At 39.6% G+C, this 461,373-nt stretch carries 428 protein-coding genes, 14 tRNA genes, 1 other RNA gene and 6 pseudogenes (1 of these 449 only partly in view); 189 read left to right on the forward strand and 260 right to left on the reverse strand.

Going from position 1 to position 461,373, the window contains the following annotated elements; translation table 11 throughout:
* Window positions 1-69: 69 nt before the first annotated feature.
* The 11 genes from dnaE to G0029_RS09285 all read left to right on the forward strand — a co-directional run bounded on the left by dnaE (window position 70) and on the right by G0029_RS09285 (window position 15,017).
* Complete coding sequence (gene dnaE, locus G0029_RS09240) at window positions 70-3,642, forward strand: DNA polymerase III subunit alpha (RefSeq protein ID WP_180106541.1); 3,573 nt, start codon at window positions 70-72, stop codon at window positions 3,640-3,642.
* A gap of 51 nt (window positions 3,643-3,693) precedes the next feature.
* The gene (locus G0029_RS09245) at window positions 3,694-4,536 is read left to right on the forward strand and encodes an RNA methyltransferase (protein WP_180106543.1); all 843 of its coding nucleotides are present in this window, start codon (window positions 3,694-3,696) and stop codon (window positions 4,534-4,536) included.
* Window positions 4,529-5,338 carry a serine O-acetyltransferase gene (gene cysE, locus G0029_RS09250; RefSeq protein WP_180023822.1) on the forward strand — a complete coding sequence of 270 codons (810 nt, stop codon included), beginning with the start codon at window positions 4,529-4,531 and terminating at the stop codon, window positions 5,336-5,338. The genes G0029_RS09245 and cysE overlap by 8 nt, the downstream gene beginning before the upstream one ends.
* Window positions 5,339-5,444: 106 nt before the next feature.
* Window positions 5,445-6,359 (forward strand): ABUW_2363 family tetratricopeptide repeat lipoprotein, encoded by a 915-nt coding sequence (locus G0029_RS09255; protein WP_180106545.1) that lies wholly within the window; start codon window positions 5,445-5,447, stop codon window positions 6,357-6,359.
* A gap of 128 nt (window positions 6,360-6,487) precedes the next feature.
* Entirely contained in the window at window positions 6,488-8,494 is a 2,007-nt protein-coding gene (locus tag G0029_RS09260; protein WP_180109746.1) for an esterase/lipase family protein, read from the forward strand.
* Window positions 8,495-9,055: 561 nt separating this feature from the next.
* Window positions 9,056-9,226, forward strand: coding sequence for a hypothetical protein (locus G0029_RS18265; protein WP_227591803.1), 171 nt, complete (start codon window positions 9,056-9,058; stop codon window positions 9,224-9,226).
* Between the two features lie 175 nt (window positions 9,227-9,401).
* The gene (locus tag G0029_RS18270; RefSeq protein ID WP_257223706.1) at window positions 9,402-9,500 is read left to right on the forward strand and encodes a hypothetical protein; all 99 of its coding nucleotides are present in this window, start codon (window positions 9,402-9,404) and stop codon (window positions 9,498-9,500) included.
* A 518-nt stretch (window positions 9,501-10,018) separates the two neighbouring features.
* Window positions 10,019-12,649 carry a DNA mismatch repair protein MutS gene (gene mutS / locus G0029_RS09270; RefSeq protein WP_180106547.1) on the forward strand — a complete coding sequence of 877 codons (2,631 nt, stop codon included), beginning with the start codon at window positions 10,019-10,021 and terminating at the stop codon, window positions 12,647-12,649.
* A gap of 386 nt (window positions 12,650-13,035) precedes the next feature.
* Window positions 13,036-13,359: a ferredoxin FdxA gene (gene fdxA, locus G0029_RS09275; protein ID WP_004651686.1), complete on the forward strand. Its 324-nt coding sequence runs from the start codon at window positions 13,036-13,038 to the stop codon at window positions 13,357-13,359.
* Window positions 13,360-13,497: 138 nt separating this feature from the next.
* On the forward strand, window positions 13,498-14,220 hold the full coding sequence (locus G0029_RS09280; protein WP_078188751.1) for a D-Ala-D-Ala carboxypeptidase family metallohydrolase: 723 nt from the start codon (window positions 13,498-13,500) through the stop codon (window positions 14,218-14,220).
* 131 nt (window positions 14,221-14,351) lie between these two features.
* Window positions 14,352-15,017, forward strand: a complete 666-nt coding sequence (locus tag G0029_RS09285; protein ID WP_078193558.1) for an O-methyltransferase — start codon at window positions 14,352-14,354, stop codon at window positions 15,015-15,017.
* 209 nt (window positions 15,018-15,226) lie between these two features.
* On the opposite strand, the gene G0029_RS09290 is transcribed toward G0029_RS09285, so the two are convergent.
* The 11 genes from G0029_RS09290 to G0029_RS09340 all read right to left on the reverse strand — a co-directional run bounded on the left by G0029_RS09290 (window position 15,227) and on the right by G0029_RS09340 (window position 25,917).
* Window positions 15,227-16,069 carry a universal stress protein gene (locus tag G0029_RS09290; RefSeq protein WP_078193559.1) on the reverse strand — a complete coding sequence of 281 codons (843 nt, stop codon included), beginning with the start codon at window positions 16,067-16,069 and terminating at the stop codon, window positions 15,227-15,229.
* 130 nt (window positions 16,070-16,199) lie between these two features.
* A complete protein-coding gene (locus G0029_RS09295) occupies window positions 16,200-16,817 on the reverse strand; it encodes an acyltransferase (protein ID WP_180034770.1) in 618 nt (205 codons plus the stop codon).
* Window positions 16,810-17,409 carry an IMPACT family protein gene (locus tag G0029_RS09300; protein ID WP_180106549.1) on the reverse strand — a complete coding sequence of 200 codons (600 nt, stop codon included), beginning with the start codon at window positions 17,407-17,409 and terminating at the stop codon, window positions 16,810-16,812. Before G0029_RS09300 ends, G0029_RS09295 begins: the two co-directional genes overlap by 8 nt.
* A gap of 102 nt (window positions 17,410-17,511) precedes the next feature.
* The gene (locus G0029_RS09305; RefSeq protein WP_078193562.1) at window positions 17,512-18,702 is read right to left on the reverse strand and encodes an HlyD family type I secretion periplasmic adaptor subunit; all 1,191 of its coding nucleotides are present in this window, start codon (window positions 18,700-18,702) and stop codon (window positions 17,512-17,514) included.
* 3 nt (window positions 18,703-18,705) lie between these two features.
* On the reverse strand, window positions 18,706-20,832 hold the full coding sequence (locus tag G0029_RS09310; RefSeq protein WP_078193563.1) for a type I secretion system permease/ATPase: 2,127 nt from the start codon (window positions 20,830-20,832) through the stop codon (window positions 18,706-18,708).
* Entirely contained in the window at window positions 20,829-22,352 is a 1,524-nt protein-coding gene (locus G0029_RS09315; RefSeq protein WP_180106718.1) for a TolC family protein, read from the reverse strand. The genes G0029_RS09310 and G0029_RS09315 overlap by 4 nt, the downstream gene beginning before the upstream one ends.
* Window positions 22,353-22,518: 166 nt before the next feature.
* Entirely contained in the window at window positions 22,519-23,262 is a 744-nt protein-coding gene (gene lptB / locus G0029_RS09320; protein ID WP_078188759.1) for an LPS export ABC transporter ATP-binding protein, read from the reverse strand.
* Window positions 23,262-23,828 carry a lipopolysaccharide transport periplasmic protein LptA gene (gene lptA, locus G0029_RS09325; protein ID WP_111883783.1) on the reverse strand — a complete coding sequence of 189 codons (567 nt, stop codon included), beginning with the start codon at window positions 23,826-23,828 and terminating at the stop codon, window positions 23,262-23,264. Before lptA ends, lptB begins: the two co-directional genes overlap by 1 nt.
* Window positions 23,818-24,360 carry an LPS export ABC transporter periplasmic protein LptC gene (gene lptC / locus G0029_RS09330; protein ID WP_180027055.1) on the reverse strand — a complete coding sequence of 181 codons (543 nt, stop codon included), beginning with the start codon at window positions 24,358-24,360 and terminating at the stop codon, window positions 23,818-23,820. The genes lptA and lptC overlap by 11 nt, the downstream gene beginning before the upstream one ends.
* A gap of 35 nt (window positions 24,361-24,395) precedes the next feature.
* Complete coding sequence (locus G0029_RS09335) at window positions 24,396-24,935, reverse strand: KdsC family phosphatase (protein WP_078188762.1); 540 nt, start codon at window positions 24,933-24,935, stop codon at window positions 24,396-24,398.
* Window positions 24,936-24,939: 4 nt separating this feature from the next.
* The gene (locus tag G0029_RS09340; protein WP_180106720.1) at window positions 24,940-25,917 is read right to left on the reverse strand and encodes a KpsF/GutQ family sugar-phosphate isomerase; all 978 of its coding nucleotides are present in this window, start codon (window positions 25,915-25,917) and stop codon (window positions 24,940-24,942) included.
* Between the two features lie 356 nt (window positions 25,918-26,273).
* On the opposite strand from G0029_RS09340, the gene cysS reads away from it, so the two are divergent.
* From cysS to G0029_RS09355, 3 genes are all read left to right on the forward strand, one after another.
* Entirely contained in the window at window positions 26,274-27,695 is a 1,422-nt protein-coding gene (gene cysS / locus G0029_RS09345) for a cysteine--tRNA ligase (RefSeq protein ID WP_180106551.1), read from the forward strand.
* A gap of 62 nt (window positions 27,696-27,757) precedes the next feature.
* Window positions 27,758-27,833: transfer RNA gene (locus tag G0029_RS09350), tRNA-Gly, on the forward strand.
* A gap of 319 nt (window positions 27,834-28,152) precedes the next feature.
* Window positions 28,153-30,129: a TonB-dependent receptor plug domain-containing protein gene (locus G0029_RS09355; protein ID WP_227591804.1), complete on the forward strand. Its 1,977-nt coding sequence runs from the start codon at window positions 28,153-28,155 to the stop codon at window positions 30,127-30,129.
* An 87-nt stretch (window positions 30,130-30,216) separates the two neighbouring features.
* Here the strand turns inward: G0029_RS09355 and G0029_RS09360 are convergent, their stop codons facing one another.
* Window positions 30,217-30,492, reverse strand: coding sequence for a hypothetical protein (locus tag G0029_RS09360; RefSeq protein WP_078193570.1), 276 nt, complete (start codon window positions 30,490-30,492; stop codon window positions 30,217-30,219).
* Window positions 30,493-30,909: 417 nt separating this feature from the next.
* Here G0029_RS09360 and G0029_RS09365 point away from each other — a divergent pair, with 417 nt between their 5' ends.
* Together G0029_RS09365 and G0029_RS09370 are read left to right on the forward strand one after the other, a co-directional pair.
* Window positions 30,910-31,617 carry a glutamine amidotransferase gene (locus tag G0029_RS09365; protein ID WP_078193571.1) on the forward strand — a complete coding sequence of 236 codons (708 nt, stop codon included), beginning with the start codon at window positions 30,910-30,912 and terminating at the stop codon, window positions 31,615-31,617.
* A 66-nt stretch (window positions 31,618-31,683) separates the two neighbouring features.
* Window positions 31,684-32,313, forward strand: coding sequence for a LysE family transporter (locus G0029_RS09370; protein WP_078193572.1), 630 nt, complete (start codon window positions 31,684-31,686; stop codon window positions 32,311-32,313).
* Between the two features lie 81 nt (window positions 32,314-32,394).
* On the opposite strand, the gene G0029_RS09375 is transcribed toward G0029_RS09370, so the two are convergent.
* Window positions 32,395-32,991: a YceI family protein gene (locus G0029_RS09375; protein WP_078188771.1), complete on the reverse strand. Its 597-nt coding sequence runs from the start codon at window positions 32,989-32,991 to the stop codon at window positions 32,395-32,397.
* Between the two features lie 286 nt (window positions 32,992-33,277).
* Here G0029_RS09375 and G0029_RS18275 point away from each other — a divergent pair, with 286 nt between their 5' ends.
* Window positions 33,278-33,793 carry a nuclear transport factor 2 family protein gene (locus G0029_RS18275; RefSeq protein ID WP_227591805.1) on the forward strand — a complete coding sequence of 172 codons (516 nt, stop codon included), beginning with the start codon at window positions 33,278-33,280 and terminating at the stop codon, window positions 33,791-33,793.
* Between the two features lie 65 nt (window positions 33,794-33,858).
* Here G0029_RS18275 and G0029_RS09385 read toward each other — a convergent pair whose 3' ends face one another.
* From G0029_RS09385 to G0029_RS18570, 5 genes and pseudogenes are all read right to left on the reverse strand, one after another.
* Window positions 33,859-34,302: a GNAT family N-acetyltransferase gene (locus G0029_RS09385; RefSeq protein ID WP_227591806.1), complete on the reverse strand. Its 444-nt coding sequence runs from the start codon at window positions 34,300-34,302 to the stop codon at window positions 33,859-33,861.
* Window positions 34,303-34,489: 187 nt separating this feature from the next.
* Entirely contained in the window at window positions 34,490-34,705 is a 216-nt protein-coding gene (locus G0029_RS09390; protein WP_078188774.1) for a hypothetical protein, read from the reverse strand.
* A 183-nt stretch (window positions 34,706-34,888) separates the two neighbouring features.
* The gene (tkt, locus tag G0029_RS09395; protein ID WP_180106553.1) at window positions 34,889-36,877 is read right to left on the reverse strand and encodes a transketolase; all 1,989 of its coding nucleotides are present in this window, start codon (window positions 36,875-36,877) and stop codon (window positions 34,889-34,891) included.
* A gap of 463 nt (window positions 36,878-37,340) precedes the next feature.
* Complete coding sequence (locus G0029_RS09400) at window positions 37,341-37,637, reverse strand: pilin (protein ID WP_413782960.1); 297 nt, start codon at window positions 37,635-37,637, stop codon at window positions 37,341-37,343.
* Between the two features lie 47 nt (window positions 37,638-37,684).
* Window positions 37,685-37,766, reverse strand: a pseudogene (locus G0029_RS18570) (prepilin-type N-terminal cleavage/methylation domain-containing protein); the annotation flags it as partial.
* Between the two features lie 445 nt (window positions 37,767-38,211).
* Here G0029_RS18570 and metK point away from each other — a divergent pair.
* The 5 genes from metK (at window position 38,212) to G0029_RS09425 (ending at window position 42,681) form a co-directional block, all read left to right on the forward strand.
* Window positions 38,212-39,378, forward strand: coding sequence for a methionine adenosyltransferase (gene metK / locus G0029_RS09405; protein ID WP_078188779.1), 1,167 nt, complete (start codon window positions 38,212-38,214; stop codon window positions 39,376-39,378).
* 170 nt (window positions 39,379-39,548) lie between these two features.
* Window positions 39,549-39,989 carry an SMI1/KNR4 family protein gene (locus G0029_RS09410; RefSeq protein ID WP_180106555.1) on the forward strand — a complete coding sequence of 147 codons (441 nt, stop codon included), beginning with the start codon at window positions 39,549-39,551 and terminating at the stop codon, window positions 39,987-39,989.
* Between the two features lie 151 nt (window positions 39,990-40,140).
* Window positions 40,141-40,485 carry a hypothetical protein gene (locus G0029_RS09415; protein ID WP_078188782.1) on the forward strand — a complete coding sequence of 115 codons (345 nt, stop codon included), beginning with the start codon at window positions 40,141-40,143 and terminating at the stop codon, window positions 40,483-40,485.
* A 147-nt stretch (window positions 40,486-40,632) separates the two neighbouring features.
* Entirely contained in the window at window positions 40,633-41,334 is a 702-nt protein-coding gene (locus G0029_RS09420; RefSeq protein WP_180106557.1) for a VIT family protein, read from the forward strand.
* A 135-nt stretch (window positions 41,335-41,469) separates the two neighbouring features.
* Complete coding sequence (locus G0029_RS09425) at window positions 41,470-42,681, forward strand: YeeE/YedE family protein (RefSeq protein ID WP_180106559.1); 1,212 nt, start codon at window positions 41,470-41,472, stop codon at window positions 42,679-42,681.
* Window positions 42,682-42,721: 40 nt separating this feature from the next.
* On the opposite strand, the gene G0029_RS09430 is transcribed toward G0029_RS09425, so the two are convergent.
* The 3 genes from G0029_RS09430 to G0029_RS09440 all read right to left on the reverse strand — a co-directional run bounded on the left by G0029_RS09430 (window position 42,722) and on the right by G0029_RS09440 (window position 45,356).
* Window positions 42,722-43,243, reverse strand: a complete 522-nt coding sequence (locus G0029_RS09430; RefSeq protein WP_180106561.1) for a hypothetical protein — start codon at window positions 43,241-43,243, stop codon at window positions 42,722-42,724.
* A gap of 64 nt (window positions 43,244-43,307) precedes the next feature.
* Window positions 43,308-44,087 carry a TIGR03915 family putative DNA repair protein gene (locus G0029_RS09435; RefSeq protein WP_180109724.1) on the reverse strand — a complete coding sequence of 260 codons (780 nt, stop codon included), beginning with the start codon at window positions 44,085-44,087 and terminating at the stop codon, window positions 43,308-43,310.
* Window positions 44,088-44,096: 9 nt separating this feature from the next.
* Window positions 44,097-45,356 (reverse strand): putative DNA modification/repair radical SAM protein, encoded by a 1,260-nt coding sequence (locus G0029_RS09440; RefSeq protein ID WP_180106565.1) that lies wholly within the window; start codon window positions 45,354-45,356, stop codon window positions 44,097-44,099.
* A 214-nt stretch (window positions 45,357-45,570) separates the two neighbouring features.
* On the opposite strand from G0029_RS09440, the gene G0029_RS09445 reads away from it, so the two are divergent.
* A complete protein-coding gene (locus G0029_RS09445) occupies window positions 45,571-46,614 on the forward strand; it encodes an NAD(P)H-dependent flavin oxidoreductase (protein WP_180106567.1) in 1,044 nt (347 codons plus the stop codon).
* A 155-nt stretch (window positions 46,615-46,769) separates the two neighbouring features.
* Here the strand turns inward: G0029_RS09445 and dusB are convergent, their stop codons facing one another.
* Window positions 46,770-47,747 (reverse strand): tRNA dihydrouridine synthase DusB, encoded by a 978-nt coding sequence (gene dusB / locus G0029_RS09450; RefSeq protein WP_265088160.1) that lies wholly within the window; start codon window positions 47,745-47,747, stop codon window positions 46,770-46,772.
* 172 nt (window positions 47,748-47,919) lie between these two features.
* Between dusB and G0029_RS18280 the strand changes: the two are divergent.
* Window positions 47,920-48,275, forward strand: a pseudogene (locus G0029_RS18280) (site-specific integrase); the annotation flags it as partial.
* A 16-nt stretch (window positions 48,276-48,291) separates the two neighbouring features.
* Here G0029_RS18280 and G0029_RS09455 read toward each other — a convergent pair.
* On the reverse strand, window positions 48,292-48,639 hold the full coding sequence (locus tag G0029_RS09455; RefSeq protein ID WP_180040079.1) for a hypothetical protein: 348 nt from the start codon (window positions 48,637-48,639) through the stop codon (window positions 48,292-48,294).
* Between the two features lie 565 nt (window positions 48,640-49,204).
* Between G0029_RS09455 and G0029_RS09460 the strand changes: the two genes are divergently transcribed.
* Window positions 49,205-49,579 carry a hypothetical protein gene (locus tag G0029_RS09460; protein ID WP_180106571.1) on the forward strand — a complete coding sequence of 125 codons (375 nt, stop codon included), beginning with the start codon at window positions 49,205-49,207 and terminating at the stop codon, window positions 49,577-49,579.
* A 312-nt stretch (window positions 49,580-49,891) separates the two neighbouring features.
* Window positions 49,892-50,062 (forward strand): hypothetical protein, encoded by a 171-nt coding sequence (locus G0029_RS09465; protein WP_180023844.1) that lies wholly within the window; start codon window positions 49,892-49,894, stop codon window positions 50,060-50,062.
* A 92-nt stretch (window positions 50,063-50,154) separates the two neighbouring features.
* Here the strand turns inward: G0029_RS09465 and G0029_RS09470 are convergent, their stop codons facing one another.
* Window positions 50,155-50,364 carry an acyl-CoA thioesterase gene (locus tag G0029_RS09470; protein WP_180106726.1) on the reverse strand — a complete coding sequence of 70 codons (210 nt, stop codon included), beginning with the start codon at window positions 50,362-50,364 and terminating at the stop codon, window positions 50,155-50,157.
* Window positions 50,365-50,485: 121 nt separating this feature from the next.
* Window positions 50,486-50,668, reverse strand: coding sequence for a hypothetical protein (locus tag G0029_RS09475; RefSeq protein WP_180106573.1), 183 nt, complete (start codon window positions 50,666-50,668; stop codon window positions 50,486-50,488).
* A 276-nt stretch (window positions 50,669-50,944) separates the two neighbouring features.
* Here G0029_RS09475 and G0029_RS09480 point away from each other — a divergent pair, with 276 nt between their 5' ends.
* The 3 genes from G0029_RS09480 (at window position 50,945) to G0029_RS09490 (ending at window position 53,126) form a co-directional block, all read left to right on the forward strand.
* Window positions 50,945-52,150 carry a DUF1615 domain-containing protein gene (locus G0029_RS09480; RefSeq protein ID WP_180003816.1) on the forward strand — a complete coding sequence of 402 codons (1,206 nt, stop codon included), beginning with the start codon at window positions 50,945-50,947 and terminating at the stop codon, window positions 52,148-52,150.
* Entirely contained in the window at window positions 52,117-52,746 is a 630-nt protein-coding gene (locus G0029_RS09485) for an HAD-IB family hydrolase (RefSeq protein ID WP_180106575.1), read from the forward strand. The genes G0029_RS09480 and G0029_RS09485 overlap by 34 nt, the downstream gene beginning before the upstream one ends.
* 176 nt (window positions 52,747-52,922) lie before the next feature.
* On the forward strand, window positions 52,923-53,126 hold the full coding sequence (locus G0029_RS09490) for a hypothetical protein (protein ID WP_180003812.1): 204 nt from the start codon (window positions 52,923-52,925) through the stop codon (window positions 53,124-53,126).
* 82 nt (window positions 53,127-53,208) lie between these two features.
* On the opposite strand, the gene G0029_RS09495 is transcribed toward G0029_RS09490, so the two are convergent.
* Window positions 53,209-54,303: a fatty acid desaturase family protein gene (locus G0029_RS09495; protein ID WP_078193588.1), complete on the reverse strand. Its 1,095-nt coding sequence runs from the start codon at window positions 54,301-54,303 to the stop codon at window positions 53,209-53,211.
* A gap of 12 nt (window positions 54,304-54,315) precedes the next feature.
* Window positions 54,316-55,383 (reverse strand): ferredoxin reductase, encoded by a 1,068-nt coding sequence (locus G0029_RS09500; RefSeq protein ID WP_180106577.1) that lies wholly within the window; start codon window positions 55,381-55,383, stop codon window positions 54,316-54,318.
* Between the two features lie 167 nt (window positions 55,384-55,550).
* Between G0029_RS09500 and fabR the strand changes: the two genes are divergently transcribed.
* A complete protein-coding gene (gene fabR, locus G0029_RS09505) occupies window positions 55,551-56,225 on the forward strand; it encodes an HTH-type transcriptional repressor FabR (RefSeq protein ID WP_372491111.1) in 675 nt (224 codons plus the stop codon).
* A 62-nt stretch (window positions 56,226-56,287) separates the two neighbouring features.
* On the opposite strand, the gene G0029_RS09510 is transcribed toward fabR, so the two are convergent.
* Together G0029_RS09510 and G0029_RS09515 are read right to left on the reverse strand one after the other, a co-directional pair.
* Window positions 56,288-57,085: an alpha/beta fold hydrolase gene (locus G0029_RS09510; protein ID WP_180109725.1), complete on the reverse strand. Its 798-nt coding sequence runs from the start codon at window positions 57,083-57,085 to the stop codon at window positions 56,288-56,290.
* Window positions 57,086-57,191: 106 nt separating this feature from the next.
* Window positions 57,192-57,455 carry a PAAR domain-containing protein gene (locus G0029_RS09515; RefSeq protein WP_078193592.1) on the reverse strand — a complete coding sequence of 88 codons (264 nt, stop codon included), beginning with the start codon at window positions 57,453-57,455 and terminating at the stop codon, window positions 57,192-57,194.
* Window positions 57,456-57,969: 514 nt separating this feature from the next.
* Between G0029_RS09515 and G0029_RS09520 the strand changes: the two genes are divergently transcribed.
* Window positions 57,970-58,407, forward strand: coding sequence for a hypothetical protein (locus G0029_RS09520; RefSeq protein WP_180106581.1), 438 nt, complete (start codon window positions 57,970-57,972; stop codon window positions 58,405-58,407).
* A 110-nt stretch (window positions 58,408-58,517) separates the two neighbouring features.
* Here G0029_RS09520 and rapA read toward each other — a convergent pair whose 3' ends face one another.
* From rapA to G0029_RS09545, 5 genes are all read right to left on the reverse strand, one after another.
* Complete coding sequence (gene rapA / locus G0029_RS09525; protein WP_180106582.1) at window positions 58,518-61,355, reverse strand: RNA polymerase-associated protein RapA; 2,838 nt, start codon at window positions 61,353-61,355, stop codon at window positions 58,518-58,520.
* Window positions 61,356-61,496: 141 nt separating this feature from the next.
* Window positions 61,497-62,141, reverse strand: a complete 645-nt coding sequence (locus tag G0029_RS09530) for an RluA family pseudouridine synthase (RefSeq protein ID WP_180106583.1) — start codon at window positions 62,139-62,141, stop codon at window positions 61,497-61,499.
* 133 nt (window positions 62,142-62,274) lie between these two features.
* The gene (locus G0029_RS09535) at window positions 62,275-62,979 is read right to left on the reverse strand and encodes a phosphopantetheine-binding protein (RefSeq protein WP_180106585.1); all 705 of its coding nucleotides are present in this window, start codon (window positions 62,977-62,979) and stop codon (window positions 62,275-62,277) included.
* A 161-nt stretch (window positions 62,980-63,140) separates the two neighbouring features.
* Complete coding sequence (locus tag G0029_RS09540; protein ID WP_180106587.1) at window positions 63,141-63,473, reverse strand: hypothetical protein; 333 nt, start codon at window positions 63,471-63,473, stop codon at window positions 63,141-63,143.
* 383 nt (window positions 63,474-63,856) lie between these two features.
* Window positions 63,857-64,639, reverse strand: a complete 783-nt coding sequence (locus tag G0029_RS09545; RefSeq protein WP_180106589.1) for a hypothetical protein — start codon at window positions 64,637-64,639, stop codon at window positions 63,857-63,859.
* Window positions 64,640-64,795: 156 nt separating this feature from the next.
* Here G0029_RS09545 and G0029_RS09550 point away from each other — a divergent pair, with 156 nt between their 5' ends.
* Entirely contained in the window at window positions 64,796-65,710 is a 915-nt protein-coding gene (locus G0029_RS09550) for a LysR family transcriptional regulator (RefSeq protein ID WP_180084262.1), read from the forward strand.
* A gap of 109 nt (window positions 65,711-65,819) precedes the next feature.
* On the opposite strand, the gene G0029_RS09555 is transcribed toward G0029_RS09550, so the two are convergent.
* From G0029_RS09555 to G0029_RS09570, 4 genes are all read right to left on the reverse strand, one after another.
* The gene (locus tag G0029_RS09555) at window positions 65,820-66,236 is read right to left on the reverse strand and encodes a GlcG/HbpS family heme-binding protein (protein WP_180023855.1); all 417 of its coding nucleotides are present in this window, start codon (window positions 66,234-66,236) and stop codon (window positions 65,820-65,822) included.
* A gap of 102 nt (window positions 66,237-66,338) precedes the next feature.
* Window positions 66,339-67,637, reverse strand: coding sequence for a glutamate-1-semialdehyde 2,1-aminomutase (gene hemL, locus G0029_RS09560; RefSeq protein WP_180106591.1), 1,299 nt, complete (start codon window positions 67,635-67,637; stop codon window positions 66,339-66,341).
* Window positions 67,638-67,672: 35 nt separating this feature from the next.
* Entirely contained in the window at window positions 67,673-68,293 is a 621-nt protein-coding gene (gene thiE / locus G0029_RS09565) for a thiamine phosphate synthase (RefSeq protein ID WP_180077723.1), read from the reverse strand.
* Between the two features lie 592 nt (window positions 68,294-68,885).
* On the reverse strand, window positions 68,886-69,269 hold the full coding sequence (locus tag G0029_RS09570; RefSeq protein WP_180084259.1) for a DUF962 domain-containing protein: 384 nt from the start codon (window positions 69,267-69,269) through the stop codon (window positions 68,886-68,888).
* A 322-nt stretch (window positions 69,270-69,591) separates the two neighbouring features.
* Between G0029_RS09570 and G0029_RS09575 the strand changes: the two genes are divergently transcribed.
* Together G0029_RS09575 and G0029_RS09580 are read left to right on the forward strand one after the other, a co-directional pair.
* Window positions 69,592-71,052, forward strand: a complete 1,461-nt coding sequence (locus G0029_RS09575; protein WP_180106728.1) for an inorganic triphosphatase — start codon at window positions 69,592-69,594, stop codon at window positions 71,050-71,052.
* Window positions 71,053-71,277: 225 nt separating this feature from the next.
* The gene (locus G0029_RS09580) at window positions 71,278-71,709 is read left to right on the forward strand and encodes a hypothetical protein (protein WP_180106593.1); all 432 of its coding nucleotides are present in this window, start codon (window positions 71,278-71,280) and stop codon (window positions 71,707-71,709) included.
* Window positions 71,710-71,775: 66 nt separating this feature from the next.
* On the opposite strand, the gene G0029_RS09585 is transcribed toward G0029_RS09580, so the two are convergent.
* Window positions 71,776-72,465, reverse strand: a complete 690-nt coding sequence (locus G0029_RS09585) for a TetR/AcrR family transcriptional regulator (RefSeq protein ID WP_227591807.1) — start codon at window positions 72,463-72,465, stop codon at window positions 71,776-71,778.
* Window positions 72,466-72,582: 117 nt separating this feature from the next.
* Here G0029_RS09585 and G0029_RS09590 point away from each other — a divergent pair, with 117 nt between their 5' ends.
* A complete protein-coding gene (locus tag G0029_RS09590) occupies window positions 72,583-73,827 on the forward strand; it encodes an MFS transporter (protein ID WP_180106595.1) in 1,245 nt (414 codons plus the stop codon).
* A gap of 35 nt (window positions 73,828-73,862) precedes the next feature.
* Here the strand turns inward: G0029_RS09590 and G0029_RS09595 are convergent, their stop codons facing one another.
* The gene (locus tag G0029_RS09595; RefSeq protein ID WP_180106596.1) at window positions 73,863-74,495 is read right to left on the reverse strand and encodes a hypothetical protein; all 633 of its coding nucleotides are present in this window, start codon (window positions 74,493-74,495) and stop codon (window positions 73,863-73,865) included.
* 108 nt (window positions 74,496-74,603) lie between these two features.
* Here G0029_RS09595 and G0029_RS09600 point away from each other — a divergent pair, with 108 nt between their 5' ends.
* Together G0029_RS09600 and G0029_RS09605 are read left to right on the forward strand one after the other, a co-directional pair.
* Window positions 74,604-75,005, forward strand: a complete 402-nt coding sequence (locus tag G0029_RS09600) for a DUF3144 domain-containing protein (RefSeq protein ID WP_078188837.1) — start codon at window positions 74,604-74,606, stop codon at window positions 75,003-75,005.
* Window positions 75,006-75,177: 172 nt separating this feature from the next.
* Window positions 75,178-76,242, forward strand: coding sequence for an amidohydrolase family protein (locus tag G0029_RS09605; RefSeq protein WP_180109726.1), 1,065 nt, complete (start codon window positions 75,178-75,180; stop codon window positions 76,240-76,242).
* A gap of 81 nt (window positions 76,243-76,323) precedes the next feature.
* On the opposite strand, the gene G0029_RS09610 is transcribed toward G0029_RS09605, so the two are convergent.
* Both G0029_RS09610 and G0029_RS09615 read right to left on the reverse strand, forming a co-directional pair.
* On the reverse strand, window positions 76,324-79,092 hold the full coding sequence (locus G0029_RS09610) for a M16 family metallopeptidase (RefSeq protein ID WP_180109727.1): 2,769 nt from the start codon (window positions 79,090-79,092) through the stop codon (window positions 76,324-76,326).
* Between the two features lie 149 nt (window positions 79,093-79,241).
* Entirely contained in the window at window positions 79,242-80,063 is an 822-nt protein-coding gene (locus G0029_RS09615; RefSeq protein WP_180106599.1) for a PhzF family phenazine biosynthesis protein, read from the reverse strand.
* 104 nt (window positions 80,064-80,167) lie between these two features.
* Here G0029_RS09615 and G0029_RS09620 point away from each other — a divergent pair, with 104 nt between their 5' ends.
* Window positions 80,168-80,776 carry a flavin reductase family protein gene (locus G0029_RS09620; protein ID WP_180106600.1) on the forward strand — a complete coding sequence of 203 codons (609 nt, stop codon included), beginning with the start codon at window positions 80,168-80,170 and terminating at the stop codon, window positions 80,774-80,776.
* Between the two features lie 109 nt (window positions 80,777-80,885).
* Complete coding sequence (gloB, locus tag G0029_RS09625; RefSeq protein WP_180106602.1) at window positions 80,886-81,617, forward strand: hydroxyacylglutathione hydrolase; 732 nt, start codon at window positions 80,886-80,888, stop codon at window positions 81,615-81,617.
* A gap of 91 nt (window positions 81,618-81,708) precedes the next feature.
* Here gloB and G0029_RS09630 read toward each other — a convergent pair whose 3' ends face one another.
* Window positions 81,709-81,975 carry a hypothetical protein gene (locus G0029_RS09630; protein WP_111883866.1) on the reverse strand — a complete coding sequence of 89 codons (267 nt, stop codon included), beginning with the start codon at window positions 81,973-81,975 and terminating at the stop codon, window positions 81,709-81,711.
* A gap of 440 nt (window positions 81,976-82,415) precedes the next feature.
* Here G0029_RS09630 and G0029_RS09635 point away from each other — a divergent pair, with 440 nt between their 5' ends.
* Window positions 82,416-82,619 (forward strand): hypothetical protein, encoded by a 204-nt coding sequence (locus G0029_RS09635; RefSeq protein ID WP_078188846.1) that lies wholly within the window; start codon window positions 82,416-82,418, stop codon window positions 82,617-82,619.
* 308 nt (window positions 82,620-82,927) lie between these two features.
* On the opposite strand, the gene G0029_RS09640 is transcribed toward G0029_RS09635, so the two are convergent.
* The 6 genes from G0029_RS09640 to G0029_RS09665 all read right to left on the reverse strand — a co-directional run bounded on the left by G0029_RS09640 (window position 82,928) and on the right by G0029_RS09665 (window position 85,823).
* Window positions 82,928-83,012 (reverse strand) — tRNA-Leu (locus tag G0029_RS09640).
* Between the two features lie 73 nt (window positions 83,013-83,085).
* A tRNA-Leu gene (locus G0029_RS09645) sits at window positions 83,086-83,170 on the reverse strand.
* 36 nt (window positions 83,171-83,206) lie between these two features.
* Window positions 83,207-83,280 (reverse strand) — tRNA-Trp (locus G0029_RS09650).
* Window positions 83,281-83,317: 37 nt separating this feature from the next.
* Window positions 83,318-83,402, reverse strand: a tRNA-Leu gene (locus G0029_RS09655).
* Between the two features lie 107 nt (window positions 83,403-83,509).
* A complete protein-coding gene (locus G0029_RS09660; protein WP_180106604.1) occupies window positions 83,510-84,334 on the reverse strand; it encodes a protein kinase domain-containing protein in 825 nt (274 codons plus the stop codon).
* A complete protein-coding gene (locus G0029_RS09665; protein ID WP_180106606.1) occupies window positions 84,312-85,823 on the reverse strand; it encodes a DUF3336 domain-containing protein in 1,512 nt (503 codons plus the stop codon). Before G0029_RS09665 ends, G0029_RS09660 begins: the two co-directional genes overlap by 23 nt.
* Before the next feature lie 189 nt (window positions 85,824-86,012).
* Between G0029_RS09665 and G0029_RS09670 the strand changes: the two genes are divergently transcribed.
* Entirely contained in the window at window positions 86,013-86,885 is an 873-nt protein-coding gene (locus G0029_RS09670; RefSeq protein WP_180106608.1) for an ATP-binding protein, read from the forward strand.
* A gap of 68 nt (window positions 86,886-86,953) precedes the next feature.
* On the opposite strand, the gene G0029_RS09675 is transcribed toward G0029_RS09670, so the two are convergent.
* Window positions 86,954-88,297 (reverse strand): amidase, encoded by a 1,344-nt coding sequence (locus G0029_RS09675; RefSeq protein ID WP_180106609.1) that lies wholly within the window; start codon window positions 88,295-88,297, stop codon window positions 86,954-86,956.
* Entirely contained in the window at window positions 88,294-89,589 is a 1,296-nt protein-coding gene (locus G0029_RS09680; RefSeq protein WP_180023871.1) for an MFS transporter, read from the reverse strand. The genes G0029_RS09675 and G0029_RS09680 overlap by 4 nt, the downstream gene beginning before the upstream one ends.
* A 97-nt stretch (window positions 89,590-89,686) precedes the next feature.
* Between G0029_RS09680 and G0029_RS09685 the strand changes: the two genes are divergently transcribed.
* Window positions 89,687-90,655, forward strand: coding sequence for an Lrp/AsnC family transcriptional regulator (locus G0029_RS09685; protein ID WP_180023872.1), 969 nt, complete (start codon window positions 89,687-89,689; stop codon window positions 90,653-90,655).
* 41 nt (window positions 90,656-90,696) lie between these two features.
* On the opposite strand, the gene tsaD is transcribed toward G0029_RS09685, so the two are convergent.
* A complete protein-coding gene (gene tsaD, locus G0029_RS09690; protein WP_078193616.1) occupies window positions 90,697-91,713 on the reverse strand; it encodes a tRNA (adenosine(37)-N6)-threonylcarbamoyltransferase complex transferase subunit TsaD in 1,017 nt (338 codons plus the stop codon).
* Window positions 91,714-91,859: 146 nt separating this feature from the next.
* On the opposite strand from tsaD, the gene rpsU reads away from it, so the two are divergent.
* Both rpsU and G0029_RS09700 read left to right on the forward strand, forming a co-directional pair.
* Entirely contained in the window at window positions 91,860-92,075 is a 216-nt protein-coding gene (rpsU, locus tag G0029_RS09695) for a 30S ribosomal protein S21 (RefSeq protein WP_001136722.1), read from the forward strand.
* A 39-nt stretch (window positions 92,076-92,114) separates the two neighbouring features.
* On the forward strand, window positions 92,115-92,561 hold the full coding sequence (locus G0029_RS09700; RefSeq protein ID WP_078193617.1) for a GatB/YqeY domain-containing protein: 447 nt from the start codon (window positions 92,115-92,117) through the stop codon (window positions 92,559-92,561).
* Window positions 92,562-92,729: 168 nt separating this feature from the next.
* Here G0029_RS09700 and G0029_RS09705 read toward each other — a convergent pair whose 3' ends face one another.
* From G0029_RS09705 to G0029_RS09770, 14 genes are all read right to left on the reverse strand, one after another.
* Entirely contained in the window at window positions 92,730-93,233 is a 504-nt protein-coding gene (locus tag G0029_RS09705) for a GNAT family N-acetyltransferase (protein ID WP_180106613.1), read from the reverse strand.
* Between the two features lie 47 nt (window positions 93,234-93,280).
* The gene (locus G0029_RS09710) at window positions 93,281-93,640 is read right to left on the reverse strand and encodes a hypothetical protein (protein WP_111885700.1); all 360 of its coding nucleotides are present in this window, start codon (window positions 93,638-93,640) and stop codon (window positions 93,281-93,283) included.
* A gap of 121 nt (window positions 93,641-93,761) precedes the next feature.
* Complete coding sequence (locus tag G0029_RS09715) at window positions 93,762-95,201, reverse strand: M48 family metalloprotease (RefSeq protein ID WP_180106615.1); 1,440 nt, start codon at window positions 95,199-95,201, stop codon at window positions 93,762-93,764.
* Window positions 95,202-95,286: 85 nt separating this feature from the next.
* A complete protein-coding gene (locus tag G0029_RS09720) occupies window positions 95,287-96,258 on the reverse strand; it encodes a 2-hydroxyacid dehydrogenase (RefSeq protein ID WP_180034723.1) in 972 nt (323 codons plus the stop codon).
* Between the two features lie 20 nt (window positions 96,259-96,278).
* The gene (locus G0029_RS09725) at window positions 96,279-96,926 is read right to left on the reverse strand and encodes a hypothetical protein (protein WP_180106617.1); all 648 of its coding nucleotides are present in this window, start codon (window positions 96,924-96,926) and stop codon (window positions 96,279-96,281) included.
* 174 nt (window positions 96,927-97,100) lie between these two features.
* Window positions 97,101-98,990, reverse strand: coding sequence for a M48 family metalloprotease (locus G0029_RS09730; RefSeq protein ID WP_180106619.1), 1,890 nt, complete (start codon window positions 98,988-98,990; stop codon window positions 97,101-97,103).
* Between the two features lie 91 nt (window positions 98,991-99,081).
* Window positions 99,082-100,620 carry an amidophosphoribosyltransferase gene (purF, locus tag G0029_RS09735; RefSeq protein WP_078193623.1) on the reverse strand — a complete coding sequence of 513 codons (1,539 nt, stop codon included), beginning with the start codon at window positions 100,618-100,620 and terminating at the stop codon, window positions 99,082-99,084.
* A gap of 24 nt (window positions 100,621-100,644) precedes the next feature.
* Window positions 100,645-101,232 carry a CvpA family protein gene (locus tag G0029_RS09740; RefSeq protein ID WP_078188866.1) on the reverse strand — a complete coding sequence of 196 codons (588 nt, stop codon included), beginning with the start codon at window positions 101,230-101,232 and terminating at the stop codon, window positions 100,645-100,647.
* A 5-nt stretch (window positions 101,233-101,237) separates the two neighbouring features.
* On the reverse strand, window positions 101,238-102,239 hold the full coding sequence (locus G0029_RS09745; RefSeq protein ID WP_180106621.1) for a quinone-dependent dihydroorotate dehydrogenase: 1,002 nt from the start codon (window positions 102,237-102,239) through the stop codon (window positions 101,238-101,240).
* 90 nt (window positions 102,240-102,329) lie between these two features.
* Complete coding sequence (gspM, locus tag G0029_RS09750; protein WP_078188869.1) at window positions 102,330-102,809, reverse strand: type II secretion system protein GspM; 480 nt, start codon at window positions 102,807-102,809, stop codon at window positions 102,330-102,332.
* A complete protein-coding gene (gene gspL, locus G0029_RS09755; RefSeq protein WP_180106622.1) occupies window positions 102,809-103,948 on the reverse strand; it encodes a type II secretion system protein GspL in 1,140 nt (379 codons plus the stop codon). Before gspL ends, gspM begins: the two co-directional genes overlap by 1 nt.
* A 27-nt stretch (window positions 103,949-103,975) precedes the next feature.
* Window positions 103,976-104,431 carry a SixA phosphatase family protein gene (locus tag G0029_RS09760; protein ID WP_078193626.1) on the reverse strand — a complete coding sequence of 152 codons (456 nt, stop codon included), beginning with the start codon at window positions 104,429-104,431 and terminating at the stop codon, window positions 103,976-103,978.
* Between the two features lie 79 nt (window positions 104,432-104,510).
* The gene (locus tag G0029_RS09765; protein ID WP_180003016.1) at window positions 104,511-105,584 is read right to left on the reverse strand and encodes an NAD(P)H-dependent glycerol-3-phosphate dehydrogenase; all 1,074 of its coding nucleotides are present in this window, start codon (window positions 105,582-105,584) and stop codon (window positions 104,511-104,513) included.
* A 60-nt stretch (window positions 105,585-105,644) separates the two neighbouring features.
* A complete protein-coding gene (locus G0029_RS09770) occupies window positions 105,645-106,235 on the reverse strand; it encodes a nitroreductase family protein (protein WP_171525909.1) in 591 nt (196 codons plus the stop codon).
* 212 nt (window positions 106,236-106,447) lie between these two features.
* Between G0029_RS09770 and G0029_RS09775 the strand changes: the two genes are divergently transcribed.
* Window positions 106,448-106,837, forward strand: a complete 390-nt coding sequence (locus tag G0029_RS09775) for a hypothetical protein (RefSeq protein ID WP_180106623.1) — start codon at window positions 106,448-106,450, stop codon at window positions 106,835-106,837.
* Window positions 106,838-106,964: 127 nt separating this feature from the next.
* Here G0029_RS09775 and rhlB read toward each other — a convergent pair whose 3' ends face one another.
* Window positions 106,965-108,116, reverse strand: a complete 1,152-nt coding sequence (gene rhlB, locus G0029_RS09780) for an ATP-dependent RNA helicase RhlB (protein ID WP_180003018.1) — start codon at window positions 108,114-108,116, stop codon at window positions 106,965-106,967.
* Between the two features lie 99 nt (window positions 108,117-108,215).
* Complete coding sequence (locus G0029_RS09785) at window positions 108,216-108,428, reverse strand: cold-shock protein (RefSeq protein WP_005014923.1); 213 nt, start codon at window positions 108,426-108,428, stop codon at window positions 108,216-108,218.
* Window positions 108,429-108,843: 415 nt separating this feature from the next.
* On the opposite strand from G0029_RS09785, the gene G0029_RS09790 reads away from it, so the two are divergent.
* From G0029_RS09790 to G0029_RS09815, 6 genes are all read left to right on the forward strand, one after another.
* Window positions 108,844-109,038 carry a sulfurtransferase TusA family protein gene (locus G0029_RS09790; RefSeq protein WP_078189214.1) on the forward strand — a complete coding sequence of 65 codons (195 nt, stop codon included), beginning with the start codon at window positions 108,844-108,846 and terminating at the stop codon, window positions 109,036-109,038.
* Window positions 109,039-109,180: 142 nt separating this feature from the next.
* The gene (gene rpoH / locus G0029_RS09795; protein WP_078188879.1) at window positions 109,181-110,050 is read left to right on the forward strand and encodes an RNA polymerase sigma factor RpoH; all 870 of its coding nucleotides are present in this window, start codon (window positions 109,181-109,183) and stop codon (window positions 110,048-110,050) included.
* Window positions 110,051-110,218: 168 nt separating this feature from the next.
* Window positions 110,219-110,584, forward strand: coding sequence for a DUF423 domain-containing protein (locus G0029_RS09800; protein WP_078188880.1), 366 nt, complete (start codon window positions 110,219-110,221; stop codon window positions 110,582-110,584).
* Window positions 110,585-110,641: 57 nt separating this feature from the next.
* Entirely contained in the window at window positions 110,642-110,839 is a 198-nt protein-coding gene (thiS, locus tag G0029_RS09805; RefSeq protein WP_180007313.1) for a sulfur carrier protein ThiS, read from the forward strand.
* Between the two features lie 12 nt (window positions 110,840-110,851).
* The gene (locus G0029_RS09810) at window positions 110,852-111,637 is read left to right on the forward strand and encodes a thiazole synthase (RefSeq protein ID WP_078193631.1); all 786 of its coding nucleotides are present in this window, start codon (window positions 110,852-110,854) and stop codon (window positions 111,635-111,637) included.
* Window positions 111,638-111,818: 181 nt separating this feature from the next.
* On the forward strand, window positions 111,819-112,391 hold the full coding sequence (locus G0029_RS09815; RefSeq protein ID WP_180106624.1) for a hypothetical protein: 573 nt from the start codon (window positions 111,819-111,821) through the stop codon (window positions 112,389-112,391).
* Window positions 112,392-112,473: 82 nt separating this feature from the next.
* On the opposite strand, the gene G0029_RS09820 is transcribed toward G0029_RS09815, so the two are convergent.
* Complete coding sequence (locus G0029_RS09820) at window positions 112,474-113,085, reverse strand: glutathione binding-like protein (protein ID WP_078188886.1); 612 nt, start codon at window positions 113,083-113,085, stop codon at window positions 112,474-112,476.
* Window positions 113,086-113,300: 215 nt separating this feature from the next.
* On the opposite strand from G0029_RS09820, the gene G0029_RS09825 reads away from it, so the two are divergent.
* The 3 genes from G0029_RS09825 (at window position 113,301) to trmB (ending at window position 117,865) form a co-directional block, all read left to right on the forward strand.
* Window positions 113,301-114,743 carry a SulP family inorganic anion transporter gene (locus G0029_RS09825; RefSeq protein ID WP_180109728.1) on the forward strand — a complete coding sequence of 481 codons (1,443 nt, stop codon included), beginning with the start codon at window positions 113,301-113,303 and terminating at the stop codon, window positions 114,741-114,743.
* A gap of 289 nt (window positions 114,744-115,032) precedes the next feature.
* The gene (locus tag G0029_RS09830; protein WP_180106631.1) at window positions 115,033-116,973 is read left to right on the forward strand and encodes a sensor histidine kinase; all 1,941 of its coding nucleotides are present in this window, start codon (window positions 115,033-115,035) and stop codon (window positions 116,971-116,973) included.
* A 175-nt stretch (window positions 116,974-117,148) separates the two neighbouring features.
* Window positions 117,149-117,865 carry a tRNA (guanosine(46)-N7)-methyltransferase TrmB gene (trmB, locus tag G0029_RS09835; protein ID WP_078188891.1) on the forward strand — a complete coding sequence of 239 codons (717 nt, stop codon included), beginning with the start codon at window positions 117,149-117,151 and terminating at the stop codon, window positions 117,863-117,865.
* A 103-nt stretch (window positions 117,866-117,968) separates the two neighbouring features.
* Here the strand turns inward: trmB and G0029_RS09840 are convergent.
* The 6 genes and pseudogenes from G0029_RS09840 to G0029_RS09865 all read right to left on the reverse strand — a co-directional run bounded on the left by G0029_RS09840 (window position 117,969) and on the right by G0029_RS09865 (window position 125,330).
* A pseudogene (locus tag G0029_RS09840) lies at window positions 117,969-119,583 on the reverse strand (GMC family oxidoreductase).
* Between the two features lie 214 nt (window positions 119,584-119,797).
* Window positions 119,798-120,481 carry a class I SAM-dependent methyltransferase gene (locus G0029_RS09845; protein WP_180106633.1) on the reverse strand — a complete coding sequence of 228 codons (684 nt, stop codon included), beginning with the start codon at window positions 120,479-120,481 and terminating at the stop codon, window positions 119,798-119,800.
* 62 nt (window positions 120,482-120,543) lie between these two features.
* The gene (locus tag G0029_RS09850; protein ID WP_180106635.1) at window positions 120,544-121,320 is read right to left on the reverse strand and encodes a Rossmann-like and DUF2520 domain-containing protein; all 777 of its coding nucleotides are present in this window, start codon (window positions 121,318-121,320) and stop codon (window positions 120,544-120,546) included.
* Between the two features lie 227 nt (window positions 121,321-121,547).
* Complete coding sequence (locus tag G0029_RS09855; RefSeq protein ID WP_078193638.1) at window positions 121,548-121,760, reverse strand: hypothetical protein; 213 nt, start codon at window positions 121,758-121,760, stop codon at window positions 121,548-121,550.
* Between the two features lie 331 nt (window positions 121,761-122,091).
* Window positions 122,092-124,701, reverse strand: coding sequence for an aminopeptidase N (pepN, locus tag G0029_RS09860; RefSeq protein ID WP_180106637.1), 2,610 nt, complete (start codon window positions 124,699-124,701; stop codon window positions 122,092-122,094).
* Window positions 124,702-125,054: 353 nt separating this feature from the next.
* A complete protein-coding gene (locus G0029_RS09865) occupies window positions 125,055-125,330 on the reverse strand; it encodes a hypothetical protein (RefSeq protein ID WP_180026862.1) in 276 nt (91 codons plus the stop codon).
* 495 nt (window positions 125,331-125,825) lie between these two features.
* On the opposite strand from G0029_RS09865, the gene G0029_RS09870 reads away from it, so the two are divergent.
* The 3 genes from G0029_RS09870 to thiM all read left to right on the forward strand — a co-directional run bounded on the left by G0029_RS09870 (window position 125,826) and on the right by thiM (window position 128,276).
* Window positions 125,826-126,089 carry a hypothetical protein gene (locus G0029_RS09870; protein WP_111885040.1) on the forward strand — a complete coding sequence of 88 codons (264 nt, stop codon included), beginning with the start codon at window positions 125,826-125,828 and terminating at the stop codon, window positions 126,087-126,089.
* A gap of 148 nt (window positions 126,090-126,237) precedes the next feature.
* Window positions 126,238-127,395, forward strand: a complete 1,158-nt coding sequence (locus G0029_RS09875; protein WP_180106639.1) for a hypothetical protein — start codon at window positions 126,238-126,240, stop codon at window positions 127,393-127,395.
* Window positions 127,396-127,406: 11 nt separating this feature from the next.
* Complete coding sequence (thiM, locus tag G0029_RS09880) at window positions 127,407-128,276, forward strand: hydroxyethylthiazole kinase (RefSeq protein WP_180106640.1); 870 nt, start codon at window positions 127,407-127,409, stop codon at window positions 128,274-128,276.
* Window positions 128,277-128,371: 95 nt separating this feature from the next.
* Here thiM and G0029_RS09885 read toward each other — a convergent pair whose 3' ends face one another.
* The 3 genes from G0029_RS09885 to G0029_RS09895 all read right to left on the reverse strand — a co-directional run bounded on the left by G0029_RS09885 (window position 128,372) and on the right by G0029_RS09895 (window position 131,696).
* The gene (locus tag G0029_RS09885; RefSeq protein WP_180023898.1) at window positions 128,372-128,923 is read right to left on the reverse strand and encodes a hypothetical protein; all 552 of its coding nucleotides are present in this window, start codon (window positions 128,921-128,923) and stop codon (window positions 128,372-128,374) included.
* Between the two features lie 19 nt (window positions 128,924-128,942).
* Complete coding sequence (locus G0029_RS09890; protein ID WP_180106642.1) at window positions 128,943-129,671, reverse strand: hypothetical protein; 729 nt, start codon at window positions 129,669-129,671, stop codon at window positions 128,943-128,945.
* Window positions 129,672-130,175: 504 nt separating this feature from the next.
* Window positions 130,176-131,696, reverse strand: coding sequence for a TerC family protein (locus G0029_RS09895; RefSeq protein ID WP_180106644.1), 1,521 nt, complete (start codon window positions 131,694-131,696; stop codon window positions 130,176-130,178).
* A 617-nt stretch (window positions 131,697-132,313) separates the two neighbouring features.
* Between G0029_RS09895 and G0029_RS09900 the strand changes: the two genes are divergently transcribed.
* Window positions 132,314-132,778: a MarR family winged helix-turn-helix transcriptional regulator gene (locus tag G0029_RS09900; RefSeq protein ID WP_078193646.1), complete on the forward strand. Its 465-nt coding sequence runs from the start codon at window positions 132,314-132,316 to the stop codon at window positions 132,776-132,778.
* Between the two features lie 20 nt (window positions 132,779-132,798).
* Here G0029_RS09900 and G0029_RS09905 read toward each other — a convergent pair whose 3' ends face one another.
* The gene (locus tag G0029_RS09905; protein WP_180109729.1) at window positions 132,799-133,458 is read right to left on the reverse strand and encodes an SOS response-associated peptidase family protein; all 660 of its coding nucleotides are present in this window, start codon (window positions 133,456-133,458) and stop codon (window positions 132,799-132,801) included.
* Window positions 133,459-133,496: 38 nt separating this feature from the next.
* Here G0029_RS09905 and G0029_RS09910 point away from each other — a divergent pair, with 38 nt between their 5' ends.
* Window positions 133,497-134,483, forward strand: a complete 987-nt coding sequence (locus G0029_RS09910) for a hypothetical protein (RefSeq protein ID WP_180109730.1) — start codon at window positions 133,497-133,499, stop codon at window positions 134,481-134,483.
* A 76-nt stretch (window positions 134,484-134,559) separates the two neighbouring features.
* On the opposite strand, the gene G0029_RS09915 is transcribed toward G0029_RS09910, so the two are convergent.
* The 5 genes from G0029_RS09915 to G0029_RS09935 form a co-directional block, all read right to left on the reverse strand.
* A complete protein-coding gene (locus G0029_RS09915; RefSeq protein ID WP_180109731.1) occupies window positions 134,560-136,002 on the reverse strand; it encodes an aldehyde dehydrogenase family protein in 1,443 nt (480 codons plus the stop codon).
* Window positions 136,003-136,113: 111 nt separating this feature from the next.
* A complete protein-coding gene (locus G0029_RS09920; protein ID WP_078193648.1) occupies window positions 136,114-136,590 on the reverse strand; it encodes a hypothetical protein in 477 nt (158 codons plus the stop codon).
* Window positions 136,591-136,678: 88 nt separating this feature from the next.
* On the reverse strand, window positions 136,679-138,841 hold the full coding sequence (locus tag G0029_RS09925; protein ID WP_168378907.1) for a malate synthase G: 2,163 nt from the start codon (window positions 138,839-138,841) through the stop codon (window positions 136,679-136,681).
* A 525-nt stretch (window positions 138,842-139,366) separates the two neighbouring features.
* Complete coding sequence (gene zapE / locus G0029_RS09930) at window positions 139,367-140,518, reverse strand: cell division protein ZapE (protein WP_111885050.1); 1,152 nt, start codon at window positions 140,516-140,518, stop codon at window positions 139,367-139,369.
* A gap of 84 nt (window positions 140,519-140,602) precedes the next feature.
* A complete protein-coding gene (locus tag G0029_RS09935; RefSeq protein WP_180109732.1) occupies window positions 140,603-141,610 on the reverse strand; it encodes an AraC family transcriptional regulator in 1,008 nt (335 codons plus the stop codon).
* 181 nt (window positions 141,611-141,791) lie between these two features.
* Here G0029_RS09935 and G0029_RS09940 point away from each other — a divergent pair, with 181 nt between their 5' ends.
* Both G0029_RS09940 and G0029_RS09945 read left to right on the forward strand, forming a co-directional pair.
* On the forward strand, window positions 141,792-143,297 hold the full coding sequence (locus G0029_RS09940) for a flavin-containing monooxygenase (RefSeq protein ID WP_227591808.1): 1,506 nt from the start codon (window positions 141,792-141,794) through the stop codon (window positions 143,295-143,297).
* A 49-nt stretch (window positions 143,298-143,346) separates the two neighbouring features.
* The gene (locus tag G0029_RS09945; protein WP_180106656.1) at window positions 143,347-144,255 is read left to right on the forward strand and encodes a lysine exporter LysO family protein; all 909 of its coding nucleotides are present in this window, start codon (window positions 143,347-143,349) and stop codon (window positions 144,253-144,255) included.
* A gap of 77 nt (window positions 144,256-144,332) precedes the next feature.
* Here G0029_RS09945 and pyrF read toward each other — a convergent pair whose 3' ends face one another.
* The 28 genes from pyrF to G0029_RS10085 form a co-directional block, all read right to left on the reverse strand.
* Window positions 144,333-145,013 (reverse strand): orotidine-5'-phosphate decarboxylase, encoded by a 681-nt coding sequence (gene pyrF / locus G0029_RS09950; protein ID WP_078193653.1) that lies wholly within the window; start codon window positions 145,011-145,013, stop codon window positions 144,333-144,335.
* A 241-nt stretch (window positions 145,014-145,254) separates the two neighbouring features.
* Window positions 145,255-145,620, reverse strand: coding sequence for a lipopolysaccharide assembly protein LapA domain-containing protein (locus G0029_RS09955; protein ID WP_180023907.1), 366 nt, complete (start codon window positions 145,618-145,620; stop codon window positions 145,255-145,257).
* A 24-nt stretch (window positions 145,621-145,644) separates the two neighbouring features.
* The gene (locus G0029_RS09960; protein WP_067767464.1) at window positions 145,645-145,947 is read right to left on the reverse strand and encodes an integration host factor subunit beta; all 303 of its coding nucleotides are present in this window, start codon (window positions 145,945-145,947) and stop codon (window positions 145,645-145,647) included.
* 162 nt (window positions 145,948-146,109) lie between these two features.
* Window positions 146,110-147,789 (reverse strand): 30S ribosomal protein S1, encoded by a 1,680-nt coding sequence (gene rpsA / locus G0029_RS09965; protein ID WP_078193655.1) that lies wholly within the window; start codon window positions 147,787-147,789, stop codon window positions 146,110-146,112.
* 107 nt (window positions 147,790-147,896) lie between these two features.
* Window positions 147,897-148,580, reverse strand: coding sequence for a (d)CMP kinase (gene cmk / locus G0029_RS09970; RefSeq protein ID WP_078193656.1), 684 nt, complete (start codon window positions 148,578-148,580; stop codon window positions 147,897-147,899).
* 17 nt (window positions 148,581-148,597) lie between these two features.
* On the reverse strand, window positions 148,598-149,029 hold the full coding sequence (locus G0029_RS09975; protein WP_180106658.1) for an SRPBCC family protein: 432 nt from the start codon (window positions 149,027-149,029) through the stop codon (window positions 148,598-148,600).
* 26 nt (window positions 149,030-149,055) lie between these two features.
* Window positions 149,056-149,607 (reverse strand): tRNA adenosine(34) deaminase TadA, encoded by a 552-nt coding sequence (gene tadA, locus G0029_RS09980; RefSeq protein WP_078188939.1) that lies wholly within the window; start codon window positions 149,605-149,607, stop codon window positions 149,056-149,058.
* A gap of 7 nt (window positions 149,608-149,614) precedes the next feature.
* Window positions 149,615-150,736 carry an enoyl-CoA hydratase/isomerase family protein gene (locus tag G0029_RS09985; RefSeq protein WP_078188941.1) on the reverse strand — a complete coding sequence of 374 codons (1,122 nt, stop codon included), beginning with the start codon at window positions 150,734-150,736 and terminating at the stop codon, window positions 149,615-149,617.
* Window positions 150,733-151,446 carry a uracil-DNA glycosylase gene (gene ung, locus G0029_RS09990; protein ID WP_111885056.1) on the reverse strand — a complete coding sequence of 238 codons (714 nt, stop codon included), beginning with the start codon at window positions 151,444-151,446 and terminating at the stop codon, window positions 150,733-150,735. Before ung ends, G0029_RS09985 begins: the two co-directional genes overlap by 4 nt.
* A gap of 36 nt (window positions 151,447-151,482) precedes the next feature.
* Window positions 151,483-152,079, reverse strand: coding sequence for a 6-pyruvoyl trahydropterin synthase family protein (locus G0029_RS09995; protein WP_078193661.1), 597 nt, complete (start codon window positions 152,077-152,079; stop codon window positions 151,483-151,485).
* 130 nt (window positions 152,080-152,209) lie between these two features.
* The gene (gene gspK / locus G0029_RS10000; protein WP_180106660.1) at window positions 152,210-153,157 is read right to left on the reverse strand and encodes a type II secretion system minor pseudopilin GspK; all 948 of its coding nucleotides are present in this window, start codon (window positions 153,155-153,157) and stop codon (window positions 152,210-152,212) included.
* A gap of 39 nt (window positions 153,158-153,196) precedes the next feature.
* Window positions 153,197-153,826 (reverse strand): type II secretion system minor pseudopilin GspJ, encoded by a 630-nt coding sequence (gspJ, locus tag G0029_RS10005; protein WP_180109748.1) that lies wholly within the window; start codon window positions 153,824-153,826, stop codon window positions 153,197-153,199.
* A gap of 46 nt (window positions 153,827-153,872) precedes the next feature.
* Window positions 153,873-154,265 (reverse strand): type II secretion system minor pseudopilin GspI, encoded by a 393-nt coding sequence (gene gspI / locus G0029_RS10010; RefSeq protein ID WP_078188947.1) that lies wholly within the window; start codon window positions 154,263-154,265, stop codon window positions 153,873-153,875.
* Window positions 154,255-154,812 (reverse strand): type II secretion system protein, encoded by a 558-nt coding sequence (locus tag G0029_RS10015; RefSeq protein ID WP_078193664.1) that lies wholly within the window; start codon window positions 154,810-154,812, stop codon window positions 154,255-154,257. Before G0029_RS10015 ends, gspI begins: the two co-directional genes overlap by 11 nt.
* A 9-nt stretch (window positions 154,813-154,821) precedes the next feature.
* Window positions 154,822-155,436: a TetR/AcrR family transcriptional regulator gene (locus G0029_RS10020; protein WP_078193665.1), complete on the reverse strand. Its 615-nt coding sequence runs from the start codon at window positions 155,434-155,436 to the stop codon at window positions 154,822-154,824.
* A gap of 42 nt (window positions 155,437-155,478) precedes the next feature.
* Window positions 155,479-156,252, reverse strand: a complete 774-nt coding sequence (locus G0029_RS10025; RefSeq protein WP_180022528.1) for a TatD family hydrolase — start codon at window positions 156,250-156,252, stop codon at window positions 155,479-155,481.
* Between the two features lie 31 nt (window positions 156,253-156,283).
* Entirely contained in the window at window positions 156,284-156,625 is a 342-nt protein-coding gene (locus G0029_RS10030; protein ID WP_111885061.1) for a PilZ domain-containing protein, read from the reverse strand.
* A 15-nt stretch (window positions 156,626-156,640) separates the two neighbouring features.
* Complete coding sequence (locus G0029_RS10035) at window positions 156,641-157,624, reverse strand: DNA polymerase III subunit delta' (protein ID WP_180059027.1); 984 nt, start codon at window positions 157,622-157,624, stop codon at window positions 156,641-156,643.
* Window positions 157,625-157,637: 13 nt separating this feature from the next.
* Window positions 157,638-158,399 (reverse strand): 3-deoxy-manno-octulosonate cytidylyltransferase, encoded by a 762-nt coding sequence (gene kdsB / locus G0029_RS10040; RefSeq protein WP_180106666.1) that lies wholly within the window; start codon window positions 158,397-158,399, stop codon window positions 157,638-157,640.
* A 3-nt stretch (window positions 158,400-158,402) separates the two neighbouring features.
* Window positions 158,403-159,416, reverse strand: coding sequence for a tetraacyldisaccharide 4'-kinase (gene lpxK / locus G0029_RS10045; protein WP_180077630.1), 1,014 nt, complete (start codon window positions 159,414-159,416; stop codon window positions 158,403-158,405).
* A 3-nt stretch (window positions 159,417-159,419) separates the two neighbouring features.
* Complete coding sequence (gene msbA / locus G0029_RS10050) at window positions 159,420-161,147, reverse strand: lipid A export permease/ATP-binding protein MsbA (protein ID WP_180007340.1); 1,728 nt, start codon at window positions 161,145-161,147, stop codon at window positions 159,420-159,422.
* Window positions 161,147-161,569: an ExbD/TolR family protein gene (locus G0029_RS10055; RefSeq protein ID WP_078193671.1), complete on the reverse strand. Its 423-nt coding sequence runs from the start codon at window positions 161,567-161,569 to the stop codon at window positions 161,147-161,149. The genes msbA and G0029_RS10055 overlap by 1 nt, the downstream gene beginning before the upstream one ends.
* Window positions 161,570-161,582: 13 nt before the next feature.
* Window positions 161,583-162,224 (reverse strand): MotA/TolQ/ExbB proton channel family protein, encoded by a 642-nt coding sequence (locus G0029_RS10060; RefSeq protein WP_180106668.1) that lies wholly within the window; start codon window positions 162,222-162,224, stop codon window positions 161,583-161,585.
* A gap of 31 nt (window positions 162,225-162,255) precedes the next feature.
* Window positions 162,256-163,143, reverse strand: a complete 888-nt coding sequence (locus G0029_RS10065) for a ParB/RepB/Spo0J family partition protein (RefSeq protein WP_111885065.1) — start codon at window positions 163,141-163,143, stop codon at window positions 162,256-162,258.
* Window positions 163,140-163,922, reverse strand: coding sequence for a ParA family protein (locus tag G0029_RS10070; RefSeq protein ID WP_078188958.1), 783 nt, complete (start codon window positions 163,920-163,922; stop codon window positions 163,140-163,142). Before G0029_RS10070 ends, G0029_RS10065 begins: the two co-directional genes overlap by 4 nt.
* Window positions 163,923-163,946: 24 nt before the next feature.
* Window positions 163,947-164,579, reverse strand: a complete 633-nt coding sequence (gene rsmG / locus G0029_RS10075) for a 16S rRNA (guanine(527)-N(7))-methyltransferase RsmG (RefSeq protein ID WP_180003083.1) — start codon at window positions 164,577-164,579, stop codon at window positions 163,947-163,949.
* 84 nt (window positions 164,580-164,663) lie between these two features.
* Complete coding sequence (gene murU, locus G0029_RS10080) at window positions 164,664-165,353, reverse strand: N-acetylmuramate alpha-1-phosphate uridylyltransferase MurU (protein WP_111885067.1); 690 nt, start codon at window positions 165,351-165,353, stop codon at window positions 164,664-164,666.
* Window positions 165,353-166,366 carry an aminoglycoside phosphotransferase family protein gene (locus tag G0029_RS10085; protein ID WP_180106670.1) on the reverse strand — a complete coding sequence of 338 codons (1,014 nt, stop codon included), beginning with the start codon at window positions 166,364-166,366 and terminating at the stop codon, window positions 165,353-165,355. Before G0029_RS10085 ends, murU begins: the two co-directional genes overlap by 1 nt.
* 120 nt (window positions 166,367-166,486) lie before the next feature.
* Here G0029_RS10085 and G0029_RS10090 point away from each other — a divergent pair, with 120 nt between their 5' ends.
* The gene (locus tag G0029_RS10090) at window positions 166,487-168,967 is read left to right on the forward strand and encodes an LPS-assembly protein LptD (protein WP_180106672.1); all 2,481 of its coding nucleotides are present in this window, start codon (window positions 166,487-166,489) and stop codon (window positions 168,965-168,967) included.
* On the forward strand, window positions 168,967-170,274 hold the full coding sequence (locus G0029_RS10095; RefSeq protein ID WP_078193677.1) for a peptidylprolyl isomerase: 1,308 nt from the start codon (window positions 168,967-168,969) through the stop codon (window positions 170,272-170,274). The genes G0029_RS10090 and G0029_RS10095 overlap by 1 nt, the downstream gene beginning before the upstream one ends.
* A 152-nt stretch (window positions 170,275-170,426) precedes the next feature.
* Here G0029_RS10095 and hfq read toward each other — a convergent pair whose 3' ends face one another.
* The 4 genes from hfq to tsaE form a co-directional block, all read right to left on the reverse strand.
* Window positions 170,427-170,936: an RNA chaperone Hfq gene (gene hfq, locus G0029_RS10100; protein WP_168378882.1), complete on the reverse strand. Its 510-nt coding sequence runs from the start codon at window positions 170,934-170,936 to the stop codon at window positions 170,427-170,429.
* Window positions 170,937-171,028: 92 nt separating this feature from the next.
* Complete coding sequence (miaA, locus tag G0029_RS10105; RefSeq protein ID WP_180106674.1) at window positions 171,029-171,973, reverse strand: tRNA (adenosine(37)-N6)-dimethylallyltransferase MiaA; 945 nt, start codon at window positions 171,971-171,973, stop codon at window positions 171,029-171,031.
* 6 nt (window positions 171,974-171,979) lie between these two features.
* Window positions 171,980-173,992 (reverse strand): DNA mismatch repair endonuclease MutL, encoded by a 2,013-nt coding sequence (gene mutL / locus G0029_RS10110; RefSeq protein WP_180109733.1) that lies wholly within the window; start codon window positions 173,990-173,992, stop codon window positions 171,980-171,982.
* Window positions 173,982-174,461 carry a tRNA (adenosine(37)-N6)-threonylcarbamoyltransferase complex ATPase subunit type 1 TsaE gene (gene tsaE, locus G0029_RS10115; protein ID WP_180109734.1) on the reverse strand — a complete coding sequence of 160 codons (480 nt, stop codon included), beginning with the start codon at window positions 174,459-174,461 and terminating at the stop codon, window positions 173,982-173,984. The genes mutL and tsaE overlap by 11 nt, the downstream gene beginning before the upstream one ends.
* 135 nt (window positions 174,462-174,596) lie before the next feature.
* Between tsaE and G0029_RS10120 the strand changes: the two genes are divergently transcribed.
* From G0029_RS10120 to G0029_RS10130, 3 genes are all read left to right on the forward strand, one after another.
* Complete coding sequence (locus tag G0029_RS10120; protein WP_180109735.1) at window positions 174,597-175,502, forward strand: pseudouridine synthase; 906 nt, start codon at window positions 174,597-174,599, stop codon at window positions 175,500-175,502.
* A 112-nt stretch (window positions 175,503-175,614) separates the two neighbouring features.
* Entirely contained in the window at window positions 175,615-175,962 is a 348-nt protein-coding gene (locus G0029_RS10125) for a type II toxin-antitoxin system RelB/DinJ family antitoxin (RefSeq protein WP_078189014.1), read from the forward strand.
* Window positions 175,963-176,060: 98 nt separating this feature from the next.
* Window positions 176,061-176,504: a GNAT family N-acetyltransferase gene (locus G0029_RS10130; protein WP_168378877.1), complete on the forward strand. Its 444-nt coding sequence runs from the start codon at window positions 176,061-176,063 to the stop codon at window positions 176,502-176,504.
* 133 nt (window positions 176,505-176,637) lie between these two features.
* Here G0029_RS10130 and G0029_RS10135 read toward each other — a convergent pair whose 3' ends face one another.
* Window positions 176,638-177,357 carry a pseudouridine synthase gene (locus tag G0029_RS10135; protein ID WP_180109736.1) on the reverse strand — a complete coding sequence of 240 codons (720 nt, stop codon included), beginning with the start codon at window positions 177,355-177,357 and terminating at the stop codon, window positions 176,638-176,640.
* Between the two features lie 151 nt (window positions 177,358-177,508).
* On the opposite strand from G0029_RS10135, the gene G0029_RS10140 reads away from it, so the two are divergent.
* Window positions 177,509-177,964 carry a DUF441 domain-containing protein gene (locus G0029_RS10140; protein ID WP_111885075.1) on the forward strand — a complete coding sequence of 152 codons (456 nt, stop codon included), beginning with the start codon at window positions 177,509-177,511 and terminating at the stop codon, window positions 177,962-177,964.
* Between the two features lie 32 nt (window positions 177,965-177,996).
* Here the strand turns inward: G0029_RS10140 and G0029_RS10145 are convergent, their stop codons facing one another.
* The 10 genes from G0029_RS10145 to G0029_RS10190 form a co-directional block, all read right to left on the reverse strand.
* Entirely contained in the window at window positions 177,997-179,163 is a 1,167-nt protein-coding gene (locus G0029_RS10145) for a CynX/NimT family MFS transporter (protein WP_227591809.1), read from the reverse strand.
* Between the two features lie 318 nt (window positions 179,164-179,481).
* Window positions 179,482-180,492 carry a sensor domain-containing diguanylate cyclase gene (locus G0029_RS10150; protein WP_180106686.1) on the reverse strand — a complete coding sequence of 337 codons (1,011 nt, stop codon included), beginning with the start codon at window positions 180,490-180,492 and terminating at the stop codon, window positions 179,482-179,484.
* Window positions 180,493-180,746: 254 nt separating this feature from the next.
* Window positions 180,747-181,013, reverse strand: coding sequence for a gamma-glutamylcyclotransferase family protein (locus G0029_RS10155; RefSeq protein ID WP_227591810.1), 267 nt, complete (start codon window positions 181,011-181,013; stop codon window positions 180,747-180,749).
* 69 nt (window positions 181,014-181,082) lie between these two features.
* The gene (locus G0029_RS10160) at window positions 181,083-182,003 is read right to left on the reverse strand and encodes a LysR family transcriptional regulator (RefSeq protein WP_180106688.1); all 921 of its coding nucleotides are present in this window, start codon (window positions 182,001-182,003) and stop codon (window positions 181,083-181,085) included.
* A gap of 243 nt (window positions 182,004-182,246) precedes the next feature.
* Window positions 182,247-183,962: an AAA family ATPase gene (locus G0029_RS10165; RefSeq protein WP_180003112.1), complete on the reverse strand. Its 1,716-nt coding sequence runs from the start codon at window positions 183,960-183,962 to the stop codon at window positions 182,247-182,249.
* Between the two features lie 96 nt (window positions 183,963-184,058).
* Window positions 184,059-186,074 (reverse strand): hypothetical protein, encoded by a 2,016-nt coding sequence (locus tag G0029_RS10170; protein WP_180109738.1) that lies wholly within the window; start codon window positions 186,072-186,074, stop codon window positions 184,059-184,061.
* 212 nt (window positions 186,075-186,286) lie between these two features.
* Complete coding sequence (locus G0029_RS10175) at window positions 186,287-187,054, reverse strand: 1-acyl-sn-glycerol-3-phosphate acyltransferase (RefSeq protein ID WP_180106692.1); 768 nt, start codon at window positions 187,052-187,054, stop codon at window positions 186,287-186,289.
* An 11-nt stretch (window positions 187,055-187,065) separates the two neighbouring features.
* Window positions 187,066-188,181 carry a beta-ketoacyl-ACP synthase III gene (locus G0029_RS10180; protein ID WP_180026928.1) on the reverse strand — a complete coding sequence of 372 codons (1,116 nt, stop codon included), beginning with the start codon at window positions 188,179-188,181 and terminating at the stop codon, window positions 187,066-187,068.
* Window positions 188,182-188,211: 30 nt separating this feature from the next.
* Window positions 188,212-192,102, reverse strand: a complete 3,891-nt coding sequence (gene hrpA, locus G0029_RS10185; protein WP_218948029.1) for an ATP-dependent RNA helicase HrpA — start codon at window positions 192,100-192,102, stop codon at window positions 188,212-188,214.
* A 535-nt stretch (window positions 192,103-192,637) separates the two neighbouring features.
* A complete protein-coding gene (locus G0029_RS10190; protein ID WP_180106696.1) occupies window positions 192,638-193,081 on the reverse strand; it encodes a hypothetical protein in 444 nt (147 codons plus the stop codon).
* Between the two features lie 356 nt (window positions 193,082-193,437).
* Between G0029_RS10190 and ahpC the strand changes: the two genes are divergently transcribed.
* From ahpC to G0029_RS10205, 3 genes are all read left to right on the forward strand, one after another.
* On the forward strand, window positions 193,438-194,001 hold the full coding sequence (gene ahpC, locus G0029_RS10195; protein WP_078193727.1) for an alkyl hydroperoxide reductase subunit C: 564 nt from the start codon (window positions 193,438-193,440) through the stop codon (window positions 193,999-194,001).
* 291 nt (window positions 194,002-194,292) lie between these two features.
* Window positions 194,293-194,769 carry a hypothetical protein gene (locus G0029_RS10200; RefSeq protein WP_180034674.1) on the forward strand — a complete coding sequence of 159 codons (477 nt, stop codon included), beginning with the start codon at window positions 194,293-194,295 and terminating at the stop codon, window positions 194,767-194,769.
* A 217-nt stretch (window positions 194,770-194,986) separates the two neighbouring features.
* Window positions 194,987-195,193: a KTSC domain-containing protein gene (locus G0029_RS10205; RefSeq protein ID WP_078189026.1), complete on the forward strand. Its 207-nt coding sequence runs from the start codon at window positions 194,987-194,989 to the stop codon at window positions 195,191-195,193.
* A gap of 85 nt (window positions 195,194-195,278) precedes the next feature.
* On the opposite strand, the gene G0029_RS10210 is transcribed toward G0029_RS10205, so the two are convergent.
* Both G0029_RS10210 and G0029_RS10215 read right to left on the reverse strand, forming a co-directional pair.
* Window positions 195,279-195,872 carry an O-methyltransferase gene (locus G0029_RS10210; RefSeq protein WP_180109739.1) on the reverse strand — a complete coding sequence of 198 codons (594 nt, stop codon included), beginning with the start codon at window positions 195,870-195,872 and terminating at the stop codon, window positions 195,279-195,281.
* A gap of 57 nt (window positions 195,873-195,929) precedes the next feature.
* A complete protein-coding gene (locus tag G0029_RS10215) occupies window positions 195,930-196,148 on the reverse strand; it encodes a DUF1653 domain-containing protein (RefSeq protein ID WP_078189028.1) in 219 nt (72 codons plus the stop codon).
* A gap of 283 nt (window positions 196,149-196,431) precedes the next feature.
* Here G0029_RS10215 and ahpF (G0029_RS10220) point away from each other — a divergent pair, with 283 nt between their 5' ends.
* The 3 genes from ahpF (G0029_RS10220) (at window position 196,432) to G0029_RS10230 (ending at window position 198,934) form a co-directional block, all read left to right on the forward strand.
* On the forward strand, window positions 196,432-197,997 hold the full coding sequence (gene ahpF, locus G0029_RS10220) for an alkyl hydroperoxide reductase subunit F (RefSeq protein WP_078189029.1): 1,566 nt from the start codon (window positions 196,432-196,434) through the stop codon (window positions 197,995-197,997).
* A gap of 266 nt (window positions 197,998-198,263) precedes the next feature.
* The gene (locus tag G0029_RS10225; protein ID WP_180094142.1) at window positions 198,264-198,506 is read left to right on the forward strand and encodes a hypothetical protein; all 243 of its coding nucleotides are present in this window, start codon (window positions 198,264-198,266) and stop codon (window positions 198,504-198,506) included.
* Between the two features lie 233 nt (window positions 198,507-198,739).
* Window positions 198,740-198,934: a hypothetical protein gene (locus tag G0029_RS10230; RefSeq protein ID WP_180106699.1), complete on the forward strand. Its 195-nt coding sequence runs from the start codon at window positions 198,740-198,742 to the stop codon at window positions 198,932-198,934.
* Between the two features lie 72 nt (window positions 198,935-199,006).
* Here the strand turns inward: G0029_RS10230 and G0029_RS10235 are convergent, their stop codons facing one another.
* Together G0029_RS10235 and G0029_RS10240 are read right to left on the reverse strand one after the other, a co-directional pair.
* Complete coding sequence (locus tag G0029_RS10235) at window positions 199,007-199,651, reverse strand: LysE family transporter (RefSeq protein ID WP_180106701.1); 645 nt, start codon at window positions 199,649-199,651, stop codon at window positions 199,007-199,009.
* A 145-nt stretch (window positions 199,652-199,796) separates the two neighbouring features.
* The gene (locus tag G0029_RS10240) at window positions 199,797-200,369 is read right to left on the reverse strand and encodes an FxsA family protein (protein WP_078192890.1); all 573 of its coding nucleotides are present in this window, start codon (window positions 200,367-200,369) and stop codon (window positions 199,797-199,799) included.
* 132 nt (window positions 200,370-200,501) lie between these two features.
* Between G0029_RS10240 and ruvC the strand changes: the two genes are divergently transcribed.
* The gene (gene ruvC / locus G0029_RS10245; RefSeq protein WP_078189034.1) at window positions 200,502-201,047 is read left to right on the forward strand and encodes a crossover junction endodeoxyribonuclease RuvC; all 546 of its coding nucleotides are present in this window, start codon (window positions 200,502-200,504) and stop codon (window positions 201,045-201,047) included.
* A gap of 71 nt (window positions 201,048-201,118) precedes the next feature.
* Here the strand turns inward: ruvC and G0029_RS10250 are convergent, their stop codons facing one another.
* On the reverse strand, window positions 201,119-201,394 hold the full coding sequence (locus G0029_RS10250; protein WP_168379658.1) for an acylphosphatase: 276 nt from the start codon (window positions 201,392-201,394) through the stop codon (window positions 201,119-201,121).
* A gap of 1 nt (window position 201,395) precedes the next feature.
* Window positions 201,396-202,883 (reverse strand): NAD(P)H-hydrate dehydratase, encoded by a 1,488-nt coding sequence (locus G0029_RS10255; protein ID WP_180106703.1) that lies wholly within the window; start codon window positions 202,881-202,883, stop codon window positions 201,396-201,398.
* A gap of 20 nt (window positions 202,884-202,903) precedes the next feature.
* Between G0029_RS10255 and queG the strand changes: the two genes are divergently transcribed.
* Complete coding sequence (gene queG / locus G0029_RS10260) at window positions 202,904-203,998, forward strand: tRNA epoxyqueuosine(34) reductase QueG (protein WP_180106705.1); 1,095 nt, start codon at window positions 202,904-202,906, stop codon at window positions 203,996-203,998.
* Between the two features lie 277 nt (window positions 203,999-204,275).
* On the forward strand, window positions 204,276-205,268 hold the full coding sequence (bioB, locus tag G0029_RS10265) for a biotin synthase BioB (protein WP_180106707.1): 993 nt from the start codon (window positions 204,276-204,278) through the stop codon (window positions 205,266-205,268).
* A 125-nt stretch (window positions 205,269-205,393) separates the two neighbouring features.
* On the opposite strand, the gene G0029_RS10270 is transcribed toward bioB, so the two are convergent.
* Both G0029_RS10270 and G0029_RS10275 read right to left on the reverse strand, forming a co-directional pair.
* Window positions 205,394-205,618: a hypothetical protein gene (locus G0029_RS10270; protein ID WP_180007368.1), complete on the reverse strand. Its 225-nt coding sequence runs from the start codon at window positions 205,616-205,618 to the stop codon at window positions 205,394-205,396.
* Window positions 205,619-206,153: 535 nt separating this feature from the next.
* The gene (locus tag G0029_RS10275; protein WP_180106709.1) at window positions 206,154-208,358 is read right to left on the reverse strand and encodes an OsmC domain/YcaO domain-containing protein; all 2,205 of its coding nucleotides are present in this window, start codon (window positions 208,356-208,358) and stop codon (window positions 206,154-206,156) included.
* Window positions 208,359-208,726: 368 nt separating this feature from the next.
* Between G0029_RS10275 and G0029_RS10280 the strand changes: the two genes are divergently transcribed.
* The 3 genes from G0029_RS10280 (at window position 208,727) to G0029_RS10290 (ending at window position 212,897) form a co-directional block, all read left to right on the forward strand.
* Window positions 208,727-208,803, forward strand: a tRNA-Ile gene (locus G0029_RS10280).
* 194 nt (window positions 208,804-208,997) lie between these two features.
* On the forward strand, window positions 208,998-210,218 hold the full coding sequence (locus G0029_RS10285) for a tyrosine-type recombinase/integrase (protein ID WP_180109740.1): 1,221 nt from the start codon (window positions 208,998-209,000) through the stop codon (window positions 210,216-210,218).
* A 1,680-nt stretch (window positions 210,219-211,898) separates the two neighbouring features.
* Window positions 211,899-212,897 (forward strand): hypothetical protein, encoded by a 999-nt coding sequence (locus G0029_RS10290; RefSeq protein WP_180109741.1) that lies wholly within the window; start codon window positions 211,899-211,901, stop codon window positions 212,895-212,897.
* Between the two features lie 31 nt (window positions 212,898-212,928).
* Here G0029_RS10290 and G0029_RS10295 read toward each other — a convergent pair whose 3' ends face one another.
* Window positions 212,929-213,267 carry a helix-turn-helix transcriptional regulator gene (locus G0029_RS10295; protein WP_180108262.1) on the reverse strand — a complete coding sequence of 113 codons (339 nt, stop codon included), beginning with the start codon at window positions 213,265-213,267 and terminating at the stop codon, window positions 212,929-212,931.
* A gap of 127 nt (window positions 213,268-213,394) precedes the next feature.
* Here G0029_RS10295 and G0029_RS10300 point away from each other — a divergent pair, with 127 nt between their 5' ends.
* The 4 genes from G0029_RS10300 (at window position 213,395) to G0029_RS10315 (ending at window position 216,120) form a co-directional block, all read left to right on the forward strand.
* On the forward strand, window positions 213,395-214,117 hold the full coding sequence (locus tag G0029_RS10300; protein ID WP_180106068.1) for a hypothetical protein: 723 nt from the start codon (window positions 213,395-213,397) through the stop codon (window positions 214,115-214,117).
* Window positions 214,118-214,372: 255 nt separating this feature from the next.
* Window positions 214,373-214,999 carry a hypothetical protein gene (locus G0029_RS10305; RefSeq protein WP_227591811.1) on the forward strand — a complete coding sequence of 209 codons (627 nt, stop codon included), beginning with the start codon at window positions 214,373-214,375 and terminating at the stop codon, window positions 214,997-214,999.
* Between the two features lie 11 nt (window positions 215,000-215,010).
* Entirely contained in the window at window positions 215,011-215,508 is a 498-nt protein-coding gene (locus G0029_RS10310; RefSeq protein ID WP_180081522.1) for a hypothetical protein, read from the forward strand.
* Between the two features lie 54 nt (window positions 215,509-215,562).
* Window positions 215,563-216,120, forward strand: coding sequence for a hypothetical protein (locus G0029_RS10315; RefSeq protein ID WP_180109742.1), 558 nt, complete (start codon window positions 215,563-215,565; stop codon window positions 216,118-216,120).
* A gap of 704 nt (window positions 216,121-216,824) precedes the next feature.
* Here G0029_RS10315 and G0029_RS10320 read toward each other — a convergent pair.
* Complete coding sequence (locus G0029_RS10320) at window positions 216,825-217,571, reverse strand: IS5 family transposase (RefSeq protein ID WP_180168141.1); 747 nt, start codon at window positions 217,569-217,571, stop codon at window positions 216,825-216,827.
* A 317-nt stretch (window positions 217,572-217,888) separates the two neighbouring features.
* Between G0029_RS10320 and G0029_RS10325 the strand changes: the two genes are divergently transcribed.
* The 9 genes from G0029_RS10325 to G0029_RS10365 all read left to right on the forward strand — a co-directional run bounded on the left by G0029_RS10325 (window position 217,889) and on the right by G0029_RS10365 (window position 228,421).
* A complete protein-coding gene (locus tag G0029_RS10325) occupies window positions 217,889-219,457 on the forward strand; it encodes a type I restriction-modification system subunit M (RefSeq protein ID WP_180034661.1) in 1,569 nt (522 codons plus the stop codon).
* The gene (locus G0029_RS10330; protein WP_180108263.1) at window positions 219,457-220,689 is read left to right on the forward strand and encodes a restriction endonuclease subunit S; all 1,233 of its coding nucleotides are present in this window, start codon (window positions 219,457-219,459) and stop codon (window positions 220,687-220,689) included. The genes G0029_RS10325 and G0029_RS10330 overlap by 1 nt, the downstream gene beginning before the upstream one ends.
* A 61-nt stretch (window positions 220,690-220,750) precedes the next feature.
* Window positions 220,751-221,602 carry a hypothetical protein gene (locus tag G0029_RS10335; protein WP_180108264.1) on the forward strand — a complete coding sequence of 284 codons (852 nt, stop codon included), beginning with the start codon at window positions 220,751-220,753 and terminating at the stop codon, window positions 221,600-221,602.
* Window positions 221,603-221,632: 30 nt separating this feature from the next.
* Complete coding sequence (locus tag G0029_RS10340) at window positions 221,633-222,001, forward strand: DUF4431 domain-containing protein (protein WP_180034658.1); 369 nt, start codon at window positions 221,633-221,635, stop codon at window positions 221,999-222,001.
* A gap of 16 nt (window positions 222,002-222,017) precedes the next feature.
* A complete protein-coding gene (locus G0029_RS10345; RefSeq protein ID WP_180034657.1) occupies window positions 222,018-223,151 on the forward strand; it encodes a PD-(D/E)XK nuclease family protein in 1,134 nt (377 codons plus the stop codon).
* Window positions 223,152-223,183: 32 nt separating this feature from the next.
* On the forward strand, window positions 223,184-226,060 hold the full coding sequence (locus tag G0029_RS10350) for a type I restriction endonuclease subunit R (RefSeq protein ID WP_180108265.1): 2,877 nt from the start codon (window positions 223,184-223,186) through the stop codon (window positions 226,058-226,060).
* A 35-nt stretch (window positions 226,061-226,095) separates the two neighbouring features.
* Window positions 226,096-227,070, forward strand: coding sequence for a hypothetical protein (locus tag G0029_RS10355; protein ID WP_180109830.1), 975 nt, complete (start codon window positions 226,096-226,098; stop codon window positions 227,068-227,070).
* A gap of 108 nt (window positions 227,071-227,178) precedes the next feature.
* The gene (locus G0029_RS10360; RefSeq protein WP_168407858.1) at window positions 227,179-227,394 is read left to right on the forward strand and encodes a helix-turn-helix transcriptional regulator; all 216 of its coding nucleotides are present in this window, start codon (window positions 227,179-227,181) and stop codon (window positions 227,392-227,394) included.
* Complete coding sequence (locus G0029_RS10365) at window positions 227,381-228,421, forward strand: AAA family ATPase (protein WP_180109829.1); 1,041 nt, start codon at window positions 227,381-227,383, stop codon at window positions 228,419-228,421. The genes G0029_RS10360 and G0029_RS10365 overlap by 14 nt, the downstream gene beginning before the upstream one ends.
* A gap of 643 nt (window positions 228,422-229,064) precedes the next feature.
* Here the strand turns inward: G0029_RS10365 and G0029_RS10370 are convergent.
* A pseudogene (locus tag G0029_RS10370) lies at window positions 229,065-230,004 on the reverse strand (IS5 family transposase).
* A 308-nt stretch (window positions 230,005-230,312) separates the two neighbouring features.
* Between G0029_RS10370 and G0029_RS10375 the strand changes: the two are divergent.
* Complete coding sequence (locus G0029_RS10375) at window positions 230,313-231,338, forward strand: formylglycine-generating enzyme family protein (RefSeq protein ID WP_180108268.1); 1,026 nt, start codon at window positions 230,313-230,315, stop codon at window positions 231,336-231,338.
* A 246-nt stretch (window positions 231,339-231,584) separates the two neighbouring features.
* On the opposite strand, the gene G0029_RS10380 is transcribed toward G0029_RS10375, so the two are convergent.
* The 3 genes from G0029_RS10380 to G0029_RS10390 all read right to left on the reverse strand — a co-directional run bounded on the left by G0029_RS10380 (window position 231,585) and on the right by G0029_RS10390 (window position 233,692).
* On the reverse strand, window positions 231,585-232,580 hold the full coding sequence (locus tag G0029_RS10380; protein ID WP_180109828.1) for a hypothetical protein: 996 nt from the start codon (window positions 232,578-232,580) through the stop codon (window positions 231,585-231,587).
* Window positions 232,581-232,733: 153 nt separating this feature from the next.
* Window positions 232,734-233,471 carry a putative type VI secretion system effector gene (locus tag G0029_RS10385; protein WP_227591812.1) on the reverse strand — a complete coding sequence of 246 codons (738 nt, stop codon included), beginning with the start codon at window positions 233,469-233,471 and terminating at the stop codon, window positions 232,734-232,736.
* Between the two features lie 17 nt (window positions 233,472-233,488).
* A complete protein-coding gene (locus tag G0029_RS10390; protein WP_180108271.1) occupies window positions 233,489-233,692 on the reverse strand; it encodes a hypothetical protein in 204 nt (67 codons plus the stop codon).
* Between the two features lie 127 nt (window positions 233,693-233,819).
* Between G0029_RS10390 and G0029_RS10395 the strand changes: the two are divergent.
* The 3 genes and pseudogenes from G0029_RS10395 to G0029_RS10405 form a co-directional block, all read left to right on the forward strand.
* Window positions 233,820-234,736 (forward strand): annotated as a pseudogene (locus G0029_RS10395) (IS5 family transposase); the annotation flags it as partial.
* Window positions 234,737-235,422: 686 nt separating this feature from the next.
* On the forward strand, window positions 235,423-235,992 hold the full coding sequence (locus G0029_RS10400) for a 1-acyl-sn-glycerol-3-phosphate acyltransferase (RefSeq protein ID WP_168379638.1): 570 nt from the start codon (window positions 235,423-235,425) through the stop codon (window positions 235,990-235,992).
* A 300-nt stretch (window positions 235,993-236,292) separates the two neighbouring features.
* Window positions 236,293-237,045 (forward strand): YebC/PmpR family DNA-binding transcriptional regulator, encoded by a 753-nt coding sequence (locus G0029_RS10405; RefSeq protein ID WP_078194353.1) that lies wholly within the window; start codon window positions 236,293-236,295, stop codon window positions 237,043-237,045.
* 89 nt (window positions 237,046-237,134) lie between these two features.
* On the opposite strand, the gene G0029_RS10410 is transcribed toward G0029_RS10405, so the two are convergent.
* Window positions 237,135-237,605: an Lrp/AsnC family transcriptional regulator gene (locus tag G0029_RS10410; RefSeq protein WP_067763303.1), complete on the reverse strand. Its 471-nt coding sequence runs from the start codon at window positions 237,603-237,605 to the stop codon at window positions 237,135-237,137.
* A gap of 482 nt (window positions 237,606-238,087) precedes the next feature.
* Between G0029_RS10410 and G0029_RS10415 the strand changes: the two genes are divergently transcribed.
* Window positions 238,088-239,416, forward strand: a complete 1,329-nt coding sequence (locus G0029_RS10415; RefSeq protein ID WP_180109827.1) for a hypothetical protein — start codon at window positions 238,088-238,090, stop codon at window positions 239,414-239,416.
* Window positions 239,417-239,499: 83 nt separating this feature from the next.
* On the opposite strand, the gene G0029_RS10420 is transcribed toward G0029_RS10415, so the two are convergent.
* Entirely contained in the window at window positions 239,500-240,264 is a 765-nt protein-coding gene (locus G0029_RS10420; RefSeq protein ID WP_180012150.1) for a glutathione S-transferase family protein, read from the reverse strand.
* A gap of 269 nt (window positions 240,265-240,533) precedes the next feature.
* Between G0029_RS10420 and ychF the strand changes: the two genes are divergently transcribed.
* Complete coding sequence (ychF, locus tag G0029_RS10425) at window positions 240,534-241,625, forward strand: redox-regulated ATPase YchF (protein WP_078189045.1); 1,092 nt, start codon at window positions 240,534-240,536, stop codon at window positions 241,623-241,625.
* A 273-nt stretch (window positions 241,626-241,898) separates the two neighbouring features.
* Window positions 241,899-242,291 (forward strand): hypothetical protein, encoded by a 393-nt coding sequence (locus G0029_RS10430; protein WP_180023570.1) that lies wholly within the window; start codon window positions 241,899-241,901, stop codon window positions 242,289-242,291.
* A gap of 62 nt (window positions 242,292-242,353) precedes the next feature.
* Here the strand turns inward: G0029_RS10430 and G0029_RS10435 are convergent, their stop codons facing one another.
* Window positions 242,354-242,893, reverse strand: a complete 540-nt coding sequence (locus G0029_RS10435) for a DUF962 domain-containing protein (protein WP_180108273.1) — start codon at window positions 242,891-242,893, stop codon at window positions 242,354-242,356.
* Window positions 242,894-242,993: 100 nt separating this feature from the next.
* Here G0029_RS10435 and G0029_RS10440 point away from each other — a divergent pair, with 100 nt between their 5' ends.
* On the forward strand, window positions 242,994-243,701 hold the full coding sequence (locus G0029_RS10440; protein ID WP_180109826.1) for a Crp/Fnr family transcriptional regulator: 708 nt from the start codon (window positions 242,994-242,996) through the stop codon (window positions 243,699-243,701).
* Window positions 243,702-243,797: 96 nt separating this feature from the next.
* Here G0029_RS10440 and G0029_RS10445 read toward each other — a convergent pair whose 3' ends face one another.
* Together G0029_RS10445 and G0029_RS10450 are read right to left on the reverse strand one after the other, a co-directional pair.
* Window positions 243,798-243,956, reverse strand: a complete 159-nt coding sequence (locus G0029_RS10445; protein WP_227591814.1) for a hypothetical protein — start codon at window positions 243,954-243,956, stop codon at window positions 243,798-243,800.
* A 432-nt stretch (window positions 243,957-244,388) separates the two neighbouring features.
* A complete protein-coding gene (locus tag G0029_RS10450) occupies window positions 244,389-244,868 on the reverse strand; it encodes a hypothetical protein (RefSeq protein ID WP_180109825.1) in 480 nt (159 codons plus the stop codon).
* Between the two features lie 103 nt (window positions 244,869-244,971).
* Here G0029_RS10450 and G0029_RS10455 point away from each other — a divergent pair, with 103 nt between their 5' ends.
* The 6 genes from G0029_RS10455 to dapC all read left to right on the forward strand — a co-directional run bounded on the left by G0029_RS10455 (window position 244,972) and on the right by dapC (window position 252,075).
* Window positions 244,972-245,724, forward strand: a complete 753-nt coding sequence (locus G0029_RS10455) for an AzlC family ABC transporter permease (protein WP_078194362.1) — start codon at window positions 244,972-244,974, stop codon at window positions 245,722-245,724.
* Window positions 245,721-246,068 carry an L-valine transporter subunit YgaH gene (gene ygaH / locus G0029_RS10460; RefSeq protein WP_078189050.1) on the forward strand — a complete coding sequence of 116 codons (348 nt, stop codon included), beginning with the start codon at window positions 245,721-245,723 and terminating at the stop codon, window positions 246,066-246,068. Before G0029_RS10455 ends, ygaH begins: the two co-directional genes overlap by 4 nt.
* A gap of 466 nt (window positions 246,069-246,534) precedes the next feature.
* Window positions 246,535-246,810: a hypothetical protein gene (locus tag G0029_RS10465; protein WP_180088523.1), complete on the forward strand. Its 276-nt coding sequence runs from the start codon at window positions 246,535-246,537 to the stop codon at window positions 246,808-246,810.
* A gap of 160 nt (window positions 246,811-246,970) precedes the next feature.
* Window positions 246,971-248,185, forward strand: coding sequence for a formate-dependent phosphoribosylglycinamide formyltransferase (purT, locus tag G0029_RS10470; RefSeq protein WP_180041578.1), 1,215 nt, complete (start codon window positions 246,971-246,973; stop codon window positions 248,183-248,185).
* A gap of 29 nt (window positions 248,186-248,214) precedes the next feature.
* Window positions 248,215-250,881 (forward strand): [protein-PII] uridylyltransferase, encoded by a 2,667-nt coding sequence (glnD, locus tag G0029_RS10475; protein WP_180109823.1) that lies wholly within the window; start codon window positions 248,215-248,217, stop codon window positions 250,879-250,881.
* A gap of 24 nt (window positions 250,882-250,905) precedes the next feature.
* On the forward strand, window positions 250,906-252,075 hold the full coding sequence (gene dapC, locus G0029_RS10480) for a succinyldiaminopimelate transaminase (RefSeq protein ID WP_180109822.1): 1,170 nt from the start codon (window positions 250,906-250,908) through the stop codon (window positions 252,073-252,075).
* 364 nt (window positions 252,076-252,439) lie between these two features.
* Here dapC and G0029_RS10485 read toward each other — a convergent pair whose 3' ends face one another.
* The 3 genes from G0029_RS10485 to msrB all read right to left on the reverse strand — a co-directional run bounded on the left by G0029_RS10485 (window position 252,440) and on the right by msrB (window position 253,967).
* On the reverse strand, window positions 252,440-252,961 hold the full coding sequence (locus tag G0029_RS10485) for an energy transducer TonB (RefSeq protein WP_194087867.1): 522 nt from the start codon (window positions 252,959-252,961) through the stop codon (window positions 252,440-252,442).
* Between the two features lie 101 nt (window positions 252,962-253,062).
* On the reverse strand, window positions 253,063-253,551 hold the full coding sequence (locus G0029_RS10490) for a glutathione peroxidase (protein WP_111885907.1): 489 nt from the start codon (window positions 253,549-253,551) through the stop codon (window positions 253,063-253,065).
* A complete protein-coding gene (gene msrB / locus G0029_RS10495) occupies window positions 253,548-253,967 on the reverse strand; it encodes a peptide-methionine (R)-S-oxide reductase MsrB (protein WP_078194371.1) in 420 nt (139 codons plus the stop codon). Before msrB ends, G0029_RS10490 begins: the two co-directional genes overlap by 4 nt.
* Window positions 253,968-254,195: 228 nt before the next feature.
* Between msrB and G0029_RS10500 the strand changes: the two genes are divergently transcribed.
* Window positions 254,196-255,626 carry a pyridoxal phosphate-dependent aminotransferase gene (locus G0029_RS10500; protein ID WP_180109821.1) on the forward strand — a complete coding sequence of 477 codons (1,431 nt, stop codon included), beginning with the start codon at window positions 254,196-254,198 and terminating at the stop codon, window positions 255,624-255,626.
* 230 nt (window positions 255,627-255,856) lie between these two features.
* Window positions 255,857-257,032, forward strand: coding sequence for a YbfB/YjiJ family MFS transporter (locus G0029_RS10505; RefSeq protein ID WP_180109820.1), 1,176 nt, complete (start codon window positions 255,857-255,859; stop codon window positions 257,030-257,032).
* A gap of 301 nt (window positions 257,033-257,333) precedes the next feature.
* Here the strand turns inward: G0029_RS10505 and G0029_RS10510 are convergent, their stop codons facing one another.
* Window positions 257,334-257,477 (reverse strand): hypothetical protein, encoded by a 144-nt coding sequence (locus G0029_RS10510; RefSeq protein WP_180109819.1) that lies wholly within the window; start codon window positions 257,475-257,477, stop codon window positions 257,334-257,336.
* 418 nt (window positions 257,478-257,895) lie between these two features.
* On the reverse strand, window positions 257,896-259,149 hold the full coding sequence (gene icd / locus G0029_RS10515; protein WP_180109818.1) for an NADP-dependent isocitrate dehydrogenase: 1,254 nt from the start codon (window positions 259,147-259,149) through the stop codon (window positions 257,896-257,898).
* A gap of 189 nt (window positions 259,150-259,338) precedes the next feature.
* Between icd and G0029_RS10520 the strand changes: the two genes are divergently transcribed.
* Together G0029_RS10520 and G0029_RS10525 are read left to right on the forward strand one after the other, a co-directional pair.
* On the forward strand, window positions 259,339-260,127 hold the full coding sequence (locus G0029_RS10520; protein WP_180020878.1) for an rRNA large subunit pseudouridine synthase E: 789 nt from the start codon (window positions 259,339-259,341) through the stop codon (window positions 260,125-260,127).
* A 138-nt stretch (window positions 260,128-260,265) separates the two neighbouring features.
* On the forward strand, window positions 260,266-261,264 hold the full coding sequence (locus tag G0029_RS10525) for an ELM1/GtrOC1 family putative glycosyltransferase (RefSeq protein ID WP_180109817.1): 999 nt from the start codon (window positions 260,266-260,268) through the stop codon (window positions 261,262-261,264).
* 214 nt (window positions 261,265-261,478) lie between these two features.
* Here the strand turns inward: G0029_RS10525 and G0029_RS10530 are convergent, their stop codons facing one another.
* On the reverse strand, window positions 261,479-263,182 hold the full coding sequence (locus G0029_RS10530) for a M61 family metallopeptidase (RefSeq protein WP_180107982.1): 1,704 nt from the start codon (window positions 263,180-263,182) through the stop codon (window positions 261,479-261,481).
* 180 nt (window positions 263,183-263,362) lie between these two features.
* Between G0029_RS10530 and G0029_RS10535 the strand changes: the two genes are divergently transcribed.
* The 3 genes from G0029_RS10535 to G0029_RS10545 all read left to right on the forward strand — a co-directional run bounded on the left by G0029_RS10535 (window position 263,363) and on the right by G0029_RS10545 (window position 266,700).
* On the forward strand, window positions 263,363-264,676 hold the full coding sequence (locus G0029_RS10535; RefSeq protein WP_180107981.1) for a D-alanyl-D-alanine carboxypeptidase PBP6B: 1,314 nt from the start codon (window positions 263,363-263,365) through the stop codon (window positions 264,674-264,676).
* Window positions 264,677-264,779: 103 nt separating this feature from the next.
* Complete coding sequence (locus G0029_RS10540) at window positions 264,780-266,081, forward strand: NAD(P)/FAD-dependent oxidoreductase (RefSeq protein ID WP_180107980.1); 1,302 nt, start codon at window positions 264,780-264,782, stop codon at window positions 266,079-266,081.
* A gap of 136 nt (window positions 266,082-266,217) precedes the next feature.
* Window positions 266,218-266,700 carry an FKBP-type peptidyl-prolyl cis-trans isomerase gene (locus tag G0029_RS10545; protein ID WP_078194383.1) on the forward strand — a complete coding sequence of 161 codons (483 nt, stop codon included), beginning with the start codon at window positions 266,218-266,220 and terminating at the stop codon, window positions 266,698-266,700.
* A gap of 155 nt (window positions 266,701-266,855) precedes the next feature.
* Here G0029_RS10545 and G0029_RS10550 read toward each other — a convergent pair whose 3' ends face one another.
* The 6 genes from G0029_RS10550 to G0029_RS10575 form a co-directional block, all read right to left on the reverse strand.
* Window positions 266,856-267,635 (reverse strand): M48 family metallopeptidase, encoded by a 780-nt coding sequence (locus tag G0029_RS10550; RefSeq protein WP_078194384.1) that lies wholly within the window; start codon window positions 267,633-267,635, stop codon window positions 266,856-266,858.
* 112 nt (window positions 267,636-267,747) lie between these two features.
* A complete protein-coding gene (locus G0029_RS10555) occupies window positions 267,748-268,056 on the reverse strand; it encodes a hypothetical protein (protein ID WP_078194385.1) in 309 nt (102 codons plus the stop codon).
* A gap of 97 nt (window positions 268,057-268,153) precedes the next feature.
* Entirely contained in the window at window positions 268,154-268,957 is an 804-nt protein-coding gene (locus G0029_RS10560; RefSeq protein WP_180107979.1) for a M48 family metallopeptidase, read from the reverse strand.
* A gap of 516 nt (window positions 268,958-269,473) precedes the next feature.
* Window positions 269,474-270,793 (reverse strand): adenylosuccinate synthase, encoded by a 1,320-nt coding sequence (locus G0029_RS10565; protein WP_180107978.1) that lies wholly within the window; start codon window positions 270,791-270,793, stop codon window positions 269,474-269,476.
* Window positions 270,794-270,859: 66 nt separating this feature from the next.
* Window positions 270,860-272,026, reverse strand: a complete 1,167-nt coding sequence (locus G0029_RS10570; protein WP_180109816.1) for an ATP phosphoribosyltransferase regulatory subunit — start codon at window positions 272,024-272,026, stop codon at window positions 270,860-270,862.
* Window positions 272,027-272,348: 322 nt separating this feature from the next.
* Window positions 272,349-272,804 carry an Lrp/AsnC family transcriptional regulator gene (locus tag G0029_RS10575; protein ID WP_180020870.1) on the reverse strand — a complete coding sequence of 152 codons (456 nt, stop codon included), beginning with the start codon at window positions 272,802-272,804 and terminating at the stop codon, window positions 272,349-272,351.
* Between the two features lie 142 nt (window positions 272,805-272,946).
* On the opposite strand from G0029_RS10575, the gene G0029_RS10580 reads away from it, so the two are divergent.
* On the forward strand, window positions 272,947-273,693 hold the full coding sequence (locus G0029_RS10580; RefSeq protein WP_180107976.1) for an AzlC family ABC transporter permease: 747 nt from the start codon (window positions 272,947-272,949) through the stop codon (window positions 273,691-273,693).
* A complete protein-coding gene (locus tag G0029_RS10585) occupies window positions 273,690-273,989 on the forward strand; it encodes an AzlD family protein (protein ID WP_180107975.1) in 300 nt (99 codons plus the stop codon). The genes G0029_RS10580 and G0029_RS10585 overlap by 4 nt, the downstream gene beginning before the upstream one ends.
* Before the next feature lie 162 nt (window positions 273,990-274,151).
* Here the strand turns inward: G0029_RS10585 and G0029_RS10590 are convergent, their stop codons facing one another.
* Window positions 274,152-274,454 (reverse strand): hypothetical protein, encoded by a 303-nt coding sequence (locus G0029_RS10590; RefSeq protein ID WP_180004122.1) that lies wholly within the window; start codon window positions 274,452-274,454, stop codon window positions 274,152-274,154.
* Between the two features lie 198 nt (window positions 274,455-274,652).
* Window positions 274,653-275,681, reverse strand: coding sequence for a type I glyceraldehyde-3-phosphate dehydrogenase (locus G0029_RS10595; RefSeq protein ID WP_180107974.1), 1,029 nt, complete (start codon window positions 275,679-275,681; stop codon window positions 274,653-274,655).
* A 574-nt stretch (window positions 275,682-276,255) separates the two neighbouring features.
* Here G0029_RS10595 and alaS point away from each other — a divergent pair.
* The 3 genes from alaS to csrA all read left to right on the forward strand — a co-directional run bounded on the left by alaS (window position 276,256) and on the right by csrA (window position 281,079).
* Entirely contained in the window at window positions 276,256-278,949 is a 2,694-nt protein-coding gene (gene alaS, locus G0029_RS10600; protein ID WP_180107973.1) for an alanine--tRNA ligase, read from the forward strand.
* Between the two features lie 346 nt (window positions 278,950-279,295).
* Window positions 279,296-280,576 (forward strand): aspartate kinase, encoded by a 1,281-nt coding sequence (locus tag G0029_RS10605; RefSeq protein WP_078194395.1) that lies wholly within the window; start codon window positions 279,296-279,298, stop codon window positions 280,574-280,576.
* Window positions 280,577-280,824: 248 nt separating this feature from the next.
* Window positions 280,825-281,079: a carbon storage regulator CsrA gene (gene csrA / locus G0029_RS10610; protein WP_078189080.1), complete on the forward strand. Its 255-nt coding sequence runs from the start codon at window positions 280,825-280,827 to the stop codon at window positions 281,077-281,079.
* A 92-nt stretch (window positions 281,080-281,171) separates the two neighbouring features.
* Here csrA and rnhB read toward each other — a convergent pair whose 3' ends face one another.
* Together rnhB and G0029_RS10620 are read right to left on the reverse strand one after the other, a co-directional pair.
* Window positions 281,172-281,741, reverse strand: a complete 570-nt coding sequence (gene rnhB, locus G0029_RS10615) for a ribonuclease HII (RefSeq protein WP_168379347.1) — start codon at window positions 281,739-281,741, stop codon at window positions 281,172-281,174.
* A gap of 93 nt (window positions 281,742-281,834) precedes the next feature.
* Entirely contained in the window at window positions 281,835-282,221 is a 387-nt protein-coding gene (locus tag G0029_RS10620; RefSeq protein WP_168379346.1) for a hypothetical protein, read from the reverse strand.
* 212 nt (window positions 282,222-282,433) lie between these two features.
* On the opposite strand from G0029_RS10620, the gene G0029_RS10625 reads away from it, so the two are divergent.
* The gene (locus G0029_RS10625; RefSeq protein ID WP_180109815.1) at window positions 282,434-282,991 is read left to right on the forward strand and encodes a cytochrome b; all 558 of its coding nucleotides are present in this window, start codon (window positions 282,434-282,436) and stop codon (window positions 282,989-282,991) included.
* 52 nt (window positions 282,992-283,043) lie between these two features.
* On the opposite strand, the gene G0029_RS10630 is transcribed toward G0029_RS10625, so the two are convergent.
* The 4 genes from G0029_RS10630 to yaaA form a co-directional block, all read right to left on the reverse strand.
* Window positions 283,044-283,418, reverse strand: coding sequence for a hypothetical protein (locus G0029_RS10630; RefSeq protein ID WP_111885321.1), 375 nt, complete (start codon window positions 283,416-283,418; stop codon window positions 283,044-283,046).
* Between the two features lie 56 nt (window positions 283,419-283,474).
* Window positions 283,475-284,476, reverse strand: coding sequence for an adenosine deaminase (locus tag G0029_RS10635; protein ID WP_180109814.1), 1,002 nt, complete (start codon window positions 284,474-284,476; stop codon window positions 283,475-283,477).
* Between the two features lie 66 nt (window positions 284,477-284,542).
* Window positions 284,543-285,865: an NCS2 family permease gene (locus G0029_RS10640; RefSeq protein ID WP_111885323.1), complete on the reverse strand. Its 1,323-nt coding sequence runs from the start codon at window positions 285,863-285,865 to the stop codon at window positions 284,543-284,545.
* 957 nt (window positions 285,866-286,822) lie between these two features.
* Entirely contained in the window at window positions 286,823-287,605 is a 783-nt protein-coding gene (yaaA, locus tag G0029_RS10645) for a peroxide stress protein YaaA (protein ID WP_180107971.1), read from the reverse strand.
* 125 nt (window positions 287,606-287,730) lie between these two features.
* Between yaaA and G0029_RS10650 the strand changes: the two genes are divergently transcribed.
* Window positions 287,731-288,357, forward strand: a complete 627-nt coding sequence (locus G0029_RS10650; RefSeq protein WP_180107970.1) for an alpha/beta hydrolase — start codon at window positions 287,731-287,733, stop codon at window positions 288,355-288,357.
* A 282-nt stretch (window positions 288,358-288,639) separates the two neighbouring features.
* Window positions 288,640-289,164 carry a hypothetical protein gene (locus G0029_RS10655; RefSeq protein WP_180107969.1) on the forward strand — a complete coding sequence of 175 codons (525 nt, stop codon included), beginning with the start codon at window positions 288,640-288,642 and terminating at the stop codon, window positions 289,162-289,164.
* A gap of 84 nt (window positions 289,165-289,248) precedes the next feature.
* Here the strand turns inward: G0029_RS10655 and G0029_RS10660 are convergent, their stop codons facing one another.
* The 4 genes from G0029_RS10660 to pheA form a co-directional block, all read right to left on the reverse strand.
* Window positions 289,249-289,620, reverse strand: coding sequence for a hypothetical protein (locus G0029_RS10660; RefSeq protein ID WP_180074073.1), 372 nt, complete (start codon window positions 289,618-289,620; stop codon window positions 289,249-289,251).
* 112 nt (window positions 289,621-289,732) lie between these two features.
* On the reverse strand, window positions 289,733-291,982 hold the full coding sequence (locus tag G0029_RS10665; RefSeq protein WP_180107968.1) for a bifunctional prephenate dehydrogenase/3-phosphoshikimate 1-carboxyvinyltransferase: 2,250 nt from the start codon (window positions 291,980-291,982) through the stop codon (window positions 289,733-289,735).
* A 3-nt stretch (window positions 291,983-291,985) separates the two neighbouring features.
* A complete protein-coding gene (hisC, locus tag G0029_RS10670; protein WP_180107967.1) occupies window positions 291,986-293,077 on the reverse strand; it encodes a histidinol-phosphate transaminase in 1,092 nt (363 codons plus the stop codon).
* A gap of 69 nt (window positions 293,078-293,146) precedes the next feature.
* Window positions 293,147-294,256, reverse strand: coding sequence for a prephenate dehydratase (pheA, locus tag G0029_RS10675; protein WP_078194414.1), 1,110 nt, complete (start codon window positions 294,254-294,256; stop codon window positions 293,147-293,149).
* A gap of 570 nt (window positions 294,257-294,826) precedes the next feature.
* On the opposite strand from pheA, the gene G0029_RS10680 reads away from it, so the two are divergent.
* Window positions 294,827-295,357, forward strand: a complete 531-nt coding sequence (locus G0029_RS10680; RefSeq protein ID WP_180107966.1) for a DJ-1/PfpI family protein — start codon at window positions 294,827-294,829, stop codon at window positions 295,355-295,357.
* A gap of 126 nt (window positions 295,358-295,483) precedes the next feature.
* Here G0029_RS10680 and G0029_RS10685 read toward each other — a convergent pair whose 3' ends face one another.
* Complete coding sequence (locus tag G0029_RS10685; protein ID WP_180020843.1) at window positions 295,484-296,626, reverse strand: acyl-CoA dehydrogenase family protein; 1,143 nt, start codon at window positions 296,624-296,626, stop codon at window positions 295,484-295,486.
* A gap of 170 nt (window positions 296,627-296,796) precedes the next feature.
* Window positions 296,797-298,143 (reverse strand): dicarboxylate/amino acid:cation symporter, encoded by a 1,347-nt coding sequence (locus tag G0029_RS10690; RefSeq protein WP_078194416.1) that lies wholly within the window; start codon window positions 298,141-298,143, stop codon window positions 296,797-296,799.
* Between the two features lie 408 nt (window positions 298,144-298,551).
* On the opposite strand from G0029_RS10690, the gene G0029_RS10695 reads away from it, so the two are divergent.
* Window positions 298,552-299,550, forward strand: a complete 999-nt coding sequence (locus G0029_RS10695) for a glycosyl transferase family protein (protein WP_180107965.1) — start codon at window positions 298,552-298,554, stop codon at window positions 299,548-299,550.
* Between the two features lie 91 nt (window positions 299,551-299,641).
* Here the strand turns inward: G0029_RS10695 and G0029_RS10700 are convergent, their stop codons facing one another.
* Window positions 299,642-299,908 (reverse strand): YeaC family protein, encoded by a 267-nt coding sequence (locus G0029_RS10700; RefSeq protein ID WP_078189099.1) that lies wholly within the window; start codon window positions 299,906-299,908, stop codon window positions 299,642-299,644.
* A gap of 2 nt (window positions 299,909-299,910) precedes the next feature.
* Window positions 299,911-300,849, reverse strand: a complete 939-nt coding sequence (locus G0029_RS10705; protein WP_078189100.1) for an NAD(+) kinase — start codon at window positions 300,847-300,849, stop codon at window positions 299,911-299,913.
* Window positions 300,850-301,001: 152 nt separating this feature from the next.
* Between G0029_RS10705 and mrcB the strand changes: the two genes are divergently transcribed.
* Both mrcB and G0029_RS10715 read left to right on the forward strand, forming a co-directional pair.
* Window positions 301,002-303,395 carry a penicillin-binding protein 1B gene (gene mrcB / locus G0029_RS10710; protein ID WP_180023967.1) on the forward strand — a complete coding sequence of 798 codons (2,394 nt, stop codon included), beginning with the start codon at window positions 301,002-301,004 and terminating at the stop codon, window positions 303,393-303,395.
* 76 nt (window positions 303,396-303,471) lie between these two features.
* Window positions 303,472-303,954: a tetratricopeptide repeat protein gene (locus G0029_RS10715; protein WP_180107985.1), complete on the forward strand. Its 483-nt coding sequence runs from the start codon at window positions 303,472-303,474 to the stop codon at window positions 303,952-303,954.
* Between the two features lie 141 nt (window positions 303,955-304,095).
* On the opposite strand, the gene G0029_RS10720 is transcribed toward G0029_RS10715, so the two are convergent.
* Entirely contained in the window at window positions 304,096-304,995 is a 900-nt protein-coding gene (locus G0029_RS10720; protein ID WP_180107964.1) for an NUDIX domain-containing protein, read from the reverse strand.
* Window positions 304,996-305,142: 147 nt separating this feature from the next.
* Here G0029_RS10720 and hemP point away from each other — a divergent pair, with 147 nt between their 5' ends.
* The gene (hemP, locus tag G0029_RS10725; RefSeq protein ID WP_078189103.1) at window positions 305,143-305,313 is read left to right on the forward strand and encodes a hemin uptake protein HemP; all 171 of its coding nucleotides are present in this window, start codon (window positions 305,143-305,145) and stop codon (window positions 305,311-305,313) included.
* Between the two features lie 197 nt (window positions 305,314-305,510).
* On the opposite strand, the gene G0029_RS10730 is transcribed toward hemP, so the two are convergent.
* The 4 genes from G0029_RS10730 to G0029_RS10745 all read right to left on the reverse strand — a co-directional run bounded on the left by G0029_RS10730 (window position 305,511) and on the right by G0029_RS10745 (window position 309,859).
* Window positions 305,511-306,830, reverse strand: coding sequence for a sensor histidine kinase (locus G0029_RS10730; RefSeq protein ID WP_111885335.1), 1,320 nt, complete (start codon window positions 306,828-306,830; stop codon window positions 305,511-305,513).
* A gap of 4 nt (window positions 306,831-306,834) precedes the next feature.
* Window positions 306,835-307,503 carry a response regulator transcription factor gene (locus G0029_RS10735; protein ID WP_180107963.1) on the reverse strand — a complete coding sequence of 223 codons (669 nt, stop codon included), beginning with the start codon at window positions 307,501-307,503 and terminating at the stop codon, window positions 306,835-306,837.
* A 131-nt stretch (window positions 307,504-307,634) separates the two neighbouring features.
* The gene (locus G0029_RS10740) at window positions 307,635-307,997 is read right to left on the reverse strand and encodes a NirD/YgiW/YdeI family stress tolerance protein (RefSeq protein WP_078194424.1); all 363 of its coding nucleotides are present in this window, start codon (window positions 307,995-307,997) and stop codon (window positions 307,635-307,637) included.
* Between the two features lie 104 nt (window positions 307,998-308,101).
* Entirely contained in the window at window positions 308,102-309,859 is a 1,758-nt protein-coding gene (locus G0029_RS10745; RefSeq protein ID WP_180027311.1) for a GspE/PulE family protein, read from the reverse strand.
* Window positions 309,860-310,184: 325 nt separating this feature from the next.
* Here G0029_RS10745 and G0029_RS10750 point away from each other — a divergent pair, with 325 nt between their 5' ends.
* Window positions 310,185-311,171: a hypothetical protein gene (locus tag G0029_RS10750; protein ID WP_180107962.1), complete on the forward strand. Its 987-nt coding sequence runs from the start codon at window positions 310,185-310,187 to the stop codon at window positions 311,169-311,171.
* 47 nt (window positions 311,172-311,218) lie between these two features.
* Here G0029_RS10750 and tsaA read toward each other — a convergent pair whose 3' ends face one another.
* A complete protein-coding gene (gene tsaA, locus G0029_RS10755; protein WP_180107961.1) occupies window positions 311,219-311,926 on the reverse strand; it encodes a tRNA (N6-threonylcarbamoyladenosine(37)-N6)-methyltransferase TrmO in 708 nt (235 codons plus the stop codon).
* A 106-nt stretch (window positions 311,927-312,032) separates the two neighbouring features.
* Between tsaA and G0029_RS10760 the strand changes: the two genes are divergently transcribed.
* Window positions 312,033-312,812 (forward strand): ferredoxin--NADP reductase, encoded by a 780-nt coding sequence (locus G0029_RS10760; protein WP_078189109.1) that lies wholly within the window; start codon window positions 312,033-312,035, stop codon window positions 312,810-312,812.
* 73 nt (window positions 312,813-312,885) lie between these two features.
* On the opposite strand, the gene G0029_RS10765 is transcribed toward G0029_RS10760, so the two are convergent.
* From G0029_RS10765 to G0029_RS10795, 7 genes are all read right to left on the reverse strand, one after another.
* On the reverse strand, window positions 312,886-313,326 hold the full coding sequence (locus tag G0029_RS10765; RefSeq protein ID WP_180107960.1) for a hypothetical protein: 441 nt from the start codon (window positions 313,324-313,326) through the stop codon (window positions 312,886-312,888).
* 181 nt (window positions 313,327-313,507) lie between these two features.
* A complete protein-coding gene (locus tag G0029_RS10770; protein ID WP_180109813.1) occupies window positions 313,508-314,479 on the reverse strand; it encodes a PoNe immunity protein domain-containing protein in 972 nt (323 codons plus the stop codon).
* Window positions 314,480-314,514: 35 nt separating this feature from the next.
* Window positions 314,515-315,498 (reverse strand): PoNe immunity protein domain-containing protein, encoded by a 984-nt coding sequence (locus G0029_RS10775; RefSeq protein ID WP_180107958.1) that lies wholly within the window; start codon window positions 315,496-315,498, stop codon window positions 314,515-314,517.
* A 39-nt stretch (window positions 315,499-315,537) separates the two neighbouring features.
* Window positions 315,538-316,521, reverse strand: coding sequence for a PoNe immunity protein domain-containing protein (locus tag G0029_RS10780; RefSeq protein WP_180107957.1), 984 nt, complete (start codon window positions 316,519-316,521; stop codon window positions 315,538-315,540).
* A gap of 35 nt (window positions 316,522-316,556) precedes the next feature.
* Window positions 316,557-317,819, reverse strand: a complete 1,263-nt coding sequence (locus G0029_RS10785) for a type VI immunity family protein (RefSeq protein WP_180109812.1) — start codon at window positions 317,817-317,819, stop codon at window positions 316,557-316,559.
* A gap of 67 nt (window positions 317,820-317,886) precedes the next feature.
* Window positions 317,887-318,867 (reverse strand): PoNe immunity protein domain-containing protein, encoded by a 981-nt coding sequence (locus tag G0029_RS10790; RefSeq protein ID WP_180109811.1) that lies wholly within the window; start codon window positions 318,865-318,867, stop codon window positions 317,887-317,889.
* Between the two features lie 38 nt (window positions 318,868-318,905).
* Window positions 318,906-319,886 carry a PoNe immunity protein domain-containing protein gene (locus G0029_RS10795; protein ID WP_180107955.1) on the reverse strand — a complete coding sequence of 327 codons (981 nt, stop codon included), beginning with the start codon at window positions 319,884-319,886 and terminating at the stop codon, window positions 318,906-318,908.
* A 155-nt stretch (window positions 319,887-320,041) separates the two neighbouring features.
* On the opposite strand from G0029_RS10795, the pseudogene G0029_RS10800 reads away from it, so the two are divergent.
* A pseudogene (locus G0029_RS10800) lies at window positions 320,042-321,207 on the forward strand (IS3 family transposase).
* Between the two features lie 131 nt (window positions 321,208-321,338).
* Here G0029_RS10800 and G0029_RS10805 read toward each other — a convergent pair.
* From G0029_RS10805 to G0029_RS10835, 7 genes are all read right to left on the reverse strand, one after another.
* A complete protein-coding gene (locus G0029_RS10805; protein ID WP_111885350.1) occupies window positions 321,339-321,845 on the reverse strand; it encodes a hypothetical protein in 507 nt (168 codons plus the stop codon).
* A 3-nt stretch (window positions 321,846-321,848) separates the two neighbouring features.
* On the reverse strand, window positions 321,849-322,571 hold the full coding sequence (locus G0029_RS10810; RefSeq protein WP_180107954.1) for a hypothetical protein: 723 nt from the start codon (window positions 322,569-322,571) through the stop codon (window positions 321,849-321,851).
* Entirely contained in the window at window positions 322,562-322,987 is a 426-nt protein-coding gene (locus G0029_RS10815; RefSeq protein WP_111885352.1) for a hypothetical protein, read from the reverse strand. The genes G0029_RS10810 and G0029_RS10815 overlap by 10 nt, the downstream gene beginning before the upstream one ends.
* Before the next feature lies 1 nt (window position 322,988).
* Window positions 322,989-323,495 carry a DUF4123 domain-containing protein gene (locus G0029_RS10820; RefSeq protein WP_180107953.1) on the reverse strand — a complete coding sequence of 169 codons (507 nt, stop codon included), beginning with the start codon at window positions 323,493-323,495 and terminating at the stop codon, window positions 322,989-322,991.
* Between the two features lies 1 nt (window position 323,496).
* Window positions 323,497-326,118, reverse strand: a complete 2,622-nt coding sequence (locus G0029_RS10825) for a type VI secretion system Vgr family protein (RefSeq protein WP_180109810.1) — start codon at window positions 326,116-326,118, stop codon at window positions 323,497-323,499.
* A 687-nt stretch (window positions 326,119-326,805) separates the two neighbouring features.
* Window positions 326,806-327,369, reverse strand: coding sequence for a TetR/AcrR family transcriptional regulator (locus G0029_RS10830; protein WP_180109809.1), 564 nt, complete (start codon window positions 327,367-327,369; stop codon window positions 326,806-326,808).
* 302 nt (window positions 327,370-327,671) lie between these two features.
* Complete coding sequence (locus G0029_RS10835) at window positions 327,672-328,307, reverse strand: cation transporter (RefSeq protein WP_180077517.1); 636 nt, start codon at window positions 328,305-328,307, stop codon at window positions 327,672-327,674.
* Between the two features lie 76 nt (window positions 328,308-328,383).
* Between G0029_RS10835 and G0029_RS10840 the strand changes: the two genes are divergently transcribed.
* From G0029_RS10840 to G0029_RS10850, 3 genes are all read left to right on the forward strand, one after another.
* The gene (locus G0029_RS10840) at window positions 328,384-328,800 is read left to right on the forward strand and encodes a Cd(II)/Pb(II)-responsive transcriptional regulator (RefSeq protein WP_078194531.1); all 417 of its coding nucleotides are present in this window, start codon (window positions 328,384-328,386) and stop codon (window positions 328,798-328,800) included.
* A gap of 80 nt (window positions 328,801-328,880) precedes the next feature.
* Window positions 328,881-330,275 (forward strand): tRNA 5-hydroxyuridine modification protein YegQ, encoded by a 1,395-nt coding sequence (gene yegQ, locus G0029_RS10845; protein WP_180107949.1) that lies wholly within the window; start codon window positions 328,881-328,883, stop codon window positions 330,273-330,275.
* Between the two features lie 9 nt (window positions 330,276-330,284).
* Entirely contained in the window at window positions 330,285-330,539 is a 255-nt protein-coding gene (locus G0029_RS10850) for a YfhL family 4Fe-4S dicluster ferredoxin (protein ID WP_180009475.1), read from the forward strand.
* A 286-nt stretch (window positions 330,540-330,825) separates the two neighbouring features.
* On the opposite strand, the gene ahpF (G0029_RS10855) is transcribed toward G0029_RS10850, so the two are convergent.
* Window positions 330,826-332,391 (reverse strand): alkyl hydroperoxide reductase subunit F, encoded by a 1,566-nt coding sequence (gene ahpF / locus G0029_RS10855; protein WP_180107948.1) that lies wholly within the window; start codon window positions 332,389-332,391, stop codon window positions 330,826-330,828.
* Window positions 332,392-332,824: 433 nt separating this feature from the next.
* On the opposite strand from ahpF (G0029_RS10855), the gene G0029_RS10860 reads away from it, so the two are divergent.
* Window positions 332,825-333,433, forward strand: coding sequence for a DsbA family protein (locus tag G0029_RS10860; RefSeq protein WP_180094811.1), 609 nt, complete (start codon window positions 332,825-332,827; stop codon window positions 333,431-333,433).
* Between the two features lie 85 nt (window positions 333,434-333,518).
* Here G0029_RS10860 and G0029_RS10865 read toward each other — a convergent pair whose 3' ends face one another.
* From G0029_RS10865 to G0029_RS10875, 3 genes are read right to left on the reverse strand one after another with little or no spacing between them, the layout of a single operon-like run.
* Window positions 333,519-334,439: a hypothetical protein gene (locus G0029_RS10865; protein WP_180107983.1), complete on the reverse strand. Its 921-nt coding sequence runs from the start codon at window positions 334,437-334,439 to the stop codon at window positions 333,519-333,521.
* Window positions 334,440-334,480: 41 nt separating this feature from the next.
* Window positions 334,481-335,611 carry a toxic anion resistance protein gene (locus G0029_RS10870; RefSeq protein ID WP_180107947.1) on the reverse strand — a complete coding sequence of 377 codons (1,131 nt, stop codon included), beginning with the start codon at window positions 335,609-335,611 and terminating at the stop codon, window positions 334,481-334,483.
* A gap of 16 nt (window positions 335,612-335,627) precedes the next feature.
* Window positions 335,628-336,419: a tellurium resistance protein gene (locus tag G0029_RS10875; protein WP_180107946.1), complete on the reverse strand. Its 792-nt coding sequence runs from the start codon at window positions 336,417-336,419 to the stop codon at window positions 335,628-335,630.
* Between the two features lie 327 nt (window positions 336,420-336,746).
* Between G0029_RS10875 and G0029_RS10880 the strand changes: the two genes are divergently transcribed.
* On the forward strand, window positions 336,747-337,235 hold the full coding sequence (locus tag G0029_RS10880; protein ID WP_078189122.1) for a TIGR00645 family protein: 489 nt from the start codon (window positions 336,747-336,749) through the stop codon (window positions 337,233-337,235).
* Between the two features lie 60 nt (window positions 337,236-337,295).
* Here the strand turns inward: G0029_RS10880 and G0029_RS10885 are convergent, their stop codons facing one another.
* From G0029_RS10885 to G0029_RS10905, 5 genes are all read right to left on the reverse strand, one after another.
* A complete protein-coding gene (locus G0029_RS10885) occupies window positions 337,296-338,000 on the reverse strand; it encodes a Crp/Fnr family transcriptional regulator (RefSeq protein WP_180107945.1) in 705 nt (234 codons plus the stop codon).
* A 117-nt stretch (window positions 338,001-338,117) separates the two neighbouring features.
* Window positions 338,118-339,080, reverse strand: a complete 963-nt coding sequence (locus G0029_RS10890) for a TauD/TfdA dioxygenase family protein (RefSeq protein WP_180109808.1) — start codon at window positions 339,078-339,080, stop codon at window positions 338,118-338,120.
* A 247-nt stretch (window positions 339,081-339,327) separates the two neighbouring features.
* Window positions 339,328-339,732, reverse strand: a complete 405-nt coding sequence (gene rnk / locus G0029_RS10895; RefSeq protein ID WP_078192900.1) for a nucleoside diphosphate kinase regulator — start codon at window positions 339,730-339,732, stop codon at window positions 339,328-339,330.
* Window positions 339,733-339,893: 161 nt separating this feature from the next.
* Complete coding sequence (glyA, locus tag G0029_RS10900) at window positions 339,894-341,147, reverse strand: serine hydroxymethyltransferase (protein WP_180035998.1); 1,254 nt, start codon at window positions 341,145-341,147, stop codon at window positions 339,894-339,896.
* Window positions 341,148-341,303: 156 nt separating this feature from the next.
* Window positions 341,304-342,527, reverse strand: a complete 1,224-nt coding sequence (locus G0029_RS10905) for an alpha/beta hydrolase (RefSeq protein WP_180109807.1) — start codon at window positions 342,525-342,527, stop codon at window positions 341,304-341,306.
* 625 nt (window positions 342,528-343,152) lie between these two features.
* Between G0029_RS10905 and G0029_RS10910 the strand changes: the two genes are divergently transcribed.
* The 4 genes from G0029_RS10910 (at window position 343,153) to G0029_RS10925 (ending at window position 345,721) form a co-directional block, all read left to right on the forward strand.
* Window positions 343,153-343,851 carry a 3'-5' exonuclease gene (locus G0029_RS10910; protein WP_180004204.1) on the forward strand — a complete coding sequence of 233 codons (699 nt, stop codon included), beginning with the start codon at window positions 343,153-343,155 and terminating at the stop codon, window positions 343,849-343,851.
* Between the two features lie 88 nt (window positions 343,852-343,939).
* Window positions 343,940-344,692 (forward strand): hypothetical protein, encoded by a 753-nt coding sequence (locus tag G0029_RS10915; RefSeq protein WP_180109806.1) that lies wholly within the window; start codon window positions 343,940-343,942, stop codon window positions 344,690-344,692.
* A gap of 212 nt (window positions 344,693-344,904) precedes the next feature.
* Entirely contained in the window at window positions 344,905-345,261 is a 357-nt protein-coding gene (locus tag G0029_RS10920) for a hypothetical protein (protein WP_180109805.1), read from the forward strand.
* A 166-nt stretch (window positions 345,262-345,427) separates the two neighbouring features.
* Window positions 345,428-345,721, forward strand: a complete 294-nt coding sequence (locus tag G0029_RS10925; protein WP_180109804.1) for a hypothetical protein — start codon at window positions 345,428-345,430, stop codon at window positions 345,719-345,721.
* Window positions 345,722-345,781: 60 nt separating this feature from the next.
* On the opposite strand, the gene G0029_RS10930 is transcribed toward G0029_RS10925, so the two are convergent.
* The 7 genes from G0029_RS10930 to lldP all read right to left on the reverse strand — a co-directional run bounded on the left by G0029_RS10930 (window position 345,782) and on the right by lldP (window position 354,709).
* Window positions 345,782-345,994: a hypothetical protein gene (locus tag G0029_RS10930; RefSeq protein ID WP_111885766.1), complete on the reverse strand. Its 213-nt coding sequence runs from the start codon at window positions 345,992-345,994 to the stop codon at window positions 345,782-345,784.
* Window positions 345,995-346,695: 701 nt separating this feature from the next.
* A tRNA-Ser gene (locus G0029_RS10935) sits at window positions 346,696-346,785 on the reverse strand.
* An 87-nt stretch (window positions 346,786-346,872) separates the two neighbouring features.
* Window positions 346,873-348,909, reverse strand: a complete 2,037-nt coding sequence (locus G0029_RS10940) for an NADPH-dependent 2,4-dienoyl-CoA reductase (protein ID WP_180109803.1) — start codon at window positions 348,907-348,909, stop codon at window positions 346,873-346,875.
* A gap of 181 nt (window positions 348,910-349,090) precedes the next feature.
* Window positions 349,091-350,782 carry a D-lactate dehydrogenase gene (gene dld, locus G0029_RS10945; RefSeq protein ID WP_180109832.1) on the reverse strand — a complete coding sequence of 564 codons (1,692 nt, stop codon included), beginning with the start codon at window positions 350,780-350,782 and terminating at the stop codon, window positions 349,091-349,093.
* A gap of 326 nt (window positions 350,783-351,108) precedes the next feature.
* A complete protein-coding gene (gene lldD, locus G0029_RS10950; RefSeq protein ID WP_180109802.1) occupies window positions 351,109-352,263 on the reverse strand; it encodes an FMN-dependent L-lactate dehydrogenase LldD in 1,155 nt (384 codons plus the stop codon).
* Between the two features lie 2 nt (window positions 352,264-352,265).
* Entirely contained in the window at window positions 352,266-353,009 is a 744-nt protein-coding gene (gene lldR, locus G0029_RS10955) for a transcriptional regulator LldR (protein WP_078189144.1), read from the reverse strand.
* 32 nt (window positions 353,010-353,041) lie between these two features.
* Window positions 353,042-354,709 (reverse strand): L-lactate permease, encoded by a 1,668-nt coding sequence (gene lldP, locus G0029_RS10960; RefSeq protein ID WP_171263757.1) that lies wholly within the window; start codon window positions 354,707-354,709, stop codon window positions 353,042-353,044.
* Between the two features lie 618 nt (window positions 354,710-355,327).
* Here lldP and argG point away from each other — a divergent pair.
* Window positions 355,328-356,671, forward strand: coding sequence for an argininosuccinate synthase (gene argG, locus G0029_RS10965; RefSeq protein ID WP_078192912.1), 1,344 nt, complete (start codon window positions 355,328-355,330; stop codon window positions 356,669-356,671).
* A gap of 84 nt (window positions 356,672-356,755) precedes the next feature.
* Here argG and G0029_RS10970 read toward each other — a convergent pair whose 3' ends face one another.
* A complete protein-coding gene (locus tag G0029_RS10970; RefSeq protein WP_180079021.1) occupies window positions 356,756-358,012 on the reverse strand; it encodes a sensor domain-containing diguanylate cyclase in 1,257 nt (418 codons plus the stop codon).
* Window positions 358,013-358,163: 151 nt separating this feature from the next.
* Here G0029_RS10970 and pyrC point away from each other — a divergent pair, with 151 nt between their 5' ends.
* The 8 genes from pyrC (at window position 358,164) to G0029_RS11010 (ending at window position 366,111) form a co-directional block, all read left to right on the forward strand.
* Window positions 358,164-359,198, forward strand: coding sequence for a dihydroorotase (gene pyrC, locus G0029_RS10975; RefSeq protein ID WP_111885770.1), 1,035 nt, complete (start codon window positions 358,164-358,166; stop codon window positions 359,196-359,198).
* Window positions 359,183-359,842, forward strand: coding sequence for a ribonuclease T (gene rnt / locus G0029_RS10980; RefSeq protein WP_078192915.1), 660 nt, complete (start codon window positions 359,183-359,185; stop codon window positions 359,840-359,842). Before pyrC ends, rnt begins: the two co-directional genes overlap by 16 nt.
* Window positions 359,843-359,862: 20 nt before the next feature.
* Window positions 359,863-359,938 (forward strand) — tRNA-Glu (locus G0029_RS10985).
* A gap of 201 nt (window positions 359,939-360,139) precedes the next feature.
* A complete protein-coding gene (locus G0029_RS10990) occupies window positions 360,140-362,677 on the forward strand; it encodes a TonB-dependent receptor plug domain-containing protein (protein ID WP_180107620.1) in 2,538 nt (845 codons plus the stop codon).
* A gap of 278 nt (window positions 362,678-362,955) precedes the next feature.
* The gene (locus G0029_RS10995) at window positions 362,956-363,573 is read left to right on the forward strand and encodes a hypothetical protein (protein WP_180079024.1); all 618 of its coding nucleotides are present in this window, start codon (window positions 362,956-362,958) and stop codon (window positions 363,571-363,573) included.
* Between the two features lie 29 nt (window positions 363,574-363,602).
* Entirely contained in the window at window positions 363,603-364,337 is a 735-nt protein-coding gene (locus tag G0029_RS11000) for a hypothetical protein (protein WP_180109801.1), read from the forward strand.
* A gap of 65 nt (window positions 364,338-364,402) precedes the next feature.
* On the forward strand, window positions 364,403-364,555 hold the full coding sequence (locus G0029_RS11005; RefSeq protein ID WP_168379378.1) for a hypothetical protein: 153 nt from the start codon (window positions 364,403-364,405) through the stop codon (window positions 364,553-364,555).
* Window positions 364,556-364,683: 128 nt separating this feature from the next.
* Window positions 364,684-366,111: an amino acid permease gene (locus G0029_RS11010; RefSeq protein WP_078192919.1), complete on the forward strand. Its 1,428-nt coding sequence runs from the start codon at window positions 364,684-364,686 to the stop codon at window positions 366,109-366,111.
* A 156-nt stretch (window positions 366,112-366,267) separates the two neighbouring features.
* On the opposite strand, the gene G0029_RS11015 is transcribed toward G0029_RS11010, so the two are convergent.
* Entirely contained in the window at window positions 366,268-366,960 is a 693-nt protein-coding gene (locus tag G0029_RS11015; RefSeq protein ID WP_180089078.1) for a hypothetical protein, read from the reverse strand.
* A gap of 106 nt (window positions 366,961-367,066) precedes the next feature.
* On the opposite strand from G0029_RS11015, the gene G0029_RS11020 reads away from it, so the two are divergent.
* The 6 genes from G0029_RS11020 to G0029_RS11045 all read left to right on the forward strand — a co-directional run bounded on the left by G0029_RS11020 (window position 367,067) and on the right by G0029_RS11045 (window position 370,144).
* Window positions 367,067-367,142, forward strand: a tRNA-Glu gene (locus tag G0029_RS11020).
* 123 nt (window positions 367,143-367,265) lie between these two features.
* Window positions 367,266-368,684: an amino acid permease gene (locus tag G0029_RS11025; protein ID WP_180107618.1), complete on the forward strand. Its 1,419-nt coding sequence runs from the start codon at window positions 367,266-367,268 to the stop codon at window positions 368,682-368,684.
* 112 nt (window positions 368,685-368,796) lie between these two features.
* Window positions 368,797-369,702, forward strand: coding sequence for an alpha/beta fold hydrolase (locus G0029_RS11030; RefSeq protein ID WP_111885776.1), 906 nt, complete (start codon window positions 368,797-368,799; stop codon window positions 369,700-369,702).
* A gap of 132 nt (window positions 369,703-369,834) precedes the next feature.
* Window positions 369,835-369,910, forward strand: a tRNA-Glu gene (locus G0029_RS11035).
* A 24-nt stretch (window positions 369,911-369,934) separates the two neighbouring features.
* Window positions 369,935-370,010 (forward strand) — tRNA-Glu (locus G0029_RS11040).
* A gap of 58 nt (window positions 370,011-370,068) precedes the next feature.
* Window positions 370,069-370,144, forward strand: a tRNA-Glu gene (locus G0029_RS11045).
* Between the two features lie 66 nt (window positions 370,145-370,210).
* Here the strand turns inward: G0029_RS11045 and G0029_RS11050 are convergent.
* The 7 genes from G0029_RS11050 to G0029_RS11080 all read right to left on the reverse strand — a co-directional run bounded on the left by G0029_RS11050 (window position 370,211) and on the right by G0029_RS11080 (window position 381,145).
* On the reverse strand, window positions 370,211-370,852 hold the full coding sequence (locus G0029_RS11050; protein WP_320109242.1) for a YiiX family permuted papain-like enzyme: 642 nt from the start codon (window positions 370,850-370,852) through the stop codon (window positions 370,211-370,213).
* Between the two features lie 48 nt (window positions 370,853-370,900).
* Window positions 370,901-372,145, reverse strand: coding sequence for an NADH:flavin oxidoreductase/NADH oxidase family protein (locus tag G0029_RS11055; RefSeq protein ID WP_180109800.1), 1,245 nt, complete (start codon window positions 372,143-372,145; stop codon window positions 370,901-370,903).
* 112 nt (window positions 372,146-372,257) lie between these two features.
* Window positions 372,258-373,859, reverse strand: a complete 1,602-nt coding sequence (locus G0029_RS11060; protein ID WP_180107631.1) for an ABC transporter ATP-binding protein — start codon at window positions 373,857-373,859, stop codon at window positions 372,258-372,260.
* Window positions 373,834-374,847 (reverse strand): ABC transporter permease, encoded by a 1,014-nt coding sequence (locus G0029_RS11065; protein ID WP_180107616.1) that lies wholly within the window; start codon window positions 374,845-374,847, stop codon window positions 373,834-373,836. The genes G0029_RS11060 and G0029_RS11065 overlap by 26 nt, the downstream gene beginning before the upstream one ends.
* Entirely contained in the window at window positions 374,847-375,914 is a 1,068-nt protein-coding gene (locus G0029_RS11070; protein ID WP_180107615.1) for a microcin C ABC transporter permease YejB, read from the reverse strand. The genes G0029_RS11065 and G0029_RS11070 overlap by 1 nt, the downstream gene beginning before the upstream one ends.
* Window positions 375,915-375,947: 33 nt before the next feature.
* Window positions 375,948-377,753 carry an extracellular solute-binding protein gene (locus G0029_RS11075; protein WP_227591919.1) on the reverse strand — a complete coding sequence of 602 codons (1,806 nt, stop codon included), beginning with the start codon at window positions 377,751-377,753 and terminating at the stop codon, window positions 375,948-375,950.
* A 65-nt stretch (window positions 377,754-377,818) separates the two neighbouring features.
* Window positions 377,819-381,145, reverse strand: a complete 3,327-nt coding sequence (locus G0029_RS11080; RefSeq protein WP_180107613.1) for a LysM peptidoglycan-binding domain-containing protein — start codon at window positions 381,143-381,145, stop codon at window positions 377,819-377,821.
* A 206-nt stretch (window positions 381,146-381,351) separates the two neighbouring features.
* On the opposite strand from G0029_RS11080, the gene dnaQ reads away from it, so the two are divergent.
* The 3 genes from dnaQ (at window position 381,352) to nudC (ending at window position 385,303) form a co-directional block, all read left to right on the forward strand.
* Window positions 381,352-382,755, forward strand: a complete 1,404-nt coding sequence (dnaQ, locus tag G0029_RS11085) for a DNA polymerase III subunit epsilon (RefSeq protein WP_180107612.1) — start codon at window positions 381,352-381,354, stop codon at window positions 382,753-382,755.
* A gap of 128 nt (window positions 382,756-382,883) precedes the next feature.
* On the forward strand, window positions 382,884-384,530 hold the full coding sequence (locus G0029_RS11090; protein WP_180102962.1) for a chemotaxis protein: 1,647 nt from the start codon (window positions 382,884-382,886) through the stop codon (window positions 384,528-384,530).
* The gene (gene nudC / locus G0029_RS11095; protein ID WP_180107611.1) at window positions 384,530-385,303 is read left to right on the forward strand and encodes an NAD(+) diphosphatase; all 774 of its coding nucleotides are present in this window, start codon (window positions 384,530-384,532) and stop codon (window positions 385,301-385,303) included. Before G0029_RS11090 ends, nudC begins: the two co-directional genes overlap by 1 nt.
* Before the next feature lie 83 nt (window positions 385,304-385,386).
* Here the strand turns inward: nudC and G0029_RS11100 are convergent, their stop codons facing one another.
* The 4 genes from G0029_RS11100 to G0029_RS11115 are packed head-to-tail and all read right to left on the reverse strand — an operon-like array spanning window position 385,387 to window position 388,442.
* Window positions 385,387-386,259: an alpha/beta hydrolase gene (locus tag G0029_RS11100; RefSeq protein ID WP_180024161.1), complete on the reverse strand. Its 873-nt coding sequence runs from the start codon at window positions 386,257-386,259 to the stop codon at window positions 385,387-385,389.
* 25 nt (window positions 386,260-386,284) lie between these two features.
* Window positions 386,285-386,983, reverse strand: a complete 699-nt coding sequence (locus G0029_RS11105; protein ID WP_180109799.1) for a BON domain-containing protein — start codon at window positions 386,981-386,983, stop codon at window positions 386,285-386,287.
* A 60-nt stretch (window positions 386,984-387,043) separates the two neighbouring features.
* Window positions 387,044-387,451 (reverse strand): YraN family protein, encoded by a 408-nt coding sequence (locus G0029_RS11110; RefSeq protein ID WP_180107630.1) that lies wholly within the window; start codon window positions 387,449-387,451, stop codon window positions 387,044-387,046.
* Between the two features lie 46 nt (window positions 387,452-387,497).
* A complete protein-coding gene (locus G0029_RS11115) occupies window positions 387,498-388,442 on the reverse strand; it encodes a penicillin-binding protein activator (RefSeq protein WP_180107609.1) in 945 nt (314 codons plus the stop codon).
* 10 nt (window positions 388,443-388,452) lie between these two features.
* Here G0029_RS11115 and rsmI point away from each other — a divergent pair, with 10 nt between their 5' ends.
* Window positions 388,453-389,295 (forward strand): 16S rRNA (cytidine(1402)-2'-O)-methyltransferase, encoded by an 843-nt coding sequence (gene rsmI / locus G0029_RS11120; protein WP_078189168.1) that lies wholly within the window; start codon window positions 388,453-388,455, stop codon window positions 389,293-389,295.
* A 104-nt stretch (window positions 389,296-389,399) separates the two neighbouring features.
* Window positions 389,400-389,822, forward strand: a complete 423-nt coding sequence (locus G0029_RS11125) for a hypothetical protein (protein WP_180107608.1) — start codon at window positions 389,400-389,402, stop codon at window positions 389,820-389,822.
* A 134-nt stretch (window positions 389,823-389,956) separates the two neighbouring features.
* On the opposite strand, the gene G0029_RS11130 is transcribed toward G0029_RS11125, so the two are convergent.
* The 3 genes from G0029_RS11130 to G0029_RS11140 all read right to left on the reverse strand — a co-directional run bounded on the left by G0029_RS11130 (window position 389,957) and on the right by G0029_RS11140 (window position 392,829).
* Complete coding sequence (locus G0029_RS11130) at window positions 389,957-390,205, reverse strand: hypothetical protein (protein ID WP_078189169.1); 249 nt, start codon at window positions 390,203-390,205, stop codon at window positions 389,957-389,959.
* Window positions 390,206-390,379: 174 nt separating this feature from the next.
* Window positions 390,380-391,624, reverse strand: a complete 1,245-nt coding sequence (locus G0029_RS11135) for an FAD-dependent monooxygenase (RefSeq protein WP_180107607.1) — start codon at window positions 391,622-391,624, stop codon at window positions 390,380-390,382.
* Window positions 391,621-392,829, reverse strand: coding sequence for an FAD-dependent monooxygenase (locus G0029_RS11140; protein ID WP_180107606.1), 1,209 nt, complete (start codon window positions 392,827-392,829; stop codon window positions 391,621-391,623). The genes G0029_RS11135 and G0029_RS11140 overlap by 4 nt, the downstream gene beginning before the upstream one ends.
* Before the next feature lie 348 nt (window positions 392,830-393,177).
* Between G0029_RS11140 and G0029_RS11145 the strand changes: the two genes are divergently transcribed.
* Entirely contained in the window at window positions 393,178-393,342 is a 165-nt protein-coding gene (locus G0029_RS11145) for a hypothetical protein (RefSeq protein WP_180004157.1), read from the forward strand.
* Window positions 393,343-393,587: 245 nt separating this feature from the next.
* The gene (locus G0029_RS11150; protein WP_180107605.1) at window positions 393,588-393,731 is read left to right on the forward strand and encodes an alpha/beta fold hydrolase; all 144 of its coding nucleotides are present in this window, start codon (window positions 393,588-393,590) and stop codon (window positions 393,729-393,731) included.
* Window positions 393,732-393,914: 183 nt separating this feature from the next.
* On the opposite strand, the gene G0029_RS11155 is transcribed toward G0029_RS11150, so the two are convergent.
* The 3 genes from G0029_RS11155 to G0029_RS11165 form a co-directional block, all read right to left on the reverse strand.
* Complete coding sequence (locus tag G0029_RS11155; RefSeq protein ID WP_180107604.1) at window positions 393,915-395,090, reverse strand: tetratricopeptide repeat protein; 1,176 nt, start codon at window positions 395,088-395,090, stop codon at window positions 393,915-393,917.
* Window positions 395,091-395,275: 185 nt separating this feature from the next.
* On the reverse strand, window positions 395,276-396,598 hold the full coding sequence (pepP, locus tag G0029_RS11160) for a Xaa-Pro aminopeptidase (RefSeq protein ID WP_180085785.1): 1,323 nt from the start codon (window positions 396,596-396,598) through the stop codon (window positions 395,276-395,278).
* A gap of 131 nt (window positions 396,599-396,729) precedes the next feature.
* Window positions 396,730-397,347 (reverse strand): UPF0149 family protein, encoded by a 618-nt coding sequence (locus tag G0029_RS11165; protein ID WP_111885849.1) that lies wholly within the window; start codon window positions 397,345-397,347, stop codon window positions 396,730-396,732.
* A 64-nt stretch (window positions 397,348-397,411) separates the two neighbouring features.
* Here G0029_RS11165 and G0029_RS11170 point away from each other — a divergent pair, with 64 nt between their 5' ends.
* From G0029_RS11170 to ssrS, 3 genes are all read left to right on the forward strand, one after another.
* The gene (locus G0029_RS11170; RefSeq protein WP_180107603.1) at window positions 397,412-397,963 is read left to right on the forward strand and encodes a hypothetical protein; all 552 of its coding nucleotides are present in this window, start codon (window positions 397,412-397,414) and stop codon (window positions 397,961-397,963) included.
* Window positions 397,964-397,965: 2 nt separating this feature from the next.
* Window positions 397,966-398,253, forward strand: coding sequence for a cell division protein ZapA (locus G0029_RS11175; protein ID WP_168378082.1), 288 nt, complete (start codon window positions 397,966-397,968; stop codon window positions 398,251-398,253).
* Between the two features lie 99 nt (window positions 398,254-398,352).
* Window positions 398,353-398,535: non-coding RNA, 6S RNA (gene ssrS / locus G0029_RS11180), on the forward strand.
* 152 nt (window positions 398,536-398,687) lie between these two features.
* On the opposite strand, the gene G0029_RS11185 is transcribed toward ssrS, so the two are convergent.
* The 3 genes from G0029_RS11185 to G0029_RS11195 form a co-directional block, all read right to left on the reverse strand.
* Entirely contained in the window at window positions 398,688-399,152 is a 465-nt protein-coding gene (locus tag G0029_RS11185; RefSeq protein WP_180107602.1) for a hypothetical protein, read from the reverse strand.
* Between the two features lie 85 nt (window positions 399,153-399,237).
* Window positions 399,238-400,437, reverse strand: coding sequence for a YncE family protein (locus G0029_RS11190; protein WP_227591920.1), 1,200 nt, complete (start codon window positions 400,435-400,437; stop codon window positions 399,238-399,240).
* Between the two features lie 261 nt (window positions 400,438-400,698).
* The gene (locus G0029_RS11195) at window positions 400,699-404,331 is read right to left on the reverse strand and encodes a cadherin-like domain-containing protein (protein ID WP_180109798.1); all 3,633 of its coding nucleotides are present in this window, start codon (window positions 404,329-404,331) and stop codon (window positions 400,699-400,701) included.
* Here G0029_RS11195 and G0029_RS18285 point away from each other — a divergent pair.
* From G0029_RS18285 to lon, 3 genes are all read left to right on the forward strand, one after another.
* The gene (locus tag G0029_RS18285; protein WP_227591816.1) at window positions 404,312-405,196 is read left to right on the forward strand and encodes an OmpA family protein; all 885 of its coding nucleotides are present in this window, start codon (window positions 404,312-404,314) and stop codon (window positions 405,194-405,196) included. The two genes, G0029_RS11195 and G0029_RS18285, sit on opposite strands and share 20 nt — an antisense overlap.
* 135 nt (window positions 405,197-405,331) lie before the next feature.
* Window positions 405,332-405,919, forward strand: coding sequence for a 5-formyltetrahydrofolate cyclo-ligase (locus G0029_RS11205; protein ID WP_180079045.1), 588 nt, complete (start codon window positions 405,332-405,334; stop codon window positions 405,917-405,919).
* 147 nt (window positions 405,920-406,066) lie between these two features.
* Window positions 406,067-408,493: an endopeptidase La gene (gene lon / locus G0029_RS11210; protein ID WP_180107599.1), complete on the forward strand. Its 2,427-nt coding sequence runs from the start codon at window positions 406,067-406,069 to the stop codon at window positions 408,491-408,493.
* Between the two features lie 415 nt (window positions 408,494-408,908).
* On the opposite strand, the gene G0029_RS11215 is transcribed toward lon, so the two are convergent.
* Window positions 408,909-409,871, reverse strand: coding sequence for a M20/M25/M40 family metallo-hydrolase (locus G0029_RS11215; RefSeq protein ID WP_180107598.1), 963 nt, complete (start codon window positions 409,869-409,871; stop codon window positions 408,909-408,911).
* Between the two features lie 152 nt (window positions 409,872-410,023).
* Between G0029_RS11215 and rlmH the strand changes: the two genes are divergently transcribed.
* The 4 genes from rlmH to G0029_RS11235 all read left to right on the forward strand — a co-directional run bounded on the left by rlmH (window position 410,024) and on the right by G0029_RS11235 (window position 413,135).
* Complete coding sequence (gene rlmH / locus G0029_RS11220) at window positions 410,024-410,506, forward strand: 23S rRNA (pseudouridine(1915)-N(3))-methyltransferase RlmH (protein WP_078189858.1); 483 nt, start codon at window positions 410,024-410,026, stop codon at window positions 410,504-410,506.
* Between the two features lie 137 nt (window positions 410,507-410,643).
* The gene (locus G0029_RS11225; RefSeq protein WP_180107597.1) at window positions 410,644-411,420 is read left to right on the forward strand and encodes a dioxygenase; all 777 of its coding nucleotides are present in this window, start codon (window positions 410,644-410,646) and stop codon (window positions 411,418-411,420) included.
* Between the two features lie 167 nt (window positions 411,421-411,587).
* On the forward strand, window positions 411,588-412,364 hold the full coding sequence (locus tag G0029_RS11230; protein ID WP_180107596.1) for an META and DUF4377 domain-containing protein: 777 nt from the start codon (window positions 411,588-411,590) through the stop codon (window positions 412,362-412,364).
* A 78-nt stretch (window positions 412,365-412,442) separates the two neighbouring features.
* On the forward strand, window positions 412,443-413,135 hold the full coding sequence (locus tag G0029_RS11235) for an META domain-containing protein (RefSeq protein ID WP_180107595.1): 693 nt from the start codon (window positions 412,443-412,445) through the stop codon (window positions 413,133-413,135).
* 162 nt (window positions 413,136-413,297) lie between these two features.
* On the opposite strand, the gene gdhA is transcribed toward G0029_RS11235, so the two are convergent.
* Window positions 413,298-414,644 (reverse strand): NADP-specific glutamate dehydrogenase, encoded by a 1,347-nt coding sequence (gdhA, locus tag G0029_RS11240; RefSeq protein ID WP_227591817.1) that lies wholly within the window; start codon window positions 414,642-414,644, stop codon window positions 413,298-413,300.
* A 330-nt stretch (window positions 414,645-414,974) separates the two neighbouring features.
* On the opposite strand from gdhA, the gene G0029_RS11245 reads away from it, so the two are divergent.
* Together G0029_RS11245 and nth are read left to right on the forward strand one after the other, a co-directional pair.
* Window positions 414,975-415,769, forward strand: coding sequence for an RnfABCDGE type electron transport complex subunit B (locus G0029_RS11245; RefSeq protein WP_180107594.1), 795 nt, complete (start codon window positions 414,975-414,977; stop codon window positions 415,767-415,769).
* Window positions 415,770-415,771: 2 nt separating this feature from the next.
* Window positions 415,772-416,461, forward strand: coding sequence for an endonuclease III (gene nth / locus G0029_RS11250; protein ID WP_180024144.1), 690 nt, complete (start codon window positions 415,772-415,774; stop codon window positions 416,459-416,461).
* Window positions 416,462-416,517: 56 nt separating this feature from the next.
* Here the strand turns inward: nth and G0029_RS11255 are convergent, their stop codons facing one another.
* The 4 genes from G0029_RS11255 to G0029_RS11270 all read right to left on the reverse strand — a co-directional run bounded on the left by G0029_RS11255 (window position 416,518) and on the right by G0029_RS11270 (window position 419,446).
* The gene (locus G0029_RS11255) at window positions 416,518-416,715 is read right to left on the reverse strand and encodes a hypothetical protein (protein ID WP_111885664.1); all 198 of its coding nucleotides are present in this window, start codon (window positions 416,713-416,715) and stop codon (window positions 416,518-416,520) included.
* 87 nt (window positions 416,716-416,802) lie between these two features.
* Window positions 416,803-417,462, reverse strand: a complete 660-nt coding sequence (gene adk, locus G0029_RS11260) for an adenylate kinase (RefSeq protein ID WP_078189866.1) — start codon at window positions 417,460-417,462, stop codon at window positions 416,803-416,805.
* A gap of 84 nt (window positions 417,463-417,546) precedes the next feature.
* Window positions 417,547-418,863 (reverse strand): hypothetical protein, encoded by a 1,317-nt coding sequence (locus tag G0029_RS11265; RefSeq protein WP_194087868.1) that lies wholly within the window; start codon window positions 418,861-418,863, stop codon window positions 417,547-417,549.
* 64 nt (window positions 418,864-418,927) lie between these two features.
* Complete coding sequence (locus tag G0029_RS11270) at window positions 418,928-419,446, reverse strand: hypothetical protein (RefSeq protein ID WP_180109797.1); 519 nt, start codon at window positions 419,444-419,446, stop codon at window positions 418,928-418,930.
* Window positions 419,447-419,680: 234 nt separating this feature from the next.
* Here G0029_RS11270 and mrdA point away from each other — a divergent pair, with 234 nt between their 5' ends.
* Window positions 419,681-421,723: a penicillin-binding protein 2 gene (gene mrdA / locus G0029_RS11275; RefSeq protein WP_180109796.1), complete on the forward strand. Its 2,043-nt coding sequence runs from the start codon at window positions 419,681-419,683 to the stop codon at window positions 421,721-421,723.
* Window positions 421,724-421,726: 3 nt separating this feature from the next.
* On the forward strand, window positions 421,727-422,278 hold the full coding sequence (gene rsmD / locus G0029_RS11280; protein ID WP_180109795.1) for a 16S rRNA (guanine(966)-N(2))-methyltransferase RsmD: 552 nt from the start codon (window positions 421,727-421,729) through the stop codon (window positions 422,276-422,278).
* A gap of 56 nt (window positions 422,279-422,334) precedes the next feature.
* On the opposite strand, the gene G0029_RS11285 is transcribed toward rsmD, so the two are convergent.
* On the reverse strand, window positions 422,335-422,817 hold the full coding sequence (locus G0029_RS11285) for a hypothetical protein (protein ID WP_180109794.1): 483 nt from the start codon (window positions 422,815-422,817) through the stop codon (window positions 422,335-422,337).
* Between the two features lie 199 nt (window positions 422,818-423,016).
* On the opposite strand from G0029_RS11285, the gene G0029_RS11290 reads away from it, so the two are divergent.
* Entirely contained in the window at window positions 423,017-423,754 is a 738-nt protein-coding gene (locus G0029_RS11290) for a sulfite exporter TauE/SafE family protein (RefSeq protein ID WP_180109793.1), read from the forward strand.
* Window positions 423,755-423,944: 190 nt separating this feature from the next.
* A complete protein-coding gene (locus G0029_RS11295; protein ID WP_180024138.1) occupies window positions 423,945-424,274 on the forward strand; it encodes a hypothetical protein in 330 nt (109 codons plus the stop codon).
* 81 nt (window positions 424,275-424,355) lie between these two features.
* On the opposite strand, the gene G0029_RS11300 is transcribed toward G0029_RS11295, so the two are convergent.
* Window positions 424,356-424,934 carry a 1-acyl-sn-glycerol-3-phosphate acyltransferase gene (locus G0029_RS11300; RefSeq protein WP_180109792.1) on the reverse strand — a complete coding sequence of 193 codons (579 nt, stop codon included), beginning with the start codon at window positions 424,932-424,934 and terminating at the stop codon, window positions 424,356-424,358.
* Window positions 424,935-425,214: 280 nt separating this feature from the next.
* On the opposite strand from G0029_RS11300, the gene G0029_RS11305 reads away from it, so the two are divergent.
* A complete protein-coding gene (locus tag G0029_RS11305) occupies window positions 425,215-425,697 on the forward strand; it encodes a copper resistance protein NlpE (protein ID WP_180109791.1) in 483 nt (160 codons plus the stop codon).
* Window positions 425,698-425,777: 80 nt separating this feature from the next.
* Here G0029_RS11305 and groL read toward each other — a convergent pair whose 3' ends face one another.
* The 4 genes from groL to G0029_RS11325 all read right to left on the reverse strand — a co-directional run bounded on the left by groL (window position 425,778) and on the right by G0029_RS11325 (window position 429,664).
* A complete protein-coding gene (gene groL / locus G0029_RS11310) occupies window positions 425,778-427,412 on the reverse strand; it encodes a chaperonin GroEL (RefSeq protein WP_078192965.1) in 1,635 nt (544 codons plus the stop codon).
* Between the two features lie 73 nt (window positions 427,413-427,485).
* Window positions 427,486-427,776, reverse strand: a complete 291-nt coding sequence (groES, locus tag G0029_RS11315; RefSeq protein ID WP_180109790.1) for a co-chaperone GroES — start codon at window positions 427,774-427,776, stop codon at window positions 427,486-427,488.
* A 183-nt stretch (window positions 427,777-427,959) separates the two neighbouring features.
* Window positions 427,960-428,745 (reverse strand): metallophosphoesterase family protein, encoded by a 786-nt coding sequence (locus tag G0029_RS11320; RefSeq protein ID WP_180109789.1) that lies wholly within the window; start codon window positions 428,743-428,745, stop codon window positions 427,960-427,962.
* Complete coding sequence (locus G0029_RS11325; RefSeq protein ID WP_180024133.1) at window positions 428,726-429,664, reverse strand: diacylglycerol/lipid kinase family protein; 939 nt, start codon at window positions 429,662-429,664, stop codon at window positions 428,726-428,728. The genes G0029_RS11320 and G0029_RS11325 overlap by 20 nt, the downstream gene beginning before the upstream one ends.
* Window positions 429,665-430,077: 413 nt before the next feature.
* Between G0029_RS11325 and G0029_RS11330 the strand changes: the two genes are divergently transcribed.
* The gene (locus G0029_RS11330) at window positions 430,078-431,910 is read left to right on the forward strand and encodes a phosphoenolpyruvate carboxykinase (GTP) (protein WP_180007483.1); all 1,833 of its coding nucleotides are present in this window, start codon (window positions 430,078-430,080) and stop codon (window positions 431,908-431,910) included.
* Between the two features lie 80 nt (window positions 431,911-431,990).
* Here the strand turns inward: G0029_RS11330 and glpD are convergent, their stop codons facing one another.
* Window positions 431,991-433,508, reverse strand: coding sequence for a glycerol-3-phosphate dehydrogenase (gene glpD / locus G0029_RS11335; RefSeq protein WP_180109788.1), 1,518 nt, complete (start codon window positions 433,506-433,508; stop codon window positions 431,991-431,993).
* A gap of 341 nt (window positions 433,509-433,849) precedes the next feature.
* Here glpD and G0029_RS11340 point away from each other — a divergent pair, with 341 nt between their 5' ends.
* From G0029_RS11340 to G0029_RS11350, 3 genes are all read left to right on the forward strand, one after another.
* The gene (locus tag G0029_RS11340) at window positions 433,850-435,169 is read left to right on the forward strand and encodes an MFS transporter (protein ID WP_180107587.1); all 1,320 of its coding nucleotides are present in this window, start codon (window positions 433,850-433,852) and stop codon (window positions 435,167-435,169) included.
* Window positions 435,170-435,456: 287 nt separating this feature from the next.
* On the forward strand, window positions 435,457-436,776 hold the full coding sequence (locus G0029_RS11345; protein ID WP_078190125.1) for an MFS transporter: 1,320 nt from the start codon (window positions 435,457-435,459) through the stop codon (window positions 436,774-436,776).
* A gap of 198 nt (window positions 436,777-436,974) precedes the next feature.
* Window positions 436,975-437,403: a hypothetical protein gene (locus tag G0029_RS11350; RefSeq protein WP_078193296.1), complete on the forward strand. Its 429-nt coding sequence runs from the start codon at window positions 436,975-436,977 to the stop codon at window positions 437,401-437,403.
* Window positions 437,404-437,471: 68 nt separating this feature from the next.
* On the opposite strand, the gene G0029_RS11355 is transcribed toward G0029_RS11350, so the two are convergent.
* Complete coding sequence (locus G0029_RS11355; RefSeq protein ID WP_078189884.1) at window positions 437,472-438,140, reverse strand: class I SAM-dependent methyltransferase; 669 nt, start codon at window positions 438,138-438,140, stop codon at window positions 437,472-437,474.
* A gap of 265 nt (window positions 438,141-438,405) precedes the next feature.
* Window positions 438,406-439,254, reverse strand: a complete 849-nt coding sequence (gene folD / locus G0029_RS11360) for a bifunctional methylenetetrahydrofolate dehydrogenase/methenyltetrahydrofolate cyclohydrolase FolD (protein ID WP_180107586.1) — start codon at window positions 439,252-439,254, stop codon at window positions 438,406-438,408.
* A 152-nt stretch (window positions 439,255-439,406) separates the two neighbouring features.
* Here folD and G0029_RS11365 point away from each other — a divergent pair.
* Together G0029_RS11365 and G0029_RS11370 are read left to right on the forward strand one after the other, a co-directional pair.
* Window positions 439,407-439,480 (forward strand) — tRNA-Cys (locus G0029_RS11365).
* Window positions 439,481-439,490: 10 nt separating this feature from the next.
* Window positions 439,491-439,576 (forward strand) — tRNA-Leu (locus tag G0029_RS11370).
* A gap of 154 nt (window positions 439,577-439,730) precedes the next feature.
* On the opposite strand, the gene G0029_RS11375 is transcribed toward G0029_RS11370, so the two are convergent.
* The gene (locus G0029_RS11375; RefSeq protein ID WP_180107585.1) at window positions 439,731-440,723 is read right to left on the reverse strand and encodes an NAD(P)H-quinone oxidoreductase; all 993 of its coding nucleotides are present in this window, start codon (window positions 440,721-440,723) and stop codon (window positions 439,731-439,733) included.
* 131 nt (window positions 440,724-440,854) lie between these two features.
* Between G0029_RS11375 and G0029_RS11380 the strand changes: the two genes are divergently transcribed.
* The gene (locus tag G0029_RS11380) at window positions 440,855-441,205 is read left to right on the forward strand and encodes a thioredoxin family protein (RefSeq protein ID WP_180041690.1); all 351 of its coding nucleotides are present in this window, start codon (window positions 440,855-440,857) and stop codon (window positions 441,203-441,205) included.
* Between the two features lie 13 nt (window positions 441,206-441,218).
* Here G0029_RS11380 and G0029_RS11385 read toward each other — a convergent pair whose 3' ends face one another.
* Genes G0029_RS11385 through G0029_RS11395 form a run of 3 tightly spaced genes read right to left on the reverse strand, consistent with a single transcriptional unit; the run spans window position 441,219 to window position 442,328 of the window.
* Complete coding sequence (locus tag G0029_RS11385; protein WP_078192975.1) at window positions 441,219-441,479, reverse strand: DUF2798 domain-containing protein; 261 nt, start codon at window positions 441,477-441,479, stop codon at window positions 441,219-441,221.
* A gap of 13 nt (window positions 441,480-441,492) precedes the next feature.
* The gene (locus G0029_RS11390) at window positions 441,493-441,810 is read right to left on the reverse strand and encodes a DUF3861 domain-containing protein (RefSeq protein WP_180109787.1); all 318 of its coding nucleotides are present in this window, start codon (window positions 441,808-441,810) and stop codon (window positions 441,493-441,495) included.
* Window positions 441,807-442,328, reverse strand: a complete 522-nt coding sequence (locus G0029_RS11395) for a PadR family transcriptional regulator (protein WP_180109786.1) — start codon at window positions 442,326-442,328, stop codon at window positions 441,807-441,809. The genes G0029_RS11390 and G0029_RS11395 overlap by 4 nt, the downstream gene beginning before the upstream one ends.
* A 163-nt stretch (window positions 442,329-442,491) precedes the next feature.
* On the opposite strand from G0029_RS11395, the gene G0029_RS11400 reads away from it, so the two are divergent.
* The gene (locus G0029_RS11400; RefSeq protein ID WP_180109785.1) at window positions 442,492-443,595 is read left to right on the forward strand and encodes a hypothetical protein; all 1,104 of its coding nucleotides are present in this window, start codon (window positions 442,492-442,494) and stop codon (window positions 443,593-443,595) included.
* Window positions 443,596-443,624: 29 nt separating this feature from the next.
* On the opposite strand, the gene cysN is transcribed toward G0029_RS11400, so the two are convergent.
* Both cysN and cysD read right to left on the reverse strand, forming a co-directional pair.
* Window positions 443,625-445,238, reverse strand: coding sequence for a sulfate adenylyltransferase subunit CysN (gene cysN, locus G0029_RS11405; protein WP_180109784.1), 1,614 nt, complete (start codon window positions 445,236-445,238; stop codon window positions 443,625-443,627).
* Between the two features lie 165 nt (window positions 445,239-445,403).
* Window positions 445,404-446,318: a sulfate adenylyltransferase subunit CysD gene (gene cysD, locus G0029_RS11410; RefSeq protein WP_078189893.1), complete on the reverse strand. Its 915-nt coding sequence runs from the start codon at window positions 446,316-446,318 to the stop codon at window positions 445,404-445,406.
* Window positions 446,319-446,639: 321 nt separating this feature from the next.
* Between cysD and G0029_RS11415 the strand changes: the two genes are divergently transcribed.
* The 4 genes from G0029_RS11415 (at window position 446,640) to pgaB (G0029_RS11430) (ending at window position 451,738) form a co-directional block, all read left to right on the forward strand.
* A complete protein-coding gene (locus G0029_RS11415) occupies window positions 446,640-447,182 on the forward strand; it encodes a hypothetical protein (protein ID WP_180109783.1) in 543 nt (180 codons plus the stop codon).
* A gap of 466 nt (window positions 447,183-447,648) precedes the next feature.
* The gene (locus G0029_RS11420; protein WP_180079067.1) at window positions 447,649-448,287 is read left to right on the forward strand and encodes a YqiJ family protein; all 639 of its coding nucleotides are present in this window, start codon (window positions 447,649-447,651) and stop codon (window positions 448,285-448,287) included.
* Window positions 448,288-448,463: 176 nt separating this feature from the next.
* Window positions 448,464-450,176, forward strand: a complete 1,713-nt coding sequence (locus G0029_RS11425) for a flotillin family protein (RefSeq protein WP_111884397.1) — start codon at window positions 448,464-448,466, stop codon at window positions 450,174-450,176.
* Window positions 450,177-450,481: 305 nt separating this feature from the next.
* A complete protein-coding gene (gene pgaB, locus G0029_RS11430; protein WP_180107578.1) occupies window positions 450,482-451,738 on the forward strand; it encodes a poly-beta-1,6-N-acetyl-D-glucosamine N-deacetylase PgaB in 1,257 nt (418 codons plus the stop codon).
* Window positions 451,739-451,793: 55 nt separating this feature from the next.
* On the opposite strand, the gene pgaD is transcribed toward pgaB (G0029_RS11430), so the two are convergent.
* The 7 genes from pgaD to lpdA all read right to left on the reverse strand — a co-directional run.
* The gene (gene pgaD, locus G0029_RS11435) at window positions 451,794-452,306 is read right to left on the reverse strand and encodes a poly-beta-1,6-N-acetyl-D-glucosamine biosynthesis protein PgaD (RefSeq protein WP_111884399.1); all 513 of its coding nucleotides are present in this window, start codon (window positions 452,304-452,306) and stop codon (window positions 451,794-451,796) included.
* On the reverse strand, window positions 452,293-453,564 hold the full coding sequence (gene pgaC, locus G0029_RS11440; RefSeq protein WP_180107577.1) for a poly-beta-1,6-N-acetyl-D-glucosamine synthase: 1,272 nt from the start codon (window positions 453,562-453,564) through the stop codon (window positions 452,293-452,295). Before pgaC ends, pgaD begins: the two co-directional genes overlap by 14 nt.
* Window positions 453,564-455,429: a poly-beta-1,6-N-acetyl-D-glucosamine N-deacetylase PgaB gene (pgaB, locus tag G0029_RS11445; protein ID WP_227591819.1), complete on the reverse strand. Its 1,866-nt coding sequence runs from the start codon at window positions 455,427-455,429 to the stop codon at window positions 453,564-453,566. The genes pgaC and pgaB (G0029_RS11445) overlap by 1 nt, the downstream gene beginning before the upstream one ends.
* Window positions 455,429-457,885: a poly-beta-1,6 N-acetyl-D-glucosamine export porin PgaA gene (gene pgaA, locus G0029_RS11450; RefSeq protein ID WP_180107576.1), complete on the reverse strand. Its 2,457-nt coding sequence runs from the start codon at window positions 457,883-457,885 to the stop codon at window positions 455,429-455,431. Before pgaA ends, pgaB (G0029_RS11445) begins: the two co-directional genes overlap by 1 nt.
* Window positions 457,886-458,118: 233 nt before the next feature.
* Window positions 458,119-459,009, reverse strand: coding sequence for a succinate--CoA ligase subunit alpha (sucD, locus tag G0029_RS11455; RefSeq protein ID WP_078192987.1), 891 nt, complete (start codon window positions 459,007-459,009; stop codon window positions 458,119-458,121).
* Window positions 459,010-459,022: 13 nt separating this feature from the next.
* Window positions 459,023-460,189 carry an ADP-forming succinate--CoA ligase subunit beta gene (gene sucC, locus G0029_RS11460; protein WP_078192988.1) on the reverse strand — a complete coding sequence of 389 codons (1,167 nt, stop codon included), beginning with the start codon at window positions 460,187-460,189 and terminating at the stop codon, window positions 459,023-459,025.
* 180 nt (window positions 460,190-460,369) lie between these two features.
* Window positions 460,370-461,373, reverse strand: partial view of a dihydrolipoyl dehydrogenase gene (lpdA, locus tag G0029_RS11465; protein WP_180107575.1) — the 3' portion only. It continues 427 nt past the right edge of the window; only the last 1,004 of its 1,431 coding nucleotides appear in the window; its start codon lies beyond the right edge, outside the window; its stop codon occupies window positions 460,370-460,372.

Genomic DNA, 461,373 nt, shown 5'->3' on the forward strand with positions numbered 1-461,373 from the left:
CATGCAATAAACGCAAGTTTGATCTCAGAGCATGCTAAAATCAGCAGCTGTTTTCGCAGGGACTCATCTATGCACTTTGTACATCTTGGTATTTTTACAGAATTTTCCATTACTGAATCTATTGTACGTATACCTGATCTTGTAAAAGCTGCAGCTGCAGATGAAATGCCCGCTCTGGCCATTACTGACCTTTCAAATCTACATGCTGCTGTAAAATTCTATAAAAAGTGCTTAGATAAAGGCATTAAACCCATATTTGGTTCAACCATTCGTTTGAATGATGCTGAACACAAAGCTACTCTTCTAGCGATGACCAATAAAGGTTGGCGCAGTCTAACAGAGTTGGTTTCTGAAGGTTATATTTCAGGTCAACAGCTTGATATTCCTTGCGTAAAAAAAGATTGGATTTTAAATCAACATCAAGACTTGATTGTTTTACTGGGTATGCAAAGTGATGTCGGCAAAATGCTTTGCTCTTCCAACCCGCAAAAAGCTGAACCACTGTTAGCTGAATGGGTCGAAAAATTTGGCAATCGTGTTTATTTAGCGATTACACGAACTGAGCGCTCAGGTGAAGAAGACTTTATTCACGAAGCAGTAAAACTTGCGAAGAAATTTAACATTGGTGTGGTTGCTCATAACGATGTGCATTTTATAAGTAAAGAAGATTTCGAGGCACATGAAGCACGCGTTTGTATTGCCGATGGCTATGTCCTCGGTGACAATCGTCGCCCTAAAAATTACAGTCCTGAACAGTATTTTAAAACTGCCGAGGAAATGACGGAGCTGTTTGCAGACATTCCAACAGCTATAGAAAATACCTATCACATTGCGCGACGGTGTAATGTGTCATTACGTTTAGGCTTCCATGACCTTCCCGATTATCCAATTCCTGAAGGTCATACAATTGACACCTATTTTGAACATTTATCGAAAGAAGGTTTAGAAGAACGTTTAGCGCATTTGTACCCTGTCGAACAACGTGGTGACGACTGGCCAGAAATTCGTAAGCCTTATGATGAACGTTTGGCTTATGAAGTTGGGATCATCCTGACCATGCAATTCCCAGGTTATTTCCTAATTGTCATGGACTTTATTCAATGGTCTAAAGGTAATGGCGTCCCTGTTGGTCCAGGCCGTGGTTCGGGTGCAGGTTCCTTGGTTGCCTATAGTTTAAAAATTACTGACCTAGACCCACTACGTTATGACCTACTGTTCGAACGTTTCTTAAACCCTGAACGTGTATCAATGCCCGACTTTGACGTCGATTTCTGTATTGCAGGTCGTGACCGTGTTATTGACTATGTTGCACGCACTTATGGTCGAGATGCGGTCTCTCAGATTGCAACTTTCGGTACCATGGCGGCAAAAGGTGCAATTCGTGACGTAGCCCGTGTCTTGGGTAAATCTTATGGTTTGGCTGATCGTATTTCTAAAATGATTCCGACCAAGCCTTTAGGTTTAAGTTTGGAAGAATCCATTGAGGCCGAACCACAACTCAAAGACATTGTCACCAATCCATCTAACCCAGATAACGACGATGCAGCCGAAATTTGGGAAATGGCACTCAAACTTGAAGGCATTACCCGTAATACAGGTAAACATGCCGGTGGTGTGGTTATTGCACCAACTAAGTTAACTGACTATTCGGCTGTCCTATGTGATGCAGATGGAACTAACCGTGTAGCCCAATTCGATAAAGACGATGTGGAAGCTGCAGGTCTAGTTAAATTCGACTTCTTGGGCTTACGTAACTTAACGGTAATCGAAGATGCCATTAAGCACATTAATGCCCGTCCAGATATCACTACACCTGTCGATATTTCCTTGATTCCTTTGGATGACAAACCTGCCTATGCTGTGTTCGCAGAAGCAAACACCACAGCAGTCTTCCAGTTTGAATCCGTCGGCATGAAAAAAATGCTGAAAGAGGCACGTCCAAGTAAGTTCGAAGAAATTATTGCTTTCGTGTCTTTATACCGTCCAGGCCCGATGGATCTGATTCCTGACTTTATTTACCGTATGCATGGTGGCGAGTTTGAATACTTACATCCATTACTAGAAAGTGTCCTTGAACCGACATACGGCATTATGGTGTATCAGGAACAGGTAATGCAGGCAGCGCAGTTCTGTGCTGGCTATAGCTTGGGTGGCGCGGATTTACTTCGTCGTGCCATGGGTAAAAAGAAAGTCGAAGAAATGATTAAGCACCGTCAGATCTTTACTGAAGGTGCTGCAACCAAAGGTATTGATGCAGATACGGCCAACCATATCTTCGATTATATGGAAAAATTCGCAGGCTATGGTTTTAACAAATCCCATGCCGCAGCCTATGCTCTTGTTGCATATCAAACCGCTTGGTTAAAAGCACATTTCCCAGCTGAATTTATGTCAGCAGTGATGACCTCGGAAATGCAGAACACGGACAACGTGGTGTTCTTGATCGATGACTGTCGTATTAATGGTCTTGAAGTCTTACCACCTTCGGTCAATATGTCTTTATATAATTTCCATGCCAGCGATCCAAAAACCATCGTCTATGGTTTAGGTGCGATCAAGGGTGTCGGTGAAGCTGCCATGCAGTCTGTGATTGACTCACGTATCCAAGATGGCCCATATAAAGATCTGTTTGACTTCTGTCATCGTATTGACCTAAAAAAAATCAATAAGCGCACGCTTGAAGCATTGATTCGTGGTGGCGCATTGGATTGTTTAGGATTAGAACGCGCTGACTTGATGGCGCAATTGCCAGAAGCTGTACAAGCGGCTGACCAAGCCCGTACAAACCGCGAAACAGGGATGATGGATTTATTTGGTGAAGTTGAAGAAGTTCAGCGTAAACCTTCTAAACCTGTTAAACCGTGGTCTGATGAAGTTCGTCTTAAAGGTGAAAAAGATACTCTTGGGCTTTATCTAACAGGTCATCCGATCGATGTGTATCGATCAGAGCTAAAAGCCTTTATTTCACAGCGCATTAATGAGCTTACGCCTACACGACGTGGTGTCACTACAGTATTTGCAGGCCTCGTCGTCGATATTGCCAACTTCCCGAACCGCATGATGGTGACGCTCGATGATGGTACTGCACGTATAGAAGTGTCTGCGAATCACGAACGTTTTAACCGCTTCAAAGATGTGATTCAAAACGAAAAAGTGGTGGTCATTGAAGGTGAAATTTACGAACGTGAAGGTTTTGATCGGCCAATGGGTCGCTTAACTAAAGCCTTCAGTTTGAATGAAATCCGTCAAAAACGTGCCAATGCCATTCAAATTAAATTAACACCTGAACATTTTAGTAAAACGCTATCACGCGACATCCAAAATATTTTACTGCCTTTTTGCAATGTCGATATGTGTACGCATATCCCTGTGCAGTTATATATAGACTATCCATATGCGACGGCCGACATTCATTTGGGGTTAAACTGGAAAGTTGCCCCACTAGATGAATTACTGTCTAAGCTGCGTGACTACTTCGGCAAAGAATCTTTGCATGTCGAATATCATGTCAAATCCAAAGCTGCCAAAGCGGTAAGTTATGAACAAGCCTCTATTCCTGCGCAGGTTCCGCCACCGCCAGATGGGATGAGCATGGATGATGCCATGGATTTATACCAAGCAGAAGCCAATCAATTTTCTTAAAGTTTAAACGCTGTTTGAACTGCTTTTTTAAATAAACATATTGGAAATATCATGAATCAAACTGACAATGCTGCGGTTTCAGCACATCTCTCTCATGTGCGTATTGTCATGGTGAATACAACATTACCCGCAAATATTGGTAGTGCATTACGTGCCATGAAAACCATGGGACTTTCAAAGTTGGTCTTAGTTGCACCGAAGACTTACCCGCATCCTGACATTAATGCTTTGGCTGCCGGTGCTGTCGATTTAATTGATCAAATTGAAATCGTTGAATCATTAGAAGATGCCATTAAAGATTGTCATATTGTCTTTGGTACCAGTGCGCGTAGTCGTACCATCCCATGGCCATTACTTGACGCTCGCCCTGCTGCCGAAATGTCTCTCAAAGCGGTCTGCGAACAACAACAAGAAATTGCCGTAGTATTTGGCCGTGAAGACCGTGGTTTGACCAATGAAGAATTGGCAATGGCCAACTACCATGTCACTATTCCAGTGAATACTGAATATGGCGTCTTAAACGTTGCCCAAGCGATTCAAGTCATTTGCTATGAAATGCGCATGGCCGCCCTTGCACATACTGAGTTAACGGCAAATCCTGATGCCAAGATGCATGTTACTGATGACATCGATATGGAATGGGATGAACCTTTGGTAACCCATGAAATGATGGAACAGTTCTACCCGCATATTGAAAAAATGCTGGCAGAGATTGAATTTATGGATCCAAAAAATCCAAGATTATTACCTTTACGCTTGCGTCGCCTATTTGGACGTATACAATTAGATCGTATGGAATACCACTTATTACGTGGCATCTTTAGCCGAGTACAGGCTTTAAATAACGGAACATGGAAAAAATCTACAGACAATGAGGATCAATCTAATGCTTAAGCAGCTCAAAGAAGATATACAGGCTGTATTCGCGCGCGATCCTGCTGCACGAAATACGCTCGAAGTCTTAACGACTTATCCAGGAATTCATGCCTTAATCATGCATCGTATGGCACATGAACTTTGGAAAAAAGAGTGTAAAGGCTCAGCTCGTCTATTGTCTTCTTTTAGCCGCTTTGCCACAGGCATTGAGATTCATCCGGGTGCGAAAATCGGTCGTCGTTTCTTTATTGACCACGGTATGGGTGTGGTGATTGGTGAAACAGCTGAAATTGGTGATGATGTCACCCTCTACCATGGTGTGACCTTAGGTGGCACGACTTGGAACAAAGGCAAACGTCACCCAACTTTGGAAGATGGTGTAGTGGTTGGCGCTGGTGCAAAGATCTTGGGCCCATTTACGGTGGGTAAAAATGCCAAAGTCGGTTCAAATGCCGTCGTGACTAAAGAAGTTCCTGCAAATACTACTGCTGTGGGCAATCCAGCACGCTTTATCACCAAAGATAAACCAAAAGATGAAGCGGAAACACGTCGTCGCGACTATGCAGAAAGTATTGGTTTCCAGCCTTATGCTGCAACCCAAGACCAAACTGACCCGATATTAGAAGGTATGCGTGTATTGTTAGATCGTATTCAGCACAATGAAAAACGTATGAATAATTTGTGTCAGCGTTTGTCTCTCCTTGACCCAACGTTCAAAAAGCAACAGCTTAATGAACAACCTTTTAGTCAGGAAGAACTTAAAATCATTGAAGATGTGCGCCGCGAATGCGAAGCTCAAAGTAGTCAATCTAAGGCTTAACCAAAAGCAATCAGAATAAGTTGCCTTTAACTTGCATGTTGTTCAGAGTTTTTTTAGACTGACCAACATGTTTTTTTGTATAAAATAAATTTAATGGATGAATAATATGACGCTTAAGCCCTTGGCAGTTGCTTGTATTGCTTTAACCCTTGCCGCTTGTGGAAGCGCCCCAACTAAAAATAATGCTCCTAAAGATGCCATGATTTTTGTAGAGCCTGAACTGACTCCACCTTTCTACGCACTCAACCCATTTAACTACGATGCACCACCTCCTTTTGAATTAAATTTACAAAAAGCTGCAGCACAGCCTGTGACTAAGATGGTGGTAACTAGCCCAACCGACCCATCTAAGCAATTAACCCTTGAAGAAAACCGCCTGATTATCCCCACTGTTGACAGCAAAGAACGTTCGATGAAATTTGCTGCTTTAGCAAGTGACAATGAAATCGACATTACTGAAATTGATGATTTCTTACAGCTTGTTGAAGGTAAAGCACGTCACTATCCACCACGTTTTGTTCAACGCCAAGAACGCAAAGGGTTTGAGCTTAAACTCAAGGAAGTTACGCAAAAATTAGATACGCTTGCGTCTAAAGACAACGCTTCTTTTGATATTTTAGTTCGTGCATTTAAAGCCAGTGTGATGGCACGTAACCTTGATTTGGGTTCTGTGTACACAACTAAATCATTAACTTACGCACAACGTATTTTAAAAATCAACCAAGATGATGCAGAAGCAAACTTCTGGTTCGGTTTTGGTTTATCTGAAGGTGGTGGTCAACGTGAAGCGATTCCATACTTAGACAAAGCAATGAAAGCCGGTGTTCAAGAAGCGTATCTTTCTGCAGCAAATAACTATATTGCCATGGAACAAAAAAAGAACGCCATTCAGGTTTTAAAGAACTATAAAGTTAAATATCCACAAGAAGCAGAAGTTGCTGATCGTTTAATTCAAGAAATTGAAAAGCAAGGTCGCTGGAATGTTTGGCAAGTTTTAAATCCACCTAAAGCTGCGTCTTAAATCAGACGATTTAGAAAATTCTTTTGAAAAAAGACCGTTTTAACGGTCTTTTTTCATTTAAGGTGAATTGAAAATCCTGACAATTATCGTATGATTTGAAGATACCTAACCTTATGCGCGGCCTCTTTATGCAGCAAAATATTAAAAAAATACTGCTCCTTGGAATCATAAGTACAAGCGTACTGAGTGGATGTCAGGTCGTCAGTGTCAAAAATCAAAAACTCAATGTTTCGATTGCCAATGAACGTGAAAGTATTATTTCTCGAAATAAACTTAGCGAAGCCAGTTTAAATGTCTTGTCGATGACAGGTCGGGAAGCCAAAGCCTGCACAGAAGATCCGAAAGCCTGTGTTGATGAGTTACAACAAATTCCTCAGATTCAAGATGAACAATTACTTTCTACAGCAAGTGAATTATATTTAGCTAAAGCTATAGAATATGAATCTTATTCAGCCTGCAAGTTAGGTGTGCTCAGTAGTCACAAATCTGAAGAAAAACAAAAAATTGAACAAGACACTTATAATAAGTGCTTAGATCAACAATTGATACTTCTCGATAAAAGTATTCGCTATAGCTATGCGTACATGTTTAAAACCAAACGTGCGCCTGCTGATCGTATTTTTGATAACCGTCAAGTTCAAATCCGTGATTTCTATAATCAAGGGATTGCCAAATTGGTTAGCAGCTATGCACTACGTTATAAGCCGCAAGAAGTCACCCAACAGATTAAAGTCGGACAAACCACCTATCACATAGACTTCAGCCACTACCCAGAACTCAAAAATCGTAAAATTGAACAATTGATGTCAACCTATAACCTTAACTTCTCAGGTTTACGTTCAATTACCCGTCGAGATGGTTTTGGCTCCGAATTTCTTGTGGTTTTACCCGAAGAACATACGATTGAAACAGGCAAAGCCAAATATATTATCAATCCGATTGATTTTAAATATCCGTCTGGTTCAAATCCTAATATCCATCAAGCGCGCTATTTAGCTGCAACCTTAACGGCTGAACCACTAAGCGCTGCAACTACAGTTGATCAAATTTTGAATCAACATGAGTTTCAAATTAAAGCTTACGACCCGTATAAGTACGAACAGGTCAATATTGCCAATAAAAACTATGCGCTTGCTGCCAATTTTTCTGCTCCATATGGTCTTTGGTTAGCACAAAATAACTTGGGTAAGGCAGCTTATTTATCACTGATTGACCGAGATGAAAAACTGACGATGCCGCATCTCTACATGCTTGAACCATATAATCCTGACAAGAAAGTTATCGTCTTGGTACATGGCCTTGCTAGCAGCCCTGAAGCATGGATTCGTCTGACTAACGATATTATGGGCGATTCAGTGCTACGTGAACATTATCAAGTGTGGCAAGTCTTCTATTCAACTAATATGCCGATTATTGAAAGCCGCTTCCAAATTTATTCCATTTTGACTCAGACCTTTAGCAAAGTAGACGCCAATGCCGCGGCTAAAAAAGATGCTGTTCTAGTCGGTCATAGTATGGGCGGCATTATTGCACGACTACTTGTCAGCCAAGCCGATACCACGCAAGCAGCTTTGAAAATGATGAATTCACGTCAATTAAATCAGTACCGAAATATTCCAGTAGTGAAGCAACGTATGGTGATTGAAGATATTCCAAATTTCAGCCGCGCAATTTTTTTAGCTGCACCTCATCGCGGTACAGAATATGCAGATCGCTGGTTTACCAAAGCCGCTCGAAAAATTATTAAACTCCCAGGAGCTTTTTTATCGGCCATGGGTGATGTGTTAACTCAAGAAGAAGACCTGAAAGATTTATTTCGTGAAATTGACCATGGCTTGATCCAAAATGGACCAAGTGACTTAAGTCATCAATCAAAATTTATCGCGCTCACTGAAGATATTCAGCCGCGTAAGGGTTTGAAGTTTCATTCAATTATGGGAAATAACACCAACAGTCAAGATAAAAATATTATAACGGATGATATCGTACCATACACTAGTGCTCATCTAGAGGGTGCTGTTTCAGAAAAAATCATTAAAGGGGGTCATTCGATTCAAGAAACCCCTGAAGCTGTACTCGAACTACGCCGTATATTACGTTTGCATTTGATTGAACTTGGCCTCTATAAACCATAAGGCAATACAGCATTTAAATCGATCTACATATTTTAAAACCGATCTCAGGATCGGTTTTTTTTATTTCTGCATTTACTTGAATATGCCATTATTCAGGTAGTTACTATATAAGCTTTTTTTTAATCATTTTAAAACTCAAAGGCACTCGTTGAACTTTACATAAACCTTATATTGTAGATAAGTTGTTGTAAAATACAGATAAAATATTGTGCGCTTTTCCTAATTATTTTATGCGCATATCGAATTATGAAATTTTAAGGCTTTAAGTCACTTCTTCTGTGAAATTAAGGGTCTAATCATAACTATATAAAATTAAGTATATTTTACGTCAAGTTTATAATCCATTTATCAACCGCTCTACCGCGATGAAGCGGCGAAAAAATTTTGTTTTCGCGGAATCATTATTTTTCTCCTGTATGCCCTGTCATGTACGGGGATTTATCAAGTGATTCCATAACGCAGTTTTGTAGATTCCTCTGTATATTTGGGTAGTGTTTATCACTCTGATCGCATGGGATTTATCTTTTTTTCCGCATTAAACCCTTATTTTAATGTTTATACTTGTCTAGCTCGATGTGCGCTGTTGCGATCATATTTACTGTGATTTGTAATGATCACAATGATGCGCTATTACATGCAGCCATGAAGTATGCCTTGGTCATTATCTATGCCTTTGTTGGTCTGCGTTTTTATATTGCCATGGTTGTTGGTTGGGAGAACATGACCCACTGACTGGGCTAGCAAACCATCGTCCGTTATAAGGAGCTTTAGAACAGCTATGGCATTATGCCCTACGCCATCAACAGCCTTTAAGCATCATGGTGATCGATATCGATTTTTTGAAAATTAAAATGATCATTTAGGTCATCAGGCGGGTGACATCTGCCTCACACAAATTACTGAGGTTTTGTCTCAAATCACTAATCGAAATGGTGAGTTAGCTGCACACTATGGCAGCGAAGAGTTTTTACTCCTCTTTAGGGTGTTAACTGAAGCTGAAAAATGAACCTTTCGCAGCCGATTTATTACGCAGAATTTAATCACTCGAACTTCCACATCCAGCCAGCCATATGTCTAAATTTGTGAAGATTAGCATCGGTACGGAAACGATCATTCCATCTAAATCTTATAAAATTCAGAAATTTATATAGGCTGCCGATCGTGCACTTTACCTTGCAAAAGGCAGCGGTCGAAACCAATATCGATTAGCTGAGGCTGAAGCGCAGCTTGATGTTTGAGTCAGTCTATCGCTTTGTAAATGTATCCATTGTTGAATTTACACACAGACTTTTTAGCGTTTATAAATAATATTTTGACTGCTTTTTTTACATGCAGACAAACCTTTTCTGGCATTTTCCTGCCACTTTTTTTGCTAGAATCAGCAACACGATTTGTTAACGTACACCTGTGGTTTTGAACGAAGAGACAATATAAATATAAGGACTTTTTCTAAATCCAATTTTCATCAAAACAGTGTTTTTCGTTTAGCGGCGCACAAATTTTTATTTTAAGGTATTTCGTTTCATGCAAGCTGATAATTCCAAAGTTGACCTTTCAACCCTGACTCCGATGATGCAACAGTACATGTCAGTCAAAATGCAAAATCCGCATTCACTGATGTTTTATCGGATGGGTGATTTTTATGAGCTCTTTTTTGAAGATGCGCATAAAGCAGCAAAACTCTTAGGAATTACATTAACGCATCGTGGTAAAGCCAATGGTGAACCAATTCCTATGGCTGGTGTCCCATACCATGCAGCTGAAGGCTATTTAGCCCGCCTTGTAAAAAAAGGGGAAACGGTGGTGATCTGCGAGCAAATTGGTGAGGTAACAGGTAAAGGTCCAGTTGAGCGCGGCATTGTTCGTATCATTACCCCGGGGACATTAACGGATGATGCACTAATTGCCTCTCATCAAAGTTCAAATTTAGTCGCGATCTGCTTACAACAAAATCAGATCGGGATTGCTTTACTAGACCTCAGTGCAGGTATTTTCAAAGTTCAGCAAATGGACTATCAGCTGGAACAATTGGCAATCGAACTTTCTCGTTTAATGCCGAGTGAAATTTTGATTGATGAAGATCTCATTGACCCGAATATTGTCGAGCAAATTAAACGTCAATTAGACTGCCCTGTTACCAAGCGTCCAAACGTCGACTTCAATTTAAATAACGCACAAAAAACGCTGTGTGACCAATTTGCAGTTGCCACACTTTCAGGTTTTGGTATTGACCATTTACCTTTGGCGAAAGCTGCCGCAGCGGCTTTGATTCACTATGCAAAAGTGACTCAAAAAACTGCTTTACCACATATCCGCAGCATTCAACTCGAACAAAGTAGTGATTTTGTGGCGCTCGACCCCGTCACTCGTCGTAACTTAGAACTGATTGATCCCCTATTTGAACATGGCACTTCCCTGTTCCAACTAATCAATGATTGCCAAACTGCGATGGGTGGTCGCCTATTAAGCCGCACCTTGATGCAGCCTTTACGTGATACTGCTCTATTGGATGCACGTTTAGATGCCTCACAAGCGATGCTGCAAGGCTATCATGAGTCTCCGATCCGCTTAGTTCTCAAAGAAATTGGTGATATTGAACGTGTGCTATCTCGTGTAGCTCTCGGCAGTGCTCGACCACGAGACCTTGTTCAGTTACGTCAAACTTGTGCACAAATTCCCTATCTTCGACATGCACTTGAACCGATCATTCAGGCACATCAATCTAAGCTCATTGCTCAGTTAAATGATGAAATGGGTGATTTTCACGGCTTACATGAGCGTCTCATGTCTGCCATCGTAGAAAACCCGCCGGTGCTTTTACGTGATGGTAATGTGATTGCCGAGGGCTTCGACACTGAACTCGATGAACTGCGTAAAATTCGTGACCATGCAGGACAATTCCTCATTGATCTTGAAATTAAAGAGCGTGAACAAACCGGAATTTCAACCTTAAAAATTGGCTATAACCGTGTCAGTGGCTACTATATTGAACTCACTCGCGCACAAGCCGAGCAAGCACCTGATCATTATATTCGCCGCCAAACCCTTAAAAATGCTGAACGCTACATTACCCCTGAGCTGAAATCGTTTGAAGATAAGGTGCTTTCGAGTGAGTCACGTGCATTAGCGCGCGAAAAAATGCTCTTTGAGCTATTACTTGATGAGCTACGTGCAGATATTGGCAACTTACAAATGATGAGCGCCGCTATAGCGCAAATTGATTTATTGGCCAATTTTGCCCATCAAGCTCGATTACGAAATTGGTCACGTCCTGAATATAGCCCTGAAGTTGGGATCAAAATCAAAGCCGGACGTCACCCAGTTGTGGAATCTCTGAGCAAATCAGCATTTACTCCAAATGATACTAGTTTGGACTTTAATCACCGCATGGCGATTATCACAGGGCCAAATATGGGCGGTAAATCGACCTTTATGCGCCAAACTGCCTTAATCAGCTTATTAGCCTACTGTGGTAGCTTTGTCCCTGCCCAATCTGCCGTATTAGGGCCGATCGATCGGATATTTACCCGTATAGGATCTGCCGACGACTTGTCTACAGGCAAATCAACCTTCATGGTGGAAATGACTGAAACCTCACAGATTCTACATCATGCGACCAATCAATCATTGGTACTGATGGATGAAGTCGGACGTGGTACGAGTACCTATGATGGCTTATCTTTGGCGTGGGCATGTGTGCTCGATCTCACGCGTCGCATTAAATGTTTATGCCTATTTGCAACGCATTATTTTGAGCTCACCGAGTTAGGCAAAGACGCCAATATAGATAACTATCATGTGACTGCTCGTGAGCTAAATGGCAACCTGATCTTACTGCATAAAGTTCAACAAGGCCCGGCGAGTCAAAGTCATGGTCTACAGGTGGCAAAGCTTGCGGGTATTCCCGCAGCAGTGATCAAAGAAGCGCAAAATCGACTTCGTATTTTAGAAACTCAGCAAAAACAGCAACTCAATACTGCTGTACAAACCGATCTATTCTCGGCACTCACAGAGCCCGAAGTCATTGAACGCGTGGTGGAAGTTGAAAAAACATCGCCCGTACTTGATGCCTTAGCAGATTTAGATGTAGATAACTTAAGTCCACGCGAAGCATTACAACAGCTTTACGCCTTAAAGGATTTACTTAATATCTAAATTTAGCAGAAGCGATAGATGAGATATGCAAAGAACACCTATGAAGGTGTTCTTTGCATTGACTCCATTTAAATGTGTAAATTAGTAAATATTTGCTATCTACTACTGCGGCTATTCAGCAATAAATTGATAAAAAATTAATGTTGTTAAATGTTTCATGCTTAAAATACACATTAAAAATATTGTTCGATAAACAGATGTAATTTAATCAGTTTTTGAGTATGATTCTCATTCATTGTGAAATTTACATAAATTGTTCAGTTTTTAGTGATTTTAACAGCACTGCATATAATAATTATCAATAAAAGGAATTGTTAGTTACCCTATTTTTTGCCTAAAATACACCATTAGTTTATTAGAACCATATTTTTTAGGTAGCTGTCGCCATGACCTTTGTTGTCACTGAAAACTGTATTAAATGTAAATATCAAGACTGCGTAGAAGTTTGCCCTGTTGACTGTTTCTATGAAGGTCCAAACTTCCTTGTTATTAATCCAGATGAATGTATCGACTGTGCGCTATGTGAACCTGAGTGTCCAGCTAACGCGATTTTCTCTGAAGATGAGTTACCTGAAGGTCAAGAAGTATTTATCGAACTTAATACTGAACTTTCTCAAAAATGGCCGAACATCACTCAAATTGGTGATCAACCTGCCGACCGTGAAGAGTGGAACGGTAAAGCTGATAAATTACAATATCTTGAAAAGTAATTTTACGCTTTCATGAAAAGATCAGCACATGCTGATCTTTTTTTATACTTAAAGCACACATTTCATTGCAAATTATTCAAATTTTCTCAATCAAATTAGATTAAAATAGAACGAGTTTATAAATAATTGATTTCTATAATGAAGCATTTACTCAAGGGATTATTGTCCGTTGCAATATTCCCTCTTGTTTTCATTGGTTGTACAACTACACCACAAAAACAAGGTCACACTATTACAACTCCCGACGGTAAACGTATTTACATACCTCAAGAAAAAGTGACGACCATCAGACAAGCCCCGCCTAAAGTGGTGCCTTATGCATACAACTCATGGGTCGCGTCTGTTGATAATTTACGTCGCGTTCGAGACTATGAAGTCTTTTTAGAGAAAAATGGTGTAGGCAATATCATCCCTTCATTTGAGCTGATGCGTACTGCACGTGATTGGCAAAAATGTGGTCGCTCAGAATATATGGTGCCTAACCGTGAATTATGGCAAAACCAAATTGCAACCTTACGTGTCTTTAAATATTTAGTTGCGGCCAATATCTTAACGGACTTTGAAGTGACTTCGGTTTATCGTGATTTGCCTTTGAACCAATGTGCCGGTGGTGCAAGTTCATCTCGTCACCTATATAACTCGGCGATTGATTTCCGTATTGGACCTGCGTACCCGCAGCCCGAAGACTACAGTTATATTGAAAATACCAAGTTCCGTTTATGCCAATTTTGGTCACAACACGGGCAGAGTCTCAATATGGGATTAGGTTTATATGCCAGCGGACAAATTCATATTGATACTCAAGGCTACCGTACTTGGGGACCTGATCACTCAAGTCGCTCTTCAATGTGTAATTACTAAAACATTACATCGTCATATCAAGACCTCTTCGGAGGTCTTTTTTGTACATAAAATATTCAAATACAGAACAATAAATTGCGATGTTGGTGGAAAGGTTTAAAATGCTTGCATCAATCACGAGGTGCGACAACATGCAACAAATGTGGACAGACATTGATGCTTACATCGATTCACATTTAATTCCTGAAGATCCAATATTGACCCAAACACTTCAACATACGGATGAACGTGGCTTTCCTGATCATCTTGCTGTAGCGGCTAATCAAGGCATGCTGCTTCAAATGTTAATCCAAATGAACAAGTGTAAACGCGTTTTAGAACTTGGAACTTTTGCAGCCTATAGCACCATGTGGTTAGCACGTGCATTACCTGAAGATGGTTACATTCTGACCATTGAAGGTCGTGATACACATGCTGCCCTCGGTCAAGAAAATATTGATAATGCAAAGCTTGCACAAACGATAGAACTGAAATGTGGTCGTGCGGCAGATATTTTACGTGCCCTTCCTGAAGATACCGAACCTTTTGACTTTATTTTTGTCGATGCAGACAAACAGAGCTACCCTGAATATTTAGAATTAAGCTTAAATTTATCTCATTCAGGTACAGTGATTGTTTTAGACAATGTAATTCGTGCAGGTGAGATTCTAAATGCTGAAAACCACAAACCAAGCATTGAAGGTATCCGTGATATGTTCAAAGCCATGCAAAATCATCCAAAAATTTTATCTTGCACGGCACTTCAAACTGTAGGTTGTAAAGGTCATGATGGTTTTGCGATTGCAATCGTCAAATAATCTCAATCGAGGTGTTTTTTAAACACCTCGAATAAAGGTATAAAAAACAATCAATATAATATTTTATTTTAAAAACAATTACCTACAAATACTACACACAGAGTTATCCACAATTTTTGAGGATAACTCTGATTATTTTTAAAACAACAACTTATTATTTATTTACTCGTAATTGTCCGTCTATTAAATCAACTGTTCATTTGCTCAACTTATTTTACAACCAACAATGGAACACTCGAATTTCTGAAAATACTGGTGGTGATACTGCCCAAGAAGAACTGATGGATTTTACTGTGACTAAACGCACCCAGTACGATTAACTGAATGCCATGCTCTTGTTGATAGTCCAGAATATTTTCCGAAACATCGCCATAACGGTATTCTGTCACCACATCGAGACCGGCATTGGTTAAATAATTTTTTGGATCATCCAAGATTTGTGGGTGATCTCCAACATAAACCAAATGACATTGTAAGAGTTTGAGTAGATCACTTTGTGCCACACGCTTCATTAACTCAACGCATTTAGGCGAATATTCATAGGCAAAAATAAAGCGAGTCGGTGGTTTAAACGTTGGTCCTACGGTCATAACTGTACAACTTGCACCACGAATAAAGTTTTCAACATTACTACCCAGCGGCTTATTACGCTCTGCTGAACGTTCACCAACGCGACCAATTAAAACAATATCGTCATCTTGCAAAATATTAAAACTTTGCTCTAAGAAGTCACCCTTTTCCTGAATATGGGTGGTTTGAATACCATGCTTATCTTGGATCATTTCAGAAATGTGTTTGAGCAAGTTATTACTATAATCTAGCGCTAAATCACTTTGTTTTTGTTCTAACTCCGCGAGTTCTTTTAAGAGCATGGCATTACTTTCAAACCCAATCACGCCGCTAATTTCACCTAAGTGATAACTTGCCGGATAGTAATCAAGTATTTGCAGTAAAACCAACTCACGGTGAGTTTGTTTAGCAACCCAAGCAGCAGCATCAGCTAGTGCATTAATGCATGGAGAAGAGTCGATACAGGCGATAACTCGTTTCATGATTAGCCCTCGTTTTATTATTGCTTGGCTATAAAATGTTGTTTGTTATTTTTAACTTATCACAACTCTGTTTCACTGTGCATGCATTTGTGTAAGCATAAAAAATATTTATGACGTATTTGGCGATTATTTATTCACGATATCGAATGAATTTTGCAGGATTTCCAGCAATGATTGCACGCGCTTCGACATTTTTCGTCACCATACTGTTCATACCGACTACAGCCTGCTCAGCAATGTGAATGCCATCCTTGATTCCAACATGCGCACCTAGCCAAACATCACGTTCTATCTCAATCCCTTGTGATCGTACAGCTTGCTGATAGATCGGTTGATTGACATCCATTCCATGATCAAAAGCATATAAATGGCAATACGCCGCCATACGGACTTGATTGTGAATTTTGATGCCCACGCGCCCACCATCTAAAATACAGTGATGATTGATCGCCACTTCATTGCCTATTTCTATTGGGCCATGTAAAGTGCAATCCGCCGCAATAAAGCTGTTATCTCCAATAACAATCTTACGTCCCGGTTCGGCAAAAATATGAGCCAATGGCGATATAAAACAGTTTTCACCAATTTCAACGGTTTCCATCGATTTGAGATAGTCTTGATATTCCTGTTGCCAAGCTTCAGCCCAACCACGATTTTTTGGTTTGAGTGACCAATATAACCAAGGCATATAATTCAAACGATGCTTATGTTGCTCTCGATATTTCAATAATGGATCTTGTTCATTCATCTTCAGCAGCCTCAACGATATGCAATTGTTCACGTCCGCGAGTTACATCTTGAATCTTTAACTGTAGCGGTTGGATTTGATGAATTTGCAATGATGCAAGTACATTTACGCCCTGCGCTGTATATTCTTCCTGAAATTTAATTTGCTGCTGATTGAGTTCGTATTGGAAAATTGCCCATTCATTAAACTGACAACTAAATTGCACTTTTTTCTTCTCAATTAGTTCAATTTTTTCAGCTTGTAAAAGGCATTGACCTGCACAGCCACCATAGGCACGTACCAATCCCCCTGTCCCGAGCTTAATTCCGCCATACCAACGATTAACCAAGACCAACACGTTGGTTAGGTCATTCCCTTCTATGGTTGCTAGAATGGGCCGACCTGCTGTGCCTGAAGGCTCACCATCATCATTAAAACGTACGGTATGTCCAATTTTCCATGCCCAACACTGATGTGTTGTTGAGATATCTTTATGGGCTTCGAGAAATTCTTTAACGGCTTGTTCATTTTCCACAGGAACTGCGATGGCTTGAAAACGACTTTTTTTAATGTCTTCTTCATATTCAAACTGTGCGGCGAGTGTAAATGGCATAACGTCTTTAGATTCTGTATCAAAGGATATTATAGCGTTTTTTGAAAGACTTACATCCACAAAAAAGCCCCCAATGCTGGAGGCTTGATTAGCACTGCGCTATTAACGTTCGCGAAGTGCTTCTTTTGCTTTATTGAATGGCTTGATTAAGTACTCAAGTACAGTTTTCGAGCCGGTACGGATATCAACTGTCGCCACCATACCCGGAGTGATACTAAAACTTTTACCTTCTTTATTGCTTAATTTATCACTATCTGTACGAATATAAACACGATAATAGAACTGATCTTGTTTCACTTCATCACGTAAAGTATCTGGTGAAATGACGGTCACTTTACCTTTTAGACCACCATAGATCGAATAGTCATATGCCGTAATTTTCACTAAGGCTTCTTGACCCGGACGAATAAAAGCAATATCTCGCGGTGAAATACGTGCTTCTACCAAAAGCTGTTCATCCAAAGGTACAATGGTCATCAATTTACCATTTTGCGGAATCACACCGCCCAATGTCATCACATCAATCTCTTTGACCACACCACGAACTGGAGATTTAAAAACGGTACGGCTGAGTGTATCTGATTTGCCTTTCACCACTTGTTGCTGTGATTCAATATCAGTATTGGCTTTCGACAATTCTTCCCGTGATTTTACCAAATATTGGTTACGGACATCATTTAACTGATTTTGTAAGTCATTCGCTGAACGCTTTAAACGAAGTACTTCAACTTCACTTGCTGCCCCTTTAGCAACGAGCGGCTCAGTCATGGCCAATTCTTGTTGAACTAACACCAATGCCTGTTTTAAGCCGGCAACAGATTCTTCCAAGTTTGCACGACGTGAATGATATAAAGCTGTTTCTTCCTTCACTAAAGCTGGAATCTTTTGAACATCTTCAGGAAAGGTTAATGGTGTACCATTCACTTCTGCACGTAAACGTGCTGCTGTCGCACGAGATGCCACAAGTAAAGACTCGGTTTCACCAACATTTGATGCGAAGCGTGTTGGATCGAGTTGCGCAAGGACTTGACCTTGTTCAACAATTTGACCTTCCTTCACATTCAACTTGGTTAAAATACCTCCCTCAAGCGACTGAACAATTTGTTCTTTCGAAGATGGAATCACTTTACCTGTCCCTGTAGAGACTTCTTCTAATTTAAACAACCAAGCCCAAACTAAAAGGATTGCCAGACCAATCGTAATAATCCAAATGATTAAACTCGATTTCGGTAATGGTGGCTCTTTAAAGCTGACTTTGGTCGAGCGTTGTATTTCTTGTTTATTCTCACTCATGATTTAAGCCCCAGCTACTTTTTTCTGAGCATTCTGATTCAGAATTTGATCACGTGGCCCATCCATGACAATTTTACCTTCATTCACCACAATAATGCGGTCAACCAACTCAAGTACCGCACGACGGTGTGTTGCCACGACCATAGTTCGGTTTTGTAAATAACCTTTTAAATGATCGATCAGCTGCTTCTCTGAAACGTCATCAATCGCTGCTGTAGGTTCATCAAGCAATAAAATATTGGGTTGACGAATCAATAAGCGTGCAAGCAACAAAGCTTGGCGTTGACCGCCAGAGAAGCCTACACCACCTTCTAAAATGATATGGTCTAGCCCTTCTTTTTTCTCTTGAACAAAGTGAATTGCACCCGTAATTTTCAGTACTTCAATCAATTGTTCATCCGTAGCCAGCGGAGCACCCAAGGTCAAGTTTTCACGAATCGTACCGTAGAATAACTGTGCATTTTGGTTCAATAGCCCCATATCACGGCGTACATCTGCGGGGTCAATTAAAGACAGCTCAATCCCATCTAATTTAACTTTGCCTTGTACTGGCGTTTGCATACCCGATAACAATTGGAGTAGCGTCGACTTACCAGCACCGTTACGGCCCAAAATTGCGATCTTTTCTCCTGCCTTAATTTCCAGTTTTGGAATTAAAAGACTTGGACGTGGGTCATCTTCACCATACTTAAATGACACACCATTGAGTTCATAATGACCATTAATTGATGGTCGATGAATAAGATGAGAATAATCCGGTTGATCGACAGGTTTCTTCATGAGTTCATCAAGACCTGCTTTCGCCACTTTAGCCTGTTGTAAACGACCTAATACCCCAGCCAGTGCAGAAATTGGTGCCAACATTCGTGAGGACAAAATCGAACAAGCCACCAAAGCACCTGTGGTCATTTCACCTTTCATCACAGCAAAACAGCCGACGAGTACAACGATTGCAAACGTTAGACCCTGAATTTTTTGTGTCCATGCCGACATTAAGCCCACGATTTTACGTTGACGCATGCTGACATCAGCAGACACTTCATTCATGTGGTTCCATTGGTTTTGGAAGCGTGATTCAGCACGAAGTAATTTGATATCTTCCATGCCTTGCACAGATTCAACCAATAATGCATTACGAATCGAAGACTCGCGCATACCCATTTGTGCAAGTTTAGCCAATGGTTTTTGCGCCAAAATCCCTGGAATAATCATCAAAGGAACCACCAACAGCATGACCCAAAATAGATTGCCGCCAATTAACCAGAAGATGAACAAAAACAAGAAGAAAAACGGTAAATCGGCAATTGCGGTAACAGTCGTCGAAGTGACCATTTCGCGTACCCCTTCTAATTCACGAATTTGTGAAATAAAAGTACCTGTTGATTTTGAACGTTCGCTATTTTTAATCCTTAATGCGTGACCAAATACACGATCGGAAATTTTCAAATCGGCACGTTTACCAATAATATCCGATAAATAAATTCGTGAAACACGTAATGCAAACTCAAATATCGCTGCAATTAACACCCCACCCGCAAGTACCCATAAAGTCGGTACTGATTGAGATGGAATGACGCGGTCGTACACGTTCATCGAGAACAAAATGGTGGCTAGGGCCAAAATATTCGCCATTAATGAAGCGAACATAATGTCTATATAACGTTTCCAGTCTTTTAAAACGATCGACCAGAACCAATTTTTTTCAAACGGCTTGATGTATTCATCAACACGTGCATCGGGTACAGATGACTCTGGACGCAGAATATAAATATTGCGAACGCCATGGCTCAATCGTTCAATAGAGAAGACTTGAGATAGGCCTTCATCTCCGCTCAATTGGACACTGGCATTACCGTCTACGTCGATGCGTTCTACCACACCCACTTCACCACTAATAAACTCAACCAATACCGGTAAGCGCCATGGATTGAGCAGATTTATGTCATATTTATTTTTTCGAACACTTAATCCAATTTGGCGTGCCATGACTGCAACCAGTTCATCGGCATTTTTGTGTTGATCCCAATCCAACTGCAACCGTATACGTTCTTCAGAGGGTTCAATTCGATAATGCTTTGCAATATTCAGAACCGCTTGTAGCCACGGTTGATAATTTATTGTATTACTCATGGCTGAACTTCAAACCCCTGAATAGATATATTATTAAGTTCATAGATATTTCGTGAACGCCCTGTCACTTGGATGTACTGTGCAAGTGCTGAGTAGATATCATATTGCGATGTCACAATTTCTTGTGCGGCACTATGTATGGCTTGCTCTGCATTCAGTAGATCGACAACCGTTCGAGTTCCTAATTTATATTGTTCTTGATACAGCTCTTTGGTTCTTACCGTTGTTTCACGGCGCTGCACCAATATCGACATTTGACGCTTTTTATTTTCGATTTGTTCACGAATCATTCGGACTTGATCAATCACATCCAAATACACTGTATTTACTTGTGCTTTTGCTGCTTCTTCTGCATAGCTTGCGGCACGTGTTTGCGCTGCAATTGCACCACCTTGGTAAAAATTACTGGTGGCTTCCAACATGATTGAACTATATAAACCATCATCTTCATCATTATTTGGATTACGGCCATTCACCGCCTGACTCAGACTGCCTTTGACATTGAGGGTTGGATAAGCACTTAATTTTGACTGTTGCTTTTGCAATTTGGCAATTTCAACCCCAGCCTGTGCTTTCATCATGCTCGGAATCATCTTGAAATCCGGATCTTCATATAGAGCTGCAGCCGTTAAGATGCGATCTGGGATCACCCAATTGATCTGACTTACATCAAAACCTAACAAGGTACGAAGTCGCTGTTGGTACTGTCGAAGTTGAGTTTCTTGCACAATTAAATTTGATTCAGCAGCTTCTAAATTTGACTTGGCTTGAATAGGGTCTGCTTGACTACTGATCCCTGCGGTTGCACGTAGATTAGCAATCTCAGCAATCCGACTCACGCCGGCAATTTGCTGCTGCGCAATTTTAGCCACTTCTTGATATCGTTTAATGTTGATAATTGCATTTGCAACATCAAAAGAAACTTCATCTAAATTTACAAGTACATTAGCCTGCTCTTGTAACATTTTTGCTTCTTCGATACCGACAGCACTTTTGGTTTTACCAAAGTCATATAACATCTGCGTCGCATTTAAAGATACCAACTGACGTCCACGCTCGCCTTTTGTCAGATCTGCGGTACTTAATCCACCTGAAATTTGGGGATAATATGCAGCATTCGCAAGGTCAATATTGGCGTTTTGCGATGCGACTGTAGCAATACTTTGTGTGATTTCTGGACGTCTTTGGACGGCGATATGTATCGCATCAATAAAACTTAGATTCTTCGCAACTGTGTTTGGATTATAGCTGCCTTGTTGCGTTCGACCATAAGCAACGGCTGGCATTTCTTGGACACGTGAGGTATCTAAATTATATTTACTGAGTTCTGTGATGTTAATTTTTTCGGCAGAAGGTTTCGGCTTATTAGGTAAAAAAATCTTATCTAATGTCTTTTGAATGGTACTTTGTGTAGTGCCGGTATCTGCTGCATACACTGAACCAATGGAAAAGGGTAATAATAATATACAAAAGAAATTGCACTTATTTTTACGCGGACGCCCAACTTCTGGACCATTCATCTTTCGTAATCGCATGATTTTTGCAGGTCGTATTTTTAGTTTAAAGTATACTGAATTCTTGCTAATTTTTTAGATTAATCGCTCAGTTTTTGTCATTTCAGACAATAACATAAACCCGCTGAATGAAACTAGCGCCATTCAACGGGAAATTTCTTATTTTATTCAATTAAACAGTAAAATCATCACCAAGATAAACTTTACGTACCGTTTCATCTGCAAGGACTTCTTCTGGAGTACCTTCTGCAATCACTGAACCTTCGCTCACGATATAAGCATGCTCACAAATCGCAAGGGTTTCACGCACATTATGGTCGGTAATTAATACACCAATACCACGATCTTTCAATGTTCGGATAATGTCTTTAATATCACCCACTGAAATAGGATCGACCCCTGCAAAAGGTTCATCGAGCAACATAAATTTAGGGTCTGCAGCTAAAGCACGTGCGATTTCCGCACGACGACGCTCACCACCCGACACACTCATACCAAGAGAATCTTTAATATGAGTGATTTTAAAGTCAGCAAGCAATTCCGTTAAACGTTGCTGACGTTGTTGCTTATTTAGATCTTTACGGGTTTCTAAAATCGACATGATATTTTCTGAAATGGTTAATTTTCTAAAAATAGATGCTTCTTGAGGTAGATAACCAATACCTTTACGAGCGCGCTCATGCATTGCCAAGTCAGACAAATCAAGATCATCTAAATGAATCTCACCTTTATCCATACGCACCAGGCCAACAACCATATAGAAACTTGTGGTTTTACCTGCACCATTTGGACCAAGTAAACCCACAATTTGACCACTTTGCATGCTAAAGGATACATCCTTTACCACCCAACGCTTACTGTAGTTTTTGGCTAAATGTTTAATACATAAAGTTTGAACTTGCGAGGTTTGCTCCATTAATCACGTGCTCCTGGGAAGGACTTAGTGCTTGATGGTGGGATCACGATTTGTACACGACCTGAAGAAGATCCAGATTTATTTGGTGTACCTTCAGCAACGATATCGCCTTTATTCATACTGTATTTCAGGCTATTACCCCGAATACTTGCACCATCTTGTTGCAACAAAGCACCACCCGTCATGGTGATAATACCTGTTTCAGCATTGTAGACGATTTTCTGAGCTTGGCCTTTTGCATAGCCTTTGGCAGGGTCAGTTTTTTGTTGGAAATGTGCTGGCCCCCCCGTTGCTGTAATCGTACTGATCTCTTTTTTGCTGTTTAAGTTCGCAACGATTGAGTTTGCCTGAAGCTTCATCGAACCCTGTTCAATGATGACATTACCGGTATACGTCGTAATCCCGGTTTTTTCATTAAACGTTGCACGATCGGCAACCAATGAAATCGGTTGATTACGATCTGAAGGCAAAGCAAAAGCTGCAACTGAACATAACGCCAGTGAACCGAGTAGCGCTGTACGTTTTAGGAAAGTTTTTGCAGTTTTTCGATTAAAATTATGGTTCATACTTTCCTCGAATATTAAAAAATTCGTATTGACCGTCGTTTAAATTTGCTTTTAAACCTTGGCTGACAAATTCAGCTTGTGGTGAAATCACCGTTACAGTCTTGTCCGTTTCTATTTCACGCTTTTTTGGAAAAGCAGTTAGTTCCTCAGTACGAAACTCCATTTGCCCTTCACGCATCAATTTCGTTGCAACCACATTGTCACTCAGTACGACTTTTTGGTTATCATCCATACCATTGGCTTGTTTGGCAAAGAACGTGGCATCGACAGCACCATCTTGATAGGTCGATGCTTTCAGATTGACCAAATGAGAAGTTTGCTTTTGCAAATCCTGCTCAAGTCGATCGACTTGCGCACGAATATGCAATTTTCCCTGCTCATCAGTCTGCGTCAGGTTAATGTTTTCAGCTGAGTAAGTCATACTTTTCGAAGAGTCCGCCTGAAGCTTATTACCCTTTCCACCGAAATAGTAAAAACCACCGCTTACAGCAGCAATGACCACAGCTGTCACGTATAAAACTTTAGTATCCATAAGCGGAGATTCAATCCAATGACTGCATCAATTTATTAATAAGGTGCACTTGCATATTTTTCAAGTAGTTCCTGGTATACACCTTTAGACACTAAAAGCATATCGCAAATTTCACGAACAGCACCACGTCCACCCATCGCCTGAGTGACAAGATCTGCACGGCGACGTACTTCTAAATGTCCATTTGGTACGGTCACTTTCATCCCCGCAATAGCGAAGGCTGAAAGATCGGGCCAGTCATCGCCCATATATAGGCAATCTGAAGGATCAATACCGAACTGTGCGCAGGCTTCAGTCAAAGCAACACCTTTGTCTTCACGACCTTGAAAAACCAAATCGACACCTAAGTCAGACATGCGTTTTTCAACAATATTACTTTTACGGCCAGTAATAATGATGACTTTGATACCCGCTTTTTGCACCAACTTCATGCCTAAGCCATCTCGAATATCAAAGGATTTGATTTCATCGCCGCTATTGGTCAACGTTACAAATCCATCACTTAAAATTCCATCTACATCCAGTACTAGTGCTTCTATGTGACGCGCTTGTTCTAGCAATACATACGATGCCATTTTCTTAATTTACCCCAGCCTGAATTAGGTCATGCATGCTGATAATCCCAATCACTTTATTGACATCATCAACAACTACAAATTGTGTAATTTTCTTTTCGTTCATACGTTCTAAAGCATGTACCGCGCGTTCTTCTTGTGAAATGGTCAAAGGATTTTTAATCATCACTTCTGAGACTTTCATATTCACATCAAAGCCTTGCTGTTTATCAATCAAACGACGTAAGTCACCGTCGGTAAAGATACCCAATAAGGTATCGTTTTCATCGACAATCGTGGTGAGACCCAAACGCTTATTTGAAATTTCGTACAGAACTTTATTCATTGGTGTCTCTGGCGACACTTTTGGTAAGTCTTCACCTGTATGCATAAGATGTTTTACATGCAATAACAAACGTTTACCCAACGCTCCAGCAGGATGAGAACGTGCGAAATCATCTGAAGTAAAGCCACGTGCATCCAATAATGCAACTGCAAGGGCATCACCTAAGGCTAATGTTGCAGTGGTACTGGAGGTCGGCGCTAAACCCAAAGAACATGCTTCTTGAATATTACCCAAGGTCAATGCGACATCGGCATTTTGTGGCATTGGGCCTTTATTGTCACCACTCATGGTAATAAGAGGAATGCCCAAATGTTTGATCAATGGCATGAGCATCATAATTTCATCACTCTTACCTGAGTTTGAAATTGCAATGAGCACATCACCTTTAACCAACATGCCCAAATCACCATGTCCAGCTTCACCCGGATGCATGAAGAAAGATGGCGTACCTGTCGAGGCAAATGTAGCGGCCATTTTACGACCGATATGACCCGATTTGCCCATACCAGTAATCACTAAACGCCCTTTGCACTGTAAAATGATTTCGCAGGCTTGGCTAAAACGATCATCTATTTGCGTCGCTAATACTTGTAAAGCATGCTCTTCAATACGCAAAGTTTCTAATGCGACTTTCTGAAAATCGACTTGATTCGGCATATTTGGTGGATTCAAAGTTGTTATACCTTAAGCCGTGAGAGGTGCGCTCTCACTTTCAAAATAAAAAATTTTCACAATTTTATCATATCTATGCAAATAGCACGTTTCCAAATGTATAAGAATTCATGAATTATGCAGAAAAGATGCATTTCTTCTTTTTTATCTTAGGAACAGATAAATTGAATTAAACTCTCAAATGAAATTCAGCCCGAATCAAATGAGCCTTCAACTTCTTTTTCCAGCAGTACAATTACATCAAGCATTAAAAAATATCTGCTTTTTTGGGTTTTAACTTTATGAAAAAAAATGCTTAGGTTAAGATGAGCCATCTTTTGGTAGAAACAATTTGAAGACCTATGCAACCTTTTGTTCTATATAACTCAGAGCAACGTAAAAAAGTAGAATTCGTACCTCGCAAAGAAGGACATATCGACATGTATGTCTGTGGAATGACTGTGTATGACTACTGTCATATTGGTCATGCTCGAGTTATGGTTGCATTTGACTATATTATCCGTTTCCTGCGCAGTCAGGGCTGGAGCGTTAAATACATTCGAAACATTACCGATATTGACGATAAGATCATTGCCCGTGCCAATGAAAATGGCGAAAGCATTACTGCTTTAACCGACCGTTTTATTAAGGCCATGAACGAAGATGCTGCCAATTTAGGTTGTGCAGCACCTGATGAAGCACCACGTGCAACAGACTATATCGATCAAATGCAGAATATGATTGGTAGCTTGGTTAACAAAGGTACAGCCTACCCATCTGCAAATGGCGATGTTTATTTTGAAGTTGAAAAGTTTGCCAAATATGGTCGTCTTTCGGGTCGTAAACTTGACGATATGCAGGCTGGTGCTTCTGAACGCGTTGATGTAGAAGTAGAAAAGAAACATCCTTTTGACTTCGTGCTTTGGAAACATGCCAAAGAAAATGAACCTTCTTGGGCTTCACCTTGGGGCAATGGCCGTCCGGGCTGGCATATTGAATGTTCAGCGATGTCGACCTGCTGCTTAGGCAACCATTTTGATATTCATGGTGGCGGTTCAGACTTAACTTTCCCGCATCATGAAAATGAAATTGCGCAATCTGAGGCATCTACTGGCGAACAGTATGTTAATTACTGGATGCATGTCGGCTTTATTAATGTCGATGGCGAAAAAATGTCGAAGTCTTTAGGTAATTTCTTCACTATTCGTGATGTCATGGATAAATTCCACCCTGAAGTGATCCGCTTCTTTATTGTGTCATCACATTACCGTAGCCCAGTAAACTTCTCTGACACTGCTTTAAAAGAAGCGAAAAATACCCTTTCCCGTTTCTATCATTCATTTAAAGCTTATCAGCAAGTCTATGGTGAAAAAACCGTAGAAACTTTGGATGATGCTTTAGTTGAGCGCTTTAATGCCGCTATGCGTGATGATTTCAACACCGCAGAAGCAATTGCGGTATTGTTTGAAGTCAACAAAGAATTGAACCGTGCCGTGAAAGATGAAAATGCTGAACAAGCGGCTGTGTATTATTCGACATTGCGTCACTTGACCAATATTTTAGGTTTGGTGCAACACAATGTGGATGATTTCCTGAAATCTGATATCGGTCAGGAAGCATTAGGCTTATCAGAAGAACAGATTGAAGATTTAATTCAACAACGTAAAGATGCGAAAAAAGCCAAAGAATTTGCCAAAGCAGATGACATTCGTCAATCTTTACTGGATCAGGGCGTAGTTCTGGAAGATACACGTCAAGGTACTATTTGGCGTCGCGCTGATTAATTAAGCAAACAGAAGCATAGAGAGTTGACAGTTGCGTGAAATTCTCTATAATTCACCTCATTGCGGGAATAGCTCAGTTGGTAGAGCATAACCTTGCCAAGGTTGGGGTCGGGAGTTCGAGTCTCCTTTCCCGCTCCAGAATACGAAAAGCCCTCATCGAAAGATGAGGGTTTTTTTATGTCTAAATTTTTCTTCAACGGCTTATTTTTAGATGTATTTACTCATGTTATGCACATGAAAGCCATTTCGCATTTTTAAAATAATTTTAAATCTATTCGACAAAGTCTTACATTTAAGAATTAAATAAAGGGATTAGCTTTCGGTTGGAAGTACTCTTACGAAACATTGTCTCTCATTCAAACTGACCAGCTTAAGTTACGCATTACTTACGATCTCAACATCAATTTGGGCCGCAGATACTGTTCAAAATCCCCAAGAATCTGCAGCAGTTCAGCAAATGGAAGCTTTAACATTTGAAGTTCCAACAGCAAGCACTAAGCCCAAAGACCCAGATATCAGTGCTGTCGCAAAAACCATTATAAGCCGTGATGAAATGTTGAAATTTGGCGATCAGTCAATCAATGATGCGCTGCGCCGTGCTGCAGGGTTTCAACTACCCGGTGCTGGCGTTGGTCCACGTGGTGGTGCAGGTGCTGGCGGCATGCGCTTTCGTGGTGGTGGCGCACCCGTGTTTTTAATAAATGGTGAACCTGTACAAGGTGGTCCTCGTGGGGGTATGTCAGTTGTTGATAGCATTACACCGGAAATGATCGAACGCCTTGAAATCACCAAACAACCGAGCGTTGCTCAAGGCTCGGTTGCTTCTTCTGCAGTCATCAATATTATTTTAAAAGAACCATTGAATGGCACGCGCTTGAGTGGATCTGTACGTGCTGGTTATGGCCTAACCAAATCAAATACACGTGAAGAAGAACGCACTAATTTAAACTTTCAAATGGATGGTCGTTCAGACCCTTGGATCTATAGTTTATCTGGGAGCCAAATGTGGAATGACTCAGATACGCTCATCCGTACACAAGATGCAACAGGAACGAAAACCCAGAAACGCATCACCAATCGTACGTCGCAAATGTTAACCCCACGTGTTGAATATCAACTTGATGATCAACAAAAACTGGTCGCTGAAATGTTTTATCGCAACAATGAAAGCGAAGGCACAAGTGGCACTCAAATCCAAAAAGATAAAAATGACAGTATTCGACTCAACACACGATATGAGCGTAAAGACCAAGGCAATTCCGACAAAATTCGCTTATCAATCGAACAGCAAAATGAAACGGAATTGACCGAATTCAGAGATTCTCAATCGTATATTGATGAACAAATTAATGAATATGGCTTAGGCTACGACGGTGTCCGCAAGTTCGACTCAAAACGCCAAATAAAATTTGGTACTGATCTACGTAGCAATGAACTTAAAAGCAATATTGCAGAGACCTTAGATGAACAATTGTATGCTGCTTATGTTGAAGGAAGTTGGAAATATACGCCGCGCCAAACCTTAACTCTAGGTGTACGCCAAGAGTGGATTGATCGTTCAGGTTTAGTGGATTATCAAGATCAGCATTTGAGTCCTGTATTAGCACACCGTTTTGACTTTAATGACCAATGGTCACTCCAAACCAACTTGAGTCAGGCTTTTAAAAATCCACGTAGCAATCAATTGATGCCGACGGTTTCAGTTTCTACAGATAGTGATGCTGGGACACTAAACAACCCTGATCGTGGTGGTAATCCTGACCTAAGACCTGAAACCATCAATGCTTACGAAACAACCTTAGGCTATAACACCCCTGCTGGCGGTGTAAATATCACTGCCTATTATCGAGAAATTAATGACTATATCGAAAAATCGATCCTGTCAGAAAATGCTACAGGCGGTCGTTGTGAAACAGGAAATACCGATTGCCGTTTTGTCGAACGTCCTTATAACCAAGACAGTGCAACCACCTATGGTGTGGAAATTTCTGGACGCTATGCACTGAAGCAAACGGAGAATGGCCATTCATTTATGTTGAATGCTCAACTTTCAACTGTACGTGCAAAAATTGAAGAAACTGACGGCTCTGATCGTTTGGCAAGCGATGTTGCACCTTATACCGCAAGTGCTGGTTTATCTTATAACTATCAACCGTGGCGTATTGCAACAAGTGTGAACCTCAATTATACCCCTGAATATACACGTGCGCTGAGTAACGAACCGTACAATCGCACCAGCAATGAACGCGTCAATATGGATGTGAGTTTTACTAAACGCTTTGATCAAAATTGGTCTGCATCGGTGAATGCACGTAATATTCTCAGCTCAGATTATAAAGAAGTGTTAAAAGAACAAAGTTCTGGCGCGCTATACCAATCTCGTATCAATGAAGCAATTCCAAGCTTTATGTTTACCTTAGAAAAGAAATTCTAAACCGTTTCTAAGAGACTTCTAAGAGATTTAAAATAAAAAACCGATACGGACAACGAATCGGTTTTTTTATGCGTACACGACCGCAAACTAGCGCTCAATTGCCTTCAACATTTTCGCAATTTTTAGGGTATGTTCCTTCTGCCCTTTTTTCTCTAAGACCTTTTGCTCAACCCACCATAAATATTCAAAAATTTCTGATTCACTTGAATCCTCTTGAATTAATTTAAAAATATTGGGCAAATAATCATCATATTCATCACGTAAAGCAGGAATACGGCGAATCCCTAAAGGGTCCCATTCCTTCAATAAAATTTTATGTATCGCATGCAAGAGACTGGCATCTCGATTATGTTTTGACTGCATACAAGTTCCCTGGCTTATATTTTTTACTTTTAAAATCAGTTATCTAATTATGTGATGATATTAAAAGAAAAATGAACTGTTGTTTGTCGAAGATTTCATCATACGCATCTCTAAACGCTTTTCCATTGGTTTTTCATCTTTTTTTTATACTAAACCAAAGCTTTATCAAAATTTCATGCACTTTTTCTCATAAATTTTACCAATAAAGCCTTTCGGGAATCCCCTAATTCACAATACAAAGGTTTTAAATGCTAAGTTCAACGATCGAACCTAATCATTCAAAGAAAAAAAAATATGCTTCAGCCAACTTCTATATTTATCTCTTTTCGCAATTGTGAAAAATTTACAGTTTTCCTTTTTAATCTCCGACAATTCAAGCTACATTCTATTTTGAAATTTTAATCCTGAAAAATCCCTATGAGTACTGCATTAAACGAAACCATTTACGTCATTCAACACCTTGCATTTGAAGATTTGGGTTCATTGGAAGATGTATTTTATCAACTGGGTTATCGGGTGAGATACTTCGAAGCTGGTATCGATGACCTCAGTAAAGCTATGCAACATACAGGGCTTACCATCATTTTGGGCGGCCCGATCGGAGTTTATGAAACTAATGACTACCCTTTCCTACAAAAAGAAATAGACTTACTTAAAGTACGTTTAGAGAGTAATTTACCGACTTTAGGCATTTGCTTAGGTGCTCAGCTAATTGCGCATGCATTGGGAGCGAAAGTTTATGCAGGTCATAGCAAAGAAATCGGTTGGAGCAACTTAGAACTTGATGATATTACTCACAATATATTAGCGCCATTAGATCAAGTGCCTGTACTGCATTGGCATGGTGATACCTTTGATTTACCTGTAAATGCACAGTTACTCGCCAGCTCAGCAATTTATCCAAATCAAGCGTTTAGCTATGGGCCCAATATTCTAGCTCTACAGTTTCATATTGAAGCAGAAACACAGGCCATGGAAAAATGGCTAATTGGGCATACATGTGAACTGCATAAAGCACAAATTAACATCCCAAATTTACGCATGGAAAGCCAACAACATGCACCTCATTTAGAACGTGTTGCTCCCCTTATTTTGCAACAATTCTTACAACAGCTTGAGCTTTAAAACAGCTATTAATTTAAAGCTAAATGGCTTATAACAGTTGCACTTCAAAACGTATAAGCCATTAGAATGACTCCCTTACTCAGCATTGCGCTCATCCACTTTTTTGCTCTCATCAGCCCAGGCCCAGACTTCTTTTTTGTCACTCAAAGTGCTATTCGACAATCCAGATCACATGCATTATTTGCCGCATTAGGTATATCACTCAGTATTTTAGTTTGGTCAATTTGTGCAATAAGTGGCTTACATTTTCTATTTCAAAAAATGGCTTGGTTACAACAATGCCTCATGATTTTGGGTGGTCTATATCTTTTATATTTAGGTTCTCAGTTATTAAAGTCCGCGTGGAGTAAAGACCTCGGCACAATAACAAAACCAACCGAGCAAGCCATACAGAAAAAATCGCCTTTGACGCTGTTATTCCAAGGTTTCTTGACCAATATGGCCAATCCTAAAGCATTGGTTTATTTCACTAGTGTATTTTCCATTGGGATCAGTGCAAAGGTCAGCATTTTTGATCAAAGCTCTTTATTGGCTTTAGTCTTTATTGAAAGTTTGATTTGGTTTGCATTGGTTGCGGTCTTATTCTCAACACCTAAAATGACCCATTACTATCAAAAATTTAGTAAAAAAATTGACGCCATTACCGGTGGAATTTTCATCAGTTTTGGCTGCCTATTGCTGCTCAATCGCGATTGACCACTCATCAAATACTCATCTACGAGACATAAAAAAGCACCCAAATGGGTGCTTTCCTAACTTAGCTGAGGAAGCTAAATCTTATTTCGCTGCTGCCTTTGCTGTAGACACAGCGGCTTCAGTCGTAATATTTACCGTAATTTTGTCGCCTACATTTGGTACATATGCACCGACACCAAATGCTGAACGATCAAAAGAAGTCGTTGCATTGAAACCAATCGTTTCAGCCTTAGTCATTGGATGAACGGCTTGCTTGTTCAATACAGCGTCCAATACCACTGGTTTAGTCACATTTTTAACTGTTAAATCACCCGTAATTTTGTATTTAGTTTTGCTGATCGCTTGAACTTTTGTACTTTTAAACGTGATATTTGGATATTTTTCAGCATCAAAGAAATCAGCTGTTTTTAAATGATCATCTAATGCTTTGACATTGGTATTTAAGCTCGATAATGGAATCGTCACATTCACAGACGAATTTGCAGGTTTTGCATTATCGACATTGATTGTCCCTTGAATGTCACTAAAGTTTGCAGAAGGCGTTGAGAAACCAAAATGATTCCAAGTAAATACTGTTGCTGTATGAGTAGGATCAATTTGATAGGCAACAGGTTTTGCCATAGAAATTGTTGTAACTGATGCTACCGCCAAACCGATTGTTAATGCTTTAAAGTTCATGTTTTTATCTCACTTTCGAATACCATTAAGTCTATAGATTTTTAGCCGTATTACAGCTTTAAAGATAAAACGTTTTGTTGCATGTTTAGAACGATAGTTTTGTAAAATCTGTAGCAGCATCCACAACTACTCTCAATTATTAAATTTCCCATATATTTCAAATAATTAATTTAGGCTATGAGCTATTTATCCTAAATTTAGGAAACATCAACCCATCTGAGTCGTAGGTTTTCAATACAAATCCACTTAAGATTTTTAGACATCATAAAAATCTGAGTACCGAAAAATGACAGAACAATCGCTGGCTATTGAAAAAGCCTTAAACACTAAAACACCCAAAGATGTGGTTTTGGCATTTCTTATGAATACTTCAAAAGAACTCATTGAAAATGCAACTCAGCTACTGGTAGCCGAAGACGCAGCATATGTTTCCCTTAACTTTAGCAACCCAGAACTGAAACAAATTGAGCCATGGGCTGGGTCTGGCACAGGTAGAGACATTTATATATATACCTTTGCCAATGTCGGCACTTACTGGAATATCGATGACTTTCAAATCACGGATATGATCGCTGAAGATGAAACCGTAGCTGTATTTGGTCAATTCACCTACACCTCAGTGTATGCTAAAAATACATTTACCTCGCCTTTTTCAATCAAAGCCAAAGTTCAAAATGGTTTAATCAGCTATTTCCAATTCATGGAAGATACCTATGCTTCAGCATCATCTTTCCGCGTAGGCGGAGAATGGATCATTCAGCAAGATGCAGACTCAGCTAAAAACTTTAAAGTTTCAGCTTAATACTTAGATGCAGCAGCTCTTCACGCAAGAGCTGCTGTTGATTTGGAATGGCCTTTTACATTAAGTTAATGACAGCGATATTGGATAAACCCAGTTTTTCTCGCGATTTGATCATACAGCTTTTGTGCTGTTTCATTGTCCTGATGCGTAAGCCAATACACACGGTCACACTGCCGCTGATCACAATATTCTTTCACTTTCGCGATCAGCGCCTTGCCAATACCCTGCCCGCGATATTCTTCAAGCGTATATAAATCTTGCAAATAGGCATAAGGCTGCAATGTCCAGCAGCTCTCATGTTCAATGACATGCACGATCCCAACCACTTGATGTTCAATTACGGCTGCAAAGCCATACATATGTTCGCACTCAGCAGCATGTAACCTTTGCCATGTTCGCTCGGTCACTGCATCCGCCACCTGACTTTTATAAAATTCTAAATACAGCTCCCAGAGCGGCTGCCATTGGCTTTTTGAAATTTCAGTTAAATTTTTAATTTGTATTTGCACGTTCAATGTCTTTTTTAAATGATCACTGGATTTTTATAACTGAAATAAAGCTTTTTGTGTTGAAAACACTGTATTTTATGCGCTCTTTTTAAACATGATGAGTCTTGAAAGAACGTTTTCTTATCTGTTTTATAAATACAATAGACAAATAAAAAGCCCGAAGATTCGGACTTTTTAACCATTCAGCTTATAGCTTTTCAACCAAGATCCGATCTACCTGCTTTAAACCTGTATGCTTTTCATGGTTCTTACGGCGAATCTTAATCACTTTGTCTTCTTGCAAATCTTGCAACATCAATTCTACTGCAACCATGGCTTCAAGCTCTAAGTCCGTGCCTATCCATTTCTGTTCACCAGCATCCATCAGTACAATTTCATCATTTATCTGATCGTAAAGGCTCATCGTTTCCTCACTTGGGGCAACATTGCACCCGTGGCTGAATACTGCATGAATGAATTAATTTTAAACCAATGCTTTAATTCATTCGTTACAAATCGTTATTTCACAATTAAAAAATATATTTAATCTCTGCAATAAAAAACGCCCCTTCTCTGGGGCGTCTTTTTTACTGTTAATCTTTATAGATTAAGCGGTAATTTCTTTCACTGCAGCAACAACAGCATCAGCTGTGATACCGAAGTGTTTGTACAAGTCTTTTGCTGGAGCAGATTCACCGTAAGTCGTCATACCGATTACACGGCCATCAAGACCTACAAATTTCCACCAGTAGTCCACATGCGCAGCTTCAACAGCAACACGCGCACGGATCGCAGCAGGAAGAACCGCTTCACGGTAAGCAGCGTCTTGTTTTACGAATTCTTCAGCACATGGCATAGAAACAACACGTACGCCGTCAAGCTGTGCGTAAGCATCCATTGCCAATGAAACTTCTGAACCAGTCGCAATAATGATTGCTTTCAATTCGCCTTTTTCTTTTGCAAGTACATAACCGCCTTTCGCAACGTCAGCAATTTGATCTGCTGTACGAGTTTGGAATGGCAAGTTTTGACGAGAGAAGATTAATGCTGTAGGGCCTTCTGAACGAAGCAGCGCAGATTTCCAAGAAATAGACGCTTCTACAGTGTCACATGGACGCCAAGTGTTCAGATTTGGTGTACCACGTAAAGATGCAATTTGCTCTACAGGTTGGTGTGTAGGACCATCTTCACCTAGACCAATTGAGTCATGGGTATACACATGAATCACACGCTGTTTCATCAATGCAGACATACGTACTGCATTACGCGCATATTCCATAAACATCAGGAATGTTGCTACATAAGGAACGAAACCGCCATGAAGTGCAACACCGTTAGCAATCGCAGTCATACCGAATTCACGTACGCCGTAATGAACGTAGTTACCCGCTGGGTTAGATTCAACGCCTTCTGCGCCTTTCCATAAAGTCAGGTTAGAGCCTGCAAGGTCAGCAGAACCACCTAGAATTTCTGGAAGCTGTGGTGCAAATGCTTGAATGGCATTTTGGCTAGCTTTACGAGTAGCGATTGTTTCAGCTTTAGCATTTACTTCAGCAATATAAGCATCCGCTTTTGCTGCGAAGTCAGCAGGAAGGTCACCAGAAAGACGACGTTTTAGTTCAGCTGCTTCTGCTGGATATTTAGCAGCATAAGCAGCAAATGTGTCGTTCCAAGCAGATTCAGAAGCAGTACCTTTGGCTTTTGCATCCCAAGCTGCATAAACATCAGCAGGAATTTCAAATGGACCTTCTGTCCAGCCCAAAGCTTCACGAGTTAAAGCGATTTCATCATTACCAAGCGGCGCACCGTGGCAATCTTCTTTACCTTGTTTGTTTGGTGAACCTAAACCAATAATAGTTTTACAGATAATTAAGGTTGGTTTCGCAGTTTCAGCTTTTGCTTCAACAGTTGCCACACGGATTGCATCTGCATCATGACCATCAACTTTAAGCACTTGCCAACCGTATGCCAAGAAACGCTGTTCTGTGTCGTCAGAGAACCAACCTTCCACTTCACCGTCAATCGAGATGCCGTTGTCATCGTAGTAAACAACTAATTTACCTAGACCCAAAGTACCTGCCAATGAACAAGCTTCGTGAGAAACACCTTCCATTAAACAACCGTCACCCAAGAAGCAGTATGTGTTGTGATCTACAACTGTGATGTCTTCTTTGTTGAATTGAGCCGCTAAAGTTTTTTCAGCAAGTGCAAAACCTACAGCGTTTGCAATACCTTGACCCAATGGACCAGTCGTTGTTTCAATACCCGGTGCATAGCCCAATTCTGGGTGACCTGGCGTTTTAGAATGCAATTGACGGAAAGATTTCAAATCTTCAATAGACAGGTCATAACCTGTTAAGTGCAATAGCGCATATTGCAACATAGAGCCATGGCCGTTTGACAATACGAAACGGTCACGGTTTGCCCATTGTGGGTTTGCAGGGTTGTGGTTGAGGAATTCACGCCATACCACATCAGCAATATCTGCCATCCCCATTGGAGCACCTGGATGTCCTGAATTTGCTTTTTGCACAGCATCCATTGCCAATACACGAATTGCGTTTGCAATACGACGTTCGTTAAGCGGGGTTGTCATAGGTCAGAGTCCAAACAAATGGTTTAAAAGAGTAAGATGAATAAGAATTCAAAGATGCGCATATTGTCTTAAAAAAAGCGGAATGGGTAAAGCCTCAGGGGCAAATTTTCGCTAATTATTCCTGCACCACCTGTATTTTGGGCGCTTATTGCACAATTTCAAGCCTATGCATGTCGTTTATTTTGTATACAGTGACGCTTTTATATGGCGAATCAATGACAGCGCAATGCATATTTAGAGTTTAGTGGCGAAAGCAAACGCTTCGTAATTGATAAAAGTCCAATACATCGAATGGAAATTGTGAATATAAATAGCAGCCAAAGCCGATCCAAATAAATGACCATTAGAAATATGAAATATAATCAATAAAGAAACTTATGAATGTTTATTAAACTCTAAGAGCATACTCATCCCTGTGAAATCAGCACTGATCCAATATACTCACGGTTTCACATTCAATACTTTAGATCCCACGACATGTAGCAGGTAAATTTCGCTGCGAAATATCATCCGATTGACAATTCCAAGCACCATTTAAACCATCTGGAATACTAAAATAGATCTGCTTTGAGCGAAGAGCAAAATTGACATCTGTTGATTTAAACGTAAAAACCACTGAACACGTTCCTGCCACATCAGTAATTTCACTACTCGCAATATATTTGGTACTGATACTTTTATTCAGCGCTGTATTCAAATCTATGCAGCTTTGTTCTGCTGAATAATTTTCAATCAGTTTCAATTTATAGGATGAAATCATTGTTAAAACTTCAGCCACTTGCGCTCGATCGACATAGCCATTGTAAGATACAGTAGCAATTGCAGCCAAAATGCCGATGATTGCCACTACCGTCATGATTTCAATGAGTGTAAAACCAGACTGTTTCATTACGTTTCCCCCATTCAACGTAATGACAAATAGGCAATTTGCGTACCAAGTCTCAAAAGCGCGTACTTATTGTGTTTTATTTTTCAAATTAAACGAATAATTGTCGTTTACAGTCATATTCTGGCAGTTCATGACATTCATTATTGATAAATCTCAGGATATTGATTTGATTTTTTCTTATAATTGATTCACTTAAAATGCCACTTTAGGCATTTTAACGCCTAATCACATTGTTGCTTGTGCCAAAACAAAATATCTCTGTTTTATCTCATCATAAAAAATTAAATTGAGAAATCCATTGCTCATATCAATTTTTTAGATGCCTATATCAATTAAAAAGTCATTGAAATGAATTAATTTCATCCAATTTGGTCATGTTAAGCTAGTCCTAAACGCTTTCTCGATGTAACATATTGCGTCTTTAAATTTAACTGTGATAGGACTTATGCGCGAGTACGCTGTATTTACCTCGGAATCTGTAAGCGAAGGCCATCCGGATAAAATGGCTGACCAAATCAGTGATGCTATTTTGGATGCAATCTTAAAAGAAGACCCATATGCACGGGTTGCTTGTGAAACGCTTGTAAAAACGGGTGCGGTTGTACTTGCCGGTGAAATCACAACAACTGCAAATGTTGACTTTGAAGCGATTGTTCGTAATACCGTAAATGGTATCGGATACCACCATTCAGATCTTGGCTTTGATGGTTCAACTTGTGCCGTGATCAACATGATCGGTAAACAATCACCTGAAATTGCTCAAGGTGTAGACCGTCAAAAACCTGAAGATCAAGGTGCAGGCGACCAAGGTTTAATGTTTGGATATGCAAGCCGTGAAACTGATGTGCTTATGCCAGCACCTATTTCATATGCGCATCGCTTAATGGAAAAACAAGCTGAACTACGTAAACAAGGCAAACTTGCTTGGTTACGTCCTGATGCAAAAAGCCAAGTAACATTTGCTTATGAAAACGGCATGCCAGTTCGCTTAGACGCAGTTGTACTTTCGACTCAGCACGATCCAAAAATTACCCAAGCTCAATTGAAAGAGGCGGTAATTGAAGAAATCGTGAAAAAAGTGATTCCTGCTGAAATGTTCCATGCAGACACTAAATTCCATATCAACCCAACAGGTATGTTCGTCATTGGCGGCCCTGTAGGCGACTGTGGTTTAACAGGCCGTAAAATCATTGTAGATACTTACGGTGGTATGGCTCGTCACGGTGGTGGTGCGTTCTCTGGTAAAGATCCATCAAAAGTGGACCGTTCTGCTGCTTATGCAGGCCGTTATGTTGCTAAAAACATTGTGGCTGCTGGTCTAGCTGACAAATGTGAAATTCAAGTGTCATATGCGATTGGTGTTGCAGAACCAACATCTATCTCGATCAACACATTCAATACTGCAAAAGTATCTGAAGATTTGATTATTGCACTTGTACGTGAACACTTTGACTTACGTCCATACGGTATTACTCGTATGTTGAACTTGATCCAACCGATGTACCAACAAACTGCTGCGTATGGTCACTTTGGTCGTGAAGGTTCTGATACCGCATTCACATGGGAAAAAACTGACAAAGTGGAAGCGCTTAAAGCATCTGCTGGTCTTTAATCTTAGTAGATTAATTTCTCAAAAAAGCCTGCATTGATTGCAGGCTTTTTTATGGCCCGTATGTCCATAACAAAAACATCTAGGATAAAAATAACTAGTGTAAAAAAATATTGACTAAAATTTACGCCTAGCTTATTCATAAATCACCAAAATAATTTAAGAACAACATCATGCACTTTCCATTAGACTTAAAATTTATTACTGCAACTGAAGAACAATTAGGATTTAAGTTTCCACAAAAATATAAAGCCAAAATGCAAATTGAAAATGGTGGCGAATTCGGCATTAGCTTTTCTAGCGCGGATGAATTTAAAGATGGTGATGACATCGAAGCTTGGTGGCTTTTTCCCTTCCAAGACACCAGCGATGTGAAAAGAATAAAACGTACAACGAATCATCTAGCCGCAGAACATCAAACTATAAGTGAAATTGAAGACTTCCCTGAAAACAGCATTGCTATTGCGCATAACGGCGATGGCGATTATTTATTGATGCGCACGGTAGACGATACGCAATTAGGGGAAGAAATATATTTATGGCGCCATGAAGACAGTGAATTTATCTATCTACTTGTGACTTCAATTGAAGGATTATTTAGTCAAAACCCTTAACGCCATAAGCAGATATAAACCCTTTCAAACTACAAAATAAGCTGGATAAAATTACACTAAATCAACAATTTTTGATCGATTTTTGAATATTTTTTCAGCTAATATAAATTCAGCCCATGCTACGGGCATAACAAAAAAAGGAAAGATCAAAATGAATAAATTACTTGTTGCTTTAGGTTTGGCTGCGACTGTTGCACTTGTTGGCTGTAATAAAGACAAAGCGCCGGAAACAGGTGCAACAACTGGTGAACACCTAGAAAACGCTGCTGACCAAGCAGGCCATGACATCGCTGATGCAACTTCAGAAGCAGCAACTGCAACAGCTACTGCTGTAGATAATGCTGCAACTGCAACTGCGACAGCAGCTGACAATGCTGCAGAAAATGCTGAAGCTGCTGCACACAATGCAAAAGAAGCAGCTAAAGACGCGACTGCTGCAACAGCAGGTGCTGTTGAGCAAGGTGCAGCAAACGTGAAAGAAAAAGCGCAACAATAAGCATTCTTTAAAAAAAGCACCTTCGGGTGCTTTTTTTTATATTTGTCTTTTGTTCAAAGTGTTGGTTCAATCCATTTTTAACTTGAAATTTAACTGATGTCAGGTCAATCTTATGAGGTCATATAAATAACAAACTTAGAGAAAATAATGTCTTACTCACATCATGCCGAAAAACATTTTATGGAACGTACAGGTTGGCTACGTGCATCTGTACTCGGTGCAAATGATGGCATTATCTCCGTTACTAGTTTAATTATGGGCATGGCTGCAAGTGGTGCTTCTAGCCATACCTTACTCATTACCTGCATTGCAGGACTCATCTCTGGTGCAACCTCTATGGCGGCGGGAGAATATATCTCTGTGAAATCTCAAGAAGACGTCGAAAAAGCAGATCTTCACATGGAGCATAAAGAACTACAAAAGAACCCTGAGCTAGAACTTAAAGAACTTACCCAAATTTATATTCAACGTGGTTTAGAGCCTACACTGGCCCATGAAGTCGCAGTCCAATTGACGGCCCATGATGCACTAGAGGCCCATGCACGAGATGAAATTGGAATCCATGACAATACCGCAGCAAAACCCGTTCAAGCAGCACTCTCATCGGCTTTAGCATTTTCAATTGGTGCACTATTTCCGATGGTTGCGATCTTGATCAGTGCTGACATGCATATTGAAAAAACCGTTATGGCCGTTGGCGTGATTTCCCTAGCACTCCTCGGTGCCTTAGCTAGTTATGCAGCAGGCACTTCTATGTTGAAAGGCAGTATACGTGTTGCTCTGTGGGGCATTGCAGCCATGCTTTTTTCTAGCTGGATTGGTTCTTTATTTAATGTAAATCCAGTTTAACGCTCGCTTTATCAGTTTTTTATATATATTAAATCAATTATACACAGCAATGATTGTGTGATTTTTCAACAATATTCATTTTTACAATATATAAAAACCGTAAAATAGAGATACATTTTTTAAGCTTTTTTCTCCATGTCTGTTATTGCTGCGCCAGCCAATCGATCAAATGTATCGATTTGGGTGGCTTTTGTTTTATTAATTTTAGGTACCCTTGGTGCTTATCTCGTTGTAGGCGTTAACCAAGCATTGCTATTTTTAATTGGTGGTGCTTTGGGTATGACGCTTTATCATGCGTCTTTTGGTTTTACCTCGAGTTGGCGTGTATTCATTAAAGAACGTCGTGGTCGTGGCTTGCGTGCACAAATGATCATGTTGGCTTTGGCTGTACTGCTCTTCTTCCCAGCTTTAGGTGCGGGTGAACTATTTGGCAACCCAGTCAAAGGTAACGTTAATCCTGTTTCAATGTCCGTGATGATCGGTGCCTTTATTTTTGGTATTGGTATGCAACTTGGCGGCGGCTGTGCATCAGGCACTCTGTACACTGTGGGCGCAGGTAGCGCACGTATGATTGTAACGCTGATCTTCTTCTGTACAGGTTCACTGATTGCAACTTCACATATTCAATGGTGGTTTGACCTTCCCCACTTTGAGCCGATTTCTTTAGTCAAAAGCTTTGGTGTAGTCCCTGCACTGGCATTAAACTTTGTGCTCTTTATATTGATTGCCGCAGCAACAGTTTACTTTGAAAAGAAACGCCATGGTCAGCTTGAGGTTGAGCCGCAAGCAATGCAACACGGCTGGAAACGTTTTCTACGTGGACCATGGCCATTGGTTTGGGGCGGAATTATCCTAACTTTACTGAACTTTGCCACACTCGCACTTGCAGGCCGTCCTTGGGGCGTGACCTCTGCCTTAGCCGTTTGGGCCGCAAAATCAGCAAGTGTTATGGGGATTGATGTTGCATCTTGGGCATATTGGCAGCAACCTGCAAATGCCAAAGCACTGACCGAATCATTATGGTTTGATATCACGTCTATGATGAATTTCGGCATCATGCTCGGTGCCTTACTCGCAGCGAGCCTAGCTGGTAAATTTGCACCAAACTTTAATATTCCAAAACGTTCACTGCTAGCGGCTATTATCGGTGGTTTGATGTTGGGTTATGGCGCACGTTTAGCATACGGCTGTAACATTGGTGCGTATTTCAGCGGTATTGCTTCAGGCAGTTTACACGGTTGGTTATGGTTAGTATTTGCCTTCATTGGGAACGGTATTGGCGTCAAACTACGTCCAATCTTCTTCCCCGGCGAACGTCCACAAACTGAAAAACTAACAGGCTGCTAATTTCTGTGAAATAAAAAGCCCCTCAAATGAGGGGCTTTTTTTAATCTTTCAGTGCGCCTTTTAGATTACAACCATATTGCATGGTTTCTTGTGCCTGTTTGTATGTGGTATAGCGGTTGATAATAAAATCATAAAATTGGTCTGCATTCGCAAATACCTGACTCAAATCTTCGTTTGCGGCATTTGGCAGTTTAACGTCTTTCACCAAGGCCAAGTTCACATGTCCGAGATGATACATTTCAGAAAAATAATGATTCATTACTTCGCAATAGGCAATTTTGGAGCTTTTTAAAGCGGTATTAGCAACAAAATGCTGATTTAAAGTTTTTAAGTTCTGAACATCTAAAGCGGATTGATCTGAAAAAGCCATACTTTCTACTTTTTTTAGTTGGCTAAAATCAGCTGCTAGAGTCTGATTTAATTGTTCAAAGCGTTGTTGTAATCCCGCTGTATCGGCAACTTGATAACTTTGTGGATTGAATGTTTTCTTTTCTTGCTTATTTGCAGAACACGCCGTTAATGCCATTGTCGTCAGAACGGTCGTAACAAGAAATAATTTCATCAAGGTCTCACTTAAACAATCAAAAGCGCAATCATTATGCCCGAAATAGCCAGATGATTCGCACTTAAATTACTTTCTCATTCATATAACGCCAATAACGACGTGGCACATACTGCACATGTAATTTCATATTACGTCGGGCTTCAATATTGACACTTCTAAAATAATCTTTCCAAAGCTGATCATACAAAACCTCATCATCATCCAGTTCGATATTAAAGGATTGACTATGGCCTGATTGTATTTGCCTATCTATGGTTGTGGCATCCATATCCACTTGATGCACCAGTTTTAAATCATAATAAATGCCATAATTGCGTTTTTCATCGTAAATCAGCCAACGTTGATCTTGATAGCGTGATTTAAAATGTCGTTCGATCAAAGGCAATACATTAAAGTCAGGTGAGACTAAACTGATAAACAAGCCATCCTGACATTTTTTAAAGCGCACAAAAGCTTCCATTCGGTGCTTTTCACGCCCCACTTGCTTCGCCCATTGGCTCATCCCTAATACATCAGCATAGCCATAGTTTTTAGACACATCACGCTGTTGCTGGAACACATAAATCACAAAATTAAAACAATGCTGAAAAGCCTGCTGCTGCTCGGATAAAAACGCATAATAAAACTGCTTCAAAGCACTTTCAGATGCTTTAAGCTTTAATCCTTGCCATACCCGCTGTGCTTGTTCATCGTGACTAGCCACATCAATGACTTCGGCGAAAAGACCTGCCTGCACTTGCCCATCTGTACAAATCTGAATGTCAAATTGCTTAAATTGAAAGGCCCGAAAAACACAACTTAACAATCCTGTCATCGTGCCATCAAAGACATAAATACTCACGATTGTATCCTAAAAACCTAAGTTCAATTGTGGAGAAATTTGCTGCGTATATTTCGACTGGCCACTTTGCAAAATCTGCTGTCTTATTTGATGAGGCTGTTGTTCACGAATAAATTTAGGTGAATCTTCACAGCGTATAAAGTGCTGCGCCCTATTGTAGGAAATACCCATACGTTTTAATTGGTCGATATGAATTTTACCAAAACGTCGTGCTTGAACAATTTTTTTAGCAGAACGCACACCGATGCCCGGCACACGTAAGATCATTTGATATTCAGCACGATTGATATCCACGGGAAATTGCTCGGGATGACGCAGTGCCCACGCTAATTTAGGGTCAATGTCCAATTCTAAATTTGGATGTTCTTCATCGACCAACTCTGTCGCTTCAAATCCATAAAAACGCATTAACCAGTCACTTTGATACAGCCGATTTTCTCGTAATAAAGGTGGCGCAGACCCCACAGCTGGCAGCGCACGCTCCTCTTCATTAATTGGAATATAACCCGAATAATACACACGCTTGAGCTTAAACTCTTTGTAATGACGGTCTGCCATCAGTATTACATCACGGTCAGACTCTTGATGTGCGCCCACCACCATTTGCGTCGTTTGTCCTGCGGGTACAAATTTAGGAACTGTGCGTATTATTTTTCGTTCATCTTTAAATTGAATCAAACGATCTCGCACGATACCTAAATCTTTTTGGACTTCAACATGACTTTTTTCAGGTGCAAATTTTTTTAAACCATCTTCTGTCGGCATTTCTAAATTAATGCTCATACGGTCGACATATAAACCTGCTTCGGTAATGATTTCCTGAGATGCCCCCGGAATGGTCTTCAGATGAATATAACCATTAAAATTTTCTTCTAAACGCAGTTTTTTTACCACCTGCAACATACGTTCCATGGTGTAATCCGCAGATTTAAAAATCCCCGAACTTAAAAATAGCCCCTCAATATAGTTCCGACGATAAAAATTCATAGTCAAATCGACCACTTCCTGTACCGTAAATGCTGCGCGCTTTACGTCGTTACTTCGACGGGACACACAATATGCGCAGTCAAAAATACAGACATTAGAAAATAGAATTTTTAATAACGAAACGCAGCGGCCATCTTCTGTATAGCTATGGCAAATACCGTTTCCAGTATTACCCAGACCTTTGTCTTTATTTTGACGCTTGCTACCACTCGAAGAACATGAGACATCATATTTGGCAGCATCGGCTAAAATTTGCAGTTTTTCACGGATACGTTCAGACATGGGAGAATTATAAAATTTAAAGTGAACACAGCATTATTTTAAAAGGTTCCACCTCAAAAGTCGGGTCATACATCATTACTACGACACGAGGTGTCGCTTAATTTCAAGTACAACTTTCGTGTAAGCATAAGACCATTTTGATAAGAAATAACGAATATTATTTGCTTAATTTCACTCGCTTGGGCAAAGTATTTAGAGTGATTGGAGTATGCACATGACTTTATTAGAAAAACTTGGCATCAAACACCCTATATTTCTTGCCCCAATGGCAGGTGTTTCTACACCTGAACTTGCTGCAGAAGTGTCAAATCAAGGTGGACTTGGTTCACTGGGTTTAGGTGCAAGCAGTGTTGAGAATGCACGTCAACAAATATTACAAACTCAAGAACTCACTGAACAACCTTTTCAGGTCAATTTTTTTTGTCATGACACAGTAGAACTCGATGAACAAGTTGCTGCCAAATGGATCATGCAATTTAAATCACGCTTTGCTCAATATAATGCAGAAGCTCCAGAAGCACTGAACTGTATTTATCCAAGCTTTAAAGACAATGACCATTTTCTAAACCTCGTACTGGAAACGCGCCCTCAAGCGGTAAGCTTCCATTTTGGTATTCCACATCCACATCAAATCCAAGCCTTGAAACAAGCGGGTATTTTGACTCTAGTTTCTGCAACCAACTTAGCAGAAGCTAAACTGATCGAAGCTGCAGGCATTGATATCGTGATTGCTCAAGGTATTGAAGCTGGTGGTCACCGTGGCATTTTCAATGAAAACTTTGATAGCAGCGTTAAGACACGTGACTTGGTTCAGCTCTTGAAACGCCATATTCAATGTCCAGTCGTTGCGGCTGGTGGTATTATGAATGGACATCAGGCCTATCAAATTATGGAGTTGGGTGCAGATGCTGTTCAATTGGGCACTGCTTTTGTGCAATGCAAAACATCAAATGCAAATGAAGCTTATCGCAAAGCATTATTTGATGCACCCATCACGCAGATTACATCAAGTATTTCAGGCCGCCCTGCTCGTGGCATTATCAATAACTGGCACACAGATATTGACACACCGACTCGCCCGACCGTCCCGGCTTACCCATATAGCTATGATTTAGGCAAACAATTACATGCAGCAGCAAGTAAACATGGCGTACATGAATATGGTGCATTTTGGGCAGGAACCAATGTCTCTCAAATACGTGAATTGGAAGCACCCGACTTGATCAATCAATTGGTTTTAGAAATGCGCTTTAACTAATACTTAGCTCAACGCGTCATTCAATCATGAATGCCTACACTAAAGCCCTCAACATTGAGGGCTTTTTATTATCTACATATTTCAAATCAATCTAACTAGCTTAAATCGACTTACTTTGCATCGAATTGCACAGATCTATTTCGTTTGGCTTTAAGTTATTTGGTTTCAAGCAAATTGACCTGATCAACCTGAACATCACTCATGATCTGACCATGATCAAGTAAGTGATTGAAATAGTCCTCGACGACTTTATATTGATCTGCTGTAGATTCAACTTTATACATATTTTGGCGGAACTCATTACTAGAGCGTAAACCCTTGGTGTACCAAGCAATATGTTTGCGTGAAATTCGACAACCTGAATATTCACCATAAAAACCATATAATTCAGACAAATGTCCAAGCAATACGTCACGAACCTCCATAATACTTGGCGCCGCCATATGCTCACCTGTCGTCAGGTAATGTCCAATTTCACGGAATATCCATGGGCGACCTTGAGCTGCACGACCAATCATGACTGCATCAGCACCAGTATAATCCAGTACATATTTGGCTTTTTCAGGTGTATCAATATCACCATTGGCAATCACAGGAATATTGATCAACGATTTCACATCTTTAATTAAGCTATAACGCGCCGTATTCAGATACATATCTTCACGTGTACGACCATGAAGTGCCAATGCAGCAATGCCAGCTTCTTCGGCACGTTTCGCAACGCGCATAATGTTTTCATGACCATTGAGATAGCCCAAGCGGGTTTTTAAAGTCACGGGTACATCAACTGCATCAACCACAGCATCTAAAATGCGGGCCACCAAATCTTCATCTTTGAGCAGCGCAGAACCTGCCAACTTATTACAAACTTTCTTCGCCGGACATCCCATATTAATGTCGACAATTTGCGCACCATTTGCCACTTGAAAGCGAGCGGCTTCAGCCAGTTCAGCTGGATCTGACCCTGCAATTTGAGCTGAGATAGGTGCTATCTCACCATCAAAATTGGCACGATAAAGACTCTTTTTACTCATGCGTAAGGTCTTATCTGCCGTCATCATTTCACTGACAGCATGACCTGCGCCAAAGTATTTGCAAAGTGTACGAAATGGGCGATCTGTAACCCCTGCCATAGGTGCCACCCACAGTTTTCTCTCGATGGGACGATCGAATAATTCTTGAATGACATTGTTTTTACTCAAAATCTTTTAACCTCGTTTAACTTCGTTTAGTCGCTTCGTATTGACTTTTAATGCTCTTTAGTTGCAACCTATTTGCACCACGAAATTTCAATGTTGCAAATTTATAGGTACAGTCACTAAGCGACAAACAAAAGACAGTACAACTCGGTATAGAGCTCAAGTCCGCGTACAACTTCAAGGCTACCCAGAATTCAAGCAATCCAAAACATTTAGCTAAAAGTCTTTGGCTGATGAGTGGATTAAACGCGCAGAGGCAGAAATTGAATTGCACCCTGAAAAAATGTTGAACCCTGAGGTGCAACTTAAGCAAAAACACTCAGAGAATTCATATTTCAGTATTTGGATGAGGCGGACAGTTTTGCTAGGACAAAAACAGGAGCACTACAGCATATCGCTAGTTTAGATATTTCTGAAAAGAATATCTATTATTTAACGCGACAAGACTTTTCTGATTACGCCGCTTCTTATAAAAGTATTAATCTTTCTGAACCCCAGCATTCTCTGCATTAAATTCTAATGATATTTTCTCATATAGTTTACTTTCAGCTGCTTCTAAGCGAGCTTTTGCGTCAGCTAATGCTTTCGGGTAATAAAGATAGCTTTTCATATCTTTATCACAGCTATCCAGTTTTTTCTCACAATCACTATCATTCCTTTTGGCTTCTCTAGACTCTCTCATTATTCTGTTGTAATAATTTTTGGCTTCGTACCACTTAAATTCAATTACATTATTAGCATTTGATGGTTCATCTTTAGCATAGCAATTCACTGATGCTAGGAAGCAAATTGTTAGTCCGTTAATAATTTTGGTTAGATAATGCACTATTTATACTCATTAAATTGGATGTTATTGTAAATAGTAACGTAATCTAACCCACCTGCCATAGGTGCCACCCACAGTTTTCTCTCGATGGGACGATCGAATAATTCTTGAATGACAGGATGTTGACTCAATGTTTTAACCTCTAGCTATATTTAGCAAATGATACCCGAACCACATTCGAAATCTTCGAATCCACTTTTAACAATGCTAAATTCAAATGTATGTTCGCAAAATCTGTTGAGCGTAAAAACGTTTCATGGCAATGATTATGCAATTGAATGATGACAATGAATATCAACATTGCTCAACGATTGAATTGAGGAATTTGAAGCTTCGGAATTGGACGGCAAATTTGCAATGCGATAGTTTAGTAATTCCAAACAAAAATTTCTACGCTTTTGCTTAAGAGTCGTTGAAACTTATGCATCAGCCATGTAGTTAACACACTATCGATTCAACATCAGACTTTCAGCAGATCTGCCTGTACAGGTGTTACTATAGAGGGATACTACTAAAATCATTGAAAACTTAAACCCGATAAATTCACATCTGTGAGTTGAACTTTATGAATAAATTGAAAATTCTCTCTTTTATATTTTTCGCTACTATTCTGACTGCCTGCCAACAACCGAATGACGAGGTGGCTGCAGCTGAAAGCCAAAACGCTGATTTAACAACGGAACAAGCGACTCAACAATTTGAGCAGTCAGATGCGCAAATCAGTCAATACCTTGATGTTTTAGATGCCCCAAGCACATCTATTAAGGAAAAAACCCAAGTCTTATGTCATGACTACCCTCATGAATATAAAACTAACTACATGCCTGCCATGCTCAAACTCGCAGCCCAAGACTATACTCAAGATAAAATGTTGAACGACTTGAAGATCGCACAGGACTATTACAAAGAAAAACTCAAAATTGAATGCCCTGCTGAATAATCTCCCTTTCATCATGGCGTCATATTTCAGCGATAAATTGTAATTAAGCGAAAAGTGGGTAAGTTTCGCTGTAATAACAACGTAAAATATACTTCCCGATTTATTCGGGTTTTTCTTTTTAAAGCTTTCAAATAATAAACGGCAATTGAATGGCACATTTTATTTTGTGATAGACTTCAAAATACTGATTTATTTTAATAATTTTTTCGTTGAAATTCACAAGTTGGACACAGAACAATCTATTTTAATTACACGTTTCTCATGATTAATACATTAAGTTGTTTTTTCCAAAAATAGACTGAAGATTGAATCATGAAAACTTTAAATAAAGCACTTTTTGCTGTACTTATCTCTACGGCGGCTGCAACTACATTTGCTGCTGAAGAACAAAAAGTTGAAGCTGCTGCATCTGAAGTTCAAACAACTGAAGTTGCTCAGGACGCGACTGAAGTAGCCTCTGCTTCTGAAGCTGTTGCAAAATAATTGAGTAAACATTTAAAAACCCACAGTTTGTGTGGTTTTTAAATTCACAGGCATTTTAAGTGTTACGCCGTTTTCAATGATTTTGACTTCAATTATTTAAAATATAAACGTTGAATTTGACGTGCCCGCCGGTTTAAACCTAATATTTCTTTTCTTTGCAAAATATCTTCTTCACAAAATCCCAAGCGCTGGATTAACTCAGGAATTGCTAAGTCTACATGTTCGATCAACTCGGCATCTTGTTCAGTTGACCAAATAACTTTTGAAGCTGTTAATTTTTGCTGACGTTTTGACCTTCTCATTTGCATAGTATAAAAGACTTTTGGCTAATTCACAAAAAAGCCCACCCGATGTGAGCTTTTTTGCACAGACTGAGTATTCATCATCTATTGGATTGAAATATAAATTTACTGAACGATGATCTTAAAGATTTTCATCCTTTGTGATCATCACTGAGGTTAAAATTGGAACTGCAAAACAAGGTAGTAAGAGTAAGATCCAATATTCCACCATTGGTTTAGCCACAACAAAGTTTATAACGATTACCCCCAATACCATAACTAACGCAATCAAACCTAAGAAACGACTGAAAAATTTAGCAGGCATAACAATCCCCTTAAAAAATTATGGATTTCAGCTAGTATATACCTTCATTTTTTATAATCTGTTGAAAATGATATTGGAATATTCATCTATTTAGCTCAAAAAGCATTCTTTTTCCAATCATCCCAACCAAACTGCTTGTTTTTAGACGCGTAGATCTCCATAAATAGATTGGCAGTCCCCTATGAGGCATATACATATTTATTCATTACTTATGTATTTTGCATAGTATACTGCTCCTGCTTTGTCGCCCCCATATGGCTGAGTTTATTGGAAAATATGAACAAAACTTTTTCGACCACATTATGCTTTAAATCCCTTTCTGTACTGGCTTTATCCATTGGCTTGGCTGCCTGTGGTAATGGTTCATGGTGGAGCAAAGATGAACCCACTATGGAAGCAGAACAGATTAAAAAAGCCATTCCACCTCGCGTGAATGAACGTCTGTCATGGGCCAATGATATCTACGACATTAGTGATCAGCTCGGTATTCCGACCACGAAAGAAAATGTCTGTACGATTGTTGCTGTGGTCGATCAAGAGTCCAATTTTGTTGCTGATCCGCATGTGCCGGGGCTCGGTGAAAAAGCCGTTAAAGAAGTTCAAGATCGTCTTGAAGAAAAGTTTAAAGATAAATTGGGTGATGGCATCGGTGGTACAGTCGCTGGCTATTTCCAAGATGTGTTAAAAAATCAGCCGAGTCCTGAAGATAACTATTTGAGCCAAATGCGCCGCGTTCAAACTGAACGTGAGCTAGACGAGCTATATCGTGAAATTTTTGACTATATGTCTAAACACTATCACGTGAGTGCGTTAACAGGCGCGGCGAAATTGGTTGGACAAGATATTGGTGAAAAGCTCAACCCCATTACCACTTTGGGTTCGATGCAAGTCCATATAGGCTATGCCAAAGACCACAAACGCCAAGGTGGAAATATTGCCGCACTACGCACAGACATGTATAGCCAATATGGCGGTTTGTATTATGGCATCCACCGTTTAATGATGTATCCGGCTGAGTATGACAAACCGATTTATCGTTTTGCAGATTATAACTCGGGTCGTTATTCGAGTCGTAATGCGGCATTCCAAAGCATGTTGAATGACTTGACCCCTGCTGAGCTCGGCTTAGATGGTGACCTCTTACTTTATAATAAAGATGGTTCTCCACGTTCTGCAAAAAGCCAGTCTGAAACCGCGCTGATTGCCGTTTTTGCAGAAAACAATGTGATCGCGACGCCACGTCAAATTCGTTCAGATCTTAAAAAAGAAAAAGATCAGGACTTTGAAGATACTTTGACGTATAAAGCTGTCAAAAAGTTGTACCAAGAAAAGACTGGTAAAGAACCGTTTTATGCCATGATGCCTGAAGTCGTAATTTCGGGGCCAAAATTAAGCCGTGATTACAATACCAATTGGTTTGCCACACGAGTCGATGGACGTTATCAAACATGCATGCGCCGCATCAAAAACCTAAAACTTTAGCCTTATTTGATTTTGACGGAACCCTGTGTAATAAAGACAGTTTTACAGGGTTCATCTTCTATTCCCTGCCTAAACGGCATATCGTGCGCCAAGGGATTAAAATTCTCCCTTGGATTCAAGGCTATTATCTCAAGCTATATCCTGCACATGCAATGCGTCCTCGCCTATATGCCGCAATGTTTAGCCAAGCCAATCATGAGCACATTTTAAATCAAGCAGCGCAATATGCTGAACATTTGATGGCAGAACTCAATCCTTCACTGTATGAACAATTACAGCAACACCAAAAACGCGGTCATGAAGTCGTATTGGTTTCTGCATCCGTCGATTTATATCTTAAACCTGTGGCTGAAAAGCTCGGGGTCAAACTGATCTGTACTGAAACTGCAACCAATAACCAAAAACTGACTGGTTTATATGAAACCTTAGACTGTAGTGGTGAGCAAAAGAAAAATCGCGTTTTGGAGCAATTTAACCTTCAAGACTATGAGCATGTTTATGCCTATGGAAATAGCGATGAAGACCTCGCTATGTTCGAATTGGCCACCCACCATTTCATGAATGGAAAGGATAAACGCCTACCTGAACTCGACTAAAGTCGAGTGATTTAGTTTGGTTTATTAATCAAAGTTAACAATCACAAACTTAAATTTAAGTCGCTCTAATATATGATTAAATTTTGAAAATTCTGCTTTTATTTTGACTTTATAGTGTGCTATTTTTCTCATTAATTAGAAATAATGCGGTCAAATATTAAAAGCGGGAAAAGAATATGAATCAATTCAATCCACCGAAATATGTCAAAGGCCTCCATATTAAATTTGGCGAAAATCCATTTGTACTCCTTGCTCAATTTGCCTTCTCAGCCACTCGCCAGATGTGGACGAAAGAAGAAATTGAATTGGTCATTCGTATGGCTAAAAAAGGAAATTATATGAATTTGATTAAGATCCTCAAATTACATATCAAAAATTGAAATAAATATTTTCCCCAAAGTTAATATAAAAAAGCCATGCAATTGCATGGCTTTTTTTCCCGTAAATTTAGTGTAGCGTTTATTACTTTTTAAATGGAAACGCATATTTCACAATACGTTTTAGTACACTGCCGTACTGTTTCACTAAACTTGCGTTGTTATAGTTCAAACCATATTTTTCACAGACCGCCTGCACTTTTGGCGCCATTTTACGATAACGACGTGCAGGAACGTCAGGGTATAAATGGTGTTCGATCTGATGGCTTAAATGCCCTGTCAAAATGTGAAATGCTTCTGAACCAGTAAGGTTTGAAGAACCACGGATTTGACGCATGTACCAATGTCCACGGCTTTCATTTTCAAGTACTTTTTTCGGGAAAACTTCAACATCTTTGGTGAAGTGACCACAGAAAATAATACTAAATGTCCAAATATTACGAAGACCATTCGCAACGAGGTTCCCTGTGAGCACAGGTAATGCTGCAGGCCCTGCAATAAGCGGGAAGAACACATAGTCTTTAAATAATTGCTTGCCGATTTTGGCTTGCATTGGCTTCCATTCTTCTTTGGTCTGCTGTTTTGTTTTGCGACCTTTAAAGTATTTACCCAATTCAAGGTTTTGAATGGCAACACCCCATTGGAACAATAAGCAAAATGGAATGCTATAAATCGGTTGTAATAGATAGCCCGGCTTCCAACGCTGTTCTGGGAATAAACGAACGAGACCATAACCAATATCATCATCCATACCTTTAATGTTGGTATAGGTATGATGTTTAAAATTGTGAGTTTGGCGCCAGTTATCTGCAGTACCCACGATATCCCATTCATAAGTCTGACCATTGAATTTAGGATCATTCATCCAGTCATATTGACCATGCATGACATTATGACCTAATTCCATGTTTTCCATGATTTTGGCAAAACCTAAAAGACCTGTGCCTAAAATCCATGCTGGCGGAAACCAACCTGCAAACAATAATGCACGACCTGCCATAGATGAATATCGAATAGTCGAATACACACGACGAATGTATTTCGCATCCTTTTCACCTAAGTCATCTAAAACTTCTTGCTTAATCGCGTCAAGCTCACGCGCAAGTTCATCTAATTGCGATTGGGTTAACTCACGGTTTTTAGGATTTTTAAAATATTCAATTTTTACAGGCATGTTCATATTTTTTCTACCTTATAAATCAATAACGAGATCTGACTGTGCTGAGTTCACACAAATTTTGAGTAAATTACCCGGTTCTGTATTTTGGCTACCATTGACCATATTTTTAGTCGAACCTTCAACTTTGTTGCAGGCACATTTATTACAAATGCCCATACGGCAACCGTGATTTGGTTTGATATTTTGCTGTTCAAGACTGGCTAAAATTGATTGGCCTTTTGGGATACTGACGGTTTTATTGGATTGTGTAAGCGTGACATTCACAAAGCCAATGTCATCCGTTGCAATTGGGCTCATGCTAAATGCTTCACTCATAAAGCATTGTGCATGATCAAATAACGCTTCGGCCTGAGTGACGAAACCCGATGGACCACATGCAAACACAGTACTGTGCTCAATGTCGTCAATTTGAGCAGCGTGAGCGGCATTTAATCGTGGATCTGCAACTTCTTCCTGGGTAAAGAAAATTTGAAATTTAAAGTTTGGATATTGATTTGCCAAAGCTTCGAAGCGTAATTTGAATGCGGCATCATCGTGATACTTAACCCAGTACATTAACTGAATTGGTTGCTCCGCAATTTGCTTAGTTTTGCTCATCGCTTTCAACAAACTTAACATTGGCGTAATACCACTACCCGCAGCCAATAGTAGCAACGGCGCAGAATTTGACACCAAAGTCATATCACCAAAAGGCTGACCAAATTCTAAGATATCACCCACTTGCGCTTGTTCTACGAGCCATGTACTCACAATACCCGTATTCACTTTTTTTACGCTAAGTAATACGTGTTGATCATCCAACTGAGTCAAACTATAAGTACGTTCGTAACGGATACCATTTACGCAAGCAAAAACAGGATGATGCTGACCAGCTTCGCCAATTTTAAATAAACGGTTCACCTGTATAGTTAGGCTGACCATCTCATTTGCTGCATTTTCTTTTTGTACAATTTTGCCGAGAGCCTGATTACCAGACCATAACGGATTAAATTTCTGCAACCAGAAATTCACCGCATTGACGTCTATAACACTGTCTTTGAGTGCGTTTAAAGGCTTTTTTGCTTTTTCGAGTACATGCATAATCAAATACAACTCATGGGAGGTTTTAATTATTATACACATGTATATATATTTGTATATACGCTTGTGCATTTAATCGACATTTTCACAAAAGCTATTAGCAGACGCTATAATATGTTAATGTTTTTAATCTATTAAAAAATATGACTCAGTCTGCACAGACGAATATGGTTAACATGTACCAGGAAGAATTACATTCTGAAGCTGAAACTCCACTTGCAGTTCGCACTGTAGGTCGTAAAGCAACAATTACCAAGGAAGAACTGTTTCAGGCAGCGCTTAATTTAATTGGTCCACAAAAAAGTATTTCATCACTGAGTTTGCGTGAAGTTGCACGTGAAGCTGGCATTGCTCCAAATAGTTTTTATCGTCACTTCAAAGATATTGATGAATTAGCCATTGAGTTGATTGATCGAGCTGGTGGTGTGTTACGTCAAATTTTGCATGAAGCACGCCTTCAGGCATCACGCCAAAGCAGTATTATTCGTAGTTCAGTTGAAGTATTTATTCAGCAGCTAGATGCCGATGAAGGCAACTTAAGCCTTTTACTTCGTGAAGGCTATACTGGTTCGCATTCCTATAAAAATGCAGTTGAGCGTCAACTTAACTATTTCCAACAAGAATTAAGAGAAGATTTAATCGTACTAGAACGTTTAAATCAGAGTAAGTTGGCTCATCCTGACATCGTGGCACGTGGTATTACCCAATTGGTGTTTAACATGGGTGCGAAAGTCATTGATCTACCGACAGAACAACGCAAAGAAGTTGCCGAACAAACCATGATTATGATTCGCATGATCCTGGAAGGTGCTCGCCATTTAGACGAAGCCCAGATTCGATAAAAATTAACGGTCAAAAAAAAGGAGACGTTCAGGTCTCCTTTTTTTGAGCAAAATTTATTTTTCTAATGCTGTAAGTACTGCATGACGTGTAGCACTGTCTGTTTCGGCTGCTCAAGTGGAAACATGTGCCCACCTTCAACTACACTATAATCTATACCATAGGTTTTCTTCATTCCGTCAGGCAAACCTTGTTTATAAAAATGGCTGTTATCTGCGGTGATAAGGTGTACAGGCATTTGAGGGGCTTTACGTGGAGTACGCCACCACCATGCAGGCACTGTACGGAAGATTTGCGCTTCCACGGCTTTTGGAATGCTGAGGGTCACGCCACCGCGTTTTTCATCAGCTTGAATGCCTTGTGCAAAATAATCCTCAAAACATTGCGGATCAAAACTTTTAAATAAACGATTATTCCGTAGTGCCGTATAGGCTTCATCCAAATTTGGCCAATGGTCATTACGCTTCAATGTAATTGCCGCTGGGGTAATTTTATCGACAGCTTTGAGCTTTAATTTTTGCATACCTTCAAAAATGGCAGACTTAGGACCGATTACGAAAGGTGGATCCATAATGATCAGTTGTGAAAACAAATCTGGACGTTTATAAGCCGCCATCAGGGTGACTAAAGAGCCAAAAGAATGCCCAAGCCCAATCACTTGTTGCTTTGGAAATTGGTGCTCAATATCTGCAATGACTTGTTCGACCAAATATCGCCAATCTTTGGTGATCGGATAGCGCTCATCCATACCAATCAGCGGAATCGCCTTCACATCAAATTGCGGTGAAAAGTAAGATAAAAACTTTCGATAACTCGCGGCAGGAATACCATTGGCATGGGTAAAATGGATCGCGCTTTTCATCTAAAACTCATCCTATCAACTGATGATGACCCATCATAAAGAGATCAACTCGATTAGAATAGGACTCAATGAGTTTATTTAGATGAACTAAAAGTCAGTATGCAGATTATTTTTGTGATCCGACCATTGATTGATTCGGTAAGAAGGTTGCGCCACAAGTGGTTTTATCTCCAGCAACCACAACACCACGCCCCTTGACCGTTGTACTTTGATCCGCCGCGATCGCAGCCACAGTCGAATTACATTTCGGGCAATAATGTTTCATGCCATTTAAATGCACAGCAATACCATTAATCACAAATGAAGGTTCACATTCTGAAACCACACCACCGTGTGACGTTTTACTACCTAAGGTAATTAAGGATTTCATATTTTTATTTTCTTCTAACGAACTGCTGAAATTTGAAGCATTTTAACGGAACTACCCTCAACTCGCTAGCATTGACGTATAAATTCAACCAAGCCAAAACTTTACTTAACTAAAGCATCAAAACACGACATTTTGACAGTTCGTGATCAATCATTTGAATATGATGCTATCTCTGTATGTCCGAATACATTTAATCATTTCACCTTCATAATTCAATTGACATCAATCACGACAGCTTATGTCGCGATGCCGATTCTTTTACTAATCAAAGCATGTATATTGGGTCTAGCAATGAGCATGAAGCGTAGCGCCCTATATTAACAATTTCAGTATTTAACTGAGCTTCGAATCAAAAAACGTTGCATTTCTACGACATGATTAACTTTAGAACATTCTTAGACTAAACACATTATTCAAAACTATTTTTATAAATATTTAGACTCAATACGTAGCACAACTTCATATATATAGCGCAGATAAATAAAGCATAACCATTCTATTTTCAGGAGGTTTTATGATTTTAATAAATGACTTTGATTTAACCCAACCGCAAAAAGTCATCGTGTTAGACCATACACTAGATGACTCAACCCTTTTAACTGAAGTACTCGCCTTGTGTAAGACCGCAGACCCAGAGCTCATCGTGGCGGAAAGCAAAGAGGCTGATTTAGTCTTACGTTTATTACCTGAAATACATGCTTATTGTGGTGCCATTGCCTTAAAACAGCCGCTATGCATTGACATCAACTTTGATTTACTTACTGCTCATTATGCAACACGCAGCCAAGCAGACCGATGTACGATCCAAATTCAGTTAGCAAAAAATCATCCGGACTATACAAAGCTCGAAGCCATATTTTATATGTTGGATGAACATGAAGACTTTGATCAAGCTGTAGAATTGCTGAAGAATAGTTACTTTTTTTATGCTGATGTCGACAATTTAGATTAAAAATAAACAATACAAAACTTAGATTTAGCGTAAATCTGTCGTGATTAATTTTACAGTTATAATTTTAGCCATAAAAAAGCACCCTAAGGTGCTTTTTTAAGATTCTTAACTTATGGCTTAACCACTACCATAATTTGAATTGCTTCTGGTGTAACCGCCAGACCATCAAGCAGTGTTAAACCTTCTTTTTGCAGTTTTTGTAAACGTGCAATTTCGTCTTCACGAATACTTGGGTTGAACTGCTTCAAATAAGTCAAACGGTCAATTTCATACTGCCATTTGCTACCATAGATTTCTTTGGCTTGTTGTTTAAAGCCCGGTAATGCGCCACGTGCAATTTCCAGCGCTTGCGTATAACGCTGTTCAATAACATCTCGACGCGCCTTAACTACTTGGCGGCAACTGTTACCATCAAGATGATGTAAATAAGGACGTAAAATTTCAGGTGCAATTTTTTGCGATAAATCCTGACCTTTTTCGCTCAGTAATACACGAACCAACTGTTGTGGCAAACTTGACGGCAAATTCAATGCTTTCGGAGCAACGACATCGACTTTAAACCACACTTCCATTAACACAGAACCTTGCGGTAAAGCGGCCGATTTCAATACAGCAACGTTGGTACTACCAAAGCCTTGCGTATTAATCATTTCCATCACACTTTCAGTGAATGGATGCTCAAGAGTTAAATACTGAGCATCTTCACGAATCTGTGCTTGGTCACGATAGAACGTCGCCGTCATGCCTTCCTCGTCCAAGGTCAAACCTTGAACTTGCATTTGATCTGTTGGCTTGATGATCACGGTACCATTACTTTGCTCATCAAAATCAATGTTTGTAGACGCCATGAAGCGCTTCATAAACATTGGCAAGGTTGTATTGTCGTCGTAGTCTTCAAGTGCAGTCACAATTTCTTGTGCCACGATTGGACGGCAAGAGTTGTACTCAAGTAAACGGTCACGACCTTCTTGAAGTTCAGCTTCAAGCGCTTCACGTTGCACACTTACGGCTTCGAGCAGATCTTCAAACTCTTGGCCTTTATCTGCCAACAAACAATCTTTCAGATTGACGATGAAGTTTTCTTGGAGAGTTTGCGCTGTCGGGGAGATATTACAGAAAATATTTAATGCTTCGTTATACCAACGGAACATACGCTCTTGAGCAGTACCAACCAGATAAGGCACATGAATTTGAATACGATTTTCTTGACCAATACGGTCTAAACGACCAATACGTTGCTCAAGTACGTCTGGGTTAGCAGGTAAGTCAAATAACACAAGGTCGGATGCAAACTGGAAGTTACGACCTTCAGAACCAATTTCTGAACATAGTAAAATTTGTGCACCGTATGACTCTTCTGCAAAGTAAGCCGCTGCTTGGTCACGTTCTAATAAGCTCATGCCTTCATGGAACATTGCTGTGCGAATACCCGCATGCAAACGAAGTACATTTTCTAAGGACTCAACCACTGGACCACTACGTGCAATCAATAACACTTTTTTGTGTTTCAAGTCCGTACGCAGACGTTCCATCAACCACATCACACGTGGGTCGGTTTCCATCCACGAGCCATCAAGCTGCGCTTCTTCAGGCCACATTTGTTCACGTAGCTTGCCATCTTTAGACCAGTTTTCTGGTGCAGGTAATGGCGCAGGCTGACAGTCACGCCCGGGGAAGCCTTGAATCGCTTCACGTGTATTACGGAATAAAATACGGCCTGTACCATGACGGTCTAATAATTCGTGAATGGCACGGAAGCGTTGTTCTGGCTCGTCAGTAATTCGATGACCTAATAGGCTTTCAATCGCTGCCAAATGCCCTTCTTCGAGTGGCAGATCAGACATCAGCACTTCAGCAATTTTAGCTGTTTGGTGATACTGCTCTTCTTCATCCAAGAAACGATCAAGCGAACTAAAACGTTGTGGATCGAGCAGACGCAAACGTGCAAAGTGACTTTCCACACCTAATTGTTCAGGCGTTGCGGTTAGTAACAAGACACCCGGCGTTTTTTCAGCAAGTTCTTCAACAAGGTCATATCGGTCATTGCCGCCTTCTTCTTCTGACCACATTAAATGATGAGCTTCATCGACTACGAGCAAATCAAACCCAGCTTTAAGGGCTTGTTCACGCAAGTCATCATGGTCGATCATCAAATCGACACTCGCAATGATGCATTGTTCTGTTAAGAATGGGTTGAGGTCTGGATCGTGTTCTTTAATTGATGCTGTACGTGTCAGATCAAATAATGAGAACTCAAGATTGAAACGACGACGCATTTCAATCATCCATTGATATTGCAATGAATCAGGTACTAAGACCAAGATACGTTCTGAACGACCCGTTTTGAGTTGCTGATGAATAATCAGACCCGCTTCGATGGTTTTACCTAGACCCACTTCATCAGCAAGTAATACACGTGGAGCAAAACGCTTACCCACTTCATGCGCAATATACAGTTGGTGTGGAATAAGACCCACACGTGAACCCACCAAGCCACGTAAAGGGCTAGACTTCATATTGGCTTGTAGCAATAAGGCTTCGATACGGAGGTCATACCATTCTTTATAGTCCACTTGGCTTGCAAGTAAACGATCTAATGGTTTTGCTAACTGAATACTTGCACCAATACGTGTTTCATTCAGTGCTTTACGCTCTTCTGTGCCATCGGGAAGTTTACGTACCGCGTTATAACGAACCACGCCACCACGGTCTTCAAGAGATTCGACAATCCAAATTTGACCTTCTTGGTCTTGGACTTCGTCATTTACATTGAAAACAATACGAGATAAAGGTGCATTGTGACGGGCATAGACACGAGTTTCATCACTTTTTGGGAATAAAATGCTGACCGATCGCTCATCAACATCAATAAGAACACCTAAACCCAGTTCCGTTTCTGTATCTGATAACCAACGTTGACCAATAGCAAACTGCTGCAATTTTTCCACCTTTTTCTCAAGTTCGGTCTGAAAATATTATGCTCAAACTGTGAACGTTATTTGAGCAAAAATCTAGACCATAAAGCAATATATTTTGACATAAAGCCCACTAAATAGTGAGCAGAATTCTTAGGGATTTAAATGATTTTCCTAAAATGGTACAGGACAGTGAAATTCCACTGTTTGCTCTGTTTCAGGATGGTTAAAACTCAAACGCTCAGCATGTAAACATAAGCGCGGCATCAGCTGTTGTTGTTCAATTGTTGCATATAAAGTATCACCTACAATAGGATGACCTAAATATTGCATATGAACACGAAGCTGATGTGATCGACCGGTAATAGGAGTTAACACTACACGTGTTACGGCTTGACCCTGAATCTCAAAATGTTCAGTGGCTTTCCAATGCGTAAGTGCAGGCTTATTATGTGCAGGATCGGCAATATGCAGTGGCGGATGTTCTGGGTCATACACGACGGGTACATCAACAGTACCTTCACCTTCGAGCGTACCCGCAACCAATGCCTGATATGTTTTTGAAGTTTGACGTTCTTGGAACTGGCGTGAAATTCGATTTTGTCCTTGACGGGTTAATGCAAAAACCAAAATACCTGAGGTATCACGATCCAAACGATGGATGAGCAAAGTATTCGGCTCAATTTGTAATAATCGATTGATAACACAGTCTTGTAAATCTACTGTTTTTCCCGGAACTGTGAGTAAACCTGCTGGTTTATGGATCACCATAAAGTCAGTGTCACGATGTATCAGGTGTTCGGTTAGAAAATTAATCAAAGTTCAATCCAGTTCTGATCTCGAAAAACAAGGCGGCAATAATAAAAAGCTTAGCCAACAATTACAATGCACAAAGGCATATTTCCCGACGTATTTTCCGATTTAGAACAAAAATAATTCCAATTGGCTTTGTTTAGTCTGTACTGAGCAATTTTTCTAGCAATGCTTCTAGACTTGCATCATCTAAAAAGTCTTCATAACGGATGTTTGCACCATTGGCACGCCACAACCCAATTAAGCTGACCATGGCAACGGAATCGAGTCCATAACTACGTAAATCGATTAAGGGATCTATTTCCAATGCATCCATATCTAGCTGCTCTGCAATAGCCAATAAAATACCTTTGGTTGACAAAACGAATTCCGTTGGTGCTGACAGATTCCAAAGCCGCATCAAATTATAACTACTCATGTGATGAATACCTTGGCCTGATATGGAGCCCACCCACTGAATATGCTGTTCCTGATTATTCATCGCAATCGCATCATCAACGATACAGATTTGCTCTGTTACGCTATATAGATGCGACAAAATCTGTTTCAGCATCGGCGTAATTTGCCCCGCAAAAATCAGCTGCGGATGTGTCGTTGCATATTCACCAAGCTGCGGCATGCCTTGAATTAAATCATCCCCATATAAATCGACAATGGGAATCTCTAAAGCTTTGGCTTTATTGGTCAGCTGGATAATATTTTCCATCAGCTGCGTATCTTGTATGCCCTGCTGCATGCGTAAGTTTTGCAGTCCTACTAATACCAATACCGACTGTGTTGATGACAACTGCCATTTCGCTTGAGATGGTGCAAATTGGATTTTTTTGGGCATGGAATACAGCATACGGGCTCGGCACAAAACTGATGTTAGAACAACTGTTATGCTAACGCAGAATCATATCTGAAGGTGACTTTCGGCTACTGATGATTTACTTTTTGGTCAACTTTAAACTTATATATTTTTTTAATTCTATTAAGTTTATTAGATAAACCTAAGTTTTGGTTTTATTCAAATTGGGATAAAAAATAATCTTGTAAATATTCAAGTGACTTACCCTCATACAGCAAAGAAAAATCACCATCGTGCTCTTCTAAACTTGAGCTGCCATCAATAACACCCAATACATTACTAATTGAATCAATCATTACTTGTCGTAAGATTGAAAAAAAAATTCTCTTATGTTCGTCTGGCAAATTATTAAAAAAACTTATTGCATCAATAAAATAAGGATCTTTTATTTCTGATGGCAAGGTATCTGAAAACAATCCTTTATAGATTTCAAGGTTTTCGTTGATTATTCCTATTTTGAGTAAATATACTAATTCCTTTGAGTCCATAGCTGTCCATTTATTTTAATTTGTATAACGTCCATTCTTTTTAAAAGAACATAAAAAATTTTCAAATATCATTTTTTTATTTTACGATAATTTCTTTAATATTCTTTTCATTCACAAACAATATTCGAGATACATCAATACTCATCATTGTAAAATATATGTATAGCTGCTCCTCCCTAGTATACATCGCATTAAGAATTATATTTTTTTAATATATTTCCTAAATCTGTATATTACATAGTATATCAAACTAGAACTGATCATTATAAAACACACTGCTAGCACTCCAATAAGCCCTGATACTTCAAACGACCACATTTTCTAGACTGTTTTACTACAATATGAATGCTGACAAGAGCACGACCCCTGTCAGCTTATCGTATTTATTTTTGTGGTTCGACGGTAGGTGCCGACAATGGTGGTGACATCGGATGTGCCGAAGGTTCACCGCCTGCAACACGAGATAGAGGCAGCCACTGTGCAAGTATTGGATTGGTTCGGTCAAATAGTGGCGTTAACTCTAACTCAGAAGGTAACAATTCACTCAAAGAGCTCATGCTTTCAAGTTTAGCCAAAGCCTTGATGCTATCCTCAGCCGCATTACCTGTATCCACTTTGGCAGCCACGGTCACAATACTGACTTGCTTTTCATCTTGATTAAACATCAGCCAAGCACTGGACAAACCTTGCGCCTTCGCTTGCTCTCGCAAAGTCGGCCAAACCTCTTTTAGCAGCTGATCTAACTGATCATGCTGTGTCGAAAACCGCTCAAAACGAACAACATGATGCGATGTTGCTAAGGATTTAAAATCATGCGCACCAGCAACACGCCAAATATATCGCTGTACATTCAAGAAAAATGGGCGGCTCCAAAACTTTACATTCGGCTCAAACTCCAATTCTTCGCTGGTGAAACGCTCATAATCTTTTACATTTTCCCAAGTATCAAATAAGTAGCGTCCACCAGTCCAAAGCGCACCACTAAAACGGTCAAAACCAAGTGGCATATATTTGTGGCGCATGCCCGGACGCACATCCATGCTGCGACGTTCAATTTCCTGCATATTCACTAAATCATGCATCTTGATTTCACTTGCAACCGGGAAGTCTGAAGTAAACGCTGCTTCTGCCTGAATCTGGCCTGTTTCGTAGTTGAGAATCGCCATGTGTATCTCCTATATTCGTTGTGGAGTTGTATAAATAATTGCTCTCAGCCAGTGCTGAATCAGCTGTTAAACCCACTTTATCGAAAATAAATTCTTGAAAAAGATCTTCAAATTTAATTTACTTATTACATCATGTAATTAATAAGCAGAAATATTATGTTGCGTCACTATGATGATCTGCAAATCGGCAGTCTTGAATTATTCTGTTTAACCGTGGAAAAGAAAAGTTTCTCTGCTGCAGCAATTGCAGCAGGCATTTCTCCTGCCGCAGTCAGTAGAGCGATATCACGCATAGAAGCAAAATTTGGGGTAAAGCTATTTGTCCGCACTACACGCCAACTTAAAATTACCGATGCTGGGCAGCATTATTATTATTTTTGCAAACAAGCCCTGAATAGCCTACTCGAAGGTGAAATGCAAATCAGCGGTGAACAGGAACACCCCATCGGCTTACTGAAAATTAGCGTACCTACAGCTTATGCACATTATCGACTGCTGCCTAAAATGGCTAAATTTGCCGAGCTGTTTCCACACATCAAGCTCGAGATTCATGTCAGCAACCATAATGTAAATTTAGTAACTGATGATTATGATATTGCGATTCGCGGTAATGAGTTAACCGACTCTGGCTTAATTGCACGAAAACTTGAAGATGCTGCATTATGCATTGTTGCTACACCTGAATATTTGAAAAGGCACCCTGCACCTATAAACATCGAAGACTTACAGCATCACGAATGTATTTTGTTTGAATTGCCGAGTTCAGGTAAGTCTGGACCGTGGTCACTCATGGATGCAGGCAAAAAAATTATGGTTGATGTGCAAGGAAAAATTACCTGTAAAGATGATTATCTCTCGACCTTAATCTTAGCTAAATCAGGTGCGGGACTGATGCAAGTCTACCGCTTTTCAGTGGAGCAAGAATTACAAAGCGGCGCGTTGGTGGAAGTTCTCAAATCTTATAGCCAAACAACTCGGCCTTTTTATTTACTCTATCCAAAGTCTAACTATCAGTCTTCTAAACTCAAAGCATTTATCAATTTCATGCTGAATGCTTCGGCTCAATCTTAGAAAATTTCGATTTAATGCTATGGGCGAAGTTCCTAGACATTTAAATCAAAATAAAAAAAAGCCCAACATATCGATTGGGCTGAATTATCTATTTCACTCAAGATCATGCTTAGTTTTGCTGCGCGAAAAACTTCTCAATCGCCACTTGTGCAATTTCTGCATCTTGAAATGACTTTACCCCAGACACGCCCATTGCACCCACCAATTGCCCTTCATACAAAATCGGCTCACCACCTTCCAGCATGCCATTAAACGTCTGCATGGTTAAGAAACCCATCTGCCCACCTTTTATCAAATCTTCAAACAATTTAGATGGGCGCTTACTGATGGCTGAACATTTGGCTTTTTCTAAGCATAGATTTGCTGTCATTGGCGCTGCACCATCCATTCGTTTCATCGCCAATAAATTGCCTGTATCATCCATTACCGCAATGCTGACATTAAAACCTTGTTCAACTGCATAAGCATGTGCTGTGTTTAGTAAAAATTCTGCATCTGCCAAAGTTAAATAATGCTTGGTTTTCATTTAAAAATCCTTTTCTTAAAAAGCCGAATTTAAAACAACAAAAAAGCCCACAGCAGGCTGCGGGCTTTATTCTAAAGCAGAATTTACCGATTTAAATGAAAATTACTTCATTTCGGCAAAAACTTCTTTCGCCATTTCAATGGTAAATGCAATATCTTCATCGCTATGCGCGCTTGAGAAGAAACCGGCTTCAAATGCTGAAGGCGCTAAGTTTACACCGCGCTGTAACATGCCGTGGAAGAAGGTACGGAAAGCATCTACATCACATTTCAAAATTGAATCAAAACCTGTGATTTCAGTTTGATCTGTAAAGTAAATACCAAACATACCACCTACTTGCTGAGTAAAGAACGGAATGCCCGCTTCGTCTGCAGCAGCTTGTAAGCCTGCAAGCAAACCTGATAATTTTTCAGTCAAAGTTTCATAGAAGCCCGGCTGACGCAAATGTTTAAACATCTCAATACCGGCACGCATAGCCAATGGGTTACCAGACAATGTACCTGCTTGATAAACTTTGCCAAGAGGTGCAATGCATTCCATCACTTCACGCTTGCCGCCAAATGCACCCACAGGCAGGCCAGCACCAATGATCTTGCCTAAAGTAGTCAAGTCAGGCGTTACGCCATAATGCGCTTGCGCACCGCCAAGACCGACACGGAAACCTGTCATTACTTCGTCAATGATGAAGACAGAACCATGTTCATCACATACATCGCGAATGGCTTGCAAGAAACCGTCAATTGGTTTCACCAAATTCATGTTGCCTGCAACTGGCTCGACAATTACACCAGCAATTTCTGAACCGAACTTTGCAAAGCATTCTTTCAGCATGGGAATATCGTTATATGGCAGGGTTAAAGTGTGTTTGGCAAAATCAGCAGGTACACCGGCCGAAGTTGCTTCGCCTTCACCTTTAGTTAAAAGACCAGAACCTGCTTTCACTAAAAGTGAGTCTGAGTGACCATGGTAGCAGCCTTCAAATTTTACAATCTTGTCACGGCCGGTGTAGCCACGAGCAAGACGAATGGCGGTCATGGTTGCTTCAGTCCCTGAGTTGGTCATACGAACCAATTCAATAGACGGCATAATTTCGCAAATGATGTCCGCCAAAGTGGTTTCATGTACAGTTGGCGCACCAAAACTCAAACCATCAACAGCCGCGTCTTGAACTGCTTTGATAATGTCGGGCTGCGCATGACCTAAAATCATTGGGCCCCAAGAGCCGACATAGTCGACATAGCGTTTTCCGTCTACGTCATAGAGATATGCACCTTGCGCTTTTTCGATAAATACCGGTGTACCGCCTACACCATTAAATGCGCGTACAGGAGAGTTTACACCGCCAGGAATATGCTTGCTGGCTTGTTTAAATAATTGTTCTTGCTTAGCAGATAAGCTCATAAAAATTCTCTACTTATTCAATCTAAAAAATAAAATTAAGCTTGTTCAGCAAAAAGCTCAGACCATTCATAAACACGACTGCTAACAGCAGACATTGAACGACCTAATACATCACTAATCACAGCACAAAGATCAGCACCTGCTTCAATGACTTCTGCTGAATTTTCTACAGTTAAACCACCAATTGCACAAATAGGTACATTTAGTTTTGCTTTTGCTTGTTTTAGCGTTTCTAAGCCAATATTGCCTGCTTCAGGCTTAGTTTCAGTCGCAAAAATGGCGCCAAAAGCCACATAGTTTGCACCGTCTGCAATCGCCTGCTCAGCCAGTTCTAAAGAGTTATTACAGCTTCGACCGATCAAAACATTTTTAGGTAAGCGTGTTACAGCTTCAGCAATTGAACCGTCATCTTGCCCTAAATGTACACCCACACCATATTGAACTGCAGCTTCTAGATCGTCATTAATGACAAAAGGCACTTTGTACTGATTACACATATTTTTCATGTACTCAATTTCATAAGCCTGATCTTCCTTTGCCACTTTTTTACGACGATATTGCAAAACAGCAACTTCATAAGTTGCCATCGCGCCTTCAAGCTTGGCTAAAAGCAATTCGATAGGATCATCATTGGTAATGAGGTATAAACCACGCATAGTTCAATCACAACTTAAAACTTTTGAATATTATAACGATTAGGTCTGTGAAATGTTGCTTGGGGCATAAAATTTTAATGCTTTGCTGCTGAGAAAGTTATATTCCTTTTCACAGGACTACTTATATAAATGTTTAATTAAATTTTCTGTAGAAAATGGCAAAAAATACCTATTTTCAGGTATAGAACAAAACTGATACAAATTATTTAATAGTGCACCAGAAGAACTCAAAACTCAGCGCATAAAAACACAACACTTTTATAAAAATAAAAATGTGTAACCTATTAGACTTTTTGGTGCTTGGTAAGAAACGTTTTGGGGAGCGTTCAGAGCATCAAAAAGTCTAGCCTATTTTATAAAAGTTTTTATTGTAATATTTTTCAAATAATAGACTTTTCTAAAGCCATAAAAAAAGCCTAGAGAAGGTCACTCTAGGCTCGGAAAACTGGGGTTTATCAACTATTCATGTTTTATATCAGAAGTAAATAAACAATATGATCATTATTAGACTAATCACTCTAATTTTGCAAGTCATTTACTCAAAATAATCACACCCATATCCATAAAAATTAAGCGTTTGATTAATAAACAATTAACTATCAATCTTATCTAAATTGCGGTCTTGTAAGCTTAAGTTCCCCTTCACAATATCAGACAGCATGCGCCAATCGGAAATAAAACTGTACAAAGGTTGCTTAAAACTAGCTGGCTTATTTTTTTCAAAGAAAAAATGTCCGACCCATGCACAGGCATAGCCTGAAACCAGGCCATAAGCAAAATACTTCGGTTGTCTTTTTAAAATTGCTTTTGCAAAGAAATAGAGTCCTATACTGCTGCCTGTGGCATGTAAACGTCGGCTCATGATATTTCGATGTTCAGTCAAATAAAATCGATAAAATTGCGAGTAGTCACGAATAGGTAACTGAAATTCGGGCTTTAAATCTCGATTAAACTCGGGTTGTACTTGTGAATTCATTTTGTGCTCATCCTGAACTTATTTTTAATCAACATAGCTCAAAACTCGCCCACTTTAAAGGCGTAAAATTTTATTTTGTCCCAATGTAACTCAAGCAATAGTGAATTATACAATTGATGGAATATCCATCTTTTAAAACTTTTCTTAGTCCAAAAGCAGAGTTTTCAAATCCGTCAAGTCTTACTTCTCAACTGTTTTTCGCTACAATCGATACGCGTTTAGCTGATAGAAAATTTACGCACATTTTAGTTTTTCATTTTTATAAAAATTTAAAGATCGCTTTATGCCAGATCATGAAGTTGTAACATCAGGACAGAAAACCATGGTTGAAGTTGAATTAAAGTTCCAGATTCCAGAAGCACGTCGAACTGCATTATTAAAGGCACTCGATCCAAAAAAATCGGAACAAATTCAACTTAAAGCTAAATATTTTGATACCCCAGATCGAAAAATGGCACAGCAGCATGCAGCCTTGCGTCAACGTCTAGAGGGAACGCGTTGGATTCAAACTTTGAAAGCTGCAGGTAAAAGCCACATTGAACGGTTTGAACATAATCTTGATTTGGGCGAGCAAGAACAAGCTCCTGCCCTAGATTTAGCTGTTTATAGCAATGAAGCTGAAGTTCAGTCAGTTTTAAAAACCACTTTAGGCGATCAGCAGGATTCGTTACAACTTCAGTTTGAAACAGATATTCTCAGAACTTATCGCGTCATAGAGTTTGAAGATGCCAAGATCGAAGTTTGCTTAGATGTCGGCTGTATCCGTAGCAACAATACAGAAACAGAGGTTCACGAAGTAGAATTTGAGCTTAAAAGTGGCTCTATTCAATCACTCCTTGCCTTTAGTTTTGAATGGGTTAAAAAGTACCATTTGTGGTTAGACGTTCGCAGTAAAGCGGAAATCGGTAACTTGCTGGCATTGAATCAAACTGTGAGTCCAGCAGTTGAGGCTAAAGAATTTCAACTCAGTAAAAAAGACACTGCCGCAAAAAACTTACGACTTTTAATTGCACAGGAAATGCAGCATCTTCTGCCTAATATTGCCGCAATTTCTGCAGGTGTGGCTCAGGCTGAGCACATTACACAAGCTCAGAAAGCACTCCATCATTTACAATTAACCATTTCGCTATTTAAAGATTGGAACAGTGATATCGTTGAAAAATGGGCTGTCCAATTAGGCGCATTTAAGCAGCAATTTGAACAATTACACCATTTTGAACACATGCAAAATACCTTGGGTGGCTTTTTACAAAACCCAACGACTTCAGAAAATTTAACTAAAGATATTTTGTATTGCAAAGAGAAGTTAGGCAATTTGGTTAAATCGACTCAAAATGTACATCATTATCTTGAGCTTTTAATGTTTAGTTTGAAATTCGATGATGCGCCGCAGCAACATGATTTTAAATGGTATGCTCAAACAACCCTGCAAAACCAATATAAAGCCCTCCAAGAGTCTTTAAATGATGCCGACATTAACAATTTTGAAAGCTTAGACGTGCTTTCTCAACGCATACAAGAGCTTAAATTTAGCTTCCCAGTTTTGACGTCGATTTACGATGTAAAAAATTTGCAGAAATACAGTAAAGCACTCAATGATGCACAAGTTGCGGCACAGGAATACCAAGTCCTTTCCTCTTCTGCACAGTATATTCAGCAAACAGAGCTGGAAGCTAGCGATTGGTTTGTTCTCGGTTGGTTGACGGCAAAACTAGAGGTTTATGCTGATAAGCTATTAGAAGCGACAGAACAATTCCTTGTGAGTCGAAAACTCATTAAGTAAAATCAAAAAGGGAGATTCAATGAGTCTCCCTTTTTATTTGCATCCCACATTGTCATATAGATATTCATTTGTTGAACATTCAGATTCAAAGTCGGTTAATTTCAATTCATCATTTCTTTAGTTTGACTCAGTTACATTGAAATATTTTGAGAAGCTATTATTTTTGTTTTCTGGATAAAAACTTTTAAAATAAGCTATCTGAAAAATTAGATTCAGGGTGGTTTTATGTTGAATAGTCACATACCTGTAATTCATCCCCTATTTTCATTTTCACTTATATTTATCCTTTTCCCATTACTAAGTGCTTGTAGTGAACAACATAAGCCTGTGCAAAGCACCGAATTAAGGCGCACGGCATCCTTACAAGTAGAAAAGCCGCTTTCTCCAACTCAAAACTTTGATCAGACACGACGAACCTTTAAAGTCCTGCGCAATAATAATGAGGACTATGGTGATGAGTCTTACCAAATCAAAACCGATGCTGGCACACTGAGTATTTACAGTATGAACTTGAATCCACAGCAAGGTCAGCTACTATCCAGCGTCAAGTTTGGAGAATGTCTAACTCTATCGAGTCAAAGTGACAATTTAATTGCGGTTGATGGTTATATCAGTGTAATGGAATTAGGCGACATCAAAATTCACCCCTGCAAATAAACTTCAGCATATAATTTGCATATCAGTCATTCAAAAAAAACTAAAAAATTGCCTAAGACTATGCTGCTATTGGGGGCTTAATTCATGATCCATACTGATTGGGCCTTGTGCTAAAAACTCCCATGATTTCATCGCATTACTCACCATACGCTGTAATTGCGTCAAGGCCATACCATCACGTGCTTGTATGGTCATCCCTTGCAATAAGGTCATATAAAAATCAGTCAATTGCTCTGCATGAGCCAAACTTTCAATTTCCGAATTTTGCACGCCTATAGCGAGCCGATCCATAATTTTTGTTTTGGTATAGGCACGACGTTGTTTGAGCTGTTCTTGTACGGTTTGGTTTTGCTGTGAACAATTCATTGTTGCCACCACCACCATACAACCTTTAGGTTTTTTGGCTTGTACCAAATGCTGAATACTGTCATATAGGTACAATTCCATCGCAATTTTAGCCGTTTGACCTGCTTGTAGAATTTTTTCTGCAGGCTGAACTTCGTGTTCACTATAGTATTCAATACATTTTTCAAAAAGCGCCGTTTTGTCGCCAAATGTGCCATATAGGCTAGGTGCCGTGATATTCAAAGCTTGAGTTAAATCACTGATCGACGTTCCTTCATAGCCAAATTGCCAAAACAACATCATCGCCTTTTCCAAAGCTTGCTGTTCATTAAAACATTTAGGTCGTCCACGCTTCTTGACCGTATCGGCTGGATTAGCGTGCTGATTTTCTTGCTTTGAATCATTCATCATAAGCTAACATTTATATTTTATAACGTTCACTAATAAAATAATTGACGCTCACAATTTAATCAAATAATTTATTTTTATAACAGTCACTATTAAATTAAATAATTAAGGTGTAACGCTATGAATCCGCATGCTACAGCTTTAAAACCAGATGTACCGTTGGCGCAGCAGCCTGATGAATCTTCTCCTAATCAAGGGAATTGGTTTGCAATCCTCACGGTTGCCATTACAGCTTTCGCACTAGTCACCAGTGAGTTTTTACCTATTGGTGTGTTAAATGCCATTGCTCATGATTTAAAGATTAGTGTAGGTACCGCAGGTTGGGTGATTACCCTCCCTGGCATTATGGGTGCGATCGCAGCGCCCCTGCTTTCTGTTGCTGTGAAGCAACTTGACCGTCGTATCTTACTGATTACCTTAACCGTGATTATGGTCATTTCTAATTTTATAACTGGCTTCGCAGAAAGCTTTGCGCTGTTGTTGTTTAGCCGTTTTCTATTGGGTATTGCTATCGGTGGATTTTGGGCAACAGCCATAGCTTTGAGTGGACGTGTCGCACCCAGTCATCTCGCCATTGCCAAAGCCACTGCGATCGTCATGGCAGGGGTTACTTTAGCGACGGTATTAGGTGTTCCACTAGGTACATGGCTAAGTGACTGGTTAGGTTGGCGTAGTGCATTTCAAATCATTGCAGCAATCGGAATCATCATCTTAGTTTTAGAAATCAAATTTCTCCCAAAACTTCCACCGACATCGGCTATTCGATTTAGTGATTTACCTGCACTGATTCAACATGATAAAGCACGTAAAGGACTGATTATTATTTTATTAATTGGTTTTGCTCATTTTTCGTCTTATAGCTATCTCGCCCCATTTTTTAAGAATCATGCAGGCTTTGATGCGACCACCATCAGTTCATTATTATTGATCTACGGCATCGCAGGTTTCTTTGGTAATTTATTTGCAGGTTATGGCAGCAACATCAATGTCCGCTATACCCTTGCTTTTGTTGCATTCAGTTTTATCGTGGTATTTTTTAGCTTTCCACACTTTGCAGTTCACCTATTCGGTGCATATCTTTTAACCGCATTATGGGGTTTCGCTTTTGGGGCATTTCCTACAACGGCCAATATCTGGATGTTTGTACATGCCCCTGAAGCAGTTGAAAAAGGCATGCCGCTGTTTATTGGTATTTTCCAACTCATGATCGCGTGTGGCTCTCTGTTTGGCGGCTATATTGTCGATCATTTTAATGCCAATACCTTATTGTATTCGGTGATGATCTTTGTCGCCTTCGCCATAGTGGCTATTTTCACATTAGGGCGTGGATTAAATAATCCAAAGCTTCCTTGTGCAGCGAACTAAGTCCACGCTCTAACTAATGTCGTCAAAACATTTGATTAACGATATTTCCCAAAGATTTTCCACGTATTGTTATCTGCTAAAGGGTCACTATAGCTATCACTACGGGCTTTACGTGGTTTGTCACGGGCATCCACCAATTTAAAGTCGTTTTCGACACTGAGTACAATGCCATTCACATAAAAACGGGTACGGGTATAATCACTTTGCCCATGTTGAAATACATAGGTTCTGAGGTCAATAAATTCACGGTGTGCGACCAAAGCTGCCGTGTCATCGCTGTCCAGCCATAGTCGCATCGCTTGAATTTGATCAGCTTCAAACTGCCCACATTTTTCAACTAAGCTGGCAATACCCCGAAAGGTTTTAGATTCTTTCGCCCGTGTTTTGTTGATTCGAATACGATCCACATGAAAATAAAAAAGCGGCAGATTCAAATGACTCGGCAAATGGACTGCATCAAGGACTTCATCTTCCATAAAGGGTTGAAATAAGTCCTGAGCACGTTCGATTAAACCTGTCCACTGCGCATAATATTCAGCCACTTCAGACTGTGTACCATAATAAATGGGCAGCCCCTCTACATTGGCTAAGGTTGAGGGCGGCCAAATATTTTGTCGAAGTAATGCAATATCACTTTTCAGACTTTGCACTGCGATTGCATCTTGCATGGGGTATTCCACTTTACTTAGGCTATTTTTTTAGATTAAGTCAAAGGTTTAGTTTCTGCAAGGCTTTGCCTATAATACTGCATTAGATTTTTATGCTAGGACACATTCATGGTTCAAAAGATTGAAGCTACTGATGTAACCGAAGAAGAAGCGTTGAATGCAGCTTTCTTTGAACGTGCGGATGAATTTATTAAACAAGCCAATGAATTTTGTCGTGTTGAAAAAGGTTCTCAAGTTAAACCTGCAGAAATGCGCGGTCAAGTGAGTGCTGCCATGTTATTTGGTACTGCTCGCTTTAATACTTGGGTTGCCGCAAATGGCTTCAAAGATGGCAAAGAAATGCGTGATGCCAAAGATCAAGTAATGTCTTATATTCTTCAACAATTTCAAATGATGCTTGAAGATAATTATGATGAATATTGCGAACAGTTTGAAAACTATCTTCGCTTCCGTCATAACGAAGAATTCCATGCAAACAAGCATGATCACGACCACGATCATCAGCATTAATCAAAAGCCCTTCGGGGCTTTTTTTATACAACTTCTCTTTCACAAAGCTTTGATTTAATATTTAGTCATAACGTTGTATTTTCATCATTCATGCTATTTTCAGTGCCTCGCGTATTCGAAAATACAATGAAATACGCAAGAAATGGACATGCTTTTAAGGACAAGGATAGCAATGCAGACGCTCGATTTTGCCATCGTGGATTCACATATACATCAATGGGATCCATACAATACCCCACATGCCGCTTCACTTGCCGTGAAATTATTGGGTAAACATCCCTACTTGCTCGACAAAATGATGCGCTTAGTTAAGCCGCAAGAGTTAATTGACACAGTTGGTTTGACCAAACATGTGACGACACCGTATTTGCCTGAAAATTATAAGCAAGATGCAGGACATTATCAGGTCGATCAAATCGTACATGTAGAAGCGAGCTGGCATGACTATAAAGGTAAAGGGGTAGTTGGTGAAACCAAGTTCATTGAATCCTTAGACTTTAACGCTCAAAAAATTAAACTTGGCGCCATAGTCGGCACTGCAGACCCATGTGACAATAGTTTTAAGAAAATTCTTAAAATGCATAAACAAGCCTCCCCACATTTTCGTGGCATACGAAAAATGGCAGCTGTACATGAAGACCCAAAAGTTCATGCATGGACCAATGAACCGCATCTCTATACCAATAAAAAATTTATGAAAGGTTTTGAAGCTCTTGCTCAAATGAACTTAAGTTTTGATGCGTGGGTTTATTCAGACCAAATTCGTGATTTAATCGCTTTAGCACGTGCTTTCCCTGAAACATCTATCGTGCTGGATCATTTTGGGACACCTGTCGGTGCCTTTGGACCTGTCGGCTCACATACAGGCTTAACCCAAACTTCACGTGACAATATCTTGTTTCGTTGGAAAGATGATTTAGCTGAACTGGCAAGTTGCCCAAATGTTTATACCAAAATGTCTGGATTATTCATGCCGGTGCTGGGTCATCAGTTTCATAAAGAACAACGCCTTGCATCCAAACAAGAGATTTTCGATTGCGCCTTTCCGCTTATTTCTCATGCTCTACAATGCTTTGGGAAATACCGTGTGATGTTTGGCTCTAACTTCCCGATGGATAGTGTGAGTGCATCCTTGGTGAATATTATTGACGCATTTTCAGATGCGGTCGCGAGTTATGATCATGATGCACTGACTTTAGTCTTCCAACAAAATGCCCGTCAGTTCTACCGCCTATAAGTTCGTTAAGATAATCTTACAATCAAGTCATACAATGCAGCTCAAAAAAATCCTCCAGATGGAGGATTTTTTTTATTAATTTTATTTTTGAATAGATTTTACAGCTTGACCATATTGGTCAGCCATCACCTCAACCAAACGCTCAGGTTGAATATATTTTTTGATGACAGCATTAACATCCGCTTTGGTCAAACTAGCAATACGTTGATCACGCTTTTCACGATAGTTTAAATCACGACCTTTTTCTAACTGTGGAATCAACATGCTATGAATGCGACGGTCATCTTCAAGTGCAGTTAAACGCTTTTTCAAAATACTGGCTTTGGCTGCTTCTACTTCCTGTTCCGTCACGCCATTTTTCAATAAGTTTTGCAACACTTTATGAACAGACTGAGAAACTTGTGCTGATTTACCCGCAGTGTAGTTTGCATCAATACTCAGTACACCTGAATTCACCCATTCATCAAAATTAATGTCTGCACTAAAACCATACACCAATGCATTCTTTTCACGTAACTCTTGAGCTAAACGTGAAGACAACTGTGAATCACCAAGTATGTGGCGTAATACTTGTAGTGCAGGAGAATCAGTATGCTCCACACCTACAGGTAGAGTCATAATGGCTTGGTAACTACCAAACTCACGCTGTTCAGACAATGCATGCACTTTCTGTGCAGGATATGTCGTAAACTTAGACTCTAAGCGTTGATATGGCTCGCTCGTTTTCCAATCTGCAAATTCTTTTTTCAGAATTTTTTCTATTTGCTTGGTATCAAAATCACCTGTTACCGCAATTTGTGCATGCTGTGTTTTAAAGAATTTCTGATGTAACTGCTGCACTTGATCACGTGTAGCCGACTCAATTTGTTTTTTCGCAAGTTCAGGTTCGAAGTGATAACGAATATCCCCCGGCTGATAGATCTCAACAATACGCGACAGAGTCATTGCTGCAACGGTATCAGGCTCTGTATAAGGTCGATCCAAACTCGACAAACTTTGCGCTTTGATTAAATCAAATTGTGACTGTTCAAATGCTGGTGCTTTAATAACATCAATGACATATTGCAAAAATTCAGCAAATTTTTCTTTACGAGCAACCACTTGAATCATCAGGCCATTATCATTTGCACTGACCGTTGCACCGCCACCAACATCAATAATTTTATCGGCAATTTGCTGTAAACTTTGATCTTTAGATGCACGGAACATAAGGTAAGCTGTCAAATCTAGCAATTCACCTTTATTCATTAAGCTTTGTGCTGTACCAAAATCCAATGCTATCGTGGCATAGGTCTTGTCGTCACGTGTTTTAGTTGGAAACAATGCATACTGAATGCCGTTTTTAAATTTAGCGCGCTGAATCTGTTTTTCTTTCTGATTTAAATATTGCTTAGACTCTGCAACATATTGCTTCACTTCAGCACGATAAACACTCGCATCTTTCAATGGCTCTTCTGCAGGCGCTTGCTGATCTAAAGTTTCAGCAGGTTTTGACGCAGCCTGTTGCTGTGCTTTCTTCTGGTCTTCAGGTGTCGGTAGAATATTTCCTGTGACACGGTATTCGGGCTTTAGAAAGTCCTTATACACCTGATTCACGTCGCTTACACTCAGCTTTTGTACTTTATCTAAGTCTCGGAAATATTGAGACCAGTCCCCGTTATAAGCCACAGTATAAGAACTAAGACGCTCGCCAAGTGCTGTTGCGCTATTTTTGACATTGTCAGCCATATTTCGAGTCAGGCTTTTAACACGGTTTAGCTCGACGTCATTAAAGGCTTTATTCTGCTCTACACCTTGTGCCAGACTGGTTGCCACTTTGTTAGCATCATGACTTGGGCCATATATCGCCCCCATAAACACCAAATTAAAATCTTTATCTAACCATGTGGTGGATTGAACTGCGGTTGCTGTCCCTGTTTCCACCATGCTTTGATACAAATGCCCACTTGGCTGTAAGGTATACAAAGTTGGAGATACCGCCAAAGCAGTTTTAAACGGTTCGACTGCACCATTTAAATAAATATTAAATTTACCAAAGTCACTGCCCTTATGAACTGTAAATTCGCGTTGCTTTAATTTCGTTCCATCTAATTTAGGGACTTTGGCCTGTTCAGGAATTTGGCGTGCGGCAATTGGGCTAAATTGTTGATCAATTTGTTTTAATACAGCCGCTTTATCAAACTTACCAGAAATTACCATCACTGCATTATTTGGCGCATACCAACGGCGATAGAACTGGTTTAATTCGTTCATATTGATCGATTGAAGTTCTTTCAAATCACCTATCGGTAAGCGGCCTAAAGATTGATTGCCATAGGCTTCTTTTAAAACTTGGTCGATTAACACTGAAAATGGCTGATCTAAACGAATTTCACGTTCACGCTTAACGATATCAATTTCTGTTGGTACAAATTTTTCCTGAAGTACTAATTTATCCATCCGTTCTGCTTCCAAATGCAAAACTTGGTCAATCGAACTTTGTTCAGGACGAATCACATTGGTGTATTTCGTTGAATAATAATCCGTACTGGCATTGGTCATCAGCGTGAATTGGTCTAAGCGACGCTGAAATTCATCACCTTTGACATTTTCAGTGCCTTTAAAGGCCAAATGTTCGAGCAAATGTGCCAAACCACCTTTGCCCGCAGGGTCATTTAAAGAACCCGTGAAATACACCGTATTCATAAACACTTTGCTTTCTTTATCATTTTGCGCCAAAACCACACGAAAACCATTATCTAATTTATATTCTTCAATGGTTTGTTCAGTTTTAACCAATACAGGTTGAGCAAAGAGGCTTGTACTTAAACCTGCAAAAAAAAGTGAAAGCGTTAAATGTTTAATACGCATGTAATTCAAGTGTCCTTTATATTTAGCATCGATCAGCGTAGTGCTGTCGATCAGATTGGTTTTGATTTTATGCTGAGCTTTTCTGGATTAATAGTTACTTTTTATTAAATACATGCCGCAGAATGAGACAGCATGTATTTGATTTATGTTCAGATATAAATGTCAGACTGCATATACAAACACGCATAGCCTGAGATTTCTATACGGTCATTTTCAAGCATTTGACAGTGTAACTCACCACCACGGCTTGATGCTTGATACGCTAAGATCTGACGTCTTTGTAGACGTTCTGCCCAAATAGGCACGATTCCAGTATGAATAGAACCCGTAACAGGATCTTCATTGATGCCATTGCCTGGTGCAAAATAGCGTGAAATGCAGTCATATTGCTGGGCTGCCGCAGTGATTGCAACATCAGTAATCGTACCCGGCGCTGTAATTGCGGTGCGGATTTTGCCAAGACGTTTTAAGATTTCAAAATTCGGTTGTTCGTCCAAGACTTGTTGAGCCGTTTCGTATTCCACGATATACGCCTGCGCATTCAGATAAACCTGCTTAAAAGGTTGACTCAACCCTAGACGTAGCTCTTCAGGATATTCGCTCACGACCTGTGCCCGACGCACAGGGAAATTCATCAGAATTTTTCCATCTTCAGCTTTATTTACACTAAAAATACCGAGATTTTTGACATGAAATTGGATGTTTTTTTCAGCCGTATAAAACTCAAAAAGCACATAACTACTGGCCAATGTCGCATGTCCACAAAAGTCCACTTCAGTGGTCGGTGTAAACCAACGAATTTCATAATTGCTGCTGTCGATTTTTTTCACAAATGCAGTTTCAGACAGATTATTTTCCAAAGCAATCTGTTGCATCAAGTGTTCATCTAACCATTCATCCAACACCAAAACCGCCGCTGGGTTGCCTTTAAATAACACTTGGGTAAATGCGTCAACTTGATACATTTTCATTGATAGAACTCCTGATTTAGTGATTTATATTAAAGGCTTTTGAAAATATTTCATGCGTTATATGCTATGTAGCAACACTTTTTAATAAAACATCTAAGTTTTAGATGAACTTAAATATAGGCACAATTTTGAAAACGCATATTCACCCCGTTCCTTTAGAAAAATCATACCGACTTTTAAATCATGGGCCGACTGTGCTCGTCTCTGCTCAGGATCAAACCCATACTGGTGTCATGACTGCAGCATGGGCATGCGCCTTAGAGTTCAATCCTGCAAAAGTGACGGTAGTACTGGATAAATCAACTAAAACACGTGAAATTATTGAAAATTCAGGTTATTTTGCCTTACAAGTACCGACACTGAAACAACTCAAACTCGTCTATGCACTTGGCATGATGAGCCAACGTGATGCGCCAGAAAAATTACGCCAATGTGGCGTGGAATTATTTCAATTTAATGCCTCAGATATTCCTGTGGTTGAAGGTTGTGCTGCTTGGCTACTGTGCAAACTTATTCCTGAGCCGCACAATCAACGAGCGCACGATCTGTTTATTGGCGAAGTCATTGCTGCCTATGCAGACGACCGCGTCTTCCGTAACGGACATTGGTATTATCATGAAGTAGCAGATGAATGGAAAAGCCTACACCATGTTGCTGGCGGGCACTTTTATACCATTGGTAATCCTGTATCTGTAGACGAGACACCAGACTAAAATAGTGCTATGAACTCTGTCGTTTATCTAGGGTTGAAAATCAATAATCATCCGTTTTGAGCATTTTCATGCTAACTTTAACTTAATTTAAAATATTGAATGAATGGATATGGCGTTTAAAATACATACATTGGATGTCAAAAATTCACTGCAAAATTATATTTGGCTGCTTGAACACACCGAAAGCCATGATGTCATTGCGGTAGATCCTACTGAAGCCGCTTTAGTCGAGCGCTATTGTCAGGAACATCAACTCAATCTCACACAAATTTGGTTAACGCATTGGCATAAAGATCACGTCGGTGGCGTACCTGAACTTATTCAGGATAAAAACATTGCCGTTTATGGTCCCCGTGCAGAATTAAGCCGTATTCCATGGGTGAATTATCCTCTCGATCATAATGACCGTTTTGAATTTCATGGTCTTGAAGTCGAAATAACAGCAACGCCCGGGCACACCCTCGGTCATATCGTATATTTTATCGATGACATTCATACACTTTTCTGTGGCGATGTATTATTTGCTATGGGCTGTGGACGTGTATTTGAAGGCACCTTTCAACAAATGTACGATTCATTGAACCGTATAGCCGCATTCCCTGCTGAAACTCAAGTGTTTTGTACTCACGAATACACCCTATCGAATGCGCAGTTTGCGCGGCATGTTGAACCTGACAACCTTGCCATACAACAGCGGTTTGATGAAGTTGAATCACTACGCATGCTTGGACAATGTACTTTACCAAGCAGTATTGAATTAGAACTAGAAACCAATCCATTTTTACGCGCAGAAAGTGTTGAAGCGTTTCAGCGCTTAAGAGAACTCAAAGACAATTTTTAATTGGATTGCAAGGTATAAGCATTTTAGATTTCATCACAAATATACTGTTTTATTTGTGATGAATGTTTCGGGCCGATTTATCATTTTATGTTTATAAAATTTGATTGGTTGCAGCAAACTCATCCAGTTCAGCTTGAGTCACAACTCGTACGGCTTGCATTTCATCGATACGTACCATCAATAAACCACCTAATGCCGGTTGATAACGTCGTGCACTACCAAATGGTGTATATGCCACTTTGGATTGCTCCGAAAAGACCAACCAATCTTCATGTCCAAGCATCACCGCAACAGGCGTCTGTCCCGCTTGTTGCATCTGTTCAATTTTTGCTTTTACAGCGTGCTCAATGTTCTGCATGCGTTCAATCTACTTATACCAATAGAACATAGTATAAAAGCTTTTCGATAAATCTTGATGAGAAATAGCATTGCAAGCTCACCTATCCAGCGAATTAGGCTTTGAACAAGCTGTTATTTGCAATCCACAACTGCATGCCCAAACAGCTGTGCATTCTAAGCCAAGCAATCGTTTATTTTGCGCACAGCTTCTCTATGCACATAGGATATATTTTAATCCAACTGCCAAAAACCTAATTTTTAAATACGTTATATTTACTTACATTAAGTTTAGCTTTTTATAAAACAGCAAGTTAAATGAGTTTATACCGTTTACAAGCCGATAATCTGTTTATTTATCCATCAAAATTTCATATTTTAAATAAAAGTTTTCCATTTCCCCTTTAAAAAATATTTTGACACCCCTATTTAATATTTTAATGATTGATAAGGAGTTCGCTCGTGAAAAAAGTGGTTAAAGCAAAAAATTTAGTTGCCTTCCGTCTTTGGTTAGAAAAGTTAGGATATTCTGTTCGTACACTGGCAGATAATCGTGGATTTACATTCAGTTTTAAAAAAGAATATGGTCTAGTGACTGTAGATTTGTCTGGTAATGCTTTGGCCATGCAGCTCGGTGAAGAGTTTGAAGATCATTTAAAGGCATAATCTTCTCTATAATTTATTCGAACGATTTGAAATAAATGATTTAATTCGATTGATTCGAATCCGCATTTCAAAATTTGCCCGTATATGCGGGCTTTTTTTCACCTTTGTTTTACTGACACATTTTTAAGGAGTGAAATTTCTGACAATAAAAAAGCAAGATTAGACATCTTGCTGTATCTCTTCGTTCATCATTCTTTCATTAGATTTTTTTATTAGAATTAGTCTTCAAAAAAGACCATGTTTAAGACACTGATTTTTTCGAATTTCAAAAACAAAAAAAGCAAGGTATAAAACCTTGCTTAATCTAATGGTGGGGACGGAGAGACTCGAACTCTCACACCTCGCGGCGCTGGAACCTAAATCCAGTGCGTCTACCAATTTCGCCACGTCCCCAACTCGGGTGCTGACAATGTCAGACTTTAATTTGTTTTAAAAACCTGTTTATTTGGCAACTTAATAAATTAAGTGGTGGGGACGGAGAGACTCGAACTCTCACACCTCGCGGCGCTGGAACCTAAATCCAGTGCGTCTACCAATTTCGCCACGTCCCCAACAGGGTTGCTGACAATGTCAGACTTTTTAAAACTTGGCAGAGGATCAAGGATTCGAACCTTGACGAACGGTTTTGGAGACCGTCATGCTACCATTACACCAATCCTCTGTGACCTTCACTACTAAACTCATGTTTAGTAATTCAGTGGTGGGGACGGAGAGACTCGAACTCTCACACCTCGCGGCGCTGGAACCTAAATCCAGTGCGTCTACCAATTTCGCCACGTCCCCGATGGCTGTGTATATTATAGAGATCACCCTTACATGACAAGCCTTTTTTATAAAAAAGCATCTTGTTTGTTTAAATAAAAAACAATAGTGCTTTTTTTGTATTTTTCTTAAGCAAATTCAGCAACTAAGTCGCTTTTTAAGCGATAAAAATCCACCAATCTGTCATTTTTTTGCTTCATCAACATGTGTTGCAATAGCTGACTAAACCCTTGATATTGCATTGGCAGATCAAGCTTTAAGCGTTGGCAATGTAAATAGGCCCAATCTTGATAGTTTTTCGCCTCTAAACGCTGTGATGTCAGCCATTCCAAGAAAATAATCCCCAGCGCATAGATATCACTGTGCAAAGATTTTGCTTGTCCATGGAAAAGTTCTGGAGCCATATAACGTGGTGTCGCAGTTAAGGCATTTTGCTGGTCAACAGCCAACGGGAGCGCTTGCTCAAAGTCGATGAGTCTGCACTGCCCTTGCCAATTCACAAAATGCTCTTGTTTTAAATCTGCATGTATCCAACCGTGCAAGCTTAATCGCTCAACCACATCGATTGCTTGCCATAGCACTTGCCTCACCTGCTCAATGCTCAAATTCGATACAGGCTGTAAGAACCAAGGCTCAGCATTGGGCAGTATTAATAGGCGATCAATAGGCTCTTGCTGAATACTGAGATGCGTCTCTTTTATCACTTGAAAAGGTAGCGTGATACTGTTTTGTGTAGACGCTTGATTGAATAGCTGGTACAGCTCAATTTCTCGACCAAAACTAGCTACATGTTCAGGGCTGCTGTCACTGACTTGCGCCTTGAGCCAATGACGTTGTTGGTTGAATTGAAATTGATATAGACGACGGCCAAAAACCAAACTTTTGGTTTTGGTTTTTGGCTCGCAAATGGTTTGCGCTAAATCTGTGGATTTAAACCGCAATAAATTCTGCATGTCGTTGACTGGGTTCATTTTGATAATTTAATAATTCCAAACAATGCTGAATGGTCTTACCAATGCGGGCTTGCGTTTCGATTAATGAAATCTTCGGCCAAGTGGCTCTTTCACCTTCACGTTGCAATACTTTAAACAGGTAGGGTCGAGGATTTTGCAACATATAACTATAGTGTCTTAAGCCATATTTCCCCACAATATTGACATCACCATAGTAACGCTGATCCACCACGCCATAACCATGATCAAGCAAACGTCTTACAGGTGGGATACTTCCTGCACGCTCACGGGCAAAATCCATCACCCCTTTACTAATCACCTTACCTTGACGACGAACGATCCGCTCAGGCCAACTCAACATGCTTTTACGAAAGCGTGAAGCATCATCCTGCATAAACGGCACAATATGCGGATTGACCTGACTAGCGATACTGTAATTAATATTATACAAACGCGCCATTTTCTCCTGTGGGAAATCACTGCGCACACTGCCATCCACCCAACGCGTTGCCGACATATATGGCGTAAATTGCCCGTCATAACGCTTACTGGTCAGTCGTACCGGTGGAAATAGAATAGGCACTGCACATGATGCCAGCACCGCACTCCACACCAACAAATCGGGTGATGTATACGCATTCATAATTCGTGCATCTTGTGATGCATCATAAGGCGCAACTGCCACATTGATATGCAGACCTGATTGCTTATATGCTTCGGCAAAAGTTAAGTCACCTAAGTTTTCAACCAAAAACTTTTTCAGATATTTTACATCTGCCAAACCGCCATTACCCTGCACTAACTCAGTCAATTTACGAAAGTGAAATGCCTCACTAAAGAAGTTTTGTCCATTTAATAAATTGGTAAATTCTGACGGTTTAGATACACCCAACATCCCAGTCATAATGGCGCCAGCACTGGAACCAGACAGAACTTTTGGCATCAAATCTTGTTCCATCAGTGCTTTACACACACCGGTATGAAACAAGCCTAAAGTTGAACCGCCGGAAAACATCAATACAGGTTGTCCATAGGCTTTTTGGCTTTGTTCAAAGAATTCAATTTTTTGTGCAGCATCAAGACAAACGCATTCTTCAGATGCGATAAATGCCAAACTTTTACTCACCTCATCAACATAGTCTTCAATAATTTTTTTGGTGCCGACGTAGGCTTCTGTAAACAGTAAAGGATGAGCAATATTGCCAATATCATAAGTTAAACCTTCACTTAAAATGTACATCAAATCTCGGGTACGTTTCTGAGCACGATATCGTCTCAGTAACCCTAAACGATGAGTAATAATTTCTGCATCAAAATACGGTGAACTATTATCGAATTTCCATTCTTGCGCACCCGATTCTTCATCTATTTTAAGTGCGATATCTTTCCATTCTTCATAACACTCAGCACGGTCAAGCCGACGCTTTAATTTTTTTATCCGATATGCCTGATGTGGATTAATACTTTTTGAAAACCCTGTAAACAACATGACTATCCCTCAGCACATTTTAAACTGTTCACCCGGCTAGATTTATAACAACTTTTTGGTTGTTCGAATAGCGCTGATCTGCCAGAACAATCATTTAACTTTGACATATTGAGGCGATTATAACTGCATTATTGATGTACACTGCTGTCATATACTAACCAACAACAAGACACGACAAGCTGACTTATCATGGCTACAATTGATTTACCTGACAACATCCTTCAATCACTATCTACTGTACTCTTACAACTACAGCACAGTTTGCCTGAGCTTAAACAAGCACCCGATTTTTCGAGTATCGCGTTTAAATGGCAAGATAAACAGCTTAAAGCCATTCAACAGCCCAAAGTCATGTATTTAGAAGATTTAAAAGGAATTGAGCGTCAAAAAGAAAAAGTGATTCAAAACACTTTACAGTTTTTAAATGGCTTACCTGCCAATGATGTTTTACTCACTGGCTCTCGTGGTACAGGTAAATCATCCATCGTCCGTGCTCTGCTCACCCATTATGCAGACCAAGGTTTACGTTTAATTGAAATTGAGCGTGATGATTTATCTGATTTGCCAGTAATCCAAAAGTTGATTGAACATCGCCCTGAAAAATTTATCGTATATTGTGATGATTTGGCGTTTAATGCTGAAGATGAAAACTATCGCAGTTTAAAAAGTGTTTTGGATGGTTCATTACAATCAGGTTCGAGTAATTTTATTATTTATGCTACCAGTAACCGTCGTCATTTATTGCCTGAATTCATGCATGAAAACACACCTGTAACCAAGGTAGATGTGCCTCAATATACCGAACTTCACCCTCAAGAAGCGATTGAAGAAAAAATATCTCTTTCTGACCGCTTTGGGATGTGGCTGTCTTTTTATCCAATGGATCAAAATTTATATTTAGAAATTGTTGAACATTATTTGGCTAAAGCCGAGATGCCATGGACAGATGAAGCGCGTGCTGAGGCACTACGTTGGTGTCAAGGTCGTGGGCAACGTTCAGGGCGTGCTGCTTATCAATTTTCAAAGCATTGGATTGGGTCAGAACAACTTAAACAAGCCTAGAGCCAAAAAACTAAATAAAAAAGAACCGCTATAGCGGTTCTTTTTTATTGAATATGACAAATGATTCGTTAATTCTGACAAATAGGTGGCAGCATAGAACGAATACCTAAACCATTGGCAATTTTCTGCACTGTGTTTACCACATTAACATCATTAGCTTGATATGAAACCAACTGAATACCCATCGGCAGTCCACTTTCACTTTGAGTCATTGGAAAAGCATAACTTGGTGCATCTAAATAGTTAAATGGACGCGTGTATTCACCCACATGACTAAACTCGGTATCCGTTGAGCTTGACACAACTGCAAGGAATGGGCTCACTGGAAACAGCAAACATTGACCATTTAAAGAAGCTTTAAATGTCTGCTGAAACTCAGTTCGCTCTGCAATCAATGACTCGTATTTTTCCTGTGAAATACTCTTACCGCGTAGCACACGCTGACGAACTAATTCCCACATCTGTGTTCCAGCATTTTCAGCTGTATCGCCATGATATAAATAACTTTCATAAGCAATAATGTGAGACGTCCGGTCCGATAAATTATGAAAATCGAAATGTGCAGGTGGTTGCCAGTTTTTAATTTCGATTCCCAATGATTCAATGCGTTTTAGCCCTTCGCGCCAAAGTGTTAATACATCAGACTCTAGCGGATATGGAAATGCAGATTCATCTAAAGCATAAATTACATTTTGACTTGATGCCGCTCCAACATCTACATCCATCAATACATTGACTAAAGCACTAATATCATCTGCAAATCGTGCAAAAGGCCCTAGAGTATCTAAAGTTTTGGATAAAGGTACTGCACCCGTGTCGGCAATTTTATGGGCTGAAGGTTTAAAACCAAATATGCCATTTAATGCTGCTGGTGTACGAATCGAACCACCTGTATCACCGCCAAAGGCCATAGGACTAAGACCACTAGCCACAGCAACCGCTGAACCTGAAGATGATCCACCCGGTGCAAATTGCTGCTCTGCCCACGGGTTTTTAGGTGTGCCTTGCATTGGATTTTGACCAGACAAACCAAAAGCCAACTCGGTCATTTTAGTTTTACCTAAAATCACAAAACCTAAATCTTGCAATTGATCAACCAGTTTACAGTTCGCTTGCGCTTTTTGATCTAAATAAACCGTACCTGCATAGGTGATATGACCCGCTACATCCAGATTATCCTTTAGTAAAATTGGCACACCATGAAATGGACTCAATCGTGTGCCTTGCTGAAGCAACTCATCTAAATGTTGTGCCTGTTGCAAAGCCTCGATTTCGAATAATTCCGAAATACAATCTAGATGTTTAAATGTTTGGTTTCGATCAATATAAAATTGAACTGTCTCTACTGAAGTTATCTTTTTGCAGGCAATCTGGCGACCAAGCTCAAGTGCAGATAAATTCACAATATTCATTTTATATCTTCCAAACCTTTTCCTGCCGTTTCAGGCATTTTCATAAATGTTATTAATGTTAATAATGCGCCAACCAATACCATAAAATAGAAGTAATCTTGTTTACCAATACTTTGTAGCCAAGTTAGCACATACGGTGTTGTGCCGCCGAGTAAAGCCACCATCAAGTTGTAGGGTGCGCCAATGCCAACTGCACGAACTTCTGTCGGAAATTGTTCAGACATGACCGCGGGGCCAATGGCTGTATATAAAGCATATAAAACCAATCCAAAAAGCTCGACCAATAAAATCGATGCAAAAGTCCCATCCATCCACTTAATGATTGGATAAAAGAAAACTAAATATCCCGCAGCAAATACGATCAACTGCGGTTTACGACCAATTTTGTCTGATAGCCAGCCAAATACAGGCTGACACAGCATAAAGATAATTAAGCCAACAGTATTTGCAGCAAAGGCTGTTTGTGGCTCTGCACCTAAAACTTTAATGGCATAGGTCGGGACATAGACCACAAAAATATAGAATGCAAATGTTGTTAAGATAGAAATACCCACAATACGAAGCGTTTCTTTCGGATGACGTTTAATCAGTACAACCAAAGGATTTTTTACTGATTCTTTTTTATGGGTCATTTCGCTATCAGGTACTGATTTACGAATCCACATACCCACCAAGCCGCCAATCGCACCCAAAATAAACGGAATACGCCATCCGTATTCGCTCATTTGCGTTTCAGTTAAAGCACTTGTTAAAGCCCAAGCAAGACCTGAGGCCATCAAAATACCAATCGCTGAACTGAAAAACATAAAGCTTGAATAGAATCCGCGTTTATTTTTTGGTGCCATCTCTGAAAGATAAGTTGCCGCTGAAGCGAACTCACCACCCAAAGATAAACCCTGAAGTAATCGCGCTAATACCAAAATAATCGGCGCAAAAATACCAATTGATTCATAGGTTGGTGAAAGACCTATCATCAAAGAACCACCTGCCATCATTATGATGGTTGCGGCCAAAGCTGCTTTTCGACCATAGCGGTCAGAAAAGATACCCAATACGATTCCACCTAATGGGCGCATGAAGAAACCTACAGCAAAAATTGCGAAGGTCGCAAGCAAGGATGCAGTTGGATCATCTGAAGGGAAAAATTGTTTCGCGAAAAATACTGCAAAAGTTGCATAAATCGTCCAATCGAACCATTCAATAGCATTTCCTACAGTTCCTGCAAGAATAACTTTCTTTTGTGATACATTTCCTTGTGTGGGAATTGAGTTTTGCATTTTTGACTCATCCATAAGCGTCTCATTTAATATTTAGACATAAATACAGGTTGTATTTTATTTTCTAGACTTAAATTTAGATTATAATTAGTTTTTAGACAAGTCAATCATCATGAGTGAATCTTTTAGTTTCGACGAAATCGATACTGCATGCATCAAAGCTCTTATCTCCAATCCGAGAGGATCATGGCGAGAACTGAGCCAGATTAGTGATGTCCCTGAAAAAAAGCTGTCTCGACGTCTAGGTAGATTGCTAGATGACCAAGTTATACGAACTGCAATTGAATTAAACCCTGTGGTTGCCAATAAGGGTTACACCGTTCATGTCTGGATCAGTGTGAAATTTGGGAAGGAAAAAGAAGTTGCGCAATTTTTTGCAAACCGTCCAGAAGTACGCATTGTTTTTCTAACCACAGGACTTGCCGATATTTTCCTTGAAATTGGATTAGAAAAGGCCGCCGATCTCTCTGTTTGGATGCATGATTTTGTTACGCATATTCCGGATATTAAAACCGTAGAAACCCAAGCCGTTTTAAAACCATTTACTTGGGCAAGCAAACCCAAAGCTTTAGAAGGTACAAGCGATAAAAACGTCAATTTTAGAAGTTTGACTGAAATAGAGTTAAAACTGATTCATGCTCTGTCTATTGATGGGCGTTCATCTATTAAAAGTTTGGCAGAGCAAATCGAACTCAGTGAACATAAAACTCAGAAATTATTGAATGATTTATTGGAAGAAGGCATTTTCAACATTCGTGTCGATGTAGAACCCAGTTTGATGGGCTATAAGTCCGAAGCGATTATTTTGATTAAAGCTCGTCCAGATGCAGCAAATCAAATTGCCAAAACCTTGTCTGAACTTAAAAACACACGCTGCCTATTTGGCATTAGTGGAGATTCACAATTTTTCTGGCATGTCCTATGTAATGATTTAAGTGATTTATGGAAACTCATTACAGAAGATCTTGGTAATTTTGAAGGCATTCAATCTTGCAATACCAACATGGTGACATTGGCATTAAAACGTGCAGGATTTATGCGAAAAATCAGCAGCGCGCAGTTATTTTCAAATTTAGATTAAAAAAAAGAACCGCAAATGCGGTTCTTTTTTTTTAACGATTTTTACGCTTCGTTTGGATTACTTAATTCCGTCATCGGCCAACGCGGTGTAGTTGTAACAGACAAACCATCATGCTGACCCGCTTTAAGACGCTGATAACCTGCAAACGCAATCATTGCACCATTATCTGTACACAGCGCAGGTTCTGCATAAAACACATTTGCACGGATTTTTGCCAAGTCAGCTTCTAAGCGCTCACGTAAACGCTTGTTTGCACTTACACCACCGGCAATAACTAAACGTTTTAAACCAGTTTGTTTTAAGGCCTTCACTGATTTTTTCACCAATGTATCAACCAACGCTTCTTGGAATGATGCAGCGATATCCGCCTCACGACCTTCGCCTTCAACTTTTTTCAATTGAACTGAAACGGCAGTTTTTAAACCACTAAATGAAAAATCTAAACCTTGGTGTAGCATTGGACGTGGAAATTCAAAGGCATTGATGTCACCATTGATCGCCAATTTCGAAATATTTGGACCACCTGGGTATGGTAGACCCATCATTTTAGCGACTTTATCGAATGCCTCACCTGCTGCATCATCAATCGACTCACCCAATAATTCATATTGACCAATTCCATAAGCAGCCATCAATTGAGTATGTCCGCCAGAGACTAAAAGTGCCACAAATGGAAATTCTGGTGGAGTTTTAGACAACAAAGGCGCCAACATATGACCTTCCATATGATGTACACCAATTGCAGGTTTATTCAGTGCAAATGCCAACGTACGACCAAACAATGCGCCTGTCATTAATGCACCCATCAAGCCCGGCCCGCGAGTATATGCAATGGCATCAATTTCTGATTTATCAACTTTACTTTCTTCAAGCAGTTGTTTTAATAACGGAATTAACTTACGCACATGGTCACGTGAAGCTAATTCAGGTACCACACCACCATATTCTGCATGCAGTTTGATTTGGCTATACAATACTTGTCCGCGTAATCCTTGCTCACTATCGTAGAGTGCGAGTCCTGTTTCATCACACGAAGTTTCCAAGCCTAAAACGATCATTAAACTGCCTTTTGCCCATTTCAAAATATTGCGAAACCTATTATAGACTTGTGATATGAGATGTAAATGAGTAAAATACTGACCTTCACTTGTGATCAAGGGTAATTCGACCCGAGATCTTATCCATAACTTAATGAGGATTCTTCATGCCACAAGTTAAATTGAAAGAAGGCGAACCAGTAGACGTAGCTATCCGTCGTTTCAAACGTTCATGCGAAAAAGCGGGTGTTCTTGCAGACGTTCGTAAACGTGAATTCTACGAAAAACCAACTCAAGAACGTAAACGTAAAAAAGCTGCTGCTGTTAAACGCTACCAAAAGAAATTGGCTCGCGAATCAGTACGTACTACTCGCCTTTACTAAGATTAATTTGTGATTGATTGACTAACCTGGACAAGATAAATGACTACTTTAAAAAACCAAATAACTGAAGTTTTAAAAGCCGCTATGCGTGCTAAAGAAATGGACAAGTTAACGGTAATACGTAGTCTACAGGCAGCAATCAAGCAAATCGAAGTCGATGAGCGCATAGAGCTTGACGATAAGCAAGTTCTTGCGGTCATTGAAAAGCAAATCAAACAACGCAAAGAATCGGTTAAAGCCTTTTTAGGTGCAAATCGAGATGATTTAGCTAGTAAGGAACAAGCCGAGATTGAGGTGTTATCTCAATTTCTACCAGAAGCTATGACTGAGGAAGAACTTGATTCCATCATTGCGCAAACAATTACTGCGCAAGAAGCTACTAGCATGAAAGATATGGGTAAGGTGATGAACTCTCTACGTCCGCTCATAGCCGGACGTGCCGATCCTGCACAAGTTTCAGCTAAAATTAAAGCGAAACTCTCTTAATCTTTCATCTATATTGTTTGATTTGGTCTATTTAAGTACGCTGATGACTTAAATAGCCAAATTATCCAAATTCAAAAATAATTCAAATTCATTCATCATTTATAATTATCTTTCTTATTTAACGATTTCATACTTACAAATATCTCGCCAACTTCCATCTACTGGATTTTAAATTGCAGCTTGTTCGATTTCAATCAATTTAAAATTTGCTCGTTCACATAGACGTCGCGCTCGCTTGTTTTCCACATCTACAAAAGCGTTTAATTGCTGAAATCCTAGACCATTTAATAATTGATCCACAAATAACTGCAAAGCTTCTATCATCAAACCCTGCCCTTTAAATTCAACATTTCCCCAAAATCCAACGTTAGCTTGGTTTTCCATCCAATTGATTTGATGAATATCCATGACACCTAAAAAGTTATGCGACTGTTGCTCACGAATCACATAAACAAAATTTTCCTGATTTAACGCAGCCAACACTCTCGAATCACAAAATGCCAATGAAGCATCTAAATTAGGTTCTTGTAAGGACCAAGCCAAACTTGCAGGAAACATTCGTAAGGTTTCTATACTTTGACAAATCGCCTCATAAAGTGCTTTTGCATCGTGACGCTGAATCAACTGAAGCGTGATTCTGCCATGACTCATACCAAAATCATCGAGTTTCATTTTTATTCAGTTTCTCGTGATGATTTAAAATGCTTATAAATTTATTTTTAATTTAGGGCACATTGCACATTATATTTTTTTAATAATTGCATCTCTTTTGATGCGATCACCTGCTGAATCACATCCTGCTTATTCATATTACGGTACTCACGATCTAAAAATGCACGATTTTCGTCTGCAGCACGATATAGATCATTTACATAAGTCTGAACAATACCGCAGTATTTCACTTGCTGGTCTGCTTTAAATCCCTGTTGCTGTGGGTCTAACTGACTAAAAAATTGGCGTACATCAGTTTTATATTTTTCGTTAATATCATTCACAGCAATCACATATTGTTCTGCGCTCGCTGCTGCAATATTCGTTGCTAAGCCCAACAGACAGGCCGCCAAAATCATATTTTTCATTTGTCAGTTCTTAATCATAAAAATTTTACATCCAGCTAGTTTACACTGATTAATCTAAGCCACTAAAACTACAATTTGCACTTTATAATCAACATAGATAAGTACATCACAGTTGAAATCTTTATATTTTTAATTTCCGTTCATTTTGCATTTCATCTACACGTTGCTTGATTTTCGCAGCAAGACTTTTCGAGTCTTTGGCGATGCGCTGCGCCTGTAGCAAAGATTTAATCGCCCGTTCTTCATCCCCGCCCCAATACTCTACTTCAGCTCGATATCGCAGCACATTGACCGAACGGAAGCTTGCATCTTTGTCTGCATCAGCCATTTGCAACATCAGTCGCCAACCACTCAAGTCGCGTGGATTTGCTTGTAAAAATCGCTGTAGAATCAGTTGTGCTTGCGCATATTCTTTGTTTCGAATCAAAGCCTCTGCATATTTATAATTTAATGCACGATTTTCAGGCATGATGATTGCCGAACTTTTTACAGCGTTCACGGCTTCAGCCGCTTTATTTTGGCCCAACAGCACATCTGTCTGTAAAATAGTAAAAAGTGCATGCGATGCATTTTGTTTTGCTGCTTCATTTAATAACTTTTGAGCAGCAGTAAAGTCACCTTGCTTAATATGCAAGCTCACCAAAGCCAACTCAGCTGCATAATTCTTTTGCGCCACCATCGCATTTAATTGCAATTCAGTCGCCTGACCTGACAATACTCGACTATACCAGCGCAGAATTTCAAAATCTTGATCAACCAAACTAGTTTTAACTTGAGGCAACTGATTGGCACGTAAGCGCGCTTCGCTCATACGCTCCGTGGTTAAAGGATGCGTCAACCAAAAATCAGGCAGAAAGCTCACTCGACTCGTAGAGCGATGCATCACTTCAAAGAAGTCAGCCATGCTCTGTGGATTGTATCCAGCACGGTACATATACTGCATCCCGATGCGGTCTGCTTCACGTTCTTGATTGCGGCTATAGGTTAGCTGTTTATCCATCAAAGCGGCTTGTGAACCCATCATTACAGCCGCACCTACATCACCATCTGCCTGTGAGGCCACCAAGGCTCCGACCAAAATACCGGCTAGTGACAATAAACCTTGCCCTTTAAAGGCTTCTTGTGAACGACTGTAATGACGTTGTGATACATGTGCAATTTCATGTGCCATCACCCCTGCCACTTCATCCATATTACGTGCTGAATTAATTAATCCCGCATTTAATGCAAACAAGCCACCTGGTACAGCAAAAGCATTAATTTGTGGATCATTAATTAATAACAATCCGACCGGTTGGTTAAGTTGGGTTTGGCTTAAAATATGCGTAAAGACAGATAAAAGACGATCTTCCATCCACGGATTTTCAATCACAGGAAGTTGACGATGCACCTCACGATACACTTTCTCACCAATGGCACGTTCTTTTTGTTGATCCAACAAGCCGACGCCACTACCAATTTCAGGCACAGAAAATTGTGGGGATGAACTAAAATCTACGGACTGCGTCTGCGCCAATGTCGAACAAAGCCCGAGACCACATGCCAGTAAAATCTTTTTCAAAGTCTATTCTCTAAATTTCATATTCGTACTTCATCGAATATAGCATTGAATTTTGGTGAATTATGGAGAAAACTGTTGTGATTGTTTATTCAAATTTTGGATTGACCACATAGCGTGGCGCGCGTTCATGTACCAAAACATCCACTAAATTTTGATAAGCCAATTCCGCCATACGTTTACGAGTTGCCGCTGTTGCTGAACCCACATGGGGTAATGTCACGACATTGGCTAATGTAAATAATGGCGATTCTTGAAGTGGCTCTTGCTCATACACATCTAAGCCTGCTGCAAAAATTTGACCACGACTTAATGCATCGATTAAAGCGGCTTCATCAATCACTGAACCGCGTGAAATATTGACCAATACCGCATGCGATTGCATCAAGGCCAACTCACGTTCACCAATTAAAGCTTTCGATTCTGCATTTAAATCCACTGCAACGACCACAAAGTCAGCACGTTGCAACAAATCATCCAAATCGCAATATTGCGCTGATAACGATTCAGCCAATTCAATTTTTTCTCGGCGATTATGATAGAGTACATTCATATTAAAGCCGTAGCGAGCACGACGCCCAATGGCTGCGCCAATATGTCCTAAGCCAATAATTCCGATGGTTTTAGCAAAGACATCCATACCAAATTGCTCAGGACCCACTGTACGCTTCCACTGCCCTTGTTTGGTCCATTGATCCAATACAGGCACTTTACGTGCTGCACTCATCAACAAGGTAAATGCTAAATCTGCTGTAGTTTCCGTCAATACATGCGGAGTATGGCTCAACCAAATATTTTTTTGATTTAAAAATGCTAGATCATAGTTGTCATAACCGACACTTACACTTGAGATGACTTTTAATTGTGATGCATGGGCTAAATTTGAGGCATTCAACAAACGTCCCGCACCAATCATGGCATCAGCATCTTTTGAATGCTCAAGAATTTGCTGATTCACATCGCCCAATTTAGGACTAATTTGGAAAACTTTAAATTGTTGTTCTAAACGTTGAATTATTTCTTGATCTATTTGACTAAAAACCACTACTTTTTTTTGCATAAATTTTCCATTTACGTAATTTAAGTATTTTGTCCTGCCTTATTTTGCATAAATTGCCATAGGCGTTTTTTCAATAAAGGCTGTTCAATCATTTGCTGTAAAGATGCCAATGGATACACCTTCGCATGCTCTAAATGCGGAATATCGCCTAGGCAAATGACATTTTTATCCAAGCTCATCGCATCGATAAAACCCTGTACATAAGATGCTGCACCACGACCATCTTGCAAATTCACCCAGCCAAAAGGCCACTGTAAGGCAAAAAAATCGGCACTGACTGCGCGCTGAATATTGCTCCACAAAACTTGCTGCTCTGCCGTTAATTCTGTGGCATCAATGACAATGACACAGTGCATTAAACAGATGGCTTCTAAGTTAAACGAAGGGATTTGAACAATCGGACGAACTTCAACAGGCTCAACAACCTTTGGTTCATCTTTAGGTGCTTCTACAGATTGACTTACAACAATATCAACGTTCTTTTTAAGCTCAGTCTGTGATGAAACAGGCGTTGGCTGAGACTCATTTTTGACTAGAATTTCAGAGACTATTTCAGGAGCCGCCTGATCTCGCCAAATATTTGAGCTAAATTGCTGACACGGAGCCGCCTGAGGAATCCATATATCAATTCCCATTGCCGCCATTATGCTTCGCTGATGCCCAATCATGCTTTCATTTTCACCTATTCAAGGCTTGATATTCTAACGGGATTCATTGGTTTTTGCTGAACTTTTATAAATCAATTAGATCATACTATTTCTTTAAAGATTCTGTAGACTTGCTCAGACTACTTTTGACTTAAAATTAAACAATTTATTCATAAATCAAGCCGCTATAAATAATTATACGATCATTAAACTATTTTTCTTTTGCATTAGTTCAACTATCTCAGCTGATTCAAATCCAATACGCCAATATAGTAGCTGCAAAACATCCAACTCATCTTGCGTGATAATTCGATCATTCCATAAACATATTTCAGCAACCCCAAGAATGCTTAGACGCTCACGCAGCAGCAGCCCAGAAATATCATTTAGGATTTCAGCCAAATCAATTGGCTCATCAGATATATCGCGATAGAACTCTAGTTCTTCTTTCGTTAAGATTCGATTGAGGATTTTTTCACGCACTTCGAGTTGGTTATCACTGTTAATTTGTTGCACATGCAACAAGGCATCAATCAAACGCACAATACTCGGTTTTACATCTTCTAAAGATGTAGGTGTATGTGCAGGCAACAGATTTAACTCATATTTCACTGTTTCAAGTAGTAAGGCATCGAGCAAACCAATTTCACCATCTTCTTGAATAATTTTGGCCAGCTTGGTTAAGAACTGCCGTGAAATCGTCGCAGGCATAGTGCCAATATTTTTACATGCCTCATGAAAAATGGAGATATGCACACGACCATCAAGATTCAATAAGGCATCCACAATCGCACGACTGACTTCAGCTTCAGTCGGAATAAATTCTCGATACTGACGAATCATTAAAATCGCAACCATCACCTCACGCGAACCGGTTGCAGTTTGTAAGGCACGTTGAATCAATTCAGGCCGCTGCCAATTTTCACGAATCTCAGGGTTCAACGGTTTAATTGCATCACGTATCGCAAAACTGATCGGTGACAAGCGCAGTAAAGGTAATGGTTGTGGCGAGTTCCATGGAGTTGCAACATCTGGACTGGCTTCTTCTAGTGAACGGAACAAATAAAATAGCGGTTGGTTTCGCAGTTTTTTTAAATTTTCTAGTTGCAGGTCATGAATGAGCGTCGGATTTAATTCAAAAATACGCTGTTCAATACTTGGGTGAATATTCATCCAGTTTTGCGGACTGAGTGAGTTTGCAAAACACATATGAGAAATCGATTCTGCATATTCACTATGAATTTGCGAACCTGAATGATGCACATAAATCCTTAATAAGGTTTGAATATTGGCATCATTTTGAATCAGACGTTTGGTTTTCTGATCATTACGATAGGTTCGAGAACCCAAAGAGATATATTTAATAAAGCGGGAAATCAAAACACCTAAACTACCGATCAACCAAATAACTGCGCCAATCGCTACAAAGAGCGTTTCAAACTTATTGTCCCGTGCTTGTCCATTTTTATAGAAACCACGTTTTGCAATTTTACTGCCCCACTGACTAAAGGTCGTCAAACCGCTATATAAGATTTTCAAACGGGTATTTTCAGCAGCTTCCCCCGACAAGATCTTATTAAATTCATGGCTCAGCAAACCATACATTTCCATCTCATCTAGGGTTTGTAAGGCACCCCAGGTTAAAATGATCGATGTATCTCGAGGGCTAAAACCAGCGGTGAGCGCATTCACACCCACTTCATCAGGTAAGACATAAAGTGCGGGAGTATCGATTAGAAAGGTATCTGCCAGCTGCTCAGTCATACGCAGTGCAACACTTTCTTCAGGAATACTTTCAATGAGACTCAGACGTCGCGCACCTAACTGTTTTGCAAGTGAATAACCACCTAAGCGAAAGGTGTAAAAATCATAGAGAACTGAAACCAACATAATCAGCAGTACAGTAGCCACTAAAAATGGGCTAAGGACATGCCAATAGATAGACTGAGTGGAATCATAATAATCCACAATTAAACCGACAATTACATTAATAATTGCGACGGTCAAAAACACTGCCGCCATACACATGGTGACAGGCCAAAACATATTTTTGTTTTTTATAAAATCATAACCCACACGTCTCAATGTAATACCCTTAAGCTACATTGTCTTTTGTTTGCTCATCATAAATGAAAAAAGCGGGAAATTCCCGCTTTTTCAGTGTGTTTTCAGCAGATTATTCTTCGCGAACACCTGTTAAATCCACAGAAGCTGCATCAATGTTAACATCGATATAAGCTGGCTTTTCATTTTTTGCAGAGTCATTACGCTTACGCTCTAATGCTGCCAAATATTCAGCATCAATACCACCTGCCACATATTTACCATCAAATACCGAGCAATCAAAGTCTTGTAACTCAGGGACTTTCTTGGTGCGTACTGCAGATTTTAGATCTTCCAAGTCTTGGAAAATTAGGCGATCAGCACCAATAATTTCACGAATTTCTTCAACGCTACGTTCAGACGCAATCAGTTCAGATTTGGCTGGCATATCGATACCGTACACGTTTGGATATTTCACCATCGGTGCAGCAGACGCAAAGAATACTTTTTTCGCACCCGCGTCACGCGCCATTTGAATGATTTCGTTACAAGTCGTACCACGAACAATCGAGTCATCGACCAAGAGTACGTTTTTGCCTTGGAACTCTAGCTCTACAGGGTTGAGCTTTTGACGCACAGATTTCTTACGAAGTTGCTGACCCGGCATAATGAAGGTACGACCGATATAACGGTTCTTCATGAAGCCTTCACGGAATTTCACACCTAAGGTATTTGCAAGTTCTAGCGCCGAAGTACGTGAAGTATCAGGAATTGGGATCACGACATCGATATCGTGCTCATCACCCCATTCACGTAGAATTTTCTGAGCAAGTTTTTCGCCCATTTTCAAACGTGCTTTGTAAACTGAAATACCGTCAATGGTTGCGTCTGGACGCGCAAAATATACGTATTCAAAGATACAAGGACGATATTCAGGGGCTACTGCACACTGCTTGGTCGACATCACGCCATCAGCAGTAATATAAATTGCTTCACCCGGTGCAATATCACGTTCAACCTTAAAGCCGAGCGCGGTAATTGCGACAGATTCAGACGCAATGATATATTCCATACCATTTTCAGTTTCACGCGAACCGTAGATCAATGGACGAATACCATTTGGATCACGGAAACCTACAAGGCCCTGACCGGTGATCATAGCAACAACCGCATAACCACCTTTGCAACGTTCATGCACACGTGATACCACGTGGAATACATCTTCAGCACTTGGTGTAAGTTTTGCGCGTTTTTGCAATTCGTGAGCAAATACGTTTAATAATACTTCTGAGTCTGAATCGGTGTTCATATGACGTAAGTCAGTCTTGAACAAGTCATCATGAATTTCAGCAGCATTAGTTAAGTTACCATTATGTGCAAGCGTGATGCCATAAGGTGAGTTTACATAGAATGGCTGAGCTTCAGCACTGCTTGAAGAACCAGCAGTTGGGTAACGAACATGGCCAATACCATAATTACCCTGTAATGCACGCATATGACGTGTGTGGAACACATCACGCACCATACCCGTATCTTTACGCAGGAATAAACGACCATCCTGACAAGTTACGATCCCGGCTGCATCCTGTCCACGATGTTGTAACATCGTTAACGCATCAAACAACATTTGGTTAACAGGTGATTTACCAGCTATACCAACTACTCCACACATAGCAACCTCGCAGACAAGCTAGGGTTAATAAAAAGGATTATTTGTTGACTCACCCGATCCAGAACGTCCGTGCTTGTTCTGCGACTCAGATGGGAGGTCTGAAGATTTCTGAGCATCTTCAGACTGAATATGATGAAGTGCTTGATTTGCAGCATCTTTGGACAATTCGGTTGCCCAAGGCGCATATGGCAATAATGACTGAACCATTTTAGATTGTTTCCAATGTGGTGAACTTTCTACCCAAGGACCTAGCCCCTGCATAGTGATCAGCACCACCAACAATCCTTTTAAGCTTCCAAAAACACCACCTGCCAGTCGATTTAGAGGACCAAGCTTTAATGTTTTCAAAATACTGTTCAATAACCATGTCGCGACCCAAGTCATGACTACAATCAACAATACAATAAATGCGAACGCGGCAATCTTCTGTACCACTGGATCTGTACTTAAAGATGTCATCGAAGGTGCAAGGACGGTTGCATACTTTGCCGCAATGACAAGTGCAAGAATCCATCCAATGAAGTTCGCAAAGGCTTTTACAAATCCTTGACGCAAACCGTTAAGCCCTCCAATGAGCAAAATAATCAGTATAAAGATATCAATGGTATTCATGATATTTACAATGCGTCTACGCAGTCTTTTACAAGTGTCGGACCTGTATATATGAGGCCACTATACACTTGTACAAGGCTTGCTCCTGCTTTTTGTTTCGCAACAGCATCTGCGCCCGACAAAATACCACCCACACCGATCAATGGAATTTGACCATTTAATACTTTAGCAAAAGCCGCCAAACATGCCGTACTTTTTTCAAAGACTGGCGCACCGGATAGACCACCAGCTTCATCACCAAATGGAAGGCCTTCAACACCTTCACGTGACAAAGTCGTATTGGTGACAATCAGACCGTCAATTTTAAATTTTAACAATTGTTGTGCAATAAAATTAATGTCTTCAGGTTCTAGATCTGGTGCAACTTTAAGTACTAAAGGTACATAATGTTGATTTTCATCCGCCAACTCGAGTTGACGTTTCTTGAGCGTCTCTAACAGTTCAGTCAAAGCATCACCGCTTTGTAAGCTGCGAAGATTTTTTGTGTTAGGAGATGAAATATTAACCGTAATATAAGAAGCGTAGTTATAAACTTTTTCTAGACAAATCAGATAATCGACAACTGCTTTTTCAACAGGTGTGACTGCATTTTTACCAATATTGATCCCAAGTACACCCTTAAATTTTGCAGCTTTGACATTTTCGATCAACTGATCCACGCCATCGTTGTTAAAACCCATGCGGTTAATAATGGCTTTTGCTTTCGGTAAACGAAATAAACGAGGTTCAGGGTTCCCTGATTGTGGAAGTGGTGTAATTGTACCAATTTCAATAAAGCCGAAGCCCTGGCTCGCCAGCGCATCGATATAAGCACCGTTTTTATCAAGACCGGCTGCTAAACCAACTGGATTCGGAAATTCGATTCCCATACATGTCACTGGTTTAGACGCCACGTTTTGACGCATCATTCCCATCTTGTGAGAAGATTTCAACAGCGATAATGTCAGCTCATGTGCACGCTCTGGTGCTAAAGTAAACAACAAAGGGCGGGCTAGAGAATACAACATATCTATAAAAGTCTACTGCTTTTTAAGTCGGCATATTATAGGCACAGCACAAATAAAACACCATGCTTAGCAGATCTTTATTTTTACCGATTATTGTACACTCGCTGTTAATTTGACCTGTCCCGCTTCAGAACTTAACTCCATCTTTTCAATACTTAAGCCCATTTGAACCAATTGAGTCAAAAAATTGGCCAGAATTGCATAATTTTCATGCATCACTGCAATCTGTATTTGCTCACCGACTTGTTGAGATGCCACGGATAAACCCTGTTGTTGCGATACACGCTGAACTTTTTCCAACGCGCTCAGTTGTGTATCACCTGCTGGTTTCATCGTGACGGCATTACTTTGCATCCAAACAACAGTATCCTTGAGTTCATTCACGCGCTTTTGTTGAAAATTTGCAGCTTTGTTCATATAAAACAGTGCCGAACCAATCGCTGCCACTACAACAAAAATCGTGGTAAAAATTACCATGACTCGTTCACGTGTTGACAGTTGGTCTAAATAATCAGTGATACGCTCAATTTGCCCATCTATACGTTGCTGTAGGTTTTCCATTTTTGTCATTATTGTATTTTCACCAATCCAATCGCGCCGTTGGCACTTGGTTGAATATTCCCTAATTCAACTTTAAAACCTTGTTGTTTTAATTGATTGGTTAGGGTTTGTAGTACTTCTGCCGAATTGGCTTTTAGCTCCATATTTAACATCGAGGCTTCATAGCTCACACGATTTGCAGAAATTTGGTTTTGCATCAAAACTGGCCCGACACGGCTCAGCAAGGACAGCGCCTGCGCATTGCCCGTTTGACTCTGACGCAATTGTGATTCGAACTGGCTTTTCAGCGTTTGTTCAGTCACAGGATAGCTTTGCCCAAACCAATATTTAAACTGATCAATCGCTTGTGCCGCAGTGATATTGGCCACTTTTTTGTATTGATACCAGCGAACTGCATCATAACTAAACTGAGTAATTAGAGCCGCAACCAAAACAGCTGCACATGCTTTCCAATAGCCACTCACACCAGTATTGGTTTTGGCTTTCGGCAAAACATTGAGTGGATGTTGTTTCGGTTTTTTTATATTGGGTAATTCATAATGAAAAGATTCAATGTGATCATGCGTTACAGCGGCTTCAAGACTATGCGTCTGATCTGAACTTAGATTTGAAATCTTATAGTTCGGCTGACCAATTTGATAATCTAAATACAATGCCAAATCATCAACAGACTGACCGACAAATTCACTATTTCGGACCAATAAATGACCACTGACATTTGCCAAAACATGTTGCCCAGCTTCTGGGCTTGGCAAGACCAAAAAGTCAGGTAATAACGAAATGACTTTTACAGGAATTAGCGTCAAAGCATGCTGCATCGTTTCAACTGTACTATGCGCAATCCCCATGACCGTTAATTCATCTGGACTTTGAAAATGATGCAATACTTTCATTGCATCCAAAGGCAAAATGACATATTCCTCAAGTAAATATTTTACGCCGTCTGGGCCAAGTTTTTTATATTGGTTTTTTGGAAAATTTTGCTGAATGATTTGTACATCACGACTTGGAAAGAAAACAACCGCTTCCTTTCCCGCATATGGCTGAATTTCCTGAATCAATTGTTCAAGTGTCGATGACTGCTTCCAGAAATCCCCTTCTGACCATTGCCAAACCCCATTGGCTTCGGGCATCCATAAATACAACATTAATTTTTCTGCCGTTTTAATTGGTTTTTATGTTGATGGTATAAACGTTTTAATTTGAGTCGATAACCCTGGAGCAATGACCGCTTGTTCATAAATACGCGCTTCTGCCAAAGCATAGGGATTAAAATATTCTGAGACTAAAACACTGGCCATATGTGCCACAACGTTCATATGGCACACCACCACAATAGACTCATACGGTAAATGTGACAACCATTCCACTGCAACTTTGGCATCATCTTCCGGTTTGATGGCATTACAAATAACCACAGGCACATGTGGAAAATGTTTTTGCAAAGATGAAAGTGTTTGCTGCGCCCGCAGTAGCGGACTCACCACAAAAACGTCTGGTTGAATTATATCTTTCAAATATGCTGCTGTTTCTGCCGCTTGAGTTTGTCCGCGCGCTGTTAAAGGACGCTTTTCATCATTCCCCATTACTGGCGGAGCAGCTTCGCCATGCCTAACCAATGTCAGTTGCATAAAATTTCCTTATTCTATTCCGCACATTATATACAGCCAGTATGACAAAGCTATGTGTATTGCATATTAATCAGCAAACTTAAACTTGCTGATGTGGCAAGACAAATTCAACATCACTGCGATGGCCATTTTTCATCAGTGACAATGCAATATTCAGTGCCGGTGCACCTTCAAAAATCACTTCGTACAAGGCACTGGTAATTGGCATATACACACCCAACTCCTCAGAGCGTGCGCGTACTTGCACAATGGTATTAATCCCTTCCGCAGTTTGTCCCAGTTCTTTGGTGGCTTGTTCTAAGCTTTTACCACTACCGAGTGCAAAGCCGACTTGGTAATTGCGGCTGAGTGGACTACTACAAGTTGCAAATAAGTCACCGACACCAGATAAACCTAGGAATGTTAATGGGTTTGCGCCTAATTTCACTGCAAAGCGGCTCATCTCTGCCAAAGCACGTGTCAAAATCATACTCTTGGTATTTTCACCGACACCATAAGCCGCAGCTAGACCCATCGCGACTGCATAGATATTTTTCAGAGCACCGCCCAATTCCACGCCATGCACATCATCACTGGCAAATACACGGAACAAAGCACTGTGCAGCGCTTGTTGAACAGCATAACGAACCAGCTCAGATTGGCTTGCGATCACTGTTCCTGCTGGTTGTCCTGCAACAATTTCCTTCGCCAAGTTTGGCCCTGAAAGCACACCATAAGGGACTTCAGGAAGTTCTTCACGAATAATATCGCTCATAAAGCTAAAGGTATTGGCTTCAATACCTTTGGTTAAAGACACCACTGCTTGTGAGGTGATAAAAGGTTTGATCTGCTTTAAAACACTACGGAAAGAATGGCTCGGAATAGCCACTAAAATAATGTCACGATTACATACTGCTTTTTCTAAATCTGAAACAGCAAGCAAACCAGCTTCTAATTGAAAATCTGGCAAGTAACGTTTATTGATATGTGTTGCATTGATGTCCGCAGCTACCGCCTCATCACGAATCCATATCATGGTGTCACAGCCATTACGTACTGCGGTATTGGCCATCGCAGTACCAAAACTCCCACCACCCAACACCGTAACACGTAGTGCAGTTTTTTGATCAACTGACACAGGGCTAACAAGACTTGCAAAATCAAGTTCTGACATTGTTCTTTTATCCTAATTTCTTTACTGATCGAACTTCATCAATCGATCTATTTTTCACTTTTATTGGTTTGCTTTATGCCAATGGCTTACAAAGTCAGCAGACTGTATTTCAGCACGAGGTGGAATTGCTTTCACAGCTGTACCGATATAAATAATGCCTGAAATCAAATCGTTTTCCGTTAAGCCTAAGGCTTGTTTAAACAATTTAGATTCAACCACCGCCCCACTACGCCACATGGTTGAAAAGCCCTGTGCTTGTAAAGAGAGCAAAAAGTTTTGTACTGCTGCGCCTGAACTTAAAATTTGTTCGAAATGCGGAACTTTGGGATGATCTTGTAATTGAGTTAAAGCCAAAACCAATAGTGGCGCACGAAATGGATGATGTTTCACACGTTCCAACTGCGCTTCTTCTGTTTGTCCAGTATCGGCTAAAGCATGTGAAAGCAACTCACCAAATGCTTCACGTTCAGTTTCAGGAATAATCACGAAACGCGTAGGCTTAAGACGATGATGATCTGGCGCCGTTAAAGCGGCTTGAAACGCATTTTCCAATTGCTCAGCATTCGGCGCAGGTTCAATTAAATGACCAATCGACTGACGCTGATGAATATTTTGATGAACTGTATCAACTGCTGATTTTAGAATTGACATCTATACACTGTACTTTAAAACGTTTGCTCAAGATTAGCATATTCTCAATAACTTACTCTAGAATGTTTACATCAGACTCGGTGCTTATTTGTTAAGTCAGCTTTATTCACAGATTTACTATAAAAAAACCGCATAACTTGTACAGCAGTTCCCTGTTCTATAAGAAATTTTATGTTCAAATAAATCAAATTGTTTCTAACTCGGGGCACCGCATGAAAAAATTCAACAAAACTGTTGCCATTGTTAGCACGCTAAGCGCAACTGTGTTTTTAGCTGCATGTACATCTACACCAACAAAATCCTTAGCGATTCAAAAACCAAATAATCAATATGAAGTGACTGCCGTAGGTAAAACCAGTTTAGCGGCAAAAAATAATGCAATTGCAGCTGCAAATAGTACCTGTGGTAAAAATGCGACCCCTGTCGTCGTGGATGAAAAGCAAGAATACAACGGTGTGTTAAAAGGCGTGGTCGATGAAAAGACAGGTCAAATGATTCAGGCGGCGGCTGGCGTACTTGGCACCATTACTGGAAATAGCGGTAGCATCAGCAAAGATGATGATTACCAAACCGTACTAACCTTTAGTTGCCGTGCAAACTAAAACGTTAGTCTGTGATTTCGTTTTGCCATTAACTCAAAATGAAATTGTCGTTATGAAATAATTGTTATGAAATAGTCGACATGTAATAAAAAAGCCTGCAAAATGCAGGCTTTTTTAGAAACAAAAATTAGCAATAACCGTCTAAACGGGTTAAAGGTAATTTTTGACCAATGGCTTTTTCAATTTCAGGTAATGAAAAAGCATCATCTTCAGACAAGAAACTAATACTCACACCACGAGTACCCGCACGACCTGTACGACCGATACGGTGTACATAATCATCAGACTGTTCAGGAAGTGTGAAGTTCACTACATGAGAAACACCATCGACATGGATACCACGACCCGCAACGTCTGTTGCAATCATGATGTTATGTTGACCATTTTTGAACTGATCAAGCATTTTCAAACGCTTATCTTGAGCAATTTCACCTGACAACATCACCACTTTATAACCGTCTTTTTTGAGATGATCATAAAGTTTACGCACTTGATCACGACGATTGGCAAAGATCATGACCTTTTCAATTGGTTCATCACGTAAGATGTCTTCCAACAATTTATATTTATCAGACTTCGCCACCATGTAGACACGTTGCTCTACATCTGCATTAGTTTTTTTCTCAGGTTCAATTTCAACAGTTACTGGTTCAAACAACCATTGCTGTGCCAAATTTAAAACGTCATAACTAAATGTTGCAGAGAACATCAAAGTTTGTCGTTGTTCTTTACGTGGTGAAAAGCGCACGATACGTTTCACTGAAGGAATAAAGCCCATATCTAAAAGACGGTCAGCTTCATCAATCACTAAAAATTCTATTTGATCGAGCCAAACTTCTTTTTGTTCAACAAAGTCAATTAAGCGACCCGGTGTCGCCACCATAATGTCGACAAAATTACGATTTAATAGATTTTTTTGCTTATCAAAATCTACCCCACCGAGCAAAGTCATGACATTGAGATCAGTGTATTTCACTAATTCTTTTGCATCACTTTCAATTTGCAAAGCAAGTTCGCGCGTTGGTGCAAGAATCAATGCACGCGGTTCACCACGATAACGCTGTTCCTTAATTGGATTATTCAACAAGTCATTGATCACACTGACCAAGAAAGCCGCAGTCTTACCAGTACCAGTTTGAGCACGACCAATAGCGTCATGTCCAGCCAATGTAAATTTTAAAACCTTTTGCTGAATAGGCGTCATATCCTTAAAACCTAAAGCATCAATGGCTTTTTTAAGGTTCGGATGTAAATTTAAGGTTTCAAAACCTGATGACATATAGATGTGCCCTAATTGAATAATCACAAAATTGCTGAAGCATTATAAACAAAAAACGCCCCAATTTACATTGGAGCGTTTTTGAGTACATTCAGACGATTAGTCTAAAGGTTGTACTTCTTCAGCTTGGAAGCCTTTTTGACCTTTAACAACGCTGAATTCTACGCGTTGGCCGTCACGAAGTGAACGGTGGCCTTCGCCCATAATTGCGCGGAAATGAACGAATACGTCGTCGCCGCCGTTACGTTGAATAAAGCCGAAGCCTTTAGTGTCGTTGAACCATTTAACAACGCCTTGTTCACGAGCTGTCATAAGTTAATCCTTATCGTATTTAAAAAAGAAGGACCACCCGGTGTTGCAAACAGCAGACCAAACAAGGTTAAAAAAAATATTTTTATTTCTAAGCTTGTAATCATTCTGTAAAACTATCAACAAAATCCCGGTTACATCCAAATATATCAAGAGTTAAGAGGCTTCACAGCCAACAAAAATCTTAACAACGCAACGAGCTTAACACGGGTTTACCGCAATTAATAGATTTTTTTGATCTATTTTCCTTTTGAATATTCTTATTTTTTCACATCGTTTGAGTTATAAATCACAAAGGATTTTTACCTATTTTAGGTTGGGATTTGGCACTGTATTTGCTAATATTTCCATTGAAATGTAAACATGTTGGATCTGCTTCGTGAATGACAGCCAAAATTCGCTTTTAACTGTAGATGCAATGGGTAAACCCTGCCCGATGCCACTATTGATGCTCAAAAAAGCTTTAAAGAAAAGTCCAGACCAATCTTTATTGTTAAAGTCATCCGATCCGCACAGCCAACAAGATGTATCACGATACTGTCAAATACATCAGTTAAACTGTGAAATGCGCAAAATTTCCGATTCTGAGTTTCATTACTTGATTGAATCTTAAAAAGATTCAGTTAAACTAAATTGCTTCATAATTGAATAAAAGTTTACATTTCTATACCCAATTTTCCATAATTTACGGAAATATTGGATTAAGATGAATCTTAGTTATTGGGCTTACCCATTTTAATTCTCAAGGAGAAAACATGAGTGACAGCAGCAATCAATTGATGCCCCTGTCATTATCGGCACCTGGGGTGAATCTTGGTGCTTATATTAGTACTGTTAATCAGATTCCAATTTTATCGGCCGAACAAGAAAAAGAGCTGGCCGAACGTTATTATTATGACCAAGATTTAGACGCAGCTAAAATGCTGGTGATGTCACATCTTCGTTTTGTTGTACATATCGCACGTAGCTATGCAGGCTACGGCTTGCCACAAGGTGACCTGATTCAAGAAGGTAACTTGGGCTTAATGAAAGCGGTAAAACGTTTTGACCCAAACATGGGCGTACGTCTCGTATCTTTTGCTGTGCATTGGATTAAAGCAGAAATTCATGAATATGTGATTCGTAACTGGCGTATTGTCAAAATTGCGACCACTAAAGCGCAGCGTAAATTATTCTTTAATTTACGTAGCTTAAAAAAGTCATCTAAAAAATTAACTTTGGCTGAAGCACAGTCGATTGCCAATGACTTAAATGTAACACCTGAACAAGTCTTGGAAATGGAAGGCCGTTTAACCGCTTATGATGCTGCCTTTGAAGCTCAAGGTGATGACGACGATGAAGGTTCGACCCATGTCGCTCCTGCCCTTTATCTCGAAGATAACCGTTACGACCCTGCGCGTTTAGCGGAAGATGAAGATTACGAAGAACAAAGCACTTCAGCTTTACATGAAGCCATGGATCAGTTGGATGACCGTTCACGTAACATCTTACAACGTCGCTGGTTAGATGACGAAAAGTCAACGCTGCATGAATTGGCGGCGGAATATAATGTATCTGCTGAACGTATTCGTCAGTTGGAAAAAAATGCAATGGAAAAAATTAAAGTCGCAATGTCCTCAAACTAAGTTGAAGGCTTTTCCAGTCATTCTTAAAAAGAGCATTTCGATGCTCTTTTTTATGTCTGAATAGTATTGAATGACAAGCTACAACACAAAAACTTTGGGCATTTTTGCTTTAACCCTGCGTGCTAAATATGCTATGGTTATGCGCAAATTTTGTTAAGGTGAATGCACATGTGGATTGCCATTTCCGCACTTAACTTAGCTTTTGCTGTAATGCTTGGTGCCTTTGGTGCACACGGATTAAAAGCGCGCGCGACTGAAGCCCAATTGGCTTGGTGGCAAACTGCAACGGACTATTTCTTTTATCATGCACTGGGCTTACTTGCCCTCGCGATCTTATCCAAAGTCATTCCCCAACTTCCAATAAAAGCCAGTTTCCTACTTATACAAATTGGTATTTTCTTCTTCTGTGGTTCTTTATATGTGATGGCTCTAGGTTTACCACGTGGTCTCGGTGCCATTACTCCAATTGGTGGAGCGTTGATGATTGCTGGATGGCTCATATTGGCCTGGAATGCATTTAAATACGCAAAATAATTAACAACAGATTTTGGCCTTATTCAATAGGTAAGGCAGCAAGAACGGAATCCGCAAATGCAAATCTATTTAAACGGCGAAGCTACACAAACCGAATGTGTCAACCTCTTGCAATTGGTTCAACAATTACAACTGGAAGGCAAACGCTTCGCTGTTGAAAAAAATGAAATGATTATCTCGAAAAGTAAATTGGAACAAACCCCAATTACTGAGCAAGATCATATTGAAATTATTCATGCCGTAGGTGGCGGCTAAAATGGAGCTCCCATGGAAGATACACCCCTAATCATTGGTTCACGTACATTTAATTCACGACTTTTAGTTGGTACAGGTAAGTACAAGGACTTAACGGAAACTGACCAGGCCATTCAAGCCAGTGGTGCTGAAATTGTGACCGTTGCCATTCGCCGTGTGAATATTGGTCAGCATCCAGACCAGCCGAACTTGCTTTCTGTAGTTCCACCTGAGAAATATACGATTTTGCCAAATACAGCCGGTTGTTTCGATGCGAACAGCGCGGTTCGTACTTGTATGTTGGCGCGTGAACTATTAGATGGTCACAATCTGGTTAAACTTGAGGTTTTAGGCGATGAGAAAACCCTATATCCAAATATTACCGAGACTTTAAAAGCTGCACGTACATTGATTGACGATGGCTTTGAAATCATGGTTTATACCTCAGATGACCCGATTGTGGCACAAGAACTGGAAAGCATGGGCTGTGTAGCGATTATGCCTTTAGGTAGTCTCATTGGCTCAGGTTTAGGCATTCTCAACCCACATACTATTTCGATCATTAAAGACAATGCCAAAGTGCCTGTCTTGGTCGATGCTGGTGTCGGTACAGCAAGTGATGCAGCGATAGCGATGGAATTGGGCTGTGATGGCGTATTAATGAATACGGCAATTGCAGCAGCTCAACACCCTGTTCTGATGGCTTCAGCGATGAAAAAAGCAGTTGAAGCCGGTCGTGAAGCGTTCCTAGCAGGACGTATGCCGCGTAAACGCATGGCAAATGCCAGTTCACCTGAAACCGGATACTTCTTTAAATAAGAACTCATTCACGGTATAAAAGAGGACTCTATTGAGTCCTCTTTTTGATTTTGAAAACCTGATAATAATGAAAATATCCCATATATTTTGTACTTTGAGTATTTGTGTCGCATCTAGTTGGCTGTCTGCCCAAGTGCCGAGCACAGCCAAATCACTCGCGCCTCAAGGTTGGAACATTTTGATGGCTACGACTGGAGACCTAAACAAAGATCAAATGCCAGATATTGCGATGATCGTGGAAAAACAAAAAGTTGATGTGGTGACCTATGATGACGATGGCAAAGTCGTTCATAACCATCCACGAAAACTCATTGTGTTTTTTAAAACCGCAAAGGGATATCAACGTATCGTTGAAAACAATAGCATCCCTGTCGCTCAGCAGCCGAATTCATGTTTACTTGACCCACTTGCTGAAGCAGAAGACATCCAAATCAGTAAAGGCAATTTACTCGTTCATTTTAGTTATTTTATGGCTTGTGGTGGCTGGGAATGGCCCCGACATAGTTATACCTTCCGTTGGCAAAATCAACGCTTTGATCTGATTGGTTTTGACTACAATAGCTTTCACCGCGCTTCTGGTGAAGAAACATCGAAAAGCTATAATTTTTCGACCTTAAAACGTAAGGAAATTGTAGGCGGCAATATGTTTGAAAATGCCAAAACTCAAACCAAATGGTCAACCTTCAAAGCACCACAACAACTGACGCTTAAAAATATTAACTTTGATGATTTCTATACACAGTTCGAATACTAAGTTGAACCTGAGCAATGCCAATCTAGCAATAAAAAACCGCCAATTTCGGCGGTCTTTTTATAATTCAATTTGAATACACAACTTAAGGAATTAAACCTTCATCACGCATCGCAATTTGAACTGATTGACGTTCTGCAACTTTGTTACGTAATGCAATGATATTTTTATATGGCGTTAAATCATGTCCGATGCCATTTGACCAATTTGTCAGTACAAAGAGATAAGCATCTGCTGGGCCAAAGTTATCATCGACCAAATAGTCGTTATCCGATTCACCAATCGCTTTATCGATGTATGTCAATAAACGATCAATTTCTGCATAAGCTTTTTCTTTAGCGTCTGCATCTAGTGGTGCACCAAAGAATACGGCATAAGCATCATGTAATTCTGAGTTCAAATAGCCAAGCCATTCTAAAACTTTGGCACGACCTAAACCTGATGGTGGAATTAAGTCTTGTTTTGGATCATGCTGTGCAAGGAACGGTAAAATGGCCACGTTCTCGGTCAGGATCAAACCTGGGTTAATTTCTAAAGCAGGTACATAACCTTTTGGGTTGATCTCGTAATAATCTACCCCTTTTTCTGTTTTATGGTTTTTTAGGTCAACACGGACCAAATCAAAATCGACATTAATTTCATTTAAAATAATATGTGATGCTAATGAACATGCACCTGGAGAATAATAAAGCTTCATATCTGATCCTTGTTATGTACTATTCAATGTTTTAAATCTCTTCTGTCAAACTTTCAAGTGATCAAACCTGTAAATTGCAAAAAAGCGTAAATGCTGAAACATATATACTCATTGACTATTATCCATATTTAAGAAGATTTCAAGTCACTGTGTTATGCATTTTTATACTCAGTTGTTTTAACATAGCCGCGTTTAAGATTTGATGAAAAGTTACCGTGTTACAACTTAAAAAAGAACAATGGTTTTCCAATATTCGTACTGATGTACTCGCTGGCTTGGTGGTTGGACTTGCGTTGATTCCAGAATCCATCGCCTTTTCAGCTATTGCTGGGGTTGACCCTCAGGTTGGTTTGTACGCTTCGTTTTGTATTGCCGTCACCATTGCCTTTTTTGGTGGTCGTACAGCAATGATTTCAGCTGCTACGGGTGCGATGGCCTTACTTATGATCACGTTGGTCAAAGATCATGGTTTGCAATACCTTTTGGCTGCCACGGTTTTGACTGGTGTGATTCAGATCATTGCTGGCTATTTTAAAGTCGCAAAACTTATGCGCTTCGTCTCGCAGTCAGTGGTGTATGGTTTTTTAAATGCACTCGCGATTTTGATTTTTGTCGCACAGCTACCTGAAATGTCAAAAATGGATAGTTTTGGCTATGTCTTTATGCTTTTAGGACTTGCAATTATTTATCTTTTTCCATATCTACCTAAAATTGGCAAAGCCATTCCATCACCGCTGATTTGCATTATTGTCCTCAGTGGCTTGGCATTATTTTTAGGTGCAGACCTGCGTACTGTGAGTGATTTGGGTAAGTTTCCAGAGACTCTACCTATTTTCTTGATTCCTGAAATTCCTTTCAATCTTGAAACCTTCACGATTATTTTCCCTTATTCCATCACCCTTGCAACAGTTGGCCTATTAGAAACCATGATGACCACGACAGTGATCAATGAAGTCACTGAAACTGAAGGTGATCGTCATCAGGAATGTCGTGGTCAAGGGATTGCCAATATTGTCAGTGGCTTTATGGGCGGCATGGCTGGATGTGCCATGATTGGGCAGTCGATTATTAATGTTAGTTCTGGCGCGCGAACTCGCCTTTCCACTTTGGTTGCAGGTGTATTTTTGTTGTGTTTGGTGGTGTTCTTAAAAGAATGGTTGGCTTATGTCCCAATGGCGGCCTTAGTCGCGATTATGGTCATGGTGTCATTCACTACGTTCCAGTGGAATTCCGTCAAGCAATTTTCAAAGCATCCAATGTCTTTTAATGTCGTGATGATTGCTGTGGTGATCGTGGTGCTTGCAACACATAATTTAGCCCTTGGCGTATTGGTTGGTGTGCTCCTCTCTGCGTTGTTTATTATCAATCAACTGGAAAGCTCGGTAAAAGTCACATCTGAACTTAAAGACAATATTCGTAGCTACACAGTCTATGGACAAATTTTCTTTAGTAGCTCTGAGAGTTTTTATCAATTTTTTGATTTTCAGGAGAGGGTTAATCATGTACGAATTGATCTGAGCCATGCCCATATTTGGGATATTACTTCCGTCAATATTTTAAAAAATGTCGTGCAAAAATTTGAGTCAAAACAGATTCAAGTAGAGGTTTTTGGCTTAAATGAAGCAAGTAGCACTTTACTTGACCGTGTCAGTGACTAATGGATTTTTGAAATATTCACTTTGAATCCAATCAATTTTCAATAAAGCGCGACCTATTGGGACCCTAAGCAGGATATATATAGCAAAGGGTTTCAATAATCAAAGTCTCATTTGTAATGACATTACATAAAATACTAAGCCTATAAAAAAGCGAAAAATTCACCATTCATTCGATTTAACTGTATAATTCATCTCATAAAATTATAACTATCAAAAATAAAACAAAGATTTGATGTGACTTTCTATTTATTTTTTTAAATTGTGGATACACAAAATTGGGGGAATTTTGATGGTATGGTTTTGGTCACGACACTGCATTCAAGCAAATCGGCTGCTGGTCTTATCGAGTCTATTTTGCCTGCTATGTTGTATTGCTATACCCACTTTTGCCAATGCCACCCCTCAGATCTCAAGCAGTCATTGTCCTGTTGAAATTACCCATATTGCCACAGCTAAAAGCGCTGTCGAGCAAGAGCGCCCACGTACAGGTTGGCAAAATCTGCAAAAGCTTCCAGACACATGGAATAAACGTTGGCCGGACTATCATGGTATCGCTTGGTACAAAATCCAATTTAAGTTGAACTGTAATTTCCATCAGTTAAATCAACCCATCGCTATCGCCATACAAGGCATTACCCAAAGTGGACGGGTTTACATCAACGATGCCCTTCTTTGGCAAGATTACATTTCAGCAGAACATTTTTCACGAAGCCAACATCAACCTAGACTATTGAACTTGCCTAGCTCGAGTTTAAAGCAAGGTGTTAATACCATTTGGGTGCAAGTATATGGTTCGGTGACCCAAAAATCAGGACTCAGTTCAGTTCAAATTGGGGAATACCCGCAAGTCTATGACACCTTTAAAATTTGGTTACTCGAACAACGACAATTAGTCGAACTGAATACGATGATTAATTTCGTCGTAGCTGTGTTCTTTTTTTTAGCATGGCTCGCCAATCGTAATGAAAGAGCTTACTTATGGTTAACCATCACAGGTATGTGTTGGGTATTTTATAGCCTGTGTATTATTTTTAATGGGCCAATTGCATTTCTAACCACCGTACAGGTCGACCGCCTACAAAATATCATTTTCTGTTTTTATACGGTTTTTGGCTGTATTGGTGCGTGGTATTTTGCAAACCATCCTTTCCCGAAAATTCAAAAGCTGTTATTAAGCCTTGCCACTATCGCAGCACTCTGTATCGGTTTTGCACCAGAGGCTTATTTAAAGACCGTCATCCAAATTTGTTTTAGCTTCTTTGTTTTTGTCTTTGTGGCCAAATGTATTAGCTACCCCTATTTAGCCTATAAAGCAAAAATGGCTGAAACCTATTTGCTTGCAACGCTTTATCTGATTTATTTACCGATTGCGGTACATGATGCTCACTTTATGATGACCATGGAAGGTCATGCGCTCTCGCCCTATACCGGGCCAGTGACCACCCTCGTCTTGGGCGGTGTACTGGCTTTGCGTTTAGCTCGACACACCCGTCAAATTGAGCGTTTTAATAAGACCTTAACTGAAAATGTTCAACGAGCTGAACTGAAACTCGCCACTTCACTTGGTCAACAACATCAACTCGCACTTGAAAATGCACGACTTCAAGAACGAATTCATTTATCTCATGACTTACATGATGGTTTAGGCGGATCAATTGTCCGTTCAATTTTACTGTTAGAACAAAATGACAAAATTGAAAAACCACAAATCATGTCGATGCTTAAACTGTTCCGAAATGATTTAAGACAAGTCATCGATTCAGGTTCGAGTATAGGAACGAAAGTTCCCGACACCCCGATCGAATGGGCGGCACCGATTCGCCATCGCTTTGTACAGCTCTTTGAAGAATTAGACATGAGCTCAAGCTGGAAATTTGCTACCGAATGGATTCACTCACCCTCTGCGACCCAATGTCTCAATTTGACTCGTGTCGCAGAAGAAACCCTGACCAATATTCTAAAGCATAGTCAGGCAAGCAAAGTTCAGGTCAGTTTGTGCGAAACAGAGACTCAACTGATATTACGTATCGAAGATAACGGTATCGGCTTCGACCCTAATGATGTTGAACAAGGGCTGCATGTCGGCCTACATAGTATGCAAACACGAATCCATCGTATCGGTGGTGAATTTAAAATACAGTCACAGCTGGGTTGTACCGTTCTTGAGGCCATTTTACCGTTTAAACCTGATGATACAGATAGTGAAGATCTTGACGATAAAATCGCCTAGCTTAATGTTATTTCATCGCTTTTGAGCTGAGTAATTCACTGTACATTGCAAATCCTCGGCACGGCTTCCGTCGGTGAGATTGAGCAAAAAGAGGATATATTCACGGTAAAAAATTTGACTTGTGCATCTCAGGACTTAAAATACCGCATTCGAATTTTTTACATTTGCCAAAGTTATGTCGAACGATCAATTAGACCAGCACGCAGTAGATCTGGATAACCTGAACGAACACCGTGAAATCGTGACGTTTATGCGCCGCTCTGCGCCACTTAATACTTCGCAACGTACTGCGCTGGAACAATATGGTCATCTAATTTTGGAATATCCTGTTGGGGATTTGCGTCAGCATTTTGAACACCCTGAACGCCCATTAACTGTTGAGATCGGTTTTGGTATGGGGCGTTCTTTGGTACTAATGGCAAAAGCAAACCCTGAACGTAACTTTGTCGGTATTGAAGTACATGTTCCGGGTATCGCTCAATGTGTTTATGAAGCAGGTCTTGCAGGGTTAACTAACCTTCGAGTATTAGATGCTGATGCCATCCAAGTGCTACGTGAAATGCCAGATAACAGTATTAACACTGTGCAATTATACTTCCCAGATCCATGGCAGAAGAAACGTCATTTCAAACGTCGTTTTGTATCTCATGACCGTATGCCATTGGTTGAAGAAAAATTAGAAATCGGCGGTACATTCCACTCAGCGACTGACTGGGAACCGTATGCTGAATGGATGATCGAAGTACTTGAAGAACGTCCACGTCTTGAAAACCTTGCAGGTAAAGGCAATAGCTACCCTCGTCCAGACTGGCGTCCGCAAACTAAGTTTGAACGTCGCGGAATTGAAGCAGGCCATAAAATTAATGACTTCATCTTCAAAAAAGTAAACTAATTTTTGAATGAAGCAAAAAACCACCGTTAGCGGTGGTTTTTTATTGCTGTTTTTGATCTAAGATTTTTCTGTGTTGTATCAAATCATATAAAACGAATAACCACTAAACTACTTGCGCTTGGAGCTGACTTTGTCGAATCATATCCACGGCTTTTTCAGCAATCATCACTGTCGGTGCATTGGTATTGCCATTCACCACAGAAGGCATGATAGATGCATCGACGACACGAAGGTTTTGAATCCCGTAGACTTTCAATTCAGGGTCAACCACAGACATCTCATCCACACCCATCTTACAACTACCGACAGGGTGATAAACCGTATCCACACGCTGACGTAAGATTGCACGTATATCATCATCTGTTTTGACCAGTGAGGTAAATAAATCTTGCTGATAATGACTCGATAAAGACGGCGACATCATTAATTGCTGCGTCAACTTAAAGCCTTGTACCAAATCTTCTAAATCCTGTTCATCCCCTAAAAAGTTTGGATCAATCAATAATGGATCATTGACACTAGAACCACTTAGTTTGATCGTGCCGCGACTTCTTGGATTGAGCAAACACACATGACACGACAAACCATGACTTGCATGAAATTTCCGTGCATGGTCATCTACTAACGCCACGACAAAGTGTAATTGCAAATTTGGAATGGCTAAATCGGGTGAAGACTTTAGAAAACCACCGCATTCTGCAAAATTTGAAGCAATCATGCCCCGCCGTTCCTTACGATAGCGACTGATCTGCTTGAACATATCAATTGAGCTGGGTAAGGACACCCCAAATGTGCCCTGGTATTCTTTGACTTTATAACCAAAAATGAAATCGGGATGGTCGTGGAAGTTCTTTTCTACACCCGGTAAATGGTGTTTCACTTCAATGCCATGCGCTTGGAGTTCGCTCTGGTCGCCTACTCCAGACAACATTAAAATCTGCGGTGACTGCATCGCTCCGGCACTGAGTAAAACCTCCCGTCTGGCTTTTAGGTGTTTCATTTGCCCTGCATGTTGTACTTCTACGCCAGTCGCAACTTGATGTTCTATGGTAATTTTATGCGTTGTTGCTTTGGTCAATACCGTTAAATTTGGCCGATCTAAATGTGGAAATAAGTACGCACGCGCTACACTACAACGCTCTCCATTGATATGCGTTACCTGATAAACCCCTAAGCCTTCTTGTTCTGCGCCATTAAAATCATCAAGGACTTTATGACCTTGTGCACGAGCCGCTTCGGTATAGCGTTGATGGAAAATATTATCGCTTTGTACATCTGTGACGTAAAGAGGGCCGTCATTACCGTGAAATTCATTGTGTATTCGGTTGTTATTTTCCGAGCGAATAAAATAGGGCAAGACCTCGTCGTATGACCAGCCAGTATTGCCCTGTGCCGCCCATTGATCATAGTCATTTTTATGTCCACGAATATAAATCATGGCATTAATACTCGATGAACCACCAAGGCATTTTCCACGTGGTTGATAGCCTTTACGACCATTCAAGCCAGCTTGAGGCACAGTTTCAAAGGCCCAATTATTGATCTTAGTCGGTAAACTCACCACGCATGCAGCTGGAATTGACCGTCCACTGATCACCTTGCCCACCTGCTTCTAATAAGCACACAGATATATGTGGATCTTCACTGAGGCGTGCAGCCAGTACGCACCCCGCACTTCCACCACCAATCACAATGTAATCAAATTCCATTTTTGACATTATTTTCATCCAATTGATTATTTTTATAAATGCACAATAATGGATTTAACGCTGACAGAAAAGTTTCTTTCTTAAAATAATGAGCGCCATACCGAGCAAGAAAAATGAGACTATTGATCAAAATTTTGATGCAAGTTTCACTCATGCAACGTAGTAACTATATCGGTGAAAATGATCGATAAACTTAATACACTCAAACTTGGTCTTTATTCTTTTAATCCATAGCCGTTTTAAAAGCACTGTAAGCCGCATAGCTAAAGATTTGACTGAAACAATAGATTTGATCAAAGCCTATTTCCGTCAGTAAGCTTTGATAATGCTGCTGGCTAATCAGTTCAAAATCATCTTCTAAACGCTGCATCATTTTTGTCGCTTGCGCAGCAGATAAACCTTGCATTTGGCAAAATTCAGGCAGGACAAGCTGCTCAAAATTCGAATGAGTTTGCATCAAGTCAAAACTTAAAAAAATGCCCTGCGGTTTAAGCAGTTCAAATGCTTTTGCTAAAAAATTCGTTTTCTCTGACAACGCAATGAAATGCGTCACCAAGATACTCAGCACCGCATCGAAACAACTCAACTGCTCAAAAGCAGTATGACTGCCCAAAACAAAATTGACGCGATGCAACTGTCCAGCGGCTTCAACGCGTTGCCGTGTTTGATTCAGCATGTTTTCAGACAATTCTGTAACGGTAAATGACCATGTTGGATTCAAGGCCATGAGATAACCCAATTCATAGCCCGTCCCACATCCAATGATCAGTACATGGGCATCTTCAGCGATATGGCAATTCAACACCGCCTGAATTTGTTGATGGACAAGTTCATAGCCGGGAATTAATTTTCGTATATGTGCATCATAACTTTCGACCACTTGCGGACTATTAAAATCTTTTGCCATGTAACATCCTGTTTGACATGTATGTCTAAGCTAATAAATATTCATTGTTCTATATGGATTATTTATTTCTGATGATGCCCAAGAATCTGCTGACTCAGCATTTCATAGACCGCTTTCAGGTCGACTTGATCAGCTTGCTCAAGCATATTGGCATGCATCTGCATGATATTTTGATCTCCACGCATTGCAGGGCCTGTTTGCATGTTACGTGGTTCAGCCCGAGTAGCTTTATTGGCTGTCTCTAAAATCAAAGGATAAAGCAAGCTAAAATCGACGTGTTTTGCATCGACAATCTGCTTTGCCATGTCATAACAATAATTACTAAAATTACAGGCAAACACCGCAGCAAGATGCAGACTCAAGCGCTGTGCCGAATCATATTGATAAACCCTTTGGCTAATGCTGTTTGCTAAATCTGTAAGTGTAGTCAAATCTGCAGAGTCGGCCGCTTCTACAAAGATCGGTGTCGAGGTCCAATCCACATCTCGATCTAAACTAAAGGTTTGTAAAGGATAAAACACCCCTGCTCGTGAATGCTGTTGGGTCAGTACCGTGATATTGGTGCTACCAGACGTATGCACAATCAAAACCTGTGACAGATAGGCTTTGACTTGCTGAATAACGGTTGCAATCGACTGGTCGCTCACTGCAATAATCAAAAGATCAATCTCAGCATTCAACTCAGTTGGGGTATGAATGGCTTCTGCACCTACAGTTGCTGCAAGTTTTTCTGCATTATCAAGATTTCGCGCAAAAACTTGCACAATGTGATGTTGTGGATGAAGCACATTGAGCAAATGATGTGCAACACGACCTGCACCCACAATACTGATTCGCATATAATTTTAACTCATTTTGGATGGCTACAGCATGTCAGGAAAATATCCGACGTGCAAATCGAGTCGTATTGATAGAATGATTTATTTTCAATACTTCCCATCAATTTCGCTCAGATAAGCACAAAAAAAGGGATGCGCTTCATCCCTTTTGCTAGATATCAATCTGAGTGTAATTCATATCATATCGCTTTCAATCTAGACAATATCCACGATATGCATTTGAGCCTTTACGATTTACCAATGATTTGATTCAGAGTCTGTAGGTATTGTTCTGCATCTCGGCGCGCATTGAATTTCTTTTCAAATACACCTGTGTTTTGCACACTGTTGGGTGTGTATTCTACCGAAACAACAAAGGTATCAAGCAAATCTCTATTAATCCGAATTGCAATAATATGATGTGAGTTTAAATAAAAACCTTCATCAACCTTAACTAACATGACCCGCCTCAAAATCTTGCACAATGAAATAGATAAAAAATCTAAACATTCATGAACTTGGATGCCTTACCGCATACAGTCATTCATATGTTAGACCTATTTTATTGTAGCGCCATTATGTGATTTATATTGCAATTATTATGTAATTTAAATAAATTCTCAGAGAAAATTTTTGAGTTTCAGCCATCTAAACATGATTGATTTTCAATTCTAGCTAAAGATTGGATAAAAAGACTGGATATAAAAAAAGCCTGCTGCCATAGCCATGGCAACAGGCTCATTTCAGTACGACTGATTTAACTCAAATCAATCGTACAGAGAGGTTGAATGATTAAACACTTAACATGCTATTTAAGGTTTCTGATACATTCTTCGATTTCACGACAGGTTTAAGCGCTTCAAGTTTGGCTTTAACTTCACTACGCTGCGGCTCTGCCAACGTGTACCAACGGGACAAAATTTGCAGTAACCGTGAACCGACAATTGGATTTTTCTCATCGAGGAATTTTGCTAATTCAACAATATGCTGCACACCAAAGCTCCAAGTGTTGACAGGATTGCTATTTAAGCCACCAGTAACCGCACGAATACGGTTCGGTACTTTCAAGTCATAGTCAGGATGAGCAGTCAGTGCCTTAATGGTTTCCGCAGTTGCTTTCGGATGTGCCGCTTGCAACATAAACCATTGGTCCATCGACAAAGCTTCATTCTTAAAGCGTGTGTAGAAGGCTTCTAAAGCTTGCTGTGCTTGTGGTGCATCATTCCAAACCAATACTTTTAAAGCACCAAGACGTTCAGACATATTGCCTGTAGAGCTGAATTGTTCACAGGCCAATTCAAATACGGATGCATCGCCTTGACGTGCCATCATACTCAACATGATGTTTTTCAATGCACGAACACCCATGGCTTGTGAAAATTCTTGCTGCGCATCTGGGTCTAAAGTTGCATAAGTCTCTTTAAAGAAAGCACCTAACTCACGTGCCACACGACTTAACAGTGCTTCACGCTGTTCTTGCACTTGGGCAGGACTGTAGTCGGTATCAATACGGCTACCTAAATAACCCTCTGTCGGTACATCGAATAAACGTGAAGCAAGTAATGGATCACGCTCAACCAACGCCGGTAATGTATTTTGAATAGCTTGAACATAGATGTCGGCATCATGGCCATTTAACAAAATACGTTCTAACAAGGTTTGGCTGGCTTGCCATTGGTTAAAACCATTCGGCTCGTACTGCATCAGGAAAGCAAGCTCTTCATCTGAATAGTTAAATTCAAGATTAACAGGTGCAGAGAAATTACGCAGTAAAGACACAACAGGCTGGGTTTTTACACCGCTAAATGTAATGGTTGCAGTATCGGTATCAAATAAATACACGCCATCTTTAATGCCATTTTCAACCAATGCATCTGAACTGAGAACTAACTGTTCACCACTCGTCGCATCAAACAATGCCAAAGCCACAGGAATAGGCACTGCTTTTAAATTTGGATATTTTGGATGCGCTTTTAAGCTTTGTTTGAAGCTTAAAGTATAAGTTTGATTTGCAGCATCGTACTCACCTTTTGCTTCAAGTTTTGGTGTGCCCGGTTGGTTATACCAAATCAAGAAACTCGATAAATCTACACCTGAACCTGCTGTCAGTGCTGCTACCCAATCTTCAACAGTCACAGCTTGACCATCGTGGCGTTTGAAATATTCGTCAGTACCTGCACGGAATTTTTCTTTGCCTAGCAAAGTCGCCATCATGCGGTTGATTTCCGCACCTTTTTCATACACTGTTGCGGTATAGAAGTTATTAATTTCAACAAAATGATCTGGACGCGGTGGATGTGAAAGCGGGCCTGAATCTTCTGGGAACTGATGTGATTTTAATACTGCAACATCATCGATTCGTTGTACCGCAGCAGATTGTAAATCTTCTGAGAACGACTGATCACGGAATACCGTCAAACCTTCTTTTAAACAAAGTTGGAACCAATCACGACAGGTAATACGGTTACCTGTCCAGTTATGGAAGTATTCATGTGCAATCACAGACTGAACACGCATGATCGCTGCATCTGTGGTGTATTCTTCATCAGCAAGCACACAAGAGGTGTTGAAAATATTCAAACCTTTGTTTTCCATTGCACCCATATTAAATGCACTGGTTGCCACGATCATATAATTGTCTAAATCATAAGGACGACCATAATGCTCTTCGTCCCAACGCATCGAATGTTTTAAAGCTTCCATCGCAATATGACATTTTGGAATGTCTTTTTCTTCTGCATAGATTTCTAAAGCAACATTACGACCTTCAGACGTCACGTATGAGTCTTTGAGTACTGCCAAATCACCAATCACACAGGCAAAAAGATACGATGGTTTTTTGGTTGGATCTTGCCAAACGGTATAATGACGACCTTCACCGGTTTCACCCGCTTCAATCAAATTACCATTGGCAAGTAATACAGGGAATTTTTTATCCGCTTCGACACGTGTGGTAAATACTGACAACACATCTGGACGGTCAGGATAATAGGTAATTTTACGGAAGCCTTCAGGCTCGTTTTGGGTAACGAATAAATCGCCTGCCGCTTGGTATAAACCTTCGAGTTGAGTATTGCTTTCAGGATGAATCACGACTTCGGTTTCAATGACAGCTTGGTCAGGTGCATTTGAAATTACCAGTTGTTCTGCATCTACAACATAGGCATCTGCTGGCAAAACTTGACCATTTAAGCGAATTGATTTGAGTTCCAAATCACGACCCAATAACACCAAATCTCCAGCCGTTTGACGCTGCATCACTAATTTTGCATTGACATTGGTATGCTTATCAAAGACTTGAATATCAAGATCGATACTATCTACGACAAATGATGGTTTTTGATAATCTTTTAAATAAACAGTTTGGTCTGCTTCGACCACTGGATTTGCCGCAATATTCATATCTCGTCCTATTCCTTAGTTATTGCTTCATCAGCTTTTTGAACACATTGTGAATGACTTGATCATACGACAAGATGCATAAGCTGTCTTCGCATTTACAATGATTTATATATGGGCTCAGCGCATGTTGTTTTCAATCATCTTTATAGAATAATTTAAAGGCTGGCACATATTTTCGCCATGTTTAAGCAAAATAAATGCCTGAGTTGAGTACAGCTATGACAATGTGCAAATTTTTTATCTACCTAAAATAAATAAAGCGCCTATATACTAGACAGAGAAAGTACAGGTGCTTAATCCATCTGTACGTTCAAATTATTGCGCTCAAACTTACCTGCTTAAGACTTATACGATTATTGATTTGCAAAAATTAAATCGAGTGCGCTGTCATAGTCTGCAGCAAAGTAAAATTGAAATGCCGTGACTTTTGAAGTGAGGAATTGCTGAATTTCTTCCGTCGCACCCGCCACATAAATTTTAGATACTTGATGTTGCTGCGCCAGGCCAAGTAACTCGATCGTCTTTTCCAGTGTTTGATCATGCCCAATAATCAGCGCACCAACCGTACCCTGTGACTGCTTATATAATTGCATACGGGTGATATTGCTGTTTTTAAGTGCGTCTGACATATGTATTCCATACAAAGAAAGGATAAAAAAAGATCAAAACCTTTAGAAATCCAGCTGAATCATACTATGTATCAATTTCAGTAGATTCCGCTTGGTTTCAATCCTAGAAGCCCAGATCATTAGAATTATAAGCTCAATATATACAAATATACTTTTCAAATCCAATCGCTTAGCTGATTCCTTCCAAAAAAGCACCTTAACTCTCGAATCATATCAATATTCTGATTTAGATTTGATTGCATACTTCTGTTTAAACGATGCACCAAGATGTTTCTTTTTCAACAGTTTAAGCATTTTGAGAATTCATTAGACATAGCCATACGCATCAATATTATTTTGTTACTTTTAAATTAATAATTTATTTTCAATATCTTAATAAAACAATATGCCGTTTATCTGCTTTAAAATGTCTACTCAAAACATTTGAGCATGCGTTTTGCATCTACTTAATTGCCAAAAGCAAAATCATCAGGCTAAAACAAAAAGAGGTGCATTATGTTTATTAAAGAACACATCATCCGTATTGAAAATATGAAGACCCTGCAAGCGCTTGATGCTGCAAATATCGATCATCAGGTAATTGCAATGTTTATGACCTGCGAAGGGATCCCACTCAAAGCCTTTGAGGTCAGTTCATTACTTAACTCATATAGTGCATTAGGCACTAAAAAAGTCGCGTCTAAAAAAGTGCAAGCCTTAATACAAGCCAAACAAGTTGGAGAGGAGGACGAATCGATCCCATGCCCAGCCGCTTATTAATAACCCATTCTGACTAAAAGCTGCATCATCACTATGCAGTTTTTTTATTTGTCGACATATCGCCTGAGCTGCCGCAACTGAAATTGCAAACCCGTCTTTAAACAGAGATGTGTATAATCAATTTAACCTTTCAAGAAACGCTGGCAACATGTTCAATATTCTACGCAAACAAATGGATGAAAGTACGCAATGCCCGTTGTGTCGTGCATCTATGTATTGGGTAGATGCTGAAAAATTAGATGAGCAAGAATTTAATTTTTATCAGTGTAGCCACTGTCATCATCAAATATTTCCAGAACAACAATACAACTGCCATTGTGAAAACTGTCAGGCCGCACGAAAAAAACTACTGAAAGAAACCCGCTTACAAGAACAGCGTAAACTCAAAAATAAAGATATCGTTGAACGTGAATTAAGTGAACTGAGTTTTTTACAGAAACTCTTTTTGCTGGCTTTATTGGATAATCATGTCCAAGAACATACGGCACATCAAGAATTTATCGACTGGGATACGATTAAATATCACAACATCAGCCCGAATTATCTCTTTCAACAGTCGCTCAAAAAGCATCTCGTGCATGAGCAAATTTTGATTGTGAAAGATGATGCACTACAAGCTGAACAGTATTATATAAATGTCCGTCTGGATGGCTATTCGGAGCCCAGTCTTTTTAGTGTCGCGCAGCAACTCCGTCATTGGTTTTATGAAAATTTAGCCTTGGGTGTTCCCTTTAAAAGTGCTGACGAAGTGAAAGAATGCTTGTATCTCCTACTTTTTCAAGAAATTGTGCAATTCATGCAGTTTTACTGTAAGACATGGGGTATTCAAATTGCAGGGAATAAAAGCTTTCAAGTGTTCTGTTATCGCCTACTCGACCATCTAGCGGTTGGGCAGATTTATTATATGATTCAGTCAGCACTCGAATACCTACATAAACAAAAAGCCCTGCAAGTCCGTAATGAAAATTTCATTAACACCAATCTGTTAAAAAAGACCTTACAGCAATACCGTGAACGTGTCTTACAGGAAAAATGGGAAACTTTTACCCTCCCTCGTCCGCCACAACTCCCCTTTAGTAAAATGAGTGAAATTTTGCTCTTTAACTTTTTAGGACTCGATGAAAGTATCTTTGTGCAACCAATACGCCATGCTTGGAAAAAAATCGAACCTCGCTTAAATTTTTATTCCACAAAGCGTTGCATGTACTGTGGTTCACAAGAACTCTCTGTCGATTATGATGCCGCAGATTATGTGACCCTGTTCTGCCGTAATTGTAAACATCAAGACCATTACTTCACCCGCTAAGGGAGAAAACGATGAATCAATCTAAAATTTTTGAAACGACCATGAACAGTGAATTGACTGACTTAAATAGCCCGCTTTTGCAAAGCGTTATTAATGCGTGGATTGAACTTCAATCCAAACAACCTTTGGTGCATATCCTCACCAATGCAGTCGCGAGCAATTATGTGGCCAATGTCCTTTTAGCTGCGGGTGCTTCTCCTGCAATGATTGACAATCCCTTTGAAGCTGAAAGCTTTGCCTCGATTGCCAGTGCATTGAATATCAATTTAGGCACGCCAACGTCTGAACAAATGCAGGCCATGCAAATTGCTGCACAAACAGCACAAAATTTAAATAAACCTTGGGTGCTTGACCCTGTCGGTTATGGCCCCGTTTTGCCGTGGCGATCTGAAATGGTTGACCAATTACTCCAATACAAGCCAAGTATTATTCGCGGCAACGCATCAGAAATTAGCGGTCTTGCAGGTAACCAAGGAGAATCACGTGGTGTAGATAGCACGCTCAATAGTGCAGAAATTTATTTAAATGCTGTGCCCTTGTTAGAACACTGTGAATGTGTGGCAATTTCAGGCGAATCAGATTTCATCTTATCGAAAGAAATGAATGCGGTGATACAGATTAATGGTGGATCTTACTTACAACCCAAAGTGACGGCTTCTGGCTGCGCTTTAGGTGCGTTAACAGCGGCTTATTGCGCCGTGAGTGAAACGCTAACTGCTGGCACGGTCGCAGCACATTTGCACTTTGCGATTGCGGGTCAAAAAGCCTATGAAATTAGCTCAAGTGTCGGCAGTTTTAATGTTGCATTTTTAGATGAAATTTATAATCTCAATGAAGATAATTTCAATCAACTTGCCAACATACAAATTTATGCACTATGAACTACGATAGCTTGAGAAAAAAACAGCTTGAGTAAAAGACTCAAGCTGTTCAGGGTTTCATGTTGTTTTTGAATAATTAGAACGCGTCAAAAAGCTTACTGTGCCGTACTATCACTTGCAGCATTGGCATCAAACATTTCTGAATCTTCGATCGTTTCTGTTGGATTACTCAAAATCATGTCTAGGTCATAGTCCCCCGCATAGACAATATTTTTTATTTTTGAACAGTCGCCATCACTCATTTCATAATTTAAGACTTTGGCTTCATCACCAATTTTAAACTCAGCACGAACAACGTTTTTATTTTCATCAAAACTCAGTTTAGGCTGAACGCCTTTTTTCGAATCTTGCTGCGGATCTTGGCTATCCGTGAATATATCAAAATCCACATTACACACTTGTTGCGACTGCTTACAGTTAATTTCTGCTTGCATACGTTCCGCTAACGATGGCTCAAAATAGGCAGCAAGTTGATCTTTACTCAAAGCATGTAATTTCAACTCTTGGTCATAAATTTGTTTGACCAGTTTTTCCGGTGCAACACATTTCTGCGATTGCTCTTGTACTTTTTGCTCTGCAGGCTGACAAGCCGTTAAAAAGATTGCCGCACCGAAACCGAATAATCGATATATCGTCATTTGTCGCATAATACATCCATGTCCATCATTAAACTGCCCGCCCAACTGCCAGATTCATACTTGCTTCAAAAATGGTTGATACATTTAATTTACAAATACACATTAACCCCATGCCATCAAAATAATCTGGCACGTGCTGCATAAAAAATTGAACATGTTCATCAGATTTTTTCCGTAGCCGAACCAATTGCTCAGGCGTCACCTTCGGTAAATCACAACGATGAACAAAAATATCCTCAGCCCGATGCTGCACATCATGCTGACGGATTTTATAACTATTTAAAACATCCGCATACTCAGTGGGCATCGGGACACCATGCCTTGGATAAAACTTAACAGAGCGCGAGGCAAATAATGTATATACCTTTGGTTGTGCCAATGTAGCCACAAACCACATCGGAATCGCTGGAAATCGAATCTGATGCTGCATCGCCACTTTAATCGCCGAGTTTAAGGTCAGGTTTTTCCGACGATAATCAACCAATACCCCTGCCCGTGAATTAAAAATAAAAATCGGCCGATTGTTATGCATAATTTTTAATATACGCACAATATTTTGCCCGATCAGTTTATCGTGCTCAAAATACTGAATAATTGGTAATGCAACAATATCTGGGTCATGCATGTATTGATAAAGTTGCTCAATCTTAGAAGTTGGGAAAATACATTGATCAAACTCCCAGAGCCGTTGAAACAACTCATGTTTTTCTTCAGTCGTGAGTTTGCAAAAATCAATGATATTCTCAGTGATCGCCATACCAACACCCATTTTTTTAATGGATTAACTTTGAATTTCTTCAAAGTACCTAGTTATAAAGTTTTCAAAAACGATATTTAAAATGAAATAAAATTATTCATAGATCATCAATGATGATTAAAACCCCGAGTTAAAAATGATTCGCTATTTAACCTAATGCTTTTTTAAAACCAACCCTATCAATATTTTTTACTTTTGAACGGCTTTGTTGCATAAATATGTAAGCATCTGATTTAAATAAATTTAATTTTGGATCAAAAAATAATCAAAACTTTTAAAATCATATAGTTATGAAATCTTTGTGCAACAAAGCCCTTTTGAACCGTTTTAGCCCTCAAAAAGCTCAAAAGTTGCAGCGTTTTTTGACTGTTACATCATGTAAACATAATACGTTTTAATATCGTGAATTGCAGCCCCTGTTATATAGGATTTCTTATACTTTCTAGTCATACAAAAAAGACAGCTTCGAAAAGCTGTCTTTGAGTTATTTTTAAAATTTACGCATTAAGCTTGGTAATAGATATCGACCGTTTTAATGCGGTTTTCATCCATTGCCGTAACTTTAAATTGGATGCCTTTAAAATCAACCACAGTCCCGACTTCAACATTGCCGTGAGTCTGATCTAAAATGAGGCCTGAAACACTGATATAACCATCATCTTCTTCGATCAAATCCAGCATTTCCAATTCAAGTTCTAACTGATACAGATCGAGCATGCCTGAAGCTTTCCAATGTTCTTCATCGATTTTAATCAAATCAAGTTGTTCATCCGCATCAGGGAATTCACCAGCAATTGCTTCAAACACATCGAGTGGTGAAATCAGACCTTGTACCGCACCAAACTCATCCGTAACCAGTACCAAAGAACCTTTTGAGGTACGCAAGGTATTAATCGCATCAATCACCTTCATCTTTTGGAAAATAAAGATCGGACGATGACGTTTAATCAATGCTTTTAGATCATCTTCACTGTCTAGAACATCAATAAGTTCTTTCGCGCGGACAATACTAATCACTTTATCCAAGCTACCACGACACACAGGGAATAAACTGTGCGGTACTGAAAGGACTTGCTCACGAATTTGCTCAGGTGTGTCATTTAAATCCACCCAAGAAATTTGATTACGGGGAGTCATGATCGACGCTACTGAACGCTCTGCAAGCGTCAATACCCCCCCAATCATGTAACGCTCTTCGTCTGCAAAGGTTTCTTGCGCTTGATTACCAACTTGATCGGCTTCTAAGCGTCCACCCATCAGCTTTAAAATACTGTCCGCAGTACGATGACGTAATGGAATTTTCGCTTCGTGTTTTTGAGCATTACGCTGACTAAACTGGTTAAAGGCTTCGATGACAATCGCAACACCAATACCTGAGTAGATATAGCCTTTGGGAATATGGAAACCAAAACCTTCTGCTATCAAACTAATACCGATCAGTAATAAGAAGCTTAAACATAGGATCACGACGGTCGGATGTCGGTTTACAAAAGCCGTTAGCGGTTTAGATGCAAGTAACATCACTGCCATTGCCACAATCATTGCTGCCATCATGACATAAATGTTGTCGACCATACCGATCGCTGTAATGACAGAGTCTAAAGAGAAAACCGCATCTAAGACAACAATTTGCGCAACAACTGCTGTAAAGCTGGCATATGCCACTTTTGTTGTCACTTGAACTTCTGGTTTTCCTTCTAATTTCTCATGTAGCTCTGTGACCGCCTTATAGACTAAGAACAATCCACCGAACAATAATATGAGATCTCGACCAGAGAATGTCCAATCAAAAATGGTAATCAGGGGCTTTGTTAATGTGACCAACCAAGAGATTGCAAATAACAATCCTAATCGCATAAATAATGCGAGTGAAAGACCAAGTACGCGGGCTTTATCACGTTGTTCTGGAGGGAGTTTTTCTGCCAAAATGGCAATAAAGACTAGGTTATCAATCCCTAGTACAATTTCTAAAATAATTAATGTAAGTAAACCAACCCAGATTCCGGGATCTAACAAAAATTCCATTAGCTCTCTTCCTCATTCTGGATTGTAAGAATATCTTCAATCAGACCAACGCACGGCGACGGATCCATAAATTTAACCTGTGTAACTAGAGACCTTTCCATTATGCACAATCTTGCGCATTTGTAATGTATTCAAGCATATTTTTTCGCATCAACTATATGACAAAATGTTAAAAAACGCTGAATACATTACAAATCATATGGCCGATAGAAAATACATATCTAGATGTTAAAACCTACTTTTTGATATATCCGCTTCCACTTTTAAAAAAGCTTGAATTCACCTGACTTTTAATTAAATGTGATTAACGACGTTGTAATAGATTGTATGACAAATCTAATGAATTATTTATTTCAACCTTTTGGTAAAAAATATTAATATTCAATTCAAATTAAAAACTTATTTATTTTCACTACACTATCTCTATACCTAACCTTATTTTTAATTTCTGTTAAGCATTTAGACAGAATATCAATATAATCTATTTAGATAATCTAAAAATGAGATATCTTCTACTTTCTATTTTTTTATTGTGAACTCTTGCTATTACCCTCTATTTTTCAATAGAATGTTAAAACATTAAATAAAATTAAAACAAATATTCAGGGGACTCCTTTATGACAAAAAAGTATTCAAAATTTTTACCATCCACCGATGACTTTAGTTTAGAAAATTTTCCTTTCTACTGGGTTACTCAGGTGCATTCACAATATGTTTTAAACGTCGACCATGCATTGAAAAAGTATGGCGTTGATAATTCACGTCGTCGTATCCTGCTCGCACTCAAGTCTAAACCACATGCGAGTGTTTCAGATTTATCTGAAATGGTCGTATCTAAAATGTCGACCACAACCAAGATCGTTTATCGCTTAAAAGATGAAGGCTTGGTAGATACTTATTCTTGTGAAGATGATGCACGTATTACCCGGGTTGTATTAACTGATAAAGGCACTGCAATGACGCAGAAGATTAACGATCTAACGAATGTCGTTCTAGAGCAATCTTTTGAAGGCTTAACACCCCTACAAATTGAAAAAACCATGGAAAGCTTAAAGCATATCTTTAAAAACTTAGCTCGCTAAGCATTTGCATCACCGAAATATCAATCGAAAATATTCAGTTGGGGACTGATTTTTTCGATTTTTATTTTGGGTGCGTGCGCACATTCAAACTCATCAACAGGAAAACCTTGTACAAAACTTTGGATGTTGGGTGATTTCCAACTTAGCCATTCCTCTAAGCGCGCATGCGGAATCACAATGACCGAGCGCTTTACATTGCCCGGCTCATGAAAGTGTTTCATCATCTCATGCTGAATAGCGTCCATCGTAATCATTGTACTTGAACGTACAATCTCATCACCTTGTCTACAAATGTCATATAAGGCAGCAATATAAAACGCTTCTCCATCTCTGCGTTTGACACTCCAACGCTGCGGCTTATTATCGATATACATTGACTCATAAAATTCAGACACGGGTATCACGCCAAACTTACATTTTGAGATCGCATTAATAAACGTAGGCTTTTGATACAAAGTTTCATTTCGAGCATTATAGGTTTTAAGTGCAATTGATTTGTCTTCGGCCCATTTAGGCACCATGCCAAAATTCACTTTTCGCCACTCTAGCCCTTGTTCAGACTTAAAGAGTAGCGGCAAATCATAATTTGGATAGACTTCCTCAGGATATTCAAAGCTGATTTCAGGCAAGTTTTGAGACTTTAATTGCGATAAGGTAATCGGTTTGAAATTAGCACACATATTTGCCATAATCCGCAAAAAATCAATCTTTATAATAAATGAAAAATCTAGACCGAAGTCGCTTTATCGTTTTAATTCTAATTTCAAGCCTATATTCAACCGCACATGCCGTAAAAGTCTCTGTACATACCGTTTCATTTCTACCTTTTAGTCTCGACGCGCTCTATCTCAATGAATATCCATTTAAACAAAGCCTGATCAATGAAATCGAGATCCCTGCAGGCAAATACCGCATTCAATATAAGCATTTTCGCAATCAGCAAATGATCAGTACACATCATTGGGTTACGGTCAAAAATCTTCCCAATACCCAAGAACAACAATTTTCATTGGTCATCTTGCCTGATGGTGAAGTAATCAATGTCTCTGATTTTAAAATTACATCTCCAGAGATGTTTCCTGAAATCCGTTTTGCAAAACGTGCTCAAAATAGTTATCGCTTGATGCAAAATCAGCAAAGACAAAGAGATCAGTTTGGCGTGATTTTTCCTGACGTAGATGAAGCCCATACGACGGAATTGGAAGATCAATTTGGCTGGTTTACGGTGAACGAAGATGAAGGGCGTGTCAGGACTAATTGTGCAGGCACGTTTAAAATCAATCCTCAAGATGCGCTCCCCTATTTCACTACTGCAAATTCAGCTCTTCAGTTTAATTATCAACAAGGAAACAAAATACATAACGCATATTTAGCGCTTAGTGATAACAATCCGCTTATTCCAATCGAAGATCGAACAATTCATGAGGCAACAGATTACAAAAATGGCTTGAAGTTTGATGTGTATATTCACAATATCCAAAAAATGAAAACCGAGAGTATTTCTTCTAATTATTCAATCTACAATTACAAGGTTCAGGTCAAGCTGTATATGACGGCCTTGCAGCGTAAACCTATGCTGTTGATGAATCACAAAATGTACTATCAGGATAATTGTTCAAGCCAAGATATTGGCTCTTTTCTCTATTACAAGACACGTTGGAGCCGTTTTTGGGACTATATTCTGCCTGACATTTCATGGAAATAAACTAAAAATGTCCTGCGTAACAGAACCTGCAGTGAAGTCTATTGCACAAGATTAAATAGACTTCACTTTGCGTATTTTAAGCAGGGAAAGTTTGCCAATGGGTGCGGGTAAATTCCTCAAATATCCAATCACCATTAAAACGACCAAGGCCTGAATTACGTTCACCGCCAAAGGGTGCATTAGAATGATCCGCCACACTGATGCCATTGATATGCGTCATGCCTATATCGAGTTTGGCAGCAAACTCTCCACCGCGCGCTAAGTTTGAGGTACATACCGCGCTCGACAAACCAAATCGGGTTGAATTCGCCAATTCAAGTGCATGCGCTTCATCTCGAGCTTTTAAAATTGGCAAAATTGGTCCAAAGCTTTCTTCTAATGCAATATCAGCGTGCGCATCCACATGGGTGAAAATATGCGGTGCAACCAATTGACCTTCTATGCCGCCTGCATAGGCTAAAATCGCATCTTGCTGAATAGCATTTTGAATAATGGTTTTTAATTTATCGACTTGCGCCTTATTGATGATAGGCCCTATCAGAGTTTCGGCAGCATTCGGATCACCGACCACAATGCTTTTTACCCTTTTAATTAATTTTTCAACATAAGCATCGTGTAGGGATTCATCCACAATCACTCGATTGGTACTCATGCAGATTTGCCCTTGATGCAAAAACCGCCCCATCACGGTCAGTTCAACGGCTAAATTTAAATCCGCATCATCTAAAATCACTAAAGGCGCATTACCGCCAAGTTCCAGCGCTAAACGCTTAATCCGTGAACTTCCTAGTGCTTTCACCCCGACCTGCTGACCCACTTCAGTTGAACCTGTAAATGAAATCATTTTAGGCACAGGATGCTCCACAAAATAGTCGCCAATTTCACTGCCGCTGCCTGCAACAACATTTAATACGCCATGCGGCAAACCCGCTTCTTCAAATAATTTCCCGAGTAACGTTCCACCTGTCACTGGCGTGTCACTTGCAGGCTTCAGCACCACACTATTTCCGCAAGCAATCGCAGTCACCACAGAACGCATCGACAAATGAAATGGAAAATTCCAAGGGCTAATCACCGCAATGACACCCAAGGGTTTGCGCAAGACAAAACTCTTTCGACTCGGATCTTTACTCTCCAACTGCGTGGTTTGCATTTTTTCAGGAAAACTCAGCGATTCTTGGATAATGCCGAGCGCCGCATCAACTTCAATATTGGCTTTTAAACGTGTACTCCCAGATTCATCTATCAGCCATTGAATAATTTCTTCTCTGCGCTGCTGAATGGTTTGAGCTAATTTGTTGATAACTTGCTGACGTACTTTAACAGACTTGGTCTTTTCTGATTTAAATGCTGCTTCTGCCGCACTATAAGCACTGTCTACATCAACACTGCTGGCTGCCTGCAATTCAAAAATCTCTGCTTGGCTAAAGGGATTTATATTTTTGATGTGACGCGTTGAAGTCCCTGCTCGCCATTGCCCACCAATATATTGCAAATCTAATGCGGTATAAGCTGACATCGTTTCCATCCCATTTTTATCATTCATTCCAATGTAAAGGCTTCAGCATTGAAAAGCTATGAGAAAAACAGGATAAAACTTTATAATTAATTTCTTTTACAACCTTATACTTTAAACAGGCTGATGAATCTGCCGCATCGCTTTATAGATTCGCCAATAAATATAACAGCTAATGATGACTTCAAAACTTAGATCTTTAACTGTGGTGAGTTGCTCAAGCGCAGCCTCCTCCATGTTAACGGTCAACATGGGTAACAGCCCTTCTACAACAACAGCGATCAAGATAAAGAGGACTAAACTCTGAATCGTTACGGGCAAATACAATGCAATAAAGCGCTTTAAAAAATCTCGGCCTTGCTCGCCGCCATTGGCTTTAAATATGGCATTCACCCAGCTAATCAGTAGACCAACTTGTAAAACAAACGAAGCCCAAGCTTCTGTAGGTTTGGATTCTGGGGTTAAGGTCAGTGCTAAGTAGCTAAAGAAAATCAATATTGAGCTGGCAATAAAGTAGTTTTTATAATGGCTTTCTGAGACTTTATTCAGTCGTATATCCTCCACCAACCGATTTACATTCCATAAATACATGGCGTTTCCTTTTCATTTTTTATGTCGACATTCTAACTTTCTCAAGCAATAAAAAAAGCCTCCGAAGAGGCTTTTTTTGATTTACAGATTAGTCACCTGTATAACCTTTTAATTTTAAACGGTAAGCATGAAGAAGCGGCTCTGTATAACCAGAAGGCTGCTCGCCACCTTTGAATACTAGGTCATATGCAGCTTTGTATGCATAGCCATCAAAGCTTGGTGCCATTGGTGTGTAAAGTGGATCGTTGGCATTTTGCTCATCCACAACTTTCGCCATGCGCTTAAATACTTCTTCAACTTGCTCAGCAGTTACGATACCGTGACGTAACCAGTTTGCAACGTGTTGAGAAGAAATACGTAAAGTTGCACGGTCTTCCATCAAACCAACGTTGTTGATATCTAGTACTTTTGAACAACCTACACCCAAATCAACCCAACGAACAACATAACCCAAGATACCTTGAAGGTTGTTTTCGAGTTCTTTGGTTTTCTCTTCTTCAGACCAGTTTGTATCTGTCGCTAAAGGCGGCGTTAACAAGTCATCTAAAGATAGCGGCTGAGTATTCAACAACTCTTTTTGACGTTCAGAAACATTGCACTGATGGTAATGGATCGCGTGAATTACAGCACCAGATGGAGACGGAACCCATGCACAGCTTGCGCCAGCTTCTGGATGCTCAATTTTCGTTTTGTACATATCAAGCAACATATCTGGTTTTGGCCACATGCCTTTACCGATTTGCGCTTTACCACGTAAGCCGGCTTGAAGACCGATCATCACGTTACGGTTTTCATATGCAGGGAACCAGATTTGAGACTTCACTTCGCCTTTACGAACGAATGGACCTGCTTCCATGAAAGTATGGATTTCATCACCCGTACGATCCATGAAACCTGTATTAATAAAGATCGTACGATCTTTCGCTTGCGCGATACAGTTTTTCAAGTTCACAGAAGTACGACGTTCTTCGTCCATGATACCGATTTTCAAAGTCTTCGCAGGTAGACCAAGCGCTTGTTCAGCACGCTCAAATAATTCAACTGCAAATGCAACTTCTTCTGGACCATGCATTTTTGGTTTAACGATGTACATAGAACCTTTACGAGAGTTCTTGTTTTCGTTTTCGCCTTTAATGTCTGCAAAGGTCAATAACGGTGTGATCAATGCATCCATGATGCCTTCGTAGATTTCAGCACCATCTACAAGGATCGCAGGGTTTGTCATCAAATGACCTACGTTACGAAGCAACATCAATGAACGACCGTGAAGCGTAGTTTCACCACCGATTAAGTTTTTGTGCGTACGATCTTTATTTAATGTACGAGTAACAGTTTTACCATTTTTCTCGATAGACTCAGAAAGTGTACCTTTCATTAAGCCTAACCAGTTACGGTAGCCTTCAACTTTCTCTTCAGCATCAACTGCAGCAATTGAGTCTTCCAAGTCTTGAATGGTCGTTACCGCAGCTTCAAGTACTAAATCTTTAACGCCAGCAGCATCTGTTGAACCAATTGGGCTCGTCGCATCAACTTCAATGATTACATGTAAACCATTGTTTAAAAGTACGATTTCAGTTGGTGCAGCTTCGTCACCATTAAAACCAACAAACTGAGCTTCTTTCGCTAAAGTTGCAGTTGAACCGTCTTTTAGGCTTACAACTAACTTTTTGCCTTCTACCGCATATTTAGTTGCATCTGCATGCGAACCATTTGCTAGCGGGAAAGTTTCATTTAAGAAGTTTTTAGCAAATTCGATAACTTTTGCGCCACGAGCTGGGTTATAGCCCTTACCTTTTTCCGCGCCGCCTTCTTCAGAGATCACGTCAAAACCGTAAAGAGCATCGTAGAGTGAACCCCAACGTGCATTCGCAGCGTTTAAGCAGTAACGTGCATTACGCACAGGTACTACCAATTGCGCACCAGCCAATAATGCGATTTCTTCGTCTACATTTTCTGTGCTGATTTGGAAATCTTCTACTTCTGGTAATAAGTAGCCAATTTCAGTAAGGAAAGCTTTGTAAGCTTCGAGTTCAAATTTGTTGTTGCGGTGCCATTCATCAATCTTCGCTTGAATGTCGTCACGCTTAGCCAATAGTGCTTTGTTCTTTGGGCTAAGATCGACAACGACTTGTTCAAAGTTTTTCCAGTAAGTTTCACTGTCTAAACCTGAACCCGGTAGTGCTTCATTTTCGATGAAATCGTAAAGTTCTTTAGCAATCGCTAACTTGCCTTTTTGAATACGTGCAGTCATTGTCTTTCCTGATATTGCTATTTTTTATAACAAGAGATTCTAGTATACCCATTTATACTTTGCTGAATAGTACTATCACATTCCTAAATAATGATCATTTTCTATGTAATGAAATACCCTCATCATTCAACATAATAAAGATCAGAAATACGACGTCATCATCAGCCTGAATACCTTTTTACAGTGTATAAAGTTTTTGAAATGTCGAAATTAGACTTAAGTGCAGAATTTTGTTCTAAAACTGAACAAATAGACCCAAGCGTCAAACAAACTCACTCGATTAAGCCATGAAATGCTGCCAATGTCGATGCTACAACTTCAACCAATCAGTTTAAATTTAACGCTTTTATCGATGAATTATTAAACAGCCATACTTCTTATTTAATGATGCTTTTATAATGAGACTTCGCTTTAACTTCTATTGTTCGTTCCACAGCTTTTCTTAATTTATACATGTTTTCTAAAACTAAAAATCAAAAAAAAGAACGCCATCAAGACGTTCTTTTTTCATTCCAACAGAAACGCTTAATTTTCTGCCGTAGATTCTGGTGCATTGATTTGACGGTGAGATGTATGTAGATAATCATCAGATTGCATTTCCAATAAGCGCGAACGTGTACGCTCAATTTCAAATGCCAATTTTTCACCTTGATATAATTCAATAATCGTATCTTCTGAAGTAAGCAACAACTTCACACCACGGTCATAAAATTCATCGACCAAATAGATAAAACGACGTGTCCCTTCAGACAAATAATCCGTCATGTGCGGCACATTACTTACCAAGACTGTATTATAAATATTGGCAATTTCAATAAAGTCCGCTGGACTACGTGGTTTTAGGCAAAGCTCAGAATATTCACACCACAGCACATCTTCCGTATGACCAATGGTTTCTACAATACGCTGATTAATAATAATTGGCTCTTGTGAAACCGTTTGGGTTTGCGTTAATGCTGTAAAACGCTGTGCCATCCACAACTTATGTTCATGTGTTAAAGGCGACTTAAACAACTGCGCTTGTTTCAATACACGTAAACGATAATCTACGCCTGAGTCTACGTTTAAAATCACACAGTTCTTTTTTACCATTTCGATGGTTGGGATAAAACGGTCACGATGAATCCCGTTTTTATACAAGCCATCTGGTGCGATGTTAGATGTTGCAACAAGGGTGATCCCACGCGTAAATAATTTTTGGAATAGATCACTCAAAATCATCGCATCCGTGACATTGGATACAAAGAATTCATCAAAGCAGATCACGACTGCTTCTTTATAAATTTGGTCGGCAACAAGGTCGAGTGGATTACGCTGACCTGAAAGCTTATTTAATTCACGGTGTACGTACTGCATAAAGTGATGGAAATGCATACGAGTTTTGCGTCGAAATGGCACAGAATCATAAAACTGATCCATCAGCCACGTTTTACCACGTCCTACACCGCCCCACATATACACCCCTTTAGGTGCAGTTTGACGACGGAAACGACGAAACGCTTTTTTAGAAGCCTTAAAACGTTGGATTAATTCTTGCCAAACTCGATCCAACTCATGCACCGCTTGCGCCTGTTCCTGATCTGGTAAAAACTGACCAGATGCTAAGGCTTGAGCATAACGCTCAGCCGGTGAAATCGGAGTAAATGCGGTGTTGTGTGGTGACTGAAAATCTGACATATCATTAAATACTTTTTTGGGCTAAATGAATTATAACGAAGAATAAACTCGAAGATATAACACTTTGGCAGTAAAGCGCATTGGCTATTTATTATATTGTCTCGGACTATGCCCAAACCAACGTTTAAACGCATGATTAAACGCCGCAGGTTCTGAATAGCCCAGCAATTCTGCAATCATTTCAATTGAATATTCATTATATTCAATCATACGGAGTGCTTTATCTTTAATAATATCTTCACGAATTTGCTTATAACTGGTATTTAACTGTTGCAGTTGATGACGCAAAGTTCTTTCAGGCAAGTTCAACGCTTGAGCAGTTGCTGCCATACTTGGCATCGCACCACTTTGTAATTCCAAATAATCTTGCACACGTTGAACCAATGATGGCGCATCTTCATCGGCGCTTAAACGTTCTAACTCCGCAATACATTTCGACTCATATAATCGAAAAGTAATAATATCTGCGGAAGGGATCCGAATATCTAAAACATCTTCATCGAACCAAAATGCCGCAAATGGCGCACCAAAGCGAACTTGAGAGCCATAATAATCAGTAAACATTTTTAATTTTTCAGGATCTTTGGGTTCAGCGAACGGCAAATCAATTTGAACTTGTGGTGTCGATAACCCCATCATTTTGTACAGATCACGGATGAATTTATACGTTCCAGAAATTTCCGACTGTGCCAATAATGCACCCAGTGGCGCATACACATCTTGCGGTTGATAGCACAAAGCCACTTTATGCTGACTGATTTGCAAACTTAAACGCCCAGTTAGATGCGTCAACTGTTGAAAGCGAATCCCCTGATTTAAAGCTTGGCGTAAAGTATCACTAGTGACCAATAACATCAGTAATGGGCCATAACCCGCCAACGTATAATGTTGACCAATAAATAACCCTTGCTCAGGTTCTACATCTTTACCAATGACTTGCAGTACATCCCACTCCAAACTTGGATGGATCACTGAAGTTGGATCGAGCGCGTCTACACGCAGCCCTATGGTTTGCAAACGTTGATCGACATCTACGCCTGCTTTACGCATTCCTTGTACTAAATACATCAGGCTTAGAATGGATCGTTTCATAAATCGTAAAATGACATTAAATTTTTTCTTTTTTACTACAAATTTGCAATTATGAACATTGCCGTTTCGATCAATTTTTCTGTCACCTCAATCATATTGTTCTGATCATGAACTCAAGTATTCTTAGCTTGTAATCTCGCTTGGAATTAAAAAAATGATGCAGGAAGCGTAAACAAAAACAGTGCAAACCCCAAACGCCAATTCTGAAATACATACACAAATCGCCATCATCGGCGGTGGTTTTGGTGGTATTGCTATGGCGATACGACTTTTACAACAAGGTAATCAAGATTTTCTGATTCTCGAAAAAGCCAATGATTTTGGTGGAACCTGGCGTGAAAACCGCTACCCTGGCGCTGCCTGCGATGTGCAATCACATATGTATTCACTTTCTTTTGCACCCAAAACAGATTGGTCAAAGCGTTACGCCGAAGCGCCGGAAATATTTGACTATATCCAACATGTCACCCGTGAATATAATTTAAAACAATTCTGTCGCTTTAACAGTGAAGTGCTTTCAAGCCAATACAATGAATCAACCTGTGATTGGCATTTAGAACTTAAAGATGGCGTTAAAATTATCGCTCAATACGTGATTTTTGCATCTGGCCCGTTACATGTCCCACAAATTCCACATATTCCAGGCATTGAAAAATTTAAGGGTAAAGTGTTCCATTCTTCACAATGGGATCATCAATATCCATTAGCAGGTAAAAAAGTCGCATCGATTGGTACAGGCGGCAGTGCCATCCAATACATTCCTGAAATCGCACCACAAACAAAGCAACTGTATGTTTTTCAGCGTACAGCTGCTTGGGTCATTCCACGAGATGAGCGTAGTTATCATGGTTTAGAAAAATCACTATTTAAAAAATATGATTGGTTTCGAAAAATTCACCGTGCTCGCCTGTATTGGACCAACGAATCACGTGTAGTGCCAATTGTTAAACCGACCACCATGAAGTATGCGCAAAAACTTGCAGAACTGTATATTAAGTATCAAGTGAAAGATGCTGAACTTGCCAAGAAACTAACGCCAAACTACATCATGGGTTGTAAACGCATTTTAATTTCTAATAAATACTTTCCAACGTTTAATCGACCTAATGTGGAATTAGTCAGTGATGCAATACAAGAAATCACTGAAAATGCCATTATTACCAAAGATGGAAAATCCCGTGAAATCGATTGTCTGATCTATGGTACCGGCTTTATTACCGATCCAAGAATTTATTTAAAATCATTTGAATGTATTGGTGAAAATGCTCAAGAACTCAAACAAGTTTGGCAAGCTGGCGCAGAAAGTTTTTATGGCATTTGCACCAAAGGCTTTCCAAATCTATTCCAATTATTAGGCCCCAATACTGTGCTTGCCCATAATTCAGTGGTATTTATGATTGAGGCACAAGTCGATTACATCTTACAAATGATGCAATTGGTTTCAAAATCTAATGTTCAAGCCATTGCTGTCAAAGATCAGGTGCAAGATCAATTTAACACTCATGTACAAGACATGCTTGATGGTACGGTATGGCAATCAGGCTGCGTGAGTTGGTATCAACAAAATGGCGGTAAAAATTTTGCACTGTGGCCAACTTATACATGGAAATATTGGCTGGCTACTCGAAAAATAAATCCAGCCGATTTTCGACTCCTCAGTAAAACAAAATCTAGTCATGCAGCTTAAGCAATAACAGGTCATAATAGGCAGGTATTCATTATCTGCCTATTTTTGTATGCAATCTTTCTGGTTGATTTTCCAGCTCTTAGCCTGTTTAGGGCTTGGTTTTATTCTTGCACGTCGCCTACCCACTTGGCTTGAAAAAATCGCCTTTAAACTCCTGCCGTACTTTACTTATATTTTGTTATTTGCGATTGCGATCGAATTTTCTGAAACATTACACACTATTCCAGCACCTCTGCAAATCCTCTCTTCATCAGTACTTATTGCACTATTGACCTCAATGGGTGCGTTTATTTGCTGCTATATTTTGTTTAAGCTTTTAGGCTACAAACCCAGTCATGGCAAAGTGTCCATGCAGTTAGTGACAAGCTCACTCATCAATATTAGCTATGCTTTTATTGCATTAGGTTTAGGTTATGCTTTTGCTGAAATGGCAGCACATTTTAGTCTTCAGCCACATATGAGTACTTGGGATCTACTTTTAGTCTTCATGTTTCTGATTGGTCTAGATCTCGCCTACTCACCACTCGATCATTCTTGGTTAAATTGGAAAATTCTACTTGTTCCACTCGGCTGTATCGTCGGTTCACTTTTGGGCGCATTTGCTGCAGCCTATTTATTGCCACAAATCAGCCTGAAAGATTTGATTATGCTGTCACAAGGCTATGGTTTCTATTCGATGACAGGCATCGTCGTGACTGAATTAAAAAATGCGCATCTAGGCAGTATCGCGCTGATGAATGATTTATTCAGAGAAATTTTTGCGATTGTATTTATGTATATTATTGGCTGGCGCTACCCACGCTCTGCAATTTCATCTGCGGGTGCAACAGCTATGGATGTCACCCTACCTATGGTCAAACAAGCCTGTGGTAATGATTTTATTCCACATGCCATGGTCAGCGGCTTTATCCTTTCTGTACTTGCACCGATATTGGTGAGTATATTGGCGGCTATCTAACCCCTCACCTAAATCCTCTCCCAAAGGGAGAGGACTTTCTCTCTCCCTTTGGGAGAGAGTTAGAGAGAGGGTAAATATTAAAGTGTCGCCAAAATATCTTTTAAAGTCTGACGCATATTATCCGATTTAGTAATTGGACGGCCAATCACCAAATGTGTAGAACCATCAAGCATGGCTTGTTTAGGTGTCACAATTCGTTTTTGATCATCCGCTGCAGAACCCTCAGGACGGATACCCGGTGTTACTAATGCAAAGTCAGCACCCAAAGTTTCACGTAACATTTTCGCTTCTTGTGCCGAACAAACTACACCATCCAAACCACTTTCTTTCGTTAAAGTCGCAAGACGCTTCACATGTTCAAAAGGTTCCACATCTAAGCCTAATTCCGCAAGATCTTCACGACCCATTGATGTCAAAACCGTAACAGCAATTAGCTGAGTATTGTAATTGCCCGCCTTTAGGCGCTCTACACAGGTTTCCATCATTTTACGGCCACCTGATGCATGGACATTGACCATCCACACACCCATATCCGCAGCTGCACAAACTGCTTGTGCTGTGGTGTTTGGAATATCATGGAATTTAAGATCTAGAAATACTTCAAAACCTTTATCGTGCAATGCTTTAACGATACTTGAACCCTCATGGGTAAATAACTCTTTACCAACCTTAACTCGACATAATGCAGGATCTAACTGCTCTGCAATTGTAAGTGCGTCATATTGGCTTTTAGCATCTAGTGCAACGATGATACTCAAGAGACTTACCCTTCATTTCGACAAAATTAGTGCATTATAGATGGATTCAACTTGATCAGAAAGTCATAAAACTCATGTTAATTGAAATGATTAATTTGAATTTAGCTATCTCATTATTTTATTTAAGATATATGGCTTATTTTTTCAACCCATAAAAAAAACACCCCGATGATCCACCAGAGTGTTTAATATAAAATTTAACTATACTCATAAAAGTAGTTAATTTACTTCATAAACCCAATTATAACGGGTTAGAAGGACGCTCATTTGCATCAATATCTAAAACTGTTTTTTCATGACGTGTATGTGCAGCCGCTTCAGCAGCAGCCAGTTGAGCAGTTTGAATTTGCTCTTTACGTAGGCGCTCAATATCTTTACGTAGACGTTTAATTTCCCAGTTATTTTGAAAGACTCGGAATACTTGCACTGCCAATAAAAGACCTAAAACCAAACCTAATGACAATGTTAATAGCAATAAAAGCCCTAAACGCATTGCAGGCACTTGTGTAAACAACAAATCGACTGAAAGTTCAGTTCCGTTTTGCAGTACCAAAGCCAATGAGTATCCAAATAGGACTAATAGAATTACGACCAATACGTAACGCATAAACACCCCTAACTATGTTTTAAATTAGTTTGCAGATTCGTTTACCGCATCACGTAAAGCTTTACCAGGTTTAAAGTGCGGTACAGCTTTTGCTGCAACTTCAACTGATTTGCCGGTTTTTGGGTTACGACCCACACGTGGTTCACGGTGATGTAATGCAAAACTACCAAAACCACGGATTTCAATTCGGTTGTCTGTAGACAAAGCTTCGATCATTTGATCGATCATTATCTTAACGGCTTCTTCCACTAAGGGTTCAGCTAAGTGTGGGTTTTTAAGAGAAATACGCTCTATTAAGTCAGACTTATTAAGTGCTTCAGTAGTCATCTGCGACCTCTTTAATTATCAAGCTACCTAGGATCAGTTTCACGATAATAACCTGTTTAAATACAAAACGGTAGCGTAATAATCACTTACTACGCTACCGTTACAGTAATTGTGTAAAATATATTAATTAATTTACATTAACAATACAATTCAAACACTTACTTAGTGGTTCATTTGAGCTTTGATCAAATCACCAATAGTCTTAGGACCATTGTCTGAAGTTGCTGTAGCTGTCTTGTTCAAGTTAGCTACTGCTTCTTTTTCTTCAGCTTCGTCTTTCGCTTTGATAGACAAGTTGATAGAACGTGATTTGCGGTCTACGTTGATGATTTTAGCTTCAACTTCTTGACCAACTTCAAGGAACTTCGTTGCATCTTCAACGCGGTCGCGGTTGATTTCAGATGCTTTAAGAGTCGCTTCAACTTCGTCAGCTAACTTAACAGTAGCGCCTTTAGCGTCAACTGCAGTTACAGTACCTTTAACAAGCGCACCGCGTTCGTTAGCAGCTAAGAAATCGTTGAACGGATCGCTGTTCATTTGTTTGATGCCAAGGCTGATACGGTTGCCTTCAGCGTCTACTGAAAGGATAACCGCTTCAACTGTGTCACCTTTCTTGTAACGACGGATAGCTTCTTCGCCTTGTTCGTTCCAAGAAATGTCAGACAAGTGAACTAGACCATCGATACCGCCTGGTAAACCGATGAAGATACCGAAGTCAGTGATTGACTTGATAGTACCTGAAACTTTTTCACCTTTGTCGTGTTCTTTAGCAAACTCTTCCCATGGGTTAGCACGAGTTTGTTTGATACCAAGAGAAATACGACGACGCTCTTCATCAACTTCAAGAACCATAACATCAACTTCGTCACCGATCTGAACAACTTTAGATGGGTGGATGTTTTTGTTAGTGTGGTCCATTTCTGAAACGTGTACTAAGCCTTCAACGCCTTCAGCGATTTCAGCGAAGCAACCGTAGTCAGTTAAGTTAGTTACACGAGCTTTAACGATAGAACCTTTAGGGTAACGGTTCATGATCGCTAACCATGGATCTTCGCCTAATTGTTTAAGGCCTAAAGATACGCGGTTACGTTCGCGGTCGAATTTAAGTACTTTAACAGTAACTTCTTGACCAACTTCAACAACTTCTGAAGGATGCTTGATACGTTTCCAAGCCATGTCAGTAATGTGAAGAAGACCATCAATACCGCCAAGGTCAACGAACGCGCCGTAGTCAGTAAGATTTTTGATAGTACCAGTAACTGTTTGACCTTCTTCAAGCTGAGCAAGAAGAGCTTCACGGTCAGCTGAAGATTCAGCTTCCATAACAGCACGACGAGATACAACAACGTTGTTACGTTTAGCATCTAGTTTGATTACTTTAAATTCTAACTCTTTACCTTCTAAGTGAGTAGTATCACGAATAGGACGAGTATCAACTAAAGAACCTGGAAGGAACGCACGAACTGGACCGATGTCAACAGTGAAACCGCCTTTAACCTTACCAGAGATAACACCAGTAACGATTTCGCCGTCTTCAAAGATTTTTTCAAGTTTAGTCCAAGTTTCAGCACGTTTAGCTTTTTCACGTGATAAAACTGTTTGACCCATACCGTTGTCAAGAGCTTCAACAACTACATCAACAGTGTCGCCAACTTGAACTTCAAGTTCACGTTGTTCATTTAAGAATTCAGCGCGGTCAACAATACCTTCTGATTTAAGGCCAGTGTCAACTGTTACCCAGTCAGAGTCGATGCTTACTACAACGCCTTGGATGACAGCACCCTTTTCAACGTTGAGGTTTAATTCGCTTTCTTCAAAGAGGGCTGCAAAAGATTCGGTCATGATATACCTAGTAAAGTCAGCGGTCTTGGATCAGACAAGGCCGGTTTAATTAAGCGTCTACATAGTCCGTATAAGACTGATCAAGCTATGCTTCTGCTGAAAATTCTTTAGTTTGCTAATTGCTGATCGATGTAATTCGTCATCAGCGTGAATACTTCATCAATACTTAAAGTTGAACTATCAATGAAGTAAGCATCTGGCGCAGGCTTGAGTGGAGCGACTGCGCGTTCCATATCTCGCTTATCACGCGCTTCGATATTAGCTAAAATGTCGTTTATTTTAACATCCACGCCCATAGCCTGCAACTGATTTACACGGCGCTCCGCACGGGACTGAGCAGAAGCCGTTAAATAAATCTTGGCTTGGGCATTTGGAAAAATCGTAGTTGCCATATCACGACCATCTGCAACCAAACCAGGTGCTTGAGCAAAGGCATGCTGACGTTCTAAAAGCGCAGTTCTAAGTGCAGGAATTGCAGCAACTTTTGAAGCAAACTCTCCAACTCTCTCAGTACGGATAACTTTTGAGACATCCTCACCATCTAAAAGCACCGAAACACCTGCTTCATTTGTCACAAATTGTATGTCTAAATTTGTTGCAATTTTTACGCATTCATCGAGCTTTGAGTCTAATGCATCAATTAAGTCTTGCTTATGCAATGACAATCCCAACAGACGATATAACGCACCTGAGTCGAGTAAGTGGAACTGATAATGTGCCGCAATTTTTGCTGCCAGTGTTCCTTTACCTGAGCCACTTGGGCCATCAATTGTAATGATTTGAACTGTCATTGCTCTTCCACTTTTGTTTATACGGTTTTTGCAAGTTTTGAAAAACCAATTTTAATCGCTGACTTCAGTTGCGCAAGGATTAATTGACTAACGAATGGCGCACGCGCCTGTAATTCAATCGTATAAGTGACTAAAGTACGCGCAGTATCAATCGCTTCGAATTGAATCACGCCCAAATGATGTTTCACCAATGGGTTTTTAATAATTTTATATTCAATACATCGGTTTGGCTCAAGCAAGGTAATTTGCTCTTGTAACGGCTTCACTGGCCCAAAGCCCATACGGCGCACAGAACCCACACCATCAGGACGTTCAGGATCTGCTGAATCTTTTACGCGCACCACTTGAATCGGCGCAAAAGCCACGTTATAGGTCGAATGTTTTGAAAGTAATTCAAAAACCTGCTCGACCGGTGCATTAAATTCTTTTTTTACTTGAATGGATTTCATGGTGTACCCTATTTTATTTGACAATATTAATTGTCAGTAGAGTTTACTTGATTTTTTAAATTAAGTTCAGTCAAAGTGGCTTTTTCCTGTAACTTCATCAGTCGTTTTTGTTCACGACGCATTTTAAAAAAATCACTTAATTGTTGGGAGCATTGCTCTTGTAGGCAACCATGCTCAAACTCAAAGATATGATTATAGTAGCCTGAATTTAATAATTGACGCGAACTGACCAAAGAACCTGCTTTAGGTTCAGTCGTCGCAAATACCACTCGTTTTATTCTTGAATGTACCAAAGCGCCCACACACATTGTGCATGGTTCCAAAGTTACATATAAGGTTGCATCGTCAGGTAACCGGTAATTATCGATATTTAAACAAGCTTGACGCAAAGCTTGTACTTCCGCATGTGCGGTGGGATCTTTCAGAGAAATCGGCGCATTAAACCCTGCACCTATGACTTGATTTTGACTCACAATGACTGCGCCTACAGGAATTTCTTGCAATTCGGCAGCTTGTGCAGCCTGCTCAAAAGCAAGCTGCATCCAATGTTCATCACTATATAAGTTTGGTTCAGACATCAATTAATTAAATTACACCATACTGTCTTAACAGCGCATTCCAACTGTCAATATTGGTTACAGGAGGCTCATCAGCCAGAATTCCTTTGAGGGAAAGATCTGTACCTTTTTTCCATTCTGGAGATAAGTCTTTATCGACTAGACGGGCGCGCACACCTTCCACAAAGTCTGCATGACGAATTTTCCAATCCGAAATTTGGGTTTCCAGTTCAAACACTTCATTCCAAGAATGCACTTGCTTGCCCCACTGCCACAATAACCATGTTAATGCTGCTGTTGCAGGTGAACCTTTTTGTAGATTTTCACTGGCTTGACGTAGCCAATCACTGCGTGCATCGCTTAAACCAATAATTGATTCATAGTCATGTTCAAAATTATGCCCACGGCACACACTTTGAATCACATCCAAAGAATTTTGTAATGGGCCAGGCCCCACAGGACGATGCATACTATTTAAAGTGTCATCAATGGCACGAAAATCGCCAGCTGGATAATGATCCCAATCAATATTGATGACAGTTTCAAGTACGTTATCACGCTGTGCATCACAAATATGCGTTGCCCAACCGATACCATAAGCACCTGCTGCGGTCATAATAGAGCCAGTTAACCCAGTAAACAACCCAATGGCACCACGATCAGCAAGGAAACGCGTCGCACCCACATCTGGATACAAACCGATATTAATTTCAGGCATTGCTAAACGTGAATAAGGTGTTACCAAACGGAAAGGTGCGGCCATAAACAGACCTAAACCACCACCCATGACATAACCTTCACCCCAAACTAAAATCGGCTTTGCATAATTATGCAGCAGCAAATCTAGGGCATATTCTTGTTCAAAGAATTTATTCGCCGTTTCAACTTCATCATTGACCACCAATTGTCGCAATTTGCGTACATCGCCACCTGCACAAAATGCTTTTGGCGTAGTGGAATCTAACCAAATCGCCTTTACAGCATCATCGTGTTGAAAGTCCTGAAAGACTTCAAGCAACGCTGTACAGATTGATTCATCTAATGCATGAAGCGATTTTGGGCGATTCAAGCGAACAATGCGCCAGCCCTTTTTCGCTTCTTCAACAATCAGATCTGGGTGATAATTTTTTGAAACGGGAGAATAAGTCATGCGTCCAGCTGCCAGTCTATTGGCTCAATGCCATTTTGTTTAAGATAATTATTACTTTTTGAAAACACCTTACAACCAAAAAATCCACCGCGGTTTGCAGCCAAAGGAGATGGATGCGCGGCTTTTAGCACTAAGTGCTTATTTTGGTCAATGCGTTGTCCCTTACGCTGTGCATATGCCCCCCATAAAATAAAGACAATATGCTCACGTTGTTCATTTAAAACATCAATCACATGGTCTGTAAAATCTTCCCAGCCACGTTTTTGATGTGAAGTTGGTTGCCCAGCCTCAACAGTCAGTACCGCATTTAAAAGCAAGACACCTTGTTCTGCCCAGCGTGTTAAGTCCCCATGTTTTGACACAGGAACCCCGAGGTCAGCATTTAACTCATGGAAAATATTACGTAAAGAAGGTGGTAATGCAACCCCCTTTTGTACCGAAAAGCTTAAACCATGTGCCTGATTTGGCCCATGATAAGGGTCTTGGCCTAAAATCACCACCTTTACATTTGCCATAGGCGTCGTGTTTAGGGCATTAAAGATCAGCGGATTCGGTGGATAAATCACTTTATCCTGTTTGATTTGTTGTAGCAGAAAGTCTTTTAACTCATCCATGCGAGGGCTAAGCAAAAACTCACTTAGGGCATATTTCCAGCTAGGCTCAAGCTGCACTTTAGCGAGTTTTGCTTGTTGCTCTTCTGTTAAAGACATCACTGTTAACCAATCCTAATAAAACCAAATATTTACTTAAATTCTAACTTGTAAATCAACTGCAGGGTTTAAAAATTTTTGACCCTGTTTTAATTTTTCATACATTTGAGTATCGTTCCATTCCGACTGAACCTGTTCGGAGAAGACAATTTGATCTAACTGCAACAACCCCATTTGTGCGTTGTCGATATCTTCTAAGAAGCTTTGCGCATAGCCTGTGTCTGTCTCATGCACGATCACAGAATACACCTCAACATCACCCTCACCATTTTGAGTTTCTGTTGATTTTAGAACTTGTTGTGCTAAGTAAAAGAAGATTCGTGAAAACTGCTCTGCTGAAGGCGATACAGGTAGTTCAACCCAACGTGCACTGAACTGTTTGCAGGCACGAATGTACTCAGCATCATCGTGTTGCCAAAAACAAATCGCGTGATCAAAACTGTCAAATAAGTCTTTAATTACCCCTTTGAGCAAACCAAAATCGTAAACCATTTGTCCATGGTCAAGTTTCGACGCTTTAAGTAATAGTTCGACTTTATAACTGTGTCCATGAATGGAACGTTTGCAACGGTCTGACGTGCAATTACGCACGATATGCGCGTTTTCAAACTTAAATAACTTACGAATTAACATGTGTCGTAATGCAATCAAATAATCTATGGGTTCTCAGAGATTATAATGCAAAAGTCTAACAAGAGGCATTAATTTTGCTATTCAGCACAATTGGGAAAAGGCATCATGAAAATTTAGCAACCTTTAAGACCTAAAATGGTGCCATACTGCGAAAAGCCACATATACATCTTTATCTTTTCGCACTAACTCACTGGTAAATTGACGCTTTCTTTCATTTAAAATAATTTCAATTTGCGCTTTAAAATAGTTCGACTGCACACCCAATTGTGAATTTAAAACTTCCCTATTTTCTGTGCTCACCTGTGCAAATGGCTCCATTGCCCATAAATCATTGATATTTTCGAAATGTTCAAATTTGGCAGCTTTTTGTTGCAAAGCTTGCTCAACTGCATTGACATCTAAACGATCATCCAAGGTCGCTAACAAAAATGCAGGAGCGGTATTAATGTTTACCGTTGTTTCATGCGAGGGCAAGCTACTCACATAGGGCGCAATCAGTTTATATTGAGCACCTTCAAAACCACGGACTGATTTCAGTTCTTCCACACTATGAAATTTTGCATTTGGCGGTAATGCCGCATTATTTAAACCACGATAGTACGCCAGCTCTGCTCCCATCGGGCCAGAGGTCTCATCATTTTCATCTTGCCAATCAATCACGGCTTGACTTAATTCTGCGGGTAAACCAACACGCTGCAATATTTTTTCAAACCATAGCTTTGCTTTGTCATTTACCACACCCTCTTCTGAAACCAAACTATTGAGGTTAAATTTTCCAGATTCGTCTTGCAGCACACCTGCAACAGTTCCACCTTCCACTGGAAAGGCGGGCATAGGCTGAGCCCAATTTTCTTGGAGGTGATCCACCTGCCCTGCATTTTCGGCATCATTTACTAAAAGTTCAGCAAAAAATGCTTCGGCACTTTTCGCATATAACAACGACTGATTTTGGCGCATCACATAAGCGGTATTTTCAGAAGTATGGGCTTGTTGTTTTGCGATGCCTGCTGCAACTATGGTTGCCAAAGCTACCATCATCAGGATAGTTAACAAAGCGATGCCACGTTGCTGTTTCATACGCAACTCCGAACTTCAAATGACTCTACTACCTGACCGCTAACCATTCTTATTTTTATCCAATAAAAAATCAGTATTTAACAAACTGAATAACCATTCGTAGTTTGTCCCATCAACTGTGAGCTGCATCCTGATACCCCGCGGTAACAGTTGAATGGTTTTTTCATTATTCAAATCAGCGGCAGCATCTGGCCAATTCTCTAACTCATTTGGATTGAGTACCGTGATTTTATATTGTTCAACATTATCCAGTAAAACACTCGAATCTGGCTGATCATGCCCCGTTTGGTTGAGATTTTTAAATTTTAGCCGATACAATTTTTTTTCATCAGCTTTGTATTGATATTCCACTCGCTCGTCAGGTGCAATGCCCTGATTTAATGGATCAGTGACACCTGTCTTACTGAAATTAAATCGGCCATTTTGCAATACTAACGCTGGTTGAATATCTCCATTAATATTGGCAGTTAACGGCACAGCTTGTACAGTGTCTCTGAGTATTTGCTGATGGGCATCTTGCAACTGACTGAGCCTTACTTCATGGGTTGCGTTTCGCTCTTTAACTTTTGAGACATAATCAAAGACCTTCCAGCCCAAAGCAGACAGCACTGCGAAAATAGCAGTCGCAACCAAAAGCTCAACTAAGGTAAATCCTGCTCGATTCCTCATTCCTTGCTGCACAAGCACAGGCATATCTTGAGATGTACGTTTTTTTCTAGTTATTATTTTCATCCAACGGAGCCTTATAGTTAAAGAACACCAAACTGCTAATCCCTGCTTCAACATCGCCTGTTTCAGCATTCATCAAACTCACTTGGATATCAATACGTTGTACATTTGGACTAATGGTGGCTTGGGCTTTTTTGTCAATTTGCCATTGTTCGCCTTGTTCAGTGACTTGTTTAGATGCAGTACCTGTCATCCATTCACGATTGATTTCCATCTTAGCGATTTCATTCAACGCGACGAATTGTGCTTTATTTCTTAAAATTGCGTGTGCTGTCGACTGTGTATATTGCATCGCAACATTAGACAAAGCCATTGCCGCCGTCGCAAAAATCGCCAATGCCACCATGACTTCAAGTAGCGTAAACCCTTTAGCCCGCATTGACTTTCCCTAAATGATCAATTTCGATTTCATTACCAATGGGACGTTCTTCAAAATAAAACTGTATACGCACAGGCTTTACCTCACCATTGCCCAACCATATCAACTTGGGTGCATTGGTATTTAACAAATCATCATTATTGGCATTTTCATACTGCTGATCTAAAGGCTGAATTGTAAAAGAGACATTTTCAGGTAATACTCGGGTTTCAAAATCTTTATAGTTTTGCCATTTATTATTTTGATTTAAAATACTATTTTCTACACGTTTTTGTTCTGGTAAATATTCTTGTACCGCATAGCTTTGCGTATTGACATCCGTTCCAGCTTTTTGCTGTAAAGCCAATATCAAAGCTTGATCATTTGCATCACGTAAAATTCGTTTCAGATCCATCACAAACACTTCGCGTGCTTGCATGGCTTTGCGTTGATCTGTCCCACCAATATTTAAAAGTACCAATGAGGCCATGATGCCCATAATCACAATCACCACCATCAATTCTACGAGGGTGAAGCCACGAACCGATGATGGTGATGCACTTTTCATAAGCAGCCTTTAAGCGAATTGAGCAACCGCATGCACTTGTTTTGGTAAGGCCAAGGCTTGATCAATATAAGCAACCCGCAAGGTGTCTCTTGAACCCAAATAACGCTGATAAAAACTAGAGTTCAAAATTGCTGCAGCGCCATGTGTAAGTGACCAAATCGAAGCAAGATAATCACGTACTGGCATGCTACTTTGAATCGACTCCAAATAATGCTCAGTCATACGAATGATCAATCGTAGGCGTTGTTTGCGCACTTGATAAAGTTCACTAAACAAGTGTTGAATACCCACACCCGTTGTCGATAAACGCTCTTCAATTTGATGAAACAACACTGTACGTTCTGGGTGATGTAAGTGATGCAACATAAAGAAAGCAAGGTGTTCAGGAAAAGCTTTATCGGTGTCTTTAATCATTTCCAATAACATGCGTTCATTACGAATAATGAGCAACATATATAGTTCATCTTTACTTTGAAAATGTTTATATAACGTCCCTTTTGCCAAGTCGAGTTCTGCCGCTAGCGCATCTAGTGTCATCCCTGCTTCGCCATTTTCCAATAGCAGCTGCTCTGCCACTTGGAAAATTAATGCCTCTCTTGCTCTAAACTGAGCTTGACGATCCATCTTCACCCTATACTCTCTTACTCTTATATCAATTCAAATTATTTACTTAAGATTGAGGAGATTTTCAAAGTTTTGCATTGTAATGAAAGCCATCTCTTCAATTGACTTATCATATACATCACTTAAGGCTTTGGCTACATAAGGAACGTATTTTGGTTCATTAGACTTTCCTCTATAGGGCATCGGTGCAAGGTATGGGCTATCTGTTTCAATCAGCACGCGATCCAGTGGTACTTGCTTGGCCACATCACGCAAATCTTGTGCATTTTTAAAAGAAACAATGCCTGAAAATGACACGTAATAACCACAATCTAAGACAGCTTTTGCCGTTTCCCAATCTTCAGTAAAACAATGCAAAATACCGTGAGTAGATTTCTCTGCACGGATAATATCCACCGTATCATGCTTTGCAGAACGAGTATGTACAACCACCGGTTTTTTCACGGCTTGCGATGCGCGAATATGGCGGGCAAAACATTCTTTTTGCTCTGCAACAAAGTCGGTACTATGAAAATAGTCCAGCCCTGTTTCACCAATCGCCCAAACCTTTTCAGGTTGTGCTAATTCAATGAGATATTCTTCTGTTGCCCGAGCCATCGTTGCAGGATCTTCACATGGGTGCACCCCAACGGAATAACCCACATCGGCATGACGTGAAGCAATTTTTGAAAGTTCGATATGGTCATCTAGATCAACCGAGATACTCATAAATTTTGAGACCCCGGCTTGACGAGCCTGATCCAATGCAAGATCTAAATTACCCTCATAAGGGCTTAAGTCAAGCATGGTTAAATGGCAATGGGTATCTACAAACACAATATGTACCTACAAGTCTTCACTGTTGTAACTACATAGTGTAACTTCTACGCCCCTCAGATTTAAGCCCTGCAAGCAAACGTTCTGCTTCTGTTTTGAAATAAACGCCTTTTTCGCCGCTTAATTGAATTCCAAAGCCTTGTGGTTTAATGCCATTTTGCTTTTGCGAAATCCAAATCACTTTTCCTGTCAAAGGAATTTTTATACTTTGTTCAGGCAAAGTCGCCAATAAGAAAACCTCATCACCCATTTTCACAGCTTGCTTTGATGGTACAAATAAACCGCCACCAACGACATAAGGCATGTAGCTCGCAAAAAGTGTTTCCACATCTGGAATATTAGCGTGAACAATCCCGCCCATACGTGGTTGCATGATGTTTCCCCTTAATTAAACATTCATCAGTTTGATGCAAAGCTCATCTACGACCAGATTCCCCTGTACGTTCTGCTCGATGAACCGCTTAGACTGCTGTAATTCTGTATAAATCCCAAAGAGTGTTTCGAGCGAATATTGCTCTGCCAACACTCCAAAATCCAAATCTATATTTTTTATGGATTGATTTAGCTTGACACAAATTATATCGGACAACAAGTATTCAAACATTTGACTAAAATCACTAAAACTCAGTGCTTTATTCCACTTTGTCGCAATTGCCATCGGCATGTTTTTTTGTGTCACAAGTTTTTGCCAATCTTGTAGAAACTCTTGGCGCATATTTAGCCATTCGCTACTTGCCAATGAAATTGCTTGTAATGGCATTTGACTGGCTAAGTTCATGAGAACTTTGCGCTGGGTTTCACCACTATCGGGCAAATGCTGCTGTAAATATTGCTGTGATTGTTCGGGTTCAATACGATCCAATGCATAGTGCTGCATTCGACTACGAATGGTTGCCGGTAATTTCAAATAATGCTCTGCCAACAACATAATCACAATGCGTTCGCCAGGCTCTTCAAGTGTTTTCAGCAATGCATTTGATGACGCAATGTTTAATGCTTCAGCGGGCTCAATCAACACAACTCGCCAACCATCTACGGTTTGCTGTACAAAGGGCAATAAATCACGAATTTTTTCGATTTTAATTTTGGCATTTTGCTTTTTATTGTCTTCATCTGTGCTGATGTGGACAAAATTTGGATGTGTATCTGACTTTAACCACTGGCAACTCCCACACTCACCACATGGCTCAGTTCGCTCATCACGTTTTTGACACAGCACCCAAGCAAGAAATTGTTTTGCAAATGCCTCTTTACCACAGCCTTTTTTGCCATACAAAAGCACGCCATGTCCCAGTTGTGGAAAACGGCTGGTTAATGTATTCCATGTATTTTGCTGCCAAGGGTACACTTGCGCCACAATTTCATTTTGCATAAATCATTTAACCTTATTCGAAGTTTGAAACATCCATTTGGTTCAAACGATCAAGGTCAGCTTGAGTGTCTACGCCCGGTGGTAGGTTCGCTTCTGCCACAGCAATGGCAATACGATGACCATTTTCCAAAACACGTAATTGTTCAAGGCTTTCTAATTTTTCTAGCACACCCATATCCCAAGTGACATATTCTTGAAGGAGTTTTACGCGGTATGCATAAAGTCCTAAATGACGAAAAGCTTGATCATGCAAGTTTTTTTCAGCTTGCTTTGCACCGTCTCGGTCATAAGGAATAGTCGCACGACTGAAATACAGCGCTTGATTGTGCTTTGACATCACCACTTTGACAATGCTGTCACGTTGAAATTCTTCTAGACTGTGAATCGGCTCGCAGAGTGTCGACATTGAACATGTCGGCTGATCAACGAGTAATTGTGCAACTTGTTTTACCAATTGAGCGGGAAGCAAAGGTTCATCGCCCTGCACATTGACAATAATGTCATCACTTGCCCAACCTTTGATACGTGCAACTTCACTTAAACGATCTGTCCCAGATGGATGCTCTGTAGAGGTCAATACCACATCAACCCCTTCCGCACGGCATACTGCTGCAATACGCTCATCATCTGTAGCGACACAAAGGTCATCGAATCCTGCAACTTTTTTGGCTTGATCGACCACACGTAAAATCATCGGACGGCCATGAATTTCAAGCAATGGCTTACCTGGTAAACGTGAACTTGAAAAACGTGCAGGAATAACAATATGTTTCATAAATTAAATGCCTTCGGGAAGTTTCAGACCCAGTTGTTTCAACTGCGCATGCAAAGTTTCATAACACGCAGGTGATAACACTGCATCTACAGGAACAACCCATATTTCTCTTTTAAAATCTGGATTATTTTTGAGGATCGCTAAAATTTTAACTGCATCTTTTTCAGTGGTAATGATTGGATTGGCATCTTCAAACTGCAAATCACTCAGTTCATATTCATAATGATCTGGGAATTCATGACATTGAAATTGATGAATCCCCATGTTTTCTAGGGTTTTATAAAAGCGTTGCGGAAAGCCGATACCCACCACAGCATAAAAATCTTTATTTGCATCAAATGTCGTCACAAGATCTTTATTGAGCAAATAAGGCTGCGCCGCTTCTAGGTGCATATTCAGTGGAGAACTTGGATCTGCTGAATGCTCAATGACCGTTCCACTGGCAAGGCGCTTTTTCGGTTCACGCAAATAACCTTCGGGTAATAATTTTTCATTGCCTAAACCACGGTTATTATCCAACACGATCCACTCCAGCTGACGTTGAAGCGCCCAATGCTGCAAGCCATCATCACAAATGATCAAATCCAATTCATGCTTGGATAGCAGCAACTCAATACTTTGCTGGCGGTTTGGACCGACCGCCATTGGCACGCCAGTAGATTGAACAATTAAGCTAGGTTCATCCCCCACCATTTCAACCGTCGAGTCTAAATCGACATAAGCCGGAAATGGTCCTTGACCACCATAGCCACGACTGATCACACCAACACGCAGGTTTAAGCTATTTAAATAACTGACCAAGTGAATGAGCAATGGGGTTTTGCCACTTCCACCCACTGTAATGTTTCCAATGACCATGACTGGAATAGGCGCTTTATAGCTTTGCTTAATACCTGATTGATAGAGTTTTTTATTGAGTAAAAAGCCGCCACGATAAAGCCATGACAAAGGTCTAAACACAATGAGCCACTTTGCCTGTTCATTCCAAGCATCCTGAATCAATTGTGCAAAAGACATGACTTAATTTTCCTCAAAATTACGCTGATGAAGTTGGTAATATGCACCACGTTGTGCCATCAATTCTGTATGCGAACCTTGTTCAATAATACGCCCTTTATCCATCACTACAATACAGTCTGCATTTTCAATGGTCGATAAACGATGCGCAATCACGATCGTAGTACGATCTTGCATCGCAGCGTCAAATGCTTGCTGAATGAAAAATTCAGATTCGTTATCTAGCGCACTGGTCGCTTCATCTAAAATTAAGATCGGTGCATTTTTCAAAATGGCACGTGCAATCGCAATCCGTTGACGTTGACCACCTGATAGATTTAAACCTTGGGCACCCAATGGTGTGTCATAACCTTGCGGTAAATCCATAATAAAATCATGTGCAAATGCAGCTTTGGCAGCAGCAATGACTTGCTCATCAGTTGCATGCTCGAGCTGACCATAAGCGATATTTTCACGTACTGTACGGTTAAACAAAACCACTTGCTGATTGACCATTGAAATCTGAGTACGCAAGCTATTGAGTTCTATGTCGTGAATATCATGCTGATCAAGCAACAATTGTCCAGAAGACACTTCTTGGTAACGCACCAACAGATTGACCAATGAAGTTTTACCTGCACCTGAACGCCCAACCAATGCAACGGTTTGCCCTGCATTAACTTTTAAATTGAAGTCATGAATCGCATGGTGACCATCGGCATAGATCAAATTAACATTTTTAAATTCGACATCGCCTTTCAAAGCAGGCTTAAGCGTGCCGTTATTTACTTCTTCAGGCATATCAAGCAATTCAAAAACTGAATAAGCTGCTGCCATGCCTCGTTGTAGTTTTTCATTGACATCCGTCAAGGTTTTAATTGGCTTACTCAGCATACCTGCGGCAGTGATATACGCTACAAACTCACCCGCTGTTGTATCTTGTAAAATCTCAGGGCGTAGTGCGATATACATCACGATACTGAGCGCAATCGACATAATCAGCTGAACAATTGGGCTATTGAGTTGTTGCACGACAACCATTTTTAAGCCGCGGCGCAAGTTCTCCATCGAGCTTTCATAAAAACGTTTTTGTTCATAATCTTGCCCTGCAAAGCCCTTCACCACCAAATTGCCTTGCACTGTCTCTTGCACCACATGGTTAACATCCCCCATGGTACTTTGTACTTGCATGGATAATTTACGCATGCGCTTAGACGCTTTACGGATGATCAGACCAATAATTGGGCCAAAAATCAAAATACACAGGGTTAAACGCCAATTGGTATAGAGCAAATAACCCAATAATGCGATGGTAATCAGACCCTGTTGTACAATCGTTTTCAGTGACTCAGACGATGCCGCCGTCAACTGTTCAACGTTATACATAATTTTTGCAGTGATATGACCGCTCGAATTATCTAAATAATATTGCGAAGGCAAACGCATGAGTTTTGCGAACACTTGCTGACGAATATTAAAGATTAAGTTTCGAGAAATCACTGCGGTAAAATATCCCCCCATGAACAAACCGAGTCCACGGAAGAACATCAATAAAACCACCAAGAGTGGAAATAAGGTTGTAAAGCTTTGATCTTTGTTTTGAATGGCTTCAATAATGCGTTCCAATAATTTTGCGACAGAAACTTCTGTCGCAGCATTAATACCGAAACCAAGCAAAACCAGCAGGCCGATTCCCCAAAAAGGTTTTAAATAACTTAATAGGCGTAAATAGACCTTAAAATCGTGCTTCACTAATAACCTCGAGTTGGAACTTTGGTACTGATGTTGATATTCACAAATCCAAGTTGACCTGCAACATCCATCACCCGAATCACATCTTGATGTGTTGCTTTTGCATCTGCGGCAATCACAAACATTAAATCACGACGATCATTGGCTGTCTGTTTAATTGCAGTATTCAAATCAGAGACTTCTTTACTCGCCAATGACTGACCATTGACAGAATAATGTCCTGTTGAATCCACCACAACTTCAATCTTTTGATCATAGTTTTTAGGTGGAACACCCTGTGCATCTGGCAAAGTCAGGTTCATTCGACTCATCTGGTTAAAGGTGGTCGAGAGCAACAAGAACACCAAAATGAACATCAAACAGTCAATCATCGGTGTGAGGTTGATATGAATATCTTCAACCTGACGACGTTTAAATTTCATGCGCAGTCTCCACTCAGCTGGCTTTCTGAATGTCCTGACTTTCTACTTCAGGTGTTTTTTTATAAAACAAAGCGGCATGAAATAATGTCGACTGCTGTTCTAACTCAGCCACATATTCTTGAACCAAACGTTGGAAATAGCGATGCGCAAATAATGCAGGTACAGCAATTAACATACCGGCAGCAGTGGTAATCAAGGCTTTAGAAATACCCGGCATCATCAACACTGGATCACTATTGGTGCCTATATCAATCATTAAGAATGCTTCAATAATACCGATCACCGTACCCAACAAACCTAGTAAAGGTGCAACAGCGCTTAAAGTGCCCAAAAAGTTGATATTTTTTTCTAAATAACCAATTTCTTGTGACGCTGTGACTTCCATTTGCGCACGTGCATATTGCTCGTTTTGATCTTTACTAGCGTAACCTGCGCCCAATACACGACCCAATGTACTTTGTTGTAAAGTTGGACTTTGCTTTAGCTGCTGCACCACATTTTTCACCGATGTGTTTACATTCATCATCAAGTCTTTTGGCAACACCATTGATTTTTTTAAACGAATAAAGCGCTCAATGGTAATGGCTACCGTAAAGATCGAACAAATGACGAGCGGGATCATTAACCACCCGCCCGCTTTGACTAATTCCCACATTTGATTTTCCCCAATAAATCGAATTTAAAAATTATTCAGCTAGACAAATATTTAAAATACCATCTAGCTCTTCAAGAGTATGGTAACTAATCACCAGCTTGCCTTTCCCTTGTTTATTATGATCAATTTTCACGTCTGCACTGAAACGATCAGAGAGACGTTGTGTCAGTTGTTGAATGTCTGATGAAACAATTGGTTTAGCTTTTTGTTGTTTTGGTGCATTCAAATCACGAACAAATTGTTCGGTTTGACGTACAGACATACTTTTTTCAATCACCATTTCAGCAACTTTAAGCTGATCTTTGGCTTTTAACGTCAAGATCGCACGTGCATGCCCCATATCGAGCAAACCTTGCTGCATAAAGTCTTTGACTTGATCCGCTAAAGACAAGAGGCGTAGCAAGTTACTAATCGTGGTACGTGCTTTACCGACCGTATCGGCAATCTCTTGATGACTTAAACCAAATTCGTCATGGAAGCGTTGTAAAGCCATGGCTTGATCGATTGGGTTCAAATCTTGACGTTGAATGTTTTCAATTAATGCCAAAGCAATGGCAACTTGGTCACTCAAGTCACGAACAATGGCTGGAACTTCGGTTAAACCTGCAAGCTGAGCCGCACGCCAACGACGCTCACCTGCAATAATTTCATAGGGATGCTTTTCATCTTCAACAGGACGAATCACGATTGGCTGCATGACACCATGCTTTTCAATCGATGCAGCAAGTTCTTGTAAATCTTGTTCTTTAATGAAACGACGCGGTTGATACTCACCACGTTTCAATAAATGCACATCAATTTGTTTTAACTGTCCATGATCTAAAGCTTTTGCTTCGAGCTGTAGTTTTTCTTTTTGGATTGAGCCGAGTAGGGCATCCAGACCACGACCTTTAGCCAGTCCGCGTTTTTTTACGGTCATGCTTTAGTTCCTTTTTTTACTTTGGTTTTTTTTAACATCTCAGCTGCCAAGTTCAAATAAGCAACTGCACCCTTCGAGCTTTTTTCAAAATAAATCACTGGCAAACCGTGCGCAGGCGCTTCAGCCAAACGAATATTACGCGGAATGACCGTGTCATAAAGTTTCTGACCGAAGTATTGTTCAAGCTCAGCAGACACATCACGTGTTAAGGCATTACGCGCATCGTACATGGTACGAAGCACACCCACGATCTCTAGATCCGGGTTTAAAGCTTGCTGAATACGGTCAATGGTTTGGGTTAGGTCAGCCAAACCTTCTAGGGCATAATATTCACACTGCATTGGAATCAGCACAGCACGTACCGCTGCAAGTGCATTGACAGTGATCAAACTTAAACTTGGTGCACAATCGACAATAATATAGTCGAAGTCTTTTTCGACGCTTGCCAATGCTTCACGTAAAATAAACTCACGACCGTCTTGATCTGCAATTGCAAGCTCAACGCCAGCTAGGTCACGGTTTGCACCTAAAACCTTATAGCCCACTTCCGCTTTATAAATAGCGGTTTCAATCGGCACTTCACCAAGTAAGACATCCGTGACTGAATACAACAAATCATTTTTTTGAATGCCCGAACCCATCGTGGCATTGCCTTGTGAATCCATGTCCACAAGTAAAACTCGTTTTTTTAATATGGCTAAAGATGCAGCCAAGTTCACAGCCGTTGTGGTTTTACCTACGCCACCCTTTTGGTTTGCAATCGCAATAATTTGAGCCATGGTAACCCCAGTCCTTTGAAAATTTTAAATACGTTTAAGAAAAATTAAATGACGCTGCTCATCAAGTCGTGGAACTTTTAATGCAACGATATCAATCTTGAAATCACTTTTTAGTGTTTCAACTTCTTCTTCAGGAATTAAGCCTTTCATCGACGCGATAATACTTTGCGCATGCATATACGGTTTAGACGCATCCACAAAATCCGTTAACGATGCAAAAGCACGACTGGTGATCACATCAAACTGCCCGAGTTCATTAATGCTGTCTTCATTTTCGACACGTGTTTGTACCGCAATGACATTTTTTAGTTTTAAGTCAGCAATAAATTGTTTTAAGAATCGAATTTTTTTACCGTTGGCATCTAAAAGCACACATTCACGTTCAGGCTGACACAGTGCAATGATCATGCCCGGCATGCCACCACCCGTACCGATATCCAATAAACGACCTGCAGGCAAATCATTTAGGATACTTAAGCTATCCAATAAATGCTTAACCAACATTTCTTTAGGATCACGAATAGCAGTCAAGTTATACGCTTTGTTCCACAGCACTAGGGCATCTTGGTATTTCAGCAATAGATTTAATGCTTCTTCACTCAAATCTAAGCCAAGCTTTTGACTACCTTGCTTTAAGTCTTGAAAAAAAGGATGCATAAAGAAGACATCTCAATAAAAATTAACTGAAGTATACCGATTTCTAAGCCGTGGAACAGTAGCTAACGCTTAGCGAATATGCACTTAATCGTACATGCCTTGGCGAATCTGTAGATCTAGATCACTTAAACGCTCAGGTGTGCCAACATCAACCCACGCAGTTTGCATTTTCTCTGCAGAAATTTTTCCATCCAACATAGCCTGTTTCAATAAAGGTGCGAGCGGACGCTTACCAGCTTCCAATCCATTAAACATGTTTGGATGTATAACTGCGATCCCGCTATAGGTGAGTGCCTCGCCTGCATGTTCTTGCTCAAAGGTATAACTACGCCCAGCATCCAAGATAAAATCACCCTTTGGATGTTGCGCTGGGTTAGTCACATAGACCAAGTGTGCCAAGTCATCTTTTAGCTCAATATTGAGCAAGGCTGAAAAATCGTAGGTCGTCCAAACGTCACCATTCACCAAAATAAACGGTTCTGTCCCAAGCAAAGGTAAAGCATTAATAATGCCACCGGCTGTTTCCAGACCTTCCGCTTCACGTGTCCAACGAATATTCACACCAAACTGCGAACCATCACCCAAAGTACCAATCAGGATATCTGCAAGCCATGCAGAATTGATGATAATTTCAGTTACGCCAATTTTTTTTAGCTTTTCTATATGCCAAACAATCAGTGGTTTTCCACCCACTTCAAGCAAAGGCTTTGGCTTATACAATGTTAAAGGGCGCATCCGATTTCCGAGACCCGCCGCTAAAATCATGGCTTTCATTATGCAACAACCTCATAAGTGCCGTATTTGGCTTCAAATTTCGGCAATACTTTAGCGCGAATAAATTGCATAAAAGGTTGTAATTCTGCATACGGTTTACTTTCTTCAAGTAAATACCACATCACACGCGGCAAATCTTTGAGATAACCTGACTTACCATCACGCTCAAATAAGCGCACAAAAATGCCTAAAATTTTGATATGACGTTGAATCGCCATCAGGTCAGCGTCTTGTTTGAATTGCTCAAAGTTACGACCTTCTTTAGCCGATGCAGGCAACAAATCATAGAACGTTTTAAACCATGCATAAACGCGATCTGCATTCCACTGCACATAGGCATCACGTGTAATAGAAATCAAATCATAAGTATCTGCACCAATCACAGCATCTTGGAAGTCAATCACACCCTGATCTTGCTCACCATCAAGTACCATCAAATTACGGCTATGAAAATCACGATGCACAATCACTTGAGGCTGAGCCAATGCAGCATTGGCTAAGATAGCAAAGGTACGTTTAATCAGTGCCGATTCTTCTTCAGTAGGCTGCACTTGTAGAGATGGCAATAACCAATCGGTTAACAGCTCCATTTCAGAAATCAGCTTTTCATAGGCATATGCAGGAAAATGAGCAGTTCCATCAATTGACTGCAATTGAATCAACTGTTTAAAACTTTGAGCATAATGTGCGTCTACGGTTTGATCATTCAACAACGTCGACAATAAAACATCACCAAAATCTTCTAACAATAAGAAGCCTTGATCGAGGTCTTTGGCCACGATATGTGGTACACGCACGCCATGTGCATCAAAAAATTCATCAATCGACACAAAAGGACCACAATCTTCTTTTTCTGGTGGTGCATCCATGAGCATAAATGTTTTATTATTCAATTTGATTCGTGCATAACGACGGAAGCTTGCATCGCCTGCTAAGAAGTTAATTTCAAATTGATCTGAACCGAGTACAGATGAAATCCATGTTTGTATCAATTGTTCACGTTGTGTATTCATTTGCGATAAATTCTAATACAGGCTGAGTTTTTAAAGTGCTAAGTGTAGCTACTTATCAACTTTTTCTCTATGATGCGACAATAATTAATTGCGATTAAGCATACCTGGTTAATGAGACAAATGAAGCATCAGTTTAAATTTAATCCTTTAGCGACTGCGATCTTAACCCTTCTATGTGGTAGCTCGTTACCAAGCTATGCAGCACCTGTTTCAAACCCGTCCACGGATGACGATACAGAACAACTCAAACAAAACATTTCAGAAGCTTACCCTGGGCAGCAGTTCTTCGAACAATATTATGTCGATAAATCTGCACCTGAAGCACAGATTCGCAACACCAATCAATTAAGTTCAGCGTTTTGTACAGGCACTTGGATTACCCCAGTTGCTCCAACAACGAAAGCAGTCGCACCTGAAGATGCAACCTCTACCATTACCGCAGACTATGGTCATTTTGACCCGAATGGCGACTCCATTCTTGAAGGTAATGTTCTGATTGACCAAGAAGGTCGTCAAATTCGTGCCGATCAAATCAAAATTGATAAAACCCAAACCTACGCCAATGCTTCTGGCCGCGTGCAAATGGCACAGTCAGGGCTGATTTCTCAAAGCGATTCAATAGATTACAATTTAAAAACCCAACAAGGTGATTTAAATAACAGCTTCTTTATTGCTGAACAGCAGCATGCGCATGGTCGTGCTGAAAAAATTTCACGTACTTCAACCGAAACACTCGAATTAGAAAACGCTGTTTATACCACTTGTCCACCTGATGAAAAACCAACGTGGAAAATTCAAGCAGACAAAATTAAGCTGAATCAAGAAACTGGCCGCGGTGAAACCAAAGGTACAACATTATATGTAAAAAACGTACCTGTGATGGCTGTGCCCTATTTCAACTTCCCGATTGATGACCGTCGTACCACAGGTATTTTGACCCCAAGCTTTGGTTTTACCAATGATGGTGGTATTGAGCTTGCAGTTCCAGTTTATTTAAACCTTGCGCCAAACTATGATGCTACAGTAACACCACGTTATATTGCAGACCGTGGCGCAATGATGGAAGGTGAATTCCGTTATTTGACCAAAAACTTTGGTTCAGGGATGGTGTGGGGTGGTTATTTACCATCCGACCAAAAGTATGATGATCAGGATCGTAAAGACTTACATTTCCTACATAACTGGAAAATTAACGATCAATTCACGACAAATTTAGAATACAATTATGCATCTGATAAAGACTATTTCTCAGATCTCAATAATAATCCAAACTCAAAAACTGACCTGAACTTACGCCGTGCATGGGAACTCAATTATAAAAATGGTATCCCTGGCCTAAAAGCACAGCTTAAAGTGGAAGACTTCCAAACACTGGATAAAACTGTCAGTGATGAAGACCGTCCATATGCGCGCTTGCCGCAATTCCTACTGAACTACAAGACTGGTAATCCGCTCGGCTTACAGTACGAATTTAACAATGATACGGCTTATTTTAAAAAGAACCTAAGTGGCGATAATATTCCGCAAAACAATGGTGATGCGACAATGTATGAGCCAAGCGGCGCGCGTATTTATAACGACTTTAGTGTGCGTTATAACTATCGCAACCCATGGTCTTTTGTAATCCCAGAAGTGTCTATTCGTAACGTCAACACGATTTATGACCAAGATACTGTTGATCGCGCCAATACAAATAACAATTACTCTAGTAGTGAAAGTAAATCGGTCATTGTACCGCAATTTACTTTAGATGCGGGTCTTGTGATGGAGCGCGAAGGTCGTTATCTACAAACCTTAACGCCACGCTTCTTCTACGCGTATTCTCCATACAAAAACCAAGACACTAACCCAAACTTTGACTCAACCACAGCGTCAATTAACTATGACCAGTTATTTAGTCCGCGTCGGTTCTATGGTAATGACCGTTTAGAAGACAACAACTTCGCATCTCTAGGCTTGAGCTATAGTTTATTTGATGATGTTGGTCTTGAGCGTTTAAAAGCCAGCGTTGGTCAAAGTTTCTATTTTGAAGACCGTCGTGTCACACTGAACAACGTCTCTGATAAATTTGATACCGAACGCCATACCGGCCCTGTCGTGAGCATTTCTAGCCAACTATCTGACAGCATCAGTGTGAATGCCAATTCAGCATGGATGGCGAATGGTGATAATGCTCAGCGCGATATTCAAATGTATTACACAGGAAATAAAGGCAATTTATACAATGTCGGTTATTTCTATCGTAAAGACATTCCTAACCGCCAAGACAGCTATGACCAAGCAGTAGCATCGTTTATTCAACCTATACACAATAACTGGCGTATTATTGGTCATGCACAATATGACCTCGACAACAGTATTGCGCGTGAATATTTACTGGGTGTGAACTACGAGTCATGCTGCTGGGGTGTTTCAGTTTATGGTCGTTCGTACTATAACGATTTAGATGATGTAACATCTTCAGATGTTAAACCAAAACGTGCCATTATGGCGGAGTTCACTCTAAAAGGTTTAGGTGGCTTCAACAATAAATTAACCTCTTTGCTTGAAAACCGAGTGTTGGGTTTTAACAATATTAATCAATCTTGGACAGAACGTTAATGAAGACAAAACAGTTAAAACAAATTTTTAAAGCGTCAGCCTTGGCACTTTGCCTATCGACTTCTGTATCTGTATTTGCTGCTGCGCAACCTAAAGATGAAATTGTAGCTGTCGTTGACAATAGCGTGATTCTACGTAGTGATCTTGATCAAAGCATTGCCGAGATCACTCACCAATTTCAAGCAAAAAAACAAACCGTCCCACCGACTGAATACTTGCAGCAACAAGCTTTAGAACAGCTGATTTCGCGCCAAGCACAGCTTGAACAAGTGAAACGCTATAACGTCAAAGCGGATGAAAAATCACTCAATGAAGCCGTACTTAAAGTTGCGAAAGATGCCGGCTCTCCAAGCTTAGAAGCGTTTCAGCAAAAATTAGATGCTGTTGCACCAAATACCTATGCAGGTTTACGTGCACGTATCGCTGAAGACATCGCGTTACAACGCCTACGCCAACAGTTAGTCACTTCTCGCATTCAAATCAGTGACCAAGATGTGAAAAACTTCTTAAGCTCACCACAAGGTCAAGCTGCGTTAGGTAATCAAGTTCATGTCTTACATGTGCGTGTAGCTAGCAGTGATAATGCCGTTAAAATCGCGGAAGACATTCGTAAAGAACTTGCAGCAAGCAACGATGTAAAAGCGATTACTAGCAAATACAGCACCAAAGACATTAAAGTTGACGGTGCCGATATGGGCTTCCGCAACTTATCTGATATTCCAGATGAACTTGCTGCACGTGTAGCACCTTTGCAAGTTGGTCAAACCACTGAACTAATTTCAGTACGTGATGGCGTTCATGTTTTAAAATTGGTCGACCGTAAAAGTGGAGAACAAAAAGCCATTGTTCCTCAATACCAAACTCGCCATATCCTGATTCAACCGTCTGAAGTGGTGAGTCCTGAAAATGCCAAGCAAATGATCGACAACTTGTATAATCGCCTGCAAAAGGGTGAAGATTTTGCGGTCTTGGCTTCAACGTTCTCGAATGACACTGGTTCTGCTGCCAATGGTGGTAGTTTAGGTTGGGTTAGCCCAGGTGTGATGGTTCCAGAATTTGAAGCAATGATGAAATCAACAGCGAAAGGTGAAATCAGCAAGCCTTTTCAGTCACAGTTTGGTTGGCACATCCTTCAAGTGACCGATACACGTCAACAAGATATGACACATGAAGTACAAGAACGTATGGCCCGTCAGATTTTAGGTGAGCGTCAATTTGACACTGAACTGGACAGCTGGTTACGTGAAATTCGCAACAATGCCTATGTTGAAATTAAAGATCCTACTCTAGATCGTAAAAAGAAATAAGTGAATAAACAAAAAACCAGCTTCGGCTGGTTTTTTTATGTCGATTCTTATCATCATTCAGCACTTTAGTAATTATTACATACCCTTTGTGAAAACAATCTACTCTTTTATAGGCAAAAAAACCTCCCATTTGGGAGGTTTTTTTAATTCAATTAACGATTGTTGTTTTCGTCGTCTTGAGCATCTTCAAATTTAGTTTCGCCATCAAAACCAGCATTTTGACCGCCGAAACCACTTTGACCACCGAAGCCACCTTGACCACCAAAGCCACCTTGAGAGCCAAAACCACCTTGACCACCGAAGCCACCTTGACCACCGAAGCCACCTTGACCACCGAAACCACCTTGACCACCGAAGCCACCTTGGCCACCAAAGCCACCTTGTTGACCGCCGAAGCCGCCTTGTTGACCACCGAAGCCAGCAGCGCCTTGAGCACCAGCAGGAGCACCAGCAGGACGTGGATTACGTGCTGGAACAACAGTTGAAATAGCATGTTTGTAAACCATTTGGCTTACAGTATTTTTTAATAAAACAACGTATTGGTCGAAAGATTCAATATGACCTTGTAATTTAATACCGTTGACAAGGAAGATCGACACAGGAATACGTTCTTTACGGAGAGAATTTAAGAACGGATCTTGTAAAGTTTGACCTTTAGACATGTTATAACTCCAAAAAATAATAAAAATCAGCGCAAAAGCTACCTTTACTTTTCAATTAAAAATTATCAAAAAGGTAGTCTGTAAATTTTGCTTTATCCGTAGCACTTTCGCAAGTCTTCTTGAGCCTGCTGCGCAGTTAAATATGTAGTAAATTTATGCGTTTCTTGCAAAGATCTTAACCAAGTATATTGACGTTTTGCAAGTTGTCGTGTTGCAAAAAGTGCCTTATCCTCCATTTCACGCTGTTTTTCGCTACTTTGATCACTATTTTTCAAAAAATCTAAAGCTTGACGATATCCAACTGAGCGCGTAGAGGGTAAATTTTCATCTAAATCGTATTTTTCAATGAGAGCTTTCACTTCATTTAAAAATCCAATTTCCCACATTGTTTTTAGACGTTGAGCTATACGCTCATGTAATTCTAATCGGTCTGGCAATAATGCGTAATTATGAAAATTGTAACGGTATGGTACGTTTTTAGGTTGCTCAGCTTGTAACTGCGTAATGGGTTTACCTGTTAATTTAAAAACTTCGAGTGCACGGATAATTCGTTGCTTATCACTCGGTTTAAATTTTTCACCTGCCAATGGGTCTACATTGCACAGTTCTGCATATACAGCATCCCAACCTTGCGACTCAGCTTTGGCTTCAATTTCAGCACGTACAGCATAGTCTGCACTTGGTAAATTTGAAGACAACCCTTCCAATAAAGCCTTGTAATACAACATTGTACCACCAACTAAAATCGGTGTTTTACCTCGTGCATGCATATCATCAATCAGTACACACGCATCTTCCACAAAGTTCGCTGCCGAATACACTTCTAGCGGACTGATAATATCAATCAAATGATGTGGATATTTCTCCAACTCAGCTTTACTCGGCTTGGCCGTACCAATATCCATATCCTGAAAAACCAAAGCAGAATCGACAGAAATTAATTCAAATCCACCTTGCTCGTATAGTTCACATGCCAAGGCGGTTTTACCGCTTGCAGTTGGTCCCATTAAGTTGATGACCGGCAATTGATTTGACATGTAAAACTACTCTCCCCGAGCAAAAAGTTTATCTAGCTGTGCCAATGGAAACGCACGCCACGTCGGACGTCCATGGTTACATTGGCTGGCAAATTCAGTTTGTTCCATCTGACGCAGTAATGCATTCATTTCAGATAGACTTAAAATACGGTGTGCGCGTACAGCGCCGTGACAGGCCATGCCTGCCAATATTTGATCCCGCTTTTGTAGTAACCCTGCAACCTGATCACTTGGGTCTAAATCATTTAATAAATCTGGAATCAGCGCATCAAAGTCTGCTTTATGCAAAATGGCAGGAACACCTCGGACAATGACTTGCTCATCGCCATATTGGTCTATTTCTAAACCTAGGCGTGCCAATTGTTCTTTGAGCTCATCGACGCGCATCGCTTGCATCCGACTGATACTGACGACTTTAGGAATCAGCAACTGCTGTGATGTCCAAAACTCAGGTTTATCCCAAGCTGTTTTCATCTGTTGCAAAACAATGCGTTCATGTGCCGCATGCATATCAACAATGATTAAACCTTCGGTGTTTTGGGCCAAAATATAAATACCATGCAATTGCGCAATGGCAATCCCCAAAGGATGCTCATCAACTTTCTGCTGAATATGTTCAGCTAAAGCGGTATCAGGATCATTTGTAGACTCAGTTTGACGTAAAGGCGCTAAATAACTTTGCAATGCATTATTGAGCTGTCTGGAACCCGCTATATTTGACTGATATCCAGTGCTATTGTTCGACGCATTTGAATATTGCTGTGTATAAGCTTCCTGACCTGTTGGCGCATGATTTGACGCATATTGCACAGCAGTTAGCGAACTAAAATCAGTAAGCCCGCCTGCGATCTCTGGACTGACAAAATTTGTGCCTTGCTCTGCAACTGGCTGAGGTTGATGTAATGAAAATTGTTCCTGATGACGCGGCTGCGGAATAATATTTTCGTGTGCCTGCCCATCAAGTTTCATTGCAGATGACAATTCAGCGGTCGCGGTTTGAAATTGCGCTAATGTTGATTTGGCAAAATGGCGGACAAACTCATGTACTTCACGTTGATTTAGAAAACGTATTTCATGCTTGGTCGGATGCACATTCACATCGATATTTTCAGGATCGACTTCCATAAACAACAAATAAGCGGCATGTTGATGCCCATGCAAAATACCGTCATAAGCCATGCGAAGTGCATGTGAAACGGTCTTGTCTTTTACGATACGTCCATTCACATATACGTATTGCATATCGGCCTGCGCACGTGCATCTGAAGGATGGCCTAACCAACCACTGAGACGCATATTGACGCTATCAGCATCTATCCAGTACGCATTTTCAGTAAATTGACGGCCTAATAATTGTTGTACCCGCTGAAAACGGAGCGCGCCACTGTCTGCAATAGGCAAGTTCAGCTTAATACTATTGTTATGCTCAAGGACAAAACGTATATCAAAATGGGTCAGTGCCAAACGACGGACAATTTCTTCGATATGTCCAAACTCAGTCCCCGGTTTTTTAAGGAACTTACGCCGTGCAGGCACATTAAAAAATAAATCTTGCACACGAATGGTGGTGCCTTGCGTCGCTGCCACAGGCTGAATTTCTTGTGAATCAAATGCAGTGCCATTTACTTCGACCTGATAGCCTACACCGTCATCATTTTGGCTACTGGTCAATGTCAAACGAGACACCGCAGCGATCGAAGCCAAGGCTTCCCCACGAAAGCCCAGACTTACAATGGCATGTAAATCCTCAGCAGTTTGGATTTTACTTGTGGCATGGCGCATGACCGCCAAAGGTAAATCTTCAGGGTGAATACCCCGACCATTGTCTATAATTTCAATCAGTGTACTGCCGCCTTGTTCAATACGAACAATCAGCTCAGTCGCTCCTGCATCAATGGCATTTTCTAGTAATTCTTTGACCACAGAAGCGGGACGTTCAATCACTTCCCCTGCGGCAATTTGGTTGGCTAAAGCAGGATCAAGCGTTCGAATGCGGCGGGCACTGATTTCATTCAGCATGGTTAAATTTCTGCTCCAAAGCGTTTTGCAAAGTTTCTGAAGAATAGCTTAAAGTCGCTGTACGAGTGGTTTCATCCGCAGACTTTTCAATATTAATAATTAAATCAGCCGCAGGGATTTCGTCGCCCCCTTTAGATGGCCATTCAAATAAAAATAGGGCGTTCGGCGTTTCTAAATAATCACGGATACCCATAAGTTCAAGCTCATAGGGGTCATTCAGACGATATAAATCAAAATGAAAAATATCTTGTCCTTGAATATTGTAAGGTTCAACCAATGTATAGGTTGGACTTTTTACCGCACCTTGATGACCCAAGTGTTGTAAAAAATAACGTGTTAACGTGGTCTTTCCTGCACCCAAGTCACCAATTAAATACGCTACACCCGTCGTAAAATGCGTCGCCAGTACGGTAGCTAAGTTTTGGGTATCGACTTCACTATTAAGTTCCAGACTGAATGAATACTGCATATTACTCACAACATGTACATAAGAATTAAATATGATAGCATCGCACCGGCTAAAATGGATATGTTCACACTATAGATTGAGCATTTTTCATGATGTGTTCTCTGCTTTATTTGCTCAGTTTTTAGATCTTTCTTCATGCATAGTTTTGAATTTACTCCCCCGATGATCAATGGTGTCAGTGCCAGCAAAGTCTTCCTTGACGGTCAACACACACAAGCCTCTACCGTTTATACATATTTGTGTGAGCAATTTCCTCATATCCAAGCAGTGGAGTGGCAACAACGATTTAAGGATGGTCTAGTCTATGCTGCTAATGGTGACGTTTTAACGATAGACAGTCCTTTTGAAGCAAATCGTCATGTTTATTATTATCGATTCTTAGCGCATGAAATCCATGTTCCCTTTGAGCATCAGATTTTATTTGAAAATGATCATTTCATCGTGGTCGATAAACCGCATTTTCTCACCATGAGTCCGACCGGTCAGTATGTACAAGAAACCTTGTTGGTTCGACTCAAAAAACAAACGCAGCTTGAACACCTAACACCGATTCATCGTTTAGATCGTGAAACTGCCGGCGTGGTGCTCTTCTCCAAATGTGTCGAAAGCCGTGGGCTATATCAACAGATGTTTGCCAAGCGGCAAGTTCAAAAAACCTATCATGCCATTGCAGCTTATCGAGATGAATTAAATTTCCCTATCACAACTCGCTATCGTATGGAAAAAGGTCAGCCTTTTTATACAATGCAACTGGTAGATGGTGAGCCTAATAGTGAAACATACATTAAGCTCCTCCAGCAGCATGGAAACCATGCAAAGTATGAATTAAATCCCCATACCGGCAAGCAACACCAACTTCGTGTACATTTAAATGCTTTGGGCATTCCAATTCAAAATGACCCCTTTTATCCAATAGTACAACATAAGGCAGATGACGATTTCAGCCAACCTTTACAACTACTTGCGAAACAGCTTGAGTTTATCGATCCTGTGACAGAGCAGGCTTTTCAATTCAGTTCTGCCTATGAATTGACACTGTAAATCTATTGTCATTACATTAAATTGATAAAATACTGCCAAACTTTCTTGAATTTATAACAGTTTTGATTAGAATAAATGCGAAAAGTTAAGTATTTAAAAGCTTTCTAAGAATATGAGAAAAACTGAAGTCTACCAAATCCGTCTCGATTCACAGGAAAAGAAACAGGCCTTTGCCGTTTTTAAACAATTAGGCATTACACCTGCACAGGCTGTACGTCTATTCTTTAAACAAGTTGTTTTAACCAAATCGATCCCCTTCTCTATTGAAAACCAAAATATCAATATTGAACAATTGATTAAGTTACGCAAATTAAAACAACAAGAAGCCCAAGCTATTTCAACCACTGAAATTAGTCCTGCGGAATTAGAAATTTTGAATAATGATCCATTACTAGATGATGATCATCTCGACTTGTTTGAAGAACTCAATGCAATTTTGGGTGAAGGTGACAAAACTTAACACTGTCGCATTTATAAACAATTTATAAATCAACCAATTTCGAAAATTCGATATGCTTCATGCAAGACTAATAAAAATAGCATGGAGTATAGAAAAAAATGATTGTTCGACGCGCAACTGAAGCAGACCTTCATCCACTTGCTGTTTTATTTGATGAATATCGCCAATTTTATGGCACCTCATCTAATCTTGATATTTCATATAAATTTCTAAGACAACGTTTTGAAAATAATGAAAGCGTTATTTTTATTTGCTTAAAAGATGATGTGATTACTGGGTTTATCTTACTGTATTTAGGCTTTTCATCTGTAGCTTGTTCAACCTACTATATTTTAGATGATGTCTATGTCAGCCCTGTATATCGTCGTCAAGGTTCAGCCAAACAATTGATCGATACTGCGGTTCTCTTTGCTCAACATGAAGGTGCGCTTCGAATCAGCCTCGAAACTCAAAAAAATAACTATCACTCACATCAACTCTATGAATCGATGGGCTTCATTAAAGATGATGAATTTCAAACCTATCATTACTTTATTCGCTAATGCTCTGCTAGGCATTAAAAACATCATCAACGCATATTAGAAACGCATCTTTAAATAATTAGCAGACATATTTATGGGCTTTAATACCGCACATTCATCCTTTAAATGATGACCTATCAAAGCCCAGTACCCATTACTGTGGAGCGATATTTTCGCGAAATTTCGATTGTTCAATTTGCGCTGCATTCAAATAGATCCATTCACCCTCAGCGAGATCATCAAGCTTTAATTGTCCTATTTGAGCACGATGTAAAGTTTCAACTTTATTGCCGACAGCCGCCAACATCCGCTTCACTTGATGATATACCCCTTGATGGACAGTCATTTGTAATTGCTGTGAAGCCAATAGCTGCACATCGGTTGCAGCGAAAATGCCTTTTTCGTTTCGCAGCTCCACGCCTTGTTCTAATTGTTGTATTTGCTCAGGCGTCACAGGATCTGCGGTATGCATTGAATATACTTTGGCAACATGCTTTTTAGGGTGTGTCAGCGCTTGTAGATATTGACCATCATCCGTGAGCAGCAACAGTCCCGTGGTGTCTTGATCCAGTCGCCCGACGCATTGCAGACCACGATTTAACAGCACATCATCAAATAATTCAAAAACACTAAAATGATGGGTTGCCTGATGCGAACATTCATAACCTTGGGGTTTATTTAACGCGATATAAACATGCTCACGATAGGTATAGTCCTGTCCATGCACACTGTAAGTTAAATCATTCAAGTCCAGCTTTTGCTTTGGATTATCTACAATCTCACCGTGTATTTCGACCGCACCATTTTTAATCAACTGTTGGCAATATTTACGCGAACCAAAACCTTGTGATTGCAGCATTTTATCCAAAAACATAGAACAACCTAATAAACACCATATATTGCTATTTTATACTGAACACCGAGCCAACTTGCAGGAAAAATAGCAGAAATGATCTTGAACGCCAGTTTTTAATGTTTCTGCGCTACACTATTGATTATTTATTGAAGTTTCTCACGAATATCCTATGTCTCAGTTGGATTTAAATCTGATCGTGTTATTGGTGTTATTGGCTTGTGGCATCTTTAGCCACAATACAGCGATCACCATAGCAGCAGGTGTCTTGATTGTTTTCCGCATCACGCCTTTAAGTGAATTTTTCCCCTATCTGCAACAATATGGCTTAAACATTGGCATTATTATTTTAACCATTGGCGTACTCACGCCGATCGCTAGCGGGAAAATACCCGGCGATTCAATTTTAAAATCCTTTTTAAGTTGGAAATCCCTCGTCGCAATCGCTATTGGCATCTTTGTCGCATGGCTAGGCGGACGTGGTGTCAAACTGATGTCGAATCAGCCAGATGTTGTTGCCGGACTACTGATTGGGACAGTCGCAGGTGTTGCGATGCTGCGTGGTGTACCCGTCGGCCCACTCATTGCAGCAGGCATCTTGTCTTTACTGATTGGGATTAAGCAATAAGGCCGTTGCTGACATAGCGGTTTAACAAAATGTTAATTTGAGCCATGCTGCATTTGAAATAAACGCCGACTAAGCATAATTCCAACGAATGACAACGCTGACATCAAAATACCTGCCCAAAACCATGCTCCAGTCTGTGAAACCACAGTGGCAATCACAGGTGGCAGAACAAATTGTGATATGGCAGAGCATTGTAAAATCATGCCGACCGTCGTACTGATTGCCGCAGGATAAGGTGCAAAATGCAGTGCTTGCGCAAAGACCGTCGCAGCAACTAAGCCTCCAAAAAGCGAAAAACTAAACACCGTTAAATATTGCAGTAAAAACGGTAACGCATCTGTAGAGAGATAAAAACCTAAGGAGCAAATGATCAAAACAGCAAAACCCAGTTGGACTAAAGTTTTAGCTTGAAAACCACGCTGTAATAGTAGTCCACACCCCCAAGTGCCCACTGCATTCGCAACGGCAACACTGGCTGTTAAAGCACCTGCCAATTCGGCTGAAATTTGATTTTGCGCATAAATCATCGGTAAGAAACCCACCAATGCAAACCACTGCCCTGCATATGTCCCAAAAATGAGCGCCAAAAGCCATGCTGCAGGATGTTTCAGAGTATCCCGAATGAGACCAATAATAGGGGTTGTATTCAGCGCCACATTAGGCTGAGGAATAAACATAGCGATACAGAGTAGTAATGCTGCAGTAATCATAGCGAAACTGAGCCAAACCACACTCCAACCATATTGAGCAATTAGAAATGGCGCAACCAATAAGGCTATGCCCATACCTCCGCCCATATAAGCACTCCACAGTCCCATCTTTGCGCTGATGTGCTGTAGCGGTACAAGCTGACGGATAAATGCAGGCCCTGTGAGTGTCACCAATAAGAAACCAAATCCTTCTATGACACGCAGTAGCAACAAGACATCAAAGCTTTGTGCAAAGCTCCCCCATGCACTTGCTATCGTCAATAGACTTAAGCCCAATAAGATACACAGTTTAAATCCAATTTTTTGGATATAACTACCAATCAACAATGCAAAGCACATTCCTGCACCCTGTACTAGTGAGAGCAATAAACCAGACTGAATAAAGCTAATGCCGAGTTGCTGTTGTAATACAGGTATTGCGGGCGGTAGTTTCCCGATATGCATTGCAGCAATAAAACCTGCCGCAATAATGAATAAATCTTTTGACATCCCTTTCATTGAATTGTCATGCTCTTTTCGCCATGCAATAGTGCACAGCTTAACAATTCAAAATATTATTTTGAGTCAAAAAACAAATGACCTTAGATGATTTTTCAATTATTTAATCATCTTGCACCGTCACATGCTAAGCGCACTTTGATTTAAATTAAACAACGATACTTAGTCATGGCATCTGCATTTGTTTGAGACAGGACAAGTTTTCATCAAAACGTTTTGCGATACTTTAGATAATATGAAGGTAGTGAACGAATTTACCTGCATAACTATGAGTGAATTATTTAAGCAGTGAGATATTTAGGCAGTACGTTATTTAGGATTGATTTGTTTCCGTTCACGCTTATTGGCGTACATTTTCAAATCTGCCATTTCGACCAATTGATCAATAGATTGAGCATCTTCTGGAAATAAAGCCATGCCTATACTGGCACCAATTTTCAAGCTCATTTGCTCAAATACAAACGGCAGTCCGCAACTTTCTGCGATTCGATTCATCGCCGTTTGCGCACGTTCTAAGTTGGCAATATTGGTTAAGATCACAGCAAATTCATCACCGCCCAAGCGTGCAACCAAGTCATCTTGACGCGTTTCACGCAAAATGCGCTGCGCGATTTCTTTCAGTGCAGCATCCCCAATGCGATGTCCAAACTGATCATTAATCGGCTTCAGACCATCCATATCAATCATCAAGATACCCAGTACTTTTTTCTGCGCGCGAGCTTTTTCTATCCCTTGGCGTAAAAAGTCGACAAACAAAGCCCGATTGGCTAAGCCGGTTAAGCTATCTTGAGTCGCCAATTTATATAACTCTGTCGCACCGAAACGTGTTGCATGGTACATCGCCGCAGCGATCAACTCCGACATCAAACTCAATATATGTAAGTCGGCTTCCTGAAAGGCATCGACTTGGTCAGAGTAAATCTTTAAAACACCAACACCTTCATCACAGTGAATCAATGGCACCACAGCCATCGAACGCAACCCGACACGTCGACATGCCACGCGATCTACCCGTGCATCTATTTCCGAATCTTGGCAATACAGTGTTTGTTTCTGCGCAATACATAGACCTGATAAGCTATTTTCAATATGTAGTCTTAAACCCAATAAATGACTCGCCCCACCAGACACTGCACGATAGACCATATCACCATCTTCAGCCAACTCTACAACAGCACCTTTGGCATGTGTAATCTGCTGCGCCTGTTCTGCCACTACGGTCATCACTGCATTTAGATCTAAACCCAGTTTGGCAATAGCTGTCTGAGTTTGAATCACAGACATGAGTTGAGTTGGTGATGGTTCTATAGTATTCGGCATGATTGAGCTCAAACAGGGTTCAGTGTGAGATACAGCTCAATTCTAAAAATTATTCATCCACTTGTATAGCAATCTTAAAGTGATTTCTGTGCATTCAAGCACTTTAGATACAACTCATTGAGATACTACGCTTTAAAAGAAAATGCACTCAAGGAAACAACAGAGCAAGCAGAATCATCGATACATATTTCGCAGGTTGGGGAAAGTCATAATGTATGGATGACCCACGTATTTCACGACTCTCCCTCACGATATTATTTCAACGCGTAAATTTCACTCTGCATCCATTCTCCGCCTTCCAATTGCACATCGACAGCCACACGTTGGTATTCAGCCCCTTCAAATTCATCTAAAGCCGCCCAATGTGCTGCTAAGTTTTCAGAGATAAAAACATAGCCTTCAATGGCTTGACCTGCCTTCGATAAACGAATACCCGGACTGCCCATCGCCGCACCCCAGCCTTTATGTTCTAATTCACCCCAAACTACACCTTTCTTCCACTCGCCACCAATACGCTCCATCACGTGTGCATTGGGCTGACCTAGACGTCATGTCCCGTATACAAAAAGACTCTGAGTCATAGCTCCTCCTTAGTTGGAATAATATTGATTGCGTTTTTGTGAGAATTTCGCCAACTGTTTTAGGAAGCCTTCAAAATAGCTTTTTTCAGCCTCTTCGGTACGATAGCCTGCGTACAAGGTCCGTCTTAAACCTTCAGGTGAAACACAATCTAAACGTCGAGAGGTCACCCAACCTTTTTGCTCATATTCATTCACGACCCAATCAGGTAATGCCGCGATGCCACGACCGCTTGCAACCAACTGAATCAGCATCTGGGTCAAATCTGTGGTACGGACGTGTTTAGGCTGAATATTGGCCGGTAAAAATAATTTCGCCATGATATCTAAACGATGTTTATCGACCGGATAGGTAATCAGCGTTTCATCTGCTAATTCTTGAACAGTCACATTTGTCGCACGAACCAATGGATGTGTATTGGACAATACCAAACGAGACTCATATTCAAAGATTGGGAAATATTCCACACCTTTTAAATTGATAGGATCTGCAGTAATCAGAAGATCAAACTCGCCCGTTTGTAATAGTTCATGCGGATTGGCTTCAAAGCCAGAGGCAAAGTCTAAATCTACATCGGGGTATTGCTGACGGTAGACATTCAATAACGGCATCAGCCAATCAAAGCAACTATGACATTCTGAAGAAAAAATAATTCGGCCGGTTTGACCATGCACAATACGTGTAATGTCCGATTGCGCAATTTGAACTTGCGGCAAAATGTCATCAGCAAGGCGTAGTAAACGTTGCCCAACATTCGAAAAAGTAACAGGACGTGTGCGTCGGTTCACCACCTCTACCCCATACCAATGATCTAGCTCTTTCAACTGGTGTGAAAGTGCAGAAGGCGTTAAACACAGATCATTAGATGCAGCGACCAAAGAACCGTGTTCTCTGAGTGCCAATAAGGTTTTGAGATGGCGTAATTCCAACATGATTGTTCTCAACTAAACTTGGGAGCAACTTTGCAATCGAATAGTTTTTGCAAAGCATTAATGAATTATACTCACCTTATCATTATTTTATTAAGTTTTATTCATTTAAAGTTTTATTTGGAACTTTAATCACCAATTCATCGTTTTTAAGCAGATGCAAAGGATGAAAATAAACACGATGCCCTTATTAAAAAAGCCAGATTGATCAATCTGGCTTTAAATGTATGTAATCCAAAGAATGTGTTATTCCACAAATAATAAAGCCAAACGAACTTGGTCATAACCCATGCGTGGACTGGTCAACTCCACAATTGGGCGCAGCTTAACCGTGCCGTCATCATTATAATGTGCTGGGTCTTGTCGCTTCGCCAAGCGTTTATAGATTTTACGCACCTGTTCAACCACGTCTTCTCCCGGATGTGCCACCGATATATCTAAACCTTGCTCTTTTTGCAGACGAGCCAAATGGTTAATAATCGTAGCAGGTGTTAAACCACGCTCCACTGCAATATCTTGAATTTCATAACCTTCTTCAAACAATTCACGAGTTTGATCTAAAGTCGCTGTGGCAAAGCTTTGTTTCGCACCAGTTTTGGCAATTTTCTTTTCATTGCGCTCGATTTCCACTTCATTCAGTGTTCCGCCACAATGGCGAATAAAGGCTTTGTGTTGAACGGTTAAATCAGCCTCTGCAAAATTGGTTTCCGCTTCATCAGAGAGTTCCTGAAAGCGTCGATCGGCTTTAATCGCCAAACTGTCGAGTTCTAAGGCTTGTTCATTAAAACCAAGTAAACGCAAACCATCTAATGTTTTTAAACGCGACAATGCCACATACCCCTGACCCTTTTCAAATGTATGCGTCAAGTTAATTTCAGCCGCTGCAAGGGTCATCCCTTGAGATTTGTGAATGGTAATCGCCCAGGCTAAACGCAGTGGAATTTGTTGGAAACTGGCAATGGTTTTACCATCATCATTATCGACAGACCATGTTTCAGGTTCTACCACCAAGGTCGTGCCATCAGTGAGTTTTACTTTAGGCAAGATGCCATATTCATCATCTTCTTCAAAACCTATCACTTCACCGAGGCTGCCATTGATATAGCCCACGTCAAAGTTGTTTTTTACAAACATCACTTTGGCATTTTTCTTTAAGGTCAAAGTTTCCGGCGCACGCACGGATGATTTTAAGGTTTCGATCAGTTTGTCATTACCATCACATTGGGCATCAAACTGGCGAGATTCTTGCTCAATTTCATTTAGATGTTTATAGTTAATACTATCTACATCCATATTATGGGTATACAAGCGCGTAAAGGTTTCACCTATATTTTGTGAACTTGTCTGCCTTAAAGCATGCAAATGATCGCCAGTAATTTGCTGAGCACGAATCGCATTTAGAATATCATTGAGATAGTCATTACCCTGACGATGTTGTTCGGTCAAATAACACACGCGAAACTTCGCTTCTACCCATGCCTCAGACATAAAGCAAAACTTGTCACGGTTTAATTCACCTTTGCGTCCCACAGGGGGTAACTGGAAGAAGTCACCTGCAACAATGACTTGAATCCCCCCAAAAGCATCTTCACTGTCTTTAAAAAATTTTAAAACTTTATTCACCAAGTTTAATTGCTTGGCATGCAACATCGAAATTTCATCGATGATTAAAACTTGGGCATTTTCCAAATGCTCTTTTAAATATTTACGTTCTTTTAAGCGCTTTAACTCATCTTCGGAAATCGCATCTTTAATCCCAATCCCTGCCCATGTATGAATTGTCATGCCATTCATATGGGTTGCAGCAATCCCTGTAGAAGCCGTAATTGCCACCGGTACTTTGCGCGCTTTTAGATAATTGATGTACTGATTTAAAGTATAAGTTTTCCCTGCACCAGCCGAACCTGTTAAAAACACATTTTCGCCTGCTTTGAGCAGCTTGAGTGCAGTTTCTTGTTTCATAAGACCTATACCGTAAAAGAACGGCTATAGCCTAACGATTTTTGACTCAAAAGTTAAGCGCACAACACAGTTTCCTAAATCCGTATTTCGCCAATCTTACTTTAAGCTATTGAACCTATTTAAAAATTCTTTAGCGATATTTACTTTTTCTATTTCTGCTTGGGTATTATTTGAATACTCAAGTTGATCAAAAACCAAAATGTGGTTTTGCACATGACAGCCCAAAGTCATCGATACATGCAAAATGGGATGGTACATATGAAAAGCTACATATACTCTTGCAATGATACTGGCGCTATAACTTGATGCCAAACAATGTTTAAATTGAATAGATTCATCAATAATTCGATCGATGGTTTTTAATTCTTCAAAGACCCACTCTTGAAAATATATTTTGTCGTCAGTTGTAAATGGCTGCCAAACCGTTGTCGCAAATTGACGCTTTAATTGAGTTAACACTTCTTGCTTTTGTTGCTTGGCATGCCAATGCACCGCCTGATGAAAGACCCCATTCCAGGTAATATTTTTAGGGACTATATGACCTGTAGAATAAGTCGCACTAACATAGTCACGCACATATGCATCAAATACAGATACTCTTAAATTAGCATGCTTTAAATAAAATAAATTTCGAAAATCCTGCAGTTGAATTTTATGTTGTCGTAAAACACTTAAAAATTGGCGATTTTCTTGGGTTTCTGGACGGATATAATCCATCAAAGCCTGCGGTAAATGCTGCGTACAACGTACTAAATGCTGCAGATAGGCCTGCATAATACGGCTCAAGGGTAGATAGACTTTTTTTATAGCCTGATCCTCTGCACCCAAAACCTGTCGCATTAAGATCAACCACTCATCTAAATACAAAATCGATGGGCTGATCACTACACGATGATCATCATGCTGCTGATATTTTTGGTGTAAAACAAACTGTAGATTTTTTTCATGATTAAACCAATCATGTTCATGCGCAATCGTATGGCAATTTTGAATAAATAAGCGCGCTGCAACAAATTGAAAATGTTGTAAGGTCGCAAGAATCAATGCGGGATGAATATGCTGCGTATCGACAAAACTTAATGCCGTCACAGCCACTCGTACATTACTGTGTTGAAAATTACGACTCAGCCAATCCAATACTTCGGCTGACTGCTTGAACATCCATCGCACTGCACGATTGTTATCGAGTAAAGGGAGTTTTCCACATTTTTTTTGCCAAATTGCTGTGGCTTGCACAAAATTGCTATGGCTTAATATGTCCTGCTCTGCCCAAACATCCCGATGCATCAAACGAATAAAACCCAACAAATTGGGACGCTCATATGCATGGTCGAGCAACAAAATAATATCTTCTATATGTTCATTTAATTCTTGTAAATTGAACCGATCTTCATAACTCAAACTCATGATCCGGTAAATCGTTGGATCTAAAAATTGTGCTGTAGCAAAACAAATCTCGTCCAAACTATCCATCAAGAGCTGTATCGGCAATATTTCAGCTTCTGTAAGTGAATGAAGCGCAAACATCTGCTCAATCTTTTGCATCAACCAATGTGGTAGACAGATTTGGCATTCGATATACGTTTGTAATAGCGGCGTCTGATAAATCTGCTGCTCTTGCATCAGCTGATCAAAAATTTGCGCTTCAACTGCTGTCATCTGTGCTAAAAACTGCTGAACACGCGCTGGCCCATTTAGATGTTGAAAAATCGACTGTAAGATCAATTGTCTAAATTGCTGTGCTTTTTCTCTGAGCAAGAGTGAATGTTGCGGCTTTAGGTCGCCAGTAAAAAAATATAATTCATGAAATAAGAAATCTTCTATTGTTTCAATACAAGGCACTGTCGAATGCAATTCAGCAATTTTGATGGGTCTAAACGGACTTCTAGGAAACTGATATCCAATCGATTCACGACTTTGTAGTTGTAAGGTACACAGTCCATTACACAGTTGAATGCGGTGCTGCTCTTGTTCAATTTTAAAGATATTTTGTGAATTGAGTGCTGTAGCAAGTTCCATTTGCTCTTGATACAACTGCTTTAAACTTGGAGATATTCGAATAAGTTGCCGAGCAATATGCTCAAGCTGCGGGGTCAAGCTTTTCTTTTCCATCTTCCGCCCTAACGATCGTTGATTATTTTTCAACCTTCACTATAGTCAAAGTTTAATGCTCCGACTACTGCCATTAATCAGCCAAATAGCTGTACAAAAGGTCAATACAAAGGCGTTCAATAAAAAAATCTAAAAGCTATTGTTGTGACAAAATTCACCATGATTTTGAGCTGTGACGAATAAAAATGGATGAAGTTGAAGAGTAGTCACTATTATTGATTTGTAGAATGTTGTTCTGCACGGATTCTTTTGAGCTGTTCTATCGCATTGTAAATATCTTGTTGTAGTGCCTCTCGATAACGCTTTAAATCCTCCACACTCTGAATATGACTCAAACTTTGACGGGGTAAAAATTGAAAATAGAACGGAATGCGCTTGGGGATAATCCGTTTGGGTAAAGACGGAATCACATCACCATGACGTAATAATTTATCGATTTTTTGTATTTTTAATAGTTGTTTAAACCAACGATGTTCAACAATCACACTGGCATCAAAACCCAGTTCAAAGACTTCATCTCCACCTAAAGCGGCAAAAGGCACGATATCATAATTAAATTCTTGCGCCAGTTTTAAAAAGCCATTACGTTGCTTCCAAATCAGTTGATAGGCTTCGCCTTTTCGCTTCAAAACCTCTCGACCACCACCGGGAAAAACTAAAATGGAATAACCTTGTTGCATCACTGTTCTGACATAGTCCTGAATGCCTTGGACTGCACCGAACTTTTTGACCATGCCACGCCAACCGGGCAAATAAAAATGGCTATGATCAGCGATACTGACCACAGCCACTTTATGTTCATTGTAGAGATAATCAATAATCAACGGTGAATCGAGTACACCGTAAATTGTATGATTCCCTACATACATTGCAGGTTTTGATGCATCAATATATTCAGCGCCAAAAAAGGTCGGCGTGAAATACATGCGGGATAAAGCGCTTAAACGCTTTATCCATTTTGCATCATGTTCAACCTGCAAATGTGCTGACCTTAGGCAGCATCATGTTTTTGAACAAGTACAGAACCTACTGAGTAGCCTGCACCAAATGAGCAAAGCACACCGTATTCGCCATGGTTTACTTCATTTGCTGTACGGTGCAAAGCAATAATGACACCTGCTGATGAAGTATTGGCAAATTCATCAAGAATGATTGGCACAAGGTCTGGCTGAGCATGTTCTTTACCCACAACCAGTTTCAGAATCAATTCATTCATGCTGGCATTCGCTTGGTGTAACCAGAAGCGTTTTACATCTGTTGCCGCAATTTTATTGTCATCCAATTGCTTAGTGATCATTTTCGCCACTAATGGACACACTTCTTTAAATACTTTACGACCGTCTTGACGGAAACGGTTGTTGTCGATGTCAGCATCGACTTCACTCATATTTAAGTAACCGAAGTTGTTACGAATGTTGTTTGAGAACTGAGTAAACAGGTCAATATCCAACACTTCAAAACCAGCTTTGGTTTCAGTTTCTTCAATGATCGAAGCCGTTGCAACGTCACCAAAGATGAAGTGACAGTCACGCATACGGAAATCTGTGTGACCAGATGTGATCTCAACGTTTACCAATAACACGCGACGAGCGCCTGATTTGATCGCGTCATAGGCTTGCTTGATACCAAAAGTTGCAGCTGAACATGCAACGTTCATGTCATAGGCATAGCCCTGAATACCCAACGCAGTTTGAATTTCAATTGAAACGGCTGGATATGCACGTTGAATATTTGAACAAGACAAAATCACTACATCGATGTCTTCTGCAGTCACACCCGCATTTTCCATCGCTTGCTTTGCAGCAGCTACACCCCATTCCGCTTGTAGCGAAATTTCATCATTTGGACGTTCATGTAGCACTGGGCGTAAACGTTTTGGATCTAAAATACCGCTTTTTTCAGCAACATAACGTGCTTTTACGCCAGATGCTTTTTCGATAAATTCTGCACTTGAACCACGGCGCGCTTCTAGCTCACCGGCTTCAATTTTTTCAGCATTATCACTGTTGTACTGTTCCACATAAGCATTTAAAGCTTCAACTAACTCTTCGTTAGTAATTACGTCTTCTGGATGATAAAGACCTGTACCCGTAATGCGGATGCCCATGTAAAACTCCTTTTAGAAAATACCTATATCTTAACTGATTCCGAGCTTATCCCATACTTTTTGCAAGCGGGATGGAGAAATTGGCATCTTGGTCTTCATTGGTTGAGAGAAAATAGAGATGCGTAACTCCTCAACCATGAAATACAATTCTTTAAGGCGAGTGTCATTTTTAAACTTAAATAATTTTTCCATCCATGGGTCAACTTGATCAATGGCAGAATTGTCCCTTTGTAGGTTATTTGGCAAGCGGTCTAAACGCAAGACTAATGCCTTCAAATATCTTGGAAATTCGAGCCACACATCGGAAGTTTTGCCATAAACGAAATCTGAAAGTTGCATCAAATCGAGTTGATCTTCAATGTCATCAATGTTCTTTCCAAACACAGAATCATCTAAAACCAACAATTTCCGACGTATATCCTGCCATTGAATATAGGTTTCAGTTAAAACGGCTAATGCTTGTTGCCCATGGGTTAAGAAAGATTTCTTTACATTTAAAATCAGGTTTTGGTACTCCTGCACATTGACAGGTAGCTCATTTATTGCAAGCTGAAGTGTGGCATAAACTAACATTTGCTCTAGTTTGGCTTTGTCACCTAGCGGTGAATAAGCCAATGCCAAGGGTTTAGAAATCTGTTTTTTCAACTGACGAACTAAGTCACCCAACTGCATATGAACCAAACGAATGATCCCTTCGCGGTGTTGTTTGACTGCTTCAAATTGGTCATTGAAAGTCTGAATCACCACACCAGATTCGTCTTTAGCATCCAACTCTGCAAAGCCTTTGACTGGAACAAGCGCTTGGTATTGTTTCACCACCACACCCGTGACTTTTTGTGATGCTTCGAACACAAAATTATCAGGGAAGGTTTTAAACTCACCTTTTAACTGTTTGACTGGGCTATGAGTTTCCGTACGACAGCGTGCTTTGAGTTCATCTAGATCACGACCTTGCTCAATCACACGGCCTTTTTCATCAATGACTTTGATTAAAGGCAGCAGATATTGCTCAACACGTTCCCAAGAAAAGTCCTTATCTGTGATTTGCTCACCACGCAGTTGGAACGCCAAGAAACTAAAAATATGCTCGCGCAAATGCACGGCATCGACACGATCCATTAATTTACGAGCCGTATCTGGTATTGGCACCAAGTGACGGCGTTTATCCTTAGGCAGTGCTTTAAGCAAGGCTTCAATCAGGTCTTGTCGCCAACCGGGTATGCCCCATGACCAAATATTTTCATCCACTTGCGGCAAAGCTTGAACTGGAATTTTGACCGTTGCACCATCTTCATCATGACTTGGGTCAAAACGATAACTTGCAGCCAAACGCAGTTCACCATTTCGTAGGTAGTCTGGAAATTGCTGGGTCGTTGGACGGTCATTCATCCAAAGCGCATCATCATCGATAAATAAATGCCGTGGATTTTTCGGTTCTACAGTTGCACGCCAGTCTTCAAAACTACGACGACTTGCCACCTCTTCAGGCACTTTTGCAGCATAAAATTGGTAGATGGTTTCTTCATCCACCACCAAATCACGACGACGCAGTTTATCTTCAACACGCTCAACTTCTTCGAGTTTTAATAAATTGTGTTTTAAGAACGGCGGCGTAATACCCAAATGTCCCGTCGTCAACGCATCGCGTAGGAAAATTTCATGCGCCGCCGGATGATCCACTTTTTCATAATTAATCTGACGACGTGGCTCAATAATCAAACCAAATAAAGAAATTTGATCATAAGCATTCACCACACCAGCTTTTTTCGACCAATGCGGCTCAAAATAATGATGCTTCAATAAATCGCCTGCAGCCAATAAAATCCATTCAGGTTCAATTTTCGCCAATGTACGAAGATATACCTGAGAGGTTTCCACCATCTCAAAAGCCATGACCCAAGGTGTATTTGTTTTATGCAAAGTTGATGCAGGGAAAATACGTGCCTTTTGCTGACGCACTGCCATGAACACATTACGTTCATCGGTTTTGTTGGCAATAAATGAAAGTAAACCCGTTAATAACGCACGGTGCAGATTTTCATAATTGGCCTTCTTTTCATTAAAGGACAGTTTTAAGCCCTGAGCCAAATCCACCAATTGCTCATGGGTTTTTTTCCACTCACGGAGGCGTAACCAACTGAGGAAATGGTTGCGTGCAAAGGTTCGACGCTTATTTTCACTCATGTCACGATTTGCGACTAGAGCTTCCCATAATTTAATATAGAACAAGAAATCCGAGTCAGCTTCACGGAACAAAGCATGTTTCTGATCGGCCTGCATTTGTTTATCCGCAGGACGTTCACGTGGATCTTGTACCGCTAAAGCAGCGACAATAATCAAGACTTCATTTAATACGCCAAAATGCGCTCCACCCAAAATCATCCGTGCAAGACGTGGGTCGATCGGCATTTTCGCCATTTGCTGACCAATTTTGGTTAAAGCACCATTTTTATTATTCGCATGTTTTGTGCCTTGTTTTGCTTGGTTTTCCGAAGCAACTTGCGGTGCATACGCCGATTTTTCTTTTAAAGCACCTAATTCAATTAACAGCTTACGACCATCATTCACCAAACGATGATCTGGCGGCTCAATAAAATCGAAATCTTCTAATTCACCAAAGCCCAAACTTTGCATTTGCAAAATAACCGAGGCCAAGTTGGTTCGTTTAATCTCCGGTTCGGTAAATTCAGGACGACTCATAAAGTCTTCTTCTGAATACAGTCGAATACACACACCTGGTGCAATACGACCACAACGACCTTTACGCTGATTTGCTGCCGCCTGTGATACAGCCTCAATTGGTAGACGCTGTACACGTGAGCGATAGTTATAACGGGATATCCGTGCAAAGCCACTATCAATTACATAGCGAATATTTGGCACAGTTAAAGCCGTTTCTGCCACGTTGGTGGCAATAATAATCCGTCGCCCACCGCCTGATGATGGATTAAAGATCTTTTGCTGTTCTGACAAAGCTAATCGAGCATAGAGAGGCAAAACTTCGGTATGTCGTGGCCCAAACTTTTGCAGTGTTTCCTGTAACTCACGAATTTCCTGTTCGGTGCTGGCAAAAATCAAAATGTCCGCATGTTCAGGATGACCTTTTTCCTGTGCATCTTGAAAACATTCTTCTACTGCCGAAACAACGGCACGCGGTAGATTTTCTTCAAAATCGTCAAATTCATCGTCATCACTGCCAACAATACTCAGCTCTGAAATCGGACGATAACGGAGTTCTACCGGAAAGCTTCGACCTTCGACTTCAAAAATAGGTGCCCCATTAAAGTAATTCGAGAATCGATTTACGTCTAAAGTTGCTGAAGTAATAATGACTTTGAGATCTTTACGACGAGGCAAGAGCTGTTTGAGATAGCCCATGATGAAGTCGATATTCAGCGAACGTTCATGCGCTTCATCGATAATAATCGTGTCATATTTATTTAAGAATCGGTCATTAGCCAGTTCAGCCAATAAAATACCATCGGTCATTAACCGAACGATGGAATCTTGTGAACCTTGTTCATTGAAACGAACTTTAAAGGAGATCGACTCCCCCAGCTTTTCGCCCACTTCTTCTGCAATACGTTGCGAAACACTACGCGCTGCTAGTCGACGGGGTTGAGTATGACCAATCAAACCCGTTAAACCACGACCTGCAAGCATGGCAATTTGCGGTAACTGCGTGGTTTTACCCGAACCGGTTTCACCTGCCACAATAATCACTTGATGCTTTTGAATCGCTTCAATTAGTTTGTCCGCATACTGCGTAACAGGTAAGTCTTGATTTAATTTAATATTGGGAATGCGGGCAATCCGTTCGCGCACTTTCGCATTCGACTTTTCAAACAAATCTTGAAATTTTTCAGGATTGGCTTCTTTGCCTTTTTTCAGCCGACTTAAGCGATGGCGATCACGAACCATGACCAATTGATCGACATTTAACTGACTTGGCACAGATGCATTATCCTAATAATTAAAAATAGAACCGAATATTTTACGCTGTATGTAAAAATAGTGAAAGATGAATCTATTTTTTGCGTGCCTGAAACCAATAGGTAAAGCCGAACAGAATAAAATGATAAAAAACTAAAATTGCGGCCAATAACCAATAATTGCCACATGCTTCAATACTGCCATGTAATAGCTGATAAAATGGCACTGTATAAGACACACTCAACGGCACAATTAAAAACATCAATAAAATGAAAGAGATGATCAAAAAATGATGAACAGATTTTGCTAAGCACAAAAAGAATTGAGAATAAAAAGCAAATCAACGCAATAAAAATAAATAAAAGAGGTTCATCCGATGAAGAACCATTCATTTCAGCATAATAATTAATTTGATTCGGGCTAGCACCTTGAAATGAAAGCACATTCTTGATTCATCCAGTACAGAAAAATAAACCCACATGCTAACAAGAATAGGCAACTCAAGCCAATCCATTTAGATGCATTATCCATTAGTTTCAGTGCGATAGAAAATATAAACGAAACTAAAAACAATAAATATGCTCTGCCCGATCCCCCATGCGAACAACCAACCATTATGACAATAAACAATACTGTCATAGATAATTTTTGAAATTGAAGCAGTTTCTATCATTAAAATGATGATGAGTTGAAAAATCGCATATAGCCATAATATAACCACATACCAAGCACGTCTAAATGATAGCAACAGTGGGAAAAAAAAGAAGATTCCAACGATTCCCACGGTACTCAATAGCGTAGGATCATCTGATGAAGTTCCAAATAGTTCATTAAAGTAGGTCGCTTTTTGAGGTTGCAAGTATTCATAGATACATAAATTTGTACCTGTGTCTTCAACTTTAAGAATACATAGTGATGCAAATGCAAGACTAAGAATGGCAATGATACGAAAAAATTGACTAAGCACCTGATCAAATCTGGAATCATTTTATGTTCATGCCATCTTATATGAACAAATTCTATAATTTGAAATATTTTTTATAACTTTTTTAGAGATCACCCTTGAAATCTTATGCCACAAGCATCATGTTGGTTACAGACATTAAAAAGATGATTTTGTCATTTTACTTTCAACTTTATATGGCATTGATATGGCTTATATCGAATGAAATAATGATAAATAATCGTTATTGTTGAAATAGTTCTGGAGTGTACTAATTCGGATTTTCCGATATTAGTTATGTAAAAATACTATTTCAGCAATAAGCAAAATTTCTGTACCCTATTGGAAATCAAAAACAAACCTCAATCATGGAGACAATGATGAGCTTAATTAATACTGAAGTTAAACCGTTTAAAGCACAAGCATTCCAAAATGGTCAATTCATCGAAGTAACTGAAGCTGATCTTAAAGGTAAATGGTCTGTTGTATTCTTCTACCCAGCTGACTTCACTTTCGTTTGCCCAACTGAACTTGGTGACCTTGCTGACAACTATGCAGAATTCCAAAAACTAGGTGTTGAAATCTACTCAGTTTCTACTGACACTCATTTCACTCACAAAGCTTGGCACGATTCTTCAGAAGAAATCAAAAAAATCCAATACGTAATGGTTGGTGATGCGAACTGGACTCTTGCTAAAAACTTTGATGTATTAATCGAAGCTGACGGTCTTGCTGATCGTGGTACTTTCGTTATCGATCCAGAAGGTAAAATCCAAATCGTTGAAATCAACGCTGGTGGTATCGGTCGTGATGCTCAAGAACTTCTTCGTAAAGTTAAAGCAGCTCAATACGTACACGCTCACCCAGGCGAAGTTTGCCCAGCTAAATGGAAAGAAGGCGATGCAACTCTTGCTCCTTCAATCGACCTAGTTGGTAAAATCTAATCTGTATTAGATTGAACTGATTCAAAAACCACGCTTTTAGCGTGGTTTTTTTGTGCCTATTATTGGAGAGTATGTACCTCTATATACCCTACGCAGTTCACACTTTATTCATACAACTTTAACGTACTAGCACTATCCACATATCTGTAGATATTCATCAAGTTAGAACTTACACAAATATAATAAAAATGCGCCGCAAACTTGATTGTCTAGGCTTACATCTTTGCCGGTATTTCAGTATTTTTAACATGAATTTTAGGTCAATTGCTTATTTCAGGAAGATGTAAGCCCATGAAAAAATATTTCGTCTCGATCAGTTTAATTTTATGTTCGTTTACAACTTTTGCTGCCGTGAACTGCGAAGGTGAAATTAAAAACCAAAGTATTCGTGAAGATATTAAAGTCAAAAAAAATTGTCAGCTTGAAGGTTTAATTGTTCATGGCAATGTTATTTTAGAAAATGGTGCAAGTGTTGAACTGCATGACAACCACATCAAAGGCAATATTGAATCGAATAAAAATTTTACCAAGATCATTGCCAATCATAACAATATCAGTGGCAATGTCGATTTTACAACTGGGAAAAACATCCAACTCCTCAATAACCAAATTTCAGGCGACCTCAAATTAAAGAAAAATAATGGCAATATTGTTCTAAATAATAATGAAATCGCAGGCAATTTGATTTGTCTTGAAAATGCTTTTTCAATTAATGGCAGCAACAACCAAGTCAAAGGCAATAAATCAGAACAATGCCGTAGTTTTTAACTCTCCTTACACTAATATGGGAGAATTACACTTATGGCATTTATTTGAACTGGCATTTTTTTATCAAATTAGTTGATAAAGAAATGAAAAAAATGTGAGATAAAACATTATTTTTTAACAATTCTGCAATACTCCACGCCCTAAATTTGTCTTAATTTCAAATGAGATAAACCTTTAACTGCAGTATGACTATAACAACGCAATAAGGGGGTGGCTTATGACAACAACTGTTGTAACTTCTTGGAAATACAGTTCTTCTTCACGTTACTTAAAAATATTTTATGCGAATGGTTCTGGGGATCTCTTTTATCCAGTTTCACCTTTTATTTATGATAATTTACTTCGATGTAGTGATAAAACGGCATTTGTCCACAAATATTTAGAATATGATCTACATTTTTCACGAGTAAGCTTACAGGGTTAAACCGCTACAAGCTCAGCGCTATAGCAACAGTATTTTTACTAATTAAAAAAAAATTCGATCAAATCAGGGCTGAATGCCTTGATTTTTAGTTGCGCCAAATCACCATAAAGAGCCCTGCGCCCACATTTAATGTCGTACTGATAAAACGATCATCCGCTTCAACACGTTGGATAAATTCAGCGACCTCATCGGCATGTGACAGCACATTGTCCACGATTAACACGCCATTTTGAACTTGTATTAATTCAGCTAAATATGACCAATACGCCACATACGCATCACGTTCTGCATCTAATAAAATGAAGTCATAACGACGATTTGAATGCTGTAAAAAATGCAGTGCATCGCCATGATGAAATTCGATGTATTCGGATAAAGCTAAATTTTCCGCATGCTGTTTAGCTTGTTCGATACGCGCTGCATCAATTTCAATGGTTTCGACCCGCCCTTGTGTAGACTGCGCAGCATCTGCTAACCACAGCGTGGAATAGCCTGTAGATGTTCCAATTTCCAAGATCTGTTTGGCTTGTTTTAAGCGAATTTGCATAGCTAAAAACAGTGCAGACTCAGGCTCAATATTTCGGTAACGCGCAAGTCGGTGATTTTGCGCAGCATCGTGAGCACTAAAGTCTGCATAGAGTTGTTGCATATAGTTTTTAAAATTTGCATCCATGCTCATGATTCTGTCCTTTTGTTATTTCTTTCATATTTAAAGATTAAAGTACTAAATGTCTGCTCAGTGGGTTTCTTGAATTAATTTAAAACGTGGAATTACTTCACCATCAATTTCAACGGTTTCCATAAACATCTCTAAGGGTCTGACCCACATGGAATAGTCGTCATACAAGCACTGATAGACTACAACTTTTTCACGCGTTTCACTATGTGTTGCAACATGAAAAACTTGATACAACTGACCTTTATAATGCTGATAAATCCCTTGCTTAACCTGCATGCCATTTCCCTAAAATGTTCTCAATACAATAGCGTTGACTCTAGCATTCTCTCGCTTAAAGCGCGATGAATTCGTTTATTTTTCCACTATTTAACTTGCATTTCTCGATAATGGCCCAATATTGACTGCATTCACATCGGTATATTCTTATGATTTAGAAAGAAATTTAATCACTTGATTTGTAAAACCGATTAATTTTATAAAAACAAACCGTTTCACCTATTTAATGGTTTGTTCTATCATTCTCTCATCAAATAAATTTACTCCTCTGGAGACGTTAGCAATGTTAGATCAAAATACTTCTGCTCAATTAAAAACCTTACTTGAACGCCTTGAAGGCCCGATTGAAATCGTCGCGACTTTAAACGGCACGGACAAATCAGACAAAATTAAAGAATTGGTAACTGAAGTTGCTGCCTTATCTGATTTAGTGACTGCACGTTTTGATGGTAACAACAGCCGTGCGCCAAGCTTTGGTATTGCAAAAGCAGGTGAAACACCACGTGTATTCTTCGCAGGTCTACCGATGGGCCACGAGTTCACGTCTTTGATTCTAGCTTTGCTACAAACTTCAGGTTATGCACCGAAAGTTTCTGACGAAGTACTGAATACCATTAAAGGTCTAGGTCTTAAAACTGACTTTGATGTGTTTGTATCACTCAGCTGCCATAACTGTCCTGACGTGGTTCAAGCCTTGAACCTGATTGCGATCTATAACCCAGGCACAACTGCAACCATGATTGATGGTGCATTCTTCCAAGACGAAGTGGAAGAACGCAAAATCATGGCTGTACCAATGGTATTCCAAGACGGCAATCACATCGGTCAAGGTCGTATGACTTTGGAAGAAATCATTGCCAAATTAGACACCAACTCTGCTGCAAAAGATGCTGAAAAGTTAAATGCCAAAGAAGCCTTTGATGTCCTTGTGATTGGTGGTGGCCCTGCAGGTAATACCTCTGCAATCTATGCAGCACGTAAAGGCATTAAAACCGGTATCGTGGCCGAGCGCATGGGCGGTCAGGTCATGGATACCATGGACATTGAGAACTTCACGTCGATTCAAAAGACTCAAGGTCCTAAGTTTGCTGCTGAAATGGAAGCACATGTACGTGAGTACGGTGTGGACATCATGAACTTGCAACGTGTATCTGACATCAAAGGTGCTGACCAAACAGCCAATGGCTTGGTTGAAGTGACTTTAGAGAATGGTGCAAAACTTGAATCTAAAACAGTGATTCTTTCAACTGGTGCACGTTGGAGAGAAATGAACGTTCCGGGTGAACAAGAATACCGTACACGTGGTGTTGCATACTGCCCACACTGTGACGGTCCATTGTTTAAAGGTAAACGTGTTGCGGTGATTGGTGGTGGTAACTCAGGTGTCGAAGCGGCGATTGACCTAGCTGGTATTGTGGAACATGTAACGCTAGTTGAGTTTGATACTAAACTTCGTGCTGACCAAGTCCTTCAAGACAAGTTAAACAGCTTACCGAATACCACTGTAATCATGAATGCATTGTCTACAGAAGTGGTCGGTGATGGTTCACAAGTGACTGCATTGAACTACAAAGACCGTGCAACTGATGAAATCAAAACGATTGAATTGGCTGGTATCTTTGTACAAATCGGTTTGTTACCAAACACTGATTTCTTAAAAGAAACAGCAGTTGAACTTTCAAACCGTGGTGAGATCGTAATTAACGAACGTAACGAAACCAATGTGAAAGGTGTATTTGCCGCAGGTGACTGTACAACAGTACCGTACAAACAAATCATCATCGCAACAGGTGAAGGCGCGAAAGCATCATTGTCTGCTTTTGATTACATCATCCGTTCGGGTCAATAATTCAGTTTAAACAGAACAGCAAAAGCCAGTTTTCGAACTGGCTTTTTTTATGACTGAAAATTCATCTCTTGTTTCATTTATAAATTATTAATAAAACAAATATTTAACTCTCTGACGCTTTTCACTTACACAATAATGAGCAAAACAAACCGTTTAAAACTTGTACAGCAGCTTATTTGCACATTAAGATAAAACAATCATCACGGATTGATGGTTGACAATAACAACAAGAATGTTGGTCAAATTGGACTAAATGGAGAATAGCAATGCACTATCAATATCACTGTGCTTGTTGCAATAAAGTATTGGCTTCAAGCGATAAAGAATGTTCCGAATGTGGCTCGCATAATATCCGTAGCCCATATGGCTTTTGGATATTTTGCATACTCAGTTGTTTGGCTGTGGCCATTCTATTTAAGAGTATCCAAGTGTATTTGCAACAGCACGATACTGAAGCGACAACCCAACTCAACATCTTTGAAGTACTCAAGCAAGATGGTAAAAATTAAGTTTTTTTACAACAGCCAAATACAGCCGTATGAACAGGCTGGCAATGTGTGAAATTTAGCCAAGCTAAATCCAAGCACTATTATCCAGTTGCTTTAAAGTCATTCAAAGCGAGAAATTAAAATGATGAAAGCCTGAATGATTTCAGGCTTTTTATGCCCTTGCGCTGCCCTGCTCACTTATCTTCAAGAGGAAAATTCTTTAAACTATGACAATAGCAATGAGGTTCTAGACGATGGTGCAGTTAATCAAAAAAGGCGGTTTACGTGAACGCGCCAATCGTAGCCGATCATACAAAGGCTCTGAAAATACCGAAACCACCCTCAAACCGAACCGTTATCGTGATCATGCTGAAACTACCAATGTTGCACAAGATCCATCAAATACAGCACCATCTAAAGACCAAGATCAAACCAATCCAGAACAATAAAATTGGCACATAAAAAAAGCCAAGTCTTAATACTTGGCTTTCGCTTTGCTAACAGCAATATATTTACTGCTTTTATAGATTGAACATTCTAATTGCGTCGAACCACAACCAAATCGCAAAAATTAAAAATAACGCCCCTGAAACCACATCAATATAACTACCTGACCGTTGGTAGAGTGCTTTAATTTTAGGCAAAGACATAATCATCATAAACAGACTAAATACAATAAAGGTCTGAATCGGAATGATGACAGCTAGCTGTGCTTTTAGGTTACTACTGGCTGATGAACTCAACGCCAGTGAGAACACACTACTAAAATAAATCAATGTTTTCGGATTGGCTAAATTCGTAAATAAACCTAATAAGAAATAATTTTCAGTATTCTGCTGACTTAAGGCCTGCCCATCTTCTAAATTGGCTGTTTGATTTAAACTTTTAAGCCCACCACTAAACATCGCCCAACCCATTTTCGCCAAGAAAAATCCACCAACAGCCATTAAAACTTGTTGTATCCATGGAAATTGCTCAACCAGAACCGTAAAGCCCAATAAGGTTAAAACGACCCACACCACAATCCCGACAGCGATCCCCGCAATAATTTTTAAGGTATTTGCACGCGTTGTTGATGCTGCACTTTTAGCAATTAATAATACATCTGGACCGGGACTCAACTGCGCAACAAAATGAAGCGCACAGATGGTGAATAACAGTGACATGCAAGCTGATTCATTTGAATTAAAACGTGAAGATTATATCGCTTGTTCAATTTTTTTGTTGGCAACACAAGGTTTATTTTTAGGCCGTATCAAAATTTACGCAAAAAAAAGCCGAATACACATTCGGCCTTTCATACTGAGTTAATTATTTTTTATTGACATCTTTCAGTTCAATTTGTTTCGCATCTGGCGTCACTTCACGAGCTTCACCATCAATAACGGATGAATCACGACCTGATTGCTGATTTTGCATATCTTGCATTTGACGCATCATATCTGCAAATGGGTTCTGACCTTGAGCACCGCCCATGCCTCCCATATCGCCCATCATGCCACCCATCATTTTTTCCATCATGGCTTGCTGACGCTTCATCATTGTTTTCATCATGACTGCTTTCATGGCATTTTGTACAGGTGGAATCAAAATAAGTAATGCCATAATATCTGAGATTAGACCCGGCAACAGCAACAAGAAACCAGCCAAAATTTTAGGTAAGTTTCCAGTTAAAGCTGGATCATTACTCATTTGACCTGCTTGCATTTGCTGCATTTGAGGCATCAGACCTGATGAATATTTACGGATAATATTCATCCCTATAAAGAAGGCCGCCACGAACCAGAAAAAGACATACCACATGCTGCCGACGAGGTCGCCCACACCGATCCAGACAAACACTTCCAGGATCAAGCCTGCTAAAATCAGAAGAAATAATTTCATGAAAATTAAACAAATCTCAGTAAATTAATTTAAGGTGTTGCGTTCAACTGCTCAATCACTATCAAGCTTTTTTGACACGCTTATGTAACAATATGGGCATTATTTTATTTTTAAAGGGCAAATAGGGCAAACATGTCATTAATTATCGGTATTGACCCTGGGTCTCGCTTAACTGGTTACGGCATCATCGAAAAGGATGGTTCTAAACTACGTTTTGTCGATGCTGGCACCATTCGTACCGAAACAACAGAAATGCCTGAACGCTTAAAACGTATCTTTGCTGGTATTGATCGTATCGTAAAGTTTCACGGGCCTACTGAAGCTGCGGTTGAACAAGTATTTATGGCTCAAAACCCTGACTCGGCCTTAAAATTAGGTCAAGCACGCGGTGCTGCCATTGCCGCTTTAACCAATTTAGATTTACAAGTCGCTGAATATACTGCGCGGCAAATCAAACAATCTGTAGTCGGCTATGGTGCTGCAGATAAAGAACAAGTCCAAATGATGGTTATGCGCATTCTGAACCTAAGCATCAAACCCCAGCAGGATGCAGCCGATGCTTTGGCTGCCGCAATTTGTCATGCGCATGCGTCTGGTAGTATGAGTAAAATGGCTGTACTGAATGCCTTAGGTGGTATGGCTCGTGGCCGAAGCCGTGTAAGCACTCGACGTCGATAAATAAATCGTCAATTCATATAGCTCAGCAATTCATTCTGTTTTCAAAAGCCCACTCAATCTAGTGATCAAATTTAGCGAATCATTTTAAAACCGCTATAGTCTAATTCATGCATTGGAATTTCTTGCTGATCGATTTTAGTCACGTCTGCTCGTAAAGGCCCCACCAGACTGTGTTTCAGTATTTTATGAATGGCATCTTCAGTTCCTATAATCAGCGCTTCAACTTCGCCCGTCGCTAGATTTTTCACATAGCCATTTAAACCGAGTGCAAGCGCTTGCTGCTCAAACCAACGACGGTAGCCAACACCCTGCACTTTACCTTGAATTCGCAATTTAACCGCATGCATTTTAGTCTTCAACTCCTGAATGATTGACCACATGATAAACCGCTTGGGCCATATCCTGCGCTTGCAAACCACGCATCCCCGGCTTCGCCAATACATCACCTGCTAAAGCATGCAGGCTTACGATTTCATGCAGATGTATTTGCTGATGGAATTGTGCTTTTAAACTGGCAATCATCCCTGCAAGCACATCTCCCATACCGCCTGTACCCATTCCTGCATTACCTGCGGTGCAAATCCAAAGTTGATCTTCGAGTATCAAGCTGCCTGCGCCTTTAAGCACCCATTGACCTTGAAATTTTTCTTTTAAATGTTGAATTGCTTGTACACGATCTGCTTCAACTTCAGCAGTAGTAATACCCAGTAATTTCGCAGCTTCACCCGGATGTGGCGTTGCATAGGTTCGTGCATTCAAATTTTTAGGTGCTTCAGCTAGAAACCATAAGGCATCTGCATCCAAAACAATTTCCAAGGTTGACTGCTGAATCAATGGAAACCATGACTGAAACTGCTGTTGTGCCCAATCGTCACGACCAAGCCCCATGCCAAAGCTAATCGCATCGACTTGATCGATCAGTTGCTGAATTGCTTCTGTAGTTAATGCATTGATATCGCGTAGCATAATATTTGGTGCGCGCGCCAAAATAGCGGTGTGATGTCGTGCATCACAAACAACCGTAACCTTACCTGCACCTGCATGGAATGCAGCCTCAGCAGCCATAATCACCGCCCCACCCATTTCAGCATGGCCACCAACAACCAAAACATGGCCATAACTGCCTTTATGACCAAAAGCTTGACGTGCAGGTAAAGTGATTTTCTGTGGCGACAAATACGCAAGTGGTTCAAGCTCAGCATCAGTCGGTATGCATGCTATCACCGAAACTTCACCTGCATATTCCTTCGCTTGACCTGTAAATAGCCCTGCTTTTAGACCCAATGCCGTAAAGGTATAATCGGCTTGAAATGCGATGGGTAAAGGCTGCCCTGTATTAGCATGTAAACCGCTTGGAATATCAATCGTAACTTTGAGTCCCGTGCATGCATTTAATCGTTGAATAATGGCTTGCCATTCGCTAGAAAGTTCACGATTGAGCCCTATACCAAATAATGCGTCGATATAAACGTCATAGTCATGCTGAAAATCAAAATGTGTATAGATCTTGAGCTTGTGATCTATCGCTTCTTGTACAGCAGAATGTAAATCTTTCGATGCTCCAATTTCAGCGGCGTAAATATCGACTTGAAAGCCTGCTTGCTGTAGGTATTGCGCTGTAAGATAGCCATCTCCTGCGTTATTGCCCTGTCCACAACATACAGCGATATTTTTTAAATTTTGCTGCTTTAACCTTGGAATGAGTTGCTGAGCAATCGACCATGCGACCTGCTGCATCAGACCATAACTGCTATTGTGCTGAGCAAACCAACGCTGCTCCCAAGCTTGAATACTTTGGCTAAGATAAACAGGGCTATGGTAAACTTGCAGACGCATTGTTTTTCCTTGTTATGATTATGGCCGCTTCAACTCCTGCACAAAAAATTCCTGTCGATCAATATGATCCAGAAACCCTAAAAGCATGGATTAAAGCACAAGCCTTAAATTTAGGTTTTTCTGATTGTGTCATCGCAAAGCCAGATGCTCAAGAGGAACTCCCTCGTTTTAAAGAATATTTAGAACGTGGTTATCATGGCGATATGAAATTCCTAGAGGAAAACCTTGAAAAACGTGCCAATCCTGCACTTTTAGTCCCCGGCACCCGCAGTATCATTTGTGTCCGCATGGATTATTTGGTCGAAACCCCAAAACCACGTTATGTTCCTGATGAGCCAAATACAGCCATCATTGCACGCTATGCACGAGGTCGTGACTACCACAAAGTCATGCGTGGTCGTTTAAAAACCTTGTCGAATATCATCCGTGAAAAAATCGGAGATTTTGAATCTAGACCCTTTGCCGACTCTGCACCAGTGTTTGAAAAATCCTTAGCTGAAAATGCAGGCATGGGCTGGACAGGCAAACACACCTTACTGATCCATAAAAAATCAGGCTCATTTTTTGTATTAGGTGAGCTGTTTACATCACTCGATTTGCCTTTTGATTCTCCGGCAACCAAACATTGTGGTTCATGCACAGCATGTATTGATATCTGTCCAACTCAGGCCATCGTTGAGCCCTATATGTTAGATGCACGTAAATGCATTGCCTACTTAACCATCGAATATAAAGGCATCATTCCTGAAGAATTACGCCGTGGCATTGGCAACCGTGTGTTTGGCTGTGATGACTGTCAACTTATCTGTCCATGGAATAGCTTTGCGCATAAAACTCAAATTGAGGACTTTTATCCACGTCATGGCCTCGACCAAGTGAGTTTATTAGATCTTTGGCAATGGGATGAAGCCACTTTTTTAAGCTGTACTGAAGGCAGTCCTATCCGACGAACAGGCTATCAAAGCTTTATGCGAAATATCGCCATTGGCTTAGGCAATGCACCATACAGTTCAAATATTGTGCAATCATTAAAAAATTCTCGCGAAAAACATGACGCGATTGTGCAAGTTCATATTGATTGGGCAATTGCAGAACAAAACTCAAAAATGCTTTAAGGACTTTTATTCTCTATTTTCCAGATCCTTACAAAGTTTTCATTTAAGCTAAAACTTAGTGACGTAATCCAAGAAAATTAATTTTTTAGCTCAAAATAAACATTGCAGCGATTGTGCTGTCATTTAGCATAACTTTGCAAGCATCTTAAATATCAAAAGTTCTTTGAAAAAGTCATTTCAATGTATTTTAGCTAAATTTCAATGTTACAAAATAGTCTTGGAAGTCTGCAAATTTTACGTATGATGATCTGCATTAGGCAGAAAATATGGATTATTTATGAGCTACCGAAATGACTGGACACATCCAGAAATACAAGAGTTGTATCAACAACCATTGATGGATTTATTATTCCAAGCACAGACCATTCACCGTGAATATTTCCAAGCCAATCATATTCAAGTCAGCACATTACTTTCGATTAAAACTGGTAAGTGCCCTGAAGACTGTAAATATTGCTCACAGTCCACACATTATGACTCTGGATTAGAGGCTGAAAAACGTCTGGCTGTGGAAAAAGTCATTAATGAAGCGAAAGCTGCGCTTGCCTCAGGTTCTTCGCGTTTTTGTATGGGCGCTGCATGGCGCAATCCACATGAACGGGACATGCCCTATGTGTTAGAAATGGTGCGTGAAGTCAAAGCGCTTGGACTTGAAACCTGTATGACCCTTGGCATGCTGAATCAGTCTCAAGCAGAGCGCTTACATGAGGCGGGCTTAGATTATTACAACCATAACCTCGATACTTCTCGTGAGTATTATCCCAATGTCATTAGCACGCGTAGCTATGATGACCGTTTAACGACGCTAGACTATGTTCGCCAATCTGGAATGAAAATCTGTAGCGGCGGAATTGTGGGCTTAGGTGAAAGCCGTGATGACCGTATCGCCTTTTTGATGGAGTTGGCAACGCTGCCGATTCATCCTGAATCCGTGCCGATCAATCTCCTTGTCCCTATTCAAGGTACCCCACTTGCAGAGGTTGAGAAACTTGATGTGATCGAATGGATTCGCACCATTGCAGTCGCACGGATCATTATGCCAAAAAGCTATATTCGACTCTCTGCAGGTCGTGAATCCCTGAGTGATTCAGAACAAGCTTTGGCATTTATGGCAGGTGCAAATTCACTCTTTTCTGGTGAAAAACTACTGACCACGCCAAATGCAGGCGAAGGCAAAGATCAGCTTTTATTTAGCAAACTCGGTTTAGTGGCTGAACAGCCCAAACCAAATGCTGCACAGCTTTCAACTGATGCCATGCAAATGGCTTAAAATAAGCCCCGAAGTTCGGGGCTTAGTTCAATTGAATGATCAGTGATAGGTATCAAAGTGCAATGCAAGAGATGGTGCGAACAAATGAAATGGTTGAATCACGATGAGTAGGGAAAATATATCGTTTACTTAACAAAGTTATGTGCTGTTATTAAAATTCCATAGCCTGCATTTAAATAATCCCCTTCACGAATAATGTCTTGACCATTAGCATGTTGAACCACCAATTGCTGCTGAATCACATCATAATGAAAAGATTCAAAGCAATCCTGATGTTGTAATAACCATGCAATGGTATCTGCCATATTGGCATCAACGGTATAACGCTCGGCTTGAAAATCTTTACTCATATCTGCATAAAAACTGTGAATGTATTTCTATTTTAATGATTTCAATATTGACCGGCATTAAAAAAGTGAGCTTTCGCTCACTTTTTTTTCGGCTTAGACTCTGCATTACTTTGTCACACCGCACTTACGACATTCCTTGTGCGAACCGATTTCTTCCATTTGCTCGTATTCGTAAATATGCATGCAAAATAGTTTTCTGAATAATTGAAGCATGTTGTTAAAACTCCCGTTTATTTATTAATGTGCTTCTAAATATTTCATCCTGAAATATTATGATCATGCCTAAACACGCCATAGCTAATTTATTATCATATTTTTCCAATGAGTCAAATATCTTTACTTTAAAATGACACAATTTCGGATAATCGGTTATTTTTAAGCCTTCCTTATATTCACCTGAGTTATAAGGATTTTTATTAATATCAACATCACAGATATAGATTAATTTTCAGCAAATTTCGCACAAAAAAACTCCCCCTTAGGAGAGTTTTTCAAATAGATGATCACATGAGTAACGTTATTCACAAGCCCAGATTTAAACGTTCTGACTGGCAAACTTCGCACGTGCAGCATGCAATTTTTTATAGCTATCAATCAGACGTAAATGACGATCTAAACCTTCAAGTTGCATATTGGTTTCAGTTAAACCGTAGAAGTGAAGACTGCCATCCATTGAACCAATCACTGCATCCATACGTTCGTCACCAAACATACGACGGAAATTATGTTCATAGTCATTGAGATCTAAGTCATCGTCCAATTCAACTTCTAAAACCACATTCATGCATTGATAGAACAAACCACGTTCAACTGTATTAGTGTTGTACTGAAGGAAGGTTTCGACCAACTCTTTTGCTTCTTCAAATTCTTGTAAGGCAATATAGATCAGTAGTTTGAGCTCAAGAACCGTTAATTGGCCCCATACGGTATTGTCATCAAACTCAATCCCGATGAGCGTCACAATATCCGTGTAATCATCCACCTCAAGCTCTTCTAAGCGCTCAACCAGTGACACTAACTCATCTTCATCTAGGCGATGAATGTTTAAAATATCTTCACGGAAGTCCAAAGCTTTGTTGGTGTTATCCCAAACCAAGTCTTCAACCAAATACACTTCAGAATAACCCGGAACCAAAATACGGCATGCCGTAGCACCTAGATGCTGGTAGACCGCCATATATGCTTCTTTGCCCATATCTTTTAGGATCGCAAACATCGCTGCAGCTTCTTCCGCATTGGCATTTTCACCTTCAGATGTGAAATCCCACTCTACAAAATCATAGTCTGATTGTGCGCTAAAGAATTTCCAAGACACCAAACCACTTGAGTCAATAAAGTGTTCTACAAAGTTATTCGGCTCTGTGACTGCATTTGAACTAAACGTTGGTTTTGGTAGATCGTTTAGACCTTCAAAACTGCGACCTTGTAGAAGCTCAGTTAAACTACGCTCTAAAGCCACTTCAAGTTTTGGATGTGCACCAAATGAAGCAAAAACCCCACCAGTACGTGGGTTCATTAAGGTTACGCACATCACAGGGTACTGACCACCAAGTGAAGCATCTTTTACCAATACAGGAAAACCTTGTTCTTCTAAGCCTTGAATACCCGCAAAAATACTTGGATATTTGGCTAAAACCTCTTCTGGTACATCTGGTAGAGCCAATTCACCTTCTAAAATCTCACGTTTGACCGCACGCTCAAAGATTTCCGATAAACATTGCACTTGAGCCTCAGCCAAGGTATTCCCTGCACTCATCCCGTTTGACAAGTATAAATTTTCAATCAAGTTTGATGGGAAATACACTGTTTCACCGTCGGACTGACGGACAAATGGAAGAGAGCAAATACCGCGTGCTATATTTCCTGAATTGGTGTCATATAGATGTGTGCCTAATAACTCATTTTCTGGGTTATAAATTTCACGTGTATAGTCATCTAAGATTTCAGTAGGTAACTCGCCTTCTGGGCCGGGTTGGAACCATTTTTCATCTGGGTAATGCACAAAGTCAGCATTGGCAATCTCTTCACCCCAGAACTGGTCATTATAGAAGAAGTTGCAATTGAGACGTTCAATAAATTCACCCAAAGCCGAAGCTAATGCGCTTTCTTTGGTTGAGCCTTTACCATTGGTAAAACACATTGGCGATTGTGCATCACGAATATGTAGTGACCAAACATTCGGTACGATATTACGCCATGATGCAATTTCGATCTTCATGCCTAAACCTGCCAAAATACCTGACATATTGGCAATGGTTTCTTCTAAAGGCAGATCTTTACCCGGAATAAACGTGGTACTGTCTGACGCTAAATTTGGCATAAGTAAAGCTTGTGCATCTGCATCAATGCTTTCTACTTCTTCAATGACAAACTCAGGACCAGTTTGAATCACTTTTTTAACCGTACAGCGGTCAATTGAACGCAAAATGCCTTGACGGTCTTTGTCAGAAATATCCGCAGGTAGTTCAACTTGAATTTTGAAAATTTGCTTATAGCGGTTTTCAGGATCAACAATATTGTTTTGAGATAAACGAATATTGTCTGTCGGAATGTCTCGCGCCGCACAATACACTTTTACAAAATACGCTGCACATAATGCTGATGACGCTAAAAAGTAGTCGAATGGTCCGGGAGCAGAGCCATCGCCTTTATAGCGAATAGGTTGGTCGGCAATTACCGTGAAGTCATCAAATTTGGCTTCTTGTCGAAGGTTATCGAGATAATTAACCTTAATTTCCATGTGGGCACCTAAATATTCTTATGTGTCAGTGCAACACATAAAAATGAAAACATAAGCCGAATAACTGTAGGACATTGACTTAAAAATGTGAGGCCAGTACCAATCTAAGCGCTGTTGGACACGGTACTGACAAGAATGGGCATTATTATAAGGTTATTTTGACTGTTTGATAACTTTTGTCGTGATTTACATCACGATAGGATTCGGCACTTTGTGCATTTTGGTCGAATCCAAGCTCAACTGCTGCAACTACAGCCAATTTGTTGTGTTAGTGTGCAGCCGTGAAGAAAAAGGCTTGTCTTTTAAAAAAATCTTCGCTAGTATGCTTTTCGTCTGAACTTGTTGATAAATAACACATTCAGAATATAGGGCCTATAGCTCAGTTGGTTAGAGCAGCGGACTCATAATCCGTTGGTCCACAGTTCAAGTCTGTGTGGGCCCACCAGTTTTTTGTAATCATATGCACAGTTTTGTAATGATTTGATATATAAACCCATGAATTATAATGATTCATGGGTTTTTTATTTCTGCTTTTTGCACAACTATGTTTGGCTATGCACAGCTTTATTTGGCCCTCTTGTGTATCCAATCTTGTATCCGATACTCTTTCTGCATTACTCGGATACAAGAGATTTTGCTATGAAAAGAGCGGCTTTAGATAACATCAAACAAATCAAAGATACCCATCTTCTCAATCTTGAACCTGAGGATAAGGAGTATCGTATTTCATGTGATGCTGGGCTTTATTTTCGTGTATCACCAAAAGGAAAAAAAACTTGGCAAGTCCGTTTCAAGGATGAGGTTGGGAAGTGGAAGTGGCATAGTATTGGAAGTTATCCGCAGTTATCGCTTGTAGCAGCTAAACTTGAAGCTTCAACTATTTTTCTTAAGTTACAGCAAAATGAAAAAGTATTAACAAAAAAAGAAATTGAATTGCAAAATATTGAGAAACAACAACTTAATTTAAAAAGCTTGATGTATGACTGGCTTGATACTAAGAAAACAACTTGGGCTGCAATAACAATAAAGAAAGAAACTCAATCAATTGAAAAACGTATCTTATCTGTTTTTGGTGAATTGGATTTCACCAAAATTTCACCTCAACAATGGCTGACATTTTTTCAGGATATGCTTAGAAGTGAAAGTATTTACAATCGTGTAGAGAAACTAGTTTCACATTGTCGCAATGCCTATGATCTTGCAAAGTTTCATGGACAAATAGAGTCGAACCCTTTGGATGGAATTTTGAAGTATCTTGATAAAGGTAGTAAAGGGAATATGAAGCATGTCAGTCTTCAGGAACTGCCCGAGTTGGTGCAGTCTATTCGAAGCTATAGAAATTCGCATACAGCAATTGCTTTAGAGTTACTTGTTATTCTTTTTCCTCGACCACAAGAATTGCGCTATGCAAAATGGCAAGATTTTGATTTTGAGAAAAAAATCTGGATAAAGCCTGCCGAAACAATGAAATGTGGTATTACCCATGTTGTACCTTTACCAAAACAGGCAATAGAACTGTTATTTAAATTAAAAGAAATTAGGACAGTATCGGATTTTTTATTTCCTAGCAGAGATAGCCTTATGCAGCCAATGAGTGAAGCAACTTTAAATAATGCTTTGAAAAATCTAGGCTATAGAGGCCGTCAAAGTCCACATGGATTTAGACATATTGCAAGTACTGCCTTAAATAATCAATTCAGTGATAAAGAACAGGTTATTGAAGCTTGTTTAGCGCATAAAAAACAGGGTGTAAAAGCTGTTTATGACAAAGCTACACATTTAGAAGAACGAATTGAAATTATGCAATGGTGGGCCGACTATGTTAGTAATGTTACTGATAACATTAAAGCCGTAGCATAATTTTTTAATAAGACAAGGCTCGTCCCTAAGGGATCGAGCCTAATGCATTTGTTAACGCTCTTTGTTGAGCAGATGATTACGCCTGTACTGGCGGTTCAATTTTTTCATGCCGACTTAGGCCATATTCCATTTCATATTTCTACTGCTAGGCAATAGTTTTATGCTTGTCTAATCTGGAAGAACAAGCCACGATTTTTTCATGCTGGTGTAGCATTATCCTGATTTAAGTTTCAGGCAAACCCGTATAAGTTTATTTTCATCAGTGACCAAACTTCAGAATACTTACACTGTACCAATCTCGGCCTAGTCAGAGAGACCAATCCCCGACTGAGAAACACGACCAGTGTTCCATTAACCTTTCTTTTCTACATATTGTCCAACATGCTCACGCATGTGCCGACTCAAGTTTTCGCAATGAGCATCCCGATTGAAAAAAATCGAAATGTTTTAGGATTCGCTTTAAGCTAGCTATCTCATTTAATACAAATCTTACTATTAAGATTTGTATCACAATTTCCGCAAGTAAATACTTGCTTTATATGCGCTACTCACCATCGCTCCCACACTGAAAAAAATACAACAGACTTTTAACCAATTTAAGCCTTTTTATTCAGTGCTTCCCAAGTTATTTCAAAAGTGTCTTAATGTGCAGACCGTTTATCCTCTCGCCTGTATACATGCTTCCTGTTTCCCCCGACCGTAGTTCCTTAAAAAATATCGGGATATGATGTATACACAACTTTATAAAGGGTAAAACTCTTACACTCCAATCAGCATCTATCGATTAATGCCGTTACACGTTTAAGCTATCCAGCGACCCATTCAGCTTGCGCAAAATGGTGCCGGCTTTTCCAGCGTTAGCCTCAAAGCCCTAGTACCTTACGGCACTCTCAGCAGCCATCGTGATTGGAAATGAGCATACTTTTCCAAGTAAAAAACTTGTTCGATCAAGCATACACATTCAGCTATTAACGGAGACTATCGCACATCCTATGCTGCTCCTGACTGTATCACTTTGAACAGGGTTTCAATGTTCCACTATTTTCATAATTTCACACCTAACTTGGCTATTACTAACCAAATGACCATTTCACGATAAATCGCTTATAGGCTCCCGTTTCCTTGTCGCCCAACCACTTTTTATTTGCTTGGAACTCTTAAAAAGTGAATGAACGGATAGAAAAAGGATATTGCAATCCTCTAGCCCCCGTTGCAACGTACCGAGCGAGGTTTCCCCAGCAGTCCGCTACATCGACAATATGAAGATGGTTAGTCTTATATTCAGGGCAATATGTATCAAAGTTTTTGAATGGTGGTCAGCCATTCAAACCACTTCAAAAAAAGAAAGTTGGAATGGATGGTCAATCCACAATTCGATTGATATGCAGCCATATTATCAAAGTTAATTTAATATATCAATAATATTGATATATTATTTAAACAAGTATAAGATTTGCTGATCAAGGTTCGTAATGCGCACTAGGAACTACTTTATTGTCACCTTACAACGTGAGGTGACAGTGCTAGCGCAATTTGGTTAATGCTGATGGCTGACGCACTCAGCAAAATGGGAAATGTAGAGAAAATTATTGTTGATGAACAATTCAAAAATGGATGAAGAAATTTCGACTTAAGTGGATTGTTGATTGACATGAAAAGTGCATAGTTGGATGACATAAAATGATTGATTACAGCCCCCACACAAAATACACCGCACAAAAAATTCAAGATAAGGTCACAAGAGGATCATATTTTTATTGCAAATTTATAGTGCAAACTGAGTTAGGTAAAATTGATATTGAAAAGATTATTCATAAATTAACCGAACGATATTCATTAAATTTAACCAGTCGGCAAAGAACATATCGACTAAAACAAGGATTACCTGTCGCTGATCTCATTGTTCAAGACATTCTTTATAAGGATGCGTGGTTATTTGTCTTGTTGATCAAAACCCCTAATAGCCATCGTCACAGCAAAGAAACGATAGGCAAAGTGACTTCAACAACCAGTTCAGCATATACATCAAAAGATAAAATTGCTGAACTTGAACCTGTCATCTGGGACAAAATCACAGTCGGGCAAGAATTAACTTTTATCCGTAGTTACTATAAAGATGCTGAACAGTTTAATTTCATATTAAATAAACCCTATTTAAGCTTAGATTTTGGAAAATATGAGGCTGAATTAGTACGGTTAAGCCATAAAAAATATGCTGAACATCAAACTAAGTTTTACCGTAAAAGTAATAAGAATTTCTCATGGACGTGGCGATTTAAGAAAACTGAAATAGAAAAACAAAAAAGAGAATTAACCCAAATTCTCAATCGAGTGATTTCACAGAAAGATCAGACCAAAGCGGTAAATGATCTTCTTGCATGGCAGCATTATTTCAAAGTTTATGCTGTATTCAGAGGCAATCGACAACAGGCGGGACGTTTATATACCTTCGGGAAACTGTTCTTCTTCAGTCGGAAAAGACAACGGTGGGATCAGGCGCAAATGCCGGTGATGGACTTAACAATCATCGCGCGGTATGAAACCTATGCGGATTCTTATACTGAGTATTATATGCGTAGATATTTTTATGAATCGTTTGAAGTTGAACTTCCACGAGAGATTTCAACAACGGAAAATTGGCAGTTAATCAATGAATACATTGAAATGCAGGATTTATGAAAAAGTATCAAATATGCTTATATTTCAAATATTATATATTTGTTTTTTTGATATTTAGGGCTGTTTGATTAATAAAATCTAATACTTCCTTCTGCTGTAATTCAGTTAAAAAATGGAGTTTTGTAACAAGTTCTGCCATTAAATTATCTTCAATAAAGAAGTAAGCTACGGGTACTTCTAAAACTTCAGCTATTTTTATAGCCGTCAGAAGATCAGGTGCATACTTTCCTGTTTCATATTGATTCATTCGAGCACTAGCCGAAGCTTCATCAATGCCGGCAAGTATGCCTAATCGTTCTTGAGAAAGCTTCTTCGCTTTGCGAGCAACCTTTAAACGCATTGAAAATACATTGGATTTTTTGCTTTCCATATGTTTAATAATCAATTCAAAACTAAGATTCTCTTAGTTTTGAATTGATAAGTTACTAAGGATTGCTTAGTATTATGATCAGCATAGCTATACTTTTATAATATTGATTAAACACTCAGAGGGTAAAATGAATAAGAATTTTTTATTTTTAGCGATTTCTTTCGTCTTAATTAACACAACAGGCTGTCAACATATCCAAACAGCAGCAGACAGTACGGTAGGTGCCATATCGAAAGGAGTAAACGCCTATGATGGCTGGGTAAGTAAAGGTACTCAACGCGTATGGGATGAAATGTCAAATACAGAAATACGAAACAAATTTTTAGTCCTTTCAAATAACTCTAATAATAATGTAATTGTTCTAAACCCATCATTGATCAATGATAAATTTAAATTAGAAAAACGTACAATGGGTTCAATTCATTTAGAAAAATATATTAATCATGAAGCAAACTTTAGCGAAGCTAATCGAAAAATTAACAATGGTATTTATATTTCAGAAAAAGATTTAGCCTCAAAAATGTTTATTGAACAAGCATTAGCAAAAGGACATCAAGTCCGTATGTATAAAAAGAACATTAATAAAGATTTGAACAATGGATTAGTACAATCCATTAGCGAGTTTAATGGTGCTGCTAATCGCTATGATGTCGACCCTGCCTTTGTAGAGTTTGATAAAAATGGTAGTCCTGTAGCGATTATGACGCGTTCATGGCAAACAATTTCAGCTATCGGTGTCGATAGCCGCATATACACTAATATTTATTTTGCTCAAGATGCTTTGCGTTGGTTTGAAAATAATTTTTCAAATCGTTATTTAGAAGACTCTTTGATTCGTGTATATAAATAGAAAAAACTTTTTATAAATAGATTATGTCATTGCTTTTTCTTTCTAGAGTGGCTTTGTTGTATAAATACATAAAACACTGATTTTATTATGTTTTAATTTAGGTTAAATTTTAATCAAAACCTTTAAAATCATATAATTATGCAACAAATCCTTCTAGAGTTAATAATCTTCTGCGGATTTTGAGTTAAACACCTTAACTTTTTAATATTTATAAGAGAATTTTTAATTATGCTTAAAATTAGATCGACATTATTAATGCTTACTTCAACTCTTTTAATAGTCAGTTGCTCAAAGGATAGTAATCCCCATGTTCAATCACAAAGTCAGAGTAACGAAAATAGAGCTATTGAGAAAGTAGCTGAAAAAATAGCCCCAGAAGATGATCCTACTTTAAAAGGTACACCTGTTTTAGGCTTTAAGTTAAGGGACTCGACCTTTGATTCAGTAAAGAAGCGATTAAATAATTATAAAATAAATGGTGAGTCCTATGCTGGAGGACCAGTTTTAGAAAATGATGGTACTGGTTTTGATATAGATGGTCTGCTATTTACTCAGTTTGGTTTTGATAAAAATCAAAATTTAGTTTATGTGGGGATGACACTAAGTGAAAATAACCATATGTCAAAAGAGACATACAAAAAAATTGTGAGTTATGTGCAGAAAAATAATTACAAAATTATTCGTGAAAAAGCACCTTTTGTTGGCGATCAAGAAACAGTATTTCTTACTCCAAACAATGAAATGATTACAGTTAGTGCTCCACATATGGGGGGCTTTAAAGTAAATATTGAATATGTTACTCAAGAATTTGAACAGCAAAGAACTCAAATAAATCAAGAAAGTCAACAGAAAAAAAACCAGTCAGAAGCGGCCAATTTTTAAGGAGTACATGTGTGAAAAAATCAATACTATTCACTGCATTTTTCATATTTTTTACTGTAAGAGCAGAGGCAACAACTCTTCAGCAGCAGATTAATAACCGTGTACAAGTATCTATAAAAAATTTGAATTTAGAAAGCAAAAAATATGCTATTGATTCAGACTATTTTAAGTTTTCTCTAAAATCTAAGGAAGTTACCACTGCTGATATTAATAACGATGGAATTAAAGATAGAATTATAGTGCTTAATTTTTGTGAAGAAACGACTTGTCATCCAACAACAATGAGTTCAGAAGTAGCCGTTTTTATTGGTAAAAAAGATCAAAAATTTAACTTCTTAGACTCAAAATATTTTGCTGTGACAGCGAGTATTCAAAAAGATAAGAAGGGAAATATTAACGTTCATCAATATGATTATTTTGAGGATGACGGACATTGCTGTCCTAGTCGTTTAACTAAATTTGATCTTACCGTTAAAGATGGGAAATTAATTTCTAGTAAAATAAATTAAATCTATTACATTCAGAATCTTATTTTAAATTAATGTGCTCTAGGATATTTTTTTATGTATCATTTTATTAATACGGCTTTAACATTGTTTGTAACAGTAGCATCTTCATCTGTAATGGCTGCCCCACAACTATTTAATGTAGAGCTAAAAGGTGCAACACGTGATCAAATTCGCTCAGCATTGCAAAATACCAATGTTAAAGTAGTTCGTGAAGACAACAACTACTGGATAGATAAATACAATTCCAATGCTGTATTAGAAGGTACTACAGAATTAAATTTTGGATATACATCCAATGGAAAATTTGCTTATGCAGAATATAAATTTCCCGTATTTATGGACTCAGGAAAAATTATAGAGGTTGCAAATTTTGTTTCATCAAAATATGGAAAACCGAGCCAACACTCAGGAAATCCTAGTCTTGGAGAAGCAAGTTTTACCTGGAATTTTAAAAATGGTATGAGTATTACGGCATATCGTGGTTGGCCTGATACTACAACGTATTTGAATTACACAGATAAAATAAATTATTCAAAAATGAACACTGAAATAAAAGCTGAACAAAAACGACAACTTCAACAGAAAGTTCAACAACAGGGATCTGCATTTTAAATGAAGACTTATTGTTGAGTATGTTTCCTTATTTCCATATACACATTGGTGTTATTTTATGAACAATTAAGATGAACATAGCAGGTCTTGCACAGCTCGCTTAGCTTCAAGATGTGATTTTAACTCTACTTAGTAATCAGTGAAATTAGCCTCTTTAGCAGGAACTTTGACCATTCATGATTAAGACTGAAAAGACGGATTCATTCAAACTGACTTATATATATTTCTTTCCAGTGGTTTTTTTCCCATTTTTGAATATTTATCAATTTAGAAATGATACCGATATTAAATCTTGGTTATTTAGAAATTTACTTGTCAGTTTTATAGTTATTTTGATCCCACTTTTTCTTACTTTAAGTAGGATTTGTTGCATAAAGATTGCATAATTATATGATTTTAAAGGTTTTGATTAAAATTCAACCTAAATTAAAACATAATAAAATCAGTGTTTTATGTATTTATGCAACAAAGCCCTTTAAGTATGATGATTACAGACTAATATAACTAGTCTGCTAATCTAGAGCCTTAAAATTTATTCTTTTTAAAATCCTTTTATTTTTTAGGGAGGAGCTTGCCAGTTTCCACGTCATATCTCAAAAACTGAGGATTGGAAATTAATTAATGCATATATTGATGCTGAATATGACCAACTTTAACAAATAATCTTATTAGGGTGTGTTGACATTTACAGCCGATAAATTGAGCTAAAGAGGCAACCATATAAATATACAAGCTAAAGCAACAGCGCTTTGATAGTTACGTTTTAGCTTATCGTATCTTGTGGCAATTCCTCTAAATTGTTTTAATCTACAAAACGCATTTTCAACTAAATGTCTGATTTTATACATATACCAGTCCATATCATCATTGCTAGATTTGGCATTTGATCTTCGAGGAATGTTTGCTTTCGTATTACTTTCTCTAATTTTCTTTTTGAAACTTTCTGAATCATAGCCTTTATCTGCACATAGCATTTCTGACTCTGTTAAATCTAATTTTGATACAAGATCAGGTGCAACCTTAATATCATGTGAAGTTCCATCTGAAATAATAAATTCAATAGGATTACCATTTGAATCGATTGCTAAATGTATTTTTGAACTATTACCACCAATACTTTTGGAAATACTTTGATTCTTAATACCGGCTGAATGTTGATGCGCTCGTACATGGCTCCCATCGATAAAAATCCACTCTTTATCAGCATGCTGGCTGAATAATTTAAAAATATTCATAAACTTACTATTTTTAGACCATCGATTATATTTCTTAAAAATAGAATTTGATTTACCAAACTCTTGAGGTAAATCACGCCAAGGACAGCCTGTTCTAATTCGAAATAAAATCGCTTCAATAAAATTCCGTAAATTTAATTTGAGATAAATATTAAAGTGACGGAAAATAGCAAGTAACTTGGACCAGTGTTGATCATTTAGCATTGTTCGAGGCATAGCGAGTGTAAAATTGGGTTTGGCGATTTAATTTTACTATCTCGCTATTTTTTTAATCAACAAATGTCAACAGACCCTATTTGTTTTACTTATTTTTCTTGGTTTAATTATCTATAGCTTTGATATAAGGCTTAATTTAACTTATGATGTATGAGTCCATTTATCACTTTTATATTAAAATAAAACCAATATAATCAATAATACTGATATGTATTTAGTACGACAAATCCTGTCTTCTTCCCTTCAAATTTGCTGAAAAATTTTTATTTATCGGTACACTAGTCATGTTTTATTCTTTTCATCGGACTTATATAACAATGACCCAAGCACAACTTCAACAACTACAAAAACAACTGTGGAATATTGCCAATGACCTCCGTGGCAAAATGGGTGCAGATGAATTCCGTGATTACATGCTGGGCTTTATTTTCTTTAAATATTTGTCTGAAAAGTCTGTTAATTTTGCCAATGAGCTGTTGGATGGCGAAGATATTACTTTCCTTGAGCTTGATGAAAGTAATAATAAGCATGTGCCATATATCGAAGAAATTAAAAAGAACTCGATTAATGAAGTGGGCTATGCCCTATCCCCTAAGCAATTGTTCCATACCATCGCGGAACGTGGTCGTCAGGGTGAATTCATCCTTGATGACATTACAGCGACTTTAAAAGCCATTGAACAAAGCACTTTAGGTTCTGACTCTGCCGATGACTTTGCCAATCTGTTTGAAGACCTCGATTTAAACTCGACCAAGCTAGGTAACACGGCGAATGACCGTAATGAACTGGTTGCCAAAATTCTCAGTCATTTAGACAAGATTGATTTTGATATTTCCAATACTGAGTCGGATGTATTGGGTGATGCGTATGAATATCTGATTGGTGAGTTTGCTTCAGGCGCAGGTAAAAAAGCTGGAGAATTTTATACGCCTCAAACGGTGTCTACCCTACTTGCCAAAATCGTCACCCAAGGCAAGGAGCGTTTACGTTCGGTGTATGACCCGACTTGTGGTTCAGGTTCGTTATTGCTACGGGTAAAACGTGAAGTAAAAGATGTCGATATGATTTACGGTCAGGAAATGAACCGTACCACCTACAACTTGGCGCGCATGAACATGATTCTGCATGACGTGCATTTTGCCAAGTTCGACATCAAGCAGGAAAATACTTTAACCCGTCCGCAGCATTTAGATAAAAAGTTTGATGCGGTGGTGGCTAATCCGCCATTTTCTGCAAAATGGTCAGCCGATCCATTATTTTTACAGGATGAACGCTTTGCAGCTTTCGGTAAACTGGCGCCAAGTTCCAAAGCCGATATGGCTTTTGTGCAGCACATGCTGTATCAACTGGATGACAATGGCACCATGGCGGTGGTGTTACCGCATGGCGTATTATTCCGTGGTTCGAGTGAAGGCGTGATTCGTCAGTATTTGATTGAACAGTTGAATGTGGTGGATGCCATTATTGGTCTACCCGCCAATATTTTCTATGGCACTTCGATTCCGACCTGTATTTTGGTGTTGAAGAAAAACCGTGAGCAGAGCGGCAATATTCTGTTTATTGATGCCAGCAATGAGTTTGAAAAGCAGAAGAACCAAAACAAGTTATTGCCTGAGCATTTGGATAAGATTGTTGCAGCATTTGAAAAGCGTGAAAATATTGAAAAATATGCGCATGTGGCGACTTTGCAAGAAGTGAAAGATAACGACTACAACCTGAATATTCCGCGTTATGTGGATACCTTTGAAGCGGAAGCCGAGATTGATTTAGATGCCATTGCAAAACAGCTTCAAGCTTTGGAACAAGACAGCCAAAAGACCGATGCCGTGATTAATGGTTTCTGTGCCGAGCTAGGCATTGTTTCGCCTTTTGCGGAGGTGAAGTAATGGCTGCGCCAAAATTAAGGTTTAAAGAGTTTGATAATCAATGGGATAAAATAAAGATTAACGATCAAGCCCAAACTGTTACAAGTGGCTCACGTGATTGGGCTCAATATTATTCTGAATCTGGTGATAAATTCATTCGTATGACCAATCTTGTACGAGATGGAATTTACTTGGATTTATCAGATTTAAAATTTGTTCAGTTGCCTAAAGATTCAAATGAAGGAAAAAGAACAAGTTTAAAATTTGGCGATATTTTAATTTCTATTACCGCTGAATTGGGTAAATTAGGTTGGATTCCCGAAGGTTTAGGAACAGCTTATATTAATCAACATACTGCCTTGGTGAGAATGAAAGACAGCGTTGATTCTAAATTCATTGCTTATAGTCTTTCGACTGAAAAATATAATAATAAGCTTAATAGCTTAAATGACTCAGGCGCAAAAGCAGGATTAAATCTTGGAACTATTAGAAACTTTGAGTTAATTGTTCCTCCAAAAGAAGAACAAACCAAAATCGCTTCTTTTCTTTCCGTAGTGGATGAAAAGATTAGTCAACTCACGCAAAAACATGCGCTGCTCAGCCAATATAAACAAGGCATGATGCAAAAGCTGTTTAGTCAGCAGCTTCGTTTTAAAGCGGATGATGGGAATGAATTTGGGGAGTGGAATAAAGTTCTTTTAGGCGATTGTGTTGATATTTTAACTAACGGACTTTCATTAGATCAAAATATGAATGGAAATGGTTTTAAAGTAACTCGTATAGAAACGATCTCAAATTTTAATATTGATTTGAGCCGAGTTGGATATGTCGATACACAATCTGATATTTCATCATACAGATTGGAAATTGGTGATATTTTATTTAGTAATATTAATAGCATAGCGCATATTGGTAAGGTGGTATATATAGATAAAGACTATGATATTTATCATGGAATGAATTTGTTGAGAATTCAGTTCAAGAAAAATTTAGATAAAAAATTTATGTTTTATGAACTGTCTCAAAAAACATTTAAACAGCATTTTGAATCAATCGCTAATAAAGCTGTAAATCAGGCAAGTATCAATCAAACTGCTTTGAAAAAGACAGAATTATGCGCCCCATGTTTAGAAGAACAAATCAAAATCGCCAATTTCCTCTCTGCGATTGACCAAAAAATTGAAGTCGTGGCACAGCAAATAGAACAAGCTAAAACTTGGAAAAAAGGCTTGTTGCAGCAGATGTTTGTTTAATTTTTTAAAGCCAAATCTTATAGGGAGGTTTGGCTTTTTTGTATTTTATAGAGGGTGGAAAATGAAAAAGCTATTCATAAATTTAATACTTTGTAGCAGTACATTATTTACTGTACCAATGGCAGTCGCAAATACAAAATTCTCAGTCGCTGAGATGACAAAGGTGCAATTAGATACTTTGAGCTTTAAAGAACTTATGCGCCAGTTTTACAGTGGTCTAATGACTCGTGGCTATATTGATGATGAAGAAATTAGTAAAATGCCATATGTTGCATTGGGGCAGGCTGGTGAAGATGAAAATACAACTGTCGCTCTCATGCACCCAGTGCTTGAATATAAAAATAATGCTAATCAAACACGTTATTTGGTCATGATCGAAAAAATTAAAGTAAGTGACGATGGGATTGTTGTGACGTGTCATGCCTGTACAGGTGGAGCTGATTTATTTAGCTTTAAAAAGCTAAATAGTGGTCAGTATCAGTTAGTCAGTCGAAGTAAAGAGGATGCTGAATTTTCAGGTAGTTGGGGGCGAGTTGGTATTGATTTAAATGAGATTTCTGAAAATATTAAACCTTTAGGGAAAAACTTAGTAGGTAGTATTTTCAAAAATGGATATACCAGCACTGGAACAACAGAAACATGGTGGGAAGCATTGCATCTTCCTGAAAATGATTTTATCAATAGCTACAGTATTGCAGATGCAGGAGCAGACAATAGCGGCAGCTATGATGAAGACTCCCCTTTACATTATGCTTATGAAGGGCTTATTGAAGTGGTGAATAATGGGGATGCTTATTTTCCTATTAAAGTGACTTATTCTGGTGAAAAACCTACAGAAGATTATGAGCATATCCGTAAGGTTAAATATAGTAAGCAGATTGAATTTAATCCTATCAAGAAAGAATATAAGTGATTGGTAATCATTAAATTTAGAGCGTTAATTATGAAAAAATTATGTATTTTCTTATTACTTATAGTACCTAGTTTAAGTTTTGCACAGACATTTTATTATGGTGAGCCTGCAACTATTTCAGGCAAATTGCTTCGAATTAAAAGCCTGCACCCAAATCAAGAGGCATTTGGAGGTAATCAGATTGCGGTGACTTTAAATCAGCAGATTAATGTTGATGGTGAAGAAGGTTTGGTTAAAACTAAACTCATTCAATTAGTTGATAATGATCCACGCTATTCCTCTTTGTTTAGAAAAGAAGGAAAATCGGTGCAAATTAAATGTAGTGAGTTATTTAGAAGTCATACAGGTCATCACACCACAAAAGTTTTATGTGTTGTGGATTCAGTGAAATATAAATAATAGAGATATTAAAAATATGGTAGAGCTTGAAGAACAACTTATTCAAAAATATGAAAATATCTTACTAAAAGCACAACAGTATAAAACTCCTGAAAGAGAGATGACAATTTTTGATACAGCCTTAAAAAGTCATCATGAAAATCCGATTACAGAACTGATTGCATTCTTTCTAGATCCAAATGAAAAACACAGCCTAAATTCAGGTTTTTATGATGGGTTTATCGAAGCTATCAAACAAAATGAAAAATATTCTGAGTTTGAATTTGGTGAAGTATTAGAGATCGTCACTCAACAAATCACAGATAAAGGAAAATTTATTGATCTATGGTTAGAAACGGATACAGCTTTAATCGTAGTAGAAGTTAAAGTTTATCACACACAAAATAACCCATTTAAAGAGTATTTAAGTTGGGCAAATAAAAAACTTAAAGATATCAATAAAATAAAACAAGAAACAGGTATTGAAAAGAAACTTGTTCCTTTAGTTTTTAGTCCAAATGGCTACACAAATATAGAAGGTTGGCTTGGGCTGTCATATTCAGATTTTACAACCCAATTAAAACAAACACTAGGAATGCAAATTATTAATAATCCTTTAAATAAATGGGGAGTTTTTGCACGAGATTTTTTACTACATTTAGATAGTTTTAATGAATCATTGGAAACAGATATGGAAAGCTTAAAATTTGTTATTGATAACATGCAAAAAATACAAGAACTCGTTGATCTACGAGAAAATGTTTATCAAGAAATCATTGACCATGTAAATAATGCCTTACAGATAGCTTTAGGCGAAGAATATGAGCCTTATGTAAGAAGACATACTTGGAATGGTACACCTGCTCTTAGATTCATTGGAAATAATTGGAAGGATTGGTCAGATACGGTTTTAAATCTACATATCAATACATCACCAATGGGTTGCAGTATCAATATGTATATTCAAAATCCAACAGATGAAATTATGAAAAACGTAAAAATACAGCTTAAGAAAAACCCTTACCCTATCGAAAAAGAATGGTACGAAGGAAAAAATAATCAATACTGGGGAATATCTTGGAAATTTAACTTATTCGATCTACATGATGTAACAAAACTCATTGTGTTCACTCAAAAAATTTTAAATCGTGTCGAAACTGAGTGGAAATAATTCTTTATATCTAATGCGTATCAGAGCAAAAAATGACAGTACAAAGCGAAGCACAACTTGAAAATGAACTTATTACACAGCTCAATGGCTTGGGCTATGCCAATGTCACCATTAAAGATGAAGCCGCTTTACTGTCAAACCTAAAAGCACAAATTGAACGTGCCAATGCACTTCCTCCCCTATCAAATGCTGAATGGAAGCAAGTCATTAGCCATTTGAATACTGGCACAGTCTTTGAACGGGCTAAAAATTTACGTGACTTATTCCCTGTCAAATTTGACGATGGTTCTAGTGGTCATATCTTTTTTTTATCTGATGACGCAACCAAGAACAAATACCAAGTCACCAATCAAATCACCATCGACCATCGTGATCACAATGGGCGTACCAGTCGCTTTGATGTCACGCTTTTGGTCAATGGCTTGCCATTGGTACAGATTGAACTTAAAAAGCGTGGTATGGAGATTGCAGAGGCATTTAATCAGACACAACGCTATACCCGAGAAGCCTATTGGGCAGGACAAGGGCTGTTTGGTTTTATTCAGCTGTTTGTGATTAGTAACGGTGCCAATACCCGTTATTACTCCAACGGCACCACAGGTATCGAGTTTGCCTTTCCATGGGCGGATGTCCATAACAAACACATCAATGAAATTGTCGACTTTGCCGAAGCTTTTTTCAATCAGCAGCATCTGACCCAAATGCTGACTCAGTACATGGTGCTGCTAGAAACCACCAAAAGCCTGATGGTGCTGCGTCCCTATCAGATTTATGCAGTACATAAAATTGTGGAGCAAGTGCAACACTCCGATCAGAACGGCTATATCTGGCACACTACAGGTTCAGGCAAAACCCTGACCTCATTTAAAGCCAGTCAGATCATCATGCAAATGCCTGATGTTGAAAAGGTCTTGTTTGTGGTCGATCGTAACGACCTCGATACGCAAACCTCACGCGAATTTAATGCTTTTAAAGCCGACAGCGTCGACAGCACCGATAACACATCGACCTTGGTAAAACAGCTCGATCAACGTCATGACAAACTGATTGTGACCACCATACAAAAGCTCAATCGGGCAATAAGCACTGAACGTTATTTAGAATCGATTGATTATCTTAAAAATAAAAAAGTGGTCTTTATTTTTGATGAATGTCATCGCAGTCAATTTGGTGAGACCCATCAGAACATCAAAAAATTCTTCAGCAATGCTCAAATGTTTGGTTTTACCGGTACGCCTATTTTTGAAAAGAACAGCCAAAGCAAAGCAGGTTTAAAACTGACCACAGATTACCTGTTTAATGAATGTTTGCATAAATACGTGATTGTGGATGCCATCCGTGATCGTAACGTCTTGCAGTTCCAGATTGATTATCGTGGCAAATACACCGCCAAAGGCATGGCGACGAATGAAAGTTATGAGGAAGATGTAGAAGGCATCGATACCAAAGAACTGTATGACAACCCACAACGCCTAGAAATGATTGCCCGCTACATTGTCAATATTCACGATACCAAAACTCGTAATCGTGAATTTACCGCAATGTTCTGTGTCAGTTCGGTCGAAACACTGACCCAATATTACGACCTCTTTGAAAAGGTGCAGGCTGAAAAGCAAATTGAAGATGAAGCACAAGGTCGGATATTTAAACCGTTGACTATTGCCACCATCTTTTCCTATGCGGCAAATGAGGCTGTACCGACTGATGACTTAACTGGCTTGATTCACGAAGAAGCCGCAGATATTCCAACTCAGGTCAATTCATCCAGTCGGGATAAGCTAGATCGATACATTGCCAATTACAACCGACAGTTCAAAACTAACTACAATTCTGGTGATCAATTTTATGCGTACTACCGCGACATTGCACAGCGCGTAAAAAACAGACAGATTGATATTCTAATCGTGGTCAATATGTTCCTCACGGGCTTTGATTCTAAGCCGTTAAATACCTTGTATGTCGATAAAAACCTAAAATATCATGGTTTGATTCAAGCATTCTCACGCACCAACCGTGTCTATAACGATAAAAAACCATTTGGTAATATCATCTGTTTCCGCAACCTGAAACGCGCCACAGATGAAGCGCTGGCGCTATTTTCCAATAAAGAAACAACCAAGATTGTACTGGTTCCCAGCTATGCGGAAATCGAACAGGATTACCAAGCAGCGGTGAGCAAATTGTTTGCCTTAACGCCCAATTACCAATCAGTCGATGATCTTGTTACTGAAGAACAGCAACTCGAATTTATTAAAGCTTTCCGTGAAGTGATGCGCTATAACGCGCAATTACAAACTTTTATTGAGTACGATCAAGACCAAACACAACTGGATAAACAGCACTTTGCCAACTTTGCTTCCAAGTATGCTGACTTATGTCGTGCCGTTAGAAAGACCACCAAGAAAGAAAAAGTATCAGTGCTGGATGATGTCGATTTTCAACTGGATTTACTGCACAGTGACCGTATCAATGTTGGCTATATCATCAACCTGCTACAACTGGTCGTTGACACAGACTCAGAGGACAAGCGTCAGAAGTACCAAGCGCAAATTTACGATTTAATCAGTAGCGATATTAGCTTGCACGATAAGCAAGACCTGATTCAAAAATTCATTGAAGAAAACATGCCGAAGATGATCAACGGCCAAAGCGTCCAAACGGCTTTTGCTCAGTTCTGGGATGCTGAAAAAGAACAGGCCTATCAGCATCTTTGTAAAGAAGAAAACCTGAAACCAGAAGCCATGAAGCAGGTTCTGGAGCATTATGAGTTCACCAAACGCCTACCACGTAAGGAAGAGCTAAAAGACTTGCCTAACTATAAAGTGAAGCTGTTTGAGCGGGAGAACGTGTTTAGCAATTTGCTGGTCAAGACACGCCAGTTGATTGAGAAGTTTTATACTGGTTTGTAAATCAGTAATGAAGAATTTTAATTTGAGATAATTAAATGGAAAGAGTTACACAAGAAGACAAAGAGGAAGCAGCTATATTTCTGAAAAAATATAATGAAATTAATAATAAAATTAATAAAACTAAATTTATAAGTAATAATCTAAGATTTAAAGCATACCTTAGTGTTGAGGAAAAAGATTTTCAAGTTAAGACAATTTATATATTGTTGGAGGATAAGTCTTTTAGAAAAATATTGGAATGTGAATTAAAGCTAAGTGATTTAATTCTTTTTTCTGAAAAATATTATTTCTCAATAAAATATAAGGAAAAACTGGATAGTGGTTTAGTATATAGTGGAACTGAATTAAAAAAATGGCTCAATAAGCTTGAGTCAGCAAAAAATAAAATGATAAATTTATTAAATACATCACCATTGTCGAAAACCAAGATAACAGTTTTTTATTTAAGTTCAAGCTATGTTAATAAGATTGTGAATTATTTGAGAAAAGAAAAAATAATTGCTGTTATAGATATGGAAATGATAGATGTAAGATTTCATGAACTAAAAGAATATGCAAAAAAATATGATAATAAAGATATTGAAGATTTTTTGGAGTATATGAAAAATAATAATTATATTTCTCCTTTAAGTGGTATGGAAGATGATATAAAAATACCAGAATATAAGTTTTTAAGAAAATATAATGATATTTTACTAAGTGAAAAAATATATAATAAATTAATTGATTATGTTGAATGTGTGGATAGTGATCTGCTTGATTTTTTTTACAAAAAAATAGAAACAGAAATACTAAATATTAAATCTCCACGAGTCGATAATACATCGCACAGAACATTCTTTATTAAAGACATATGGGATATTGACGGAAAGGCAGATATTTTACCAAATGAAAGACCCTACAATATAAATATAATTTCTAAATTAATTCAAATTCTTTACACCGACTTAGATGTACTAAATGATGATGCCGCAAAGGCTAAAGTTAAAGAAATATTAAAAATAAAATAATATATTTCAATTTCTTAGGTTTTTTTTATAAAAATAGTAAAAAAACATAAGGGTTTATAATTTCAAGAAAAATCATGATAGCTCTTGCATTGTTAATGGAGCTCACAAATGCTTTTGAAGATTAAAGATGTTTGTCGTATTTTAAAAATTAGTAGAAATACGTTGTATAACTTGCAGCAAAAAGATTCTTCATTCCCAAAGCCGATAAAATTTGGCGATAAAAAGCAAGCTCGAATTTTTTATCGTGAAAATGAAGTTAAAAGTTGGGTTTTGAATTTAAGTCCTTCGGATTATGAATTGGAGAATAATAATGAATGTAAGTAAAAAAATTAAACTTTTACAAATGAAAGATGTGAAAAATGAAAATACTCAATGGTTATGGGAAAATTGGCTACCATTAGGTAAATTAACTTTACTTGCGGGCCCTGCTGGTGTTGGTAAAACAACATTATTAATGGATATTGCTGCAACAATTTCTAATGGTGGAACATTACCATTTCAATCTATTTATTCTAATATGTGTAGTGTTGTTATCTACTCAACAGAAGATGATATTGAAACAACACTTAATCCAAGGCTGACAGCGTGTGGTGCGAATAATTCTAATATATATTATATTACTGGAACTCTTAAAAAGGAGGATAAGGTAGAATATTTTGATCCAACTCAGGATTTTAAATTAATAGAAAATTGTTTAATTGAAGACTCAAATATTAAATTAATTATAATTGATCCAATAGTTTCTGTAATATCTGGAGATATGCATAAATCAAATGAAGTCCGAAAATCTTTGGCTATATTTGTTGAACTCGCTCAAAAATATAATTGTGCAATTGTCGGTATAACACATTTTTCCAAAAGTAATCTACCTACTGCTTCTCCCGTAGATAAAATTATTGGTTCCCAAGCATTTACTGCGTTTGCAAGAATGGTGTGGATTATTTTAGTAATTAATGGAAAAAAGATTTTAGTTAGAGCAAAAAGTAATATTACAAGATTGAAAGGTGCATTAGTCTATGAAATCGAAGACTTTATAGTTGATATAAATATCAATACAACTCGTGTTAAATGGACTGAATATCTTGAAAGTGATTATGATGAACTTTTGAAATATGACTCGAAAGAAAATGCAATAGAGAAAGATTCTACTATTTCTCGTGCTCGGCTTTTAATCTTAGATTACTTGAGTGAAGAACAAGTAATTGAGTCTAAAAAACTTGAGAAATTTATTATTCATACTAACAAAGTAAGCGAGAGTACATATCGCAGAGCAATTAAACTTTTAAAAAATGAAAGTAAGATTGAATCTATTAAGAAAAAAGAATGGTTTTGGAGATTAATTAATGAATAAGTTGAATGTATTTAATTAAAGTATTGATTTTAAAAGCTTTTAACTTATTCATATATAATGTATGAATAAGTTAAACTATTTAAATATCAAATGGTTACAAAACTTATTCAAGATATTCATGGTTTTTAAGGTGTTATATTACAAAAAATTACATATAATTTTCTATGTATCCGACTTTGTATCATTTTATTCTTTTAAAAATAAATCATTTATTTTTCAGTATTATACAGGATAGTATGGTAACGTGTGGGCCCACCAGTTTTTGTAATCATATGCACAACTTTGCAATGATTTAATATATAAACCCATGAATTATAATGATTCATGGGTTTTTTATTTTTTTGCAATATGCTGCACTGTAATATAGAAAGCTTTTCCTTATAGGATTTGTGATCTATATAATTTAACTTCACTTTACTTTTAAATGGCTAAAAATTAAGTATAAAAATCAAGATTTAATAACACGACAATAAATATCTAACCGATAAGTCGTAGATGCACCAACGATGTATGGTTTATCTTCCGCGACCTGACATTCATACTCCACACTCTGAGGCCATTTAGGTTGTGTATCAAAAGGGCTTTGTTGCACAAAGATTTGAAATGCAAAGCGCCCCTAATTAAGCTAAATTTAAGGCGTAACTTAGGTAAGTGGTCGACCTAATTCCGTAACTCTGTTAAGGACTGCTACACGTGCATGGATCTCATTCACTTGGCTATCAAAACTCCTTGCACTGAGTTTATCTCCTAATAATTTGATGCAATGCATCTTAGTTTCAACCAAACTTCGCCGATGATAGCCTGACCATTTTTTCCATAGTGTCTTGCCTAAACGTTTAATTGTTCGAAATAATTCATTTCGCTCTAGCGAGCTACTCTTTGTATCTTTCCATGGTTTCGCATTTTTTCTAGGTGGAATCACCGCATGCGCTTGCCGATCTGCAATGACCTGACGGCATTGCTTGGTGTCATAAGCTCCATCGGTATAAACAGAGTCAATTTGCTCATGTTATGGAATCTGATTAAGTAAATCACCAAGCACCTGTGAATCACTGACATTATTGGTTGTGAGCTGAATAGCGCGTATTTGTAGGGTTTTAGCATCTATTATACCAATATGTAGTTTACGACATTGGCGACGATATTCAGCTCCATGTTTCTTGCGTTTCCATTCGCCCTCACCTAGAAACCTCATGCCTGTAGAGTCTACGAGTAGATGCAGCCCATCGCTACTTTTTTTTGGTAGCTGATTGCAATATCAATATGCTTTTGTCTTCTACAAATGGTGGAATACGAATATCACTGATATTCGGGGCTGTCCAATCTAATCTACAAAGATGAATAAAACTTTCAACAGAGCCAGTGACCATACGTAAAGACAAACGGAATAGAGATTTAATCATCAGACAGCATTGGATAGCAGCATCAGAATAGGTTTGATTTCGACCATGCTTGCCCTTTGGTTGAGCGTACCATTGAGTTTTGGGATCAAACCAAATAGAGATATTTCCTCGATTGATTAATGCTCTGTTATAAGAAGGCCAATTGGTTGTGCGATAGATTTTAGATGTGGACTTATTCATTTGAGAATTATAATGTTGAATAAGCCTTTAACGGTAGATTTGAGCAACAAAGCCCATCTAAACCATTCATGCAAATTGTCATATCAAACAAAGAGGCTGTACGAGTTGACCAGTGTGTTACGCCATGGATCAATTAATCTTGCTTCGGGTTAAGTAAAATTAAGATAATGCTTGCATGACCTTGATGTAAATCTTAGCTGGTAGCCATATTTAGAGTTGACTCAATAAATATAAAAACTTACTTTTTGAGATATTAAATTTGTTTTATTCTTTGATAATATTTAAACAACTCTATAATTTTAAAAAATATGATTAATCGAAAATTCGCTTTTATTTTCCTCTCAAGCCTGACATTAGCGGCTTGTGCTAAAACGCCATCAGAGCCAAATGCATCTTCTCAAAAGCAAGCCAATCAGAAAGTTACAGATCCAAATTTACAGAGTGAAATTCATGAGCTTGTCGAGCGCACAAAGAAAAATATGGTGAATATACAAGGTGGTTCATTCATTATGGGAGATTTCGGCACCATCACCAAAGAACTAGAAAAAACAGCTCCAGATAGTGTGGCAGTAACGAATCCCAAAGGCAATGTCGAGACACCTCCCTATAATAGCTATGTAGGTTATTCATCTGATAAGGATAATAAACCACCGCATAAAGTGGTCTTAGACAGCTTTAAGATGACCAATAATAAAATTACTTTGCAAGATTATTTGATCTATCTCAAGGCCACCAATCAAGTACAACCAGATTATTTAGAAGACTATCCAAAGGAAATTTTTCATAAACTCCCAGCAGGTGCAAATTGGTACAATGCACAAAAGTATTGTCAGTGGTTAGGCAATCAAATGGGGCAAAAAATGGATTTACCGACAGAAGCACAATGGGAATATGCTGCCCGAAACCGTGGACAATACCTTCTCTATGCAACCAATGATGGCACCATGAAAAATGGGGTAAATATTGCAAGCTATGAACAACTCAAAACCAATTCTGTTAAATATGGGTATAATAATTATGGACATCTTCCTATATTAGGAAAAGTATCACCAAATCCTTTGGGAATCTACGATATGGTGACAAATAATACTGAATGGGTCAGAGATTGGTATAGCGAAAACTACTATGCAGAGTCACCTGTTAAGAATCCACAAGGCCCTAAAGATGGCACAGAAAAAGTCTTGCGCAGCTCCTTTCCACAAGGTGGTGATAATGCTGCTGGTGGTGATGGCATGAATATTTACCGTCAAAAAGCCCCTCCATCCGCTATGTTCAAAGAGCATGGCAATACTATTGATGGAAGCCAAGATACCGCATTTCGTTGTATAAATTAATTTAAACTTTATACGTTCCATTTTGGTTATTTGATTCTAGTGAAGTATCAATCATCTCAATATTGCTTACCAACAGTGTATCTCTATCAAAAGGACCTGCTCCAATTCAGCTTTATTTTTTCGCATCAAATTGAAATCAATAAATAATAAGCTAATACAATGCTTACGTGACTTTGATGTAGGCGTTAGGTGGTAATCCTCTTCAGCCTATTCCCTTAATTTATATTGAAAAATCGAAAGAGCTTTTTATTTATCCATCATTTTAAACATCGTAAATTCAAAATTATCTTTTGCACTGATTTCTTCTGTCCGCTGTAAATTCATTTTATTTTTTCTTATCACATCATCATGCCAAACAGGCAATGGTTTGATATGCAATAAAATTCTTCGCGCCACAAAGTTACACACATCAAAGGGATAAGAAAACAATGCTGGAACCCAATTATAGTGATAAATGATCCGAAATGACTTCCAGGTCTCTTCCCAGCTTTCTTTTGCGCCTTGAACATTTTGACAATAAGTCAGTTGTGTAAAAGGATCAATGGTACCGTACATAGGGTGAGGTTTCGGATAAAGCTCTTCTGGTCCTTTCATCATAAAATGACAAATAAAAGTCCATAAACCTTGAGTACGGAATATTCCAATCATTGGAAAGCCAATCACAAAGGTATGTTTTAGGATGCCGTCTTCGATGATATGTGCCCGAAGCTCTCGTAATGGAATGCCAGACAACCCAAAACTACTGCCCATAATATAAACTACATCTGTCCATTTCTTTTCTATATATTCTTGATCATTAATATAGAAAAAAACTTTACCTGTTTTTCTATTAAAAAGAACAGGCTTACAAATAGGTTGTTTATGGTCGTATTTAAAATATGGACTCATAAATGCATAAAAGACAAGTATTATAAAAAATAAATAAACAATTATAATAAATACATACATACCAATCCCATCATCAAAAAATGGATTAGTTAAAAAATAAATCAGCAAACCAATTGAAAACAACCATATAGGTAAAATAAAAATAAACATGCTTATAGACTTACCTAGCCGAGCATAAGATTGATCAATCAATTCAATATAATCATCATTCATGCTAATAAATGACCAGTTATGATTTCTCTTAGAATCATTGTCAACTTTGAGTAGAATATCCCCTTCATCTAAATGAGAAAAAGGAATATTCTGCTCAAACACATCATAACCAAAGACGTGTTTTTTAATTTTACTTTTCATATTAATTGTATACCGACTTTAGGCCCAACATTTGTTGTTGAATAGTATCAAACCTAATTATACTTTGATCCGTTGATAATAAACATTTACGAATCCATTTTTGGATATCATTATCTTGGGCAAAATATGCAATTAAAGATAAAATAGACTTTTTCATTTCTTATCAGAATAATCCTCAGGATAAGGATCATCTTTAATAACTTTTCGATAATCGTAAATAGATTCTAAAATTAATTTCTCTGATGTATCTTCATGTCGTGCAGTAAATAGATATATTTCTTGAGGATTTTTAAAGCCATACAAGTCAAAAATTTGTTCTGAGTTTTCACTGAGATATATTAATGAAGCTGCGGAACTTTTAATAATATACATAAATAAAAAATAAAAAGTAAAAATCGCAGAAAAGAATATTAAAAAATTTACTAAATCAAAATTTTGAGGGAGTACAATTATAAAAGTGAAAGCAATAACACAAGTTAGTGTAAACCATACTAGCCCCCCCTTGTTTGTGGATTTTTTAAAATTTGTTATCGAGGCCCCCATTCCAACTTGCATGTGTAGGATGCCTGTTGAAGGGCTTAGAACAGAAAATAACTCATAAACATTTTCTTCAATTTTTTTCGCAACACAAACTACATATTCATTCTGTTGTAATAAAACACGATGAAATTGGCCAACGCATATCTTTCCATTAATTTTCATAACAAGAGTTTCGATATGCAAACGTGACTGAGAAGCCAAAAATACACTTTGTGTTCCCAAAGTAACATTGCCTGCTAAGGTTCCAAGAATTGCAGATGAAGCTATTAATGAGTCTCCCTTTCCACCTAGAGCATTTAATACACCCTGATAAACTTCTAACTCTCTAATATAGCCTTCTAATTTAATCATATCTTCTCTATACATACTTATAAGCTCACAACAGCCTTAGCAAACTCTTGATACTCTTCATCTTCATTTTTAAAAGGCGTCTCTTTACTATTTGCTTTCCTAAAAGGTGTTTTTTGACACCAATCTTCTAAAGCATCGTCAGACCCATTTTTTAGTTCTATTTCAACAGCAACCAGACTTAATGTTATTACATTCAAACCAGCAATCACACGTACACTCATTAAAAAGCCATGACTGCATGTTGCGACAGTTTTGTTGTCACATTTTTAAGTACAGCTGAACCCAGATGTGGCGCAACAGCACTAACAAGAAGACCAATCTGTCCAACGGTAAGTGCTAACTTGATAAAAATCTACCAGACAACTAAATTGGTCCGCATATAACCAACCTTTAATCAAGCGACGAAATATTTCAATCTGGTTTGATCCTAAGACCCAATGGTATGCGTAACCACAAAGTTAGCACGGACAAAATCAAACTTATTCCGATACAGCGATTCAATGCTGTTTTAATAATCAAATCTCTATTCCACCTTACTTTACGCATAGTCACAGGCTTTGCTAAAGCCTGATTAAACTCTGTGGCTGAGCAGCCCCGAATATCAGTGATATTTGTACTCTACCCTTTGTAGACGACTAAAGCATATGGATATTGTAATAAGCTATCAGAAAAGTTGTAGTGGGTTACACTTACTCATCGACTCTAAGAGTTTAAAATTTTTAGCTAAATGCGAATGGAAGCGTAAAAAGCATCAGCCTGAATAACGTCGGCAATGGCATAAACTGCATATTGGTATTGATGCTGAAACGCTTCAAAGACGTGCTGTTCAGCTTACGAAAAATAATGTCAGTGATTCACAAGTACTTAGTGATTTTCTGGAACAAATACCACTAGATGAGGGAATAGATTCTGTCTATACCAATGGGGCGTACGACACGAAGTGCTGCAGACAAGTGAATTTAGATCGTCAAGCACATGCAGTGATTCCACCTAAGAAAAATGCAAAACCATCGAAAGATAAAAAGCTAGCTCGCTAGAGCGAAATAAGTTACTTCAAACGGTTAAACATTTAGGCAGAACTCTATGGAAAACTGTCAGGCTATCACCGTCGCAGTTTGGTGGAAACCAAGATGCATTGCATCAAATAATTAGGAGATAAGCTGACGGCAAGACATTTTCAAAGTCAGGTTAATGAAATTTATGCGCGTGTGGCAGTTCTGAATAGGTTTACGGAATTAGGTAGACCTCACACCCAAGTTGTTACTAAATTTAAATGGATTGGGGATAACTCACCCTTTGAAGGTTTATGCATCAAAGCCTTTTACAACAAGGAATAGCCATTTCTGAAACCTGCTCAAGAATATCTAATATTGAAAATCTAAAAAATATCTATTGAGATACAAGCTCAAGACTCAATAACAAAACCACATTAATATCTTTTTACTATTAATTAAACATAATTATTATATAAAATATATGGTATTAATAAATCAACTATGGGGCCTATAAATTTCGGCCAATATTAAGACTCAACCTGTTCAGGCTTTCTTAAGTCCAAATAAAACTCAATAATTGACCAAATAACAATCAAAGCAAACATAGCAACAGCGAATAACACAGCAGTTAAATAAATCATGCTTGAGTTCTCCGTTAGAAAACGAGTTAAGACCAACAGGTTAAAAGTTTTAACCTACGACAAAAGTCTAATAAGAATTTCTGACGGTGCCTAGCCATATTTAGCAAATTTTTAAGAGTATTTTTATCTATGATGATAGCTTTGCTATATAAAATTTAACCGTTTTATTGCTAAAAAGTATAATTCTTCAATCCGCCCTTCTTATTCCAATTTGAAATATATGCACAATTCAGATCAAAGCTCACTTAAATCCTCTTGACTCATACGACAAACAAGCAGAAATTACACCTTTTTTAAATCACCGTATCACCGACTATGTTGAAAAAGTTTATTGGCGAATCTGCATTTAAATTGGCAGGCTGGAAATACCACGTAGAACCTGATGTTTTAGAAAATAAACAAGTGATCGTCGGCTTTGAACACACCTCAATGATGGATGCTGTTCTTTCATTGGCCCTTTGCCAAATTTACGACATCAAAATTCACACGCTGATTAAAAAAGAACTCTTTAAAGGTCCATTTAAACCTGTTCTTGAAGCGATTGGCGGTATTCCTGTAGACCGTAAAGCCAATAAAGACATAGTGACTCAAATGGTTGAGCATTTTGAAGCTAACGAAAAATTTAATTTAGTCATTGCTCCAGAAGCGACCCGTGCAGAACGTGGTGAAGCACGAAAACCGATTCGTACAGGCTTTTGGTATATTGCTAAAGCAGCAGGTGTGCCAATTGTATTAATGTATGCCAACTCAAAAACCAAACAAGGTGGTATTTTCGGTAAGATTTACCCGACTGAGCTCGATCACGATTTAGCTTTAATTAAGCAACTCTATAAAGATAAAGTAGGTTTAGATATCGTGATCCCAGAACCTAAAAATAAAGACTAAGCGCCATTCACGTTTTAACGAAATACGTATTTAAAGATATAAATGTCACGTGCTCCATGCATTGTGCATTTATATCTTCCTTTTATAAAAAGATCGAACTTACTCTTTCAGCCCGATTCTCATCATAAGAAAAATTACAGTACGAGTGTTTTGACATTTCTCATTATTTTCTCAAATTTGGATATTTTTTTTTCAACTACACATTTCCTGAAATCCAGTACTTTCACACAAAAAAGCCATTATGGTAGAATTTGCTCAATTTGATAGGCATAAGGCCAATCTACAAGGAGCATATTTCGCATGGCGGGTCATTCCAAGTGGGCTAATACTAAGCATCGTAAAGCAAAACAAGATGCAAGCCGCGCTAAAGTATTCACAAAATTTATCCGTGAAATCGTGACAGCTGCACGCTTAGGCGGCGGTGATGTAGCGTCTAACCCACGTTTACGTGCTGTTGTTGAAAAAGCATTAGTTGCAAACATGACACGTGACACCATTAACCGTGCGATCCAACGTGGTGTGGGCGGTGAAGAAAATACCGATCTAAAAGAAGTAACCTACGAAGGATATGGCGTTGGTGGTGTTGCGGTCATCATTGAAACAATGACGGATAACTTGAACCGTACTGTTCCTGACGTTCGTCATTGCTTCTCGAAAACTGATGGTAATTTAGGTACTGCAGGTTCAGTGGCTTATATGTTTACTAAACGTGGTGAGATTACTTTTGAAGATGTTTCTTTAGAAGATCAAATCATGGACATCGCTTTAGAAGCAGGTGCTGAAGACATCGAAGTAGATGAAGATGAAATTCTAGTTATCACCACACCTGAAACTTTCGGTGAGGTTCAGGATGCACTTGCAGCAGCAGGTTTAAAATCTGATAACGCCGAAGTGGTCATGAACCCTTCAACTAAAGCGTTAATTTCAGATATCGAACAAGCGAAAAAAATCATCAAAATGATTGATATGTTTGAAGATCTTGACGACGTTCAAAACGTGTATACCAACGTTGAATTCACCGATGAAGTGATGGCTGAGTTAGAAGCTCTATAGTTCAATCGAGTGAAGTATAAAACGCACCCTTCGGTGCGTTTTTTATTGCCTAGCTTTCAACTGTTTGAGTTTATATATGAGGGCTGCATTTAAACCTTATTTAATAAGCCATTACAGTTAAAAACATTATATTGTTTAATTACAAAGCTCGAATGTAATGCGACCACATGTTCAATTTTACCAATGCGTTTGAGTAAAATTTCACTATAATTTTCCATATCACGCGCAACGACTTCAACAATAAAATCTGCCGACTGCCCTGTCACTAAAAATGCATTGATTACTTCTGGAATACTTTCAAGTTCTTCTAAAAATTTAGCAAATGTATCGGTATCATGTTTGCTTAAGGACACCTGCAGCAGTACATGCAAACTAAAGCCCAATTTTTGATAATTAATTTCACGTTTTAGACCACTGATAATATTGTGATCAATCAATTGTTTGATCCGACGATGAACTGAACTGACCGATAAATTCACTCGCTCTGACAGTTCATTTAAATTGACATCTTCATGGGTCAAAATTTCTAAAATTTGTTTATCAAAACGGTCTAGTTCCATCAGTCTACTCCAGCCATTTTTGAAAACAGTGCTGATGATCCAGATTCATCAAACACCTGTTGTCATTTTCAATGTTATTTTAAGTTTTAAAATCAGCATTTATGTGCAAGTTTTCTCATGTATAGCATGATTTATTAAAAATAATAAAGCTCATATGCATTATGAACATAATAATTTTCATATATATCGTGTTTAAATGAATGTTTTTTCATCAAAGTTTAGTTTTTATATTCTAAATAACGTCTTTAGACAACCTACCAATAAAGCTTCTCGATGTATTCCATTGATCTGAATAAATCAATTTCAGATAAAAGGGAAAGATATTTTATTTATATTTTTCAATTTTTTATTTTTACTTTATTTTTCAATGTGCGCTCTATTTCACATTTCATTTTTTTCACTTATTTACTTGGTTTGGTAATTACATTAAAAAATAGCGGCGGTTCATAAATATACAAAAAAACAAAAACGGAAGAATAAACATGGCAATTAAATCACTGAGTTCACTCAGCTCAAAATTAAGTTCTGTACTAAGTCCTTCCCTACAGCTCAGTACAATTAGCAGCACGGTCAGTAACCTACTTAGCCCACTTAAACCTACAACCAATATCACGGATACACTGACAGGATTATTGGGTAATTTAGGTGGCACAAAGTCTTTTGATTTTAGCGCACTGACTAAATCGCTTCCGCAAGTGATTAGCACGATTCAAAGTCTTACATCCAATAATGGTTCAAATTCGGATGCACTCAAGACATTGATGACAACTCTGCAACCACTCCTACAAAACTTAGGTAGCAACGCTGGCTCAACAGAGATGAATCAGTTGGTTCAATCTTTACCTACCATTGTCAACAGCTTGCAAAGTTTACTGAGTAGCACCAATAACCAAGGCAATCTTCCTGACAATATTAGTAGCGCTGTAAATGCCATAAAACCACTGCTTGCTATGCTTGGAAGCGCAACAGGGTCAACGGATGCAACACAAATTATCAATACACTCAACCAAGTTTTAGAATATGCGCAACCCATTATTCAGATGATCGGGAGCTCGTCTTCTGGAAACATCGACTTTGGGCAAATTGCACAAGGTGCAACGAGTGCCCTCCTACCTTTATTAGCTTCAATCAATAAAGACAACTCATCTATTGATATGGAACAATTGAGTCATGCTTTACCGACTGTGATTGGAAGTGTGACCAATCTAGTGACCGCCATTTCATCAGCCAACCAAGGCAATATCCCTGAGACCATTTCAGGGGTGATCAAAGGACTTAATCCGCTTTTAGATTTACTGGCAAAAAGCGATGTCATCGATACGGATCAGGCTCAAACCGTCAAAGCGATTTATGATGTATTAAATAGCGTGAGCACCATTTTGGATGTGGTCAACAATCCATCCTTACTGACGCTTTCAACTAATTTAAATCAAGTGATTGACTCGTTGAAACCAGTCATTGCCCTGATGGACAGTAATGGTGAAGCGACTCAGTTCCTCGATCAACTGACCATTCCAGATCTTGGCGATTTACTTGGCAATCTTGCTCCTGAAAAAATTGATCTTGGTTCTATCACGGATCAGTTCAACCAATTGACTGAAAACCTCACGGGCCAATTACCGAATATTAATGACCTATTGGAAAATTTAGGTTCTGCTCAAGGTGATTTTGATATCTCCACCATCATCCCAAGTATTAAGGATGCGCTAGGCAATATCTTCTACCCTGTTATGCCGCTGAATACTTTACAAGCCGATAGTATCAGTCCAGTGCTGAATATTTTGGATATTCAACAACAAAGCTATATTTAAGGATTGAAAGTCTAATAAAAAAAAGTGCGCCATTAGGCGCGCTTTTTTAAAGCAGCATGACGCAAAGTTTTCATATAAAGGGCTTATACACCACGCCAATCTACCCGTGCGTTACGTTCTGTTTGGTATATGCGTTGCACATATTGACCTAAAGGCAAATCGCTCAAATAGGCTTTGTAAGCTTTAAACTCTTCTGACAAGGTTTCGCCATGCTCTTTTTCCCACGGCGTTCCAACAATCTCTAATATCGGCGCCAACATTGAACACACTGCAATATCAGCCAAACCTAATCGGTCGCCTACAAAATAACGCCCACCTTGTTCGATCAGACGTTGATTTAAATCAACCACAATTTCGTCCAATCGCTCACGTGAAGCCGCAACCTTATCTGTATCTAATTGATAACCTTTAGAAACCAGTGCCTTTATAATGGGCTTGGAATATTTTTCAAACTGACGTAAATAGCCCTTTTCACCAATTAAAATATCAAGTGATTCTTCACTTTCATTTAATACATGTGCCAACCCCCAACGGCGCACATGTTGGCCTAACTCAATGGAGAGTTCATTAATTTCTAAAGCGTCTTCACGCAGTTTGACATCTGGACGGATCAGACTATGTTCGGGGTAGGTCGCATCCAAGTAAAAGGCGATTTGAGTTGAATCTGCAACCCAATGATCTTGATCACGTAAAATCGGTAATTTGTTTTGCCCTGTTTTAAGCTGTGCAAATGCACGATGTACACCCGGCATTAAATTATGAGCCACATAATCCAACTCTTTATGATCGAGTAACCAGCGCGCCTTTTCACAAAAATGTGAGAGTGGAAACTGGTAGAGAGTTCGCATAAATGCTCCAAGTTTTTGTTGTAACTGTGGTTTATAAAACCCAGTAATTTTATAGGGATACTTTAGTCACTGTGTTATTGAAACACAATGTCATTTTTGCACCTATTCTGCATCCGTAGTGCAACTCAAGCTTTATTCAGACGTGAATTCATCTCGATCTCAGCGCGATTCAATAAGTTATACATTCTCCTTCCCATATCACCTGACTTTATTATGGGTTTCATGTAAAATCATCCACAATTTTTTTATAATACTTTGTGAGTTATTTCATGGGTTTTAACTGTGGTATTGTCGGCCTGCCGAACGTTGGTAAATCAACGCTTTTCAACGCATTAACCAAAGCTGCGATTGCTGCTGAAAACTTCCCATTCTGTACAATTGAGCCAAATACTGGGATCGTACCTGTACCTGACCCACGTATGGATAAACTTGCTGAAATTGTAAACCCACAACGTGTTGTCCCAACCACGATGGAATTTGTGGATATCGCAGGTCTCGTTGCTGGTGCATCTAAAGGTGAAGGCCTTGGTAACCAATTCTTAGCTAACATTCGTGAAACGGATGCTATTGCACATGTTGTACGTTGTTTTGAAGACGAGAATGTCATTCACGTAAATGGCAAAATTGATCCACTTGACGATATCGCAACAATCAACACTGAACTTGCACTTGCTGACTTAGAAGCTGTTTCTAAAGCAATTACACGTCTAGCAAAATCTGCAAAAGGTGGCGATAAAGAAGCGATCGCGACCAAAGCTGTTTTAGACAAAATCTTACCTTTACTGGATGAAGGTAAACCTGCGCGTGCAGCTGACCTTGATGAAGATGAACGTAAATTGGTGCGTGGTTATGGCTTCTTAACCCTTAAACCAACCATGTATATTGCCAACGTTGCAGAAGATGGTTTCGAAAATAACCCTCACTTAGAAGCAGTGCAAAAATTAGCTGCTGAAGAAAATGCGATTGTGGTTCCACTTTGCAACCAAATCGAAGCAGAAATTTCATTACTTGAAGACGAAGACCGTGCGGAATTCCTTGAAGCTTTAGGCATGGAAGAACCTGGTCTAAACGTAGTTATTCGTGCAGGTTATGGCTTACTCGGCCTTCAAACATACTTCACAGCGGGTGTACAAGAAGTTCGTGCTTGGACAGTAAAAATTGGTGCAACTGCACCTCAAGCTGCTGGTGTGATTCACACTGACTTCGAAAAAGGCTTTATTCGTGCTGAATGTGTTGCCTACAACGACTTCGTTCAATACAACGGTGAAGCTGGCGCTAAAGAAGCAGGTAAATGGCGTTTAGAAGGTAAAACATACATCGTTCAAGATGGCGATGTTTTACACTTCCGTTTTAACGTATAAGACAGTACTCATAAGAAGCCAGCAATTTGCTGGCTTTTTTAATTTCAGGCAAAAGCTCAAGCCAAAAAATAAGCATATTTAAAAACTTAAAACCTACTTAAAAACAAAATTATATCGACACGAATACATGATTTGGTTGCCGAGTCACCACAGTGCAACGACTTAAATCTCTACCGTTCTGCTATAAATTTACTCATAGGCACTAATGCCTATTTTCATAGAACAATAGCAATGAAAAAAATCAGCAAAATTCTAACAGCAGGTATCTTTACAATGCTTAGTGTAACTGCGTTTGCATGTCCACAAGGCACCACACTTACAGGTGGCACAGGTGCAAACCATAAAGGTGGTACTTGTGTTTCCATTGCTAAAGATGCAAAACATCAGGACCGTACTGCTACACATGCAGCACAAGTTGCACAGCATGATGCAAAAGTCGCTCGACACGATACAAAACAAGCCAGCCAATTGGCTCAGAGTAAAGTGAAACATAATCAAAAATTAGCAAAACATGATGCAGCTCAAGCACAGCATCTTGCAACACAAGCAAAATCAGAAGCTAAAACTTCAGCCCATGCTGCCAAAGCTGCAAATACTGACGCAAAAGCAAAAATCGCTGCACAAAAGGTGGCAGCGGAACAACATAAAGTTGCTGTGAAATCCTAAACAGTTGAGAATTAACACATCGTAAAAAAGCCGGAATTATCCGGCTTTTTTATTCAAATCATTTATGGGTGAGCAATATGTAATGCTTTTGCATCCATCTCTGCGCGCTGTCTTCTTGCTTCTGTCAGCATGCTTTGTTCAAGCTCTTTACGAAAGCCGAGTAGAAACACAAACTCAGCTAGAACAAATAAAGGTCCTATTGCCAAGCCAATAACATCATCCATAAACGCAGGCTTTTTCTTTTCATAATAATGACCGATAAATTGGATGATCCAACCCACTACAAAGATCCCCACACTCCAAATCAGCCATGACATAAGGCTCATTTTTGCGATCATTAAGGCTAAGGGATATGTGATTGCAAACACCAAAAGCATAATCAAACCGAAAATTTTATCTAAACTCAGGTAATAAATTACACTGGCAATAATCAACAACAATGCAAGGGTCAGTTCAAAACCTGAAATCATCAGCCCTGCTCGTGCGGTTAGACACATAATCGAAAATACAATAAGCGGAATACCCACAAAATGCGTCAGCACATTTTTTCGATCTAAATGATATGCTGCATATTGGCTTAACAGTCTTTCAAGTTTGCTCATTAACTTACTCCTTGTTCATTCACTCATTTCACTATATAAAAAATGCATCAATAAAGTTGTCATCTAATAGACAAGTTGGACCATAAAATAAGGATATGCTGTGCTGGACGCTCAATATGTGCATCAACTCAATAAAAATGTGTGGTATTCAGGCTTAAATATTTCCTTCCAAGACTTTATCTGCCGCCATGCCCTGACCTTAACTTTCGAAAAAGACGCTCGTGTTTTTTTATCAGGACAGCGTTTTAATGGTATGTATGCAGTCTTAGAAGGCGCAGTTCGCTTAGGCTATATTGATATTCATGGCAAAGAAGCGATTGCCGCCATTGCTGAGCCGATTATGTGGTTTGGCGAAATATCCTTGGTTGACCAATTACCACGCTCTCACGATGCCATCTGTACCAAAAAGTCCACCTTATTACACTTACCGGCTCAAGCAATTCAGCAATTATTACAACAACACCCTGAGTTTTGGTTTCATTTTGCCCAGCTCACCAGTCAAAAACTTCGCTATGCCTTTATGGAACTCATTGCCTTACAAACGCAAAGTTTAAGTCAACGTCTCGCACAGCGTCTGCTGTTTATTTTAAATGGATATGGAAATCATTTGGAAATTGAGCAACACACCATACACATCTCACAGGAACAACTCGCGCAACTGATGAATTGCTCAAGACAATCCGTTAATCAGGAGCTTCAGCAGTTGGAAAAAATGCAGGTGCTTCGTGTTGCGTTTAAACAAATTGAAATTTTAGATCTAGCGCAGTTACATCAGATTGCTCATGCACTTCCTGTGCATGATGTCTGACATTTGTGATTTAAATAAGTGCATTTAATTGCACCAGAATGATTCTTTATCATTATTTTGCTTTTATTTGTGGCACTTCGCTTTATCGAGTTTTGATCACGACAATAATTGGCAAACATTTACACTGTCAAAACCATTTGTACATGCTGCAACTTCTTGAGTTGATGCTTCTGATTTATCTTCAGTCGCTGCTTGTACATTGACCGCTGTAGTCAAAACAGCCAAAACCGATAACTTCATTAATGTTTTTTTCATCTTAATCACCTATTCAACGTCTTTAATTTAACTTACATACTTCATCTTTTACGTAGTAATTTTTACATACTTTATCAAATAATGATAATTTTAATTTTTTATCACATTATCCATACTTTATATTATTAATATTTTAAAGATATTAATTAAAGAGAAGGTCAGACGACTGGCGTTCTAAAATGGGGGATTTTTATCAATAAATTTTTCTCAAAAGATATTTTTACTATTCATTATCAATGCTTTATCTATTTAACTTCAGAAAAAACCATGCAATTTGGAATTTAGCTCAATACTACGGCAGCGCACTGATTTAATTTTTATAAGAAATAGCGATGCTTTTAGGAGGATTTTCCAATCCTCTCTTATAGATTTATTCTTGTTTTTTGATATTTTCCAAAAAAAAAGCAGTGAAACTTCACTGCTTTGATCAAGTTAAACGCCTATTTTTTTCGGATCGGTATTTCCGAGTTCAGGGTTTTCAATCGCACCTTTGCATTGATTTTTATCACGCTCATAATCAGCTTGCTTCTGTGCAACAGTCGAACTCTGATCAATACTTTCTCGTGCCCAAATTTCCAGACTTGTCAAAGCCTTACGGCACAGTGCATATTTCCCTTCAGTCACAGAATCGGTCATTTTGACATTGATACGCCATTCCGTACTCAACTTACGCGCCGGAACTCGAACTTTCTCTTCCATCTGATCGACTTGCTTTGCATAAACAATCGGATCAACTTTATTGATAAACGCCCAAGCTTTGGCAGCATACTCCGTTGCATCATTGGTTAATTTGGGTGCTGCTTTAATTTCGACTTGAGCTTGTTCAGCTCCATCATTACCGCAGGCCTGCAACAACACCGTGCTGCTCAATAATGAAACAATCAGTATCCCACGCATCTTTAACCTCTGCATATCCGGCTCATTTCAGCAAACATATTCGGCAATATGCTAGTGAATTCGCGTACAATACTCAATCATCATTTGACCTGTTGTTCAACTCTTTCAAAGGTGTGTCGTGTCTGAGCACAAACTTCCTACAGTTCAGCCTGCGGGTTTTTGGCAAGGTGCTAAAGATAGTCAAGCCATTATCTTTACCTATCTTCCTGTTTCTTTTGCATTTGGGGTGTCCGCGACTCAATTTGGTTTCACTGCGTGGGAAGCCTTATTTTTATCATGCTCTATGTATGCAGGTGCCAGTCAGTTTCTCGTCGTTGCTTTACTTGGAAGTGGAACATCCATTTGGATGACTGCTCTTACTGTAATTGCCCTCGATATCCGCCATTTACTTTATGGCCCTGCCTTACAAAACCTGATTCAAGATCGACTTAACTTAAAGAAAACGGCAGTTTGGGCTTGGGGTTTAACCGACGAAGTTTTCGCATCAGGCATGATCAAACTGTCGCAACGTCGTCAAGAATGGTCAGAATCTTGGATGTTAGGACTCAGCTTATTTAGTTGGCTGTCTTGGGCAACAGGCTCATTTTTAGGCGGTTTATTTGCTGATCAAGTCAGCAACCTTCCACAATTTTTACAAGCCGCACTCGACTTTCTACTGCCTGCATTGTTTTTAAGCTTTTTACTTGCCGCATTTGAGAAAAAACATACATTTGTGGTCACGGTTACAATTATTGTTTCTGCGATTGCCTGCTACTTTATTGACTTGTCTGCCGCGATTTTTATCGGTATTTCTTCTGGTATTTTTGCCGGTTTATTCAAACATTATGTTTTAAAAAAACCTGATCCTGAGCATATGGGTGAAGCATCATGAATCTAGAAATTATCCTGGTCGGGATCTTGGTCGGAATTGCGAATTTTGCATCACGGTTTGGGCCATTTTTTGTAATTCAGAAATTTCAGCAAGGTTCACAGCAGCGTGGTTCTTTATGGCTCAAAATCGCTTTGGGCTCGATTGGTATCGCTGCAATTAGTTCAATGTTGGTGGTTGCAACCTTACCGCCTCTGCTTGAAACACCAAACAAAAGCTTTGCCATGTTGGTTGGATTTGCTGTGCTTGCAGGCTTGTATTTCAAGTTTAAAAAAATTGTACCTGCTACGCTCACTGCGGCCCTGACTTATGGCTTAGTCTATACCTATATACCTTTTCATCTCTAAAGCCGAGTCTGCGACAATCCAAATAAAAACTTCAAGCACAAGCTACTTTAGCCTGTGCTTTTTAATTAGCAATAATTATGAGATAGTCAGCGTATAACATAAAAAAATCTATATAAAACCAATAGATGGCAAAGTACCATGCTATTCAAGACAAAATTTATATTCATTCTAGACAACCATATGAATTGAGTTGGGGACTGCAAAAGCCCATCGAAGCGTAAATTTTTAATGCTTTATTCAAAGTCAGCTGTTCAGTGGTAATTTCTACGCTGTACATTGCCAACCTGCTGATCAGATCCGCGCCATTTATATCGAAAAAAATCAGCAAAAGACGATTGTGGGTTTATACAATGGCACACAGCAGATTCTGCATTTACACCCGCGTCGCCAGATGTTTCCGCACATATCTATGCCCCATCTGTTCAGTAATTTTCTGCAGCTGACCGGTTTTTTATTGATTTTTCTAATGTGTATTTTCAGCTTTAGTTCATGGCTCAATTCATCATTTCAGCTTCTGTCAGTGGCTGCAGACGTACTCTATTTCACTGCCGTTTTAGTTGGCTTGATATTGATTTTATGCATATGCGCCGCACTACTGCTCGGATTGCTGTACTGGCCCAACTTCCGCCAAACCACTGTGCAGCTTCGTGCGCTGCAATGTGCAAATTTGGATATTGAGCCATTCCGTGCATGTGTAAAAAATGTAGGCGTATTTAAAGTGAATTTAACTAAAAACAACTAATTACCACTTTTTAAAGATTTTAACAGATAAATAATTACACGAACGCTCCCCCATAAAGATATAAAAAAAATTGTTGGACAATATCATTTATTTATGTGAACACTCGCTTATCTCTCGAACAAGTTCTGCTATGCTTAAATTCCCATAAAATCAAGCATGGATGATTTACATGAGCGTCACTATTGGTACTCCACTTCAGTCTTCAGCGTATAAAGTCTTACTGTTAGGTTCTGGTGAACTCGGTAAGGAAGTTGTGATTTCATTGCAACGTTTGGGTGTAGAAGTTCATGCTGCCGATCGTTATGACCATGCTCCTGCCATGCAAGTTGCACATTTTTCTCATACTTTAAATATGGCAGATCCCGAGGCACTTAAAGCCTTAATTTCTCAAGTGAAGCCTCATTTGATTGTCCCTGAAATTGAAGCCATTGCGACTCAAGTTTTGGTCGAGATTGAAGAACAAAAGATTGCCACTGTCATTCCTTCTGCAAAAGCTGTCAACCTGACGATGAATCGTGAAGGGATTCGCCGTCTAGCTGCCGAAGAGCTTGGACTCCCGACTTCAGCCTACCGATTTGCCAATACCCTTGAAGCGTTCCGTGCAGCATGCGATGACATTGGCTATCCAAACTTTGTTAAACCTGTCATGTCGTCTTCGGGTAAAGGACAGTCACGTGTAAAAAGCTTTGATGAAGTCGATGCTGCTTGGGAATATGCACAAACAGGTGGACGTGTAAATCAAGGCACCGTGATCGTGGAATCACAAATTGACTTTGACTTTGAAATCACCCTGCTGACTGTTCGTGCTAAAAATGCAGAAACAGGTGAAATAGAAACATCATTTTGCGACCCAATTGGCCACCGCCAAGACTCTGGTGACTATGTTGAAAGTTGGCAGCCACAACTTATGACTGCTCTTGCATTAGAGGAAGCCAAGCGTATTGCCAATAAAGTAACCATTGCATTAGGTGGATGTGGCATTTTTGGGGTGGAACTGTTTGTCAAAGGCGATAAAGTATGGTTTAGTGAGGTATCACCTCGTCCACACGATACAGGCCTTGTCACTCTTGCATCGCAATTCCAAAGCGAATTCGAACTGCATGCACGTGCCATTCTTGGTCTGCCTGTGAATACTGCTCGACACAGTACTGCTGCGAGCGCAGTCATCTATGCAGGCGTGGATGATACCAATTTATCATTTACTGGCTTAAATCTTGCTTTGGCTAATCCAGACACCGATTTACGCCTCTTTGGTAAACCAGAAGGCTTTAAACGTCGCCGTATGGGCGTAGCAACAGCACGCGCTGAAACCACAGATCACGCGCGTGAACTTGCTCAACATGCTGCACAACAAGTCAGTGTTCAACAAAACTAAGTTTGTAACACCTTAACGGACCACTGTTCATGATCAATACGCTTCCTCTGCTGAATTACATTAAAAGTAACCACGACATTCAGGCGATTAACCAATGGCGCTCAGATGTTGAAAATCAGCTACAGGAATGCTTTGAAAATGGACAGTCGATTCGTGATGTGATTTTGGCTCGTTCGAATCTAATCGATGAAGCCTTAAAGTTCTTATGGACACATGCTGAACTCGACCAAACCGATCTCGGTTTATTTGCTGTCGGTGGCTATGGTCGCCGCGAAATGCTGCCTTACTCCGACGTCGATATCATGATTTTGTCTGAAGATGAAATCAGCCCAGAACAAGAAAAACTCATCTCCAGCTTTATTTCAACTCTTTGGGATGTTGGTAATTTCAAACCGGGCATCAGTGTGCGTACTATTAATGATTGTGTTGCTCAAGCCACCAATGATTTAACTGTAGCAACAGCTTTGATTGAAGCACGTTTGATTGTGGGCAATGAACACCTAGCCAAATGGCCACGCCGTATCGTGTCACAGACATGGACGGATAAAACCTTCTATGATGCCAAAATGCAAGAGCAAGCCAAACGCTATGCTCAACATAACAATACCGAAAGCAACTTAGAACCCGATATTAAAAATGCGCCCGGCGGTATCCGTGATATCAACCAAATCGGATGGATTGCTAAGCGTCATTTCCGTGTCAATCGCATCTATGACCTTGTACATTTGGGTTTTATTTCAGAGTTTGAACTTGGCGTTCTTGAAGAAACAGAAAGCTTTCTTTGGGAAATTCGTCATCATTTACATCGCTTAACCAAGCGCGACGAAAACCGATTATTGTTTGATTATCAACGTGACATTGCCGCTAAATTTGGCTATCAACGTGAAGAAGGTAAATCACCGAATTATCCAATCGAACAGTTCATGAAACGTTACTACCGTAGCGCTCAGCAAGTGACGACGTTAAATGAAATGCTCTTGGCTTATTTTAATGAATCTGTCATTACGCCACGCTTGCCTGACTATGAACGTAAAATTGAAGAGATCAATGCTAACTTCAAATTAGTCGATGGCAAATTAGCGGTACAGCATCATAAAATTTTCTCTGAAAATCCAAGTGCTATTCTAGAAATTTTCTACCTCTTGGCGAATCGTCCAGAAATTGAAGGGATTCGTGCCCGAACTTTACGTCTATTGTCACTTGCAGCAAAACGTATTGATCAAAACTTCCGTAACAATCCCGCACATCAAGCCTTATTTATGGCGATCATTCGCTCACCCTACCGTTTATACGACACCATGGTGGCGATGAAACGTTATGGCGTGCTCGGCAACTATATTCCTGCCTTTGGGCAAATCATGGGACTCATGCAATATGACTTGTTCCATATTTACACTGTCGATGCCCATACCCTATTACTACTACGTAATTTAAACCGTTTTAAAGAGCCTGAATTTACTAAGGACTTCCCTGTCGTTAGCTCCGTATTCCAACGACTGGCGCGCCGTGACATTGTTTATTTAGCGGCAATTTTCCATGATATCGCCAAGGGTCGCGGCGGTGACCACAGTGAACTTGGTGCAGCGGATGCAATTGCTTTTTGCCGTACCCATGGGTTTACTGAACGTGAATGCAACCTTGTCGCATGGTTGATTCAAAACCATCTATTGATGTCCGTTACTTCTCAGAAAAAAGATATTTCCGATCCAGATGTGGTGAAAGAATTTGCTGAGAAAATGGGCGATATGGAGCATCTCGACTATCTCTACACCTTGACAGTTGCTGATATCAACGCAACCAATCCGACACTTTGGAATACATGGCGTGCATCCCTCATGCGCCAACTGTATACACAAGCGCGTGATGTGATTCGTTCTGGTTTGGGTCGTCCTGTAGATTATCCAATGCTGATCGAAGACACTAAATTTGCGGCCAGTGAACTATTAGTCAACGATTTTTCGCTCTACGATGTAGAAACTGTTTGGCAAGAACTCGGTGATGAATATTTCCTGAAAGAATCTGCCGATGAAATCGCATGGCATACGCGCGCCATTTTAAAACATGGCAATAATGCAGAACCATTGGTGATGATGCGAGCACATCGCAAATTTGCACAAGATGCGGTACAGATCTTTATTTACACACAAGATCAGCCTAACTTGTTTGCAACAACAGTGGCAATTCTGGACAGAATGAATCTAGACGTTCAGGATGCCCGTATTATCACTGCATCCACTGCATTTAGTTTGGACACTTATGTTGTACTTGACCGTTTTGGCACCTTATTGACAGATCCAGAGCGTGAGCAAACCGTTATTGAAGCGCTCAAAAAAGCCTTAAGCCAATCTGACAAATACCCAGGCCTAATGCAGCGTCGTATTCCACGTCAACTGCGTCATTTTGATATTGAAAATACCGTGAGTATTTCTTTTAATGAAGCACTTCAACAAAATATGGTTGAAATTGCGACACTTGACCATCCAGGCTTACTTGCTAAAGTCGGTGGTTTATTTATGATGCAAGGCCTAGATATTCACTCTGCGAAAATTGCGACGCTCGGTGAACGTGCTGAAGATATTTTCTATGTCACTAAAAAAGATGGCTCACCTATGAGTGATTCAGAAGCGGAAACGTTTGCTGCACAGTTAAAGTCAGCACTCGATGAAGCTTCGAATCAGGTTTGTAGTCATCATTAACTTAAATTGATCGGTATCCATTCCATGAACTCCAGTTTGTCATTATTGCACCCTTATCCATTTGAAAAGCTAAATAAGCTATTTCAGGATGTGAAACCCGCAGATTTGCCTTTGATTCCCCTTTCAATTGGTGAGCCAAAGCATCCTGCACCGGAGTTTGTGAAACAGGCCATTATTGATAATTTTCAGCACTTATCCACTTACCCAAACAGCAAGGGTTTACCTGAGCTTCGCACAAGTATTGCAAATTGGTTAACCCGTCGCTTTAAACTGAATAGCATCAGTGCAGATACCAACGTCCTGCCTGTGTCAGGTACGCGTGAAGCGATCTTCTCGTTTGTACAAGCTTTGGTTAAACGTGAAGATGCCCCTTATGTGGTGATGCCAAATCCGTTCTACCAAATCTATGAAGGCGCAACTTTACTTGCGGGTGCAGAACCTTACTTCATCAACTGTACAGATGAAAATAACTACCTTGGCGACTTTGACGCTGTGCCAGCTGAAGTTTGGGAAAAAACCGCTTTATTGTTTGTCTGCACACCGGGTAATCCTACAGGTGCGGTGCTCTCTAAAGAACAGTTTAAAAAACTGATCGCTCTGTCTGACCAATATAATTTTGTGATTGCATCTGATGAATGCTACTCAGAGCTTTGGTTTGATGAAGCACCTGTTGGCCTACTTGAAGTCTGTGCTGAAATGGGCCGTGATGACTATAAAAACTGCGTGGTATTCCACTCACTGTCTAAGCGCTCTAACTTACCGGGTATGCGTTCTGGCTTTGTTGCAGGTGATGCAGCGCTTTTAAAACCTTATTTACAATACCGTACTTATCATGGCGCTGCGATGCCTGTTCAACACCAGTTGGGTTCAATTGCAGCTTGGGATGACGAAGCACACGTAGAAGAAAACCGCGTCCAGTACCGTGCAAAATTCGAATTATTCCAACGCGAGCTGGGTCACCTACTACCATTACAAAAACCTGATGCAGGGTTCTACTACTGGTTAAAAGTGGATAATGATGAAACTTTTGCAAAAATGCTGATGGAAAAAGCGCATGTGAAAGTATTACCAGGCCGTTATCTGTCACGTGATACAGCACAAGGTAATCCGGGTGAAAACCATGTCCGTTTAGCCCTTGTTGCAGATATTACCCAATGTGAAGAAGTGATTCGTCGCTTAAAAGCAGTGCTTTAATTGATTTAAAGTGTTCTGCTTAAAATAAATGCCCCCTGATTTGGGGCATTTTTATTTGTGTCATTTCTTAACAATCATTCAGAGCTAATCATCTAGCAATAATTACTTATAAACAATTATTGAGAAATCATTGAACACTATTAGAAATCAAATGTTGCACTCAATTTAAATGTTCGAGGTTCGTTCAGTGTTAAACGCTGTATGAAAAATAAGTATGGTCATAACGAATTGTTGTAAAGCGAAAAGATAAACAGCCACCTGAATGGTTTTAGCTAGTTGCAAAATAATATCTTTCATTATCAATTAGATGCACCAGTAATAACAGATCATTTATGGAACTTAAAATTTGCCTTATGCTATAAGCTTATTGAGGTGGATGAAGAGTAAATTCATGTTCAACGGTATAACTGAGATTTTTATCAACCATCGGAATAGGTTCAAGTCGTGCAACTAATAAGGATTTTTGTACTTTTTGATCAAAGTTTTTAGAGCCTGAACTTGCAATGAGTTTTGAGCCACCAATATAGCCTGTTGCAGCAATCACAGTGAGCTGTAGTTTGACAGGTTGCTTATATGTTTTCATCTCAGACGCAGACAGCACATATTGCGGTGCATTTACCCAAGAGACTTCATACATTTTCGGTTTTACATGTGGATCAATTACATCTGCAACACGCGTAGGTTGGTATTCTTTTATAGGTGTTTTTAATATTTGCAATAATGCGTTGACCCGAGCATCTGTAGTAAGGTCTAGATTGCTTGCAACAACAGACATTTTTGTAGGTTCAGATGCACTTGGATTGCTATCTGCCCAAGCTATCTCCACACATACAAGTAAAAAAAACGTTAAAACACAAATTCGACGTTTAACCATCTGCTTAAACAATGTTATGACCTTCAAATAAAGACACTTCAGTATAAAACATCCAAAAAAATAAAGACGCTTCCGCGCCTTTATATCAACCTCAGTTCGGCCAATAATTCACTTCATTTTGACTGAGCTAAAGCTTTTTCAATATCTTCATTCAATGTTTCAGGCTTGGTCGTGGGTGCATAGCGGTTAATAACTTGCCCATTTTTGCCAATTAAAAACTTGGTGAAGTTCCATTTAATACCATTACCCAATACGCCTTTCGAGTTATTGGTTAAATAACGGAAAATCACATGCGCTTCAGGGCCTTTTACATTCACTTTGGCAAACATCGGGAAAGATACGCCATAGTTTTTTTGACAAAACGCGCCAATTTGATCATTCGAACCCGGATCTTGTCCGCCAAATTGGTTGCATGGAAAACCTAAAACCTCAAAACCTTGATCTTTATATTGTTCGTAAATTTTCTCCAAACCAGCAAATTGAGGAGTAAACCCACATTTACTAGCGGTATTTACAATTAATAAAACCTTGCCTTCATAATCTGCAAAGGATTTATTACTTCCGTCCAGTAATTCTGCTTCAAACTGGTGAATGGTGGTCATGGATAAGTTTCCTCATCATTTTTTTCTTTTGTTTCTAATTCTAAGGATGCCGAATTAATACAATAACGTAATCCAGTCGGCTGTGGGCCATCAGTAAAAACATGCCCTAAATGTGCGTCACAATGATGACAAACAATTTCTGTTCTGACCATACCGTGTGTCGTATCTACATTTTCTTCTACTGCAGCAGGTTCAATCGGCTTATAAAAGCTCGGCCAACCACAACCGCTATCGTATTTTGTTTCAGAAGAAAAAAGCGGTTCCCCGCAACAACGACATACATACGTGCCAGCTTGTTTCGTATTCCAATATTTTCCAGTGAAAGCTTGCTCCGTGCCTTTCTGACGCGTTATGCGAAACTCTTCTGGCGACAATTCTCTTTGCCATTCTCTTTCTGTTTTATTGAGTTTTCCCATGATGACGTCCCTTTATATCGTGGTATTTAAAATAGGATAATCCTATATTTACGTCATTCAATCTTAAATTTCTAGTCTTTATTCAACAATTTACAAAATCTATATAATGACCCAAAAAGCAAAAAGTAAGCAAATATAAAATCGTGGTGAGCAAAATACAAAATTAAATGCTTTTTTGTGAGCACCTTTAGTGATAATCTTAGCGCTACTCTTGCTCAGGATTAAAAAATGTCGCAGAAAAAGAGCGTAATTTTTAAAAATCTGCTGCCCGTGATCAAACAATATCAACAGGCAGGGTTTACGCATGAAAAAATAGTTGCTTTACTCAGAGACGAACATCATCTCGATTTAGTAACGACCGAGACATTTAAAAGCTATTTATACCGTTATGCAAAAGTGACCTCCACTCTTTCCGAGAATATAAAAATGCCGAATACGTTTAACCCCCCCCGCGAAATTAAGAAATCGTCTAAGCTCGAGCATGTTTGCTACGACATTCGCGGACCTGTGTTACGAGCGGCCAATGAGATGGAAGAGGCTGGCCATAAAATTATTAAATTAAATATTGGTAACCCTGCTCCTTTTGGTTTTGAAGCACCTCAAGAAATTATTAACGACGTGGCACTCAACCTGCCTAATGCAATTGGTTATACCGACTCAAAAGGCATCTTCCCTGCGCGTAAAGCGATTTGTCAGTATTATCAACAAAAAGGCATCTTAAACATGCACGTGAATGACGTGTATGTTGGTAATGGCGTATCTGAACTGATCGTGATGGCAATGCAAGGCTTGCTCGACGATGGCGATGAAATGCTAGTGCCTATGCCGGATTATCCGCTTTGGACAGCGGCAGTTAACCTTTCTGGCGGTACTGCTATTCACTATAAATGTGATGAAGAAAATTTCTGGTATCCAGATATTGCCGACATGGAAAGTAAAATCACCCCGAATACTCGCGGTATTGTGGTGATTAACCCGAACAACCCAACAGGTGCGGTTTACCCACGTCATGTGCTTGAGCAAATTGTAGCTCTCGCAAAGAAATACGACTTAATTTTGTTTGCTGATGAAATTTACGACAAGATCGTTTATGACGGTATTGAACATGTTTCTGTTGCGTCATTGGCAGGTGATCAGTTGTGTATTTCTTTCAATGGCTTATCTAAAGCATATCGAATTGCCGGTTACCGTTCAGGCTGGATGGCAATTACAGGCGATAAATCACGTGCACTAGACTATATTGAAGGTTTAGACATGTTGGCGTCGATGCGTCTATGTGCCAACCATCAAGCGCAATATGCGATTCAAACGGCTTTAGGCGGTTATCAATCAATTAATGATCTCATCCGTCCGGGCGGCCGTTTATATGAACAACGTAACATTGCTTGGGAAATGTTGAATGATATTCCAGGTGTGTCTTGTGTGAAACCAGAGGGTGCTATGTACTGCTTCCCTAAACTGGACCCTGAAATTTACCCAATTCAAGACGATGAGAAATTCATGTTGGATTTCCTCCGTGCTGAAAAAGTGCTTTTGGTTCAAGGTACGGGCTTTAACTGGCCGACACCTGATCATTTCCGTGTGGTGTTCTTGCCTGCTGAAAATGAACTACGTGAAGCACTCACTCGTTTAGGTCGTTTCTTGGCGAAAATGCGTTAATTCATAAGTGCTTTAAAAATAAAAAACCGTACGCCATGTACGGTTTTTTATTACTGTATCTTTAAATTTGATTTCTTACTGTACGCACACCACAGCTATCTTTTTGAATAGTTAAGTTTTTAAGAATTAATTTTTAGCTTAGACCTTAGTCAAAACTTTAAGATCTGTTGATTTTTCTATAGCCTATTCATGTTATTTTTTAACCAATCATAACAATACATGAGTACAGGATGTTCTCTAACAAAATTAAACTGAGCCTATTTCTCTGTCTAAGCATGTGCCTAGGCATCGGGATATTACGTTTTTCCTATACCGCACTCCTCCCTTCAACCCGTGAAGCATTTGGTTGGAGCGCAAGTTTTGCCAGCATTTTAGGCAGTGCCAATTTGCTCGGCTACTTGATCGGTGCATTTTGGGCCATGAAATTACCCCAAAATAAAAGCATGGTGAATTATATCCAACTCGCAGCTATTGCAGGGACACTCAGTTTACTCAGTTGTGCATTTTCAGGTTTTTCAGAACTTTGGTATAGCACTTGGCGCGTTATTTCAGGGATCAGCGGCGGCTTACTAATGATCCTCTCCCCAAGTGTCGTGGCCCAATGTTCACAGCTTCAAGACCGCTTTAAAATCAACTTTATTGGTTTCAGTGGTATTGGCTTAGGGGTGTTAATGGCAACGCTATTTTTGCCTTACATCCAACAAATTTCGACAATGTGGGCTTGGTTGATTTTGTTTGCTTTTTCAAGCCTGATTTGTATGTTACTCAGCGTGCTTTTGAAGAGTTTTAAATCACAGCTCACAACACTCACCGCGATTCCTGCAGTAGAACATAAAGTCGATGGAATTTTCTATTGTCTCTTAATTGTGTATAGCACCAGTGCTTTTGCTTACGTGCCCCATTCATTATTTTGGATTGACTATTTAACTCACACCCTACACCTCAGCCCGATCGGGATCAATTTCAATTGGATTTTATATGGTCTGGGGAGTGCTTTAGGGGCATTTGCTGCTTACTGCCTAGCACAAAAACTGGGAAATATCAGCGCTCTTAAAATTTTATATAGCTGCTATGTCTTCGCGATTTTTATAGCGATCATTAATATCCATCCACTTTTTACTTTTTTATCTTCTTTTGCTACAGGCCTGCTCAATCCAGCAGTGGTTTTTCTTACCTCTTATACCATTTTGCAAATCTATGGTAGCGCCTATAAAAAGCTCTGGAGTATTGCAACCCTGTGCTTTGCATCTATTCAATTAATCGGTGGTATAAGCTTTAGTTTTTTACAGCGAATTGGTATTGATTATTCACAGCAATTTATTTTAGCCGCATGCGTACTCGGCATTGGAACACTACAGCTCTTTTGGTTCACTCGAACAGCAAAATTGAGCAAACATCTCGTATAGATAGATCACAAGACATTCAACTACATCACCAATCATGCATTTAATGAAAAGACCTATGTAAATAGGTCTTTTCATTTTGATAAATCGTGAATGGGCTAAGCTTTTTTCAGCTTTATCTTTAATTTTTTCAAAGCAAAATTACACTTTGAAATTTTGTTCAACCTCGCTTTAATTTCCTTTTTAAGTGATTTGGTTTTCTTAGACAAATTCATCTCCTTCTCGTCTACGTATAAAACTTAAATTTCGATCAATTAACAACCATTCGGCCAAATGAACTTTGATTCACAAAGTATTTCGCCTATTAACGATGTTGTTGACGCTGATTTCGTTGATGCGGCTGTTGTTTCTGTTTCTTTTGGTCTTGTTGCTGTTGCTGTTGCTGTTGCTGATCATTTTGCTGCTGTTGATCAGTTTGTTGGTTTTGTTGATGCTGTTTACGAGACATTTCATTTCTCCTTATCATCATAAGTGTCACAATGTACTGTTACTAGATGTACATCTACTAAAGGACAACAACCAATGTACCGCTAATTTTCATGGAACCAACCCGATAAATGTTTCGAATTACGTCATTGTAAAATTTCTGGAGAATAATTAATTTGAAATCAATCCCCCTCTATTTTCTGCATTACTTAAGTTCACTCGAATAGTGCGGTTTTAAACTTTTAGTAACATGACAAGCATGCCAGACCATCTGATTGATTGCGTGAAGTCACCTTTTGAGTGCTGTTTTTTGAATGGTATTGAGAAGCTATGATTCTGTGTTTTTAATGTTTAGTCCTAAAAAAGGACTGAATGATTCAATCCTTTTTACCTAGCCTTTTATGCATCTAGCTTTTTTACACCTAGATTAGCAAATAAAGTTAGTCCATATGCTCAATGATGGCTTGTCCAAACTCCGAACAACGCAAGAGTTTTGCACCTTGCATGAGTCGTTCAAAATCATAGGTCACTGTTTTGGCTTCAATCGCCCCCGCAATACCTTTAATAATTAGATCTGCCGCTTCAGTCCAGCCCATATTTCGCAGCATCATTTCTGCAGACAGAATAATAGACCCAGGGTTTACTTTATCTTGACCCGCATATTTAGGCGCTGTGCCATGTGTCGCTTCATATACTTGCACAGCGCCACCAATATTGGCACCCGGTGCAATACCAATACCGCCAACTTCGGCCGCCAAAGCATCTGAAATATAGTCACCGTTTAAATTTAGGGTAGCAATGACTGAATAATCGGTCGGACGCATCAGAATCTGCTGTAAAAAAGCGTCTGCGATCGCATCTTTAATCACGATCTCTTTGCCAGTTTTCGGATTTTTTATTTTGACCCAAGGACCTCCATCTAGCAATTCACCACCAAAGCGCTCAAGTGCGACTTCATAACCCCACTCTTTAAACGCACCTTCGGTATATTTCATGATATTGCCTTTATGCACCAAGGTGACATTCGGCTTATCGTTATCAATGGCGAATTGAATAGCTTTCCGAACCAAACGCTGAGAACCTTCTTTAGATACAGGCTTAATCCCGATACCGCAATTTTCCTCAAAACGAATCTTAGTAACACCCATTTCCTCTTTAAGAAATTTGATCATTTTCTTGGCTTCAGGCGAATCTGCTTTCCATTCAATCCCTGCGTAAATATCTTCTGAGTTCTCTCGAAAGATCACCATGTCTGTACGTTCAGGATGCTGAACAGGTGAAGGAACGCCCTTAAACCAACGTACTGGGCGCACACAGACGTAGAGATCTAATTCTTGACGTAGTGCAACATTTAGCGAACGAATGCCACCACCGACAGGCGTCGTTAACGGCCCTTTAATTGAAACCACAAATTCGCGTAAAGCCTCAAAGGTTTCTTCGGGCATATAGGTGCCATAAATTTTATTGGCTTTTTCACCACAATAAACTTCCATCCATTCTATGGCACGTTTTCCACCATAAGCTTTTTGTATTGCGGCATTCACCACAGTTTTCATCACGGGCGTGATATCAACACCAATACCATCGCCTTCAATAAATGGAATAATTGGATTATTGGGAACATTGAATGATAAGTCTGAATTTACTGTAATTTTTGTCCCATCCACTGGAACGACGATCTTCTGATAACCCATTTTTATGATCCTCCCTGAGAAGCGAGTGAAAAAATAATTGCTGTTTGATAAGACTTTTAATTGCGCTTCACGCATAATACTCTAAAGCAAATCTACCTTTTTTGAGATTTAGATGGGAAATAGCTGCATTTCCCTATTGAATAAATCTTAACCAATTTGAATTATTGTATTTAATAGAAGTTATTTCCTATGAAAATCGTCATCTTAAACAAGCCATATGACGTGCTCTCCCAATTCCGTAAAGACGAAGCGCATATGACCATATCTGACTTCGTGGACGATCCTAGTCTACGTATTGCAGGTCGTTTAGATATGGACTCCGAAGGTTTGGTATTTTTAACCGATCATGGTGGTTTAAATCAGTACATCACCAATCCTGAAAATAAAAAGTTCAAAACCTACTTAGTGCAAGTCGATGGCGACATCACAGAAGAAGCGCTTGAACAATTACGTAAAGGCGTTGAGCTAAAAGATGGTATGACTTTGCCAGCCAAAGCCATTAAAGTGCAACAGCCAGAATGGTTATGGGATCGTGATCCTCCTGTACGTTTCCGTGCAAACATTCCAACCTCTTGGGTTGAAATCCAAATTTGCGAAGGCCGTAACCGTCAAGTTCGTCGTATGACTTCAGCAGTAGGTTTCCCGACTTTACGTTTAATTCGTACACGTATTGGTGCCATCGATTTAGTTCAATTGGCTTTAGAACCAGGTGAAACCAAAGAAATTGAGCCTTTACTGTACCCTGACTTTCAAAATGTACCTGCAGAAGAACCTTACCGTTCGCGCTCTTATGTGAAAAAACCAGGCGGTACAGGTGGTAAGCCAATGGTTCGTAAGAATAAAGATGGCTCAGTGAAAAAGTCAGGTACAAAACGTATCTGGCAAATGGATGAGAGCGAAAAACCAAAACGGCGTACCAATGGCACAACTCGTCCGAATACTAAAGCCCCACGTGGCCGCGGTCGTAACGGACGTTGATAAAAAGCTTCAAAAAAGGCCTACATTTGATGTAGGCCTTTGCAATTTTATAAATTTAATAATGTTTAAGATTTAATTAATGTTTCGTTTCTAATATTAACGATAACGAGATAAATATTGATTAATTAAACATCAAAAATGAGCAGCACATCTACACACAATAGAAGCAAAGTATTAATTATTCATGACAACCGAATTGGACATTTAAATCCAGCAATTGCTGTCAGTGAAATGATTGAGAAGCGCTTCTATCTACAATCTGAGCAGTTTGCAATCCCCACTTTACCTAAACGTACAGTGAGTATTTTTAAGAAATTGTCTCATTTCCCAAATTTGTTTCGCACACTCGGGCGCTTATACTTTAAATTCTTGCCACGAAATTTAGAGCATACCGACGTTATTGTCTGTTCAGGTATGCCAAATTTAATATATGCCACATATTTATCTCAACGTTTCAATATCCCGCTTATTTATGCAGGCGGGACACGTAAATTTAATTGGCGACTTATTGATTGGACTATTACGACGATTCCAGAAGATCATTCTGGTAGACAAATCATTATTCCTACAGGTGCTGTACCTTCTAAAATTACTCGCTTAGCGCATATTCCGTCGAATCATGAAGCATGCCTGTTAATTGGTGGACCGACAAAAGAGTACCCTTTTACCCATCAAGACTTTGAAGAGATGATTCAGCAATTTGTTCAATTCGCAGATCACCATCAAATTCAGGCGTCAGTCGTATGTTCTCGTAGAACACCTGCGTTATCAGAACATGTGATTCAAATGTTAAAAGATAAAAATATTGAGCTTGTGAATACTTGTTCTAAAACTTCTATTTGCGATGTGTTAAAGCGAAGTGAATATATTTTTGTTACTGAAGATAGTGCAACGATGTTATCCGAATCAATCCAAACCGGTCGCATTGTTATTTCAGTTTGTCGTGAATATTCTGAAAAAGATGAAATTATTCAAAATTATTTAGATCTCGAATTAATACAACGTAAAACTATTGGGCAGATTACTGAAGCTGCATATATCAAGCCAAAATTAAATGCTCAACATATTGAACAAATCGTGACTCAACAACTTGCAGAAGATTTGAGGGCAAAATCTCAAGAACTGAGTTTTTATTAATGTCATGCAAAAAAAGCTGTTATCTATTAATTAAAAATTTTATTCGATAGAAATTAAAGCTCAAACTTTTAAAGTAATTTAATACGTTCAGTACATGAATGTTTTAATGACTATGGGCAAGAATAAATGCCGACAAGATACTAATCAATTAGAATTTCAACAATAAAACCCATACTAAGTATGGGTTTTACATGAAATTTAAATGTTTTTCAAATTAAGCCTTCAACCACTTCTCAGCTTTAGCCTGATCTTCCACTTTAAGTTCAACTTCAGTTAATTCTGAACCTGCCGCTTCTACTTCAAAGCTCATCAACTCATCACGGCGGAATGCCAGTACGGTATAAGTTCCATCTTGCTTGGCATATTTTTCTGCCAATTTAACGGTTGCTTTTAGACCATCAATTGCAATAATCACATCATTTGCAGACAAGCCAGTTTTTGCCGCCGCACCGTCACGGCGAGCAGACTGAACCAACACACCTTCAGGCTTATCAGCCAGTTTTAAACCAAATGGCAATGATTTGTCATTTTTGAGTGTATAGCTTAAGCCAAACTCAGGGAACAACTGATCTAACGGCAATTCATCTGTAGTATTAATCAAGTGATTGATTTGTTCTAACCAATCATCACCCGTTAATTCATTACATAAATTGAAAATAGTCCGTTCATTCACTTGAATGCCATTTTGCGCATTTGCATATAATTTACGCATTAGGGCATCAAGACTTGAACCACGTAGACGTAAGCCAAGATCTAAACATAGCGCCACGAGGCAGCCTTTGTTGTAGTAACTTGTACCTGCATTATTTGAGTTTTCATCCTGACGGTAGAATTTCACCCATGCATCAAAGCTTGATTCTGCAACGGTTTGAATTTCACGACCCGGATTTTGCAAATAGCGATCTATTTGTGCTTTTAAAAGCTTGATATAAGAATCCTGATTGATCACACCACTACGCAATAAAATCAAATCATCATAATACGATGTAAAACCTTCAAATATCCAAAGCAAAGAAGTGTAGCCTTCTTTGTTCAAATCATAATTCACAAAGTTTTCTGGACGGATAAATTTTACTAACCATGAATGGAAATATTCATGGCTGCATAAACCTAAGAAACGTTGATAATCTGCCGAAGGCTCTACAGGTTCATTGGCTTTTGGTAAATCATCACGCGGGCTAATTAAACTCGTACTGTTTGGATGTTCCAAACCACCATAGCTATTCGCCGTTGCCATGGTCATAAAGGTATAGTCTTTAAATGGTGCTGAACCAAACATGGAAATTTCTGTCGAACAAATTTTTTCAATGTCTTGCTGCATACGCTGCGCGTTCATGGCATGTTTGCCCGAAACCACAAATTCGTGTGGAATGCCGTTGGCTTCAAAACTGAAACGGGTTTGTTCCGCCAATTCAAACGGTGCATCAATTAACTGAGCATAGTTATCAGCATACAAGGTATAACGACCTTTCACTAAACTTTTTGACTTCAATCCAGTCGCAAGTTGGAAATGTTTTAACTCTGGTGGCAAGAATACTTCAATCTCAATAGCTGTATGTTCTTGGTCAACTAAACCTAAACATGCGCAAGCTGGATTGACGTATAAACGGCTTTGATCAACATAAGCACCACGGACCGACAAATCGAAGGCATATACATCATATTCAACCGTGATCAACTCATGATCTGTATTGAATAAGCGCCATTTATTTTTTTCAAATTTCTCAATTTGTAACAAACGCCCATCTTCATCATAAGCTCGAACAGCTTCGATATGCTTCGAAAATTCTCGGATTAAGTAACTTCCGGGAATCCAAGTTGGTAAAGAAAGCACCTGTGTTGGATTTGCCAAGAAACGTGCAGTGACATGGACTAGATGCTGACGATAATCGTCAAATTCGATTTGATAATGCAACATAATGGGCGATATAAAATTAGTAAAAGATAACTTATCAATTAGATTAACATTTTTTACAACTGAATGCGGAACTGTCGCAATTGTCTACAATTATGACTAGTCAGCAGAAAAAAAAAGGCATAGCATGCCTAAAAATTTTTTCGTTTTACCACCAACGGAATGGTTGGTTAAGGAACCTCATTGAAACACGTGATCTACCTCATCGCGCTGCTTAGTTTTCTATGCTCCACGATAGCAAATGCTGCCCTTTTAAATATTGTCCCTGAAACCGTGGAAGCTGAAGCTTGGACCATTTTAGACCCTCAGTCGGGTCAGGTGATTGCAGAACATAATAGCCATGTTCAGCGTGCCCCTGCTTCACTTACCAAAATGATGGTGGCTTATATTGCTTTAAAGGAAATTAAAGCAGGTCATTTAAAGAAAAATGAAATCCTAACCGCAACCCCAGTTGTACAAGTGGTTCAATGGGATGAATCACAAATGTATCTCAAAGCAGGCGAACAAATTTCAGTTGATCAGCTTTTGGCAGGTCTTGTGGTCATGTCTGCCAATGATGCCGCTGTGACTTTAGCTGAACGCATTTCTGGTGATATTCCAAAATTTATTGAACGCATGAACAAAGAAGCTAAAGCTTTGGGCATGAATGATACCAATTTTCAAAATCCAGCCGGTATTACCATGCCAGAACATTATTCATCGGCGGCTGACCTTGCACGTTTAGGGCAAGCACTGGTGACTGAAACACCTGACTATTTGTATTATTCAAAACAACAAAGTTTTAGTTATAATCACCGTTTCCACCATGCAACTAATATTTTACTCAAACAAGATCCCACCGTTGATGGCTTAAAAACAGGTTTTACTAAAGCTGCAGGTTATAATTTAGCTTTAACAGCTAACCGTTTGATCGCGAATCCCGACGCGCCAGAACGTCGTTTGATTGTTGTGGTATTAGGGGCAAAAAGTGGATTAAAACGTGCAGAAGTAGCACACAACCTCATGAACTTGGCTTATACCTATACACGTAATGAAGTTGCAATCAAAGATAAGCAATTAATTGCAGAATTACCTGTGGTTAAATCAACCTTGAAAATGTTTAAGGTGGAAACTCAACAACCTAAACTGATTACAACTTCACTTTATGATCAAGCTTATGCCATCGATTTAAAAGCTTTTGACCCTACACAGCAACGTATTCTTTTAAATACTGGCAATGGTCAAATTCAAGCCATTGAACCACTTCATGAAACACAGACTAAACTGAGTGTTGAAGTAAATGAAAAAGAACTCACTGCGCCATTGGCTGAAGTGATGAAATTAGCCACCGTTACGGTTTATCAAAATAATCAGCTGATCAATACCTTTGATATCGAAGATGACGTGCAAATTGAAGAAGCCAATATTTTTGAGCGTTTCATGATGTGGATTAAAGGTCTTTTTAGCATCTTTAATACTGATTCAGCAGAAGTTAAAACCTACCCTTTAGGTCAATGATGTGATTATGTAACTTGTAAGACAATTCGTTATTCGTGAAAAAAAGAAGATGGCATACTCGTGCCATCTTCTTTTTTTCAACAATAATAAAATAGGGAATTCAATGAATAACGCTGATGACTCCAAGTTACACCATATTGTCATTGTCGGTGGTGGTGCCGGTGGTTTAGAACTGGTCACTCAACTCGGTGATTTACTCGGGAAAAAAAAGAAAGCACGCATTACCCTCGTAGATATGAAACTCACGCATGTCTGGAAACCCCTTTTACATGAAATTGCCGCAGGGACTATGTCGGTTAGTGAAGAAGAAATTAACTACTATGCACATGCTGCGAAGCATCATTATGAGTTTGTCTTGGCTAAGTTTGAGAATGTTCATCCTACTGAAAAAACCATTCAGCTTAGCAAAGTCCAACAAGGTAAATATGAATCTACTCAAGAACAACTGCAACTGAGTTATGACACCCTTGTTCTTGCTTTAGGCTCAGTTTCCAACGATTTCAACACGCCGGGCGTGTATGAACATTGTCACTATTTGGACAGCCTGCAACAAGCTGAAATCTTCCAACAAGATCTCTTACAGTTGTATTTGGATGCACAAAATAGTAATACAGCACGTGAGTTGAAAATTGCCATTATTGGCGCAGGTGCAACGGGTGTTGAACTTTCAGCAGAATTGGTTGAAGCAAAAAATAATTTTTATAAATATGGTTTAAATCAAATTCATCCTCAAAGCGTACAGATCAATTTGATTGAAGGTGCTGATCGGATTCTGCCTGCACTCCCTGAAAAAATGGCCGAGCATGCACAGCAGCAATTACAACGCATGAAAATTGAGGTCTTAACCTCTAAACGTGTGGAAAAAGTCGATGCTGAACATGTTTATTTTAATGATGGAAGCAAAATTAAAGCCGAACTAAAAGTTTGGGCGGCAGGCATTAAAACACCAGAAGTAATTTCTAAACTTGAAGGCTTTGAAAAAGACCACATGGGGCGTTTAAGTGTGTATGCAACACTACAAACCAAAGCACACCCTGACATTTTCGCGTTTGGTGATTGTGCTCATTGCCAACCGCGCGCAGATGAACCCGTCCTCGGCCCACGCGCTCAAGTGGCCAGCCAACAAGCGTCTTTTCTTGTGGATTGCTTAAAAGCACGTATCCGTGGTCAGCAACTCCCAATGTTCGTATTTTCAGACAAAGGCTCTCTAGTCTCATTAAGCAAGCATAAAGCGGTTGGTGAACTTTTAGGTCAGGTCAATGTTCAAGGCTTTGTTGCCAAATCAATGTATGTTTCATTGTATCGAATGCATCAAGCCACAATTTACGGCTACGCACATGCAGGACTATTAACGGCTAAAGATTTTGTTACACGAAAAATTGCGCCTAAAATTAAATTGCATTGAAATTTACAGATTTGCCCCGATTAATGAAAAAAGCATCATAAGCATTTAAAAATTGCATTTTTTTGATAAATTTAGTCTACAAAAGTGCAATTTCACTTTATGATGTAACCCTTAAAAAATTGAATGGATCAATAACATGACTGCTATTGCAAATAACTCTGTGGTTTCTTTCCACTACACATTGACTAATGCAGAGGGTGAAACTCTCGACCAATCTCAAGGTGAGCCACTAGCATATTTGCACGGCGCTGGTAACATCATTCCAGGTCTTGAAAAAGCTCTTTTAGGCAAAACAGTTGGTGAAAAATTCACTGTAACTGTACCTGCTGCTGAAGGTTATGGCGAATACAATCCTGATCTAGTTCAAGAAGTTCCTGCTCAAATGTTCCAAGGCGTGGACAACATCCAACCAGGTATGCAATTCCAAGCTCAAACTGATGACGGCGTTCAAATCGTGACAGTTAAAGCGGTTGAAGGCGACAACGTTGTTGTTGATGCGAACTTTCCACTTGCTGGTCAAGATTTAACTTTCGAAGTTGAAATCGTTGAAATCCGTGAGGCTTCTGCTGAAGAACTTGAACACGGTCACGTACACGGTGCAGGCGGTCACCACCACTAAGATCTTCTGATCTCTAGTGCAAAAAGGCAAAGTTTTTACTTTGCCTTTTTTATTGCGCCTGATATAGGTATGCCATATAAGAACTTTTCAAACTATTAAATACAAAAAAGCAGGCCACGGCCTGCTTTTTAAAACGGATAATTAATTCTTATGAATTAACGACGTTGGTTATAAATCTGCTGCGCTGCAGGTAGATTTTTACGCATCGCTTCAATACGTTGTGAGTTTGATGGATGCGTAGACAGGAATGATGAACCTCCCGCACCTTCAAGCTTGTTCATTTTTTCCCAAAGTGTAATCGCCGCTTGTGGGTTATAACCTGCACGTGCCATTAACATTAAACCACCTTGGTCAGCACGGCTTTCCAGAGAACGTGAATACGGTAACCCTATACCGATTTGACTACCTAACTGCGCAGCAGCAGTGCCCAATTGACCGACATTATTGCCTGCGGCACTTAAACCAATATTCAGCGCAAGATCCGTTAAGGCTTGAGCACCCAATTTACTTTTTGCATGCTCTTCAAGAGCATGGACCATTTCATGTCCCATAACTGCTGCAATTTCTGCATCGGTTAAATTCAGTTTATTGACGATACCTGTATAAAATACAACTTTACCGCCTGGAGCGACAAAAGCATTGACTTGATCAGATTTCATAACCGCCAATTGCCATTGGAACGCTTGACCCGTTTGGTTCATTTGGTCTGCATAAGGACGCAGTTTTTGGAATACAGTATTAATGCGCTTATATGTACTCGAAGAGGTATCGAGCTGATTTTTAGAACGCGCATCTGTCACCATTTTGTTATAACTTTGTGTTGCTTGCGCGTTCAATGTAGCAGTATCCGCTCCTGCCATATCTGCCACTGTCGCACAGCCCGAAATCGTCATTACACCGGCCATACACAGGCTCGTTAGAATTATTTTTTTCATTAAGGATACTCCAGACCATTAAAATATAAGTGAATTTATGGATATTATATTCTTATGGTTTGGAGCTTAAAACGAAGTTATAGCGACTTATAATAGTATTTATGTAATTTTTTTAAGCTGAAAATTGAAGAACCAACCAATAGATTAAACAAACCACATTCAAGCCCAAATACACATGCATTAATGGCTTAATTTTTTCTTCTAACTGCACATTTTTTCGCTTAAAAAATAGGACAGCATTTTGTATCAAAACTATGGGTACAAGAATACAGGCAATAATCACCGACAACCCAATCAGGGCTTGATAAATTAATTGTGGATCTTGAGTTTGGGCACGAATGATCATCATAGCAATAGTGGGTGCTCCCCCCATCGCAAATAATAAAGAATAAAAAATGGTGGTCGAAATATTCTTTTGCATCCTGCACTTCTCTTCCTAATTCAAATTGCATTTTAGCAACTCACCACAAAGTGTATAGCGTACTAAAATGCAACTTTAGTCTTGAAAACCGCAGATATTAACGACGTACACTCGATGGTGTCGCATTTTTATAATATTGCTGCGCTTCCGGCATCATTTTTTGCATAGCAGCAATACGGTCATTATTGCTTGGGTGTGTAGACATAAATTTGCTCAGTGCGTCGTTGCCACTGTTATCATTCGCATTCATTTTTTTCCACAATGAAATCGCCGCTTCTGGATTGTATCCAGCCTTTGCCATCATCACTAGGCCACCTTTATCCGCGCGACTTTCCAAATTACGTGAATACGGCAAGCCCACACCAAATTGACTCCCCAAGTCAAGCAAGGTTGCACCATAGCCACCTGCTGCATTACCTACGTATTGTGAACCTATACTCACTGCAAGATTGGTCAGTGCTGAAGCGCCAATTTTATTTTTTGCATGTTCTTCTAAAGCATGAACCATTTCGTGACCCATGATTGCTGCGACTTCATCATCCGTGAGTTTGAGGGTTTCGACGATTCCTGTATAGAAAACAACTTTGCCACCGGGTGCGACATAGGCATTGATTTCTTTAGACTTGATCACGGCAACTTTCCACTCAAAAGCTTGACCCGTTTGATTCATCTGATCTGCAAATGGTTTCATTTTCCAGAAAACACGGTTTACTTTTTGATAAGTAGCAGATTTGGTATCGAGCACTTGTTTGGTTTGTGCATCTTTTAACATTGCGTTATAAGACTGTGTTGCCTGTAAGTTCAAAGATGCAGAATCAGCGCCTGCAAGATCAGCAATCGTGGTACAACCTGAAAAAGAAGCTGCTACGGCAAAGTATGCCAAAGTTTTTTTATAATTCATCATGATCTCTAGTTATTTATAAAGAGTGTCAAATATATACAAAAAATTGACTGACTCAATATTTTTATGCTTAATTTTTCAAAATCTTTATTTTTCCATGATTTAAATTTAATAACTGATGTTACGCCCATAAAAATACTTTCACATTTTTTTAATACTTTTAAGTATATTCGACGGAGTCTTACATCTAGGGTTTAAATAAAGGGATTATCCTTCAACTGGAGGTACTTTTGTTTTGGCAAAAGTACCCAAAACCATTGTCATCCGCAAAACTCGTTCACTAGTGTCAAATTATTCACAGTATTGCAAAAACATTTTTTGATTAAAAGTTGTCCTGTCTCAAACACTTGCGGATGACCTTACCACGTATCGTTCTTTTCTTTGAATCAAATGGCACTTCGGATGTTACTGCGTATTATTAGCTAATAATACCTGTCGTTTTTTGAATTTTTATGCTTCGCTCTATAAAAAAGCCCCGCTTTCGCGAGGCTTTTGACATCTTAATTCAACAGCACATTATGCGTCGAATGGATGACGTAATACGATTGTTTCATCACGGTCTGGACCAGTTGAAATGATGTCGATTGGACATTCAATCAATTGCTCTAAACGTTTCACGTAGTTAATTGCATTTTGTGGCAATTGATCTAGTGATTTCGCACCGAAAGTAGACTCAGACCAACCTGGCATAGTTTCATAGATTGGTTTTAAAGTTTCAAATGCAAGCGCATCAGAAGAACCTACACAACCAGAATCAGCTGCTTCGTAACCTACACAAATTTTCACTTCTTCTAAACCATCTAGAACGTCTAGTTTAGTTAAGCAAATACCAGAAAGTGAGTTTACTTCTACTGAGCGACGTAGAATTTCAGCATCGAACCAACCACAACGACGTTGACGGCCAGTAGACGCACCAAACTCAGAACCGACAGTACCCAAGTGTTTACCGATCGCATCACCAACATCGTTAGCAGCATCATAAACAAGTTCAGTTGGGAACGGACCAGCACCTACACGAGTTGTGTAAGCTTTAGTGATACCCAATACATAGTCAAGGTGCAATGGCCCAAGACCTGAACCAGAGCTTACGCCACCAGCAGTTGTGTTTGAAGAAGTAACATACGGGTATGTACCGTGATCAACGTCAAGAAGTGAACCTTGCGCGCCTTCAAACATGATTTTCTTACCTGCTTTACGGTAAGCATGAAGTTCGCCAGTCACGTCCATCACCATAGGTTCGATGACTTTACGCCATTCGTCACATAGAGCGATTACATCTTCAACTTTAATGGCTTCAACACCGAAGAATTGAGTCAATTGGAAGTTATGGTATTCAAGAAGCTCTTCTAGTTGAGCTTTAAGATGAGCACCACCACGAACCAAGTCAGCAACACGGATTGCACGACGAGCCACTTTGTCTTCGTATGCAGGACCGATACCACGACCTGTTGTACCAATTTTCGCATTGCCACGTTTTTTCTCACGTGCTTGGTCAAGGGCGATATGGTGTGGAAGGATCAACGGACAGTTTGGAGAAATACGTAGACGTTCACGTACAGGCACGCCTTCTTTTTCTAAAACTTCCATTTCGTGGATTAAAGCTTCAGGTGATAAAACAACACCATTACCAATTAAGCACAATACGTTGTCACGTAAAATACCAGATGGAATGAGGTGTAAAACAGTTTTCTTACCACCAACCACAAGTGTATGACCTGCGTTGTGTCCGCCTTGATAGCGAACTACCGCAGCCGCTTGATCTGTGAGCAGGTCGACGATCTTACCTTTACCTTCGTCGCCCCATTGGGTACCAAGTACCACAACATTCTTGCCCATAATAGCCTCATTGCATCATGCTGTTAAAATTGGAAAAAACGTGTGTGCCCGCAGGCACGTTCGCGATTAAATTTGTTTGATTGTCCACTCGCCATTTGCATTCATCAACTGGTGCGTTGCATAAGGTGCTGAGCTTAAATCATCATTACCTAACAATTGAACAACACTGAATCCTTCGGTACGTGCTGCCTCAATTGCCTTTAATAAATCTGCTTCGATGCCTTTTGGTGCAACCAAAACTTGGCTTTTCTGAACTTGACCAGCAGTTAATGCATATAAGTCACAAGAGAAACCTGTTGCTGGACGCGCACGGCCGAAGTGTTCACCAATACCGTCATAACGGCCACCTTGAGCCAATGGTGCAGCGCGGTTTGGTACATATACGGCATACATTAAACCAGTGTGATAGTGATATGAACGAAGTTCAACCACATCAATACCAATGTGTAAGTCTGGCCAACGTGCTTGGATTGCCGCTTGAGTCGATTTCACTGCATCAAAAGCCAGTTTAAATGCTTCATTTGCCAATACATCAGCCGTTAAATTGGCTTGCAATGCATCTAAGTCACTTGCAAAACGACCTAAAGTATAGAAGTCAGCACCATTTGGAATGCTTTGTGTGAATTCAGCAAGTTCAGGTAAAGCTTTACGTTGATACAAGTCAGATAACTGATGTTCAACCGCTTTGCTCAAGCCAGCTTGTTTCACCATGCTGCGGAATAAACCGACATGCCCTAAATCAAGATGGATACCATCTGCATGACCTGCTTTAGCAAGCAAGTTGATCATGACATCAATCAATTCAACGTCAGCATCAATGCTGTCTGAACCAAATAATTCTGCACCTAACTGTAAAGGTGCACGTGTGGTATTAAAACCCTGTGGCTTAGTATGTAGTACTGTACCAGCGTAGCAATAACGAGCTACACCTTCGACAGGATGTACATGCGCATCAATACGAGCCACTTGTGGTGTCATATCGGCACGCACACCAAGCAAACGACCTGAAAGTTGATCGATCACTTTAAAAGTGGCTAAGTCTAAATCTTGATTCGATTCTGAAAGAGAAGATAGAGATTCGATGTATTCAATGAATGGCGTGTACACCAACTGATAACCTCGAGATGCGAGGAAATCTAATGCTTCACGACGCAAAGATTCAATCACTTGCGCCTGTTCTGGCAGTACATCAGCTACACCATCAGGTAATAACCATGTCTCTGAAATGGGCATGTTGTAAACCTAAATTCTTGTCAGCGCGGAACAAATCCGCATAAAAAAATCGGGAGCACACCCGATTTCTCCTAGTTTAGCACGATAGTTTTACGCTTGCACACGACTTTTTCATAAAAGATGCTTCAGCATTCATTACTTCATCTACAGCTTTAACTCTTACAACTAAATCCATGTTTATGCTTATATTTTAAAATTCTGTGAACGTTATTTTTTTAACCATTTGATAAAAAATAATAAGCATCCTACTTTCTATAGATGAAGTTTTAAACAAAGTTATAAAATATGATCAGGCTCAATAACTTAATTTAAGACACGAACATCAATCCAATGGAAGCGCTGTAGTTTGTTTAACGGCCTGTAACGGTATCTCTGTTTTTACATTTTGCACACTGGCAATCTGCGTTAAATGATGAATCTGAAACTTTCGATAGGCTTCTAAATCTGCCACGACGATACGTAAGAAAAAGTCACAATCCCCTGCCATGAGTTGACATTCAACCACCTCAGGCATCGTTTGAATCGCTGCGACAAAATCATTCACGGTTTTTGCATCTTGACCTTTTAGCCAAATCCGCGCAAATACCGTTAAACTTAAATTCATTTTTGACTGATTCAGTAAAGCCACATATTTCTCAATATAGCCTTCATCTTCTAGTTGCCTAACCCGTCTCAAACACGGCGAAGGTGATAAACCAACTAGTTGAGCCAATTCATTATTTTGTAGTTTTCCATTTTGCTGTAATGCTTGCAAAATGCGTTTATCTATCTGATCCATCAATAAAGGCACTAAATTTCACAATAATCTTTATTTTAGCAATTTTATTGCACAATAAAAGCAATCTTCCATAAAATAGCTGCAAAATGCTGCTCAGATATCCATAAAATATTGCTTTCGATCTCGCTTCATGGAAAACGTCATGTTGATGTTTAGACAAAGTACACTCAATCACACCCACTCACAGCATTCTATTGAGTTTAAACGCGGTCTAAAAACATCTATTCCAATGCTGCTGGGCATTATTCCTTTTGCATTAGTTTTGGGTGCTCAGGCAACACATAAAGGCTTTTCTAGTTTAGAAGTTCCGCTTTTGACTGGCCTTAACTTTGCCGGTGGTTCTGAATTTGCCATTTTGGAAGTTTGGACCAATCCCCCTAATATTCTCATGCTGATGTTTATTACGTTTTTAGTGAATAGTCGGCACCTATTAATGGGGGCGAGCCTTGTCCCGTATTTACGACATCTACCGAATCGTAAGGTTTATACCGCTTTATTTTTTATGTGCGATGAAAGTTGGGCTGTGGGTTTGGCTGATGCGCAAAAAAAATCTAATGTTTTGGGAATTCAGCGCGCCTTTAGTTTGATGTTCTATGCAGGCTTATGCTGTGCTCTATATTTGATGTGGGTTGGCTTTACCACGCTAGGGGCAATGATCGGGCCGATACTTGGCGATATTAGTCGACTTGGTTTTGATATGGCCTTCCCTGCTGTATTTCTTGTTTTACTGCGTGGCATGTGGAAAGGCTTTAAAGCGGCGCGTCCATGGCTGGTCAGTTTGATTGCCGCATCTTTGGCTTACTTGTATCTCCCTGCGGGCTGGTATGTTCCGATTGGCACAGTTACTGGCATTGCTTCTGCATTTTTCCTAATTGGAGATGATGCATGATCCACACTAGCACCCTGATCGCGATTCTATTTATAGCCTTAACCACTTACCTGACCCGCATCTTGGGTTATATGTTACTGAAAAACCGTAGCCTCACCAACAAACAACGTCAAATTATGGAAGTTGTCCCCGGCTGTGTGTTGATATCAGTGATTGCGCCCTATTTTGTCAAAAATAATCCTGCCGATCTGATTGCGATAGCCATTACCCTATTTGCAGCATCACGTTTTTCGTTATTGCCTACCGTTGTGATTAGCATGCTTTCAGCAGCAGTATTAAGACAAATTTTGATTTAACTAAGTAATACGCGATCATGTTTTGAATAACGAAAGAACTACGATTTAAACCCAATGATGATGAATATTAGGAATCATCTTATTGGATAAAAAATACCCATACCTTGAGATCACATGCTTCATGCAGATATCGAGGTGTGGGCAGTCTTTTGTATTTTTCGATTAACTTTGATCAGTCTTGACCACTTTTGCCAAAAGGTTCACCAACTCTGCATTTTGCAATTCAACTTGTTGTAATTTATGAGCGGTCTGATCTAGAACTTCTTGCTGGATATGCATTTTCTTTGCAAGGTCTTGCATAATTTCCAAGGTCTTTTTCAGGTTGGCTTCTAGATGCACCACTTTTTCTTCAAGTGGCAAGGTTTCATGCGCGGTAGATTGCGATACGTCACGATTAAACTGTAGCCAAATTAAAAATATAACCGCCAGCGCCAATAATAAAATAAATCCCCAAAGTAACATCAACATCATGCTCAATACTCTTTATATATTTCTTTGACTTTCATCTTAAACAATAAATTGGCTGTGCTTGAATATTTTTTAAAGTTTTTCAATATTTTTGAGCAATATGTAGGTCATTAAGCATGATTTTTCATCTAATTTTAGAAAATAAAAAACACCTACAGGCTAGTAGATGTTTTTACATTGGATATGTTTGAATTTTTATAGGGAATGAAAACTTTCACATAAATCGAGCAAGCGGTTCGCATAACCCCATTCATTGTCATACCATGCGAAAACTTTTGCTTGTTTTCCTACCACCATGGTTTGATTCAAATCGACAATCAATGAATAAGGTGAATGATTAAAATCACTTGAGACCAAAGGTTCATCGGTTACTGACATAATTTCATGATAATCAAAACGTGCAGCTTTGCTTAACACTGCATTTAACGCATGCTTGGTGATAAGCGATTGGGACACAAAACTTAAATCGATTGCAGCGACATTGATCGTCGGTACACGAATCGAATAGCCATCGATTCGATCTTCCATTTTCGGCATGACCCGTTTCAATGCCCCTAGAGCTGAAGACGTCGTTGGAATAATATTTTGACCCGAAGCTCGGGCACGACGTAAGTCACGATGTGCATGATCCAATACAGATTGATCCGCAGTCACAGCATGAATTTCTGTCATAAGTGCGGTGTCTATACCAAAGGCATCATCAATAATTTTGACTAAAGGTACCAAAGCCTGCGTGGTACAAGACACACTCGAAATAATTTGATCCGTCGCTTTTACTTCACGATGATTAACACCATAGACAATCGCAGCATCAACACTGTCAAACGGCGCCGCACCAATTATCACACGTTTGGCACCTGCACCAATATGTTGTGTGGCTGCCTCTCGCGATCTAAATAAACCTGTGCATTCGAGTACCACATCGACATTCAGTTGCTGCCAAGGCAAAAGACTCGGCTGTGCTTCATTTAAAACTTGCACTTTGAGATGCGCTTGAGCACAAGAGATATCTAGAAAAATAGCGCCATCTTGCTCAAGAATTTCGACTTGGCCTGCAAAACGACCATGCGTGGTGTCATATTTAAACAAATGCACCATGGTTTCCACATCAGCGACATCATTTATGGCAACAATTTCATAATGAAATTCTTTTGGATTTTCAAACCAAGCGCGTAATACATTGCGTCCGATTCGACCAAATCCATTAATTGCCACTCGCTGCATGACCAATCCTTCGTTTTGAAACAAAAATAAAGCATCTATATGTTAATGGATTTCAACATGAAAACGTTATCATTTATTCGTTTAATGCTTATTGGGCTTTATTTTTATAAAACTTTAGCACCTGTATAGATCCAAATATTAGCTTCACTAGAAATGTACAGCACCAAGATCAAGTTCAATCACTCTTAATAAAATGGATGCAAACATGCAATTTTCCCAATGAACTGAAAAATATAAATGCAAAACACCTTCATGTAGACCATTCATCAACATGTTGAATTTGAACTTTTAAAACTTTTCAAGACATATAAATAAAACGCCGCAACAGTACGCTCACTAGATTAATCAATGAATACTTTCAGCGTTCCAAAGGTTTAAAAATCTAAAAATATAGGTGCCAAATTTAAAACATATAAAAAGTCATAGAGATAGCCGAAAATCATTGGTCACTACACCTTTTTCCGTTATAATTTAGCGTTTTTAAATTTTATGTCAGCATCTCAAGCTAGCTTTAAAATTTTGTAAGACTTGCTTGATAGGCTATTACCAAATCGAAATTAGGAGAGACTTGGTTGTGAGTACTCGTTTTATGACATCAGCTGAAATTCGCGAAGCTTTTTTAAGCTACTTTGAATCGCAAGGGCATACACGTGTCGCGTCGAGTTCTCTGGTACCTGCCAACGACCCAACACTATTGTTCACAAATGCTGGTATGAACCAGTTTAAAGACTGCTTCCTCGGTCTTGAAAAACGTGACTACGTTCGTGCTACATCTTCACAAAAATGTGTCCGTGCCGGCGGTAAACACAACGACCTAGACAACGTTGGTTATACAGCACGTCACCACACGTTCTTTGAAATGTTGGGTAACTTCTCATTTGGTGACTACTTCAAACGTGATGCCATCACATTTGCTTGGGATTTCTTAACCAACGAAAAATGGTTAGGTCTGCCAAAAGATAAACTATATGCCACTGTTTACCATACAGATGACGAAGCATTTGATATCTGGAACAAAGAAATTGGTCTAGACGCTTCACGCATTATCCGTATCGGTGACAACAAAGGCGAAAAATACGCTTCAGATAACTTCTGGGCAATGGGCGATACAGGTCCTTGCGGTCCATGTTCTGAAATCTTCTTTGACCATGGTGACCACATTTGGGGCGGCTTACCGGGCACTCCTGAAGAAGATGGCGATCGTTTCATCGAAATTTGGAACAACGTATTCATGCAGTTCAACCGTACTGCTGATGGTGTGCTGCATGCCCTTCCTGCACCTTCTGTAGATACAGGTATGGGCCTTGAGCGTATTTCTGCAGTTTTACAGCATGTAAACTCAAACTACGAAATCGATCTATTCCAAAACCTACTTAAAGCTGCTGCTGAAATCATTGGTTTAGATACCACTGAACTTGAAGCAAAAGCTCAAGCAGAAAACAAACCAGTTGAATACCCTGCTTCACTTAAAGTTGTGGCTGACCATGCACGTTCTTGCTGCTTCTTGATTGCAGACGGTGTTAACCCTTCTAATGAAGGCCGCGGCTATGTACTTCGCCGTATTATCCGTCGTGCAGTACGTCATGGTAACAAATTGGGTGCAACAGGTTCATTCTTCTACAAAATGTTGCAGCCGCTGATCGACGTGATGGGCGCTGCTTATCCTGAGCTTGCTGCACAGCAAGCACGTATCGAAGCACAGCTTTTGAAAGAAGAAGAACAATTCGCAAAAACTTTAGAGCAAGGTTTGAAATTGCTTGAAGGCGAATTGGCTCAACTTAAAGGTTCAGTGATTCCAGGCGAAACTGTATTTAAACTTTACGATACTTACGGCTTCCCGACTGACTTAACAGCAGACATTGCACGTGAACGTGATTTAACCATTGACGAAGCTGGTTTCGAAGTCGAAATGGCGGCTCAACGTCAACGTGCGCGTGATGCTGGTAAATTTGCTGTCGACTACAACTCAATTGTCAAAGTTGAAGGCGAGACTCAATTTGACGGCTATGACGCAACTCAAGGCCAAGGTCAAATTGTTGCAATCTACAAAGACGGCGAACAAGTTGATGAAGTTTTTGAAGGTGACGAAGCACTAATCGTTCTAAACCAAACTCCTTTCTATGCAGAAAGTGGCGGTCAAGTTGGCGATACAGGTATCTTCAAAAACGAAACTGGTATTTTTGAAGTTCAAGACACCAAAAAATCAGGCGGCGCTTTTGTACACCAAGGCATCGTGACCATGGGTAACTTAAAAGCAGCTCAAGCAGTTGAGGCTATTGTTAAAGCGGATATCCGTGAAGCAACTTCACGCAACCACTCTGCAACTCACCTATTACATGCAGCACTTCGCCAAGTTTTAGGTACGCACGTACAGCAAAAAGGTTCATTGGTTGCAAGCGAACTTTTACGTTTTGACTTTGCTAATGACCAACCTGTTTCATTTGAACAGCTTCAAGAAATTGAACGCATTGTCAATGCCGAAGTGATTGCCAATACTGCTGTTTCAACTGAACTTTTAGACATCGAGGCGGCCAAAGAAAAAGGCGCAATGATGTTGTTCGGTGAGAAATACGGTGACGAAGTACGTGTACTTTCAATGGGTACAACCAAAGATGAGAAAAACTTCTCTATCGAACTTTGTGGTGGTATTCACGTAAAACGCACAGGTGACATCGGCCTATTCAAGATTACATCTGAAGGCGGTGTTGCTGCAGGCGTACGTCGTATTGAAGCCGTTACGGGTACTAAGGCAGTTGAAGCTGCGCAAAAAGCAGATCGTGACATTCATGCAATTAACGACTTGCTGAAAGCGCAAAAAGATCAAACTTTAGAAAAAGTTGAAGCTTTGTCTCACACAGCATCTAGCTTGCAAAAACAAATTGAACAATTGAACCAAAAATTGGCAAGCTTCCAAGCCGCTGAGTTATTGAGTCAAGTTCAAGAGATTGCTGGCCGTAAAACATTAATCACCACGGTTCAAGGTGTAGATGCGAAATCACTTCGCAACTTGCACGACGGTGTGAAATCTAAGTTAGACAATGCTGTGATCGTGATCGCAGCGGTTGATGCCGACAAAGTGAGCCTCATTGCTTCGGTTGCTAAAGAATACACTGCTGCTGTAAAAGCAGGTGACATCATCAAACACCTTGGTCAAGAACTTGGCGGTAAAGGTGGTGGTAAACCTGATATGGCTCAAGGTGGTGCGCCTTATAGCGACAAACTTGAAGCGGTAATGACTGACCTCGTTGCATGGTTAGCTGCAAAATAAGACCAAAAGTCCTATAGCTCAAAGTGACTCACCTCCTTTGAGCAAATCAACAGGTTTAAGCAGTGTGTTTTTTAATGCTGGATCCTGCTTAAACACTGTTGATGCGTGAAAGCGCAAACTCAATCATCATGTTGAAACCAATATTCAACCTCTGGCTAAATGATGAAAATGGAGTCTAAAAGGCTGGGTTCATGTGAATCCCCTGCAGACACAAAGTATCTATTTGAACTCCTCCTACCTTGGAGTTCATAAGCTACGTGGTATATTAAAATCGCGCCGAAGTGCGGTCTTAAAATATGTGTAAGTGCTTTAAGTCTTTAGACTTATTTACTTGGTAAGGATAGTTATGGCATTAATCGTTCAAAAATATGGCGGTACCTCAATGGGTACTCCAGAGCGCATTTTAAATGTTGCTCGTCGTGTAAAGCGTTGGCATGATCACGGTCACAAAGTTGTGGTTGTTGTATCTGCAATGAGTGGCGAAACCAATCGTCTACTTGCTTTAGCGAAAGCCATTACCGAAACCCCTGATCCACGCGAATTAGACCAAATGGTGTCTACGGGTGAACAGGTAACGATTTCTATGTTAGCAATGGCACTTAACTCTATTGGTGTTGAAGCTAAATCACTTACAGGCCGTCAAGTCGGTATTAAAACCGACAGCGCATTTACCAAGGCGCGTATTGAAGCGATTGATACGGATGTATTGACTTCAAACCTTGACGCTGGACGTGTCATTGTAGTGGCAGGTTTCCAAGGCTTTGATGCCGAAGGTAACACTACGACTCTAGGTCGTGGTGGTTCTGACACTTCGGGTGTTGCATTGGCAGCTGCACTTAAAGCTGATGAATGTCAGATTTACACAGACGTTGATGGTGTTTACACCACTGACCCTCGTGTCGCTCCAAAAGCGAAAAAAGTTGATCGTATTTCTTTTGAAGAAATGCTTGAAATGGCATCACTTGGTTCTAAAGTCCTTCAAATTCGCTCTGTAGAATTTGCCGGTAAATACCAAGTGCCTTTACGCGTATTATCAAGTTTTGATAATGACGATGATGGCGCATTCGACGAAAACTTTAAACAAAACGTCGGGACACTAATCACCACTGAAGCGGAAGACAACATGGAACAACCAATCATCTCAGGTATCGCGTTCAACCGTGATGAAGCTAAATTAACTATTCTTGGTGTACCGGATAAACCAGGTATCGCTTCAAACATCCTTTCACCAATTGGTGATGCCAATGTTGAAGTGGATATGATTATCCAAAACGTTGAAGAAGACGGCACAACTGATTTCACATTTACAGTTAACCGTAGTGAATTATCAAAAGCGAAAGCCATTCTTGAAGCGACTGCACAAGAAATTGGTGCACGTGAAGTTGCAACTCGCGCAGACATCGTAAAAGTATCGATTGTTGGTGTTGGTATGCGCTCACACGCAGGTGTTGCAAGCAAAATGTTTACTGCTCTTGCAAAAGAAGGCATTAATATTTTGATGATTTCGACTTCTGAAATCAAAATTTCAGTGATTATTGATGAGAAATACTTAGAGCTTGCTGTACGTGCTCTACACACTGCATTCGGTCTAGACCGTGAAACAGGTGAATCAAGCGCACGTGCTTAATTAACCTTGCTGTGTGTCAAAATTTGTCATTGTTAGACAGATTTTGAAAAACATCGTAAAAATTCAGAGCCACTATAGTTTTTTTTATAGTGGCTCTGTTATATTAAACCTGAGGATTTTAAAATTTACTCAGTTTGCGACTGTCACAATGATTGTTTCAGATGCACTGCTAAATTTTTTGCTTTTACAAGTTATGAATTTTACATAACAGATCATTTGCAGGTTTTGCATTTTGCAAGGAGAGAAACATGCTGATTCTGACTCGTCGTGTCGGAGAAACATTAATGATTGGAGACCAAGTTAGCGTGACTGTACTTGGTGTTAAAGGTAATCAGGTTCGTATTGGCGTGAATGCTCCAAAAGAAGTATCTGTTCATCGTGAAGAAATTTACCAACGAATTCAACATGAACGCGCAATGCACGAACATCTCCAAAACATTGATCAAGAATATCAGCCATCTTTTGAAGAAACTGATTATTCCCAAAATAACTATAATCGCTAAGATTTAAGTTGTTTAAATCATAAAGCGGCTCATTAGGCCGCTTTAAATTTATCTAGAACATGCTTTTACTATAGACGTTCAACTAAGCTTTATTACTGCCCTTCTAGAACTTTACGTACGGGACCAAAACTGCGGCGATGTTCATCAATCACCCCATACTGCGCAATTGCTTCAAAGTGTGCTTTGGTTGGATAGCCCTTGTGTTTTGCAAAACCATACTGTGGATATTTTGCATCTAGCTCAACCATTTCGTGGTCTCGAGTCACTTTTGCCAAAATACTCGCAGCCGAAATTTCAGGATGAATCGCATCACCGCCCACGATTGCATCACAGCTCATTGCTAAACCGGTTGGGACTTTATTACCATCGACCAACACGTGTTCTGGCTGTACATTGAGTTTTTCCACTGCACGACGCATTGCAAGTAATGATGCTTGCAAAATATTGATCTCATCAATTTCTTGTGCAGAACTTTCAGCAATCGCCCAAGCCAAGGCTTTTTCTTGAATCTCAATAAATAACTTTTCACGTTTTTTTTCAGTGAGTTTTTTAGAATCGTTTAAACCTTCAATCGGGTTATTTGGATCTAAAATGACAGCTGCCGCAACAACCGAACCCACCAATGGACCGCGACCCGCTTCATCTGCACCAGCAATTTTCATATATCTCTCACTCAAAATAAAATACGACCCTTAATTTGGATTTACTGATACTCAGCAAAACCATTGTCAGGGTCGTATAAAATGTTCTAAATCTTAGTTTTTAAATGTTTCAATCACGCAAGCATTTAAAGTATTTGTCACGATTTTAGCCGCAAGATTTGCTTGTGAAGTTTTATCCATTGCTGCTACAACCAAATCCGTTGCAGTCACGCTAGTTGTCGCTTTCTCGCCTACACATGAACACACTTCAGTTTGTAGTTCAGATTTTTGAGTTTCTGTTAATAATTTTGAACCTGTTTTCCAGTAGCTGTTGTTATTAAGCTCAGTCACGCATTTCGCTTGAACACCCACTTTAACCGCCATCATTGCCAAGCTGTTTGCTGAAGTTGTACCTGTAGAACTTGTACCTGTTGTACCAGTCGCAGCACATGCAGAAAGAACAAGCGCTAATGGCGCTAGAACAGCAACTAATTTTTTCACGAATATTTCCTTTGTTCTGTTAATTAACGCGCATATTGTGCCCCAAATCACACACCATCCGATATGACTATTTAAAATAAATTCGGTAATTGTGTAGTTAATCATCAAAGCCTGTGTTGCATATTCACAACACAGTGTCCCGATTTTAAACGACGCATATTTTTGTGGTCTGTATTAGAATCTGCATAAGATTGAACGCTTAAATAATCAACATGAGCAATAACACACAATACTACACTCGAACAGCTCAGGTCTTACATTGGCTGATGGCGATCATATTCATCGTGGCATGGTTAATTGGCTTTTATAGTGGCAATTTTCTGAGTTATGACGTCGATGGTAGCTTTAAAGGACAAGTCATTACCCTCCATAAAAATATTGCGACTACGATTATTTTTTTGGTGGTGATACGAATCTTTTGGCGCTATATCCACCCCGCTCCAGATTTACCTGACAACATGTCCTCCGGCATGAAAACTTTGGCACATTTGGGTCATTTAGCACTTTATTTTGTACTACTGGCTTTACCGATTACAGGTTGCTTATTCAGTTGGAGTGCAGGTCACCCGGCCCCTGTCTTGTATTTGTTTGAAATTCCACGCTTGGTCCAAGATAATCCTGAATTACTTGCCATCGTGAAACCGCTACATATTTGGATTTCTTGGGCAGCAGGCTTGCTCTTAGTCGGTCATATTTTGGCAGCACTGAAACATCATTTTATTGATAAAGACCATGTGCTCAAAAGCATGACACGACAACCAAAACCCTAATAAAGACAAAATAAAAGCCACATCATGTGGCTTTTATTTTGAGCATCATCTTTTAATTCAGCACTTGCTGAGCACAGCCGCGCATACTATTCAAAACCGCTTTAGATATCAGTTTATTCTTTTCAGTTTCATTCACTGCAGCAGTCATCAGATCTTTTGCACCGATATCATCCATAGCATGCTCACTCACGCACTGACAAATCGCAGCTTGATTGTCTTTTTTCTGTTGAGCACTCATAAACAACGCAGCACCTTTCCAAATTTTAGAACTATTTAACTCTTGCGAGCATTGATATTCAATCACAGGCTTTAGCATACGCTGACTTAAACTTGATTTATCTGCACTAGCAGCGGATGAAATCAATACTGCGGCTAAAAATGTAATCGATGAGGCAAATATAGAGCGATTTGAATGAGAGAAAAGCATGATTTAAACATAAAAAAGGCAGTGAATATTCACTGCCTGAGATTATACGCTGATTATTAATTCAACGCTTCAATCTTTTTAATCCAAGTTTGTTTTTCCGCATCTGAAATAAATGATGCTTCAAAAGAGTTAATTGCCAGTTGCTTTAACTCTGCATTGCTTAAATCAAGTGCTTTGGTGATCGCAATAAAGTTATCATTCATATAGCCACCAAAATAAGATGGATCATCTGAATTGACGGTCACATGCACACCTTGTTGCAATAGTCGGCGAATATTATGATCAACCATATCATTCACCACACAAAGTTTTAAATTACTCAGCGGGCAAACTGTTAATGGCATTTTCTCTGCAATTAAACGCTGCATTAAGACAGGATCTTCTTCTGAACGTACACCATGGTCAACACGATTTACTTTCAGTAGATCCAAGGCTTCCCATACGTATTCTGCTGGACCTTCTTCCCCTGCATGCGCAACAATAAGAAAACCTGCTTCACGTGCTTTGGCAAAAACACGTTCGAATTTTGATGGTGGATGACCCACTTCACTCGAATCTAAACCGACACCAATAATTTGATCTTTATATGGTAAAGCTTGTTCTAATGTTGCAAATGCTGCGTCTTCAGATAAATGACGTAAGAAACACATAATCAGATGTGAGCTAATGCCCAGTTTTACTTTGGCATCATCACAAGCGTGTTGTAAGCCATTCAAGACAGTTTCAAAAGCAATCCCACGATCTGTATGAGTTTGTGGGTCGAAGAACATTTCAGTATGAACCACATGATCTTCTGCACATTTTTCTAAATATGCCCATGCTAAATCATAAAAATCTTGCTCATGAATCAGTACATTTGCACCTGCATAATAAATATCTAAAAAAGACTGTAAATTATGAAAATTATACGCTTCTTTTAATTCTTCGACTGATTGATAAGGGATTGCAATATTGTTGCGTTGGGCAATTGCAAACATGAGTTCAGGCTCAAATGTCCCTTCAATATGCACATGTAACTCTGCTTTTGGCAAAGCGCGAATCAGCTCAAGTTGATCCATCTTTTATCCTCATAAAAATAAAAAAGGGTGCAAACTGAGTTTACACCCTTTCGCTATTTGACAGTATTAACCGCCAAATGCAGCAAATTTTAATGCCCAAAGTGCAGCAATAATCCAGACCATATACGGTACAGTTTTCGCTTTACCTGTGAGCAATTTAACTAATGCATAGCTGATGAAGCCCATTGCAATACCGTCTGCAATTGAATAGGTAAACGGCATAAATACAATTGTTAAGAATGCAGGGACTGCTTCAGTAATATCATCCCACTCAATATGAACGATACCTTGAATCATCAACACACCAACAAACAACAATGCTGGCGCAGTTGCAAAACCTGGTACTGACTGAGCAAGTGGTGCTAAGAACAATGCCAAAATAAACAATACAGCAACTACAACTGCAGTTAAACCTGTACGACCACCGGCAGCAACACCTGCTGATGATTCAATATAAGGCGTAGTTGATGACGTACCCAATGCCGCACCCGCAACAATTGCAGATGAGTCAGCAAATAATGCTTTCTTCAAACGTGGTAATTTACCGTCTTTTAATAAACCTGCACGGTGTGATACACCGACCAATGTACCTGTAGAATCAAATAAATCGACCAAGAAGAATACAAAGATCACGCCAATCAAACTTGCGGTGAATAGACCTTCGAAGTTCATTTGCATGAATGTTGGAGCGATTGAAGGAATAGCACCCACAACACCTTTAAATTCGTTGAAGCCCAGCAGGGTTGAAATTGCAGTAATCACCAAAATACTGATGATGATTGCACCACGTACTTTGAAGTGATGCATAACCACAACCATCAAGAAGCCAAGTAAAGCTAACAAGACAGACGGCTGTTTTAAATCACCCAGACTAACCAGTGTTGCAGGGTTATCAACAATAATGCCGGCATTTTTCAAAGAAACCAGCGCAAGGAATAAACCAATACCGCCACCGATCGCCAGTTTAAGCGACATTGGAATCGCATTGACAATCGCTTCACGGATTTTGAACATGCTGATAGCGATAAAAACAAGGCCAGAGACAAAAACAGCTGCTAAAGCAGTTTGCCATTCCACGCCCATACCCAAACATACAGAATAGGTAAAGTAAGCGTTTAAGCCCATACCGGGTGCTAAGGCAATTGGATAGTTAGCAACAAGACCCATCACCAAACAGCCAATGGCTGCTGCTAAACAGGTTGCGACAAAAACAGCACCATGATCCATACCCGTTTCGGACAAAATCATTGGATTGACAATAATGATGTAACACATTGTCAAAAAAGTAGTTACACCTGCAATGACTTCTGTTTTGAAACTGGTTTTGTTTTCGCTCAGTTTAAACAGACGTTCAAGCATGTTCTCGGAAGATGGATTAGGAGTCGTCATGACCTAGCCCCTATGAAGTAAACTTTATGCATATAAGCATTCCACAAAATTAATCATGTGATGTATTCATCATTAATTTTGTGTATGCCTAAGCAACGAATATGCCAATTCGGCAGATTGTAGGCTTTAAAAAATCCTATTTTCAACAGCATACAACACAGTACAAATGTTGAAATTTGCAAACAAAAAAGCTGCATAAACCTATGCAGCTCCTCTATTTATGTCATTTAATTCGTATTTAATATCAATAAATACTGATCAAATTAATTTCGGCAAATTATAACACATTGATTTTTTAATGTTTCCACATTTTCATCGCTTTTCAATTTAGTAAATTTAAGACATTGTTTTATTTATAAAGTTTGAAATTATTATATGTAAAAATAAAATATCAATATTTAGACGAACTCTTCAAGATCATGCTTGAGCTCAATTCAAAAGCAGCAAGATTGATTTTTTTTAGCGCATATAAGGTGATGCGTTCAAATCATCATTGAACACCTGATTAATTTCTTGCTGTCGCTTTAACTCTGCATTTTTATAAACACTAAACCCTAAGAACACAATGCTGAATATAAAAATTGGTATCAGTATTTTTTTCATAACAAAATTTTATTCATGTTTAAATATTTGGCTATAATAACAAAAAACTTAAACAAAAAAGTGATGTATTTCACAATTTTATATCTTATTAAGTTATTTAATAAGCTATTTGTTCGATCAATGTTAACTTTGTAATATATTTTAGACTGATAGACAAGATAATCGCTGAATGTTTTTTTAAATCCTTTTCCTCAAAAAGCCTCACATTGTAAATCATTTCATATACGAAATTTAAAGCACGATCAATTTCACAGGCCCACCGTTACATCCCGAGTGAAGAAGATAAAAAAGCCGCTGACTTAAAAACAGCGGCTATTCATATTTTTTACAGATTCAAAATTTTCAATCTTGAACTTAAGCAGCTTGTTGCTCATCTCGCTTAAAGACCAATTCGCCCTTTAAGCTACTGTCGGCATCGAAATAATAACCATCGGTATTGAACGACTTGATATCTTCAATACGTTCAATTTTATTTTCCAACAAATAACGCGCCATTAGGCCACGTGCTTTTTTGGCATAGAAGCTGATGACTTTATATTTGCCGTTCTTTTGATCGAGAAAAACAGGCTTGATGATTTCGGCTTTGATTTTTGATTCTTTGACCGACTTATAGTATTCATCTGAAGCAATGTTGACCAAAAGTTCAGAGCCGGCTTTTTCCAAATCGTCATTGATGAGATTGGTGATGGTATTGTCCCAAAACTCGTATAGGTTATGTCCACGTGGATTTTGCAGCTTGGTCCCCATCTCTAAACGATATGGCATCATTAAATCAAGCGGACGCAATAAACCATAGAGACCCGAGAGCATACGCAAATGGGTTTGTGCATATTCAAGGTCTGAGTTTGTAAGTTTATAAGCATCTAAACCGGTATATACATCACCTTTAAAGGCAAAGATTGCTTGGCGTGCATTGGCAAAATCAAAATCAGGCTGCCAATCTCGGAAGCGCTCAACATTTAAAGTCGCAATTTTCTCACTGACACTCATCAAGCTTGAAATTTCACTTACCGACAATTTACGTGCGACTGAGATTAAATCTTCAGAATGATCTAATAGCCGTGGTTGAGTGAATTTTTCAGTCGGTAAAGCGGTTTCGTAATCTAAAGTTTTTGCTGGAGAAATTAAAGCGAGCATAAACATCCTGATTAATTTTTAATTAAACAAACTATAACAGTAGAGTATTTTCAAATCCAATCTGTGTTTTTGATAAACATAATCTGTAAACTATGCGACTCTCCCGCTTTCACATTTTAGTCATTATGTCAGAACAACTGTTCATTCAAGGGCCTGTTGGTCAGCTTGAAATTTTTGTTGATTATCCACAGGGTGAAGTGAAAGGATTCGCGGTAGTTACACACCCTCACCCATTGCAAGGTGGCACACCACAGCACAAAGTACCTGTGCTTTTAGCGCAAATGTTCTTAGAACGTGGCTATGTTGTCTATCGCCCAAGTTTCCGCGGCTCTGGCCAAAGTGCAGGAATACATGACGAAGGCAATGGTGAAACCAAAGATACTATGCAAGTCATTGAATTTGCTCGCAACCAACATCCGAAACTGCCATTTTATGCAGGCGGTTTTAGTTTCGGTGCAAATGTCATGACTAAATGCTATGCCCTATTGCCAGTGGAGTTACAGCCTGTACAGACTATTTTATGCGGCTTACCAACCACAACAGTTGCAGGTGTACGTCACTATGTGACACCGCATATTAAGGGTGATATTTTATTTATTCATGGTGAAGAAGATAATGTCACACTGTTATCTGACTTGATTCAGTGGGCCAAACCACAGCGCCATTTAATCACGGTTTTACCAGGTGCAAACCACTTCTTTACAGGTTATCTCAAACAGCTTCGTATCGCGATCTCACGCTTTTTAGTATAAAAAATACAAAAAAAATGAGTCAGCTTAACTGGCTCATTTTTCTTGCCTAGCGAACGCTCTATCCCCCCAATATTCCAGATAAACTGAACTACTCGCTTGTCGAGTTATCCATTTTTTTGCATTAGTGATCACAATTCGTTCAACATGTAATGACTTAAGCCTATGCTCGTTTAATTTTGATTACGCCTCAATTTTTTATCTAAAAACCAATTATTTACTTGTTTAAATAATCAACTACAGAAATAATACCCAGAAAAATTAAGATAAAATTTAGAGGGAAAAATGAAATTTATTGTTGCTGTGATTTTAAGTCTAAGCATTGCAGCTTTGGTTTATTATTTTAATTCAACCCCATCCACAACGACAAATTTGCCAGCGTCTACGGTTGCTGTGAACGATGGTCCCAAAGCCTATTTGACTGCATCATACAAGATGAATGTCGATGGTCGTGATTTTAGCTTAAAGATGGTCTATGACTTTCCCAACAGCCAAGTGTGTGAAGCCCAACTCAACACCACTGACACCATGAATATGATTTCAACCTTTAAGCAACGCTGTTCGAGTGACTCGGTATGTAAAGAAGCAGATATTTCGTCTTGTTCATCTTTTACCGATCAAAAATATAAAGATATGCTCGATAAAAACTATCATGACACCCATTATATTTATTTAAGCGATAGCAAATTGACTGATCAACGTGGTGTGATCGTGTTTTGGGGACTCAATGAACAAGAGTCAGAAAAAATGTGTGACTATGTGAAAAAGAGCAATCGAACTATTAATCCTATCAATATTGAATGTCTATAACGTTGTTCGATACATTCCGTTAAAAAATAAAAAAGCAGCACTATGCTGCTTTTTTATAGATGATTTTTAATTCAATTTTTCAGTTCATTTCGTCATTTGTTTCCATTGAAACTCACTATACGAGTCTTCTTCTTTTAAACTGTTTTCGACTGCTTGAGCCAATTGATTCAATAGACTTTGTTCAGTAATACGATCTAACCAATCTTGGTCTTCATCTGGATAAGAGGTAATTTCACAGACTAGACGACCGGATTCATCCTGCCCCTGACATGTCACTGAAAGTGGCAATTCATGCTGATCGACACTGACTGCAATCTGATCACCACTTTGCGATAATGTTTGAAAGCCATATTTCTCAAGCTTACTTGCTAAAAACTCAGCCACTTGAGTTTGAGTATCAGTACTGCTTTCAACTCGATTTGAATCGCTATGGGCGGTGAATTGTAGTTTTCTCATGTATCTATCCAAAGACATTCTTGTTGTATGGTTTTAGCATAAGCAATTAAAACCAAACAGCCAAGCATTTGCTTGGCTGTTGTTGAATAAATATACAAATTTAGTGAATTATTTATTCACTTACCGCAATCGTTAAACCAGCTTGAGTCGCTAGCTCTGTAAATGTTGGGAAACTTGTTGCAACAGTTTCTGTACCCACGATATTAATTTCACCCGAAGTACGTAAACCTGCCATTGAGAAGCTCATTGCAATACGGTGGTCATGATGTGATTCGATTTGACCACCTGTGAAGATTGCACCCCACTCACCCGCTTTGCCTTGACCTTCAATGATGATGCCGTCATGTGTTGGCGTGCAGTCGATACCCATAATTTTTAGGCCATCTGCCATCACTTGAATACGATCCGACTCTTTCACTCGAAGTTCAGCTGCACCAGTCAAAATGGTTTGACCCTCTGCACATGCAGCAGCAATAAATAACGCTGGGAATTCATCAATCGCCAATGGTACTTGATCTTCTGGCATATGAATGCCTTTGAGTGTACGTGAACCACGAATACGAATATCGGCAATCGGCTCACCGCCAGCGATACGTTCATTTTCAACAGTCAGGTCAGCACCCATCTGTTTTAAAATTTCGATCACTCCTGTACGTGTTGGATTAATGCCGACCGCTTCAAGTGTGACATCTGAACCTTCAGTAATCGCTGCACCCACCATAAAGAATGCTGCAGATGAAATGTCAGAGGGTACTTGGATATCCGTACCGACTAACTTGCCACCACCTTGAAGTGAAATGCGGTTGCCTTCTGTTTTCACGTCATAACCAAATGCACGAAGCATACGCTCTGAATGGTCACGTGTCGGTTCTGGCTCAGTGACAACCGTCTCACCTTCCGCCCAAAGACCTGCCAACAAAATACCAGATTTTACTTGTGCAGATGCCATTGGTAAGTCGTAGTGAATACCTTTAAGGTTTTGACCTCCAGAAATAGACACGGGCGGCGTACCACGCTCACCTGTGGTTTGAATTTGCGCACCCATTTCACGTAATGGTTTTGCAATACGTTCCATTGGACGTTTTGATAATGACGCATCACCCGTCATCACCGAATCAAACTTTTGTGCCGACAACATGCCTGAAAGCAAGCGCATGGAAGTGCCTGAGTTCCCCATATACAAAGCGCCTGCAGGTGCTTTTAAACCATGCATGCCTACACCATGAATGGTAACTTCGCCATTTTTAGGGCCTTCAATACTCACACCCATATCGCGGAATGCTTGGAGAGTTGCCAAGGCATCTTCACCTTCAAGGAAACCAGTGACATGCGTTGTGCCTTCTGCAATAGCACCAAACATGATAGAGCGATGTGACACAGATTTATCACCTGGCACAGTAAATTTACCTTGGAATTGCTTTGGACCCGGTAAAATTTTGAATTGCTGTGTCGTCACTTTATTTTTCTCCATCAGTGGTTTCTTTGCGAGCATGTGATTGAAATGTTGGCGTGCCGCTTGTGCATGCCCCAACAGTCCCATCAACGCTTGTGAGTTTTCATCTTCAATCAGTTTGCGAAGAATAGCCAATTGTTTTTCAAAGCCATCCACCGCATTTAAAATTGCCTTTTTATTGGCAAAAAAGATGTCATGCCACATATGTGGGTCGCTTGCAGCAATGCGTGAGAAATCACGAAAACCGCCAGCGGCATAACGGAAAATATCTAAATTGTCTTCTCGGTTCGCAAGTTGCTCAACCAAGTTAAATGCCATCAAATGCGGAAGATGACTGGTATGGGCCAACACTTCATCGTGTTTTTCCACATCCATACAAATTACTTCCGCTTTGGCAGCTTGCCACAATTGAATTAGTTTCTCTACAGCCCAATCTGCACTGCTAGGTAATGGTGTCAAAATCACTTTGTGATTAGCAAATAAATCTACCTTACCTGCATGCACACCTGTTAGTTCAGCCCCAGCAATCGGATGCCCCGGTACAAAACCAGCAGGTAATTGCTCACCATAGACTGCTTTCGCTGCATCAACGACATTGCCTTTGGTACTCCCAACATCGGTAATAATCGTCTGTTCGGATAGATAAGGCTTTATCGCTTCAAGGACTTTTTGTGTCGCACGTACAGGCAAAGCCAAGACAACGAGATCTGCACCTTTGACCGCTTCAGCAGGATCGCTATAACCCTGCTGAATAAGCCCTAAAGCTTTTGCATCTTCTAAAGTTTTTTGTGAACGCGTAGACGCTACAATTTCCTTAGCTAAACCTTCAGCAATCATGACGCGAGCTAGGCTTGAGCCAATCAGCCCAAGCCCAATAAAAGCAACTTTTTCAAATAGTGGCACAGACATGACTTAAGCTTTAGCCTCTAAGCCCAAAACTTTAGCCAATGCAGCTAAGAATTTAGCATTTTCAGCTTCAGTCCCAATTGATACACGTAAATGCTCAGGGATACCAACTGGACGAACAATCACACCTTCTTTTAATAAAGCATTGAACGTCTGTGCAGGATCTGCATTTACATTTACTAAAATGAAGTTCGCACGTGAAGGCACATACGCTAAACCTAAAGCATCAAAGCCTGACTCAAGTTGTGCCATACCCGCTTTGTTCACTACGCGTGATTTTTCAATAAATGCTTCATCTTTAAGTGCAGCAACTGCAGCCACCATCGCAAGATGGTTCACGTTAAATGGTTGACGAATACGATTGAGGAAATCCGTCACTTCAACTGAAGCCAAAGCAAACCCAACACGTAGTGCAGCCAAGCCATAGCATTTTGACATGGTACGGCTAACGATTAAGTTTGCGTATTGATCTAAGAATTTCAAGCTGTTGAAGTTTTCTGGGAAATATTCCACATAGGCTTCATCTAAAACCACGATCACATTTGCAGGTACTTTTTGCATGAACGCTTCAAATTCAGCTTCTTCAAACCATGTACCTGTTGGATTATTTGGGTTCGCAATAAAAATCAATTTAGTATTGTCTTTGATTGCCGCAGCCATTGCATCTAGGTCATGTGAAAAACCTTTTGCAGGCACTTCAATCGCTTCAGCATTAATCGCTTGAGTAACCAGACCATACACAGCAAATGCGTGTTGGCTATACACTACAGAGTCTTGTTCTGAAACAAAAGCACGAGCAAAAATTTCTAGAAGATCGTTTGAACCATTACCTAACGTAATGCGGTCATGTGCAATACCAAATTGTTTTTCAACTTGGTCTTTCAAAATAAAACCGCCACCATCCGGATATCGACCAATTTCTGCAAGTTCAGCAGCAACAGCTTCTTTCACTTTGTCAGAACAACCCAATGGGTTTTCATTTGATGCGAGTTTTACGATATCTGTAATACCCAACTCACGCTCAAGTTCACTAATTGGTTTACCTGGTTGGTAAGGCTTTAGCTTTGCAATGCCTTCATTGGCTGGGACAAACGTCATTTTACACTTCCAGTTTTTTCAAATGATGAAGGTGATCAACTCCTGATGGAATTGATCACAGTTGTGATCTTAAAGAACAGCAATCGGATATGAACCCAATACACGAATTTCTTTTACTAACGGACGAATTTCTTCAATTGCCGCTTTCACGTTTTCTTGCTCAACATGACCTTCCAAGTCCACAAAGAATACATAAGCCCATTTTTCTGGTAATGCAGGACGTGTTTCGATACTTGTTAAGCTAATATTATGCTTGGCAAACGGTGCAAGAATTTCAAGTAATGCCCCCGCACGGTCATGCGCAGAAATCAACAATGAAGTTTTATCATTGCCCGATTGTGGCACTTTCTCACGACCAATCACCAAGAAACGAGTAGTATTTTCAGGATTGTCTTCAATATTGCTATGCAAAATTTCAAGGTTGTAAATGTTCGCAGCGACTTCAGAAGCAATTGCTGCTGAGTGCCATTCATTGCGAATACGGCGTGCAGCTTCTGCATTTGAACTGAGTGCAACACGTTCTACACCCGGATAATGTGCATCTAACCAACCACGGCATTGCGCCAAAGTTTGTTGATGAGCATAAATTTGTTTAATGCTGTCTTTACGTGTGTTTTCAGACACTAGGAACTGGTGATGAATACGCAGCTCCACTTCACCAATAACATTCAGATGTGAAGATTTGAAGCAATCTAGGGTGTGGTTCACTACACCTTCAGATGAGTTCTCTACAGGCACAAGACCATAGTGCGCACTGCCTGCTTCTACTTCGCGGAATACTTCATCAATCGTTGGAAGAGGGCGAACAACAGCGTCTTGACCGAAATGTTTTAAAACAGCCGAATGCGTATAAGTTCCGACTGGACCTAAAAACGCAATACTTTGCGGTGCTTCAAGAGCTAAACATGCCGACATGATCTCACGGAATAAACGTGCCATTGTCACATCAGACAATGGGCCTTCGTTACGATCCATAACTTTACGTAAAACTTGCGCCTCACGTTCAGGACGATAAAACAATGGATTCTCTTCTGCAGCAAATTTTGCTTTTGCCACAGCTTCAGCTAGTTTCGCACGACGATTGATAAGTTGTTGAATCTGCATATCAACAGAGTCGATATCTTCACGAATTTGAGCTAAGTCCAGAGAAGTCGGAGTGTTTTGATCATCGTTGATCATTGTTATGTCGCCCTTCAAAAAAATTTTGCAAACAGTATAACAATAGTTAGCTTTCAAATGTTGCGCAATACGACTTTGATGGTTTCAGCCTTAAAAACATACAGTTGATTAAAGCTTCATCAGCTTAACTTAAGAGCCAAAACAGCCAAACTGATAGGTAAAACCATAATTGAGGCAAATCTTACCTTTTGACGGCTTTATTGATCATTCATCTTGAGCAGCACAATAAATAGCCTTTCTCCTTTCTAGCTAATTTGAATAGATCCATCTCCTTGTATAAGCCCATCAATCAATTTGTTTCATTGGTCATTTCATTTTTAAATTTTGCTCTCAATACCTGCAGCAAAATAAAAATTCAAAACTTGGCTTTCATGGCATAGAAATAATTTGAAATTTAAAGATGATCTATATAAACACTTGGTCATTGATCGTTTTTTCAGTTACTTAATAGGCACTTTCATCTAGTGTTTACAGTCATTGACGCATTTATTACAAAAGACACAGGTAATTTTTTTCATTGCTTTGTAGTCTAAATATCAGAAAAAAAATAACAGACCCATAGGTACAAGTATGCACAAGAAAATTGCAGTGTTAGTGACCTACGATTTTGAAGATATTGAATACCTTAAGCCTGTGGAGGCCTTTCGAGCCGCTCGGCACAGCATTATCAATATCGAAGATCAGGTTGGAAAAATTGTTTACGGCATGAAACGCCGTTCCCAGATCACCATTGACCAGAGTATCGACGATGCCTCTGTGCATGATTTTGATGCCTTATTTATCCCCGACGGTTATTCACCCGAGAAACTCGCTTTAGATGGCCGTTTTATCTATTTTGTACGTAATTTTGCAGATAGCCAAAAGCCGATTTTGAGCAGTTGTCACGGTCCACAATTGTTATTAGAAGCGGGTGTCATACAAGGTCGCCATTTCGCCCAATCTGAAACGCTGAAATCTGCTTTACTAAACGCAGGTGTGGTGGTGTCGGATCAATCGGTCGTGAATGATAATAACCTGTATATATCGTCTCGCAGTACTTTAGATATACCTGAATTTATCGAAGTCTGTCTGCAAGTTTTGGGGCAACCGTCATTATCTTAGGTCTCAATATATTCACTTACACTCAACCGCATAATCAAATTCAAACACGCAAATCTATAGAAAGACATCTTAAAAAAATAGCGAAGTCATCACTTCGCTATTTTAATTTTCAGCCTGATAATTTGTTTATCGACCTAAAATACTTCGTGCCACGATTTCTTTCATAATTTCATTGGTGCCACCGTAGATTTGCTGAATACGTGCATCGACAAAGAAACGTGAAATTGGATATTCCGTCATATAACCATAGCCACCAAATAATTGAAGTAGATTATGGGCCACTTTCATTTGCATATCGGTAGAAAAGCTCTTGAGTGCTGCTGCAGTTTCAACATCAAGTTTGCCTTGCATATAAAGTTCAACATTTTGATTATAAAATGCCGCTGTAGCCAATTCGTCAATCTTAGCCTGTGCCAAGACAAAACGAGTATTTTGGAACTGTCCGATCGCCTGTCCGAACGCTTGTCGCTCTTTAACATACTGCGTTGCCACATCAATGGAACCACGAATCGCACCAATTGCAGTCGAGGCAATTGCGGTACGTTCACGCGGTAACTCTTGCATCAAGTAAGCAAAGCCTTGTCCAGCTTGACCCAAAAGTTGCTCTTTTGGCACTTTGACGTTGTCATAAAACAACTCTGAAGTGTCTTGCGCATGCAGACCAATTTTGTCGAGGTTGGTACCTTTCTTAAATCCATCCAAATGTGTATCGACTAAAAGTAATGACACACCTTTGGCACGTGCTTGTGGATCAGTTTTCGCAGCCAATACCACAAGGTCTGCATGTTGACCATTTGAAATAAAAGTTTTCGAGCCATTGAGTAGATAATGATCGCCCTGCAAAATTGCACTACTGCGCATAGACTGCAAGTCCGAACCTGCTCCCGGCTCTGTCATACCAATAGCACCGACCACTTCACCTGTGACCATTTTCGGTAACCAATATTGTTTTTGTTCTTCTGAACCAATGTGCAAAATATAAGGCGCTGCAATTTCAGAATGGCATGAAATACCTGTCGATAATGCACTAAAACCTGCTCGCGCAGATTCTTCGACTAGCATCAGTGAATAATGCGTTGGGACGCCATAGCCGCCATATTCTTCAGGCACATCCACACATAAAAAGCCATTTTCACCCAAAGCATTCCATACTGAACGCGGCATAATGCCTTCACGTTCCCATTGCTCATAATGTGGTGCGACATGCTCTGCCATAAAGCGGCGAAAGTTATCTCGAAATAATTCTAAGTCTGCATCATAAGCCAGCATGTGTTTCTTCCTTGGTTGAGTTTGTTATTTTGTTGAGCTCCATCCTATTGCAGTTTAGAACAGCCGTCATGCCTAAAAACTAAAGCGTTCAAATTTGGCTTTGCCCTTGCATTAAAAAAGGAAGCCGAAGCTTCCTTTTTAATTACATCTTTTACATCACAGCATCAGCGTTAAGCATGATGTGCATTGCCTTCTTCTTGCATCTGACGGTCAATTTCTTCAGGATTTGCTAAAGCAAAATCCAGTTTTTCTTTGTCTAATTGACCCACCCATTTCGCAACCACAATCGTTGCCAATGAGTTACCTACAAGGTTCGTTAATGCACGTGCTTCTGACATGAAACGGTCAATACCAAGAATTAATGCCAAACCTGCAACAGGAATATGACCCACAGCAGACAATGTTGCAGCCATCACAATAAAGCCTGAACCCGTCACACCCGCAGCACCCTTAGATGAAATGAGTAGAACCAATAACAATGTGATCTGATGCGAAATATCAAGCGGTGTATTGGTCGCTTGTGCAATAAAGATTGCTGCCATAGTCAGGTAAATAGACGTACCATCTAGGTTAAATGAATAACCTGTTGGAATAACAAGACCCACTACAGATTTTTCTGCACCAGCAAGTTCGAGTTTTTTCAACATACGTGGCAGTACAGATTCAGAAGATGACGTACCCAGTACGATCAGTAACTCTTCGCGAATCATACGAATCATTTTCAAAATACTGAAACCGCAAATACGTGCAATTGAGCCAAGTATAATGAAAATAAACAGCAAACATGTGATATAGAAGCAGATGATCAATTGACCCAATTGTGCCAAACTACCAATACCATATTTACCAATGGTATAAGCCATCGCACCGAAAGCACCAATTGGTGCAAGCTTCATGATCATGTTTACAATGTTAAAGAATACATGTGCAATTTGATCAATAAACTTCAATACAGGCTTACCTGCATCACCAAGTTTATGCAAAGCAAAACCAAATAATAAGGCAAATAATAGAACTTGAAGAATTTCACCCTCAGCAAACGCACCAACAACGGTGTTTGGGATGATATTCATAAAAAATTCTTGGGTAGATTGCGCTGCACCAGATTCAACATATTTAGAAATACCTGCAGTATCTAAAGATGCTGGATCTACGTTCATGCCCACACCTGGTTTTGCAATATTAATCACTGCAAGACCAATAATGAGTGCGATGGTCGAAACGATTTCGAAGTATAGTAAAGCGACCCCACCTGTCTTACCCACAGATTTCATGCTTTCCATGCCTGCAATACCACTTACCACGGTACAGAAGATCACAGGTGCAATAATCATTTTAATTAGCTTAATGAAACCTTGTCCTAGTGGATAGAACAATTCACCCCAGCCTTTTACGTATTGCTCGGTACCATTGATAATTTGCGTACCACTTGGTGAGAAATGACCCACCAATACACCCGCAATAATGGCAACGATCACTTGAAAATATAGTGACTTATAAATTGGTTTTTTAGCCATGACATTACTTCACGATATATTTCTGCTTCAAAGAAATATTCAGTTTTTGTCTATTTTCAAAAAATAAACAGCCCAAAACCCCTTTGTCTTCGACAAAAGAGCACCAAAGGTATTTGACTTAGCCAAATACAGAAAAACGAAATATGTATGGTGATTAAATAATCACATCAGGACCTGATATAGAATCAGCACATTGATCAGGAGATGAAACGCATACTAAAGTAGGTTAAATTTTACCTGTTTTTTAATGGCTTGTTCTGCCACAAATGTTAATTTCGGTTAAATAATAGACCGAGATCATTAGACTATAGTCTAAAGACTGCATTTTTTACGCCCATTATCAGGCTGAAAAATACCAACTATAGAAGTAAACTACCCTTAAGTCCTAATTTTAAGCCCCGTATTTGCATGAACAATAAACGAAATATTTACAAAGATTTTGAACATCCTTTTGCGCAATTTGTCCGTATCGTGGGTAAAGGTAAAAATGGCGCACGTTCGCTCACTTATGATGAAGCCTACCAAGCGTTCAGCATGATCTTAAAAGATGAGGTTTTGGACGTTCAATTGGGCGCTTTCTTGATGTTATTGCGTGTAAAAGAAGAGTCAGTCGATGAACTTACAGGCTTCGTCCAAGCTACACGTGATCAACTCAAGTTTAAAAAGCTAGATGTCGATTTAGATTGGTCATCTTATGCAGGTAAACGCAAACATTATCCATGGTTTTTATTAGCAGCATTAACGCTGGCAAAACACGGTTACAATGTCGTGATGCATGGCGCTTCAGGTCATACCATTAACCGCCTTTATACAGAACAAGTATTAGAGTATTTGGGTTTTCCTATTTGCCAAAATGATACAGATGTGGAAGAACAACTAATACAACGTCATTTTGCTTATATTCCGCTCGACGTCATTTCACCAATACTTAGTGATTTAATTTCACTGCGCAATGTGATGGGTTTACGTTCCCCAATTCACACCCTTGCGCGTCTGATAAATCCATTTAATGCCAAAGCCACCATGCAAGCTATTTTCCATCCAGCCTATCGTGGATCACACCAACGTGCGGCATTTCAATTGGGTTATCAAAATAGTGCTGTCATTAAGGGTGAAGGTGGTGAATTCGAACGTAACCCCGATGCAAAAACATTAATTTGTGGTATCAAGGATGGTGAAATGTATGAACATGAGTTGCCTAAACTGACGGACAACCGTAGTCCAGTCGAAGAAGAACTTGATTTGGCCGTTTTTAAAGCCGTTTGGGACGGTCAGCAGACACATGAATATGGTGAAATCGCAGTCACCGAAACCATGGGAATCGCACTATATACCATGGGTGCAGTCGCAAGTTTTGATGATGCAATGCAAACTGCCAAAACCATGTGGGCAAATCGTCACGCTTAAATAAGCAGATATGAAGAAATAAATCTAGGCATGCATCAAGCCAATAAAAAGCCAGCATTGAGCTGGCTTTTTCAATCAGAAAGAAAATAGATTAAACGAAACGAATCGGCTTGAACTCAGGTTCTTCCACATGCGAGTCACAATGCTCATCTTCTTCTTTGGTCCCACGGTCGATATAACCACTACGCTCATCTTCTGGCAAATGTTTAATTTCCCATGCATACACCGCTTGCATACAAATTTGACGTTGTTCTTGAGTCAGCGCTACGCCATTTGGCCATTTACCAATTTCAATTGCCGTTTTTAATCGACCAACAATTTCAGGATCGAGTACGGCAAGCATCTGTTCAATATTCATAATTAATCCTGCTTTAATGAGTCAAAATCTTGGTTCCAGCCTAGCTTGGTACGACATGCCATATAGAAGTCATAACCAGGTGGATGTAATAAGTTGAGCTTAAATGGATGTTTGCGGATATGTAAACTATCGCCTACACCCAATGATACACTGTGTTGACCATCGGCACTGACCATTGGTAGAACACGATTTTCACGAATCAAAATTTTAATTTCGCTTTGTCCACCTACGACAATCGGCCGTGATGACAAAGTATGTGGATGCATTGGCACTAAGGCAATCGCATCCATACTTGGGTGGACAATCGGACCACCACCAGATAATGCATAAGCTGTAGAGCCGGTTGGCGTGGAAACAATTAAACCATCACTGTGTTGGCGGTATACATATTGCCCATCAATATTCAGTTCAAAGTCGATCATGTGTACCGATTTACCCGAGTGCAGCACAATATCATTTAAAGCCACAGCATCATAAATCGACTCACCTTTTGAGCGAATTTCCATTTCCAGCAAGAAACGTCGGTCTAGCTGAAACTCGCCTTTGAGCACTTGATCTAACTTAAAAATCACTTCTGTCGGTTTGATATCGGTCAGGAAGCCCAAACGACCACGGTTCACCCCAATCACAGGGGTATTATATTTCACCAAGGCACGTGCAGCATGAAGCAATGAACCATCACCGCCGACTACGATCACCAAATCGACGACTTCACCCAATAAGTTACGGCTGACCGTCTGAGTATTGTTATAGGGTACCAGCTGCGCTGTTTGCGTATCAAATACAGGATGTAATCCCAAACTTAAAATATGATCGTGGATCAAACATAGGGTTTCGATCACTGATGATTTGTCTGGACGACCAATCAACCCAATGTTTCGAAATGATTTATGTGAAATTTGCACCTGCGCTTTTGCTCCGCTTCGCCTCATTGGTATCATATCACTAACAGAAATGATTTAAAAAAACTTTAAAGTTTCGACTTTAGTGAAGTAGCTTCCAATATTTTGCATACATATAACAGTTTAAATATTGCAAAATACTGAAAAGCTTCGCATGATTAGCAAAATTTCTCAGGGTCTTATCACTATTTATGAAGTCTGAACGTGGCATAGGCATAATTGCACTGATTTTTTCGCTGTTGATTATCGGCGGATTTCTCGTGTTCAGCATTTATCTTATTCGTCTAGATAATATTGTACGGGACAAATTCGAAGGTCAACGTTGGGATATTCCAGCCAAGGTATTTGCACGTCCTTTAGAAATTTATACCAATGCGCCTGTAAGCCAAGCAGACCTCAACCAAGAACTGAAACTTTTGGGCTATAACGCTCAAGACAGCTATGCGAAAACTGGGAGTTACGTTACTTCTGGCAATGTGACCTATATCCATACGCGTGGTTTTGACTTTGGTGATAGTGTCGACCCTGAACAAGTCCTTAAAGTGACCTTTGGTGAAGATCAAATCACTGAGGTAAGTGCGACCAAGCCTTCAAGCAGTGGTATTGCCCGCTTAGAGCCGATGTTAATTGGCGGTATTTATCCTCAGCACAATGAAGACCGTGTGCTGATTAAACTGGATAAAGTACCTAAGCCTTTAATCCAAGCTTTAATTGCTACCGAAGACCGTAATTTCTATCAGCATCATGGTATTTCGATTCGTGGTACAGCACGTGCCATCGTAAGTAATGTCACCGGTGGTAAACGTCAAGGTGGTTCGACCCTCACTCAGCAATTAGTGAAAAATTTCTATTTATCGCCTGAAAAAACCATTAAGCGTAAGGCCAATGAAGCCTTAATGGCGATGCTGATTGAACTTCACTATGACAAAGATGAAATTCTTGAAGCTTATTTAAATGAAGTGAATTTAGGTCAAAACGGTAACTATTCAATCAATGGTTATGGTTTAGCCTCACAATTCTATTTTGGTTTACCACTGCGTGAATTAAATATTGCTCAGCAGGCGTATTTAGTCGGTCTGGTTCAAGGCCCGACCCTATTTAATCCGTGGAAAAACCCTGAAGGTGCGATTAAACGCCGTAATATTGTGTTAAACAATATGGTTGTGATGGGCTATTTAACTCAGGAACAATATGAAACTGAGTCAGCACGTCCATTGAATGTCATTACAAAACCAACATTGGGCCCTTCTCGCTTCCCAGACTATATGGATATCGTGCGTCGTCAACTGCGTACTGAATACCAAGAAAGCGATTTGACCAATCAAGGTCTGCGTATTTTCACCGCGATGGACCCGATTGCTCAAACTCGTGTACAAACTGCATTTAAAGAATCTGTGGCACGTTTAAGTAATGCCAATCCAGCACGCTTGAAAGAATTACAAGGCGCGGTACTGGTGTCTCATCCTGAAAATGGTGAATTGGTTTCAGCAGTCGGTTCAACGCAGGACTTTACCGGCTTTAACCGTACGATGGATGCTAAACGTCAAGTCGGTTCATTGCTAAAACCCGTGATTTACCTCAGTGCGATAGAATCCAACCGCTATAACTGGGCGAGTCAAATCGAAGATAGTCCGATCAGCATTCAAAGTGATGGCAAAGCTTGGACACCGAAAAACTATAGTGGTGGCGCACATGGTGTCGTACCAATGGTCGATGCCCTATCAAACTCGTATAACCTCTCTGCGGTACGCTTAGGTCAAGAGTTCGGTATGTCGACTTTTATTAACCATCTGAAAAAGTTTGGTGTGACTTCTAATATTCCAAACTACCCTTCGATTTACCTCGGTGCTATCGATATGTCACCGATGGAAGTCATGAGTGTCTATGGCAACTTTGCAACCGGTGGCTTCAAATATCCAGTGAAAGCTATTCGTTCAGTGGTCGATGCCAATGGTCGTTTATTAGATCGTTATAGCTTAACGGTACAACCGACTATTGCACCTGATGCTGCATTTATCTTGAACTACGGTTTACAACAAGTGATGAGTTCAGGCACAGGCCGTTCGGCTTATGCATCATTACCAGCTTCACTCAAACTTGCAGGTAAATCAGGGACAACCAATGATACGCGTGACTCATGGTTTGCAGGTTATTCAGGTAATTATTTAAGTGTGGTTTGGTTAGGTTTAGACAACAACAAAGTTACAGGCTTAACTGGTTCGTCAGGAGCACTTCCTGTTTGGACCAATGTGATGAAGCAGTTACGTCAAAAACCTGTTAATTTACGTCAACCAGACAGCGTACAGTGGCATTGGTTAGACCGTTATTCAGGTAATTTATCTGCGCAGCATTGTACAGGTGCGATGTATATTCCTCTTTCGCGCAACTCCATTCCAAATCAAGCTACGGCATGTGGTTCGACACAATATGAAGTAGAACCTTACACAGTTGATACTGAAGAGACGCAGCCAACTCAGGAGCAAAATGATAGTTTAGGTGACTACATTCGTGAAAGTGATGTCGATAATGATCAGGGTTCATCTGATCAACCTCGCATCATCTCAAGTGGAGAGTATTCAAATTAAACTGCACAACATTAAAGTTTTAAAAACGTTCAGTATTCTGAGCGTTTTGACGATCATTTTGGCAGGTTGCCAAACCATGATCGAACCTGAGCAAAAGCCGCCTGCCGCACCTGAAAAAAAGGCAGACATCCATGACCCTTCTGGGGTCATTATTACACCATATGACCATCCAGAAATTAAACGTCAACGCATCGTTATTCCTGAGCAGAAAACCCAAATTCAAAAGTTTGATGATGGTCGCGACTTACCTGTATTCAAAAAATTGATGCAAACTACGCAAACCGCTTATGCCAAAGGAAAATGGAATGAAGCTGAAAGTGCGGCAACTCAAGCACAGCGTTTGGCACCACAATCTGCGGAAACTTTTTTATATTTGGCAATGATCGCCAATCGAAAAAATCAACCTGCGAATGCAGAATCGTTGGCACTGCGTGGATTAAGCTATGCTCAAACCAAGCCGATGAAACAACAGCTTTGGAATGTTGTTTTAAAAGCTGGTCAAATGCAAAAGAAAAGCAGCACCATTCAAAAAGCCCAACAAGCCATCAAAGCTCTTTAAGCACCCATAAAAAAGCCTGATCTTAATTGAGATCAGGCTTTTATACTCTTTACATACTAAAAGTAAGCTTATTTACAATAGTTACTTTAAGTCTAAAATATCGACTTTCAAATCCAAACTTAATCCAATACATAATTTAATTTAAAAACTGCGAATACCTGCCACCCCATAAGCATGATGCTGCTGTGCAATAGGTAGCAATTCAGGACGCATGCCACCTAAAGCAAAAACAGGGATTTCTATGCTTCGTGCAATCTCAGAAAAATGCGCCCATCCCATACTTTGTGCCTCTGGATGACTTTGTGTCGCCAGAACTGGGCTCATAAGAATAGCATCACAGCTAATTTTTTGCGCATGCAGTGCAGAAACTTGATCATGACAAGCGGCGATATAGCGCTTCCCAAGCTGTAAATCACCTTTATTTTTTTTCAGCAATTGGTGCTGCTTAAGATGTAAAGCCGAAATATGTGCTTGCACCTCTGTAGAGAGTAATGACCATAGATCTTCATTAATTATCAATTGCTTTAAAATCACGGTAGGTAATTGATTTAATGCCTCTGCATTTTCTGCGCTGGCATCGACTCGCCAATAATACAACAGCGTCTCTTGAAGCGTTTCAAATGTTGGTAGATCGGCGGTGATTTTGATCTGTTGCTGCCAATATAAGCGCTGCAAAATAGCTTGATTGGCCTTTGGAAAATTCAAACTCATAAGTTGTTGACGCGAATACCAGGCCCATGGCTTTTGGATTTCATTCAGCAACGCATGCGGGACGGTGGCATGAAATAAATGCAATTTCACAATAACATCATCGTATTCATGTTGAATAAAATCAAAAGCATGCCAGTCATGTAAACCAATTCCAACCTCTTCAAAAATTTCACGACGACACGCTTGTTCAGGACTTTCACCCTGCTCGACTTTACCACCCGGAAACTCATGTTTATTGCCCTGATGTTGTTTTGCTTCACGCCAACCCACCAGTACTTTGTCTTGATGCAATAAAATCGCAATGGCGACATCAATTTGCGGTTTAGACATAGTTCCCTGCTCTCTACTCTGTTCCGATTGATAACCAAGTGTAAGCAAATTTATCTTTTTTATAAAATCTTAAAATTACCGTTGACAGGTCTATTCGATAATGATTATCATTTAAACCATTCAAAAATACACCACGGAGTCGACGGAATGAACGCACCATTTAGCCTTTTTACTCGTAGCAATGAAGCACACCACTCGCTGCCAATGCTACATTCAAACAACCTTTTTGCCTTAGGACGTGAAATTCGAATTATGCATGCAGGTGAAGAATATCGACTACGTTTAACACGAAATAATCGCCTTATTTTGACCAAATAATTTCTGATAAAAATAATAATTATCAGCGCAATAAAAATAATCGTGGACACAAGCAGTAAGCCATCCGCTTACTGCTTTTTTAAGTTTTGTACTTAGTCAAATTAAGCTTTATAACTACTCAAACTTAATTTAAATCGCAACACTCATCTTCCTCTCACAATACTCTTTCGCTAAATTCCTTAGAGCAAATCGTGTTTTTAACGGATTGGAAAAGTGAGTTGTACCTTTAAGCCACCCAGTTCAGATGCATCCACATTTAAATGGCCTTGATGTAACTGTACAATTTTTTGGGCAATTGAAATACCTAAACCTGAACCTTGCGTCTTCGTTCCCAATACACGGTAAAATCGCTCGCCAATGCGTTGCAATTCTGCGACTGTCAGTCCCGCACCTTGATTTTCAATCGTCCAAACCGCCTGCTGTGCTGTTACCGTTAAATCAATCTTTACCTGTCCTTGCGTAGGACTATAGCGAATAGCGTTATCGACTAAATTGCGTAGACAGCTAAACATCAACTCTGCGTTCATCTCAAACTGTACAGACTGGGTCTGTAGCTTCAATTCGATCTGCTTTTCTTCAATAAAAGGCTGTAAAGCGTCAAGGACTTGTAAACTCAGCTGTTCTAAGTCGTCTTGTTTTTTATCTAATTGCTCCGATTGCGTCGGGTCGAGCCGTGCCAAAATTAGTAGATTTTCCAACACGCGTGTTCCTCGATTAACATCGTGCTGTATGCTCAATAAATCCTGCTGAATGTCGGGATATTTTCGTTTTAATACCTGAAGTCGCATTTGAATCGCAGACAGCGGTGAGCGTAATTCATGTGAGGCATCGGAGGTAAAGCGTTGTTCCGCCTCTAAGGCTTGATCTAATCGGTTTAATAAAAAATTCAGCTGTGTTTGGATCGGTTCTAGTTCCTGTAATACAGGTTCAGGTAAAACAATGGCTTGTAAGTCATCTACATTTTTTTCAGCGATTTGTTTTGAAAAAAGCTGTAAAACTTTCAATTGACGTTTAATCAAAATATGCAGTAATAGCCATTGGATCAACCAGACAATCAATAGAATCCCTGCATAGCCTAGTACGCTTTGCAGCGTTTCCCTCAGCCGTGTTTTCATCGGTTGAATGATTTGTACGCTTAATCCATCGTCCTGAAGTGCATAGCTACGCCAAAGCGCGCCTTCTCTCCATTGATAATGCAACCCTTGTTTTAAATTGGGCTGATGTTCAAATGCTGTGTGTTGTTCCGATGTGGTTAAGACTTGCGACCCTTGCATGAGTTGATATTGCATATCAAACTCTTCACTCAGTTCATCTATTTGTTCGTCTTGCTTCAGCGTGAGATCAGTAGCAGTAAGCATATCTGCCACTTCGTCCATCAGGGCATCGTGTACATTCATGATGTGATACAAACCAAATCCCAACATCAGACACAGAGAGATTGCTCCCGCCCAAATTGCACTGAGCAGTGAGGTTTTAATCAGTTGCGACTGTAAGGAAATGCTTTTTTTATCACTCATAGACTTAACTTTGTTGCGGAAGATTCATGCGATAACCCAAACCCCTTAAGGTTTTAATGTAATCACTGCCAATCTTCTTACGCAATTGGTAAATAAAAACTTCGATCGCATTACTTTCAACTTCATCGCCCCAAGCATAGAGTGATTCTTCGAGTTGGCTACGCGTCATAATATGCTCTGGATTCAACATCATCTTATGCAAAATTTGATATTCACGCGAAGTCAACGTAATCAGTTCCGCGTTTTTACGCAGCGTTTTAGCTTGTACATCTAAACTTAAATCCCCGAAAGTCAGAGAATTATCACGCTGTTGATGATGCAAGCGTAATTGGGCACGTACCCTTGCTGACAACTCTTCTAAGCTAAAGGGTTTCACCAAATAATCATGGGCTCCCAGATCTAAACCTTCAACACGATCTGCAATACTGTCCCGAGCAGTAATGAATAAAACTGGTGTAAGCGGATGCAACTGTACGATACGTTTTAAAATTTCATCACCAGTTACTTTTGGTAAGCCACGATCTAAAAGTATGCAATCATATTGATGTTGTTCTAAAGCCAAAATAGCGTGATCGCCTCGCTCAACCCAATCAACACTGTAGCCATCCATTTCAAGCCATGTTTTTATACTGTCGGCTTGGGATGCATCATCTTCTGCCAATAAAATTCGCATCTTACCTACCCTATTTCTATGGTTCCGACTTCAGTGTATCGAACTTTTGCTCATATCTACTCAAATCATAAAAAAACCACAGCAAGCCGTGGTTTTTTATAGTGCAGCACTGTATTGAATGACAGGCTAAATTAAAATTTTACTTGATCGACATCAACTTCAACGCGTTTCGTCGGTTTGTAATCAATGTCGATTTCTCCAATGAGCGTTACGGGTGTTTTAGCTGAAATCGCTTTGCCTTGCCAAAGTTCATCATCAATATCCACCGTAATGCTGCCTGTGCTATCGCGGAACTGATATTTTTCATCGCCCATCGATTTGACAACATAACCTTTCAATTGAACTTTACTATCATCTTTTAAGTCTAAGGCATGTTTCACTGATGTGGTTTTCATCGGTGCAACAGCTGTTTGATTAACTGCTGTATTCGCGACTGCAACCGATGCCACACCTGCAAATGCTAAAACACATACCAATTGAGTGAATGTTTTCATCTTCGGTCTCTCTTACTTTGTCTATTTCGATAGCACTATTTAAACAAAGCAAGATGAGTCGAATCTTAAGCTGCAAAGACGTTTTTATTTATTTGATCAAACCATTAGTTGAGCGGTACGACACGCAGGACTTCCTCTAAAGTCGTCACCCCTGCAAGTACTTTACGTGCACCTGCAATTCGTAATGGTTCGACATGCTCTTTACGTGCCTGTGTACGTAATTGGGTTAAATCTGCATTGGCACCAATCAATTGCTTGGTTTCAATACTGAGCGGCATAAATTCATAAATCCCCACACGGCCTTTATACCCCGTTTGACGGCATTCATCACAGCCCACCGCCTCGTAGACAAAATCAGGCATTTGTATCGCATATTCAAAGGTCAAATGTTTCCACTCTTGTTCATTGATAAAAGTCTCACGCTTGCAGTGTGGACAGAGTTGACGAACCAAACGTTGTGCCAAAACCCCTAAAATGGTCGCTGCCGTTAAAAAAGGCTGAATCCCCAGATCATGTAATCGCGTCAAACTCGATGGTGCATCATTGGTATGTAAAGTTGAAAGCACCAAATGACCTGTTAATGCAGCTTGGATCGCCATATTTGCCGTATCATGATCTCGGATCTCCCCGACCATGATAATGTCAGGGTCTTGACGCATTAAAGCCCGTACACCATCGGCAAAGCCTAGATCAATCCCTGTATTCACCTGCATTTGGTTAAAACTTGGCTCTAACATCTCAATCGGGTCTTCAATGGTGCAGACATTCACTTCTTCGGTTGCCAATTGTTTGAGTGATGAATAAAGCGTGGTGGTTTTACCCGAACCCGTCGGACCGGTCACTAAAATAATACCGTGACTATGACTGGTTAAGGCCTTCCAATCATCCAACAGACGCCCTTCAAAACCGAGCTGTTGGAAACTACGTACCAAGACTTCAGGGTCAAAAATACGCATGACTAACTTTTCACCAAAGGCTGTTGGCAGCGTCGATAAACGTAGCTCTGTTTCTTGGCCTTTGGGTGTACGGGTTTTTAAACGTCCATCTTGCGGCTTACGTTTTTCAGCCACATTCATCCGACCTAAGATCTTAATTCGTGAAACCACCGCTGTCAGCGTATTTGCTGGCATGTTGTAGATGGTATGCAATACGCCATCGATACGAAAACGCACCTTTCCTGTATCTTTACGCGGCTCGAGGTGAATATCACTTGCACCTTGTTCGAAGGCAAACTGTAAAACCCAATCGACAAGCTTCACAATATGCTGATCATTAGCATCTGGATTTTGTGTATCACCTAATTGTAATAACGCTTCAACGCCTTTATTTTCACGGTCATAACTCGATGATTTTTGAGAATTACTGACCGCACGACTCACTTGGTAATATTCAACCAAATATCGCTGTAGTTGATCTGGACTGAGTAATACACGCTGAATCTTGCGTGGTAATACCGTTCTTTCTAAATTTGCAATCCATTCATTTTTATAAGGTTGATCCGTTGCAATCAACACATGCTCATTTTGTAATTCCACCGCTAAAATGCGATTTCGTACTGCAAATTCCTGCGACATAATGGCTGTCAAAGCAGGTACATCAGCTTTTAAAGGATCGATAATATAAAACGGTACACCTGACTTTTCTGCCAACCATTGACAGAGTCTATTGAGCGTTAAGGTAGACTGCGGATGACTCTGATCGACCAAATTAAAATTGGCAATCCATTGTAAAGGATGCCATTTTAACTGCTCACGCTGACGGTGCGTGGTTTGAATCAGTATTTTGTCCCGTTCAGTAATACGTCCATCTTTTTGTAATTGGTCTAAACACCAAGAAGTGTCAATTTCAAAATTAAAAGTCATTGTTCTATGTTCCCCAAACATAGAACTACTATAGCAAGTTTTTACATCGGATTAGATAAATTGGGCACAGCAGGTGTGTAATTAACTAGATCACACAACATTAGTATAAGATTAAAAGCGTGAATTTATTGCTCAATTCATGTTGCTTGGCTGCTCATACTGACATCAATAGCAACAAATGCAGTTAAATTTAATAATGACTCAGATTCATTAGAATAAATAAACCTATTAACATTTATTCAAATAAAAATTTCATTTATTACATTATTTTTACAATAAGATCCCCCTGATTAAATATTTGTATATCAAAAAAAGAGGGAAAACAATGCAACTTAAAAGCCTGAGCCTTTCAATCCTTACAGCAATGGCATTAATTGGCTGTGGCGGCGGAGGTGGAAGTTCAAGTGAGTCTTCCGCAAATAATAATTCGAATACACCTGAAGAAAATAGAGATTTTCAGCAATGGGGATTTTTTGAAATTAATGGTGGCTATAATGATGATGCTTTAACGTTGAATTATTCAGTCGGTACGATTGATCAAGGAAAAATCTACGACCAAAATAATTTTGAAATGGATAATGATCTAACCATCACTCAAAATGGCATCTATCAAGACTTTGGGCCCAAGGATTCTAAATATGGCTATTTGGTTGGTACTGGCTCATTTAAGGACTTAGTACTTACTCATCAGCACTACTCACCTATCGGTTCCACAGGTTTAGTCTTTACTTCGACCTACAAAAAAATTGATTTAAGCGGTAAAAATGTCTTAGCCACACTTGAGCCTGAACATCAATGGGATCTTAGCAATAAACCTACAGTAAACTTTGGCACAGTCCGTAATACCTATTACAACCGTGTTAAAGACCTGACATTCCCAGCAGGCGCTTACTGTATGCAGCAATTGACCTACTCTAATAACCAAGAAAATCTGCTTGCTTACAGCAATGGCGATGAGAAACTATATTTTGATGATTATGCTGCGCAATATAGTCAAAATGCTCAAAGCAGAATTTTTAAGAAAACTTATAAAGATACTGTAGCGTACCTATATTCTTCTAAAGGAACTGATGCAGATGCAACCCATGGCTATGCAGAATATAAAGGACAATATTACGAAGTAGAACGTCATGCTAATGGGTTGCAGTACAGCCTTGCAGATGAAATCCAAAATGAAAAGGATAATCTTCCATCAACTTTAACTGATGTAGATCGAAAACTTGCCATTCAACGTATTGAAAGCCAAAATAATTTATGTACTTGGTATAACGATACAGCTAGTACATTTATTCAAAACAATATGAAACCGTAAATCAGCATTGAAGCTATAAAAAAGGAGCTAAATTAGCTCCTTTTTTATTAAGATATTTCAATAATCAGAATTTGTAGATCACAGACCTGAAATTTTACATTCAAGCCAGCAAACAACATGCCATATATACGTTCAGCATCATGCTGATAAGCAGGACGTGGATCTAAACTCAATACTTGTTCCAGTTCTGCTGTTAATTGTTCGGTTAAATTGCCATTATTCAAAAATACCTGTTTTTGTTGCTCAGCGTGCTCTGACCAAATCACAGATTTTCTTTCTGGCTCATCCTGCGCATAACCGCTTTGCGCATCCATAACTGCATCTGAATATTGAATATAGGGTTTGATATCTAAAATTGGCGTGCCATCTAACAAATCACTGCCGACCACATAGACTCGTACCGATTTACCAACTTTTTTCACCGCTTTGAGCTGCACAACCGACAAGCCCATAGGTGACGGCCGGTACATACTTCGTGTCGCAAATACCCCGATTTTTTGATTACCACCTAAACGCGGAGGACGAACTTGCGGACGAAATTTTGTCGAATCTACATTTTTATTTTCATGAAACTGCCAAATCAACCAAAGATGACTAAAATCTTCAATCCCCTCAAAAGCCAATAAATCGTTATAAGGTTCTACCATTTCAATATAAGATTCGACTTGCACCAAATTTGGCTGACGTGGAATACCAAACTTTTCTCGGTAGGGAGATTTCATATACCCGATAATTGGCATTTTAAGCTCAGACATAATCACTTTTTCTGATAAGTTCAATTAAATATATTCAGTTTATCGAGAATGATTTTAGATTAGAATAGTAAGCTGTTCTAATTTGATAATTTTATTGAGACCTTTAATGGCTGCTTTTAACGTCGAAAAGATTACTCACGTCCACCATTGGAATGACACTTTATTCTCTTTTAAAACCACTCGCGATACTGCGTTACGTTTTAAAAACGGTCAATTTGTGATGATCGGCCTTGAAGTAAATGGTAAGCCTTTAATGCGCGCTTATTCTATTGCAAGCGCAAACTATGAAGAAGAATTAGAGTTTTTCTCTATTAAAGTTCCAGATGGTCCTTTAACGTCTATTTTACAAAAAGTAAAAGTTGGCGATGAAATTTTAGTATCTAAAAAACCTACAGGTACTTTAGTTCTAGATGACTTAAACCCTGGTAAAAACTTATACCTACTTTCTTCAGGTACAGGTCTTGCACCGTTCCTTTCAGTGATTCGTGACCCTGAAACTTACGAACGTTTTGAAAAAATCATCGTTGTACATGGTACTCGTTTCATTTCAGAATTGGCTTATCAAGATTTAATCTTAGATGAAATTCCTAACCACGAATTCTTTGGCGAATTAGGCGCGAAAGAAAAATTGGTTTACTACCCTACGGTAACTCGTGAAGAATTCCATACTCAAGGCCGTGTAACTACTGCCATTGAATCTGGTCAACTTTTCGAAAAAATTGGTCTTCCACGTTTCAACCCTGAAACTGACCGCGCAATGCTTTGCGGTTCACCTGCATTCCTAGACGACGTTGCTGCACTACTTGACCAGCACGGCCTGAAAGAATCTCCTAAGATGGGCGTTCTAGGCGACTACGTGATTGAACGTGCATTCGTTGAAAAATAATTAGCTGTAAATTAAAAAGCGCATGTCATCATGCGCTTTTTTTTGATCTACATGCCACTCATGACTGATACAGCTATTTTTCTTCTTTTACCTTCAATTCATCAATAATTTTTGCTCTCCACTCTAAACCTTTATTTGTAGCACGAGGTAATTCATTTGAAAGAGTAATCTCCACACTATCATCTGGGTATAAATGTACTGCTAAATATTTTTTATCTTTTAAGTCTTTAGAAATTAATAAAGGAACATTTATAGCTTTATGTTTACGCGAACTGTTTGTTTCACCCCATTTTACATATTGGGACCCTGTTAACACTGCTGATCTTTTCGTTCCACTACCAAATCCGCCACCCAACTCTTCACCATTTAATTCAACAATATAAGGAATATAACTTGCATCATAACCATAAGATGTTGTCGTCAACACATAAGTTTTTGTTGAATGAGTATTACACCCTATTAAACTCATTGCTGAAAGCATAATAAGCATTAAATTCGTTTTTAAAACTTTCATCATTATCCTTTTAAAAATATTGGGTTTTAATTTATTTAATTAAAAATAATAATCAAAGAAAATTAAAAATATTATCCATTAGAAACGAAGAACCAAAAGGAAAATTTATCCTATTTATCACCAGTAAACTGCCAATATATATTCGCATCCATTTCAAAATGCCCCCCCGAATGGCATCTACTTATTCAGTCAGATACCAAATCGTTAAACCCCAAGGGTTATCTTTAATCTCAGGCATATCTTCTCCTTGATTAAAATGACGTTTTTCCATGTTATTCGCAGGACTATACCATTCACCTGTTTTAAGGCAAATTTGACCTGCTTCGCATTTTAATGTTTTTGTACTAGGATTACTTATATCCTTCTCGGAAGGTACAAATTCTCGGGCAAATTTAACCAAATCTTTTGGATAAATCATATGTGTTATTTCGCTATCATCTAAATCTAGCAAATAAACGTAAGCAGCAGCTTCTATAGCCCAATAGCCAAAATAACCTCCATTTTCCATTTTATGTAAGTCATACCATGGAGCACTTTCAAATGCGGGATACCATAATTTCAAATATTCCTGTATATCCTGAATACTCTCTTCTTTAGTATCTCTATAATTACTAAAAATTAATGGGCGATATGGATTATCAAAAAACCATTGATCTACATCATATCTATCCATCAACTCAAATGATAAAAAGTCCTCATACAGCGTATCTAATTGTTCTGTTTGCTCATGGTAAATTTTGTCTTGCATCGCTGCAATACGAGGTAATAAGTCCCTTCTGTGTAATAGATAACACAGTCCTATCAACTGCATACATCTTTCGTACTCATCTATAGCTGTAAAATAAAATGGTGCCCAATCTTCATCCTTCTCGTCTTTGCGTAAAGCTATTGTATATTCTTCATATTTCGTAATTACATCTTCTAATTGAATTCTAAGTGTAGAAATATCAAACCCAGCTGTAAAATTTAGACTTAATAAATCATAAGAATGTAGTGATAAGTAATAATCTAATCTTCTTATATCAGATGGACTGTCTTCATATATTTTTTTACTTTCTAAAATTTCAATAGGTAATTCTTTTAAAAATATATTTACTCTATTGTAAACTTCATCTGTTAAAAATAATTGTCTTTTCTTTTTATCAAAAATCATTCTTATTCCAAAAATAATGCCCCGAAGGGCATAAATCATTCTTCACCATCAAACTGCCAGTACACATCACCCCAATCTGTTTCAGAAAGTGTTGGTAACATTTCACCTCTTAACACATGAACGCGTGAATCTTCTTGTGCAGGGGTTGTCCAATAGCCCGTTTTTGGGGATTTTTCGCCAGCTTTGACTTTTATTACAGTTAGATTCTCTTGGGTTACTTCAGATTGAGTATTATTTTTACGAGCCCATGCAACTATATCTTTAGGATAAAACAAGTGCTTATGTAAGGAACTATCATCTAAGTCTAGTAAATAAACAAGAGCTGCTGCTTCAAAAGACCAATAACCACAATATTTTAGTTCTTCTGCAGGCTCTAGATGACTATTAAACCAAAGTGCATTTTTATTCATTTGATACCAATCAGCTAAGTATTCATCTAAATATTTAACAGCAGTTTCTTTATTATTTTTAACTAGCACATTATCAATCACATCACATAATTTTGAATAACCTAATGCAAATAAATTTCCTTCGTTAAATGTTGGATGTGAAGGATCATTAAATTTAAAAAATTTATTAATAACCTCATCTTCACACGTATGACTTTCATCCTCACCATTGACTAATGAATGTATACGATCAAACAAATCATTTCGATTAAATAAAAAAGCCAGACCAAGTATATTTAACGTTTCATTTTGAGTTGGAATGACAGAAGGTTTTTTTGACTTATGGAAGATAGCTAAGGCTTCAGATTGTTTTTCATAACCTTCTATTACTTTTTCAAATAATGGAGATATTTCTTCTGTTGGCTTTCCTGCAGTATAATGAAGATATAATAAAGAATGATAGATCCATGTAATAGATTGCCATCTCGAAGCTTCTCCACAATTATATTGATCATCTTCAAATGCATCACTTTCTAAATATAAGGGTATTCCTTCTTCATTGTACTCTGTAGTCTTTAAATAATACTCTTCAGTTAAAAATTGCTGTCTTTTATATTTATCGAAACTCATATTAATCCTAAAATTAATGCCACGAAGGGCATGTTTTATTTATTCTTCACCATCAAATTGCCAGTACACTTCACCCCAATCTGTTTCAGAAAGTGTTGGTAACATTTCACCTCTTAACACATGAACGCGTGAATCCACTTGTGCAGGGGTTGTCCAATAGCCCGTTTTTGGGGATTTTTCGCCAGCTTTGACTTTTATTACAGTTAGATTCTCTTGGGTTACTTCAGATTGAGTATTATTTTTACGAGCCCATGCAACTATATCTTTAGGATAGAATAAATGCTTGTGTAGAGGAGTGTCATCCAAATCTAGTAAATAAACCAAAGCAGCTGCTTCAAAAGACCAATAACCACAATATTTTAGTTCTTCTGCAGGCTCTAAATGACTATTAAACCAAAGTGCATTTTTATTCATTTGATACCAATCAGCTAAGTATTCATCTAAATATTTAACAGCAGTTTCTTTATTATTTTTAACTAGCACATTATCAATCACATCACATAATTTTGAATAACCTAATGCAAATAAATTTCCTTCGTTAAATGTTGGATGTGAAGGATCATTAAGTTTAAAAAATTTATTAATAATTTCATCTTCACCCGTATGACTTTCACCCTCACCATTGACTAAAGAATGAATACGATCAAACAAATCATTTCGATTTAATAAAAAAGCCAGACCAAGTATATTTAACGTTTCATTTTGAGTTGGAATGACAGAAGATTTTTTTGACTTATGGAAAATAGCTAAGGCTTCAGATTGTTTTTCAAAGCCTTCTATAACTTTTTCAAATAAGGGGATAACTTCCCCTATAGATTTTCCTGCTGTGTATACAAGGTAAAGTAGAAAAGAATAATCATGTGTTATTAAATTCCATCTTCTATTTTCGCCGCAATTATACTCATCATCCTCAAATGCATCACTTTCTTTCCAAAAATCAATATCTTCGATATAAAAATCATAGGCACTTTTATAATAGTCTTCAGTTAAAAAAATCTGTCTTTTATATTTATCGAAACTCATATTAATCCTAAAATTAATGCCACGAAAGGCATAAATCATTCTTCACCATCAAACTGCCAGTACACATCACCCCAATCACTTTCAAAATTAGGGAATATATCTCCTTGTTTAAAATATTGACGTGAGTTTTCTTTAGCAAAAGTATACCAATATCCTGCGTGAGGACATGGGCTACCGGCAATAACAATATCTATTCTTTCTGGTTCTTGAACTTCAACTTTCACTCGTTTTAATTCAGGCCAAGTGCTGTCTTCATCAAATCGTGCAATCCATTGCTTTGAACTGACCGCATCAAAACGTGGATTTGGATCATCTGACCACGCATCTAAAGTGGTCAGTTTTAAGTTATCACAACGTATCGGTTTAATTAGTTCATTTGCCATCACCAATAAATCAGGAACACCTTCTTCAACTGGATAAAGTGAAAGCTCTCCCAAACGTATCCATAAGCTGTATTTTGTTGAATCTTCTAGGTCTATAATTTTAGTAATTTCAATTCGTGGATCATCCAGTTTTTCACGAATTTGTTCTTCACTCAAGCCTAGTTTCTCTAGCCAGTAGGGAGAAAGTAAAAAGCACCATGTTGGGGTACGAATTCCACCACCTAACCCATCCCGATCTTCTGCAATAAACATATTTTCATGAGAAAACTCCATACCAGGATGATCAATATCAAGTCCATAAAAATAATCTGAAAATGTGCGTTCAACAGTTTCGAACTCAGGTGAAATATAAGCAAACTGTCCAGTATTACCTATTTCATAACCGCTATAAGCTTGTATTGGATTGAGTTGTCTTAAAATTTTTTCAACAAAAGTGTGCCAAACCATCTTATTGGTTTTATACCATTGATCGCCAAAAGTTAATTTAATACTAGAATAGCGCTCATTTGAGTCTCGAATATTACTTTCTAAAGCCCAACGTGCACTCTGTGTATCCGCCTCGGCTGATGTTGCACCTATAAAATATACAAAATATTTTTTAAAGATTTTATGCATTTCAACTAAAAGCTCATCTCGGCTTCTAATCCATTTATCAGCCTTTTTCCAAACCTCAGTGTCACTCCTAAACCTTAATTGAAAAGGTTTATCTATTATGGTTTTTTCAAATTCAATATAAATATCTACAACTTTATTTAGTAGATCTTCAGCATTTTCTTGATGCATGTACAAAGTGATATAGGGGCAAATACCAAACTCTTTCTTTTCCTCTCCATAAATTATGGAAGTATCCTGAGGAAGATCTCGAGCCAATTCAGCTATTTCTTGTTCATTTAAATAAAGTTGTACTGTACTCATAAAATATTCGTTAATTTATACTTCTATTTTTTAGAGATCGAAGATTATCAAGCCCCGAAGGCATAAATTACTCTTCACCATCAAACTGCCAATACACATCGCCCCAATCACTTTCAAAATTAGGAAAAACATCTCCCAAGTTAAAGTATTGACGTGAGTTCACTTTAGCAACTGTAAACCAATAACCCTGTTGAGGACATTTTTCCCCAGCTTTAATTGAAAATTTATTATGATTTTCAAGAAAATTTATTACTGAAGTTTTGAGCTTGAATTTGTGATAAAATTCAACCAAATCTTTAGGGTAATATAAGTATTCATGTAAGACAGTATCATTCTCTATCTCTAACAGAATAACAGCGCACGCTGCTTCAAAAGCCCAGCATCCATAATAGCCACCTTCTGATTTATGAGTATCATGCCAAGGCGCACCTGATAAATCTTTGTACCAATTCTTTAAAAACTTACGGACAAAAGCTAAAGAAATTTCATTATCTTGATTTGAAAAGGCTTCACATAATAATAAGTAAGGTTTTGGTACTAATACTGTTGAACAATCATATCTATTTTCATCTGAAAAAGATAAATACTCTTCAATTAGCCAATCTTGAGCAACATTTTCTCTCATTTCTCCGTCAATTAATTTCGCAACTCTAGGTAGTAAATCCTTTCGGTGGAGTAAATAACACAAACTGATTAACCAAATACATGGACAATAGCCATCAATAGTAAATAATTCAAAAACTGGTAAGTTTATATTTTTATGATAACTTCTTAATTTACTTCCATATTGCTCATAATAGTCAATAACTATTTCAAGTTGGCTTCTAATAAAAGGTAAACTATTGCCAGCTGTATATTCCAATAAAAGTAGATTTAAATAGTTCTCTGCTACGATAGCATAAGAGTATACCCATCTTTCTTCTAGTGAATCACCAACACCTGTAGGATTTACTTTAAAAGTTTCAATAGTGTTCAGAGTTTCCGCCTTTAATGTTTCATACATTTGAGGTGTAAGAAATTGTTGTCTTTTTATATTAACTAAATCCATTTTATGCCCAAAAACTGCCCCGAAGGGCATATTTTCACTTATTCTTCACCGTCAAACTGCCAATATACATCCCCCCAATCACTTTCAAAATTAGGAAAAATATCACCTTGTTTAAAGTATTGACGAGTGTTTCCCCTTGCTACAGTAAACCAATAACCTGGTTGAGGACATTTTTCACCTGCATGAATTGATATTTTTTGATATTTAGTTATGAGGTCAATTTCAGCACTACTAGGTTTAAATGTCCGGTAGAACTCTATTAAGTCTTTTGGATAATAGAGGTATTCATGAAATTCTTTATCATTTTCTATTTCTAAGAGTATAACAGCGCAAACTGCTTCAAAAGCCCAATATCCATAATATCCACCCTCTGATTTATGGCTATCATGCCATGGAGCTCCAGATAAATCTTTATACCATTTTTTTAAAAATTTGTTTAAATGCTTGACTGAAACTTTATTATCTTGGGTCAAAAATGCATTTGATAACTCAAAATAAGGATTTGGAAAAAGAACATCTGAACAATCAAAACGGTTATCGTCATTAAAAGCCAAAAACTCCTCTACAATCCAATCTTTTCCTCCATTTTCTTGATCATCCCCATCAACAAGGTTAGCTACCAATGGTAGTAAGTCAGTTCTTTTTAATAAATAACAAAGGCTGATAATCCATACATATACACAATAGTCATCTAAAATTTCAATATCAAAAACACTAAAATTATTATCTTTATAATAGGTTCTTTGTTTTATAGAAAGTACCTTGAATAATTCAATTACTTTATCGAATTCTAAACGTAAATATTCAATTGGTTTACCAGCAGTATAATCCAAAATAAACAAATCAAACTGATATCTAGATGCTATCAAATAAGAGTCGACCCATCCTGCTTCGATATCTTCATCATTATTTGATTCGCTTAGAAAACTTTCTATAGCACTGACAAGTTCACTCCTCGTAGACTTATAGTAACTTTCATCTAAAAATTGTTGTCTACGATTAAACTTAAATTCCAACATAAATAAATTTCCAATTATTTATTATTAACAACGATACTAATGTCTTTATCAGTCCAAACCCTTGTAGCTTTATGAGTAGAATGTTCTTTTGATGAGTGCTGATAAAAACGGAGACTTTAACTTGGTAAACTACACATACTCATTAGGAGTTTACCATGAGCAAAAAACAAAAGATTTATACAGTGGAATTCAAAGCTGAAGCAATTAAAGCTATTGAACCAAATAAAGGAAATGTCTCTGAAACTGCTCAACAGCTTGGTATTTCAATGCAGACCCTTTCAAATTGGTACAACAAAGCAAAAGCTGGAACATTAGTAGGCACACAACAATATTCGCCTGATCTCGTTGCTTTACTCGAAGAAAATAAGAAACTCAAACAGCAACTCAAAACTGCGGAAATGGAAAGAGTATTTCTAAAAAAAGCAGCAGCGTACTTTGCCAAGGACCATCAGTAAGGTACGATTACATGAAAGAGAACAAAAACACCTATCCAACAACGATGATGGCTAGACTGCTCAAAGTTTCAATTTCAAGTTTTTATGACTGGTTAAAACGAGGCATGAGCAAAAGAGTTGTTCAAAGAAATCAGCAGACGATCTTAGTCAAAATAGCTCATCAAGAAACTAAAGAAAGTTATGGTCATATTCGTTTAACGAGGTATTTACAGTCACAAGGCATCCCAATTAGCGAGTATGCAGTCCGTTGTATAAAAAGGCTAAATCAGCTGTATTGTAAGCGCCATAGGCGTTTTAAAAGAACGACGAACAGTGATCATAATCGAGCGATCTATGACAATTTACTCAAACAAGAGTTTTTAATGACCAAACCTAATCTTGCATGGTCAAGTGATATTACGTACATATGGACAGCTGAAGGTTGGTTGTACTTAGCTGCTTAAAAGACCTTTATACTAGACAGGTCGTTGGTTATAAGCTTAAGTGAGCGAATGACAGCGCAACTAGTTTGCAATGCGCTGAGTATGGCAATTCGCAATCACAAACCATCACATGGGCTAATTGTGCACTCAGACAGAGGAAGCCAATATTGCAGTCATGAATATCGAAACATGCTTGAAAAATATGGATTTCAAGGTTCAATGAGCAAAAAAGGAGACTGTTACGATAATGCCCCGATTGAGAGCTTTTGAGGAATACTCAAAAACGAGTTGGTTCACCATCGCAACTACAAAACAAGGGGAGAAGCCAAAGCAGATATTACAAAATACATAGAGCTATTTTATAATCAGAAGAGAATCCAGAAAGGACTGAGTTTTAAGACACCAAATCAAATGGCAGAGGACTTTTACGAGTTGGCTGCCTAGAATCTCCCAAGTGGAAGTGTCCTGTTATTTCAGCACACATCAAACTCTTGAATCTAGATAGCCTAATTATTAAAAAGAAACTTATCGATAATTTAAAGATATATTTCAAAACTAAAAATTAATTTAATTTTTTATAGAGTTCCATCTTTCAACTTTAATAAATCATGATAAGTTTGTTTTTTTTGAACAATTGTTTTTAAGATAAAATCTGTCTTTCTTAATGACTCAGCATTGTTCAGATCAAGCATAATCGCCACTTCATTATACCATTCATCTTCAGGTGCATTATTTTCCCAACGATCCCCCCATCTGTCATCTCTACTAATTTGAATTGATGAATTCACATCGACTAAACCATCTTTATTTTCTTTTAAAATTCCTAAGTGAATTACTATTTCGATGGCATCATTAATAATTGTCAAAGGATAATATACCTCTCCATCTGGATTTCTTCTGAAATCAGAGTATTCATTTGCAGCAGACCAAGCTGTAATCTGCTCTTTTGGTATGTATGCTTCTAAAATATTCTTTAAACAAAGATACATACTACAATAATCGTCATATTCTCTATCCCACTGTAAAAATGGAAATTTTGGGTGATCCTTAAAAAAATTAACTATCTTTTCTATATTCGTCATTATTTAACCTTTTAATATTTCGCCCTTCAAAATATCTATATCCATTCTTCTAGCATCAAAATCTGGTGGAATAACACCAGTAAAATGACGACCTGCAAAACTAAAAGAATGTTTACCTACAGAAACTCCATATGGTGTCTTCGCTTCCATCCAAGCGATCATTGCTTTATAGGCTTGAGTTGCACCTTTGTGATAATCAACTGGACTTTTTATTTTAGTATCTGGTTTGCTATGACCTTCTAATTTTAGCATGGCAATACGCATGGAAAGTGCATATTGCTTACATAGTACTAGAGGCGGTGGAAAAGGGTGATTTGTCCAAACGCTACCTGCTTCAGTTGCAGTCACAATCATTCTATTTGCATTCTGCGCCTGTATACGACCACTATGCTGTTCGTTCTTACACTCCTTATTAGAACTATTACAAGATCTCTCAAGTTCCTTAGATTTCGCTTTACTTGCTGCCAATGCTTGATCTTTTTGCTCTTGAGTTATACCCGAACGACTATTATCGATATCCTCTTCAGCCAGATCAATTCTTTGATTGAGCATGCCTGTAATTGTTCCATCTCCTAATGGGGATGGAGTGAATATTCCAGTTAATATTACGCCTATAGGATTTGCTCTTGCTCCTACTTTAGCTGCAGTTCCTGCTCTTTCAGCAGCTTTTTCAGCAGTTGTCCCCCAACCACCAAAAATATCTACTGCATCAGCCGCTATTGCCACGATTTTTTCTCCAATGCTTCATAGAATTTTTGACTATCTGAAGAATTTAAAGAGCTTTGTAAAACTCCAGCTAAGATATCAATTGCAAGAAATGGTGGAAATAATCTATTTATTAATAAACTGCGATTCCATGGATCATCATCTAAATTATTTTTATTCAAAATAAAACATAATTCTCCGTAAGCCGCTCTCCATTTGTCATAGTCAGCATGATTTTCCATTCCTACCAGATATTTTCGAATTTTTGTTTGGGCAGTAATCAGGAATTTTAGTCCACTATCTTCATTATTATTAAAATACTTTATCGCCAGTTCGCTATAAGTGTTTTTTAGCCGATTCCAGTTCCACAAGGCTAGACTTTCTTCACGATCTGCAGAAAATTCCTCAAGCTGTTCTTTAGTAAATTCGATAACCATTCTAAATCCTCTCCAATAACTTGAAATCACCAGATACTTCTTGATACCACCAACCATCAATAGGTTCTAACAGAATATCTAAATTTTTTTTATCTAATAGTCGATTTAATGATTTGATAACTGAAGGATCATAAAATCTGAACAATGCTAATTCGCCGGATGGTAATTCTGCTTGTAAGAATGGCTGAAAATGTTTGATCAATTCTTGGTTCGATAGATTTGTTTTCAATATCGAAAACATTCCTAAATTTTCTTCTATAACAAGTTCATTAATAAATTTTTGATTATTTAGTTTATTTAAATTCAACAATAAAGGGGAAAATTCTAATGGTGTAGAATCATCAACAGTTCCATCGAATAAATTACCTATATATTTGATATTTCTATCATAGTTTAAAGTAAGCCAATGGCGCATATAAGTATAATTTTTAGCTGCATCAATCAACAGGAAGAAATTACATTTAGATTCTTCACCACTAATTTTCTTTGATAACTGTAATATGTCCATCCTATATTTCCCTATACACAAACGGTAAACCTTTTCGAGCGGCATCAATTAAACAGGGAATACATATTTTCGTAGAAATATTAGGAAGCTGGAAATTATGACGTGTACCTTTGACAAATTGTGCTTGAGCAGACCTAACCTCAACAAGCCCAGGACTATTAATATCAATAGAACCGTCAGTCTTTATTTTTATGTACCCCCCACCACAAGTCAGCATAATTTCTTTTTTGGCTGCAATCGTAATGGAATTCTCAGTACTCATGATCTTAAAATCCTTGAGAGATGCTAGATCAATTTGATCATTTTGCGCATGAACTTTAATTTCACCTTGAGCCGCTACAATATTTATACCTTTTTCTTGAGTATAAAAGCTTAATCCCTTCGCAGCATGAGCAGTAAACTCACCATTTGAATTTATATCTAACTGTTGACCCGATATAATTTTTATATTTTCTTTAGCAACATGAGTTTGGTTTTTTTGACTTACAGAAACAAAATCCTGAGGAGTACTAAGCAGAATATTAGGATGCTCAAACTTTTCTAGACTATTTTCTACTTGAGCAATCAAATCATTACTAATTTGATAGTTTTCATCTTGGAAAGCCTTACTTACTCGAGCATTTTTTTCTAAACTTTTGAGTTTTTCTATAGATTCATTTAATTGCGTTAACAACTCTTTTATATTTAATTGTATATCTTTGGCGTTTTCTTGACTCGCAGAACTAATCAATAATCCTTTACCAGCTCGAATAGCACCCCATTGGTCGGTTCTCAGTTCAAAGCCTTCGCCTCTTCCCTCACTTTCTGCGGTTTCTTTGGGGTGACTGAGGTTACCAAGGTTGAGCTGGGTAGCACCATGGGTACTTTGTAATTGTGTCGAAATTTGTCCTGTGGTGTCATCAAAGCACAGTTGTCCAAAGCCCTCACCTTGGACTTCCTTACTTTTAATCCCAGCCAGTTTTTTGGTGTCTGGCAGTTTACCTTTACTATCAAATTGGGTCGGACTGCGCTGTGCTTCATGTATGCGCCCCACCACAAATGGTCGGTCGATATTGCCGTCAAAGAAATCGATGACCACGATTTCATTAATACGTGGTAAGAAACGTGCACCATAGCCTTCACCGGCCCATGGGGTAAGCACATCTACCCATGCAGAATCCGTATCATTGTCATTACTGCCTGCACCGCCATCATGGCTGTGGTCATCTCCACGGGTAAATAAGAAACGAACTTTGATTCGTCCCCATTCATCGACATGTATTTCTTCACCACTTGGCCCGACAACTTTAGCCCGTTGCGGATGGGTGCTTGGACGGTGTTCGAGTGGGTTATATTCAGGAACCGTCGCAATATTGCGGCGTTGTAATGTGAGCTGATTGGCCTGACGCTCGGCCTGTTCATGGATGGGTTTAATATTCCACTGACTTTGTTCAATCAGTTGATTGACTTGTTCAGAGAGGTCTTTAGGTAAGTTATTTTGGTTATAGAATTTCTTTTCTGTGATTAAAAATTGTTTGTCTGCACCACTGTGTTGATCGATTTCTGGGTGTTCATTCAATTCAAACCAATAACCCACTTGGGTATCACGCACAGTCGATTGTGCACTGAATTTTTTCGATTGTAGCTCGTGATAGCGCGTTAGATTTTGATTCAGTTTTTCAATCTGGCTGTTAGATGAAGCCGTAGCTTGATCTTCACCTTTTAAATCTTGCATCCATGCAGGGCTGATATGCCATGCTTGTTCCAAACTTAAACTGGCATTGTCTTGGCTTTGGCTATGCAGATGTTTGCTTTGAACTGAGCCTGCGCCTTCTTCTTGGCTCAGTCCATCGGCTTGCCAGCGCTGTACATGGACCGCAGTCGGTTGAATGCTACGTTCACCGATCAAGCTGGTGATGCTGTCTTGTTTTTCTGTGGCGCTAGAGCGATGAAAGCGGATACTACGACGGCTGAGTGCTTGATATTGGCTATTGTCATCAATCAGGCGGAGTTTTTGTTTTTCAATTTGGGCTGAGGAATGCGGCACTTTCAACTGTGCTTCATCGATGAGCCAGTTAATGCCTTCACTGCGCCAAAGTCGCGTTAAAAAGTCATAATCGCTTTCATTCGACTGCATGATGAAAGGTCGTACATCATAGTTTTGGCTTAAACCGCTTAGATCTAGCGTTAGACTGGCAGCAAAGAGCGGACTTTTGCTTTGCCATTCTTTAAAGAGAGTCTCACTGACTTCGCGCACCGATTTGTTCATAAACACACGACTGTTGCGGCGTTTATGCCATAGCGACGTTGCGTCTTCTAGAGTGAGTTTATATAGGGTGAGTGAACCGTCACTCTGGCCTTGGGTGGCTTCGGTAATAATACCCGTAGTACGGAAGAGTTCGCCCTGATCTGTCACTTGATCAACGGCGACCTGTGCGCCAATAAATTGTTTTAGTGGAATAAGTGCATTCGTAGATAGGCAAATCAAAGTCGCTTGCAGGCCTTGGTTTAAGACATGCTCCCCATCAATACGTTGAATAAAAAGCTCATCATTCAACGCAGGGTTGGAAAATTGCACATGAATGGCACGTTTTTGAGCGGATAGACCCAATTGTTCTAATACAGCAAATATTTTGCCTAACATAATAAAAATTCTAAATTGTAATCATGGAAATAATTTTGCCGCTAATTTAGTCAAATTCATCAATAAACTTAATGCTTAAAACCATAGAAGATGTTTCGTTATGTAAAATCCACGATTCAAAAATTCACTTAAAAATAAAAAGCTGAGAACCCACGCACTAAATACTTATTGCATATAAAATATTCAAAAAATGGTCTTAGACCATGCACTTGCATCCAACAAGCAACGTCATTCACACAAGTGTAAAAATAGTTTATCGTCTAATTAGCACCGAGCTTAATGATTAATTTTTTAATATTATCTTTAAAAATAGTAGATTAATTTAAACTTAAGCTAGATTAAAAAACACACAACCCTTTCTTTCCTGTCTTGTAATTCACCTAAGATCCCCTATAATTCAAAAAAACAGACAAGTCTGTCTATTTTGCTACAAAAACCGAATGAATTTAGCATTCAGAGGGTAAAAATATAAATGAGAGAAAACGTATAAAACGTTCGAAAATCAAATCATTGACTTAAGCTAACAAAGTGAATGATTTGAACGCACAATTGTCAGCAAAGCGCGATTACCCCAAATAATCGCGCTTTTTATTTTCTTAGAATCTTAAGTCATGTGAAAAAATTGATTGTTAATCAATACAAATAAGTCGTCTCTAGATTTAAAACCCAGATGCCTACAAGCAAATTTTAAGCGGCCAATTCCAAACGAATTAAGGTTTCAACTCGCTTCCAATAATCTGCTAAATGCACTTGGTTGGGGTCAATTTGGGCTTGAATGGTCATGCCATCCAAAATACTACTCAGAAATGCAGCAAGTTGTTCAGTTTGCTGAATGCCCAGATGTTGCAAGGCAGTACTTAGTTTTGATTTAAGCCACTCTTTATAGTCGATCGCAGGTTGCAATGAAGACGGATAAACTTTAGATATTTCTTCTACTGCTTTTTGAAACATACAACCATTAAAATCTGCGGTATGAAACCAAGCATCGTACCAAGCAAAAATGGTTTTAATATGCGAAAGATGGTCTTCTGGATCACATTCTGCAATAGCAGCTTCAAGTGATTCCTGTAAATTAAGATTTCGAATCACGAGACATTCTTCAATTAATTTGGCTTTAGAGGGGAAATATTTATAAAACGTCATTTTAGCAACGCCCGATTCCCCAATAATTCGATCTATACCAATCGAGTTATAGCTATAAGAATTGAAGAGTTGGAGCGCAACGTTAATGATGTCTTGCTTTTTCGACATTTAATTTACCTGATGCACCAATGGGGCCTAAACATAAAGCTTTTAAGGTAGAAAACCTAATTTTTAAACATGATTTTCGCGCGCTATTGTAAAGCATAACTTAATTGGAGTCTGCAGATAAAACCTCAGCATCCCATTAAATACCGTCTGATTTCAGAAGATTTATCGATATAGCAGTCAGGAAAATTTCGTATAAAACTGACTGCTATTTTAATTTCAACTAGCGATTTAACGACTATTCATCTGCGTTAAAAACATGGATAAAATGAATGCCATTAACGGTGGATTTAAGAGTAAGTATTTTAAGAGCAAGGGGTACTCAGAATATCTTTTTGCTTACGCTCTTGCAGTGCTTTTCGAATCACCTGATAACCACCCGTTAAACCTAAGATCGCCATGATTGCGGCCACGATCAAATCTGGCCATAGACTGCCTGTACCAAACACCCCGACTGCAGCCAAGATCACTGCGACATTACCAATCGCATCATTACGGCTACATAGCCAAACGGATTGCATATTGGAGTCACCTTCACGGAAGGCATATAAGACGTATGCACAGATGACATTAGCGGCTAAAGCCAAGATACCAATCACCCCCATGGTGATCGGTTCAGGTGCGATCCCATTTGCATAGGCATAGAGCACTTTGGCAATGACCACGATCCCAAACGCTGCCATGACAAAACCTTTAACCAAGGCAACTGTTGCACGCCAATATAAACTGGCGCCTAGCACGGCTAATGAAACTCCATAATTAACAGCATCACCAAAGAAATCTAACGAGTCCGCCCAAAGCGCAGAAGAATGTGCATAAGCCCCGCCAATCAGTTCCACCAAAAACATCATGGCGTTAATGATTAAGGCGATCCAAAGCGCGATACGAAATTTACTGTTGGGTTTGCTTGGTGCTGGCTCATGACTACATGTACATGCCATAAATGTGCTCCAATTTAAAAATCAATGGATTTGTATTATTCTTATTCAAAACTATGGACTCACTCCAAGGTCAAGCATGAACGTACAAAAACATTATTTGATTAAAGAATTGTCCACCAAATCTGGGGTAAGCGTTGACAGTATTCGCTTTTATGAAAAGAAAAAACTGCTGAAACCTAGCTTCCGCGCAGACAACAATTATCGCTATTATGATGAAGAAATGTACAAACGTTTGGTTTTTATTAAGCGCTGTCGAAACCTCGATATTTCTCTCACCGAGATTCAAACCCTGCTTGAACTTGAGCAATCACCTACACAAAGCTGTCATGCCGTGAATGAATTAATTGATAATCACATTCGTCAAGTTTCTGAAAAAATTAAAGAATTAGAAAATTTTAAAATACAGTTAAGTACGCTCCGTGCCAGTTGTAATGAAACCAGCCAAATCAATGATTGCCAAATTTTAAAACATTTGGAAAACGGAATATCTTGAAAACCCAACTAAAATACTTGGTTGAATCCTTTTTTTAGATCACTACAATAAAGCCATAAATTTTTTATGCCTTTATTGACATGACGATTCAACACGTAACCGAACTCCTCTCACCTGCTGGCTCATTAAAAAATATGCGCTACGCTTTTGCTTATGGCGCAGATGCCGTGTATGCAGGTCAGCCGCGATATAGCTTACGTGTGCGCAATAATGCTTTCGACCATGACAATTTAAAAATTGGCATTGAAGAAGCCCATGCTTTAGGTAAAAAGTTTTATGTGGTGGTAAACATCCAACCGCATAACTCAAAACTGAAAAATTTCATCCGTGACCTTGAACCTGTGGTTGCCATGAATCCTGATGCGCTAATCATGTCTGACCCCGGTTTGATCATGATGGTGCGTGAACATTTTCCAGAAGTGTCCATTCATTTGTCTGTACAAGCCAATGCGGTGAACTGGGCAACGGTTAAATTTTGGAAAAATATGGGACTGACACGTGTCATTTTGTCACGTGAATTATCAATCGAAGAAATTGAAGAAATTAAACACAATGTACCTGATATGGAAATTGAAGTTTTCGTACATGGTGCATTATGTATGGCTTACTCCGGTCGTTGCTTACTTTCTGGCTACATGAATAAACGTGATGCAAACCAAGGTGCATGTACCAATGCATGCCGTTGGGATTATAAAATTCACGATGCAGTTGAAGATGAAACTGGTGATGTTATTCCAGTCACACAAATTGAAGAATCATCATGCTGCAATAATAAAAATGCCGATGAGCAACACGCCCTAGAACAACACCAATTCGGCGAGCCGGTTTTATTACAACGCAATGAAGAAGACATGTTTGCTGCCGAAGAAGATGAGCATGGCACTTATTTCATGAACTCGAAAGACTTGCGTGCTGTACAGCATGTTGACCGTTTAACCAAAATGGGCATTCATTCTTTAAAAATTGAAGGCCGTACCAAGTCTTACTTCTACTGTGCGCGTACCGCTCAAATTTATCGTAAAGCCATCGATGATGCCCTTTCTGGTAAACCGTTTGACCCTGCTCTCATGTCTCAGCTTGAAGGTCTTGCGAACCGTGGTTATACCGAAGGTTTTCTACGCCGCCATGTTCATAGTGAATATCAGAACTATGAAACTGGCTCATCACGTTTCGATCATCAACAGTTTGTAGGTGAAGTTTTAGAACGCGATGGTGATTCTCTTAAAATTGAAGTGAAAAACCGTTTTGTTGTGGGTGATTCTTTAGAACTGATGACCACTTCAGGCAACATCACCTTCGTTTTAACGGAAATGAAAGATAAAAAAGGTAATCTAATTAACGACGCCAAAGGTTCAGGTCATATCGTGGATATTCCTGTGCCTGCCGATGTCGATATGCGTTATGCCTTACTGATTCGTAATTTACCCAATTCGACCGTAGATATTTCGGCTTCATCTTTAGCGTATCAGGCTTGAGTTCGATTTATGGCTTTGTTGATTACAGATAAATGCATCAATTGTGACATGTGTCTACCTGAATGTCCCAATGATGCCATTTATGAAGGCTCAAAGATTTATGAAATCGATGTCGCACGTTGTACTGAATGTGTCGGTTTCTATGCGCACCAAACTTGTGTTTCAGTTTGTCCGATTGAGTGCATTGTGCCTCATCCTGAACATGTAGAGACAGATGAGCAGTTAATGGAGAAGTTTAAAGGCTTGAATTTATTTAAATCTTAAATTCGTGATGTGATTGGTATATTAATTGCTTACTCCACTTTATATTTTATAGAGAAACAACCTTGGGGAAAGTATAAAAATAAGGTTGTAAAACAAAAATAGCTGGGCAACGAATAGGGTTCAAAATGTGTGGGGACATTTTTGAATCCTAATTTTGCAGACAAAAAAAGGAACTCCGGTGTTAGCATCCAAAGTTCCTGTAAAACGAGAATATTAAGAAAAATAATATTCAAATGACAACATTCAGCGCGGCCAGCGTGTTTCTCGAAACACACTGGCCTTTCTTTTATTGACCAGAACGGATGATGTAATCAAAAGCAGACAATGATGCTTTCGCGCCTTCACCTGTCGCAATGATGATTTGTTTGTACGGTACTGTTGTACAGTCACCTGCAGCAAATACACCTTTCACATTGGTTTCGTTGCGCTCGTTAATTACGATCTCACCACGGTTTGAAAGTTCAACTGCTGTTTCTTTTAAGAAATCAGTGTTTGGTAACAAACCGATTTGTACGAAGATACCTGCCAATTCAATCGTTTTGATTTCATCAGTTGCACGGTCTTTATAGTTTAGTGCAGTCACTTGTGAACCATCACCAACCACTTCTGTAGACAATGCATTCATGATCACAGTCGTATTCGGCAAGCTGTTTAACTTGTCTTGAAGCACTTGGTCAGCACGAAGCTTGGTATCAAACTCAACAAGTGTTACATGTTCTACAATACCTGCAAGGTCGATCGCTGCTTCTACACCTGAGTTACCGCCACCGATCACCGCAACACGTTTACCTTTAAACAATGGACCGTCACAGTGTGGGCAGTATGCAACACCACGAGTACGGTATTCTTGTTCGCCCGGAACGTTCATTTCTCTCCAACGTGCACCTGTTGAAAGAATCACTGTTTTAGATTCAAGTTTTGCACCATTCTCTAAAGTCACTTCAACCAAGCCATTAGCTGTTTGGTCAGCACCTTTGATGTCAGATACACGTTGCAAGTTCATGATGTCCACACCGTATTCACGTACATGTGCTTCCATTTCAGCGGCAAACTTAGGACCTTGAGTCTTTTGAATCGACGTGAAGTTTTCGATGTCCATCGTATCCATGACCTGACCGCCCATGCGTTCAGCTACGATACCAGTTTTAATACCTTTACGTGCTGCATAGATTGCAGAAGTATTACCAGCAGGACCACCACCAATCACAAGAACATCAAAGGCTTCTTTGGCATTTAACTTTTCAGCATCTTTTGCAGCAGAGTTGGTGTCTAATTTGGCAATGATTTCTTCCAAGGTCATACGACCTTGACCGATGTGATTACCGTCTTGGAATACCATTGGTACAGCCATGATTTTGCGTTCTTCCACTTCGTCTTGGAAGAATGCACCATCAATCATGGTTGCAGTTGTACCTGGGTTGTAAATTGCGATCAAGTTAAGTGCTTGAACCACGTCAGGACAGTTATGGCAGCTTAAAGATACAAACACATCAAAGTCAGTTTTAAGACCTAGACCTTTGATGGTGTTCAGTACTTCGTCAGAAACTTTCGGTGCATAACCTGAAGTTTGTAGCAAAGCTAGAATCAAGGACGTGAACTCATGGCCCATCGGTAGACCTGCGAAGAATACGCGTGGAGTTTCACCTGCTTTTGCAATACCAAAGCTTGGCGCACGGCTGTTGTTACCGTCAAAACGTGCAGTCACTAAATCAGATAAAGCGGCAACTTCGGTCACCAATTCTTTAATTTTGTCTGATTTTTCCGTGCCGTTTAAAGTCGCGACGATTTCAATCGGGCCTTCAAGGCGTTCAAGTAAGGTTTTTAATTGAGCAGAAGTATTTTGATCTAACATTGCTAACGTCTCCAGAGGAGTAAATTTATTTGATGAGAGAATGATAGAACAAACCATTAAATAGGTGAAACGGTTTGTTTTTATAAAATTAATCGGTTTTACAAATCAAATAGTTAAATTTCTTTCTAAATCATAAATATATGGACGTATATTAACATTAAAATGATTTATTTCGTACACATATATCGTGATAAATTCCTCATTTTTTTCTTTTTTATTGAAATTACACCAAGTCTATGCAAGACATACGCACGACCTGATCAATTACAAAATCTTTATAAAGCTTTAAGTTTCATTTCAGCAAGTCGGCTTTAAATCAAAGGAAATATCAGATGATTTGACTGCTTTTGAGTTCCATCAATAAAGCCACAATCAATCCCTTGTATCAATCAGCCATCGATCTACAAGTATAAAATCAACAGTGAGCAGAATAATGAAAATTGAATTTGTCTTTGATATTGTTTATCCCATGAGTTATGTCGCATTTCAAAAGTTAAAACAAAACTGGAATGAACATACAGCAACCCGTGTAGAGCTATTGCCGATTCAACGCGTTCCAGAAATTCCTGAACAAGGCTTAGATGTGCTGCAGTATTTAACCGATAAGTATGGCGCGAGTGCAGCAAATCGAAAACTCGAAATGACAAAGTTTGCCGCTTATAGCGAAGATGTGATTGTCAATATTGAGCACATGAAACGTATGCCAAACAGTCAACTGGCTCATCAAGCTATATTGGCCTTGGACAATATTTTGGATCAATATGCCCTGACTCAAGCCTTATTCCATGCATTATTTGCACACGGTCAAGATATTGCTGATATTCAGGTTTTAAAAAGCATCATTGAAGGCATTGGTTTAGATGGCTCAAAAGTACTGCGATCAATTCAACATAAAGATATTGCGGACCGTCAGCACGAAATTACACAGTATGTAAAATCAAAGGGACAGCACCCCATTCCTTTTTACCTTGTGGATGGCGAAGTGAATGATCAGACTTTTTCTACACAGGAACTCCGACAACTTTTTCATCGAGCAAGTTAATCTACCCAAGATCAAAAATCCCCATACAATGTGATGGGGATTTTTATTCTGAGCAATGCAATGATCTAAAAAGAAAATAGGCCTGTTAATGAAGTCCCTGCTCAATTCGATTAATCCGTGATTTGAACTGCTGAGATAGTAGATACAAAATTAAGCTCAAAACCAGCGTGAGTACTATCACGGTGATCAACACCCAACGCACAACAACTTCTACTACATTGGCTTGCTGAACTTGTTTTTCCACGCTTTGCGCCATCGGTGTCATGGTTTTATCAAATAGCTGATTTTGCATCGCCCAGAGCTGTTCAGGCTGAAAACCGTATTCACGGAATTTTGCTGGATTTTGTTGCTCGGTATTGATTAAGGATTGCACCAAAGGAATTGCTGTCGCACGATCTACAGGCTTATGCATCAAAGCAGCTTGTGCAAGTAAATAGGCTTGCACGGGTTTTGCCAATTGTGCATCTTCCATTTCGAAAGCCAGCTGGCTTTCCTGAATATTTTTTTCATAATGTACCAATTTTTGATCTGCTGCACGGTCATCATGATTAAGGTCATATTGCACATAAGTTAAGCCTGACCAAAGCATAATAAACGATAAAATCCAGCCGACAAATTTCAATACAAATGATTGGAAGCGAATTCTAAAAAATTGAAATTTCCTTAGAAATCCAACCAAGAAAAATGCGCCAATAAATGAAACGATGAGTTTGAGAAATAACCAACCAATAAAGGATAAAAAGTTTAAAAAATAGTCGGAGGACTCACCGAGTTGATATGTCAAATCACCTGCACTAACGGGAATATGCAGTTGCTGTACGCTAGAACTTAGGCCAAAAAAGCTATAAACCATATCATGCTGAATAAACAACATCACAGCTGAAACGATCAGCACAGAAACACTGGTAAAGGTCAATAACGTCAAATTGCGTTGACGCTTCTTAATGGTTTGAAGCCCTGTTTCCAGTTGCTGCGGATTTAGCGCATATTCATCAATGGGAGGCAAAGACATACTCCTTCAGATTATATTTTCACCTCCCTCACCGTTTATGAAGAAGGGTTTGAACCACTCGATTCAATTACTAAATGATTCAAATTGTTTTGTAAGGCACGAATACGTGTCGTCGCTTCTTCACGCTTTTGTACACCTTCTTTCTGAATTTGAATCACATCATTAACGGTTTTAATGAGGGTATTTTGCACATGTTCAAGTGTTTCGATATCAATCACTGAACGCTGATTGGCTTTTGCTGTATCGACAGAGTTTTGATGCAATAAATCTGCATTGCGTTTTAACAGGTCATTGGTCGCATCATCAATGCTATTTGCCAATTGCACGCTGTTCTTTTGTTCTTGCAATGAAATCGCCAAGCTAATTTGGTTTTTCCAAGCCGGTAAGGTGATATTTTTAATAGCATAAAATTTATCAACCAACATCAAATTGTTGGATTGAATAATGCGAATCATCGGCAAGGTCTGCATCGCAGACTGTTGCAAGATCTGTAAATCACTCACACGTTTTTCAAGATTATTTGCCAAATGATTGAGGTCATAGATTTTTTGCGTAGTGGTTTGATCTTGAACTTGAGTGGTTAAGCTTACAATTTCCTGTTGAATTTCTTGCTCTTTCAACTTACCTGCGGCGATATACACCCCTAATTGTTTATATTCGTCTTGTACGCCTTCAAACATTTTATCTAAGGTATTTACACGCGCTTTTAAGCCATTTTGCGAAGTTTCAATTTCTTTGACCAAAGCATCAATTTGCTCTTTGGTGGTATTAAAGTGCTGATCAAAACTTTGCTTGGCACCTTTAAATTTACTCAGTAACCCACCAAAAAATCCTGAGCTTTTAGATTTATTTAAAATGCTCGTAGTGTTTAGCTGCTGTGCGACTTGTACCACCTGATTGAGCTTTTGACCTGTCGCATCTAGATCTTTATTTTGCACCAAATTTAATAATTCATCGGTATAGGTCGACGTCTTGGTGGCAATGTTTTTACCATATTCAGCAACACTATTATGACTTAAATCTGCCAATTCCTTACGTGCAGCTTCGACTTCGTGAAAATCCGAAGTTTGTAAGCCAATTTCCTGCAAATTGAGTTGCTGAAACTTTTCTTCAGTCAATTCTTTGCTTGCTTCAACGGGTAAATTTTTGGCATCTAAATCGGTCATAACTCACCTTATATTTCTAAGACTTAGAGGAATTCTCTAATGATTTTTTTAAAGTTTTAATCAAATTTTCACGGCTATTATCAAGCTTTTCCAATGAACTTGTCGAGTTACTTTGACGACTTTGTTTCACATGATATTGCCATGCTGGAATCAACACCTGCTGAGCTTCCTTATATCGATCTAATAAACCAAAAGAAAGCTGCTGAGAAAGCTGCATTTGTGTAATTGCAATATCATTACTGGCTTGTAAGGTTTGCAACGTATTCACCTTTTTCGATAAACGTTCTGCAAAGTTATCAAGTGGATGCTGATTTTTCACAAACTGTGGGTACTCCAGCAAAAACTCTTCAGCCGCGACGATGTATCGCGCCATTTGCTCACGTAAGCCTTGTAGTTGATTAAAACGTGCTTGGGACTTTTGAATTTCTAATTGTAGTTTTTGGCTCAGATGATTTGCCCGATCAAGCAATAGATCCAGATTTTTATAATATTCAACTTGTCCTGAGCCATACTCCAAATCAATGCCTAACCATTTTTGCAGGGCATTAAATTTGCGTGTTTTTAAATATTTTTTTGAATTGGCTAAGGCTTGAATCAACTGCTCAATGGTTTGACTAAGTTGTTTCGTCAACTGAGGGTCAACACCGTCTAGCAGCACCGACTGTGCTTGAATTAATTGATCTGCATAATGATTTAGACGATATTGATCGGTCAGTAATGGCACAAGGTCATTCCGCTTAATCGAAAGCACTTCCGCCCGATCTACCGTAATATCCTTTAACGGCACCAATACATCAATTTGTGACATAGCCAATTAAACTCAATAAAATCATTTTTATACTACAAGTTCTGCCATAAAAGTCTTGTAGTATTTTGCAAAAAATACATCTATTTCATCAGTCAAATTTCGCCATCAAATTCAACCGTTGCCTATAGAACCGCCTAAGCAGCTATACAGCATCATTTCAATGGATACGATGACCTACATAGATGAATTCAAGCTTAAGATACCCAAAGATTCAATCTAGATTTAAATTAAACAACTGACTCTACATGAATTATTATCAAAATTATCGTAAAATTTAATCCATATACTTTAGAACCAAATATTAGATCAATAAATTTAGAGGCTTAAATGGAACGTTTTTTCCATAACACAATGTATGCAGCACGTTGGATTCTGGCTCCCGTGTACTTTGGTTTATCCTTTGCACTATTACTGCTCGCGATTAAATTTTTCCAAGAAGTCATTCATGTCCTTCCGCATATTTTAGAATATTCAGAAGCTGACCTGATTTTAGTCATCCTCTCTTTGGTAGATATGACTATGGTGGGCGGACTGATTGTAATGGTGATGTTTTCAGGCTATGAAAACTTTGTTTCGCAATTAAAAATTAATGAATCGACCAATCGCTTGAACTGGCTCGGCACCATGGATGCCAATTCATTAAAACTCAAAGTTGCAGCATCAATCGTGGCAATTTCTTCGATTCATTTATTACGCATTTTTATGGATGCGAAAAACATCCCCAATGACAAAATCATGTGGTACATCATCATGCATTTAACCTTTGTTTTTTCTGCTTTTATGATGGGTTATTTGGATAAAATCAGTAAGCACTAATCTAAGTAAGGCCAATGAAGCCATTTGCGATCATGGCTTCTCGTCAAATTTTAAATCTAGTTATTCATCAAGTTCACTCATTTGCCTTAAACGCTCAAGATCCAAAATCGCGATTTGTCCATAATTCCACGCGATCACTTGTGTTTGGACAAATTGCTGTAAATGTTTATTCAACGTTTGCCGTGAAATATTAAAAGACTCTGCAAATTCCTGCTGACTGAGTCTCAAAGGAATTTCCTGCCGACAGCCATATTGTTCATAGAGTCGAATCAAATGTCTTGCGATACGCTGCTCTAGCGTTGCTGTTCTCAAATAACGATTATGCTCAAACATCAAATACATGCGTCGACTGAGAGATTGCACGACATTCCAAAGTGCCTGCGGATCACGCTGTAAAACCGCTAAAAACGTTGTTCCAGAAATGATCGCCACCTCGACGTGTGTCGCAGCAAAATAATCATAATTCAAAGGCTTTTGTTGTAAGAGTGCGACAAAATTAAATACCGACTGGCGACGGATATAGTCATTTACAATCAATTCACCATTATTTTGCAACCAACCAATTTGTAGTGTACCTGAAAGCAAAATATAAATATCCTGCTCGATTTGTTGTTGTTTTAAGATATGCTGCTGCGCATGAAAACGTGAATATTTCACCTGTTGCACAAGCTGTTCTAACGTCTGATCGCTAAAGCCCTGAAAGATGTCTTCATTACGCAAAATTTGCAACAAATGCTGTTGGGCGGTGTTTTTTTGATCGCTCACGTCTATAAAAAAATGCCTAAGATCTCATTGATCTTAGGCAAGTGCTGAAAAATGTAAAACCATTGTTTTTCGCATTATTTATCTGTTTTTATACTGTTTTAAATGACGCTCTAATACTTAAGATGCTTTCTCATAAATACGGCCTGCTTCAGAACGCAAGTTTGAAATGTCGGTGTTTTGAATATTTTTCAGTACAGTACTCGGCTGACCATTTATATCGACAGGCACATCGCCCTCGATAGTGACACGTGATGCGATACGAAGCACGTCCCCATAGTCATTGATGGCACGGTGCTGCGTCGCACGATTATCCCAAATCGCAACATCACCAACCGCCCAGCGCCAACGCACAATATTTTCCCATTGCACGATTTGCTCTTGAAAGAGTTCAAATAGGCGTCGTGACTGTGCCGGACTGTATCCACTAAAGCGTTTAAAGAAGTGCCCCAAAACCAAACTTTTCTCACCTGTTTCAGGATGTACACGCACCAAAGGATGCTCGGTTTCCACTTCTACCGCAGTTCGGAATAAATGGCGACCTTCTTCATTGTACTGACCTTTCGGTGTTGCATAGTCATAACTGTTGCTATGCACCGCGCGTAATTGTTCCGCCAACTTTTGTAGCTCCGGACTTAAATCTTCATAAGCCGTCACGGTATTGGCCCAAACTGTATCGCCACCATGTTCAGGTGCAACTACATTTCTTAAAATTGTGGCTTTGGGATAATTGGGTAAAAATGTAATATCGGTATGCCATGAATCTGCGCGCCCACCACGTGAGTCAATTGACAACGTATGTGCTGTACCATCTTTGAGTGGCACACTTGGGTGATTCAACGGATTTCCTAAAAGTCGTGCAAAGGCTTCTTGTTCTAAATCGGTGAGATCTTGCTGCCCACGCACAAATACAACTTTATATTTTAATAGTGCATGATTAAATTCATCGACCACGCTTTTGTCTAAATTTCCAGACAACTGAATGCCAGAAATTTCGGCACCAATACGACCGGTTACAGGTTTTACTTCAATATGCTGATATTGATAGTCTGGATTGTAATGATTCGATTCTAATTGTGTCATAGGGCTCTACCTTATTCTTCAAATTATTAAGCAACGATGGTGTTGTTGAAATAAAGTGTGCCGACTTCGTGCCCATGACTCTGTCAATTATTTGACAGTTTTCCCAAGTTAAACTGCTATGGTTGTAATGAAATCTGCTTAACAACTTTTGCCCATTTCATATCTAAAAATGCAATAAAGAAAAAATAAAAAAGCCATCGGTATCGATGGCTTTGTGTACGGATTATATCTGTATATCACAGCGGAATTATAGATAATTCCCTTCACGCTCAGGTTGATAGAGCACTTTAATGATTTTGACTTTCATGGTGTGACCATCAGGCTGCGGCCATTCTATTTCCTGCCCTTCAGCCAAACCTAAAATGGCAGCGCCCACTGGAGCCAAAACATTGACTTGACCTTTATCGCCACGAAAATCATGTGGATAGACCAGTGTAATTTCGGTTGCTTCTGTCGCAGGTGCAATGTTAATGAGAACTTTGGCATTCATACTCACCACATTGGCAGGGACATCTTGTGGAGCAACCACTTCAGCGCGCGCCATCTCATCTTCCAAATGCTCCATCGTCGGCGTCAGCTTAGACTGATGCTCCAACATGGTTTCTAAGCGATGTAAATCTTGTTCTGAAAGAATAATATTGGGTTTTTTCATATAAAGTTCCTTTGCGACCTTGCCAACAGATCTATAGCGATGGGCAAATTTTTTGTTATCTCTTATTCCGTTATATCAGAAATATAAATGTTTAGATAACTTTTGAATTTTTCTGATGACATAAAAAAAAGCCCCCTTGAGGGGGCTTTCTCAAGTCAGACTTATTTTGCGTAAACTGGGAATTTAGCGCAAACAGCAGCAACTTTTTCTTTCACTGTAGCAATCACAGCTTCGTCACCTTTGCTGTCTAGAACGTCAGCGATCCAGCCTGCAAGGTCACGTACTTCAGCTTCACCAAAACCACGTGTTGTTACAGCAGGAGTACCGATACGGATACCAGAAGTCACGAATGGAGAACGTGGATCGTTTGGTACTGAGTTTTTGTTCACAGTAATGTGAGCAGCACCTAACCAAGCATCGGCATCTTTACCAGTAATGTCTTGTTTAATTAAAGATAATAAGAACAAATGGTTCTTAGTACCGCCAGAAACAACATCATAACCACGTTCGATTAGAACTTCAGCCATTGCTTGCGCATTCTTAACAACTTGTTGTTGGTAAGCTTTATATTCAGGCGCCATTGCTTCTTTGAAGCAGATCGCTTTAGCCGCTACAGCGTGAACTAAAGGACCACCTTGATTACCAGGGAATACAGCTGATTGTAATTTTTTCTCGATTTCTTCATTTGCTTTCGCAAGAATTAAACCAGAACGTGGACCACGAAGTGTTTTATGTGTAGTCGTTGTAGTTACGTCAGCAATTTGTACTGGGCTTGGGTAAACACCAGCAGCAACTAGACCAGCTACGTGAGCCATATCTACGAATAAGTAAGCACCAACTTTGTCCGCGATATCTCGGAAACGTTGCCAATCAACAACTTGGCTATACGCAGAGAAACCAGCCACGATCATTTTTGGCTTGTGTTCTTCAGCTAAACGTTCAACTTCTTCATAGTCGATTTCGCCAGTTTCTGGGTTCAAACCGTATTGAATTGCGTTATAAGTTTTACCAGAGAAACTAACTTTAGCACCGTGAGTCAAGTGACCACCGTGAGCCAAGCTCATACCTAAAACTGTATCGCCTGGGTTAAGTAGCGCAAGGTAAACTGCAGAGTTTGCTTGTGAACCAGCGTGTGGTTGAACGTTTGCATAATCAGCACCAAACAATTCTTTAGCACGGTCAATGGCCAATTGTTCGATCACGTCTACATACTCGCAACCGCCGTAGTAGCGTTTACCAGGGTAGCCTTCTGCATATTTGTTAGTAAGTTTTGAACCTTGAGCTTCCATTACTGCAGGTGAACAGTAGTTTTCTGAAGCGATTAACTCAATGTGCGCTTCTTGGCGAGCATCTTCATTCGAGATCGCTTGAGCTAATTCAGGGTCAAATTGAGCAATAGAGGTGTTGGCAAACATTAGCGAGGTCCTATTAAATTAGGGCTTTTAAGCCGTGCTAAGATTGGCGCGTATTGTAGCATGAAGTTTTAGAAATGAGAGAGGGAAGTTTGTGCTGTTTTTAAATAAATAATGCCCGTGTTGAATCTGCACGAGCATTATTTAAGTCAAATCAACTTATTGATTTGGCATGAGAGTCTCTACATCTTGCACAAAATTTGCCAGATTATCGGTATAAATACTAATATGATCTGCTGTCGCTTGCTCACGATAGTCAATCGATGTTCCCGGCTTAGCAAGGCTAATCATAAATTTAGTCGCATCTGCTGGAATGGTCTGATCGGCTTTACCTTGATAAATGATGATCGGCGTTTTCACCGCTGTCGTTAAAGGCTGTGAACCTTCACTCATAAAGTTTTGGATTGGCTTTAAAGTTAAGAAATCAGGCTGAGTTCGACCATAGTTATCCAAAGTCGTGTTCTGACTCGCATAACTGAGCATGTCATCTTGAATTAACTTGGTTAACTCGCCTGAACACACTGTTTCAGCCTGAGGTGCAATCGCAGCCAGATGTCCACTAAATACTTTTGAATAATCCACACTGTTTTTATGCCCTTGCATACCCGCAATGATCTGCGCAGTAAAACTGTCTAAAGGTGCATAAATCATACTTTGCACGGTTGCAGGTTTACCTACAGCTAACTTCTCGCCTGCGTCAAGAATGAGCGCAAGATTATTTGCAGGTGCTATGGCAATCGTTCCCTTATAATTTAAGTCAGCACGCGATGCGAATTCAGCTGCACCTAATACGGCTTGACCACCTTGAGAATGTCCGATCGAAAGCCAATCCTTCGACACCGTTTTACCTTGACTGGTTAAGTAACTTCGAGCAGCGACAACGGCATCGGTAATCGAAAAGGCTTCACTTTTTAGATTCAGATAAGGATGGTTTTCACGTCCACTAGGTTCCCCTAATCCTTCATAATCGGGTGCCACAACGACATAACCCTTTGCCAATAACATTTGCAATAAATATTCAGTGCCTTGCAAACCTTGTCGGCTCGGAGCGCATTTATCAGCCACACCGGTCGTTCCATGTGCCCAAGCCACAATTTTCCAACCACCTGCCGGAGCAACTGTTTTTGGGGTAAAGACTAAGGCTGTGGCTTGAACAACTTTGCCATCTACTCCTAGCATTTTATAGGTCATCAATCGGCTGTCTGCACTCACAGCAGGCATATTGTCTTGACTATAGGCTGTTGTAGTTACCACCGGATTTTTGATCTGATTGAGATCAGCGTTTGTTTCAGGATTACTAAATTGTTGGTCATTACTATCATTACCGCAGGCTGCTAAAAATAGCGCACTGCTGACTAAAACCGTTAAACGCAGCATTTTCATTCCATGATCCTTTTGTTTGTTGTTTTTAAGTCAATTTTTCATTGAATATGAATCATTAAATACATGGAACAAACTTTTGTTCAAGCCTAATTTTTAAGCAACTACTCTTATTTTAATTTATCAAATTAATATAGAACTAAAACTTTGTTTTAGCTCGATATGGATTAACAGCATTCAAATAAATCAGCCACCCCGATCTCAGAAAAATGGCTGAACTTATATTTCTGATCATTGGATACAGATTGGGCTATTTTTCGGAGGTTAAAGCAAAATGTAAAATCAACAAAAATGCTGTACCCCCTGCCAACTACACAAACATATACACAAAAGTAAAGCCGAAAAACCACCATGCCATTGATCGTGAACATACTCTAGTGCTTAATCCACTTAGCGACATTTTTGGATATCACGATGGACAAAAGCCTTTAAAATAAGTCGATTTAGAAGATGGTTTAGCTTTATCCCGCTGTAAAGGTTTTATTTCGGCAGATGCGATAAAAGCAGATTATTTAAACACTGCGCAGCCATCTTCATAATATTCCTACAAATAATCACAGCATGGGTTTGTCAGTGTGGATGTGATCATGTACATTCATAAACATTATTCAACATGCTGGAACTGGACATGCAAGCCATCATTCTCGACACAGAAACCCATACACTAAATGGACAACCCATCGAGATTGCCTATGCTCCAATTCAGGTGGCAGATGCCAAAATCACCTTAGATAAATCTAAAATTTTTGATCAACTATATCGTTGTGATGAAGCTATTTCTTTTGCAGCGATGGCTGTTCATCATATTTTAGAATCAGATCTTGAAGGTCAGCCCCACTACAGCAGTTTTGAACTCCCATCAGAGACGACATATATCATTGGGCATAATATCGACTACGATATTCGAGCGCTCGAAAAATGCGGTGTAGATAGTTCAAAAATCAAAGCCATTTGTACCCTTGCGCTAGCTCGTCGAGTATGGCCTGATGCAGAAGCGCATAATATTTCTGCCTTGATATATATGATCACCAAAGGCAGTGAAAAAGCCCGTGAAATGATCCGTAAAGCTCACCGCGCAGATATGGATATTATTTTAACTGCCAATATTTTGATGCATATTGTGCATCACTTAAAAATCAACAGCATCGAAGAATTATACGAAGCTTCGGAAGATGCTCGCATTCCACGCAGTATTAATTTTGGTAAACACCGTGGTACCGCAATTGCAGAATTACCTGCAGACTATGTGCAATGGCTGTTACGCCAAGATGACTTAGACCCTTATTTGCGTAAAGCTTTAGAAAACTCTGCTGTCATTACTTTATAAATCATTGATTATTTAATATTTTCTTAATATTACTGTCATTATCACTGCATAGGATTGCCTTAATTCTTTTGAGCTACGGAATTAAGGCATGTTCAACTATCAAAAAACTGAGCTGGGTTTTCAAACTTTAAAAGACCGACAGCTCGCATTAAATGCAAGACAACGTCGTCTGCTACTCTTAATTGGTAGTGATGACTTTAACCAAATGCCAGTGCATTATCAGCAGCGGATTGCTGAAGTGTCCTTGCTCGAGCAACTGATGGAACTTGGGCTGATTCAGCCAATTACAGCACATGATCATCAACGCCTTCAAAAATCCGATTTTTCTGCTTTTAATACTCCTAAAAAAGCGCCTAGCAATACGTCCGATCTCAATAACCTTAGCCCTGCATCTGATCTCACAGCGCAAGTACATGTGACTTTTAATGAAGTTTCAATTCCTACGATGGAAGTTCCTCAGATTCATTCACAGTACGCACTGACGACCTCCCTACCAATGGATGCGATGGGCTCTACACCCCATCAATTCCCACAATCCACACCTGAAACTACGACAACAAACAATCCTGTATTGCCAGAAAAAACCGTTGATTTCATCGAGCACGATTTTGATGAGTTACAGAATTTTATGTGCACTTACTTACAGCGTTATTGTGGGCTGATGGCAAAAAAATTAATGCTTAATATTCAACAGGCCACGGATATTGCAGACTTAAAAGCCTGTCAGATGCAATGGATAACCTGTCTAAATGAATCCAATATTCAACCTAAACTCTTACAACATGCATTACAGCAAATTAATTACAGTATAAAAAAATCTGCAACAACTGGTTTGACTTAGAGACTTTTCCTCACTTCTCATTCAAAAAACAACTTAATAAGGTGAGTTATTCTTCACACATATCAATATAAGAAATTGAATTTTATTAACTTTATCGATTCACTTATTTCTTTTATGGTTTTAACTGCTGTTTTATACGACCTTCCCCTAATGTCAATTAACAGTAAAAAATCGCAAGAATAAAACCGACCTCCTAGCGTTTGAGCATGTCAATGTCACAACAGTTTTGTCTAGAATTTGATTCTTTCGATAATCCTATGCAACTCAGCAAAATTGGCAATTGGGTGTTTACATTCTTAACCTCACCAGACGAATTGCCTAATGTTCAATTGGCCATTACCTATGTCATGCCACGAAAAATTAGTGATGAATTACAACCTCGACGTGTGGTCATTCAAAATACAGCCATTGAAACGATTTGGCGTATAGAACAAGTCGAGTGCTTCAACAGCCAAACGAACCAAGAACTCACCTTTACAGCAGCGGAACCTCAAGCTCAATTGGTTTTAAGCAGTATCATTGAAGAATTTGCCCGTTATGATGTCCCGCTTGTATTCAAGCCGCTTTAATTTAAAGCGAATTCCAACTTATTTTTCATAAAGATTTAAGCTGTCTCAATGATTTAACCAAAGTCACCTAGATAGACATTAAATGAAAAATAATCCATACAGATTATTGTTGCTCAATTCATATACACTATTCCTGCTCAATAATTTTTGACCATGGATAATAAAAATGAATTTAGCCAATTATTCTAATGATCAGGCACTCATCCTTTTCAACCTATATAGCAGCCTTGAACAATGTCTAGATGCGATTGGACATCTGCACCTTGGACCAAAACTAGTGCTGACCGACCATGATGTATCAAAAGATCATATGATCGTGCAACGCTTTCAAGCTGGTGTTTTAACTCAAGAAATTCAAGTGCGTAAACAAGACGTTGAACTGTCTTCTAGCAACCCGATGACACGCTATCAGTTACTGTCTTATATTTTGAATCAATTTAAAGCAGATAAAACAGCTTAAAGTTCTATCTCTAAAAATAAAAAACTCACCATTAAGGTGAGTTTTTTTTATTCATTCAATTTAAGCTTCTAAAAGCTTGTAAATACTGTCCGATTTTTGACTTTCAAAAAGTAGTTCGATACTGGGTAGGATGATTTCACCAGCAATAATGATATGTTCAATGCGATGAAACAGCCCTCTTGAATCTTCTTCTGAAGGATTACGCACCAAAGCTTGTGCTTCATAAACCTGACTAAATTGGTCCTTTACCTTTATGTCAATCATCTGTGTCATGGTAACGTCTCTACTCGTTTTAATAATTGCATTTTTTATATCACACCTTTACACAACAACTTGCTTTGTAAATGTTAGATTTCATGGCAATGTAAACTTATTTTACTTTAGTAACTATATATCAATAACATAGGTTTACTATTTAATTATTGTTTGACAAAAGCACTATATTTTCAAATCTAAAATGGCATTAAAAAGCCCGCATCGCTGCGGGCTCTATGTTGGAAGGCTAGTGCTGATTTATTGTCTGCAATATCTTAAGACTAAAATATTACGAAACTCAACGAGCTGTCATTGATCCGTCCAACTTATTGGTAGCGTCGTTTTATGACCTACCGTGATTTAAATATAGCACTTTCAATTCTCTTGCCAAGCCTTGCTAACACTTCAAAACAATTGATCAAATAAAATACAATTGATATTTTTTCAAAATAAGCGATCATAGCTCTCCCCAATGCTTGTGAAAGATTTAAATAAATAGGCCATTAAAAATAAATTCAACACTATCAATCTATAAACATTCTTTTCTCTTACTTTTAATTCTACCTTAGACAACCCTTGTATTAATTTCTGACCTGAATTTTAAGTCTTATATTCATTTTTAACAGTCCTTAAAAAATACTAGTAAGTAAGGTTGCCGTCTCAAATTAAAATCTAAAAAAAAAAAAGCCCCTGTATCACTACAGCGGCTTTTTTGAATTTGGCGGAAGCGGTGAGATTCGAACTCACGGAGGACTCGCGCCCTCGTCGGTTTTCAAGACCGGTGCATTAAACCGCTCTGCCACGCTTCCATGTGCGCCATAATACGGAGGTTTTATTCATCTGACAAGTAAAAATTACAACTAAACCTTTCAAATGAATATTGTTTCGCCAAATCCTTAAAGTTTAGCTGCGAGCTCCGCACCTTCACGTATTGCGCGTTTTGCATCTAACTCTGCTGCTAGTTTTGCGCCACCAATAATATGGTAATTGGCAAGGGTTTTCTCACCCTGTTCTGGCATCAAATGCTTTACCGATTCCTGACCTGCACAAACGACGATTGTATCTACACGTAATAATTGATCATGCCCTGCATGTTCAATCCAAAGACCTTCATCAGTAATGGCTTTGTATTGAACACCACGCAGCATACGAACCGCATTTTTCTTTAATTGTGCACGGTGTACCCAGCCTGATGTTTTACCTAACCCAGCACCAAGTGCAGTTGTTTTACGTTGTAATAAATAGATTTCACGAAAAGGAGGTTCGAGCTCAGCAGCCTGCATACCACCTTCTGTTATGTAGTTTGGATTTGGATCAACACCCCACTCCCGCTGCCAATCCGCTAAAGGCATTGGTTGTGGCTGATGTGGTGGTTTGAGTAAAAATTCAGATACATCAAAGCCAATGCCGCCTGCACCAATTACAGCAACTTTACCCCCCACAGCTGCGCCTTTCAGCACTTCTGCATAAGACAAAACATTCGGTGCATCACTACCTTCGATTTTCAAGCTGCGAGGAACTACACCTGTTGCAATAACCACTTCCTCAAACCCTTCACGTTCAAGCTGTTCACGGTTTACACGCGTATTTAAACGCAAATCCACACCCGTTTTTTCGATTTGAACTTTAAAGTAGCGAATCGTTTCATGAAATTCTTCTTTGCCGGGAATGACTTTTGCCAAATTAAATTGACCACCCACCTCTGCACCAGCTTCAAATAATGTCACCGCATGGCCTCGGCTTGCCGCAACCGTAGCTGCAGACATGCCTGCCACGCCACCACCGACGACTGCAATACGCTTCGGTTTTTTGGTCTTTAAATAAACCAATTCAGTTTCATATGCCGCTCGTGGGTTGACCAAACACGTCGCACGCTGATTTTTAAAAGTATGATCTAAGCAGGCTTGGTTACAGGCAATACAGGTATTAATTTCATCGACACGGTTGGTCGCCGTTTTATTTACCCAAAATGGATCTGCCAAGAATGGACGTGCCATTTGCACCATATCTGCCTTGCCTGAAGCTAAAATTTCTTCAGCTGTATCTGGCATATTGATACGGTTGGACGCAATGACAGGGATCGCAACATGTTTTTTGACTTCAGCGGTATAGTCCACAAACGCTGCGCGAGGCACTGAGGTCACAATTGTCGGAATACGTGCTTCATGCCAACCAATACCCGTGTTCAATAACGTCACACCAGCTGCTTCCAATGCTTTAGCAACAGTAATGACTTCTGCCATGGTGTTCCCATCATGAACCAAATCAAGCAATGACAAACGGAAGCAGATAATAAATTTCTCACCCACTTCAGCACGTATTGATTTCACAATATCAACCGCAAGGCGCATACGATTTTCAATTTCACCGCCCCAACGGTCTGTCCGTTGGTTGACATGGCGGCTTAAAAACTGATTCAACAAGTAGCCTTCTGAACCCATAATTTCAACACCATCATAGCCGGCCTTATGTGCAAGACTTGCCGTTTTGACATAATCATCAATGGTTGAAAGAATTTGTTTGTCCGTTAATTGACGTGGTTTAAAAGGTGAAATCGGAGATTTAATCGGACTTGCTGACACTGCAAAAGGCTGATAGCCATAACGCCCAGCATGCAAGATTTGCATTAAAATTTTGGCACCATGCTTATGTACTGCATGGGTCACCAAGCGATGTGGAGCAATATCACCTAAAGTATTCATGGTACCGCCAGCAGGTAACAGCCAACCTTGGCGGTTTGGAGAAATACCGCCTGTAATAATCAGGCCGACACCACCTTTAGCACGCTCACCAAAATAAGCTGCCAATTTAGGATAGTTATAAAAACGATCTTCCAGCCCACTATGCATGGACCCCATCACGACACGGTTTTTAATCGTGGTAAAACCCAAATGTAAAGGCTTTAAAATATTTGCATAGCTAGTCGTTGTCATGCTGAATCCTTATTTTGGCTTTGCAACTTGTTGCATAACACTTTAGCGGTTTTTTTATATTTTGGGATGACAATTTAGAAAATATTCTTCGCTTTTATGGTCAATACCGTGTGACGCATAAATTATTCACTCATAAAAAAGCCGTGATATATCACATCACGGCGTGTTGTTTTATAAAGCATTATTTCCAATGTTTCAGCTTGCTGGTTTGTCCAATCCCCACATTAAAGCTATTAGTCGGATCCAGCTTTTGATAATGATTTTTTAATGCAGGCTTCGCCACATACAAATGTCCAACATTGTGTTCCGCAGGATATTCAGCGCCACGATCATCGAGTAAATGCCACATTGCATGTTCCATTGCCAAAGGGTCTACACCTTTTTTCACAATATAATCTTGATGAAAAACATGACAAAGAAAATGTCCATAATAGAGTTTATGGATAATTTGCTCATCCATGGCTTTCGGCAAAGTTTCCACCCATTCACGATCATTGCGACGTAATGCAATATCCAGTGCAACAATGTCTTCCACTTCTGAACGATGCGTATCACGATAACGAATTGCAGCACCTGCCACCGCAAAGCGATGTAAAAATGCCTTACGACCTTCTTCATCCGTACATTTAAAATAATTGCCTGACGTTTTATCTAAAAAATACGTTTTCAAATACGCATCAACTTGATCAACATCCTGATTTTCAATACGAATCATCAAATGATGTTCATATAAATCACGAAACTCATTCATACGTTTTGGCAGATGATTCGGCATAAATTTAGTGACGAGTTGTAAAACTTTATCCGATAAACCTTGCAAACCCAGTTTTTCTAAATAGCCATCGACTTTATCTTTCATGGCAAAAGCAGCAGGAACTTTTGCAGTGCCGAATTTTTCAATAAATACAAAAGAATCTTTACCGTATTCAGCCCCAATATCGTATGCCACGCGATGAATGTACTCACCTGCAATCGGGAGGCGTGCAAGATCTTTTAATAGAAAACGACGAATTTCGGTTAAATCATCTTGTGAATTGGTCCCTACATAAAACACCTGACTAGGAATTTTTTCAAAGGTATCTAAACGTACTGCAAAGACGCAGACTTTACCCGCTGAACCTGATGCTTCAAATAGTCGACTCGGATCTGCATTAAAACGTGCAGGTGTATTTTCATCGACTTGCTTTACGTCATGTGAATAGCGTTGATCTGATGCACAGCAACTTGAATTATTCACAATGTCATTGATTTGATAATTTTTATTTTCCAGCGCTGTGAGGATTTCTTCAGGCGTATTGCCAAGATTGACACCTAGATGATTGACCAACTCTAACTCACCTGAGTCATTTACTTGTGCATACAGTGCAAGCTCTGTATAGGCAGGACCGCGGCGTACCAAAGCGCCCCCTGAGTTATTGCACACGCCGCCCAAAACCGATGCCCCAATACACGAAGAACCAATCACCGAATGAGGTTCACGATTATATGGCAGCAAATCTTTTTCAAGTTTGTCTAATGTCGCACCCGGTAGACAAATCACTTGCTTGCCTTCATTAATCACTTGGATGCCAACCAAACGACGTGTACTTATCAGCACCACAGGACGGTCATAGTCATCACCAAACGGCGTTGAACCACCTGTCAGACCTGTATTGGCGGCTTGCATAATCACAATACAATTTGCATCCACAGCCGCTTGCAGCACTTGCCATTGCTCAAGCAAAGAGCCCGGTGTAACCACAGCCAATACTTTTCCTGCACCGTAACGGCGACCTTGGCGGTATAAACGTGTGTCTTTATCTTCAGTTAAAACGTGTTGCTCACCGACGATGTTGATGAGGTTTTGAATGGTTTGTAATGATTGAGTTTGCATGCTCGTAGAATTTTCCATTTTCATTATTTTCTCTCCTCGCTAAAGAGGAATTGCATTGTTATGCAATAAAAAAATATTGGTTTAAATAATTTAAACAACGTAGGTTTATTTGCACATATCAAAAGTTTTTAGTCATTGTTATTAAAATCTATAATGAATATCCCTTCTCCCTTTGGGATGAGTAGCAATGCTACACAAGAGGGTTAGGAGAATTAATTAATCAATAAATAAATACCTCTCCCTAACCCTCTCCTACAAGGAGAGGGAACTTTCATTGATAATTTTTTTGATCACGAATAACTTTCCCAAGAGATCGATTCAAAAAATCACCCAGCCAACTCTTTCTCTAACTTCACCAAACAATCAGATGTAATATCCGCAATGGTTTTTGCACCAGTTAAGGTCATCGCAACACGCATTTCTTTATCAATCAGTTCTAGAAGATTGGAAACACCCTCACCACCTGCTGCACCGAGTGCATAAACAAATGCGCGACCGAGCATACAGGTATCTGCACCCAAAGCCAGCATACGCACCACATCTAAACCATTTCGAATACCTGAGTCAGCAAGAATTTTAATATCGCCTTTTACTGCATCTGCAATTGGCGGTAATGCACGCGCTGATGATAAAACCCCATCGAGCTGACGGCCACCATGGTTTGACACCACAATGCCATCTGCACCAAAACGCACTGCATCTTTGGCATCTTCAGGGTCAAGTATGCCTTTAATGACCATCGGGCCATCCCAAAATTCACGAATCCACTCAAGGTCTTTCCATGAAATCGATGGGTCAAAGTTATTCCCCAACCAGCCGATATAATCTTCTAGACCTGTTGGTTTGCCCAAGTATTTTGAAATATTCCCTAAGTCATGCGGACGACCTAATAAACCCACATTCCACGCCCAGTGTGGGTGGAAACACGACTGCATATAACGGCGCATGGCTGCATTTGGCCCGCTCATTCCTGAGTGCGCATCACGGTAACGCGCGCCCGGAACAGGCATATCCACGGTAAACACTAAAGTTGAACAGCCTGCTGCTTTGGCACGTTCTAAGGCATTTTTCATAAAGCCACGGTCACGTAGCACATACAACTGAAACCACATGGGACGCTGAATCGCAGGCGCCACTTCTTCAATTGGACATACTGAAACGGTAGACAGCGTAAATGGAATGCCCTTTTTATCTGCGGCAACGGCTGCTTGAACTTCACCACGGCGTGCATACATCCCGGTTAAACCCACAGGTGATAAAGCCACAGGCATCGATAAAGTTTCATTAAACAGTTTGGTTTCTAAACTCAGCTGTGACATGTCATTCAGCACACGTTGACGCAACGCTATTTTTGATAAATCTTCTACATTACGCTTTAAGGTATATTCGGCATACGCCCCGCCATCGATATAATGAAATAAAAATGGCGGTAAACGACGACGTGCCGCTTCACGATAGTCATTGGCAGAAGAAATAATCATGCTTATATCCTGTTTAATCGACTGGCACGCTGACGACGAGCTTCTTCTTCATCAATCATGCGCACCTGTTGTACTACAAACTCAATGTGTCCACAGACTGCTTTACGTGCAGCTTCAGGATCACGACGTTCAATTGCATTCATGACTTGAAAGTGCTGATCATGCAATTGATCAAATCGGTGTGCTTCGCTATAAACTTTTCGACGACCTAAAACGACATTAAATTGCAACAGATCAAATAGACCACGCATCATCTGAATCAACACTAAATTGTGTGAAGCTTCAGCAATTGCTAAATGAAATTTGGCATCTGCACGCGCTGCTTCATCGTCATTGCCTAAAGCCTGAAAATGATTGATCTGATCATAATAATGTCGGATATGTGCCAAGTCCTCTGCTGTAGCACGTTGTGCCGCATACCATGCAGTACCACCTTCTAAAATAATGCGCGCCTCTTGCACATCAAAACGGTAGGCAGGGTCTTCACTAATCAAACTGCTGATGGGCTGCACAATTTGATAACTCGACCAAGTCGCAGGTAATTGCTTTAAAAAAGTCCCCGCACCGACTTTACTGACCAACACGCCCATGCTGGTCAATTGAGAAATCGCTTCGCGTAAAGAGGTGCGTGAGACGCCAAGTTGTTCACACAGTTTCCGTTCAGCAGGCAGACGATCTCCAACTTGCATATTGCTTTCTTCAATCAATACACGAAGGCTTTGAACAGTTTTATCAGAGACTTTCATCTGCTTTCCTTAACGTTGTTACACAATGCGTGTTATGGAATCATCCAAGGGAACACATAAGCTTGTAGGGTGATTAAAATCCCCATCATGATTGTGAACGTTATACTGTGTTTTACGGTAAAACGGAATAAATCCGACTCTTTACCTACCAATCCAACTGCCGCACATGCAATTGCAATTGACTGCGGAGAAATCATTTTTCCAGTCACACCACCACTGGTATTGGCAGCAACGAGTAATACTTCTGGCACACCAATTTGCTGTGCAGTAGTTGCCTGTAATGCAGCAAATAGTGCATTGGCTGACGTATCTGAACCCGTTAGAAATACACCAAGCCATCCTAAAAATGGCGAGAAGAAAGTAAAGGCTTGACCTGTATGCGCAAGTGCTAATGCCAATGTTGCTGACATCCCTGAATAGTTGGCGATAAATGCAAAAGCCAAGACCATCCCAATCGAATAAATTGGAATTTTTAATTCATTAATGGTTTCACCAAAGGTCACAATTGCTTCTTTAGGCTTCATTTTTAAGAAAATAATGGTAATGATCGCAGCAATGACAATTGCCGTACCTGTTGCCGAAAACCAATCAAATTTATAGATGGCATCGTAGTCCTTCATTTCAGGTACGACTGGCGGCATCTTTTGAACCAATTGATGTAAAAATGGCACTTTGATCGAAATAACCATGTCATGCAGCGCGCCATCTTTGGTAAATAAATCCTTAAACGGTTTAATACTCCAGATCGTGACCATCACCGTTAAGATCGCAAATGGCGACCACGCTTTTGCAATTTGCCCCAAGCTATATTTTTGCTGTTTTTGTGCAGCAACATCTTCACTCATCGTCGCATCTTGATCTGCAAAGCGGAAAATATGTTTAGGCTGCCAATATTTAAATAAAATCGTTAATGACACTAAAGAGGCAATCGCCGCGGTAATATCGGGTAATTCAGGACCGACAAAGTTCGAGGTTAGGTACTGTGCAATCGCAAAGCTACTCGCGCCAACAACAACTGCAGGCCAAGTTTCCTTCACACCGCGCCAGCCATCCATAATCGCCATAATCCAAAACAGTACAATCGGCACCATAAATGGCAGCTGTCGACCAACCATCTGACTGATTTCCATCGTATCAACACCAGACACTTGTCCAGCAACGATAATTGGAATACCCATCGCACCAAAAGCCACTGGCGCAGTATTGACGATCAGACAAAGACCTGCCGCATATAAAGGCTTAAAGCCTAAACCTACCAATAGTGCTGCGGTAATCGCCACAGGGGCACCAAAGCCCGCCGCACCTTCGAGGAAAGTACCGAAAGCAAAGCCAACTAACAGCATCTGTAATCGTTGATCTTCAGTAATGGAAAGAATCGAAGAACGGATGATGTCAAACTGCCCTGTTTTGACTGAAATTTTATACAGGAACACCGCACCAATAATGATCCATGCAATCGGCCATAAACCATAGAAGAAACCGTAGACCATCGAAGCCAATGCCATAAGCGCAGGCATGTCATAGGCAAATAAAGACACCAAAAGTGCCAGTACAACGGTGATCGTACCTGCCACACTGCCTTTTAAACGAAATACAGCAAGCGCCAAGAAAAAAAAGATAATCGGAATGAGCGCAATTAAACTTGATATCCATATATTCCCCATTGGGTCATATATTTGCTGCCATTGAAGCATTGTCATCTCCTTGAAATGCTTACTAAGATTTAATTATTGAGCAATATCAGCATGTGGTCTTTTTGTATTGGTATGACCAATATAAAAATCAAAGACATAAAAACTCATACTATTGCTGAAATACTCCGCAATTTTTAATTAATTAAACTCAATCATTCAAGCTTTTCTTGTTTTTGGTATGACCAATAAATAATACAAAAACATTATTTTCCCTTTTAAAAACTTCCATATCAACTTTTAAATATCTGTTTTGTATTTATTATTTATGAATAAATTCTATAAAATATACTTTAGTCTAATAACCAAGCTTTGTTTGACTTCAGTCTCATTTCAATGAAAAGTATAAAAACCAAATTAACCCAATAATGGTATGACCATTTATTTAAATCAAATAGATTTCTTTATATTTGTATTCTATTCCATTCAGAAAACGCATTTTCTGCCCGCAAAAACTGGATGAAGTATTCACCAATAGATTTCAACGATCAATTTTTTCTACCTCATCGCTTGTATCTCATGATTTTTTAGAAAAACCGTGCAGAAAAGTGCTACAATCACGCACATATATGTATTCTTTCAGGCCACCCATTCTCGGTGCCTATATTTATATCGTTAGGATTAACAATGACTGATAATGCAACTATCTTGCAGAATGTCCCAGTTGGCAAAAAAGTTGGTATTGCCTTCTCTGGTGGTCTAGATACTTCAGCTGCGCTTTTGTGGATGAAACAAAAAGGTGCAGAACCTTATGCTTACACAGCAAACTTAGGTCAACCTGATGAAGACGACTACGATGCGATTCCAAAAAAAGCGGAAGCGTATGGCGCAGTTAAAGCTCGCTTAGTTGATTGTCGTTTACAACTTGCATTAGAAGGTATTGCGGCTATTCAATGTGGCGCTTTCCACATTTCAACTGGTGGTATGCCTTATTTCAACACGACTCCTCTTGGTCGTGCAGTTACAGGTACAATGCTTGTAACCGCAATGAAAGAAGATGACGTAAACATCTGGGGTGACGGTTCGACTTATAAAGGTAACGACATTGAACGTTTCTACCGTTATGGTCTATTGACTAACCCAGCACTTAAAATTTACAAACCGTGGTTAGACCAAACCTTTATTGACGAATTAGGTGGCCGTGCAGAAATGTCACAGTTCCTAATCGACAATGGTTTTGACTACAAAATGTCAAAAGAGAAAGCGTACTCAACTGACTCAAACATGTTAGGTGCGACTCACGAAGCAAAAGATCTTGAATACCTTAATGCGGGTATCAAAATCGTAGACCCAATCATGGGCGTTGCTTTCTGGAAAGATGACGTAGAAGTTAAAGCTGAAGAAGTTTCTGTAACTTTCGAAGAAGGCTTCCCTGTTGCATTAAATGGCAAACGTATCGAAAACCCTGTTGAATTCATTCTTGAAGCCAACCGTATCGGTGGTCGTCACGGTCTAGGTATGTCAGACCAAATCGAAAACCGTATTATCGAAGCAAAATCTCGTGGTATTTACGAAGCTCCGGGTATGGCGCTTCTTCACATCGCTTATGAGCGTCTTGTGACTGGTATTCATAACGAAGACACCATCGAACAATACCGCATTAACGGTCTGCGTTTAGGTCGTCTTCTTTACCAAGGTCGTTGGTTCGATTCTCAATCTTTAATGCTTCGTGAAACTGCACAGCGTTGGGTTGCTAAAGCAATCACAGGTACTGTGACTTTAGAACTTCGTCGTGGTAATGACTACACTATTCTAAACACTGAATCTCCTAACCTCACTTATGAAGCTGAGCGTTTAACTATGGAGAAAGGTGACTCTATGTTTAGTCCTGCTGACCGTATCGGTCAATTGACTATGCGTAACTTGGATATCACAGATACTCGCGCTAAATTAGGCATCTACACAAACTCTGGCTTACTTGCAGTAGGTACAGGTTCTGCAGTGCCTCAATTAAAAGACAAAAACAAATAAGATTTGTTGAGTCATAAAAAAACCGCGTAGCTTGCGCGGTTTTTTTATTGCCGATTTCAAAGAATTTCTCAATTTTATTAAACATTAAGCCACATGCGCTGAACGAATCGATTGATAGTAAATTTGATTCCGGCCTAATTGTTTCGCACGATACAACGCCTGATCGGCAATATTTAACAGTTCATCCTTCGTCATATTTTCAGCACGATATACCGTAATACCCAAACTAATAGTGACGTGATTTGAAACCTGTGATTTGGCATGTGGAATTTCTAAACGATCGATTGCTTTATAAATATTTGACGCTACCGCATAAGCACCATGCGCATCGGTTTCAGGCAATAAAACCACAAATTCTTCACCACCATATCGCGCTACAAAATCCATATGTCGAATGGCATTTTTAATGGTTTTGGCAATGGTTGAAATTACATCATCGCCTTTTTGATGACCGTAGAAATCGTTATAGTTTTTAAAATGATCAACATCGATAAATAGCACAGCAAGCGAGGTGTTATTACGTCGAGATTGCTCATAAAAGGTATCAAGCATTTCATCAAAAGTACGTCGGTTTGAAATCTTGGTTAATTCATCATGCTGACTTAAATGTAAAAGCTCTGTGGTATGAATACGATGGATTTTTTCACTAATATCCGCGCGCAGCATATTCAAAAATATCATCCGTTCACGTGCACAAAGCATCTTACTGATTGCAAAACCCAATACACAGCTTCCAATCAGTACACGCCCCAACACCATCACATCAAATTTCACTTCTAATGAAAAAAGCATCAACATGGTGACCACAGCAGCCAACAAGCCAGACATCAACATTTGGACTGGTTTAACCCCCGTCAAAATATAGCTCAAGATGTAAATCATACAAAGGATCATCATGGCCTGATGTTTAAGTGCTTCGGTATACACGGTCATGGTGAGCCAAGACATTGAAATAACAGCCCAAAACACTACAAACATACTGGCATGTGAAAAATAAGGCTTCAGACGGTCATAACGGGCAAAGGTATATAAAGCCAAAAGACACAGCGCACCATTGAGCTGACCAACCAAACAACGAATAAAATCATGCACAAAATGCTGTTGATCAATAATCCAGTAATCGCCGGGAATGATCAGCATCGTGAGCACAAAGTAGATCAACACTCCCATCCAGAAAAAATGACGTATGTTGGTTTGCGCACGATCGAGGTTTAAAGTCCAAAATTGTGTTTCCAGTTTTTTAGGAAACATTTCCCCTACACGACGGGTTTGCCGTGTAATCAGTTCCTCTATTTTTTCTTTATCGTATTGCAACTTTGCAAGGTTATACTTGTATTCCATTTCCAAGCATTTATCTAATTCTTTTAGTCATTTAAAAATACCACAGTTTTATTCTTTATTTATATCTGTTCAGTCATTTGTACATAAATCTCGTTACCATTTTCACATTATTTGCATTATCATTTGTTTTATTTCCAAGCTTGGAATCGCTGTGAATACGATTACTCTTCTTCAGCCAGATGATTGGCATGCACATTTACGTGACGGTCTAGCCCTAAAGCGTACAGTTCCTGATTTAGCACAACAATTCTCTCGCGCGATTTGTATGCCAAACACCGTACCACCGGTAAAAACCGTTGAAGAAGCAAATGCATACCGTGAACGTATCATGGCACATGTTCCTGAAGGCGTTCACTTTGACCCGCGTATGGTGCTCTATTTCACAGACAACACCCCTGCAAGTGAAGTTAAAAAAATTAAAGAGTCTGAGCATGTTAATGCCATTAAGCTCTATCCAGCGGGTGCAACCACGAACTCAGACAGTGGTGTCAGTGATATTAGTAAAGTCTATGGTGTGATTGAGCAACTCGAAGAACACCAAGTGCCGTTACTGTTACATGGTGAAGTGACGCATAACCATGTCGATATTTTTGACCGTGAAAAACGTTTCCTTGATGAAGTGCTTTCTCCACTGTTAAAACAGTTCCCTAAATTAAAATTGGTGCTAGAACACATCACTACTAGTGAAGCTGCGCATTTTGTATTAGAACAAGACCGTAATGTGGCTGCGACAATCACACCGCAACATTTATTGTTTAACCGTAATGACATGTTGGTGGGTGGCATTAAACCGCATTTCTATTGCCTACCGATATTAAAACGTCAAACCCATCAGCAAACTTTGCTCGAAGTTGCGACCAGTGCGAACCCTAAATTTTTCTTAGGTACAGACAGTGCGCCGCACTCAAAAAATGCTAAAGAAAATGCATGTGGCTGTGCAGGATGTTATAGTGCACCAACAGCAATTGAGCTATACGCTCAAGCATTTGATCAAGTCGGTAAAATCGACCGTTTAGAAGGTTTTGCAAGCCACTTTGGTGCAGACTTCTACGGACTCCCTCGAAATACCAATACCATTACTTTGGTAAAAGAAGATCAAGTGATCCCTGAAAGTTTAGACTACTTGGATGGCGAAAAAATTATTCCGTTGTATGCGGGTAAGACCATCCAATGGAGAAAAGTGTGACAGATGAAACTCGACCAGTCATTGGTCAACGTTTCCGTGGATTCCTACCTGTTGTTGTCGATGTCGAAACAGCAGGTTTTAATTCACAGACCGATGCCTTACTGGAAATTGCAGCTATTCCTATTGTGTATGATGCAGAAGGTAACTTTGTACCGGGTGAAGCCCACCATGCACATATCAATCCATTTGAAGGTGCCAACCTTGACCGTCGTTCACTGGATTTTATTGGTGTAGATCCATTTAATCCGATGCGTATGGCCATGGCTGAAGATGAAAAATCAGCATTAAAACGTATTTTTAAGTCAGTGAATGAAGTACGTCGTCAACAAAACTGCACTCATGCTGTTTTAGTTGGTCACAATGCCCATTTTGATTTAGGGTTTGTACAGGCAGCTATTGCACGTACAGGAACAAAAAATCAAAATCCTTTCCATAGTTTTTCCGTATTCGATACAGTGACTTTGAGCGCTGTAATGTTTGGACAAACTGTGCTGGCAAAATCATGTATTCAAGCTGGTATTGAGTTTGATGGTAAAGAAGCACACTCTGCACTTTACGATACTCAGAAGACCGCTGAACTGTTCTGTTATATTTTGAACAAACTCGGCCCTCACCTACTTGACACTATGATGGCGGATCAATAAGATACCGCCATCTTCTAAACGTCCCTATCGTCTAGAGGCCTAGGACATCGCCCTTTCACGGCGGTAACCGGGGTTCGAATCCCCGTAGGGACGCCAATTCTTATTCAGACTTTCTCCAAGCTGAATATTCAAGTCTATTGAATACACATCACCATTTCTCCTAATTATTCAAAATTTTCATTGAATTTGTTGTGTATTAAAAAATCACTTATTGCAAATAATTCTCATTTCTATTGATTATTCTTGTAAAGTTAATGATAATCGCTATCGTTTTTATCTGCATAATTTTTGACAGCCATGCGCTTTGCCTATTCTCCCCTCAATATCGCAATTTTGACTGCTTTAGCATCTCAAGCTTATGCAAATGAAAGCCAGATCTCCGAAGAAATCAAAACCAATACGGTGTCGATGACACCTATTGAGGTTGAAGTCAAAGTCAAGCAAGAAGTAGGTAAAACCGTCTACACCAAAGAAGATTTAGAAAAAACGCCGAATAGCTCAAAAAATATCACAGACTTTTTAAAAGTTAATCCAAATGTGCAGTTTAGCCGTGAACAACGTTCTGCAGATTCACAGGCTGAGCTACGACCATCCGAGATTTCTATTAATGGCGCGCAAACTTACCGAAATAAATTTGTAATTAACGGCGTCAATACCACCAATAACCTTGACCCTCTGGCAAGCGGCAACTCCTATTCAGGCAAGCTTGATGGTGGCTCACAAGGGATTGCCCTAAATACCGATTTAATTTGTAAATTAGAATTGATCGATAGTAATGTTTCTGCAGCATACGGCGAATTTACAGGTGGTGTAGTTAATGCTGAAACTTGTACCCCAAATACTGAAATTGGCAAAATCCACGGCTCCCTTACTTACGACTACACGGAAAGTGATTGGTCACGTTATCATTTTACCGATGAAGAAGAAGCTGCAGAGTTTGAAGATCCAACATCATCAAATAATAAAGAATATAAAAAACACGGCCTAAGCCTGAATCTATACAGCAAACTCTCTGAACAATGGGGCATCAATAGTTATGCCTCTAAACGTGAATCCATCGTTCCAGTAATGAGTGGTTTAGAAGATCTCAGTAAAGTCAAAAGCGAGCGTAATAATATCAACTTAGGGACTACCCTTTTTTACACACCTTCGGACACAACCAAAGCGAAGTTTGGCTTTGATTTAGGGGATTTGGACAGTCTAAATTTCGTTGATAAGCGAATAAATTCAAAAAGTATTAGCAATACAGAAACGCTGACATTTTTTGGTGAATTAGAAAGTAAACTCAATAATTCAACATTAAAACAAAATATTAGCTATCAAACGCTAAGCCAAGCACGTGAAAATGATTCAACTACCGGCATTCTTTGGAAGCAAACACCAACTAAAAACTGGAGTTCCAATCCTGGTGAAGGTGCCACAAGTAGTGATATTGAATTACACCAAGATACATTTTCGTATAGTCTAAAAAATGCGTTTGATACCATTCAGATTGGCAACAGCATGCAACAATTAAGCTTTGGTATGGGCTATGACTATTCTAAAGTTGCATGGGAACGGCCTAACGATGCCTATATGTATAATCAGCCTAAGACTTTTACATCTAGTTCAGGCATTAGCTGTACGGCAGGTGATATTCTTTGTGATGAAGCAACGGATGAAAATAACTATCAAGGCCAATATCAAACAAATGGCAAGTATTATCAAAAAGGTAAAGTTAATATTGACCAACAACGTGTGCATACCTTCATTGAAAACACATCGACTTGGGATAATTTTTCAGCGCGTTTAGGTTTACGTGCAGATTATGATAGCTTATCGAAAAATTTAAATATTGCACCTCGTACTGCCTTTAACTATAAACCGCTAAAAAATGATCTTCTGTCCTTCACTACGGGATGGAATCGATATTATGCAAACTATACCTTAGCCACTGAACTGCAAGATCAACTTGCATTTTTGGAATACAATTTAAAACGCACAAAAAATCAAACTGAAGATTATTGGATTCAAACTGGGTTATCAGATTTAATATTAGCTAATTCCAATGTTCAACGTGCCAATTTAAAGACCCCTTATGCTGACGAAATTGTGTTTGCCATTAATAGCCAAGTTAAAAACTGGAACCTTGGTCTGAAATGGGTGAATCGCGATAGCAAAGATGAAATCACAAAAAATCGTTTTATTGATCCAACCACCAGCAATACCATCGATCATTTTGAATATAGTAATAGTGGTAAAGCAAAAGCTGACATTTACACACTCACACTCAGAAATACGCTGCCAGTCGTATATAAAAACTCTCTGCACGGGTTTAACTTTGGCTTTGATTACACTGAATCAGAAAAAAATTATTTAGACTATTCTGAGTCATATAACGTTAACAGTAATACGGCTGCTGAAGATCGCGATATTATCTTTAACGGCAGCCTCATCCAATTTAATGAACGTCCTGTTGAAAATTTCAATCAGCCGTGGACTGCTCGTTTTGGTTGGGACATTGAGTTTTCAAATTTACCATTAAAGATTAATAACTTTTTAAGCTACAAATCTGAATATAAAGATACGTATAAACTAAAAAACAAAGTTGAACATGATGGTGTCCTGTTGGAAGCCTATGCTACAGATACGATTAGACCTCGATTTAGTTGGGATATGCGTACCACTTATGATTTCAATTTCGCTAAAGACTACAAAGCAATATTCGGTTTAACCATTAACAATATTACCAATCGACATAATATCTATACCACCCCAGGTATTAGTGAGTCGACCAACAGACTTAGATCTGAAATTGGGCGACAGTTCATTGCTGATGTCACATTTAAATTTTAAACTTCCCCTATCAAGAGCGCCTAAAAACGCTCTTGATTCATTTTCAAATAGAATAAAACATGAAAAAAATAATCTTACTCTTTGGCCTGTGCATAGTATGTCTCGGTATCTTCATCTACATTTTTAGACCCGAAGCCAGCCTACCGACAAATCCTTCAAATACTGTTGAGCACGATGCCAATCAGACAAATCAAACAGCATTGAATGATGACCAAGAATCTTTTATTCCCAAAACCAACGATCGTGACACTTAAATACAAGCGAAAAAACCAAAAAAATTGAGCGAAGAAGCAATACAGTATTATCGAACAGCAACCAAATACGGTTGGGAGTCAATCGTTCGTGATTTTGAAAATGGAACCATTCTAAAAAGCAAAATGCCTAAAGAGGAAAAAGAAAAACTTTGTGAAATTGCACTGAGTTCTTCTAAAGTAGATCAAACTAAACGCTTGTTCAAATCAAATTGCAAACCGCTGAATGCTCAATCATCTTTAATGATCATTAATGCAAAATTAACAAATGCTGAAGGTGAAATTGATCAAAATGAAATCATTGAAAAATTAAAATTCTACAAATCCGAAAATGTATTACAAACAAAGGTTACTTATAAAATTGGCCCGTATGAAGAAAAAAGCTCTTTGCAATCTAAAGCAATTGGTTGGGGGCTTGAAGACGTTTCTGATTATTTGCTGAGTATTGGTGTCGATTACACGGGCGTGGATGGTAATTTAATTTTAAACAATATCAAAGGCCGGAACCCTTCTGTGAGTTTGGTTCAAAAACTACTGAATGCAGGAATCGAGCCCAATAGTAGCGTCTATAAACAAATAGAACAGAATGACTTTTCCACCAAACATCCTGACGTTTACAATTTATTAAAAACATATAAACCATGAAAAACATCGTTATTACCAGCTGCCTGCTAATGAGTATGCATTGCTTTGCAAATGCTCCAGTGCCACAAAATCACGCTACCAATGCACCATCAGTGAAAAACATTCACGACTTTAAAAAGATCAAAGGGATGACAAGTGATGCATCTCGTTATTATAAATTTATAAACATATATGGTTGGTCAGCCATAGTGCAGGAATTTGAAAATAAAAATATTCAAAGCAGTAAAATGAAAAATAAAGAAATTAAAAAAATGTGTGACACAGCACATCTTATACTTCCACTTCAAGATATCAAGCGACTGATTGCTGCTGATTGCAAACCCAGCTCAAACGATGTGACTTTTAACACCATCAATAGGATTTTAAAAAATGGTGATGGTTCTATTAATGAACAAGAAATTATTGCTAAATTAGAATTTTATAATGCATTAGGATTATTAAAAACACATCAAACATACGGCCGTGGCTATCGTGCAGAAACATATAATTTACTCTACAAAGCTGCCGGTTTTGGTTTGCCTGATGTTTTTGATTATCTCCTGAATATCGGACTCACAGTAAAATATACCGATGGTAACTTAGTGAATACACATTTTGATGGTCGCTCCCCTCAACTCGCTTTAACCCAAAAAATTTTAAAACTGGGTGTCGAGCCAAATGCCTCAACCATTACGATCATGCAACAACGGAACTTTAAACAACACTACCCTGACATCTACCAAGTCATCCTGTCCAATCTAGAACAGAAAAACCGTAAACTTTAATTAATTACAGCCTGACTGGTTTTGTTTATACTTCAGCTTGATCTATTTTGATGTAAGAATACCCTATGTTTAAAAAGTTGCTCTTGGTTTTAGCCATCTTATTTCCATCTGCACTCTATCTGTATATTGTGAGCCGCGATGACAACAAAGCCCCTGTAGCTGAACAAACTCAAGTACCTGCAACTTCTGAAGCTGAGTATCAAACTCCTGACCATTAATCCAATGGTCAGTGCTAAAGATTTAAATTTTAGATCAGTATTATTACATTATAAGAAAAATTCGATTTATCAATCATTTCACTGCATTCAATCATAAAATATACCTTTCGTTCAATTTTCTTTTCACTATGCAATCTCCCTCTGAACCTTCGCAACACTCGTCTGCTGAAGGTAAAAGTCCATCGCTTAAACGTGCGATGACGACTCGACACCTTGTGATGCTCTCACTTGGTGGTGCAATTGGTACTGGTTTGTTTATGGGTTCAGGTGAAGTTATTTCACAAGCTGGGCCTTTGGGCGCTGTACTTGCCTACATTATTGGCGGTCTAATTGCCTACATGGTTATGCTCTGTTTGGGTGAGCTTGCCGTACATTTACCTGTTTCTGGCTCTTTTGGTGCTTTTGCGACAAATTATATTGGCCCTGGTACCGGTTATATGGTGTCTTGGATGTACTGGTTGGGCTGGTCTGCCACCTTAGGTACAGAATTTACTGCGGCGGCTATTTTGATGCAGGAATGGTTTCCACAAACCTCTATTTGGTTATGGACACTGATCTTTGCAGCTGGCGTACTGATCTCTAATTTAAGTTCTACACGTGCGTTTGCAGAGTCAGAATTTTGGTTATCAATGGTGAAAGTTGCAACAGTGTTGATTTTCATCATCCTTGGTTTTGCCTGCATCTTTGGTTTCGTACCTTTCCAAGGCTATGAATCAGCTCCAATGTTCCACAATTTGACAGAACATGGTTGGCTGCCAAATGGTTTGTTCCCTCTGTTTGCCACGCTATTGATCGTGAACTTTGCCTTTAATGGTACGGAGATGATTGGTATCGCTGCAGGTGAAACTGAAAACCCTGAAAAGAATGTGCCTAAAGCCATTCATGCTGCGGTATGGCGCTTAATCATTTTCTTTGTCGGCACTATTATCGTCATCAGTTCACTGTTGACCTATACCGATGCAGGTTTAAATGTCGGCGGACATGGCGGCTTAAGTAGTAGCCCATTCGTTTCCGTATTTAACCTGATGGGCATTCCCTATGCAGAAGACTTAATTCGTTTCGTCATTATTACGGCTTTACTGTCTACAGCTAACTCTGGTTTATATGCTGCATCACGTATGATGTGGGCGCTGTCCGCACAAAAACAATTACCACGTGCTTTCGGCAAATTAAGCAAAACTGGTGTGCCTTATATTGCTGTATTGGTCACTATGATCGGTGGTTTACCGGGTCTATTATCAGAACAATTTGGCGCAGATGTCATCTTCAAAAACTTGATGGGGGTTGCTGCCTTCACCATGGTGATCGTGTGGATGAGTATTTGTTGGAGTCAATTTAACTTCCGTCGCCAATGGCTGAAACAAGGTCATAGCGTGTCAGAACTTAAATTCCGTACACCATGGTTCCCACTGGTTCCAATCCTTGGCTTTGTCTGCTGTACCGCAACAGGTTTAAGTATGGCTGCAGATCCTGAAATGCTTTCTGGCTTTATTGGCTGTCTGATCTTTATGGCAGCGTGTTATGCAGGTTATTATTGGTTATATCACGATAAATAAAATAGTTAAGGTGGCTCATTAGCCACCTTTTTTTATGAAACTATTTCTCTTCCCTATGAGAGAAAAATTAGGGTTTCCATATAAATTCAAAAATGATTTGTGGGAGCAGTTTAATCCACAAAAACCACTGTACAAATTATAATTTAAGGAAATAGTTCAACTGCTTTTCGTCAATGAGTTTTTATCCTCGCTCAACACCAAGATATAATCCCATACTTTCAACTCTAATGAGTCCTTTTCGGATTTTGCCCCCTTAGAAACATTAGCTAAAAGACACGCAGCTACTATTGCTAGAAATATTTGGATAGATACTCTCAAACTTGTATTAGATATTAATTCAACAAAAGTAAAGTTAAAAACTATTAATGAAAGTGGCAAAAGCACCCGACTTGAATTCATCTGTTTTTTAAATTCAGGAAAATCACGATTAATAACCAATAAATCTTGTTTGTCTTTACTCCACAACATTGGCTCAAAACATACATCCAATTTTTTTTCTAATTTTTCAAGTTCTACATCATCACTAGACAACTGATATCTTCGAACCTTTAAGATTAAATATAATTTAAAAAAGCTCTGGATATCTAAAAAATAATGAGAATCATCTAAAGATTTGAGGTGATTATACGTAATTCTACTTTCCCCATCTAAATCCCTAAATAAAAGTTCATCAATAATTCTTTCAAACTCTGATTTACTGATATACGAAGAAAAATTATTTGTATAAATTTCAAACCAATGCAAATAATTCAATAAAACTATATAGAATCTTTCATGGACTTTGCCCACATTAAATTGATTGATTTCAAATAAAATTCCAGAAATAAACTCATTAAAATTATTTTTCATTAAAAAAATTCTGTTTTTGTTTCATTTATATACATTTAGAATATAACAATGAAACTCTATTTTGACAAATATAGATGGGCTATGTACTATACACCCACCTCAAAACGTCCCTATCGTCTAGAGGCCTAGGACATCGCCCTTTCACGGCGGTAACCGGGGTTCGAATCCCCGTAGGGACGCCAATTCTTCTGTCAGCTCTGACAAACTTAAAGTTTATTTATCTATAATTTATATTAATTGATTGCATCATCATTGCATTCTTCTCTACAATTACTCGCTTCATTATTTGATTCTCCTTTTTCTCTATGCAGTCATCACATTCTCCGAATGATGCTTCGCATCAGGGCAATTCTGCGCCGTTAAAACGCGCTATGAGTACTCGACATCTGGTGATGATTTCGCTTGGTGGCGCAATCGGTACTGGTTTATTTCTTGGTTCGGGTGAAGTCATTGCACAAACGGGGCCTGTAGGTGCCATTATTTCGTATTTTTTAGGCGGTATTATCGCCTATATGGTGATGCTTTGCTTAGGCGAGCTCGCTGTACATATGCCTGAATCTGGTTCATTTGGCGCTTATGCTAAACGCTATATCGGACCGGGTACGGGTTATACCATCACTTGGCTGTATTGGCTGACATGGTCCGTAACGCTAGGAACTGAATTTACCGCTGCTGCACTTTTAATGCAGGAATGGTTCCCAGACAGCTCTATGTGGATGTGGACCTTAATCTTTGGTGCTTTTGTATTCTGCTTGAATATGATTTCAACCAAATGGTTTGCTGAATCTGAATTTTGGCTAGCCTTAGTCAAAGTGATTACCGTTGTAGCCTTTATTATTTTGGGTCTATTGGCCATTTTTGGTGTTTTAGGCTATCAAGGCTATGAAGCTGCACCGCTGTTTAGCAACCTCACTGCACAAGGCTGGTTCCCTGAAGGTTTGTTCCCAATCTTCGCTACAATGTTGATTGTTAACTTTGCATTCTCAGGTACTGAACTGATTGGTGTTGCTGCGGGTGAAACCAAAGATCCAGCGAAAAATGTGCCTAAAGCCATTAACACGGCGATTTTCCGCTTATTGATTTTCTTTGTGGGTACCATTGTTGTTATTACTGCACTATTACCACACCAAGAGGCCGGCTTATCTGCCGAAGGTGTAAGTAGTTCACCTTTCGTAACGGTATTCCAGCACATTGGTATTCCTTATGCAGAAGACATCATCCGCTTTGTGATTATCACAGCGCTACTTTCTGCTGCAAACTCTGGTTTATTTGCTGCATCTCGAATGATGTGGTCATTGTCCTATAGTAAGCAATTACCTGCGGTGTTCTCTAAAGTGAACTCGCGCGGTATTCCTTATGTTGCAGTAATTGTGACCATGATCGGTGGTATGCCAGGCTTACTTTCTGAGCAATTTGCACCAGAAACCATCTTCAAAAACTTGTTAGGTGTTGCTGCATTTACCATGGTGGTGGTGTGGATGAGTATTTGTTTAAGCCAATTCAACTTCCGCCGTCAGTGGTATAAAGAAGGCAAAACTGCAAAAGATTTAGCTTTTGCTGCACCACTCTTCCCAATCGTGCCGATACTCGGTTTTGTATTCTGTCTTATTACCTGTATTAGTATGGTATTTGACCCTGAAATGTTGACTGGCTTTATCTGCTGTATGATCTTCATTGTGGCGTGTTATTTCAGCTACTACACCTTGTATCACAACAAAGATTGATCTGCGTTGTCATATCACCAAACACGATAAAAGAGTAACTTCGGTTGCTCTTTTTTTATGGCTATATTTTAATAAAAGTAGAATAAAAACTGGTCCGTCGATGAGGTGCAATATGCAGATCATCTTTATCCATGGCATGAATCAACAGCAACAAACTGCACGTTCGCTCGAACAGCATTGGCTTGCACTGTTGTCTCAAGGCTTAAAGCAAAGCCATCAAGAGACTTTTTTATCGTATATACAGCACCATATGCGCATGCCTTTTTATGGAGACTTACTCACGCGTTATCATTTGCAGAATATGCTTCAAGCCAGCACCTTGACACCTCAAACGTGGCCACATTTTCCGTTTATCCATCGCACTGAACTCCCAGAAAAATCACCAAAAGTACTTGAGCATCATGCCGTACAAAACAATCTACCTGACATCACCCTCAATGATGCTATTGGATTGAGTCAGTCATTCAAATCGATCACCGCACTCGGCAAAGATCTTGCCCTACGCGATTTTGCAGTTTTAATGAATTATTTCCCAAAATTACATGCCACACTTTTGCATAAATTTTTGGTCGAAACTTATCTCTATTTATCCAATCCACACTTTATTCAGGCAGTTCATACTCGTCTGCATGAGCAATTACATCAAACGAAACCCACCCTGTTGATTGCACATTCGCTAGGTAGCGTGATTGCGTATCATTTTTTACTGTTACATCCTGAACTCAACATACAGCGCTTTATCACCTTGGGCTCACCTTTGGCTTTTCGTGTCATCCAAGCCCACTTACCTCAGCCTTTACAGCGACCTGATGCAATTTCAGGCGATTGGTTAAACTTTTATTCACATGATGATTTTCTCAGCGCTTTTCCACTGAGTCAGGCACCATTTGATTTTCAACCCGCCATTATCAACCAGCAAATTCAGACATCGATTGAACACCCACACGATATTGCTGGATATTTAACGCATCCAGAAGTTATTGCTACAATCTTACAAGTGTTGAAAAAACCGACATAAATAATGTATTTTTCAAACATTTTTAGCAAATTGTTTTAATTTTATGCACTCAACAACAAAAACTGAATTTATTTATAGAAAAGCGTTTGACACCCCCCGATTTTCACCCTAATATACGCCCACCTCTGAAACGTCCCTATCGTCTAGAGGCCTAGGACATCGCCCTTTCACGGCGGTAACCGGGGTTCGAATCCCCGTAGGGACGCCAATTTTCAGAAGTACATTTTATTAAGTCCCTATCGTCTAGAGGCCTAGGACATCGCCCTTTCACGGCGGTAACCGGGGTTCGAATCCCCGTAGGGACGCCATTATTTAGTCTAAAAACTTAGACTGAAATAAACGGTTTTAAAATTTGCTTTCTGTACTGTCCCTATCGTCTAGAGGCCTAGGACATCGCCCTTTCACGGCGGTAACCGGGGTTCGAATCCCCGTAGGGACGCCATATTCGAGTTGGTTTTAATCACTCATTAAAAAGCTCAAGCATTGCGACTTGGGCTTTTTTATTGCCTTAATTTCTAAATATTTCTTTTAAAAGTTTTGAATCATAAATGGCCTTAGGGGCAATCACCTGCTCATTTAGCGGAATATTTTGACCATAGCGCTGCCGCATTAGGCGCTGCACTTCATATTGTTTTAAATCAAATTGTTTCAGTTGTTGTAATGGAGAAAGTTCGATTCCTAAAGCATGCTGATAAGCTTTCCAAACAATTTCAGAACAGTAAATTGCACGGTCATCCCATTCAAAATAAATATTATAGGGTTTGCCCAAGTACTTTTCTGCATTTTGTACTAGCTTCGTTTTCTGCGGCACATTTAAGGGTTGTTTGAGCCTTTTTACGACATAGTGAGCATTCTCCCCACGCGCGATCCATTGATTTAAAGCGGTATATTGCACAGGTTGAATAGCTTCAAGCACCCAAGTTTGGTTATTTTTATTTACGATCATGCCCATGTGACTATAAGGCGAATGTGTCGCCTTTTGAATGCTTAAACTTTGTTGTGACTTTGAGATATGAAAAATGATATCCCCCGTCTGAAATACAGACTGGGCATAGAGGGCTGAACTGAGCCCACAAAGAATAACTATTAATATTAAAATTTTAGACATTTTTATTGTAAGCAATATTGATATGAATGAAGGCAACCACATAACATGGATGTATGCCGATTGCCCTGATTCTAAAAATTCAATGATTGATTAAGCCGACTTACGTGAATTGACTTGCCCTTTAATGACCGCGGTTAAATTACCTTTGAGATACTTAAAAAACACTTTTAACGGTGAAAGTTTAGGATTTGGCTGTTTGCCTTCACCAATCGATTTAAACTGAGCGGCATACCAAATAATTTCCATAATCGCCATTTTATCAATCATCGGTATGCCAGTTTTAATTTTGTCTACGCCGTAACGAACATCCTGCCCCGCCAATAAACGATCAGCCAAATCGACTTCTACAGCGAAAGGACGTGCAATACCAATAAAATCACAAGCTCCACTGTCTAGTGCAGCATTCATGCCTTGCACGGTTCTAAACCCGCCGGTAACCATTAATGTGCATTTCACTTCTTTACGGATATTGTCCGCAAAATCGAGGAAATAAGCTTCACGAGCAATGGTACTGGCTTTACGTTTTTCTTCTTTAGCACCCGCCATCGCTGGCGCTTCATAGGAACCGCCCGAGATTTCAATCATATCAATCCCTGCGGCATCTATTGCTTTAAAGACCTCAATCACATCTGCTTCGCTAATTCCGCCGCGTTGGAAATCAGCAGAATTCAGTTTGACCGAAATGATAAAATCATCGGTCGTCGCTGCACGAACTGCCTTATAGATTTCAAGCAAAAAGCGCATGCGATTTTCATTTGAACCGCCCCACTGATCTTGACGTTTATTGGTCAGTGGCGACAAAAACTGACTAATTAAATAACCATGCGCACCATGCAATTGCACGCCTTCGAAGCCTGCCTTTTCACAAATGTGTGCGGCACGTGCAAAACGCTGAATGATATCTAAAATTTCATCTTCACGAAGTTCGCGCGGTGTTCCAAAAGTTGTAGCTAACATCGGACTAAATGGTACAGCGGACGGCGCAACCGTTTCCTTATTTAAACCTTTAGGACATTGACGACCCGGATGTGAAAGTTGAACCAATTGCACCATGCCGTGCTTCTTACCTAACTCAGCCCACTGTGTTAACTGCGCCAAATCTCGCTCTGTTTCAGCGACAACAACCCCCGGCTCATTTTTAGCACGAAAATCCACCATGACATTACCGGTTATGGCACAGCCTAAACCACCCTTCGCCCAAGCTTCATATAATCCAAAATGTAAGTGATTGGGTTGGCCTGCAGTATTGGCCAATGCTTCACTCATTGCACCTTTAATGATGCGATTTTTAAATGTGGTATTACGAATTTTAAAGCTTTCAGCTAAATGGCTCATGGCAATGTCCAAAATGAAATAATAAGTCCTGAGTATTTACTCTAATTATTATTTTCTAAAGGTCAAGGATATTTTGACAATGACACTTGTCAAAATATCCATAAGTTTGATTTTAGTATTGGCTGGCTTCAATTAATTTACGGGTATAGCCCGTTTGTGGTCGCGTAAATAGATCTGCGGTGTCTTGAAACTCCATGACTTTGGCATGTCGCAGTACCAACACTTTTTGACACAAGGCTTTGACCACGTGTAAATCATGACTGATAAATAAATAACTCATATTATATTCTTGCTGCAAGCGACGTAGTAGCTTCACGATGGCTTTTTGTGTCGTCCGATCTAGTGCAGATGTGGGTTCATCGAGTATCAATAATTTAGGACGTAATACCAACGCACGTGCTAAGGCGACTCTCTGCCGTTGCCCACCGGATAACTCATGTGGATAACGCTGCTTAAATGAGCTGGCTAATTCGACTTTCTGCAAAGCTTCATCTATACGCTGTACAATTTCATTTGCAGATAAATGCTGTAAGGCCAGACCTTCCCCAATGGTTTGCTCTACATTGAGCCGTGGATTTAAACTACTGAATGGATCTTGAAAGACGATTTGAAATTCACGACGTAAAGGTCTGAGCTGTTTTTCTGAAAGTTGATTGATGGCGTGTTGATTTAACATAATTTCACCATCACTTTCTATGAGCCGAGCAATAGCCAGTGCTAAAGAGCTTTTCCCTGAACCACTCTCACCAACAATACCGATCGACTCACCTTCAGCCACTGTTAAATCCAAAGCTTCTACAGCAACGACATAATTTTTGATGCGGTTCAATAAGCCTTGTTTGACTGGGAATTTCACTCCTAACTGGCGTAATTCTAAAAGTTTTTGAGTTTGCGAAACTTGTATCGCTACTCCAAAATCATGGTCTAACAGATTTTTGGTATACGCCTGCTTCGGCTGCCCAAAAATTTCCTGAACACCACCTTGCTCCACCACTTGCCCACGACTCATCACAATCACATGTTCTGCATAGCGCTTGACCAAATTCAGGTCATGGCTGATTAAGATCATCGCCATATTACGCTGCTGTTGTAGCGACTTTAATAAATTTAAGATTTGCGCTTGCAAGGTGACATCTAAAGCCGTGGTTGGCTCATCAGCGATTAAAATATCAGGATCTAAGGCCAATGCCATGGCAATCATGACACGTTGACGCTGCCCGCCTGATAACTCATGTGGATAGCGCCTTAACTTATCTTCAGCATCAGGAATACCCACATCATTTAATAATTCTATAACGCGCTGCCGTGTTTTTGCCTTCGACCATCCCTGTAACAACAATGACTCACCAACAATTTTTTCAACCCGATGTAATGGATTTAAAGCTGTCATCGGCTCTTGAAAAATCATGGCAATTTTCTGACCACGAATGTTTCGGTGCTGCTCAGGACTCAGTCCAAGAATATTCTGTCCATTCAGGCTGACGCTGCCTGTGACCCACAGATCACTCGGCAACAATCCGAGTATAGCTAGGCTGCTAATCGATTTACCTGAACCACTTTCTCCAACAATGGCTATCGTTTCACCTGCATGCAATTTAAAATTCAGGTCTTCAACCAAGACCTGTGCTGCATGGGAAATATGTAAATGTTCCACTTCTAACACGATGGGAGGTACATTAACTTGATGATTATTGACGTCTAGGATCGAATGCATCACGTGTCGCCTCCCCAATGTAAATCAGTAAAGACAGCACAATCGCTAAGGTAAAGAATCCCGATAAGGCCAACCATGGTGCATTCAGATTGTTTTTCCCTTGAAGCAATAACTCACCTAATGACGCGGCATCAGGCGGTAAGCCATACCCTAAGAAATCTAAGGCTGTCAGTGCTGTAATATTTGCCGTAAGCATGAAAGGTAGCTGTGAAAGACTGGAACTCATCGCATTTGGTAAGATATGCCGAAAAATAATGGTGCTATCTGTAACACCAAGACTCCGTGCTGCACGTACATAGTCAAAATTACGCGCCCGCAAAAACTCCGCACGAACCAAGCCAACTAAAGTGGGCCAGCCAAACAACAGCATAATGACAAAGAGCCAATACACACTCGGCGTAAACATACTGACTAAAATCATCACCATGAATAGCATCGGGAGCCCACCCCAGACTTCTAAAATCCGTTGACCAATGAGGTCTATCCATCCACCATAATAGCCCTGTATCGCCCCAACGATGATGCCCAATACTGCTGAAGCAAAAGTTAATGCAAAACCAAACAGGAGCGACACACGTAATCCATATAAAATACGCGCCAGCACATCACGACCTTGGTCATCTGTACCAAGCCAATTTTGTGCAGTTGGTGCAGATGGTACGGGCACAGCCAGTTCTAAATTTGGTGTTTGATAGGAAAATTGAATCAGTGGCCATACAGCCCAACCTTTATCTTCAATCAGTTGCTGAACAACAGGATCTTTATAATCTGCCTCAGTTTCAAATACCCCACCGAAAGCGGTTTCTGGATAACTTTTTAGTACCGGCACATATAAAGAATCATCGTATTTAACCAAGAGCGGTTTATCATTGGCAATAAACTCAACAGCTAGGGACAACATAAAAATCAAGGCAAAGCTGATAAAGCATGTAAAGCCTAATTTATTTTCTTTAAAACGTTGAAAACGTGCTTGCATGATCGGAGACATTATTTTGCCCCCTGCGAATCAAAATTAATTCGCGGATCAATCATTTGATACATGACATCACTGATTAATCTTAAGATCAGCCCCATCAAGGTAAAAATAAACAAGGTACCGAAAATGACTGGATAATCACGCTGTACAATGGCTTCAAATCCTAATAACCCCAGCCCATCTAGATTGAAAATAATTTCAATAAATAGATTTCCCACAAAGAAGATGCCAATCAAGGCTTCTGGTAGACCAGCAATGACAATGAGCATTGCATTACGAAATACATGCCCATACAGCACACGTGATTCGGTCAAACCTTTAGAACGAGCAGCAAGAACATATTGCTTATTTAATTCTTCCATAAAAGAGTATTTGGTCAGATAAGTTAAGCCAGCGAAACCACCAATTACCATAGCAAACAAAGGCAACGCCATATGCCAAAAATAATCTGCAATTTTGCCAAACACACTTAACTCAGCAAAATTCTCTGAAACTAAACCTTGTAGAGGAAACCACTGAAAATATGAACCACCTGCAAAAAAGACAATGAGTAAAATGGCAAAGGCGAAAGCAGGAATGGCGTAACCTATAGCCAATAAAATAGACGTGCTTTTATCAAATAGCAGACCATGTTGACGGGCTTTTTTAATGCCTAATGGAATAGACACCATATAGATCAGCAAGGTACTCCATAAGCCAAGGGATAAGGATACAGGCACCTTTTCCCAAAGTAGCTGGGTTACAGGCTTATCTTTAAAGAAACTGGTACCAAAATCTAGCGTCACATACCCCTTTAACATGAGCCAAAAACGTTCGAATAATGGTTTATCGAAACCATATTGCGCTTCGATTTTTGCCACCATTTCTTCACTGAGGCCTTTAACACCTTGGTATTTACTGCCTGTCGTCGCAGTTTCACCACCACCTGTGTTTCCCATACCTTGAAAGGACTCAGCTTGCTGTATGGCTTGCTCAACTGGCCCACCCGGAGCAAGCTGAATTACCACAAAGTTAATCAGTAAAATGAAAAACAATGTTGGAATAATCAGGAGCAATCTTTTTAAAATATATATGCCCATGTTGCTTTCACATTCCTTGTCATTCATTAGTATTTATTGTTGGCTCAAATAGTTTGCAACTTTTTTCGATTGCGCTTCATTGCTCCACCAATAATCAATACCTGTTGATAATTTTGGTTTTACTTTTGGCTGTTGATACATATTCCAATACGCAAACCATTTTTCACCTTTACCATAGGTTGGAATTTGATAGTACCCAGCTCTTAATAATCGATCCAATACTTTGGTACGCACCACCAATTGTTCACGATTTGGTGCACGAATCACCTGTTGTATGACCTCATCAATGATCGGACTTTTAATGCCAGCATAGTTGTAATTACCAGGCTGATCCGCCGATGCACTTCCCCAAAATTGCGCTTGCTCATTACCCGGATTGAGCGACTGTGGCATAACATTTGTTGTCATATCAAAGTCTTTCGTGCGCATACGTTCTATATATTGAGGCACGTCTACTTGGCGAATGCTTACAGACACGCCTAAACGTTTCATATTGCGCACAAAAGGCATTAATGTTCGCTGTAAGCCATCTTGGTGAATGAGAAACTCAATACGAATGGCTTGACCATGTCGGTCTAATAATTGACCATTTTTAAATCGATAACCAGCATTTATTAATAGCTGACGAGCATTCAATAAATTATTTCGATTAAATCCACTAGCATCCGAAACGGGATATTTCCAGTTGGATAACACCCCTTTACGCTCTAAAGGGGTTAATTTCTTTAACAATGGTTTTAAAATTTGCATTTCAGCATCTGATGGCACCCCTTTTGCTTCTAAGTCACTATTTGAAAAATAGCTTTGTAAGCGCTGGTATTGACCATAAAACAGAGCTTTATTTTGCCACTCAAAATCATACGCATAAGTTAAAGCTTGCCGAAAACGAATATCATTAAAAGGCGATCGACGCGTATTAAATACAAAACTTTGAGTTGCAATTGGATTTTCATGCTTATCACGATACTTCACCACCATTCCAGCAGTGATTGACGGAAATTTATATTCCGTCACCCATTTTCGTGCTGTAAATTCCTCATGCAAAGTATATTGGCCAGACTTAAAGCCTTCAAAAGCAACATCTAAATTTCGGTAATAGACATATTTCAAACGATCAAAATTATATCGCCCGCGATTAATCACTAAATTACGTCCCCAATAATTAGGATTACGCTTAAAACTAATACTACGACCAGAATCAATTCGATCAAGTAAATAGGGGCCAGAACCTAAAATCGGCTGCATGGTAATTTTAGTAAAATCTTTTTTTGCCCAATCTTTTTTGGAATAAATCGGCATTTGCGCCAATATTAACGGCATTTCAGCGTTATTACCCGATTTAAAGGTCATTTTGACTTCATATTTAGATAACACTTGGGTTTTATCTAAATCTGCCAAATACATTTGTAAACCTGGGTTTGACTTGGTCTGAAAAGTATCAAAACTAAATTTAACATCTTCAGCAGTGAGTTCTGAACCATCACTAAATCGTGCTTTTGGATTTAAGTGATAAATGACAAAACTCGTATGATCGGGATCGAACGTTACCTTCTCAGCTAATAATGGATACATCACGCCGGGTTCATCTAAAGAGCTATCCATAAGGGAGTCAAATAAATAATTTACCCCCTCAGCCGCACTGCCCTTACCATTCATACTGTTTAAATTGTCAAATGTCCCATTTGATGAAGTACTTAAATATCCACCTTTAGGTGCAGAAGCATTGGCATAAGGCATGACTTTGACAGAGTCATATTTGGGTGTGCTATGAATCGCAATATAAGGCGTGGTCTGTATCGCAGACCACACACTTTGACCGAACAGAGTAAGCACACACATCCCAATAGCTTGATGTGCTAATTTGAACGACACCAACATCACTGACAACTCCCTATAGTCGTTGCTTAATTCGGTACTTTAATCACTTCACCAATACGTAACTGAGCAGACGGTTGCATATCATTCATTTCAGCGAGTTTTGATGTGTCTAGTCCATAGCGACTTGCCAAACCAATCAGCGTATCGCCGCGTTTAATACGGTATTCACTAATAGTTTTAGGGACTTGTAAATTTTGACCGACACGCAGTCCTGCACGCGGGTTCAAGTTATTTAATTCAGCCAATGCTGCCACAGTTAAACCTGTCCGACTAGCAATCGAATTTAAAGACTCGCCTGATTTCACAGTATAGCTTTCAGTATTTGCTGGTTTCACATTGCTCGTAGAGGATTTAGCTTCCTTTTTTTTGGTTTCAGTTGCTTTACTAGCTACATCAGCAGGTAGTTCACCATCTACTTTTAAACGCTGCCCTACACGAATCGCACTATTGGTATTTAGGCCATTTAATTCAGCTAAATAACGTAATTGAAGATGATATTTCTTCGCAATCACACCCAATGTTTCACCTGATTTCACCACATGAATATCGGTCGCATCAACGGAATTCGTTCGTGTATTGGTTTTGCTTTCAATTTTGGTCGCCTCAGCTTTGGTTTCTACTTTAACCGGTGCGACATCACCTGTTAATTTTAATTTCTGCCCAACGCGTAGACCAGAACTACGCTCTATACCATTTAAATTTGCGACATAGTCCATGCCTAAATCATAGCGACTAGCAATGCCCGTCAGTGTATCGCCAGACTGCACCACATATGTATCCGGAACAGTTGAACTTGCAGGAACTTTAATGCTTTGCCCAGCCATCAGCCCACTATTTACCGACATATCATTTAGACTCGCCAATTCTGACAAACTGATCTTTGACTGCGTCGCAATGCTGTAAAGCGTATCACCACGCTGCACTTTATAGCTTTCAACTTTATACGCAGGATCAACTTTGACATTTTCAATGCGATTCACGACTTTGCTTTCGAGCTTCTCAACTTCTGCTACAGCTTGTAATGGCACATTAATTTTTTGCCCCACCATCAAGCTACTGCCAGCCGTTAAGCCAGTTGTTAAATCTGCCAACTCTTGATTTGACAGCGCATAACGATCTGCAATGAGTTTTAGATATTCACCACGTTTTACCGTGTAGGATTTGGTTTGAACTTTTGCAGGTTTTTCGACAACTTGAGCGGCTTTCTTATCAGCTTCCAATTTTGCTTTCGATGCAGGCGTTTCTTTTAGGGATAATTTCTGTCCAACATATAAACCACTCGTGGTGGTTAAACCATTGTAGTCGGCGAGTTGCTTCGTACTTAAACCAAATTGGCTCGCAACAGCTGTAAGACTGTCATTTGCTTTCACCACATAGCTATCTGCGATAGGCTTAGCTTTCGATTCTTCATTATTTTGCACAATCGGTTTCGCATCATATAAATAGATGGTCGTACCGACATACAAGGTCGAATCTGGCGAAATTTGGTTCCAAGCTGCAATATCACGCCAATTCACGCCATTTTTCATCGCGATCAACGCTAATGTGTCGCCCGCCAAAACTGTATAAGTACTGCGTTTACCTTTAGGTGGTACAACTACAATTTCAGAATCTGTACGAATGACATTTTTACCTTGGTTGCGTTTGGCTTCTTCGGAATCTGCACCTGTATTTTCAGCCACGCTTTTCGGGTAAGAGAACCCTTTCGTCAGTTCTTTACCTTGTTGGTCTGCAATTGACTGACTGGTCTGAATCGCAGTCAACTTAATCTTGCCATCATAAGGATCGACAATTTCAGTGCCTTTCGGCGCAATAGCTTTAATTTCCTGAACGACTTCTTCTTGTTCTGCTTTAGTCGCTACTGGTTTTAATACCTCATCGACTGTTTTGGTCTCACCTTCGGCTTTAATAGCCGCCATGATTTGCTCACGCTCATTTGCGCTGAGTGGTGGCTCGACAGACACGGCTTTCACAGGCGTCGAAGGTGTTACAGCGACTGGTATACGCGGCGCACTTGGAATATCACTATTCGATGCAAAAGCAGCCAAAGCAGATGATCCTATTGGCGTTTTGCCTTTCGTTCCTGATGGAACACTCGGCGTTACCGTTGCAGCGACTACAGGTGGTTTGGCAGAAGCTGTCACTGTCGGCTGTGTTTTAAGCGTAGGTGGCGTCACTTTAGCGGGCTGAATAGTTTTACTATTTAATTCCGGCGGAGTAACACGTGACGGTGTTATTTCAACATTATTTTTTGGTAAGTTATAAGTTGAATTACTTGCCCAATAACCTGATGAACCACCTGATTGTAATTTTTTCAAACGTGCATCAACTGATGGACTCACATCCGCAGGAATTAAAATCCGCATTGGGCTGCTGCTATCAATCACATCGCCACGATGACCAGGGTTTAGTGCATAGAGTTCTGCACGGCTTAAACCGGTAATAGATGCAATTTCATTTAAATTTGCAGGCCCTACAGCTACTTCACGAAAGTGTGGACGGTTGGCAATTGGTGGCAAACTTACGCCATAGGCACTTGGATTTTTAATAATTTGAGCAACAGCCAAGAAACGTGGGACATAGTTCATGGTTTCTTGGGGCAGTTTTAGCGACCAATAATCCGTTGGCAAACCTGCCGCACGGTTACGGTTAATCGCCTGTTGAATGCGGCCCGGCCCTGCATTATATGCAGCCAAAGCCAATTCCCACGAACCGAACTGGTTATGTAAGGCGCCTAAAAACTCATAAGCTGCACGCGTTGATTCCACTACGTCACGACGGCCATCATACATTGAAGTTTGTTTTAAGCCGTAAATACGTCCAGTACTTGGAATAAATTGCCATAAGCCTGCTGCGGCTGCACTTGAGGTTGCTGCTGGGTCATAAGAACTTTCAATCACTGGTAATAACGCCAACTCAGTCGGCAAACCACGACGTTCTGCTTCTTTAACCGTGTGATATAAATAACGGGACGCACGCGCACTTAAACGATCAATATATGGTTGACGTGAAATAAACCAACCACGTTGCGCTTCAATTCGCGTATCCCAGTGGTTCAAATCCATTTTGAAACCCACAGTCATACGCTTCCAGACATCACCATGCTTCAGCACTAAAAGGCGATCGCCTTCTACGGCACGCATGTCTGTTGCAGAAAGTAAATCTTCGAGTGAATCTAAACTATTGGCATCGAGAAAGTTTGAGCCAACTTGTTTACTTGCTGAGTTCTGCTTAGTCGTTTGCGATGAAGAACAGCCCGTCAGACCAAGAGCTGCGAGCGCAGAACCCAAGACTGTAAATTTAAAAATTTGTGGTAACGTAGGCTGCCAGACAGTCGCAGTTGATTTATACATAAAAAAATCCAGACAACTCATATAAAATTTATTTTTTAGATATGCCATTGTAGTGAAGCAGAACACAGACACAAGGCGTTAATTTAACGCTATTTCAGTATAAATGTTACAAGAAATTAAAAAAATCGCCAGAAATGGATTTCTCTCTGTCATTTGCGTTATACAATATACGGTTCTGAATGCTCGTTTTTCTCCGGATTTGATTTATGTCTCAAACAATCACGCTTTATGTTGATGGTGCATGTAAAGGCAACCCTGGCTTAGGGGGTTGGGGGGCCTATATCATCCGTGAAACTGGAGAAGAAAAACTCTGCGGCGGCGAAGCTGAAACCACCAATAACCGTATGGAATTGACTGCTGCTATTGAAGGCATTCAACATTGTCCGTCCGATGCAAAACTGATCATTTGGACAGACTCCAACTATGTCAAACAAGGCATAACCGAGTGGATTCATGGTTGGAAAAAGAAAAACTGGAAAGATGTTAAAAATCCAGATTTGTGGAAATTACTGGATGCAACTTGTCAGGGTCGGGAAATTGAATGGAACTGGATTAAAGGGCATGCAGGCCATCCGGGAAATGAAATGGCTGATCAATTGGCCAATCTAGGCGCTGAAAAAACCCTCGAACACATCAAACAAGCGGCATCATCTACAGCTGAAGCACCTAAAAAAAAAGCTGAACCTGACTGGCTATTAAATGATCCATTTGGACTTGAATTTGCTGATAGCGAGGATGAAGCAGAAGAAATCTCAGCCGAGTCAGCTATTGACGCAGAGCAGATTGATGACATTGCGATAGAACAACAAGCAACAGACACTGCTTCAGCGTTGAATGAAGCTGCCCCTATACAGTCTAAGCAAGCTGCTGAAATCCATCCAATGATTGTCATTACACCAGCAACTGTCGATGTATCTGGCCCACGACAATTAATTTTGGATACGGAAACCACAGGTTTCTATTTCCAAGATGGCGACCGTATTATTGAAGTCGGTGCAGTGGAAATGATTAACCGCAAACTGACCGGTAGCTCAATTCATATTTATATCAACCCGCAAAAACCTGTCGGTGAATCTGAAAATATTCACGGAATCAGTGATGACTTTCTAAAAGACAAACCACTGTATGCTGAAATTGCTGATGTCTTATTTGACTATCTAAAAGGCGCAGAAATCATTGCGCATAACGCAACCTTCGATATGAACTTCCTTGATATGGAGTTCAAACGTGCCGGTTTTGTGGCCTTATCTGAAGTTTGCGAAGTCACCGATACCTTGGCTATGGCCAAAGCCAAGCATCCAGGCCAGAAAAACTCACTCGATGCATTAGTGCGTCGTTACGAAATTCCACAACGTGACCGTACCTTCCATGGTGCCTTACTCGATGCGGAAATCCTGTCTGACGTATACCTAGCCATGACGGGCGGTCAGGTATCCTTTGATATCGATGCCCTGACCCACTCGCAAAATGAAGATGGTTCGCAAACCCGCGCCGCTGTTGAAATTGAATTACCCGTGATTTTACCTTCAGCAGATGAACTTGAAGCCCATGAGACATGGGTCAAACAATTTGAAGAAAAACATGGTACACCTTGCCTTTTTGCGAAATAAAATCTAAATTTCGTGTTACTTTTTGTATATAAACAATTATTACATACGCTATAGTAAAACCATAAACATGGACCGCCTTAAGGGGCGGTTAATAAACAAGATAAAACATCTAGGAAAGGTGCAGATACATGTCTTACCAAACCTCTATCCATTTTGATCCAACGGCTTTGCTGATAATAAAAAATGAGGTTGATAACTCAATCAAGTTAGTCGAATCAGCAGTCAGCACCTTAGTTGAAGATCAAACTTTACCTTTCGGGATTGATGATGCACTGATTCAATTTGAACAATGTGCTCAAGTACTAGCTTTAGTTGATATGCCAAGTTTGGCAAAAATCGCTCAATATTCAGCAGAGTTAATGCGCAAGATCATGGGGAATCCTGCGCAAATTAACACTCAAGAGGTCATCGCACTGAGCGAAGGCACGACCATGCTGAAACGCTATATTGAATTTATCTGCCTACGTGAAGTTAAAATTCCACAGTTCCTGCTGGACAGTCTTAATCGTCTAGAACTGTCTTTGGGTAAACCTCTAACGTCGGAAGGCCAACACATTGAGTCCCTACTCGATTGTATTACTCCTGACTTTGACCTACCTCAAGCTCCTGCACTTGAAAAATCAAAATACGTTCACCGTCTGTATAAGTTGGCGTTGAATAAATTGATTAAACAAGAAGAAACTGAGCTGGATCTGCAAGCGATTAAATTGGTCGGTGCGTATTTAGCAGGTCTTTCAGACAAACATCCAAGCAAACAATATTGGAACTTGGTTTTTGTTGCGTTTAATCAAATTGATCAAATCTTAATTACCGATGCTCGCTTACGTACCTTGGTGAGCATTGAGCGCAATATGGCTCAATATTTTGCAGGAACTGAGCGCTTTAAAGCATCCATTTCTGATTTAGCCAATGTCTTAAGTCTAAACATTAGCCAAGAAGATGACATTTCTCATCATATTCGTGGCAAATTAAATATCGGTGAAGACCTTCTTACCGACACCCAATTGCAAGTTTTCAGTCGTCATTTATATGGTCCTGACTTCGACACCATGCATACCATTGGTGAATTGGTTACGACTGAAATGACGCAAATTCGTAATGATATTGAATTTAACTATCAAAATATGACGCCTGAAAAAACCCAAGAACTTCAAGCGAAATTAAACGAATTGGCAAATATTTTCAAAGTCTTGAACTTAAATGAAGCGTATAACGACCTGTCGCGTCAAGCTGCGTCATTAGGTAATGCTGAGATTTTACAAGATGAAAGCTTTGCCCAGCAGTTGATGAACAATATCTTGTCTGCCATGAACTCGATTGGTGTGCTTGAGCGTCATCACACTTCTAGCCGCTTACAACTTCGTGTGAATAATATGAATATTTCACTCGACCGTTTAGATGAAGCACACGCTGCTCTGTTAAATGAGACCAAGGTTTTAATTGATGCTGCTAGCCAATCTTTGGTTCAGTATTTACAAAACCAAGATTTGACACAACTTGAAGCGACTGCAACTCAATTCCGTGAAATTGGTGGTGCAATGTTGTTCCTCAATGCAGATGCAGCTCAAAATGCGCTGAATTCAACAGCTCAATTCATTTTGAAACGAGTTGAATCTTCAATAGCGATTGAAGCAAACGAAGTGAATCAAGCATTAGATTCATTGGCAAGCGCAGATATGTTGATTGACAATTTAAAGAACAAACAACCTGTTTTACAGGGCATGTTTAAGGTAGCATTGGACAGTAGCGAAAAACTGAAATCAGCAGCAGCCTAATGTCTAAATTATCACTTGCGTATATCTTCAAACAACAGCAATTGCTGGTCGATGAAAACTTTCAACTTCCCGAAGTTGAGCAACTCGCAAGTGATTTAAATATTGGCACGGGTGATCAAGTGATTGCCCGTGATCTACTTGAAAATGAGCCAATTCCTGATGGCTTACAACTCATTCCTATTCGCCAGCTTCTACAACTTTGGAATGTTCAGCAATTTGAACAAGCCAGCCGTGCTATTCAACTCTTAGAATGGCGCCGTAATCATAAATTTTGTAGCCACTGCGGTACTGCAACTCAAGTCCACGCCACAGAATATGCTATGGTTTGTCCCGCTTGCGGATATCACCAATACCCTCGTGTCAATCCTTGTGTCATTACCGTCATTACCCGTGGTGAAGATGAAATTTTATTGGCAAAAAATGCAAAAAATGTCCGTGCCATGTATGGATTGATCGCAGGTTTTGTTGAAGTGGGTGAAACTCTAGAAGAAGCAGTTCGTCGTGAAACTGAAGAAGAAGTTGGGCTGAAGGTCAAAAATATTCAATATTTGGCAAGCCAACCTTGGCCCTTCCCAAGTAATTTAATGATCGCCTTTAAAGCAGAATATGCTTCAGGTGAGCTTCAATTACAAGAAGAAGAAATAAGTGATGCGGCTTTCTTTAAATTTGATGCATTACCTGAAATTCCGTTCAAAGGAAGTATCGCCCATTCGATGATTATGCATGTCATCCATGGTTCTGCGGTTGCAGATGATACCCAAGCATGGTTGTAAACAGCTATTTTTAATAAAAAAGCAGTAAATAAAAAACCGCCATACTTGGCGGTTTTTTATTCTCAATCATTTAACCACAGACATTAAGGTGGACTAATTTCATCGAGTACACGCATGATTTCAGCTTTGGTTTTAAAGAAGCGACTAAATAAACTCGAAACTGAACCAATCATCGTGATGTGCCCAACGCGTGGAATTTGAATCAACTGACTGTGGTTGCCTGAGGCTTTTAATCGACGATCAAAATCTTCACTATTGCTATGGCCAACGATATTGTCTTTATCCGCAGTGAATAGATAATGCTTCACTTGATTGTGCTCAACAAAATAATATGGCATCACTTGTTGATACGGTACATTTTGATCAAAGGCATCTGCACAAATCGGATCACCTTTATAATCAAAATGATATGGCCCTGCCAATCCCACGATTGCACGAATATTCTCTTTCACTTGTAGCTGATAAGGCGTCGGATGATACAGTGCAGACATGACATTAAATGCCCCTGCCGAATGTCCCATTAACACCACATTTTCCACTTCAATCTGCAACTTATGCTGAGACTGCGTCAAATAGTTTAATGCAAGGCTAAGATCATCAATTGAAGCCGGAAAAATATATTCAGGTGCGAGATGGTAATTGATGACAGCAACATCGAAGCCTTCTTTTGCAAAAGCCTCACCAATGAATCCATAGTCCTTTTTGTCACCATGCATCCACGCTCCACCATGTACAAAAACGATGAGTGGACGTTGCTGACGAGGTGCTGACGTGCGATACAAATCTAGGCGATGGCGCGCTTTTAGACCATAAGGGATATTGTTTTGAACATGATATCCTTGTTTGGGTGTCAGTCGATTTAATGCATAACTGCCAAAATCATATAACCGAAAATTTCGGTATAAAGATTTAGCCAAATCCATTTTTTGCTGAAGCCGCAGAGACCATTGATTCATATTTTACAGCATCATTTCCGACATTTTATTGAGCATTTGGATCGACAACATCCGGATCTATCGCTACAGGCGTTTGTACTTCAGGTTGCACATTGCCTACAGCAGGTGTGGTGTAACTTGAGTTAATTGAACGTGCCTGTGGATTTGGGTTCTGATCAATATTATCGATTAAAGTGACAATTCGCGTTACATTACCCACTTGTTGCAAGATTTGATTTAAGTCTGTGATTTCCGCACTGTTTAAACGGCCCATCACATAAAGAACAGCATCTTCAGTATGAATGTGTACTTTGCTGTCAGATACCACAGGCGCTTTCATAATCAAACCACGGGTATTCGCAGTGACCGCAGTATCTTGCATGATGGTGCTATAGCTGATCTGATTACCCACTGTAATATAGTTATGTACAGTTTTGACATCACTCATTGAACGGACATTTTCTTCTGCCAATTCTTTCAAATGATTATCTGGCACTTGCCCAGTCAATAAGACATTGCCATGAAAACTTTCAATATTGACACGTGACTGTTTAAAACGAGTATCTAATTTATATAAGTTAATTTTTGCTGTTCGAACAATGGAAGAGTCAATAAAAACTTGTCCCAATGAGCGTGCGCCGCTTTCAGTTCCTACAGGTGCTGATCCTGTTCCATTCGAAATAAAACTCGCACAGCCAGATAAACTTGCGACACAAAGCACCGTTATTGCAATACGCTTAACCACTCAGCACGACTCCTCAAATTTCCACACGTATTTTTCTATGCGTTTACACAGTTTGTTTTATCAGAGATTAATCAACTCTTGATCAAAAGTAAAAGCATTTTCAATCCATTGCTGATGATACGGGTATTTAGAAAAGTCTTGCTGTAGTGTTTTTGCAAAGTGTTGATAAAAATCAAAACAAATTGCATCAAAGCGACAATAATAATTTTGAAAATGTGACTGTTCATTTAAAAAATGCAACGCAGTCTTCATCATCTTACGTTGTTTGTGAATAGAGATACTTTCGATGGCTTGGGCATAGCGGGTATTCGAACGGGCTTTAACTTCAATAAACACCAATTCTTGACCACGTGCAACGATCAAATCAATTTCACCATAACGACTATGATAATTCTGTTGCACCTGTATATAGCCTTGCTGCTCAACCAAACGCAGCGCTTGCCGTTCTGCCCACTGCCCCAGATTCATCTGTCCCAAATTCATCTGCTCTAAGTTTAGCTGCATCGTTTCATCCCTAAAGTGAGATCGCTACGATGCCTTTTTTACTTCGCTCATAGCAGTGAGGAACACGCTGAATATTGTTTTGACTAATTTTGATTAGTCCTGTTCGCCCCTGAAATTCAATGCTTTTTAATTTCGGTTCTTGCAAATATTGTTTTGCAATATGCCATGTGTCCCCACCAAAAGCTAAAAGACGTTGATATGGCATATCTACTGGATTTTCCTCATAAGCTCGGATCAGGTCAGGCCAACGCGCGTCATGCAATGCAGGTGCATCACAAAATTTCAGCCCTACAGGAATGGGCTTAGTGGCTTCAATCGCATTGGCGACGCTATATAGTTTTGCTTTAGGTAGTTTTTTTTGACTGTTTAACCATTCATTATTGCCTAGCAACAGCACCCCTTGATTTTTGTCCAGCTTCGTTGGGAGTTGTTCAACCACTTGTATCGGCACTGAACTTTGACTAATTAAGGACATGAGTAGTAATTCATGCTCTGCCTCTGTTGCGGGCTGACGTAACACTAACACTTGCGCTAATTTGTCTTTTTCGAAGACTTTTTGGAGTGCTAGGGCATCATCCCGTTTCGATAGACTGTACTGCCAGACGTTTGGAATTTGGCTTGTCGTTTCATTCAAAGCCAACACACGGACTTTCGGCTTGGCTTTAACTAGTGCTTCTACATCTTGACGTGCTAAAGGACCAATCACCAATTGAGTTTTTTTATTGACCTGTTGCTTCAATATCGTTGCAATTTGCTTTTGATTTGAATCTACAAACTTAATGGGCACTTTGTAGTCTGACGATTGATATGCGCTATTGAAACCTTGCTTAATACTGGATGCGGCTCGCGCCATAGGGCCAGATTCAGGTAGAATGACCAAGACGTCTGCCTGTGCAGCAGTAAACAGACTGCTTAAAAGGCAAAGACCCAAAATTTTGTTCTTATTATCCAACATGGAGAAACCTATGAGTGCTCAGTTATTTGTTGTTGCAACTCCAATCGGGCACTTAGATGATATTAGTTATCGTGCAATTGAGGTATTGAAGTCGGTTAAAATTATTGCCGCCGAGGATACACGAACTTCCGCACAATTACTTAAACATTTTAGTATCAATACGCCTTTAACCGCCTGCCACGACCATAACGAAAGCAACAAAATAGACCAGCTGATTGAACGCCTCGAAAAGGGTGAAAATATGGCGCTGATTAGTGATGCAGGCACGCCATTGATCAGTGACCCCGGCTTTAAATTGGTTCGTGCTGCACAAGAAAAAAATATTCGTGTCATTCCTGTGCCGGGTGCCTGTGCTGCCATTGCAGCTCTCAGTGCTGTCGGTCTGCCCAGTGACCGTTTTAGTTTCGAAGGCTTTTTACCTTCTAAACAGTCACAACGTCTTTTAGCACTGGAAAAATTGAAAGACGAAACTCAAACCATGATTATTTATGAAGCGCCGCACCGTATTGTGGACTGCCTAAAAGATATGTCGAATGTCTTTGGTGCCGATCGTCCTGTGGGCTTTGCACGTGAAATTACCAAAACATTTGAAACCATTAAAAAAATGTCTTTGGGTGAATTGGTTCATTTTGTCGAATCTGATCACAATCAGCAAAAAGGCGAAATCGTTTTGGTAATTGGTGGTGCGACCGAAGAAAAAGACCTAGAGCAAGAAAAGTTAGACAAATTGCTGACACGTTTACTTCAAGATTTGTCCGTGAAAGCTGCCTCTCAGTTGGCTGCAGATTTAACTGGGATTAAAAAGAAAGTGGCCTATCAACGTGCTTTAGAATTAACCCAAGCGAACGATTAAGCTTAATTTTTTTTATTTTTAATTTGAACCGCTTATGGGATCTTCGGGTTCCATAAGCTATTCCTTACAATAATTTAAATAGAATGAAAAAAGTTGTTTATTACATGTCCATAAATCTGTCTGTCAAAAAACCGCTGGTGTTCATTCTCTTTAATCTGGTTTGGCTCACGGCCCTTGCATATATTATTTATACTGGCATTCAACCCTATCCGCACTATATTAGTGGCGAGCAAATGACGGCCGATCATAGCGTGATTGCGATGGTCTGTGGATATTGTTCCCTCTATTTTGTAGTCGGTAATTTACTGAAACTGAGCCAATTTTGGGATAGGCATCGCTATTGGGCTTATGTCGTTTTGAGTGCGGTATTACTTTTTCAATCTTTTGTCGCTGCTGTGGCGGCCATGCATGCACCGCCGTATATTGCTGCATTTATTATTAATTGTATGTTTTTTCTTTTACTGCATTTTGTGTTCTATCCTATTTTCGCGATCAGTCGTAAATATATGAAGCCAAAGACGGCTTGAAGCGACTTCACATCTTATTAACGACTTAACTTCTTGAGCAAACATGCTACAGAGTTAAAAAATGAATGACGTTCATCATCGTACAAGCGAATGAAGCAAAAAAAAACACCACATGACGTGGTGTTTTTTCACTTTTAATCTTTTGCCGATTCGTCTGGAGGGACTTCGGTAATACGACCACCACGCGCTAAGAACGCCGCAACTTCATCTTCAAGCGCCTGACGTTGTTTTAGTTTTGCAGTCACTGTTAATGTTTCAGCTTCAGAGGTGTCACCATCAGAGGCAGAATCAGCTGCGTCACCTGCACCTTTTTCAGCTGCTTGTGCTTCATCTTCATCAACTACTGAATCTTCTGGATCATCATAATCGTTCATATCAGTCATTGTGTTCTCCCCGCGAATGACTTCTGTTTGCCAGCGAATGGCTGGTTTTAAATTAACAGAAATTTAGCAATCTCTGAGCATTTCGACTAGTACCCACAATCAAAAAATCGTATCTTTTTTAATCAAAATCGTAACCTTGTTTATACGACTGTCTAAAAAATATCTGACTTTGACCTAAGCTGCGTAGATTGTATCTTTTAAAATACTCAGACCATTGGCTTGAGCCATAAACGCATCTTTTAGAACAGTCTGATTTTCCACTTGTTTTAAACCAAAGTTTCGCGCCCACACCACAGGTGAAAAAGTGGTGGTTTCTAACCAACCAATCGCGGACATACTATGCATCATGGCATCGTTTTGCCCTTTACGGCGGTGCTCATAGCGCTTCAAACTTTGTTCATGTGCCCACACACCTCGTTTTTTATCGGTCAAAAGCACATCGCAAAGCACCGCTGCATCTAAACAGCCAATATTCACGCCTTGTCCTGCAAGCGGATGAATCACATGAGCCGCATCACCAATCAACGCTAGACCATCATGGACATATTGCTGCGCAGCTCGTGCCTTCAATGGAAATTTAGCACGTGGCGTTGCTTCTAAGACTTCACCGAGCATGTGATGACTTTCTCGAGTGAGCAACGCAGTAAATTCCACATCGGATAAAGCCACATATTCATCGGCATAATCATCTGGTAAGGTCCACACAATCGATTGCCAATAACCGCTTTCTTCTTTTTTTAGACTCGCCATCGGCAAAAATGCCAAAGGCCCAGTTTCTAAGAAAATTTGACGCGCTACATGCTGATGCGGTTGGGCGGTTTTAATTGCACAGCTCACACCGGCTTGTTTATAGTCCAGCACATCTAGATCGATGAAAGCTTGCTCACGGACAAATGAGTTTGCACCATCTGCACCTATCACCAGTTTTGTTTTGAGCTGTGTACCATCTGCGAGGTGGATGATCCACACACCAACGCCGCGCTCAACTCGACTGACCTTAACTTGGGTTCGGTAGTCTTCAAGCTGTTCTAGCATTTTTTCTTGAATGGCTAAATTCAATACACTTGGTTCAACCATTGAACCTAAAGCTTGCTCAACTGATGGTGTTTGATCTGCCACATGACCAAAATTGATTTCTCCATAGCCATTTTTATTCCACACCTGCATACCAGTATAAGGCTGCTGACGGGCAAGCTTTTCCCAAACGCCCACAGTCTTGAGTAAATGAATGGTGGCTTGACTGAGCGCCAAAACTCGAGGATTCACAACACTTTTGGTTTTTTCTGCATCCAAAATAGGTGCCGCATCCAATACCGTAGCCTGCACACCGCCTTGCGCCAACAGCAATGCCGTTAAGCCACCGACCAAGCCACCGCCGACAATCACTGCATCCAGTACATTTGTTTGATTTAAACTCATGCTTTTAGCCCCATTGCATAATTCGCGACTAAAGGCTTAATCCCCGGAATGGTGTCAAAGGCAACTAATCCAGTATTGCGAATCAATTTTAAAAATGGGTTCTGGTTGCTAAAACCACGAACAACTGAATCACAGAATTTAATCACCCGCTGCTGATCGGTCAGGCGCGATTTTTCATAATCAAGCAACATAGCTGCATCACCCAGATCTGCATTTTTTTCAACTTGCTCTTTTAAATAACGGCGTAGTACATAGGCATCGCGCATACATAAGTTAAAGCCCTGACCAGCAACTGGGTGAATGGTATGGGCAGCATTTCCCATGAGCACTACACGACCTACAGCTTGTTTCTCTGCAAGTACTTGCGACAATGGGAAGCTGAAACGTTTACCAGTTTTTTGGAATTTACCTGCACGGTCGCCATAGGTTTCTTGTAAAGCATCTAAGAAGTGCTGATCATTTTCATCACCCATCCACTCGCCTTCAGTTCCTTTAGGAACAGGCCAAACCACTGAGCGACGGTATTCACCTGGAAGTGGTAGCAGCGCTAGCGGACCAAGCGGACTAAAACGCTCGAAACCGACATGACCATGCGGTTTAGAGGTTTGTACTGTAGTGACAATCGCCACTTGGTCATAATCATGCACCGATGCGCCAATACCTAAGGCTTTACGGCAGAATGAATCACGGCCATCGGCGGCAATCACAATTTTAGATTGTAGTTTGAGCTGTTCTTCAGCACGCTGTGCTTCGATAAAAGCATGATTAGCATCTTGATTCAGAGCGGTCACTTGCACGCCATCAATCAATTCAATCAGGGATTCTTTTTTTACTTCTGCGAGCAACACACGACCTAACCATGCATTTTCAATCACCTGCCCAAAGCTTTCGACTTTTTCTTGTTCTGCTTTGAGTCTTGCCTTACCAAAACTGCCTTGCTCTGTAATATTCACTTCTAAAATAGGTGTGGCGTGTTCCTGCAAAGCATCCCAGAGGCCTAGTTCTTGATAAATTTGCACCGTACGGCGTGACAAGGCGCTGTTTCGTGCATCAAAACTCAAGTGATAAGGCTCAAGGTTTGCATCATCATAATTGGGGTATTTAATGGCTTCTAAAAGTTTTACGCCAATTTTGGCTTTGGCCAACATGAGTGCCAGACTTAAACCGACCATACCACCACCAACTATGATGACTTCTTGCTGCATGCTTGTTTCCTTTTTTATGTTGTATTCGAATTTAGGACATTCACTCGAAATACATATAATCTGTAATGAATTTTATCTTACATCAAGGGCATGATTTTTTATAATGAAATACAAATTAGTTGCAGGTATTTGCACTGATTAAATACAAAATTAATCATCTCTTACCGTAAATATTGATCTTTAAAAAAGAGAAAATCACAATAAAAATGGCTGAGTCCATCAGTATGAGCCATCATTTGCGTAAATCAGCGTCATTTGAACATGTCATGTTTTGATGCATTCAAAAGGACGATATCAAGCTAACTACCTGATGATCAGCCTTTAGCCATTGCTCAATTAGTTGAATAAGTGATTGCAGCTGCAAAAACCAATTATGTTACACCATTCGGTTTAATGAGCTTTTCATTACACAACATTTTCTGGATATATTCCGCAGCAGAATATCCAGAAGATGTAATTTTTGTTGTGTTATTGGCGCCTTATCCTAAAGTTGATGCACGTACCAAGCTTTAATTTGAGTTAGGTACAGAGCAACTCTAAAGCGATGTCGAGCACTATTATTCAAACAGGTTTTAGCGCCAACTTTACCTTGGCATGGTGTGAAAATACTATGGCGCAAACCTTAGAAAATACGCTGCAAACCAATAATTGAGAAAGATTTACCCACCAAGCTGAGTTGTAGATTCATACCGATATGACTGAGCCAGCGAAAAAAAATCAACAAACAAACATTAGTGAATGGCTGTAATTATGATTATATGCCCCCGAGTGTATTGGTCAAATATGCTATAGATCTGATTTCACATGCTGAATATGCTGAACTGGCAACCGGACATTTGGCCGTATATGAAAAACCGGAAGAGTTTCTAAAATTAGCGACTGAGTTTTTACAAAAAACATAATGTTTGAATGAAGTTAAAAAGCCGATCTAATGATCGGTTTTTTTATATTTATTTAATTTTCTCCATGATTTGGTCAAAATATTGCGCTCATGTATTCAATTTATTTTCATTGCTATAGATAAAGATATAGAACACAAAAGACAGAAATGATCTCCTTAATACGGAATAATTTAAATGAATGGCTTAAGTATTAAAATGCTGGATTAATTTCTTCAATCGAATTTCTGCATCTTGATTAAAAGCATTCGCCGCTTGGTGATACCAGCGTTTCGCCATCTTTAAATCTTGAGCTGCGCCATTGCCTAGCTCATACATTAAGCCAATTTTATAGGGAGCAATTGCACAGCCTTGTTTTGCCGATTGCTTGTACAAGCTCATTGCTAGATTATAATCTTGATCAAGAATTTCGCCCTTTTCATATATTTCAGCAAGAGTCGTTCTTGCGTTTATATTTCCCTTTTCCACTGACTGATTCAGTAGATCTAAAGCGATATGAATATCTGTTTTAAATGGCTTTTTGAACAACAGCACGGCTAACTTCAGCATCGCTGCATCATCACCCTGATCAGCCGCTTTTTGATACCATCCTTGTGCTGTAACATCATTTTTTTCGACGCCGCATCCCGTTTCATACATTTCACCCAATTTAATTTGGGCTGCAATATCCCCTCTTGAGGCTAAACTCAAATAATCATCATAAGTACGCTGATTGTTATACTTAAACTTTATTTTCTTTACTGGATTATAATCACTATCAAAGATTTCAAAACCGACATAGTTTTTAAAGAGTTCAATCAATAACTGCCGAACCAATTGAGTATGATAAATTAAATGATCCTTTTCGCTAAAATAATAATACTGATAATAGCTTTCCAAATCTTGATTGATTTCTTCTTTTAAACTGTTTAAATCAGTCGTCCATTTTTTTTGAACTTTGCCATTTTCAACATATTCGTATAAATACCTTGTTGAAAAGTTTAACCATTCCTTTTCAAAATCTTGTCTTTCTCCATCCATGTAAAGTTCCTCTTCTTCCGCTTGAATGACACATCTGATTTCTACACCCTCTTTATAAAGCGCATAGCTATAGCTTGAATTTGTGTCTGCAAAATCAAAGAAGATCATCCATTTCATCGGCAACTGACTGCTTAGCAAACTGCTCCATTTTTCAGGTTCAGTAAAAGCAAAATGTGCTAATCCGGCACTATTGATACAAACAATATGATCCGTCAGCCACTCTATATCTAATGCAGATTTTGAGTTTTCTTCAAAATAAACCAGCCAATCATTTACCAGTCTTTCAATATCCTGTTGATTGCCATTAAAGGGAATAACCACCCCAGCTTTTCTAACGCCCATAATTATGATTAAAATAAAAAATTTATACGATTAATTTAAAAAGACTTATATCTAATTTTTGTAAAAACTTAACATCAGAAAATCAACTACATTGCTAATTAACCTTATTTATATGACTAGTATTTATATGACTGCTTATAGATAAAAAAAGCCGATCATTTGACCGGCTTTTTATTTCGTAAATTTTACTTTGCCATCAAGGCTTCAATGTCTTCCACCGACTTGACTACTGCAGCCGTCAATACACGTGGACCATTTTGAGTCGCTATAACATCATCCTCAATACGGATACCAATACCACGCCATTTTACATCCACTGTTTCATCATCTGGCGCAATATAAAGACCTGGCTCAACAGTCACAACCATACCTTCTTCATAGGCACGCCATTCACCCTCTTGCTTGTATGAACCGACGTCATGCACATCCATACCAAGCCAATGACCCGTACCATGCATATAGAATTGGCGGTAACTTTCTTTTGCGATGATTTCGTCAATATCTCCTTGCATAATGCCAAGATCCAATAAACCTTGAACTAGAATACGCACTGCAACGTTATGTGGTTCTTTATAAGAGTTGCCGATACGCACCGCATCAATCGCCGCAATTTGTGCATCGAGTACGATATTATAAAGTGCTTTTTGTTCAGGGCTGAATTTACCGTTGACTGGGAAAGTACGGGTAATGTCTGAGGCATAGAGCTGATATTCACATGCTGCATCAATCAGTACCAAATCACCATCTTTGAGTTCTTTGTCATTTTCCACATAGTGCAAAATACAGCCATTTTCACCGCCGCCGACAATGCTGTTATAGGAAGGCACACAGCCATTTTTACCAAAGACATAATTCAGTTCTGCTTCTAGTGCATATTCCATCATGCCCGGTTTAACCGTTTGCATGGCACGAGTATGCGCTTCTGCTGAAATATCCGAAGCAATTTGCATCAATTCAAGTTCATCATCAGATTTGTGCAGACGCATTTCATCAATGATGCGATCTAGTTGAATGACTTGAGCAGGCGCACTTGCACCCTTACGTGATTCACCACTTGCAGCCGAAATCCACTGCGCCACACGAGCATCAAAATCTGGTTGCTGCCCAATACGGTAGAATAATTTATCTTTATTTTGTAATTTTTCTAAAATTTCTTCGTCTAATAAATCAATGGCATAAGCCTCATCAGCTTCATAATCTTCTACAGCCCCATCTACACCCGCACGGTAGCCATTCCAAATTTCCATTTCACGGTCACGTTCACGGCAGAACAAACTATAGCTATAACCTTCTTCTTCGCTATCAAAGGTTTCAATCACTGCAACCGCTTCAGGTTCAGCAAAACCTGTTAAATAAAAGAAACTACTATCAGCTCGAAATTTATAATCTGCGTCGCGATTACGCATGGCTTCTTTGCTCGTGGCAATAATTGCAATACTACGTAGTCCCATTTCACCCGCAAGGATGTCTCGACGTTCTTGAAAATCCGCTTGAGTTAATTTCTTCATTTAAATACTTCTTATACCTGCTAGCTGATATTGTTTAAATTTTGATTCAATGGAATATGAATCTCTCAATCTATGTGAGGAATGTATAAAAACACGTAATACCTCACATAGATATAAGCAAAATTAATGCCTTAGCTTGGACGATGTGGGGTGAACATTTCAACCACATTACCCACTTGAGCCGATGAATTTTTAGCGCTCAGTTGTAGCAACGGTGTTTCTGAAACATCAACTTTGGTACGTCCCATAGAAAGGCTCACTGGGATTAAACGAACAAATTCGTATAATTCCTGATAGCTTTCTTCACCTTCTTCATCATCATCTGAATCTTCAAATTCTACTGAAGCGACATCCTGTAAATGCTCAATCAATTCTTGTTCATTGGTGCGCAGATGACCTGCCGCCAAACCAAAACCAAGAACCACACCTGCACACCAATCTGCCAAGGCTTGCACACGCTCACCTAGCAAGTGATCATCATCTGGTAATAAAGGAAGATAGTCGAGTTCATCATCTGAAAGTGAATGAGCTACATCTTCTGCTTCTTCAGTCAACAATGCCACCGCATCTTCGTCTAATTCAGCTACATCAAGCGTTGCTAAAATTTGTTGCCACTCTTCACGACTCGGGGGTTGTGACACACAAACTATACCAGTGAGTAGACCGTGTAACTCACTTGGGCTTGAAATTTCTTCAATTTTAGAAAAATTCTGGGACCAATCTGACCAACCTGAAATATCGTCTTGCATTCGCTTATCCAATCTCTATACTTCGTATATATTACCTTTGTTTGCAAGACTGTGCGACTACGTTATGTTAGAAGAATTACAGCGTCTCCAAGCGCATATTAGCGTTTTAAAAAAGCGACTGGCGCAATTTGAAAGCGAAAATAATGCCCTACAAGATGAGAAAAACTCGTCTGATGAGCACCATCATGCTCAAATTGTACATAAGAACGGTATTATCACCTCCAAACAAGAAGAAATTGATACGCTGAATGAGCAATTAACTGATTCACGTGCTCAACTTCACCAGCTGAATACTGATGCAACTGCTTTGGCTGACCGATATAGCCGTCTTGAAAAAAGCTGTACTGATCTAAAAAATCGTTTTCAAGAAATTTTGGCAGAACGTAATGAGCTACGTATCGTTAAAGAAAAGATGCAAAATGAACAGCGTCATGCTCAACAAGAAATTCAAGGTTTGCAGCAAGAACGTGAACGTTTATTGCAAAAAAATGAACATGCCAAAGCAAAAGTTGAAGCGATTATTCAACGTTTAGCTATTTTAGGTACAGCTCAAGATCAACATGCGCAAGAAATTCAACAATTGGCACATCCGACTGAAAGTAATGAGGAAGTTTGATCATGAGTGAACAAATTGCAGTTGATTTAAAAGTTCTAGGTCATAGTTTCCGTTTAGCAACTACTTCTGACCAACAAGCCGATTTAGAACGCGCAGCACAATTACTGAATGACAAATACGATGAATTTCGTCGTAAAGCACCACGTATGGAACCGAGTAAGCTGATCATTATGGTCGCACTTGAATTAATGCAAGAAGTCCTGTCAATGAATAAGAGTTTGCAAGAATATGCAAACTGCGAACTTTTGTTGCAAAATATTTTGGAACAAGTTGAAGAATTGACTGATTAATCGGTGGTTTAGTGATTATACTTTGCCCGATTGCTTCATTTTAAACACTTTGTCAGTGTTTGGTGATTTGCCAATAACGCTGAATTCGTTATACTGAGCACATCTCTGAGGTGTTCGCCAGCTAGGTCTAATCCCCTGCCGATACTTAAACTTATGGATGTGTTCTGTATATTCTGAGCGTATGCCCTCCTCGAGTGGGAAACCCAGCGAGTGTACGTCGCGTCCACCTTGAACTCATCGGGTTCAGGGTCACGACATTTGCAGCGGCATCTTCGGAGTGTTTATTTTCCAAATCCTTATTTAAATTACAAGCATTTGATTTAAAAAATTTTTTTAATTTACTATTCTATTTCCGTGCCCCTCTACTTTTGTTCTTCACCATAATTATTTCATTTAAGTTTGGTTAGTTTAAAAGTTTATTTACTCAAGTTAATTCATTTTTTGAGTTGTTCCAGTTTAGCTAACTGTCTATCCAAAGCTCTGTCCATTTCAGGAAGTATTTGTCGTAAATATTGAATGGATGAAATGGCTTCATCCAATTTCACAACGCCTTTTTTAACCAAATTATATTGTTGCTCGAGTAGAGCGAGTACTTGATTTTGATTCGGCTGCTGTCCCTGACTCATCAGCGTGTTTATTTGCTGAAATTGTTGATATACCTGTTCACGTTGCTGTAATAGCTCAGAGTGCGTTTCTCTGTCGAGTATTGATTGTTTGGAATTAGAACTTGAATGCTGCAATACATTTTCTGTAGTTCGCTCTGAACGTGTTTCAGACACTTTTTGTTGATCTAATGGTAGCTGTTCATGAACCTCCTGCTGCTTTGGTTTTAATAACTGAATCATCAACAATAAAATCAAGCCAACCACTAACCCGATAACAATCCATTTCTTATACATGATTCAATCTCTAAATGTTCTTCAATTAAAAAATTCAGAGCCGATTTGACTCTGAATTTTCCATTTTCATTTGAATTAAACTGTTTTACTGACTGCCCCATCCTGCTGGTGCATAACCTAAACGAACGCGCTGTGGGTGATTGCCAACAGGCACAGTGATGACTTTTTCACCTGTCGCGAAATCGATCACTGTTACTGCATCTGTGGCACTTTCAGAAATGACACAACGCTTACCATCTGGACTTTGCGTTGCCCAATACGGTTTGCCTGCAGCAATCAATTTCGCCACGGTCAAAGTTTTACGATCGACGATGGTGGCATAATCATCCATCGTTCCTGCAACACATAGTTTTTCACCATCTCCACTGATCGAAAGCCCATGATGGCGTGAGTCATTTACCCATTTCGTGCGATCAGAGGGAATAGTTGTACTTCCCGGAAGCTGTGCAATGCGCGTGACTTTGTCTTGATTGAGATCATATTCGACCAGACCATTAAAAAATGAGACCTGAGCATAGATTTTGGATTCATCTTTACTAAATACAATCGGTCGAACTGAGTTAGACAGGTCTTTACGTCCTACAGCATCTAAAGCAGGTCTAAAATCGATTTTTTTGAGGACTTTATAGCTTTGAGCATCTGCGATCGTGATGTAGCGTTTGCCTTTGGTAAAGTCTTGCCAAGATGCATCCATGGCTGTTTCGACATTACCAATGGCTGAATTTAAGATTTTAGTACCTTTGGCAAAATAGATATTTTCATGTGGTTTATCGCCCGTCGCAAAACGTCCTAGTTCTTTGCCCGTGTTGATATCAATTATATGTACAACATTCCCTGAAGATGCTGAAACAGCAACTTGTTGCCCATCGGGTGAAACCGCCATATGGTCTGCGCGAAATCCTTCAACGGGTGTGCGCCAATTGATTTTTCCTGTTGCTATGTTAATCGAAACTACATCTGCATAACTTGGGCGTGATGCAACTACCGATTTACCATCAGGTGTGGAATACATGTCATCGACCAATTGATCATTTCCCTCTCCTGCTGTATTACGAATATAGCTATAGGCGATCAATTTTACAGGGTTAAGGTAAATTTCAGTGAGCCGTTCTTTTTTGTCGGGCACCATATTGATGACACCAACTTTCTGATAGTTTTTTGCAGGATTGATGACTGTAACCGTACCATCCCAGTTATTGCCGACAAAAAAGACTTGCTGGCTATTGGGTGGAACGGGTGCAGTGGTTGTCGCTGCGAAAGTAAGTGGCGACACCGCAACCGTCATACAAAGAACTGTCCTGATCCAGAGATTCTTTTTCATTTTTATTGTCCATTAATTTGTTTTTATGCATACCTTTTGAGCTACGTCATCAGATAAGTGTCGCTTTTTAAGCGCAAAGAAAGCTTATTCAATATACAAGTGTAGATATAGCGTATTTGTTTTAATTCCGATGAGTTGTTGATTAAAACCAAGTCTTCAATCTGCATTCACTTTTTGGGAAGCAAAAAAAAGCACCCGAAGGTGCTTTTTTAGTTCATCAAATGATTAGTAAATAATTTGATTATTGTTGATTAGGTCATCTAGTTCGACTTTGCTCGTTTGATTGAGCAAGACTACAAGATCTTGTGATTCATATTCCGTACCTGATGTGCCATCACGGTCAATTGAAATCACAGCTGAATCAGTTTCTTCGTCATATGCTACTGTTACAAACTCTGCGAGATTCGCTTCAGTTGCATCGTCAGAAAGTAATGAAGATATATCGATTTGGTCAGTTGTAGAAAAATCATTTACGGTTGTTAATGCATTTCCACCCAAATTATCGTCTGCAAGAAGGTCAAAAACAATATCATCACCAATAAGTAAACTTTCACGTTCTAATGAGAACATCGCAAACGATGCTGTCGCAGTCACTGTTTCCTGAATAGGAAGCACATTGTTACTGTTTCCTAACTCTGTTTCGAGCTGAGTTGTAAGTACATTTACATCTTGAATTGAGGTTTCAGGGACTGTAACTTTCACGACAAAATCTTCAACTTGACTACTTGAAGTGCCTTGATAAGTATAATACCCATCTGAATCTTTGCTTACTGATATACCATTTACCGAAACTTTGGCATCAACTAAAGCATCAAGAGCAGCAGATTTAAATTTCACACCATTTACATTCACATTTGCCTCTGCATCATTTAAAACTTCTGCATGTAAAGTAAATTGTAAAACTTTCTCTAGAGCGCCTGCTTCCGGAGCTATTACACCAAGTTGATCCTGTCCATTTTGATTTTTCTCACCTGTCTTAGCAATTTGAGTTCCATCCGCAAATAGCACACCTTCCAACATATTAATTTGGAAACCACTTACATTTTGGACACCCGTAATACTCAAGTTAAAACCATCAATATAGTTGGTTGTATCAGAGTTGTTTAAAATCATTGAATTGACAGGATATTTTTCACCTGAATACGCTTCATCAAATACAATCCAGTCACTCGGAGTACCTTTTTGACCTCCAAAGTCTTTAGGGAAACTATTTGAGAAATTAAGCCCAAGCTCATTCTGAGTCAGAACTTTGTTAATTTTCTCCCAATTGATAATAATAATTTCAGAAACGTTAATTTCACTTTTCAAATTAGTAAAGATTCTTAGCGCATCGTTAATTTTATTGAAATCATTACCATACTGTGGATCATTGATAATAGCTTGCATCTGTGCAGCAATATCTACAATTTTCGCACCCGCAACAAGATCATCAGAAACATAATTACCTTGTGCATCTTTATAAATCGTACCTAGGTTTGGAACTTTAATCACTGAACTTGATGAACCACCACTTGTTCCACCTGATGTTGAAGTTGATACCGAAATTTCACTTGTTAATGTTGCTTTTAACTCAATGAGTTCAGCATTGCCAGTTACAGGAGTTGTAACCTTACCATCAGTAACTTGAAGACTTATCGAAGGTAGTGCAGCACCTGAATTTAACTGATCCGCACCTTTCTGAGTTAAGGTTACAGATTGATCAGCCACTGATAATTGATAGAAACCGTCTGCACTAACTGTCGAGCCATTAGCAAATGTCACAGTCAGACTATCATTATCTGCATCCGATGCAGCATAAGCAGCAATTTTTTGACCGGAAACAGCTGCACCAACAGTGACTACTTCTGGTTCAATTTCAATTTCAGGTGCAGCGTTTGTTACAGAAGCAGGATACAAAATTACACCGAACTCTAATTCTGAACTTGCAGTTGAACCATTCGATTTTTCAGTTGCAAGAGATTCAAGCTTCACGTTCAACTGTAAAGAATTACCCGTAACAGCCAAACTTGGTGGTGCAATCGCCACTAAGCTTGAACCTTCGATACTCATGCCATCAGCGACAAAACTTAAATTGCCATTTGTATCCGCAGTTCCAAGCAATACTCGAGTTCCGTCCTCTGTAATACCATAAATTTTCATACCTTCAACTAAACCAGAGAAATTCAGTGTTAAGCTTTCAGAACTATCGAGATCATTCAAACTAGTATTAAGTAGACCAAGAGAAATATCCTGTCCAACTTCACCACTTAGGTTGAAATATGGTCTATGGAAACCATTTTGATCTTTATCGGTACTACTTCCTTGAATCAAGTCAGATACTTGCCATTCCACAGAAGGATTAGTCTGTTGATAAAAATTATTCAGATCTGATACAGCAGCATCAAGACTAGGATAATAACTTATCTTATCACCATGTGACTGATCGATTAATTGGAAATCATAATTACCCTGACCTGCTTGGTTATGCATGTAGAAATCAAAGGTATAGAACCCTGACTCTTTAGCGGTAAAGCTAAGGTCTACCGATTGGCTCAAGCCTCCCCAACTCACAAATACAGGATCTTGGTTTCCAATAATCAACATACCACTATCATCTGCTTTACCTTTATAGCTATAAGTATGCCCAGCTTCCAAATACACATAACCTGTAATTGCAACGCCTTCATAGGTTGCTACACTTGAATCAACCAAACTTGTAGTTTCACTAGTGCTTGCAGGTGGAAGAGTTGTATTTTTCGAACTGGTTAAGTATTCAAAAACCGTTCTCAAGGTATCTGCTGGCATGCCATTACCATTACCTTGCAATAAATTATAAGATTTTCCATCAACAGTAACAGTTTTAAGATTATTCCAAGTTTGAATATTTAAATTAACTGCCGTTGGGCTCCAATCTAATAAATCTAATGTTAAAGAAGGCTTATCTGCCACTGCATCAACAACAATTTCCAATTCACCTGAAGTCACATGTTTACCATCAGAAACATTAAATTCTAGGCCTGCATATACTCCGCCGTCAGTTGCTGAAGCTTCGTTAAAATCTGGCGCAAATACAACTTTTCCGGCATTAATATCAGCATAAGATAGTGTTTGACCCACGATGATTGGTGTTTTATTCCCAGCAGCATCTACGATTGTCAATACACCGTCTTTTGGCAGATTTGTTACCGTAATAACAAGCTGATCATTTGCTGTATTTGCATCTGAAATACCAAAATGCGCCCATGTTAATGTCACACTTTGATCTTCTATCGTAACCACTTGGGTTGTCTCAACTTCAGGAGCGATATTGTCCACTGGGACAGTTTTATCTACTTCCTCACCAGGATTACCTGATTCATCTTCATAGCTATCTGTAGGGACAGTTACTGTAACGTTACCATCAACACCTGGAGGTACTTCACCAGTCACCACATATGAGCCATCTAGTTGTTCCACTGGCGGTGTAAATGGTACTTCGATCGGACCTTTTGGACCTCCAACAATGATTTTATCTTCTGTAATTGTCGATGGATCAACATCATCAGGATAAGTCACAGTGATCTTACCATCTGGTGTAATCGTCACTTCTGCTACAAGCGGAACCATATTGATGTTTTCGTTGCCTGTACCTGGTAGACCCAGGTTACCCGAAGTGTCTTCATATGAACCTTCTGGTACATTAACCGTAACTTTGCCTTCAACGTCCTCTGGCACTTTACCCGTTACCGTAATTGAACCGTCTGGTTGAGTCTCAGGTGTACCAAACTCAACCACAATGTCTTTGCCATTTGGATCTTTAACCGTAATTTGGTCAGGCGTAATTGTGGATGGATCGGTGTCATCAGGGTAAGTCTGTACGATGTCACCATTCGGTGTCACAGTCACTTCAACTTGTGGACGCTCAGTTGTCGCATGTTCAACTTTATCTGGCGTAAATAAATATGCAAAACCAGATAATTTATTGTTTCAAAACAATATTATTGATGTATACAAAATACATGTTCAACGTGATGAAAAATTATGCGCAGATGATCAAGCTAAGAACCAAAAATGTGCAACTAAGCTCTATATAGATGACTTTAAAGCCGGTGATTTTTATATTAATAATTCTGCTGATTTTTATTTAAAAGAAGGTGAATACCAATTTAAGGTGAAAAATTGTACAAATCTTTGTGAAAATTATTCAGTTAGCTATTGTGTAAACGAAAATTCACTTTTGAATAACTTATTACTTACAGTTGATAATAATGGCAAACCTATTATATTAAATAATGATGGCACTACGATTAATAATTGCCCGATTAGAGAAAATGCTCTAAATAATGTGATAAAACCAATTGAACCGAGTTTAGATAATATAAATTTAGCTGCCGATTCTTTATTTAAATTTAATGGTGGCAAATTAACCGATTTACTTCCTGCTGGTAAATCAAGCTTGAATGAACTAGCAACTAAACTTAATAACCAATATGCACGTATTGATATGATTAAGCTTACCGGCCATACCGACCGTTTAGGCAGTGAAAAATATAATCAGCAACTTGCATTGCAACGTGCACTAACTGTCAAAAATTACTTAATGAACCAAGGGATTGCTGCTGATAAATTAAGTTTCGCTTCAGCAGGTGAAACTCAGCCTGTAACCAATGGTTGTTTTGATGTGCAAGATCGAAATGCCTTAAAAGCTTGCTTACAAGCAGACCGCCGTGTTGATGTGCAAATTCTTGGTATAAAAAAACCTTAAATAAGTATGCGTTCCTTAAGCTAACTAGTGTTTAAGGAACGCTTTATATAAAAAAGATAAAACCTATTTTTTCGGACTTTTAAGCTTGAACGCGTTAAAATGCCTTGAGAATTTTGTGCTACTTTGAAATGAATCATGACTTTCAGCACCACCAGCCTTCGTAAACAACTCCGCAAGCAGCGTCGTAGCCTAAACCTATGGACCCAACGACAAGCTGAACAACAAGTCCTACAGCGTTTAGTCAGACTCAGTCATTTTCAGAGCAGTCAGCATATAGGCGTGTATTTACATGCGTTCGGTGAAATTCACACTCAAAAGATCATCCACTACTGTTTTGCACATCAAAAACACGTGTATTTACCCATGATTTGCAACATGAATCAGCAACTGGTTTGGGTTGAAATCTCACGTCATCAATATATTAGTAAACGTTTTTCTCATCACCCGCTCGGTATGAAAGAACCGATGGCAAGCCGCGGGAAGCATGTTTCTCACCTTGACCTTTTAATAATGCCCTTGCTGGCTTGCGATAAGTACGGCACACGTATTGGTATGGGGGGTGGCTTCTACGATAAAACATTAGCGACTGCCCACTCTACCCCATACCGTTTAGGACTTGGCCATGATTTTCAACTCATTCAAGATCCCTTGGTTCGAGAAGCATGGGATCAACCGCTAGATGGCTTTATTAGCCCATCTCAAACTTTAAGTTTCAAACGTTAATTTGATATTTTTGACACTGAGTTACACTTAAAAATCACATATTTAGTCATTTTTTACACATTTTAATTGGCATGACCCTTGTAATTTAAAAAATACACATCACTATAAAAAACATGGCAACACCGTTGTCACTCATTAGGAGTGCCCATGTCTGAGATTATTATGAATGAAGAAAGCTTGGAAACTACAATTCCGAGCGTATTACCGCTCTTAGCGCTACGAGATGTGGTTGTATATCCTCACATGCAAATTGCACTGTTTGTGGGTCGTGAAAAGTCGATCAATGCAGTCAATGTCGCACGTGACAGTGACAATCTTGTATTCGTAGTTGCACAAAAAGATTCGCTAACAGAAGAAATTGATCACGACAATTTATATCAATACGGTACTGTCGCGAAGATTGTGCAAGTTGTGAATCATGAGAATGATGAAAACTGTATAAAAGTACTGATTGAAGGCTTATATCGTGCCAAGTTAGAAAAAATTATCGATGCCGATAATTACCTGACTGCCGAGCATTCATTAAGCCCAATGACGGTTTCTGTAGACTCAGAAACTCAGAATAACCGTGTGGAAGAATTACGCACCTTATTTGCTCAATATGCAGAAGCAAAATTGCGTAACGCACGTGAATTGATTGCAGCAGCCAATAAAATTGATGATTTGCTACAATTATTATTCTTCGTAGCAACACGCGTGCCTTTGAATATTGATGTAAAGCAAAAATTCTTAGAGCATGATGAATTTGAAGCGCATTTAGCTGAGCTCATGACGTATTTATTACAACAGTCAGAAGAGCAGCAAATTGAGCAAACCTTACATGATTCTGTGAAACGCCAAATGGAAAAGAATCAGCGTGAATACTTCTTAAATGAAAAAATGAAGGTCATTCAACGCGAACTTTCTGACATGAATGGCGGTGGTGAGGATGACGTTGCAGAAATTGAAAAACGTCTAGCTGAAGCCGATTTACCTGAACATGTACGCAAGAAAGCTGAAAATGAGTTCCGTAAGCTAAAAGCAATGCAACCTGCTTCGAGCGAAGCTGCTGTCGTGCGTAACTATCTAGAAGTTATTTTAGATACGCCTTGGAACAAAGCCAGCAAAGTCAGCATTAACCTTGCGAAAGCTCAAGATATTCTTGATGCCGATCACTATGGTTTAGACGACGTGAAAGACCGCATTGTGGAATACCTTGCTGTTCAATCACGTGTAAAAAAACTTCGTGGCCCAATCCTGTGCTTAGTTGGTCCTCCAGGTGTAGGTAAAACTTCACTCGGTGAATCTGTTGCCAAAGCAACTGGCCGTGAATTTGTCCGTATGGCGCTTGGCGGCGTGCGTGATGAAGCTGAAATCCGTGGTCACCGTCGTACTTATATTGGTGCGATGCCAGGTAAAATTGTGCAGTCTTTGACAAAAGTTGGCGTAAAGAACCCACTGTTCTTACTCGATGAAATTGACAAAATGGCGCAAGACTACCGTGGCGACCCTGCTTCAGCATTGCTTGAAGTCCTAGATCCATCACAAAACAGCAAGTTCAATGATCACTACTTAGATCTTGATCTAGACCTTTCTGAAGTGATGTTCATCTGTACTGCAAACAGCATGAATATTCCAGAAGCTTTGCTTGACCGTATGGAAGTGATTCGTCTACCGGGTTACACCGAAGATGAAAAAGTGAATATTGCTGAACGTTACCTTGTTCCAAAAGCCATCAAGAATAATGGTCTACGCGCAAAAGAATTAACCGTTCACGAAGAAGCCATTCGCGATATCGTACAACGTTATACACGTGAAGCCGGTGTGCGTAGCTTAGAGCGTGAAGTGTCGAAAATTGCGCGTAAAGTCGTGAAAGAAGCGGTGAGCAAGAAAGCGAAAAATCTTCAAATTGAAGTGAATTCGAAAAATCTTCCTGACTACTTAGGTCCACACAAATTCGACTTCGGTATGGCCGAAGAAGAAGCTGAAGTGGGTCGTGTAAATGGCTTGGCATGGACATCTGTTGGTGGTGAACTACTGACGATTGAAGTTGCAGCAGTTAAAGGTAAAGGCAAGTTCATTACCACCGGTTCTCTTGGCGATGTCATGAAAGAATCGATCACAGCAGCGATGACCGTTGTACGTACCCGTGCAGATGAACTGGGTATTGAAGCGATTCGCTTTGAAGAAACAGATGTGCATGTGCATTTACCAGAAGGCGCAACACCGAAAGATGGTCCATCTGCTGGTTTGGCCCTGACCACTGCTCTGGTTTCAGCGTTTACAGGCATTGCGATTCGTCCAGATATTGCGATGACAGGTGAAACCAGTCTTGGTGGACGTGCAATGCGCATTGGTGGTTTAAAAGAAAAACTTCTCGCTGCTCACCGTGGTGGCATCAAGCTTGTCTTTATCCCACAAGACAATGTTCGTGACTTGGCTGAGATTCCAGACAATGTCAAAGAAGGTCTAGAAATTAAACCAGTAAAATCAATTGATGAGATTTTACCTCTAGCCTTGGTTGATATGCCGAAACCTCTTGCAAAGACACCGATTGTCAAAGCAACTGAAGGTGGCAAAGCTGCTCGTCACTAAGCGCTAGCAACTCGCAATAAATGAAAAAAAGCCCTGTTTCAACAGGGCTTTTTTTATTCATGCTTTCAACTAAATATTCGAAAAATTTCATTCAAATCCTTCGCTATGATAAGACTCAAGAAAACAGCTACAACTTTTGATTGGATTACTATTTCAAATTCGACATCAAGATCAATAATAGCCAATAAGAAAGTCTTACAAAATATGAATGCTATTACTTGAAATATCGCCCTCTATCCCACATATATAGTAGAGAGATATACGCGCTGTATGTTTCTTTATTGGTTCCAATCACGTGTAAAAGCGTGATGATCATTGGAACAAGATGGTCATCTACATCTCCAGGTAGATGACCTTTTATCGCAGTCCACAGGCTTTCGGGGCTGCGTTTTTTATGTCATGCTTTTAAAGACACTCATTTCAAATTTAAGATGGTTTTTACTAAACCATCAATCACTTGAGCCATTTTGTCTAAGTTTAATTTATCCAGGGTATCTTGCTCAGTGTGATAGTGCTTATTACGATAAAATGCCGTATCAGTGATCATCATCGCCGGCATATCAAATTGCCAATAATTCATATGGTCTGAAAAATCCACACCCTGAATAAATGAAGGTGAAATCAAGCGCTCACATTGTAGTTGCTTCAAAGACTCCATCGCCGCACAATACGATGAGGTTAAGTCACGAGACTGAATATTCCCCACCGATGCAATAAAATTCGTATGAGATGGATAAATCCATTTCAGTCCAACTGGATAATCTTGAGTGACTTTGGGATCAAAATAACCAATCATTTCCAGAATATACACACCTGAAATTTTATCCTTTTCCTTTGCTACCGATTTTGCGTGAATAAAACTGCCCATCGACTCTGTTCTAAAATATGGCGGTTCTTCGAGGGTATAAAATACAAACTCAATATTTTGTTTTAAACGCGCTTTTTCAGCCGAAAGAATCCGAGCAGCTTCGAGTACACCTGCAACGCCAGAAGCATTATCATCGGCGCCATGCTGCTCCTCAAATACATCGTAGTGCGCGCCAATGATCACTCGGTTGCTATGCCCTGCATTTAAGGGACAAACCACATTACGGTATGGTTGGCTGTTTACGGTATAGGTTTGAAAACGACAATTCACACCAAATAAACGCATCTGCTCACGAATCCAAGCAGACACACGATTTAACTCTTGAATGTTCTTATAGTTACGATATTCAGCTTCATTACCAATAATTTGTTCTAAATAGACTTTTAAATTATCCGGTTCAGCCGTTCTAATATTGTTCGCAAATGCTGCAAATGAACACAATGCAAAAATTGAAAGCATTGCTGCTTGCTTGAGCAAAAATAATTTACCGTCCTGCCATGTTTTTTTCATTGTTATTATTCCAATTTTCATCTTTGATCTAATCTGTTTATGCTGCGTATTTAAACAGCAAGCAGAACACGATTTCAATTGCAAATTGTGTCTGAACATACAAAGCGCAAGCGAACCGTTATAATGCTCTTTTGTATACTTTCAGGCGCTGTATGAAAATTCGTATTCTGACAATCGGTCAAAAAATGCCAGCATGGGTTCTGACGGGTTTTGAAGATTATTTCAAACGTATTCAGCCATTTGTTCAAACGCAGATCATTGAACTACCTATGGCTAAACGTGGCAAGAACGACTCAGAAGCCGACATTTTAAAATACCGTCAAATTGAAGGTGACAGCATTTTAAATGCCATGAAATCGAATGAAGTGCTAATCGCCTTAGAAGTCGGTGGTCGTGAGTTCAGTACGGAAAAACTAGCTGAAACCATGAAAGGCTGGATGCTTGAAGGCAATGATGTGGTTTTAGCCATTGGTGGGCCAGATGGACATTCTGAAGCAGTACGTAAAGCTGCAGCGTGGCATTGGTCTTTGTCTAAACTGACTTTGCCGCATCCTATGGTTCGTGTCATGCTCATCGAACAGCTATACCGTGCAATGAGTATTAACCATAATCACCCTTACCATCGTGCGGGTTAATCCGAACTGACATCCAGCGTATACAGCAGTTACAGCGTTGCAACAATGAAACAAACCGTTGAAATTATCCGAATTGTTACGCTGAATAATTTAGTGCATGATCATCATATTCCTTTAAACAACCAACGGCGACCGCGATGAATTTACAAACACTTCCAGGTTTATTTATTTCCCATGGCTCACCTATGCTTGCCATCAATCCTGAGCAAGTCGGTCCTGCGTTGGAACGTTTAAGCCTGAATCTTCCAAAACCGGAAGCTATTATTATCATGTCCGCGCATTGGGAAAGTAACGCACTAGAAGTAAGTACCAGTGCCCGTCCTGAAACTTGGCATGACTTCCGTGGCTTCCCTGCGGAACTTTATGATATCCGCTATCCTGCACCGGGTAACCCAGAGCTTGCTGAAGAAATCCTTCATTTGCTTGCAAATGCAGGGTTATCTGCACATGCCAACAGCACCCGTCCACGAGATCATGGCGTTTGGATGCCGTTATTGCATATGTATCCTAATGCCGACATTCCTGTAATTGAAATATCATTGCCGATGACCATGTCTGCGCAAGAGATCTATAAAATTGGACAAACGCTTGCACCTTTACGTGACAAGCAAATCCTGTTGATTGGATCGGGCAGTATTACTCATAACTTACGTGAATTGGCTTGGGATGGACGTGCAGCAGCCGTGCCTGAGTGGGCGTCTACATTCCGTAATTTTGTGGTCAATAAGCTCACTCATCAAGATTTTGATGCAGTTCTCGATTGGCAAAATATTCCGTTTGTACAACGCAACCATCCGACCATTGAACATTTTGCACCTATCTTCTTTGCGATGGGTGCAGGACCCCGCTTCTCTATTGTTCACAGTAGCTTTAGTATGGGTTCACTGGGTATGGATATTTATCGTTTTGATTAAACGTGGAAAAATAAGATAGATTGACTTATTCATAATTTATATTAATAAGTTAACAAATTATTATTTATGGATACATTTTGCTACTTATTTGAGCTGAATGTATTCATATTTTTTTAAAATGAATGGGTTATGCTACAGGCTGAAATTCACTTAGAACAGTTAGCGTAATGAAATTAAAATATTTAGCGATCGCCCTCTTCCCTTTAGCCCTTGCAGCATGTCAATCAAGCGATATCCAAAAAGCTGGAGATTTAGCCGTGAGCGTATTACAACAACAAAATGCTGATAAAACTTTAGCTTCATATCAATGGAGCACCACCACTGAAAATGCGCCAAAACCTTTGGTTTTAAATTTTCTAGAAAATGGCACTTTGGGTATTTCAACCAGCTGTAATAGCATGTCAACCCAATGGAAAGTTGAACACAATACACTTGTAACAGGCAACATTGCATCTACCATGATGGCGTGTCCTGATAATGCGATGAAACAAGAAGGACTTGCATCTTCACTATTTAATGACCGTAAAGCACCTTTTGTTTTAAATACTACAGATCCACAAAATCCAACGTTAACCATTATCTCTGCAACAGGTGAAAAACTGGTTTTCACTGGAAAATTAACACCTGAAACTCAGTACAACTCGCAAGGCGAAACGATTTTCCTTGAAATCAGCCCTGAAACTAAACAATGTACAGGCGTTGCTCCACAAACTTGTTTGCAAGTACGTGAAGTGAAATACGATGAAAAAGGCCTAAAAACACAAGTTGATAAAGACTGGACTTTATTTTACGATCAAATTGAAGGCTTTAAGCACACTCCTGCAGAACGCCAAATTATTCGCGTAAAACGTTTTGAACGTAAAAACCCCGCTGCTGACCAATCAAAATATGCCTATATTTTTGATATGTCAGTCGAACGTGAAGCTGTAAAAGGTACGTTGTAAGTTACAGCCTATAAGAAAACCGAGGTCATCGCCTCGGTTTTTTTATATCCACAGTACGCTTTAGGATCTAGACTACCGATGAAAAATTTATTGTATTTTAGTATTTTATTCGGATTGTTTGGCTGTCAGAGTAATAGCGTATGGCAACCCAAACTTCAACACGAGACTTTTATCAGCCCAGCTTCAGATCAATTTCATCAAGTTTTACAGCACTATACATGGCAACATAATCCAACTGACAGCCGACAACCCTTTCTCATTAACTTTTCCGCACAACAGCTACACCTTTATGCGGGATGCAATTTAATCTCTAAACATTATCATTTAAATCAACAGCATTTGAAGACTGAATCTTCACAGCTGCAAACACTGATCGGCTGTTCAAAGCAATCAAATAACGATGTGCTGTTCAATCAACTCTTTCGCGATGTAAATCTAAAGCTACTTCAAAAGCAAAATGCCCTGCCTGAATTAATCGTGATGAATAATAATCAACAGACCTATATTTTTAAAGGCATACAGCGAATTGCTAATTTACGTGATTTTGAAGCAGAACAATTAACTCAAAAGACGTGGATTCTCGTAGAGAATAAGGCTCTACCTGTCCAAATAACTCTTACATTTAACAATGGCCGTATGACATTTTTTAGTGGTTGTAATCGCATTGGCCACAATTATGATGTAGAAAAGCATACTTTGCGTTTTATAGGAGATGTAGGGAGTACACTGAAGTTCAGCACACAGTTACATCGGTCAGGGCTTCATTTTTAAACGTTTGCTCGACCAACCCTTAAATTTTCACTTCAGTGTTATGGATAGCGAAATCCAACTTACCCTGATGAGCACTAATTAACAATCCAATATATTCCAAACCATTCAGCCATAAAAAAACCGAGGCTTGAGCCTCGGTTTTCAGTTCAACTTACGGAGAACTTAGTAAACGCCTTGAGCAAGCATTGCGTCAGCAACTTTTACGAAGCCTGCAATGTTCGCACCGTTTACATAGTTCACAGTACCATCTTCTTCAGTACCGTATTTCACGCAGTTGCGGTGAATTTCTTTCATGATCGCGTGTAGACGCTCGTCAACTTCTTCGAAAGTCCAACCCAAACGAATTGCGTTTTGAGACATTTCAAGACCAGAAGTTGCAACACCACCTGCATTTGAAGCTTTACCTGGTGCATAAAGAATTTTCGCTTCAACGAATTTCTCAACTGCAGCCAAAGTAGATGGCATGTTTGCGCCTTCAGCAACACAGATTACGCCATTAGCAAGAAGAGCTTCAGCATCAGCTTCATCTAATTCATTTTGAGTTGCACATGGCAGCGCGATATCACATTTGATTGACCAAGGGCGTTGACCTTCTAAATATTCAAAACCGTGCTTAGATGCAAATTCAGAAATACGGCCACGCTTAACGTTTTTCAATTCCATTACTTCAGCAAGAAGTTCAGTTGTGAAACCGTCTTTTACGTATACAGTACCTGCTGAGTCTGAAAGTGAAACCACTTTCGCACCCAAGTACATTGCTTTTTCAGCAGCGTATTGTGCAACGTTACCAGAACCCGAAATCGTTACAACTTTATCTTTAAAGCTGTCGCCACGAGTTTTTAGCATTTCCTCAGCGAAATACACAGTACCGTAACCAGTTGCTTCAGGACGTGCAAGTGAACCACCGAAAGTTAAACCTTTACCAGTGAACACACATGCTGTGTCGTTGCTTAATTTTTTCATCATACCAGCCATGTAGCCCACTTCACGGCCACCTACACCGATGTCACCCGCTGGGATGTCAGTGTTAGAACCAAGATGACGGTATAACTCGATCATTAATGCTTGACAGAAACGCATAATTTCGCCTTCAGATTTACCTTTAGGGTCAAAATCTGAACCACCTTTACCACCACCCATAGGAAGTGTAGTTAAGGCATTTTTGAAAGTTTGTTCAAAACCTAAGAATTTAAGAATTGAAAGGTTCACTGATGGGTGGAAACGCATACCACCTTTGAATGGACCAATTGCTGAGTTGTATTGAACACGGAAAGCACGGTTAACTTGAGTTTGACCTTTGTCATCTACCCATGAAACACGGAACTGAATTGCACGCTCAGGCTCAACAAGACGTTCTAGCAAACCGTAGTCAGCATATTGTGGGTTCTTTTCGATGAATGGCCAAAGGCTCGTCATCACTTCTTCAACAGCTTGAAGAAATTCAGGTTGATGTTCATCACGTGTTTTAACGTAGTCTAGGAAGTCGTTAAGGCTGTTATATTTCAACACTTAATCCTCAGCAGATGTATGGATCAAAATTGATCACAATTTTGATCAAAGATATATTTTGGCGCAAAATATTAAATATCTTTTGTAACTAATCAGCAATAGTTTTTTTAAAAAATCTTTAAATTCTTTAAAGAACAGCGATTTAAATTGATTAATCAGATATTTTAGTTATAAATATTATTACTTTTAGGAATATTTTAATGAATTATTTTGCTCATTTATGATGCATCTATAGACCCATTTTTGCGCACAGCAATTCATACTGAAACATGCTAGAATTCAACGTCCTCTTTGGTTTTTCACTGCCTTCATTTGTACTCGCGACTACCCATGACTTCTGAAATTTCCCTCATCCAACAAATTGATGCCCTATTGCCACAAACTCAATGTGGACTTTGTGGACACCGAGACGGCTGCTTACCCTATGCCAAAGCCATCAGTGAAGGAGAAGAAGCCAATAAATGTATACCCGGTGGTCAACCTGTGGCAGATTCACTAGCAGCGTTATTAAATCGTCCACACTTAACAGCAGAAGCCAGCGTTTGGCCAATCCAAAGTGATGGACGCCCGCAACGGGTTAAAGCTGTGATTCGTGAGGATGAATGTATTGGTTGTACCAAATGTATTAGTGCCTGCCCTGTTGATGCCATTATTGGCTCAGGCAAATTGATGCATACCGTCTTGACGGATTTATGTACGGGCTGCGAACTCTGCATTCCACCTTGTCCAGTGGATTGTATCGACCTTGTTGAAGAGCTTGATCAAGTGCCATCTGAAGCCGTTCGAATCGCAGAACAGAATGATTTACGTCGCCGCTACTATGCACATATTCAGCGTGAGGAAAAGCGCCGAATTCATCGTAAAGGCCCTATTGTACGCGCAGAAATTGATACGGAACTTTTTGCCCAATTTTCGACCCAGACAGACTCAGTACCGGTCATTGAAGTCGTGGAAAAACCTGCTACGCCAGTCGTTCAACTCGATGCAAAAACCACCATTGAACTTGCAAAAATTCGAACACAAATCAAAAAGTTAGAAAAACAACTGAGTGTTCGAGACGATGCAAAAAAACGTGAATTACTCCATACGCTAACGTTACAACTAACACAACTGCAAGGGGCTTAATCATGGCTGTTAAAAACATGACTAAGAAGCAAATTCAAACTTTTTTTGAACGCTTACGTGAGCAACGCCCCAACCCGAAAACTGAACTCAATTATAGTAGTCCATTTGAACTTTTAGTGGCTGTTACCCTATCTGCTCAGGCCACAGATGTCAGTGTCAACAAAGCCACAGATAAACTTTTTCCAGTAGCAAATACTCCTGAAGCTATTTATGCGTTAGGTGTTGACGGACTGAAGGAATATATCAAGACTATTGGCCTGTATAACTCAAAAGCGGAAAATGTCATTAAAGCCTGCAAGATGCTCATTGAGAAGCACAACAGCATCGTTCCGAATAATCGTGCAGATTTGGAAGCCTTACCCGGTGTCGGTCGTAAAACTGCAAATGTGGTGCTGAATACTGCTTTTGGACAACCGACCATGGCCGTTGATACACATATTTTTCGTTTAGGTAATCGAACAGGATTGGCTGTCGGCAAAAATGTTTTGGAAGTCGAACACCGACTCGTCAAAGTCATCCCCAAAGAGTTTATTGTTGATTCACATCATTGGTTGATTCTGCATGGGCGTTATACCTGTATTGCCCGCAAACCCAAATGTGATGAATGTATCGTGTCTGATGTATGTAATTGGCCTGACCGTTTTGACTTTGGCGCATTAAGACCGATTAAAACCACCCAAATTGAGGATTAATCTCTTCAATTTGGGAGTTGATGAAATTTGTAAGAATTAATTTATCGAGTCGATGCTTAATTTTTATCTTGTTTTTTGTGTTTTTTATTAAGCTCTTGCTGCAGCTTTGGATGTAAGCGATATTGCTTCGGGTTCAGTTTAGCTTGCTCTACTTCTTCCACTTGCACTTTACGCAACATTTTAAAGCTGACAAATAATAAGCCCAATAACACCGCTACAGCGATGATGACCATTATAACCAAAGCAAATTTCATAACAGATTCGCCCTAAAAGCTACATAAAAAAAAGAGTCCCACTATGCAGTAGGACTCTTTGATTGTCAAAAATTCAAAAAAGCTGAATTATTTAGACTGATCTAAAATCGCGAACAAATCAGTTTGAACTTGATCGATTGGACGAAGACCATTTAATTTGTCATAAGTCGGTGCGTTTTCGCCAGAAGCTGCACGACCTTGGTAGAAACCAACCAATTGCTCAGTTTCAGCGTGGTAAGAACCTAAACGCTTACGAATTGTTGCTTCTTGGTCATCCGGACGTTGAACAAGGTCTTCACCAGTTTCGTCATCTTTACCTTCCACTTTTGGTGGGTTGTAAACGGTGTGATATACACGACCAGATGCTGGGTGTTGACGACGACCAGATAAACGTTGAACGATTTCTTCGTCAGGTACATCGATTTCAATTACGTGATCGATGCTGATACCTTCGTTTTCAAGCGCTTCAGCTTGTGGAATCGTACGCGGGAAACCGTCGAAAATGCAGCCGTTGACACAGTCAGGTTGAGCAATGCGTTCTTTTACAAGACCAATAATAAGCTCATCAGATACAAGGCCGCCATTATCCATGACGCTTTTAGCTTGTAGACCTAATTCAGTACCTTCACGAATCGCAGCACGGAGCATATCACCGGTTGAAATTTGTGGGATATCGTAGCGCTTACAGATCAACTGAGCTTGTGTCCCTTTACCTGCTCCAGGTGGTCCGAGTAATATAATGCGCATAAAAAAACATCCTCATTTTAAACATTGTATATGACGCTATGTAGTGATCTGAACCGAAGATTCAGATCATCTTCCAGCATCTAATTATAAGAAAGCCACAAACAAATGTATTGTACCCGCGATAAAACCGGTTACACCACCCAAGACAATTAAAATCCATTCGTCTTCCTGAAATGCAGGACGTAATAGATTTTGAAATTCTTTCGGTGTTAGCTCACGAATACGGTCTCTAAACATTTGAAAGATTTTCTGTGCACGGCTCGCATTAAACGCAGGGTCGCATACAGGCACCATCGTAATTTCAATTGAGCGATCGATCAAGTCTGTCTTGAGTTTTGCGTACTCTTTTGGACCTAAAGACAACTGTAATGAGGTACGAACCAGTGGAGATTCCATAATTTCATTAATATGACGTTTCACAATGCGACGGGTCTTATCTTTCTTCCCGCCATACATCATTTCGGTCATGATGGATTTTAACGTAATTAGGTCTTCTGTGACTACTCTTGCGAATACATCTGAAACTTCTTCTTGGCGTTTCATAAACGCCCCTTGAACATTGTACGTTCCAATACGTGGAATCACAGGTTTAATCCAAGGGAATTTACGATCTTTAGTTAATTCAAATAATTGTAAATACTTAACGGGGTGCGGCTCAATGGGATTAAATACCATCCAGATAGCAATCCAGTTGGTCAAAAACCCCCAGATTGCTGCCCAAAATGGAACCGTCCAATGCCAAGGCACCACAAACCAAACGATCATCTGGAAGATACCAAAGAACATCCCAATCAAGGCACTGATATGCCAAATAAAGTTGATTTCTTTTTGGCCAACTTTAAGGAACATACGCACCATCAAGAGACGATCCGCTTCCATTTGGCTCACCACCATTTCACGCATATCAACAAGTGACTCTACGTTCATGGTCAGTTCGGTCACGAGTTCTTTTAAGGTATTTGGCAGCTGTTTGTGTGCTTGGGCATAAATACGACGTTTAATCGAATACGGTAAGTTTTCCCAAAGCACCGCATTTCGGTCTAGCATGACTTCATCAATCAAATGTTCAAGCTCAAAGCCAACTTGTTCACCAATGATGCGCGCCATGTCCTCAGGATCCATTGCATCCAAAAACTCGCGCAAGGAACCCAATTTAGACAATGTATTATCAGTAATAATGCCAGAAATACGTCCAGCTTTTCTTGGCACAATCCCCTGCCATCCCACGGGTAATGGACCTAAATGGAATCCCCAGAAATTAATCGGGTAAAACACCATTTTCAGTGCCATCCAAACGTGTGCCCAGGTAACGAATGCGGTAACGGGGATAATACTCAGCACAGCCCAAAAATCGGGACGTTGCAAAAAGGTTTGCCACAATTCGTTAACGTACTCAAGCATGCATAACTTCCATATTTAATTTTATTCAGTGAGTGCGGTTATAAAATAAAGTTGATTATTTTCACTACAAACCAAAACTTAAAGTATATGAGATTTGTAGTCTCGGTTCGGTTTCCACAATCACATTACCTGATTTGTCTTCTAATTTTTCACCCACACCCAAGCCTACACTAAACGTACTAATACGCTCGGCACTCAACATCACATAAGCAAGATCGATACCACCACCTAAACGCGCTTCATCTTCACCATCTACTTTCTTGGAGTCGATGTGGCCCGCATAAGCTCCGATATAATAACCATTTTTATCTTTGCCAGTGAAATGAACGGGGTAACGAAAGCCGACTTGCCCACCAGGTGTTTTATCATCGTTCAAGAAAACACCAGCTTTTGCATAGGCAATGCCATATGGGTTTACCCACTCACCATTCACGTGAATAATTTTTTGAGTAAAACCGGCTCCAACATTCCATGGTTGATAACCCTCACCTGTTAATTTTGCCTCAGGTAAAAATGAATTGTCATTGGCATGTGCGATGCTTCCAAGCATCATAAATGCAAGCAATGGATATAATTTATTCATTGTTTTCACAAACTTCCTTAGTATTATTTTTTGGAATATTCCTTTTTTATACGTTTCGACTTTAGCAGAATAATATGAACTGTTATACACAAAGCCCCATATTTTTCATGTCTGCAAAGTCAAAATATAGACTGCAATCACAGCAGAGTCGTTTTTATTTATCAAAAAAATGTCAGTTGCGCTAGAATATGCCTCTTCCGTTATTTTAGCTCTCAGTCTTTAAGTCGATCGCGTATGAAGCAGCATTATCCTTTAAAAAATGTCCAGCAAGAAAAGCGGATTTATCGTAATCGCGTGGTGATTTCGATAGGGATTGTCTCCTTCTTTATGCTGTTGCTTGTGGCACGATATGCATATTTGCAAATCAAAAGTTATGAGACCTTTTCGACTGCTGCCGATCAAAACCGAATTCGATTGCAACCGCTTGCACCTTCTCGTGGTTATATCTATGACCGTAATGGTGTGTTATTAGCGGATAATTATCCGGTTTTCTCAGCAACCATGAGCCGTGCGGATGTTGAAGACATTGATGATACGGTAGAGCGCCTAACGCCTCTGTTAGAACTGACTGATGAAGACATCGAACGTTTCAAAAGTCGGATTAAAACCTCTAAAAAGACTGAACGCGTTTCGATTAAACTGAATTTAAATGAAAATGATATCGCCCGTTTTAGTGAGGTGAAATATCAATTCCCGGGTGTCAATATAGAGACCCAAATGACTCGCTACTATCCACATGGTGAACTGTTTGCCCATGTGATTGGTTACGTAGGTCGTATTAATGACAAAGAACTAAAATCGATTGATAAAGATTTATACGCTGGCTCAAACCTGATCGGTAAAATTGGCGTTGAAAAATCATATGAAGAACTTTTACATGGTATGCCGGGCAATGAGTCGGTTGAAGCTGATGCCTTTGGTAATGTGTTACGACATCTAGGTCGTAAAGATCCGATTCGTGGTAATGACTTATATTTATCCTTAGATTATGGACTGCAAATGGTCGCTTCAGAGCAGCTTGCAGACCGACGTGGTGCGATTGTTGCGATTGACCCACGTACTGGAGAAATTCTTGCTCTCGTTTCTAGTCCAAGTTTTAACCCTAACTTATTTGTTACCGGGATTAGCAGCAAAGATTATTCTGAACTACGTGATAGCCTTGATCAGCCTTTATATAACCGTGCTGTGCAAGGGGCTTATCCACCGGGTTCAACGATTAAGCCAATGTTTGGTCTAGGTGGTATTCATTATGGTCTAGTGGATTGGAGTACAGCCATTTCAGATCCGGGCTATTTCACGCTTCCGGGTGACAGCCATCGTTTCCGTGACCACAAAAAAACTGGTCATGGCTCAGTTAATTTACACAAAGCTCAAGTCATTTCCTGCGATACCTACTTCTATGTCTTGTCCTATCGTATGGGCATTGAAAAAATGAATACTTGGATGCGTCAGTTTGGTTTCGGTGAAAAAACCGGTGTAGATTTACCAAGTGAAAGTACGGGGCTATATCCAAATCCTGAATGGAAGCTCCGGACACGGAAGTCCAACTGGCTTAAAGGTGAAACCATTTCTGTCAGCATTGGTCAAGGTGCATTTACAGCAACACCATTACAACTGGCGATGGCAACTGCTATTACCGCCAATCAAGGCTCACATGTTACACCTCACGTTTTGCGTGAAAGTAAAGGCGCTAAAGTCCACAAAGTCCATAACGCCCCGAATGGTCGCATTCAATTTAATGGTAAGCCAGATGATTGGATCAAAATGCGTGATGCCATGATTGATGTGGTTCAAACAGGGACCGGTCGTGGTATTCGTACCCCAATGTATCAAATCGCAGGTAAAACAGGGACTGCACAGGTTAAAAGTATTGCTCAAGGTAAACGCTATAACGAGTCCTTATTGACAGAGCGTCAACTTGACCATGGTTTATTTGTTGGTTTTGCCCCTGCGGAAAAACCTGAAATTGCGATTGCCGTCGTTTGGGAAAATGGTCGTCACGGTGGTTCTGCTGCTCAAATTGCGAAACCGATGTTTGACTACTGGTTATTAACACGTAAAAAGAATCCAATTCGTCCTGCTGGCCATCAAATTAGCGGTGGTCTCATGACTGCAGGTCTAAAACCGAGTGAATTACCAAGCGGCTCGAATATTTTATCTGCCGATCCAAATGCAAGCCCAACTGCACAGCAGAACAATAGTGCAACTCAACAACCGAATAGTGCAAATACAACACCTCGTGCTGCCAGTGCCGCACATGCAACCGATGAGGAATAATTCATGAAAAATCAATTAAGAATCATTGGGGGTGAATGGAAACGCCGTCAACTGCCTTTTGCCAGTATTGACGGTTTACGTCCTACACCTGACCGTGTCCGCGAGACATTATTTAACTGGCTCATGTGGGATGTTCAAAATGCCAAAGTTCTCGACCTGTGTACAGGTTCAGGTGCTTTGTCGTTTGAAGCACTCTCACGTGGTGCAGCAGAAGCCGTTTTAATTGAACCTGATCGCACCCAAGCAAAATTTCTCATGGACAATTTAGAACTCTTAAGGGTGAGTAAACAACGTGTGCAACTCAAAAACATGACGGCACAACAAGCCATTCCTAATTTGAAAGATCAATTTGATCTGATTTTCTTAGATCCCCCTTATAGTCTTGATTTATGGCAAGAACTTGCTGAATTGGTCGATCCGTGCATTGCAGACAATGGTTTAATATATATCGAAGCTGACCGTGATCTTGCTCAGTTAAAACTCCCAAGCACTTGGCAGCAAATCAAACAAACCAAAGCTGGAACGGTACGTGCAGGCTTATATAAAAAGACTTAATGCAAATACACACAAAAAAGGACGCCAATGCGTCCTTTTTTATTACTTGAAAATCATTAAACCTGTGGTCGAAGTGGACGCTGGCTATTAAATCCACCCGGGGTTTTAGCTTTATCCACGGGCGTCACTTTTGGACGTTGTTGCTGCGGTTTTTGCTGCTGAGGTTTACTTGTATTGGGTTTAGCCGAAGTCTGAGGCTTTGAGCTTGGACGATGCACATTTGACGGATGCTGAGATGAAGGATTCTGTACATTCGGTTTATGCACATTCGGTTTATGAGTATCGTCTGGACGGCTATTCGAATTCGGTCGTGGTGAGTTTGGTCGATGTTGCGAGCTATTCACTCGACCATATGAGCGGTTATAACGCTGACTTGAGTCATAACGCTGTCCGTATGTACCACCATGTTGACCTGAATAACCATATTGATTTGCATAGCCATATCGATTCGATTGGTATCGGCCATCATCAAATGGCGCCACGACACACCCTGTAAATGTAATTGCAACCACAGATAGCAAAGCAACTTGTTTAAGCATGTGTAGCACTCCTCTTTGATGAAGAGCATTTTCACTTATCGAAATGAATTTAATTGGAAGTCTGTGTACATCTGCTGTATTTAAACATTCATGTTTTATTCATCATTTAACATCCAATTTTTCTTCATTTGCTCAGTCAGCCACATTTATATAGAAAAATTCACTACAATAGCGCCACGTATTTCAAAGCTGTAATTTAATGACTTGGCTGATTTTTATTTTTGGTGCCATCTTTGCGGGATTCGTACAAGGATTAACAGGGTTTGCATTCGCCCTTATCGCAATGTCATTTTGGGTTTGGATACTTCCCCCGCAAATAGCAGCACCCTTGGTCGTCTGCGCTTCAGTTTATAGCCATTTCATCTCATTATCATCAGAACGCAAAAGCATTCCGATCAATAAAAATATCATTTATCCCTATTTAATTGCAGGAATTTTAGGTGTACCGCTCGGTACATATTTATTAGACAGCATTAATCCAGATACATTTAAATTGGTTTTGGGCGCTTTTTTAATGTTTTGGTGCCCAATTTTATTTTTTAATCCAAAATTTTCATTCATCCAAAAGACAGGGAAATGGGCGGATTCTAGTATCGGATATATTGCTGGAATCTTGGGTGGTCTTGGAGGCTTTTGTGGTGCATTACCCTCTGCATGGCTCATGCTGAAAAATACACCCAAAGCAGAACAACGCTATATTTTGCGACATTTCAATTTAGCCATTCAGCTCGTCACACTCATTAGCTATCTGCTACAAGGGATCATCCATCGTGAACATCTGCCCTATTTAGCCGTGCTTTTGTTGATTATGGCTTTTCCAGTGATTTTTGGTGCCAAACTTTTTTATCGCATTTCAGAACGCCAATTTAAACATATTGTATTAGGTCTTCTATTCTCTTCAGGCTGCTTCTTGGTGACGATGAGTATCTTAAGCTGATAACTCAAAACCTAAAGATATTTGTCCAAATTGTTCTAACAAAAAGCCTTTTCAGTTAGACATTCACATCTTGTAACAATGACACAGTTCACATTTAAATAAAAATTAGCCAAATAGTAAAAAAGTGATTAATTTTTTTGTCGAAAATTAATAGAATATTGCACCTCATAATTTTGCTTAAAATAAAACCATGAAAAAGTTCATCCTGCTTGCAGGTGTGACTCTGCTTAGCGGCTGTATGTTTGGCACGTCCAGCGAAATTAAAAAAGCTGAAAAACTACTCTCCCATTTTCAATGCAATAATATTGAAAGTTCACATATGACTCATAGCTCGATTACAACTTTCCATGAAGAAAAACTAGCATCAAGCAAACAAAAAGTCGTGTCTTATATCGATAGCTATAAGCAAGGCGAAAAGTTATTTCGTATTCCGCTCATCGATGTGGTTGACCAGCAATACATTATTTATAAGGCGGCATGTCAAAATCTGGGCGGTATTCATCCCGACTTTAATGATTAAAATCAACATAAAAATCTAAACAGAAGAATCTAAACATAAAAAAGGACAGCCGATGCTATCCTTTTTTATTGGTTTGTTGGATTAGTGATAGCGTGTATCGACACTGAATTTTTCAGGAAATTTGGCATGAATTTGCGCGTAAAAATACATGATTTCAGCCATATCTTTTTCATAATCGCCTGTAGGATAAACAATTTTACCCACACCCGTTTTTTTCTGCGCATAGTCCATATAGGCTAAAGCAATCGGCACACCTGCTTGCATGGCAACATGATAAAAACCGGTTTTCCACTTCTCTTGTTTGGCGCGTGTCCCTTCAGGCGTTACCAACATGACTAATTTCGGATGATGCTTAAATAAGTCAGCCATGAGCTCAACCATACTTTGACGTGCTTCACCATCTTGTTTTGGACGACGATTAATACCAATTCCGCCCATAGCACGTACAAAAGGCCCAAACGGGAATTTCATATAACTGTCTTTAATCGTGATACAAACATTTACCCCTAAAGCTTTCAGGGCAAGGCGTGCATAAAGTGCATCCCAATTACTGGTATGTGGCGCTGCAATCATGACACATTGGTCAATATTTAAATCCCAATGGTTATCAATTTGCCACCCCATTAAGTTCAGACTTTTTTCCGCTGTTTTTTCAAACACAATTTGCACCGACAGTTTTTTCTATGCCGCAGAGTTTAACAACGCAAAATAATTATAAAAGCCTATATTGTTTAGTTATTCACCAATTAATATATAAATGTCCTTTAGCGTTCACTTTTAGGTAAATCACCAATATTTCACTATTTACGAATTTTAAAAATCAAATGTCTGTTTTGATGTATTAACCAAACACACAATTGTTAACAGGAATAGGCTATTTTTCTTGAGCAATAAAAGTCACGCTTAGCATTATATTGGGTACATACGGTGTATAAATCTCATGAAAAAACTAATGCTCGCTCTCTGTATGGTCAGTGCAACCTTAACGGCATGTTCAAAAACCAGCAATGAATCTGAAACTGCGACACCACCAGATAATAATGTCATTGCCAATACAGACGCAGCCTCAGAAAGTCCGATTGCCACAGGTGATAACACCGAAAATGCACTTGATTGGGCGGGTGAATATAAAGGAATTCTGCCTTGCCATGATTGCAAAGGGATTGAAACTGAGCTTGAACTCAAACTTGATAAGAGCTATGAACTCAGCCAAGAGTTTTTAGGTAAACCTGCGAACACTGAAAATAAAGTGAAAGGCAGTTTTAAGTTCTTGCCAGATCAACCTGGAATGATTCAACTTGATGCCGAGGGCGACAATCGAATTTACTTTGTAGGTGAAAACTTTATTGAGCTTCGTGGTGATAAAGGTGAAAAACTAGATATGCCTGAAGTAAATCTTAAACTCACCAAAAAGCTTGATTAGTGTTTTACTCTAACTAGGATTGTTATAAAAAAATCCCCGCAAGTAGCGGGGATTTTTTTAAATTGGATGATCAGTATGAATTACATCATACCGCCCATGCCACCCATACCGCCCATATCAGGCATAGCAGGTTTGTCTTCTGGGATTTCAGTAATCATACATTCAGTTGTAAGCATTAAGCCCGCAACAGATGCAGCATGCTCAAGCGCAGAACGTGTTACTTTAGCTGGGTCAAGAATACCCATTTCTAACATATCGCCATACTCTGAAGTCGCAGCGTTATAACCGAAGTTACCTTCACCGTTTTTCACAGCATTGATTACAACTGATGGCTCATCACCAGAGTTTGCAACGATTTGACGAAGCGGTGCTTCAATTGCACGACGTAAAATGTTGATACCAACATTTTGGTCATCGTTAGCACCAGACACACCTTCAAGTGCTTTTGCAGCACGTACAAGTGCAACACCACCACCTGCTACAACACCTTCTTCAACTGCAGCACGAGTTGCATGAAGTGCATCGTCAACGCGATCTTTCTTCTCTTTCATTTCAACTTCAGTTGCAGCGCCGATTTTGATTACAGCAACACCGCCTGCCAATTTAGCAACGCGTTCTTGAAGTTTTTCTTTGTCATATTCTGAAGTTGATTCTTCAATTTGAGCACGAATTTGAGTTACACGTTCAGCAATTTGCTCTGCAACACCTGCACCATCAACAATTACTGTATTTTCTTTAGAAACAGTAACTTTATGCGCTGTACCTAAGTGCTCAAGTGTAGTTTGGTCTAAAGACATACCAACCTCTTCAGAAACTACAGTCGCGCCAGTTAAAATCGCGATGTCTTGAAGCATCGCTTTACGACGATCACCAAAACCAGGTGCTTTAACAGCACAAACTTTGATAATGCCACGCATGTTGTTTACAACAAGAGTTGCAAGTGCTTCACCTTCAACATCTTCAGCAATGATAAGAAGCGGTTTACCTGTTTTAGCAACAGCTTCAAGTACAGCAATTAATTCGCGGATGTTGCTGATTTTTTTATCAACAAGAAGAATGTATGGGTTTTCAAGTTCAGCTGTTAGTGTATCTTGCTTGTTTGCAAAGTACGGGCTGATGTAACCACGGTCAAACTGCATACCCTCTACAACATCTAGAGAATCTTCAAAGCCTGAACCCTCTTCAACTGTAATTACACCCTCTTTACCAACTTTTTCCATTGCTTGAGCAATAAGTTTACCAACAGTGGTGTCAGAGTTCGCAGAAATAGAACCTACTTGTTCAATCGCTTTAGAGTCAGATGCAGGTTTTGCAGTCGCTTTAATTTCAGCAACTACAGCTTTAACCGCGATGTCGATACCGCGTTTAAGATCCATTGGGTTCATACCCGCAGTTACTGATTTAATCCCTTCATTAAGGATTGCTTGTGCAAGAACAGTTGCAGTTGTTGTACCGTCACCCGCGATGTCGTTGGTTTTTGAAGACACTTCACGAACTAGCTGAGCGCCCATGTTTTCAAACTTGTCTTTTAACGTGATTTCTTTAGCAACAGAAACACCATCTTTAGTGATGTGCGGTGCACCGAAAGAACGGTCGATGACAACGTTACGGCCTTTAGGACCTAAAGTCACTTTTACAGCATCTGCAAGTACATTTACACCCGCGATCATTTTTGAACGCGCTGAATCACCAAATTTTACGTCTTTAGCTGACATGTCTAACTCCGAATCTTTTTAAAATTTTTAACAATTTATGATGAATAAAAGGGTCTAAATGCGTGTACGAAACTTAAGCTTCAAGTACCGCTAAGATGTCAGACTCTTTCATAATAAGAAGCTCTTCGCCTGCTACTTTTACTTTTGTACCGGCATAAGTGCCAAACAATACGTTGTCACCAACTTTAACGTCTAATGCACGTAAGCCATTGTCAGTTACTTTGCCATTACCTACAGCGATTACTTCGCCTTGAGCAGGTTGTTCAGCTGCTGAAGTACTTAAAATAAGACCACCAGCAGTTTTAGTTTCCTTTTCAACACGGCGAATCACAACGTTGTCATGCAAAGGACGAATATTGCTCATAGTTAACTCCAGACTTAGTCTATTTACTAGATAAAAGACGATGACATTTTGATTTCCATAAGCCATCGACAAAAAATAATTTAGATGACACTTTTGTGGGGATGGAAAAAAACCCTTCAAGGGCAAAATTTAATTTTTTTCATTTTTTTGTATTTTTTTTCTTCAAAATTTAAATTTAAAGGATTAAAGCTCATCCAAAATATGAGTACTAAGATTTTCTTCGAATATTTTTAACTTTGAATGATAAAAATAATGCTGCACATTCATCTGCTCATCAATGACATTAAAACTGTTGGCAAGGTTCTCGTGTAGGCGATATGACGTTGCAGTTCCAGCATGAATATCCCAAACTGGATGCGCAGCACCTAAAGCATAAATTTGATTGAGGTCATAGCTGGCTGGAACATGTAAATGTCCATGCAATAAACCATTTAAACCGTGTTGACTCCACTGTTCGAGTGCCAAACGCCCTTGAACAGGACAATCTTTCACACCATGCGGGTCATTCGGCGGCGTATAAAAAGGTTGATGCGCTATGATTAATTTCACTTTATTGGGCGGGGCATGTTTAAGTAAATCATCAACATAATGTATTTGCTCGAGAGACACATGCCCTCGCGTATGGTAACGACGGCGAATACTATTGATCCCAATTAAATAAAAATGTTCAGTTTCCAATACATTTTCCATGGCACCAAAAAATAGTTGATAACGTGCAAAAGGACTAAAAACACGGTTCCATAAATGGTACAGCGGAATATCATGATTCCCTGGCACAACGATATATGGCAAATTTAAGCTTTCTAAAAATTGCTTACATGCATAAAACTGGCGATAGCGCGCACGTTGGGTCAAGTCCCCACTCGCAACCACGGCCTCGATACGCTGTTCATGACAAAATTGCTGAATAGCACGTATACACTCTGGCTTTTCAGTGCCAAAATGCAAATCAGACAGATGCAGTATCATGTGGCACCCGTATCTTTAAGGCTTGTTTTTGCACTCGAATTTTAAGCGGCGGTTTCATTTCTACAATCTCACCATCCACAGCAACGGTCATTTTTTTTCGTTGGGTATGTATCGTGACTTCATCAGCGGCAAAACTATACACATCTGGTGCATTGTCGATATTGCCACGGATCAATTGCCATAAAATTTTAAATAACGTTTTCTTATCACTTTTTGCGACCACCACACCTGCAACTTTACCTGCCTCTGCATCCTTAGCAATTTGCAAGTTTAAATCGGCCAATTGCAATTGATTATTGCCAAAAAAGATCAAGGGCGTTTTGACTGGATAAATATGATGATCCACTTCTATTTCCAATTTCAGCTCTTTACGATCTCGAATCAGCACATCCAAACCTGAGGTATAAGCATGCAATGGGAAACGCCCAAACTTTTGATTATAAAATTCTCTTTTTTGTATAAATAAAGGATACAAGCCCAAACTGGCATTGTTTAAATAGATATGTTCATTGATTTGCGCCACGTGCACCTGTCGATTATTGCCTGTCGCAATCACCTGTGCCGCTTGAATTAAATCGAGAGGAATATTGAGTACCCGCGCCACATAATTAAATGTGCCCAAAGGTAAGACCCCCATAGGAATATCGGTATGCATCAACTGATGAGCAACAGCATTTAAGGTTCCATCACCACCTGCAGCAACCACAACACCCAAATTATCAGGGTCTTGATGGCGTGCAAATACCTTGCTCATTAAAGTATCAAAACTCGCTTCCTGCCCAAGCTCAAATGACTGTATTTCGAAATTATGATCGGATAATATCCGCACAAGCTCCTCGTAGACTTCATCTTTATTTGCAGCATGAAATCCTGATTTTTTATTATAGATAATAGATAAAGGCTTGGCTTGTTTAATCACTTTTTATACATCTTGGCCGCTTAGTATTGTATTTTGTCGAATTTAACAGCAAATAATAGCGCCTTTATGTAAAAATCGAATTACCACCATTTATTTAATCAATAATAATTCTCAAATATCAATTACATGCAACTTTTTGTTTTTATTAAAAATAACTATATAAAATATTGTCCATCACGTTAATAAATAAAGTTAAAATTCACCATATAATATGTTAAGTTATTGTATTTTATCTATATTTAATATAAATAGCATTAACTACCAAAAAAAATCTACCACTTCTTTAGTCTTATTTTTTTTATGATTTTATGCTTTAATACAGCCACTTTTTTTTCATCTTTTATCTGCATGATGTATCCCATGATGCAGATTATACTTTGTACGGTTAGTACATTTTTGAGATAGGCCTCACCATGACCCAAGTGAACGCACCAGAATTCGTTCGTCACCCTAAGCTCATTGCTTGGGTGGAAGAAATTGCCAAATTAACCAAACCAGCAAAAATCGAATGGTGTGACGGTAGCGCAGAAGAATATCAACGTTATATCGACTTGATGATCGCTAACGGCACTATGCAAGAACTTAACCAAGAAAAACATCCTGGTTCTTACCTTGCTAATTCTGATCCTTCTGACGTTGCTCGTGTTGAAGGTCGTACTTACATCTGTTCTGAAAAACAAGAAGATGCAGGCGCAACAAACAACTGGGAAGCTCCAGCTGAAATGCGTGCTCGTCTGAATGGTTTATTTGACGGTTCAATGAAAGGCCGTACTTTATACGTAGTTCCTTTCTCTATGGGTCCTTTAGGTTCTCATATTGCTCACATCGGTATCGAACTTACTGATTCTCCTTACGTTGCTGTAAGCATGTCTAAAATGGCTCGTATGGGTAAAGCTGTTTATGACGTACTTGGTACTGACGGTGACTTCATTCCTTGCGTACACACTGTTGGTGCTCCGCTTGAAGAAGGTCAAAAAGACGTTGCTTGGCCTTGCAACCCTGAAAAATACATCGTTCATTACCCAGAAACTCGTGAAATCTGGTCTTACGGTTCTGGTTACGGCGGTAACGCATTGTTGGGTAAAAAATGCCTAGCTTTACGTATTGCATCTTCTATGGGTCGTCAACAAGGTTGGTTAGCTGAACACATGCTCATCCTTGGTGTGACTAACCCACAAGGCGAAAAACACTACATCGCAGCTGCATTCCCTTCTGCTTGTGGTAAAACAAACTTCGCGATGTTGATTCCACCAGCGGGTTACGAAGGTTGGAAAATTGAAACTGTAGGTGACGATATTGCTTGGATCAAACCAGGTGAAGATGGTCGTTTATATGCAATCAACCCTGAAGCTGGTTTCTTCGGTGTAGCACCTGGTACAAATACCAAGACTAACCCGAACTGTATGGCGACTCTTCATAAAGACGTAATCTATACTAACGTTGCTGTAACTGACGAAGGTGAAGTATGGTGGGAAGGTCTGACTAAAGAAGCGCCTGCTAACCTGACTAACTGGAAAGGTCAACCACACACCGGCGAAGAAAAAGCAGCTCATCCAAATGCTCGTTTCACTGTTTCAGCTGGTCAGTGTCCTTCTATTGATGCTGACTGGGAAAATCCAGCAGGTGTTCCAATTTCTGCGTTCATCTTCGGTGGTCGTCGTGCAGACACAGTGCCTCTAATTTCAGAAGCATTTGACTGGGTTGACGGTGTTTACAAAGCTGCAACTATGGGCTCTGAAACAACTGCTGCTGCTGTTGGTCAACAAGGTATCGTTCGTCGTGACCCATTCGCAATGCTTCCATTTGCGGGTTACAACATGGCTGACTACTTCTCTCACTGGTTAGAACTTGGTGAAGAAGTTGCTGCTAAAGCTAAAGCTGCTGGCAATAAACTTCCTGGTATCTACAACGTGAACTGGTTCCGTCGTGATGCTGAAGGTAACTTTGTATGGCCTGGTTTCGGTCAAAACATGCGTGTTCTTGAGTGGATCATTGACCGTTGTGAAGGTCGTGCAGACGCTGTTGAAACACCTATCGGCCTTGTTCCAACATACGAACAATTGAACTGGACTGGTTCAGACTTCACTAAAGAGCAATTCGAGCTTGTAACTTCTCAAGATAAAGATCAATGGATCAAAGAACTTGAAAGCCACACTGAATTGTTCAACAAACTTGGTGATCGCTTACCAAAAGCACTTAAAGTACGTCAAGACGAACTTTTAGAAGCTGTAAAAAAATCTGCTTAATCGGCCTTTAATTTCCCTCCATTAAAAGAGGGATTAAGAAAGATTTAAAAGACCGCCTTGCGCGGTCTTTTTTATATCAACTAAGCCACATCTTGAGCTTTTTGCTTTATACGTATTGCCATTAAGTACTCGTCCAAAACATCAACTTCAGATGCACTGAATTGCAAATATAACTTTGTGCGTCTTTGCAAAATATCTTCAGAGCTTCTCGCCCACTCATGCTCAACCAAATAATCTACTTCTTGAGCATACAAGCCATGCCCGAAGTTTTGCCCAAGCTCATCAATCGAAGTTAAATGATTCAGCAAAATCCAGACACGTGTTCCATAAGCATGCGCCCAACGACTTGCTAGACTGCTTGAAACACCTTTAACATTTTGTTGGATTTCAACTATCAACTGCTCGATTGATTCTAAATTTTCCGCACCAGGCAATGCTGTATCAGCAGTCCAAGGCTTGGATCGATGATGAAAAACAGTTTTAAGCTGATCTAGCGCCGCTTCTGCGAGTTTTCGATAGGTGGTGAGCTTGCCACCAAAAATTGATAGCAATGCTGCACCTTCTACATCTGTCAGTGCCAAAGTATAATCTCGCGTGACTGCTGCTGGATTATCTGACTCATCATCACACAGCGGACGCACACCTGAATAAGTTGAAATGATGTCCTTTCGCGTCAATTGAGTTTTAAAGTGTTCATTTGACACATCAAGTAAGTAATCAATTTCTTCTTGGCTTATCTTTACTCGATTTGGGTCTGCGTGATATTCACGATCTGTCGTGCCGATCAAGGTAAATTGTTCTAAATATGGGATCGCAAAGACAATGCGATGATCATCATTTTGCATAATAAAAGCTTTATCGCCGTCAAAGAGCTTTGCAACGATGATATGGCTACCTTGTATTAAGCGTATACCATAAGGTGACTCTTGCTTTAAACCCTGTTTTATAAAGTCAGCGACCCAAGGACCTGCCGCATTCACCAATACTTTAGCCTGCACATTTTGCAAACCCTTGGCATTTTTTAAACACACTTGCCAAATGCCAGCTTTACTGTATGCATTTAAACATTCTGTTCGAGTCAGGATCTGTGCACCAAATTCGCGTGCTTGTATCGCATTGAGTACAACCAAGCGTGCGTCATCCACTGCACAATCGGAATATTCAAACCCCCGAGTAAATCTGGGTGCTAAAGGACTAACATCCACATCAAATTCAATACCATTGGAGCCTGCAAGCTGTTCACGTTTACCCAAATAATCATAAAAGAATAATCCAGTCCGAATTAGCCAAGCCGGTCGTAAATGCGGTTCATGTGGCATGATAAAACGCATCGGTCGAATAATATGGGGGGCTTTTTTAAGGAGAACTTCGCGTTCTGCCAGTGCCTCACGTACCAAACGAAATTCTTTATGTTCTAAATAGCGAAGACCACCATGAATTAATTTGCTACTTGCAGATGAAGTATGGCTCGCGAGATCGTCTTTTTCGCAAAGCAAAACACTTAAACCACGCCCCGCTGCATCACAAGCAATACCAACACCATTGATTCCACCACCAATGACCACCATGTCATATATTAATTGTTGTTGTGTATTCATCGCTCCCTCCCACTATATCTTTTTATTCAACAATGCTTCGTTTTCTTTGCTTTATTATTTTTCTCATTGATCATCATTTTTTGATCAAGATACCTATTTTGGTCACGATATCCTTACGCTGAGTTTTTGTATTCCTCATTAAATGAGAAGTTATATTTTAAATGTACGTTTAAACGGTTGCTGGCTCAAGCATGAAATCAATCATTTTATATACAAACCCTTATTCAAAGCAAAATTCATGACAAGCAGTTGATTTGTACACTTTTTAAACAAAACCTCTTTTTTAGTTTACATTTCATGCTTTTCGATACGCATAAGATATTTTCACACAATAAAAAAAGATGGATTTTAAAATGACGGAAGAAATTGTTACTCAATCAAATTTAGATACAAAGACCCGAGTAAAATCCATTCTCGGTGGTTCAGCCGGTAATCTTGTTGAATGGTACGATTGGTATGTCTATGCAGCATTCACCCTCTATTTCGCCCATGCTTTTTTCCCTCAAGGTAGCCAGACTGCACAGCTTCTCCAAGCTGCGGCCATCTTTGCAGTCGGTTTCCTCATGCGGCCCATTGGTGCATGGATTATGGGGATCTATTCAGACAAAAAAGGTCGAAAGTCAGGGTTAACCCTCTCCGTCACACTGATGTGTATCGGCTCATTGATGATTGCCATTTCTCCAACGCATGACCAAATTGGCATCATGGCGCCGATTATTCTTGTGGTTGCACGACTAATTCAAGGCTTAAGTGTCGGCGGTGAATATGGCGCTAGTGCGACCTACCTCAGTGAAATGGCAGACCGAGACCGCCGAGGTTTTTTTTCAAGCTTTCAGTATGTGACACTGATTGCAGGCCAGTTGACGGCACTGTGCGTGTTACTGATTTTGCAATGGCTACTGACCGAAGAACAATTGCATGATTGGGGCTGGCGTATTCCATTCTTTATCGGTGCGTGTTTAGCGGTAGTGGTTTTCCGTATTCGACGTGGCCTACTAGAAACTCAATCCTTTAAAAATGCACAAGAGCAAAAGGACCAGCCTGAATCAGGCTTATTTTCTCTATTTAAGCATTATCCGAAAGAAGCATTCACGGTGTTATTTTTAACAGCTGGGGGTACATTGGCTTTTTATACCTACACCACCTATTTGCAAAAATATCTGGTCAATACCTCTGGCTTTAGTAAACCTGAGGCCACGCAAATCACCACTTTAGCACTGTTTATTTTTATGTGCTTACAACCACTAGCAGGTGGTCTATCCGATAAAATTGGTCGTAAGCCTTTAATGATCGCTTTTGGGATCTTAGGGGTGCTGTTCACCTATGTTCTATTTAGTGCATTAGGACAAACTCAAGATTATTGGACTGCATTTTGGCTCTGTCTCGCAGGTCTAGTGATTGTCACGGGATACACCTCGATCAATGCGGTTGTAAAAGCAGAAATGTTCCCTGCGCATATTCGCGCATTGGGTGTTGCACTGCCTTATGCTCTTGCAAATACCATCTTTGGTGGTACGGCAGAATTCTTTGCGCTGAGTTTTAAAGAAGCTGGTCACGAGTCATGGTTCTTTATCTATGTGACCATCATGATTTTTATTTCGTTATTGGTCTACGTCTTTATGAAAGACACCAAACACCATTCCAAAATTCAGGAGCATTGATCAGGGTTCTTTGAAGATGAGTTATTGATCAATCTGATCAAAAACAGCATGTTTTCCCCATCAAAGCCTCAGTCTATGAGGCTTTGTTTTTTTCATTTAGTCGTGAAAAATGTATCTGGTCAAAAATATCGCATTTTATAGACTAAAGTCGCATGATTTTATGCGACAACAGGAGTATAAATTAAATAAATATAGTTCCATCTCCCATTTCGACAAAATATATTGATTTAAACTTTTCCCAAAGAGTTTAAATGGATATGTTTTGCATTCATTCCTTGGAGAATGATGTGTCAAACTCATCTGAGCCAGTTGTTCCTGAACAATTGGATAGAAAAACTCGTGTCAAATCTATCCTCGGCGGATCTGCCGGCAACCTCGTTGAATGGTACGACTGGTATGTCTACGCTGCTTTTACCCTTTACTTTGCACCGCAATTTTTCCCTGACGGTGACAATACTGTAAAACTCTTACAAGCAGCTGCAGTCTTTGCACTCGGTTTCTTAATGCGTCCAATCGGCGCATGGGTCATGGGTATTTATGCTGACCGTAAAGGTCGTAAAGCAGGTTTAACGCTGTCTGTATCGTTGATGTGTGTCGGCTCACTGATGATCGCATGTGCGCCAACCTACGATTCTGTAGGGATGCTCGCACCCGCTATTCTACTTTTAGCGCGTTTACTCCAAGGCTTAAGTGTCGGCGGTGAATATGGCTCTAGTGCGACCTATTTGACTGAAATGGCAGGTAAAAACCATCGCGGTTTCTTCTCAAGTTTCCAATATGTCACACTGATTTCAGGTCAGCTATTGGCTCTTTGCGTTTTAATTATCCTACAACGCAATTTCTCAGAACAAGCTTTAACTGAATGGGGCTGGCGTGTTCCGTTCTTCATCGGTGCATTACTCGCTATTGTGGTGTTCTGGATTCGTCGCGGTTTAGTTGAAACTCAATCCTCTAAAGAAGCTCAAGAACAAGCTAAAAATGGTGGTCCAAAATCAGGTGCTTTAGCGTTATTTACCAAATACCCTAAACAAGCCTTCACTGTGATCATGTTAACTGCCGGTGGTACTTTAGCGTTCAACACTTTTACCACATATTTACAAAAATATTTGGTCAACACGTCTGGCTTTGAAAAAACCACAGCAACTGAAATTACCACTGCTGCAATTTTCATCTTCATGCTTTTACAACCTGCTGTCGGTGCGCTTTCAGACAAAATTGGTCGTAAGCCAATTATGATCGCCTTTGGTGTGCTTGGTGTGCTGTTTACCATTCCTATTTTCAATGGTATCGGTTCAACTACCAGCCCAACCACAGCATTTATGCTTTGCATGAGCGGTATGGTAATTGTAACTGGTTATACTGCGATTAATGCCGTAGTAAAAGCAGAGTTGTTCCCTGCACACATCCGTGCCCTAGGTGTTGCATTGCCTTATGCCATTGCAAATACACTCTTTGGTGGTACCGCAGAACTTGTAGCTTTGAGCTTCAAAAATGCAGGCCATGAAAACTACTTCTTCTACTACATTACATTCATGATTGGTTTATCTTTAATTACCTATGTCTTCATGAAAGATACGAAAAAACATAGCATGATCACTGACGATTAAGTCGCTCAGCCCTGCTATTCCACTTAAGCTCATCAAAGCCTATTTTGATGAGCTTTTTTTATCTCCATTTCCATCTACTCATCGTTTCGGCTGCATCAAAGATTTAATCAAACTTCTTTGGCTTTCTTGGTTTTCGCCATCGAGTCGACAGACGGACTATGGCATACTGAACATACAAATACACACGGCGAATGAATGATGAAAAATATTTACAAAGTTTTAAGTTTGGGTATTGTTGCAATGTCGATGGCTGCTTGCCAAAGCACTCCACGTGCTTTTAATGGTCAAACGGGCTTTCAAATAGAGTCCAAATCTGCAGATAGCGCAACACTTGCATATACTTTAGCGGGTCGCCAAAACCAACAACTGGATGCCAATAAATTACAACGTGCTTGCCAAAAAGTATTAAATACGCAAAAGACCTATAAATTACAAATCTTAAGCGTGAACGAAATTGCAAATCCTGCTTTGGAAAATACCCAGTACGGCCGTCAAATTGGTAATACACGTGCGAACTTTGGACTGTCAAACACCCCAGACCTACGTAACTCTGAAAACTTAGGCGCGCGTGATGCACTCGATGCTCGCCCTGCCACCTTACGTGTGGTTCGCTATACCTGTTCTTAATCAAATTTGCTGTTCAAAATATAAAAAATAAGACGCTTTAAGCGTCTTATTTTTTATGGGTTCAATATTTATAGGGTTTTATAAAAACTCACATTACGAAACTCAGGTGATTCATCCAAATCAGGCCATGTCGTCGCGCTTCGTTCATCGAGTTTTTCATATTTAGGATGACTAAAGTTTTTCACACGACTATCTGCCACCCACACTTCTGGAGCAAACTTTAAAAACTCATCCAAAAAGAAACGGTTGCATTGGTCATATAGCACATCGGCAGCCAATAAAATATCGACTTGTTCGGCTTTATACAGATCGTCCAAATATTCAAGTTCGACATTATTCAACTCTGCATTGGCACGGCAGGCATCTAGGCTCACTTGGTCGATGTCACAGCAGATCACGCGTTTCGCCCCTGCCATTTTCGCGGCAATCGCCACCACGCCTGAACCTGCACCAAAGTCCAACACCACTTTATCTTTGACATGATGCGGCTCTGCCAACAACCACTGCGCCATAGCAAGCCCTGAAGCCCAACAAAAGATCCAATACGGCGTATCATTCCATATACGGCGAATGACTTCATCATCCAATTTATCGGTTGGAAATACAGGCGGTATCAACCATAAAGAAATGGGGGTTTCAGGCAACTGTTGTGCATGTAATTCACAATGCGGAATGACTTCATGCAGTGCTTTCAGTAAATGTTCAGGGGCTTTGGGGAATTGGAAAGTACAGCTCATATTAAGCCTTGGAGATGATTTTATTTGAATTTATAAACGTATTAGATATGCGACATTGTCATCTGCTGCTGTGCGAGACAGACCTTAATCGAATGAACACTGTTTCTGCGATACCATTAATCAAAAGACTGATTCTGTCGAGTTCAGCAGATGACAAATGGTTTTGGTTACTTTTGCCGAAACAAAAGTAACATACGAGCTTCTTACATTTATTAGTCACAACGGTAAGACTCCGTTGTGACTTTAATATCTTTTTATTAAAAGATTAACCCAACGCTTTTTCAGCAGCTTCAACAGTTTGACGAATCAACGTTGTAATGGTCATCGGGCCTACACCACCCGGTACTGGTGTATAAGCAGAAGCAATTTCTTCGATACCCACCAATTGGATATCACCTACACCGCCGCCATCACGTGGATGAAAGCCAGCATCAACAACCACTGCACCTGGTTTGATCCAATCTTTTTGAATCAATTCTGCTTTACCAACCGCACCTACAATAATGTCAGCTTGTTTAACAAAGTCAGCCAAGTTTTGAGTACGTGAGTGGCACGTAGTCACTGTCGCATTTGCTTCAAGTAACATTGCAGACATTGGTTTACCCAAAATTGCAGAACGACCCACAACAACCGCATGTTTCCCTGCGATTTCAATGTTGTTTTCTTTTAGAATGGTCATGATACCTGCAGGAGTCGCAGAACCATATGCTGCTTCACCCATTGCCATACGACCAAAACCTAAGCAAGTTACGCCATCTACGTCTTTTTCAAGAGAGATCGCATCGAAACATGCACGCTCATCAATTTGATCAGGTACGGGGTGTTGTAACAAAATACCGTGAACATCTGGGTTTGCATTCAATTTTTCAATTTCAGCAAGCAATTGCTCAGTTGTGGTTTCTTTAGGGAGCTCAACTTTTAATGAATCCATACCAACACGGCGGCAAGCATTCCCTTTCATACGTACATAAGTTGCAGATGCACCATCGTCACCTACCAAAATAGTCGCAAGAATTGGGGTACGACCAGTTTTCTCTTTTAGCGCTTCTACGCGAGTCAACAAGTCAGCTTCAATTTTCTTCGCCAATGCACGACCATCTAAAACTAATGCCACGGCACTTCTCCAAGTGATGATATGAATCAATTTTGCACATAATACATGATTATTTTAAATTTTTTACCTTGTATGCTGCTTTTATGCTCATACAGATGAATCTGCTATTGTTTTTTTTTCAGAGCTTGCTAATATACGCATCAACAAGACATGGCGGGGTGGCAGAGTGGTCATGCAGCGGACTGCAACTCCGTGTACGCCGGTTCGATTCCGACCTCCGCCTCCAATCTTGTTAAGCCCGAGTGGTGAAATCGGTAGACACAGGGGATTTAAAATCCCCCGCCCACAAAGCGTGCCAGTTCGAGTCTGGCCTCGGGCACCATTCTTCTACTACTGAAGATGGTGTAATAAAGAACCCAGTGATAAGCTGGTTTTTTTATGCCTAAAATTTAGTAAGACAATAAAAAAGAGGGACATTACCCTCTTTTATTATTTTAAAACACACTGCAAATACATCGCGTTTTAAAAATAATCCTTTAGATCACTTCAACCACAATCTTACCCACATGGTCGCCTGTATCCATGGCTGCATGTGCTTCTTGAATTTGATCAAACTTAAATGTCTTATAGATCATTGGCAGGCATTCACCTTTAGACCATAACGGAACAACATTTTCCTGAATGCCTTTGGCAATCTCTGCTTTTTCTGCAGTATTACGCGCACGCATGGTTGAGCCTGTAATGGTCAAACGCTTCATCATGATTTGACCCAACTTCACTTCTTTGGCTTTTGCACCACCTAAGAAGGCGATATAGACCAAACGACCATCACGACGTAATAGATTTAAGTTCTGTGCTAAATACGGTGCACCCACGATATCTAAAATCACATCGACGCCTTGCTCAGCGGTCGCCTCATTAATCACTTGCTCAAAGTCTTGAGTTTTATAGTTAATGGCATGAGTGATATTTGAAATCGCAGCGACTTTTTCATCTGAACCTACCGTCGCAAAGGTTTTCATACCTAAAGCATTACACAACATAATCGCTGTAGTACCAATACCGCTAGTACCGCCATGAATAAGTACCGTTTCACCTGCTTTGGCTTTACCCATTTGGAATACATTTGCCCAAACTGTAAAAAACGTTTCAGGAATGGCCGCTGCTTGAGTAAAGCTCACACCTTCAGGAATACTCAAGGTTTGGCTTTCAGGTACAACACAATACTCAGCATAACCGCCACCATTGGTTAGGCCACAGACTTTATCACCCACTTTAAACAAAGTGACATCTGCACCCACAGCAACTACTTCACCCGCCACTTCCAGACCCGGTACTGGTGTTACCCCTTTCGGCATTGGGTACAAGCCTTGGCGCTGTAAAATGTCTGGACGGTTAATACCAAAGGCATGCACTTTAACCAACACTTCATCCGCTTTCGCATCTGGGATGGCAACGCTTTCATACGCCAGTTTATCGACACTGCCCGGTTCAGTAATAATGACCTGCTGCATGCTTTGCTGTGACATTGTTTTTCCTTTTCAATTATTGACTATTCATCTATCTCTGCACTATTTGAACATAGAAAGCATACAGATTGAATAACAATGGACTTATGTATAATTGGCTGACTATTTAGCAAATTAATAATAGGCAGCACATGGTTCAGGTTGTTGAATATAACGAAGATAACGCCAGCGACTATGAATGGTTCGATGGTTTTGCCGTGATTCGTTTCTATGCAGACTGGTGCGCGCCCTGTGTGCAGAACTTCCCTGTATTTGAGCAGTGCGCAAGTCAAATGTCCGCACAGCATGCACAGCTCAAATTTGGCAAGGTAAATATTGATTCCTCACCGATACTAACCTTGCGCTATAACGTTTATGGACTACCTTCAACCTTAGTATTTTATCGCGGGCAAGTCATTCAACGTATTGCAGGAGTTAAATCGCTGACTGAATTAACAGCCATCATTCAAGATGCTATGCAGTCACATTCAACTCATGACTAAGTATATTTTCCTTTTATTTGGATGCAGACTCATTCGGCAGGCGTACAAACTTCATTAACGTATTACGCACCAATGGCAACACGATCAAAATGAGCGGAAAGGCCATCATCCACGACATGCTCCATGCGCGCAGCCAAATGCCAAGAAAGCCTTCAACTAAGCCTTTATTCATCAGCATATTAAAGCAGGAAATTGAGCCGCTCATAATGCCGGACAGAATTAGGGGCATCAGCCAAGTCATGTGTTTGGGATGAAATTTTGGGAGTTGATTCATCTGTAAATACCTATTATTCGTCTTGGGCTGCGTTGTGGGCTTTTACGGTTTGTTTTAGTGTTTTCATAAATTGGCCGAAATGCGGCATGAAATCTTTAAATAAAGGATGGTCTTTATTTTCCAACAAGGTTTCACCAAACAGTTTCAGACCCACGGCAAAGGCTTTGGTCTTTTCATCATCTAACAATTGCGCTTTGGTCAAATGCTCCAGCACCTTAAACATGTCATCATGGTTGTAAGCATTAAACTGCAAAGCTTCGGTATAGGTCGATGGATTGCCCTGTGCATCGGCAATGTGTTTGAGCGTAATTTCATATTGATGCTGTTTCATTGTGTCACCTCCATACGACTGATTTCGACGGCTGCCTGATCGATTTTTTCTGCAATGGCATACACCTGTTCAGGTGTCAGTTCACAGTGCTGAATTTTGATGCGCAGTGATGCTTTTAGGTTTTCCATCGCACGTTTGATATCGACGTATTGTTCATTGTTATGAATCTGCTTACGGGTATCAAAACGGCAAAGGATTTTCTCTACTGTGGCTTTTTCGGAATCTAGATGCGCTAAGCCTGACTGCGTGACGCTGTATTGTTTACGGTCTTCGGCATTTAGTTCTGCATGAATGTATTGCTGTTCTTCGAGGTAATTCAGCGTTGGGTAAATTGTACCTGTGCTTGGACTATAGCCTCCGCCTACGACATTTCCTACATCTTTAATGATGTCATAACTAAACTTAGGCGCTTGGGAAATAAGATGCAGCACCAATAGTTTCATGTGCCCTGCTTCAAACAGGCGTTTTCGGGTTTTGACTGGACTATCGCGACCATCGAGAAGGTCTGAATTTGACATCGTAAAGATACACCTTAAGATTAATTAAGATATATCTTACAACAATACCAAATACTTTAACATCATATACCAGTATTTATATTTCTACTTCTTTTAAGTTTTTGAAAAATAATAATATAATTACATAAACTTAATTACGTTATAATTTTAAATTAGGAAAAAAATGAACTCCGATATATTTATAGGTAATCAAACTTATTGGCACTTAAATGCGTGTGTAGGTAATAATGGATGGACTGGAATATCTACCTATTTAGAAGGATATCAAGGCGCAACTATAGCGATGCTAGAGTCAATACTTAAAAAAGAAGATATTGTAGGTAGTAATTGCATTTTTTGGACATACGATACTGCTATCTATCCAATTCTCTTTTCTGCTCGGCATTCATTAGAATTATTTTTAAAATATCAAATTGATTCAATTAATAAATTAAAAAAATATAACAACCCATTAAAAAAAGAATTAACTAAAACTCATAACATTGAGACACTATGGAATTTATTAGTAGAAGAAATCAATCAATTAAATGACGATAGACTTCTAAATATTTTAATTTCATTTGAGAAATCAATTCATGAATACAATAAAATAGATCCTCTAGGAGAAACATTTAGATATCCTTATAGTAATGAAGGAAAAAAATACTTAGAAGAACATTCAACTATTAATTTTAAGAATATATACGAAAACTATATACTCATAGCTGATGAAATGCAGAATTTCTGTAGCGTAGTAGATTACTTAAAGTTAGAATATTCTACTGGAAGTTATACTAAAAACTTAAGCAGAAATGATCTAAAAAAAATATCTTCAACACTTCCAACCATGTCAAAATGGAAAGATGAATCATTTAATGACGTTAGAAACTCCATAAAGGAACAGTATAAAATATCTTATAAAGAGTTATCTGAAGCTATTAACATAATAATTTATCACCATGAATTTAGTTTAAACATTATCCCAGAGAATTATTTATTCAAAACAAATCCCGATATTTTAAAACGATATTGTAATGGCGAATTTAGTAAAGATGCTCTTTTAAAATTAAGTATAAATGACTTGATTCTATTTAGATCATTAATAGAAGCTAATGAAACTTCATCTTTTCACTCCGAATATATAAATTTCATAATGGAAAATATATACAAAGATATGAATATCAATTCAGAAATTGATTTTATTTCAAATAATTACAACAGAGCGAAAAAACTATTGACAGAAAAACTAAACTACAACTTTATTTTTCAACAAAAAGACCCGCATTAAGTGGGTCTTTTTTAAATCAACTCAATCTATTACAGACGAACCAACTCAACAATTTTCTCAGCAACTTCTTCAGCAGTATCGAATGCATAAGTCACATCAGTGCTTTCAGCAGCATCAGTAATCACAACTACACCAGTTTCACGAACAAGCGCAACTTGCTCAGCAGTTAAACCTGCTTTCGCAATCGCAACCACACCTTGCTGAATCAACAAGCTTTCAATTGCTTGTGCATTTTCAAGGGCTTTCGCAGTCACAGTTACCGCAGCAGGTTTTTGACCTAAACGTGCAGCACGCGCTTCAGCAGTTACAGGCTCGTTGTGCGCAGTCCATTCAACCGCAGCTTCAACCATACCCGCACCAACAGTCACGTTGCTTAAACGGTCAATAAAGATGAATGAACCTGTGTAACGGCTGTCTTTATAACGGTCAAATACCACTGGCGCATCAAACTCAATCGTTACATCTGCAATCGCATTCAATTCAAGCTGTTCAACTTCCGTTTTTTCCAGTGTGTTCACATTGGTACGATAGTTAATTTTCGCAACTTTCGCAGGAATAGTTTGTGTACCAAACTTCACGTTATACAGCTTGCCAACTACTAAAGGCGCATCTGTCATCCATACCACAGAGGCACGTGCAGAACGTGAAATTAACGGCTGTTCGCCCACTTTTACCAACACGTTACCACGTGAAATATCAATTTCATCGTTCAGTGTTAAAGTTACCGCTTGACCTGCAACAGCATGGTCTAAGTTACCGTCAAAAGTCACGATTTCTTTAACAGTCGAAGACTTACCAGATGGTAATGCAGTAATGGTATCGCCAACTTTTACTTCACCAAGTGCAATCGTACCGCAGAAGCCACGGAAATCGAGGTTCGGACGGTTGACATATTGAACAGGGAAACGGAATTCGTGCTTGCTCGTATCATGCGAAATTTCAACAGTTTCCAAAGTCTCCATTAAAGTCTGACCTTGGTACCACGGCGTATTTGGCGATTTGTTTACAACGTTATCACCATTCAACGCAGAAATAGGCGTGAAGATAATGTTCGCAGGTTTACGGTCGTCCAATTGGTTTACGAACTCGTTGTACTCTGCTTGAATTTCATTGAAGCGCGCTTCAGAGAATTCAACCAAGTCCATCTTGTTCACTGCAACCACAATATTACGAATACCTAAAAGACTCGCAATAAATGAGTGACGACGAGTTTGCGTTTGAACGCCATAACGCGCATCAATCAAGATGATCGCTAAATCGGCAGTCGACGCACCAGTTGCCATGTTACGTGTGTACTGCTCATGCCCGGGGGTGTCAGCAATAATGAACTTACGTTTTTCAGTAGAGAAATAACGGTAAGCCACGTCAATGGTAATACCTTGTTCACGCTCTGCTTGTAGACCATCGACAAGTAAAGCCAAGTCAGGCGCATCACCCGTAGTACCGACTTTTTTAGAGTCACGAGTCACAGCTTGTAATTGATCTTCATAAATCAATTTTGAATCGTAAAGCAAACGACCAATTAAAGTCGATTTACCGTCATCTACGTTACCGCAAGTCAGGAAACGTAGAAGGTCTTTATTTTCGTGTTGTTTTAAATACGCCAAGATGTCTTGGCTAATTAAATCTGATTGATGAGACATTGCTCAAAGCTCCACATATTCTTTTGAAATCGGTTTCTGAATCTTTTTAATCCCTCTAAATCTCCCTTTAAGAAAGGGAGACTTTGCTCCGTTCTTTCTCGGGAGTTCACCCTCTTTCGTAAAGAGGGTGAGCAGCACTGCTGCGCAAGGGAGATTATGAGATTCTTAGAAGTAACCTTCCTGCTTTTTCTTTTCCATCGAACCTGCTTCGTCATGGTCGATCATACGGCCTTGACGTTCAGATGTGGTGGCTAAAAGCATCTCTTGGATAATTTCCGGTAAAGTTGTTGCAGTTGATTCAACCGCACCTGTAAGTGGGTAACAACCTAAAGTACGGAAACGCACCGATTTCATTTGTGGCACTTCACCTTCGTTCAAACGCATACGCTCATCATCAACCATGATCAGTGTACCGTTACGCTCAACCACTGGACGTTCAGCAGCCAAGTACAAAGGAACCAATTTAATATTTTCAAGGTAGATGTATTGCCAAATATCCAACTCAGTCCAGTTAGACAATGGGAACACACGAATACTTTCGCCTTTGTTCACTTTACCGTTGTAAAGATTCCAAAGTTCAGGACGTTGGTTTTTAGGGTCCCAACGGTGTTTAGTATCACGGAATGAGTAAACACGTTCTTTAGCACGAGATTTCTCTTCGTCACGACGTGCACCACCGAAAGCAGCATCAAACTGATATTTATCAAGCGCTTGTTTTAAGCCTTGAGTTTTCATAATGTCAGTATATTTTGAGCTACCGTAATCGAACGGATTAACGCCTGCGTCTTTACCTTCTTTGTTTTGATGCACGATCAAATCAAAGCCATGCTCTTTTGCCATGTTGTCACGGAAAGTAATCATGTCTTTAAACTTCCAACCCGTGTCTACATGCAGTAGTGGGAATGGAAGTTTGGCAGGATAGAATGCTTTTAAAGCAAGATGCAGCATGACCGCTGAATCTTTACCGATTGAATACAGCATGACTGGGTTTTCGAACTCAGCAGCAACTTCACGGATGATATGAATACTCTCAGCTTCAAGCTGTTTAAGATGAGTAAGTCTTTCCTCATTTAATGACATGGACAACACCAGCTTAGAATATGTGTACTTATTACACTTTTAAAGATATATATACATTATAGTGATTAAGCTTTCATAACGATTGCTTGTTTTGTGATATTGATATTCTTATTCGTCATATACAAATTGTCTGATACTGCTTATCAATTTTAATTAATTTAATACGATAGGCTTATCAATTTCATTATTATTCTATTCCGAGATCCGTAAGTCTACGCAATTTTTTATCAATTAACTAATCGCTAAATCCTCTAAACAATCGGTATTCAAACTCGCTCAAACTACCTAAAGTAGCTATATCGCTCTCCAATAGTTATTGATATGCCATATAGTCACTATACGCTTGAAACCTTAAAGTCGCTGATTGAGGCCGCAGGTCTTGCTGGCTATATTTATCAGCATTCTTCACACATGCTCGTGCTCCAAGAAGCTTTAAATGATGACGGCAGCCCACTGAATAACTTTATCCAACATGAGCTGAGTGCAGACCAAATTGGCCTTCAGTTCGGCCTACGACTTTTGGACAATAAACTCGAGTTTTTGATTGGGGTGACTCACAGTAACCAAGATCGGGGCTACGAAATTGGCGCAGGCAATTTAAAGGCCGATCAACGTGCATTTAATCTGCTCTATGCGTTTTATAATTTCCCCAAAGCATTTTACTTAATCCACTTCCCGCTCGCAGCCAATAGCACCCAGTTAGAAGAAGAGATCGAAAAGCAATTGTTTCAACTTGAAAGCATGGGCTTTTTAGACACTGCGATTAAAACCAATCCGATGGGCGAACAAGTGAAGTGGATGAAAACCTTTATTGTTCAAGCGGCTTTAGATATAAAAGTACGCATTCAAACTTCATTGTTATAAAAACGGTTAAAGCCACCTAAAAATAGCTCTATTGAACACCAGTTCAAATCTCCATATGACATCGAAAGTCACGGTAAAGCTTCTCAGCACTGCCGTGACGGTTATAAATTTACATTTCCTAACATTGTTTTCTGTGCCTTTTAACAAGCCATTTCTCTCCGTTAAGCACGACCACTTATATATCTGCAATTAGACTGAAAATTTGATTGATCACAATGACTTAAATCTTAAATGGGTAAAGCAGAAATACTATTAACTTTAGATTTAGATAATCCTGACTTAATTGATCACCTATTTTTAAAGAAAAACTTAGTAATAGCTCACATAAAAGCCGACTTTTTGTTAATCTGATCTGTAATTTTTTTACACAATTTCGACAGATAATGTTATTTTATTTACTGAAAAAAATTCGGCCAGAATTATTTTTTTTTGATTTTTTATAAGCATAAATATAGAGATAAATATAATGTGGGAATTGTTTACTCACCCGTCTAATATCGTGTTTAGCATCAGTCTCTGCTTAATGTTCTTGTTTGGACTTTTTGAGATTGTGTTAACAATTTTAGGGGGTGGTTCTCAAGGCTTCTTAGATCAATTCCTACCTGAGGATGTTGGTCATAATGCAGAGCTAGGTGTAGATGCCGATGCAGGTATCGTGACACGTGTGCTCGATTGGTTGTATTTAGGTCGTATTCCGCTGTTTGTATGGCTCATCATTTTCTTATGTGTCTATAGTTTATTGGGCTTTACTATTCAAGCCGTCGTTAACCAAATGACCAGTATGATGTTCAGTGCATGGATTATTGCACCAGCCTGTATTTTTCTGTGCATGCCCTTCGTACGTTTTAGCGCAATGCTTATTGCCCGTATTTTACCGCAAGATGAAACAACCGCCATTTATAGTGATGAATTGATCGGTAGAACGGCCACGATCATTTTGGGTAATGCACGACCACAGTCCCCTGCTCAAGCCAAAGTCAAAGATCAACACGGATTGACCCATTATATTTTGGTTGAACCTGAACAAGATGAAATTTTCAGCCAAGGTCAATCAGTGGTTTTAACCCAAAAAACAAATGTAGGCTTTCAAGCCACCATGCTCTAAATTTTGAATGAATTGATGCTCGATCAGTTCTTTTAACACCATATAAATACATTTAACACGTCATACCTTCTGCATATATCGAAGTCATGATGAGTCAACAAAATACTGATTTTTAAACCAAACTTGTTAGCACTTTAGAGGGTTAACTTGAACTACAACAAAAGAGATAAACGTCCATGTTAGACATTATTCCAAGCGGTATCCTTGTAACAGTCGGGATAATTTTTGCCGCACTTATTTTTATTGGTTTTATTATTGCTCGACTTTATCGTCGCTCAAGTAAAGAAATTTCATTTGTGCGTACAGGCTTCGGCGGTGAAAAAGTGATTTTAGGTGGCGGTGCTATTGTGCTTCCTGTGCTGCATGAAATTATTCCAGTCAATATGAACACCCTACGTCTTGAAGTACGCCGTGCAGATGACCAAGCGCTGATTACACGTGACCGTATGCGTGTCGACGTGATGGCGGAGTTCTATGTCCGTGTGAAACCAACCGCAGATTCGATTGCTACTGCAGCACAAACATTAGGTCAAAAGACCATGTCACCAAATGAGCTTAAAAATTTGGTTGAAGGTAAATTTGTTGACTCTCTACGTGCAGTTGCCGCAGAAATGGCGATGGAAGAGTTGCATGAAAAACGTGTCGACTTCGTTCAAAAAGTTCAGCAAGTGGTGTCTGAAGATTTACATAAAAACGGTTTGGAACTTGAAACCGTTTCATTAACTGGCTTAGACCAAACAGGCTTTAAATACTTTAACCCACAAAATGCGTTCGATGCTGAAGGTTTAACTAAACTGACAGAAACCATTGAAGACCGTCGTCGTAAACGTAATGCGATTGAACAAGATGCAGATCTTGCAATTAAGACCAAGAACTTAGAAGCAGAACAAGCACGTCTACAAATTTTGCGTGAAGAAGAATATGCAAAACTGCAACAAGAACGTGAAATTTCAATCCGTCGTGCAGAACAGCTTGCAGAAATTGCATCACAAGAAGCTGCTAAAAAACGTGAAGCCGAAGAAGCGCGTATTGCTGCTGAACGTGAAGTTGACTTAAAGCGTATTACTGCTGCACGTGACGTTGAAAATCAAAATATTCAAAAGTCACAAATTATTCAGCAAGCCCAAGTGGAACAAAAGAAAACCATTGAACTCGCTGAGCAAGACCGTGCAATTGCCATTGCTGAAAAATCTCGTGCTGAATCTGAAGCTAAGGCACATGCCGATCAAGCCCGTGCTCAAGCGGTAAAAGCCGAAGAAGAAGTGATTACCGTTCGTCAAATCCAACAAGCTGAACGTCAAAAAGCTGTTGAATTGGTCTCTGCGAAAGAAAAAGCGGAGAAAGATGCGATTGCCATTACTGTCGCGGCTGAAGCGGGTAAACAAGCAGCCGCAGATGATGCAGAAGCGATTCGTATTGCAGCTGAAGCCGAAGCTGAAAAAGTTCGCTTAAAAGCCAAAGGTGAAGCTGACGCAAAAGTTCTGTTGGCTCAAGCGATGGAAAAACAATACCAAGTTGATGCTGAAGGTACACGTGCAGTGAACGAAGCAAACAACGTATTGTCATCTGAACAGGTTGAAATGCAAATTCGTTTAGCGATGCTAAAATACTTACCAGAAATCATTCGCGAAAGTGTTAAACCAATGGAAAACATTGATGACATTAAGATTTTGCAAGTAAATGGTCTAAATGGTGGTCATGCAGGTTCTTGCCAAGGTGATGCTCACCACGAAGGTAGTGGTAATGTTGCCTTGTCAGACCAAGTGGTGAATAGCGCCCTACGCTACCGCAGCCAGGCCCCACTGATTGATAGCTTGATGAGTGAGCTTGGTATCCAAGGTGGCGATATTAACGGTTTAACTCAGAGCTTAAATAAAAAAGCCGGTTAACTCGTTATACACGCTAAGAAAAACCGCAGCTTAGTCCTGCGGTTTTTTTATTGAGATCATCGACAAGGAAGACTCATAAAGCTAAAAAAATAAGTTCAGTACCAAATCATGACTGTAAAATGACTAAATACTGGATCACAACAAAGTGCAAACCAAATCACACCTTTAAGAATAACCATTTCCCTGCAATCTTGCTACAATCTTCAAATTCATCATATTCTGCTTAGCTGTACTTGCTAAAACGTGCAGCAAAATATGCGATGAAAACATTTACGAATGATAATACGCTCAGTGCAAGTATAAATATGACTTCTTCCTTAATTGCCGTTACTTCCCTACGCCCCTTTAAAAAATTAATAGGTCTAATGACCTGCTTCGGTTTGGTCTTTTCAGGCTGTAGCAGTGCTGAAACGGTACGTATTACCCACCACCCTATACAAGATTTGGTCAAGCAATATGCATCAGCCAATTCTATACATCAAACTTCGACCAACAATACACAAAAGCCAAGTACTCCTGAACGTATGCGCATCATGCATATCGACTTAGATTATGTATATGATGCCAATCAGGCTCAACAAGAACAAAATATCCGCGCTTTGATCGAACGTATCAGTCACATTGAAGCCAATACGATTTTTCTACAAGCTTTTGCAGACCCTGATGCCAATGGTTCGGCTGATGCGGTGTATTTTAAAAATCGCTATATCCCAATGCGCTCAGATTTATTTCAACGTGTTTTGCACGAAATACGACAGCAGACTCAAGTAAAAACTGTATATGCATGGCTGCCTTTAATTGCGTGGGAGTTCCCAAAACAATACCCGCTGCAATATGTAAAAAGCCAAAGTGAAAAGAAAGGTTATATTCGAATATCGTCCTTTGACCCAAGAAACCAACAATACACAGCAGAAATTTTTCTAGACTTTATTCAGCAGAATAAAGTAGATGGCATTCTTTATCATGATGATATCACTCTCAATGATTTTGAGGATAATAGTGCCGCAGCACTTCAGACATACAAAACGTGGGGCTTCGATCGACAATTGATTGGACAGCCAAAGCATGCGCAGCAGCTTGAATTTTCACGCTACAAAACCGCCTATTTAGACCAATTTGCTGAAGGCATTAGTCAGATTTTAAAACAGCAACAACCCGACTTACATTTTGCTCGCAATATGTATGCTGAAGCTGTGCTGAACCCGAACAGTGAAAAATGGTTTAGCCAGTCCAATGCCAGCACGTATCAGCATTATGATTACAACGCCATCATGGCCATGCCCTATATGGAAAAGGCAAATGACCATCGTCAGTTTTATTTAAACTTGATCGAGCGTGCCAAAAAATATGATCCCAATTTGAGCCGTACCATTTTTGAACTTCAAGTGACCGATTGGAATCATCAAAAACCTATTTCCAATCAGGAACTGACTGACACCATCCGTTTACTGGAACAACATGGTGTGCAACATATCGGGTATTATCCAGATGATTTCGTGCAAAATCATCCAGATGCACAGCAAATAAAAAAGGCATTTGCACCTGCCATAGCTAAGAACTGATACCAATGCCTACATCATCAGATCTAGAACCTTAGATCTAATAAAGAACGCCTGATTAGCTGTTGATTTTATAGTGTTCTAATTGACCATCATCCGTATAGTGCAAGGTGATATTTTTTGATTCTCGCATCGTGGCTATATCACTGGCTTTTACGTGAAAGCTTTTCGCCAAATCTTCATCTTGAGCATTCTCTGGCGCCTTTCTACGGTCTTCCCCATGAAAACGCATCCAGTTATAACTTGCCCAAACAAATAGACAGCAAATAAAGATTCCGATTGAGAAAATCAATTTCATGATCGATAGACTGGTCATCGGTTGGGACTGATCCATAACCTGTGAATACACCACCGTGCCTTCAAACCACCAAAACACAAGGGTTAATAGCGGTAAAAACAACCACATCCAAAGCATCCAACCGACTGCCATCAGACCATAGCCTGCTGACTTGCGTTTGACGTATTCAGGTTTATCAATATATTCAGGTAATTCAAGCAATGATTCATCTTGAATAATTTTAAAATCTGAATCTGCAACCGGCTTCTGATTTTGTAAATTAACTTGGTTCATTGTTTTCCTCCCCTCTAAATCCACGGTCTGGACTGACCCAACGCGCACGCTTTTGGGTTTTAAAAATAGTCTTTGGCAAAGCAACGACCGTTGTCAGCATGGCTAAGATCCAGAAAAATAAGGGATACCAAATCACCCAAAAATAATTTCGCAGTAAGCGTTTTTTGTCGTAAGCGCGATCGATCCATAAACTCACGAGGAACTGGAATAAACAGGTCACGCCTAAAATCACTCCATACCATTGAGGTACAAGTGATTGAATCGCCCACTCACCCGGTAATGAGAAAAATAGACCATAAAAATACAAGACAAAAATACTGAACATGACATATGCCCAGATCACGCTAATGATAGATTCGAAGGCAATCGGCCACATCCGACGTAAACGCCATTTAAATATTTTAGGTAAATAGGCAAATAGTACTTCGATGCCGCCTTGAGCCCAACGTAAACGTTGTTTCCAAAGTCCATTAAATGTTTCTGGCATATAGATATAGCAAAGGGCTTGCGGTACATAGTGCAAATCCCAATGATCAAACTGCAAACGCCATGACACATCAATATCTTCTGTGATCATGTCATCACGCCAATAACCAATGCGGTCTAGTGCAGTTTTTCTGAAACCTGCAATTGCACCTGATACTGTAAAAATACGACCATAGGTTCTTTGAGATCGCTTGATTAAGCCAATAATCGAAGAAAATTCACCGACCTGAATTTTACCCAAGATGCTTGAACGGTTCACAATACGTGGATTACCGGTTACAGCGCCCACGCGTGGAAAACTGGTCAGATGATGCATCATCCAAAGTGCCGAATGCGGATGCAGTAATGCGTCACCATCTATACAGATCAAGTATTCAAATTGGCTGACCATCGCGCCTGCACGTAATGCATACGCTTTACCCTGATTCTCAGCCAAATGCACCACACGCAATCTCGGATATTCGAGTGTCAATTGGTCTAAAATTTCAGCGGTTCGATCTTTGCTGCCATCATTCACCGCTATCACTTCAAAATTTGGATATTGGCTCTGCATCGCATATCGAATCGTGTCTCGTACCTGTGCTTCTTCGTTAAAGCAAGGCACAATGATGCTACAACCATGTTCGGTTGGCACGGGAAGTTCAGGTTGTTTCCATTCACGCTTTAAGTAGAACCACACGCCTCCAGCAATCCAAATCCACGCCATAAACAAGGGATATAGGAAAGCAAAGGCAAAAAACAGATCGTTAAAACTCAGTTCCCATTCTTGCATTACTGACCTCCTTGTATATACGGATCACGGTAAGTCAGTGGACTGCCATTCAAGCTGATGCTTTGATATAGGTGATGTTGAACGCGTTCGCCATCCTGAAGCTGATAATTATTCAGTCCGATTTTTTGAACCGACGCTGCGCGTAAAGCCTGATAGTTTTGCTGATACTTCACCCAATCTTTCTCGCTCATATTTGGATTGATATCTAAACTGACAATCAAGCGTTGCTTTTGCTCTGTATTCAAAGTCTTCAATGCGGACATAAAGGCTTTAAAACTTTGCGGATGTTGACCTGGGTTAATACTTAAATACAGAAAGTCCGACGCTGTTAAGGCACGAGTCACCAACGGTTTTAATCCAGAAAACTGATGTCCAGTTAAATTCACCTTGAGCGCGGTTTGGTTGTCATTACTAATATTGGAATAAAAATGCGCTTGCGCCTTACTACGCTCTTTAATTGCAATAATTTTTTGCACTTGCTCAGTACATGCGGTTGACCACTGAGCTGAATGAATTGCACAGTCCAAGCTGTTACCGGTGTTAATAATTAAACCTTCTAGCGAACTGTTATTTTTCAATAGATCTGCCGTTAGGTCTGCTAGATTAATCCCCTGCTGTAGCTCCAAACTGATTGGAAGCTGTGCATAGACTCGATTACCAATTCGTGTACGAGCTTGCCATACGGTACGATTCAGTAAATCTTGCTGCATCGGCAGTTTTGAATTTGGGAAAAATAAGGCATCAATTTTACCGTCACCATCATGATCAACTGCGGCATTTAAAAGCAATGTATTAGTTTTTAACGCATTGACCTGATCTAATAATCTCCCTAATTTCTGATCTGATTGCTCATCCGTTGGCGCTTGTAATTCAGTCAAATTAAAATTCAGGAATGTTTTACGTTGTTTATAAGGCGCACGAGCTTCAACGATAAAGTCTTCCATATTTTGGTGGATAAACTCTGGTGTTGGGTTATCCATAATCAAGGCACGCTGATAGGTATGCACTGAATCTGCCTGACTGACCACATTACCTAAGCTAAAGGACATGGGCAGTCCTGCTTTACGTGCATATCCCTCAATTTCCGGTGTAACTGCACCGTATGGCCAGAAGATTGCCATACTATGAATACCCAGTTGACGATCGAGTTCTTGTTTAGATTTCTTCAAATCTTGCACAATACGCTGCTCAAACTCAGCATCGGTTTCATAACGATTTTGAGCTGGAAAATACTGACGTGTAATCGCAGCAGGTTCCATATTTTTTTGTGGGTTTGCCAAAATACCATGATGCAGATCATCCGAATGCGACACAAATTCGGCATATCCCGACTTTTGCATTTCCCGCATTTGATCCCAATTCATCAAATTACCCACACCATAAGCTTCATAAGCATCTTTGGTATTACCATTAATCCAACTGGTTGGAATGGCAAAAACTGCAGGAAATTGATATTGCTTTAACAATGGAAAGACTTTGCTATAACTACTTAGCGCACCATCATCAAAGGTTAATAACAGCGCCTTTTCAGGTAGCTTTTTCTTTTGTAAGCGAGCCTGCATGACATCTTCTAAACGAATGGGTTGCCAACCTTCTCGTTTAATCCACGCAAAATATTGCCCAAGATTTTGCGTACTAATCGCATAGACATCTCGGTCACCATGTTTGGCAACATCATCTCGAACATCATGAAAGGTCAGCGTTACAAATTGGTTATGTGCGGTACTTTCATCAAGTTCAGGCATCGCCAAATTTGCAGTTTTTGGCACATTATTGTCAGCAAAAAGATATGTCGTACTGATGGGCAAAGTCACAGCTAGAACTAAGCTTTGCTTCAACATGCGGTGTATTAATGTATTTTTCATTAGAAGCGCCCCTCAAATCCAACAACTGCATAGCTACGATCTTCATCTTTTCCGTCATACGGATGTGAACCCCAACCTATGCCGTAGTTCAATTTCCACGTGCGCGAGAGCTGCCAATCATGTTGATAATACAAATTATAAATCGGACGACTTGAGTAGCCTTTTTGTCCGAATGTACCGATAGTTGCTGCAAAGTGCTGGTTAAAATGACGTTCATAATCACGCCATGTCATCCAATCATGTTCCAATGTCACTTCAGCGCTATAGCTATGTTCGGGGTTAAAATAAGGCACATCTACCGGATCATTTTTCCCGTAATAACCACGCAGTGTTGCCGCAGAGATATGATGCGGAGATTGTTGGAATTGCTGTTTAAAATACCCTGACAGTTCTTGGCGTAGATTGCCATCATCAATATCGGTCAATTGATAACTTGCACCTGCTTTACGTGATTCATTTTGTTGCCAGTTCAATGCAAAACGATAAGCCTGCCCTTCATGATCCTGTGCCAAAGATTGCAATGGAATATCCGCTTGGCTGTCATAACCCAGTGCATAGCTCCAATGATCATTCAGCCAATGTGACCAATCCAATTGCACACCAAAACGGTCGCCATCGGTGCTTTGAGAGAATAATGCAGATGCAGCTTTACGATCCGAAGCCCACTCTAAACCCATGCCAATCCTTTGGTCTTTTAATTTGCCAGACTCATACTTCGACCAACGATTGCTATGGTCTGCAAAGAGTCGATAATTATCGTAAAACCATGGGCTATTGATACGCGTCCAGTTTTGCTGTTCACGTGAACCTTTCAGGCGATTTTGTACACGAGGATCATCAGACTCACTTTTCGCAAAGGTACTTTGATGTTGAATTGACGCACGATTCCGATCATCCAATTCTTTTTTACTTTGTTTTACGCCCGTATCATCACCGACATGGCTGACCATATATTGATTGAGTTCACGCCAAGCTTGAATTTGACTCAAGGCTTGGAAATTGTGCATGCGGTTAATTTGCGTTCCCTGTGAAATGGGCTCCAAGCTATTCTGCTGTGCCAAAGTGTGCTGGGATTGCTCTGGTTTTTCACGCCAACGTTGAATTAATGCCAAATTATTTTGATACCCGATATTGCCGGGAGCCTTTGCGGTTAAGTCATTAAAGTAACGTTCCGCTTTTTCATGCTCGTTGCGATAAGCATAGTTCAATCCCTTCAACGCAATAAATTCAGTACGATCATCGTGTGGCGCCTTATCAACACCTTTTGCATTACTATAAACAAAGGTCGGCAACTGTTTGTCCATGGTGTCGATTAACTGATTGGCTTGTTTAAATTTTTCTTGTTCGATCAAGCTATAGTACAAACCAGCATAGACGTTATAGTCCGCATAATTTTTTTCAGCAAATAAACTCTGATATAAAGGCTCAGCTTTTTCAGGTTGACGTAATTTTAAATAACTGTCTGCTAAAGCATGTCGTACATAAGCAGGCATTTCTTTAGCTGTTTGACCTGTTTTTTCTACTTGTGCCAATGCATGCTTTGAAGCATTACGTGCATTTAAGGCATAGATATATTCATAGTAAAATTTACGTTTACTGGCTTCATCTGCAGGAAGTGAGTCTTCATAAGCACTCATTTCAGCCAGAACACGATCTAGTGGTTCAAATGCCGTTGCCCCACGCTTCATATCAAACGCATTTTTTGAGGCTTGAATGCCTTGTTGGATACGCTGTGAGAACTCATTCATCTTGAGCAAATGTTGCAACACTGGCTTAGAACTATTGAGTCCATTGGCCTGAATATAGCTTTGCGCAGTGGCAAAATCGCTATTTTGCAATAGAGCCAATATATACTGTTCTTGGGTATCAGTATTTGGCTGTTTTTCTAGCGCATATTTCGCTGCATTGAGAGATTCAGCAGGCATATCCAATAATCGATAGGCATAGGCCAATTGCGAAAGATAATCTGCACCAAGCGACTGTAAGTTGAGATTTGCCAGTTTTTGTTTTGCTTGATCTTTTTGACCTGATTCTGCCAGCAACACACCCTGCCAAATCAACCACTGTTCCGATTGATCCTGCTGATAAAATTTTTGTGCCCACTGTAAGGCTTGATCATATTGTTTAAGATCACGTAAAGCTTTGATGACACTGACTTTGCCATAATCTGGAAACGTCGTTGGACTAATCTTCGCCAAGTAGGCCATATCTGTAGAGCTAAAGGTTGCATTTGCATAACGCAGGAGCGTGTAATCTGCAATGAGCTTCTGATTTTCAGGATGTTGCGCTAATAAAACTTGTAATTGGTTAAATCCCTGATCCACTTTACCGACACGGATATCTGCAACACTTTGTTCTCTTTGCTGATCAATATTATCAACTGCAAATACAACCGTAGGAAGGCTCGAAAAAATCGACAAGAAACATAGACGAGATAAATAAGATTTATAAATCATGATTATTCACGTTAGAAGAGTAATTATTCATCAAATTAAATTAATGTGACGTGTTTCACATTATATCATATTTTGTCCGATTAAATTTGGTTAATTATTCACACTAAAGTGTTAATAATGAATGAGAATATGCTGATTTTATAAATTTTCTTTACTATTCACCCACTATTATTAAATAAAAATAAAAAAAACCCCTCATTTGAGGGGTTTTTATTAACAGAAACTTACCGTACTTAAGCAAGACCTTTTGACTTTAAGACTTCAAACATAGTTGAGCCTAATTCAGCAGGACTACGGGTATAGGCCATTCCGGCTTTTTCAAAAGCAGCAAATTTCTCTTCTGCTGTACCTTTACCGCCCGAAATGATCGCGCCTGCATGTCCCATACGTTTACCTTTTGGTGCAGTCACACCCGCGATATAACCGACAACAGGCTTAGTTACATTCGACTGGATATATTCAGCCGCTTCTTCTTCTGCTGTACCACCAATCTCACCAATCATGATGATCGCTTCAGTTTGCGGGTCGTCTTGGAACAGCTTTAAGCAATCAATTTGGTTCATGCCAGGAATTGGATCTCCCCCAATACCGATACACGTCGACTGACCTAGACCCAGCTTCGTGGTTTGCGCTACAGCTTCATAGGTCAGAGTCCCTGAACGCGAGATAATGCCGATTTTACCCGGCTGATGAATATGCCCTGGCATAATACCGATCTTACATTCACCCGGAGTAATAATTCCTGGACAGTTCGGACCAATTAGACGTGCATTGTTACCATAGGTTTCTAGGTAACGTTTCGCTTTTAGCATATCGAGTGTCGGCACACCTTCAGTGATCACCACAATCAGCTCAACACCTGAATCAATCGATTCAATAATTGAATCTAGGACAAATGGTGCCGGTACATAAATCGAAGTTGCCGTTGCACCCGTTTCACGTACAGCTTCTTTCATGGTATTGAATACGGGCAGATTCAAATGTTGTGTGCCGCCTTTGCCCGGAGTCACCCCACCGACCACTTTTGTGCCGTAAGCAATTGACTGTTCAGAATGGAATGTGCCGTTTTTACCAGTAAAACCTTGTACCAACACTTTGGTGTCTTTATTAACTAATACGCTCATGATCTCTACTCCCTTAGCCTTTTACCGCAGCAACAATTTTTTCTGCAGCATCAGCCAAGCCATTTGCAGAAATCAATTTCAAACCTGATTCATCAAGTAATTTTGCACCCAACTCTGCATTGTTCCCTTCTAGACGAACAACCACAGGTACAGTCACATTTACTTCTTGAACCGCTGCAATAATTGCTTCAGCAATCATGTCACAACGTACAATTCCGCCAAAAATATTAATTAATACACCCTGCACAGAACTATCCGCCAAAATGATTTTAAAGGCTTCAATTACGCGTTCTTTGGTCGCGCCACCGCCGACATCTAGGAAGTTTGCAGGTTGACCACCATAGAGTTTAATGATGTCCATGGTTGCCATCGCTAGGCCAGCACCATTGACCATACAGCCAATATTGCCTTCTAAGGCAACATAGTTCAGATCAAATTCTGATGCTTTCAGCTCACGCTCATTTTCTTGCGTTTTATCGCGTAGTGCTGCGATTTCTGGTAAGCGATATAAAGCATTTGAGTCGATACCAATTTTTGCATCCACACATAAAATCTCGCCATTTTCACGTACGGATAACGGGTTAATTTCAAATAAAGCAAAATCATTTTCAATGAATGCTTGATAAGCCGCAGACATGATTTTGACAAATTGATTCACTTGACCATCTTTTAGGTTTAAAGCAAACGCCACTTCACGTGCTTGGAATGGTAACAATCCAACTAAAGGATCTACTTCAACTTTAATAATTTTTTCAGGCGTTTCTTCTGCAACTTTCTCAATTTCAACACCGCCTTCAGTCGATGCCATAAAGGTCACACGACGGCTAGAACGGTCAACTACAGCACCTAGGTACAATTCACGCTCTACTGGATAAACATCTTCAGATACCAAAATACCGCTGACGGGTTGACCTAATGCATCTGTTTGATAAGTGACTAAGCGTGAGCCGACCATTTGGTTCACATAATCAGTGGCTTCTTGTGCAGATTTTACGACTTTAACGCCGCCTGCTTTACCACGACCACCTGCATGCACTTGGGCTTTGAGTACCGCAAACTTACCACCCAGTTGCTCAAAAGCTTTGACTGCTTCTTCTGCGGTAGTTACAAATACGCCCTCTTGAACAGGCATACCATATTTTTTTAATAACGCTTTAGCTTGATATTCGTGTAGATTCATTGAACAACCTTTTACTCTTTCTTCGCTTTGTTATGACCCATTAAAGCCCAGACATCCGTCAAAGCAGCTTTAACCTTTTTAAATCTTAAAATATTTCTTATCTTTATTTTTAGATGATTATTCAAATTAAAACAACCATCTGAAACAAAAAAGAGCGGCCTAAGCCGCTCTTTTTACATCTTATTTACGTTTACGCTGAATCGCGTGAATTGCACGTCCATCGACTGCAAGTGCAGCTTCGTGAACGACTTCAGAGAATGTCGGGTGACCGAAAGTCATTAACTGTAGGTCTTCAACACTTGATACGAACTCAAGTGCGATCATACCTTGGTGTACGATATCAGACGCTGCAGGTCCAATCACGTGCATACCGAGTAGACGATCTGTCTTCGCATCAGCAACAAACTTAACAAAGCCTGCGTTTTCACCAGCAGCCATTGCACGACCATTTGCAGCGAAACCAAATTGACCTGTTTTAACTTCGTGGCCTTTTTCTTTCGCTTGCTCTTCTGTTAAACCAACCCACGCCGCTTCTGGGTGTGTGTAAATTACAGAGATAATAGTGTCATAGTTCACTTGAGCTGCATGACCGTGGATACGCTCAACAGCCATTACACCTTCTTCCATTGCTTTATGTGCAAGCATTGGACCACGTACCAAGTCACCAATTGCGTATACACCTTCAACTGAAGTTGCACACCAATCGTTTACTTCAACTAAACCGCGTTCAGTGAGTTTAATGCCTGAATCTTCGGCCAATAAACCTTCTGCATATGCTTTACGGCCCACACAAACGATCAATTTATCGAAAGTTTGAGTTTTGTCTTCGCCGCCTTGAGTGTACTTCACAGTAACTTCACGGCCATTGACTTCTGTACCAGCAACTTTAGCGCCAACACGGATATCAAGGCCTTGTTTAGTCAATACTTTTTGATAGTCTTTTGCCAAAGCCTTATCAGCCATTGGCAAGAATGCATCCATTGCTTCAAATACAACAACTTCAGAACCAAGACGACGCCATACTGAACCAAGTTCAAGACCAATTACACCCGCGCCGATTACGCCAAGACGTTTAGGCACTTCTGGGAACTCAAGCGCACCAGTAGAGTCAACAATAATGTCTTGGTCTACAGGAGCAACAGGAATACTTACCGGCACAGAACCCGATGCAAGGATTACATATT

The organism is Acinetobacter sp. YH12138, assembly GCF_015218525.1.
Lineage (GTDB): Bacteria > Pseudomonadota > Gammaproteobacteria > Pseudomonadales > Moraxellaceae > Acinetobacter > Acinetobacter amyesii.

Coding starts and splice junctions, on each gene's coding strand:
- G0029_RS10320 (WP_180168141.1), bottom strand. CDS start 217,571: ATGCCTCGAACAATGCTAAATGATCAACACTGGTCCAAGTTACTTGCT.
- G0029_RS11295 (WP_180024138.1), top strand. CDS start 423,945: ATGAAAAAGTTCATCCTGCTTGCAGGTGTGACTCTGCTTAGCGGCTGT.
- G0029_RS10555 (WP_078194385.1), bottom strand. CDS start 268,056: ATGCAAAAGAATATTTCGACCACCATTTTTTATTCTTTATTATTTGCG.
- G0029_RS10805 (WP_111885350.1), bottom strand. CDS start 321,845: ATGACGAATATAGAAAAGATAGTTAATTTTTTTAAGGATCACCCAAAA.
- G0029_RS11245 (WP_180107594.1), top strand. CDS start 414,975: ATGACTTCTGAAATTTCCCTCATCCAACAAATTGATGCCCTATTGCCA.
- G0029_RS09905 (WP_180109729.1), bottom strand. CDS start 133,458: ATGTGTGCTAATTTCAAACCGATTACCTTATCGCAATTAAAGTCTCAA.
- rsmG (WP_180003083.1), bottom strand. CDS start 164,579: ATGCATCCTTTTTTTCAAGACTTAAAGCAAGGTAGTCAAAAGCTTGGC.
- hrpA (WP_218948029.1), bottom strand. CDS start 192,102: ATGGTTCGTGATCGCCATCGCTTAAGTCGGCTGAAAAAAGGCAAAGAA.
- G0029_RS10340 (WP_180034658.1), top strand. CDS start 221,633: ATGAAAAAATTATGTATTTTCTTATTACTTATAGTACCTAGTTTAAGT.
- G0029_RS10925 (WP_180109804.1), top strand. CDS start 345,428: ATGAATTTAGCCAATTATTCTAATGATCAGGCACTCATCCTTTTCAAC.
- G0029_RS10450 (WP_180109825.1), bottom strand. CDS start 244,868: ATGCAGAGGTTAAAGATGCGTGGGATACTGATTGTTTCATTATTGAGC.
- G0029_RS09875 (WP_180106639.1), top strand. CDS start 126,238: ATGTTCAATATTCTACGCAAACAAATGGATGAAAGTACGCAATGCCCG.
- G0029_RS09540 (WP_180106587.1), bottom strand. CDS start 63,473: ATGGACTCAAAGGAATTAGTATATTTACTCAAAATAGGAATAATCAAC.
- G0029_RS11255 (WP_111885664.1), bottom strand. CDS start 416,715: ATGAAATTTGCTTTGGTTATAATGGTCATCATCGCTGTAGCGGTGTTA.
- G0029_RS09420 (WP_180106557.1), top strand. CDS start 40,633: ATGTCTTACTCACATCATGCCGAAAAACATTTTATGGAACGTACAGGT.
- G0029_RS10765 (WP_180107960.1), bottom strand. CDS start 313,326: ATGAAAGTTTTAAAAACGAATTTAATGCTTATTATGCTTTCAGCAATG.
- G0029_RS09550 (WP_180084262.1), top strand. CDS start 64,796: ATGTTGCGTCACTATGATGATCTGCAAATCGGCAGTCTTGAATTATTC.
- G0029_RS09675 (WP_180106609.1), bottom strand. CDS start 88,297: ATGAATATTGTGAATTTATCTGCACTTGAGCTTGGTCGCCAGATTGCC.
- G0029_RS10875 (WP_180107946.1), bottom strand. CDS start 336,419: ATGTCACAAATTGATGTATTGGTGCCGTTAAAGGATATTACGGTAGAT.
- G0029_RS10410 (WP_067763303.1), bottom strand. CDS start 237,605: ATGGAACTAGACCGTTTTGATAAACAAATTTTAGAAATTTTGACCCAT.
- yaaA (WP_180107971.1), bottom strand. CDS start 287,605: ATGCTCGCTTTAATTTCTCCAGCAAAAACTTTAGATTACGAAACCGCT.
- G0029_RS09315 (WP_180106718.1), bottom strand. CDS start 22,352: ATGAATGGTCCAGAAGTTGGGCGTCCGCGTAAAAATAAGTGCAATTTC.
- G0029_RS10035 (WP_180059027.1), bottom strand. CDS start 157,624: ATGCAAAATGAAATTGTGGCGCAAGTGTACCCTTGGCAGCAAAATACA.
- G0029_RS10575 (WP_180020870.1), bottom strand. CDS start 272,804: ATGGATCAGATAGATAAACGCATTTTGCAAGCATTACAGCAAAATGGA.
- G0029_RS10550 (WP_078194384.1), bottom strand. CDS start 267,635: ATGAAAAAAATAATTCTAACGAGCCTGTGTATGGCCGGTGTAATGACG.
- G0029_RS10750 (WP_180107962.1), top strand. CDS start 310,185: ATGCAACTTAAAAGCCTGAGCCTTTCAATCCTTACAGCAATGGCATTA.
- G0029_RS10860 (WP_180094811.1), top strand. CDS start 332,825: ATGAAAATTGAATTTGTCTTTGATATTGTTTATCCCATGAGTTATGTC.
- G0029_RS10905 (WP_180109807.1), bottom strand. CDS start 342,527: ATGAAAATGCTGCGTTTAACGGTTTTAGTCAGCAGTGCGCTATTTTTA.
- G0029_RS09720 (WP_180034723.1), bottom strand. CDS start 96,258: ATGCAAAAAAAAGTAGTGGTTTTTAGTCAAATAGATCAAGAAATAATT.
- G0029_RS11290 (WP_180109793.1), top strand. CDS start 423,017: ATGACTTGGCTGATTTTTATTTTTGGTGCCATCTTTGCGGGATTCGTA.
- lptB (WP_078188759.1), bottom strand. CDS start 23,262: ATGGAGCAAACCTCGCAAGTTCAAACTTTATGTATTAAACATTTAGCC.
- lon (WP_180107599.1), top strand. CDS start 406,067: ATGTCTGAGATTATTATGAATGAAGAAAGCTTGGAAACTACAATTCCG.
- G0029_RS10775 (WP_180107958.1), bottom strand. CDS start 315,498: ATGAGTTTCGATAAATATAAAAGACAGCAATTTTTAACTGAAGAGTAT.
- G0029_RS11065 (WP_180107616.1), bottom strand. CDS start 374,847: ATGTCTCCGATCATGCAAGCACGTTTTCAACGTTTTAAAGAAAATAAA.
- G0029_RS10715 (WP_180107985.1), top strand. CDS start 303,472: ATGATCGAACCTGAGCAAAAGCCGCCTGCCGCACCTGAAAAAAAGGCA.
- G0029_RS10125 (WP_078189014.1), top strand. CDS start 175,615: ATGAGAAAAACTGAAGTCTACCAAATCCGTCTCGATTCACAGGAAAAG.
- ung (WP_111885056.1), bottom strand. CDS start 151,446: ATGTCTTTAACAGAAGAGCAACAAGCAAAACTCGCTAAAGTGCAGCTT.
- G0029_RS09475 (WP_180106573.1), bottom strand. CDS start 50,668: ATGCCTGCTAAATTTTTCAGTCGTTTCTTAGGTTTGATTGCGTTAGTT.
- G0029_RS09870 (WP_111885040.1), top strand. CDS start 125,826: ATGTTTATTAAAGAACACATCATCCGTATTGAAAATATGAAGACCCTG.
- G0029_RS10150 (WP_180106686.1), bottom strand. CDS start 180,492: ATGCCGAATACTATAGAACCATCACCAACTCAACTCATGTCTGTGATT.
- G0029_RS10525 (WP_180109817.1), top strand. CDS start 260,266: ATGAGCAGCACATCTACACACAATAGAAGCAAAGTATTAATTATTCAT.
- G0029_RS11175 (WP_168378082.1), top strand. CDS start 397,966: ATGAGTGAACAAATTGCAGTTGATTTAAAAGTTCTAGGTCATAGTTTC.
- G0029_RS11420 (WP_180079067.1), top strand. CDS start 447,649: ATGTGGGAATTGTTTACTCACCCGTCTAATATCGTGTTTAGCATCAGT.
- G0029_RS09660 (WP_180106604.1), bottom strand. CDS start 84,334: ATGCAGAATTTATTGCGGTTTAAATCCACAGATTTAGCGCAAACCATT.
- G0029_RS09410 (WP_180106555.1), top strand. CDS start 39,549: ATGCACTTTCCATTAGACTTAAAATTTATTACTGCAACTGAAGAACAA.
- lldR (WP_078189144.1), bottom strand. CDS start 353,009: ATGAAAGTCTCTGATAAAACTGTTCAAAGCCTTCGTGTATTGATTGAA.
- miaA (WP_180106674.1), bottom strand. CDS start 171,973: ATGTCAAATCAATTGCCGGTCATCAACTTAATGGGACCAACTGCAAGC.
- G0029_RS09915 (WP_180109731.1), bottom strand. CDS start 136,002: ATGTCAGCTTATACCGCATTAGATTTGCAATATATTGGTGGGCAATGG.
- G0029_RS09975 (WP_180106658.1), bottom strand. CDS start 149,029: ATGAAATCCATTCAAGTAAAAAAAGAATTTAATGCACCGGTCGAGCAG.
- G0029_RS09985 (WP_078188941.1), bottom strand. CDS start 150,736: ATGACTTATTCTCCCGTTTCAAAAAATTATCACCCAGATCTGATTGTT.
- G0029_RS10095 (WP_078193677.1), top strand. CDS start 168,967: ATGAAGACAAAACAGTTAAAACAAATTTTTAAAGCGTCAGCCTTGGCA.
- G0029_RS11135 (WP_180107607.1), bottom strand. CDS start 391,624: ATGAGTTTAAATCAAACAAATGTACTGGATGCAGTGATTGTCGGCGGT.
- G0029_RS09470 (WP_180106726.1), bottom strand. CDS start 50,364: ATGAGAAGGTCAAAACGTCAGCAAAAATTAACAGCTTCAAAAGTTATT.
- G0029_RS11340 (WP_180107587.1), top strand. CDS start 433,850: ATGGATTTTAAAATGACGGAAGAAATTGTTACTCAATCAAATTTAGAT.
- G0029_RS10815 (WP_111885352.1), bottom strand. CDS start 322,987: ATGGTTATCGAATTTACTAAAGAACAGCTTGAGGAATTTTCTGCAGAT.
- G0029_RS11400 (WP_180109785.1), top strand. CDS start 442,492: ATGAACTCCGATATATTTATAGGTAATCAAACTTATTGGCACTTAAAT.
- G0029_RS09545 (WP_180106589.1), bottom strand. CDS start 64,639: ATGGCGATTCTCAACTACGAAACAGGCCAGATTCAGGCAGAAGCAGCG.
- G0029_RS10030 (WP_111885061.1), bottom strand. CDS start 156,625: ATGCAACCACGTATGGGCGGGATTGTTCACGCTAATATTCCAGATGTG.
- G0029_RS11075 (WP_227591919.1), bottom strand. CDS start 377,753: ATGTGTGTGCTTACTCTGTTCGGTCAAAGTGTGTGGTCTGCGATACAG.
- G0029_RS11050 (WP_320109242.1), bottom strand. CDS start 370,852: ATGTGGTTGCCTTCATTCATATCAATATTGCTTACAATAAAAATGTCT.
- G0029_RS11170 (WP_180107603.1), top strand. CDS start 397,412: ATGTTAGAAGAATTACAGCGTCTCCAAGCGCATATTAGCGTTTTAAAA.
- G0029_RS10695 (WP_180107965.1), top strand. CDS start 298,552: ATGAACAATAAACGAAATATTTACAAAGATTTTGAACATCCTTTTGCG.
- nth (WP_180024144.1), top strand. CDS start 415,772: ATGGCTGTTAAAAACATGACTAAGAAGCAAATTCAAACTTTTTTTGAA.
- G0029_RS09400 (WP_413782960.1), bottom strand. CDS start 37,637: ATGATTTCATCCTATAAATTGAAACTGATTGAAAATTATTCAGCAGAA.
- G0029_RS10305 (WP_227591811.1), top strand. CDS start 214,373: ATGCTTACTTCAACTCTTTTAATAGTCAGTTGCTCAAAGGATAGTAAT.
- pgaD (WP_111884399.1), bottom strand. CDS start 452,306: ATGAACCAAGTTAATTTACAAAATCAGAAGCCGGTTGCAGATTCAGAT.
- gspL (WP_180106622.1), bottom strand. CDS start 103,948: ATGTTGTATTTATGGATGCCCGAAGCCAATGGGGTTTGGCAATGGTCA.
- G0029_RS10770 (WP_180109813.1), bottom strand. CDS start 314,479: ATGATTTTTGATAAAAAGAAAAGACAATTATTTTTAACAGATGAAGTT.
- G0029_RS11415 (WP_180109783.1), top strand. CDS start 446,640: ATGCCATATAGTCACTATACGCTTGAAACCTTAAAGTCGCTGATTGAG.
- adk (WP_078189866.1), bottom strand. CDS start 417,462: ATGCGCATTATATTACTCGGACCACCTGGAGCAGGTAAAGGGACACAA.
- G0029_RS09510 (WP_180109725.1), bottom strand. CDS start 57,085: ATGAAAAGCGCGATCCATTTTACCCATGCCAATGGTATTCCTGCCGCG.
- G0029_RS10820 (WP_180107953.1), bottom strand. CDS start 323,495: ATGGACATATTACAGTTATCAAAGAAAATTAGTGGTGAAGAATCTAAA.
- G0029_RS10920 (WP_180109805.1), top strand. CDS start 344,905: ATGTCACAACAGTTTTGTCTAGAATTTGATTCTTTCGATAATCCTATG.
- G0029_RS09480 (WP_180003816.1), top strand. CDS start 50,945: ATGAACAAAACTTTTTCGACCACATTATGCTTTAAATCCCTTTCTGTA.
- G0029_RS10570 (WP_180109816.1), bottom strand. CDS start 272,026: ATGCCCATTTCAGAGACATGGTTATTACCTGATGGTGTAGCTGATGTA.
- G0029_RS10585 (WP_180107975.1), top strand. CDS start 273,690: ATGATCCACACTAGCACCCTGATCGCGATTCTATTTATAGCCTTAACC.
- G0029_RS10635 (WP_180109814.1), bottom strand. CDS start 284,476: ATGGATCAACTTGAGCTGATTCGCGCTTTGCCAAAAGCAGAGTTACAT.
- glyA (WP_180035998.1), bottom strand. CDS start 341,147: ATGTTTGCCAACACCTCTATTGCTCAATTTGACCCTGAATTAGCTCAA.
- kdsB (WP_180106666.1), bottom strand. CDS start 158,399: ATGAAACATATTGTTATTCCTGCACGTTTTTCAAGTTCACGTTTACCA.
- G0029_RS10760 (WP_078189109.1), top strand. CDS start 312,033: ATGGCTGCTTTTAACGTCGAAAAGATTACTCACGTCCACCATTGGAAT.
- G0029_RS10385 (WP_227591812.1), bottom strand. CDS start 233,471: ATGATTAAATTAGAAGGCTATATTAGAGAGTTAGAAGTTTATCAGGGT.
- G0029_RS18275 (WP_227591805.1), top strand. CDS start 33,278: ATGACAGAACAATCGCTGGCTATTGAAAAAGCCTTAAACACTAAAACA.
- gloB (WP_180106602.1), top strand. CDS start 80,886: ATGGCGTTTAAAATACATACATTGGATGTCAAAAATTCACTGCAAAAT.
- nudC (WP_180107611.1), top strand. CDS start 384,530: ATGTCTAAATTATCACTTGCGTATATCTTCAAACAACAGCAATTGCTG.
- mutS (WP_180106547.1), top strand. CDS start 10,019: ATGCAAGCTGATAATTCCAAAGTTGACCTTTCAACCCTGACTCCGATG.
- G0029_RS09920 (WP_078193648.1), bottom strand. CDS start 136,590: ATGTATTTATGGAATGTAAATCGGTTGGTGGAGGATATACGACTGAAT.
- G0029_RS10850 (WP_180009475.1), top strand. CDS start 330,285: ATGGCTTTGTTGATTACAGATAAATGCATCAATTGTGACATGTGTCTA.
- G0029_RS10580 (WP_180107976.1), top strand. CDS start 272,947: ATGTTGATGTTTAGACAAAGTACACTCAATCACACCCACTCACAGCAT.
- thiE (WP_180077723.1), bottom strand. CDS start 68,293: ATGCGTGGTTTATACCTCATTACCAATGATGATCCTATCGAATTGCTT.
- G0029_RS10020 (WP_078193665.1), bottom strand. CDS start 155,436: ATGGATCGTCAAGCTCAGTTTAGAGCAAGAGAGGCATTAATTTTCCAA.
- tsaE (WP_180109734.1), bottom strand. CDS start 174,461: ATGCAGTATTCATTCAGTCTGGAACTTAATAGTGAAGTCGATACCCAA.
- G0029_RS10120 (WP_180109735.1), top strand. CDS start 174,597: ATGCATAGTTTTGAATTTACTCCCCCGATGATCAATGGTGTCAGTGCC.
- G0029_RS10660 (WP_180074073.1), bottom strand. CDS start 289,620: ATGAGAAAACTACAATTCACCGCCCATAGCGATTCAAATCGAGTTGAA.
- gspI (WP_078188947.1), bottom strand. CDS start 154,265: ATGCGGGCTAAAGGGTTTACGCTACTTGAAGTCATGGTGGCATTGGCG.
- G0029_RS10140 (WP_111885075.1), top strand. CDS start 177,509: ATGTCTCAGTTGGATTTAAATCTGATCGTGTTATTGGTGTTATTGGCT.
- G0029_RS09280 (WP_078188751.1), top strand. CDS start 13,498: ATGAAGCATTTACTCAAGGGATTATTGTCCGTTGCAATATTCCCTCTT.
- G0029_RS09305 (WP_078193562.1), bottom strand. CDS start 18,702: ATGAGTGAGAATAAACAAGAAATACAACGCTCGACCAAAGTCAGCTTT.
- pheA (WP_078194414.1), bottom strand. CDS start 294,256: ATGATCAACGATGATCAAAACACTCCGACTTCTCTGGACTTAGCTCAA.
- G0029_RS11055 (WP_180109800.1), bottom strand. CDS start 372,145: ATGAGCCATTTAGCTGAAAGCTTTAAAATTCGTAATACCACATTTAAA.
- cysE (WP_180023822.1), top strand. CDS start 4,529: ATGCTTAAGCAGCTCAAAGAAGATATACAGGCTGTATTCGCGCGCGAT.
- G0029_RS09665 (WP_180106606.1), bottom strand. CDS start 85,823: ATGTTGTTTACAGGGTTTTCAAAAAGTATTAATCCACATCAGGCATAT.
- G0029_RS10255 (WP_180106703.1), bottom strand. CDS start 202,883: ATGCGTCTGCAAGTTTACCATAGCCCTGTTTATCTTAGCCAAAGTATT.
- G0029_RS10540 (WP_180107980.1), top strand. CDS start 264,780: ATGAATAACGCTGATGACTCCAAGTTACACCATATTGTCATTGTCGGT.
- G0029_RS09440 (WP_180106565.1), bottom strand. CDS start 45,356: ATGTCTGAACGTATCCGTGAAAAACTGCAAATTTTAGCCGATGCTGCC.
- G0029_RS09710 (WP_111885700.1), bottom strand. CDS start 93,640: ATGAAAAATATGATTTTGGCGGCCTGTCTGTTGGGCTTAGCAACGAAT.
- G0029_RS10940 (WP_180109803.1), bottom strand. CDS start 348,909: ATGACAACGACTAGCTATGCAAATATTTTAAAGCCTTTACATTTGGGT.
- rpsU (WP_001136722.1), top strand. CDS start 91,860: ATGCCACAAGTTAAATTGAAAGAAGGCGAACCAGTAGACGTAGCTATC.
- G0029_RS11235 (WP_180107595.1), top strand. CDS start 412,443: ATGAAAAATTTATTGTATTTTAGTATTTTATTCGGATTGTTTGGCTGT.
- ahpF (WP_078189029.1), top strand. CDS start 196,432: ATGTTAGATCAAAATACTTCTGCTCAATTAAAAACCTTACTTGAACGC.
- G0029_RS11265 (WP_194087868.1), bottom strand. CDS start 418,863: ATGCTTGAGTACGTTAACGAATTGTGGCAAACCTTTTTGCAACGTCCC.
- rpsA (WP_078193655.1), bottom strand. CDS start 147,789: ATGACCGAATCTTTTGCAGCCCTCTTTGAAGAAAGCGAATTAAACCTC.
- hfq (WP_168378882.1), bottom strand. CDS start 170,936: ATGTCTAAAGGTCAAACTTTACAAGATCCGTTCTTAAATTCTCTCCGT.
- G0029_RS10205 (WP_078189026.1), top strand. CDS start 194,987: ATGACAACAACTGTTGTAACTTCTTGGAAATACAGTTCTTCTTCACGT.
- G0029_RS10090 (WP_180106672.1), top strand. CDS start 166,487: ATGAAGCATCAGTTTAAATTTAATCCTTTAGCGACTGCGATCTTAACC.
- G0029_RS09430 (WP_180106561.1), bottom strand. CDS start 43,243: ATGAAATTATTTCTTGTTACGACCGTTCTGACGACAATGGCATTAACG.
- G0029_RS10970 (WP_180079021.1), bottom strand. CDS start 358,012: ATGGAATACAAGTATAACCTTGCAAAGTTGCAATACGATAAAGAAAAA.
- G0029_RS11205 (WP_180079045.1), top strand. CDS start 405,332: ATGACTTTCAGCACCACCAGCCTTCGTAAACAACTCCGCAAGCAGCGT.
- G0029_RS10830 (WP_180109809.1), bottom strand. CDS start 327,369: ATGTCGAAAAAGCAAGACATCATTAACGTTGCGCTCCAACTCTTCAAT.
- G0029_RS10720 (WP_180107964.1), bottom strand. CDS start 304,995: ATGTCTAAACCGCAAATTGATGTCGCCATTGCGATTTTATTGCATCAA.
- G0029_RS11080 (WP_180107613.1), bottom strand. CDS start 381,145: ATGTATAAATCAACTGCGACTGTCTGGCAGCCTACGTTACCACAAATT.
- G0029_RS10235 (WP_180106701.1), bottom strand. CDS start 199,651: ATGTCACTGTTATTCACCATCTGTGCGCTTCATTTTGTTGCGCAGTTG.
- G0029_RS09445 (WP_180106567.1), top strand. CDS start 45,571: ATGACTTTATTAGAAAAACTTGGCATCAAACACCCTATATTTCTTGCC.
- G0029_RS09725 (WP_180106617.1), bottom strand. CDS start 96,926: ATGATTGGGCATCAGCGAAGCATAATGGCGGCAATGGGAATTGATATA.
- G0029_RS09365 (WP_078193571.1), top strand. CDS start 30,910: ATGAGTACTGCATTAAACGAAACCATTTACGTCATTCAACACCTTGCA.
- cmk (WP_078193656.1), bottom strand. CDS start 148,580: ATGACAGTTCAAATCATTACAATTGATGGCCCAAGTGGCTCAGGTAAA.
- dapC (WP_180109822.1), top strand. CDS start 250,906: ATGAACTCCAGTTTGTCATTATTGCACCCTTATCCATTTGAAAAGCTA.
- G0029_RS09295 (WP_180034770.1), bottom strand. CDS start 16,817: ATGAATGAACAAGATCCATTATTGAAATATCGAGAGCAACATAAGCAT.
- G0029_RS10215 (WP_078189028.1), bottom strand. CDS start 196,148: ATGCAGGTTAAGCAAGGGATTTATCAGCATTATAAAGGTCAGTTGTAT.
- G0029_RS10225 (WP_180094142.1), top strand. CDS start 198,264: ATGCACTATCAATATCACTGTGCTTGTTGCAATAAAGTATTGGCTTCA.
- G0029_RS11130 (WP_078189169.1), bottom strand. CDS start 390,205: ATGACTGATATGAACGATTATGATGATCCAGAAGATTCAGTAGTTGAT.
- G0029_RS10290 (WP_180109741.1), top strand. CDS start 211,899: ATGATTGATTACAGCCCCCACACAAAATACACCGCACAAAAAATTCAA.
- G0029_RS09895 (WP_180106644.1), bottom strand. CDS start 131,696: ATGGAATTTTTGTTAGATCCCGGAATCTGGGTTGGTTTACTTACATTA.
- G0029_RS11375 (WP_180107585.1), bottom strand. CDS start 440,723: ATGTCACAGCAAAGCATGCAGCAGGTCATTATTACTGAACCGGGCAGT.
- ruvC (WP_078189034.1), top strand. CDS start 200,502: ATGTCATTAATTATCGGTATTGACCCTGGGTCTCGCTTAACTGGTTAC.
- G0029_RS11285 (WP_180109794.1), bottom strand. CDS start 422,817: ATGCTTAAACAAGTTGCTTTGCTATCTGTGGTTGCAATTACATTTACA.
- G0029_RS10135 (WP_180109736.1), bottom strand. CDS start 177,357: ATGTTTTTGGATAAAATGCTGCAATCACAAGGTTTTGGTTCGCGTAAA.
- metK (WP_078188779.1), top strand. CDS start 38,212: ATGCGCGAGTACGCTGTATTTACCTCGGAATCTGTAAGCGAAGGCCAT.
- G0029_RS10915 (WP_180109806.1), top strand. CDS start 343,940: ATGTTCAACTATCAAAAAACTGAGCTGGGTTTTCAAACTTTAAAAGAC.
- G0029_RS10780 (WP_180107957.1), bottom strand. CDS start 316,521: ATGAGTTTCGATAAATATAAAAGACAGATTTTTTTAACTGAAGACTAT.
- G0029_RS11320 (WP_180109789.1), bottom strand. CDS start 428,745: ATGATACTGCATCTGTCTGATTTGCATTTTGGCACTGAAAAGCCAGAG.
- trmB (WP_078188891.1), top strand. CDS start 117,149: ATGTCGAACGATCAATTAGACCAGCACGCAGTAGATCTGGATAACCTG.
- hemP (WP_078189103.1), top strand. CDS start 305,143: ATGAACGCACCATTTAGCCTTTTTACTCGTAGCAATGAAGCACACCAC.
- G0029_RS09310 (WP_078193563.1), bottom strand. CDS start 20,832: ATGAGTAATACAATAAATTATCAACCGTGGCTACAAGCGGTTCTGAAT.
- rnhB (WP_168379347.1), bottom strand. CDS start 281,741: ATGAAAATTGCTGGTGCAGATGAAGCGGGTCGCGGTCCATTGGTGGGT.
- lpxK (WP_180077630.1), bottom strand. CDS start 159,416: ATGTCTTTTGCACAATTGATTCAGGATGCTTGGAATGAACAGGCAAAG.
- rnk (WP_078192900.1), bottom strand. CDS start 339,732: ATGAAAAAACCCAATATTATTCTTTCAGAACAAGATTTACATCGCTTA.
- zapE (WP_111885050.1), bottom strand. CDS start 140,518: ATGTCAGATTTTCAGTCACCACACAACACCGCATTTACTCCGATTTCA.
- G0029_RS10655 (WP_180107969.1), top strand. CDS start 288,640: ATGAAATTTATTGTTGCTGTGATTTTAAGTCTAAGCATTGCAGCTTTG.
- mrdA (WP_180109796.1), top strand. CDS start 419,681: ATGAAGCAGCATTATCCTTTAAAAAATGTCCAGCAAGAAAAGCGGATT.
- gspJ (WP_180109748.1), bottom strand. CDS start 153,826: ATGAGGAATCGAGCAGGATTTACCTTAGTTGAGCTTTTGGTTGCGACT.
- fabR (WP_372491111.1), top strand. CDS start 55,551: ATGGTTAACATGTACCAGGAAGAATTACATTCTGAAGCTGAAACTCCA.
- G0029_RS10505 (WP_180109820.1), top strand. CDS start 255,857: ATGTTCTCTAACAAAATTAAACTGAGCCTATTTCTCTGTCTAAGCATG.
- sucD (WP_078192987.1), bottom strand. CDS start 459,009: ATGAGCGTATTAGTTAATAAAGACACCAAAGTGTTGGTACAAGGTTTT.
- G0029_RS09935 (WP_180109732.1), bottom strand. CDS start 141,610: ATGAAACGATCCATTCTAAGCCTGATGTATTTAGTACAAGGAATGCGT.
- G0029_RS10680 (WP_180107966.1), top strand. CDS start 294,827: ATGCACAAGAAAATTGCAGTGTTAGTGACCTACGATTTTGAAGATATT.
- cysD (WP_078189893.1), bottom strand. CDS start 446,318: ATGTCATTAAATGAGGAAAGACTTACTCATCTTAAACAGCTTGAAGCT.
- G0029_RS09245 (WP_180106543.1), top strand. CDS start 3,694: ATGAATCAAACTGACAATGCTGCGGTTTCAGCACATCTCTCTCATGTG.
- lldD (WP_180109802.1), bottom strand. CDS start 352,263: ATGATTATTTCTTCTGCCAATGACTATCGTGAAGCGGCACGTCGTCGT.
- G0029_RS11425 (WP_111884397.1), top strand. CDS start 448,464: ATGTTAGACATTATTCCAAGCGGTATCCTTGTAACAGTCGGGATAATT.
- G0029_RS10530 (WP_180107982.1), bottom strand. CDS start 263,182: ATGTTGCATTATCAAATCGAATTTGACGATTATCGTCAGCATCTAGTC.
- G0029_RS10170 (WP_180109738.1), bottom strand. CDS start 186,074: ATGGAAAAGAAAAGCTTGACCCCGCAGCTTGAGCATATTGCTCGGCAA.
- G0029_RS09570 (WP_180084259.1), bottom strand. CDS start 69,269: ATGAATTCACAAGTACAACCCGAGTTTAATCGAGATTTAAAGCCCGAA.
- G0029_RS10630 (WP_111885321.1), bottom strand. CDS start 283,418: ATGCTTTTCTCTCATTCAAATCGCTCTATATTTGCCTCATCGATTACA.
- G0029_RS09760 (WP_078193626.1), bottom strand. CDS start 104,431: ATGCAACTGACATTGGTTAGGCATGGCGAAGCTGCTCCGCCAGTAATG.
- gspM (WP_078188869.1), bottom strand. CDS start 102,809: ATGACAAAAATGGAAAACCTACAGCAACGTATAGATGGGCAAATTGAG.
- G0029_RS09925 (WP_168378907.1), bottom strand. CDS start 138,841: ATGACTGCACGTATTCAAAAAGGCAAGTTAGCGATTGCTAAAGAACTT.
- G0029_RS09770 (WP_171525909.1), bottom strand. CDS start 106,235: ATGTCAATTCTAAAATCAGCAGTTGATACAGTTCATCAAAATATTCAT.
- gspK (WP_180106660.1), bottom strand. CDS start 153,157: ATGAAACAGCAACGTGGCATCGCTTTGTTAACTATCCTGATGATGGTA.
- G0029_RS11030 (WP_111885776.1), top strand. CDS start 368,797: ATGCAGATCATCTTTATCCATGGCATGAATCAACAGCAACAAACTGCA.
- icd (WP_180109818.1), bottom strand. CDS start 259,149: ATGGGTTATCAGAAGATCGTCGTTCCAGTGGATGGGACAAAAATTACA.
- G0029_RS11155 (WP_180107604.1), bottom strand. CDS start 395,090: ATGGGCGTTAGAAAAGCTGGGGTGGTTATTCCCTTTAATGGCAATCAA.
- G0029_RS10700 (WP_078189099.1), bottom strand. CDS start 299,908: ATGAATATTGAACAGATGCTTGCCGTACTCGATCCTGAAATTGTTGGT.
- G0029_RS09585 (WP_227591807.1), bottom strand. CDS start 72,465: ATGATGAATGATTCAAAGCAAGAAAATCAGCACGCTAATCCAGCCGAT.
- G0029_RS10665 (WP_180107968.1), bottom strand. CDS start 291,982: ATGTCTGTGCCACTATTTGAAAAAGTTGCTTTTATTGGGCTTGGGCTG.
- G0029_RS09740 (WP_078188866.1), bottom strand. CDS start 101,232: ATGAATACCATTGATATCTTTATACTGATTATTTTGCTCATTGGAGGG.
- rsmD (WP_180109795.1), top strand. CDS start 421,727: ATGAAAAATCAATTAAGAATCATTGGGGGTGAATGGAAACGCCGTCAA.
- G0029_RS09355 (WP_227591804.1), top strand. CDS start 28,153: ATGGAAGCTTTAACATTTGAAGTTCCAACAGCAAGCACTAAGCCCAAA.
- G0029_RS09555 (WP_180023855.1), bottom strand. CDS start 66,236: ATGAAAACCAAGCATTATTTAACTTTGGCAGATGCAGAATTTTTACTA.
- groL (WP_078192965.1), bottom strand. CDS start 427,412: ATGTCAGCTAAAGACGTAAAATTTGGTGATTCAGCGCGTTCAAAAATG.
- G0029_RS09370 (WP_078193572.1), top strand. CDS start 31,684: ATGACTCCCTTACTCAGCATTGCGCTCATCCACTTTTTTGCTCTCATC.
- G0029_RS09775 (WP_180106623.1), top strand. CDS start 106,448: ATGAAAAAATTCAACAAAACTGTTGCCATTGTTAGCACGCTAAGCGCA.
- G0029_RS09595 (WP_180106596.1), bottom strand. CDS start 74,495: ATGCAAGATGCAATCGCAGTGCAAAGTCTGAAAAGTGATATTGCATTA.
- G0029_RS10210 (WP_180109739.1), bottom strand. CDS start 195,872: ATGAGCATGGATGCAAATTTTAAAAACTATATGCAACAACTCTATGCA.
- G0029_RS09745 (WP_180106621.1), bottom strand. CDS start 102,239: ATGTTGTATTCTCTAGCCCGCCCTTTGTTGTTTACTTTAGCACCAGAG.
- G0029_RS11330 (WP_180007483.1), top strand. CDS start 430,078: ATGACCCAAGTGAACGCACCAGAATTCGTTCGTCACCCTAAGCTCATT.
- G0029_RS09575 (WP_180106728.1), top strand. CDS start 69,592: ATGGTTGAAGTTGAATTAAAGTTCCAGATTCCAGAAGCACGTCGAACT.
- G0029_RS10490 (WP_111885907.1), bottom strand. CDS start 253,551: ATGACCACCATTCACCAGTTTGAAGCAGAATTACTGGACGGAAGTAAT.
- glnD (WP_180109823.1), top strand. CDS start 248,215: ATGATCAATACGCTTCCTCTGCTGAATTACATTAAAAGTAACCACGAC.
- G0029_RS09900 (WP_078193646.1), top strand. CDS start 132,314: ATGACAAAAAAGTATTCAAAATTTTTACCATCCACCGATGACTTTAGT.
- dld (WP_180109832.1), bottom strand. CDS start 350,782: ATGCAAACTCAATCATTACAAACCATTCAAAACCTCATCAACATCGTC.
- G0029_RS10640 (WP_111885323.1), bottom strand. CDS start 285,865: ATGACGACTCCTAATCCATCTTCCGAGAACATGCTTGAACGTCTGTTT.
- G0029_RS10990 (WP_180107620.1), top strand. CDS start 360,140: ATGCGCTTTGCCTATTCTCCCCTCAATATCGCAATTTTGACTGCTTTA.
- G0029_RS10325 (WP_180034661.1), top strand. CDS start 217,889: ATGACCCAAGCACAACTTCAACAACTACAAAAACAACTGTGGAATATT.
- G0029_RS09590 (WP_180106595.1), top strand. CDS start 72,583: ATGAATCCGCATGCTACAGCTTTAAAACCAGATGTACCGTTGGCGCAG.
- G0029_RS10230 (WP_180106699.1), top strand. CDS start 198,740: ATGGTGCAGTTAATCAAAAAAGGCGGTTTACGTGAACGCGCCAATCGT.
- G0029_RS09910 (WP_180109730.1), top strand. CDS start 133,497: ATGAAAAATCTAGACCGAAGTCGCTTTATCGTTTTAATTCTAATTTCA.
- G0029_RS10560 (WP_180107979.1), bottom strand. CDS start 268,957: ATGAATTATAAAAAAACTTTGGCATACTTTGCCGTAGCAGCTTCTTTT.
- G0029_RS09885 (WP_180023898.1), bottom strand. CDS start 128,923: ATGCGACAAATGACGATATATCGATTATTCGGTTTCGGTGCGGCAATC.
- G0029_RS10400 (WP_168379638.1), top strand. CDS start 235,423: ATGTTGAAAAAGTTTATTGGCGAATCTGCATTTAAATTGGCAGGCTGG.
- G0029_RS09855 (WP_078193638.1), bottom strand. CDS start 121,760: ATGTTAGTTAAGGTTGATGAAGGTTTTTATTTAAACTCACATCATATT.
- G0029_RS10335 (WP_180108264.1), top strand. CDS start 220,751: ATGAAAAAGCTATTCATAAATTTAATACTTTGTAGCAGTACATTATTT.
- G0029_RS10740 (WP_078194424.1), bottom strand. CDS start 307,997: ATGAAAACATTCACTCAATTGGTATGTGTTTTAGCATTTGCAGGTGTG.
- G0029_RS11125 (WP_180107608.1), top strand. CDS start 389,400: ATGTCCATAAATCTGTCTGTCAAAAAACCGCTGGTGTTCATTCTCTTT.
- G0029_RS09620 (WP_180106600.1), top strand. CDS start 80,168: ATGAACTTAAATATAGGCACAATTTTGAAAACGCATATTCACCCCGTT.
- G0029_RS10350 (WP_180108265.1), top strand. CDS start 223,184: ATGACAGTACAAAGCGAAGCACAACTTGAAAATGAACTTATTACACAG.
- mrcB (WP_180023967.1), top strand. CDS start 301,002: ATGAAGTCTGAACGTGGCATAGGCATAATTGCACTGATTTTTTCGCTG.
- G0029_RS11385 (WP_078192975.1), bottom strand. CDS start 441,479: ATGAATCAACTCCCAAAATTTCATCCCAAACACATGACTTGGCTGATG.
- pgaC (WP_180107577.1), bottom strand. CDS start 453,564: ATGCAAGAATGGGAACTGAGTTTTAACGATCTGTTTTTTGCCTTTGCT.
- hemL (WP_180106591.1), bottom strand. CDS start 67,637: ATGAGCTTATCTGCTAAGCAAGAACAATTATTTAAACAAGCCAGCAAG.
- G0029_RS11230 (WP_180107596.1), top strand. CDS start 411,588: ATGAAATTAAAATATTTAGCGATCGCCCTCTTCCCTTTAGCCCTTGCA.
- G0029_RS09285 (WP_078193558.1), top strand. CDS start 14,352: ATGCAACAAATGTGGACAGACATTGATGCTTACATCGATTCACATTTA.
- G0029_RS10405 (WP_078194353.1), top strand. CDS start 236,293: ATGGCGGGTCATTCCAAGTGGGCTAATACTAAGCATCGTAAAGCAAAA.
- G0029_RS10380 (WP_180109828.1), bottom strand. CDS start 232,580: ATGAAAAGTAAAATTAAAAAACACGTCTTTGGTTATGATGTGTTTGAG.
- G0029_RS10890 (WP_180109808.1), bottom strand. CDS start 339,080: ATGACACAATTAGAATCGAATCATTACAATCCAGACTATCAATATCAG.
- G0029_RS11000 (WP_180109801.1), top strand. CDS start 363,603: ATGAGTATGCATTGCTTTGCAAATGCTCCAGTGCCACAAAATCACGCT.
- G0029_RS11115 (WP_180107609.1), bottom strand. CDS start 388,442: ATGTTGGATAATAAGAACAAAATTTTGGGTCTTTGCCTTTTAAGCAGT.
- pepP (WP_180085785.1), bottom strand. CDS start 396,598: ATGAAGAAATTAACTCAAGCGGATTTTCAAGAACGTCGAGACATCCTT.
- G0029_RS10375 (WP_180108268.1), top strand. CDS start 230,313: ATGATTAATCGAAAATTCGCTTTTATTTTCCTCTCAAGCCTGACATTA.
- G0029_RS10345 (WP_180034657.1), top strand. CDS start 222,018: ATGGTAGAGCTTGAAGAACAACTTATTCAAAAATATGAAAATATCTTA.
- G0029_RS11005 (WP_168379378.1), top strand. CDS start 364,403: ATGTTTAAAAAGTTGCTCTTGGTTTTAGCCATCTTATTTCCATCTGCA.
- G0029_RS11150 (WP_180107605.1), top strand. CDS start 393,588: ATGCCCCCGAGTGTATTGGTCAAATATGCTATAGATCTGATTTCACAT.
- G0029_RS11015 (WP_180089078.1), bottom strand. CDS start 366,960: ATGAAAAATAATTTTAATGAGTTTATTTCTGGAATTTTATTTGAAATC.
- G0029_RS09375 (WP_078188771.1), bottom strand. CDS start 32,991: ATGAACTTTAAAGCATTAACAATCGGTTTGGCGGTAGCATCAGTTACA.
- G0029_RS11225 (WP_180107597.1), top strand. CDS start 410,644: ATGAATTTACAAACACTTCCAGGTTTATTTATTTCCCATGGCTCACCT.
- G0029_RS11165 (WP_111885849.1), bottom strand. CDS start 397,347: ATGCAAGACGATATTTCAGGTTGGTCAGATTGGTCCCAGAATTTTTCT.
- G0029_RS09460 (WP_180106571.1), top strand. CDS start 49,205: ATGAATAAATTGAAAATTCTCTCTTTTATATTTTTCGCTACTATTCTG.
- G0029_RS10730 (WP_111885335.1), bottom strand. CDS start 306,830: ATGAGTGATAAAAAAAGCATTTCCTTACAGTCGCAACTGATTAAAACC.
- G0029_RS09955 (WP_180023907.1), bottom strand. CDS start 145,620: ATGCGTTACGTATTGGTCGTAATTCTATTAGTCCTATTTGGATACTCA.
- ahpF (WP_180107948.1), bottom strand. CDS start 332,391: ATGTTAGATCAAAATACTTCTGCTCAATTAAAAACCTTACTTGAACGC.
- G0029_RS10510 (WP_180109819.1), bottom strand. CDS start 257,477: ATGTCTCGTAAACAGCATCAACAAAACCAACAAACTGATCAACAGCAG.
- G0029_RS10155 (WP_227591810.1), bottom strand. CDS start 181,013: ATGGAGCGTATTGGTGGCGAGTGGAAGAAAGGTGTAGTTTGGGGTGAA.
- pgaB (WP_180107578.1), top strand. CDS start 450,482: ATGACTTCTTCCTTAATTGCCGTTACTTCCCTACGCCCCTTTAAAAAA.
- G0029_RS09290 (WP_078193559.1), bottom strand. CDS start 16,069: ATGAAACGAGTTATCGCCTGTATCGACTCTTCTCCATGCATTAATGCA.
- G0029_RS11395 (WP_180109786.1), bottom strand. CDS start 442,328: ATGTCAAATTCAGACCTTCTCGATGGTCGCGATAGTCCAGTCAAAACC.
- tadA (WP_078188939.1), bottom strand. CDS start 149,607: ATGTCTGAACCAAACTTATATAGTGATGAACATTGGATGCAGCTTGCT.
- G0029_RS09630 (WP_111883866.1), bottom strand. CDS start 81,975: ATGCAGAACATTGAGCACGCTGTAAAAGCAAAAATTGAACAGATGCAA.
- G0029_RS09830 (WP_180106631.1), top strand. CDS start 115,033: ATGGTATGGTTTTGGTCACGACACTGCATTCAAGCAAATCGGCTGCTG.
- G0029_RS10430 (WP_180023570.1), top strand. CDS start 241,899: ATGCTTAGTGTAACTGCGTTTGCATGTCCACAAGGCACCACACTTACA.
- G0029_RS10605 (WP_078194395.1), top strand. CDS start 279,296: ATGGCATTAATCGTTCAAAAATATGGCGGTACCTCAATGGGTACTCCA.
- G0029_RS09255 (WP_180106545.1), top strand. CDS start 5,445: ATGACGCTTAAGCCCTTGGCAGTTGCTTGTATTGCTTTAACCCTTGCC.
- ahpC (WP_078193727.1), top strand. CDS start 193,438: ATGAGCTTAATTAATACTGAAGTTAAACCGTTTAAAGCACAAGCATTC.
- G0029_RS11060 (WP_180107631.1), bottom strand. CDS start 373,859: ATGCATTCGATCCTAGACGTCAATAATCATCAAGTTAATGTACCTCCC.
- G0029_RS10165 (WP_180003112.1), bottom strand. CDS start 183,962: ATGAAACAAGAAACTGCACTCAAGCTGCTCAAAGCAGGCGAAAATGTG.
- G0029_RS09810 (WP_078193631.1), top strand. CDS start 110,852: ATGGAAGATACACCCCTAATCATTGGTTCACGTACATTTAATTCACGA.
- G0029_RS10365 (WP_180109829.1), top strand. CDS start 227,381: ATGAATGTAAGTAAAAAAATTAAACTTTTACAAATGAAAGATGTGAAA.
- G0029_RS09815 (WP_180106624.1), top strand. CDS start 111,819: ATGGCTACGACTGGAGACCTAAACAAAGATCAAATGCCAGATATTGCG.
- sucC (WP_078192988.1), bottom strand. CDS start 460,189: ATGAATCTACACGAATATCAAGCTAAAGCGTTATTAAAAAAATATGGT.
- G0029_RS11110 (WP_180107630.1), bottom strand. CDS start 387,451: ATGAATCTGGGGCAGTGGGCAGAACGGCAAGCGCTGCGTTTGGTTGAG.
- G0029_RS10240 (WP_078192890.1), bottom strand. CDS start 200,369: ATGAAATTATTTCTTCTGATTTTAGCAGGCTTGATCCTGGAAGTGTTT.
- G0029_RS09670 (WP_180106608.1), top strand. CDS start 86,013: ATGGCTACAATTGATTTACCTGACAACATCCTTCAATCACTATCTACT.
- mutL (WP_180109733.1), bottom strand. CDS start 173,992: ATGCTGAATGAAATCAGTGCCCGCCGCATTCGAACGCTTGATCCTGCT.
- G0029_RS09700 (WP_078193617.1), top strand. CDS start 92,115: ATGACTACTTTAAAAAACCAAATAACTGAAGTTTTAAAAGCCGCTATG.
- tkt (WP_180106553.1), bottom strand. CDS start 36,877: ATGACAACCCCGCTTAACGAACGTCGTATTGCAAACGCAATTCGTGTA.
- dnaE (WP_180106541.1), top strand. CDS start 70: ATGCACTTTGTACATCTTGGTATTTTTACAGAATTTTCCATTACTGAA.
- G0029_RS10420 (WP_180012150.1), bottom strand. CDS start 240,264: ATGCGAACTCTCTACCAGTTTCCACTCTCACATTTTTGTGAAAAGGCG.
- G0029_RS09865 (WP_180026862.1), bottom strand. CDS start 125,330: ATGTCAGACGCACTTAAAAACAGCAATATCACCCGTATGCAATTATAT.
- G0029_RS09850 (WP_180106635.1), bottom strand. CDS start 121,320: ATGCGAATCAGTATTGTGGGTGCAGGTCGTGTTGCACATCATTTGCTC.
- groES (WP_180109790.1), bottom strand. CDS start 427,776: ATGAGCAATATTCGTCCTTTGCATGACAACGTTGTGATTCGCCGTGTT.
- G0029_RS10015 (WP_078193664.1), bottom strand. CDS start 154,812: ATGAAAAGTGCATCACCATCATCGGTTCGTGGCTTCACCCTCGTAGAA.
- G0029_RS09765 (WP_180003016.1), bottom strand. CDS start 105,584: ATGTCAGAACTTGATTTTGCAAGTCTTGTTAGCCCTGTGTCAGTTGAT.
- G0029_RS10160 (WP_180106688.1), bottom strand. CDS start 182,003: ATGTTGGAATTACGCCATCTCAAAACCTTATTGGCACTCAGAGAACAC.
- fdxA (WP_004651686.1), top strand. CDS start 13,036: ATGACCTTTGTTGTCACTGAAAACTGTATTAAATGTAAATATCAAGAC.
- G0029_RS09790 (WP_078189214.1), top strand. CDS start 108,844: ATGGGTAAACCCTGCCCGATGCCACTATTGATGCTCAAAAAAGCTTTA.
- G0029_RS10390 (WP_180108271.1), bottom strand. CDS start 233,692: ATGAGTGTACGTGTGATTGCTGGTTTGAATGTAATAACATTAAGTCTG.
- pgaB (WP_227591819.1), bottom strand. CDS start 455,429: ATGAAAAATACATTAATACACCGCATGTTGAAGCAAAGCTTAGTTCTA.
- G0029_RS09680 (WP_180023871.1), bottom strand. CDS start 89,589: ATGGATGAGTCAAAAATGCAAAACTCAATTCCCACACAAGGAAATGTA.
- rsmI (WP_078189168.1), top strand. CDS start 388,453: ATGAGTGCTCAGTTATTTGTTGTTGCAACTCCAATCGGGCACTTAGAT.
- lptC (WP_180027055.1), bottom strand. CDS start 24,360: ATGGATACTAAAGTTTTATACGTGACAGCTGTGGTCATTGCTGCTGTA.
- G0029_RS09890 (WP_180106642.1), bottom strand. CDS start 129,671: ATGGCGATCACTGAGAATATCATTGATTTTTGCAAACTCACGACTGAA.
- G0029_RS09485 (WP_180106575.1), top strand. CDS start 52,117: ATGCATGCGCCGCATCAAAAACCTAAAACTTTAGCCTTATTTGATTTT.
- argG (WP_078192912.1), top strand. CDS start 355,328: ATGACTGATAATGCAACTATCTTGCAGAATGTCCCAGTTGGCAAAAAA.
- G0029_RS10300 (WP_180106068.1), top strand. CDS start 213,395: ATGAATAAGAATTTTTTATTTTTAGCGATTTCTTTCGTCTTAATTAAC.
- G0029_RS11270 (WP_180109797.1), bottom strand. CDS start 419,446: ATGAATAAATTATATCCATTGCTTGCATTTATGATGCTTGGAAGCATC.
- cysS (WP_180106551.1), top strand. CDS start 26,274: ATGCAACCTTTTGTTCTATATAACTCAGAGCAACGTAAAAAAGTAGAA.
- tsaA (WP_180107961.1), bottom strand. CDS start 311,926: ATGTCTGAGCTTAAAATGCCAATTATCGGGTATATGAAATCTCCCTAC.
- G0029_RS10880 (WP_078189122.1), top strand. CDS start 336,747: ATGGAACGTTTTTTCCATAACACAATGTATGCAGCACGTTGGATTCTG.
- thiM (WP_180106640.1), top strand. CDS start 127,407: ATGAATCAATCTAAAATTTTTGAAACGACCATGAACAGTGAATTGACT.
- G0029_RS10145 (WP_227591809.1), bottom strand. CDS start 179,163: ATGTCAAAAGATTTATTCATTATTGCGGCAGGTTTTATTGCTGCAATG.
- G0029_RS10595 (WP_180107974.1), bottom strand. CDS start 275,681: ATGCAGCGAGTGGCAATTAATGGATTTGGTCGAATCGGACGCAATGTA.
- G0029_RS10330 (WP_180108263.1), top strand. CDS start 219,457: ATGGCTGCGCCAAAATTAAGGTTTAAAGAGTTTGATAATCAATGGGAT.
- G0029_RS09845 (WP_180106633.1), bottom strand. CDS start 120,481: ATGGCAAAAGATTTTAATAGTCCGCAAGTGGTCGAAAGTTATGATGCA.
- G0029_RS11025 (WP_180107618.1), top strand. CDS start 367,266: ATGCAGTCATCACATTCTCCGAATGATGCTTCGCATCAGGGCAATTCT.
- G0029_RS10070 (WP_078188958.1), bottom strand. CDS start 163,922: ATGGCTCAAATTATTGCGATTGCAAACCAAAAGGGTGGCGTAGGTAAA.
- G0029_RS10685 (WP_180020843.1), bottom strand. CDS start 296,626: ATGCTGGCTTATGATGCAGACTTAGAATTATTTCGAGATAACTTTCGC.
- G0029_RS11100 (WP_180024161.1), bottom strand. CDS start 386,259: ATGAATCAATGGTCTCTGCGGCTTCAGCAAAAAATGGATTTGGCTAAA.
- yegQ (WP_180107949.1), top strand. CDS start 328,881: ATGACGATTCAACACGTAACCGAACTCCTCTCACCTGCTGGCTCATTA.
- G0029_RS09465 (WP_180023844.1), top strand. CDS start 49,892: ATGAAAACTTTAAATAAAGCACTTTTTGCTGTACTTATCTCTACGGCG.
- G0029_RS09995 (WP_078193661.1), bottom strand. CDS start 152,079: ATGTTAATTCGTAAGTTATTTAAGTTTGAAAACGCGCATATCGTGCGT.
- pepN (WP_180106637.1), bottom strand. CDS start 124,701: ATGAATATTGCGGCAAATCCAGTGGTCGAAGCAGACCAAACTGTTTAT.
- G0029_RS10180 (WP_180026928.1), bottom strand. CDS start 188,181: ATGGGCATCCGCATTACGGGTACAGGTCTTTATCATCCAGAAGACGTA.
- dnaQ (WP_180107612.1), top strand. CDS start 381,352: ATGTCTCAAACAATCACGCTTTATGTTGATGGTGCATGTAAAGGCAAC.
- G0029_RS09605 (WP_180109726.1), top strand. CDS start 75,178: ATGCAGACGCTCGATTTTGCCATCGTGGATTCACATATACATCAATGG.
- G0029_RS11140 (WP_180107606.1), bottom strand. CDS start 392,829: ATGCAGCAAGAAGTCATCATAGTTGGTGGTGGTATGGTCGGTTTAAGT.
- G0029_RS11390 (WP_180109787.1), bottom strand. CDS start 441,810: ATGAAACAGCATCAATATGAAATTACGCTCAAACACATTGCCGATGCA.
- G0029_RS10745 (WP_180027311.1), bottom strand. CDS start 309,859: ATGACTTTTAATTTTGAAATTGACACTTCTTGGTGTTTAGACCAATTA.
- G0029_RS10705 (WP_078189100.1), bottom strand. CDS start 300,849: ATGATACCAATGAGGCGAAGCGGAGCAAAAGCGCAGGTGCAAATTTCA.
- G0029_RS09415 (WP_078188782.1), top strand. CDS start 40,141: ATGAATAAATTACTTGTTGCTTTAGGTTTGGCTGCGACTGTTGCACTT.
- G0029_RS10465 (WP_180088523.1), top strand. CDS start 246,535: ATGTGTATTTTCAGCTTTAGTTCATGGCTCAATTCATCATTTCAGCTT.
- G0029_RS09515 (WP_078193592.1), bottom strand. CDS start 57,455: ATGAAATCCTTAATTACCTTAGGTAGTAAAACGTCACACGGTGGTGTG.
- G0029_RS09335 (WP_078188762.1), bottom strand. CDS start 24,935: ATGGCATCGTATGTATTGCTAGAACAAGCGCGTCACATAGAAGCACTA.
- murU (WP_111885067.1), bottom strand. CDS start 165,353: ATGAAAGCCATGATTTTAGCGGCGGGTCTCGGAAATCGGATGCGCCCT.
- G0029_RS10520 (WP_180020878.1), top strand. CDS start 259,339: ATGAAAATCGTCATCTTAAACAAGCCATATGACGTGCTCTCCCAATTC.
- G0029_RS10355 (WP_180109830.1), top strand. CDS start 226,096: ATGGAAAGAGTTACACAAGAAGACAAAGAGGAAGCAGCTATATTTCTG.
- tsaD (WP_078193616.1), bottom strand. CDS start 91,713: ATGATCGTTTTAGGCTTGGAAACTTCGTGTGATGAAACAGGACTCGCA.
- G0029_RS10545 (WP_078194383.1), top strand. CDS start 266,218: ATGACTGCTATTGCAAATAACTCTGTGGTTTCTTTCCACTACACATTG.
- G0029_RS10835 (WP_180077517.1), bottom strand. CDS start 328,307: ATGGCATGTACATGTAGTCATGAGCCAGCACCAAGCAAACCCAACAGT.
- pgaA (WP_180107576.1), bottom strand. CDS start 457,885: ATGATTTATAAATCTTATTTATCTCGTCTATGTTTCTTGTCGATTTTT.
- G0029_RS09390 (WP_078188774.1), bottom strand. CDS start 34,705: ATGAGCCTTTACGATCAGATAAATGATGAAATTGTACTGATGGATGCT.
- csrA (WP_078189080.1), top strand. CDS start 280,825: ATGCTGATTCTGACTCGTCGTGTCGGAGAAACATTAATGATTGGAGAC.
- G0029_RS18285 (WP_227591816.1), top strand. CDS start 404,312: ATGTCACCATTCGGTGTCACAGTCACTTCAACTTGTGGACGCTCAGTT.
- G0029_RS10315 (WP_180109742.1), top strand. CDS start 215,563: ATGTATCATTTTATTAATACGGCTTTAACATTGTTTGTAACAGTAGCA.
- G0029_RS10910 (WP_180004204.1), top strand. CDS start 343,153: ATGCAAGCCATCATTCTCGACACAGAAACCCATACACTAAATGGACAA.
- G0029_RS09820 (WP_078188886.1), bottom strand. CDS start 113,085: ATGAAGCTTTATTATTCTCCAGGTGCATGTTCATTAGCATCACATATT.
- dusB (WP_265088160.1), bottom strand. CDS start 47,747: ATGGCAGGGGTTACAGATCGCCCATTTCGTACACTTTGCAAATACTTT.
- G0029_RS10275 (WP_180106709.1), bottom strand. CDS start 208,358: ATGGAAATTAAGGTTAATTATCTCGATAACCTTCGACAAGAAGCCAAA.
- G0029_RS10840 (WP_078194531.1), top strand. CDS start 328,384: ATGAACGTACAAAAACATTATTTGATTAAAGAATTGTCCACCAAATCT.
- rpoH (WP_078188879.1), top strand. CDS start 109,181: ATGAGTGACAGCAGCAATCAATTGATGCCCCTGTCATTATCGGCACCT.
- rlmH (WP_078189858.1), top strand. CDS start 410,024: ATGAAAATTCGTATTCTGACAATCGGTCAAAAAATGCCAGCATGGGTT.
- msrB (WP_078194371.1), bottom strand. CDS start 253,967: ATGGGAAAACTCAATAAAACAGAAAGAGAATGGCAAAGAGAATTGTCG.
- G0029_RS10360 (WP_168407858.1), top strand. CDS start 227,179: ATGCTTTTGAAGATTAAAGATGTTTGTCGTATTTTAAAAATTAGTAGA.
- G0029_RS10625 (WP_180109815.1), top strand. CDS start 282,434: ATGAGCAATAACACACAATACTACACTCGAACAGCTCAGGTCTTACAT.
- G0029_RS11070 (WP_180107615.1), bottom strand. CDS start 375,914: ATGGGCATATATATTTTAAAAAGATTGCTCCTGATTATTCCAACATTG.
- G0029_RS10065 (WP_111885065.1), bottom strand. CDS start 163,143: ATGACCGTAAAAAAACGCGGACTGGCTAAAGGTCGTGGTCTGGATGCC.
- hisC (WP_180107967.1), bottom strand. CDS start 293,077: ATGACGTTTGTCCCAGCCAATGAAGGCATTGCAAAGCTAAAGCCTTAC.
- G0029_RS10690 (WP_078194416.1), bottom strand. CDS start 298,143: ATGGCTAAAAAACCAATTTATAAGTCACTATATTTTCAAGTGATCGTT.
- G0029_RS09945 (WP_180106656.1), top strand. CDS start 143,347: ATGCAATCTTTCTGGTTGATTTTCCAGCTCTTAGCCTGTTTAGGGCTT.
- G0029_RS10200 (WP_180034674.1), top strand. CDS start 194,293: ATGAAAAAATATTTCGTCTCGATCAGTTTAATTTTATGTTCGTTTACA.
- rhlB (WP_180003018.1), bottom strand. CDS start 108,116: ATGTCATCAGGTTTTGAAACCTTAAATTTACATCCGAACCTTAAAAAA.
- G0029_RS09705 (WP_180106613.1), bottom strand. CDS start 93,233: ATGAAACTCGATGATTTTGGTATGAGTCATGGCAGAATCACGCTTCAG.
- G0029_RS10795 (WP_180107955.1), bottom strand. CDS start 319,886: ATGTTGGAATTTAAGTTTAATCGTAGACAACAATTTTTAGATGAAAGT.
- G0029_RS11090 (WP_180102962.1), top strand. CDS start 382,884: ATGTCTTACCAAACCTCTATCCATTTTGATCCAACGGCTTTGCTGATA.
- G0029_RS10735 (WP_180107963.1), bottom strand. CDS start 307,503: ATGCGAATTTTATTGGCAGAAGATGATGCATCCCAAGCCGACAGTATA.
- purF (WP_078193623.1), bottom strand. CDS start 100,620: ATGTGTGGAGTAGTTGGTATAGCTGGTAAATCACCTGTTAACCAAATG.
- ychF (WP_078189045.1), top strand. CDS start 240,534: ATGGGTTTTAACTGTGGTATTGTCGGCCTGCCGAACGTTGGTAAATCA.
- G0029_RS11215 (WP_180107598.1), bottom strand. CDS start 409,871: ATGAAAAAAACATGGCAGGACGGTAAATTATTTTTGCTCAAGCAAGCA.
- G0029_RS10445 (WP_227591814.1), bottom strand. CDS start 243,956: ATGAAAAAAACATTAATGAAGTTATCGGTTTTGGCTGTTTTGACTACA.
- queG (WP_180106705.1), top strand. CDS start 202,904: ATGGCCGCTTCAACTCCTGCACAAAAAATTCCTGTCGATCAATATGAT.
- G0029_RS09960 (WP_067767464.1), bottom strand. CDS start 145,947: ATGACTACTGAAGCACTTAATAAGTCTGACTTAATAGAGCGTATTTCT.
- G0029_RS09800 (WP_078188880.1), top strand. CDS start 110,219: ATGTGGATTGCCATTTCCGCACTTAACTTAGCTTTTGCTGTAATGCTT.
- G0029_RS10085 (WP_180106670.1), bottom strand. CDS start 166,366: ATGAATACACAACGTGAACAATTGATACAAACATGGATTTCATCTGTA.
- G0029_RS10130 (WP_168378877.1), top strand. CDS start 176,061: ATGATTGTTCGACGCGCAACTGAAGCAGACCTTCATCCACTTGCTGTT.
- G0029_RS09535 (WP_180106585.1), bottom strand. CDS start 62,979: ATGCTGTATTCCATGCCCAAAAAAATCCAATTTGCACCATCTCAAGCG.
- G0029_RS09340 (WP_180106720.1), bottom strand. CDS start 25,917: ATGCCGAATCAAGTCGATTTTCAGAAAGTCGCATTAGAAACTTTGCGT.
- G0029_RS09685 (WP_180023872.1), top strand. CDS start 89,687: ATGAGTGAATCTTTTAGTTTCGACGAAATCGATACTGCATGCATCAAA.
- G0029_RS09600 (WP_078188837.1), top strand. CDS start 74,604: ATGGTTCAAAAGATTGAAGCTACTGATGTAACCGAAGAAGAAGCGTTG.
- G0029_RS09495 (WP_078193588.1), bottom strand. CDS start 54,303: ATGAACATGCCTGTAAAAATTGAATATTTTAAAAATCCTAAAAACCGT.
- G0029_RS10055 (WP_078193671.1), bottom strand. CDS start 161,569: ATGAAATTTAAACGTCGTCAGGTTGAAGATATTCATATCAACCTCACA.
- purT (WP_180041578.1), top strand. CDS start 246,971: ATGATTTACATGAGCGTCACTATTGGTACTCCACTTCAGTCTTCAGCG.
- G0029_RS09785 (WP_005014923.1), bottom strand. CDS start 108,428: ATGACAGCTCGTGAACAAGGCGTTGTTAAATGGTTCAACGACACTAAA.
- G0029_RS10870 (WP_180107947.1), bottom strand. CDS start 335,611: ATGACCGATTTAGATGCCAAAAATTTACCCGTTGAAGCAAGCAAAGAA.
- G0029_RS11350 (WP_078193296.1), top strand. CDS start 436,975: ATGAAAAATATTTACAAAGTTTTAAGTTTGGGTATTGTTGCAATGTCG.
- G0029_RS10825 (WP_180109810.1), bottom strand. CDS start 326,118: ATGTTAGGCAAAATATTTGCTGTATTAGAACAATTGGGTCTATCCGCT.
- G0029_RS10295 (WP_180108262.1), bottom strand. CDS start 213,267: ATGGAAAGCAAAAAATCCAATGTATTTTCAATGCGTTTAAAGGTTGCT.
- G0029_RS10500 (WP_180109821.1), top strand. CDS start 254,196: ATGTCGCAGAAAAAGAGCGTAATTTTTAAAAATCTGCTGCCCGTGATC.
- thiS (WP_180007313.1), top strand. CDS start 110,642: ATGCAAATCTATTTAAACGGCGAAGCTACACAAACCGAATGTGTCAAC.
- G0029_RS10415 (WP_180109827.1), top strand. CDS start 238,088: ATGGCAATTAAATCACTGAGTTCACTCAGCTCAAAATTAAGTTCTGTA.
- G0029_RS10790 (WP_180109811.1), bottom strand. CDS start 318,867: ATGGATTTAGTTAATATAAAAAGACAACAATTTCTTACACCTCAAATG.
- G0029_RS11380 (WP_180041690.1), top strand. CDS start 440,855: ATGGTTCAGGTTGTTGAATATAACGAAGATAACGCCAGCGACTATGAA.
- bioB (WP_180106707.1), top strand. CDS start 204,276: ATGAGCTACCGAAATGACTGGACACATCCAGAAATACAAGAGTTGTAT.
- G0029_RS09520 (WP_180106581.1), top strand. CDS start 57,970: ATGATTTTAATAAATGACTTTGATTTAACCCAACCGCAAAAAGTCATC.
- ygaH (WP_078189050.1), top strand. CDS start 245,721: ATGAATCTAGAAATTATCCTGGTCGGGATCTTGGTCGGAATTGCGAAT.
- G0029_RS09615 (WP_180106599.1), bottom strand. CDS start 80,063: ATGAAAATGTATCAAGTTGACGCATTTACCCAAGTGTTATTTAAAGGC.
- G0029_RS09360 (WP_078193570.1), bottom strand. CDS start 30,492: ATGCAGTCAAAACATAATCGAGATGCCAGTCTCTTGCATGCGATACAT.
- G0029_RS11355 (WP_078189884.1), bottom strand. CDS start 438,140: ATGAGCTGTACTTTCCAATTCCCCAAAGCCCCTGAACATTTACTGAAA.
- G0029_RS09610 (WP_180109727.1), bottom strand. CDS start 79,092: ATGCGTATTAAACATTTAACGCTTTCACTTTTTTTTGCAGGTTTAAGT.
- G0029_RS09490 (WP_180003812.1), top strand. CDS start 52,923: ATGAATCAATTCAATCCACCGAAATATGTCAAAGGCCTCCATATTAAA.
- G0029_RS10785 (WP_180109812.1), bottom strand. CDS start 317,819: ATGAGTACAGTACAACTTTATTTAAATGAACAAGAAATAGCTGAATTG.
- G0029_RS11185 (WP_180107602.1), bottom strand. CDS start 399,152: ATGTATAAGAAATGGATTGTTATCGGGTTAGTGGTTGGCTTGATTTTA.
- G0029_RS09580 (WP_180106593.1), top strand. CDS start 71,278: ATGTTGAATAGTCACATACCTGTAATTCATCCCCTATTTTCATTTTCA.
- glpD (WP_180109788.1), bottom strand. CDS start 433,508: ATGAATACACAACAACAATTAATATATGACATGGTGGTCATTGGTGGT.
- G0029_RS11190 (WP_227591920.1), bottom strand. CDS start 400,437: ATGACGGTTGCGGTGTCGCCACTTACTTTCGCAGCGACAACCACTGCA.
- G0029_RS09500 (WP_180106577.1), bottom strand. CDS start 55,383: ATGCATGTACTCGAAAAAGCAAAAAAGCCTTTAAACGCACTCAAAGAC.
- G0029_RS09300 (WP_180106549.1), bottom strand. CDS start 17,409: ATGCCATTTACACTCGCCGCACAGTTTGAATATGAAGAAGACATTAAA.
- lldP (WP_171263757.1), bottom strand. CDS start 354,709: ATGACAATGCTTCAATGGCAGCAAATATATGACCCAATGGGGAATATA.
- G0029_RS09425 (WP_180106559.1), top strand. CDS start 41,470: ATGTCTGTTATTGCTGCGCCAGCCAATCGATCAAATGTATCGATTTGG.
- lptA (WP_111883783.1), bottom strand. CDS start 23,828: ATGAACCATAATTTTAATCGAAAAACTGCAAAAACTTTCCTAAAACGT.
- G0029_RS10565 (WP_180107978.1), bottom strand. CDS start 270,793: ATGGGCAAGAATGTTGTGGTACTTGGTACCCAATGGGGCGACGAAGGT.
- G0029_RS10930 (WP_111885766.1), bottom strand. CDS start 345,994: ATGACACAGATGATTGACATAAAGGTAAAGGACCAATTTAGTCAGGTT.
- G0029_RS11010 (WP_078192919.1), top strand. CDS start 364,684: ATGCAATCTCCCTCTGAACCTTCGCAACACTCGTCTGCTGAAGGTAAA.
- G0029_RS11305 (WP_180109791.1), top strand. CDS start 425,215: ATGAAAAAACTAATGCTCGCTCTCTGTATGGTCAGTGCAACCTTAACG.
- G0029_RS10285 (WP_180109740.1), top strand. CDS start 208,998: ATGAAAAGAGCGGCTTTAGATAACATCAAACAAATCAAAGATACCCAT.
- G0029_RS10270 (WP_180007368.1), bottom strand. CDS start 205,618: ATGAGTAAAGATTTTCAAGCCGAGCGTTATACCGTTGATGCCAATATG.
- rnt (WP_078192915.1), top strand. CDS start 359,183: ATGGAGAAAAGTGTGACAGATGAAACTCGACCAGTCATTGGTCAACGT.
- G0029_RS10060 (WP_180106668.1), bottom strand. CDS start 162,224: ATGTGGGAATTAGTCAAAGCGGGCGGGTGGTTAATGATCCCGCTCGTC.
- cysN (WP_180109784.1), bottom strand. CDS start 445,238: ATGTCTCATCAATCAGATTTAATTAGCCAAGACATCTTGGCGTATTTA.
- G0029_RS10650 (WP_180107970.1), top strand. CDS start 287,731: ATGTCAGAACAACTGTTCATTCAAGGGCCTGTTGGTCAGCTTGAAATT.
- G0029_RS09260 (WP_180109746.1), top strand. CDS start 6,488: ATGCAGCAAAATATTAAAAAAATACTGCTCCTTGGAATCATAAGTACA.
- G0029_RS10250 (WP_168379658.1), bottom strand. CDS start 201,394: ATGCATGCGGTTAAATTGCGAATTCAAGGTAAAGTGCAGGGTGTTGGC.
- G0029_RS10435 (WP_180108273.1), bottom strand. CDS start 242,893: ATGAGCAAACTTGAAAGACTGTTAAGCCAATATGCAGCATATCATTTA.